This window comes from Mycobacterium sp. 2YAF39, from assembly GCF_052114565.1.
Lineage (GTDB): Bacteria > Actinomycetota > Actinomycetes > Mycobacteriales > Mycobacteriaceae > Mycobacterium.
Genome location: NZ_JBFREZ010000003.1, coordinates 1 through 458,853 on the forward strand (window position 1 = coordinate 1; position 458,853 = coordinate 458,853).

The following is a 458,853-nucleotide window of genomic DNA, read 5'->3' on the forward strand; positions in this document are numbered from 1 at the left end:
TCGTTGACGCGGGCTTGGCCGGTGTCGAGGTGCTTCGGTGGTAGCCATTCGACGTCGTTGTGGGCGTTGATGCGGGTGGTCCAGCCGTCTTTGTCGACGAGGCGGTTGTCGGGACCGCAGGCCAGACCGAGGTCGTCGATGTTGGTTTGGCCGTCCTCGGCCCAATCCTTGGCGGCGTGATGGACCTGACTGCCGTACGCCGGGACGGTGCACCCCGGTTTCGTGCAGCCCCCATCGCGGGCGATCAGCATGATCCGCTGCGCGGGTGAGGCGACCCGGCGGGCGCGGAACAGATCCAGCGCCGACCCGGTCGCCCGGTCGAACACCGCCAGGTACTGGTTGGCGTGCGCGGCCATGCGGATCACATCGCGGATCGGCACCACGGTGCCACCACCGGTGACACCGACCCCGGCGCGGCTCTCCAAGTCCTGCAGGGTGGTGCGGATGATGACCGAGGTCGGTAATCCGTTGTGCCGGCCGAGTTCACCGCTTTCCAAGACACTGCGCCCGACGGCGACCATCGCGTCGTGCTGGCGCTGGGTCAGACTGCGCTGGTCGCCGTCGATTTGGGCCTGTGACGGCGTGCCTGAGATGCAGGGGTTTTCGTCGGCGGGGTTGCACATGCCTGGGGCGGCCAATTTGGCGAAGATCGCCTCGWAGATCGCCGCGGCCTCCGGAGTGAGATCTCCTTTGATCGGCGTCATTTTGTCCGGGCCTTGCGGTCCTTTCGAGACGCCGCGGCGGCGTGCGCGTTCGATGTCATCGGGTTCAGGGCCGTCCTGGTCGAGCAGGAAGATGGCGCGATCKGCATGGTCTTTGAGTTCTTTGGGCCCGACGCCGGCGGCGACGTGCACCCAGTCCGCCTCGATCGCCCCACGCGTCGCGATATCGACAAATCCCGGGATCCGGTCCATCGCCTCGCGAATCTTGTCCACATGCTCACCGTTGATCAGCCCGCGCGCTTGAGCAGAAGCGGTGCAYGGCAACACCGGGTCCAGCGGTTCTCCGGTCAGGGTGCGCCGCGGCCCCAACAGCGCCGCCTCATCCAGGCGGCGACCGGCCTCACTGGTGGAGATGCGCCACCGGATCGCCAACACCTGCCGCCACGACTTCGCGCCCATCTCCTTAGCGGTGGTCTCGGTCTGCAGCCGCGCCAGCATCCGGTGACTCTGGGTCGGCAGCTGACACGACAACGTCTCCATCTCATCGAGCGCACCTAGCAACTCGCGTGTGGTGAGTGCCTCGATCGGCAGGGCGGCCAACTGGTCATGCGCGGCGCGCATGGCTGCAATCGCTGCCTGCACCGCCTCTGCACTCATGACTCGAACATATGTTCGATCTCTAAGAACTTGGCGACGTATTTCCGAAAGATTCCATGAGAGTCCTCGCTCTTCGTATAACACCCAAAACCGTTGCCTCGCTGGGCTAGTGCCTCCTCCAGCCAACGGTTACACAGAATTACCGAGCGAAGGTGTCCCCGCGTATGGCCACCGCCAAGCTCTACTTCAGGTCCGAGACCGCAAACGCTGAAGCGAGTACCCCGGCGTTCCTCATCAGCCTGCCGGCGCGACGGCCCGGCGAAACGCCGTATCTGATCGCCGACAACTTCGCCCTGCACCAACGCCGCGAGGTCCGCGACCGGTGCGCGGACAGCTGGCGTTGCTGCCCACCTACCCGTCCTGGCTGAGGGCCGGGGCCTCGAGCCAGTCGGCGACCACGGCGAGATCCGCTTCGGTCAATCCCGACCTCGGATCGACACGATGGAGCAGGGCCGACCCTGCGTGATGTGCGCCCACCCATGCACGATCGATGTCGGAGATTTCGTCGTCGACCCAGACGAAACGACGCCCAGCGGCAGCCGCGACCAGCAATGCCGTCTTCCAGTGCAGGGTGCCGATTGGATCCTCCAGCGGCGCTTCGGGCAGAGCAGCCACCGGCAACGGTGGGAGCCCGAGCAGCGGGGCGATCACCTCGTTGGCTTCGTGCATCCAAGCCGTGGCCCAGACCAGATCGCAGGCAAGGGCCAGCAGACGACGACCGTGCGTGCGATCCATCCGCGCCAGCCGCGGGTTGCGGCGACTCTGCCATTCCCGCCAATCGACAAGCGCCACATCGAGCTTCGCGCCATCGCTGGGCAGCAGGGTGCCATCCACGTCCAGGAACAACAGCGCACGATCGACCACCACGGCAACATATCAAGCCCTGCCGGCACACCTCGCCGCGATTACCGAGCGGACCTTGTCGCGCTGAACTACCCGCCGGCCAGTTCGGACAGCACGTCGGCGTTATCCATCCCGGCGACCTCGAGGTACACCTCGGCCACCATCATGAGCCGATCCGCGTCGGGTTCGCGATCCAGGAGCCGATCGGCCAGCGCGGCCACGCACCGCGCCGCGAACATGTCGGCGACCAACACGGTGGGTGTATCGAGCCAGTCCCGAAGCCGGGCGACCACCTGGGTCGCGAGCACGGAATCGCCGCCGAGGGAGAAGAAGTCGTCGTCGATGCCGATCTTGTCTCGGGCGACGTCGAGCACCTCGGCGACGATCGCCACCAACGCCGATTCCAGTGGCGTGGACGGCGCCCGGTACTCGTGTGCGGCGGGGACGTCGGCGTCGGCCAGTTGACGCGCCGCGGCCTTCCTGTCGATCTTGCCGCCGATGGTGAACGGAATCCGGTCGGTGACGACGATGATCTTCGGAATCATGTGCGCTGGAACGAGTTCGCTCATCGCGGCAGCGATGGTCTGCGCGTCGACGTCATCGTCGTCGGTGGACACCAATGCCGCAAGCACATCCCGCTCCCCCGCGACGACGGCGGCGACCGCCGCATCGACGTGCGGCACCCGGGTGAGCGCCGCCTCGACGTCGCCCAGCTCGATCCGGTATCCGCCGATCTTGATGCGGTGATCGGCGCGGCCGACGAACTCGAGTGAACCCTCAGGCAGATAGCGGAGGAGATCTCCTGTGCGATACCAGGTTCGGCCGGCATGCTCGACGAACTTGGCGGCGGTCAGGTCAGGCCGGCCACGGTAGCCGCGCGCGACACCCCGTCCGGAGACCCACAGTTCGCCCGGCACCCAGTCCGGGCAGTCGGAACCGTCGGCGGCGACCACCCGGCAGATGTTGTTCGTCAGTGGCGTCCCGTACGGCACCGCAGTCCAGGTCGGCTCCGGTTCATCGACATCGCAGACGGCCGCATGGATCGCGAGTTCTGTTGCGCCACCGAGGCCGTGCGCACGCACCCCCGGTGCATGCTTGCGCAGCCCGCGGATGAGATCGGGGCGCACCCAATCGCCGCCGAGCAGCGCCACGCGCAGCCCCGAAAGGCGGGAACCGCCAACGGGTAGCAGCATCTCCATCCAGCCGGGCATGAAGTTGAGCATCGTGACGGAATGGCGGTCGATGAGTTCGGCCCAGGTGTCGGGATCACGCCGGTACTGTTCATCCACCACGACGACCGCCCCGCCGGCGCGCAAGATCGCGAAGATGTCGACCACCGAGTGGTCACATTCCAAGGTGGACAACGCGAGAGTCCGGTCCGTCGGAACGAGACCGTAGTGGCGCTCGACGAACTCGACGGTGTTCATCACCGCGTCGTGCGTCAACTCGACACCCTTGGGTTCCCCGGTCGAGCCCGATGTGAACAACACGTAGGCCAGGTCGTGCGGGCCCACGGGCGTCGGTTCGCCGAAGGTGTCCCGTCGCATCGCGTCAGCGACGCGGATGACCGGCACCGCCGGATCGACCTGGCGGCCCTCGCCGCAGAGCAGAACCGCCGATACCGCGCTGACCGCCAGGATGCGGCTCGCTCTCTCGTCCGGGTGATCGGCACCGATCGGCAGGTATGCCGCGCCCGCAGCCAGAATGCCGAGCACGGCTGGGATCTGCTCGGCGCACTTGCGCCCGATCAGCGCGACGGCGTCGCCGGGCCGGACGCCGTTGTCGCGCAGCGTTTCTGCGATGGCGAGCGCACGGCTGCGCAATTGACCGTAGGTCAGGTCGCCGTCGTTGCTGAAGACCGCGGGCGCGTCGGGGGTGGCAAGCGCATTGCGGAAGAACCCGTCGTGGAGCGCGTCACCGCTCGGAGTTGCGGTGGTGTTGTTGACGGTTTCGCGCACGGCGCGTTGAGCTTCGGGCACCGCCGAAGGGTCGGGAACGTCCCACGCCGCGTCGTCAGTGGCGAGCCGGGTCAATTCCGCGAGATGGTAGGCGAACATCGCATCGGCGACTCCTGGCCGGAACGCATCGGCGCGGACGTCCCAGTTGATCATCAGGCCCGTCGCCAACGGCGTCGCCTGCGCATCGATGAGCACCTGCGGACCCTGCGAAATGGTCCACACCGGCGCACCGAACTGGTCGGTGACCTCCCCCGCGAACAGATCGCCGAGCCCGAGCGCGCTGGTGTAGACGATCGGGGCGAGCGGCTGGTTGCCGCGGTGGCGGCCCAGGTCGCGCAGTACCGACAGGCCGGAGTAGGTCGAGTGACGAGCGGCGTCGTGCAGCGCCTCCTGCACGCGGCGTGTCCGCTGCGCGGGTGTGGTGGTCTGCCCGAAGTCGATATCGAGCATCAGTGACGACGTGAAGCAGCCGACCAGTTTCTCGACATCGGGATGGAACTGTTCGCGGCCGAACATCGGCAGGTTGAGCAGGAATCGCGAGCCGCTCGACCACCGCGCCAGCGCATTCGAATACGACGCTGCGACGGCCATTGCCGGCGTGAGCCCACGGCGGTGCGCCGCAGCGAAAAGCGCGTCCCGCGTCTCGACGTCGAAGACGTGCCAGAGTCGGACGCTGCGGCGGGGGTCGGCCTGTTCTGGCAGTGGAACCAACGGCAGCGCAGGCGATTCGGGGAGGTCGGGAATCCGCTCGGCCCACCACTGCCGGTCCTCATCGGAGGGTCCCGGATCGGCGGCCGTCAGCGCGGCCCGGTACTGACGGTAGGTGTAGCGCAGCTCGGGGAGCTCACCGCCGCGGTAGAACACCGCGAGGTCGGCCATGAAGTTGCGGTAGCTCAACGCGTCCGCGGCGTCCATGTCCATATCGACGTGCAACCGCGTACGCCCGTCCGGGCGCAGCGACAGGCTCAGCTCGAGCACATCGCCGTCGAGCATTTGATGCGACTTCTGCTGACGAATCTCTTCCAACCGCTGCTCTGCTGCTTGCTCGTCCAGCTCGCGCAGGTCGTAGACCGCGACCGGAAGGCCCCGGTCACCGATCCGCTGGGTACCGTCGGGCAGGATCTCCACACGCAACATCGGATGGCGTGCAACGAGTTTCGCCGCCGCGTCGCGCAGTCGGGTTGGATCCACTCCTGCGCCGTCGAACTCCACGTAGAGGTGGGCGGCTACACCGCCGAGTTGCTGATCGTCGTTGCGGCCCAGCCACATTGCGTGCTGCATAGGCGTCAGCGGGAAGGGCTCGCCTGCGTCCGCGCCGTCATCGGACGAGTCGCCGCTGTCCGGTGATCCGTTGTCGACGGAATGCCCCGCCACCAACGCCGACCACGCCGCCACCGTCGGGTTCTCTGCCAGTGCGGCGAAGTTGACGTCGATTCCCTGCTTACGCCACCGTCCGGACAGCGACATCATCCGGATCGAATCGAGACCGGAGGCGATCAGATCGGCATCGGGGTCGACGGCGTCGGGACTCACGCCGAGGAGTTCGGCGACCTCCTCGCGGACTGTGCGGCCGACACCCACGCTTCCTCCAAATTAGTACAGGCTGCCCTAACTAACTCGGCGAGGCTACCTTATATTCGAGGCACCGAACACACCTACCCGGAGGGGTCACACCCACTCATGAGCACTGGTTTAGACCCTCGGCAGAGCGACCTCACCACGGGTTTTGTGCCGTTCCCCGCCGAGAGGGCCGACGCGTACCGTCGCGCCGGCTACTGGAGCGGCCGCGGCCTGGATTCCGTCCTCGGCGATGCGGCGGCAAGGTGGCCCGACCGCCCCGCGGTCATCGACGGGGATGTCACTTTCACCTTCGCCGAATTGGATGCGCGCGCCAACCGGATCGCCGCCGCACTCGCCAACCGCGGTATCGCCGCAGGCGATCGGGTGCTCCTGCAGCTGCCGAATACGTCCCAATTCGCCGTCGCGCTGTTCGGCCTGTTGCGCGCGGGCGTTGTTCCGGTGATGTGTCTGCCCGGTCACCGCTACGCGGAACTCAGCCATTTTGCCGAGGTCAGCGGCGCGGTCGGGCTGGTCATTGCCGACCGTGTCGCGGGATTCGACTACCGCGAGCTGGCCCGGGCCCTGGTGAACGACAATCCGGGGCTGCGACATATTTTCGTCGACGGTGAACCCGGCCCCTTCGAATCCTGGTCGGAGCTGGCTGATTTCGACGGTCCGATGGGTGACCAAGCTCCGGTCGACCCGAATACGCCCGCCCTGCTGCTGGTGTCCGGTGGCACGACCGGACTGCCGAAGCTGATCGCCCGCACTCACAACGACTACCTCTACAACGCGACCGCGTGCGCCGAGGCGTACGGCGTCAACGGCGACGACGTCTATCTGGTCGCGCTGCCCGCCGGACACAATTTCCCGCTCGCGTGTCCGGGGATTCTCGGCTCCATGACCGTCGGCGCACCGTCGGTGTTCACGACCGACCCCAGCCCCGAGTCGGCATTCGCTCTGATCGACCGGCACAAGGTCACGGTGACCGGGCTCGTCAACGCACTGGCCAAGGTGTGGACCCAGGCATGTGACTGGGAGCCGGTGCTGCCGACATCGCTGCGGCTCGTTCAGGTCGGCGGCTCGCGGATGACCCCCGATGAGGCCAGGTACATCCTCGACGGGCTCACTCCCGGACTGTCGCAGATCTTCGGGATGGCCGAGGGCATGCTCAACTTCACCCGCCTCGGGGACCCGTTCGACGTCGTGGTCAACACGCAGGGCCGCCCGATGTCGCCGCACGATGAGATGCGCGTGGTCGACGAGTCGGGCGCGGAGGTGGCGCCCGGCGAAGAAGGTGAGCTGCTGGTGCGCGGGCCCTACACGCTCAATGGTTACTACCGTGCCGACGAGGCGAATGCGCGGTCGTTCAGCCCCGACGGCTTCTACCGGTCCGGTGATCGCGTACGCATATTCGCCGACGGGCCGCGCGCCGGCTACGTCGAAGTCACCGGCCGCATCAAGGACGTCATCCACCGCGGCGGGGAAACCGTATCGGCGTCCGACCTGGAGGAGCATCTGTTCGCGCATCCGTCGATCTACGCGGCGGCGGCGGTGGCGCTGCCCGATGAGTACCTGGGCGAAAAGATCTGTGCCGCAATCGTCTTCAGCGGGGCTGCGATCACGCTCGCGGAACTGAATCAATTCCTCGACGAGCGAGGAGTATCGGCGCACTCACGGCCCGACGTGCTCGCGCCGTTGCCGACGCTGCCCAAGACCGCGGTCGGCAAGGTGGACAAGAAGAAGGTCGTGGCGCAACTCGCGTCGAGCTGACGCGAGTCAGGACACCTGAACTTCGCGGGGCTCCTCCGAGACATCCGGCGAGATAAGCAGTTCGGCGACGCGCTCCGAAACAGCCGCCGCGGTCGGGTACTCCCACAGCAGGGTCGGGGGCAACGACAGACCCGTCTGCTTCTCCAGCGCGCGCAGCAGGCCGACGGTCATGATCGAGTCCACCCCGATCTCGACCAGCGGCAGACCCGTGGCGACGTCGTCCTCCGACAGCCCCAGCTGCGCCGCGACCGCAGCCACCACACGTTCGGCCACCTTGTCCGGATCGACCTCGCCGTCATCGCCGACGAACATCCCCGCCGAGGATTCCGCCGGCTCCGACTCATCGGATTCCGCAGGCGCCACGTCGGACAGCATCGGCACGGCAACCGCCTCCGGAAGCACCGGCAGGACAACCACATTCGACTGCCCATCGCACATGGCCAGGTCGAGTGCGCGCATCGCCTCGTCGGCACCGATGGTGCCCATACCCAACGCGTCCAGCTGCGCGGCGACGAAACGCGACGCCGACCCCATGCCCAGACCTCGCCACGCGGTCCACGCAACGCTCACGGTGCGGTCACCGAGACCACGGCGATGACGGGCCATGACGTCGAGGAACGAGTTCGCGCACGCGTACGCACCCTGTCCCGGGAAGCCCGCAAGGTAGCCGCACGACGAGAACAGCACCATCCAGTCCAACTGTTCCGGAGGGAAGACCTCGTGCAGTGTCAGTGTGCCGTCCACCTTGGGCCGCATTGCGGCCTCGATGTCGTCGGCCGTCGTATTGACCAGAAGCGCACCGGCTTCCACACCGGCCGCGTGGATGACGCCACGCACCGGCGGCAGGTAGCGAAGGGCGGCTCGTAGCGCATCCGCGGCGTCGGGAGCGCCGATGTCGAGCGGAATGATGTGCACCGAGACGCCCCGCTCCTCGAGCGCAGCCACGGTGCGGATCAACTCGGAGTCGCCGGCATCGCGCCACTCGGCGCGGTCGACCATGCCTGTGCGCGACAGCAGCACCAGGCGCCGCGCGCCGATGTCGGCGAGTCGTTGCGCCATCCGCAGACCGAGAACGCCGGTGCCGCCGGTGATCAGATAGGTGCCACCCGCCGAGCACTGCATCGGTGCGCCCGTGCCGCGGCCCGCGCGGCTCAAACGGCCGACCCGGGCGGCACCGTCGCGCATGACGACGACCGAATGGCCTTGCAGCGCCGCGATTGCGCCGACCGGCAGGCTCGCGTCGGCGATGTCGAGGACACCTCCGAAGACCTTGGGATGCTCGGCGGCGGCCACTCTGGCCAGACCCCACAACGGCGCGTGCACCACGTTGGCGCCTTCGTGGACCCGTTCGGTCAACACCCACAACCGGGCCCCGGCGCCTCGGTCGAGCAGATGCCGCAGTGTGCGCATCACGAGATCGACCGACTCCACGGGCGAGTCGCGCCTGCGGGGCAGCACCAAAACCACCGCATCGCGCCCGAGTTCCTCGTCGGTCGCCACGATCTGATCGGGGTCGGTACAGACCGCGTTGGGCACATCGGCGCCTGCCAGGTCGCGAGTCACGAATTCGCGCGTCTCGGTGTCCCCGCCGACCACGATCACCGCACTCGGCCGGTCGGTGTCACGCCACGCAACCTCGTGCCACTCCACATGGTGCAACACTCTCGAAACATCGCTGCCAGCAGGGTTGTCAAGCTCCTCGAACGACATACCGGTGAGTGACGCGCGCACCGCGCCCGACTCCTCGGCGATCAGCACGTCGGTGGTGGTGGTCCCGGGTCGACGGAGCACGTGCAGGACGGCCGCCGCGGGCGGGCGGCCGTACACCTGCACCCGTTCGATCCGCGCGGGCATCCGCAGGCGCGGCGGACCGTCGAAGATCGTGGAGGCCGCCGACGTCGCGGCGTCGAGCAGCGGTGCCCACGTTCCCGGTTCCGACCGGTCGCCGTTCGCGGCCACCCGGGCGATCAGTTCGCCTTCACCCGCCTGCATTTCGGTGATCTCCCAATCGAATCCCATCGCGGCCACACCGAGCGTCGCCAGGGTGTCGATGACGTGATTGGACGGCAGCGGTTCAACGCAGCGGTCCCGGGCGGCGGACTCGTCGAGCACCTGGGGAAGCAGATCCTCGATATCGTCGTCGGCGGCGGCGACCGCACTGCTGTGGGTGAGCCAGCCGCCGTCCTCGTCGGGATCGTCGTCGTCGACCAGACGTGTCGACAGTGTCAACCCGCGATCCTGCAGCACCACCTGGATATCACGGGCCCGGCTCGGTGCCACCGGGGTGCGCAGCCGGACATCGACAAGGTCGGTGCCGGTACGCGCCGAACGCGTGTCCAGATCGGCGGCCGCCGTCAGGAAGGTGTTGAGAATGACCGCAGCGGGCACGATTTCGGTGTTCTGCACCGGATGGTCGCCCGGGTACGGCCGGTTGTCGATGCCGAGCCGGCTCTGCCACATCGTGGACGCGACCGCTCCGGTGACATCCATCCGGCCGCCGAGCAGCGTGTGGCTGTCGACGTCGTGGATGCCGCGCCCACCCGGCGGCGGCGTCGGCGTGCGCCAGAAGTGGCGGTGCTGCCACTGCGTCACCGGCAACTCAACCCACGGGGAGTCCGTGCCGACCCCATGGTCGACCGGGACCCCGTGACAGTGCAGGTTGGCGATCGCCACGGCGACCGACTGCAGTTCCGAACGCTCCCTGCGCAATACGGGGACGACGGCATGCTCGCGGACGCCCCAGTGCGTCATCGCCTCGACAATCGAGTGCGAGACCACGGGATGCGCCGACACCTCCAGGAACACCCGATGGCCGTCCTCGGTGGCCGCGCCAACTGCCTCGGCGAATCGGACCCTGTCCCGCAGGTTGGCCATCCAGTAGCGGTGATCCCGCGGTGCCGTCGACCGCGGATCCGCCAATGCGGTTGTGTACAAGGGAGTCTCAGCGGGACGAGTCGGTGGAAGCTGCGCGGTCAGGCGGCCGAGTTCACCGGTGAGCGCGTCCATCGCCGGACTGTGGAATGCCACGTCGGTATTGACCCGGCGCACCATCACGCCTTCGTCCGTCCAGATTTTCGAGATCTCCTCGACGGCGTCCACGCTGCCGGACACCACCGTCGACTCCGGGGACGCGCTGATCGCCGCGACGACGTCGGTGCGGCCGTGCAGTCTCTGGTCGGCAAGGGTGAACGGCAGCCGCACCAGAGCCATCGCGCCCTGGCCCATCACGGACCGGAATCCGCGGGCCCGGTAGCACGCCACCGCCGCGCCCACGGTCAGGTCGAACACACCCGCCGTCACACAGGCGGCGACCTCGCCCACCGAGTGCCCGATCACCGCTGCGGGCGTCACGCCCCGCTCGCGCAGCACCGCGGCGAGGCCCACCTGCATCGCAAACGTCAAGGCCTGCACGCGATCTGTGCCGCCCAGCGCGCCCGCGTGCAGCGCCTCGCGGGCGCTGAAGCCCAGCTCCCGGCTGAACACCGGATCGATCGCGTCGATGACAGATGCGAACGCGGGCTCACGTTCGAGCAACTGCTGCCCCATACCCGCCCAATGCGATCCGTGTCCGGAGAAGACCCAGACCGCGCCTTGTGCGCCCGCGGCGAGCGCGCTGCCGGTCGCGACGGCCGGATCGGCCGAATCGTTGGCGAGCGCGTCCAGCCCGGCCACGGCACCGTGGATGTCCTCGGCCACCACGGCGGCCCGCACCGATTCGTGGGTCCGGCGCGTCCACGCCGCGGCCACCACGCGATCGAGTTCGTGATCGCCGACGCGCAGGTGGTCGGCCAGCGCCCGGGCCTGGCTGCGCAGCCGGGCGGAGGACCGTGCCGATATCGGCACCACCGTCGGCGTTTCCGACACGCGGCCGGAGGGTGGTGTCGACGCCGCAGGCGCCTCCTCGAGCAGGATGTGGGCGATCGTGCCGCCGTAGCCGTAGCTGCACACCGCGGCGCGCCGCGGCCTTCCGTCGGCGCGCTCCCACGGCTCGACGGACGTCGGAACCCGCAATCCGCTGTTCACCCAATCAACCTCAGGTGTAAGTGTTTTCAGTCCGGCCGTCGGCGGAATCACCTCATGGTGCAATGCCAGTGCCGCCTTGACGAGCCCGACCACGCCCGCGCCGCCCTCGAGATGGCCGACATTCGGCTTCACCGACCCGATCCGGCACGGTGCATCCGCGGGGCGATCGGCCCCGTAGACGGAGGCCAGTGCACGCACCTCGGTGGGGTCGCCGGTCGGTGTGCCGGTTCCGTGCGCCTCTACGAAGTCCACGCTCGCGGGTTCGACTCCTGCCGATTCGCATGCGCGCGCGAACATGTCGGCCTGGGCGTCGCCGTTGGGCGACATGATGCCGACCGTGCGGCCGTCCTGCGCGACCGCGCCCCCGCGCACGAGGGCGATCACCCGGTCACCGTCGCGAACGGCGTCGGTAAGGCGTTTGAGCACGACCACGGCCGCACCCTCACCGCGCCCGTAGCCGTCGGCGTCCGCGTCGAATGTCTTGCACCGGCCATCCGGTGCGGTGGCCCCGGCCTCGTCGAGCACCCGGGTCAAACCCGGCCCGATCAGCGCGCTGACACCGCCGGCCAGGGCAAGCGATGTCTCACCGGCCCGCAACATCTGGCACGCCTGGTGCACCGCCACCAGCGATGCGGCACATGCGGCGTCCAGCGCAACGCTAGGACCACGAAGATCAAGGAGGTGCGATACCCGGTTGGCGATCCCGCAGAGCGACGTGCCGATCCCGGTCCAGGCCTCGATGCCGGGCAGATCTTCCATGATCAGCTTGCCGTAATCGTCGGAGTTGACGCCCATGAGGACGGCGGTGTCGGTGCCTGCCAGCGTCCGCGGCGGCACCCCGGCGTGTTCGAGAGCTTCCCAGCTCACTTCCAGGGCCAGCCGTTGCTGCGGATCCATCAGTTCCGCTTCGCGCGGGGATACGCCGAAGAATTCGGCGTCGAAGCCGGCGAGGTCGTCGAGGAAGGTGCCCCAGCGTGTGGTCTGCTTCAGCACCGCAGCGTTGCGCGGATCCCGGCGCAGATACGGTTCCCAGCGCTCGTCCGGCACTTCGCGCACGTCGCTGCGGCCTTCGGTCAGGAACGTCCAGAACTGCGCGGGATCGTTGATGCTGCCCGCCAGTCGGCAGCCGATGCCGACAATCGCGATGGGCTCAGGAGTGGCGACCATCAACGAGGCCTCGGGCCTCGCGAAGTCTGGCTAGCCTTGCCTAACAAACCCCATATCATGATCGCCATCCTGGCACACGCGCCCCAGTTTTTGGGGCCTACGCTGGGGCGACGCGGGAGTTCCGTGGGTGGCGCCGATCACGTCTGGAAGCGGTTGCGCCGTGGTGAAATTCGTGAGAAGCGGCTCACAACGTGGTGACCGCGAGGGGCTGATCGGTGCCGGATACCCGAATGTCGACGGTGCGGATTTCCGACGTCGGGATGCTCGTCGCCGCCGACAGCCCGGTCGCCTCATCCCCCGCCGGTCGCCACGAGCCGACGGTCGTCTGCCCGCCGCTCTTCGTCGTCACCACGATGTCGTAGCTGGCGACGTCGCGCGACCAGTCCTTGGTGTATTCGCAGGCCCAATTCAGCTCGGTGCCCCACTTTTTCTCGGTGACCGCGAGCTGCGCGGTCAGGCCGGGCCGCGATCCGGGCTCCATCGGCGCCATCGCCACGGCCTGCACCGACCCCGTCGTGCGGGGGAAGACCGTCGCCCCCACAACACCACCGACGATCGCCAGCGCCGCTGCGGTCGCGACCACCACCGCGATCCCGGTGCGTCGCGATCGCCGCTGCCGGTCGGCCGCCGCGCGGGCAAGCGACGCGACGTTGCCGGCGGGCGCCTCGATCGGCGAACCGCCCCCGAGGTCGGTCAGCGCAAGAGCCTCGTCGCGGCTGAGCACGCTGAGAATGTCCGGCATCCCGGCGACCTCGTCGAACTCGGTGCCTCGTTCGGGATTCGTGGCCAGATAGTCCTCATAGGCGCGTCGATCCTCGAGATTCAGCGCGCCGAGCACATAGGCCGCATCCCATTCGGCCAGGTCGTCGTCGTCAGGTCTGCTGTCAGTCACGGCCAACCCCCCTTTCCTGCAACGCAATTCGCAGCGCGCGCAGCGCATAGTGAAGTCTGGATTTGACCGTGCCCTCGGGAACCTGTTCCTGCCGGGCGATATCGGCCACGGTCTGGCCGAGGTAGTACGCGCGCACGATGGCGTTGCGGTGGTCGGCGGACAGCGACTTCAGCGCGTCGGCCAGCACCCACTTGTCGACCGCGGGCCCGATCGCGTCGAGCGAGGGCCGCTCGGGAAGGTTGTCGCTCTGCAGTTCCCTGGTGAATCGCGCGCTGCGCCGGTCGTCGATCACGAGATTGCGGGCGACGGTGAACAGCCACGCACGCGCCGATTCGCTCGGCTGCTCGAGAATGTCGGGTTTTCGCCAGAGCCGCAGCAGCGACTCCTGCACCACGTCTTCTGCGAACGGCATGTCACCCCTCGTCAAGCGCAGTACATAGCGCAGCAGGTCCCGGCTATGGGCGTCGTGGATCGCTCGCAGGAGCGCGGCTTGATCAGGATCAGTCATATCCGATGCACCCGCGTATCCCTCGCTTTCCGTCGTCGTCGCATAACACAACGGATCACCACCGCAGAATCGTTCAATCGGGCTCTGATTGTCAGTCAAGCAGAGTGCGGACCACCGCGTCGGCCAACAGCCGACCCGGGTCCGTGAGGATCAAATGGTCGCCGGAACGGATGAGAAGGCCGTCCTCGATCGCGGTTTGGGCCCGACGTCGTTCGGCCTCGTTCAGGGTCGACACCGGCAACCCGTCGCGCAGTCGCACCCGCAGCATCACGTCCTCGGTGTGCTGGGCGCGGGCGTCGAGCCGCTCGAAATCGGCCACCGGCAGCACGCCGTCTGCGAGCGCCTGCGCATAGGCGTTGGGGTGCTTCACATTCCACCACCGGGTCGCGCCGACGTAGCCGTGCGCGCCGGGCCCCGCGCCCCACCATTCCCCGCCGTTCCAGTAGCCGACGTTATGCCGGCACTCACCGCCGGGCAGGCACCAGTTGGAGACCTCGTACCAGCTCAGACCGGCCGCGGAGAGCCGTGCGTCGATCAATTCGTAGCGATGCGCAAGCTCGTCGTTGTCGGGTGCGCTGACCTCACCGCGCCGAACCCGGCGGGCCAACGCCGTGCCGTCCTCGACGACCAGTGCGTACGCGGACACGTGATCGACCTGCGCCTCGACTGCGGCGTCCACCGAACGCAGCAGATCCTCGTCGGTCTCCCCCGGCGTGCCGTAGATGAGGTCGAGGTTCACGTGCGCGAAGCCCGCCGCTCGGGCGTCGCGCGCCGCTTCGAGCGCCCTGCCCGGCGAGTGCACCCGGTCCAGCACCGCCAGGACGTGCGGCGCCACCGACTGCATACCGAGAGAAACCCTGGTGAATCCGGCCGCCCGCAGCTGCTCGAACAGCCGCGGTGAGGTGGACTCTGGGTTCGCCTCCGTCGTGACCTCCGCATCGGCGGCCAGGGTGAAGTGGCTGCGCACCGCGTCGAGCACCGCGGCCAGGCCGGTCCCACCCAGCAGCGATGGGGTGCCGCCGCCGACGAACACGGTGTCGACGGTCGGAGCCGGTCCACCCGCGACATTGGAGTCAGGCGGTGTCCCGAGGCGCTCGGCGGCCAGCGCCAGCTCGATACGCACCGCCGCCAGCCAGGCGTCGGGGTTCGCGCCGCCCAGCTCGGCGGGCGTATAGGTGTTGAAGTCGCAGTAGCCGCAGCGGGCCGCGCAGAACGGTACGTGGATATAGATGCCGAACGGCCGGCCCGGCGTGGGCGCCAGGTCGCCGAGCGCAGCGGGCGCCGTCCGAACGGTCATGCACCCAGTCTCCCAGAGCGGACTTTCGCTCACTGTGAGCGCAAATCTCGCCCGGTTATGGCTGTAAGGGGTCGCCGTGGCACAATTGGCTGCGTGACTGCCGCCCGCATCCATACCCACCGCGTATCGCTGGTGGTGCGTCGGCACGTCGACTTCAAGCGCGTTTGTACCTGTTGTTGTCTGCCTTGACGCGCCTGATCTAAGGACCCAGCCCACCCCGAACTTTCAGCTGGCCGCCGGATCTGCGCCGCCGGCCAGCTCACCGGTGAGATGCGCGATCCGGCTCCATGAAGGAGCCCCCCAACCAATGACCACCGCAAAGCCCGTCAAGCGTCCACGCGGCGAGGGCCAGTGGGCGCTCGGCTATCGCGAGCCGCTCAACCCCAACGAACAGTCCAAGAAGGACGACAACCCGCTCAACGTGCGGGCACGCATCGAGGACATCTACGCCAAGAATGGCTTCGAGAGCATCGACAAGGGTGACCTTCGCGGCCGTTTCCGCTGGTGGGGGCTGTACACCCAGCGCAAGCCCGGGTATGACGGCACCTGGACCGGTGATGAGAACACCGACATGCTCGAAGACTCCTACTTCATGCTGCGGGTCCGCTGCGACGGCGGTGCGCTCACGGCGAACTCCCTGCGCACGCTCGGCGGCATTTCCACCGAGTTCGCCCGCGATACGGCCGACATCTCCGACCGGCAGAACATCCAGTACCACTGGGTCGAGGTCGAGAACATGCCGGAGATCTGGCGCCGCCTCGACGAGGTCGGTTTGCAGACCACCGAGGCGTGCGGCGACTGCCCTCGTGTAGTCCTCGGCTCACCCCTTGCCGGCGAGTCGCTCGACGAAGTGATCGACGGAACCCCGGCGATCGATGAAATCGTCAAGCGCTACATCAACAAGCCGGAGTACTCGAACCTGCCGCGAAAGTTCAAGACCGCGATCTCGGGCCTGCAGGACGTGGTGCACGAGGTCAACGACGTGGCGTTCATCGGTGTCGAGCACCCCGAACACGGTCCGGGATTCGACCTGTGGGTCGGTGGCGGCCTGTCCACCAACCCGATGCTGGGCCAACGGGTCGGTGCGTGGGTGCCGCTCGAGGAGGTTCCCGATGTCTGGGAGGGCGTGGTCAGCGTGTTCCGCGACTACGGCTACCGCAGGCTGCGGGCCAAGGCGCGGCTGAAGTTCCTGATCAAGGACTGGGGCGTCGAGAAATTCAGGGAAGTTCTCGAGACCGAATATCTGAAGCGGCCTCTGATCGACGGCCCCGCTCCGGATCCCTTGACACGGCCCATGGACCACGTGGGCGTCCAGAAGCTGAAGAACGGGCTGAACGCGGTAGGGGTCGCCCCGATCGCGGGCCGGGTGTCCGGCACCATCCTGTCCCAGGTCGCCGATCTGGCGGAGGCCGCCGGCTCGGATCGCATCAGGTTCACGCCCTATCAGAAGCTGGTCATCCTGGACGTGGCCGACGACAAGCTCGACGCTCTGCGCGACGGGCTGGACGCGCTCGGCCTGCCGTCGACCCCCTCGCATTGGCGCCGCAACCTGATGGCCTGCACGGGCATCGAGTTCTGCAAGCTGTCCTTCGCCGAGACGCGTAAGCGCAGCCAGACGCTGGTCCCGGAACTCGAAAAGCGGCTCGAGGACATCAATGCGCTACTCGATGTGCCCATCACGGTGAACATCAACGGCTGCCCCAACTCGTGCGCGCGGATTCAGGTGGCCGACATCGGGTTCAAGGGTCAGATGGTCGACGACGGCGATGGACCGATCGAGGGTTTCCAGGTGCACCTTGGCGGCAGCCTGGGCCTGGACAGCGGATTCGGCCGCAAGTTGCGCCAGCACAAGGTGCTGTCGAGCGAGCTGGGCGACTACATCGACAGGATTGTTCGCAATTTCGTGAAACAACGCGAGCAGGGTGAGCGTTTCGCTACCTGGGCAGTACGAGCGGACGAGGCGGATTTGCGATGACAGACCTTGCTAATGAGACAGACCTGATCGCGTTGGCAGAGCGTGGCGCGGCCGAGCTGGACGGCGCCAGTGCCGATGACCTGCTGCGCTGGACCGACGCGAATTTCGGCGGTAATTACGTTGTCGCGTCGAATATGCAGGACGCCGTGCTGGTCGATCTGGCAGCGAAGGTACGTCCTGGTGTCGACGTGTTGTTCCTCGACACCGGCTATCACTTCGTCGAGACCATCGGTACGCGCGACGCCGTCGAGGCGGTCTACGACATCAACGTGGTCAACGTCACCGCAGAGAACAGCGTCGCCAAGCAGGACGAGTTGTACGGCAAGGATCTGTTCGCCCGCGAAGCCAGCGAATGCTGCCGGATGCGCAAGGTCGAACCGCTCGGCAAGGCGTTGCGCGGATATACCGCCTGGGTCACCGGCATCCGCCGCGTGGAGGCCCCTACGCGGGCCAACGCACCGCTGATCAGCTGGGACAAGGCGTTCGGTCTGGTGAAGATCAACCCGATCGCGGCATGGTCGGACGAGGACATGCAGAACTACATCGACGCCAACGATGTACTCGTCAATCCCCTTGTCTTCGAGGGTTATCCGTCGATCGGCTGCGCGCCGTGCACGGCCAAACCTGTCGAGGGCGCCGATCCGCGCAGCGGTCGTTGGGCGGGCCAGAACAAGACGGAATGCGGGCTGCACGCGTCGTGACTCTTGTGTTGGCGGCCCACGGCAGCGTGGACCCGCGGTCGGCGGCGGTGACCCAGGCGGTGGCGGGCCGCATCCGGCGGCTGCGGCCCTGGCTCGACGTCCGCGCCGCCTTTCTCGAGAAGACCGGCCCGAATCTGCGCGACGTGCTGGCAGATCGTCCCGCCGGGGTCGTGGTGCCGTTCCTGTTGGCCGACGCCTATCACGCACGAGTCGACATCCCCGAGATGATCGATGAGTCGGGCGCCCGAGTCGAACAGGCCGAGGTGCTGGGGGAAGATCCCGCCCTGCTGTCGGTGCTGCGGCTGCGGTTGTCCGAGATCGGGGTGTCCCCCGAAACCGGCGGCCTCGGTGTGCTCGTCGTCGCGGTCGGCTCGTCGAACGAGGCCGCCAACGCGCGGACATCGAGCGTGGCGCACACGCTGAGTGCGGGAACCCGGTGGACGGGCGCCGAGGTCGCGTTCGCGACGGGGCCGCAGCCTGCCGTCGCCGACGCCGCGGATCGCCTGCGGGCACGAGGTGCCAGGCGTCTGGTGATCGCTCCATGGTTCCTGGCACACGGCATCATCACCGACCGGGTCGCGGCCTACGCTGCGGCACACGGCATTCCGATGGCAGAGCCGCTGGGCTCACACAATCTGGTCGCCGCGACCGTCCTGGATCGCTACGACTCGATTGCCGCCGCCTCCATCGCCGCCTGATCTATTTGTGCGCGGCCGGGCCCGCGCTCGATCAGCGGTTCCGCAGCGCAAACTCTCGTCAGACTCGCGAATCTTGACCCCCGCATCGCCATCGTGCTAAGCAGGTGCTCAGCACGATGGGCGAAACGCGCCTCACGGGCGAGGAAGGTCGACGATGACGACACTGCAGACGGTTGTAGACGAGCTCCGCGAACGCCCAGGAACGGGTGAGAAGATCGCGGTGATCAATCCGGTGACCGAGGAGCAGATCGCCGAGTTCACCGACTGCGGCGCAGAGGCCGTCAACGAGGCCGTCGCCCGTGCGAAGGCGACATTCGAGTCGGGCGTGTGGTCCGAGCTACCCGGACGCGACCGGGCCAAGGTGATGTGGAAGCTCGCCGACCTCATCGACGAACACGCCGACGAAATCGCCTCGCTCGACTCGCTGAACACTGGCATGCCGTTGTTGCATGCCCGCCTGGGGTTACCCAACTGCGCGGAGTTCTTCCGCTACTACGCCGGCTGGTGCTCCAAGATCACCGGCACCGCTTTCGACGTGAAGACCGCGGGCATCGCCTCCGACAACTGGGTCGAGATGCACACGTACACGCTCAAGGAGCCCTACAGCGTCGTCGGCCTGATCTTCCCGTGGAACGGGCCGATCTTCAACGCCTGCGCCAAGCTCGCACCCGCGCTCGCAGCAGGCTGCAGCATGGTCGTGAAACCCGCTGAGGAGACACCGCTTTCAGCGGTTCTGCTCACCCGTCTCATCGCCGAGGCCGGTGTCCCCGACGGCGTCGTCAACCTACTGACCGGCTACGGGCACACCGCGGGTGCGGCGATCACCGCGCACCCGGATGTCGAAAAGGTCGCTTTCACCGGGTCGACCGAGATCGGCAAGGAGATCGTGAAGGCCTCGGCCGGCAATCTGAAGAAGGTGATGCTCGAACTCGGCGGCAAGTCGCCGGTGCTCATCTTCGACGACGCCGATGTGGACAACGCGATCTTCCGCGCCGCGATGGGCATCTTCGTGCACTCCGGACAGGGCTGTGTGTGCGGCTCGAGAATCTTCGTCCAACGCGGGGTGTACGACCAGGTCGTCGACGGGCTGGCCAACCTCGCGAACAATCTGCCCTACGGCGGGCCCGAAGACGAGGGCAGCTTCAGCGGACCGCTGATCAGCGCCAAGCAGCTCAAGCGGGTGTTGGGCTACCTCGACGAAGGCAAGAAGGATGGCGTCGACGTGGTCGCAGGCGGACACCGACTGGACCGTAAGGGCTACTTCGTCCACCCCACCGTGCTGACCAACGTCGACCCCGCAACCAGCCGGCTGTACAAGGAAGAGATCTTCGGCCCGGTCGTGACGGTGCTGCCGTTCGATGACGACGACGAGGCCGTCGCGCTCGCCAATGACACGACCTACGGGTTGGCGGCCGCCGCCTACACCAACAACCTCGCCCGCGCGCACCGGATGGGTAAGCGGCTGCAGGCAGGCACCGTAACGATCAACTGCCAGTTGGTGTTCGACCACGCGGTGCCGTTCGGCGGCTACAAGCAGTCCGGCTGGGGTCATGAGTTCGGCCAGGAAGGCCTCGACGCGTACCTGAAGACGAAGTCGGTCTGGGCCCAGCTCTAGAGTTCCCGCACTTACGGGTGTAGTTCATCCGGAAGGACGCTTTCACGGCTCTTTGGCAGCCTCTCCGCCGCTGATGCGGATAGCATGCTGTCGTGCCGTTGATCCGGGTTCGTGATGCCGCCGACCTGCTGGGCGTAAGCGACGACACCGTACGGCGGTGGATCGACGATGGCTCGCTCTCTGCCGTGTATGACGAGTCGGGCCGTAAAGCGATCCCCGGCGCGGCGCTCGCGAAGTTCGCCGTCGAGCACTCAGCCGCTGCGCCCAAAGACCGGTTGAGCGTCGCCAGTTCGGCACGCAACCGCTTCACGGGTCTCGTCACCAAGGTCGTCGCAGACGGTGTGATGGCTCAGGTCGAGATGAAGTGCGGGCCGTTCACCGTCGTGTCCCTGATGAGCTCCGACGCGGCACGCGAGCTCAACCTGGAGCCCGGCAGTGTCGCCGTGGCCGTCGTGAAAGCCACCACCGTGATTGTCGAGACCTCAGGGGAGCCTTCGTGACACTGCGGCGTCAGATCGCCACGGCCACTGCGGCATTGCTCCTCACGATCACCGGGTGCGCGACGTCCGACGACACCTCGTCATCGTCGTCGACGACCAGCGCCGGGAGTCAAAAACTGATCGTCTTCGCCGCGGCGTCGCTCAAGAAGTCGTTCACCGAAATCGGCGAGCAGTTCAAGACTGACAACCCCGGCGCAGACATCGAATTCTCCTTCGCCGGCTCTTCAGATCTCGTCACTCAACTGACGCAGGGCGCACCCGCAGACGTCTTCGCCTCTGCCGACACCAAGAACATGGACAAGGCTGCTGCGGCCGACCTGCTGGCCGGCGATCCCGTGAATTTCGCCTCCAACACCCTCACCATCGTGACGGCTCCTGGCAACCCCAGGAAGATCGCCTCGTTTCGCGATCTGAATCAATTGGAACTGTCGGTCGTAGTCTGCGCCCCGCAGGTGCCATGTGGATCGGCCACTGAAAAGGTCGAGCAGTCCACCGGCGTACAGCTCAATCCGGTGAGCGAGGAGTCCCAGGTGACCGACGTGCTCGGCAAGGTGACGAGTGGCCAGGCAGACGCCGGACTGGTCTACGTCACCGATGCTCAAGGAGCCGGCGACAAGGTCACCGCGGTGGCGTTTCCCGAGTCCGCCGATGCCGTCAACATCTACCCGATCGGCGTTCTCGAGCAGTCCAAGAATCAAGACCTCGCAAGCAAATTCGTCGAGGCCGTCACCGGCGAAGAGGGCCAGAAGATCCTGGCCGCTGCGGGGTTCGCGAAGCCCTGATCGCCGGGGTGAGTGCAGAACATGCCACGATGTGGCATGACCAGTGCCCGGCCCACCACTGCCGATGTGGCGCGGCTGGCGAACGTCTCGACGGCCACTGTCAGCTACGTCTTGAACGACGTCGAGGGTCACCGGATCTCTGCGCGGACCCGCGACGCCGTCTACCGCGCGGCCCAGCAGTTGGGATACCGGCCCAACCTTGCGGCGCGCAATCTGGCACGGGGCAAAAGTGGTGCGGTGCTCTACGTGGTTCCGCGAGTCGCCGTCGGAGACATGCCATTACAGGCAGGCAGCCGGATGACGACCGAACTGACACGGGCAGGGCTGCTACAGGTCCAGATCTTCGAGACCGAAGACGACCGCCACATCGTCGATGCGATCGAGAACATCGATCCCGTGGCCGTCACGAGCCTGTTCCCGTTGCCCGAACGAGTCGTGGACGCCATGAGGACAGCGGGAATTCCACATATCGAAATCGGACAACTCCCCGCGCTCGGAAATCCACCAGAGTCGGTCGGGCAGATGCGAATCGACCATCTCGTCTCGCGCGGCCACCGCGAGATCGCCTTTGCCTGTGCCGGTGTGAAGCGGTGGCGCGCCCTGGGCGACTACTGGCTCGGCGGCGTCGTAGCAGCGGCCCAAGCCAAACAGCTACCGCCCATCCGCGTCGGCGACATCACCCAAGAGAACGTCGTGGAGGTCGTAACCTCCTGGGTGCGTGAGGGTGTCACCGCGGTGTGCGCGCAGAGCGACGAGGTGGCGTGCCTGGTTCTCTACGGGATCAGGGAGGCCGGACTGACGTGTCCGGACGATCTGGCCGTGATCGGCGTGGACGCCGCGCCCATCGGCGCGCTGAGCTCGCCGCCCTTGACGACCGTCGAGTTCAACCCGACCGCAGTCGCCGACGTCGCGGTCGCCGCGTTGCTCACCGAACTGAAATATCCGTCGCCCCCACCACCGCAACCGGCGGAGATCACTCGCCTGATCGTGCGGGCATCGACCTGATCAGAGGCTGATGTAGACGGCCTTGGTGTTGAAGTACTCCTCAATGCCCTTGCGCCCCCGCTCGCCGCCCCAGCCCGACTGCTTGTGCCCGCAGATCGGCATCGACGGATCCGCCCCCAGCGCGCAGTTGACCCAGACCTGCCCTGCGTGAAGCTCGTTCGCGACGCGGTGGGCACGCCCCAGGTTTTCCGTCCAGATGGCGCCGGCCAACCCGTACTCCGTGTCGTTGGCGGCGGCCAGAACCTCCTCCTCCTCGTCGAAGGGGATGACGCAGCCCACGGGCCCGAAGATCTCCTCGCAGATGAGTCGCATATCGGGTGTGGTGTTGGTGACTACCGTCGCCTCGTAGAAGTAACCCTTACGGTCCATGTACTTACCGCCGGTGATGATCTCGGCGCCCTTCGAAACACCCTCCTGCACAATGCCTTCGACACGTTTACGCTGTTTGTCACTGATCAGCGGCCCGAGCACCGAATCGGGATCCTCGCTGCCTCCCATCGGCAACATCTTGGCGAACCCGGCGATTCCCTCGACCACCTGGTCGTAGATGCCACGCTGGACGTAGATGCGCGATGTGCACGAGCAGTTCTGACCCGAACCCGCGAGCAGACCCAAGCTCGCGTTCATGATGCCCTTCTCGAGATTGGCGTCGTCGAACATGATCAGCGGCGACTTTCCGCCCAGCTCGAGCGTCAGGCGCTTGAGGTTGCCCGCCGCCGCCTTGACGATCAGCCTGCCGACCTCCGTCGACCCGGTGAACGAGATCTTGTCGACGTCCGGATGCGCGGTGAGCGCCGCACCCGTGGTCTCGCCGTAACCGGTGATGACATTGAGGACACCGTCGGGCAGGCCCGCCTCGCGGAAGATCTCCTCGAGCTTGAGCGCGGTGAGCGGCGTCTCCTCAGCGGGTTTGAGCACGCACGAGCAGCCGGCGGCGAGCGCAGGCGCGACCTTGAGCATCGCCACGAAGAACGGTCCGTTCCAAGGAATGATGAGGCCGCACACCCCGACCGGTTCGAGCTGCGTGAAATTGTGAAAGCTCTCGTAGTGACCGAGCAGGCCGTCGGAGACGACGTTGCTCGACTCCCCGTGGATCTTGCCGACCCAGCCCGCGTAGTACAGCAGCATCTCCATCGACACCTTGATGATCTGCTCGCCCGCCACCTTGTTCATGCCGTTGTCACGGCCCTCGAGCATGGCGAGCTCGTCGGTGCGTTGCCTGATGATCTCCGCTGCCCGGAACAGGACCTCCGCGCGATGCGCGGCGGGCTGCTTGCGCCACACCCCGGATTCGAAGGTCTCGCGGGCCCGGGCCACCGCCGCGTCGACGATCGCCTGGTCGGAATCGACGACCTCCGCGATCTGCTCCTCGGTGGACGGGTTGAAGACGGGGATGGTGATAGTCAAGGTCGTTCATCCTTTCGCCGAGCAAGAAAAACCCAGCTCACGCGTGAGATTAAGCGCATAACCAAATTAGATTAAGCGCTCATGCGAGCCGATGTCCAGCACGGTCCCCTCTTAGCGCGGGTCCTTCTCGCCGGCCTCGACGCGAACCGGCAGCCTGTTTTCTGCAGGCGCTACTGGGCACGTCGCGTAGTCGGTGAATGCGCACGGCAAGTTGGATGCGCGGTTGAAATCGAGCGTCACCGCCCCGTCCGCCGCCGGCTCGGCGATCGAGAGTGACCGGCATGCGGGATAGGTCGTGTCACCGCTGGTCGAATCGGTGAACAGGATGTGCAGTCCACCATCACGGCCGCTGAAGGCCAGCAGCTGCAGAGCGACGCCGGCGAGCACGAAGTCGATGACCCCGACCGCCCGGTGGTGGTGCTCGAGCCCCTGCACCACGGCGCCGGTCGTCACTGCCCGGGGCTGGTCGTAGGGCGAGAACCGGCCCGGCACGACCCAGCTCTCGCTGGGTGGGTAGGTGGGAATTCCGCGATACGACTGCAGATGCGGTGACCGCGGGTCGTGGACGCGCAGGGCCACCGAGCCGGTGCGGCGGATCACTTCGATGCGACGATCGCCGTCTGCGATGAGCAACCCGGGTGCCCCCTCGACGGGTTCGAGCCGCTCGGATCCGTCGATGCCCTCGACATACACCGCATCGTCGTCCGCGCGCCATCTGCCCGGCAGGTCGGCAACGGTGTCGAAATCGTCTGCGAGCCAGTACAAACCGGTCAGGCTGACCCAGCCCAGCGGGTCGCCGTAGTATTTCTCCCGCTCGGTGTGCCAGTCATTCCATGACACCTCGAACGTGGACTCTGTGGCGTGGTCGGTGGCCGTCATATCGCATGTGTCCTTCCTTGTGCCACAACCTCTTTCCAATCAGCTTGCGCCGACAGCGGCCTGCTCGGCAAGTGCTTCCTAAGCACGACAGCGACCTCGGCCTGAAACAGCTCGAGGCTGCGAAGCTTCTGCGCTTTGGTGACTCCGTCGGCGTCGGCGCTGAGGTGGATCACCTCGTGGCCGAGCTGCTCGTGGTAGCGGCTCACCTTGTCGATCACCTGCTGCGGACTGCCTATCAGGGCTGAGCTGCGGTCGACGAAATCCTCGATCGATTCGAATACCACCGGCAGACCGGCGCTGCGCGCGAAGGCCAGCCGCGCCTGGAAAGTGGGCCGGTGTGCGTGCCGCAATATTGCTCAACACCACCGGTGGCGAGGACGAGATGAACGGATCCTCGTGACGCTCGCCGACCGCGAAGCCGTCGAAGCCGAGATCTTCGGCCAGCACGGCAGTGTCGATGACCTCCTGCAGCCGTTCGGCAGGGCTCTTCGTCACATCCGACACCGGGTCGCGGTGATGTGCAATCAGCGTGAGCAACAGAAACTTCATCACAGATCTCTCGGGCAACTCTTGATGGCTGTCTCGTCGTAGCGAACCACGCTGGGCGTCATTTGATTCCCCGCGTCCTGTGCGCCGACTTCGGTTCAGCACGAGTTAAACTCGCTGCCACGCCGGTTCGTTGGGTAGCCGAGAATCATGACTTCAGCGCGCACCAGCACTGTCAGCTCGACCGCCCTGCGCGAACTTCTCGACTCCGCCAAGCCCGCACGGGTGGTCGACGTGCGGACTCCCGCGGAATTCGAATCGGCGCACATACCCGGTTCGTTCAATCTTCCGCTCGACATCCTTCGCTCCCACAAGGCCGACGTGGTCGACAGCCTCGACGGTGATGTCGTCCTGGTGTGTCGGTCGGGTCAACGGTCCACCCAGGCCCAACAGATCCTGACCTCGGCGGGCACCGCGGCGCGCGTACTACAGGACGGAATTCTGGACTGGGAGGAACGCGGATATGACGTCGACCGCGGCGAGCAACGCTGGGACCTGGAACGCCAGGTTCGGCTGGTAGCTGGGTCGATCGTGCTCACCTCTGTTGTCGGCAGCGTCGTCGTGCCGAAGGCCAAATGGATTGCCGCTGCGATCGGCGGGGGCTTGACCTATGCCGCGGTGAGCAATACCTGCGCGATGGCAACGGTCCTGTCGAAGCTCCCGTACAACCGGGGCGCTCAGGCAGACGCCGTGACGCTGGTGTCCGATCTGAAAGCGGCGACCCCAGGACAATAAACTCTCGCTGAGCACAGATATCCCTCGGCGCAGGGTGAGCCGGTACTAATAGTCGAATGGCCGCGCCGCTGTCTGATGACTTCTGCTGTCGCTGATCCATTTTCGTTTCGTCTCGGCAACAGAAGGTCCTCACAGTGTCGGTGTTCGTAGATATCGCTCCCGGCGAGCCGCAGGTCGGTTCGCCGGCTTCTCCTGCGCCTGCGGGCAAGTGGCGCGGAAGGCTCACGCGCGCCGCACTTCCCCTGCTGTCGTTGGTCGTCTTCTTCATCGCGTGGCAGCTGGTGGCGGTCAGCGGCATCTGGAACCAGACGTTCGTGCCTTACCCCAGCACGGTCTGGCGCGCCTTCATCGACGTGTCCACCACCCATGACGGAACGCGCGGATATGCGGGGTACCTGCTGTGGGAGCACCTGTACATGACCCTGCGCCGGGTGCTCGCCGGTGTCGTGATCGGCGTGACGCTGGGGGTGGTGCTCGGCCTGATCATGGGTTCGGTCAGCTGGGTGCGCAGCGTGCTCGAACCCTGGCTGACGTTCCTTCGGGCGCTTCCACCGCTGGCCTACTTCTTCCTCCTGGTCATCTGGCTCGGCATCGACGAAGCGCCGAAGATCACGCTGCTGGCCCTGGCCGCGCTTCCGCCCGCCGCCGTCGCGACCACCGCGGCCGTCGTCGCAGCGCCGGTCGGTCTGCAGGAGGCCGCCCGCGCGCTGGGCGCGTCGCGCACCGAGGTCATCCGTGACGTCGTGGTCCCCTCGGCACTGCCGGAGACATTCACCGGCATCCGTCTCGCGGTCGGCATGGCGTACTCGTCTGTGGTGGCAGCCGAACTGTTCAACGGCATCCCCGGTATTGGCGGATTGGTAAAGGACGCAAGCAATTACAACAACACCCCGGTTGTGCTCGTCGGCATCTTCGCCATCGGCATCTCCGGACTTGTCATCGACGGTCTGCTTCGTGCCATCGAACGGCGCGCCGTCCCTTGGAGAGGAAAAGTATGAGATTCAAAGCTGCGTTCGCCGCGCTGGCCGTCGCCACCATGGCGCTTGCCGGCTGCTCGGTCGATCAACCGGGACAGGAGGCGGGCAAGCCGACCATCCGGATCGGTTACCAGACCTTCCCCAGCGGCGACCTCGTCGTCAAGAACAGCCGATGGCTCGAAGAAGCGCTGCCGGACTACAACATCAAGTGGATCAAGTTCGACTCCGGCGCCGACGTGAACACCGCGTTCATCGCCAAGGAACTCGACTTCGGTGCGCTGGGCTCAAGCCCGGTGGCCCGCGGATTATCCGCCCCGCTGAACATTCCGTACAAGGTCGCGTTCGTCCTCGACGTGGCAGGTGACAACGAAGCGCTGGTGGCACGCGACGGCGCAGGCATCGACACCATCGCGCAGCTCAGGGGCAAGCGCATCGCCACGCCGTTCGCCTCAACCGCGCACTACAGCCTGCTGGCCGCATTGGCGCAGAATGGCCTGTCCCCCAGCGATGTTCGATTGGTCGATCTGCAGCCGCAGGCAATCCTGGCGGCATGGGATCGCGGCGACATCGATGCCGCCTACACGTGGTTGCCTACACTGGACGACCTTCGCAAGACCGGCAAGGATCTCATCACCAGTCGCCAACTCGCCAAGGACGGCAAGCCGACGCTGGACCTGGGTGCGGTGTCCGACGAGTTCGCAGCGGCGCATCCCGACGTCGTCGACATCTGGCGTCAGCAGGAAGCCCGCGCCTTGACGTTGATCCACGACGACCCCGCTGCGGCCGCGAAGGCCGTCGCCGCCGAGATCGGCTTGTCGCCCGAGGCGACCGAGGGTCAGATCAAGCAGGGGGTCTTCCTGACTCCGGAGCAGGTCGCGTCGCCGGAATGGCTTGGCTCCGAGGGGAAGCCCGGAAACATCGCGGTCAATCTGCAGAGTGCGTCGCAATTCCTGGCCGATCAGAAGCAGATTCCGTCGGCCGCCCCGCTGGAGACGTTCCAGGACGCGATCTACACCAAGGGCCTTCCCGGTGTCCTCAGTCAGTGATCTGAAAGACACTGCCAAGCAGGGCAACAACGCGGCGATCCGGATAGCCGGGGTGTCCCACCGTTACGGCAGAGGGAGCAACGAGGTCACCGCGGTGGGTCCCGTCGACCTGACGATCGACCCCGGATCGTTCCTGGTCCTGGTCGGCGCGTCAGGCTGCGGGAAGAGCACGCTGTTGCGTTTGCTCGCCGGCTTCGAATCCCCGAGCGAGGGTCAGGTTCAGGTGTCGGGCACGCCGCCGACGCCCGGGGTGACGGCAGGTGTGGTGTTTCAGCAACCGCGGCTGTTTCCCTGGCGCACCGTCGGCGGAAACGTCGATCTGGCACTGAAGTACGCGAAGGTGCCACGTGAGCGCCGAGGCGACCGCCGCGATCAGCTGCTGTCGCGGGTGGGCCTCGAAGGCACCGCTGACCGCAAGATCTGGGAGATCAGCGGCGGTCAGCAACAGCGCGTCGCGATCGCACGCGCACTGGCCGCCGAGACACCGCTGTTCCTTCTCGACGAGCCGTTCGCCGCGCTCGATGCGTTGACCCGCGAACGGTTGCAGGAGGACGTCCGACAGGTCAGCGCGGAGTCCGGTCGCACCACGGTCTTCGTCACCCACAGTGCCGATGAGGCCGCCTTCCTCGGGTCGCGGATCGTGGTGCTCACCCGGCGCCCTGGCCAAGTGGCACTGGACCTTCCGGTCGAACTTCCGCGCACCGGCGTCGACGCCGACGAACTTCGCCGATCACCCGAATACACGGCGATACGCACCGAGGTCGGCCGCGCCGTCAAGGCCGCAGCGGCGTAATAAGACTCACGCTGACTCCAGATGTGGTAACACCTCCCACCGGGTTCTAGCGTCCAACCAAACCTATCGACTTCTTCCATCGAAGGATGGCCGCCTCATGTCCGAAATAACCGCCGCACCAGATTCTTTGAGGGATGAACCCGCTCCGCCGGCACGCAAGCTGCGCGGCAATCTCGGGGTGGCGTCCATCGTCTTCCTGGTGGTGGCCGCGGCAGCGCCGCTCGGTGTGATCGGCGGCGTCGTCCCGCTGGGTCTCGCCGCAGGCAACGGCGCCGGCTTCCCGGCGACGTTCATCATCTCGACGGTGATCCTGCTGCTCTTCGCCGTCGGCTTCACGGCGATGACACCGTACGTCGATGAGGCAGGCGCCTTCTTCTCCTATGTCCGTAAGTCGTTGGGGCTCCCGGCAGGCATCGGCATCGCCTTCGTCGCGATCGTCAGCTACGTGGCGCTGGAAGCAGGCGTCTACGGCCTTCTCGGACCCGCGGGCGGCGCCGTGGTCGAACTGTTCGGCGGACCGGCTCTTCCGTGGTGGCTGTTCGCGGCGGTCGCCTTCGCTGTCGTGACCTTCGTCGGGTACCGCAACATCGAACTGTCGAGCAAGGTGCTCGGGGTGCTCTTGAGCGCCGAGATCGCGATCGTCGTCGTCCTCGATCTCGTCATCGTCGCCCGTGGCGGTGACCACGGGTTGTCGACCGGGATCGTCAACCCCAACGCGATCGTGTCCGGATCACTGGGCATCGGACTGCTTTTCGCGATCATCAGCTACGTCGGATTCGAGGCGACCGCCATCTTCCGCGACGAAGCCCGTACACCCGAGCGCACCATCCCCCGCGCCACCTACGTCGCGCTGATCCTGATCGGCGTGTTCTATGCGGTCACCAGCTGGGCGCTGATCTCCGCATGGGGTGACGATGCCGCCGTGGCGCGCGCCACCGAATCGGGCGCGACGTTCCTCGGGGACACCGCGGCGCGCTACATCAGCGTCGTGGGCGCCGACATCATCACCGTCCTGTACTTCACCAGCCTGTTCGCCTGCATCCTGGCGTTCCACACCGTGGCGTCGCGCTACATCTTCGCGCTATCGCAGCGCGACGTCCTGCCGGAATCGTTGAGCCGTCCGCACATCAAGCACGGCTCTCCGCACCGCGCGTCGCTGTGGATCTCCGGTGTCGTCGCGATCAGCGTCGCCCTCGCCGCGGTGTTCAAGCTCGACCCGGCCGCGCAGTTCTACACCTGGTTCGCGGGCGCCACCACTGTCGGCGTGATCGTTCTGCTCATCGCGACCAGCGTGGCGGTGCTCGTCTTCTTCGCCAAGGACCGACATGGCCTTTCGCAGTGGCGGGTCCGCATCGCGCCCGCGCTCGGGCTGGTCGGGCTTCTCGGATCGCTGGTGCTGATCCTCGCCAATCTCGACACCCTCGTCGGCGGCTCCAGCATCCTGGCCTGGGTCATCGTCGGACTGCTCGTCGCGGCCTTCGTGGTCGGCGCCGTCGTCGGGACACGGGTGCGGGACAACACCGTCGCGCTGTCATGACGAACACCATGGACGCGCCGACGTTCCAGTCCACCACGTCGGCGGGGGAACGGGAGTTGCGCCATGCGATCGGCGACGGCTCACTCACCGAAGTCGAGGTGGCCTGGAGTGACGCGTTCGGCCACGCGCAGGGCAAACGGATCCCCGCGTCACAGTTCCTGAACCGGGCGCTCGGCAGCGGATTCGCCTTCTGCGAAGCGTCTTTGGGGTGGAACACCGACGGCACGGTCGTCGAATCGCTCGATCTGACGAACTGGACCGGCGGCTACCCCGACGTGTTCGCGGTGCCCGATCTCGCGACATACCGGCCGCTGCCGTGGCGGCCGCGGGTGGGCCACGTGATCTCCGACATCGTCGCCCACGACCGCAGCCCGTCGCTGCTCGACCCCCGTGCGGTACTCCGGAAGGTACTGTCGCGCCTCGCCTCGCTCGGTTACACCGCGAAGATCGGGGTGGAGTTCGAGCTGTATCTGCTCAACCCCGACGGGTCGCCGTTCCAGGACGACATCCACGCGTACTCGCTGGAGAACGCCAACGCACTCGACCCGCTGCTCACCGATCTCTACGAAACGCTGAGCGCCTTCACGCGGCTGGAGGGCATCCAAACCGAGTACGGCCCGGGCCAGATCGAGACCAACCTGGTCTACACCGACGCACTGGATGCCGCCGACGATGCGGTCCGACTCAAGTACGCCACCAAGGAGGTGGCCCGAAAGCACGGCAAGATCGCCAGTTTCATGCCGAAACCGTTCACCGAACACTCCGGCAGCAGCCAGCACCTGCATATCTCACTCTGGCGCGGCAACGAGCCGGCGTTCGCCCCGGACGACGGCGCCGAGAACGAGCTCGCCCTCCATGCGATCGCGGGCCTGCTCGAGCATCTGCCGTCGATCACGTTGTTCGGCGCGCACTCGGTCAACGCCTACCGCCGCTTCGTCCCCGACTCTTTCGCACCGGCGACCGTGACGTGGAGCCGGGACAACCGGAGTGCCGCGGTGCGCTCACTTGTGGAGGCCGACCCGTCGGCGACGCGGATCGAGCTGCGCAGCGGTGCGTCGGACGCCAACCCGTACTGGTTGATCGCCTCGGCGCTCGCGGCGGTGATCGCGGGTATCGAAGGCAAGGCCACTCCCCCGCCTGCGCAGGGCGGCAATCTATACGTGAAGGGTGATCCGCTGCCCGAATCACTTGGTGTGGCACTGGAATTGGCCACCCGCGACGACACCATCGCCGACATCCTCGGTGCCCATTCGCTGCGGGACTTCGCCGCGCTGGCCCGCAGTGAATGGGTGGAGTACTCGAACGAGGTCAGCGACTGGGAACGCAGGCGCTACCTGGCGCGCTCGTGACCGCGGCACGCTTTGGAGTGTGGGCGCCCGTCTACGGCAACCACGGCGCGCGTCTGCATCCGCACGACGCGCCCGACGCGAGTTACCGTCGCACCCGGGATCTGCTGCTGCGTGCCGAATCGGCGGGATTCGACTCCACCCTGCTGGCCCAGCACGTGATCCACCCCAGCGATACCGAAGACGACGTGCTCGAGACGTGGTCGACGATCGCGGCGCTCGCCGAGGCCACATCGCGCATCGAGTTGATCGGCGCGGTGAAACCACTGTTGTTCAACCCTTTGGTGTTCGCGAAGATCTCCGCCAACATCGCCGACATCGCGGCCGGCCGGCTGTCCGTCAACCTCGTCACCGGGTGGTTCCTGCCCGAATTGGAAGGTCTGGGTCTGGACCCTCTCGATCACGACGACAGGTATGCGTATTCGCGCGAGTGGCTGGCGGCCGTCACCGAACTGTGGGCGGGCAAGCACGTGGCAATAGGCGATCATGGCGGCCACCCCGCCCTGATCCGTCCGGTGCCTGCCGATCCGCCGCCGCTGTACGTCGGCGGTGAATCCGAACCCGGCAGGGCGCTCGCCGCCGAGTATGCGGACGTCTTCTTCATCAACGGCCGGCCGCTGGACGAGACCGTCGATGTCATCGAGGATCTGCGGACCCGGCCGCGAGACGGCGCACCACTGCGATTTGGCCTGTCCGCCTTCGTGATCGCGCGTGAAACCGAGGCGGAAGCGCTTGCGGAACTGGACTATCTGCATTCCCTCGACGACGCGGAGAGCCGACCCGAGATCGCCGGCGGCACTGACCCGAAGACCCAGATGTACAAGGTGCTCTCCGGCACCAAGCGCATCGGCTCCAACGGAGGCACACTGGCCGGTCTGGTCGGCAGCTACGACCAGGTCGTCGAGCGCATCCACGCGTTCCGTGAAGCCGGTGTCGAACTGTTCATGCTCCAGTTCCAGCCCATCGAGTCCGAATTGGACAGGTTCGCGGACAAGATCATTCCCCACTTCCGATAACCAGGGAGCCGCTATGACCGTCACACACGAAGCCGTCGCGCCGCGCGTACCGTTCGACGCCGAGCCACTCGGCGGATCGGCGGAGGAGCGGTTGGCCCGGCTCTCCGACGTCGTGGATTCCCTGAGGCGCGAGGATGCGGCCGCCGAACGTGAGCGGGTGCTGCAATACGGCGCCGTCGACGCGATCCGGCGGACGGGCGTGCTCGCGCTGCGGGTACCGACCGAGTTCGGCGGCCCCGGCGGCTCGGTGCGCGACGTTCTGACCGCCGTGATTCAGATCGGCCGCGGCAGTTCGAACGTCGCGCAGGCTCTTCGCGCGCACTTCGGGTTCTCCGAGCGTCTGCTGAGCAACCGTGCGATTCCCGGTGAGCGTGCGGAATGGCTTCCGCGCGTGAACGCGGGGGTCGTCGTCGGCAACGCGATCACGGATGCTGCGGGCAGGGCGCCGTCGAGTGCCGATACCAAGGTGCTGCCCGATACCGCGGGCGTGTTGCGGCTCAACGGTTACAAGTTCTATTCCACCGGCACGCTGTTCGCCGATGTCATCGCGGTATCGGCGTTGGACGCCGAGGGACGAGATGTGCAGGCGATCATCCCGGCGGATCGCACCGGTGTCGAATTGTTCGACGACTGGGACGGATTCGGCCAGCGCACGACGGCCAGCGGCGGAACACGGTTCACCGACGTCGAGGTCCGCGCCGAAGAGGTCGTCACCGTATCGGAGGGCAATACGCTCGGGCACGCGACCGCGTTCCTGCAGCTGTATCTGGCGTCGGTGGCGGTCGGTATCGCCTACGCCGTGTTCGACGACGCGGTCACCTACGTTCGCACCAAGGCACGTCCGGCCGCCCATTCGCTGGCCGACAGCGCGGCAACGGACCCCTTTGTGCTGCAGGCCGTCGGAGACATCTCGGCGACCGCGTCGTCGGCCGAAGCCATCGTCTTGGCGGCCGCTGATGCGATCGACCGTCTCGTCGACCGGGGCCTGCAGCACGACCAGGACGCCGTCGCAGACGTCGCCGTCACGGTCGCCAAGGCTCAACTGGTGGCCGAACGGCTGACCATCTCGGCTGCGGAGCGACTGTTCGACACCGGAGGCGCGTCGGCCACCGCCCGCGCGCTGAACCTCGACCGGCACTGGCGCAACGCCCGGACCGTCGCGACCCATAGTCCGTTGGCGTACAAGGCATATGCCGCGGGCAATTACGCCGTCAACGGAGTGTGGCCGCCGGCGAACGGCTATTTCTGACTCCCGCCACAGGCGCGAGTGTGCGGATAGCTACCCGAAAGCGACGTGTCTGGTACGAAACCGCACACTCAGGCGTTGGTCAGCGACTCGTCCTCGTCGACCACGGGAATCTCGGTGCCGCCGGGCAGCGCGGGCACCCGCGTCGCACGCACGTACACGGTGTCACCCTCCTTGAGGCCGAGCGCCTCGGCGTCGCCGCGGGTGATCTGCGCGGTGAACGGGGTCTTGTCCGCTGCGCTCGTGAGTTCGACACGCACTTCGAAGCCCAGCATCACGATCCGGTCGATGGTGGCCCGCAGCACGCCGGTGGCCTGGATGTTGTCGTCGCTCGTGGCGATCGCCATATCGGGGTTACGGCCGACGCGGATGTCGTGTGGCCTCACCAACGTTCCGTTCAGCGACGACACCGCGCCGAGGAACGACATCACGAACGCATTGGCCGGCCTGTCGTAGACATCGGTCGGTGAACCCACCTGCTCGATACGGCCCTTGTTGAGGACCGCGATCCTGTCGGCGACGTCGAGCGCCTCGGCCTGGTCGTGTGTCACCAGCACAGTGGTGACGTGCACTTCGTCGTGCAGGCGGCGAAGCCAGGCACGCAGATCTTCGCGGACCTTGGCATCAAGGGCGCCGAAGGGCTCGTCGAGCAACAACACCTGGGGGTCGACGGCAAGTGCCCGGGCGAGGGCCATACGCTGCCGCTGTCCGCCCGAGAGTTGGTTCGGGTAGCGACCCTGAAATCCTGCGAGCCCAACAACTTCGAGAAGGTTGTCGACCTTCTCTTTGACTTCGGCCTTCGGCTTCTTGCGGATCTTGAGCCCGAACGCCACGTTGTCGCGGACAGTGAGATGTTTAAAGGCCGCGTAGTGCTGGAAGACGAACCCGATGCCGCGTCGCTGCGGGGGCACGCCGGTCACGTCTTCCCCGTTGATGGTGATCGTGCCGGTGTCGGGCTGATCCAGGCCGGCGATCGCGCGCAGCAGCGTCGATTTGCCCGAGCCGCTGGGGCCGAGCAGCGCGGTCAGCGACCCTGAGGGCACGTCGAAGTCGACATTGTCGAGAGCTGCGAAGTCGCCATAGTGTTTGTTCGCGCCCCGCACGGTGATCGCTGTGCTCATGTCGTTTCTCCTTAAGCCTTGGCGGCGCGTGCTCGTCGGGCGTCGAGGACCACCTGGGCGATGAGGACGACCACGGCCACCGACATCAACAGCGTGGCAACGGCGTACGCGCCGTACTCGGCGCCCCGGTTGTATCTGTCCGCCACCAACAGTGTGAGGGTTTGTGATGTTCCCGGCAGGTTGGACGACACCATGATGACCGCGCCGAACTCACCGAGGGTGCGCGCGATGGTGAGCACGACTCCGTAGGTCAGACCCCACCTGATCGATGGCAGGGTGATCCGCCAGAACGTCTGCCACCACTTCGATCCCAGCGTCGAGGCGGCTTCCTCCTGGTCGGTGCCGATCTCGTGCAGCACCGGTTCCACCTCGCGAATCACGAAGGGCACGGTGACGAAGATGCTGGCGAGCACGATGCCGGGTAAGCCGAAGATGATCTTGAGCCCGAGGTTGTTCTCGACGAAGCCGAACAGGCCGGCCGAACCCCAGAGCAGGATCAGTGCGACGCCGACGACTATCGGCGACACCGCAAAGGGTAGATCGATGACTGCCTGCAAGGCGTTCTTGCCGCGGAACTTGTTGCGTGCCAGCACCAGAGCGGTCGGCACGCCGAACACCACATTGAGCGGCACGACGATGGCCACGACCAGCAGCGACAGCTGCAGCGCCGACAGCGCCGCCGGGGTGGTGATGGACTCGAAGAACGCCCCCACCCCAGGGGCGAATGTCCGCCAGAGGATCAGCCCCACCGGCACGATCACCAGAATGGTGATGTAGGCCAACGCGAGAAAGCGGGCCAGATACTTGACGGCCGGAGACAGGGTCACTGCGCCAGCTCCTGCCGCTTGGCGGCCCGCGATCCAACGGCCCGCAGAATGAACAGCACGATAAACGAGATGACCAGCAGCACAATCGAAATAGCCGCCGCACCGGTTCTGTCATCGTTCTCGATGAGTGTCCGGATCCACTGCGAGGACACCTCGGTCTCGCCGGGCACCGCGCCACCGATCAGCACTACCGAGCCGAACTCGCCGATGGCCCGCGAGAATGCCAGTCCTGCACCGGAAAGCAGCGACGGCAGCAGCGCCGGGAGGATCACCTTGGTGAAGATCGTCCAGTTGTTGGCGCCGAGGGAGGCTGCGGCCTCCTCGGTTTCGCGATCCAGCTCCAGCAGCACCGGCTGCACGGACCGCACGACGAACGGCAGCGTGACGAACAGCAGCGCGATACCGATGCCCCACTTGGTGTGCTGCAGGTGCAGATCCACCGGACTGGCCGGACCGTACAGGGCCAGCATCACCAGGCTGGCCACGATCGTCGGCAGCGCGAACGGCAGATCGATGACCGAGTCGACGAGCCGCTTGCCTGGGAAGTCGTCACGCGTCAGCACCCAGGCGACGAGCAGTCCGAAGATCAGGTTGATGACCGTCACCCCGATCGAGACGGTCAGCGTGACCCGGAACGACTGCAGGGCCGCGTTGGACGTGATCGCCTGCCAGAACGCCTGCCAACCGCCACCGGCGGACTGCCACACGATCGCGGCAAGTGGCAAGAGCACGATGACGCTCAGCCAGATCGATGCTGCGCCGACACGCAGCGATGTCGTGCCGTGGCTCCGCCGCAAGCGCCCGGGCGCCCGGCCGTCTCGCCCGCCGTTGCCGTCGGTTGGTTCGGGCCGGGCTCCAGGAATCTGGACGCCAGCTGTCATCCAGTCGCCTGCTTGTAGATCTTGGTGATGGAGCCGTTGTCCTTATCGAAGAGTGACGGGTCGACCTCGCTCCAGCCGCCGAGATCAGCGATCGTCCACAGTTTCGTAGGAACCGGGAAGTCGGTCGAGAAGTCCTCGGCCACCGAGGGATCCACCGGTCGGAAACCCGCCTGCGCCCAGATCTTCTGCCCCTCCGGGGTGTAGAGGAAGTTCTTCAGCGCGTTGGCCTGGTCCAGATGGGCGCTCGAGGTGACGACCGCGACGGGGTTCTCGATCTTGAACGTCTGCGGCGGGTTGATGTGCTCGACGGGCTTGCCCTGCCGCTCGATGTTGATCGCCTCGTTCTCGTAGCTCAGCAGCACATCGCCGGTGCCCTGCAAGAACACGTCGGTGGCTTCCCTGCCGGAGCCGGGACGGGTCTTGATGTGCTCGCTCACAAGCTTGTTGACGAAGTCCAGACCCGCTTGCGAATCCTGACCACCGTTGCTCTTCGCGGCGTAGGGCGCCAACAGGTTCCACTTGGCCGAACCCGAGCTCAGCGGGCTCGGGCTGACGACCTCGAGTCCGGGCTGCAACAGGTCATCCCAATCCTTGATGTTCTTGGGGTTTCCCTCGCGCACGACCAGCGTGACCACCGAACCGAACGGGACTCCCTGGGTGGCGTCGGTGTTCCAGTCCTTGGCCACCTTGTCGGCCTTGACCAGGCGGGTGATGTCGGGCTCGACGGAGAAGTTGACGATGTCGGCTGGTTTGCCGTCGACCACGGCGCGTGACTGATCACCCGATGCCCCGTAAGACGTCGTGACAGCCACCCCCTTGCCCTCGTCGGTGGCTGCGAACGCCGGGATGATCTTGCTCCAGCCCGGCTCGGGCACGGCATACGCGACAAGCGTGAGCGTGGTGTCCGCCGCCGGCTGGTCGCCTCCACCTGCGACGTCGCTGGATCCTCCACCGCAGGCGGCAAGCAATGTCGCGGATGCCGCGAGTGCGGCGGCGATGCGCCACGACTTCTGGATGTTGAGCATGGTGACCTTTCGTTGCGGGAACTACGGGGCGGATCCCACCGCGACGGCAAGGAGATTGATCAGTATTCCGGCATTGATTCAGCCGCTACCGACACCAGACCGCGGGCGGGTGTGGGTCAGCGACAACAACAGACATCAGCGACGGCAGTGAAACCCACGGCAATGAGCGCCAGGATGTGGCCACTCTTGTTGCCGGACGCCGAACGCATGGCGCGAAGAATAACAGAGTATTCCCAGGTGCTCCGCTCGGGCGTGGCCCCGCTAGCGGGTCAGCCACCACATGACGAGCACCAGCACCACGAGGATGACCAGCACCAACGTCACCCTCGAGCGCGGCATCCCGCCACTCACCGCGGGTCCACCTCTTCGTCGGCGTGCCGAACCCGCCGCAAGACCCGTATCCCGTTTCCCAGCGCACCGTCGAGCACCACGGCGACCCCGTACGCCAGGGCCAGCACGACGGGCATCACCACCGCGGTCTGGGCGACGAACGGCAGGCCCGAGAGCCACAGCTCGACGCCGTCCCACCAACTGAGGAAGCCGCCCACCCGGCCAGACTATTCGATGCGAAAATGTCTCCGTGCCGTCCGACGAGAAGAATGCCACCTGCATCGTCGCCGGCGGCGGTCCTGCGGGGATCATGCTCGGACTGCTGCTGGCCCGCGCAGGCGTGGACGTCACGGTTATGGAGAAGCACGCGGACTTCCTGCGCGATTTCCGCGGCGACACCGTGCACGCCAGCACCCTGCGCCTGCTCGACGAGCTGGGGCTGGCAGCCGAATTCGCGCGCATGCCCCACCGCGAGATCGACACCCTGACGATGAGCATCCAGGGCACCGATGTCAGCATCGATCTGGGCCGAATCCCCGGCCCGCACAAGCACATTGCACTCGTGCCACAGTGGGATTTCCTTGAGCTGCTGGCCGCGGCCGCTGAGAAGGAGCCGACGTTCCGGCTGCTGCGCAGCACCGAGGTGCTTGGACCGATAGTGCAGGCTGAGAAGGTGGTCGGAGTCCGTTATCGCGGCGCCGACGGCGAGATACGCGAGATGCGCGCGGCGCTGACCGTCGCGTGCGACGGCCGCTCGTCGACGCTGCGCCGTGAGATGGGTATGCAACCCAGAAGCTTCGGAGCGCCGATGGATGTCTGGTGGTTCCGGCTCCCCCGCGAGGCCGACGATCCGCACGGCTTGGCCGGTGTTCTGGGCGCGGGGGCGGCAGAGATCGTCATCGACCGCGGCGACTATTACCAGTGCGCGTACGTGATCCCCAAGGGCCGCGACGCGCAGTTGCGCGCGCAGGGAATCGAGGCCCTGCATCGTGGCGTGGTGGCCCTGGCGCCATGGCTGGCCGACCACATCACAGCGCTGACCTCATTCGACGACGTCAAGCTGCTCGACGTGCAGCTCAACCGCCTGCGGCGGTGGTACACGGACGGTCTGCTGCTGATCGGCGATGCCGCGCATGCGATGTCGCCCGTTGGCGGAGTCGGGATCAATCTGGCGGTCGCCGATGCCGTCGCGGCGGCCCGGGTGCTGGCCGGCCCACTTCGCGACGGCACCGTATCTACCAGGCAGTTAACCCGCATCCAGGCCAGACGCTGGCTGCCCGCCGTGCTGATCCAGGCCGTTCAGCGCGTGGTGCACAGCAGGGTGATCGCGGTGGCGGTGACCTCGACGGACCAGATGAAACCGCCATTACTGGTCCGCATCGCGGCGCGGGTTCGGCCGCTGCGCACCGCGATCGGGTACGGGATCGCGATCGGCCCGCTGCCCGAACACGTGCCGGAGTTTGCCCGGCGCTGATCGCCCGGCGGCGAGACACGTGCGCGATAAGTAGACGCCAGGCGCGTCGGCGGTCGATGATGTGCGGATGGTTCTGCAAGAAAACGAGGCCTCCCGCGGGCCATCCAAAATCGATTACGACGCACCGTTGTCGGCGACAGCCCCGGTGCCCTACACCTCCGGCGGGTCGCTGCGGAACCCGTTCCCGCCGATCGCCGACTACGCCTTCCTGTCGGACTGCGAAACCACCTGCCTGATCTCATCGGCCGGTTCGGTCGAGTGGATGTGCATCCCGCGCCCCGACTCCCCCAGCGTGTTCGGTGCGATCCTGGACCGTCGCGCGGGTCATTTCCGCCTCGCGCCGTACGGCGTGACGGTGCCTGCCGCGCGTCGCTATCTGCCGGGCAGCCTGATCCTCGAGACCACCTGGCAGACCCCCACCGGCTGGATGATCGTGCGCGACGCGCTCGTCATGGGCCCCTGGCATGACCTCGAGACGCGGTCGCGCACCCACCGTCGTACCCCGATGGACTGGGACGCCGAGCACATCCTCCTGCGCACCGTCCGATGTGTGAGCGGCACTGTCGAGTTGGTGATGAACTGCGAGCCGGCGTTCGACTACCACCGCACCCAGGCGACGTGGGAGTACTCCGCGCAGGCATACGGCGAGGCGATCGCGCGGGCCAGTCGCGATCCCGACGCGCATCCCACGGTGCGTGTGACCTCCAACCTGCGACTGGGACTGGAAGGCCATGAGGCCCGCGCCCGCACCCGGATGAAGGAGGGCGACAACGCCTTCGTCGCGCTGTCGTGGTCCAAGCACCCCGCCCCGCAGACCTACGAGGAAGCCGCCGACAAGATGTGGGCCACCAGTGAATGCTGGCGGCAGTGGATCAACATCGGCGAATTCCCCGATCACCCCTGGCGGGCCTATCTGCAGCGCAGCGCGTTGACGCTCAAGGGCCTGACGTATTCGCCCACGGGCGCCCTGCTCGCCGCGCCGACCACGTCGTTGCCCGAAACCCCTCAGGGCGAACGCAACTGGGACTACCGCTACGCGTGGGTTCGCGACTCGACGTTCGCGTTGTGGGGCCTCTACACACTGGGCCTGGACCGGGAGGCCGACGACTTCTTCGCGTTCATCGCCGACGTCTCCGGCGCCAACAACGGTGAGCGCCACCCACTTCAGGTGATGTACGCGGTCGGCGGCGAACGCAGCCTCGTCGAAGAGGAACTGCACCACCTGTCCGGCTACGACAACGCCCGCCCCGTGCGGATCGGCAACGGCGCCTACAACCAGATGCAGCACGACATCTGGGGCACCATGCTGGATTCGGTGTATCTGCACGCCAAGTCGCGGGAACAGATCTCCGACACCCTGTGGCCGGTGCTCAAGCAGCAGGTCGAGGAAGCGGTCAAACACTGGAAGGAACCCGACCGCGGCATCTGGGAGGTGCGCGGCGAACCGCAGCACTTCACCTCCAGCAAGATCATGTGCTGGGTCGCGCTTGATCGCGGCTCCAAACTCGCCGAACTGCAGGGCGAGAAGTCCTATGCGCAGCAGTGGCGCGCCATCGCCGAGGAGATCAAGGCCGACATCCTCAGCAAGGGTGTCGATTCCCGGGGCGTGCTCACCCAGCGCTACGGCGACGATGCCCTCGACGCCTCGCTGTTGCTGGCCGTGTTGACGCGGTTCCTGCCCGCCGACGATCCACGCGTGCGCGCGACCGTGCTGGCGATCGCCGACGAACTGACCGAGGACGGCTTGGTGCTGCGGTACCGCGTCGAGGAGACCGACGACGGACTGTCCGGTGAAGAAGGCACCTTCACGATCTGCTCGTTCTGGCTCGTGTCGGCGCTGGTCGAGATCGGCGAGATCCATCGGGCCAAGCACCTGTGCGAACGGTTGCTGTCGTTCGCGAGCCCGCTACATCTCTATGCGGAGGAGATCGAGCCAAGGACCGGAAGGCATCTGGGCAACTTCCCACAGGCGTTCACCCATCTGGCGTTGATCAATGCCGTCGTGCACGTGATCCGCGCCGAGGAGGAAGCCGACAGCTCCGGGGTGTTCGTTCCCGCCAACGCGCCGTCGTAGTCAGCCGTCGAATCAGGGTGCGCCGAACTGGTGCAGGTGACGCGTCAAACAGGCCTCGGTATCGGCAGCATCGCACGCGGTCTGGTGGCGAGCGGGACCTCGTCGGCCGACAACGTCGACGCGTTCAATGTCTGGGGCGAGTTGATCAGACGCGAACGCGGCATATCGCTGGCCGCCACTCCCTGACGCACGTCGCGCCGGCAGACATCACGGCACTGCCTGTTGCGTCACCGACGGCTGTGTCGTCCCGCTGCGATCGGTGGTCGCGTCATGGGTCAACAGAATCCCGCCGAGAGCGATGATCGCCACCCCGAGCAGCAGCATCACCCACGGCCATCGGCCGACCGGCTGCAAGCCAGGGACAGCCCCTCCTTCAGGGGCGGTCAATTCCGCGTATTCGCCCACATGTGCAGGTTAAGCGCGCACGGGCACCACAGAATTCGCCACGACGCCGCGCGGGGGCCCGAGCTGCGCGGGACATTTTAACCGTCCAGATCGAAATGGGTCGTGCGGCAAGCACCCGATCGTGAGAGCACCATCCGCCCTCGGCAGCAGCGCCTTTCAGGATGTCGAAGCGGCGGCCGGCCGGATCGACATCGGAATAACCCGCTGCTGCGTTGACCAATACATGGATACTGACTCTGACTCTGACGCTGGTTGAGGCCGCAGGCTGATGAAACGTCCAGCAGAACCGCCCATCACCCGAAGCCGATATTGGGGCCATGTGAATCGATCGTCGGACCAACCGCCACCGCCTCGCCGCATCGTTGTCATCGGCGGCGGATTCAGCGGTGCCATGAGCGCGGTGAATCTCGCACGGCTGAGCGAAGAACCGTTGCACATCACCGTCATCAACGACGAGCCGTCCATCGGGCGGGGCGTCGCGTACCGGTTGCGGCGACCGGAGTACCTGCTCAACGTTGCGGCGCGGAACATGTCCGCGTTCCCCCAGGAGCCCGATCATTTCCTGCAGTGGCTGCGGACGCGCTCGGAATTCGAATCGGCTACCGAGGTCGAATTGCGCGAGCGGTTCGCACCGCGGCAGATCTACGGCGACTACCTGCGCTCGATCGTCCAGCATCATCTGCAGAGCCCGAGTGAGATCACGCCGGTGTCCTCGGAGTTCGTCATCGGCAAGGCCGTCGACGTGGAACCGCGGGGAGCCGGTTGCGTCGTGCATCTGGCGGACGGATCCACGGTGAATGCCGACCGCGTTGTGCTGGCCACCGGCAATGAGCCCCCCGCGCCGCTGCCCGGCGCCGAAGACCTCGTCGACCATCCCGCCTGGGTCGGCAATCCATGGCAGAAATGGGAGCAGCGCCTACCGCACTACGACAAGAGCGTCGTCATCCTCGGGACGGGGCTCACGGCGGTCGATGCCATCCTCACCATGCGCGCCAAGGGATGGCTCGGCAGCATCCACGCGGTGTCGCGCCACGGCTGGTTTCCGCACTCGCATTTCCGCGGCATCAGGTATCCGGATTTCCCGCCGCCAGGGGTCGACGTCGCGGCGCTTGGTCTTGATGAGCTCCTGCTGCTCATCGAGGAGCACTGTGCAATCCTGCACGAGCGCAACGCGAATCCCGCGATCATCGTCGACAAGCTGCGTTCTGACACCCAGCGCATCTGGAGCGGATTCAGCTCGGAGGAACGTCTGAGGTTCGCGAAGAAGCACGCCGCACGGTGGAATGTGTTCCGCCATCGAATCGCACCGGACATTTTCTCGCAGATCACCAGCGCGCAGCTGACCGGTCAATTGCGCGTTCACGCCGACTCCATCCAGAAGTTGAGGGCATCGGGCGACCAGATCGTCGTCGACCTCGCCGACGGTGCGTCATTAGAGGGTGACCTCGTGCTCAATGCCACCGGCCCGTCGACGAAATTCACTGCCACACAATCGGTATTGCTGCAGAATCTGCTCCGTCGAGGCGAGATCGCCCCCGACGACACCGATATGGGAATCCATGTGGATTTCGATCACACCGTGTTGACCGGCACCGGCGACCGATCGCCGTGGCTGCTCGCACTGGGCCCGATGCTGCGCGGGACCTACTGGGAGACGATCGCCGTGCCGGAGTTGCGGGTGCAGGCACGGCATGTCGCCGAGACGTTGCTCGGCAGTACGCACACCGAAGAACAGGAAGGCCAGCTTCACCTGGAATACATGATCTGACAGATCATGTCGACTCGGTGAGCCCCAGCTCCTCGGCTGTCGTGTACGCGTCGTCGATCAGGACGACCTCGCATCCGTACCGATCCAGGATCGACGCGGCGACCGACGCGCGGTACCCGCTCGCGCAGTGCACCCAGATCTCTTCCGCGGGAAGCTCATTCAGATGTTCGGCGAGTTCGTGCACCACGATGTTGACGGCGTTCGACACGTGACCCTCGTCGAACTCGTCGGCTCGGCGCACATCCAGCACAGTGAGCCCGTCACGCGTGATTTCGTCCGCCAGCGCGGCGAAGTCCGCCACCCGGTAGGAACGCAGCGGTGTCTCTCCCGCGAGGTTCGTGATCTCACCGGTCGCGCCACCCCGCACGTCGTCGATGCCGATGCGGACGAGTTCCCTTCTGGCGGTAGCGATCTGTTCGGCATCGTCACCGATGAGGGTCAACGGCGCACCCCACGCGTACAGCCAGCCGAGATAGGTGACAAAGGAATCCGACAACTCGAATCCGTACGAACCGCCGAGGTGACCCGCGGCGAAGGCGGTGCGCTTGCGCAGATCGACGACCCACTCCCCTGCCTCGATACGACGTCGAAGGTCCTCAGGGTCGACGGGAGCCGGCGCCGAAAGGTCAACCGCAGCAGGGCCGTCGCGGTTGATCACCCCCATGTGTTCGTAGTAGGCGGGGTACGCGGACAGGGTGGCAAGCAGCTCGTCGACGAATCTCTTCTCATCCTGGGTGAGCGCCGGATTGGTCTCACGTTGCTCGCCGACGGTCGATGAATCACGGCCCGTCGCCGAGGCTGCGCAGAAACTGCCGAAGCCGTGGGTCGGGTACACCTCGGCATCGGCGGGCAGGTCGGCCGCGAGCCGCCGGACCGAGTGGTACTGCGCGGTGGTGAGTTCCCGGGTGCTCTCGTCGCCGAGAAGGTCTGTGCGCCCGGTACTGTCGTAGAGCATCGAGCCGCCGGTGAACACGCCGACCGACGTGCCCGATGAGTCTTCGAGCGCATAGCTGACGTGTTCGCGGGTGTGTCCGGGCGTGTGGATGGCGCGCAGTGCGAAGGTGCCGCCGTCGATGACCTCGCCGTCGGCAATGCGGCGGGCCGGGTAACCGACGTCGTCACCGGCCGGGACGACGTACTCCGCCCCGGTGGCGCGGGACAGCTCGAGCCCGCCGGTCACGTAGTCGTTGTGCAGATGGGTTTCGAGTACGTGGGTGATACGGGCTCCGAGTTCGCCCGTGCGTGCGGTCACCCGATCGATATCGCGCTGCGGGTCGATGACGACCGCCGTTTCGCCGTCGACCACCACGTAGCTGCGGTCTCCCAGACTCGAGGTCTCGATGATCTCTACCCGCATACGGCACGTATACCCCGGGCGATGCGACGCACCGAGATTGAACTCAGGGCGAGCATTACTTGGCGGCGTTGGCCACCATGTCGCTCACGATGGTCGCGGCTTCGTCACCCGGGGAGTAGCTGCACGCCCACACCTCGACGGTGATGTTCGAGACCGGTGACAGCGCATGCTGACATGCCCACCCTGCAGCCTCCTGCTGCGTCGTGACCTGGGTGATCAGCGTGTCTTGCGCGGTCGTCTCCCCGAGTTCCCAGTCGTATGTTGAGCCGCCGTCGCCCACCGAAACGGTGTAGTTGGAGCACTCCTCCCACATGTCCTTGGACTTGTCGAAGAACGCCTTCGCCTTATCCGCTGACGGATACAGCACAACGGTCTGCTCGACCCAGTGCTCGTTGTCGTCGCCTTCCTCGCGCGAGATCTGGTCCAGCACGGAGGTATAGCCGCTGCCCGCATACACGGGCTTCTCGGCTCCGTAGATCGCGCCGAGGCATCCCACGTCCGAAACATCCGCGGAATGGTCGGTCATCTTGTCCAGCTCGCTGGTGACTTCCATCGTCGACGAACCCATGATCGCGTTGATCTCACCGATCGAGAGCACCACGTCGTCGAGCCTCGACTCGTCGAGCGGCGGCACGTCGGTGGGTCCCGCGTTCTGCGCACGCGTCGCGGTGCCCGAAACAGTGCTCACGCACCCGGTGAGCAGGACGGATGCTGCGATCACGGCTGACAGGGCGCATACCCGGGCGGCCGTACCGATATAGGTCACCGCGCTATTGTGACCGACTCTCGGCAGATACGTACACCACCCGCGAATTCCGGGGCGCCGACGCGCTACGAGGCGACGATCTTCTCCAGCATCAGGCCGGCGACGTCCGTGGCCCCGCGCGGGCCGCCCAGCGCGTTGGCGTCGGTAACCTCCACGTCCACAACACAATCCGACGCCACCCCGAGCGCACGTTGGGTCATCGAACCGGAGTCGTGCATCACCATTGCCGAAACGGTGTGTCCGTCGACCGTGACGTCGGTGATCCTGCTCGTCCCCTGCGCACCGTGCTCGGGTTGGTTCAGGACCAGCGTCTGCCCGTTGCAGCGATGCCATTTGTCGGCCGACGCGGCGAAGAACGCCTGCGCGTCAGCGGCGGAGGCGAATTGCACCACGCCGAAGTACCCCGACACCGGTGGCCCGTCGAACGATCCGCCCGCCCACGACTGACTCGCCACAGATTGCACCGGGCCCGCCTCGTAGACGACCCTCTGCAACCGGTACGTCGGGCTGACGCAGTCCGCGGGCGTCGCATCCGTTTTGCCGACACTGGCCAGCAGCATGTCGGGGCCGCCCTGGACCAATTGACCCATCAAGCCGGCCGAGCCAAGGACGCCCGCCAACTCGTCCTGGGTGGGCAGAACCCGGTTCAGCGCCCTCGCCGGAGACGGTTGGACGGCTTCGGCGATGCGAACCGTGGGCCGCGCGTCCTGGACCGGCGCACCGCACGCCGCAAGAACGACACACGCGCTCAACGCACCCACTGTGCGAGCCGTTGAGCGCATCATCTCCGGGAGGACCTACTTCTTCTTGTCTGCCGGGGTATCGGTGGACAGCGCCGCGACGAATGCCTCCTGCGGCACCTCGACCCGACCTATGGTCTTCATTCGCTTCTTGCCCTCTTTTTGTTTCTCGAGCAGCTTGCGCTTCCGTGTTATGTCACCGCCGTAACACTTCGATAGCACGTCTTTGCGGATCGCGCGGATGTTTTCGCGAGCAATGATTTTCGAACCGATCGCCGCCTGCACCGGAACTTCGAACTGCTGACGGGGAATCAGCTCCCTGAGTTTGGTCGTCATTTTGTTGCCGTAGGCGAACGCGGAATCCTTGTGCACGATCGCGCTGAAGGCGTCAACGGCCTCGCCCTGCAACAGAATGTCGACCTTGACGAGATCCGCTTCCTGCTCGCCGGCCTCTTCGTAATCGAGGCTGGCGTAGCCGCGGGTGCGTGACTTCAGCATGTCGAAGAAGTCAAAGATGATCTCCCCCAACGGCATTGTGTAGCGCAGCTCAACCCGCTCCGGCGAGAGATAATCCATGCCACCGAGTTCGCCGCGGCGCGACTGGCACAGCTCCATGATCGTTCCGATGAATTCGCTCGGCGCGATGATCGTCGTTTTCACGACGGGTTCATACACCGTGCGCACTTTGCCTTCAGGCCAGTCCGACGGGTTGGTGACGACGATCTCCGACCCATCGTCCTGCACAACGCGATACACGACGTTGGGAGACGTTGATATCAAATCGAGATCGAACTCGCGCTCGAGGCGCTCCCGGGTGATCTCCATGTGCAGCAGCCCGAGAAAGCCGCAGCGGAACCCGAATCCGAGCGCAACGGAGGTCTCCGGCTCCCACGACAGCGCGGCGTCGTTGAGCTGCAGCCGCTCCAGCGCGTCGCGCAGATCCGGATAGTCCGATCCGTCCACCGGATAGAGCCCGGAGTAGACCATCGGCCGCGGTTCGCGGTACCCGGTCAGCGGATCGGTCGCGCCGTGCCGCGCGCTCGTGACGGTGTCGCCGACCTTGGACTGGCGCACATCCTTCACGCCGGTGATCAGGTAGCCGACCTCCCCAACGCCGAGTCCGTCGGACGGCTTGGGTTCCGGTGAGACGATGCCCACTTCGAGCAGCTCGTGGGTGGTTCCGGTGGACATCATCTTGATGCGTTCACGCGGCACGATCCTGCCGTCGACCACGCGCACATACGTCACCACACCGCGATAGGTGTCGTACACCGAGTCGAAGATCATCGCGCGGGCCGGGGCGTCGGCGTCACCCTTCGGCGATGGCACCTCGCGCACGACATGGTCGAGCAGATCGGTGACGCCGTCACCCGTCTTCCCCGACACCCGCAGCACATCGGAGGGCTCACAACCGATGATGTGGGCGATCTCGGCGGCGTAGCGGTCCGGGTCTGCGGCGGGCAGGTCGATCTTGTTGAGCACCGGGATGATGTGCAGATCGCGGTCCAGCGCCAGATAGAGGTTGGCCAGCGTCTGCGCCTCGATGCCCTGAGCGGCGTCCACCAGCAGCACCGCGCCCTCGCACGCCTCCAGCGCTCGCGACACCTCGTAGGTGAAGTCGACGTGGCCGGGGGTGTCGATCAGGTGCAACACGTAGTCCGTGCCGTCGACCTGCCACGGGAGCCGGACGTTCTGCGCCTTGATGGTGATGCCGCGCTCACGCTCGATGTCCATCCGGTCCAGGTACTGGGCACGCATGTCACGGTCGGCGACCACACCGGTGAGTTGCAGCATCCGGTCGGCCAGCGTCGACTTGCCGTGATCGATATGGGCGATGATGCAGAAGTTCCGAATCTGCGCCGGCGCCGTGAAGGTCTTGTCGGCGAAACTGCTGATGGGAATCTCCTGGTGAGCTACGTGGGGTGCGCCACCAGGGTATCGAGGTAGGCCCCCGGCGACACAATCGTGGGAGCGGGGCTTCGCTTAAGCTCGTCGATATGGCTCCGCCGTGGAAGACGTTTCAGCGCTTCGCGGAGAACCTCGTTTTCAACGAAGCGCCGAAGTTCATCCGCCAGCAGCTGCAATCCGACACCGTCACCCGCAGCCTGCAATACGGCATCAAACTCGGCATCGACGCCATCGTGGGCGCACCTGCCGAGGAAACTCGCGAGATCACGGCAGGCCGTCCGGTGAGCCAGAACTTCGTGCCGACCGCGCATCGGGCCCGCAAGGTGGCCTACGCGCCCGATCTGGATGGTCGCGCCGACCCTGGCGAGATCGTGTGGACCTGGGTCGTCTACGAAGACGATCCGTCGAAGGGTAAGGACCGGCCCGTGCTGGTCGTGGGTCGCGACCAGGCCGTACTGCTCGGCCTGATGCTGTCCAGCCAGGACCATCACCGCGAGGACCCCAACTGGGTGGGCATCGGCAGCGGCAGCTGGGACTACGAGAGCAGGGCCAGCTGGGTGCGGCTGGACCGGGTGCTCGACGTGCCTGAAGAGGGCATTCGCCGCGAGGGCGCGATTCTCGAACGCGAGACGTTCGAAGTGGTCGCTACACGATTGCGCGCCGAATACTCCTGGAGCTAGTGCGGCTCCCGCCACATCGGCCACAACGACGGCCCGTCGTCGGGCAGCGTGATCTCTCCTATCACCTCGAAGCCGAAGCGCAGGTAATACGCCTCGTTCTTCGGGTTGCTGTTCTCCAGGTAGGCAGGCACCCGCTCGGCGTCGCAGCGGTCCAGGCGTGAACGCATCAGCGCCTGGCCGAAACCCGCACCCCGCACGGAGGGGTCGCTGCCGATGAGCATCAGGTACCAGTGCGGCTCTTCGGGATGGTGCTTCTCCATGAGTTCCTGCAACTGGACGCTGGCGGCGACGCGGGACCGCAGCGACCACAGCATCATGGGCGCCATCCGGAGCTCCTCGAGCCGTGAGGACTTGCGCTGACCCGGCGGGTCCCACAGCGTCGCCGCACCGACGTCATCGTCGCGCCTGCCCACCTCCGATCCGCCGCGCGGCAGGAAGTGATGGCGTGCCAGCCCGGCGAACGCCCGGGTCAGCGAGATGAGCCGGGTCCGGGGGTCGGGAAGCATCCACGATGTCACCGGATCGTCGTAGAACGCGCGCGCGAGCACGGTGCCGATCTGACGCGCATCGCGCCGCTGTGCGGCCTCGACCCGAATATCAGCCACGGGTGATGTAGGCCTGCAATTGCTCGTGTTGGGTTTCGAGCTCTTCCATCCGCGTCTTGACGACGTCGCCGATGCTCACGATTCCGGTGAGCCGGCCGTCTTCCATCACGGGGATGTGCCGCACCCGCTTCGTGGTCATCAGCACGCTGAGACTGTCGACGGTGTCGGTCGGGGTGCACGTCGCGACGAACGACGTCATGATCTCCGAAACCGGCAGCCGCAGCAGGTCGGCGCCGCGCTGCTGAAGGGCACGGACGACGTCGCGCTCGGAGACGATGCCGATCACCCCGTCAGCCGAGACCACCACCATGGCACCGATGTTGTGTACCGAAAGCTCGGTGAGCAGCCCGGATACCGAGGTTTCCGGGGTGATGGTGGCCACCGACGCACCTTTGTTCCGCAATACGTCCGCGATCCGCATCGTTTCCTCCGCTCGTGATCTGCCTCACACCAGGCTAGGTCCGAGTCGCGCCGCGCGAAAGGTTTTGCCACCGCTGTCCCAAAAGGTGTCCAAACCGAGTTCAGAGGAATAGAAACGTAGTAGAAGCCGCTGGACCTTCAAGTCTTTCGACCCTCGATGCGAAAGGAAGGCAGATGGCAGCACCGAACTCCGTGTCCACCGTCAAGCTGGGCGATGAACTAGAGGTCAGCGCAATCGGTTTCGGCGCGATGGCGCTCACTCCGGTGTACGGCGCGGTGGACGATGCGGAATCGCTGGCCACGCTGCACCGCTGTCTGGACCTCGGTGTCACCTTCATCGACACCGCCAACGTGTACGGGAACGGCGACAACGAGCGGCTGATCGCCGGACTTCTGGCCGATCGCCGCGATGAGGTCACCCTGGCGACGAAATTCGGCATCACGGGCAACCCGGCCAACCGCGCGGCGGGGGAACTCGTCGCCCGCGGTGACGCCGCCTACGTCCGCGAATGCATCGACGAGAGTCTGCAGCGGCTGCAGACGGACGTCGTCGACCTGTATTACATGCACCGTCGCGACACCAATGTGCCGATCGAGGAAACCGTGGGCGCCATGGCCGAACTGGTGGTCGCGGGCAAAGTCCGCCACCTCGGGCTATCGGAAGTGACTGCCGACGAGCTGCGCGCCGCCGTCGCGGTGCATCCGATCGCTGCGGTGCAGAGCGAGTGGTCGATCTGGAGCCGTGACGTCGAGGCCAACGTCGTGCCGACCGCCGTCGAGCTCGGGGTCGGATTCGTCCCCTACTCGCCACTGGGACGCGGCTTTCTCACCGGAACGATCAGCTCCACCGACGACCTGCCGTCGACGGATTTCCGTCGCACGATGCCGCGGTTCCGCGAGGGTGCACTCGACGCCAATCAGGCCGTCGTCGAACTCGTGAAATCGGTGGCCGCTCAACAGGACGCGACGCCGGCGCAAGTCGCACTGGCCTGGCTGCGGCACCGCGCCGCGTCGCTTGGCGTAGCGGCCGTACCGATTCCCGGCACCCGGCGGGCGGCTCGCGTCGAGGAGAACCTCGGCTCGCTGTCGGTGACCCTGACACCCGAACAACTCGACTCGTTGGACGCCGCGGCAGGGGCGGTCACGGGCCACCGCTTCGGAAATCTCGGCTGGGTGTCCGCAGGCCGCGAATAGCGCACATCGAACCGGCCCGGCAGGTATACCTAGCCGCATGATCGAGGTCACGCTGCTCGGCACCGGAAGCCCCATCGTCGACCCCAACCGGGCGGGTCCGTCAACACTGGTGCGGGCGGGCGATTCGACATTCCTGGTCGACTGCGGACGCGGGGCACTCATGCGGGCCGGTGCCGTGGGCGTCGGCGCGGCCAACATCACCGCATTGCTGCTGACGCACCTGCACAGCGACCACATCACCGATCTGTCCGATGTGATCACCACGCGGTGGGTCACCACGTTCACCCGCACTCCCCTTCCGGTCATCGGTCCGCCGGGGACCGCTGCGGTGGTCGAGGCGACGCTGGCCGCGCTGGCCCCCGACATCAGTTATCGGATCGCCCATCACGCCGACATCACCGAACCTCCCGTCGTCGAGGTACACGAGTACACCGACGGCCCCGTGTGGGACGACGCGGGCGTCGCGATCCGCGTCGCGCCGACGTGCCACCGGCCCGTGGAGCCCACGATCGGCTTCCGCATCGAATTCGGCGGTGCCTCAGTGGTATTGGCAGGAGATTCGGTGCCATGCGAAGGTCTCGACGGGTTGTCTGCCGGAGCGGGGGCCCTGGTGCACACGGTGATCCGCAAGGACATCGTCGAGCAGTTGCCCCAACAGCGGATCAGGGACATCCTCGACTACCACTCGTCGGTGCAGGAGGCGGCGTCCACCGCGGCACGCGCCGGCGTCGGAATCCTCGTCCTGACGCACTACGTGCCGCCGCTGGTACCTGGACAGGAAGACCAGTGGCGTGCGCTAGCGGCTTCCGAGTTCGACCGGCAGATCGAGTTGGGTGACGACCTGCACCGCGTCGAGGTCCATCCTGGCGTCTGCACCAAGTCCTGACGATCGGTCGATCTCGGCCTCCGGGGATATCGGATCGGTTACGACACTCGCGATACGGGAGTGACGCAAGTGATAATTGGGTAGACCCCGCCAGACCTGATCATCCCTCGAGCTAGAGGAGCGGTACCGCGATGCGCCCCGGTCGTGCCCTTCGTGCCGGACTGCTGACAGTCGCCGTCCTAGGTGGCTCGGTGAGCGTCGCGCAGCCGGTCGCGGCCGCCCCCGCGTGCCCCGACGTCGAGGTCGTCTTCGCCCGCGGCACCGACGAACCCGCGGGTATCGGGCAGGTCGGCCAGGCACTGGTCGACACACTGAAGCCGATGCTGAAGGGCCTCTCGATCGGCACGTACGCGGTCGAATATCCGGCGTCGTTCGACTTCCTCGAGGCGGCGGCGGGCGCCAACGACATGAGCCGGCGGGTAGTGAGCACAGTCGCCGACTGCCCGGACACCAAGCTGGTCCTGGGCGGCTATTCGCAGGGCGCGGCCGTGGTGGACATCGTGGCCACGTCACCGATGGCGGGCCTGGGCTACACCGAGCCGCTTCCCCGCGCGATTGTGCCGCACGTTGCCGCCGTGGTGGTGTTCGGCAATCCTTCGGCGCGCCTCGGCCAGCCCCTCACCCGGATGAGCCCCGACTTCGGCGCCAAGACCGCCGACTTGTGCAATAAGGCCGACCCCATCTGCTCGCTCGGACGAGATTGGAACTCGCACATCACCTACCAGAAGTCGGGTCTGGTGAAGACCGCCGCGGAGTGGGTAGCCAAGCTCGTGCACATGACAGGTTCGGACAGCGCGAAGGTGACCCGCGGGTAGCGTCGACGAAATTGTGTGTACGCACCGCAGTTCGTGACCGAAGAATGACGATCACGGCGCGGCGGCTTCCTCAGTCGTAACGTGGAATTGGCGCTCGCCGACATATCCATTGGCAGCCGCCGCGCAATGCGGCAATGCTCGCCACTCCGGCAGGTGTGAAGCAGCAGCACCTGTGCCGGCAGCGTCGGGAGCGCGGGTCCGTAGACCTGATCGAGGCCGCAGTTGATGCGGCCCGTAGTTGAAAGATGTGCAAAGCCAATGATATTAGTGAGCAAATTCGCGCGCAGACTCGTCGCCGGCGCCCTGACCGCCCTTGTGATTTCGGGCCTGATCGCTGTCGCGGGTGGTTCGGGGTCGGCCGCCGCATACTCCCGACCCGGTCTTCCCGTCGAGACGCTGATGGTGCCGTCGGCGGCGATGGGCCGCGACATCCCCGTGAGATTCCAGGGCGGCGGGTCGCATGCCGTCTACCTCCTCGACGGGCTTCGCGCGCGGGACGACAACAGTGGCTGGGACATCGAGACCGCAGCGTTCGAGAACTACTACCAGTCCGGCCTGTCCGTCGTCATGCCCGTCGGCGGGATGTCGAGCTTCTACACCAACTGGCAGGGCCCGGCTGTCGGCAACGGCACGACGTACAACTACCAGTGGGAGACGTTCCTGACCTCGGAACTGCCCGCGTATCTGGCGGCGAACAAGGGTATCTCGCAGAGCGGCAACGCGGTGGTGGGCCTCTCGATGTCAGGCAGCTCCGCGTTGATCCTGGCCGCCTACCATCCGGGCCAGTTCATCTATGCCGGATCGCTTTCGGGCTTCCTGAACCTGTCCGAGGGCATCTGGCCGACGTTGGTCGGCGTCTCCATGCGCGACGCGGGTGGATTCGACGCCACCGCGATGTGGGGACCCGGCGGCGGGCCTGCCTGGCAGCGCAACGACCCCACTGTGAACGTCGGCAAGCTGGTGAGCAACGGCACCCGCATCTGGGTGTACTGCGGCAACGGCCGCCCCGGCGAATTGGGTGACACCGGCCTGCCCGGCCAGGTCCTCGAGAGCATCACGCTGGACAGCAACAAGAACTTCCAGCGGCTGTACGTGGCCGACGGCGGCAATAACGGCACGTTCAACTTCCCGCCGAACGGTATTCACGACTGGGCGTACTGGGGTGCGCAGCTGAACGCCATGAGGGGCGACATCCAGCGCACACTCGGGGCGTAGGCCTGAAGCTGCGCGCTAGGCGAGCCGGGTGATCTCCACGACGACGTCGAGGTCGGTCGAGCCTTCCCCGGAGTAGATGCCCTTGAGCGGGCTGACATCCGAATAGTCTCGACCGACACCCACGCTGATGTACTGCTCGTTGATGTCGGCGTCGTTGGTGGGGTCGTAATTCCACCAGCCGCCCGTCCACGCCTGCACCCACGCATGACTCTGGCCGTCGATGGTGTCGTCGACTTTGGCCTTTTTGTTCGGATGCAGATATCCCGACACATAGCGACTCGGAATTCCCATGCTGCGCAACAGGATCAGTGTCAGGTGAGCGAAGTCCTGGCAGACGCCCTTACCCTCTCGGTGTGCGTCCAGCCCCGACGAGTGCACGCCGGTGGTCCCTGGAACGTACTCGAGTTCGCTGTGCACCCAGTTCGCGGCGGCGGTGACCGCCTCACGAGGATTGTGGTACTTGGCGATGCGTTGTCCCACCCGCGCGATCCGCTTGCTGTCCGGCGTGTACTTCGTCGCAGCGAGCACCTCGTCGAACCGGTCGATCACCCCCGCTGAGCGGAGGTCCTCCCAGCTGACATCGTCCTCGGGCATATCGCCGCGGTCGGTCTCCACGACCGACGACGACGTGACCTCCAACTCGGTGTGCGGGGCGTGCAGGTCGAACGCCGTCACCGCGGTGCCCCAGTAGTCCACGTAGCGGTACGACCTTGTCGCGGGGACGGTTTCGACGCGGTTGAGAATGACGTTCTGCCGGGAGTCCGAACGTGGCGTCAGCCTGGCCTCGTTGAAGGATGCCGTCACCGGCGACTTGTACGCATAGCCGGTGGAATGCACCACCCTGAGCCGCCACATCAGATTTCGCCTTCCTCGATGACCAGGGCGGCGTGGCCCGCATCCGTCCATGCGACCCACGGCGCGGAGTGAAAGTACTCCAGCGCCAATGCTTCTCCAACGTCAGCGCAGGTCGCCTGCAGACCGGCGAGGCGTTCCTCGAGCGATTCGAGCAGCACACCTGGGCGCACGAACTCCAGCTCGCTGCGCGCACGTCCCAACAGTCGCTGTGTCTCTGCGGTCGCGCCGACACGATTGAGTGCCCGGCGCCGCAGTTCGTCGAGGCTGTGCTCGGCGAGTCGCAGCGAGTACATGACAGACCGCGGGAAAAGCCGGTCCAGCAACATGAATTCGACCACCCGGGCCGCATCGAGCACACCCCGGTAGGTACGTAGATAGGTGTCGTGCGCACCCGCCGAACGCAACACCGTCACCCAGGCAGGCGACGAGGCGCTGTCGCCGACGCGGGCCAGAAGCAGCCGCACTGTCATGTCGACCCGTTCGATCGCGCGGCCCAGCACCATGAACCGGTAGCCGTCGTCACGGCTCAGCGTCGAGTCCGCCAGGCCGGCGAACATCGCCGCGCGGCCCTCGACGAACGACAGAAACTCGTGCGGCCCAAGACGTTTGGCTGCACGCTCACGTTCGGCGAGGGCGTTGTAGGTGGTATTGAGGCACTCCCAGATCTCGGTCGAGGTGACTTCTCGGGCACCGCGGGCATTCTCACGAGCTGCCGAGATGGCCTCGACGATCGAACACGCCCCCTGGGTGTCCCGACTGAAGGCGACGATGTCGGTCAGCGACCACACATCCAACGACTTATCGGGTGGTTCGATGCCGAGCACGCGCAGCAGGGTCCGCGAGGTCTGGTCGGGGTCGACGCTGGAATCCTCCAGCAGCTGGTGGACTGTCACGTCGAGGATGCGGGCGGTATCGTCGGCGCGCTCCACATAGCGGCCGATCCAGTACAGCGATTCTGCGTTGCGGGCCAACATTATTGGCTCCTGTCCAGCGCCTGCTGCTGCTGTTGCTGCTGTTGTTGTGGCCCGTTCGACGCGCTGGGCGCCTGCGACTGTTGCTGTTGCTGCTGCTGTGAGCTTTCGGATCCGTCGCCGTTCTTCGCAGCCTTGGGCGCCTTGGGCAGTGACCGCACCACTTCGGCAGCGGCGAGTTCGCGGTCGGCCCCCGACGTGCGCGAGGCCAGCACCCAGGTGTCCTTGGATCCGCCGCCCTGGCTGGAGTTGACCACCAGCGACCCTTCCGGCAGCGCTACTCGGGTGAGGCCGCCCGGCAGCACCCAGACGTCGTCGCCGTCGTTGACGGCGAACGGGCGCAGGTCGACATGGCGGGGCGCGAGATTGTCGTCGATCTGCGTGGGGACGGTCGACAGCTGCACCACCGGCTGAGCGATCCAGCCGCGCGGATCACTGCGGACCTTCTTGCTGATCGCAGCGAGTTCCTTCTCCGAGGCGTCGGGGCCGAACACGATGCCGTAGCCGCCGGAGCCTTCCACCGGTTTGATGACGAGTTCGTCCACCCGATCGAGGACTTCCTCGCGTTCCTCGTCGAGCCAGCACCGGTAGGTGTCGACGTTGGCCAGCAGCGGCTTCTCACCCAGGTAGTACTCGATGATCGTCGGCACGTATGTGTAGACCAGCTTGTCGTCGCCGACACCGTTGCCGACGGCACTGGAGATCACGACGTTGCCCGCCCGTGCGGCGTTGAGCAGGCCGGCGACACCCAGCACCGAGTTGGGATTGAACTGCATCGGGTCGAGGAAGTCGTCATCGATGCGCCGGTAGATGACATCGACCTGGCGCTCGCCTTCGGTCGTGCGCATGTACACGGTGTTGTCGCGGCAGAACAGGTCGCGACCCTCGACGAGTTCGACACCCATCTGACGGGCGAGCAACGAATGTTCGAAGTAAGCCGAGTTGTAGACACCGGGCGTCAGCACGACGACGGTCGGGTCGGCCTCGTTGGAGGCGGCGGCGTTGCGCAGCGCCCGCAGGAGATGCGACGAGTAGTCGCCGACTGCCCGCACCCGGTGGGTTGCGAACAGATTGGGGAAGACCCGCGCCATCGTGCGCCGGTTCTCCATCACGTACGAGACACCCGACGGGGACCGCAGGTTGTCCTCCAGCACGCGGAAGGATCCCTGCGCGTCACGGACCAGATCGATGCCCGCGACGTGAATGCGTACACCGTTGGGCGGGGATATGCCCACCGCCTCGCGGTGGAAGTGCTCACACGAGGTGACCAGCCGACGCGGGATGACCCCGTCGCGCAGGATCTCCTGTTCGCCGTAGATGTCGTCGAGGTAGGCCTCCAGCGCCTTGACTCGCTGCGTGATCCCCTTCTCGAGCCTGGTCCACTCCGCTGCGGAGATCACCCGCGGGACGAGATCGAGCGGGAACGGCCGTTCCTGGCCGGACAGGGAGAAGGTGATGCCCTGGTCGATGAACGCGCGCCCCAGCGCCTCGGCCCGGGCCGCCAACTCGGACGCGTCCGACGGTGACAGCTCGGCGAATATGCCTTTGTACGGACCGCGGACGTTGCCCTGCGCGTCGAACATCTCGTCGAAGGCTTTCGAATAGCTGCCCAGGCTGTTGTAGCCACCGAAAACCCCGTCATGGTGTGCGGACTTCGGGGAGCGGGCGCGCGACGACCGAGTGTTGTCAGCGGGAAGGGTTCGAAGGCTCACCATGGACATGGTGCACCAATTGCTCCGTTTCGGCAGGCCAGCACGGTCACTTTGGGCAATTACCCATTGCGCTGGTAATCTGAACCCTCGCTGCCCGCAGGGTCAGGGGGCGCATGAAGTCCCAAAAAACTTTGCAACCAAGCCAACCTGGATTTACGAAGGAAAACACGCGTGGCCAACATCAAGTCGCAGGAAAAGCGCATCAAGACCAACGAGCGCCGCAGACTGCGCAACAAGTCGGTGAAGTCGTCGCTTCACACGGCGGTCCGCGGATTCCGGGCGGCCGTTGAGTCCGGCGACAAGGACAGGGCCGGCGCGTTGCTGCAGACGACCAGCCGTCAGCTCGACAAGGCCGCCAGCAAAGGCGTGATCCACAAGAACCAGGCCGCCAACCGCAAGTCGGCGCTGTCCCGGGCTTTCAACAAGATCTGATCGGTCAGTCCGCTTCAGTCAGCCGCCAGTTCGGCGACCTTCCGCACCGCTGACTCCAACGCATAGTCGGCGTCCGCTGCGGCTCCCTTGACGTCCGCGTTCAGCGCCGCGACCAATCGCATCGCCTCCGCAACCGACGCGCGCGACCATCGTCTGGCCTGCTTCTGCGCCTTCTGCACCCGCCACGGCGGCATCCCCAGCTCCGACGCAAGCCGGTAGGGATCCCCGGATAGCGGCGCCACCCGGGCGATCGTGTGCACCGCCTCGGCCAGTGCGTCGGCCAACACGACCTGAGGCTCACCACTCAACATCGCCCAGCGCAGCGCCTCGGCGGCGCCCGCGACATCGCCGACGACCGCCTTATCGGCGATGTCGAACCCCTTCACCTCGGCCTTGCCGGAGTGGTAGCGACGCACGGCTGCGGCGTCGACGTCGCCGTCGGTGTCGGCCACCAACTGCGAGCACACCGAGGCCAGATCGCGGATGTCGGAGCCGACGGCGTCGAGAAGCGCAGTCACCGTGTCGTCGCTGACCTTGACCTTCAGCGCGCGAAACTCGCGTCGCACGAAATCGGCGCGGTCGGCGAACTTCGTGATCTTGGCGCATGGGTGTACCTGTGCACCAAGGTTTTTCAGCTTGTCGGCCAGCGCTTTGGCGCGACCACCTCCTGAATGCACGACGATCAGCGTGGTGCCCTGCGGCAGATCGGCGGCCACATCGGAGATGAGCGCGACCGCGTCCTTGCCCGCCTCGGCGGCGGACTCCAGCACGACCACACGTTCGTCGGCGAACAGCGACGGGCTGAGCAGTTCGGCGAGCTCGCTGGTGCTGACCTCGCCGGCACGCAGCCTGTCCACTGGGACGTCATCGGTCCCCGCCTGTTTCCGGACGCCTCGGAGCACGTCCGACACCGCCCGCTCGACCAGCAGTTCCTCGTCGCCGAGCGCCAGGTGCAGGCGTGACGCGTCCTCACTCACCCCACGATCGTGTCATGGCCACCCGACAGACCCGACACCGTCCACGCCAGCGCGACCACGATCGCCACGCATACGCCGATCCGTGTCCACCGCCATCGCCACGCCACGACCGCGGCGACTCCCACTGTCGCGACCGTGACCACGCCAAGCAGTCCGGATGGCACGGAAACCGACGCGCCAGGGACGTTCGCCGCCCAGTGCGCAACGTTCGACAACCACCACAATTCGGGGCCGGTGAACCGGATGAGCAGATCCGCACCGGCGGGCCAGAACGGGCTCAGCGCCGCGGCGCCGGTCCCGACCACAGTGATCGGCGGTATAACCGCGGCCACCGCGAGGTTGGCGGCGACCGACACGACGCTGAATGTGCCCGACACCCCGGCGATCAACGGAGCGGTGACCAGTTGCGCGGCCACGGCGATGCACACTCCGTCGGCGAGCGGTTTGGGCCAGCCGCGGCCGACCAGCCGCCGCGACCACACGGGCGCGATCACCACCAACGCCGCAGTCGCCGACACCGACAGCGCGAAACCCACGTCGACGGCCAGTTCCGGTGACGCGATCATCAACACCAGTACCGTCGCCGACAGCGCCGGGATCGCCTGGCGGCGGCGGTGAGACAGCACCGCCAACAAGGTGATTGAGCCCATGACCGCGGCGCGGAGCACACTCGCCGACGGCTGGACGACGATCACGAACACAAGCAGCGCGAATCCTGCGAGCACCACCGATACCCGCGGACCGACCAGGCCTGCGCTCAAGAGCACTGCGCCGCAGACGATCGTCACGTTGGCGCCGGACACCGCGGTCAGGTGAGTCAGCCCCGACGCGCGAAACTCCGCAGTCATCTCCTGCGACAGCGCCGATGTGTCACCGAGCACCAGCGCCGGTAGCATCGCCGCCTGGTCAGCCGGCAATGCACTACGCGCCGCATCGGCGAATCCTGCCCGGATGTCGTGCGCGGTCCGGTAGACCGTGGCCGCTTCACCCATCGAGGGCGCACCTGTCGCCGACAGCACCGCAACCGTGAGATCCTGCCGCATCGGCCGGCCGATTCGGGCACGAAAGCCGACGGGACGGCCTGCAGACAGCTCGGAAAACGCGGTGGCCGAGGCGAAAACGACGACCCTTGCGTTCGTCTCGTATCCGTCGAGAACCGTCAGCGATGCGCGGAACATCATCCGGTCACCACCCAGCCTGCGTGGGCTTTCCACCGGTGTGACGACGACGGCGGCGATCGCGCCGAAGCGCTGGCCGATCGGATGCTGTCGCACCGCGTCGACACGCAGACCCACCGAGATCGCGAACGCCAGGCCGACCACCGCGACCGCGAGCACGCCCGCGCCGATGGCACGACCATCCACCCCCTCATCACGGCGTCGGGACCACCATCCCGCCGCAGCCGTGAGCACGATGGAGACGACGAGTGCGGCGACCAAACCCGTTACCTGCCAGAGGATTCCGGCTGCGGTAACGATCCATCCCGTAGCCGCCGCCGGCACCAGACGCAGGTCGAGTCGAGCGGTCCCGGTGTCCACCGACGTCACACATGGACGCGGTCGCGAAGCTTCTCCAGCCGCGCCGGCCCGATGCCGTCGACGTCACCGAGTTGCTCTACGCTGCTGAATCGCCCGTTGGCGTCACGCCACGCAACGATCGCGGCCGCGGTCACCGGACCGATTCCAGGCAGGGTGTCCAGCTGTTCAACGGTTGCGCTGTTCAGGTCGACCGATTCGCCCGACGCTGAGGCGTCGCCGGGAATCACCGGCGTCTCCGAAGATGCGGCCGGGGCCGGGCCGGGGCTGACCGAACTGCCCATCACCGGCGGCTCACCCGGTGCAGGCGCGATACCCACCACAATCTGTTCACCATCGGCGAGGCGTCTGGCCATATTCAGCTCCAGCAGATCTGCGCCGCCGAGCGGGCCGCCCGCGGCGGTGAGAGCATCGGCGATCCGAGCACCCGGATCCAGCGTCACCAGACCCGGCTTGCCGACGAGGCCGACCACGCTGACCACGACGGGTTCATCAGGTGACGGCGAGGGTGCCGGACTCGCCGACGAAACCATCTGAACCGGTGGCAATTTGGCCGAGGCCACCGGCGGGGAGTCGTCACGCGCCAGCGTGAACAGCGTGACAAGCACCGCGACCGCTCCCACGGCACCGAGCGCGATCACCCCTGCACGCCCGGGATCGGCTCGCACGGCCGCGATCCAGCTCGATGCGCCGCCCGACTTGGCGTCGGGCAACCACCGGGACAACGACGTGTCGGATTCGGGGTCACCTTCGGTGTCCGTATCGGGTTCGGCCTCTGCGCCGAGACGGCGGTGGAGACGCTCGGCGGGCAATTCCGTTCGCATGAGGCGAAGGTAGGCCGGGATTCCGACCGCGCCCGCCGAGGCCGGGGACACGCAGGGCGCGCTGGGGATCAAATGTCGGTTGTGGATAACCACGTTGTCTACGATGGAATTCCGGCGTGCGCGTCTAATTGTCGGCACACAGGGGGTGCATCATGGAGCGTCGTACCCCGATGATGGCCGGGGTCGCGTTCGCAGTGATGTACGCCGTTGCCCTGCTGATGATTCCGAAACTGCCGGGTATCGACAGGCCGGGAGCCGACATCGTCGCATACGTCAACGAGCACGCCGGCGCGATACGCGCGCAGGCGCTGCTCCTGGCCTTCGGATCCCTCGCGCTGGTGGTGCTTCTCGGCTGCGCCCGGGAACGGTTGACAGGGCCCGCCAGTTACGTGTTCACCATCGGTGCCGCGGCGCTGCTGGTGCAGGTGTTCATCGCGATATGGATCACCGCCGGCTTGGCGCTGCACCCCGACCAACTCGGCTCGGCGACCGCGCGGACGATCGCCGATGTCGTGACCATGTGGGGACCGATACGGACAATCGCCAACATCATGGTCGCCGTGCCGATTCTGATGGCGGCCAACGCCGGCCGGTTCCCCCGATGGCTCGGAATCACCGCTGCGGTCTTCACCGTCGAGCAACTGATCGAGACGATCACGATCATCGGCCCCCCAGGAAGCTTCATCTCACCGGGCGGTCCGATGAACTTCTATCTGGGCGGACCGTTGTTCATCCTGTTCTTCCTGGCGCTCGGCGTCGCGTTGTCGTCGGTGCAACAACCCGCGCAACCGCCCGCCACCTTCGATATCGACGAGCCGGACCCGGTGGACGAGCCCGACGCGGTCGACGAGCCGGACCTGGTCGACGAATCCGGCGCCACGCGCTAACCGCCGTGGGCCGCCAGCATCGTGATCCGCGGCCCGTCGTCTCCGTCGGTCACGACGTACGTGATTGTCGGACAGTCGATTTCGTCGCCCTTGTCGTCATAGCGGGCCAGGCTTGCGCGATACAGAGCTGAAACCGCATTGAGGTCGACGACTTCGGACTGAAGGACCTGGGTGCGGCGATACCGAAGTGCGCGCAGCCCGTCGACCTGACCCTGTATGACGGCTGCCACATCGCTCTCGGCCGTGAGCGCGATGACGCCGTCGTCGCTGGTGATGATCAGCGGCACCCCGTAGAAGGTCAGCAGCGCCGCGATCTCCCGTTCGCCGCGCACGCACGCCGCGAAGCCGTCCAGGTACTCGTCGACAAAGCGGCTGACCGCTTTCGCGTCCATCGATCATCCATCCTCTCGGGACCAGCCGGCGCTGCGCCAGCACACCCAATCGATCTCGACGCGGGCGCCGACTGCCAGGCCGGTCACGCCGACGCAGGTGCGCGACGGCAGTCGATCCGGGAACCAGGGGGCGTATGCCGCATTGAAGGCGTCGTAGTCGTTCCAGTCGATGAGGTAGGCGCGCACCGCCACCACGTCGCTCAAGGTGCCACCGCAGAGCTCGGTGACGCGGATCAGATTGCGAAGCACCTGATCGGTCTGCGTGGCGACGTCCTGCCCCACCAGTGATCCAGTGCGGTCGGTGGGCATCTGGCCCGTCACGTACAACGTCGGCCCGGCCGCGGTGGCATGGGCGAACGGCGCCACGGCAGGCGGCACGCCGTCGTCGCGGCTGAACGTGAACGAGTGAATCCCGTTGTCGCTCATGGCCCGCTCATCGGGAGCGTGGCCACCCCGCCGTATGTCACGATGCCAGTATGGGATATGGCCCATTTGTCGGCGACGGGATCGGTGATGACAGCAGAGTTGACCTACGACGGCACGCTTCGCGAGATACCTACTGAGGCGGGCGTTCTTCGCTATCACGAAGCGGGTGCGGGCACTCCCCTGCTGCTCCTGCACGGCTCCGGTCCGGGTGTGACAGGCTGGCGAAACTTCCGCGGCATTCTCGGCACCTTCGCCGAGCACTTCCGTTGCCTGGTCCTCGAGTTTCCCGGCTTCGGGGTGAGCGACGACTTCGGTGGCCACCCGATGATCACCGCATTCGGCGCCGTTGGGACCTTCGTCGACGCGCTGGGCCTGGACTCCGTTGACATCATCGGCAATTCGATGGGTGGCGCTGTCGGCATCAACTACGCGATCCATCGGCCGGCCAAGGTGCGGCGTCTTGTCACGATCGGCGGGATCGGCACGAACATCTTCTCGCCGGGGCCGAGTGAAGGCATCAGGCTCTTGCAGGAGTTCACCGAGGACCCGACTCGGCAGCGACTGGTCGACTGGCTGAACTCGATGGTGTACGACCCCGCGTTGGTGACCGAGGAGCTGATCGAGGAGCGGTGGGCACTGGCGACTGATCCACCGACGCTGGAGAGCGCCCGTCGCATGTACGGGAAGGCGGCGTTCGCGCAGATGATGGCGGGGATGCGGGCGAGCGATGCCCCCATGCCGTGGGCGACGATGCACAAGCTCAAGGCACCTGCCCTGTTGACGTGGGGCCGCGACGACCGGGTGAGCCCGTTGGACATGGCACTCATCCCGATGCGCACCATTCCCAACGCCGAACTGCACGTGTTCCCGAACTGCGGACATTGGGCGATGATCGAGGCGAAGGCTGCGTTCGAGAGCACGGTGCTCGGGTTCTTGACCCGCTGAGCGTTCAGCGCTGCGTGCTCCCGGCGTCGACAGGCAGTGTGACCGCCGTGATGTAGCGGGCCTCATCGGAGGCGAGGAAGAGACACGCGTTGGCGACGTCGACGGGTTCGATCCAGGGAATGTCGAGCATGTTCATGCTCTTTGCGGCTTCGGCGAACTCGTCGCGGTTGGGTGGCCGGTCCAGGTCCGGCCGAAAGGCGGATGCGACCGCAGCATTCTGGATCATGGGCGTGTCGACGTTGGTGGGATGAACGGAGTTGACCCGGACACCGTGCGGGGCCAGCTCATTGGCGAGGCTGCGCATCAACCCGACGACGCCGTGTTTGGCCGCGGTGTAGTGCGCCACGCCGAGTAGACCACGCAGGCCGGCGATCGAGCTCACCAGGATCACGGACCCCGATCCACGCGCAATGAGGTGCGGCGCGCCGACCTTGCAGGTGTGCCAGACACCGGTCAGGTTGATGTCGAGCATCGTCTGCCATGTCGGCTCGGGCATATCTGTTGCGAACCCACGCGATGTGATACCCGCTGTGGCACAGACGATGTCGAGCCCACCGAACTCGGCGACACCCCGTTCTGTGGCCTCGGCTAGCGCTTCTATTTCACGAACGTCACCGACGCCGGTGACGATCCGTCCGCCCGCGTCACGAACAAGCCTCGCGGTCTCGTTCAGATCTTCCTCAGTCGCAGGCGGAATCACGACGGTGTCCACCGGCCCGCAGATATCCACCGCGATGATGTCGGCGCCCTCTTCTGCGAAGCGCACCGCCTGCGCCCGGCCGATTCCGCGCGCTGCGCCGGTGATGAGAGCGACCTTGCCGCCAAGCCGTCCGGTCATGTCGTCTTCTGCGTCAGGCCGGCATCGACGACGAGCTGGGTGCCGGTGATGTAGCGGGCCTCGTCGGAGGCGAGGAAGACCACCGCGTTGGCGATGTCGACTGGTTCCACCCAGCCGATCGGTAACAGGTTGCGCGCCTTGAGCACTTCTGCGGCGTCGGCCGCCGTCGGGCTCGGAAGGTCAGGACAAAGACGCCGAAATGTCGCCTCGTTGAGCACCATCGCGGTGCCGACCGCCCCCGGATGAACGGTGTTGACCCGAATTCGCTGCGGGCCCAGTTCGTTGGCCAGTGTGCGGGCAAGGCCGACCAGCGCATGCTTGCTCGCGGTGTAGTGCGCGGTGTTGGCGGTACCGCGTAGCCCGTTCGTCGAGCTGATGATCGCCACCGATCCCCCGGCCGCACCGATATGCGGTACCGCCGCCTTCACCGTGTGCCATACCCCTGTCAGATTTATGTCGAGCGTGTTCTGCCAGGTTTCCTCGCTGAGCTCCCATGCCGGCGCCCCTGCGGTGTGCACGCCCGCATTCGCGATGACGACATCGAGCCGGCCCAGTTCGCCGACCGCGGCGTCGATCGCGGCGGACATTGCCTCGGCGTCGCGCACATCGGCGGTCGCCGCCACGCATCGCCGGCCGCGATCACGTACCTGCCCTGCGGTGCCCTCGAGTTCCTCGCCGAAATCGGCCGCGTCGAGTGCAATCACATCCGCACCTTCGTCGGCGAATCGTTGACAATGGACGCGCCCGGTCCCCTTGGCGGCGCCGGTCACGACGACCACCTTGTCGTCAAGTCCCGACATCACGGCGCTTTCAGAAGGGTGAACCCCTTGTAGCCCGCGTTGGCGACCTCGTTACAGATGTCGAGGTAGACAGCGAACCCACCGATGAAGAGCATGAAAACCCGTGGCTTACCAGGCACATTCGCCCCCAGATACCAGGAGTTAGCCCTTGTGAACAGGGACGCGTCCGCGCGACGGTTCAATTCAGCGTTCCAGTCCTCGACGGCGTCGGAGGACGCCTCGATGGCGGTGTGACCGTGGTCGTCGAGATAGGTGATGACATCGGCAATCCAGTTCACATGGGCTTCTGCGTGCAGCACCATGTTGGCCAGCACCGCGGGGGCACCGGGCCCCGAAACGAGGAAGAGGTTCGGGAAACCGTCGACACACAACCCGAGATAGGTGCGCGGGCCGCCGGCCCAGTCGTCGCGCAACGTGTGCCCTTCCCGCCCGACGATGTCGATCTTGGCCAAGGCGCCCGTCATCGCGTCGAAACCGGTGGCAAGCACAATCGCATCGAGGTCGTAGTGCGCGTCGGTTGTGCTGATTCCACTGGCGTCGATGGACTCGATGGGCGTCCTGCGCACGCTCACGAGTTCCACGTTCGGCTGGTTGAAGGTCTGAAAGTAGTTGGTGTCGGTGCAGATTCGTTTCGTCCCGATCGGATGGTCGTTCGGGATCAGCAGATCCGCGACGGCGGGATCGTCGATGACGGCGCGGACCTTCTCTTCGTAGAACCAACGGGCCTGATCGTTGGCGTCGATGTCGGTCATCTGGTCGCTGAAGGTCTTGGAGAACAGCACGCCGCCGAGTTCCCAGCGCTCTTCGAAAGCGGCCCTGCGCTCCTGCGCGGTGGCCTCCATGGTCAGCTTGGGATGTGCGATGTGCGGTGAGCCGCCGCCGCTGCGCCACGACAATCGCCTGCGCTCGTCATACCCAGCCTTGTAGTCGGCGACGTCCTCGTCGGTGAGCGGGCGATTACCTGCAGGCACACTGTAATTAGGGGTGCGCTGGAACACGACGAGAGAGTCGGCCGCCTCGGCGATCAGTGGTATCGACTGGATACCCGACGATCCGGTGCCGATCACCGCGACGCGCTTGCCGGTGAAGTCGACGGGCTCTATCGGCCAGTGCGCGGTGTGGTACACCTCGCCTGCGAACGTGGACAGACCCGGGAAGTCCGGCGTCAACGCCGCCGACAACGGTCCCGTCGCCATCACGCAGAACCGCGCGCTGACCGACTCGCCGGTGTCGGTGCTGACCGTCCAGCGCATAGCGGTGTCGTCGAACACCGCCGACGCGACGCGGGTGTTGAATGTGATTCCGTCGCGCAGGTCGAGTGTGTCGACGACCCAGTTCAGGTACCGCAGGATCTCGGCCTGTGTCGCGTACTTCTCACTCCACGACCACTGCTGTTGCAGCTCGTCGGAGAACGAATAGCAATAGTCGACGCTCTCGACATCGCAGCGCGCTCCGGGATACCGGTTGAAGTACCAGGTGCCGCCGACCTCCGGCGCAGCCTCGAATACCCGCGTTGTCAATCCCAGAGACCGGAATTTGTGCAAGGCATAGATTCCGGCGAACCCTGCGCCCACGACGACGACGTCTACGTCTGCCTGGTTGCTCACGACCACACGGTAGGTCGTCGCGCGCGTCGACCCGGGTCGTTTCCCGGTGACCGGACGCTCGACGTCGCCTTTCACGGATGCCGGGCCAGGCGTGACTGATCCTGGCGTGTCAGTCACGACCAGCGTCCGACACGGTGTGCATTGAGTTCTGAGAGTTTCTGAAACCGACATATTCCGCTGATCGGGATTGGCTGCGCAGCCATGTCGAACTGAGGTAGACCATGAATCAAGCCCACATAGTAAGGACGACACCATGACCGAGCGGGTAATCGACCGAGTGATGGAGATGGCCGGCCAACTGCGCGAGCAGGGCGCCGAGGCCGAGAAGATCGGTCAGCTCACCGACCAGACGACCAAGTCCATGAAGGCGGCGGGCAACATCCGGCTGCTCCAGCCGGCCAAGTACAACGGCTACGAGGTCCACCCGCGCGAATTCGCCGAGACCGTGATGGCGACGGCGTCGCTGGATCCCGCCGCGGGGTGGGTCAACGGCGTCGTCGGCGTTCACCCCTACCAGTTGACCTACGCCGACCCCCGGGTCGCCGAGGAGATCTGGGGCTCCGACGTCGACACCTGGGTCGCGTCCCCCTACGCACCGCAGGGGGTGGCCAAGCCGGTCGACGGCGGCTACATCTTCAATGGGCGCTGGCAGTTCAGCTCCGGCACCGACCAGTGCGAGTGGATCATCCTCGGCGCGATGCTGGGCGACGCCGACGGAAAACCCCTGATGCCGCCGCAGATGCTGCACATGATCCTGCCCCGCAAGGACTACGAGATCGTCGAGGACTCGTGGAACGTGGTCGGTCTGCGCGGCACCGGGTCGAAGGACGTCATCGTCAAAGACGCGTTCATCCCCGACTACCGGACGATGGACGCCACCGAGGTGATGGACGGCACGGCCCAGCGCAAGGCGGGTATGACGTCGACGCTGTATCTGATGCCGTGGTCGACGATGTTCCCGCTGGGTATCACGTCCGCGGTGATCGGCATCGCCGAAGGTGCCCTCGCCGCCCACCTGGACTATCAGCGTGACCGAGTCGGCGCGTACGGCGCGGTCAAGGACGACCCGTACGTCATGTACGCGATCGGTGAGGCCGCCGCAGACATCAACGCCGCCCGGCAGGAACTGCTGGCCAATGCCGACCGCATCTACGACATCGTCGACTCCGGCAAGGAAGTGTCCTTCGAGGACCGCGCCGCGGGTCGCCGCACACAGGTGCGCGCGGCATGGCGCGCGGTCGCCGCGGTCGACCAGATCTTCGCCCGCTCGGGAGGTAATGCGTTGCGAATGGACAAACCGCTGCAACGCTTCTGGCGCGACGCGCACGCAGGCCTGGCCCACGCGATCCACATTCCCGGCACCCCCTATCACGCGTCCGCACTGAGCTCGTTCGGTGTCGACCCCCAGGGTCCGCTGCGGGCGCTGATCTGAGCGATGAGCATCCTCAAGAGCCTCGGCTACATCACCGTTGCGACCAGCGATATCGATCGGTGGCGCCAGTTCGCCTTCGGCGTACTGGGATTCGCCGAGGGTAAGGGTCCGGACCCCTCGGCGCTGTACCTGCGGATGGATGAACGCGCGGCGCGCATCATCGTCGTCCCTGGCGAGATCGACCAGGTGCTCACCGTCGGCTGGGAGGTGCGCGACCACGCCGCGCTGGTGGAGCTCAAAGCCACATTGGACGCCGCCGGTGTCGCGCTCAAGGAGCTGTCCTCCGCCGAGGCCGACGAGCGCCGGGTCGAGGAAGTCATCACGTTCGACGACCCGGCCGGCAGGACGATCGAGGTCTTCCACGGTGCGGTGCTCGACCACAGCCCGGTTGTCACGCCGTTCGGGGCCCGGTTCGTCACCGGTGCTCAGGGTCTCGGCCATGTGGTCATGCCTGCGCACGATGCGAGCGGGCTGTTCGACTTCTACACCGGCGTCCTGGGTTTCCGCTCGCGTGGCGCCTTCCGGGTGCCCGCCCCACCGGAGTTCGGCCCCATACGCGTGCGGTTCCTCGGCATCAACGAGCGGCATCACAGCCTCGCGATCTGCCCGGCGATGAATCAGGACAAGCCCGGCGTCGTCCACGTCATGGTCGAGGTCGACAGCCTCGACGCCGTCGGGCAGGCGCTCGACAGGGTCAACGCGGAAGGCTTCCAGGTGTCCTCGACGCTGGGCAGGCACACCAACGACAAGATGGTGTCGTTCTACGTTCGCGCACCCGGGGACTGGGACATCGAGTTCGGCACTGAGGGTATGCGCGTCGACGAAAGGTATTACACCGCAGAGGAAATCACCGCCGACAGCTACTGGGGCCACCAGTGGCTCGGCGAACCGCCCGCTGCGATGCGGATGTAGCCGATGGATACCGACGTCTACCCCAGGGCACTTGACCAGATCGAGAGTTGGGATTTCGAAGCCGATGTCGTGATCGCGGGCTACGGCATCGCCGGCGCGGCCGCGGCGGTCGAGGCCGCCTCGATGGGCGCCGACGTGCTCGTCCTCGAGCGCACCGGCGGGTGGGGCGGGGCGGCCGCCATGGCAGGCGGGTTCATCTACCTCGGCGGGGGCACTGCCCTGCAAAAAGCGTGCGGCTTCGACGATTCCGTCGACAACATGGCCGCATTCCTCAACGTGGCGATGGGTCCGGGCGCCGACGCGAACCGAGTGGGTGACTACTGTGCCGGGAGCGTCGACCACTTCGAATGGCTGGTGCGTTGCGGCGTGCCGTTCAAGCCGGTGTTCTGGGGCGAGCCCGGCTGGGAGCCACCCGGGGACGAAGGACTCATGTTCACCGGCGGCGAGAACGCCTATCCGTTCAACACGATCGCCAAACCCGCTCCCCGCGGCCATATTCCGCAGATGGCCAACAAGAAGGCCGGCGAGGCGAGTGCCGGCTACATGCTCATGAAGCCGCTCGTGGAAACTGCCGCCGCCACCGGCGTGCGCGCGGTGTACGACGTGCATGCATCGGCGTTGATCGTGGCGTCCGACGGTCGCGTCGCAGGGGTGGTCGCCCGCCAGTACGGAAAGTCCGTTGCGATCCGTGCGCGCCGAGGCGTTGTCCTGGCCGCGGGCAGCTTCGCCTACAACGACGCGATGCTCGCGCAGTACGCGCCACGGCTCGTCGGGCGTCCGGCCGCGTCCATCGAACAGCATGACGGGCAGGCGATCCGGATGGCCCAGGCGCTCGGCGCAGATCTGGCCCATATGGACGCCACCGAGGTGGCGTTCCTGGTCGACCCGCAGCAGACGGTTCGCGGCATCCTCGTCAACGGGCGCGGACAACGCTATGTGCCCGAGGACATGTACTCCGGACGAATAGGGCAGCTCACGCTGTACCACCAAGACGACACCGCCTACCTGATCATCGACGGTGACGCACAGGAGGACGCGATGGCCGCGACATCGCCGACGCCGTTCCTGAAACGTCCGGCGACATGGGTCTGCGAATCGGTCGCGGAACTCGAATCCGAGATCGGCCTCCCCACGGGGACATTGCAATCAACCGTCAGTGTTTACAACGACAACGCTGCGCGCGGCGAGGATCCGTTACTGCACAAGAAGCCTGAATGGCTCAAGCCCATCGGCACGCCCGTCGGCGCCGTCGACCTTCGGGCAAGTTGCGCAGGCTTCACGCTGGGCGGCCTGAAGACCACGCTGGACTCCGAGGTGCTGCACGTCAGCGGCGCGCCGATCCCCGGCCTGTACGCCGCGGGCCGCTGCACCGCGGGTGTCGCGGCGTGGGGCTATGCCAGCGGCATCTCGCTGGGCGACGGCAGCTTCTACGGCCGTCGCGCCGGGCGCGCCGCCGCCAAGGGCTGACACTCCTCTTCGTTCGCTTCGCCGATCCTGCACCAGGGCTGTCGCCCCGGCGATCTGGCGACCCTCACGCAGAAATCGCGACGCGTCGCGCACATATCGCGATACATAGTGACAGCCGCCACACCACTATGGTACAACTAGGCATATTCCTATTAGTCATATAGACGCAAGGAGGCGTTATGACCACCGCCGTTGAAACCCCGAGTGCCGTCATCGATCGGGTGTCGCTGGTGTTGGACGCTTTCGACGGGCCGGGACGCCTGAATCTGGCCCAGATCGTGAGGCGCACGGGCCTACCCCGGTCATCGGCGCACCGCATGCTCGAGCGGTTGGTTGCGCTGCGCTGGCTGCGGCGCAGCGGACGCGACTACGAGCTGGGGATGCGGCTCGTCGAACTCGGTTCGCTCGCCGTGCACCAGGACCGGCTGCACCGGGCGGCGATCCCCTTGCTCCACGATCTGCACCGCGCGACGGGGCTCGTGGTACACCTCGCAATCCTCGACGGCTCAGACGTGGTCTACCTGGAGAAGATCGGTGACCGAATGATGGCGGCGATACCCACCCGGGTGGGCGGTCGCCAGCCTGCGCACTGCGCAGCGGTGGGCAAGGCGATGCTCGCGTACAACAATGAGACCGACATCGTCGATCTGGGCACGCGCAAGACCAGATACTCGATCAGCACACCGGCGCAGATGCGCGCCGAACTGGACAGTGTCCGGGGCCGCGGCGTCGCGTTCGACCGCGAGGAGTCGGTGCCCGGATTCGGTTGTGTCGCAGCACCCATCGGCGCTCCGGGGGAAGCTGTCGCAGCGGTGTCGGTCTGTGGGCCCGTCGGCCGGATGATGTTCGACCAGCGTCTCGCCGCGCCTGTGCGCATGACCGCGATGGGCATCTGGCGCGACGTCGAGGACGGACCTCAGCGGGTGGCGCCGACCCTGCAGCACGCGCGACCCTTGCGGAGCGCGGTGCCGCCCGTCCGGGAGTTGCAGTACGCATGACGCTGGATCCGCAGATCGCCGAGATCATCGCGGCGCTCGACACCGGATTCCCACCCGTGCACAGCATGACCGGTGCGGAGGCGCGCGCGACGATCCGATCCCGCTTCGTCGCCGCGCCGGCACCCGAAGAAGTCGGCGAGGTCCGCGACGCGTCTGTGCGCGGGCCCGAGGGCGACATCGCGGTGCGCATCTATCGCCCCGCAACAGCATCAGGGCCGGTGCCCACCGTGGTCTACGCCCACGGCGGCGGGTTTGTGTTCTGTGATCTGGACAGCCACGACGGGCTGTGCCGCAGCTTGACGAATCTGATTCCCGCCGTGGTGGTTTCCGTTGCCTATCGGCTCGCACCTGAGCACCCGTGGCCGGCCGCGGCGGAAGACGTTTTCGCGGTTACGCATTGGGCGGCCCGCAACGCCGATGCGCTCGGCGGCGATCCCGGCAGCATCGTGGTCGGCGGCGACAGTGCGGGTGGCCACATCGCGGCGACGGTCGCACTGATGGCGCGCGATCGCGGAGCACCTGCGCTGGCGGCCCAGCTGCTGCTCTATCCGATGATCTCCCCCGCTTTCGACAACGAGTCGTACCGCTTGTTCGGCGAGGGCTTCTACAATCCCCGTAGTGCCTTGCAGTGGTACTGGGATCAGTACGTGCCCTCACCCGCCGACCGCGAACATCCTTACGCCGCACCGCTGAACGCGGACCTGCGGCGGCTTCCGCCGGCCGTCGTCGTCACCGCCGGCCACGATCCTTTGCGCGACGAGGGACGCGCTTACGGTGATGCGCTGGAGGATTCAGGTGTGGCGGTGACGCGTCTCAATTACCACGGCGGCATCCACGGGTTCATGACCATGCCGATGCTGGACCTGGCTCAGCAGGCGCGCAAGGAAGTGTGCGGACACGTGGCCTCGCTCTTCGTCGGCGCTCATGGCTGACGTTTACGTGGTCGACCAGGTCGTGACGCGACCGGGCTGCGCCAAGGACTTCATCGACTGCTACCTCGCCGAGTACGTCCCCGGCGCCCGCGAACGGGGAATGTCGTTGCGGAACATACTTGTCAGTCCCCCGATCTGGTTTGCCGACCAGAGCAACACCGTCACGATCACCTGGTCGCTTCCCGGCGCGAAGGCCTGGTGGGAGATGACGTGGAAGGGTCGCCCCGACGCCAGCGTCGGGCAATGGTGGGACGGCGTCGCCGCGCTCGTGTCCGAGCGTTCCCGCAGCGTCGCGGCAGCGCCGGACGATATCGACGGGCTCTGCGATGTTTAGCGTCACGCGGTTGATTCATCTGGCGCAGAACACCGATGCGGATGCTCTCGTGACGAAGCTGCGCACCACCGCTGATGCGTCCGGGGCCGAACGTGTTGTCATCGGAAAGACGCTGCCCGGCGTCCGCAACGGTGGCGACATCCTGATGAATGTGCGCTTCGGAAGTTCCGACCAGTGGGCGACGGTCGCTCCGCAATTCGCCTCGGCGCTCACGACCCGGGCGATCACCCGCGTCGACGGCGCCGAATATCGGGGCGTCACCCGCGAAACAGGTACAGGAAAGCGGGCCACCGTCTTTCGCTCGCTGCTCCTGAGGGTGGCCCCCGGTACGGATGACAACACGGTCGAGCGGTTCGAAGCCGACCTGCGCCTGCTGACACGCCACGTCCGCACCATCACCTCGTGGCAGCTCAGCCGTGTCGAGAGGGCGATCGGCGCATCACCGTGGACCCATGTCTTCGAACAGGAATTCACTGATGTCGACGGCCTCATGGGACCGTATCTGATGCACCCGATCCACTGGGCCTACGTCGATCGGTGGTTCGACCCAGAATGCCCGGAGGTCATCGTCCGCGATCGCGTCTGTCACAGCTTCTGCCATGTGGACGCGTCAGTGCCGGCCTAGATACCGGCGGGCTCGATATTCGGATTGGCCGTTGCCGGTGGTTCCAGCGGAGGCAGCACCGTGGCACCGTCGAGGCTGCGCACGGGTAGTTGCACGGTCCACGGGTAGTGCAGGCTGAACGCGACCAGTCCGGTGCGCTCGGCCGCGGGCCGGTGACACATCGCCAACACGGTCTCAGCGAGATATTCGACCGGTTCCGTCGGAAACGTGTCCGGGATCAGCTGTGCGGCACCGGGTGTGCGCACCGCAGTGGACGGACCCACGCAATTGACCGCGATGTTCGCGTCGAGCACCTCGGCGGCAACCCCTTGGGTGAACCGGTGCAGCGCGGCCTTCAGCGACGCATAGATCACGTCGCCCGACGTCTTGTTGTACTCGCGGTAGGGCCGGACCGGCGCGAGTCCGGTGACTGAACCGATGTTGACGATCCAGCCCGCGCCCTGTTTTCGCATATGCGGAATCGCAGCCTTGGCGAGGACGAACGGTGTGCGCAGATAGTGCTCCACCGTGCGGTCGAACGTGTCCAGGCACATGTCGTCGACCATTGCATAGTCGGCGAATCCCGCGTTGTTGACCAGGATGTCGATGCTGCCGGTGCGTTCGAGCACGTCGTCGACCAGGCGGTCGCGCTGCAGACCATCCTCAAGATCGGCGGCGAAACCGAGTGCGGTCCCGCCCGATCGTTCGATCAGCTCGATGGTCTCGCCGATCGTCCCCGGCAATGCCGATGCTTTGCCTGCCCGCACCGAAGGTGAGGGTTCGTATGATCGCGCCGTCACCGCGACGGTCGCTCCCTCGGCGGCCAGGCGCTGTGCGATCGCCCTTCCGATCCCCCGGCTGCTGCCGGTCACCAGCGCGGTTTTACCGCTGAGCAATTGAGTCATCGCAGTGCGAAATGCTCTTCGATCGGCGCCCGATGTTGCTGCCACAGATCGACCAAACGATACGGAGTGGCCACCACCACGCGGCCGGAGCCGGACCGGTAATAGGTGTGTGCGTTCGGCGTGTGGCACCACACGGTGCCCGCCATCGTCTCGTCGATCGCAGCGACGTAGTCGTCGTACGCCTGCCGCGTCACCTCCATCGTCTTCGCGTCACGCAGCGCCATGAGTTGCAGGCACTCGATGATGTAGTGCGCCATCACCTCCATCGAGAAGTTGGCGCCCGCGCCGTGGCCGGGGCTGTAGTTCGGCGCCGAGTTGATGAACAGGTTCGGGAAGCCGGGCACCGTGCCACCGCGGTACGCGCTTGGGCTGTCGCCCCATTCGTCGGCGAGCCTGCGCCCACCGCGACCAACGATGTTGATCGTGGACAGGAAGTCCAGGTGGTAGCCGGTGGCATAGACGATGACATCGAGCTCGATGTGGCGCCCGTCGGCCGTGAAGATCCCCGTCTGGTTGACCTCGGCCGGTTCGGCGGCCTCCACGTCAACGTGGCTGCGAGCCAGCGCCGCGTAGTACCCGCCGGGATCGCGAATGATGCGCTTGCCATACGGCGCGAAGTCAGGAGTCACCTTCTTCGCCAATTCGCTTTCGGCTCCGAACGTTCGGTCGATGTACTCCTGACACAGCCGCAGCAGTACGTCGTTGGCCTGCGAGATCGACAGGTGATCCTTGGCCCATTCCGGATCCCGCAGGATGACCGGATAGTTGTTGTCCGATGTGGCCCAGTACGACTTGAGCCGGTGCCAGTTCGCGAAGTACGGAACGTGGCGGCCGAGGTAACGGCGAAATTCGGGCACGTCGTCGGTGGGTCTCCTTCGAGGCGCGACCCAGTGCGGCTGGCGTTGGAAAACGGTCAGGTGCTCGACCTCGTCGACACAGGCGTCGACGATCTGCACCGCCGTACACCCGGCGCCGATGATCGCCACCCGTTTGCCGGTCAGGTCCAGCGATGTGTCCCATTGAGCTGAATGAATACTGGTGCCCGCGAACGTCTCCCGGCCGCTCACCTCCGGCCAGCGTGGGCGGTTGAGATAACCCGCCGCGGTGATCACGACGCGGGCATGGCTGACCACGTGATTGCCGTCGCGGTCCACGGCCTCGATCCGCCACTGCTTGCGCTCGTCGTCCCACGCCAACGCCTCGACCTCGGTCCCGAACCGGATGTGGTCGCGCAGCCCGTACTTGTCGGCCAACGCCACCAGGTAGGCCTGGTACTCCGCGCCCTGCGGGTAGTAACTCGTCCAGTCGGGATTCACCTCGCGTGACAGCGAGTAGTACGCAGACGGCGTATCAACGCCGATCCCCGGATAGGTCGTGGTCAGCCACGTACCGCCGACTTCGTCGTTGCGATCGAAGATCTCATAGGCGACCCCCGCATCCGCGGAAGCGAGCGCGGCGACGATGCCGGCCAGACCCGCACCGATGATCGCGACGGTCGTCGTCGCCGGAATCGGCACTGTGCGAGGCAATGTCGGTTGCGACAGCTGAAAGCCACCCTGTTCGAGCAACAGCGGAACGAACTCATCATCGACATCGGAACCTAGTGCCACCGGCAGCAACCGCACGAACAGGTCAGCATCATGGGCGACACCGGGTTCGAGGGCGGCCAGCGCATCGATGACGGCCGACACCAACGCCTCCGCAGTCTCAGGGTCGGTGACACCCGCGCGCTCCGGCGGGTCGGGCACGTATGAAATCGCCGGCCCGAACGTGTCGATCACCGACGCGTCACCGGTGAGTTGAGCAAGGACCGCGACCAACACACCGGGATCGGCCTGACGCAGGTTCGCACGCAGTTCGACGGGATCGATCCGCGCACCGGCGGTCGCAGGAGCGGCTTCGGCATCAGTGGTCACGACAACGGAGTATCGGCGTCCCGATGACCCAGAAGCGCGGTCATGTCTACTGAGCGGGACACTCATCCGATCCCGTCGGTGGATCTGCCTACGCTGCGGCGATGCAGCGCATGCATTACGAACCCGACCATCGCGCGTTCGGAGAACTGGTTGGTGGCTTCGCGCGCAAGGAGGTCGCCCCGTACATCGCCGACTGGGAGGCCGACGGCATCGTCCCCCGCGAGGTGTTCGCCAAAGCCGGAGCGGTCGGGCTGCTCGGCTTTGACGCCGACGAACATTTCGGTGGCGTCGGGGCACGGGATTTCCGCTACAACCAGATCCTGATCGAATCGTTCATGGACGCGGACTGCGGCGCCGTCGGCTTGAGTTTCGCGGTCCACAACGACATCTGCCTGCCCTATCTGGCCGACCTGGGCACCACCGAACAACGCGCGCGATGGCTGCCGGGTTTCGTCTCCGGAGACCTCATCGCAGCCATCGGGATGACCGAACCCGGCGCGGGCTCCGACGTGGCCGGCATCCGCACCTCGGCCCTCGATGCCGGTGATCACTTCTGTGTCAACGGCGCGAAGACGTTCATCACCAACGGACAGAACGCCGATCTGGTGATCACCTGCGTGCGCACCTCGCCCGACCGGCACCGTGGTCTCACACTGCTCGTGCTCGAGCGCGACATGCCCGGCTTCGAGCGCGGCCGCAACCTCGACAAGCTCGGACTGCACTGTCAAGACACGTCGGAGCTGATCCTCACTGACGTCAAGGTGCCGAAAGACAACGTGTTGGGCGAGGTGGGGCGGGGATTCGAGTACCTGATGAGCAATCTGCCGCAGGAGCGGATGCAGATCGCGGTCGGCAGCCTCGGCCGCGCCCGTACGGCGCTGGCATGGACAATCGACCATGTGCGCGACCGCAGCGCATTCGGTAAACCCATCGGGGCACTGCAGAACACCCGATTCGTCCTCGCCGACGTCGCCACCGAGGTGTCGGTCGCCGAGGCGTTCATCGACCGGTGCGTGATCGAACTCAATGCGGGCCGGCTGTCGCCCGCCGATGCCGCCAAGGCCAAACTGTGGGCGACGGAGATGGAGTTCCGCTGCCTTGACTCTTGCCAACAACTGTTCGGCGGCTACGGCTACATGCGCGAGTATCCGATCGCACGCTCTGCGATCGACGCCAGGGTCACGCGTGTGTATGGCGGCACCTCGGAGATCATGCGCGAAATCATCGGCCGCGAACTGAACCTCGCGCAGTAAGGACACACATATGCAGGCGCGCAGCCACACACTGGGCGACATCCCCCGCCGGAGCGCCCGCAGGCACCCCGACAAGGTCGCACTCATCGACGGGGAGGTCACCTTGACCTTCGCCGAATTCGACGCCCTGGTGGATCGTGCGGCCGCGGCTCTGCGGGACAACGGTTTTGAAGCAGGAGATCGCATCGCACTGTTGGCGCACAACTGCTGGCAGTACGCCGTCCTCGCATTCGCCACCGCCAGGGCGGCCGTCGTACTGGTGCCGATCAACTTCATGCTCACCGCCGACGAGATCGCCTTCATCCTCGGCCACAGCGGTGTAAGGGGATTCATCGTCGAACGCGACCTGATCTCCACGGCAGAGGTGGCCATGGCCCGCGCCGAGTCGGTGATCATCAAGGTGGCCCTGACCGCCGACGAGCGACGCGCGCCGTACGGCTGGCATGATTTCGCGCATTGGCTCACCACCACAACCCCAGTGCCGACCGTCGAGGTGAGCGACGATCAACTGCTGCGCCTGATGTACACCAGCGGCACCGAATCGCGCCCGAAGGCGGTGATGCACTCCAGCCGCAGCCTCGTGTCCAACTACGTCAGCACCATCGTCGCCGGGTCGATGTCGGAGGACGATATCGAGATTCACTCGATGCCGCTGTATCACTGCGCGCAACTCGACAACTTTCTCGCCACCGACATCTATTTGGGCGCGACGAGCATCATTCTTCCGCGTCCCGAGCCCGAGCCGATTCTTCGCGGCATCGCAGAACACGGGGTCACCAACTTCTTTGCCCCACCGACGATCTGGATCGGCCTGCTGCGCTCGCCGTTGCTCGAGGAGGTGGACCTGAGCAGCCTACGCAAGGGCTATTACGGTGCGTCAGCGATGCCGACGGAGATCCTCTTCGAGCTCCGCGATCGGCTACCCGACCTGCAGCTGTGGAACTTCTACGGACAAACCGAGATGGCTCCCCTGGCAAGCGCACTGGGTCCCGCCGAACAGGCGGATCACGCCGGCGCAGCGGGTCGGCCCGCCCTCAACGTCGAGACGACGATCCTCGACGACACCGATAGTCCCGTTTCGGCCGGAACGATCGGGGAGATCGCCCACCGCGGACCACACCTCATGCTGGGATACCTCGACGACCCCGTGCGTACCGCAGAAGCGTTCCGCGGCGGCTGGTTCCATTCCGGAGACCTCGGCTACTACGACGAGCACGGGCTCCTGCACGTCGTCGACCGCAAGAAGGACATGATCAAGACCGGCGGAGAGAACGTGGCAAGCCGAGAGGTCGAAGAGGTGCTCTACCGGCATCCCGGTGTCCAGGAGGTCGCGGTGTTCGGCCTTGAGCATCCGGTCTGGGTGGAGGCCGTCGTCGCAGCGGTCGTCGCACGCGACGGCAGGAGCCCCGGCGAGGAGGAGCTGCTCACCCACTGTCGCAGCCACCTGGCCGGCTACAAGACGCCCAAACGGGTCTTCTTCGTCGACACATTGCCCAAGAACCCGAGCGGAAAGCTGCTCAAACGAGAGTTGCGCACACGTTTCGGCGAGCAACACGTGTTCCACTGACCGGGCAACACCGATCTGCGAACCAGATTCGGAGTGTTCACTCGCTCACATGAGCGACGAAATCACGCTGTCCGAGATCCAGGAGTTCATCGCCGGATTCTGGTACCACTACGACCAAGGCCACTTCGACGAACTCGCCATCCGGATCGGCGACGACATGGAGTACCTGAGCCGCTCCGAGTCCGGCAAGTGTCCGTTCGAGGATCTGCTGGCCGCCGAACTACATGGTGGCGCCGAGACACTGGCATGGCTGACCCAGCACCGCGACGAGAACCCTTACCCGCTGCGTCACCACGCGACGAATATCTTCCGCACGGGCAGCGACGGAGCGGTCACGAACGTGCGCTTTTATCTGTACGTCAACCAGATCACCAACAACGTCCCGTTCGACGTGTCCAGCGGTGTGGTCGACGTCGGCATCCGCCGTGGTGATCACGGGCTGGTGTTCGCATCCATGAGCGTGGTGCTCGACGCCGAGGATTCGATTCCGTTCGCCGAATACCACGCCAACAACCCGGCCGTCGCAGGCGCGTGAGCACACCATTCGATGGCGGCGTCGCCGTCATCAGCGGCGCCGGCGCCGGCATCGGCGCCGGACTGGCCCGCCATGCCAGCGCACTCGGCATGACGGTCGTACTCGCCGATATCGACGGCGCCGCGGTCGCCAAGCTCCGTGACGAGTTGACCGCCGCAGGTGGCGCGGCGGTAGACGTCGTGTGCGACGTGCGCGACCCCGCCGCCGTCGAGCAACTGGCCGAGCGTACGTACCGCGATATCGGACCAGTGCGGCTGTTGGTCAACAACGCAGGCGTGGAGCAATTCGGGTATCTCTGGGACACCCCGGTCGAGAACTGGAATCGACTGGTGGATATCAACATCAGCGGGGTCTTCTACGGGGTGCGCGCCTTCCTGCCGCCGATGATCGCGGCCGGCGAACCGGCGTGGGTGTGGAACCTCTCGTCGATCGGCGGCGTGGCCGCTGTGCCCTTGCAAGCGCCATACATCATGAGCAAGCACGCGGTGCTTGCGCTCACCGAGTGCCTGCGCCTCGAGGTCGAACTGGCCGGCCACAGTCACATTCACGTCCAGGCGGTCCTGCCGGGAGCCGTGGTTTCCAACATCTTCGAGTCCGCCGGTGGTGTCGACACCGGCGATGTCGCGGCCGCAGAGTCACAGCGCGGCGCCATGCTCGACATCAAGGCCGACGCGATGGATCCGCTCGCGGCCGCCGATGCGGTGTTCGAACAAGCCGCCCAAGGGCGGTTCTACCTGCTCACCCAACCTGACTACGTTGGCTCGGCGATGGCCGAACGCGCAGAAGTCCTTGTCTCCCAACAGCCGCCGGCGTTGCGATCGGGCCGTCGTTTCGACCCGGAGCACCAGTGAGCCTCGACCCTGACGCCGCCGCCCGAGTCGCCTCGTTCGGTGCGATGTCACCGATGCGAGTGCGTGGCCTGGCGGCCGTGCGCCACGCGATCGAGTCCGCACCGCATCCCGACGACATGCCGTCCATGGCGAATATCGAGGACTGCACAATCCCCGGAACCGCCGGCCAGATTCCCGTCCGGATCTACCGCCCCTCAACCGCGTCGGCGGCGCCCGCGCTGGTCTACTTCCACGGCGGCGGCATGGTCATGGGGTCAATCCATTCGTTCGAGCCGCTGGCGAGAACGCTTGCCGCCCAGTCGAACGCCACGGTGATGTCCGTGGACTACCGGCTCGCTCCAGAGTTCCCCGCACCCGCCCAGTTCGACGACGCATACGCGGCCACTGAATGGGTTGCGGGGCACGCAGAGCAGATGGGTGTTGATGTCACACGGATGGCGGTCGTGGGCGACAGCGCGGGCGGCTCGCTGGCTGCGGCGGTGGCTCTGGCGGCCCGCGATCGCGGTGGCCCCACGATCGTGTGCCAGGTCTTGCTCTACCCGGGCCTCGACCGCGACATGACGGCGGAGTCGATGGTCGCACTTGGTGATGCTCCGATGCTCAGTCACGACGACATCGTCTACATGCACGAGCTCGCCGACGCCGGCAGCGGTGCGCCGCACGACCAGTACCGGGTGCCGGCCCATGCGGCGGACTTGAGCGCACTGCCGCCCGCCATCGTGGTGACCGCGCAATGTGACCCGATTCGCGACTGGGGTGAGCGCTACGCGTCGCGGCTACGAGACGCGGGGGTACAAACCACCGTTACGCGCTACCCCGGCGCCTATCACGGATTTCTGATGCGATCCGACGCCACCGCCCGCGGAAGGCTGGCGATCGCTGAGGTGTGTGCCGTGCTGCGGGCGAAGTTCGACAACCCAATGGACTTCTAATTCCCGATCACCGGACACCTTGGCCCACCCGCAGACCGGTGCGGCCAACAATCGAGCCAACGAAGTCAGTAAGGAGACGATGACATGCTCACGGACGAGAGGCGAATGGAGCTTTCCGATGTGCTGCGGCCCGCCGCGCCGCCACGGGAGATCGACAATGTGTACACGGCCGACCAGAAGGAGCGGTTGCTCGACGTCGTCCGCACCGAGGGGCCGTGGAAACTGATCATCGCCCAGCACTTCGCGTCGGCCGATGAACTGATGGCAACGATGAGCGGCATGTTTCCCGAGGGCTTCGAGCCGTCGCTTGACCTGTTCCTTACCCCCACTTTCCGCGGGTACCTGGCCAACTACGGTGCGGTGCTCTATCCCGAGTTGCACGACTGCTTCTACAACGAGCGGTTCCTGAACATGGCGAAGGGCTACTGGGGCGCCCAATACGCGAAGCCGGAGTTGATGCTGTTCAACATCAACGGTCCGTGCGCGAACCGCGACCCCGGACACCTCGACTCCCCCAGCTTTCGCGGTGTCCGCCACGAGAATGCGCCGACGTGGCTGTGCAGCGTGATGGGCAAATCCGGATTGTTCACCGACTATCTGATCAAGATGGCTCAAGTGATCACGTGGTTCTCGCTGGACACGGGAAGTGGCTTCACCTACTGGCCCGAAGGTCCGCTGAAGGCGCCGCAGCGGGTGCTACCGCCGATCAACAACCGCGGCGTGGTGGTGCAGAACGAGATGATGGTGCACCGTGGGGAAGCAAACGGTCCACTCGAACAACAGATTCCGGCCGGTCTGGGCTTTGACACGGTTTTCACCGGCGACGGTGCCGATCGTGATCACTGGCTGCTCACGAACGGTGACGATGTGATCGCCCGCCACCACACCGACGAGTTACGGTTCCTGGTGCACTGGTCAGCCGAAGTGTTCTCCGACTTCGACGAACTGAAGAAGAACATGGACGGCTCCGACGACCTCACCGCCGAGAAGGCCATCGACATGATGGTCGACGACCTGAGCCGCAAAGGCGTCAAACTCGATGTTCCCAGCGAGCCGATGCACGATCCGGCCTTCATCGGCGCGCTCAACGCGGCCTACGATCTCGGAGGCCCGGCGACTTATCCCGACGAAGCGCCGATCAGCGCGTTCCAGCTGGCCTGAAAGCAAGAGCTGATGACCTGCGAATGCAGTGAGCGCCAAGCGATCGTCGATGTGCTCAACGCGTATGCGACCTGTCTCGACGCCCGAGACTGGTCGGGCCTGACCGACGTATTTCATCCGGACGCCGTAGGCATCTACGCCGCCACGCTCACCGGTCGGGCAGCGGTCATTGAATCCATCCGTAGCTTTCTGGACGGGTGCGGGCCGTCGCAACACCTTCTCGGCAACTACCAGATATCGATCAATGGCGATACGGCCGAGTCGTCGACCAAAGCCCGCGTTTTGCACGTCGGGGCAGGCGAGCGGGCTGACCTGACCCCGTACGAAGCAATCGGCACATACCACGACCGACACCTCCGAACAGCCGATGGCTGGCGAATCATCCACCGCCACTTCGATGTCCAGATCTCAGTTGGCGATATCAACGTACTTCACCCTGCCTGAAGGGAACGAAAGCAATGCAGAGGTTCGACGACCGCCGAATCATCATTACCGGTGCCGGCTCGGGAATCGGGCAGGCCACCGTCGCTCGTCTGCTCGAGGAGGGCGGCACCGTCGTCGCCTTCGACGTGTCGGAAAGTGGGTTGGCGGCAACGGCAGCCGCAGCGGAGGACGCGGGTACAGGCAAGCGGTTGACGACGACCGTGCTGGATATTTCCGATGAAGTCGCCGTCGGCAATGAGGTCGCGACCGCAATCAACACTCTCGACGGCCTCGACGTGCTCGTCAACGTCGCCGCCATCCAGCTCTGTGCCCATACTCACGAACACACGCTCCACGATTGGAACACCACCCTGGCGATCAACCTGACGGGCACGTTCCTGATGACGCGGGCAGCGCTCCCGGCGCTCATCGACTCCGGACGTGGCGTAGTGGTCAACTTCACCTCCACCGCAGCGACTTTCGCGCATCCATACATGGCGGCGTACGCCGCGAGCAAAGGTGGCATCATGGCGTTCACCCACTCGCTGGCGCTGGAGTACTCGAAACAGGGGCTTCGGGCAGTCAACATCCAGCCCGGCGGGGTGTCGACAGCGTTGGCCAACAGCACCCTCGACAAGATGCCCGAGGGTTACGACCTCGGCCTCTGGACCAAGCAGACTCCGATGCTGCATGGCAGAGAGAGCGAGATCCTCGGCGACCCCAGCGCTGTCGCGGCCGTGGTAGCAATGGTCGCCTCCGACGACGGAGCGTTCATCACCGGCACCGAGATCCGCGTCGACGGCGGTGCGCACGCCTGACCCCCGACACGGGCGACGGGGCTGCGCGCACGATTACGTTGTCACTCGCACCGTTTCGTCGACAACCGGCAGATCACCGCGACGCACTGCATCGACAATCGAGTCAGTCAGTGCCGAACAGGCCAGGAACAGCCCGCGCTCCGCATGCTCAGCAAGGTTCTGCGCGTCGCGGCGCTCGAGACAACGGGCGGATGCCTCGGCACTCCACTGCACGCTGGTCTGGTTCCAGGTGCTTTTTCGCGCCGACACAGAGGCACCGCAACGGCTGCAGGTCACCGGCACCATCGGCGAGTCGGCGAGTCGGTTGTCGGACCGAACGGCCATCAGGACGTTCCGGAGCTCGCGGCTTTGGCCTCGATGTTGGCCTCGACGACCTTCATCCACTCCTCGTGCGGGCTCGTGGTGTCGAGTTCGTATTCAAAACGGTCGACCATATCCGGCTCGATTTCAGCGGCATCGACGTAGAACTGCTCGTACCACCGGCGCAGCTGGTAGACGGGCCCGTCTTCCTCGCACAGCAGCGGATTATCGATGCGCGCCTTGTTCTTCCAGATCTCGACGTCCTGTTCGAAGCCCACCTTGACCCAATCGCCGAGCGCGATCGCCGCTTGCAGCGCCGCATCACCGGGCAGCGCCTCCGACTTCTTGACGATGATGCCGTACTGGAGCACAAACGAATTCGCATCGATCGGATAATGGCAGTTGATCAGGATGGTCTTCTGATCGTCGTTCTCGAAGTGGTAGGTCAGGTCGTCGATCATGAACGACGGGCCGAAGTACGACGCAACCGAGGTTGTACCGAGCAGCCGGGGCTGTCCCTCGGGATTCGGGATGTCGCCGCGCGAGCCACCGTTCATGTACTGCGTGGCGACATGGCCCTCGAAGATGTTCTTGAAATGCGTCGGCAGCGATCCGTGGATGTAGAAGAAGTGCGCCATGTCGACGACGTTGTCGATGATCTCGCGGCAGTTGGTGTTGACGACGGTGGTGTACCAATGCCAGTCGGTCCACTCGTCGCTGGTCGCTCCCTCGATCCGAGGGATGGCGACCTCGGCGGGCGGCGCCGTGCGCTCGGGGTCGTTCCACACGAACAGCATCCCGTCCTGTTCGAGGGTGGTCCACGTCGCGGTGCGGGCCAGCCGAGGTGTCCGCTTGCTGTAGGGCACCTTCTTGCATCGGCCGTCGCCGCCCCACCGCCAGTCGTGGAACGGGCACGCGATCTCGTCGCCCTTGACCTGCCCCTTGCTGAGGTCACCGCCCATGTGGCGGCAGTAGCCGTCGAGCACGCTGATCTTGCCGTCGCCGCTGCGGAACACCACCAGCTTCTCGCCGAACGCGTGCACCGCGTGCGGTTCACCGTCGCCGAAGTCCCTGGTCAGCCCGAGGCAGTGCCAGCCGCGGGCGAATCTGGTCGGGGCTGCTGCGGCCTCGATCTGCCGGATCTCGTCGGTATCTGACTGCAACGTCATGACCTCGTTCTACTCGGGCTGCACGGCTTGCGGAGCCGATCGTCCCGCTGGGAGGGAAACCTCGCACAATCGCGATTTCTCCGCCTTACTGTCAAAGCCGTGACGACCGCTCAACAGGCCACCATCCCCGCCGGCTCGCCGCTGGCCGACACCACCGTCGACCTGCTCGTCGTGGGGTCGGGCACGGGTATGGCCGCCGCACTGGCGGCCGCCGAGCGCGGGCTGAAAGTGCTGATCGTCGAGAAATCGCGATACGTCGGCGGTTCGACCGCGCGGTCCGGCGGAGCCCTGTGGATTCCCGCGAGCCCGGTGCTGGAGGAGAACGGAGCCGGCGATACCGCGCAGAAGGCGCGCACCTACCTGGATTCAGTCGTCGCCGGTACTGCTCCGCCGCAACGGTCGGCGGAGTTCGTCACCCAGCTTGCGGCAACGGTCCAGATGCTGCGACGCACCACGCCCATGCGGTTTTCGTGGGCGCGCCACTACTCCGACTACCACCCCGAGCAACCCGGCGGAAGCGCCGACGGGCGGACGTGTGAGTGCAAGCCGTTCAATACGTCGGTACTCGGCCAGTACCGGTCGCTTCTGCGCCCGGGATTGATGGAGCCGACGATCCCGATGCCGACGACAAGTGCGGACTATCGCTGGATGAACCTGATGGCGCGCGTACCCCGAAAAGGCCTGCCGCTCATCGTCAAGCGACTGGCGCAGGGTGTGGGCGGACTGATGCTCGGACGGCGCTATACCGCGGGTGGGCAGGCGTTGGCCGCCGGATTGTTCGCCGGCGTCCTGCGTGCAGGCATCGGCGTGTGGACGCGGACCTCGCTGGTGCGGCTGATCACCGACGGTGACAGGGTCACCGGCGCCGTCGTCGCCCATGACGGACGCGAGGTCACGGTCAGCGCACGACGTGGAATTGTCTTGTCCGCAGGCGGCTTCGACCACAACATGGACATGCGGTGGAAGTTTCAGTCTGAATCACTCGCCGAACACGCCAGCCTCGGCGCCGAGTCCAACACCGGCGACGCGATCCGGATCGCTCAAGATGTCGGTGCCGGAATCGATCTCATGGATCAGGCGTGGTGGTTCCCCGCCGTCGCGCCGCTGCCGGGCGCCGATCCGCTGGTCATGCTCGCCGAGCGATCGCTGCCGGGGTCGCTGATCGTTGACCAGACGGGTCAGCGATTCATCAATGAGGCCAGCGATTACATGTCGTTTGGCCAGTGTGTGCTCGCGCGGGAGCGCACCGGCAACCCCGTCGAGTCCATGTGGATCGTTTTCGATCAGCAGTACCGCAACAGTTACGTCTTTGCCGCGGATCGCTTCCCACGAATGAGCCTGCCCCAGTCGTGGTATGACGCAGGCGTCGCGCACCGCACCGACGACCTCGCTGAGCTCGCGCGAATGATGAATGTGCCCGAGGCGCAGTTTGGCGCCACGGTTTCTCGATTCAACGAGATGGCCCGCGCCGGCGACGATTCCGACTTCGGTCGTGGCCGCAGCGCGTACGACCGTTACTACGGCGATCCCACCATCACACCCAACCCGAATCTGCGACCGCTCGACAAGGGTCCGTTCTACGCGGTCAAGATGACGCTCAGCGATCTAGGCACCTGCGGCGGTCTGCGTGCCGACGAGCGCGCCCGGGTGTTACGCGAAGACGGCACCGCCATCGCGGGTCTGTATGCGATCGGCAACACAGCTGCGAACGCCTTCGGAGCCACCTATCCCGGTGCGGGAGCGACGATCGCGCAGGGCCTCGTCTACGGCTATATCGCGGCGCGTGACGCTGCGTCGTAGTCACGCGTCGTCGGCGTCGGCCTTCTTCTCGATCTCGTACCAGTATTCCGGTGCCGGCCAAGGAACTTTCGTCCGCTCGCCGTCGCCGGCCCGCGGGAACTCGGCTTCTGCCTCGTCGAGCTCCTTGATCATTTTCAAAGTCAGTTCGCGCTCGTTGGCGTAATACCGCTCGGCCCAGTTCAGCGCGACGCGCGCATAGGCCCATGACGCGTCGGCCTTGGCCCACTTCGCGTCTTTGGCCGCGCTGCGGTGCATTTCGTCGGCATAGGCGAGGTGCTCTTGCAGGATCTCCCTCAGCCTGACGGGGTTCGTGAGGTGCCCGAAGGTCACCCGTAGCAGTGGACTGTGCTTGAGGACAGGTGGATCGAGCGGAGCGTCGTTCGCCCACCGCGTGACCGCGTCCATGCCCTCTTCGGTGATCTTGTACAACCTGCGATTGCGCGTGCCACTGCCGTTCTCGACGCGCGACGTCACAAAACCGAGTTGCTCGAGCTTCTTGAGTTCGGAATAGATCTGGCTGTAAGCCGGGCTTCCGTAGAAGAAGCGCATACTCCAGTCGATCCACTTGCGGATGTCATAGCCGGAAAGCTCATATTCGTAGGAAAGCATGCCCAGGAGCGCCCAGCTGGTCGCCGCGAGATTCGGCTTACCCTCCTGATCGCTGCCTTTCACTATTTCAGACTAACAACACAGGTCACAGCGGTGAACAAGTTCACCGCTGAGCGGGAGACCGTGTTGCTGGCACCGCTGGCGGCGGGGAAGGTGACGCGATGACCAGCGCTCACGAATTGCTGACCCGTTCCGTGCGCCGTCTGATCGAGGCCACCATCCGGACCGATGTGAATATGGCGGCTGTCGCCGCGGCGACAGAAAAGATCGATTCGGCGACAGCGCAATTGAGCGATTCGCTGTTGCCGGGATCATTTGGCGTGCAGACGGGACCGGACGGTCAATCGATCGCGTGGGGCAACGTCGTCATCGGACTTCGCAATCCCGTCGCTCCTCCCCTGGCCATCCACCACACTGCGGACGGCGCGGTGCATTCAGATTTCCTTCTGGGCGCCGCCTACGAGGGACCGCCGGGCCACGTCCACGGCGGGGTATGCGCGATGATCCTCGACCACGTCCTCGGCGCCACCGCGCACCAGCCAGGCAAGCCTGCCGTTACCGGCACTCTGACACTGCGCTACCTCCGCGGCACACCCCTGGGACAGCCGCTGCGTGCGTTGGCCCACGTCGAGCGGATCGAAGGCGCCAAGACATTCGCCGTCGGCCATATCGCCGGTACCGAGGGGGTCACCGTCGAGGCGCAGGGCGTCTTCATTCATCCGAAGGGAGGTCAGTCAGATGGCTGACAATTCTGGTCCGACCCAGCAGTATCTGCCTATGGCATCTCTCGAGCGATACGCCGACCGTCGCGTCCTGATCACCGGCGGCGGCTCCGGCATCGGGCAGGCAACCGTCCTGCGGATCCTGGACGAAGGCGGCCGGGTGGCCGCAGCGGACATCAGCGAGTCCGGATTGAAGGACACCATCGCCAGAGCCGAGCCCAACCGCGACCGGCTGACGACGGTTGTCCTCGACGTCGCCAGCGAGGAGTCCGTCAAGCAGGGCGTGGCACAGGCCGTCGAGGCCCTTGGCGGTCTCGACGCCCTTGTCAACGCCGCGGGGATATTGCGGTCGGTGCATTTTCTCGAGACCACCCTCGCCGACTTCGAACAGGTGCTACGGATCAACCTGATCGGCACCTTCCTGATGACGCGGGAGGTCATTCCGGCGTTGCGCAACGGCACCGACCCCGCCGTGGTGAATTTCAGCTCCACGTCCGCGGCGTTCGCTCATCCCTACATGTCCGCCTATGCGGCTTCCAAGGGCGGCATCCAGGCGATGACCCACACCCTCGCACTGGAGTTCGCCAAGGAGAAGATCCGGTTCAATTCGGTGCAGCCCGGCTCCATATCCTCCGGAATGACCGACGGCATCGGCGAATCCAAACAGAGCATCGGTCCGGGGCTGCCCGCCGACGCCGACTTCTCGCTGTTCGGCAAGATCATGCCGACCCTGCCTGTCGACGGCGGCGGGATGTTCGCCAAGCCGGACGCCGTCGCCGCCGTGGTGGCGATGCTCGCCTCCTCCGATGCCTATTTCGTCACCGGCACCGAGGTGCGTGTCGACGGCGGAACCCACATGTAACGTGCTTCGCATGACGACCCTCGAGCGGCCCCTTCGCGTCATCCAATGGACCACCGGCAACATCGGCACACGGTCATTGCACGCGATCATCGGCCGCGACGACATGGAACTCGTCGGCGTGTACGCCCACGGTGCGGACAAGGTCGGCATCGACGCCGCGGAGCTCGCCGGCTGGCCCGAACCGACCGGTGTGAAAGCCACCAGTGACATCGACGCGCTCATCGCGCTGAAGCCCGACGCCTGCTGCTACAACCCGTTGTGGCCCAGCATCGATGAACTGGTCCGGCTGCTCGAAGCCGGTGTGAACGTGTGCTCGAGCGCCGCGTGGATCACCGGCGGCAAGCAGTCGCCCGAGGACCTGGATCGCATCCGGAAGGCTTGCGAGAAGGGCAAATCCACCATTTTCGGCAACGGGGCACATCCCGGGATGACCAACATGGTGGGCATGGTGCTGTCCGGCTCCTGCGAGCGGGTCGACGAGATCCGCATCACCGAGTCGGTGGACTGCTCGACCTACGAATCGGCGGGAACGCAGGCGGCGATGGGTTTCTCGCAGGATCCCGACACCCCCGGTCTGGCCGAGAGCGTGCGCCGTGAGAGCGAGGTGTTCGCCGAATCCGCCGCGATGATGGCCGACGCCATCGGCGCCAAGCTCGACAAGTTGACGTTCGACGTGACGTTCACGGCCGCCACCGGCGACAGCGACCTGGGCTTCATGCAGATCCCCGCGGGCACCGTCGGTGGTGTGATGGGCTATCACCGCGGATGGGTAGGTGAGAAGAACGTCGTCAGCGTGGGATTCAACTGGATCATGGGCAGCCACGTCACCCCGCCCAAGCCGCTCGAACACGGTCACGTCATCCAGGTGTTCGGCCTGCCCAACATGCGCACGGTGCTGCACTGCCTGCCGCCCAAGGACTGGACCGAACCCGGCTTCATGGGCCTCGGCATGATCTACACCGCAATGCCGGTGACCAACGCCGTGCCCGCCGTCGTCGCGGCCGAACCGGGCATCGTCACGCTGGCCGACCTGCCGCCGGTCACCGGGCGGGTGGCAAGGGCCTAGCTCTCGGTATCGGAAGTGTCCGAAGCGGTCTGAACGACCACGCCGATAGCGCCGGCACCCAGATGGATCGACAGCACCGGTCCCATATCGGCCACGGTGAGCGATTCGATCTGCGGCAAGCGGGTCGTCAGGGCGGCGCCCATTTCGTCGGCGCCGTCGTGGTTGTCGACGTGGTGGATCGCGATGCTCGCGCTACGCCCACCGACAACCTCTGCGACCCGGTCGACCAATGCCGCGTGCGCCTTGGTGATCGTGCGGATCCGCTGATCCAGCACCAGTCGGCCGTCCACGTCCAGACACAGCAACGGCTTCAGTGACAGCGCCGTGCCCAGCCACGATGCGGCCGTGCCGATTCGACCGCTTCGCCGCAGATTGTCCAGGCGGTGGACGACGATGAACGCGTGGGTGCGCGGCACCGCCGAACGTGCCGCGGCCTCAACGGTATCGAGATCCGCGCCCGTCGACGCAGCCTCTGCGGCGGCGCGTGCGACGAACCCGACACCCATTGCCGCTGAACGCGAATTGACGACACGAACCGAAGAACCGAACTCGCGCGCGGCCTGCACCGCCGTGCTGAACGTGCTCGACAACGCCGCCGAGATGTGAACCGCGACGACGCCGTCGCCCTCGCTGTCCGCCAGCGCCTGCTGATAGATCTCGATCAGCGCGCCCGGCGCAGCGCCTGACGTCGTCACGCGCGGCCGATCGTGCACGTCGTAGGGCACCTCGTCGACCCCGTCACGCAGATCATCGCCGTCGACGAGGACGTGCAGCGGTACCTCGCGAATGTTCCACTGCTTCAACTCATCCGTCTGTAGCCGGGCCGACGAGTCCGTCACGACGATCACCGACATGGCACGCCTGCCTCGGCGAGCGCCTTGAGCATCAGGTCGGCTACAGCCTGGTGGGCTTCGAAATTCCAGTGGATACCGTCGGGATTGCCCCGCCCGCTCATGACCTCTTCACCGACGGCGGCCTTCAGGTCGACCAGTGGGATGCCCTGTTCGGCCGCCCACGCAGTGATCGCTTTCACCGTGCCCTCGCGACCGCGGTGCGCCTTTCCGTAGGTCTGCGCAATGTGCACCGACGGCAACGACGCCACGACGGGTATGCCTGGACGGTTGAAATCGATGGCGCCACGGGTCATCTCGAGGTATTCCACCGACACATGCGGTGGCAGCGCCGCACGGGACACCGGCGACAGTCGAGGCTGCAGCCAGCCGTACCCGTCGCGCGCCCAACGTCGAAGCCACGCCGGACGGACATATCGGATCAACTCCCGAAGCGCGGTCGGCAGCGGCGACGGCAGCGAATCCATCCCGCCGGTCGCGAACACCACCGCACCGGCCCGCGGCAGCGCCGCCCACGCCCGCGGGTCCTGGGTCGCGGCCCACCAGACGTCGCGGCATGTCCAGCCGATCCGCCCGATGATCTCGACATCCCAGCCCAGTTGCGCGGCAACGATATTGGGCCATATCCGCGGATCGTCGGACGGCAGCCCGCCGGTCGGGCCGTAGTAGGACAGCGAATCACAGAACAGCAGCAATGTGGGTCTGGGATCAGAGGACATCGTTGGCAACCTGGGCCGAGGCGTTCCAGACGTCGAGCCGCCAACGGATGTCCGCATGTGCGGCGTCGACCTCACTGTGCGCGGACAACTGCACCCAGCTGCAGTTACCCATTCCGCCGAGTATCGGCCAGTTCTCCACGGGAAGGCCGAGCAGCGCTGCGGTCAACGCAGCGATCAGACCGCCGTGCGTGACGAGCACAACGGGGCGATCCGGTTCATCGACGCCCCAATCCGCCTGTTCGGCGAGAAGTTCTTGCACCAGCGGCATGCTGCGCGCGGCGACGTCCACCCGGCTCTCTCCCCCGTGTGGCGCCCATCGGGCGTTCTCGCGCCACGCGAGACGGGCGCCGGGTGCCGCGGCGTCGACCTCGAGATGCGTCATCCCCTGCCAGTCACCGAGGTGCGTCTCCCGCAGTCGGACGTCCACCCCCACCGGCATTCCGGCGCGCTCCCCAAGACTGACCGCGGTGTCCAGCGCCCGCCGGAGGTCCGAGGACACGATGCGCAGCGGCTGGCGCTTGGCCAGCACCTCGGCCGCGGCGACGGCCTGATCCCGGCCGAGGTCGGACAGGTCGGTGTCCAGCTGGCCCTGCATGCGGCTGCCTGCGTTGTACTCGGTCTGCCCGTGACGCAGCATGACCAGGTGCCGGACCCTCACGACTCGGAATCCTCCGCTCCTCGCGCAAGCGGCTCATCGCCATCCAGCTCCACCGCGACGACGGGGCAGTCACGCCACAGCCGGTCCAGCGCATAGAAGTTGCGCTCGTCCTGATGCTGAATGTGCACGACGATGTCGACGTAGTCGAGCAGCGTCCATCGCCCCTCGCGGCCGCCTTCCCGCCGCGCCGGCTTGTGCCCCTCGAGCCGCATCTTCTCCTCGACCTCGTCGACGATCGCATTGACCTGCCGCTCGTTGGACGCGGATGCGATGACGAAGCAGTCGGTGATGACCAGCTGTCCGGAAACGTCGATCACGACGACGTCGGTGGCCAGCTTCTCGGCCGCTGCCCGCGCCGCGATCGTGGCCATGCCGATCGCCTCCTCGGATGCGCTCATCGCGTGCGCTCCTTTTGTGAGATCGAATTGTCTTCGTAGAGCTTGCGTTTGGTCACGTACTGAACGACACCGTCGGGTACGAGATACCAGATGGGCCTGTTCTTCCCGGCGCGCTTGCGGCAGTCGGTCGACGAGATCGCCAGTGCGGGCACTTCCACGAGGCTGAGCGCCTCGGGGGGCAGCTCGGCCATGGCGGCCTTGATGTGCTGGCCATCGAGCTCGTAGCCCGGCCTGCTGACGCCGACGAATTTGGCGATGGAGAACATGTCCTCCCAGTTCTGCCACGACAGAATCGACGCCAGCGCGTCGGCTCCGGTGATGAAGTACAGGTCGGCGTCGGGGTTGAGCGCACGCAGGTCTCGCAACGTGTCCTTGGTGTAGGTCGGGCCACCTCGATCAATATCCAATCGACTCACACTGAACCGTGGATTGGAGGCGGTGGCGATCACGGTCATCAGATAGCGGTCCTCGGCGGCGGTCACGTGGCGATGGTGCTTCTGCCAGGGCTGGCCGGTGGGAACGAAAACCACCTCGTCGAGTTCGAATAGGTCGGCAACCTCGCTGGCCGCGACCAGGTGGCCGTTGTGGACGGGATCGAATGTCCCGCCCATCACGCCCACCCTGCGTCGAGAAGCCACGATCAGCCAGCTTACGGGAGCGTTATCGCACCTAGACGGCCGAGAGCCGGTGCGCTCCGAGCATTTCGGAAACCTCGAAGGAAGCTCGGTCGGCGCGGTAGACGTCGCGGGCGTACTCCACACAGCGACCCACGCTGTCCTCGGTCCGGCGGGTGAGCAGGGTGCCTGCCGATCCGGCGCGTACACCCAGCTGTTTGCCGGACGCGTCGTCGAGCACGATCGATTCCAGCACCGCCGTCGACTTGGCCAGGTCGATGCCGTACCGGTCCCGCAGCACGGCCCACAGCGAACCGTCGTCGGAGTGGTCGAGAATCCCAGGGGTCAGGTCAGCGGGCAGAAACGTCGTCTCCAGCGCGAACGGGACGTCATCGACCGTTCGAAGCCGGTGAAAGACGTTGACCATCGCCTGGTCGTCGAGTCCGAGCGCAAAACGCACCGCGGGCGTCGGGTGCTGGTGTTCGGCCCACAGCAGGCGTGCGGCCGGCCGACGGCCCAGCCGGGACACCTCCTCGGAGAAGCTGCCGATGTGAAACCGCACGCGGGGTTCCGCGACGAACGTCCCGCGTGGCGGCTTGCGGTAGACCACGCCTTCGCTCTCGAGCAATGAGAGTGCCTGGCGCGCGGTCATCCGGCTGACGCCGTGCTGTTCGGCCAGTTCCCGCTCCGAGGGCAGCAGTGCATGAGGTCCTAGCTGCTCAGTGGAGATGTGGTCGCGCATGAGCGCCGCGATCGCCAAGTATCTCGGGGTGGCAGGCGGGCCGTTCCGAGCCGCGGGAGACATGGCTGCAGAGTAGCCGTCCGAGTGAACCAGGTGGTCTATGCCATCGGTTTGTAAACACTTCGTGATCGGGGTTGACGATGACCCACCTCACACCCATACTCGGTTCAACCACATGGTCTATACCACTGGAGGAATGATGACGAGTCCGCACCTTCCGTCCGGTAGCGACGCCGCTGACCTGGAGAAATTCGGGTACAAGCAGGCGCTGGAGCGGCGCACCGGCAAGTTCGCGTCGTTCGCCGTGGCGTTCGCGTTCGTGTCGATCGCCACCGGCATCTTCACCACCTATGGGGCGGTGCTGAACTCGTCGGGTCCGGTCGGCATCTGGACCTGGCCGATCGCCGTTGTCGGACAGCTCGCGGTGGCGTTTGTGCTCGGCGCGCTGGCCGCCCGCATCCCGGTGACCGGATACCACTACCAATGGATGTCGCGGCTGGCCAACCCGATCCTCGGCTGGATCCTGGGCTGGATCTCGTTCACGTTCCTGGCCATCGTCGTCGTCGCGGTGGACTACACGATCGCGTCGACGATCTTCCCGGTGCTGCTCAATTACGAGGGCACGGCGACAATCGCATGGATAGTCACCGGTCTGGTGCTGTTGCTCCAGGCTCTGCTGGTCGGGATGTCGACGCCGTGGGCGGAGCGGGTGAACAACACCTTCGTCTCCCTGGAACTGATCGGCATGGTCACGTTGACCGTGCTGCTGCTGATCGTGGCCGCGGTGCGCGGCGACATGGACTTCTCGAACTTGTGGAGCAAGGGCGCCGTCCCGACCGAGGGGTACTGGAGTTTCGGCGATCTGACGTCGGCCGGTCCCTGGATGCTCGGCTTCCTGCTCGGCGCCTTCACCATCGTCGGTTTCGAGTCGGCGGCCAACCTGGCCGAGGAAACCAACGACCCCGAACGTGTTGTGCCGCGCGCGATGTGGCAGGCCGTGCTGGCGTCGGGTGTGCTCGGATTCATCTTCATCGTCGCGGTGACGCTGGCCGCGGGCGACCCGGTGGCGCTGGCCGAATCGGGCACGCCGATCGCCGACGTCATCGACAAGACACTCGGGTCGGCGGTCGCGACGCTTCTCCTGCTGATGGTGGTATTGGCGATCTTCGCCTGCGGGCTGGTCATCATGATGACCGGTGTGCGGCTGACCTGGGCGATGTCGCGCGACGAGCGCTTCCCGGGTTGGCAGCAGTGGAGCCAGATCTCGCCGAAGTTCCACACACCGCTGAAGGCGACGATCGTGTACGTCGTTCTCGCCGAACTCATTCTGGCGATCTTCTCGCATTCGGAGACCGCATTGTTCACACTGTTCGGTGCCGCCACGCTGCTGCCCGCGGTGATGTACGCGTCGACGGTGGTGCTGTATTTGATCAAGCGCAAGTCGCTTCCGGTGAGCGACAAGTTCAACCTCGGCGCCTGGGAGATCCCGATCCTGGTGGTCGCGGTGGTGTGGCTGGTATTCGAGCTCGCGCTGTTCCGGGACTCGAGTTTCAAGGAAGCTTGGGCGTACGTCATTGTCATGGTCATCGTCGGTGCGTGCTACCTCGGATACCTGCTCGCCACCCGCGGCAAGGGCGGGTTGACGATGCCAGGAATGCAGTCCATCGATGCCGAGATTGGGGCGGAAGCGACCAGAGATTGACGGGGGATCGACTGATGCAGCACTTTCTGGCGATCGACCAGGGCACGTCGGGCACGAAGGCCATCGTGGCCGACGAGGCCGGGCGGGTGGTGTCGATCGCCGAGGTGGCGGTGCGGCCCGAATACCTCCCGGACGGCGGCGTCGAACAGGACCCCGAGGCGTTGTTCGACTCCGTCGTGTCCGCCGGACGACAAGCCTTGGCGGAGGCGGGCGTCGGCGTGTCCGCGGTGGCGCTGGCCAACCAGGGTGAGACGGTGCTCGCGTGGGACCGCGGTACCGGTCGCCCGTTGACGCCCGCCGTCGTCTGGCAGGACCGGCGGGCCGAGACGATCTGTGCCGGGCTGTCGGCGTCCGCGGATTCTGTCGCGCAACGCACCGGCCTGGTGCTCGATCCCTATTTCTCCGCGCCGAAGATGGCATGGATCCGCGCGAACCTGACCACCGCGGGTGTGGTCACCACCACTGACACCTGGCTCGTGCACCGGCTGTGCGGTGCATTCGTCACCGACACGTCGACCGCCAGTCGTTCACTATTGCTCGACCTCGACTCCGCCACATGGGACACCGAACTGCTCGGGCTCTTCGGCCTCGCCGACGAACAGCTGCCCGAGATCGTCGGCAGCGACGAGATCGTCGGCGACACCGACGCATTCGGGCCGACGATTCCGGTCGCCGGCCTCATCGTCGACCAGCAGGCCGCACTGCTCGCCGAGAGTTGCCTGACCCCCGGCGACGCCAAGTGCACGTTCGGCACGGGCGCCTTCCTGCTGGCCCAACTCGGTGGCAACCCGGCGCGATCGACCTCCGGCTTGACCACCTCCGTGGCGTGGCAGCTGCGCGAGCGCACGTCGTACTGCGTCGACGGACAGGTCTACACGGCGGCGTCGGCGGTGCGATGGGCGGTGGATCTCGGGCTCATCCCCGCGGCCGATCAGATCGACACGGTGGCAACCGGTTCCAGCGACGGTGTGCTGTGCGTGCCGGCTCTGGCCGGGCTGGCCGCGCCGTGGTGGAACTCCGCCGCGACGGCGTCGTTCAGCGGGATGACGTTGTCGAGCGGTCGCGGGCATTTGGTCCGCGCACTATTGGAGGGCATCGCCGCGCAGGTCGCCGCGCTGGCCGATCTCGTCGCGACAGATCTGGGGCAGCGGCTGACCCGGCTGCGGGTTGACGGCGGTCTCACGCAGTCGGCGGTGCTGATGCAAGCGCAGGCAGATCTGGCCCGCATCCCGGTCGACGTCTACCCGTCGCTGCACGCCACCGCACTGGGCGCCGCTGCATGCGCGCGGCTGGCGCTCAACCCGACCACCGACGTCACGGCGGCGATAGGCGACTGGACACCGAAGCACACCTACGAACCGGTGTGGTCCGACGAACGCGCAGCCGAATTCCTCTCGCGATGGAAGCGAGCGGCAGAATCCGTTCTGGCACAGAGGGAGACGACGTCCAGATGAGTGCTGTTCCCGACGTGGCCGACGTGATCGTCGTCGGCGGCGGAATCGTGGGCTGCGCCATCGCGCGGGCACTGGCGGGCACCAGCCTTTCGGTGACGCTCGTCGACGCCCGCGAGGACATCGGCGACGGCACCAGCAAGGCCAACACCGCACTGCTGCACACCGGCTTCGACGCGACGCCCGAAACACTCGAGTCGCGGCTCGTGGCACGCGGCTACGAGATGCTCGGCGAGTACGCCGACCAGACCGGGATACCCGTCGAGCGCACGGGGGCCCTCCTGGTGGCATGGACGGACGAAGAGGTGGACGCCCTTCCCGGACTGAAGGAAAAAGCCGAGCGAAACTTCTACCACCACTGCGAGATCGTCTCCGCCGATGAGGTGTATCGCCGGGTTCCCGATCTCGGCCCCGGCGTGCTGGCCGGGCTGACCGTGCCGGACGAGTCGATCATCTGCACCTGGACGACGAACCTGGCGCTGGCCACCGATGCCGTGGCACGCGGCACGCGTCTGCTGTGCGGCGCCCGCGTCACCGGAGTCGTGGTCGGCGAGGAGCGCACCACGTTGCACACCACCCGGGGTGACGTCCACGGACACTGGGTCGTCAACGCGGCGGGGCTCGGCTCGGACTATCTGGATGCCGAATTCGGCCACCACCGCTTCACCGTCACACCGCGGCGTGGTGAGCTCCTGGTGTTCGACAAGCTGACCAGGCCGAAGGTTCCTGTCATCGTGTTGGCGGTGCCGTCGTCGCGGGGCAAGGGCGTCTTGGTCAGCCCGACGATCTACGGCAATGTGATGGTCGGGCCGACGTCGGAGAACCTCGAAGACCGCACCGCCACAGGCACTTCGGAAGATGGCTTCGAGTTCCTGGTGTCCAAGGGCCGCGCGCTGATGCCGTCGCTGTTCGACGAGGAGGTCACCGCCACCTACGCCGGCCTGCGCGCGGCGACCGAGCACAGCGACTACCTGATCGATATCGACGCGGCGTCTCGCTATGTACTGGTCGGCAGTATTCGCTCCACCGGGTTGACCTCAGGGATGGCCATTGGCGAATACGTGAGCGAACTTCTCGGGAGCGCAGGCGTCGACGTGACTCCGCGTGCGAATCTGCCTGCGCCGCCGAGAATGCCGAATCTCGGGGAGCACGTCGGCATCCGGCCGTACGAGGATCCGGAACGTATCGCCGCCGACGCCGAGTACGGCCGCATCGTCTGCTTCTGCGAACGGGTGACCGCAGGCGAGATCCGCGACGCGTTCGCCTCCCCCGTGCCGCCGGTCGACCTCGACGGGCTGCGCAGGCGCACCCGGGTGATGAACGGCCGTTGTCAGGGGTTCTACTGCGGAGCGCACACCCGCGCACTCCTCGACGCGCGGGGCGGTCCGCAGTGACCGAACAGCATGTCGCCGTGGCGATCGTCGGGGGCGGACCGTCGGGTCTGACGGCGGCCGCCGCCGCGGCGGGACGGATCGACGGCGAAGTCCTGGTCATCGAGCGCGAAGCCGAAACCGGTGGAATCCCGCGCCACAGCGACCATCTCGGCTACGGCATCCGAGATCTCAAACGGTTCATCTCCGGCCCCGCGTACGCCAGGCGGCTGACTGTCACGGCGCAGGAGGCGGGCGTGACGCTGGAGACCGAGGCGATGGTCACCGGCTGGGCCGGTGAAAGGGCGCTGCTGATCACCTCGCCGCGCGGCGTCCGCACCGTGACCGCCGAAGCGATCGTATTGGCGACCGGGGCGCGGGAGAGGCCGAGGCCCGCACGTCTGGTACCCGGTGACCGGCCCGACGGCGTGTACACCACCGGGCAGCTGCAGAACCTCGTGCACCTGCATCACGCAAAGGTCGGCAGCCGGGCTGTGATCGTCGGCGCCGAACTGGTCAGCTGGTCGGCGGTGTTGACCCTGCGTGAATCCGGCTGCGCCACAGTCGCAATGGTCAGCGCTTATCCTCGCGCAGAAGCGTATGCGGCCTTCCGGCTACCCGGCCGGTTGCTGATGGATGGCCCGGTGCTCACCCGAAGCCGGGTCGTCGACATCCGGGGCAAGGATCGGGTGCGTGCCGCGGTGGTGGAGAACATCGACACCGGCGCCCGACAGACCATCGACTGCGACACCGTCGTGTTCACCGGCGACTGGATTCCAGACCACGAACTGGCACGCACCGGCGGCCTCGACATGGACGCCGGGACCCGCGGTCCGCTCGTCGACGCATCGCTGCGCACCAGCCGTGCAGGCGTGTTCGCGGTCGGCAATCTGCTGCATCCCGTCGATACGGCCGATGGCGCGGCGCTCGACGGTCGCCACGTGGCAGGCGCGGTGAGCACGTGGCTGCGGCAGCGGGAGGAGCCCGCCAAATCCGTCCGAATCCACCCCGCAGAACCCCTCAGATGGGTTGCCCCGCAGCTCATCTCTCCCGGAGCAGGCGCGGCACCGCGTGGCGACATGTTGTTCTGGGTCGACGAGTACCGGCGAGTCCCGAGGCTGCGTGCGGTACAGGACGGAAGGACACTGGCGACCAAACGCACGCCGTGGCCCGCCGCGCCGGGCAGGGTCTACCGCGCACCGTGGTCGCTGGTGGATAACGCCGATCCGAACGGCGGCGAGGTCACCGTCTCGCTGCTCTGACGAAACTCAGACCGGCAGCAGCGCATCGATGACCGACGCGAGCTGCTTGGCGGACCGGCATTCGTGCATGGTGATGACGTCTTCGTAGCGCGGCACCGCCGAATCACCACTGCCCCACAGGTGCCTGGGCTCGGGATTGAGCCAGTGCGCGTGCCTGCTGGAGTTGACCATGTGGGCCAGCAGCTCAGCTTCGGGATTGCGGTAGTTGTTGCGCCCGTCGCCGAGCACCAACAGCGAGCTGCGCGGCGACAGGACATTGGGCCAGGTGTTCATGAACGACACGAACGCGTGCCCGTAGTCGGAGTGGCCGTCGCGGGTATACACCCCGGCCTCGCGGGTGATGCGCTGCACGGCGACGGCGAGATCGGCGTCGGGCCCGAACAATTCGGTCACCTCATCGGTGGTGTCTATGAATGCGAACACCCGCACCCGACTGAACTGCTGGCGTAGCGCGTGCACGAGCATCAGCGTGAAGTGGCTGAACCCGGCCACCGAGCCGGACACGTCGCACAGCACCACCAGTTCGGGCCGGGCCGGATGCGGCTTCTTGAGTACCACGTCGATCGGCACGCCACCGGTCGACATCGACTTGCGCAGCGTCTTGCGCAGGTCGATCTCGCCACGCCGCGACCGACGCCTGCGCGCGGCCAACCGCGTCGCCAGCATGCGCGCCAGCGGCTTCACCACGCGTTGCATCTGGCGCAGTTGGTCACCTGAGGCGCGCAGGAACTCGACGTTCTCGGCGAGCTGCGGCACGCCGTACATCTGCACATGGTCGCGGCCCAGCTGTTCGGCGGTGCGACGCTTCGTCTCCGCCTCGACCATGCGGCGCAACTGGTTGATGCGTTGCGCCGCCATCGCTTTCGCGATCTGTTCCTGTGTCGGCGTCGGCTCGTCTCCGTACGGGGCGAGCAGGCCCGCCAGCAGCCGGCCCTCGAGGTCGTCGAGGTTCATCGCCTTGAGTGCCTGGTACGACGAATACGACGGGCCGCGGCTGGAGTTGTATCGCCCGTGGGCCTCGACGATCTGGGCGATCATCCGCTGCAGTCGCTCGTCCAGGTTGGCCAGTTCTTCGTTGTTCTCCAACAGTTCCAGCAGCGCCTGACGCATGGCGTCGACGTCTTCGGGCGGCAAACCTTCGGGTTCGTCGGCATTCTCATCGTCGTCGAGAATGACGGTCCTGGCGCCCAGCGCCGCGGGGAACCAGAGGTCGAACATCGCGTCGAAGGTCTCACGATGGTCGGGTCGGCGCAGCACGGCGCAGGCGATGCCCTCCCGCAGTTGCTCACGGTTCGCGAGGCCGAGCACCGACATCACCCGTCCGGCATCGACGGTCTCCGACGGCCCCACCGAAATCCCCCGGCCGCGAAGCGCTTCGACGAACTCGACCAGGTGGCCGGGAATTCCGTGCGGCGCCAGCGGTTGCGGCGGGCGGGTTCGGCGGACGGCCATCAGTTCAGCCTTAACTCTCCGGAGGCCTTGATCTGATCGGACTGGTGTTTGAGCACCACACCGAGCGTCGCCGCGATCGTCGCATCGGTGATGGTGTCCAGCCCCAGCGCCAGCAGCGTGCGCGCCCAGTCGATGGTCTCTGCCACCGAGGGCAGCTTCTTGAGCTGCATGGCACGCAGCACACCGATGATGCGAACGAGTTCCTCGGCAAGGTGTTCGGGCAACTCCGGCACACGGGACAACAGGATGCGCCGCTCCAGCTCAGCATCGGGAAAGTCGATGTGCAGGAACAGACACCGGCGCTTGAGCGCCTCCGACAACTCACGCGTCGCATTCGAGGTCAACACGACGAACGGCTTGCGCTCGGCGGTGATGGTGCCCAATTCCGGCACGGTGACCGCGAAGTCGCTGAGCACCTCGAGCAGCAGACCCTCGATTTCGATGTCGGCCTTGTCGGTCTCGTCGATCAGCAGGACCGTCGGCTCGGTGCGCCGAATCGCGGTGAGCAGCGGGCGCGTCAACAGGAACTCTTCGCTGAACACGTCGGTTTTGGTCTGGTCCCAGTCGCCGGCGCCGGCCTGGATACGCAGGATCTGCTTGGCGTGGTTCCACTCGTAGAGGGCCCGGGCCTCGTCGACGCCCTCGTAACACTGCAGGCGCACCAGACCCGAACCCGACGCCTGCGCGACCGCACGCGCCAGTTCGGTCTTGCCGACACCTGCGGGGCCCTCGACGAGCAACGGCTTGCCCAGGCGATCGGCGAGGAACACCGCTGTGGCGGTTGCGGTGTCGGGAAGGTAGCCGGTCTCCGACAGCCGTCGGCCGACATCGTCGATGTCGGCGAACAGCGGCACGCTGCGTGCGGGGACGCTCACTGGGTTCTCCTAATTCTGCCTGTGTCAGGCCGGGCGGGTGTGGCCGTCGCCCCACACAATCCACTTGGTCGATGTCAGTTCGGGCAGGCCCATCGGACCCCTGGCGTGCAGCTTCTGCGTCGAGATGCCGATTTCGGCCCCAAACCCGAACTGCTCGCCGTCGGTGAACGCGGTCGATGCGTTCACCATCACCGCCGCGGCGTCCACCCGTTCGGTGAACCGCTGTGCAGCAGCAAGATTCGTCGTCACGATGGCTTCGGTGTGTCCGGTGCCGTATTCGTTGATGTGGTCGATCGCGGCGTCGAGATCGTCGACCACCGCAATGGCGATGTCCATCGACAGGAACTCCTCGCGCAGTTCCTCCTCGGACGGGTTCTCGTGCAGCGTCACGCCTGCTTTCTGCAGCGCCTTCGTCAGTCGGGGCAGGGCGCGGTCGGCGATCGCGGCATCGATCAACAGCGACTCGGCGGCGTTGCAGACACTGGGCCGACGCGTCTTGGCGTTGAGCAGAATGCGTTCGGCGACATCGAGATCGGCCGCTTCATGAACGTAGACATGACAATTGCCGACACCGGTCTCGATGGTCGGCACCATCGCGTCACGGACCACCGCGTCGATGAGGCCCGCTCCCCCGCGTGGGATCACGACGTCGACGAGGCCGCGGGCCTGGATCAGATGTGTCACGCTGGCGCGGTCGGCGCTCGGAAGCAACTGCACGACGTCGGGCTCGAGTCCCTCGGCGGCCATCGCCGCTCGCAGCGCGGTGACGAGCGCATCGTTTGACTGTGCCGCCGAGCTGCTTCCGCGCAGCAGCACCGCATTGCCGGACTTCAGCGTCAGGCCGAATGCGTCGACCGTGACGTTCGGCCGTCCTTCGTAGACGATGCCGACGACGCCGAGCGGAACGCGCTGCTGACGCAGTCGCAGGCCGTTGGGCAGCGTGCGTCCGCGCAGCACCTCGCCGATCGGGTCGGGCAGGCCGGCCACCTGACGCAGTCCGGCGGCGATGCCGTCGACGCGTTGGGGATTCAGTGCCAGCCTGTCGAGCATGGCGTCAGGCGTGCCCGAAGCCCGAGCCGCGTCGAGATCGCGCTCGTTGGCAGCAAGGATTTGGTGCACCTGCGCAAGCACGGCGTCGGCGGCGGCATGCAGCGCGCGGTTCTTGGTTTCGGTGGGCAGCGTGGCCAGTGTGCGCGCCGCGGTGCGGGCCCGCCGGGCGGCGTCGTGCACCTGCGCGCGCAGGTCAGGGAGCGTCGGAGTCTGCACACTCATTAACGCAGCGTATCGGACCTGTCTGCGGCGTTCGACACGTGTCAGGTAGGAGGGCTGGGCTAGCTTGGCAGTTATGACCGCGCGGGTCTGCGTAGTGGGCAGTGTCAACGCCGATCTCACGTTCACCGTGGACGCGCTGCCGCGACCCGGCCAAACCGTGCTGGCGTCCGCGCTCTCGTCGTCGCCCGGCGGGAAGGGCGGCAATCAGGCGGTGGCCGCCGCGCGCGCCGGGGCGTCGGTACAGCTGGTCGCGGCGCTGGGCAGCGACTCCGCCGCCGAGCAGCTGCGGGCCCACCTGAGCGCCAACAACGTCGGACTCGCCGGCGTGGTGACCTTGTCCGGCCCCAGCGGCACGGCGGTCATCGTGGTGGACGCCGCGGCCGAGAACAACATCGTCGTCGCGCCGGGCGCCAACGCGCAGTTGAACGTCGGGTCCGCCGATATCCGTGCCGTCATCGCCGACAGCGACGTCGTGCTGCTGCAACTGGAGATCCCCATCGCCACCGCGATCGCCGCCGCGCGTGTGGCACGGGCGGCAGACACGACCGTCATCGTCAACGCCTCCCCTGCAGGCGCACGTCCGCATGACCTCCTCGCACTGTCGGAGCTGGCCGATGTCGTCCTGGTCAACGAAGCCGAGGCGCGTGAATGGCACTGGCCGGTACCGCATCTGGTGATCACACGAGGCAGGCGCGGGGCCAGCTATCTCGGCGAGGACGAGCGGTTCGACGTGCCGTCACCGCGGGTCACACCGGTCGACACCACGGGCGCCGGCGATGTCTTCGCGGGTGTGCTGGCCGCCGGGTGGCGGGACGGCCATGAAGTCGCGCTGCGGCGGGCGTGCGCGGCCGGCGCGTTGGCGACGCTGGTGCCCGGGGCAGGCGACTGCGCACCGTATGCCGAGGCCATCGACGATGCAGTGTCCAACCGGAAGGCAAGCGAGGGGCATCTATGACAAGTACGGAGCCGAGTACGGAGAACACACCGCGACCACCCCAGGGCGACTGGCTCGGCACCCCGTACCTGCGGTTCACCCGGGAAGGCGCGTTCGGCGTCTGCACGCTGGACAGGCCGCAGGCACGCAACGCGATGACCCCCGCGATGTACTTCGGGATCCGGTACGCGGTCCGGCACGTCGATGCCGACCCCGATCTGGCGGGTCTGCTGATCACCGGCACGGGTGACGTCTTCGCGCCCGGCGGCGACATGGGCGGAGGCGACGGCAGCGACAACTGGCTGACGTTCGGTTCGGCGCTGGGAATGGACGTGACGCCGTTCGAGACGCTGCGCCAGTCCGTGAAGCCGGTGGTGTCGGCGGTCAACGGGCTGTGCCAGGGCGGCGGATTGCAGATCGCGCTGTGCAGCGACATGACGGTGGTCAGTGATCGGGCGACGTTCCGGGTACCCGAGCTGCTGCGCGGTATCGCCGACACGTACTACAGCCAGATGTTGGCGCGCCTGATCGGCCCGGTCCGCACGCGCGACCTTATGTTCACAGGTCGGACGCTGTCGGCGCAGGAGGCCCATGAATGGGGCATGGTCGCGCGGGTCGTCCCGCATGACGAGTTACTCGACGCGGCGCGCGAGGTGCTGGGTCAGTGCTGCCGGTCGGCGCCGGCGGCGAGAAGCCTCGTGAAGTCCAGCCTCGATAACTACCTGGGCCTGTTCGACCGAATCGGGATGCAGGCCAGCTACTCCTCACCCGAGGCGCTGGAGGGCTTCCTCTCGTTCAAGGAGCGGCGCTCCCCCGAGTGGGTGCACCCGGACCTGCGGATCGACGGCCGCCTGTAGGCCGTCCCAATAGTTCAGCATTAGCTGAATACAGAAATTGATGTACTGTCGGCGCATGCAGACGGTCACCCACAGCGATGCGCTGTCCCGGTTCGGATGCGCACTGTCCGACCCCACCCGTGCCGAAATCCTGCTGATGCTGCGCGACGGCCCCGGCTATCCGTCCGACCTGGCCGCCAAGATCGGGGTGTCGCGCCAGATCCTGTCCAACCACCTCGCTTGCCTCCGTGGCTGCGGATTGGTGGTCGCCGAACCCGAGGGCCGCCGCAGCCGGTACGAGCTGGCCGACGGGCGGATCGCCCACGCCCTCGACGACCTGATCGGCCTGGTGCTCGAGGTTGATCCGGCGTGCTGCCCCGCCGCCGAAACCGACGACTGCTGCTGATGTCCGCGGTGACCGAGGCTCGGCGAGCGATCCTCAACCGCCGCGTCCGCCTGCTCGTGGCGGCCACCATCACCTACAACGTCGTCGAGGCGGTCATCGCCCTGACCGAAGGCACCAGGGTGTCGTCGACGGCGCTGATCGGCTTCGGCCTCGATTCCGTCGTCGAGATCTCGTCGGCGGCCGCAGTCGCGTGGCAGTTCTCGGCCGACGACCCAGAGAGCCGGGAGAAGACGGCGCTTCGCTTCATCGCGTTCTCGTTCTTCGCGCTGGCCGCCTATGTCACCGTCGACGCGGTGCGCACGTTGGCCGGCGTCGGCGAGGCACGCCCGTCGACCGTCGGCATCGTGCTAGCCGCGCTCAGCCTTGCCATCATGCCCGTGCTGTCATTGGCCCAACGCCGTGCCGGCCGAGAACTCGGATCGCTATCGGCCGTCGCCGATTCGAAGCAGACGCTGCTGTGCACATACCTGTCCGCGATCCTGCTCGTCGGCCTGGCGCTCAACAGCGTGCTCGGCTGGTCGTGGGCTGATCCCGTCGCGGCGCTCGGCATCGCCGCGATCGCGGTTCGTGAAGGCATCAACGCGTGGCGCGGAGATCCGTGCTGCTCGTGAACACCCGGGAAGGAATCACCATGCCGATCGTCGCGATCGCGCTCTTCGCGGTGTTCGCCGCACTCGGATTCGGTTGGCGCAGCTGGGTACAACGGCGTCGCACCGGGTCCACCGGGTTCCACGGCATAAGCGGTCGCCCGGGTTCGATCGAATGGTCAGCGGGAGTGGGATTCATCGTCTCGATGGCTGTGGCGATCTTCGCGCCGATCCTGCAGATGCTCGGCATGGTGTCGCCGGTGAGTTTTCTGCACGCACCCTGGATCCAGAGCACCGGCACGGTCATCGCAGTGCTCGGTATCGCCGGCACCGTCTACGCGCAACTCGACATGGGTGACTCGTGGCGGATCGGCGTCGACCGGAATGAGACGACCACGTTGATGCGCACCGGCGTCTTCGGATGGGTACGCAACCCGATCTTCACCGCCATGGTGGTGTTCGGCCTCGGATTCGCCCTGATCACACCGAATCTGGTGGCCCTGGTCGGTTTCGTGCTCCTCGTCGCTACGATCGAGGCTCAGGTCCGCGCCGTCGAGGAGCCCTACCTGCTGGCCACACACGGCGACGCCTATCGCGACTACTGCGCAAGTGTCGGCCGCTTCGCCCCCGGAGTGGGACGCGGTTAGTCTTCGGGGATCTCGCGTTCGATCTCGTCCAGCCAGATTCGCGCCGACATGTCCGACGGCGCCCGCCAGTCACCGCGAGGCGACAACGATCCACCGTGCGACACCTTCGGCCCGTTGGGCATCGCCGACCGCTTGAACTGGGCGAACGAGTAGTACCTTTGCGCGAACACCTGCAACCACTGGCGAATCTCCTTGAGCGAGTACGCCGGCCGCTTGTTCTCCGGGAAGCCTGCCGGCCAGTCGCCGCGCTCGGGGTCGCTCCAGGCATGCCAGGCCAGAAATGCGATCTTTGATGGTCTGAACCCGTACCGCAACACGCTGAACAGCGAGAAGTCCTGCAGCACATACGGCCCGACCTTCGCCTCGCTGCTCTGGATCTCCTCGTCCTCGCCGGTCGGGACGAGTTCGGGCGTGATTTCGGTGTCGAGCACGGACTGCAGCACCTCGTTGACGGTGTCATCGAACTCGTGCGACGAGATGACCCAGCGGATCAGATGCTGGATCAACGTCTTGGGCACGCCACCGTTGACGTTGTAGTGGGACATCTGGTCGCCGACACCGTATGTGGACCAGCCGAGCGCCAGCTCAGACAGATCGCCCGTGCCGAGCACGATTCCGCCGCGCTGGTTGGCGAGACGGAACAGGTAGTCGGTGCGAAGGCCCGCCTGGACGTTCTCGAACGTGACGTCATAGATCTTCTCGCCGCGCGCGAATGGGTGCTCCATCTCCTTGAGCATCAGCTCCGCAGTCGACCTGATGTCGATCTCGGAGAACGTGACTCCGAGGGCGTTCGCCAGCCGGGTGGCGTTCGCCTTGGTTCGTTCGCCGGTGGCGAAGCCAGGCAGTGTGAACGCGAGAATGTCGCTGCGCGGGCGGCCTTCTCGGTCCATTGCGCGGGCGGCGACGATCAGCGCGTGAGTCGAGTCCAGTCCACCCGACAGACCGAGCACCACCTTCGGGTAGTCCAGCGCGCGCAGGCGTTGCTCCAGCCCGGCGACCTGAATGTTGTACGCCTCGTAGCAATCCTGTTGCAGCTGTGAGGGATCTGCGGGCACGAACGGAAACCGCTCCACCTCACGAAGCAGCCCGATGTCACCGGCAGGCGGATCGAGCGCGAACTCCACCCGACGGAACGATTCATGTGTGATGCCGTGATGGATGCGGTTGTCGTCGAAGGTGCCCATCCGCAGCCGCTCGGAACGCAGCAGTTCGAGGTCGACGTCGGCTATAGAGCGTCGTTCTCCCTTGGGGAACCGCTCCGACTGCGCGAGGCATACGCCGTTCTCCCACACCATGGTCTGGCCGTCCCAGGCCAGGTCCGTGGTGGATTCACCTTCGCCGGCTGCGGCGTACACATATGCGGCCAGGCAGCGCGACGACGCGGAGCGGGCCAGCAGGCAGCGGTCGTCGGCTCGGCCGATCGTGATGGGGCTACCGGACAGGTTGGCCAGCACCGTCGCACCCGCAAGCGCGGCCTCCGCGCTCGGTGGCACGGGCACGAACATGTCCTCGCAGATCTCGACGTGCAGCACGAATCCGGGCACATCGATTGCGGTGAACAACAGATCCGGGCCGAACGGCACGTCCGATTCGCCGATCCGGATCGCGCCGCGCACCAGATCGCCCGCCGCCATCTGGCGTCGCTCATAGAACTCGCGGTACGTCGGCAGGTACGACTTGGGCACGACGCCGAGCACGCGGCCGCGGTGGATGACGACGGCCGTGTTGTAGATCCGATGGGCGTACCGCAATGGTGCACCGATGACGAGGACGGGCATCAGCTCGGCCGAGGCGGCAACGACGTCCAGGAGCGCATGCTCGACGGCGTCGAGCAGAGTGTCCTGCAGCAGGATGTCTTCGATCGAATAGCCCGACAGCGTGAGCTCGGGGAACACGGCCAACGCGACGCTGTCGTCGTGGCACGCCCGCGCGATGCGCAGCACCGACTCCGCGTTCGCCGCGGGGTCGGCGAGGGTCGTGTGATGCGTACAGGCGGCGACGCGGGCGAAGCCCTGCCCGTACGCCGAGTAGAAGTCCATGACTCATTGTTGCCCGAAATCAGATCGGGGTATGCAACTACCCATGACTGAGGTCGCGGTGCTGGTCATCGACATGCTGAACACTTATCGACATGAGGACGCCGAGTTGCTGGTGCCCAACGTCGAGAACATCGTCGACCCGCTGGCCGACCTCATATCGCGGGCGCGCGACCGCGAGGACGTCGACGTGATCTACGTCAACGACAACTATGGCGACTTCACCGCGGACTTCGATGGAATCCTCAAGGCGGCGCTGGACGGTGAGCGGCCGGACCTGGTATCTCCGATCGCACCCGAAGAGGGCTGCCAGCGGGTGCTCAAGGTGCGTCACAGCGCGTTCTACGCCAGCTCGCTCGCATACCTGCTCCGGCGGCTGGAGACCCAACGACTGATCATCACCGGCCAGGTCACCGAGCAATGCATCCTCTACAGCGCGCTCGACGCCTACGTGCGGCACTTCTCGTTCGTCGTCCCGCCGGACTGCGTGGCGTGCATCGATCGCGAGCTCGGAGATGCCGCGCTGACCATGATGGACAAGAACATGCACGCCGAACTCGTCCCCGCGGAGAAGTGCCTGCGCTGACACCGTCGCTGACCTTGTGTTGGCCTGCAGTTCGCCCATACGCACCACAGCGGATTCGGCGATTTTCCCTGCGTCACGCATCGTGAGTCGCCTGTAACCATCACCGCGCATAACCCTGGAGGAACCGTGAATAAGCTTGCCGTGCAACGTCAGTCGCGCCCCTTGCTCCCCGAACTGTCCGAGCTTTTCAAGCCTTTTCCTGCCTTTGCGACATTCGCCAGCCTGCCGTCGATCGCCGGCCTGCGTCCGTTCTTCGACAACAATCTGTTGCGCCTGGAGGACGAGAGCCGCGAAGGCCTCTACCTGGTCCGCGCCGAACTTCCCGGAGTCGACCCGGTCGAAGACATCGAGGTCACCGTCCGCGACGGACAGCTGACGATCAAGGCCGAGCGGATCCAGACCGACGAAACGAACGGCCGCTCGGAATTCTCGTACGGGTCGTTCGCGCGCACGATCGAACTGCCCGTCGGAGCCGACCAAGACGACATCAACGCCACCTACGACCGCGGCATCCTCACCGTTTCGGTGCCCGTGTCGGAGGACGAGTCCGAGGAGAGGCACGTCGAGGTCATCGAAACGATCCTCGTCGACGAGGACGAGGACGAAGACGAAGACGACGATGACGACGACGACGACGAGGCCTCGCAGGCCGAGCTGACGGAGGGCCACGAGCAGGATCGATCAGACGACTGATCTGGTCGCTACCCTCGAAGGGGTGGACGCACCCGAGCTCGTGGCCCTGCTGAGCGGTCGTCGGGTCGCGGTGCTGACGGGCGCGGGGATGTCCACGGATTCGGGCATCCCCGATTACCGCGGACCCGACTCGCCGCCGAGCAATCCGATGACCATCCGGCAGTTCACCTCGGACCGGGAGTTTCGGCAGCGGTACTGGGCGCGCAATCACGTGGGCTGGCGGCACATGCACGCCACGCTGCCCAACGCCGGGCATCGCGCGTTGGCGGCGCTGGAACACGCAGGCGTGGTAACCGGGCTGATCACCCAGAATGTCGACCTCCTGCACACCAAGGCGGGCAGCACCAACGTGGTCAACCTGCACGGGACATACGCCGAAGTGATCTGTTTGGACTGCGGGTTCACCATGTCGCGCGCGGAGCTCGGCGACCTCCTGGAGGCCGCCAACCCGGGTTTCCTCGAGCGCACAGGGGCGGTCGGCGGCATCGCGGTGGCCCCGGATGCCGACGCGGTCGTCGACGACACGACGACGTTCACGATCGTGGACTGTCCGCGCTGCGGCGGCATGCTGAAGCCCGATATTGTCTATTTCGGCGAGAACGTGCCCAAAGAACGTGTCCAACAAGCGTATTCACTCGTCGACGATGCCGACGCGCTGCTTGTGGCCGGTTCGTCGCTGACGGTCTATTCGGGATTCCGATTCGTGCGGCACGCGGCCGCGCAGGGTATCCCGGTCGCAATCATCAACCGCGGACGCACCCGCGGCGACGACTACGCGGCGGTCAAAATCGACACCGGATGCTCAGAGATGCTCGCGCTGCTGGCCGATGAACTGCCCGCAGTCGCGACTTCGGCTTAGATGAATCGGTGTCCACAGACACCGACGACTCTGACGACGCCTCATGGCTGCGCTCCCTCCTGGAAAGCCGCAGGCCCGATCCCGGACCCGTCACGGGCCGGTGGGCTCTGGGCATCGGCGACATGGTCGCGGACCTCTCGGTCACGCCCGGCAAGCTGCGCGGACTGGTCCGCAAACTCAACTATTTCGGCGGCGTCGCCATCGGCGAGGATGCCGTCGAATTCGATGGCGACAAAGTCGAGTGGGCGGATGTCGAGGAGATTCGCACGCGCAGCCTGATCGAGTACATGTTCACCGGCGGCATGGACACTCAGATCGACAAGTTGCCCCTTCCGTGGTTCCCGTTCCGCAGAAAGGTGGTGGGAGTCATCTCGCGTGCCGCGCTGACGCTCCTGCTTGCGGCGGCGAAGCAGCAGCTAGAAGGCGGCGCCATGGATATCCGAATCCCTGCTGAGGTGCGCTATCGCGGTCTGTTGCGATCCCGTGAGCTCACGCCGGGCATGCTCGCCGCGGTGATACTGGCCGATCCCGCCGTACGCGAGTGCTTCGAGGCGACCGCGCAGGCGCACGGCGTCACGCTCTGCCCCGCCGACGACGACGTCATGGAGGACGCCGACGAGCGCGCCGAACAGATCAGGTCGATGCTGGCCAAGCTCCAAGACCGCTTGCGCTCGTGATTTCGGCGTGCGCGGTCACGCTCAGCGTGACCCAGCACGCCGAAATCGCAACTTAGACGGCGACCAGGTCGTCGGCGTGGACCGCGGGTCGACGCATCTCGGCGGGCAGGTCCGACGTCGACCGGCCCAACATGGTCGCCAGTTCGGTGTGGTCGTAGGCCACCACGCCGCGCGCCACCATCGCCGCGTCATGCGAGCGCAACTCGACGACGTCGCCACCGAAGAACCGGCCCGACAGCGCGGTGATGCCTGCGGGCAGCAGCGACCGGCGCTGGTGGACGACGGCCCGCACCGCACCGTCGTCGAGCGTGAGCGCCCCCGACGCTTCGGCCGCGTAGCGGACCCAGAACCTGCGCGCCGACATGCGTTCGGGCCGCGGGGCGAACACCGTGCCGACCGACGCGTCCGCCAGGGCGGTCGCGGCGTCACTTGCCGCGGCCAACAGCACAGGAACGCCGGCGTCGGCCGCCAACAGCGCCGACGACAGCTTCGACGCCATCCCGCCGGTACCCAGGTGGCTGCTCCGCCCGGCCACCACGCCGTCGAGGTCGGAGGGCCCGGCCACCTCGGAGATGAAGCGCGCGTTGCTGTTTTCTTTTCGGCGCGGATCTCCGTCGTAAAGGCCGTCGATGTCCGACAGCAACACCAGCGCGTCGGCCCCGACGAGATGGGCCACCAGGGCGGAGAGCCGGTCGTTGTCGCCGAACCGGATCTCGTTGGTGGCGACGGTGTCGTTCTCGTTGACGATCGCGACCGCGTGCAGCACGCGAAGGCGGTCCAGCGTGCGCTGAGCGTTGGTGTGCTGCACTCGCATCGAGATGTCGTGTGCGGTCAGCAGCACCTGACCGACGGTGCGTTCGTAGCGGGCGAAGGCCGTGTTCCATGCGTTGACCAGTGCGACCTGTCCGACGCTGGCCGCAGCCTGCTTGGTGGCCAGGTCAGCGGGCCGCTTGGACAGCCGCAGCGGTTCGATGCCTGCGGCGATCGCGCCCGATGACACGATCACCACGTCCGAACCCGCCTTCATGCGGGCCTCGATCGCATCGGCCAGCGTCGCCAGCCTGCCGACGTCGAACACACCGGTAGGTGTGGTCAACGCGGTTGTGCCCACCTTGACGACGACGCTTCGCGCGGTCCGGATCGCCTCGCGATGCTGGCTCATTCCTTGCGCTCTCGACGTTCGCGTCTGGCGGCTTTCCGCTCGTCGGCGCCCACCCGGTCGTTGCGCTCCAACCGCGCGTCGGTGCCACGGCCGGTCGGTGTCACATCCACGCCCGCCGGGGTCTGCGGCTCCCAGTCGAACGTCATGTCGCCGATCGTGACCGCGCAGCCGGGCTTCGCGCCGAGCTTCAGCAACTCGTCCTCGACCCCGAGCCGTGCCAACCGGTCGCCGAGGTAGCCCACGGCTTCGTCGTTGGTGAAATCCGTTTGAGCGATCCAGCGTTCGGGTCGCGCACCGCGCACGACGAAGCCACCCTGGCCGTCGGACTCGACGGTGAATCCGGTCTCGTTCACCGGGATGGGCCGGATCACCGGTCTGCGGGGCACGACCTCCGGTTGCGCCTCGCGATACGCGGACACCATGTCCCACAGCGCAAACGTCAACGGCCGCAGACCTTCTCGCGACACCGTCGACACCTCGAACACGGGCCAGCCGAATCGGCGGGTGACCTCTTCGCGGACGAAGTCGGCAAGCTCGCGGGCTTCCGGCACGTCGATCTTGTTGAGGACCACCGCGCGTGGCCGCGATGCCAGGTCGCCCAGCGTCGTATCGCCTTGCAGCGTCGGTGTGTATGCGGCCAGCTCCGTCTCGAGCGCTTCGATGTCGGAGACCGGATCGCGGCCCGGTTCCAGCGTCGCGCAGTCGACGACGTGCACCAGCACCGCGCACCGTTCGATGTGCCTCAGGAATTCCAGCCCCAGGCCACGCCCTTCGGACGCCCCCGGAATCAGACCGGGGACGTCGGCGACGGTAAATGTGTTCTCCCCCGCCGAGACGACGCCCAGGTTGGGCGTCAACGTGGTGAACGGATAGTCGGCGATCTTGGGCTTCGCCGCCGAAATGGCCGAAACCAGCGAGGACTTGCCGGCCGATGGGAACCCGACCAGGCCGATGTCGGCGACGGTCTTCAGCTCCAGCGTGAGGTCGCGGACCTGCCCGTTCTCGCCGAGCAGTGCGAACCCGGGGGCCTTGCGTGCCCGCGACGCGAGCGCCGCGTTGCCGAGCCCACCGCGGCCGCCCGCTGCGGCGTCGAATCGGGTACCGGCGCCGACGAGGTCGGCGAGCAGCTTGCCGCGCTCGTCGAGGACGACGGTGCCGTCGGGGACCTTGACCTCGAGGTCGGCGCCGGCCGCCCCGTCGCGGTTGCCGCCCATGCCCTGCTTGCCAGACGGCGCGTCGACATGGGGATGGAAGTGGAAGTCGAGAAGGGTGTGCACCTGCGGGTCGACGACCAGCACGACACTTCCGCCACGGCCGCCGTTGCCGCCGTCTGGTCCCCCGAGCGGTTTGAACTTCTCGCGATGGACCGAGGCGCAGCCGTTACCGCCGTTGCCCGCCTTCGCGTGGATCACGACGCGGTCGACGAACCGGGGCATGAGGGCTACTCCGTCCTTTGTCCATGTCGAAATCTACGTTTTGCAGAGAACGTGCGAGAGCCAAGCTGCAATACGTCGATTTCGACGCGGAACTAGGCCTCCGAAGAGACGGACGGTCGCACGACGCTGATGATCTTGCGACCGCGCTTGGTGCCGAACGTCACGGCGCCGGGCGCAGTGGCGAACAGCGTGTCATCGCCGCCTCGGCCGACGTTGACTCCGGGGTGGAAGTGGGTTCCGCGCTGGCGGACGATGATCTCGCCGGCCTTGACGACCTGGCCGCCGAAACGCTTGACGCCGAGCCGCTGAGAGTTCGAATCCCGACCGTTACGTGAGCTGGAAGCGCCCTTTTTGTGTGCCATCTGTCGCCTCCTACTACTTGATTCCGGTGACCTTGAGGACCGTCAGCTGCTGACGGTGACCCTGCCGCTTGTGGTAGCCGGTCTTGTTCTTGAACTTGTGGATGCGGATCTTGGGGCCCTTGGTGTGCTCGAGCACCTCACCGGTGACCGCGACCTTCTCCAGGTCCTTGGCGGCGCTGGTGACGTTCGCGCCGTCGACCACCAAGGCGACGGGCAGCGACACCTTCGCGCCGGCCTCGACCTCGAGCTTCTCGACCTTGACCACGTCGCCGACCGCGACCTTGTACTGCTTGCCGCCGGTCTTGACGATCGCGTACGTGGCTTTCTCGGCTGCCATCGGGTCCTTCTTCTTCTCGTCTCTGGGCGCGCGCTAAGGGAAGCTGCGCATGTCTGGGTTTCCGGGTCTTTCATGGTCGCCGGCCGCAGCCTGGCGACAACTGCTCAAGATTACTTGAGTCCCGCGGCGAGGGTCAAATCACCGCAGGTCACGCCTCATCGTCCTCGTTGATCGGCGGTCCTGCAGGCCTGGCGGCGGCACGACGCCGATGCCGACCGGCCGCAGCGACTGCCCGAGCAGGTTCGTCCTCCTCGTAGTCGTCCTCATCGGAGTCCTCCTCATCGGAGTCCTCGTCATCATCATCGTCGTCCGAATCCTCGTCGTCCTCGTCCTCGTCCTCGTCGTCGTCGTCGTCCTCGTCCTCGTCCTCGTCGTCCTCGTCGTCCGAGTCGTCGTCGGAGCCGATGACCTCGATATCGTCATCGTCTTCTTCGTCTTCGTCTTCGTCATCGTCGTCGAGGTCGATGTCGTCCACGTCCGAGTCCTCATCGGCCGAGTCGTCGTCAGACTCGAAGTCCTCCTCGGCCATCTCGGCGACGGCTTCGCGAATGGTCTCCGAGTCGACTTCGGCGACTCCCTCGGCGGGCGACTCGGCCACGTCCTCGTCATCGTCCTCATGCCGGCCGTTGGCAGCGGCCATCGCCTTGAACATCGGATGCTCGCCGGCGGGATGCGACGGCACCTTGGCGACGGCGACGTCTTCTGCTTCTGTTTTTCCGCCGCGTTTGCCGCGCTTGCCGCGCCGCCCGCCCTGCTCTGCCTTGCGTCCACCGCCGGTGGCCGCGGAATCGACGGGATCACCGTGCAGCAGGATTCCCCTGCCACCGCAATCCGGGCAGGTCGTCGAGAAGGCCTCGATCAGCCCTGTGCCCAATTTCTTTCGTGTCAGCTGGACCAGTCCAAGCGATGTCACCTCGGAGACCTGATGGCGTGTGCGGTCCCGCGCCAACGCTTCGGTCAGTCGACGCAGCACCAGATCTCGGTTGGACTCCAGGACCATGTCGATGAAGTCGATGACGACGATGCCGCCAATATCGCGCAGCCTCAGCTGGCGCACGATCTCCTCGGCGGCTTCGAGGTTGTTGCGGGTGACGGTCTGTTCCAGGTTTCCACCCGAACCGGTGAACTTGCCGGTGTTCACGTCGACGACAGTCATCGCCTCGGTGCGATCGATGACCAACGTTCCACCCGACGGCAACCACACCTTGCGGTCCAGCGCCTTCGTCAGCTGCTCGTCGATGCGGTGCACGGCGAAGACGTCAGGTCCGTCCGAAGCGGCGGGCTCGTACTTGGTCATGCGCGGAACAAGCTCAGGTGCAACCGAATTCACATACTCGTCGATGGTGTTCCAGGCATCGTCCCCGGACACGATGAGACCGGTGAAGTCCTCGTTGAACAGGTCACGGATGACCTTCACCAGTACATCGGGCTCTTCGTAGAGCGCGATGGCGGCGCCTGCCGCCTTCTTCTTGGTCTCTGCGGCGCGCTCGTCGATCTGCTTCCAGCGTTCCTGCAAGCGGTTGACGTCGGTGCGGATGTCTTCTTCCTTCACGCCCTCCGACGCAGTGCGGATGATCACGCCCGCCTCCGGCGGCACGACCTCGCGAAGGATGTCCTTGAGCCGCTGCCGTTCGGTGTCGGGCAGCTTGCGGCTGATCCCCGTCGATGACGCGCCGGGCACGTAAACGAGATACCGGCCGGCCAGCGAGACCTGGGTCGTCAGCCGAGCACCCTTGTGCCCAACCGGATCCTTGCTGACCTGCACGACGACATAGTCGCCGGGCTTGAGGGCCTGTTCGATCTTGCGGGCCGCCCCGCCGAGACCGGCTGCCTCCCAGTTCACTTCGCCCGCGTAGAGCACGCCGTTGCGGCCGCGGCCGATGTCGACGAAGGCAGCCTCCATCGACGGCAGCACGTTCTGCACGATTCCCAGATAGATGTTGCCGACCAGCGACGTCTGTGCGGCCGACGTCACGAAATGCTCCACGACGACGCCGTCTTCGAGCACAGCGATCTGTGTGTAGCGCGCGCCCTCATGCGGCGGTTCGATGCGGACTTTGTCGCGCACCACCATCATCCGCTCGACGGCCTCGCGCCGGGCGAGGAACTCGGCCTCACTCAGGATCGGCGGACGGCGACGGCCGGCGTCACGGCCGTCACGACGGCGCTGCCGTTTGGCCTCCAACCGGGTCGATCCGTTGATGCCCTGAATTTCGCCGTCACCGGACTTGGAAGATTTGTCACCCCGACCGGACTTACGCGGCTCGCGCTCGTGGACGACGGTGTTCGGCGGATCATCCGGGGATTCGCTCTCGCCGGCGTCGCCTGAGCCCGACTTGCGGCGTCGCCGGCGCCGGCGGCGACGCGTTTGGCCGTCACCGCCCGCACCGTCGTCGTCACCGTTGTCGTCTTCGGAGTCATCGGAATCGTCGGAGTCGTCCGAATCGTCACCGGAGTCGCTGTCGTCGGAGTCGTCGCCGTTCTGCTCGCCGCGACCGCGCCCACGTCCACGGCGTCCACGACGCCGACGTCGGGCGGACGGCTTGTCGGGTTGCTCGTCATCGGAATCCGACCCGGTGTCATCGCTGTCGTCGTCGTCGTCGTCATCGTCGTCATCGTCCGCGTGATAGGCGACCCGAATCGGTTGAGGTGCCATGAACAGCGGCTGGTAGTCGGCACGCGGAGGGCCGTCCTGGGGGCCTGTCTCGAGCATCAGACGGGACTCGGGCTCTTCCACCTCGGGCCCGGCCGACGCGGCCTGGTCCTCGGCCTCGGCCGCCGGAGTCGCTACCTCGACTTCGGCCGACGCAGCTGCCGCACCGGGGCCGGCTTCGGGCTCACCGGACGGCTCGGCCGGCGACGGGACGTTCAGCGTCTCGGGCTGAGCGTCCTCCGCTGACTGTGTCTCTTCTGATAGGGCTTCGGTAGGGGCATCGTCGGCCACGTAGTCTCCTTTAGCCCCCGGGCGCGTCCTGTTTGACGCGGCCACGCGAGGGCTTCCGCTATTGACTCGGGCCAACTACGCCCGAGCTTGTTATGGTCTCGCACCGAGCAAACCCCTGGTTGGGGCTACCCGGCGCCGGTCTGAATGATGGCTGGACGGTCGGCGCCGCACCGCGCGTGGCGATGGTCGCGCACGTCTAAGTCTTCATTCGGGTATCCGACCCCCCTGGTTAAGGGGCCGGTTACCCGTCCCCAGTATCCCACATCACGCCGCCGCGCCTGACAAGCCGGACAAGCTGGCCATTTGCGCTTTCTACGCGCCGGGGAACCAGAGCTCGATCTCGCGGGCTGCGGACTCGGGCGAATCCGAGCCGTGCACGAGGTTGTCCTGGGTAATCAGCGCGAAATCACCGCGGATCGTGCCGGGCACCGCCTTCTCGACAGGGTCGGTTCCGCCGGCGATCTGGCGGAACGCGGCGATGGCCCGCGGACCTTCCACGATGGCCGCGACGACGCGCCCGGAAGTGATGAACTCCAGCAGCGACGGGAAAAAGGGTTTGCCGTCGTGTTCTGCGTAATGCTTGCGGGCCAGCTCGTCGCTGACGTCCTGCAGTTGCAGGGCCGCGACGGTCAGGCCCTTCCGTTCGATTCGGCCGAGAATCTCGCCGATAAGACGCCGCTTGACGCCGTCGGGCTTGATCAACACGAGGGTCCGCTCAGTCACGGCGCACAGCCTAGTCCGGCGGCGGCTGCTGGCCGGGCAGGAGTCCGCGCTTCTGCCGGCGCAGCACCTCGAACCGCAGGTAGGCGATCGTCAACCAGACACCGAGGAAAATGAGACCGATGAAACCGATCGCGCCGTGGACGAAGACACCGGCGATCACCACCACCTGCAGCGCCAGGTTGGCCCAGATCGCCCACGACCGGCCTTGGATCCCGGCGAACAGGACCAGCACCACGGCGAGTCCGATCACATACCCGCCGCTGGCCGCCGTCAGCCCGCCGCCGGTGCGCGCCACCACCGGCAGCGCGAGCAGTACGACGATCGCCTCGAGAATCAGCGTGCCGGCCATCACGCCGCGAAAGCTCTTCCACGGGTCGGGCGGGGCCTGAGGTTGTTCGGTCATTCGGGTTCCCTGCCGAAGAGCGTGCGCGCCGCGCCGGCTGTGTAGACCGAACCGGTGATCACCATGCCGACCCCGCCGAAGCCCCCGGAGTCCTCGCCTCCGGCCTCCTCGACGAGTGCGGTGGCGGTCTCGATCGCGTCGGGCAGCGTCGCGGCGGTGATCACCCGTTCCGGGCCGAATCGCTCCTCGGCCCGGATGGCCAGCGCCTCCGGCTCCAACGCTCGCGGTGAACCGTTGTGGGTGACGACGATCTGATCCAGCGCCGGTTCCAGCGCGGCGAGGATCCCATCGACGTCCTTGTCGGCCATCACCGAGACGACGCCGACCAGGAACCGGAAGTCGAACTCCTCCTGCAGCGCATGGGCAAGTGCGGCGGCGCCTGCCGGATTGTGGGCGGCATCGATGAAAACGGTTGGCGCACTGCGCAACCGCTCGAGCCGGCCTGGGCTGGAGACCGACGCGAAGCCCGCGCGTACCGTGTCGATGTCCAGCTGTCGCTGCGCCCCGGCACCGAAGAACGCCTCGACAGCGGCCAGCGCGACGACTGCGTTGTGCGCCTGATGTTCACCGTGCAGCGGTAGGAAGATTTCGGGGTACGTCCCGCCAAGCCCCTGCAGTTCCAACAGCTGACCGCCGACGGCGATCTGCCTGCCGAGCACCGCGAATTCCGAATCCTCGCGGGCCACCGCGGCATCGGCGCGTACCGCCTGCGCCAGAAGCACTTCCATCGCTTCGGGCACCTGCCGGGCGATCACCGCGACAGTGTCGACAGGCACCAGGGCGTCGTCCTGCTTCTTGATGACCCCGGCCTTCTCCCCGGCGATTTCGGCGATGGTGTCGCCGAGATAGTCGGCGTGGTCCACCCCGATCGGCGTGATGACCGCGACGGGCGCATCCACGATATTGGTGGCGTCCCACCGTCCGCCGAGACCGACCTCGACGACGGCGACGTCGACCGGTGCATCGGCGAACGCGGCGAACGCCATGCCGGTGACCACCTCGAACTTGCTCATCAGAGGACCACCCGCCGCTTCGGACTGCTGGTCGACGAGATGCACGAACGGTTCGATCTCGCGGTAGGTCTCCACGTATTTCGCCGGGCTGAGCGGCCGCCCGTCGATCGAGATGCGCTCGACCGCCGACTGCAGGTGTGGGCTGGTGGTGCGGCCGGTGCGACGGCTGAACGCCGTCAGCAATGCATCGACCATGCGCGCCACCGACGTCTTGCCGTTCGTGCCTGCGATGTGGATCGACGGGTAGCCGCGTTGCGGTGACCCGAGCAGTTCCATCAGCGCGGCGATGCGCGTGGTGCTGGGTTCCAGCTTCGTCTCCGGCCACCGCTGATCGAGCAGATGCTCGACCTGCAGCAGCGACGCGATCTCGTCCGGGGTGGGATCTGTCATTTCAAGCCGGCTAGGCGAGCCGTGATCCGGTCCACTTCCTCGCGGGCCACCTGCTGGCGCTGGCGGATCTTGTCGACCACGTCGGCCGGGGCTTTGGCGAGGAACGCATCGTTGCCGAGCTTGCCCTCGGTTCCTGCGAGCTCCTTCTGCGCGGCCGCCAGATCCTTCTCGAGTCTGCGCCGTTCGGCGGCGACGTCGACGGTGGACGACGTATCGAGTTCGACCACGATCGTGGCCTGCGAAAGCCGCACCTCGACCGCCGCCGACGGATTGAAGTCCTCTTCGGCCGCGGTCAGCCAGGCCAGCGCGGCCACGGCGGGAAGCTGGGCCTCGAGATCCGCCTTCGCGACGTCGGACAGCCGCGCGGGCACGCGCTGCCGATCGTTGAGCCCCTGGTCGCTGCGGAACCGCCGCACCTCGGTGATCAGCTTCTGCATGTCGGTGATCCGCTGCGTCGCAACCTGATCCACCGCGAAGCCCGACGGCTGCGGCCAGTCGGCGATGACCACCGACTCACCGCCGGTCAGTGTCTTCCACAACACCTCGGTGACGAAGGGCATGACCGGGTGGAGAAGTTTGAGAAGGGAGTCGAGAACCAGCGCCAGGACGGCGGTGGTGTGCTGGACTGCTTGACTTTCCTGGCTGGCAAGCTGCACTTTGGCCAGCTCGACATACCAGTCGCAGAATTCGTCCCATGCGAAGTGGTACAGGGACTCGCACGCCCGACTGAACTCATAGCTGTCGAAGGCCGAATCCACCTCGGCGCGAACCTCTTCCAACCGTCCGAGAATCCACCGGTCGGCGTCGGTCAGCTCGCCGCTCTCAGGCAACGGTGCGGGCGCCGCGCCGTTCATCAGCGCGAAGCGTGTCGCGTTGAACAGCTTGGTGGCGAAGTTGCGCGAGGCTCTGGCGTGGTCCTCACCGATGGAAAGGTCGCCGCCGGGGCTCGCACCGCGGGCCAGGGTGAATCGCAGCGCGTCGGCGCCGAACTTCTCGACCCAGTCCAGCGGGTCGATGCCGTTGCCGCGCGACTTGCTCATCTTGCGGCCGAACTCGTCGCGGATCAGCCCGTGCAGGAAGACGTTTTCGAACGGCACCTGCGGCCCGCGCTCACCGCCGACGGTGATCGCCGGATCGTCGGCGACGAACGTGCCGAACATCATCATCCGCGCCACCCAGAAGAACAGGATGTCGTAGCCGGTGACCAGAACAGAAGTGGGATAGAACTTCTCGAGCTCCAGCGTGTGATCTGGCCAGCCCATGGTCGAGAACGGCCACAGCGCCGACGAGAACCACGTGTCCAGCACATCGGGGTCCTGCTCCCAGCCCTCCGGCGGGGTCTCGTCGGGACCGACGCACACCATGTCTCCATCGGGACCGTGCCATATCGGGATGCGGTGCCCCCACCACAGCTGCCGTGAGATGCACCAGTCGTGCATGTTGTCGACCCAGGCGAACCAGCGCGGCTCCAGGCTCGGCGGATGAATCGCGGTGCGATGCTCGCGCACTGCGTCGCCCGCCGCCTTCGCCAGCGACTCGACCTTGACCCACCACTGCAGCGATAGCCTCGGTTCGATCGGTTCCCCGCTGCGCTCGCTGTGCCCGACGCTGTGCAGGTACGGCCGCTTCTCCGCGACGATCCGGCCCTGGGCGGCCAGCGCCTCACGCACCTTGACTCGCGCTTCGAAACGGTCCAGACCGTCGAATTCGGTTCCGGTGTCGGCGATCCGGCCCTTGGTGTCCAGCATCGTCGGCATCGGGAGTTGATGACGCATACCGATCTCGAAGTCATTGGGGTCGTGGGCGGGAGTGACTTTCACTGCCCCGGTTCCGAATTCGGGGTCGACGTGCGTGTCGGCGACGATGACCATTTCGCGGTCGACGAACGGGTGCGGAAGGGTCTTGCCGACCATGTCGCGATAGCGCTCGTCGTCGGGATGCACCGCGATGGCCGTGTCGCCAAGCATGGTCTCGACCCGGGTGGTGGCCACCACGATGTGCGGTTCGTCGTCGCGCAGCGATCCGTACCGCAACGACACCAGTTCACCTTCGACGTCTTCGTACTTGACCTCGAGATCGGAGACCGCGGTCTCCAGCACGGGCGACCAGTTCACCAGCCGCTCGGCGCGGTAGATCAGTCCGGCGTCGAACAGCCGCTTGAAGATGGTGCGAACGGCGCGGGACAGGCCGTCGTCCATGGTGAAACGATCGCGGCTCCAGTCGACGCCGTCGCCGATCGCCCGCATCTGCCAGCCGATGGTGCCACCGGACTCGCGTTTCCAGTCCCACACCTTGTCGATGAACAGCTCGCGACCGAAGTCCTCTTTGGTCTTGCCGTCCACGGCGAGCTGCTTCTCGACGACGCTCTGGGTGGCGATGCCCGCATGGTCCATGCCGGGCAGCCACAACACCTCGAAACCCTGCATGCGCTTGCGCCGCGTCAGCGCATCCATCAGCGTGTGGTCGAGCGCGTGGCCCATGTGCAGGCTGCCGGTCACGTTGGGTGGCGGCAGAACGATCGAATACGGGGGCTTCTCGCTCGCGGCGTCGGCCTTGAAATAGCCGGCATCGACCCAGCCCTGATAGAGGTCGCTCTCGACCGTGCCGGGATCCCAGGATTTGGGCAGGGCATCGAGGCCGGGGCGGGAGCTGTCGGTCACCGCGCCATTCTATGAAGTCCGGCGTGACCGCCGGTCACGCGGATTGCCCGCTGACGCGGCGGCGGCCGGAGCGCCGGTTACTTCTTGCCGCCGAGCAGGCCGCCGAGAATCTCGCCGATCGGGTTGTTCTGACCGCTGCCGCCCCCGCCAAGCACGCTGCCCAGGATGCTGCCGAGCGGGTTGTCGCCACCGCCGCCACCACCGGCGCCGCCGAGAATGCTGCCGAGAATGTCACCGAGCCCGCCGCCGCCGGGTGCCTGCTGCGGCCCGGCGGGCGCGGAGCCCTTGGACAGTTGCTTGCCGATGTAGGCGAGCACGATCGGCGCCAGGATCGGCAGCAGCTGCTTGATCAGGTCGCCCCCGCCTGCGCCTTTGCCTGCCAGCGCCGAGGCCACCGCGCCGCTGTCGTTGCCGCCGAAGATTTTCGCGACGAACTGATCGCCCTGCCTCGCATCGACCTGGTCGACGGTGACACCGCCGTCGAGCAGACCGCTCGCGCCTTGTTCGGCGACGGCGGATTCGAGGTCGCTCGAATCGATCTGATCGGCCTGGACGTTCTCGGCCAGTCCGCCGACCAGCGCGGGCACCAGGGTCCGAATCGCGTTGTTGACTTCGCCCTCGTCGGCGCCGAGCTTGTTCGCAATGTCCTGTACCGGGATTTGTGCGTAGAGATCATCGAGACCAGCCATTATCCGGCCACCTTCATCGCTGGGATATTCGAATAACGCTAGTCCAAATCATGTTGGAGCACAGGCGTTCTGCTCCGTGTCAATCAATTCAGTCGCGTGGTCTCCAGCGACACTTCGGCCGCAGGGAATCGGGCCAGCAAGGCATCCCCCATCGCCGCCGCGGGCGTCAGGACACCGCGGAGATCCGCGAGCCGATCACGGTCGAGTGCCAGCGCCAGCGCGCACTCGCCCAGCAGGACCGACGTCGCCTTGTACCCGTAGTCGCCACGCTGCGACAGCCGTGCGCGGTAGCGGGCGCCCGTCGTGGTCGTAGTGAACGTCTCGACGGTGTAGTGCCCGTTCTCACGTGCTTGCTCGCTTGGACCTGTGCCGGGCTTCGGCGCGATGCGGTCGACGAGGCCGCGGGGCACGCGGTTGAAGAAGCGACTGCCCAACGCGGTGGCCGCGGCATTCCCACCGGTCGCCAGTGCCGCGACGACCGGTGCCACGACGGAGCGCCCCATACTCATCAGCTCGCCGTATTCGAGCCGCCTGCCATACGCGTAATCGAGCAAGGCATTGCTGCGCCGCACAATTCGTGAATTCACCCCCGCCATGACGAACGGCGCCAGCCAATATCCGTCGAGCGCGTCGGCGATGGTGCGGCCGCGGCCCCACCGGATATCGGGCTGCCTGCCGAGCTCGGGCTCGGCTGTGCGGTCGGGCGTCAGTGTGTAGGGGTCGTTCATCACGCGCCTGGCCTCTGGGTCCGATGACACCGCGCTGAAGGCCTCGATCCCCGACGCGACAGTGCCTCCCGACAAGCCACCGGACATGACCCGCACAACTAGGTTGGTGTCGGTCAGTTCGCCCGCCCGGTCTTCCTGGGCACGGCGATAAAGGGCGAACACGGTGAGATCCGAAGGGATCGAATCGAATCCGCACGAGTGCACGATGCGCGCACCGGTGTCCACGGCCTGCTTGTGGTACAGGTCGATGCTTTCGCGGATGAACAGCGTCTCACCCGTCAGATCGGCGTAGTCCGTGCCTGCGGCCGCACACGCCGCCACCAGGGGCAGACCGTATCGGGCGTACGGCCCGACAGTGGTCACCACCACCTGCGTTCGGGCGGCCATCGCATCCAATGTCGACGGCTGCGACGCGTCCGCGGTGATGATCGGCCAGGCCTGCGCCGTGTCCCCCAGCGTCTCCCGCACCGCAAGCAGCTTCTCCTGTGACCGGCCCGCCAACGCGATGCGGGCATCACCCCCGGCCTTGGCAAGGTATTCGGCGGTCAGCTTCCCGACGAAACCGGTTGCCCCGTACAGGACGATGTCGAACTCGCGTTGCGTGGTCACGGCCGCGACGCTACCCGAGCGTGTCCGGCAGCTCGATGTCCTCACCGAGCACGTGACGGCTCAGGAACGCGGTGACCACCTGATACCAGAGAATGGCGTGCTGCGGGCTGAGCACCCAATGGTTCTCCGACGGGAAGTACAGGAACTGGTGCGGACTGGTGCCGTCCTGCGCAGCGGGCAGACGCGATTCGGTCAGCAGGGCGAACCACAGGCGCAGCGCCTCTCCGATCGGTACGCGATAGTCCTTGTCGCCGTGGATGACCAGCATCGGGGTGGATATCTGTGCGACGTGGTGGTGTGGTGAATTCGCTGCGGCCATCTCCGGCGTCATCTCCCGCATCCAGTAGTACGACGCATCGGTGGTGGCGCCGAACTGCTCGAGCGCCCAGAGGCTCGCGTGGGTCACTATGGCGTCGAACCGATCGGTGTGTCCGGCAACCCAGTTGGCCATGTAGCCGCCGAACGATCCGCCCATCGCCGCGGTCCGGTTGGCGTCGACGCGGGGGTGTGCGCAGGCAGCGTCCGTGGCCACCATCAGGTCGCCGTACGGTGCGCTGCCCCACGCCCCCCAACCCCGCTGGATGAAGTCCTGTCCGTACCCGGTGGACAACCCGGGATCGGGGAGCAACACCGCGTAGCCCCGCACGGCAAGCAACCACGGATTCCATCGCCATGACCACACGTTCCAGCTGCCGAGCGGCCCGCCGTGGATCCACAGCAGCAGCGGTGCGGGCGCATCGCCGTCGGGCAACACCAGCCATGAGCGCACCCGTGCGCCGTCGGTGGCCGTCGCCTGGACCTCGGTCAGCGTGCCGGGCAGGCGAGGCAACTCGACGCACGGCAACTCGACGACCGCACCGTCGGGATCGATGCGCACCGGATGCGGCGGCGCAGCATAGGAACTGCGCAGCGCGTACAGCACGCCGCCGGGCGCTGCGGTGACGTCGCTGTAGGCGTAATCGTCAAACGTCAGCTGCGTGACAGTCCCGGCGCCCGGTTCGATTCGGAAGACGGGCGCTCGGCCGTCCTGATCGGCGGTCACGATCAATGCCGAACCGTCGTCGGACCAGGTCACCGAGGTCGGCCAGCGGTCCCACTCCGACGCCACGTCGACCGGGTGATGACCGAAGCGCAAGCAGTGCAGCGTGATTCGTGGTGCCCTATGGGGCGTCGAATAGGACTCGCGCGCGTATGCGACCGCCGACCCGTCCGGTGTGATCGCCGGGCTCCACAGGTCGCCGTCGGGATCGTCGGCGATCACGCTCCGCTCGCCACTCTCGGTGTCGATACGCATCAACACGGCGTGCTGCGACGCGCCCGCGGCCGGCTGCTGCCAGCTGGTGACGATGAACCCTCCGTCGGGGCTGACGTCGAAGTCGGAGTCCCACAACGCACTTCCCGGCGACGCGGTCAGGTCCTTGGGTGCGCCGCCGTCGGGATCGGTGCCGAACAGATGGGGTTCGCCGGGCCCGAGATCCTTGTCCCAGTGGCGGATCGGATAACCGGTGTGCAGGATGGCGGTGATCTTCTTGTCCTTGCGCAGATCCCACACGCGGCGATCGTCGTCGACGCTGCGAGCCGACGGCATCATCGGCCCTCTCACCACCGCGAGGTCGGCGTCGCTCGCAGTGCGTACCGCCTCGACCCCGCCGGGCAACGCCAGCGCCTCGAACGCCTCGCCGCCGGCGGCGGGCAAGCGCCACAGCGCCGCGGGCGTTTTGACACCGGTCTCGCTCGGCCGGCTCGCGACGAACAGCACGTCACCGCCAGCGGTGAACACCGGCGACGACTCGCCCTTGGCTCCACGGGTCAACCGCCGCGCCGGCAGCACCCCGGCGGGGTCGAGTTCCCACACGGCGCTGACGTATTCGGTGCGCTTGTCGTTGAGTTCCGCGATCGTCGTCACCACGCGTGTGCCGTCCACCGACACCGCCAGCCCCGAAACACGCGGAAGCGCGACGTAGGCGTCGAGGTCGTCGAAAGGGGTCGGCTCGCTCATGCGTCGTTCGTAGCACAGGCCGTTGCCACTACATGGTTTGATTTTCAAACTTACTCATGGGAAGGTGTCTGTGTGACCTCAGCGCCTGCACCGCCACTTGCCGAACTCCCTGGCAGACCGTGCCCGATCGCGGCGGCGCTCGAACTCGTCGGAGAGCGCTGGGCACTGCTCGTCGTGCGGGAGATCGCATTGGGAGCCACCCACTTCACCGACATCGTGCGGGGTACCGGTGCACCGCGCGACCGCATCGCGGCCCGGTTGAAGGCCCTGGAGAACGCCGGGGTCGTCGCCCGGTCGCCCTACCAGAGCGGTCCGACTCGCTACGAGTACCGGCTCACCGAATCCGGCGAGGCACTCATTCCTGTCCTGGACGCACTCCTGGACTGGGGCAAGGTGCACGCCGTCGCCCTCGACGATGCCGATCGCCAACGCCACTACCCGTCGATGACCAAGCTGAAGGACAAGCGATGACCGCAGAACTGACCGATACCGACTGGGGGCCGCAGCGCTCGAAGACCATCACGTGGCATGAGCCGGGGCCGAGCACCGCCAAGGGTCTTGCGATGGCGGGCCTCGATTATCTGCAGGCCATGGCAGACGGTCGTCTCCCCCAGCCGCCGATCGGCGGGCTGCTCGAGTTCGCGATCGTCGAGGCCGAAGCGGGCCGCGTCGTATTCACCTGCCGGCCAGACGAATCCGCCTACAACCCGATCGGTGCGATTCACGGGGGGCTGGTCTGCACCCTGCTGGACTCGGTGACTGGCTGTGCGGTTCACAGCACCTTGCCCGCGGGCAAGGGCTACACCACGATCGAGATCAAGGTGAACTACCTCAAGGCGGTCCGCCTCGCCAGCGGCGTCCTCACCGCCACCGGCAGGATCGTGAAGTCCGGTTCTCGCGTCAGCTTCTCCGAGGGCGTGGTGACCGACGCGTCCGGTGCCATCGTCGCCACGGCCACCAGCACACTTCTCGTCTTCGATCTGTAGAGGCCGCACGCTACGTTCGACGGATGGCGAAGCGGATCCTGGTGATCGGAGCGGGCATCGCCGGACTGGCGACCGCCAACGCGCTACAACAGCGCGGGCACGACGTCACGGTCATCGAGGAACGCACCGACACCTCGTCCGGCGCGGGCATCAGCATCTGGCCAAATGCACTGGCCGCGCTCGACGAAATCGGTCTTGGCGATGCGGTTCGCGCCGCGGGCGGCCGGATCACCGCGGGGGCACTGCGCTGGCGCGACGGCACCTGGCTTCGTCACCCGTCGCCGCAGCGACTGGTCAAGGCGTTGGGGGAACCGCTGGTGGTGATCCACCGCAACATCCTCACGTCGGTGCTCGCCGGTGCGCTCGCCGAGGGAACACTGCGATACGGGGTCTCGGCGCGCACGCTGGTGGCCACCGCAAACGGTGTGCAGGTAGGGGTTTCGGACTCCGATGCCGGCTCGACGGCGATCGAGGTTGATGCGGTCGTCGGCGCAGACGGCACTCATTCGGTGGTGGCCCGTCACCTCAACGGCCCGCTCGGCAACCGCTACGTCGGCTACACCGCGTGGCGCGGCGTGGCCGACTGCAGCATCGACCCTGACTTCGCAGGCGAGGTCCTCGGGCCGGCCATCGAATTCGGCCACGTGCCGTTGGGAGAGGACAACACTTATTGGTTCGCCACCGAACGCGCCCCTGAGGGACGCACCGCGCCGCAGGGCGAGCTGGACTATCTCAAGGAGAGGTTCGGCACCTGGGCCCAGCCCATCCCCACGGTTCTGGCCGCGACCGACCCGGGACGTGTGCTGCGCAACGACCTGTACGACCGCGACCCGGCCCGGCAATGGTCCCGGGGGCGAGTGGTCGCCGTGGGCGACGCGGCGCATCCGATGCGGCCGCATCTTGGCCAGGGCGGCTGCCAAGGACTCGAGGACGCGGCGATCCTGGCGGACTACGTCGGCAGGATGGACGATCTGGCCGTCGCGTTCGGACGTTTCGCGGCGTTCCGCCGCCCGCGGGTGCGCTCGCTGGTGCGCGAGTCGAAGATGATCGGCCAGATCGTGAACCTGCCGCCGCTACTCAGCGCCGCGGCGAGCCGCGCGACCGTCCTGGGACCCGAAGCGCTGGTAACGAAGCACCTGGCTGCGGTGGCGGCAAGGTCGGCGTTCGCACTCCCCACCGACCGCGACATCCACCCAACGTGAGTATCGCTCTCGGGCCGCTGCTCGCCGAGGCCGCCGACCCGGCTGCGGCGGAGTCGTTCTGGACCGGCGCCCTCGGTTCACCCGCGCGGCGGGCTCTGGTGCAATTCCGGCCGGAGCGACGACGAAAGACCGTGAAGAACCGGGTCCACGTCGATGTCTACGTCCGCGACATAGCTCCGTTGGTGGCTCTGGGCGCCAGAGTTCTCGGCGAATATCCGGATTGGGTCACGCTCGCCGACGTCGACGGCAACGAGTTCTGCGCGTTCCACGACGCTGACTTTGACGATGGGCCGCCGGCGCGGGCCTTCGCGGTCTGTACCGACAGTGACGAACCGGAGCATCTCGCTGCGTGGTGGGCCGACGTGGTCGGTGCCGAGGTACGCGGCGGGCCCGACGGCACGCCCCGCTGGCTGTACGGCGCGTCCGGCTGGGAGCACCTGATCTGGAAATTCGTCCGTAACCAGGACGACCGTGTGGTGCCCAACCGCTGGCAGTGGACGCTGCAGGGCGATCCCGGTCTGCGGGTCGACCCGCAGGGCAACGAATTCAGCGTGTCGCCGACGCTGCGCCCAGCGGGTTGAGCAGCGCGGAGCACATCTGGCGGGGGTTGATGAAGCCGAACAATCCGGTGGAGGGCATCGATGCGCAGCCGGTGGCGGTGGCAGCAGGCGCGGACGGCATGGTCGGCATCGACGTAGACGGGTTGCTCCAGACGGCGGGCGATGCGCCGCGGGGGCCGCACTTCGGCCAAGCCTTGATGCCCTGGGTGCGCAGCACGTTCTCGGCGACGCGGATCTGCTCGGCCCGCGAGGCGGTGGCGGGGTTGCCCACGCCGCCGTTGGAGCTCCACGTCGCCTGCTTGAACTGCAGCCCGCCGTAATGGCCGTTACCGCTGTTGATGCCCCAGTTGCCACCGGATTCGCACTGGGCGATGGCGTCCCAGTTGACCGAATCCGCGTTCGCAGTGGCGGTGGACATGAGCATCGGAACGATCGCGAGCGCCACGAACGTGGCGGCGGCCAACAGGCCCTTGGTAACAACCTTACGAATATTCATCACTGCGGTCCTTCCCCGACCGTTTGAACTCAAGGCCCGCGTGAAGCGCTGTGCTTGCTTCGATGCGGTCACTCGGTAGTTCGCGTGATGAACGTCACCTGTTACGGGAGCGTCAAAAGTTTTATTCGTTACTTAACTGGCGTAAGAGGCCTATGAGAAAGTAGAGGCGGTGCCCGGGCATATCGCCCGAACACCGCCTCAAAGAAGATCTACGTGTTATTAGCCGCGCTGGCCGCAAACGGGCCAGGCGCCAATGCCCTGGCTGTTCAGAACGTTCTCCGCGACACGGATCTGCTCCTCACGGCTGGCGTTGTGGGGCGAACCGCTGCCACCGTTGGCGCTCCAGGTGCCCATGGTGAACTGCAGACCACCGTAGTAGCCGTTACCGGTCGCGGTTCCCCAGTTGCCGCCGGACTCGCATGCCGCGACGGCATCCCAGTCGACGCTGTCCGCATTGGCGGAGCCCGCCATCGCCAGAGGTGCCACGGCGAGCGCGCCGGCGAAGGTCGCCAGACCAATCGTCTTGCGGATGTTCTTCAACTTCGATCCTTTCGACAAGCGCGCGCCAACCAGCCCCATGCGCGGACGCACGGACAGATGCCTTCACAGGCCGGGGTTATGGGCCGCACCATCTCGGTCAGGTACGGCAGCGGGAGGCAAGCAGCGCCTCGCCGGGCGATCAGGCCCGGTGGCCGTCGGCGGCGTCGTCACCGCCCCGGCCCCACTCACACGCAGGTTCGTGGTTTTTGAATTATTTGCTCCGTTAGAAGCTGTTAGGACCGTACAAACCCGTTTGGTCAAAGTCATTTCGGTGAAGAACGTGTCGCGCTCAGATCACGGACCGATAACGGCGGACGAGCACCAGCGTCCACGCAGGTCATCTGCGCGTTTGACGCGCGTGTGGATTTTGCGGCGCCGGGGGGTCACCGTGAGCCATCTCACTAGCATTTTGTGACCTGGCGCACCACAGCTGCATGGGCCATCGGGGCGAGTATGTCGCGAAACATTCAGTGCAAGCGGCGAAGTCACTGGTAGGCGCTGAGTTGCCGATCCGTTCGCTGGCGGTAGCCGCGTTTGTTGGGATAGGAGTGAGTATTCAATATTTCTGTCGCACTTGCTATTTCAGCAATGCGCCACCCGATGAATATCCATGAGCACTCGCCTACGTATCGAGGTTCAGTAGCCTTAATATGCTGTGCCAGAACTATTTTCGATGCTCCCCACGAACCGGCAGAGCCCATCCAGACCCCTTGGTCCACCGCAGCGGTCGTATCGGCCGTAACGACGGGCAATCCGGGCCGCATTCCCACCATCCAACCGCTGCCACAGAACGCAATTCGTGCCCACCAGTGCCGAAATTAACGTCAAATGTCGGCTGAGACACGCGAAACATGCTGTCATACAGTGCTATTCACTACCATCATGAACATGGCCGGACGATAGCTCGAAGGCACAGCTCCGCCGTGCAGTGAGATAATCATCGCGAAATACCGGCGCAATTCCGTGCACCGAATTGCGAAATAAGCCACCCGATTAAGGGCAATTAAAAGAATCGCATTTGCTAAGCGATGCGCCGCGACGCCGCGTCCCTCAGCTCCTCGAGGGTGTTGACGTTGGTCAGCGATGCCTGCTCGGGCATGACGACCCGCTGTGTGTCGACGGTCTCGACCAGTGACCGCATGCTGCGCTCCCCCGCCTCGACCAGCTTGGATACGCGTTCGTGCAGGTCAGTCCGGTAAATCCCGGCCAGGTAATGGGAACGGCCGTCCCAGGGCAGCACCACGTCGGCCCCGAGACGGACGGCGGGGCCGACGAGTTCGTCGGCCAGGTCGGCGGACAGCAGGGGCATGTCGACGGCGCATACGAAGGCGAGCTCCAGACCGGCCTCCGCGGCCGCACGCAGCCCGCGGCCCGCCGCCAGCAGAGGGCCGACGCCGCGGACGTCGTCGCGCAGTATCTCGGCTTCAACGCTCGGCAGGGCCTGACCCGGCGCTGCGACGACGAAGACGGGTGCACACCGAGGGCTGACGGCCGACACCGTCCTCTCGATGAGGGTCTTGCCGTCGAAGACGGCGGTGGCCTTGTCTCGGCCCATGCGGCGGGATGCCCCGCCGGCAAGGATGACCGCAGCAAGCGGCACGGGGGACGTCACCTCAGTGAGGTTAGTCGACGGTCCAGGTGTCTTTGCCGCGGAGCAGCGACTGCAACGCCGCCGTGTCGTGCGGCTTGGCGTCCCGCGCCGCTGCGACCTGCTGACGGGCGGCGTCGTCGTATGTCGGCTTGCTGACCTGCCGGAAGATGCCCATCACCATGTGATCGAGGTTCTGCTCGGACAGCCGCGAAAGTGCGAACGCGTACGCCGGATCCTGGAGCTGCGCGTCGTGGACGACGATCTCGGCGGCGGACACATCGGCGGTCTTGGCGACCTCGAGGCCGTATCCCGACTTCACCACGCAGTATTCGCCGTCGGCGCCGAACGTGATCGGTTCCCCGTGGGTCAGGTTGATCAGTCGTTCCTCGGCGCCTTCCTTGCGCAGCGCGTCGAACGAACCGTCGTTGAAGATCGGGCAGTCCTGCATGATCTCGACGAGTGCGGCGCCGCGGTGCGCGGCTGCGCCACGAAGCACTTCACTCAAACCCTTGCGGTCGGAGTCCAGTGCGCGGCCGACGAACGTGGCCTCCGCACCGAGAGCCAACGACACCGGGTTGAACGGGTAGTCCAGCGAGCCCATCGGGGTGGACTTGGTGACCTTGCCCGTCTCCGAGGTCGGCGAGTACTGCCCCTTGGTGAGGCCGTAGATCCGGTTGTTGAACAACAGGATCGTCAGGTTGACGTTGCGTCGCAGCGCATGGATCAGGTGGTTGCCGCCGATCGACAGCGCATCGCCGTCACCGGTGACGACCCACACCGACAGGTCTTCGCGGGCAAGTGCCAGCCCGGTCGCGATCGTCGGCGCCCTGCCGTGGATGGAGTGGAAACCGTACGTCTGCAGGTAGTACGGGAAGCGACTCGAGCAGCCGATGCCGCTGACGAACGCGATGTTCTCGCGACGCAGCCCGAGCTCGGGCAGGAAGTTGCGGATGGTGTTGAGGATGACGTAGTCGCCGCAACCCGGGCACCAGCGGACTTCCTGGTCGCTGGTGAAGTCCTTACCCTTCTGCGGTTCCTCGGCGCGCGGCACTCCGCTGATCCCAGAGGTCAGTCCGAGGTCGGCACCAATCAGGTCAGTCATGCGTTCACTCCCACGCCAGTCGCATCGGTATCTATGGTGGCCGCGGCCAACCGTGCGAACTTGGCCTTGTCAATTTCCTTGTCGCTCAACGTTCCGTCGAGCGCAGCGTCGATGATTCCTTCGACCTCGTCGGCCAGAAATGCCATGCCTTCCACCTTGGTCACGGACTGAACGTCGACCAGGTACTTGCCGCGAAGCAGCAGCGCCAGCTGGCCGAGGTTCATCTCCGGCAGCACCACGTTGGGGTAGCGCCGCAGCACGTCGGCGAGGTTGGCGGGGAAGGGGTTGAGGTTGCGCAGGTGCGCCTGGGCCACCTTGATGCCCTTACGCCGAGCGCGGCGGCACGCCTCGCCGATGGGGCCGTAGCTGCTGCCCCAGCCGAGCATCAGCAGCTCCGCGTCGCCGGTCGGGTCGTCGACCTCGAGGTCCGGCACCGCGATGCCGTCGATCTTGGCCTGCCGCAGCCGCACCATCAGGTCGTGGTTCTTCGGCTCGTAGGAGATGTTGCCCGAACCGTTGGCCGCCTCGAGGCCACCGATGCGGTGCTCGAGGCCGGGGGTGCCCGGGACCGCGAACTGGCGGGCCAGAGTCTCGGGGTCACGGGCGTACGGCTGGAACGGCTCGCCTGACTTCGCGAAGGTGTGCTCGATCTTCTCGTACGTGCTGACATCCGGAATCCGCCATGGCTCAGAGCCGTTCGCGATTGCGCCGTCGGACAGGATGATCACGGGAGTGTGGTAGTTGATGGCCATACGCGCAGCCTCGACGGCCGCGTCAAAGCAGTCCGACGGTGTACTGGGCGCGATCACCGCGACCGGCGACTCGCCGTTGCGTCCGTACAGCACCTGCAGCAGGTCGGCCTGCTCGGTCTTGGTCGGCAGGCCGGTCGACGGGCCACCTCGCTGCACATCGATGACGATCAGCGGCAACTCGGTCATCACGGCCAGGCCGATAGCCTCGGATTTCAGCGAGATACCGGGGCCCGAAGTGCTGGTGATGCCCAGCGCACCGCCGTACGACGCGCCGATCGCAGCGCCGATGCCGGCGATCTCGTCCTCGGCCTGGAAGGTCAGGATGTTGAAGTTCTTGTGCTTGGACAGCTCATGGAGAATGTCCGACGCCGGGGTGATCGGGTAGGTACCGAGCACGATCTGCAGGTCGCCGAGCTGACCGGCAGTCACCAATCCGTATGCCAGCGCCGTGTTACCCGAAATCTGGCGGTACTCGCCGTCCTTCAGCTTGGCCGGCGCGATCTCGTATGTGCTGGCGAACGCCTCGGTTGTTTCGCCGTAGTTCCAGCCGGCCTTGAGCGCCAGCACGTTCGCGTCCGCGACATCGGGTTTGCGGGCGAACTTCTCGCGGATGAACGCCTCGCTGTGCTCGAGCTCGCGGCCGTACATCCACGACAGCAGGCCGAGGGCGAACATGTTCTTGGCGCGCTGACCGTCCTTCTTCGTCGCGCCGACCTCCTCGACCGCGCCGAGGGTGAGCGTGGTCATCGGAACGGCCTGCACGACGTAGTCGGACAGGTCGTCGTTCTCCAGCGGGTTGGCTTCGTAGCCGACCTTCGCCAGGTTCCGCTTGGTGAACTCGTCGGAGTTGGCGATGATCAGGCCGCCGCGAGGCAGGTCGGACACGTTGGCCATCAGCGCAGCGGGGTTCATCGCGACCAGGACGTCGGGGCGGTCACCCGCGGTCAGGATGTCGTAGTCGGCGATCTGAATCTGGAACGACGACACGCCGGGCAGCGTGCCCTGTGGCGCACGGATCTCGGCGGGGTAATTCGGTTGCGTCGCAAGGTCATTGCCGAACAGAGCGGCCTCGGTGGTGAAGCGGTCACCAGTGAGCTGCATACCGTCGCCGGAGTCGCCCGCGAAGCGGATGACGACCTTTTCGAGCTTCTGCCTGGTGCCCGGGCTGGCCCCGTTGCCGTTGGCCACCACTACCGCCGCCTTCCGTCCAAATTCAAACTATCCCGGCGAACGTGTTCCCAGTCGCAGTCGAAGCGACGCGCCATGGGCTGGACGTCCACAGAAATTTGATGTCACTGGCAGTACCGATTATTGCACTTCTCTTAGGCAGCCCTTCACGCGACTCGCGGGGTACGTACAGGTGACCACTTGTCGAACCCGCTGGTCAAGACACATACCGATGGTAGCTGTAAGACAAAAATGTGTTTTGCGTCACGTGGCACTCAGTGTCATTAATAAGGAAATTGCTACCGATCAGTAGCTCGGTGCTAGCACTCGTCAGGCGGCTACGGCGGCAGGTTGTACGGAGTGATGACCTGGATGGGCACTGGGCGCACCGGCTCGTCCGGCAACGCACCCTGCTGCTGAAGAATCAGTCGCATCGCCAGGCGGGCGTCGGCGCGCAGATCGTTGTGCAGGACCACCGATATCCGGCCCTCGTGCAGCAGCTTTCTGTTGTCGACGTCCAGATCGTGGGCGATGAAAACCTTGCAGGGCCGCCCGAGCCTCTCGAATGCCGCGATCGTGGCGGTGTTGCCGCCGCCCACCGAATACACGGCTCCGACCTGCGGATGTCGCTCGAGCGCTTCGAGAACCAACCGCTCGTTGGTCGCGTCGATACCGTCGCTGTCGCTGACTTCCACGATCATCCGGCCGCTGCCGCGCATCGCCGCGCGGAATCCAACCTCGCGTTCACCCTCCCCGCGGAAGACAGCGCGGCTCAGCGTGATGAGGACGTCCGACGGCGCCGACCCCAGCCACTCGCGCATCAGATATGCAGCGGTCACCCCTGCTCCATGGTTGTCGATACCGACATATGCGCACCGCGCGCTCGCGGGAATGTCGGTCGCATAGGTCACCACGGGCACACCGCTTTCGACCAGACGATCGACGGCCTCGGCCACCGCGGGTTCGTCCTGCGCCTTGAGCACGACACCGTGACTGCCGCGAATGCGGCTCAGCGCCTCGACCATCTGCTCGGTCGACCCTGACTCCCACAGGTGGAACCTGGCGCGCAACATGGCCGGTGCGAAAGCGGGCAATTCAGCCTCGATCGCCGCCCGGAACGCATCGGAGAACCGTTGCGGTGTCTGCATCACGACGTCGACGAGGTAACGCCTGCCATTCAGACGCAGCTGCGCGCGCTGTTTGTCGAGGTCCGCGATGGCCTGCTCGACCTCGGCCCTGGTGTTCGCGCGTACGCCAGGACGTTCGTTCAGCACGCGGTCGACCGTGGCCTCGCTCAGCCCGGACTGCTGCGCGATTTCGCGGACCTTATAGCGGTGCGGCATCGGATTCCTGAGGTGTTTTTGATGGATTAATGGCGTTGATTGCGGTGACGATCACAGCAAGACTAGCTCCCATGGCCGCACCAGTGAGGACGACATCCACGCCGTGGATCGACGAGTCGCAATGCCGACTCGACGACTTCCGCGCGCAGGTGCTTCGCGAGACCGATCGTGCCGACTATCCGAACGCCAGCGATGTGCGGAGCAACGTGTTGGTGTATTCGGCGGCCGCGGTCGCCGACGCGGACCGACGGGACTTGCAGTCCGAGTTGATTCGGGCGCTCGCCGACGGCCCCGGCGTGGTGGTGTTCAACGACGCCTTCGCCCCTGCCATCGTCGACCGCGCCAGCGACGGCTTCTTCTCGATCATCGACGCACAGCGGGAGGCGGGCACCGCGGCCGGCGATCACTTCGGCAAGCCCGGCGCCAATGACCGGATCTGGAACGCCGCGCAGAAGCTCGCGCTGCACGCACCAGACGTCTTCGCGGAGTACTACGCCAACGACACCCTCGCCATCGTCTGTCAGGCCTGGCTGGGTCCGCGCTACCAGGTCACCTCACAGGTCAACGTCGTGAACCCCGGTGGCACGCAGCAGGTTCCGCACCGCGACTATCACCTCGGTTTCGTCCCCGACGAGCACCTCGCGCAGTATCCGGCACATGTGCACCGGACATCACCGGTCCTCACACTGCAGGGCGCCGTCGCCCACTGCGATATGCCGGTGGCGAGCGGTCCCACGATGTTGCTGCCCGGATCGCAGCGGTTCGCAGCCGGGTACATCGCCTTCAACCAGCCCGAGTTCGTGGACTTCTTCGCCGAACACCACGTGCAGCTTCCCCTGAATAAGGGCGATGCGGTGTTCTTCAACCCAGCGCTGTATCACGGTGCGGGGTCCAACATTTCAGATGACACCCGCCGGATCGCCAACCTGTTGCAGATCTCCTCCCCGTTCGGCCGGGCGATGGAGGCCCTGGATCGCACGGCGATGGTCCGCGCGATCTATCCCTCCCTCCTCGCGATGAAAGCGCAAGGGCGCCCGCACCGCGACCTGTACAACGCGGTGGTCGCCACCGCGGAGGGCTACGCCTTCCCCACCAACCTCGACAGCGATCAACCCATCGGCAGCCTCGCCCCACCCAGTCAGGTCGACGCGGTGCTGGCGGCGCTCGCCGACGGCCTCAGTGTCGACGAACTGGACGACGTATTGCACGCACAAGAAGAACGGAGAATGCCATGACCACTCTCGGCGTAATCGGATTGGGCCGGATCGGCGCCTTCCACGTCGACACCCTTTCGGGGCTGGACAGCATCGACGGGCTGGTGGTCACCGACGAGCGGCCCGAGGTTGTCGCCGCCGTCGCATCCAAACACGGTGCAAAGCCGGTTGATTCGGTCGAGGAACTGTTGGCTTCGGGTGTGGACGGGGTCGTCGTCTCGGCCGCGACACCTGCGCATGCCGAGCTGACGCTGGCCTCAGTCGCGCGGGGTCTGCCCACGTTTTGCGAGAAGCCGATCGCCTCGACGGCCGCGGAGAGCGCACAGGTGGCCGAGGCTATCGCGCGCTCGGGAGTGCCGGTTCAGGTCGGCTACCAGCGGCGGTTCGACGCCGCCTTCGCCGCCGCCAAGCGCGCGGTCGAGGATGGCTCGCTGGGCGCGCTGCACACCGTGCGCAGCACGACGATGGACCCGGCTCCCCCGCCGATGGAATACATCGCGGGTTCCGGCGGGATCTTCCGTGACTGTGCGGTCCACGATTTCGATGTGATCCGCTGGATCACCGGGCAACAGGCCGTCGAGGTGTACGCGACGGGCAGCGTTCAGGGCGACCCGAAGTTCGCCGAGTTCGGCGACGTCGACACGGCCGCCGTCGTGGTCACCTTCGAGGGCGGCACACTCGGTGTGGTGTCGGTGGCACGGTACAACGCACACGGGTACGACTGCCGCCTCGAGGTGCACGGATTCAACGACACGGTGGTCGCCGGCTGGGATCAGGGTGTACCCGTGCGGAATGTGGACCCCGGCAACACCTTTCCGCAGGGACCGGCACACCACTTTTTCATGGACCGGTTCACCGATGCGTTTCGCGCGGAGCTCGGCGCGTTCGTCGAGGTGGTCAAGGGAAACGCCACCCCGGCGTGCACGGTCGCCGACGCGGTCGAGGTCGCATGGTTGGCCGAAGCGGCGACCGAGTCGTTGCAGCGCCGTATTCCCGTGAGCATCAAGGAAGTGAGGTCGCGATGAGAATCGCGGGTGCACCGATCTCGTGGGGAGTCTGCGAGGTACCCGGCTGGGGTCATCAACTCAGCGCCGATCGCGTGCTGGCCGAGATGCGGGAAGTCGGTTTGTCGGCCACCGAACTGGGCCCCGAGGGCTTCCTGCCATCCGACCCCGAAGAGCTGACCGCGCTGCTCGGATCGAACGGCCTGAGCTGCGTCGGCATCTTCGTGCCCGTGCTGCTCCACGATGCCGACCATGACGCCATGGCCGATATCGCGGCTCCACTCGACGCGCTGATCGCGTGTGACGCGGACGTGCTCGTGCTGGCCGCCGCGACGGGCGCCGACGGCTACGACTCGCGCCCCACGCTCAATGACAGCCAATGGGCCACGCTGCTGGCCAACCTCGACCGGCTCGCCGATGCGGCCGCCGAGCGCGGTGTGCTGGCCGTGCTGCATCCGCACGTCGGGACGATGGCCGAGACCCGCAGCGATGTGGACCGGGTACTGCGCGGCTCCAACATCAAGCTGTGCCTGGACACCGGTCACCTGCTGATCGGCGGGACGGATCCTCTTGCGCTGGCGCGTGAGGTGCCGGGCCGAATCGCCCATGCACACCTCAAGGATGTCGACGCGGCGCTTGCCGCGCGCGTGCAGGCCGGAGAACTCACGTACACCGAGGCAGTGCGAGACGGCATGTACACGCCGCTCGGCGAGGGCGACGTCGACATCGCGGGGATCGTGTCTGCACTGCGCGCCAACGGATTCGACGGCTGGTTCGTCATGGAGCAGGACACCATCCTCGACGGCGAGCCAGTAGACGAGGGCCCGGTGCGCGACGTACGGACCAGCGTCGCGTACATGCATGACGTGTGCGGTCGCGTGTCGGCGTGACACTGCGCATTGGCGTGCTCGGAGCGTCGCGCATCGCCGAGTCGGCGATCGTCGCGCCCGCGCACGAGCTGGGCCACCGGCTGGTGGCCGTGGCCGCACGCGATCCGCAGCGCGCCCGCGCGTTCGCCGAGAAGTACGGCGTCGAACGCGTGGTGGCCTCGTACCACGACGTGATCAACGACCCCGAGGTCGACGTCGTCTACAACCCGCTGGCGAACTCACTGCACGCACCGTGGAACCTCGCGGCGGTGGCGGCGGGCAAGCCGGTGCTCACCGAAAAGCCGTTCGCGCGCAACCGAACTGAGGCGCTTCGCGTCGCGCAGGCGGCCGACGAAGCCGGAGTCCCTGTGATGGAGGGCTTTCACTACCTGTTCCATCCGGTGACACGCCGGGCCCTGGAACTGGCCGGCGACGGCACGGTGGGTGACCTCACCCACGTCGAGGTGCGCATGGCCATGCCCCAACCGGAGGACAGCGATCCGCGCTGGTCGCTGGAGCTGGCCGGCGGAGCGCTGATGGACCTCGGCTGCTACGGATTACACGTCATGCGGCAGATGGGTCACCCGTCGATCGTGCGCGCTCACGCCAAGGAGCACAGCCCGGGAATCGATGCGTGGTGCGATGTCGAGCTCGGTTTCCCAAGCGGCGCAACGGGCTTGAGCACCCACTCGATGGTCGCCGACGACTACTCGTTCACGATCCAGATTGTCGGCACTAAGGGAGATGTGCTGGTGCACAACTTCATCAAGCCTCATGAAGACGACCGACTCACCATCCGCACACCGGCGGGCAACACCGTCGAGCATCTGGGCACGCGGCCCTCGTACACCTACCAGCTCGAGTCTTTCGCCGACCACGTCCTGCACGGTGCTCCATTGCCGCTGAACAACTCGGATGCGGTGGAGAACATGGCCTACGTCGACGCCGCGTACCGGGCGGCCGGGATGGATCCCCGCTAGCCGGCGGGAACACTGGCAAGGCGCACGTACGCCGAGGCCGCCTCGGCGCGGTTCGTGGCGTGGAGTTTCCGCAACACGCGCTTGACGTGGGACTTCACCGTGCCCGCCGAGATCACCAGTTCGTCGGCGATCTGCTGATTGGTGCGGCCTGCAGCCATCAGGCGAAGAACCTCGATCTCGCGGCGGGTCAAAATCGCCATCACACGCGTCTGCACTTCGGCCAGCGACTGTGCGGCCGGGCTGCGTTCGACCGGCTCGATCTTCGCAAGGTCCAGATCGGCGTCCTGAAGCGCACGCGCCGCCTCGTCCGCGGAGGCCAACGCGCGACGGACCTCGGCACGCTGGCGGCGCATGCGCTCGAGCAGAACGGTGCGTTCGTAGGCGTAGCCGAAGCCTTCCGCGAACGCCCAGACGGTGTCGCGGTCGATCTCGTCGACGAGGCGGCCCGAGTACAGCCGGTCGGCGTGCAGAAATCCGATCACCTTGCCGGTCGGCATCACGGGTGCGGCCACGTACGAATGCGTGAGAGAGAAGTCGACGATCGGCCGGTTGACGCGCGGGTCGTTGCGCGCATCGCGCACGATCGCGGGTGCGCGGCGGCGGATCATCTGCGTCTCGAGCAGCATGTGGTTCAGCGGCGGTGCCACCGATTGTGCGAAGGCGACCATCTTCTCCGCGCCGTCGGTGTCCTGGCCGAAATATGCTGCCTCCATGACCATCCGGCCTTCGTGAACGCGGAAGAGCACGGCCCGGTCGAAGCCGCACGATTCGACGAGTTCGCGCGGCGCACGGTCGACGATCGTCGCGACATCGTCGACGACGCGTAGCTTGCTCAAGGCCTCCTGCACGGCCAAGAGCGCGAAGGTGCGGCGCCTGGCACCGTCCTCGATCAGTTCGCGCTCCAGCGAAGCGAGGTCGAGCACCGCATCGAGTGCGTTGAGCGCGTTCTCGTCGCCGAGCCCTTCCAGTGCGTTGCGGACCACCGTCGCCCAGGCGTCGACAGCCTCGGCCACCACCGCCATCGGGTCCTCGGCCCGGTCTATCTCGCAGCCATGAAATGCCTCCCGGTAGCGGCGCGCCGCTTCGGTGTCCTTGGCCGGGCGCGATGCCCAGCCCGGGTGGTCACCTTCGGTCAGAGCGTCGACCGCGGGCGTTTCGGACTCTTCGCTCACAACACTCACGCCCCAGACTGTCCTCCGATCGCCGCGCAGAAGCGGCGAGAACCGACAATTCACCTCGTAAGGGAGTACGAGTCCTCCCCAACGGGGGATCGATTTGCGCAGGGGGCTGGCACAGGCTGATTGCCATGTCATCCACGACCGTTTCGGCCCTCGATCTGCTCACCACCCCCCAGGGCATCGCCAATCCCTACCCGCTGTACGAGCAGCTCCGGGGACTCTCACCCGTCGCCGGCTACCGCGACTGGCCGCCGGGAACGATTCCCGGCGCGGATGAACCCGTCACTGCGTGGGCGCTGTTCCGCTACGACCAGATCTTCGAGGCGGCACGCGACAGCGCGACGTTCTCGTCGCGAGATCCGCTGCAGGAGGCGTCGTCGGCGCCGAGCCTCATGCTGGTCAACACCGACCCGCCCAAACACGAGGTCGAACGTAAACTGGTCAGCCAGGCATTCTCCCCGCGCCGGGTCAAACGTCTCGAAGGCTGGCTGAGCGAACTGGTGCCACGACTCCTCGATGAGCTCGGCGTCGGCGAGGTCGAGGTGATGGAATTCGCCGCCGAGATTCCGACCAGGGCCATGGTGCGGCTGCTGGGCCTGCCCGACGGCGATCACGTCCGATTCAAGAAGTGGGCCAACGCGTTCATGCTTTCGTCGTCGCTCACGCCCGAGGAGCGCATCGCGAGCAATGAGGAGATGGTGATGGCATTCGCCACCCGGCTCGCGGAGCACACGGCCCGGCTGGCAGAGCGCACACCCACCGACGACGTCGAGGACGCTGAGGACCTCATCTCGGCGCTGCTGCGCGCCGCGGTCGACGGCCAACGGCTCACCCCGGAGGAGATCGTCCGATTCTGTGTGACGCTGGTGGTGGCGGGTAGCGAGACCACTACCTTCCTGATCGGCAATCTGATGCACGCGATGGCGCGCGAACCGCAGATCACCGCGCGGATGCGCGACGATCGCACACTGGTGAACGTGTTCGTCGAGGAAGCGATGCGGATCGACGGTCCGCCGCAGCGGCTGTTCCGCATCGCCACCCGCGATGTCGAGGTCGGCGGCAAGTTGATCCGCAAAGGCGATTGGGTGGCACTGTTTTTCGGTTCGGCCAACCGTGATCCTGACGTGTTCGCCAAGCCCGACAGGTTCGACATCGACCGGCGCAACATCCGCCAGCAGCTGTCGATGGGACACGGCCTGCACTTCTGCCTCGGCGCATCGTTGGCACGCCTGGAAGTCGTGGCCGTGGTCAACGCGGTGCTCGACCGGTATCAAACGATCGCACTCACGGACGACCCGGGCACCAAGCAGACCGCCAGCCTGTTGACCCACGCCTTTGTCCGTCTCCCCCTTCACCTGTCATGACCCCCGACGAGGAAACGAACATCGCGACGACGAAGGCGATCTACGCCGCCGTCCCTGCGGGCGATCTCCAAACCGCCCTTGAGCTATTGGACCCCGATGTGCGGATCACCTATTACGGGACCGATGGGATTCCCTATGCGGGCGACTACCGAGGCTTCGACGAGGCAGTGACGTTCTTCACCAAAGTGGGAACGACGATCGCCATCACCGAAATGGAAGCGTGGCAGTTCATCGCTCAAGGCGACGAGCTGGCCGCGTGGGGCCACCAACGATTCCGTCGCCTCGACACGGGCTACGAATGGGAATCGGAGTTCGCGCACATCATCACACTGCGGAACGGCCGCTGGCTCTACTTCCGCGACTTCATGAATTCGGCGCTGACGCTGCAGGCGTTCACCCGGTGATAATCGTCGGCGACCGTGAAATCTGTATGGGCGCAGGGGTATGCGTGGTGACCGCGGACAAGACGTTCGAGCAGGATGACGACGGCATCGTGCTGCTCACTTCCGATCACGTGTCCGCCCGCGAGGAGAAGGTCGTGCGCAACGCGGTCCGGATGTGCCCGTCGGGTGCGCTCCGCATCGTGGCCGACTGATCAATTCCCCTGCGGTGGAAGCAGCATCGTCTGCCACGTCTTGTCGTTCGGCGCACCCGCGGCGAGATCCGACTGTGTGTACTGGCGGCCGTCGGGCCCGATGTAGCTGCCCGTCGCCGGATCGTATTCGGCCGCGGCTATCGGCGGCGCCACAGCGGGCGGTGCCGGCGCGGGCGGCAGCTGCGGGATGGGTTGACCCGACAGCGTGGCATTCGGATCGCCCTTCCAATTGAATCCGTCGTTGAGCGGGACATAGCCTTCGTCGCTTTCGCACAACTTGACCGTGGGCGCGCGTTTCCCCGGCACGGTTTCGCACGGGATGTTCCGGGCGCCACGCACATTGAACTGTGAATCCTGTGGGACCCGGCAATACAGGTCACCGGGCGGCCGCTGTGGGTAGTCCTCGAGCGCGGCGACGCGCTGTTGCTGGGCGGGCAGAAACCCTGTGGTGCATGGCGGCGGCAGGTTGAGGTTCAGGTTGAAGCTCAGGTACTGGCCCTTGTAGTCCTGTTTGGTGTTGAGGTTGGCGAGGATGCCTGCCTGCCCGGCGGCGATGGCTTGGGGAAACACCACGAGCAGCTGTTCGATGTCGTTCCGGTAGGTGAGCGCGACTTGTCCGACACTGACGAGGTTGGACATCAGGATCGGCAGGGTGGGCTGCAGCCGCTCGACCAGTTCGCGCGCCCGCGCGGCCGCGGGACCGCCTTTGTCGATGACACCGGCGACGGCGTCGTCGTGGTTCTTCAATTCGGCGGTCACCGTGGCCACATGCGATGCCCACGCCTGAATCGCATCCGAGGTGTTCGTCTGCGAATTCAGTACCGGCTGCACCTGATCGACCAACGTGGTCAGCGGGTCGAGATTTTTGCGAGCGTCGATAGCCAGGGTGGAAGCACCCTGGATCACGCGTGAAAGTTCTGGACCGAGCCCTCCAACAGCTGTATAGGCCTCGTCGATGACGGTCTTGAGATTGTCGCGGGGTATGGCCTGCAGACCGGTGTTCGCAGCGCTGAGCAGAGCGTTGACGTCCGGCGGCACCGAGGTATCCGCCAGTGCGATCACGTCACCGTTCTTCAGCGGCGCCGAGGTGCCGTTACGAGGAAGCAGCAAGACGTAGGATTCGCCGACCGCGGATTGGCTGTGCACCTCGGCCTCGAGGTCTGAGGGGATGTCGATGCCGGACTGCAGCGACAGCACAGCCTCGACGCCGGTGTCGGTCAGGCGCACCGATTCCACCCGGCCGACCTTGGTACCGCGATAGGTGACATTGCCCGATTCATAGAGTCCACCGGATTTCGGCAGTTCCATCGTCACCGTGTACCGACCTACCCCGAACATGGCGGGCAGGTTGATGAAGTGCAGCACCATCACCGCAACCGTGGCAAGCGCAACGACCGTGAAGATGACGAGCTGGACTCTTATCCGTCGGCTCAAATGCACGCTAGGGCCCCTGATCCCAGTGGTAGGGCGCGGTCAGCGGATTTCCGGGGCCGTTCGGGCCGCCAGACATGCAGGGGCTTGGGAACTGGCCGATCGTTCGGCCCCACTGCAGCTCGAGCCACGTCAGATCGCACTCCCATCGAGTACCAGTGAAGATCCCCTGGTCGATACGGCTGAGCGTGAGGTCGACGATGGCGGTCAAATTCGCGTAGTCACCACGTTGGAAATTTTCGAAGGTCTCGTTCGGAAACGGGAACGTCGCAAGCAAACTCAGGGATCGCGTCAGGCTGGGACCGGCGTTGGCCAACGACTCCAGCACCGGACCGACCTGCCGCAACTCCTTCACCAGGTTTTCCTTCGTCTGATTAACCGTGTCCACGGTCAATGCGCTGAACTTGCCGAGCTGATCTGCGGCCTGCACCAGGTTGTCTCGTTCGGAGTTGAGCACTGCCAACGCGTCGGGGACGGTGGCCAGCGCCCGGTCCAGGACGGGCTGCTGTGCGCTGAATTTCCCGATCAGGCGGTTGAGACTCTCAGTGGCCGCGATGATGTCGTCGGTCTGGTCGTTGAGGTGGGTGGTGAATTCGCTCAGCTGTGTGACGAGGCTGCGCACGTCTTGCTCGCGCCCCCGAAACGCGGTGGAAAACGCCTCGGTGATGTCCTGTACCTGGCCCAGCCCGCCGCCGTTGAGCAACATCGACAGCGCCGCCAGCGTCTGCTCGGTGCTCGGGTAGGCACCGCCGTCCATCAGCCGGATGAGCGATCCGCTGTGCAGCTTCCCTTCTGGCCGTTCGTTAGTCGGCGGCGCAAGCTCGATGTGCAAGGAACCCAGCAGGCTGGTTGTGCCGACCTTGGCAGTCGCGTTGGCGGGCAGGTCGACGTCGCCGTTGAGGCGCATGGTCAGCAGCGCGTGCCAGCCCTGGCGCTCGATTTTGGTGACATGGCCGACGGTGACGTCTGCGACACGCACGCGTGAGTTCGGCTCAATGTTGTTGACGTCAGGCATTTGTGCCTGGATCACGAAAGAGCCGGCGCCGGTGCCCTGCGTGCCGGGCAAGGACAGTGAGTTCAGCCCGCGCCAACCGCAACCGGGTATCACGGTCACGATGAGGACCAACGCGACGTTGGCCGCAACGTGTTGCCAGCGTCGCCGTGTCACGGGCCACCTCCGGGAGGCACCATCATGCCCCGCAGTCCGTCGGCGGGATCCGTGGCCGGCGGCGGGATGGATGCGGGGTCGAGTGCAGACGCTTCGGCGGCCAAGGGGACGTCCGGCGGCGGATCGGCGGCCGGCGGTACGAAGTCGGGCCGCATCCACGGCTCGCTGTAGGTGACTTCGTTGGGCCGGGTCTGCGCGCCGACGAAGAGGTTCTCTCCCAACGGCGGGAAGTTGAATTGGCGGTTTTTCACTATGGGCGCCAAGTACTGCGCGCACAGTTTCGCCGATTGCTCACGACCCAAGCGGGATGCGGACTGAATTGCACCGCACAGGAAGGAGATTGGGTTTGCAAAGTTGTTGATGGCAAGCGCGCCGGTCAATGAACCGTTAGCGGGCTCGTAGATGTTGTTGTAGTTCTGCAACACCGTCGGGGCGATGTGCAGCGTTTGTTTGATGTCGTCGAGGCTTTCCACCAGCACGCGGGTTATCGAGGCCATCTTGTCTGATGCCGTGCCGATCGCGTCTGTGTTGTCGGCGGCGAAGTCTTGCACGTCGGCCACGACCGCGTTGAGGTCCTCGACCGCCTGACCGACTTTGTCCGGGTCCTCGGCCAGCAGCGACGTCACCTCGGCGAGGTTGTGGTTGAGCGATTCGAGCAGGTCGGCGCTGTCGCTCAGCGCAGACACCAGCGTCGAGAGATTCTTGAACGTAGTGAAAATGTCGTTGCTGTGGTCACCGAGGATCGAAATCGCCTGTGACAGTTTGACGATGGTGTCGCGGATCGTGGGGCCTTGGCCGCGCAGGTTGTCCGCGGTGGTGTTGATGAGCGCACCCAGCGTGCTCACACCGCCGGGCCCGGTGGGCTTCAGCAGGTCGGTCAGCCGTTCGAGTTGAGCGCGTAGGTCGTCCCACTCGACGGGCACCGCAGTGCGGTCCTCCGGGATCGCCGCGCCGTCGGCCATCGTCGGTCCACCGGTGTAGGGCGGTGTGAGCTGGATCGTGCGGCCGGTGACCAGCTGCGGTGCCAGGATTACGGCCTTGGCATCGGCAGGGATCTTGTACCTGCTGTCGAACCAGAACGTGATCTTGGCCCGCTCGGGCTGCGGTTCGATCGATTCGATCTTGCCGACCGGCACGCCTCGAACGAGGACGTGGTCGCCGGCGAATACGCCGGTGCTGTTCTCGAAGTAGGCGACCACCGTCGTGCGGGCAATCTGCGCAGGCATGCGTGTCACGACGATCAGACCCGCACCCAACACCAGCACAAGCACCACCGCCAAGGCGACCCTGGCGGTCCGCGGTGACCTCATCGTGGACGGAATCATGGCCGGGCTCCCGATTGCTGGACGGGCGGCGCCTCGCCCGGTGCCGGCACGTACACCGACGACGGAGTCGGCTCGGGTATGGAGGCCATACCTGGCGGCGGCAGGGCGGGCGGCCCCGGCGGCGGGCCGCCAGGCGGTGGCGCTGCGGGCGGTTCGCGGTAGGGGTAGCGCGGATCCCCGGGCTTGCCGGTGATCGCGTCGGGCAGATGCAACTGCGGTTGCCCACCCTGACCGGTCCGCGGGAATGGCACCGGAAGCGCCGGGGTCCCCGGTTGGCCGGTCTGCGGGTCGGTCAGCTGTGAGGGCAACAAAGTCGCCGGATCCAACCCCAGATCCGAAAACGCCGCGTCGACGAACGGTTGCACGAACTGACCCGGAAAGAGGTTGACTACATAGGCTTTGAAGAACGGACCGGAGGAAAGCGATTCACCGAGCGACATGACGTAGGTGTTGACCATTTTGATGGACTGCTGCACACGCTCCTTGCGGTCATCGACGATCGCCAACACCCCGTTCAGCTTGTCCAGCGCCGGCCGCAGCTGTTGACGGTTCTCGGCGATGAACTCGTGCAGCTGCCGCGACACCGCCGAGACGTTCCCCCAGATCTGGTCCAGTGCAGCGCTTTGCGTCCGCAGCGACGCCAGCAGCGCATTGGTGTCTTTCACCAGGCTCACGATGTGGTCGGTGCGTTTGGCAAGCACCCCCGTCGCTTGGGCCGCGTTGTCCAGCAGCCTGCGCAATTGTGCATCGCGAGTGTCGAGTGTCTGCGCGAATCGCGCCACGCCCGCGACCGCATCCTTCAGATCCGCAGGCGTGCCCGAAAAGGTCTGGGCCATGGTGGCCAGCGACTTCGAGAGCTGGTCGGTGTTCAGCCCGCTGATCGTGGTGGCCAAGTCACCGAGGGCATCGGGCAGCTGGTAAGGCGAAACCGTGCGGTCGAGCGGAATGGTGCCGTCGAGTTGCCCGCTCCCGCGCGGTGTCACGTCGACGATCTTGGCGCCCAACAGACTCTTGGTCTTGATCGCGGCCTCGGTGCGGTCCCCCAGACGCACATCGCTGTCGATCTTGAACGTGACCAGCACACCCGTCTCGTCGAGTTCAACGGCTGATACGTTGCCAACGACAAAGCCGGAAACTTCCACGCCCGCACCGCTGTTCAGCCCGCCGGCGTCCGCGAAGTACGCCGAATACTCCCTGCCCGAGTTGAGGAAGGGCAGGTTCTGGTACTGCAAGGCGCCCACCACCATCGCAGTGACTGTCACGACGCCGACGGTGCCGATGGCCAAGGGGCTGCGTTCGGAGAATGACTTCACTTCGGCGCGCACCGCCCCGTGCTCTGACCGGCCACCTTGACGTACACCGGCTGACCCCCCTTCCCGTTGAGCTTGAGCACGACATCGCACAGGTAGAAGCTGAAGTAGTCGCCGTATATCCCCTGTCGCACGAGGGCCTGGTATCTGTCGGGCAGCGTGTTGAGCAGATTGTCGAGATATTCGTGGTCGGCCACCGCGATCCCCGCCACCCGGTCGGTCTGCGCGACCGCCTCGCGGAACGGCTCCCGAGCCTGGGCCAACAGGTCGGCGAGCGAACCGGTGGCGGCGTCTGTATACGCCACCGCGTTGGAGATGTCCGTCCTGCGTGCGGCCAGCCCTCCGATCAGCTCCGACAGCGATGTCGCGGCCTTGTCCAACCGGTCGCTCTGCCCGCCAAGCGATCCCAGCACCACGTTGAGGTTGTCGATGACCTGCCCGATAAGCAGATCGTGGTCAGCCAACGTGTTCGTGACCACCGCCGCCTGCTGCAGGAAAGACCCAATCGCGGGGCCCTGACCCTCGAACGCCTCGATCAGCTGCCGAGTCAGGTCGTTGACCTGTTGCGGGTCCAGCGCGCGAAAGAGAGGCTTGAAGCCACCGATCACCGAATCCAGATCCAGCGCCGGTTGAGTCTGGGTCAGTGGGATGGTCTGCCCGGGACTCAGCGTCTTGAGTCCGCCGGCACCTTCCTCGAGGGCCAGGTACCGGTCGCCGAACAGGTTGTCGTACCGGATCACCGCCTTGCTGCCCTGCGTGAGCACGACCGACTTGTCGGTGAAGAACTGCACGCGCACAGTCGCATCGGGGTTGATGGAGATGTTTTCCACCTTGCCGACCTCGACACCGGCGATCCGCACTATCGTGCCGTTCCTCAAGTTGGACACGTTGCTGAACTCGGCGTAGTAGCTGTTGCCCGAACCGAAGCGAAACTGTCCGAAGATCGTCAGCGTCAGGAATGCGACGAACATGCACACGGCAAGGAAGACGCCAAGGCGCCAGACGGTTCCCCTGAAGTCAGCCACGTAGGCTCTCCTCCTTTTGCGGATCGTCAACAACGACAACGACGATGGCGATCACGGTGGGCCAAGTCCGTTGTGGTCGAGCTGTGCCGGGCTCGGTCCCGGGGGCGCCGGAGCCACCCCCGGCCATAGCGGCACCCCGCCCGGCCCATAGAGCGGCGCGCCATACGGCGGCGCCCCGGGGTACGGAATCGGCCCGATCGCCGGACCCGGAAGGCACTGCCGAATGCTGGGCGGCTCCGGCACGGCGCGCGTCGCCGGGAAGTAGTCCGCCCAACACGGATGCCCGAGACCGGGATTGGGCCGAATGTCCAGGCCGGTCCCCCAGCCGGTATTGGTGATCAGCTGGCGCACCGGGAAGTTCTTGGTCGCGTCCGGCAGCGAGCCGCACCCAGGCGCACCACCGGGTCCGCCCTTGGCGGCCACTATCGGCAGATTGTTCGGGTAGCCGTAGGGATCGTTTCCCAGCAGCAAGGCGACGTCGAGCTGGAGAGTGCGGCCATCGCCGCCCCACGCCGCATAGCCGCCGTTGTCGAGATACCACGTGGTGCCCTTCAGAAAGCACTCGTACACGGGGCTGTGCTGCAGCAGCAGATTCGTCGTCGGCTCGAGGGTGTTGACTGCCTCGACGAGATCATCCTTGCTCGTGGCAAGGAGGTTAGTGCCGGCCGTCGACACGCCGATGACGTTCAACAAGAGCCCATCTAGTGCGCTCGCATGGTCGGTGATGGTCGTGCTGGTGGTACTGACGGCATCCAGGATGGACACGATGTCGTCGGCGGCGGCGTCATAGGTGTCGGCGAAGTTCTTGAGCGAGCGCCAGTTCCCTGTAATGGTTTCGGCGCGCGCATTCAGCGCCAGCAAGACCTCATTGAGGTCTGTGGTGGCTTGGCCCATCCGCTCGCCCTGTCCGCGCACGCCGTCGGCGACCGCGGTCAGCACCGCGTTCAGCTTCAGCGGATCAATCATCTTGAGCAGCTCGACGACGTTCTCGAACACCGTGTTGATCTCTGTGCTGACATTTTTCGAATGCAGCACGGCGCCCGCAGCCAGCCGCTTGGGACTCGGATTCGGCGGATTCACCAGCTCGACGAACTTCGTGCCGAACGCGGTGGTAGCACTGATTTGAGCTTCCACGTTGGCCGGGATGTAGCGGATCTGGTCGGGGTCGATCTCCAGCTTCAGGCTGGCTCGATCGCCTCCGCCGATCTGGCTGACCCGGCCGACCTGGACACCACGCATCATGACGTCGGCGTTGGTCTCCATCACCAAACCTGCTCGATCCGATGAAAGCGTCACGGGCACATACGATCTGAACGACTCACCGAACGATGCGGCAGTCACGGACAGGAACAGGACGATTGCCGTCAACAAGATCAGCGTCCACCACCCCGTGGCGATGCGGTATGTCCCTGCCCTGCGCTTCATGCCACTAGCCAGCCAGGTGGAAATCGCCGGACTGGCCGTAGATGGCCAGCGTCATGATCACGATCAGGACCGACGCGATGACCATCGAGGCACGCACGGCCCGGCCCACAGCCTCACCTACACCTGCCGGCCCACCGCGCGCGGTGTAGCCGTAGTAGGTACACAGCAGCATGATCATCAATGCGACCGCGGCCACCTCGGCCACCGACCACAAGACGTCGGATGGACTCAAATAGGTATAGAAGTAGTGGTCGTAGACACCTGATCCCTGGCCGTAAACGGCGGTCGTGCCGATACGAGCGGCCCAGTATGCCGTCATCAGCCCGATGCAGAACAACGGGATCGCCACAATCACCCCGGCCACCACGCGGGTGGACGCCAAGTAGCTCACACTGCGAATACCGATGGCTTCCAGCGCATCGATCTCTTCATTGATCCGCATCGCGCCCACCTGGGCCGTACTTCCGGCGCCGACAGTGGCCGCCAGCGCCACCATGACCGTTCCCGGCTGGATCTCACGGGTATTGAAGAACGCCGACGCGAAGCCCGTCAGTGCTTCCACACCCACCGACGCCAACTGGTTGTAACCCTGCACCGCCACGATGGCGCCGGTCGTCATCGTCAGGAACGCCACGATGACGACCGTTCCGCCGATCACCGCAAGAGCCCCGCTGCCCAACCCCATCTGCGCGATCACCCGCAACAACTCGCTGCGATAGTTGACGACGGCATCAGGAATCCCCGCCAGCGTCGTGGCGTAAAACCTTGTCTGCGAACCAATCTGGTCCCACCCGGCCACGAGGGCATTTCTTATCCGCTGCATGCGCGGACGATGGGCGCTCGGAACACTCAACGTCATGACTTCACCTCAAGACACCATGAAGGGGACGCCGACGGCGGTGACGATGATGTTGATCAAGAACAACACGAGGAACGCGAACACGACGGTTTCGTTCACCGCCCTGCCCACACCTGCGGAACCGCCACCCACCGAAATGCCTTGGTAGCAGGCGATAAGTCCCGCCATCAACCCGAACAGGGTTGCCTTGATCATCGAGACGATCACGTCGGTCATGTGGGTCAGCGTGGTCAACCCCGCCACCCACGCGCCCGCCGAAACGTCCATGAGAAACACCGAGCAGACGAACGCGCCGACCAGGCCCGTCATGATCACCACCGAACTCAGCGCCAGCGACACCGTGGTTGCCGCGAGCACGCGCGGAACCACGAGCGCCTGAATCGGGTTGATACCCATCACCCGCAGCGCATCGAGTTCCTCACGAATCGTTCGCGCACCCAGATCGGCACACATCGCCGTGGCGCCCGCACCCGCCACCACCAACACCGTCACTATCGGACCGCTCTGGGACACCGTGAAGATCGCAGCACCAGTCCCGGAAAAGTCCGCGGCACCGATATCGGCCAGCAAGACGTTGAAAAGAAACCCCGAAATCACGGCCCACGGGATCGTCATCAATACCGCGGGCAGCGTCGAAACTCGCGCCACGAACCAGCACTGGGCCAAATACTCACGCCACGCGAACGGCGCCCTGAACATCAACACGAGGGTGTCCAGCGACATGGCGACGAACCCACCGACCGCCCGAACGGGCTTGGTCGCCGTTTGCGGGAAGGTCACCATATCGGCGCCAACCGCATTTGCGGTAAGTCGTCATCGCCGGAGGGCATAGGCGGAACGCTAGCGATCTCTGTGGCTCGGTTGCTGCTTCCAGAAAGAGGTAAAGGTCTCCCCCGTACGAGGCATAGGCCGCTGCGGATGAGCCTCTCTGCGGTTTGCTGCGGACCTCCCGAGCACGCTGCGGAAACGGGTGGCAGAACATGCGTAAACCACACGGGTTCGAGGCCGCGGCGACGAGTGAAGCAGCTCATGTTGACCATCCGGACAGGTCGAAGTGGGTCGGTGACAACCGAGAGGGTACGCGGCCGTAGCTGCTTATGTCCATAGTTGATACGCCCACTGATGGTTTACGATGCCGACAAAATACGATGCCAACCGGCGCTTGTGCTTGATGATGTATCTTGATAGTACTGTTATCTACGTCATAGTCCGGGTGGCGAGCGCTTCGCCACCTCGAGCATTGATACCGAGGAGGCATCCGCATGACCGCCACCAAGCAGGCCAGCGAGAAGCTCGTCCGCGACTTCCTGGGTTCATGGGAGGACCGCGATCTCGACACCATTTGCGGCGTCTTCGCCGCCGACGCCGTCTACCACAACGTGCCGGTCAAGCCGATCGAGGGAATCGCCGGTATCCGCGCGATCTTCAAGGCATTCCTCGACGCGTTCTCCGAAGCCAAGCTCGATATCGTCACGCTGGCGGCCGAACCGGGCCTGGTGCTCGCCGAGCGGGTGGACTACTTCACCATGAACGACGGCACCAGCGTCGTCTTACCCGTGACGGGGGTGTTCGTTGTCGAGGACGGCGAAATCACGCGCTTCACCGACTATTTCGATCTCGCGGACTTCGAACGCCAAAGCGGATTCAAGCTTTAGGACACTCGAGCTCACCCCGGCGACGCCATGACCCGCGACTCGTCCGCTGTACCGCCGCAGGTCGCGCCCGCCGAGAAGCGGAGGCGTCTGGCAGGATTTGGTGGTTCAAGCAAGGGAGAAGGGGGGCGACGCGCGGTGGAGCCCGCGGTCTCAACCGTCAAGCGCAGGCCGAAGGACCGGAAGCAGCAGATCCTCGAGCAGGCCGTCCGGCTGTTCATCGATCGTGGCTTCCACTCGGTAAAGCTGGAAGACATCGCCGAGGCGGCCGGCGTCACCGCGCGCGCGTTGTATCGCCACTACGACAACAAGCAGGCCTTGCTCGCCGCGTCCATCCGGATGGGCCAGGAGCAGTACCAGCGCGCCCGACTGGTTTCGCAGGGCGACACAGCGTCGACAACCCGGCCGCTGAGCATCGAGTTACCCGACCTGATCGCCGCGGCCGTCGCGTCCAGATCGCTGTCGGTGCTGTGGCAGCGCGAGGCCCGCTACCTCGACGAGGTCGAGAGGGCCGAGGTGCGCCAGCGCATCAATGCGATCGTCGCTGGGATGCACGAAGGTGTCCGACTGGAGACCGGTGATCTGAGCCCTGCCCACACGGAGCTTCGCGCGTGGGCGGTGGCCAGCACACTGACCAGCCTGGGCCGGCACAACCTGACCCTGCCGGGCGACGAGCTGAAAGAGCTCCTGTCGCGGGCGTGCATGGCGGCGGCACTGACCCCTCCAGTGCGTGACTTGAAGCCGCTCGACGCGACGAGACACAAAGAAGCAGCGCTGTTCTCGCGTCACGAGACCCTGCTGGCCACCGGCGCGCGTCTGTTCCGCGCGCAGGGCTACCCGGCCGTCAGCACGGCCGAGATCGCAAAGGGAGCGGGGATCGCGGGTCCCGGTCTGTACCGCACGTTCTCGTCCAAACAGGCGATCCTCGACGCGCTCATCCGACGTCTCGATGAGTGGTGGAACCTCGAGAGCATTCGCGCATTGCGCGATGACCACGAGGCGGCTGAATGCCTGCGCACCCTCGTCGAAGGCCGTGTCCGCATCAGCCTGGACGATCCCGATCTCGTTTCCGTGTCGATCACCGAGCTCTCGCACGCATCCACTGAGGTCAACGAGGGCTACACGCGGAACCAGGCCGACCGCGACGGGGTGTGGATCGACTTCATCCGCAAGCAGGTGCCCGAGACCACGGTCCCCCAGGCACGGCTGCTCGTCGCTGCAGCGATCAGCTTCATCGACGACGCCGTCAGGACGTGGCACCTCAGGCGTTACGCGGGTATCGAGGAGGAGATCACCGCCCTCGCCCTGTCAATCATGACCAGCCGGAGTCACCAAAGCGCGCAAACGGTTCCGCCATCGGCGAGCTGAGCCGTCCCGTTCACCATCGCCGCATCGTCCGACAGTAGGAACGCCACCACGCCTGCGATCTCCTCGGGTCCTGCCATTCGGCCCTGCAGGCGATCGATCATCGTGGTCGCTCCCCCGACGCCCAGCGCCTCGTCGAACATCGTCATCGCGGTCTGTTGCATCGGGGTGTCGACGAATGCAGGCAGCACCGCGTTGGAACGCACATTGCCCGACCGCAATTCGGCCGCGGTGACACGGCTGAGATGGATGATCCCCGCCTTGGACATGCCGTAGGCGGCGGACCCTGCGGCAGCGATCTGACCCGCCAGCGATGACATGTTGACGATGGCGCCGCCGCCACGGGCGACCATCGCAGGTGCGGCGTGCTTGGTGCACAGCCATGCGCCGCGCAGGTTGACACGGATGACGCGATCGAAGTCGTCGACGGTCGTCTCGGTCACGGGGGCGAAATGAACGATGCCTGCGTTGGCGACAAGCTTGTCGACGCCACCGAATTCGGCGCCACAGGCCTCGACCATGCCGATCACCTGTTGTTCGTCTGCGACATCGACCCGGTGGCCGATCGCTCCCCGGCCGACCTTCTGTGCGGCGGCGTCGGCGGCATCACCGTCGATGTCCGCGCACAATACGCGGCAGCCCTCGTCTGCGAGTCGCACCGCGATCGCCAGGCCGATGCCTGCGCCGGCTCCCGTCACAATTGCGGCCTTGCCGGCCAGGTCTGAATACGTCATGAGCCCTCTCGCCAATATGTGTGCGCCATAACTGTTCTCATCCTGCTACCGCAAGTGCCGAGACTCCTGTCGCGGTGTGCAGACCGCGTTCGCGAATCGCCCCGAACATGACAAGGCCGAACCCCGGCGCGTCGTCGGCAAGCCTGACCGAGTGCACGCCGAGATCACGCAATATCCATGCGACGGTTTGCGATACGGGCTGCGCGGCCGGAATGTCGTGGTCGGACAGGCCGCACGCGCCCACCGGACCGGAGGGCCGCAGGTAGACGATCATGCCGCTACCCCGCGCCCTCATCGTCGTCAGCGCGCGGTTAAGTTCACCGCCGCACCGGCACGCCGTCGAGCCGAAGACGTCCCCGGTGACGCACTCGTTGTGGACGTGCAGGAGCATCGGCACGTCGGCACCGGCCGTACCGATGATCATGACCAGATGCTCGCCGCCGTCATGCACATCGCGGAAACCGATGACGCGTGAGGCGCCCATCGTCGTTGGGATCATCGTCTCGGCCGAGCGGACAGCCTGTGGCTCGGTCCGCCGTCGATACGCCACCAGGTCGTCGATCGAGACCAGGCTCAGACGGTGTTCCTTTGCGAATTCGACCAATTCGGCGCCGCGGGCCATCGCGTCGGGGCAGTCGCGGGAGACAATCTCGCACAAGGTCGCTGCGGGTCGCCTGCCAGCGAGACGGGCAAGATCCACCGCCGCCTCAGCCGGTCCCGGATGTCCAAGCACTCCGTCGTCGCCAGCCAGCACCGGGACGACGTGACCGGGACGCCGGAAGTCGGATGCGTCGGACGCCGCCGCCGCGAGCGCCGCGATAGTCCTGGCGCGGTCAGTCGCCGAGATACCGGTGCCGTTGCCGCACCAGTCCACCGCCACCCGGTCACCAACTGCCAGACCATCGCCCGCGCGGTGACACATCGGCGGCAGATTCAGCCGGTCGCACTCTGCGCCCGGCAGAGCGACGCGAACGTACCCGGAGGTATGCCGAACCATGAAGGCGAGCAGCTCGGGGGTCGCCGCCTCGGCCGCGAGCATCACATACCCTTGTTCGCCCCGCGTCGTGTCATCGGTGACGACGATCGGGCGGCCCCCCGCGATCGCGGTGATCGCGCGCCGCACGCGCACATCCGTGGTTCTCATCTCGGCGCCATCACTCTCGCGTTAACGAAGCCCGTGCAGGAAATCGAGCAGCAGCCGGTTGATCTCCTTCGGCTCTTCCTGCTGGATCCAGTGCCCGACGTCGTCGATCATGTGCGTGCCGGTGTAGTTCGGCATCACCTCGCCGGCGCGTTCGACGGCTTCCAGGCCCCACGTGGTGCCGACGTCGTACTGTCCGCCGATGAACACCGCTGGTGGGGTCAGCGGCGCGCCTGCCTGGCCGGCAAGGTCGTGCCAGTCGTTGTCCAGGTTGTGATAGAAGCTCAGAGGCCCACCGAAGCCGGACCGCTCGAATTCGCCGGTGTAGAAATCGACATCCTCTTCGGTGAACCAGTCCGGCAACTTCTCCGGGTAGGCGAAGGCGTCCTTGAGCCGCGCCCCTTCGTCCATGCACAACGGGCCCGCGCGGATCACGTCGAGTGGATCCATGGCCGCCAGGTCGACCCCCGCCGCCTCGGCGGCGCGAGTGGCGGCGATCATGCCGTCACCGGACACCGTGTAGGTGAGCCCAACCAGCCAGCCACGCAGATCCTCTTCGATCTCGGCGATGATGCCGTCCTGTGCCGAGAAGTAATCCTGGTACCAGACCTTGCCCGGCCCGGCGATCTCGACGTGATAGTCGTTGGGACGCCGCTCCCCGAAAGGGCTGCCGGGCAACGCGATCACACCCTGCCCGGCGAAGGGGCAGCTGAGTCCGGCCACGCCGGCGCATCGATCGGGGTGCAGCCAAGCGAAGGTCCAGGCGACCGGTGCGCCCCAGTCGTGCCCGACCACGATCGCCTGCTTCTCTCCATAGGCGTCGATGACACCGAGAACGTCGCCCACCAGTTCCTTGATGCGGTAGGCCGATTGCACGCGATATTTCGACGAGCTCCCGTAACCCCGCTGGTCGATGGCGACCGCCCGATAACCTGCCTCGGCGAGCGCGGGAAGCTGGTGCCGCCAGGAGTACCACGACTCGGGGAACCCGTGTATCAACACCACGAGCGGCCCTTCGCCCTCTTCCACGGCGTGAATCCGGGTGCCCCGGCAGTCGAGCATCCGATGAATCTGGCCCATCTTGGTCGCCTCTCTGCTTGCTGTTCAGTGTGTGGGAGTGCCCGCCAAACCGACTGCCATTTCGTCGGTTCGGATCAGGTGGTCGGCAGCGGGGACGGTCCGGTCCTGGTAGTTGCGTTCGATCAGTGTCTTCTGCCCCGACAATCTCGTGCGCGCCCACTTGCCGAGCACCTTGCCCGCGACCTTCGGCATCATCAGGGCCGCAGGCGGCTTGACCAGATGAACGACCGCGAGAAATTCGCGGTAGGTGTCGATGTCGTCGTGGACGAGCTCGAGGACCCGGTCCATGTACCAGGTGAGCGCACCGAAGTAGAACGGGCGCTTGTCGGCCACTCCCTTGATCCAGTCGAAGCGCAGGTTCTGTTCGCGGATCACGAACCAGGCCGTATCGGCCATCCGGCTGATCTTGCGGTAGTACCGCCGCGGCAGCTCTTGATGTCCCGCACCGTATTTGGCCAGGAGCAGCTGCATCTCACGTACTTCCTTGAGCGCCAGACTCATTCCAAGCCCGGATACGGGGTCGGCGCTGGTGTAGGCGTCGCCCACCACCAGAAGTGCGCGCGGAAGGTTGCGCTTCTTCTCGTAGCGGAGCCGAAGCATGTTGGGATAGCGGAAGTTGTAGATCGGTGACGCCGGCTCCAGTCCATCGATGTTCTCTCCCACGACCGGCGACGGCATGAGGTCGGCGAACTGACGGAACTCCTGTGCGGTGCGCGGGGGTGAGTAACAGTTGTAGGCGACAAGCGATGTGGACAGGATGGTGCGCGAGCTGTCCGTGTAGTACTGCGCGGCGTAGGTGTCCTCATAGGGTCTGTACGCGTAGCAGATCACCATCACCTTGTCGTGCCACTGCCGCTCCGGTGGCACATGATGCTGCATGGTGGAGTAGAAGCAGTTGATGATGTCCTGCTCCACTTCGGGGGCGCCGATCCCGATACGTTCCAGGAACTCCGGGATGCGGGTGTTCTTGCCTGAGGCGTCCACCACGAACTCGGCGGGCACCACGTCCAATTCGCCGTCGTGGTCCACCGCGACACCTATGACGGTGTTGCTGTTGCGGTCGTAGACGATGTCGCCCACCTCGGACTCGTAGTGGAACTCGATGCGTGGTTCGCCGTCCAACCGGCGCCGCACGCACCATTCGAGCAGCGGACGTCCGGCACAGACGATTTGAATATCGCTTGTGCCGGGCTTCTTCCAGGTGCCGCCCAATCGAATGCGGTACTGGTCGGCCATGTCGACCTTGAATGCGCCTTCGCGCACCATGTCGTCGACGATGCCGGGGAAGATGCGTTCGAGCTCGATCTGTCCGGCGGTGAGCAGGTGGTGCAGATGCCAGCCCTGTGCCGCGCCCGGCCTGCCCTCCCTTCGAGAGTGGCGGCCGTCCTTCTCGAGGACGATCACCTTTTCGAACGATTCGGTCAGTACCTTGGCCGCGGCGATCCCCGCGATGCTGCCGCCGATGACGACGGCGGTACCGCGGCCACGTCGCCGCACATCCGGCAGATCGAGGTGGGTGTAGTCCAAGTGCGGCGGGGTCCTGCGGCGCGCCGAACCGCTGGGCACGAACTTCTCGTAGTACAGGCCGATGCGGTGGATACCGTTGTTGTCCAGCCAGTTTCGAGTCGCTTCGACCATTGCCGCCGGGCCGCAGAGGTAGACGTCGGCGTCGCCGCCGTCCAGCATTCGCGCATCCAGCAGGTCGGTGACGAGCCCGACCGGGCCATCCCAGTCAGCTCCCGGCTGGGACACGATGATCTGCGACGTCAGGCCGGGGATGCGTTGTGTGAGCGCGTCGAGTTCGGCGAGCTTGCACAGGTCGTCGGAGGAGGTCACCCCGTACAGCAGGTGGACGGGGTGCGCGATGTCGACATCGAGGCTCTGAGCCATCGCCAGGATCGCCGACAGTCCGGTACCGCCGGCAACCAGGATCACGGGTCGCACCACGGGCCTCAGGTAGAAACCACCCTTGCTGCAGCGCAACGCGATACGGTCACCCGGTTGCGCTCGGTCGCGAAGATAGTTCGACATCACACCGTCGGGCAGCAGCCGGATGATGAACTCCAGTTCGTCGCGGCCGTCGGAGGGATGCGCGTAGGAGTAGTTTCGCCATGCGCCGGCGCCGGGGACCTGTAGCTGTGCGAACTGGCCGGCCTTGTACACGATCGAGTCGGCCATGCCCGAGACATCCAGGCGCAGAATCGCGGTCGTATCCGATAGCTGAGTCACGGTGGTCACCACGCCGTGTCCGGTGACCAGCCGTGCCGCGTTGTCGTCGACCGGGTACTGCAGGTCGATTTCGCAATCCGTCTCGGCGTAGGTCTGGCACGTCAAAATCTTTCGCGCCGCGCGTTCCACGTCGGAAAGGCCTTCGGTACGCCCCATCTCGTAGTCGCCGGAGACACAGGTCGCCACGCAGGTGCCGCAGATCCCGCTTTGACATTCGTTGACGATGGCGACGCCGTGCTCCTCCGCCGCATCCAGGATCGACTGATCCCGCTGCACCGGCATGTCCTTCTGGGTGCCATCCGAATAACGGACGGTGATCTGACAAGCCTCCACGCCAACTGCCCCTTCCTGATCTCAGACGATCGCGTTTGCCGGCTTTTTCGCGATCCGCGCGTTGAGCCTGGGCATGACCTCCTCGGCCAGCAGCCGCATCGATTCCTTCCATGGACCGGGGTCTTCGCTGTAGTCGAATCCCAGCACCAACAGATGGCCGAATCCGCCGACCTGGTCGTAGGTGGCCTCGAGCTTGTCCACCACCGTGGCGACCGACCCGACCACGAACGTGTTCTCCGCGAGGTATTCCGGAGTGACATCGGAATCGAGCACCGATGCGTCGTGCTTGTAAAACTTCGTCATGCCCATGGTCTTGAAGGTCGGCAGCACATACTCGCGCATGTTTCGCCCGAGCATGCCGTCGACGGCATAGCGGAACGCCTTTTCGTCCGTTTCCGCCACCACAACTTCGCGCACGAGTCGCCACTCACGGCGATCGGGTGTGCGACCGCTGCGTTCGGCGCCTTCGAGGACCGCGTCCCAGTGCGTGGCGACGTAGTCGGTATTGAGGTCGAGGCTCATCGGTATGTAGCCGCGTTCGCCCGCGAGTTTGAGCGTTTCGGATCCCGCGCTGAAGCCGGTTACGCCGATGGGTGGGTGCGGCGATTGAAAGGGCTTTATGTGACGGCGCATCAGGCCGTCGTACATCGGTGCAATCCCGTTGGCGTTCCAGTACTTTCCGCGGTGCTCCCACGGCCCGTCGTCGGTCCAGACGCGCAACATGATCTCGAGTGCCTCGCGGAACATCTCGCGGTGTTCACCGTTGTGGCCGTCCACATCGAACAGCGCCCAGTCACCGGGGATGCCACTGGCACCGACGCCGAGCATGAATCGGCCTTGGGCGAGGTGGTCGAAATACGCGACACGGTGGGCCAACTCGACCGGGTGGTGGTAGGGCAACAAGTGCGCGCCGGGTGCGAGCCTGATCGACTTCGTGCGAAGTAGCGCCTGGGCCAACAAGAGGTCGGGGGCGCAGATCGGCTCCCACGGCACAGTGAAGTGCTCGCCCACCCACGCTTCGACGTAGCCCAGTTGGTCGGCGAGCTCGATGATGTCGAGGTCCCACTGGGTGCCGTCGTACAAGCTCCGCTCCGGCGGGTGCGCCGGCATGAGGAAAATTCCGATCTCCATCTCAACCCTTCTGAAGTCGTGGCCGCGCTTGATCACATCCGAGGGAACGAGCCCGCCCCGGGCACTCCGTGATATCACCGACTGCGATGTACAACACAGTACTAGCAAGATACATCATTGAGCGCAAGATGCAGTTTTCTACGTTATTTGCCTGATCAGAGTTTCCTATTTCGCGTATTGCTTATGGACATAGTGGTCACATTCCGCGTAATCTCGCGGAGATCGTCCACTGGCGATCAAGCGCCGTGCGGCCTAGTTCACTCCTGGAAGGGAGCCATCCGTGCCGGATTTCGACTACATCGGCTACGAGGTCATCGACGAGGGCCGGATTGCCGTCATCACGCTCGATCGCCCAAAGCAGCGAAACGCGCAGAACCGCGGGATGCTCGTCGAGCTGGGCTCGGCCTTCGAAGTCGCCGAGGCGGACGACCGGGTTCGGGTGGTGCTGTTACGCGCCGCGGGACCGTCGTTCTCCGCGGGGCACGACCTCGGCTCCCCCACCGACGTCCTCGAACGATCGCCCGGACCCGACCAGCACCCCACCTATCAATGCAACGGCGGGTCGTACGGCGGAGTCGAGTCACGCAACCGGCAGGAGTGGCACTACTTCTTCGAGAACACGAAGCGATGGCGCAATCTCCGTAAGATCACCGTCGCCGAGGTGCACGGAATGGTGCTTTCCGCCGGGCTGATGTTGGCATGGTGTTGCGATCTCATCGTCGCGGGCGAGGACACCGTTTTCGCCGATGTCGTCGGAACCAGGCTCGGCATGTGCGGTGTGGAGTACTTCGGCCATCCATGGGAGTTCGGACCGCGTAAGGCGAAGGAACTTCTGCTCACCGGCGACTCGATCGGCGCCGACGAAGCCCACGCCATCGGGATGGTGAGCAAGGTCTTCCCCAACGATGAACTGGCGGATCACACCGTCGAGTTCGCGCGCCGCATCGCCAAGTTGCCGACGGTGGCAGCGCTACTCATCAAGGAATCGGTCAATCAGACCGTCGATTCGATGGGCTTCTCGACGGCGTTGGACGCCTGTTTCAAAATCCACCAGCTCAATCACGCACACTGGGGCGAGGTGACGGGCGGAGCACTTTCGTACGGGACCGTTGACTTCGGCCTCGACGACTGGCGCATCGCCCCTGAAATCCTGCCCGCGTCAAAACAGCGGCCGTAGCGGCGATGGACGTCGAGTACCCACCCGAAGCGGAAACGTTCCGGAGCCGCATCCGCGCGTTTATGGCTGAACACCTCCCGGCGGGCTGGTCCGGCGGCGGGGCGCTTCCGCCCGACGAACGTCATGCGTTCGCGCACGAGTGGCGCCGCACCCTCGCGGCCCACGGACTGATCGCGGTGTCCTGGCCCGAGGAGTACGGCGGGGCCGGCCTTTCGGTCATCGAGCAGGTCGTGCTCGCTGAGGAGTTCGCCCGCGCACGTGCGCCCGAGCCGCCGGAGAACGACCGGTTCGGCATCGAACTGCTGGGCAACACGCTGATCGCGCTCGGGTCCGAGGGGCAGAAGAAGCATTACCTCCCGCGCATCCTGTCCGGCGAGGATCGCTGGTGTCAGGGCTTCTCCGAACCCGAGGCGGGCTCCGACTTGGCTTCGGTGAGGACAAGGGCGGTGCTGGACACCGACGAGTGGGTGGTAAACGGGCAGAAGATCTGGACGTCCGCAGGTCCGACCGCGAACTGGATATTCGTCCTTGCCAGGACGGACCCGGACGCCCCCAAGCACAAGGGCCTTTCGCTGCTCCTCGTGTCGATGGACCAACCGGGCGTCGAGGTTCGCCCGATCGTCAACGCGGCGGGGCACGCCTCATTCAGCGAGGTCTTCCTGACCGATGCGCGTACGCCTGCCGACAACATCGTCGGCGGTCTCGGCGCGGGGTGGCCGACCGCGATGACCCTGCTCGGCTTCGAGCGCGGAGCACAGGTGACCACGGCGGCCATCGACTTCGGCAGGGATCTGGCTCGGCTTCACGAACTCGCCGCCGACCGGGGACTGCACACCGTGCCGCAGATCCGCGATGAGTTGGCATGGTGCTATTCGCGGGTTCAAATCATGCGGTACCAGGGCTACCGCGGTTTGACGTTGCTGCTCGGCGGGGGCAGGCCCGGCCCGGAAGCAGCGCTCAGCAAGGTGATCTGGAGCGAGTACTTCAGGCGGCACACCGAACTCGCCGTCCAGATCCTCGGGCTCGAAACGCTCGGCCCCGAGGGCCCGGGAAACGGCGCCGCGCTGATAGTCCCCGAGGCCGGTACGCCGAACTCCGCCGCGTCCTGGATGGACGAGCTGCTCTACGCGCGCGCCGCGACGATCTACGCGGGCAGTTCGCAAATCCAGCGCAATGTCATCGGAGAGCGGCTGTTGGGACTGCCCAAAGAGCCGACCGAAGTGAGGCCTCACTGACATGGATTTCCGTTACAGCACAGAACAAGACGCCTTTCGCTCCTCGCTCAGCGGCTTTCTCTCCGATGCCGCCCCGCTCGCCCAGGTACGCAAAGCCGATGGTTACGACCCCGCGTTGTGGCAGCGCCTGTGCAACGAGCTGGAGCTGCCGGGCCTGCACGTCCCGCCCGAGTACGGCGGAGCGGGCGCCACATTGGTAGAGACCGCCATCGTGTTCTCCGAACTGGGCCGGGCGCTGACGCCGGTTCCGTTGGCGGCCACGACATTCGCGATCGAGGCGGTAGTTCGCGCCGGTGACGAAGACCAGCGATCGAGACTGCTCAAGGGGTTGCTGAGCGGAGAACAGGTCGGTGCGTTGGCGGTGGCCGGCCCTCACGACTGCGATCCGAACGCGGCGCAGGTGCGGGCACACCGCGACGGCGACGGCACGGTCCTCACCGGCGTATGCACCCCCGTTCTGCACGGCGCGTTCGCCGACCTGTTCATCGTGCCTGCGGTGGCCGATGGTGCAGTGACCCTTCACGTTGTCGAGGCCAACGATCCCGGGGTCAACGTCGTGAGCCTGCCGTCGTTCGACATCACGCGGCCCGTCGCGAGATTGGAGCTGGCGCAGGCGTCCGCCGAAGAACTGACCGCGGGTTCGGCGGACGAGATCGAACGTGTGCTGGACGTCGCGCGGATGCTGCTGGCCGCAGAGATGCTCGGTGGCTCCGAGCAGTGTCTCACCATGGCCGTGGAATACGCCTGCACCCGAAAGCAATTCGGGAGAGCCATCGGCTCGTTTCAGGCGGTCAAGCACGCCTGCGCCGAGATGATGATCGAGATCGACGCGACCCGCGCGGCGGTGATGTACGCCGCGATGAGCGCCGCGGACGACCAGGAACTACAGATCACCGCTCCGCTGGCGAAGGCGCAGGCCGCTGACACCTTCGTCCTGTGCGCCGGCTCCGCCATCCAGGTGCACGGCGGCATCGCGTTCACATGGGAGCACGACCTGCACCTGTACTTCCGGCGAGCCACCACAACGCAGACGCTCTTCGGTTCAAGCACACACCACCGCGAACTGCTCGCCGATCGTGCGGGCCTTTGAACCGAAACTCGTAAAAGGAGCCAACGATGACCACACCGACCGTGTCCGTTACCGCCTCCACGGGCATCACGCTCAGCGACGTCCTCGATCGGCACGCCAGAGTCCGGCCCGACAAGATCGCATTCGTCGATCCGCAACGACGGTGCACCTTTTCGGAGATGGACCAACGGGTGACCCGGCTGGCGAACGCGTTGTCCGCCCGAGGGGTGGACCGAGGCGATCGAGTGGCCGTCCTCGGGTGCAACAGCGTCGAGCTCGTCGAATCCTGGCTAGCTGCCTTGCGTCTCGGCGCCATCGCGGTCCCGATCAACTTCAGGTTGGTCGCCGACGAGATCGCGTATGTGCTCGCGGACTGCGCTGCGGTGACGGTGGTGGTCGACCTCGCGCTCGTACCGGCAGTGGAACAGGCGCTTGCCAAGGCGCCGTCGGTGGACAGCATCATCACGATCGGTGGTGACCTCGATGACATCATCGCTGCCGCGGACAATGTCGCCGTCGATGTCGAGGTCGCGGATGAGGCGCCCGCGTTCATCATGTACACGTCGGGGACCACGGGCTTCCCGAAGGGCGCGGTGCTGACCCACCGCAACCTGTACCTGCACGCCTTCAGCTCGATTGCCACCCTCGGATACGACGCTGCCGACAACTGCTGGATGGCGGTGGCGCCGCTGTTCCACACCGCGGGTGTATCAGGGATGCTGCCGATGTTCCTCAACGGCGGCACCGCAGTGATTCCCCCGTCCGGTGGGTTCGACCCCGCCGCGATTCTCGACACCATCGTCGACGAGCAGGTCACCTCGTGCTGGATGACGCCGGCCCAGTGGCAGGTTGTATGCGCGATGCACGACCTCGGCCGCCGTGATCTGTCCCGGTTGCGGCGCGTCTGGTGGGGCGCCGCTCCCGCATCAACAACGCTGTTGCACAGAATGATCGAAACATTCCCGCACGCCGAGATCATCGCCGCGTTCGGACAGACCGAATGCAGCCCCATCACCTGTCTCCTCCGCGGCGACGACTCGATCCGCAAGATCGGCTCGGTGGGTACGCCGATGCTCAACGTCGAGACCCGAATCGTGGACGACCAGATGAACGACGTCCCCCAGGGTGAGGTCGGCGAGATCGTGTACCAGGGCCCACTGGTGATGAGGGAGTACTGGAACTCCGAAGCCGCTACGGCGGAAGCCTTCCGCGGCGGGTGGTTTCATTCCGGCGACCTCGTTCGCCAGGACGAGGACGGCTACATCTATGTGGTCGACCGCAAGAAGGACATGATCATCTCCGGCGGGGAGAACATCTACTGCGCCGAGGTGGAGAACGTTCTCGCCGCCTCGGCCAAAGTCGCCGAGGTCGCGGTCATCGGTGTGCCCGACCCGAAATGGGGCGAGACCCCGATGGCGGTGATCGTCCCGCGCGACCCGGCACATCCCCCCACCGATGACGAGATCGCAGCGCACTGCGGCGTGCACCTCGCCCGGTACAAGCATCCGCGCCGTGTCCTGATCGTCGATGCGTTGCCACGCAACGCCGCCGGGAAGGTGCTCAAGACGCGCCTGCGCCAGGACCACGGCGTACCCGAGTCGTACGCGTCAGGCCCCACTGACTCTCCCCTTCTGGACGAAACCATCGGGGCGAACTTCGAGCGCACCGCAGAGGCGCACCCCGATACGGAAGCGCTTGTCGATGTCTCCGGCGGCCGACGCTGGACCTACGCCGAGCTGAACTACGAGATCGACTGCGTGGCACGTGGTTTGATGGCAAGCGATATCCAGCGCGGGGATCGAGTCGGCATCTGGGCGCCAAATTGCCCGGAATGGACGATTCTCCAGTACGCGACCGCCAAGATCGGCGCGATCCTCGTGGCGATCAATCCCGCCTACCGCACCCACGAGTTGGCCTATGTGCTGCGTCAGTCGGGCACGCGGCTTTTGGTGTCGGCGACGTCCTTCAAGACCTCCGACTACCGCGGCATGGTCGGCGAGGTACGTCCCGAGACACCCGATGTCACCGAGGTCGTCTTCCTCGGGACCGCGGATTGGGAACGCTTACGGCGTCGCGGCGGCGAGGTGTCGGCGGCCGCCTTGCGCTGCCGGATGAACAGCCTGGCGCCCGCCGATCCGATCAACATCCAATACACCTCGGGCACAACGGGCTCCCCCAAGGGCGCCACCCTGTCTCACCGCAATATCCTCAACAACGGTTTCTTCGTCACCGAGCTCATCAAGCTCGGTCCCGGGGATCGACTGTGTATACCGGTGCCGTTCTACCACTGCTTCGGCATGGTGATGGGCAACCTGGGCTGCACCACCCATGGCGCCACGATGGTGATTCCAGCGGCGGGCTTCGACCCCCAAGCGACGCTGCAGGCGATCGAAAAGGAACGTTGCACAGCCCTTTACGGGGTGCCGACGATGTTCATCGCGATGCTTGGGCAGCCTGACCTCGGCGATCGCGATCTGTCCTCGCTGCGAACCGGGATCATGGCGGGAGCCACCTGCCCCATGGAGCTCATGAAGCGTTGCGTCGACGAGCTGAACATGTCCGAGCTGGCGATCGCCTACGGGATGACCGAAACCTCGCCGGTATCCTGCCAAACGCTCATCGACGACGACCTTGACCGCCGAACCGCCACAGTGGGGCGGGCGCATCCGCACGTGGAGATCCGAATCGTCGACCCTGACACTGGCAGGATCGTGAAACGCGGTCAGCCGGGCGAGTTCTGCACACGGGGTTACTCGGTGATGCTGGGCTACTGGAATGACGACTGCCGCACACACGAGGCCATCGACGAGGACGGCTGGATGCACACCGGCGATCTGGCGGTGATGCGGGACGACGGGTATTGCATGGTCATCGGCCGCATCAAGGACATGGTGATCCGCGGCGGTGAGAACGTGTATCCGCGCGAGGTCGAGGAGTTCCTGCACACCCACCCCGACATCGACGACGCACAGGTGATCGGCGTTCCCGACGAGAAGTACGGCGAGGAGATCTGCGCGTGGATCAGAATGCGGGCGGGCAGAGCACCCCTGGATGCCGACGCCCTGCGGGCGTTCGCATCAGGAAAGCTCGCGCACTACAAGATTCCCCGTTATGTACGCGTCGTCGACGAGTTCCCGATGACGGTGACCGGGAAAGTGCGCAAGGTCGATATGCGATCCGAGACGGTGCGACTATTGGGGTTGTGAACGCCCCCTAGGCGTGTTCGTCGCTCGCGGGCTCGGTGCGCCGCTCGTGCCACCGAAACCGCAGCATCAGCAGGCCTCGGTGCGCGCGCCACCCCGCTGACAGCGGGTCACGCCAGACGGGCGCGTGGCGGTTCGGTTCGGGCTCGGTATGCACGATTCCATTGTGCCGCTTCTGCGCAATGACGGCTTCCTGGCACACTGCAGCCGAGGTGAACGGCTGTAGAACGTTAGTTGCCCGGAATCTGCCCGTTATGAGCTAGGTGCCCTTACCGCGCAATTCGTGCGAAAGCGCCTCGAGCTCGTCGCCACCTGCCATCTCCTGGGTCAGGTGCTCCAACGTGATGTCGTCATACGTGCAGTCCAGCTTCTGTCTACCGCGGTTCAGCAGCACGAAATGATCGCCGACCATGTGCGCATGGTGCGGATTATGCGTGATGAACACCACACCGAAACCGGCCTCTTTCGCGGCGGTGATGTACTTCAACACCACACCTGACTGTTTGACGCCCAATGCGGCCGTCGGCTCGTCGAGGATCAGCACCCGGGCACCGAAGAACACCGCCCGCGCGATCGCCACACACTGGCGCTGTCCGCCCGACAGCGAACCGATCGCCACGTCGACGTCGGGCAGTTCGATACCCATTTTCGCCAGTTCGGACAATGTCGTGGCCCGCATCGCGTTGGAGTCCAACGAGAACGGAAAGGACTTCTTCCTGATCTCCTGGCCGAGGAAGAAGTTGCGCCACACCGGCATCAGCGGGACGACGGCCAGATTCTGATAGACCGTCGCGATGCCCTTGGACAGTGCATCTTTGGGCGAGGCGAGCCGGGCCGGGGCACCATCGACGAGTAGTTCGCCCTCGCTGGGCGGGTGATAGCCGGCGATGATCTTGATCAGCGTCGACTTACCCGCGCCGTTGTCACCGAGAATGCCCGTGACCTCACCGGCGTGGACACGCAGCGAGATGTCCTTCAGCGCAGTGATGTTGCCGTACATCTTGCCGATGCTCTTCAGCTCGACCAGCGGCACCTTGCCTCCGGACGGGGCCTCTTCGACGGGTTGATCAACAGTTGCGGTCATGGGTCACCTCTTCGCGGCGTAGTTGCGGAATGCGTTATTGGCGATGACCGCGAACAGCAGCATCACGCCCATGAAGAACTTGAACCAGTCCGGCTCCCAGCCCGCATAGACGATGCCCTGCTGCACCATGCCGAAGATGAACGCGCCGATTGCGGCCCCGATTGCTGTGCCGTATCCGCCTGTGAGCAGGCACCCGCCGATGACGGCGGCGATGATGTAGATGAACTCCTGGCCCACACCCTGACCGGACTGAACGGTGTTATACGAGAACAGAAGATGCATGCCGGAGAACCACGCGGCGAATCCGACGAACATGAAGAGCCCGATCTTCACCGCGGTGACGGGCACACCGACCGCGCGCGCACTTTCCGCGTCTCCGCCGACGGCGAAGATCCAGTTGCCGATCCTGGTCTTGAACAACACATAGGTCGCGATCACGGTGAAGAGCAGCCACCACAGCACAGTGACGCGCACCCCGACACCGAAGATGGTTATCGTCGAGGCGAATACGGCACGGGCCGAATCCCAACCCTGCATATCGTTCACGCTGGGCGTGGCGACAGCCCCCGACACCCATTTGGTCACCGCGATGTTCGCCCCGGTCAACATCAGCAGCGTTCCGAGCGTGATCAGGAAGCTCGGGATCTTCGTCCTCATCACCATGTAGCCGTTGAAGAATCCGACGGCCAGCGACAGGATGAGCGCCAATCCCGCACCGGCCCATAGATTCAGATGAAAATTCCAGGCCAGCATGGACGCGGCGAGTGACCCTGTGGTGACCGCGACACCCGCCGACAGGTCGAATTCACCACCGATCATCAGCAGGGCGACCGCGCAGGCCATGATTCCGATGGTCGAGCTGCCGTACAGCACGGTGGCCAACGATTCGGCCGACCGGAACGGCGGTGCCATCACGAAGAAGAAGATGAAGATCACGACGGCACCGATCAGGGCGCCCATCTCAGGACGAATCAGCATCCGCTGTATGCGGTTTCGCTCCTTGACGCGTTCGTCGTGGACAACTTTGCGTTCGGCGAGGTTGACCTCGGTGCTGGTACTCATCAGCGGGTTCCACCCTTCGCATACTCGGCCACGGCGTCGACGTTCGACTTGTCGATGAACGCGGGGCCGGTCAACGTCTCCTTGCCGCCGCCGATCACGTTGCCGTTGTTCAGGTACAGCCACAACGAGTCGATCGACAAGTAACCCTGCAGGAACGGTTGCTGGTCGACGGCCCATTGCACGCTGCCGTCCTGGATCGCGCCGACGAGCGCGGCGTTGGTGTCGAAGGTGCCGATCTTGGCTTCGCTGCCCGCGTTCTTCGCCGATTGCACAGCGGTCAACGCGAACGGTGCGCCCAGCGTCACCACATAGTCGATGCTCGGGTCTTGCTGCAGCTTCGCGGTGATCGTCGATTCGACCGACGGCATGTCCTTGCCGTTGACGTTGAGGTTCTCGGTCGCGGGGAAGTTGCTCTTCACTCCGGCGCAGCGGGATTCGAGTCCTACGTGCCCCTGTTCCTGGATGACACACAGCGCCTTCTTCGCGCCGTCCTGCTTGAGCCGGTCCCCTGCGGCCTGGCCGGCGATGAACTCGTCCTGGCCGAAGAATTCCTTGACGCCCATCTCCTTCCAGGCGTCCCCCCCGGCGTTGAAAGCCACGACCGGAATTCCCTTGGCCTCAGCGGCCGCAACGGCCGCGCGCATGGCGTCGGGCTTGGCAAGTGTGAGCGCAATGCCGTCCACACCGCTGTCGATCGCGGTCTGCACGAGGTTGGCCTGGTTCGGCGCCTCAGGATCGTTCGAATATCGCAGCTCGATGTTGTCCTTCTGCGCCGCGGTCTCTGCCCCCTTGCGGATCAGGTCCCAGAATGAGTCACCCGGCACTTCGTGGGTGATCATCGCGATCGTCGCGCGCGGCGTGTCGACGGTGCCGCCGCCCATTCCGCCGCCGCTCTCCCGCGGCTTTCCGCCGGTCGACGAACAGGACGCGACTCCCAAGACGAGCACCGTCGCCCCGGTGACCGCCGCGATCCGACTGAACCTCATTGCATCTCCTTGCCGTCGAGTGCGACGCAGCACTCCTCCTGATCGATGTAATACGGCTCACAGCAGAAAGTCAATAGTTTGTCCTGACATTAGGACTGCAGGTCATACATTAGGCCTATTCGGTCGAGGTCAGGCCGGTGATGCGGTCGATCCGCGAATCACCAGCGTCGGCTCACAGGTGATGTCGACTGGCCCCCCGGCCACGGTTCCCTGGTTGGCATCGTCAAGCCTCGCCACCAACCGCCGCACCGCCCGATGCGCCAGGCCCGCGGAATCCTGGCGAATTGTCGTGAGGTCGATATGCGCCAGCCCGGCGAGTGGGCTGTCGTCGAAGCCGACGACTGAAACCTGCTGCGGGACAGCTACTCCCGATCTGATCAGCGTATCGATGAAGCCGACCGCACAGCGGTCGTTAAACGCAAAGACTGCGGTCGGCAAAGGTTTCGACTGGAGCATGGCGACCGCGGCCGCCGCACCCTCTCGCTCCGTCAGGCCGCCCTTGAGCGTCATCTCCGACAAACCGCTCGCGTGAAGGGTTTGGCGGTGACCGCGTCGCCGCTCTGCCGCGCCCGGCGCCCGGCCGCCGTCGAGGAACAGAATGCGCTGATGGCCAAGTCCGATGAGGTGTTCCATGCCCATAACCGCACCTGCGGCGTCGTCGCTGCGTACCGCATCCACTCCGCGCACTCGCCGGGCCACCACGACCAGCGGGGCCTTGACGGCCACCTCCGCCAGGTCGCCGGCAGGTAGATCGGACCCGATCATCACCAGACCTTCGCAGCGATCGTCGACCAGGGTCCGCAGCGCGCGTGCCTCGTCACGGTGCGGAGTCACCGCACTGAGGACGACGTCGTAGCCCAGTTCGTCCGCCGCGACATACACGCCGTCGACGAGTTCGGCGTGGAACTCAGCGCCCGCGGTGAACGTCACGCCGAGAAGCTTCGATCGGTGCTGGCGCAGTCTGCGTGCGTGCGGGTCGGGCCGATAGCCGATCTCGTCGGCCGCACGGCGCACTCGCTCTCGGGTCTGCTCGCTGGCACCGGGCGCGTCCCGCATGACGATGGACACCAGCGCGCGCGAGACACCGGCGCGTTCGGCCACATCGGCGAGCGTCGGTCGGGGCTGCACGGGATGAACTTTAGATCGTTCTAGTGAATTCGTTGACGAGAATCAGCCAAATCGCTACCGTCTACTAGAACGTTCTAGTCACGATCGGAGTCACCATGTCCTATCCCCTGTCCTTCGGGCTCATCGGCGCAGGCTGGATCGGCAGGTATCACGCCGAGACCCTGGCCAGCCGGTTGCCGAATGCCCGGCTCGTCGCGGTCGCCGACCCGGTTCCCGGTGCGGCTGAGCGCTTTTCAGGGGTGCGGCCGTACCTCGATCCGCTGGAGCTAATCGCCGATCCGGCTGTCGAAGCAGTCGCGATCTGCTCGCCGGCCGCTTCTCACACCGATCTCGTCGTCGCCGCGGCCCACGCAGGCAAACACGTGTTCTGCGAGAAGCCGATGGCCCTCACACTCGACGATGCTGACCGCGCCATAAACGCGGCCCGGTCCACCGGCGTCGCGCTGCAGGTCGGGTTCAACCGGCGATTCGCCGCCGAGTTCGCCGACATGCACGCCCGAATCGTCGACGGTGCGATCGGCAGGCCACAGGTGTTGCGGTCGCTGACCCGCGACCCCGGTATCGCGGCCGACGTCGCGGCGCGCGTGAAACCGTGGACGATCTTCAACGAGACGCTGATTCACGATTTCGACACGTTGTGCTGGCTCAATCCGGGCGCGCGCGTCACTCAGGTCTTCGCTCAGGCCGACGCTCTGGTGCACCCACAATTTGCGGACAACGGCTTCCTGGACACATCGGTCGTCCAGATCAGGTTCGACAACGGTGCTTTCGCCGTCGCGGAGGCGAGCTTCCAGGCGGTCTACGGCTACGACATCCGCGGCGAGGTCTTCGGATCCGATGGGGTGCTGCTGGCAGGCAATTCGCCCGAGGATGCCGGCCGAGTGAACACCGAATTGTTCGCCGACGCCTACGTCGCACAGTTCGCCCATTTCGTCGACTGCGTAGCGACAGGCAGCGAACCTTCGGTGAGCGGTGCGGACGCACGCGTGGCGCTCGAGGTCGCGCTGGCGGCACGTGAATCCGTGGAGACGGGACAACCGGTCGTCCTCAACTCGGTGATGTCATGAGCACCTTCGAACTGGCCGTGTCCTCGGAGATGGTCTTCACCGAGCTGCCGATCATCGAGCGGGTGCGCCGCATCCACGACATGGGCTTCGCCGTCGAGATCTGGAGCTGGCACGACAAGGATCTGGCCGCGCTCGCGGCCACCGGTGCGACGTTCACGTCGATGACGGGGTACTTGCACGGCGACTTGGTCGACCCGGCTACCTGCGACGAGGTGGTCCGCACCGCGGAGCTGTCCATCAAAGCCGCTGAGATACTGGGGGTTTCGCGACTCAATCTGCATACCGCCGAGCTCGTCGACGGCAATGCCGCACGGCCGCGGCAACGGGCGACGGGACAGATGTGGCTGACCGCACTGCGCACCCTGGAGCGCATCGGCGACCTCGGCGCCGATGCCGGGGTGCAGTTCTGCGTCGAGAATCTCAACACGATCGTCGACCATCCCGGTGTCCCGCTGGCGCGTGCGAAAGACACGCTGGCGCTCGTCGAGGGTGTGGCTCATCCCAACGTGAAGATGATGCTCGACCTGTATCACGCTCAGATCGGCGAGGGGAATCTGATCGAACTGGTCCGTCGCTGCGGCGAGGCGATCGGCGAAATCCAGGTCGCGGACGTACCCGGACGATGTGAGCCAGGGACCGGCGAGATCAACTATTCCGCCGTCGCAACGGCGCTGCGCGACATTGGCTTCACCGGCACGGTCGGCTTGGAGGGTTGGGCGTCCGGAGACAGTGAAGCCGCCCTCGAAGCCTTCCGGGCGGCGTTCAGTTGATCCGAGCTGGAGACTAGCGGTCCACCAGGGTGGTGTCGAAGTAGTAGCGCGATGCGCGGTAGCAGTGGGTGCCGAACTCGACCGCACTTCCCGAATCGTCGAAGGCAGTGCGGGTCATGGTCAGCAGCGGCGCGCCCGCCTTTTCATCGAGCAGCCGGGCTTCCTGCCGCGTTGCCCCTCGCGCGCCGATTCGCTGGCGCGCCAGTCGGATGTGCACGCCGCGCGCCCGCAGCGACTGATACAGGCCGACCGACTCGAGCTCCCCGGCGTCCGGAGCGATCTCCACGGGCAGATGGTTGATCATCACCGCGAGCGGTTCGCCGTTGGCGCAGCGCAACCGCTGGATGGAGACCACGTCGCGATCCTCGGCGATGCTGAGTTCGCGGGCCACCTCCTCGTCGGGTCGACCGACGCGGTAATCGAGCAGCTGGGTGGTGGGCTCCTGGCCGGCGCGGGCGAGATCGTCGAAAAGGCTTGTCAGCTCGACGCGCCGGTGCACCGGATGCTGCACGACCTGCGTGCCGACGCCCCGCTTGCGAACCAGCATTCCCTTGTCGACAAGCTCCTGTATCGCACGTCTCGTCGTCGGCCGCGAAAGAGTCAACCGCTTTGCCAAAGCCAGCTCGTTCTCAAAGCGATCTCCCGGCGCGAGTTCGCCATTGCGAATCGCGGCCTCGATCGCCTGGGCGAGCTGATAGTAGAGAGGAACAGGGCTTGACCTGTCGAGCTCCACCGTCATGGGCACGTCGTCTCCGATCTCCTCATGGACCAGACAAAGAGTAGCTGAATCCTAACACCCTATGATCGAAAGATAGAATGTCAGGACAAACTATTGACATGGTCGAGTGGCGCGAGGCACAGTCTTAGTCAGCCGTCCCCTACTCGCGGAGAGCCGACTCTTGACGACCAAACAGCCACATGACGTACTCGCCATCGGGCGCTGCGGCGTCGACGTGTACCCCCTGCAGGTCGGGGTCGGACTCGAGGATGTCGAGACGTTCGGCAAGTTCCTCGGCGGCAGCGCCGCCAACGTCGCGGTCGCCGCAGCGCGGCTGGGCAACAGCTCCGCCCTCATTTCCGGTGTGGGCGCCGACCCGTTCGGGCGCTACGTCCGCGCCGAACTCGCGCGGCTGGGTGTGGACAACGGCTACGTCGTGATCAACGACGAGTACCCGACTCCCGTCACCTTCTGCGAGATCTTTCCGCCCGACGACTTTCCGCTGTACTTCTACCGTCGACCCCACGCACCCGACCTACAGATCACCGCGGATGATATCGACGCCGACGCCGTGCGTTCGGCGAGACTGTACTGGTCCACCGTCACCGGCCTATCCGAAGAGCCAAGCCGCAGCGCACATTTCGCCGCATGGGAAGCACGGAGCAGGGCACCGCTGACCGTCCTCGACCTCGACTACCGTCCGATGTTCTGGGACTCCCCCGCCGCAGCCACCGAACAGGTACAACGCGCGCTTGCGCACGTCACCGTCGCGGTGGGCAACCGCGAGGAGTGTGAGATCGCCGTCGGAGAGTCCAACCCGCGCAAGGCAGCCGAGGCGCTGTTGGACCTCGGGGTCGAGCTGGCGATCGTGAAGCAGGGACCGCGCGGTGTCCTCGGCAAGACCAAGCACAGCTCCGTGACCGTTTCTCCCAATGAGGTCGACGTTGTGAACGGACTCGGCGCCGGAGATGCGTTCGGCGGCAGCCTGTGCCACGGCCTTCTCCATGGCTGGTCGCTGGAGAAGACGCTGCGTTACGCCAACGCCGCAGGCGCCATCGTCGCGTCCCGGCTTGAATGCTCGACCGCGATGCCGACCGCCGCAGAGGTGGCCGAGCTCGCCGAACGGACCGCTGTGGAGGCCGTCAATGTCTGAGGCACTCTGCACCGACTACGCGGCCGTCACCGAGCTGCGCGCCAACGATCCCGGTGCCATCACCCGCGCCTGGCAGGACCGCGTGACGCGGCCGACCATCCGGGGCAACGGCCGACTGATGGTCGTCGCCGCCGACCATCCGGCACGAGGCGCCCTCGCAGTCGGGTCGCGTCCGACCGCGATGAACAGCCGGACCGACCTGCTCGACCGGTTGCGTGCTGCCCTCGCCGATCCGGGCGTCGACGGCGTGCTGGCCACCTCGGATATTCTCGACGACCTGGTGGTGCTCGGCGCACTCGAAGACAAGGTCGTGTTCTCGTCGTTCAACCGCGGCGGGCTGGCGGGCGCTTCGTTCGAACTCGACGACCGGATGACGGCTGCTACGGCGGCGTCCACGGCCGCGGCGAGGATGAACGGCGGAAAGATGTTGTGCCGCATCGACCTCGGCGACGACGGAACAGTCGCGACCATGGCGGCATGCGCGCAGGCGGTGGACGAACTGGCCGCCTACGGTCTCATCGCGATGCTCGAACCGTTCATGTCCAGCCGCGTCGACGGCAAGGTCCGCAACGACTTGTCTCCCGATGCGGTCATCAAGTCGATTCACATCGCCCAGGGCATCGGCTCGACTTCGGCGTACACGTGGATGAAGCTGCCGGTGGTCCCCGAAATGGACCGCGTGATGGACTCCACCACGTTGCCAACGCTTCTCTTGGGCGGCGACCCGACGGATCCCGACGAGGCGTTCGCGAGTTGGGAGAAGGCGCTCGGGCTGCCGTCGGTGCGTGGGCTCATCGTCGGGCGCACGCTTCTCTATCCCCCGGATGACGACGTGGCCGCCGCCGTCGCCACCGCCGTATCGATGGTGAGGTGACGATGCACAGCAAGCTCTACATTCCCGCCCGCAGCGCCACGCTGCCGTACACCGTCGACATCACTCCGGAATCCGCCGGATGGACCGAATCCTCGCTGCAGGTAATCGAACTCGACAACAGTGGGCGAGTCGAACTCACCACGGCGGCCACCGAGGTGATGATTCTGCCGCTGGCAGGCGGCGGGACCGTCGAATGCGATGGTGTGACGTTCGAACTCGGGCCGCGGGCTTCGGTGTTCGACGGGCCGTCCGACATGGTCTACATCGGAATCGACCAGACGTACGTCCTCGCGGGCCAAGGCCGGTTTGCGATCTGCGGAGCGCGTGCGACGAACGCGTTTCCGAACCGCCGGGTCGCCGCCGCCGACGTCGCCGTCGAACTGCGCGGCACGGGCAACTGCAGCCGCCAGGTGCACAACTTCGGCACCGCAGGGGTTTTCGAGGCTGACTCACTGATCGCCTGCGAGGTCATCACCCCCGGTGGCAACTGGTCGAGCTATCCAGCGCACAAACACGACGAGACCACCCCGACCGAGACGGAGCTCGAAGAGATCTACTACTTCGAGATCAAGGGCGGCCCCGACGGCTCCCGCGGATTCGGATACCACCGGGTGTACGGAACGCCGGACCGACCGATCGAGGTGCTCGAGGAGGTGCGCACCGGCGACGTAGTGCTGGTGCCGCACGGGTATCACGGGCCGTCCGTCGCGGCACCGGGCTATCACATGTATTACCTCAACGTCATGGCCGGACCGGGCGCCGAGCGCGCATGGAAGATCGTCGACGACCCCGAGCACGCCTGGCTGCGCGGCACCTGGGACGACCAGGCCGTCGATCCCCGACTCCCCCTTCACAAGACAGGAGCCTGACCGTGGTTTCCACCGCACCGAAGCGGGCCGAGAAGACGCCCGACTCCGAGGGCACCGTCCGACTGACCGTGGCGCAGGCGACGATTCGCTTTCTGTCGAAGCAGTACGTCGAACGCGACGGCGAGCGCGCCAAGTTCTTCGCGGGCGCCTTCGGCATCTTCGGGCACGGCAACGTGGCCGGGCTCGGCCAGGCCCTCCTCCAGGACGAGGTCGAAGCGGCCGACGCAGGCACAGAGCCCGGACTCAAGTACGTCCTCGGCCGCAATGAGCAAGCCATGGTGCACAGCGCCGTTGCCTACGCACGGCAGAAGGATCGGCTGCAGACCTGGGCTGTCACCGCCAGTGTCGGGCCCGGCTCTACGAACATGCTCACCGGCGCGGCGCTCGCGACGATAAACCGGTTGCCCGTGCTGCTGCTTCCCGCCGATACCTTCGCCACCCGCGCGAGCTCTCCGGTGCTGCAGGAACTCGAGTTGCCGTCGTCGGGCGATGTGACGGTCAACGACGCGTTCAAACCGCTGTCGCGTTACTTCGATCGCGTGTGGCGGCCCGAACAGTTGCCCGCCGCACTGCTCGGTGCCATGCGGGTGCTGACCGATCCCGTCGAGACCGGCGCGGCGACGGTATCCATTCCGCAGGACGTGCAGGCCGAAGCGCACGACTGGCCGGAATCGCTTTTCGCAGAACGCACATGGCACATCGCGCGGCCGCTACCGGAGAAATCGGTCATCGCGCGGGCGGCCGAGGCCATCAGGTCGGCGCGCCAGCCCCTGATCGTCGCGGGCGGCGGTGTCGTCTACTCCGGCGCGACCGAGGCGCTGGCCGCATTCTGCGAGAAGACCGGCATCCCCGTCGGAATGAGTCAGGCCGGCAAGGGCGCCCTGTCATACGACCATCCGCAGTGCGTCGGCGCCATCGGATCGACCGGCACGACCGCCGCCAACGCGCTCGCTACCGAGGCGGACGTGGTGATCGGAATCGGCACGCGGTACAGCGATTTCACCTCAGCGTCGCGCACCGCGTTCAACAACCCGGACGTCAGGTTCGTCAACGTCAATGTGGCGTCGCTGGACTCGGTGAAGCAGGGCGGCATCAGCGTCGTCGCCGACGCCCGCGAGGCCGTCGAGGCACTGGACGCGGCGCTCGGCGACTATCGGGTTTCCGACGACTACCGCGCCCGCACCACGGCGCTCGCCACGGAGTGGGACGACACCGTCTCGGCCGCATACTCGGTCGAGGACGGAGCGGCGCTCAACCAGAACCAGGTCATCGGCCTGGCGAACACGCTGAGTGATCCCCGCGACGTCGTCGTCTGTGCCGCCGGCTCGATGCCCGGTGACCTGCACAAGCTCTGGCGGACAAGGGATCCCAAGGGCTATCACGTCGAGTACGGCTACTCCTGCATGGGCTATGAGGTCGCGGGTGGTCTCGGCGTCAGGATGGCTGATGAGAGCCGTGACGTGTTCGTCATGGTCGGTGATGGCTCCTACCTGATGATGGCCACCGAACTGGTCACCGCCGTGCAGGAGGGCATCAAGGTCATCGTCGTGCTCGTGCAGAACCACGGCTTCGCGTCCATCGGTTCACTGTCGGAGGCGCTGGGATCCCAACGGTTCGGCACGTCCTACCGGTACCGCAGCGATGACGGCCGTCTCGACGGCGCCAAGTTGCCGGTCGACCTCGCGGCCAACGCGGCAAGTCTGGGGGCCGACGTCGTCAAGGCCGCCACTTCGGCGGAGTTTGCCGACGCGGTGAAGGTCGCCAAGGCCAGCGACCGCACCACGGTGATCCACGTCGAGACTGATCCGCTGATCGGCGCCCCGGACAGCGAGTCCTGGTGGGACGTGCCGGTATCCGAGGTATCCGCGCTGGAATCCACCCAGTCCGCGTACCAGACCTACGCGGACTGGAAGAAGATCCAGCGTCCCCTCATTCGGCCCTCCGATTCCTGAAAGACGAACCTTCTATGAGCACCATTCTTGTCGGATCTGCCCCGGACTCCTGGGGAGTCTGGTTCCCCGATGATCCCGGTCAGACTCCCTACGCCCGCTTCCTCGACGAGGTCGCGGCGTCGGGCTACGAGTGGATCGAGCTCGGACCGTTCGGCTATCTGCCGACGGATCCGCAGAAGCTGTCCGACGAACTGGCCGCACGCAACCTCAAACTGTCGGCGGGCACGGTCTTCGAGCACCTGCACCAGGACGACTCCTGGGATGCCGTGTGGCAGCAGATCGAAGACGTCGCCAAGCTGACGGCAGCGGTAGGCGGCAAGCACGTCGTCGTCATTCCCGAGATGTGGCGCGATCCGTCGACCGGAGCAGTGCTCGAGGATCGCAACCTGACGAGCGCGCAATGGCGTGAGAAGACCGAGGGCATGAACGAGCTCGGCAAAGCGATGTTCGAGAAGTACGGCGTCCGTGCGCAATACCACCCGCACGCCGACAGCCATGTCGACACCGAGGAGAACGTCTACCGGTTCCTCGACGGCACCGACAGCGAGTTCGTCAACCTGTGCCTGGACACCGGCCACATCAGTTACTGCGGCGGCGACAACATCGCGATCATTCGACGCGCGCCGGAGCGGATCGGGTACCTGCACCTCAAGCAGGTCGATCCCGAGGTCCGCGCGAAGGTGGAGGCCGAGGATCTACCGTTCGGCGAGGCCGTCAAGCTCGGCGCGATGATCGAACCGCCGCTTGGCATTCCGGAGATGCCGCCGCTGTTGGCCGAGATCGAGCGTCTCGGCATCGATGTGTTCGCGATCGTCGAGCAGGACATGTATCCCTGCGAGGTCGACGCACCCCTGCCCATCGCTCAGCGCACGCGGTCCTATCTGGGCTCGTGCGGCGTCCCGTCCGTTCGATTCAGCTAGGAGAAAGTTACATGTCCGATTTGCGTGTGGCCGTTCTCGGCGTCGGTGTGATGGGCGCCGATCACGTTGCCCGCCTGAGCACCAGGATCTCGGGGGCCCGCGTCTCGATCGTCAACGACTACGTCACGGAGAAAGCCGAACAGATCGCGGCGGCCATTCCGGGCTGTCGCGCCATCGTCGACCCGCTCGACGCGATCGCTGACCCAGACGTCGATGCGGTCGTGCTCGCCACCCCGGGCCCGACGCACGAGAAGCAATTGCTGGCCTGCCTCGAGCACGGCAAGCCCGTGTTGTGCGAGAAGCCACTGACCACCGACGTCGCCACGTCGCTGGAGGTCGTCAAGCGCGAAGCCGAACTCGGCAAGCGGTTGATCCAGGTCGGCTTCATGCGCCGGTTCGACCACGAATACGCCCGGCTGAAGGCGCTTCTCGACGGGGGCGAACTGGGACGTCCCCTCGTGCTGCACTGCGCGCACCGTAATCCCGCTGTGCCGCCGACGTTCGACAGCGCCATGGTGGTTCGTGACTCGCTCGTGCACGAGGTCGACGTCACGCGCTTCCTGTTCGACGAGGAGATCACGTCGATCCAGATCGTCAAGCCCACGGCCAACCCAGGGGCGCCCGAAGGACTTTCCGATCCCCAGATCGCGATCATGCGCACGGCGTCGGGTAAGCACGTCGACGTCGAACTGTTCGTCACGACCGGGGTCGCCTACGAGGTGCGCACCGAAGTCGTCGCCGAAAAGGGCAGCGCCATGATCGGACTCGACGTCGGACTGGTGAGCAAGACCGCACCGGGCCAGTGGGGCGGCCAGATCACCCCCGGGTTCCGGGAACGCTTCGGGCAGGCCTACGACACCGAGTTCCAGCGGTGGGTGGACGCGGTGCGATTCGGGGGTACTACCGGGAATTACATAGACGGCCCTGGTGCCTGGGACGGTTATGCCGCCGCCGCGGTGTGCGAAGCCGGCGTCGTATCGCTCAACAGCGGTCTGCCCGTTGAGGTCCAGATTGTCGACCGCGCCTCGATCGACGGAGCCTGAGATGAAGATCGCCCTCGACCCGACACCGTTTCACCATGACTATGAGCTGCTCGAATTTCCCGCTCAGGTAGCCGAACTCGGCTACGAACATCTGCAGCTGACCCCGCACCGCGACTTCATCCCGTTCTTCAACCACCCACGGGCCGACGACGACCTCGTCGCGAAGTTCCGCAAGGCGTGCGCGGACGCGGGCGTCGGCATCGCTTCGGTGCTGCCGGTGCTGCGGTGGTCCGGGCCCGACGAGGATTCCCGTGAAGCCGCGGTACGCAACTGGAAGCGGGTCGTCCAGATCACCGTCGACCTCGGGGTCAACGTCATCAACACCGAGTTCTCCGGCCGTCCCGAACGTGCCGAGGAATCTGAGCGGGCGTTCTTCCGGTCGATGGAAGAACTCGTCCCGATCTTCGAACGCGAAGGTATCGACGTCCGAATCGACCCGCACCCGGACGATTTCGTCGAAGACGGCATGGAAGCGGTCCGGATCATCCGCGGTGTGAACTCCTCGAACATCGGCATGGTCTACGTCGCGTGCCACTCTTTCCACATGGGCGCGAACATGACCGAGATCATGCGCGCCGCCGGTGACCGCCTGCGGCTCGTCCACGTCGCCGACACCATGGACCATCACCGCAGTCACGGGCTGCGCTACATCACCAACCCGCCGGGCAACCCTGTCCGGGTGCACCAGCATCTGAAGATCGGCGACGGCGACATCGACTGGGACGAGTTCTTCGGCGGCCTGGCCGAAATCGGCTTCTACGACCGGCCCGACACCGTGATGGTGTCGTCGGTGTTCGCCGAAGACGAGACCGCACAAGAGGTCTCGCGTTACCAACTGAAGACCATGACCGAATACGTCGCGAAGTACGGGAAGTAGAGATATGAGCAAGACAATCAGCCACTGGATCAACAACGGGGCCTTCGCGGGCGCCAGCACCGCCACCGCCCACGTCACCAACCCCGCCACCGGCGCCGTCACCGGCGAGGTCACACTCGCCACCGTCGAGGACGCCCGCACGGTCATCGACGCCGCTGCCGCCGCGTTTCCCGCCTGGCGGGACACGTCGCTGGCCAAGCGCACACAGATCCTGTTCAACTTCCGCGAGCTGCTGAATGCGCGCAAGGGCGAGTTGGCCGAGATCATCACCAGCGAACACGGCAAGGTGGTTTCGGATGCGCTCGGCGAGGTGAGCCGCGGCCAGGAGGTCGTCGAGTTCGCCTGCGGCATTCCGCATCTGCTCAAGGGCGGCTTCACCGAGAATGCCTCGACAAAGGTCGACGTCTACTCGATCCGCCAGCCCCTGGGCGTGGTTGGCGTGATCAGCCCGTTCAACTTCCCCGCGATGGTGCCGATGTGGTTCTTCCCCATCGCGATCGCGACCGGCAACACCGTCGTCCTCAAGCCGTCAGAGAAGGATCCGACTGCATCACTGTGGATCGCCGAACTGTGGAAGGAAGCCGGCCTGCCGCCGGGTGTGTTCAATGTGTTGCAGGGCGATAAGACCGCGGTCGACGAGCTGCTGACCAACCCCAAGGTCAAGTCGGTGTCCTTCGTCGGTTCCACGCCGATCGCGCAGTACGTCTACGCAACTGGCACGGCGCACGATAAACGCGTCCAGGCTCTCGGCGGCGCGAAGAACCACGCCGTGGTCCTTCCGGACGCCGACCTGGACCTCGCCGCCGATGCGATGGTCAACGCCGGCTTCGGTTCCGCGGGCGAGCGCTGCATGGCGATCTCCGCATGTGTGGCCGTCGGCCCGATCGCCGACGACCTGGTCGCCAAGATCGCCGAGCGGACAACGCCGTTGAAGATCGGTGACGGCACGAAGGATTCCGACATGGGACCGCTGGTGACGAAGGCACACCGCGACAAGGTCGCGTCCTATATCGACGCGGGTGAGGCCGACGGCGCAAAGGTCGTCGTGGATGGGCGCAACGTGAAGGCCGACGGCGGGCAGGACGGCTTCTGGCTGGGCCCCACACTGCTTGACAACGTCACGCCAGAGATGAGCGTCTACACCGACGAGATCTTCGGCCCGGTGCTGTCGGTCATCCGCGTCGAAAGCTACGACGACGCAATGGACTTGGTGAATTCCAATCCGTACGGCAACGGGACGGCGATCTTCACCAACGACGGCGGCGCCGCGCGGCGGTTCCAGAACGAAGTGCAGGTCGGGATGGTGGGCATCAACGTGCCCATCCCGGTGCCGATGGCCTACTACAGCTTCGGCGGATGGAAGGCGTCGCTGTTCGGCGACAGCCACGCACACGGCATGGACGGTGTGCAGTTCTTCACCCGGCAGAAGGCCATCACCAGCCGCTGGCTCGACCCGAGCCACGGCGGTATCGAACTGGGCTTCCCGCAGAACCAGTAGGGCTCTGGACCCTTCCCTCGAGTAGCTCCGCGTTCTGATGATGGTTGTCGATCAGGACGACTGTGCTCCTGGTGTTCTTATTGGAAGAAGATGGTGTCGACGAGCACGTAGGCCGCCACTGCGAAGACCAGGTAAGCGAACCAGTGCTGCAGTCGCCGGGTGTCGAGTTTCGTGCCGTAGTGGCCGGCGATCAGTGAACCAAGGACGGCGGTGCCGACGAACGCGCCAGCGATCGACCAGTCGATGCCGACCTGGCTGACGTGCGAGACGACGCCCGCCGCCGAGTTGGTGACGATGATGAGAAGCGATGTGCCGACGGCAATCGACATCTCCACCCCGAGCATCAGCACAAGGGCCGGAATGATCAGGAAACCACCTCCGACCCCGAAGAGACCGGTAAGCAGACCGACGAATATCCCTGCGGGAATAGATCTCGGGGCACAGCGGCGCCAGTTGATGCCGGAGTCGCCGACTTTGCATGCGGTGCCGGTGTCACCGTTGTCCTGCAACATCCGTATGCCCGCCACCACCATCACGACGGCGAAGCCGACCAACAGCGCCGTTTGGGGCAGGTGTCTGCCGATGGCAGCGCCGAGGAAGGTGGCCGGAATGCCGGCCACCGCGAAGATCGCGGCCAGTCGCCATTGCACCTGCCCGACACGGATCTTGGGTATGGCGCCCACTGCCGAGGCAATGCCCACCACGATCAACGACATCGGAATGGCCTCTTCGATGCCAAGTCCCAGCACGTAGACCAGCGCCGGAACCGCAAGGATGGATCCGCCACCGCCCAGCAGGCCGAGCAGGACGCCGATTACGGCGCCGAGCGCAAGGGCGAGGCCGATGTTCATCTCGTCGGTGCGGAAAGTGCGTCGATCGCTGCGTGCAGCTTGACGGCGGCGTCGTCAGCGACCTCGCGTAGACCCGGTTGGTCGGCCATCTGAACCATGACCTGGGGGTCCATCGCGTCGACGATCACCGCGCCGTCCTCGTCCGGCGCCGATCGCACTACCACGTTGCACGGCAACAACAATCCGATCAGTCTGTCCACATTGATCGCACGGTGGGCAAGCGCCGGGTTGCACGCGCCGAGGATCACGTAGTTCTCGATGTCCTCATCGAGTTTCGCCTTCAGAGTGCCCTTGACATCGATCTCCGTCAGCACTCCAAAACCTTGCTCAGCCAGCGCCTTTCGGGTCAGTGTCACGGCATTTTCAAATGATGTGTGCAGAGTGGTCGAGATGGCCAGCGTCATGGTCGTTATCCTTCCTCGAGCTTGGTAAGAGAATCAGTGACCGCGAAGACGCGGAGTTGTCTTCACGCGCGGATCTCGATCGTTGGCACTTCGCCCGCAGGTGCACTGCTCGGCCGGAGGTACCGAGCGCATGACGTCATCGACATGTTCTCCACAGCCGGCCCAGCCGGTCTTCCCGCATCGGGGGCATTTCTCGGGGTAACACATTGGTTCATTCCTTCTTCTGAGTGCGATCAGGACGTCGCCGCAGCGATCTTTGCGTGGACCGCGGCCATGTCCAGGTCCTTGATCCGGGTGATCAGATCCTCGAGCGCCGCCGCCGGCAGCGCGCCGGGCTGGCGGTAGACGAGCACGCCGTCACGGAAGGCCATGACCGTCGGGATCGACTGGATCTCGAGCGCTGCGGCCAATTGCGGCTCCGCTTCGGTGTTGACCTTGGCGTGTACAACGTCGGGATGTGATTGCGCCGAGCGATCGAAGACCGGGGCGAAGGATCGGCACGGTCCGCACCAGGAGGCCCAGAAGTCGATCAACACGATGGGGTTGTCGACGATCGTGGGCTCGAAGTTGTCGGCGGAAAGGTTCTTGATGGTCATTGCGATGCCCTTTCGTTGTGTCGAAATCGAATTGCTAGGCGAGTCCTTTGAGCATGAGGTTCCAGTACATGAACGGGAGTCCGTACTTCTTCAGGTACCAGTACGCCCGGTGCGGCTTCGTCGGGTCGAGCAGTGGGAACGAGGGTTCCAAGTTCAGGTCGTAGTCGAACTCGGCGAGCAACATCGCGTGCGAAGACGTGACGATCGGGCACGACGAGTAGCCGTCGTAAGACGCCCGCAGCGGTTTGTCGTGCAGGACCGAGTCGATGTTGTCGACGACGACCGGGGCCTGCTTGCGGATTGCAGCGCCGGTTTTCGAGTTCGGCGACGAACCGGCGTCACCGAGGCTGAACACATTCGGATAGCGCACGTGCTGCATGGTGTGCTTGTCGATGTCGACGTATCCCGCCGCATCGCCGGTGGACAGCGGGCTCGACTTGATCCAGTCCGGAGCCGATTGCTGCGGCACAGCGTGCAGCACGTCATACGGCAGCATGATGTCAATCGCATCTGCGTCGACACCGGTGATCCCGACCTTGTGCGACGCCGCGTCGACGGAGGTCAATTCGGCGTTGGTGTGCAACGTAATTCCGTAGTCGGCGATGACCGCATCGAGGCTGTCAGCGATCGCGGGAATGCCGAACGGCCGCGTTCCCGGCATAACGAGGTGCACGTCGATGTCCTTGAGCACGCCCTGCTTTCGCCAGTAGTCGGCCGCCAGGTAGGCGATCTTCTGCGGGGCTCCTGCGCACTTGATGGCGCCGGAGGGAACCGTGAACACCGCACTGCCCGATCGCAGGTTGCGGATGAAGTCCCAGGTGCGCGGCGCGAGGTCGAACCGGTAGTTCGACGACACGCCGTCGCTACCCAGAGCAGCCTCCAGACCCTCGGTGCGGTTCCAGTCGAGCTGGATGCCCGGACATACCACGAGCACGTCGTATGCGTAGGCTGCCCCGTCGGCGCAGGTCACCGTGTTGCCGTCGGGGTCAAAGGCGCTGGCGGACTTCTTGATCCAGGTCGCACCCTTCGGCATGACAGAGGACTCGGCACGTTCGGTCGTCGAAGCCTTCGCCTGTCCACCGCCGACCAACGTCCACAGCGGCTGGTAGTAGTGCGTGCTCGACGGCTCGATGACCGCGACGTCGGTAAAACCCTTCCGAATCATTCGGGCGGCGACCGTGATGCCGGCCGTTCCGCCGCCGACGATCAGGATCTGGTGCTTGGCTGTGATGGTCATGGCGTTCGTCTCCTCGGATTGCTCAGGCGTTCTGGTGGGATTCGTCCCAGGCGCCGAAGCCACCCAGGATGTCGCTCACGTCGGCGAAACCGCGCTGCCGCAACAGGCTTGCCGCCACCGAGGACCGGTAGCCGCCTGCGCAGTAGACGACGGTCGGCTTGGTGGCGTCGAGCTCCCCCAGTCGTGTTGGCAACTGGCCCACCGGAATCGGGATCGCGTTCGGGATTGTCCCGGCCTCGACCTCGCCCGGGTTGCGGACATCGACGATCTGCAGGTTGGTGAGCTCAGACGCCCTTTCATCGAATGCTTTGGCCGTCAACCGCGAGGCGACCCGGACGTCGTCCTGATGGGCGAGCATCGCCTGGTAGGGCTCGGCCAGGTAACCGATAACCCGGTCGAAACCGATACGGGCGAGTCGGTTCTTGCCCTCGAGTTCCTGGCCGGGTTCGGTGAACAGCACGACATCGACGTCGGTCGGCAGCACCGAGCCTGCGAATTCGGCGTAACGGCCTTCGAGCCCGATGTTGATCGCGTCGCGCAGGTGGCCTTGGGCGAACTCTTCTGGAGTGCGTCCGTCGACCAGGACGGCGCCGCCGTCGATCGCCTTGCGGACCTGTTGGTAGGTCATCGCCGTCGGCATCTTGGTCTCGTCGAGCAATTCGCGGTCCTTGCGGTTGAGGATCGCGTCGTAGACGAAGTAGCCGGGCGCAGGCGGTTGCCCTTCGGTGACGAGGTCCATGAACGTCGCCTTGTCGGGCGCCCGCAACGCGTAGTTGGTGGCCTTCTGGTCACCGATCGTTGACCACAGGTCGGTCGACAGGTTCTTTCCGCATGCCGAACCGGCGCCGTGTGCCGGGTACACGCGAGTCGCGTCGGGCAGCGTCATCAGCTTGTCGTGCAGCGAGTCGTACAGCTTGTCGGCCAGTTCCTCGCGGGTGAAGCCGATCGACGCCAGCAGGTCGGGGCGGCCCACGTCGCCGATGAACAGCGCGTCACCGGTCAGGACGCCGTAGGGGACCTTGTCGCCGGAATGCTCGTAGACAACGACACTCAGTGACTCCGGCGTGTGCCCGGGGGTATGGCGGAACTCCAGCGTGACGTCTCCGAGCGAATACCGTTCGCCGTCGGCGACCCCCATCGACTCGAACTCGGTCTCGGCGACGGACGAGTAGACGATCTTGGCGCCAGTGGCCTTCGCCAGTTCGAGGTGGCCGGAGAGGAAGTCGGCGTGGAAGTGGGTTTCGATGACCAGCTCGATGGTCATGCCGTGCTCCTTGGCGTCGGCCAGGTACTCGGCCACGTCGCGTTGTGGGTCGACAACGACTGCGCGGCCGGTGGTTTCGTCACCGATCAGATACGAAGCGTGGGAGAGGCAGTCCAAGTAGTACTGGTGAAGCATCATCGCTCTCTTCTTTCTCTAGATGCCTAGGTCATGCCATCCTGGCATATACCCCCACGGGTATGTCAAGTACCCTAGGGGGTATGATATTTCTTACTTGACAATACCCATAGGGGTATATCTAGTCTGTCAGTAGGAACATACCCCCGGCGGTATCAAGGCCCCAGAGGCTTTCGTCACCGTCGGCTCGCTGAAAGGACCTTGATCGCCATGACTTCTGCCACCACCATCGATTCGCAGGATCTCAGCGACCGCCTGGGCGCGCCGGTCCCGCCGCGTGTTCTCGATGTCCGCACTCCTGGCGAATTCGAGACCGCCCACATCGCCGGTGCTTACAACGTCCCGCTGGACCTGCTGCGCGAACACCGCGACGAGATCATCAAACACCTGGACGACGAGGTCGTGCTGGTGTGTCGGTCCGGGCAGCGCGCCGCGCAGGCCGATGAGGCACTTCGCGCAGCCGGCCTCGGCAACGTGCACATCCTCGAAGGTGGGATCGCCGCTTGGGAGGCGAAGGGATTCGCCGTCAAACGCGGCGCCCAGCGCTGGGACCTTGAGCGTCAAGTGCGCTTGATTGCCGGCTCGCTCGTGCTGACGAGCATTGTGGGCAGCGCCGCAGCGCCAAATCTCAAATGGCTCGCCGCCGGAGTCGGCGGCGGGCTCACCTTCGCGGCCCTCTCCAACACCTGCGCCATGGGCATGCTGTTGTCGAAGCTGCCCTACAACCGCGGCGCCAACTGCGACGCCCAGTCGGTCGTGGCGCAACTCGTCAGGTGACCCGGCACCCGCGGCGATGTACCTCGTGCGCAATCGAACTGGGTTCTCCCCACTGCGTCGACTCGCTGGCTCCCACAGGATGTCCGCGGCGACCGGCTGACGGACCGGCCCACGGCCGGATACCCCGGAGGGTACTATGGCGGACAACCGATTCGGACGGAAGAAGGGCAGTTCAATGGTTGGTGACCAGGACAGCGTCGCCGCGGTGCTCAACCGGTTGCGGCGTGCTCAAGGGCAACTGGCCGGGGTTATCTCGATGATCGAGCAGGGGCGGGACTGCAAAGACGTCGTCACCCAGCTTGCCGCGGTGTCCCGTGCCCTGGACCGAGCCGGATTCAAGATCGTGGCCACCGGTCTTCGCGAATGCATAACCGGACAGGGCAACGAGGGCGCGAGGCCGATGACCGAGGCCGAACTCGAGAAGCTGTTCCTCGCGCTGGCCTGACTGACACCGTCAGGCGACCCAACTCCCCCGTGACCGCGCGCGTCTACGCACGTCACGCCGCTTCAGATCAGCAGTTCGGGCACAGTCGCGGGACCACTAGGCCTCGCGACGGCAGTGGCGGCGGACCGGCGTCACCAGCGGGGTGCGATAGATAGTCGACCCTCGAAAGGTCCGCCGAGTGTGGACTGCGGCCAGAGGTCATCTGCCACGACCCGCGTACGCTTCCCGCATCATCGGCATGCACAGATAGGCGCAGCAATGGGCTCCACCGCTCCGGAACAATTACCCAACGGGCAGGACCTCGCGGAGGCGATTGCCGAGGGCGTGCGGGCGCACGAACTCGACCGCGCCCACGTCTTCCACTCGTGGTCGGCGCAGGCATCGCTGAAACCGATGACCGTGCTCGCCGCCGAGGGCTCCTATGTCTGGGACGGTGACGGCAACAAGCTGCTGGACTTCTCATCGCAGATGGTCAACACAAACATCGGCCATCAGCACCCGAAAGTCGTTGCGGCCATTGCCGAACAAGCCGCCAAGCTGTGCACCGTCGCGCCCGCACACGTCAACTCGGCCCGCTCGGAGGCCGCACGGCTGGTAGCCGAGCGGACGCCGGGTGACCTCAACCGGGTGTTCTTCACCAACGGCGGCGCCGACGCCGTCGAACACGCCGTCCGGATGGCCCGGTTGCACACGGGCCGATACAAGGTGCTGGCGCGCTACCGCTCCTACCACGGCGGCACCGATACCGCGGTGAACTTGACGGGCGACCCACGCCGCTGGCCCAACGACTACGGCACCAGCGGCGTCGTGCACTTCAACGGCCCCTTCCTGTACCGATCCTCGTTCCATGCGGAGAACGAGGAGCAGGAGACACAGCGTGCCCTCGAACACCTCGAGCGGCTGATCCAGATGGAGAACCCGCTGTCGTTCGCGGCGCTGATCCTCGAGTCGGTGCCGGGCACCGCGGGCATCATGGTGCCGCCGCCCGGCTACATGAAGGGCGTCCGCGAGATCTGCGACCGCTACGGCATCGTCTTCATCGCGGACGAGGTGATGGCGGGCTTCGGACGTACCGGAAAGTGGTTCGCCATCCAGCATTTCGACGTCGTGCCAGATCTGATCACGTTCGCCAAGGGAGTCACCTCGGGCTACGTGCCGCTGGGCGGGGTCGCGATCAACGAGTCCATCGCCAAGACATTCGCCGACCGGCCATACCCGGGCGGGCTGACGTACTCGGGCCATCCGCTGGCGACGGGCTGCGCGGTCGCCACCATCAACGCCATGGAGGACGAGGGCATGGTCGGCAATGCCGCACGCATCGGCAGCGACGTACTGGGTCCCGGCCTGCGCGAACTGGCGGCTAAGCATCCGTCGGTCGGCGAAGTGCGCGGCCTCGGTGTGTTCTGGGCGGTCGAGCTGGTCACCAACCAGCAGACCCGCGAACCATTGGCGCCGTACGGTGGGTCCAGCCCCGCGATGGCAGAAACGCTTGCGGCGTGCAAGGCCAATGGCCTGCTCCCCTTCGCGAACTTCAACCGCATCCACGCTGTGCCGCCGTGCAACGTCAGCGACTCCGAGGTGACCGACGGGCTGCGCATGCTCGACGCGGCACTGACCGTCGCCGACGGCTACACCACCTGACGGAATCGCCGAGTGTGGGGGCTGCGGTTACCAGTGCCCGAGCGGCTCGGACAGGCCCCCACACTCGGCGAAGCATCACAGGATGTAGAGCATCTCCTGATAGGTCGGCAGCGGCCAGAGGTCATCGGCGACAACGCCTTCCAGCGTGTCAGCGGCGGCACGAACCGCGTCCATCTTCGGTAACAGGCTCTGCGCGTGAGCGGCTTCCTCGGCGGCTGAGTCTCCGCCGTGTTCGGCCAGTCCCGACTTCAACGCTGCCAGTGCCGCCGTCAGCTCCGAGATCGGCGTGCTCACGGTTTCCAGCAGGGTCATGTCCGGTTCCATACCCGCCGTCTTGAGCGCAGCGACGTTCTGCGCCAGCTCGGTCTGGTAACGCACGGCCGCAGGCAGGATCACCGTCGACCCGAGTTCCAGCGCGAGCTTCGCCTCCACCCCGATGGTCAGCGCGTACATCTCGAGGCGCACTTCGTAACGGCTGTGCAGTTCTCGCTCGCTGAACACGGAGTACTTCTCGAACAGCTCGATTGATTCGGGTTTGATCAGTTCCGGCAGCGCGTCCAGCGTCGTCTTCAGGTTCGGCAGACCCCGTTCCGCGGCCTCGATCTGCCAGTTCTCCGAATATCCGTCACCGTTGAACACCACCGCGCCATGCTCGGTGATGATGTCGGTCAGCAGTGTCTGAACAGCTTCGTCGAAGTCCTCACCGTCCTCGACGGCCTTCTCCAAAACGGTCGCCATGTAGTCGAGCGAATCGGCCATGATCGTGTTCAGCATCATCATCGGCACCGCCACCGTCTGACCCGAACCGGGGGCGCGGAACTCGAACCGGTTTCCGGTGAAGGCGAACGGGCTGGTGCGGTTGCGGTCACCCGGGTCGGTCGGCAGTACCGGCAGGGTGTCGCAGCCGATGATCATGGTGCCCTTGCCCTTTGACGACGTCGCCGCCCCCTTGGCGATCTGTTCGAACACATCGGCCAGCTGATCACCGAGGAAGATCGAGATGATCGCGGGCGGTGCCTCATTGGCACCGAGGCGGTGATCGTTGGTGGCCGACGCCACCGAAACCCGGAGCAGGCCAGCGTATTTGTGGACCGCACGGATCACCGCGGCGCAGAACACCAGGAACTGCGCGTTCTCGTGCGGAGTGTCACCGGGCACCAGAAGCGAGCCGAGGTCACTGTTGCCCAGCGAGAAGTTGACGTGTTTACCCGACCCGTTGACGCCGGCGAACGGCTTCTCGTGGAACAGGCACTCCATGCCGTGCTTCTTGGCGATCGTCTTGAAGACGGTCATCAGCAGCTGCTGATGGTCGGAGGCGATGTTCCCGCGCTCGAACATCGGCGCGATCTCGAACTGCCCCGGTGCGACCTCGTTGTGGCGCGTCTTGGCGGGGATGCCGAGCTTGAACAGCTCGCGCTCGGTGTCCATCATGAAGCCCAGCACCCGCTCGGGCACCGCTCCGAAGTAGTGGTCGTCGAACTCCTGGCCCTTCGGCGGCTTCGCGCCGAACAGAGTCCGACCCGCGTTCACCAGGTCGGGGCGCGCCAAGAAGAAGTGACGGTCGACCAGGAAGTACTCCTGCTCGGGACCACAGAACGCGACGATCTTCGCGATGTTGTCGTGGCCAAACAGCTTCAGGATCCGCTCGGCATGAGTACCCATCGCCTGCTGGCTGCGCAGCAGCGGAGTCTTGTAGTCCAGCGCCTCACCCGTCATCGACACGAACACCGTGGGGATACACAAGGTGTTGCCGTTCGGGTTCTCGAGGATGTAGGCCGGGCTCGTGACGTCCCAACCCGTGTAACCCCGGGCTTCGAAGGTGCTGCGCAGGCCGCCCGACGGGAAGCTGGATGCATCCGGCTCGCCCTGGATCAGCGTCTTGCCCGCGAACTCGGCGAGCGTCTGGCCGTCGCCGACCGGCTCGAGGAAGCTGTCGTGCTTCTCCGCAGTCAGACCCGTCATCGGGTAGAAGACGTGCGCGTAGTGGGTCGCGCCCTTCGACAGCGCCCAATCCTTCATCGCCGAAGCCACCGAGTCGGCAACCGCCGGATCCAGCTTGGCGCCCTTCTCAATGGTCGCGACGACGGATTTGAACACCGCTTTGGGCAACCGCAGCTGCATCTCGGCCCTCGTGAAGACGTTCGCGCCGAAGACTTCGCCCGGCGCTTCGGTGGGGTCGAAGCTGATGGCTGGAGGCACGTACGCCTCGACGTTGTTGATCGCCTGCAGGCGTACCGCATTTCCGCTCAAGACTTTTCCTATCGCTGAGATCGCCCGCACTCTTTGCGGACGATGACCGGCCAACACTAGGAAGTTCGCGTTCCGGCATTGTTACGCCGCCGTCAACGACAGAATTTGTTTGCTAACGGCCGTGATCGAGGACCGCCCGCTCGAATTCACTCAAATCCGTTGTGTCACTGTAGTTTCAGCTGTCACAATCCCGGCCGGGGTTGTCGGTGGTCGAATGTATGTTCGAATCATGTTGGCGGCTCCGGTGCAGGTGGCGATGGCCGCACTACGCACCGCCCACGAGTCGCTGGCCGCCTGCGAACTCGACATGCTCACCCACCGCGAACTGCTCACCATGCTCGACGACCTCGAGACCCTGATCTGTCAGCTGCCCACCCAATGGCACCGCGCCCTGGCCCGCCTGCAAGCCGAAACCACACCTAAAGAACTCGGCGCCAAATCCTGGAAAGACGTCCTACGCATCCGCTGGCGCATCAGCGCCACCGACGCCGGGAAACGACTCGCTCTGGCCGAACTCCTCGGACCGCGGCGCGCGTTGACCGGCCAACCCCTGGCACCGGTACTGGCCGCCACCGCCGCCGCAGCAGCCGCCGCAGCGATCAACGCCGAACACGTCGACAAAATCCGCGACACCATGGACCGCCTGCCCGGTTTCGTCGACACCCCCACCCGCGAGCAGATCGAAACCGACCTCGTGCGCCTCGCTGCCGGCGTCGGCCCCACCGAGCTGAAGAAAGCCGCCGACAAAGTGCTGTTCCTGCTCGACCAGGACGGCCCCGAACCTGACGACACCGAACACGCCCGCAACAGGAGTTTGCATTTTGGCCCGCAGGGCCGCGACGGCATGGTGCCGGTCAAGGGTCACCTCACGCCCGAAGCGTGGGCGATCTATGAAGCCATCTTCGCCAAATGGGCCGCCCCCGGCATGTGCAACCCCGACGACGAGAACCCCTGCGTCTCGGGGACTCCGTCGCAGGCCCAGATCGACGGCGACCAGCGCAGTCTCGCGCAGCGCCAGCACGACGCACTGATCGCCCTCGGCCGCAACGCCCTGCAATCTGGCGAACTGGGCCAGCACAACGGGTTACCGACGTCGGTCATCATCCGCACCACCCTGCAAGACCTCCAATCACGCGCCGGGGTCGGCACGACCGGCGGCGGCAGCCTCATGCCCATCAAAGACGTCATCCGGATGGCCGGGCATGCCAACCACTGGCTCGCGGTGTTCGACAAATCCACCGGACAAGCCCTGGACCTGTTCCGCGCCAAACGGGTCGCCACCCCGGCCCAGCGGATCATGCTCATTGCCCGCGACGGCGGCTGCACGAAACCCGGCTGCACCGTCCCGGCCTACGGCAGCCAGGTCCATCACGCCGCCAAAGACTGGGCCGACGACGGACAAACCAACGTCGACGAACTGGGGCTGGCGTGCGGTCCGGACAACCGCATGGTCGGACCGGGAGGCTGGACCACCGCCATCAACGCCGACAACGACGTCGAATGGATCCCCCCACCCGACCTCGACTGGGGGCACCTCCCGCTTGCGGGGGACGGCCAAACCCGCATCAACTACTACCACCGCCCCGAACTCCTCCTCCGCCCACCAGACGACGATGCCAACAGCGAACGCGGACCATAGAGAACCTGCATAGCGCCTAGGTTTCCCGGGTAGCCGGTGCTGAGGAAACCACGAACTAGGCTGGGTATATGCGGCTAGGCAGACGACGCGACGTCACCCGCGACTTCGACGCGCACTACGACGAGCACGCGGTCGTCACCACCGGACAGGAGCACGAGGCGGCCGGGGTCAAGGCAGTGATGGTGTCGCTGCAACGCGGGCTGAAATCCATGGGAGCGTGGCGGACCGGTGCATCGCTGGTACGGCTCAATCAGCGTCACGGATTCGACTGCCCCGGCTGCGCGTGGCCCGAGGAACACGGTGGCCGCAAGTTCGCCGAGTTCTGCGAGAACGGCGCGAAAGCTGTCGCCGAAGAGGCGACCAAACGCGTCGTCACGCCCGACTTCTTCGCCAGGCACTCGATCGCCGACCTCGACGGCCGACCCGAGTACTGGCTCTCTCAGCAGGGCCGGCTCACCCACCCGATGGTGCTGCGCCCCGGCGACGACCACTACCGTGCGATCGACTGGGCCGACGCCTATCGCCTCATCGCCGACGAGCTGCGCGCCCTCGACAGACCTGACGAGGCCGTCTTCTACACCTCCGGACGCACCAGCAACGAGGCCGCGTTCCTCTACCAGCTGATGGTGCGCAGCTTCGGCACCAACAACCTTCCCGACTGCAGCAACATGTGTCATGAATCGTCGGGCGCAGCGCTGGTCGAGGCCATCGGGATCGGCAAGGGATCGGTCACCGTCGAGGACGTCGCCAATGCCGACCTGATCGTGATCGCCGGCCAGAATCCGGGCACCAACCATCCCCGCATGCTCTCGGTGCTGGAGAAGGCCAAGGAGAATGGCGCCAAGATCATCGCGGTGAACCCGCTGCCCGAAGCGGGACTGATCAGATTCAAGGATCCGCAGAAGGTGCACGGTGTGGTCGGGCACGGCGTCCCGATCGCCGACGAGTTCGTCCAGATCCGCCTCGGCGGCGACATGGCGCTCTTCGCCGGGCTCGCGCGTCTGCTGTTGGAGGCTGACGATCGCGCACCGGGTTCGGTTGTCGATCGCGACTTCATCGAGAGGTATTGCGCGAACTTCGCCGAATACGAAGCTCAGGCGCGCGCCGTCGACCTCGACGTCGTGCTGGAAGCGACGGGGATCGGGCGCGAGCAGCTCGAGCGGGTCGCGCAGATGCTCATCGACTCCGAGCGCACGATCGCGTGCTGGGCCATGGGATTGACTCAGCACAAGCACGCCGTGCCGATGATCTCCGAGATCGCCAACGTCCTGCTCATGCGCGGCATGATCGGCAAGCCGGGCGCCGGATTGTGCCCTGTGCGCGGACATTCCAACGTCCAGGGCGACCGCACCATGGGCATCTGGGAGAAGATGCCCGAGACGTTCCTCGCCGCCCTCGACGATCGCTTCGGCATCACCAGCCCCCGCAAGCACGGCGTCGACACGGTCGACGCGATCCGCGCGATGCGCGACGGAAAAGCCAAGACGTTCATCGGCATGGGCGGCAACTTCGCGACCGCGACACCGGACACCGCGGTGACCGAAGCAGCGCTGCGCAACTGTTCGCTCACGGTGCAGGTCTCGACCAAACTGAACCGCAGCCACATTGTGCACGGGCGCACCGCGCTCATTCTGCCGTCGCTCGGCCGCACCGACCGCGATATCCAGAACGGCGTCAAACAGCAGGTATCCGTTGAGGATTCGATGTCGATGGTGCACCTGTCACGGGGCAGCCTGCATCCACCGAGCGATGAGGTGCGCAGCGAGGTCGCGATCGTCAGTCAACTCGCGCGCGAACTGCTCGGACCAACACACCCGGTTCCGTGGGAAACGTTCATCAAGGACTACGACGAAATTCGCGACGCGATCGCGGCGGTGGTGCCGGGCTGCGACGACTACAACGCCAAGGTGCGTGCACCTGACGGCTTCCAGTTGCCGCACGGCCCACGGGATTCGCGCATATTCCCCACCAGCACGGGTAAAGCCAACTTCGCCGTGAATCCGCTGCAGTGGGTGCCCATCCCCGAAGGCAGGCTGATCCTTCAGACGCTGCGTAGTCACGACCAGTACAACACCACCATCTACGGCCTCGACGACCGCTACCGCGGCGTGAAGGGCGGGCGCCGAGTCGTGTTCGTGAACAAGGCGGACATCGAGAAGTTCGGATTGCAGGAGGGCGACCGCGTCGACCTCGTATCGGAATTCCCCGGCGGTGACGGCGAACTGCAGGAGCGGCGTGCCAAGGACTTCAAGGTGGTGGCCTACGAGACGCCCGTCGGCAACGCCGCGGCCTACTACCCGGAGACCAATCCGCTGGTTCCGCTGGATCATGTTGCCGACAAGTCGAATACCCCGGTATCGAAGGCCGTGGTGATCCGGTTGGAGCGCTCCGCGGGTGTGCAGGCCGAAGATCGCGTGGTCACCTGATGGGGCGGGTAACCGCGAGGCGCCGAGTACAACACGTCACCGCCGACGATGCCGTTGCGCGACCGGAAACGCTGGTGGTCGAGGAACCGCTGGAGATCCGCGTCGACGGGAAACCGCTGACGGTCACCATGCGCACGCCGGGGTCGGATGTCGAACTCGCACAGGGCTTCCTGCTCACCGAGGGGATCATCGCCAACCGCGACGATGTGCTCACCGTGCGTTACTGCAAGGGCGCGGGACCCGATCAAGTCAACACGTACAACGTCCTCGACGTCACCCTCGCTCAAGGTGTCCCGCCGCCTGGTGTTGATGTCACGCGCAACTTCTACATGACGTCGTCGTGCGGGGTGTGCGGTAAAGCCTCCCTGGAAGCGGTGCGGACGATCAGCAAGCACTGCCCCGGCGACGACCCCTCGACGGTCGCCGCCGAAACGCTGTCGGCACTGCCGGACCGGCTGCGCGCCGAGCAGAAGGTATTCGCCAGTACCGGAGGGCTTCACGGCGCCGCGCTTTTCGACGCCGACGGCACCACGCTGGTCGTGCGCGAGGACATCGGCCGCCACAACGCGGTTGACAAGGTCATCGGCTGGGCCCTGGAGCACGACCGGATACCCCTGACCGCCACGGTGCTCCTGGTCAGCGGGCGCGCGTCGTTCGAGCTCACGCAGAAGGCCGTGATGGCAGGCATCCCGGTGCTCGCCGCGGTGTCCGCGCCGTCGTCGCTGGCCGTCGACCTCGCCAGCCAATCCGGGCTCACCCTCGTGGCGTTCCTACGCGGCGAGTCGATGAACATCTACACCAGACCCGACCGCGTGACGCACTAAGAGCCGTCACGAGGCTTTTCGCGAGCTGCGAAAGGCGTTGCCCGAAAGGACAACCAGCGACGGCGGATAGTGACACTGAACTTGACAGTTACTGTCATCTTCTTGAAGACTGTTACTCCCGGGCGTGAAGCTCGACAACTATGTAGGTGAACATGCCCACCACGCCGCAGCAGCCCGACCAGCCCGACGACAGCGCATCAATTCCGCTGCGTGAACGGCAACGCAATGCGCTACGCGCCGACATTCAGCACGCCGCGCTGCGACTCTTCGCCGCAAACGGTTTCGACAACGTCAACACGGAAGCGATCGCAGAAGAGGTAGGCATTTCACCGAGCACCTTCTTTCGGCACGTGCCGAGCAAGGAATACCTCTTGCTCGGAGCGACCCAGCGCGGACGTGCACAGATCGTCGCAAACTTCCGCGCCCGCCCCGCGGACGAGGATGTCGCGGACTCCATCGCGGCGGCCATCCTCGCTCGCACCTCACAGTTCTTGAACGACGACGAGACACTCGAACTGTGGCGTCGGGCGATGGCGTCGGCGCCGGCGGAGTTGCGGCGAGCCTCCCTGCTGAGTCGCGAGGATTGCGACGAGCTCATCGATGCAGTTGCATCGCGCCTCAACGACACCGGTGCCGCGTCCGACATACGCGCCGGTGTATTGGTGCGGGCTACCGTCGCTGCGGTCGAGTACGCCTATGAATGGTGGCTCACCTATGACCAGAGCGAGTCACTGCACGCGCTCACCGAGCGCGCGCTCCAGCTGGTGACCCGCGGACTAGATACTCCGGTGCGGCCTGCCCGGCGTCGGCGATAGGTCCACTCGCGCGCAGCGGCGGCACTGGTACGTCGATGGCCGGCCGTTCGCAACCGCCGTCGACGTGAAGCAACTTGCCGGTCACCCATGCCGAGGCCGGTGAGGCCAGATAGAGTGCGGCGCAAGCGATGTCCTTCGGGGTGCCGGGCCGACCCATCGGGGTGTTGGCCTCGAATTGCGCCCGAAGATCGTCGTTGGTGAGCACGACGTCGAGACCCTTGGTAGCAATGCCGCCGACGATGATCCCGTTCACGCGCACCACCGGTGCGAGCTCAGCGGCAAGGTTGCGTGTCATCTGGTTGAGCGCGGCCTTCCCGGCCCCATACGCCACAAACGAGCTCATCACCATGTCGGAGCATCGCGAAGAGATGTTGACGATCGATCCACCGCCCGCGGTGTCCACCATGGCCTGCGCGGCAAGCTGACTCATCAAGAACGGCGCGGTGACGTTGAACTTCATCGCCATGTCGAAGTACTGCTCCGACGTCGTCATCGCCGACCTTGGACCTGTCCCGCCGGCATTGTTTACGAGCACGTCCAACCGGCCATAGCGCTCGATCGCGGAATCGATCAGCCTGTGACGGTCATCGTCGACGAGCACGTCAGTGACGACGGCGAGCGCATTGCCTCCTGCTTCCTCGATGCGGACGACGACCTCATCGAGATCGGCCTCGGTGCGCGCGCCCACCACGACGGTGGCTCCGGCCTCCGCAAGGCCCATGGCGATCCCGCGGCCGATCCCCTGGCCGGCCCCGGTGACAACTGCGACGCGCCCCTCGAGCCGGAACTCGTCGAGGATCACCGGTTGCGGCCCAGCCCGAACTGGGGTGCCGCGCGGCCGGCCAACAAAGGCAGGTCGAGATAGGTTTTGATACCGGGTCCGGCGTCGACGACGTACGGGATGGCACTGACACAGTGGTTGGCGGTGACCACGATGCCGGGGTTGCGCACCAGCCCCTCCTCGATGGTGTCGGGCTGCAGGCCCTTGAACGTGAGCAAGACGTCAGGGTCGCCGGTGATCTCGACCTCGAACCGTTCCCCCTGAGGTCCGAAACTCCACGCGGGGTCGAAATGCTCTTCTCCCATGAACCAGTTGACTGTTGCTGTGACGACCGGTGTCCCGTCCACGACGGCGCGCCAGTGGAACTTGCGGGCGGCGACCTGACCCGGCTCGATGACGCCGACCGGAGTATCGATCGGCGCGGTCGCCACGGCAACCTCCTGCACCGTGTCGAATTCAGGATCGACGTCGAAACCCATCTCCGCCACGATCATTCGTACCGATGCTTTGAATCCCGCGCCCAGTAGGTCGACGATCGGACCTGCCATGGCTTCTTCGGGCGATACCCCGAATCCCATGATGTAGCGCACCACGTCGGGAGCGTTGTAGGTGCGGATGTCACTGAACTCCTCCGACCGCACGTGCGTCACGCCCGCACTCAGTGCCGAGACCATCAGCGGGAACCGCTCGGTGATGCCGCCGGGGTGAATACCGGTGCCGTGCAGCGTGCTTCCGCCTTCGGCGCACGCATCGAGGATGGCCTTGCAGTTATCGAGCTCGGGGTAGACCCATCCGACGGGAGTGACAACGTTTTTGCCAGAGCTAAGCAGGGCGACGACCTCGTCCTCATTCGGCAGGAGAGGACTGTAGACGACGCAGTCGGCGTCGAGAGCGAGGATATCCTCCATACTGGTCGTCGCCTTGACACCGATCGGGTCACGACCGATGAGCTCGCCGACATCCTTCCCATGCTTGCTCTCCGAGTGCACCCAAGCGCCGGCCAACTCGAGATCGGGGTGCGCTAGCACCCCCTCGATCGCCGCTCGCCCCACGCCGCCGGTCGCCCACTGCACCACTCGAATCGCCATGAGCCCCATTCAAGCCGCGAGTGAGAGTCACTGTCAAGATAGAAGTAGCTATCATCCAAACTGGTCACGGTGAGTCGAGACGCGGCGGGGTGATGTTTCGGTCGGGGCGTGGTTCGGGGACGGCCATGCCGGCACTTGGCACCCAGCCGGACTCGACCAGCAGCTCGCCCACTTCAGCGATGTTCATCAGATCGAGTTCGTAATCGAACAACCCGTCGCCGACATAGTGCAGCACCGAGAACGCCGGCGCCTGATACGGCGTACCGTCTGCGCGCTCGTCGGCCAAGCGATTCCACCAGAACGTGACGAGGCGGTCGCCGTCGACGATGGTCCATTCCTCTGGGAAACTCCATCCCTCGAAGCCGACCATCGACCGGTCCAAGAACGCGGTGATCTCGTCACGACCCTGCACCCGGCCAAAGGCCGGGTCGATGAAAACGGCATCCTCGGTGAACCATTCGCCGATGGTGGACCAAGGCGCCTCGCCCGCGACACACAGCTCACGCTGTGCGACATAACGCCGGTATGACTCCAGCGCCTCGCGCTCGCGCTCGTTCAGCTCTGCCATCGTTTCCCCTAACTTTGCCGTCGCCCGACCGTACCGCGCACTACACCGCATCTACCTGCGATCTCCACCGGATCTCCACGTAACCTCCAAGCTTGCGATCGACCGTTCGCAGAGCATCGATGCATGCCAGAAATTCTCATCGCCTCAATGTCCCCCGCCGGCCACATCGGTCCATTGCTCAATGTCGCGCAGGGTCTCGTCGACCGCGGAGACCGCGTCACCGTCCTGACCTCCGCCGCACATGGCGGCAAGATCCGCGCGATCGGCGCCATCCCCGCCGCAGTACCCGCCGAGGCCGACTTCGATATGACCCGCCTCGACATCGACCTGCCCGGCCGGGCCGAGACGTCGGGCATCAAGAGAGTCAACTTCGACATCACGCGAATCTTCGTCGGCCCGATGCCGCTGCAGACTCGTGCGCTCTCGGAGTTGATGGCGCAGACGCGGTTCGACGCGATCCTCATCGACGCCGCCTTTTTCGGCATCCTGCCGTTCCTGCTCGGCGATCCCGCGGCCCGCCCGCCGGTGCTGACCTACACCACGACGCCGCTGATGATCAGCAGTCGCGACACCGCCCCCTTCGGCCTGGGCATGGCCCCGTCGTCGACCATGCTGGGGCGGCTGCGCAATAAGGCTTTGACGCTGCTGTCGCACAAGGTGTTGTTACGGGATTCGCACAACGCGGCCAATCTCCTGCTCGATCGACTGAACAGTCGTGAGCTGCCCACGTTCATCCTCGACTCCAGCGTGCTGGCGGACCGCTTCATCGCCCCGACGGTGCCTGAATTCGACTACCCCCGAAGTGATCTGCCGTCGAATGTCCGCTTCGTCGGCGCCGTGCACCCAAGTCCATCGCGCGGATTCCGTCGTCCACCGTGGTGGTCGGAACTCGACGGCGACCGCCCGGTCGTTCATGTCACGCAGGGCACCATCGACAACGCCGACCTCGGCCGGCTGCTCGAACCCACCATCGACGCGCTCGGCGGTGAGAACGTCATCGTCGTCGCCACCACCGGCGGTCGGCCCGTATCCCAGCTGAAGACTCCGCTGCCGATGAATGCCTATGTCGCCGAACACATCCCGCATGACATCCTGCTACCCAAGGTCGATGTCATGGTCACCAACGGTGGGTTCGGCGCGGTGCAGCGGGCTTTGTCAATGGGTGTTCCGCTGGTGGTGGCGGGCAACACCGAGGACAAGCCCGAAGTCGCCGCCCGCGTGGCGTGGGCCGGTGCGGGCGTAAACCTCAAAACCGGTACGCCGAGTGCGGGTGCCGTCCGCGCCGCGGTGCGCAAGGTGCTCAGCGACGGACGTTATCTGCGCTCCGCACGCGAACTCGAGGTGGCCTTCGCCCGGCGCAACGGTGTGGCCGAGATCGCCGCCCTCGTCGACGAGGTCATCGCCGAACGCCAGACGGTGAACCGATGAGCTCGTGTGCCGACCCGTTCGGCCGACCGCCGATGCCCGCACCACAGGTCGAACGCATCGGATGGCGTAGTCGGCTACGCGTGCCCCTGTCTAACATCCGGACCACGGTGGAGCCATGGTTGAACAGCTGCAGTACGTCGCGATAGTCGGCTATCTGGCGTGGTGCTTGATCAGGTCGCTATCAGCACGCGCCCGGGAAAAGAACTAGGCGCTCTTTTCCCGACGCTCATTGCGCGGGGGCTTGCGCGGAACGATCGTCGGAAGCACGTTGTCTTCGACGGTCTCCCTGGTGACGACCACCTTGGCGACGTCGTCGCGGCTGGGGATGTCGTACATCACCGGCAGCAGGACCTCTTCCATGATGGCGCGCAGCCCGCGGGCGCCGGTGCCACGGTGGATCGCCTGATCAGCGATCGCCTCCAGCGCGGCTTCCTCGAACTCGAGCTCGACGCCGTCCATCTCGAACAGCCGCATGTACTGCTTGACCAAAGCGTTCTTCGGCTCGGACAGGATGGTGACGAGCGATTCCTTGTCGAGGTTCGTCACCGAGGCGACTACGGGCAACCGGCCGATGAACTCCGGGATCAACCCGAACTTGATCAGGTCCTCCGGCATGACCTCGGCGAAGTGGTCCTGGGTGTCGATCTCGGCCTTCGAGTGCACCTCGGCGCCGAAGCCCAGGCCGCGCTTGCCGACGCGGTCCGAGACGATCTTCTCCAGCCCAGCAAACGCACCGGCCACGATGAACAAGACGTTGGTGGTGTCGATCTGGATGAACTCCTGATGCGGATGCTTGCGGCCGCCCTGCGGGGGCACCGACGCCTGCGTGCCCTCCAGGATCTTCAGCAGCGCCTGCTGCACACCCTCACCGGAGACGTCGCGAGTGATCGACGGGTTCTCGCTCTTACGGGCGATCTTGTCGACCTCGTCGATGTAGATGATGCCGGTCTCGGCGCGCTTGACGTCATAGTCGGCGGCCTGGATCAGCTTGAGCAAAATGTTCTCGACGTCCTCGCCGACGTAGCCTGCCTCTGTCAGCGCGGTGGCATCGGCGATTGCGAACGGGACGTTCAGCATCTTCGCCAGCGTCTGCGCGAGGTAGGTCTTACCGCAGCCGGTGGGACCCAGCATCAGGATGTTGGACTTGGACAACTCGACCGGCTCGGCGCGCGAATCGCGCATCTTCTCGCCGGCCTGGATGCGCTTGTAATGGTTGTAGACGGCCACGGCCAGCGTGCGCTTGGCGGTGTCCTGGCCGATGACGTATCCCTCAAGAAACTCGCGGATCTCAGCCGGCTTTGGCAGCTCGTCGAGTTTTACGTCGTCGGCATCGGCGAGTTCCTCTTCGATGATCTCGTTGCACAGGTCGATGCATTCATCGCAGATATATACGCCCGGGCCCGCGATGAGCTTTTTGACCTGCTTTTGACTCTTTCCGCAGAATGAGCACTTCAGCAGGTCACCACCATCTCCAATGCGCGCCATATGGTGAGGTCCTACTTTCCTGTTCGCAAAAAGTTTTGGTCGGTTCGCTCGAGATCCCACTGGGTGTTGAACCCGACGCTACCCGCTTGTTCCTGCGTGAGGCGACCGATAAAGCCGAATCGCGTAGTTGGTATTCGTTTGTGTGCGCAGAACATATCGCCTTACAACCCCCATAGCCCCCCGGAACGCGCTGCCGCGTCCTGGCGTGTCGCCCCCGTTACCGCTTCGGGAGCCACCCGCAACCAAAGTACCCGCCGTTGGGCAAACACACGTAACCGAACGTTCGCACTGCGGCGGCCGGACGGTGCTATCGACGACCCGGTCCGACCGGCCCCGGGCCCACAGGACCCGGACCCACGGGGCCTGGCCCGACGGGACCCACCCCCACCGGACCGACGACTCCGCCGACGCCGACAGGGCCAACGGGTCCGACCACCGGGTTCGGGGGGTTCACATAGACCGTCGCGTCGACCGGCACGCACACGAGCGTGTAGACGTCCCAGTACATCCCGTAGGGGCACGGTGGCGGCGGAGGCGGTGGTGGTTGGGCACTGCCGACAGCGGACGTTCCGAGCTGCGCCAACACCCCGGAACCAGCCAACGCCAGCGCCGCCGCGCCCATCCGTATGCCGAGCCGTATACCTCTCATGATGGCCGCCCTCTTCTATTGCCGTGCCCGTCAATGTCGACAGCTTGCCACGCACAACGGGCCTGTTGACACCGTTCGGCGGATTGCCGGACCCGGGGGACGGCGGCAACGGGTGAGGTCAGGCGGTCTGAGCGGACAGCTTGCGGTACTCAAGGACCGTGTCGATCACGCCGTATTCCTTGGCCTCCTCGGCCGTCAGGATCTTGTCGCGGTCGGTGTCCTTGCGGATCTGCGCGGCGTCCTTGCCGGTGTGATGGGCCAGCGTGGTCTCCATCAGCGTGCGCATCCGCTCGATCTCCTTGGCCTGGATCTCCAGGTCGGAGAATTGGCCCTGGATGACGCCGGACAGCGCGGGCTGGTGGATCAGGATCCGGGCGTTGGGCAGCGCGAGCCGCTTACCGGGGCTTCCCGCGGCAAGCAGCACCGCGGCGGCCGACGCAGCCTGGCCGAGGCAGACGGTCTGGATGTCGGCCCGCACGTACTGCATGGTGTCGTAGATCGCCATCAGCGAGGTGAACGAGCCACCCGGCGAGTTGATGTACATGGTGATGTCGCGGTCGGGATCGAGCGACTCGAGCACCAGAAGCTGGGCCATGATGTCGTTCGCCGACGCGTCGTCGACCTGCACGCCGAGGAAGATGATGCGCTCCTCGAAGAGCTTGTTGTACGGGTTGGATTCCTTGACGCCGAAGCTCGAATGCTCGATGAACGACGGCAGGATGTAACGAGCCTGCGGCTGGAGACGGGGGTCAGCCTGAGGATGCAAGTGGTTCGTCATTTGTCTAGTCCTGCGCTCGGGCCAGAGCCATTGAGATTGGCACTGGTGATGATGTGGTCGACGAAGCCGTATTCGAGGGCCTCCGGCGCGGTGAACCAGCGATCGCGGTCGGAGTCGGCCTCGATGCGCTCGAGGGTCTGCCCGGTGAACTCGGCGTTCAACCGGAACATCTCCTTCTTGATGACCGCAAACTGCTCGGCCTGGATCGCGATGTCCGCGGCGCCACCGGTGATACCGCCAAGCGGCTGGTGCATCAGGATCCGGGCGTGCGGAAGCGCGTAGCGCTTGCCCTTGGTGCCTGCGGCGAGCAGGAACTCACCCATCGATGCCGCCATACCCATCGCGTAGGTGGCGACGTCGCACGGTGCGAGCACCATGGTGTCGTAGATCGCCATGCCTGCGCTGATCGATCCGCCCGGCGAGTTGATGTAGAGATGAATGTCCTTGGTGGGGTCCTCGGCGGACAGCAGCAGAATCTGCGCGCACAGCCTGTTGGCGATGTCGTCGTCCACCTGTGATCCCAGGAAGATGATGCGCTCGGAGAGCAACCGCTCATAGACAGAGTCGACGAGGTTGAGTCCGGGCGATCCACCACGCATGTCAGTCACGACTGGATACCTGCTTTCTTTCATGTCCTAACACTCACCGACACTAACCAACCTGCGCCAGCGCGCACTCCCGGGACGGGCCGCGTTCGCTCACAGCGTCACTTGGTGTCGGCGGTTTCCTCATCTTCGGAGGCATCTTCTGAGGCTTCATCCGCTTGGGCGGAGGCTTCCTCCGCTTCGGGTGTCGCGGCCTCTGCGCCCTCCCGTGCGAAGAACTCCGAGGTGTTCACCACCTCGCCCTTCGAGTCGGTGACGGTCGCATCCTCCACGACCTGTGCCACGGCCAGGCCGCGGCGTACGTCGGCGAACAGCGCAGCCAGCTGGTTGTTCTCCTGCAATGCGGCCAGCAGCTGCTGCGGCTCCATGCCGTACTGCTGCGACATCATGATCAGGCGCTGGGTGATGTCGTTCTGACCGACCTGGATGTCGAGCTTGTCGGCGATCGCGTCCACCAGCAGCTGGGTCCTGACTCCCTTTTCCGCGTTGGCGCGGTTGTCGGTGTCGAACTCCTCGCGACTGCTGCCTTGAGCTGCCAGCGCCTCGGCGAACCGCTCCTCGTCGTGGTCCAGGCCGTGGATCGCGTTGTGCAGCGCCTCGTCCACCTGACCCTGCACGATGTTCTCCGGCAGCGGCACGTCGACCTGCTCGAGCAGCGTCTCGAGCACCTTGTCGCGGATCAGCTCGGCCTGCTGGATGCGTTTGGTCTGGCTCACCTGCTCAGTGAGGCTGTTCTTGAGCTCGTCGATTGTGTCGAATTCGCTTGCCAGTTGCGCGAATTCGTCATCCGCCTCGGGCAGCTCGCGCTCTTTCACCGATTGCACGGTGACGGTGACCTGAGCGTCCTCGTCGGCGTGCTCGCCCGCGACCAGCTTGGTGGTGAAGACGCGGGTCTCCCCCTCCTTAAGGCCGATGATCGCCTCGTCGAGGCCCTCGATCAGCTGTCCGGAGCCGACCTCATGCGACAGCCCCTGGGTCGCGGCCTCGGGCAGATCCTCACCGTTGACGGTGGCGGACAGATCGATCGAGACGAAGTCGCCATCCTGGGCGGCGCGGTCGACACCGGTCAGCGTGCCGAAGCGCGCGCGCAGGTTCTGCAGCTCGGTGTCCACCTCGTCGTCGTCCACCTCGATGGCGTCGACGGTCACCTTCAGCGCGTTCAGGTCCGGAAGCTCGATCTCGGGGCGGATGTCGACCTCGGCGGTGAACTCGAGGTCCTCGCCGTACTCCTTCTTGGTGACCTCGATCTCGGGCTGCCCGATCGGACGCAGGTCCGAGGTCGTGACCGCCTCGCTGTAGCGGCCGGGCACGGCGTCGCTGACGACCTGATCCATCATGGCCTCGCGGCCGAAGCGGGCCTCCAGCAGCTTGCGCGGCGCCTTGCCGGGACGGAAGCCGGGCAGCCGTACCTGGCCGGCCAACGCTTTGAAGGCCTTGTCGAACTCGGGCTCGAGCTCGGTGAAGGGCACCTCCACGTTGATGCGAACCCTGGTCGGGCTCAACTTCTCGACGGTGCTCTTCACGCTCGTGCTCCTCATAGCTCTTCGGTGGTTCTGGGTCTTGGGTGGTTCTGGTCTCGGTGCGGGTGCAGTCGGGGTGACAGGATTTGAACCTGCGGCCTTCCGCTCCCAAAGCGGATGCGCTACCAAGCTGCGCTACACCCCGCGCCGTTGTGGCCGTCTCAAAAACGCAGAACGACCACGCGAGATACTACGGCCTGGACGCGCGCTGCCTTTAATTGGATGATTCCGTGGGCGCCGGTACAGTCTGCTGGTGCAACACACGCGGGCGTAGCTCAATGGTAGAGCCCTAGTCTTCCAAACTAGCTACGCGGGTTCGATTCCCGTCGCCCGCTCCACGGCTGGTCGCGGCCCGTACGGTCCCGTATCGGAACGCGAGCACGTTCTCGGACGAACGCGTCGATACCGGTCATCGCGGCTGGAGGCCTCCGCTTGGACGTCGCCAACCTGAAGACCCGCAAGTTCTGCGCGCGGACCCCGACCACGCGGTGAGGTGGACCATGACCGACTCACTGCCGTCCGGCGTCGCCGCGTGCAAGCCTCACCGCTGGCTCTTCGACGTCACACGTTCAATCGATCGTCGCCGCGGCAACCTTTAGCGGCGGTGTGGCCCGCTACCCGCTTGGGGCCTCCGCTGGACAGTCTCCGCAGGCCTTGCGGTCGCACAGTCTGCATAGTCGCCGGATCGCGTCGACGTCGGTCACGATTGAGCCCAGGGCAGGGTCTATGAGCCCAGCGACGGTATGCACATCCTCCTCCGCCATGGGCACCAGTAGAGCGGCTACCGCTTCGTCGCGCGCCGCAGCCAGGAGGCGTTCGGCTGCCTTGCCCGATGGTGTCGGGACTAGACGCACTGTGCGCCCAATTCCGGGCTGGCGCTTAATCCAGCCCCGTTCGACGAGGCGATCGACCAATCGGACCGCACCGGGATGGGTGAGGTCCAGCACGCGACGCAGTTCGTCGATGCTCAGCCCTGGTTCGGCAACGACGGCAACCAGACCCGCGGGACCGTTACCGGTCATCTCGGTGGACTTCTCAACCGCGGCGCGCACCCCGTCGGAAACCGCGATCGCCCACGCTGCGAGCACATTGCGATCCCGTCTATGCTCCTCGATATGCATGACTCATATTGCCTTTCGGGGCCGTACTGGACGGGGATGATCGGTTCGCCTTCTAGAGCTAGCATCGAGCTTAGAGAGCTGATCATCGCGTTCGAGTCTTGCGCGTCCGAAGGCCCTGAGCCGTGACTATCCTGCTCGCGTTGGGCTCGTCACTGCTGTGGGGCGTGGCCGACTTCTTCGGCGGTAAGACCTCACGCAACCGGCTGACAGTGGCAGTGGTCCTGATCGCGCAGCTTGCAGGCCTGCTGGTAGCTCTCATCGTCGCCGTCGCGTCAGGATCATTGGCCGCATCCACCGGTTACGTGCCGTGGGCCATCGGTGCGGGGATGGCCGGTGCTGTCGCAGTCGTTCTCTTCTACCAGGCGTTGGCTATCGGAACGATGGGCGTGGTGGCTCCGATCGCTGCACTCGGCGTGATCATCCCCGTCATCATCGGAATGTTCAGTGGCGTCAGGCCTTCAGCGCTGTGTATCGCCGGCATCGTGATCGCGATCGGTGGGGTGGTCACCACAGCGCGACCCGCTGATTCCTCGACTCGATCCGAGCGACGCACACAGTCGATCTTGTTGGCGGTGGGCGCAGCCGTGGGATTCGGGCTACTGCAGTTCGCGATCTCAGGCGGAGCCCTGTACTCGACGATAATGACGATGGTCGTCATGCGGTGTACATCTATACCGGTTCTCGCGTTCGTGACCCTGCTCGTCCTTCTCAGCCGACGAGAAAGCGACGAGTCGCCAACGCGATTCCCGAAGCGCGTGGTCGGACTGATCATCATCGTCGGAGTCTTCGACGTCAGTGCCAACCTTTTGTTCGCCGAGGCGAGCGTTTCCGGCGCCCTAGCCGTGGTCGCCGTCTTAGGGTCGCTGTATCCGGCGGCAACCGTGCTGCTCGCGCGGATCATCGACCACGAAAGAATGTCCACGCTTCAAAACCTCGGTGTCGCAGCGGCCGTCACCGGCGTCGCCATGATCGCCGCCGGGTTCTGAACATGTAACGCGTGGCAACTCGCCTACGACTTCTCGGGTCGCATCATGGCCGAGAACTGTCGCTCCTCGCGCGACCCAGCCGAGGTAACCGAGGTGAAGATGGCGGGCGATTTCGAGGCCGTGCTCACCTGGGTGGTCGGACTGCGGGCCAAAGTTCCCTTCCGTGACACGGGAAGACTCGACGCTCGGCTCATAGTTACATCCATTTTTCACAGCCGGCCGTGATGGCCGTTCACGTCAAGGTTCCGCCAGATGCCTTCGCGGATTCTTCATGCCGAGGCGAAGACAGGTAGACGACCGCTATAGGCGCTGGTTAAGGTGCGGCGGTGTTGGTGTGGATCGCGCCGCTCATCGTTGTGGCGGTCGTCGTCGTCGCTGTCGCGGTCCGCCTGCTCATCCGGCGCCGAATGCCCGAAAAGGGCTGGTTCGTCGATTCGTCGCGGTCGGACACCTATATGGCCGTGCTCGGCACGATGTTCGCGGTGATGCTTGCCTTCGTGATCCTTTTCTCGCTGCAGAGCTACCAAACTGCACGCGAGGGTGCGAGCCGCGAGGCCGTCGCCGTCGCCGAACTCCACGTCATCGCGGATGTGCTGGGCGGCAGATCAGGCGAGAGCCTGCACTCACAGCTGAACTGTTATGCGCGATCGGTGATCTCGGACGAGTGGCCCACGATGCGTGCAGGCGGACCGTCGGAGGTGACACAGTCCTGGGTCGACTCCATGGCTGACGACTTCGCAGCCGCGAATCCCGTTGGCGCCAAACAGGAGGTGGCCTACGCGCAGTGGTTCGACGAGCAGGCGCAGCGTCGCGAAGGTCGCCGCGCGCGCCTCGCGGAGGCCGCCCCGTCGGTGCCCCTGCCCCTGTGGATCGTGTTGGGCATAGGTGCGACCGCACTCCTCGCCTACATGTGCGCCCAGGCCGATCGGCGCGAGCCGGTCCTGATCCAGGCGACACCGATCGGGATGGTCGCGGCACTCGTCGCGGCGGGCCTGGTGGTCGTCTTCTTCCTCGACCATCCCTATGCGGGGTGGAGCGGCAGCATCGAACCGACCGAGATGCAGCGCTCACTCGCGACCATCGAGGAGGGCCACCCCCTGCCGTGCGACGCGCAGGGCAACCGCAAAACCTGACTACGAAGGTTCGCTGGACGTCTTCCGGATCGCGACCACGGTGATGTCGTCGAGCGCGGCACCCGCCTCGGCGAGGGCACGCGCTTCGTGGCACAGTTCGGCGGGGTCGGTGTGTTCGGCGACGAACTTCAGCGCGGGGCGGACATCGGTGCCGTCACCGAAGAGATCCAGCACACCGTCGGACGCGATGACGAGAGTTTCTCCGTCCTCGAGCGTCACGTCCTGCGACACCCACTTCTCGTCGGGCATCACGCCGAGCGGCAGACAATCGCTCGACAACGGTTCCACGACACCGGTTTTGCGTACGATCACGGCGATGCCGTGGCCGGCGTCGACGTAGCGCACCGATCCCGTGGCGGTATCCAGTCGCGCATGAAACAGCGTGACGAAGGTTTCGGTGCTGGCCAGATCCTCGGTCAGTTGCGCCGACACGGAGTTGACCGCATCAGCGAGGTCGGCACCGCCACCTAATTCGTCGACCGCGCGTGACGCCGCGCGAAGGGCCGATCGCACGCTGGCGGTGATGATCGCGGCGCCGAGGCCCTTTCCCATCACATCGGCGACGGTGAAGATCAGGCCGCGCTGCGAGCTGTAGTGGTCGTAGAAGTCGCCGCCAACTGCGAAGGCGGGTATGCACAACGCGCACACCGTGTATCCCGGCAGATCACCGAGAGGTCGTGGCAGGAGATGGTTTTGCACCTCCGCCGCTCGGTCCATCTCGTCGAACCGCTCCAGTTCCCGCTGGACCCAGCCGGCCAATTCGCGGAAAGTCTCGAGCTGTTGGCCGTCGAGCGCGCGCGGTTTTGTGTCGTAGATACAAAAGGTGCCGACAGCGTGACCGCCGGGGCCGAACAGTGGGTAGCCCGCGTAGAAGCGGACGCCGCCTTGCGCCTTGATCGCCGGCAGTTCGCAGAAATCCGGCTCCTGGCGCGCATCCTCGATAACCAATGCCAGCTCGTCGACGTCCATGTACGTCCGCGCGATGGTCGCCCGGCAGATGGTCTGCTCCCGGGGGACCGTGCCAGCCAGGTCAAGACCATCGTTCTGTTTGAACCACTGGCAATCGCGATCGACCAGCGACACCGCGGCCATCGGCACACCGAACACCTGCCGCGCCATCCGGGTGATGCGGGCGAAACGCTCCTCGGGCTCCGAACCCAGCATGTGCAGCTGATGTACCGACTGCATACGGGCGTCTTCGACCTCGGGAGCGAGCACGAAGCCTTCGCCCACGACTCCCTCTGTCATGTTGCGCATCACCCACCCCCGTTCGTCGGTCGACGCCGCGCTGTGCGGAAAACGATATTTGGCAAACACGGGCGAAGGTACGCAATTACACAAATGCCACTACCCGCGGCCGGTCGCCGGCCGTGCCGACCCGCCCGGTCTGCCAAGATCCGAGGCGCGCGCACGCGATGTGGTTGAGAATTCAGCGGGATTGTCTACTGTCCCCGCTACGCAACAGCCCGGAAGGTGACATGGCAGCCGAGGAAGATGTCCGCACAGCGGTCGTGGTCGTGCACGGGATGGGCGAGAAACGTCCGATGGAGACGTTCGACGATTTCGTCAGGACGGCGCTGCCGCCCCACGACGGGCAATGGCACCACCAGCCGCGGCCGGCCCTGATCACCGACACCTACGAGGCGCGCCGCTACGTCGCCCCTGGCCAGGCCGAATTCTTCGAATACCACTGGCCTTTCCTGATGACCGCAGGCAAGTACGCAGGCGTCGCGCCGTCGGCGCTGCGGCTGTTCCTCCGTCGGCCCGGCAACGTGCCCGATGCCCTCCTCGGGGTGTGGCGCCTGGTGTGGACCGTGATTGCGGCGGCGCTGCTGGTGATCCCCGTGCTGTTCATCTCCGGATACGCGCTCAACTCCGATGTTCCGGCGTGGATCATCGGGCTGACCATCAGTGCGGTCGTGTTGATCTTCTGGTTCGGCCTCTACCGCATGATGGCGCGGGCGCTGGTGAACAAGAAGACCGCCCCGCTCGTCGACTCCGCCCGCTATCTCGACCCGTCGCCATACTCATATGCGGCGCGACGGGCTGTCCGTGGCGGCCTGGTCGACCTTCTCCGCGACCTGCACGAGGACGGGTACGCGCGAATTGTCTTGGTAGGCCACGGCGTCGGCGCGTACATCGCCTACGACGCGCTGACCGTGTTCTGGGCGCAAAGTCACTGCAGGCAGGGAAAGCCTTGGCGCGTAACCGATTTCGTCACCGTCGGAGCACCGTTGACTCTCGCCGATTTCTTGTTGACGCGACCTGCGTTGCTCAGCGGGACGAAAACGTCGGACGGCGCACTACGGCGCGAGCTCTTTGAGGGACTGCTGCGGCGAGGCGTTCTCGTCGGATGCACCGAGAGCGACGGCCCCTTCACCGCCACGCGGTGGACGAATCTGTGGTTTCCGGTGACTCGGGGAAGCCGGGACGGCGACTGGTTCGGCGGCGAGTTGGATTCGCTGTTCGGTCCCGGCGTCAACGACATCGCGGTGAGCGGAAACGAGCCCGAACGGTTCGAGCGCGGATCGGCGCACACCGAGTACTTCAGCCATCCCGACAAGGGCGACGAAGGCGACGTCGCCTGGCACCTCCGCAAGACTCTCGCACTGTAAATCTCCGCTCTGGGCGTAACTCCCGACGTCTTTGCGCCCCGATCTTGACCGTTTCCTGTCGGTACGCTGGACGCCATGAACGGCGTGCTGCTCGTCCTCGTTGTCCTGGTCGTCGTGGTTCTCGGCGTCGTCGTGTACGGGGCGATGAAGGCCGCCGACCGCCGCAACACCGCCTCGCTGGACGATGCGAAGGCCGATGCGCGTCGCGTGATCGAACGTCTCGGCGGCCAGGTGATCAACCTGACCGGCACCGACGACGCATCCAAGCAGGCCCTTGCCGACGCATCCGAGCGCTACACGGCCGCGGGTTCGCAGATCGACCAGGCCACCACCGCCAAGCAGGCACTGCTCGCCAAGGAGAGTGCGCTCGAAGGCCTGTACTACGTGCGCGCCGCCCGCACCGCGATGGGCATCGACCCGGGACCGGAACTGGAGACGCTTTCCGGTCAGCGCTCGGCGGGCACCGTCACCGAGGACCGGCGGGTCAACTTCGAGGGCCGCGAGATCGAAGCGTCGCCCGCCCCGTCCGAGCGCACCCCGAACTACTACCCCGGCGGCCGAGTCGCCGGCCGCCCCGTGCCCGCAGGCTGGTATTCGGAACCGTGGTGGAAACCGGCGCTGGTCGCAGGCGCATGGGGGCTGGGGTCGGTGCTCCTGTTCGACGCCCTGTTCTCGGGCATGAGCGGCAGCGGATATGACCAGGGCTTCGCACAGGGCTATGACCAAGGGTTCGACCAGGGCCAAGATGGCGGCGGCGACTACGGAGGCGATGGCGGCGGCGGCGGCGACTGGGGCGGCGGTGGCGGCGACTGGGGCGGTGGCGACTGGGGTGGCGGCGGCGATTTCGGCGGCGACTTCGGGGGTTTCTGAGCTTCCCGTCCTTCGGGACTCACGTCTGGCAGGTCGGACACCAGAACAGGTTGCGGCCCTCGAGCACTGCCGTGCGGACCTCCGTGCCACACACCCGGCACGGCTCCCCCGCCCGCCGGTATACGTAGGTGCGCGGGCGGCCGGGTCCATACGACGGCAGTCCGTGGTCGTCCTCCGGCCGGATCACGATGATCTTGCCGCGACGGAAACCGACCTTCATCAGCTCGACCAGATCGGTCCACATCGCATCGAATTCACCCTCGTCGATGTGGATGCCCGGCCGGTACGGGTCGATGCGGTGCCGGTAGAGAAGCTCGTTGCGGTACACGTTGCCCACCCCCGCGATGACCGACTGGTCCATCAATAGCGCACCGATGGTCCTGCGCGACTTATGGATTCGTGCCCACGCCAGCGTGGCGTCGGCGTCGCGGCGCAACGGATCGGGGCCGAGACGCGCCACGATATCGGCGATCTCGGGCTCTTCGATCACCTCACACACCGTCGGCCCGCGCAGGTCGGTGCCGAATTCGGCGCCGATCATCCGCATGCGTACCTGACCGACGGCCAGGGGCATGGGAACCGGTACTTCGGTGAATGTGCCGTACAACCCGAGATGGACGTGCACCACGCGGCCACTGTCGTAGTGGTGGAACAGATGCTTACCCCACGCACTGGCCTTCTTGAGAACGCGGCCGTTGACCGCAGCGGCCCCGTCGGCGAATCGGCCCTGGGGGCTGGACACCATCACCGGCGCACGACCGAAGCGGCGTTGATGCAGCCGGGCCAGCCGGTGCAGTGTGTGCCCTTCGGGCATACCTAGCGCGGGGCGCCGGGCACGGGTGGCGCGACGTGCGTGCGCTCGTACTCGGACAGGATGTCGATACGTCGTTGATGGCGTTCGGCTTTCGACCATTCGGCGGTCAGGAAGGCATCGACGATGGCGAGCATCTCCTCTTCGGTGTGCATGCGCCCACCGATGCCGATCACCTGTGCGTTGTTGTGCTCGCGCGCGAGTTGCGCCGTCTCGACACTCCACCCCAGCGCACACCGCACACCGGGGACCTTGTTGGCTGCGATCTGCTCACCGTTGCCCGATCCGCCGAGCACGATGCCGAGGCTGCCGGGATCGGCGACAGTCCTCTCCGCGGCCGCGATGCAGAACGCCGGATAGTCGTCGTCGGCGTCGTAGATATACGCCCCGCAGTCGACGGCCTCGTGCCCTTTCGACAGCAGGTGCTCGATGATCCGCTGCTTGAACTCGAAGCCCGCATGGTCGGCTCCCAGGTACACACGCATGGCGGTCATTGTGGCAGAGCATGATGGCCGGTCGGTGCACGGTCGACCAATTCGGTCAAAGGCGACCGAGACCGTTCAGTCGAACGTCGGGGGCTCCGTGCGGCTGCGCTTCAGCTCCCAGAAGTGGGGGTACGACGCGAACGTCACCGAGGCGTCCCACAGCTTGCCTGCCTCTTCCCCGCGCGGAATCTTCGAAAGCACCGGGCCGAAGAAGGCGACACCGTTGACATGGATCGTCGGGGTGCCGACGTCGTCGCCGACGGCATCCATCCCGGCGTGGTGGCTCTTGCGCAGCGCCTCGTCGTACTTGTCGGTGTTGGCCGCCTCGGCCAGCTCGGCAGGCAACCCGACCTCCTCGAGCGACTCCTTGATGACAACATCGAAGTCTTTGTTGTCCTGGTTGTGGATGCGCGTACCCATCGCGGTGTACAGCGGCGCAAGGACCTCGCCGCCCTTCGCCTGCTCGGCGGCAATCGCGACGCGAACCGGCTTCCACGCCTGCTTGAGGCCCTCGCGGTACTGCTCGGGAAGGTCCTCTTTGTTCTCGTTCAACACGGCAAGGCTCATCACGTGCCACTGCACCTCGATGTCGCGCACCTTCTCAACCTCGAGGATCCAGCGCGACGTGATCCAGCACCACGGGCACAGCGGGTCGAACCAGAAACCGGCGACAGACTTCTCGGGCATGGGATCCTCTCGGGGGCGGTGCGGTCAAAGGTCCTTCCACACAACCTTGTACCCCGCGAGGGTGTTCCCGTTGCCACGGAGTTCGAGGTTCGGGCCCACAGGACACGCATAGTGTGCAAACGGTTATATAACCGTGTTGTCGATGTGACTGTTGTCATTCAGTGTTGCACCTGTGATTAAAGCGAAACGCACGATCGCCATGACTGTGGTCGGCGTCGCGACGGCCTTCGGCCTTGCGGCACCGGCATCCGCCGACCCCATCGACACCAACTTCCTCGACGCGTTGAACACCGCAGGCATTGGCTACGGCGATGCGGCGAGCACGGAAAAGCTCGGTCAGTCGATCTGCCCGATGCTCGTCGAACCGGGCAAGAACCTGGCGAGCATCTACTCGCAGGTCTCCAACAACGGCATCAGCCCCGATATGGCCTCGTTCTTCACGGGGATCGCCATATCGATGTACTGCCCGCAGGCGATGACGTCGATCGGCAACGGCACGATCCTCGACAGCTTGGGCGGGCTCAACGGCCTCAACGGACTCAATGGACTGGGCGGCCTGAGCGGACTGGGGATTCCTGGGCTGTAGGGGGCGCACCTACCGGCGGCCGGGCCACTAAGTTGGACGCGTGGCCCTTCCCAATCTGAACCGTGACCAAGCCGTCGAACGCGCCGCGCTGGTCACCGTCGGCAACTACCGCATCGAACTCGATCTGACCGACGGCGACGGCAAGCCCGGCGAACGCACGTTCCGATCGATGACGACCGTCGAGTTCGAGGCACTGGCCGGTGCCGACACTTATATCGACATCGCCGCCGACAGTATCCGCAGCGCCGTCCTCAACGGCAAAGACATCGACGTGTCGGGGTACGACGAATCCACCGGCATTGCGCTGACGGGCCTTGCCGAACGGAACGTCCTCGTCGTCGACGCCGACTGCCTGTACTCCAACACCGGGGAGGGTCTGCACCGGTTCGTCGACCCGGTCGACGACGAGGTCTACCTGTACTCGCAGTTCGAAACCGCTGACGCCAAGCGGATGTTCGCATGCTTCGACCAGCCCGACCTCAAGGCGACCTTCGAGGTGACCGTCACGGCGCCGCCGCATTGGGAGGTCATCTCCAACGGCGCTACCGCAGGAGTCGAGGACGCGGACGCAGCCAAGCGGCACACCTACGTCGTCACGCCGAAGATGAGCACCTACCTGGTGGCGTTGATCGCGGGACCGTACGCCCGCTGGGACGACGCGTACAGCGACGAGCACGGCGACATTCCGCTCGGCCTGTTCTGCCGCAAATCGCTGGCCGAGTTCATGGACGCCGAGCGGCTGTTCACCGAGACGAAGCAGGGATTCGGCTTCTACCACAAGAACTTCGGCGTGCCGTATGCGTTCGGCAAGTACGACCAACTGTTCGTCCCCGAGTTCAATGCGGGCGCGATGGAGAACGCCGGCGCCGTGACGTTCCTGGAGGACTACGTCTTTCGCAGCAAGGTGACGAGGGCGTCATACGAGCGGCGCGCGGAGACTGTGCTTCACGAGATGGCCCACATGTGGTTCGGCGACCTCGTCACCATGGCGTGGTGGGACGACCTGTGGCTCAACGAGTCGTTCGCGACGTTCGCATCCGTGCTGTGCCAGGCCGAGGCGACCGAATACAAGGCGGCGTGGACGACGTTCGCCAATGTCGAGAAGTCGTGGGCCTACCGACAGGATCAGCTGCCGTCGACGCATCCGGTGGCCGCCGACATACCGGATCTGCACGCCGTCGAGGTGAACTTCGACGGCATCACATACGCCAAGGGCGCCAGTGTGCTCAAACAGCTCGTCGCCTACGTCGGGCTCGAGGAATTCCTGTCCGGGTTGCGGGATTACTTCCGCGACCACGCTTTCGGCAACGCGACGTTCGGCGATCTGCTCGGCGCGTTGGAGAAGGCCTCCGGACGCGACCTGTCGGGGTGGGGAAGGCAGTGGCTCAAGACCACCGGGCTCAACACGCTGCGCCCCGAATTCGACCTCGACGCCGACGGCAACTTCACCCGCTTCGCGATCGCCCAGAGTGGGGCGCAGCCGGGCGCCGGTGAGACGCGGGTGCACCGGCTGGCGATCGGGATCTACGACGACGACGGCAGCGGCAAGCTGGTGCGGACCCACCGCGAAGAACTCGACATCGACGGCGAATCCACTGAAGTGCCTGCACTGCAAGGTGTTTCGCGCGGCAAGTTCATCCTCGTCAACGACGACGACCTGACGTATTGCTCGCTGCGCCTCGACCCCGACTCGTTGCAGACCGCGCTCACCCGGATCGCCGATATCGCCGATCCGCTCCCCCGCACACTGGCGTGGTCGGCGGCGTGGGAGATGACCCGCGACGCCGAACTCAAGGCCCGCGACTTCGTCGCGTTGGTCATCAGCGGTGTGCATGCCGAATCCGAAGTGGGTGTGGCGCAACGCCTGCTGTTGCAGGCGCAGACCGCACTGAGCTCCTACGCCGACCCCGTCTGGGCCGCCGAGAACGGCTGGCCGGCGTTCGGGGATGCACTGCTGGACCTGGCGCGCGAGGCGGCGCCGGGCTCGGATCATCAACTGGCGTTCGTCAACGCGCTGTGCGCATCGGTTCTGTCGCCCAACCACATCGCGGTGCTGTCAACCCTTCTGGACAACGAACCCGCAGCGGTGAACATGCAAGGTCTGGTGATCGACATGGACCTGCGGTGGCGTGTCGTCACCGCACTGGCCGCCGCCGGGGTCATCGACGCCGACGGGCCCGAGACGCCGTTCATCGACTCCGAGGCTGAAAGCGATCCGACGGCAGCGGGTGGGCGGCACGCCGCACAGGCCGCTGCGGCGCGTCCCCAGATCGCCGTCAAGGAGGCCGACTGGCAGGAGGTCATCGAGGACGACACGCTGGCCAACGTCACCGCACGGTCGATCATCGTCGGATTCGTCCGTCCCGGCCAGGCCGACCTGCTGAAGCCGTTCCGCGACAAGTACTTCGGCGCCATTTCCGGTGTGTGGCAGCGACGGTCCAGCGAGGTCGCACAGACCGTCGTCGTCGGGCTCTATCCGTCGTGGGACATCAGCCAGGCCGGCCTGGACGCCGCCGACGAGTTCTTGTCGGACGCGGATGTTCCGCCATCGCTGCGTCGGCTGGTGCTCGAAGGACGCGCGGGCGTGGAGCGCTCCCTTCGCGCAAGGGAATTCGACGCCGGCTGACGACACGCCGTAGTCCTGCGGGCGTTTGGGCGCGGTCGCACTGCATGCTTTTCACGTGGCGGTCAGTCGAACAAGACGAGCACGGGCGGCTCGCAAGCGGAAACGGCGGATGGACGCCGTCGACCACGACCTGACCGCCGAACAGTGGGCGTCGCTCAAGGACGCCTGGAACGGATGCGCCTACTGCGGCGCGACCGACGGTGCGCTGCAACGCGACTGTGTGATGGCGATTTCGCGCGGCGGGCGGTACACAATCGAGAACGTCGTGCCCGCGTGCGCGAAGTGCAACACCAGCAAGTGCAATGACGAGGTCACCGGCTGGATGCGGCGTAAACGCCTCGACGAGCGCAGATTCCTCGAGCGCTACATCGAGATCCGCGGTGCGCTGACGGCCGACGCGGCTAGTGGGACGCCGGCGTAACGCCGGCGCTCATCACCTCGACGGCCTTGATCAGACCGGCGATCAGCTTGCCGTCCTTCAACAGCTCGGCGGCAGCGGCCACACCCTTGGGTGCGGACTCCTCGATGCCACGGCCACTCACCTCGCTGCCGTAGACCACCTCGATCGCGCGCTGGTCCGGCGAGACCGCCAGCAGCACCGCGTTGTCCGGCGTGGGCACCTTGGCCAGGATCTGGCGGGCGGTCGCTGCGGTGTCGGCACCGAGGTCGCCGATGAACACCGCGAAGCGTGCCTTGGCTGCGCGCGAGCCGTACGTCAGCGCGTCGTCGAGGAAGACCAGATCGTTCACCGGGAACGGGTAGTGCACCGACAGTTCGCCGGGCTCGGTGACCCCGGAGATCCGGCCGCTGTTCGTGACGACGGAGCCGCGCGGGAGTTCGGCCAGTTCCGTGGACGACCTCGTCGCTACTTCACCACTTGCCACTTGCGCCGCCTCCTACCGTGACGGGATGCGAGCCATGGCCGCCATGACCGTGATCGGCGGGTTCATCGGCCGCCCACAGGATCGGATCATGCGTCCACTTATCGGACATCTTGTACGTCGCTGGATGCGGGTTCTTGCGCTTGGGGCCGACGACGTAGATCAACGTCATCAACACCAGCAGCACCGCCAGCGGAACCCCGCCGAGGAGGGAATGAGTAAGTGCTGTGCTCACGCGCAAACCGTATCAGCCACGCGTCAGGCCGCACCCTCACCCAGATATCTGACCCACGCCGGGTCGAGTTCCTTCACGCTCGACAGCAGTCGCCAGTGCTGACCCTTCGGCGGGACCGGCACGGAGCGCAGCGCCCAGCCCAGTTCCGCGAGCAACCGGTCGGCCTTGCGGTGATTGCACGTCGAGCAGGCGGCCACACAGTTCTCCCACGAGTGGTCGCCGCCGCGGCTGCGCGGCACCACGTGGTCGACGGTGTCGGCCTTACCTCCGCAGTAAGCGCACCGAAACCGGTCGCGGTGCATCAGCGCGGCCCTGGTCATCGGGATGCGCGCGCGGTAGGGCACCCGCACGAAGGACCGCAGCCGGATCACCGACGGCACCACGATCGAACGGGTGGCGGAGTGGATGACGGGACCACCGGGGTCGTCGTGGACCACGTCGGCTTTTCCGCACATCAGCATGATGACCGCTCGCCGCATGGGCAGAGCGGTCAACGGTTCGTACGTGGAGTTCAGCAGGAGGACCCGCCGCCGGCCCCAGATCGAGCCTTCCCCCGTACTTGGCGGGTGGGTTTCGACGCTGTGCAGGACGCGCGACTGTGCGTGCGGTACCGCGGGCCCGGATAATCCCGCCGCGGCGTCTTGAAGCCGCTGGCCAGCCCTTCTGGACGGGCCTTTCTTGCGATGCGCCATACGTCCTCCGTCGGACAGTCCACCACGGATTCCTGTCAAACGCACGACAATTCTCACCGTGTTCGCTGGTCAGTCCCGTGAACATCGGGTGACACGACCGGCTGGGCGGCCCACTGCGGCGACAAGACACAATGGTGGAGTGACACAGCCGCAGCGGTCGTTCTACGACGAAGTCGGTGGCCATGAGACGTTCCGTGCCATCGTGTCGCGCTTCTACCAGTTGGTGCGCGAGGACGAGATCCTGCTTCCGCTGTACCCCGAGGAGGATCTCGACGGCGCCGAGGTGCGGCTGCGGATGTTCCTCGAGCAGTACTGGGGCGGGCCGCGGACCTACTCCGATCAGCGTGGCCATCCGCGGTTGCGCATGCGGCACGCCCCGTTTGTGATCGGTTACATCGAGCGCGACGCGTGGCTGCGCTGTATGCACACCGCCGTCGCGGAGATCGACTCACAGACCCTCGACGACGACCACCGTGCCGAACTGCTGGCCTACCTCGAGATGGCTGCGCACTCGATGGTGAACTCGCCCTTCTGACGCGCGGGCCACGCCACGGTGAACGCGCCGTTTCCCGGCTGTGGCACGGGGCCGCTGACAGTACATTGGCGGCGATGAGTGAAAACACGCCCCTGAGCCGCTTCGGCGGCGACATCGGACTCTGGTGGTCGCGGGCGCTCTTCTATCAGGTCTATCCACGATCGTTTTTCGACAGCAATGGCGACGGTCTCGGTGACCTCGACGGTGTGACCGCCAAGATGGACTACCTCAAGGCACTGGGCGTCGACGCGATCTGGCTCAACCCCGTCATGGTGTCGCCGATGGCCGACAACGGCTACGACGTGGCTGACCCTCGCGACGTCGACCCGCTGTTCGGCGGCATCGATGCGCTGGACCGGCTGACGGACGCCGCCCACGACGCAGGCATCAAGCTGACGATGGACCTGGTGCCCAACCACACCAGTTCGGCGCATCCCTGGTTTCAGGCTGCGTTGGCCGCCGGCCCCGGTAGCGATCAGCGTGAGCGCTACATCTTCCGTGACGGCACCGGCCCCGCCGGTGTGCATCCGCCGAACAACTGGGTGTCGATCTTCGGAGGGCCCGCGTGGACGCGCGTCGTCGAACCAGACGGCAATCCCGGGCAGTGGTATCTGCACATCTTCGATGCCGAACAGCCGGACCTGAACTGGGACAACCCCGAGGTCTTCGAGGATCTCGAGAAGACGCTGCGGTTCTGGCTGGAACGTGGCATCGACGGGTTCCGCATCGACGTCGCACACGGCATGGCGAAGCCGCCGGGGCTGCCCGACATGAAGACCATCGAGGCCGAGGTGCTTCTGGCGGACATGGACGACGACCCGCGCTTCAACAACGACGGCGTGCACGACATCCATCGTCAGATTCGCACCGTGTTCAACGACTACGCCCACGCCGTCGCGATCGGTGAGGTGTGGGTGTACGACAACGAGCAGTTCGCCCAGTACGTGCGGCCCGACGAATTGCATCTCGCCTTCAACTTCCGGCTGCTGCGTGCCGATTTCGATGCCGCCGACATCCGCGGTGCCATCGAGAACTCCATGGCCGCAGCGGTACTCGCGGATGCCACGCCGTCATGGACGCTGGCCAACCACGATGTCGACCGCGAGCCGACCCGCTACGGCGGCGGGGCCGCCGGACTGGCCCGTGCACGGGCGATGACACTGGCGATGCTTGCGCTTCCCGGTGCTGTATTCATCTACAACGGTGAAGAACTCGGCCTTCCGAACGTCGACCTGCCCGACGAAGCGCTGCGCGACCCGGTGTGGGAGCGCTCGGGCCACACCCGCCGCGGTCGCGACGCGAGCCGGGTGCCCGTCCCGTGGGAGGGCGATAAGCCGCCGTTCGGGTTCTCGGACAATTCCGACACCTGGTTGCCGTTACCGGCGGACTGGGCCGAGTTGACCGTCGAGAAGCAGCTCGACGATCCGGCATCCACCCTCGAGTTCTATCGGCAAGCGATCGAATTGCGGCACGACCGAGCGGAATTCGACGGCACGGCCATCGAGTGGCTCGACTCCCCTGCCGACTCGCTCGCGTTCCGCCGCAGCGGAGGGCTGATCTGCGTGCTCAATGCCGGCACTCGGCCGATAGCGCTGCCCGACGGCGAGGTACTGCTGGCGAGCGCGGAGCTCATCGACGGCAAGCTGGCGCCCGACGCCGCCGCCTGGCTTGTGTAGTTCTCTGGCGAGTGTGCGTGTTCCCCTCGCAAGCGGTGGGCCCAGCGGACGACACGCCGGGTGATCAGCGGAGTTCGCGCGCGGTCGCGATGGACTTTCGAGCCACCTCGGAGGTCAATTGCGACGTTGTGGCTGGAGCCCAATCTGCTTCAGCGTGTTCGCAATGAAAGTGCCCTTCGCCGCGGTGTAAGCCTCTCGGTCATCGCGAAACGCCTGGGCCAGATGAGCTTTCAATGATTGGTATTCGTTTCGCAGTTGTTCATTGGTTCGCAGCACGTCGCGGAAAGCTCGCAGTTCGCACGCGTGAGGGTCGTCGTGCTGGACGAGGTACAGGTGATGTGTCCGAGCCTCCGGACGTGGCCGCAGAAACCACATGCGCCACGACTCATTCGGATCAGTGGGCCAGTGAAGCCATCCGTTTTCGTCCAGAATCGGTATCGCCTCTTGAGCTTCGATCAATGAGGTGACCGAGGCAAGGACGTCGACAATGGGTTTGGACGACAGACCCGGCACCGCCGTTGAGCCCACATGCTCGACCGGCTTGGCGAGCCAAGGGCCCAATACGACCGCCAACCTATCCCTCTGCTCGGCGAACAGTCGCCGCCATTCCGGGTTGTATTCGACCAAGTTGACTGGCATGTCAGTCACCGCTTCAGCATATGACTGAGCCCACCGACAGTGAACGAATGTCGGGCTCACGGGTGAAGGGGGCTACCGCAGGACCAGGGCCGGGTCGCCGCGCCGCCGGTAAACCGAACCGAACCGCGCGTCGATCCGTAGCCACGCGGGAAGCGCACGCACCCGGACGATCTCGTCGGCGGCGACCGCCTCAATCGACTGCGGCAGGAAACCCATTGCGGTCAAGGCGAACACACAGCGCATTGGTATCCCGACGCTGGCGTCACCCGCACTGATCGCCACCACCTCCTGGTCCAACAGCGACGCGGGCGGACCATGTGAGCTGGAATGCTCCTTGGCGAGTGCGACACCGCGCTGCGCCAGATCCAGCATGACGCCTGCGGGCACATCGTCGAGGTGTTCGAATCCCGAATCGGGCGGCAGCGCGCCGCGCCACGCCGAGTCCATGCCGAAGCCGGTGTCGACATACCCGCTGGGGTCCATCGCGGTCAGCCCTGCGGCGAGAGCATCCGCACCCGCCGACAGGTCAGCGGGCTTGACCCGCCCGCCCACGACACGGCTGGCCAACACGTCGAAACCCGTGGACACCCAGGCCACGACCAGTCCGCCCGCGCGCTCGCGTAAGCGGATCACCGCCGCATCGTCCAGCCGCAACGCCCGCTCCACGAACGTCGCGAGATCTTCGCGATTGGCGGAGTCTTTCAGCCAGATACCGCGCTCGGGTTCGGTCATCGCATCCACTGCTGCAGGTAAGCGCGTTGGCCTTCCGAAAGCCGGTGCAGCCGTTGCTCCTTGATGTGCACGGCGGCCAGTTGCGTGTCAGCGATCACCGCCGGTTTCGAATCAGGCGGTGCCCCGATCGACCGTACCTCGTATCCGACGGTGAAATCGACGGATCGCACGCGCTTGGACCACATCGTCACCTGCAACGGCGAATCGATCAGCCGTAACTGCGCCTTATAGGTGATGTGCACGTCCGCGATGAGCAGACCGATGGTCTCGATCTCTGGGCCGAACGGTTCACGCAGGAAAGGGATCCGGGCTTCTTCGAGGAGCGTGACCATAGTGGCGTGGTTGATGTGCTGGTACATGTCGATGTCGGACCAGCGGACGTGCACCGGCGCCACAAAACCATTACTCACCCAGAGGTCCCCGTTCCGCTCGTTCGCGTCATGCTGCGGATCTGGCGTGCGGCCACCGACAGCGTGGCAAGGTCCAGATCTCCGCCCTCGTAGATCTCGGCGAGAGTCCGTCGCGCACGGGTGACCCGGGAGCTGTTCGTCAACTCCCATTCGGCGATCTTCTCCTCGCCGCTCTCGTCGGGCTCGCCCACGGCAAGGACGTCGAAGCACAGCGCACGCAGCGATCCGTAGATGTCGTCGCGAATCGCCAAGCGCGCCAACGAATGCCAGCGGTCGTCGCGTTCGAGTCGCGACACCGCGGTCAGCAGTCCGTCGGTGTTGAAGTGATCCATCAACGCGAAATAGGTGTCGGCGACCTCAGCAGGCTCGCGGTCGACGATGTCGGCGATGTCGATGACGTCGAGCAGGCTGTACTGGTACAGCCCGGTAGCGACCATGTATGCCAGGTCTTGCGACGCGCCGTGGGAACTGAACTCGCCGGCCTCCTTGGCGACGATCGCCTTGTCGTCACCGCGCAGCCATTCCGACATGCGGGGCGTCAGGGCGGCGACTTTGGCTGCGAAACGGTTGATTTCGGCGCCGACCGCGAGAGGTTGTGGCCGGTAGTTGAGCAGCCAGCGCCCGGCGCGGTCGATGAGTCGGCGCAGATCCAGTGTCATTCGATCGGACGAGGCGACCGATACGTCAGCGGCGCGGATCTGGGCAAGTATCTCTCCGATCCGGAAGATCGCGTCGGTCGCCGCATAGCTGCGTACTGCGTCCACCGGTCCGACGCCGACGTCCTCGGCAACCCGATAGGCGTAGGAGATGCCGCTGGTGTCGACGAGGTCGTTGACCAGCATCGTGGTCACGATCTCCCGGCGCAGTTGGTGGGACCGGATATCGGTACCGAACCCGTCACGAAGCTGCGCCGGGAAGTACCGCGGCAGCCGCGACGCGAAGACCTCCTGGTCGGGCAGGTCGGTGGCGAGCAGATCATCCTTGAGGGCCAGCTTGACGTGAGCCATCAACGTCGCGAGTTCCGGTGAGGTCAAACCGATTCCGGCCTCGCCGCGCCGTGCGATCTCCTTCTCGGACGGCAGCGCCTCGAGTTCACGGTTCAGGCCGCGGTCATGCACGAAATCCTTGATCATGCGCGCGTGGACGGACAGCAGACTGGCTGCGTTCGCGCGACTGGTGCCCATCAGGTTGTTCTGGTCCTTGTTGTCCTCGAGCACCAGGTCACCGACCTCGTCAGTCATCGACAACAACAGTTGGGTGCGGTCCTCGGGCCGGACCTTGCCCGCGGTGACGAGCGAATCGATCAGGATCTTGATGTTGACCTCGTGGTCGGAGCAGTCGACGCCCGCCGAGTTGTCCAAGGCGTCGGTGTTGATCCTGCCACCGGCCAGATCGAATTCCACGCGCCCCAGCGGCGTCACGCCGAGGTTGCCGCCTTCGCCGATCACCCTGGCACGCACCTGATTACCGTTGACACGCACCGGATCGTTGGCGCGATCACCGACGTCGGCGTCGGACTCGTTCTCGGCCTTGATGTAGGTGCCGATGCCGCCGTTGAACAGCAGATCCGCGGGGGCCTTCAGGATCGCCTTCATCAGGGCAGGGGGCGTGAGTTCCTCGACGCCGTCCTCGATGCCGAGCGCGGCGCGGGCCTGCGGGCTGATCGGGATGGCCTTCTGCTGTCGGCTGTAGACGCCGCCGCCCTCGCTGATCAGGGAGGTGTCGTAGTCCTCCCAGCTCGACCTGGGCAGGTCGAACATCCGCTTGCGCTCGTCCCACGACCTCGCCGTGTCGGGATCGGGGTCGATGAAGATGTGTCGATGGTCGAACGCGGCGAGCAGACGGATGTGCTTGGACAGCAGCATTCCGTTGCCGAACACGTCGCCACTCATGTCGCCGACGCCGACGACCGTGAAGTCCTCGGTCTGGGTGTCGACGCCCATCTCCTTGAAGTGCCGTTTCACGGATTCCCATGCGCCCTTGGCGGTGATGCCCATCGCCTTGTGGTCGTAGCCCACCGAACCACCCGATGCGAAGGCGTCACCGAGCCAGAAGCCGTAGGACAGGGCCACCTCGTTCGCGATATCGGAGAACGTCGCCGTCCCCTTGTCCGCGGCGACCACCAGATAGGCGTCGTCGCCGTCGCGGCGGACCACGTCGGGCGGTGTGACGACGGCGCCGGTGACCTTGTCGACGTTGTCGGTGACGTCGAGCAGACCCGAGATGAAAAGCCGGTAGCAGGCCACGCCCTCGTTACGCTGCGCGTCGCGGTCGACGGCGGCATCGCCGGTCGGCAATGGCGGGTTCTTCACCACGAAGCCACCCTTCGCCCCGACCGGCACGATGACCGCGTTCTTCACCGCCTGCGCCTTGACGAGGCCCAGCACCTCGGTGCGGAAGTCCTCCTTGCGGTCCGACCAGCGCAGGCCGCCGCGGGCGACATGCCCGAACCGCAGGTGCACACCCTCAACGCGCGGTGAGTAGACGAAGATCTCGAATCTGGGTCGGGGAAGCGGAAGTTCGTCGATCAGTCCGGGATTCAGCTTGTAGGACAGGACGTTCTGCGCGCGAGCGGAGTCCTGCGCGACGATGAAATAGTTGGTGCGAAGGGTGGCCTGGATCATCGAGGCGAATGCGCGCAGGACGCGGTCGGTGTCCAGGCTGACCAGAGCGTCGATGTCGGCGGCCACGGCCGCGGCGGCGGCCTGAGCGTCGCGTCGGCGCGGTTCGTCATCCGTCGGTGGGGTCGGACAGAACAGTGCCTCGAAGAGCTCGACCAGTGACCTTGCCGTGGCGGCGTTTTCGTTGATCACGGTCTCGATATGCGACTGGCTGTACGGGAAACCCGCCTGCCTCAGATACTTCGCGTAGCTGCGTACAACAGCCACCTGCTGCCAGGTGAGGCCGGCGCGCAGGACGAGTTCGTTGAACCTGTCGACCTCGGCGCGCTGGTTCCAGATCGCGGTCAACGCGTCGGCGAAGCGCGCCTCGGTGGCCTCGCGTTCCGGACCGGGCGCCACCTCGGGGATGGACTTGTGCGGCGAGATCTTGAATTGATAGATCCAGACCGGCAGCCCGTCGGGCCGGGTGACGGTGAACGGCCGCTCCTCGAGCACCACGACGCCCATCGACTGCAACATGGGTAGCAGGTCACTCAGCGACGCGGAGTGACCACCCAGATAGAGGGTGAGCTGGGCGATGCCCTCCTCGTCGGTGTTGATGAGTACCGGCTGGACCGAATCATCCTGCAGCTCTTCGATGATGGCGATGTCATCGATGGCGTCGAGCGGTTCGATGGCCTGCTTGTAGACCTCGGGGAACGCGGTCGCGTAGTGCTCGGCCTTGGTCTGGTCGATGGAACCGGTCTTGACGGCGCCGATCAGCCGGTCCCCCCACGTCCTCGCCGCCTCGGTCAGCAGGTTCTGGATACGGTTCTCGTTCTCGATCGACGTGTCGATGCCCGCCCGGTGCGAGGTATCTGGCATGCGCACCGTGAAATGCACTACTGCCCAGGGTGACTCACTGACCCGTGCGGTGTACTCGATGCTGACCCCGCCGAGTTCCCGGACCAGGATGTCCTGCATCTCGAGCCGGACCGCGGTCGTGTAGCGGTCGCGCGGAAGATAGACGAGACAGGAGACGAAGTGGGCGAGTGAATCGGCCCGCATGAACAGCAACGTGCGTCGCCGCGACCCAAGATCGACGACGGCCTTGACCATGTCGAGCAATTCCTGCGCGGACAGCGCGAACAGTTCCGAACGGGGAATGGTCTGGATGATGTCGAGCAGCAACTGGCCGGGGTGGCTGGGGTCGCGCTGTGATAGCGCCAGAGCGTCGCGCACCCGGCGTGAAATCAGCGGTATTTCAAGCACATTGGCATTGGTGGCCGCGACGGTGAACAGGCCGACGAACCGATGCTCGATGGCAGAGGCGCCCGCATTCTCGCGGACCACGACGATGTAGGGGTATGCGCCGTAGCGAAGGTAACTGGGGATGGTGGCCTGGGCCAGGACCAACAGCTCGTTGCTGTGGGTGAGCTGCGGCAGCACGTCCTGTCGGAGGCGCAGCACGCCAAGCCGACTCGACATGTCGACAGACGAGCGTCCGTCGCTGACAGGGCAGCGCTGATATCCGAGCAGCACGAAATGCCCGTCGGCGAGCCAACGCAGAAGAGCCGCAACGTCTTTGTGGTCATGTCCGGGGAATCGGCCTTCGGGGCCGGTGTCGAGTTCATGCGCAAGACCGCGCATCGCCGCCACCATCGCGCCGGAGTCCAACGCCACCTGTCGCGCGTCGGACAGGACACCGGGCAGATCCTGTGAAACCTTGTCGAGCGCCCTGCTGTCGGCCGACTGTCCGAGCTGGACGTGGATCCACGACTCGTCGACGCCTTCTCGGGACGAGCCGACGTCTTCGCGCGGTCGCACATCCAGCAGTTCACCGGCCGGGCTGCGGCGCGCCCGGAAGATCGGGTTCATGATCGCGGTATAGGAAACGCCGAATCGGTGAAGCAGCACCGTCACCGAGTCCATCACCATCGGGGTGAAGTCGGTGACGATCTGCATTGCCGGGCCGAACCCCGCCGGATCGTCGCTGCCGTACACCGCAACCCGAGTCTCGCCGACGGGCCGGTGCCTGCCCAGCCGGTGATGCGAGGTCACCAGGGCCGGACCGATCATCTGGCGCGACGACATGTCGATGGGCAGCGTCACCGACGAGTCGGCGGCGGGTGCGTCGTGCGGACCCCGGTATGTCGCGAGATAGGCGTGGGCGAGCCGTCCGATATCTTCGGGCCTCAGCGCGTGCGGTGCCGATGGTCCCGCGCCACCGGAACCAGGGTCAGCTGGTCTCCCAACGGCTCCCGGATTCACCGACATGCCACGCTCCTCGCCTGTACCCGCGGACCATCCGTCGTTGGCTGTGGCCGCCGGCCCGAGGAGGGCGGTGGCACCGTGGTCCGCTGATCGACACTAGTCGCGCGTCAGCCGGCGGTGGGTAACCCTGTGCGGACGTGCAGCATCGATACCAATCCGTTCCACTTTGTTTTCCTCGTAGCCCGCGAAGTTGCCCTCGAACCAGAACCACTTGGCCTCGTTGTCGTCGTCGCCCTCCCACGCCAGGATGTGCGTGCATGTGCGGTCGAGGAACCACCGGTCGTGCGAAATCACCACGGCGCAGCCGGGGAAATTCTCCAGCGCGTTCTCCAGGGATGACAGCGTTTCCACGTCCAGGTCGTTGGTCGGCTCGTCGAGCAGGATGAGGTTGCCGCCCTCCTTGAGGGTGAGCGCCAGATTGAGCCGGTTGCGTTCACCGCCGGATAGCACACCGGCCGGTTTCTGCTGGTCGGGACCCTTGAAGCCGAACGCCGAGACATATGCCCTCGATGGGATCTCGTTCTGCCCGACCTCGATGTAGTCGAGCTTGTCCGAGACCACTTCCCACACCGTCTTCTTGGGGTCGATACCCGCGCGGCTCTGGTCGACGTAGCTCAGCTTGACTGTCTCGCCGACCTTCACGGTGCCGCTGTCGGGCTGCTCGAGGCCCACGATGGTCTTGAACAGCGTGGTCTTGCCGACGCCGTTGGGACCGATGACTCCGACGATCCCATTGCGAGGCAGTGTGAACGACAGGTCCTTGATGAGGGTGCGGCCCTCGAACCCCTTGTCGAGATGCTCGACCTCGACGACCACGCTGCCCAGCCGCGGCCCGGTCGGGATCTGGATCTCCTCGAAATCGAGCTTGCGCGTCTTCTCCGCTTCGGCTGCCATCTCCTCGTAGCGCCCCAGCCGGGCCTTGCTCTTGGCCTGACGCGCCTTGGCGCCCGATCGGACCCAGGCGAGTTCCTCCTGCAGCCGTTTCTGCAGCTTGGCGTCCTTGCGGCCCTGCACGCCGACGCGCTCGGCCTTCTTCTCCAGATAGGTGGAGTAGTTGCCCTCGTACGGGTAGGCGCGCCCGCGGTCCAGCTCGAGAATCCACTCCGCCACGTTGTCCAGGAAGTAGCGGTCGTGCGTGACGGCCAGGATGGCGCCCTTGTAGTCGGCGAGGTGCTGTTCGAGCCACAGCACGCTCTCGGCGTCGAGGTGGTTGGTCGGCTCGTCGAGCAGCAGCAGGTCGGGCTTGGACAGCAACAGCTTGCACAAGGCCACGCGTCGTTTCTCACCGCCCGACAGGTGGGTCACCGGCTCGTCGGGCGGCGGGCAGCGCAACGCGTCCATCGCCTGTTCGAGCTGGGAGTCGATATCCCACGCGTCGGCGGCGTCCAGCTCCTCCTGGAGCTTGCCCATCTCCTCCATCAGCTCGTCGCTGTAGTCGGTGGCCATCAGCTCGGCGACGTCGTTGTAGCGGTTGAGCTTCGCCTTGATCGCCACGCCGTCCTCGACGTTCTCGCGAACCGTCTTGGTCTCGTCGAGCTGCGGCTCCTGCTGCAGGATGCCGACTGTCGCACCTGGCTGCAGCAGCGCGTCGCCGTTGTTGGCGGTGTCGAGGCCGGCCATGATCCGCAAGACGCTCGACTTGCCTGCCCCGTTCGGACCGACGACGCCGATCTTCGCGCCTGGAAGGAAGTTCAGACTGACGTCGTCAAGGATGACCTTGTCGCCGTGCGCCTTGCGGACCTTCCGCATCGAATAGATGAATTCGGCCATGCCGTGGTGTTGCCTTTCAGAGATGGTCTGAGTCGTTGATCGCCGCCGACCATCCTAGGCGTGGCCACGTCGGGGTAGCCGACCGTGTGCCTGTGCCTACGCCGTCAGCGGCAGCGCCTCGTCGGACTGGTCCGCTTCGGCGTCATCGTTGGCGGCAGCGGAGTCGTCGCCGAGGGTGGCGACCTGCTCGTCGGCCGGTTGTCTGACCCGGTCGATGCGCGCCTTGCAGCGTGCCAGGTCAGGACCGACGGATGTCGCCCGGACCTCGACCGATGTGCGGCGGTTGCCGTCGCGGTCGTCGTACTCGCTGGTGTGGATATGGCCCACCACGATCACGGGATCGCCCTTCACCAGGGCGGCGCTGGCACCGGATACCACCCGGCCCCAGCAGGTCACCGTGACGAACAACGAGTTACCGGGCTCCCATGTTCCTTCGGCGGTGCGGCGGCGTGAATTGCTGGCGACGCGGAACCTGACCATCTCCTGTTCGCCGACCTGGCGATGGATCGGATCGGTGACGATGTTGCCGACGATGGTAAACGGGGTCTCGAACATGATGCTTCCTTCCATTCCCTTGCTGCGACGTCCGGCATTCCGGCGCGTCGGTGACCCCGCCATTGACCGTCGGGGCGCCGACACCGGAGCCGCGGAATGCCGGCCGTCGTCACGGCGGCTGTGGATGAATCCACCGTTGTGGATAGCGCAGATCAGCCGCGGATGAAGCCCTTGTTGCACATCAGGAAGTCGGCGAGAAAGCCGTCGTGCGGAATGTGTGGCGCGCTGTGCCAGGTGGGGTGAGGGCCGCTGTACACGTTGGGGATGGTCGGATCGTCGACAAGCTCGTCGATCAGCTGCTCGTCGTCGGTGATGGCGTTGATCACGAGGGATCGGCGTAGCGGTTCGAGGCCGTCCTCGCGCGACCACGGTGACACCCAGACGCACGGAAATGCGAGTTCGGTGTTCAACCTGACGGGGTCCGGAGCGGCGAGCAGGTGTACCGCCGGTCGCAGCGCGGCGGTGCCGTCACCGAAGTCGGCGACCACGCGATCGGCGCCGAGCAACGGCGTTGTCCCTATGGCCCTGTCGCCGAGGAACTGCGCGACCGTGTGGGCGGCGGCGGTGGACATGACGGGCAGTTGCGCACGGTCGTCGGTGATCGGCAGCGCAACGAGCGACGAGAGCCGTTCGGCGATCGCCTCCGCCAGCGGAGCCGCATCGCCCTCGTACAACACCGCGGTCGTGTTGACGCAGGCCGTCCCGCCGAATGTGCAGATCGACTCGACGATGAGATCGAGATGGTCGCGCCAGTCCTGTTCGGCGGTGATCAGAATCTTGGCGCGCCCTGGACCGTTGACCCAGACCGCCGGGTTGTTGGCGTACTTGTCGACGACGTCCTGGCCACCGTAGACCATCGCGAGGTCGGCAGCGCGGATGATCTCGTCGGCACCGGCGTAGTCGGTCGGCAGATAGGACACGTCGGCGGTACGAAATCCGCTCTCGCGCAATGCCGCAATCAATCGCTGCCCGGTGAACGGTTCGCGTCGCGACGGGCGTACGGCCACCCGGTAGCCCAGCATCAGCGCCTGCGGCCAGAGACCGTGAACCCCCGGTGCGTTTCCCGACGCGTGCACGGCGAACACCGCGCCGCGGCGCGCCCACACCGCGCCTCCGCCGCGGACGTCACGCCAATCACGTTCTGCGCCAGCCGGTTGGGCCGGCCGCAACGATTCGCCGACTGCCGCCACCTGTTCTGCCACGCTGTGCGCGCCCGCCAGCGTCACCGAGATCGGCAGACCCGATACCCGACTGGTGATGCCGGCGTAGCCGGCGAAGTCGAGGCCGGCGATCTCCTTGGTCAGGAACATGTCCACGGCTCGCGCCAGTGCGGACTCGCGCTCTTCGGCAGGTAGCGGCCGCGTCTTGCGTTGGGTGTTGAGGGTGCGGGCCACATAGAGCGGAGGCACGACGGTCATCTCCGCAACCCCGGCGCCGGAGACATCGGTGATCAATTCGCGCTTGCGAGTTCGGTATTCGCCGCCCGGGCCCAGCGCATCGAGGACGGTCACGGTCAGTACACGCCCTCGATGACGGCCTCGCCCTCGAAGGTGGCCACGGGCGCGATCTCACTCACCGAATCCCCGATCTGGCCGGGCAGTCCGCGCATCCGAATCGCGCTGTCGCGTTCGAGATTGTTCGGGATGAACATGCCCTTGCTGATGTGGTTCATCACCACCTGACCGCGCCTGCCGTGCTCGACCTGCTCTCCGGTCTCGGGATCGACCACCCAGAAGACGACGTACGGGCTGCGGGGGTGAAACACGAACTCGCCCTCCGGCGTCGTGCGGGTCATCGCCTGCGACAGGATCATCGTGCTGCCGAACGCCATCGTGATCGTGGTCTGCGGGAAGATCTCTCGCAGCAATTCCAGCGTGTCGATGTCGACATGCGCCCCGCTGAGCAGCAGGTAGCGGATGTTCTCGTTGACCAGATCCACCAGCCGGTCGTCGCGGGCGATGGCATCGAACAGTGGCGGCGAAGTGTGCATATTGGCCACGCGCTGGGTCTGCAGGATGAACTTCGCCTGTTCGAGAATGTGGTCGACGTACATCGACACCTCGGTGGCGACCCCGCGCGCGGTGAGCTTCTTCACCCAGCGCGGGTCCAGGTCGACGCCGTGAAAGGCCGACCCCAACCGCCGCGAAACCTCGCGGGAGAAATAGCCGACCCCATGGGGACCACTCGGCATGACGCACACGAGTCCGCCGCCGCGCACGAAGCCGCCCGTCGCGAAATCGTCTACCTGCCAACGGGTCACCTGCTCGACCCAGTCGGGCAGCTGGGCGGTTCGCTTCGGCGCTCCCGTGGTTCCGCCCGATTCGAAGATCAGCGGGATCGGCGCGGGGCTTCCATAGCCCTGTGGGATCAGGTCCTCGACCGGGGCGTCGCGAAGCTCGCTGAGCAGGTTCGGAAACTTGCGGAGGTCGTCGAACGTCTCGATGTCGGTCAGCGGATCGAAGTCAAGGTTCTGCGCCGCGCGCAACCAGAACGCGCATCCGGTGTCCTCGCCGAAGTGCCACGCGATCGCAGAGCGAAGGAACGCACCCGGATCGTCGACCGGTAGTTCGCGCGGGACATCCAACAACGAGAAGTCGACACCAGCCACGACGCCAATCCTGTCACCGTCGAGTGGCTAGTTATGGCACGCATCTCGCGAAAATCGGTGCGTTAACTTCCCATTCGGCGAGCGTTCATCGCTCTCCGCGGCGCGCGAGTTCGGCAAGCATGGCGTTGTACGCGGCGAGGTCGGCATCCTCGTCGCGGTCAGCGGCCCGGTCCAGCCGTACGGCGGTGCGCTCGTCGCTACGGCGCCACTGGATCAGCAGCGCGATCATCACGATGACCAGCGGTATCTCCCCTGCCGCCCAGGCGATTCCACCGCCCAGCCGTTGATCGCCGAGCAGGTCGGTGTGCCAGTACAGCTGCAGCGACTTGTAGAACGCCTCTCCCAGCACGGTGTTGGTGCTCATCAACACGACACCGAAGAACGCGTGGAACGGCAGTGATGCGAACACCATTGCGACCTTGCCCAGCGGTGGGATCGGACGCGGTGTCGGGTCCACACCGATGACGACCCAGTAGAACAGATAGCCGGTCAGCAGGAAATGCAGATTCATCGCGAGGTGGGCGGGATGGCTGTCCACCGCCGCATCGAAGATCCCGCCGAAGTACAGCCCGTAGAACCCGGCGACGAACAGGATGGTCGCCACGAACGGATTGGTGAGCACACGCGACACCCGGGAGTGCAGGGCGGCGAGCAGCCACTCCCTCGGGCCGGGTGCATCGCCGCGACCGGCGGCGGGCAACGCCCTCAGCGCGAGCGTGACCGGAGCGCCGAGCACGAGCAGGATCGGGGTGAGCATCGACAGCAGCATGTGGGCGGCCATGTGCATGCTGAACATGGCAGGCATGTACCGGCCGACACCCGACGACGTGGCGAAGAGCAACACCAGGCATCCCAGCAGCCACGCCGCGGTCCGGCCGACGGGCCATGCGTCGCCGCGGCGCCGCAGCTTGACCACGGCGGCGAGGTACACGAGTGCGAACACGATCGCGGCCGTGCCGAAAACCAGGTCGAAGCGCCAGTCGAACAGGATCCGCGCCACGGTGAGGGGCCCGGCGAGGTCGTAGCCGATCTCGATCGCCGGGATCGACGGATTGAAGACCGGCGGCGGGGGTGGCGGAGTCCGGCCCAGCGCGACGGCGATGCCGAACGTCAGGCCGAACACCACGGCTTCGACGAGCGCCAGCCTGATCAACGGTCCCCGGGCGCCCGGATCCGACTGCAGCGCGGCGATACCGCGACGGCGCTGCAGCCACCCGAACGCACCGAGTACGCACAACGCCGTGGCTTTCGCGAGGATGAGCCAGCCGTACGTGGTGTCGAACAAATCTGCCGGCTGAACTCGGACCAGGGCGTTGACGACGCCACTGAGCGCCATGGCCACGAAACACCACAGGGCGACCGCCGAGAACCGCCGCGCAGCCAGGTACGAATGCTCGCCGCCGCGTAGAGCGTGCACCAGCAGCGCCAGCAAGCCGCCTGCCCACAATGCGCCGGCCACCAAGTGGATGAGCAGACTGTTGGTGGCCAGATCATGCGAACCGCCCGACGACGAATGACCGGTCAGTGCGAGCGGCAGCAGGGTGGCCAGGGATCCGGCGAACAGCAGCGGCGTTGGCGACCAGCGCAGCACCGGGATGCTGGCGATGGTCACGGCGGCGGCGATGAACGCCGTCCACCGCCATGCGCCAGCGATTTCGACCAGGCTCGCCACCGACCAGATCGCCGACGGATCGAGACGCGACGCCAGCGGCTGGCCGGTCACATCGGAGACGGTCAGCGGCACCAACAGCGCCGCGCAGACGGTCCACACTGCGGACGCGACGGTGCCGAGCCGAAGCGCGCGGTAGCCGCTCGCGTCGAGCACCCCGTTGGCTTGCGGCGGCACCAGGAACGCGGCCAGCAGAAACGATCCGACGGCGACCACCGCGGCGATCTCGCCCGCCGCCCGGACAAACGGCAGGCCATAGGTGGTCACCGGGCCGGGATCGGGCAGTCCCGTCGCCGTCAACGCGTCCGCGAGCGACAACGCGGCGAGCCCCGCGGCGACCGCACCGGCCAGCACCGCGACTCCCACCAGCACGGGCCACACTGCGCTGCTGCGCACGCTGGAAGCGACCGTGGTCATCTGTTCAGCGTATGGCGTGACGGTGCACCGGCCCGCGGGGCCGGTTCTACACCGATTCGCTGCGCAGGCTGCGCCGCTCGACCTCGCGCGCGGAGAACTGCTCGAGCGCGATCTGCTCGACCTTTTCCATATCGCGCAGAATGCCGTGAAGCTCGTCGCGGAACGCTGTACGCCGATCTTCGAGATCGGCGGCGGGCGTCAACAGATTCTGGTCGGCGACCACCTGGCGCGCCGTCGTGAACAACAGGGCCGACACCGACTCATTGCTGCTCACGCGGTGCTGCGCGATGAACTGATTGCCGAGGCCCAACGCCCTCTTGGTCAGCTCTTTCTCGTCGATGTCGGCGGGTGAGTCGCGCAACACGTCCGCCACGATCTCGTAGGCCTCGAAGAATGGCCGCAGCATCGCACCGGCGATCAGCGGTCGTTTGACGCGCAGCAGGTTGTCGGCATCGCCCGACGATACGTGCGATTCCCAGTCCTGGTGCCACGACAACTCCTCGGCCACATGCTCGCGGAACGCAGCGGAGTCGGCGAAGTAGAAGTCGAACTTCAGCAGAGCCCGCAGCCGCATCGCCTGGCTCCAGAACGCTTCCAGCCGATCTCCTTCGGCGCGCGCTGAGTACGCGAGAGCCAGGTCGACGATTGACGTCTCGAGAAACGCGTCGATCAGCGTGTTCCGGTAGAAGGCCGCCTGATGTTCGTCCTCCGGTGCGATGAGCCAGACCGGTTCCCTGCCACCCTCGACACACGTGACCGGATGGCGGTTGGAAAGAGCGTCGAGCGCGGCACGAACTCCGTCGGGTGTCCTCAGCCGCAACGCGCTGTTCGTCATCGGGGTCTGCTTGCGCTCCAGATAATCCAGCGAGTCCTGCAGAGTGTGGTGCAGCTGGTCGAGGGTGAGGGCAACCCCACGGGTGGTCAGTAGCAGCGCCGAGACCAGAGCGGTCGCGTTGACCGGCGTCGCCCGCAGGATCCGCCACGCCACCTCGAAGGCCATCTTCTGCATGGCAAGGCGTTTCGCGGCATCGTCGGTGGACATCGGACCGTGTGGCGCACCAAGGTATTCGCGCATCGACACCGCTTCGGGGAAGCGGACGTAGATCTTGCCGTAATTGCGCTCGCCCTGGGCCTTGATGAAGTTGTACAACCACGACAAACCCTCGGGTGTCTTCTCGCCGCCCTGCGCGTACGCCGCATACTCCGCGGTTTCATGCAACTGATCGAAGCTGATCGACACGGGCTGCAGCAGAATGTCGTCGCTGCGACCGTCGAGATAGGCGTCGGCGACGTACGCGAGCAGACCCAGCTTGGGCGGCAACATCTTTCCGGTACGTGAGCGTGTGCCCTCGATCGACCAGCTGAGGTTGAACCGCTTCTCGACGATGTAGCCGACGAACTGCCGCAGCACGTATTTGTACAGCGGGTCGTCGAGCTTGCGGCGCAGGAAGATCACGCCGGAGTGGCGCATCAGCGGCCCCATGAGACCGAACGACAGGTTGATGCCCGCGAACGTATGCACCGGGGGTAACCGGTTCTCCTGCATCGCCACCGGCACGATCACGCCGTCGAGATACGACCTGTGCGAGAACAGCAACACCGCCGGATGGTTCTCCAGGCTGCCGCGCATCGCCTCGACCTGGGCGCGGTCGTAGTCGACGTTGGGATCGAATCCGCGGCTGAATATCGCGCGGCCCAGCGACGGGATCAGATCGACCGAGAACCGGCTCCATCCGGTGGAGAGTTCGTCGAGCATCTCCCCCGCTTTCTCGACGTCCGCACCCGGAATCTGTTCCAAGCCTTCACGGAACCGCGTCGAGGCAAGGATCTCCGGCTTCATCAGCCGCGGGGACTTGTACTCCGGTCCGAGCAGGCTCAGCTCGACCCGTTCGATCGCCAGGATGGCGCGGCGGATGACGAAGCGTGCGAACTCCCGTGCGTTCTCGGCAACCGTCGTATCGGCCCACTGCTGCCGTAGCTCGGATACTTTCGCGGGTTCACCGGCGACCACCCGCGCGCGAGATGGATCCTTGCGCAGGATGCGGCGCTGCAGAAGCTCCGGTGGCCGGTAGGTGTCGCGACCCGACAGCAGCGACACCACCTTCGAGCGTGTCGGCAGTCCGCCGGGCACCCAGAACACCCGCACCGGTACGACGGAGCGATCCTCGTCGGCTTCCAGCTCGGCGACGAGCTGGGCGAGCACGCTTGGCGGTGGATCGTCGGCGGGCAGCCGCAACACGTCGAGCTTGGAGTCGGGATGCTCGCGGCGCTGTTGCTCCAGCCAGTCGTTGAGCAGCTCGACTTCAGCGGGCGACCCCACCGACGCCAGCACGAGTGCATCGTCGGTCGGGGTGAACTGCGCGAATCGGTCGGATGGAACGTTCACGGCCGGCCTTTCGGCGCAGCCCTTTTCGCCGCCGTCTTCTTGGCTGGCGCCTTCTTGCCCGTCGCTGTGCTGGCGGTGGTCTTCTTCGCCGTGGTCTTCTTGGCCGTGGTCTTCTTGGCCGCGGTCTTCTCGGCCGTGGTCTTCTTCGCCGCGGTCTTCTTGGCCGTGGTCTTCTTCGCCGGCGTCTTCCTGGCCGTCTTGCGCTTGTACAACTCCGGAGTGGTCAGCTCGCCCTGCGGCCAGTCCTTCAGCGTGTCGAGGTAGAGACCGCGTACCTCGGCGATGCGATCGGTCAGGTTGTCGTGCGTCCAATCATCAACGGGGATGGGCGGATACACGATGACGTCGACGGTTCCGGGATTGAACGTGCTCGAGTCGCGCGCAGCGATGACCTCGGCGTTGCGGATCACTATGGGCACGATCGGGATTCCCGCCGACATCGCGATCCGGAAGGGACCCTTCTTGAACGGACCGACCTCGGTGGTGTCCAGGCGCGTGCCTTCGGGCGCGATCAGGATCGACAGACCCTTGCGGGCCAGCTCCTCGACCTTCTTGAGTCCCTCGACGGCCTTCTTGGGATCGTCACGGTCGATGAACGCCGCATCCATGATCTTGCCCATGGTGCCGACGATCGGGTCGTTCTCCAGTTCCTTCTTGCCGACCGATGTGAAATTCGATTCGACCAGTCGTCCCGCAATGAGCGGGTCCGCCTGGTTTCGGTGGTTGAAGATGAACACCGCAGGCCGCTCGGCCGTCAGGTTCTCCTTGCCCTGCACGTTCAGCTCGACCCCGATGGTCGTCAGAAGTGTCCGGCCGAACGTCGACGTGAAGAAGTTGACGCCGGTGCGCCTGTTACGGGTCAGCAGGCCGAGGCCGATCGCCGCCCCGGCGATCGGCATCATCGACGCGATACCGGCGGCCGTGCGCAGCTGTGACACCGGGCTGCTTCCGCTGCGGCTGCTGAATCTCAGTACGGGCCAACCCCGTTTGGCTGCGACCGCGGCGAGCTTGCCCGCCGGATTGGTGGGCCGCGGATTGCCGACCAGATACATCAACGCGACGTCTTCGTCACCGTCGGCGTAAAAGTAACTCTTCGAGAGGTCGACACCGTTCTTGCCTGCGAACGCCTGCACCGCCCTGGCCTTGCCCGGTCCCCAGATGATCGGGGTGAGAACCTCACCCGTCAGCAGTCCGTGCTCATCGGTCTCGAACTTGTTGCTCAGCACGTTCTCGATGCCGAGGAACCGTGCGACCGGCTCGACCTGCACCGTCAACGCAGACGAGCTGAGCACGACGGTGTGGCCGCGGGCCATGTGAGCGCGGACGAGCTCACGCATCTCGGGATAGATGCGCCCCACGATCTTCTGCACGAAGAGACGCTCGGCCAGTTCGTCGATGTCGGCGAGCGAGTTGCCCCGCAGCATGCGGGCGCCCTTGCCGATGAGGTCCTCGAATTCAGAGCGGCCGAGTTGATGGTTGAGCCCGGCCTGCACCATGCCGATGAACTCCCCGACCGACATCTGGCGGCGGCGTAATCGATCCTGCGTCATGATCACACCGGTGAACCCGGCGACCAGCGTGCCATCGAGATCGAAGAACGCGCCGACCTCGGGCCCGGCCGGGCTTGCCTGTATCTCGGCGACGGATCCCGGCAGCCGCATGGTCTTGCGCGTGGGTTGCGAAGCTTGGCCGTTTCCCGAAGTCATTGCAGCGCACTTCCGTTCGGTGAGATGTGGACGGGTTCGGACGGGTCAATCGAGAACGACGCCGGTTCCGCGCGACCTTCGCCGCCCAGAGCCAGGACTTCGTCGAATCCCGAAAGCAGGCAGCGTGCCCACAGGTCGGGGTCATCGATCGCGGCCCGGTCGTAACGCGTAGTGATGGTGCAATATCCCGCTCGGGAGATCAGTACCACCATCATGGCCACGCCCGGCAGCGGGCCAATTCCGTACTGCCGCAGAATCTTCGCGCCTGCGATGAACGTATCGCCCGCATAAACGGGCACATTGCTGGCCTGCACATCGGAGTTGACGATCGATCCGGCCATCGACTCGAGCACCGAGTCGGGCAGCAGGCTGACCACCGGCGCGATGGCGCCGACCATGTCGATCGCGCGCTCTTCGCGCTTGCTCGTCATCTGTGAGCGGATGTTCTTGATCCGCACCTCGGGGTCCTGCAGCCCGATCGGCGCGGCGAGATTGACACCGGCGAAGCGGTTTCCACCCGCGGGATCGGCTTCGGATCGCAGGTTGACCGGGACCGCCATCGGCAACGCGTCGATCGGAACGCCCTTGGCGTCGTGGTAGAGCCGCAGCGCACCACACAGCCCGGCCAGGTACGCATCGTTGATCGAGCCGCCCGCGGCCTTCGACGCGCGGTGCAGGTCACCGAACTTGATGTCGATGGCCTCGCTGCGCGACGAGAGGCTGCGCCGGCGCAGCACCGGTGACGGTTCTGCGACCGGTCCCATCACCCGCGCACCGGACATCGCGTAATCGATGACGCTGCCCATGCGCGAGATCGGGTCACGGATCGCTTCGCCCACCACGTGGGCGGCGCCCGACACCACACCAGCCATTCGGCCCACGATCGTGCCTGGGAGGCGCCTGAACCCTTGGCGCATAAGGTCGTTGGGCGAGAGGTCCTGCGGGATCGGCAACGGCGGAATCGCCTGCGGCGCAGGATCGCGTTCCAGGTCGTAGATGTGGGCGAACATCTCGACGGCGCCGACACCGTCGGTCACGGCGTGGCTCAGATGCATCATGATCGCCGCGCCGCCACCCTCGAGCCCCTCGATGAGCGTGGCGGTCCACAACGGTCGGGAGATGTCGAGCGGTGACTGCGCCGCGACGTCGGCGAGGTCCATCACCTGTCGCAGGGTCCCCGGTTGGGAAATCCGGATCCGGCGCAGGTGGAAGTCGAGGTTGAAATCGGGATCGACCACCCAACGCGGCGCCACCGTCGGCAGCGTGGGCGTGACGACCTTCTGCCGGAGCCGCAGCACCTTGCGCGAGGCGTTGTCGAACCTGCGGCGGAACTGCTCCCAGTCCGGGTCGGAGTCCAAGATCTCCAGGGTCATGATCCCCGAGCGGGTGCGCGGGTTGGCCTCACCGCGATGCAGGATCTGGTCGAACGCGCTGAGTTCCTCTGGAAGTCCGTCCGCGTCGAGGTCCGGCACGTCGCTCATGACTCGTTGATCTCCTCCCGCTCCCCGCCGATCGATGGTCACCACGCTAGTCCGCTGCGCGGAAGCGCGAAGCGCCTTTAGTGGCTGTCGCGGAGCCTGGAGGCGCTGGACAGCTCGCGGAAGGCTGTCGCATCCATAACACCCGCCTGCTGACCATTCCTGCTGGGTGATACGCGGAGCGTGACCGACGTTCCGTATGCGTCGGGCCGCACGTAGTAGCACTCGTCAGTCTCCGGGCAGTAGATGCACACGATGTCGATTGCGCCCTTGTCCATCGGAGTCGTATGCGTTCCGTTTCGATCCACCCACATAGACCGGAACTGAACTTTCACGGCACCTGCACGCGCCGACCGGTATTTCACTTGAAGTCGGTGAAACTCTCCGGCGGCATATGCGACAAGATCGAAGGGTGCGTGCTCCGTCGCCGGAAACAGCACCGTGAAGCCTTGGCTCACCAAGTCGGCGTGGACTTTGGCGATGCCCAGGTCGCCCTTGTCCCTCGTGTGGTGCGTCGCCATCGATTCAAGAGTAGGGGATGACCCATCCATCGGTTTGTGGGATTTCGATAAGGTGTGTGCGCTGGCCCCCGTAGCTCAGCGGATAGAGCAGCCGCCTTCTAAGCGGTTGGCCGCAGGTTCGAGTCCTGCCGGGGGCGCTTACTTCCTCCCGCGATCTCGCGTACCATGCCCGTGAACGATAGGGTTTGCTAGAAATCCTTCGGGAGGGGCGAACGAATGGCCAGGGCTGGCAGAAAAGACGCGGTCAAGGTCGCGATCAGCGCTGCCGCGATCGGGGTTGCAGCAAGTGTCACAGCCGTTGCAGTCACCCAGCCCAATTCCGTCTCCTCGTCCCTCGTCGATCTGGCCGCCCTCATCGTCGTCGGCAGCTCGACAAATCCCAGCGGAGCTGGTGTCGCTGACTTCTTCGGCGGCAAGTTCCGCGACCCGATCTACACCGGCCCCAACGGCGACGACATCGTCACAGTGAACTTCTACGACGGCACGGCCGGCATCCAGGCGGCGCTGGACGCAAACCCCGGCGAGCGCAACGCCGTCGTGGCGTCAGGCTGGGGTGCGGCGAACGCAAGTTTGCTGCTGTTGCGAGACAACCCCGCGTACAGCAACACCACGTTCATTCTCGACAACGACGTCGCCCGGCCCGACGGTGGCTTCGGCACCCGGTATCCCTTGTTCGCGCTCATCGGGGTGAATCCGTATCCCACGCCGAGTCAGACGTCCGCCTCGTGGGTCGTCAACACCGGCTACGAGTACGACTACAACTCGAACGCGCCTGCGTACGCGTTGAACCCGTTCTCCGCCGTCAACGCACTCGCGGCATACCTGACCACACGCCTGAACCAGGCCGAGGTCGACCTGCCCGTCGACGCCGAGGGACGACCAATCGCCCCTGACGGCACTCCGCTCACCTGCGATGGTGCCAACACGTGCGCGATCACCGAGAGCCACAACGTCCTCGCCTGCCCGGATGCCCGGTGCAGCTCACCAAGCGACAGGATCACTGCGTACGTCACGACGCGGAACAACACCACCTACGTCACGTACACGACCAGGGAGCTGCCGCTCACCACACTGATTCGCGGCATCTTCGGCGACTACATCGCCAACGTGTCGGCGCCGCTGCTGAAATGGGCGGTCGACTTCGGCTATTACGGCGGCAACCCGATCCCCTCGGATCCGAGTGCCTACCGTCCCGGCCGAATTTTCCCGTCGATCGGCGACATCTTCACGGCGTTGATCAAGCTTCCCGGCGCAATTCTGGAGACCCTGGCCGCGATCGTCGCGCCGTTCTTTCCAAGTCCGCCAGCGGTCACCAACACTCAGATGCTGAGGACCGGAACGCCGTCGACGCCGGAAGAGTCCACGACCGAAACGGGCGAAGAACTCAACGCCGAATCAAACGAAGATCAGAACGAAGTCAAGTCCCAGACGAACGAACAGCTCGGTGCCGATACGAACGGCGAACTCACCGAAACGCCCCAGGAGCTCACGACCGAGACCACCGAGGAGCCCACGGTTCCCGGCAATATCGTCGACGAGAACACCAAGCCGTTGATGAACATTCTGCGGAACAGCCTCACGGCGCTGCCCGGAGGATTCTCCGTCGACCCCGGCAATGGCAGCACCACCACCCCGACACCTGGTCCGGAGTCGGTTGAACCGGAGCAGAACTCGCAGCTCGGAGCTGGCACCGATCCGACCGTCACGGATCCGACGACTATCAATACCGGTGTCGACGGCGGCGCCACAGACACGAAGCCCGGCGGCAAGGACGACGACAATTCGTCCGACGGCGGACAGGCCGCGGCCGCATAACGAGCGCTTTACCGCTCATATCCGCTTCTCCGAGGCGCACTGCTCGATACACTCCCGTGGTGAGATCCAAGGTCGCGGCGACAGCGGCCGCCGCAGTTCTGACGGTTGCGCTGGCTGCCCCGGCGTATGCCGCTCCACCGAGCTACGGCAGCAACGGCGTCTTCAACGTCGCCACCAACCCACGTGACGGGTGGTCCACTGCGTTCATCCAGCCGGGTCACTACCGGGTCGATCAGGCACCGAGCATGTACCCGTATCAAAGCGCACAAGGCTTCTGGTTCCGGTGCAACAACTTCCCATGCGGGCCTGGTTTTCCCCGCAACGTGATCGCGTCCGGACCCGCGGTGCGCGACGCCCCCACCTTCGTCGACATCCTGCCCAGCGATGTCGCGGTCTCGCTGAACAACGTCACGTTGACGATCGCCTGACCCACGCGGTCACTAGGCTGATCCGCGTGTCTGATCCCGTACTGGTCCACATCGATCACAACGTCGCCGTCATCACCATCAACGACCCCGACCGCCGAAATGCGGTCACGGCCGAGATCTCGGCGGCATTGCGATCGGCGGTGGACGCCGCCGAGGCCAACCAGGACGTGCACGCGCTGATCGTCACCGGAGCGGGTAAGGCGTTCTGCGCCGGCGCGAACCTGACCGCGTTGGGTGAGGCCACCGAAGACGGCCTGCGCGTCATCTACGACGGGTTCCTCGCCGTCGCCAACTGCGCGCTGCCGACGATCGCTGCGGTCAACGGCGCGGCCGTCGGCGCCGGGCTGAACCTCGCGCTGGCCGCCGACGTGCGCATCGCCGGCCCGGCGGCGCTCTTCGATCCGCGCTTCCAGAAGCTCGGCATCCATCCCGGCGGCGGCGCCACGTGGATGCTGCAACGTGCCGTCGGTCCACAGGTGGCCCGCGCGTCGCTTCTCTTCGGCATGAGTTTCGACGCCGAGGAGGCGGTGCGTCACGGGCTGGCGCTGCGGGTCGCCGAGGATCCCGTCGCCGCCGCTCGTGAACTCGCCGCAGGGCCTGCGCGTGCACCGCGCGAGGTGGTCATCGCGACGAAGGCTTCGATGCGGGCGACCGCCAATCCCGGCTTCATCGACAGCGATCAGCACGGCATCGCGGTCGACACGGAGCTCGGCCCGCAGGCACGCTCGATCGAGTCGCCGGAATTCGCACGCCGGCTCGAAGCCGCCAAGCGCAGGTGACCTAGAGGTCGAGGAGCGCCAGTTCCGGCGCCTCGATGAGGGCACGAAGTTCGGTCAAGAATCCAGCGGCCTGCGCGCCGTCGACGATGCGATGGTCGAACGCGCACGTGAGCGTCATCGTCGGCCGCGCCACCACTTCTCCGGCGACGACGACGGGACGCGGCTTCAGCGAGCCCATTCCGAGGATCGCCGCTTCCGGGTAGTTGATCACCGGTACGCCGTCGTCCAGCCCCAGCGCGCCGAAGTTGGACACCGTGAAGGTGGAGCCCTGCAACTCGTTCGGCATCAGCGTGCCGGCGCGAGCCTCCCCGATCAGGCGAGCAACGACGTCGGCGAGCTCGCGTGTCGTCTTGTCCTGTGCGTCCTTGACGACCGGCACCAGAAGGCCCCGCGGGGCAGCCACACCGAATCCCAGATGCACCGCGGAGTGCAGGTGGATCTGCGGACCGGCGGTGGTGTCGACCCACGTCGAATTCAGGTTCTGGTGGTGTATGAGCGCAATCGTCAACAGCCGCAACGTGAGAACGAACGGCGTGAGCGGTGCGTCATCGCCCGCCTGGTCGCGGATCCGGTCACGCAGCCCCAACAAATTGGTTCCGTCCACCTGCACACTCGCATGAGCATCAGGTATCTCACTGCGCGACAGCGACATTCGACGCGCCATTTCCGCCCGCACACCGCGCACGGCCACCATGTCGGGTCCCGGCGTTGACCGGCCCGCCGAGGACAGCACGTCCTCACGCGTGATCACACCGTCGGCGCCCGAGCCCGCGAGCTCGTCCAGCTCCACGTTGAGCTCCGCCGCAAGCTTCCGTACCGACGGTTTCGCGCGAGGCCGTGCCGACGCCGGCCGCACGGTGCGTCTGCTGTCGTCCATCTCGTCGTCAGCGCCGTATCCGACCAGTACCGGCCTCCGCTTCACACCCGTGAAGACGGTCGGCTCCGCTTCGGTCCCCACCGCATCCGTCTCGATACGAACCAGCACCGCACCGACATTCAGCGTCTCACCCTCGCCGCCGCCCAGCTCGGTGATCCGCCCGGCGTACGGACTCGGGATCTCGACCTCGGCCTTGTTCGTCTCGACCGTGCACAGCGTCTCGTTCAGGTCGACGATGTCGCCGACCGCGACGCTCCAGCTTGTGATCGTCGCGTCCTCGAGTCCCTCGCCGAGATCGGGAACGAGGAAGTCCTTCACCTCACCGCTCATGGCTGTTCCAACGTCCGCTCGACGCAATCGAGGAGCCGGTCGACTCCCGGTAACCACAGTTTTTCCAGCCGCGCCGGCGGGAACGGTGTGTCGAATCCCGTCGCGCGCAAGACCGGCGCCTCGAGGTCGTAGAACAGTTCCTCTTGGATGCGTGCGGCCAGTTCCGCGCCGAAGCCCAATGTCCGCGGACCCTCGTGCATGACCACCACACGACCCGTCTTGCGCACAGATTCGGCGATGGCGTCGAAGTCCAGTGGATTCAGCGATCGCAGGTCGAGCACCTCGATGCTCCATCCGTAATGCTGCGCTGCGAGTTCGGCCGCGCTGACCGCTGTCGCGACCAGTGGGCCATAGGTCACCACCGTGACGTCGTCGCCGCTGCGCCGGATGGCTGCCCGTCCGATCGGCAGACCCGGTGTGTTCGTGTCGACGGGTTCACGGGACCAGTACCGTCGTTTCGGCTCGAGGTAGACGATCGGATCCCGGCAGGTGATCGAGTGCCGCAGAAGCCAATACGCATCTGTCGGAGTCGATGGCGCCACCACCTTGAGACCGGCGGTGTGCAGCCAGTAGCTCTCCGTGGACTCCGAATGATGTTCGACGGCGCCGATTCCGCCGAACGACGGAATCCTGATGGTCACCGGCATGTCGATGTCACCGCGGGTCCGCATCCGGTACTTCGCCAGATGACTGACGATCTGGTCGAACGCCGGCGCGGAGAACCCGTCGAACTGGATCTCCGGAACGGGGACGAAGCCGCGGATCGCCATCCCGATGGCGATGCCGATGATCGCCGACTCGGCAAGAGGTGTGTCGAAGCACCTGTGCTCGCCGAAGGTTTCGGAAAGGCCCTCGGTGACACGGAAGACGCCGCCGAGCTTCGCGACGTCCTCACCGAAGACGAGCACACGGTCGTCGGCCGCCATCGCGTCGTGCAGTGCCCTGTTGATTGCCTGTGCCATCGTCAGAGTCGGAGCCACCGGGACGGTGGTCAGTAGCGGACTTTTGCTATTTCCCGGGTCACTTCGTTCCTGCCCTCTGCCCGGTTCGTCGTCGCCGTGAAACGTTGGCCGCTCGATGATCTGAGTCACGTCACACCTCCTTCGCGATCTCCGCCAGCATCTGCTCGCGCTGTGCCGACAGATCCGGGGTGATGTCGTGGTAGACGGTGTCGAACACGTCGGTGATGTCGAAGTCGTCGGCGTCGACAACCGCCTCCCGGAGTTCGGTGCGTAATCGCTTCGACTTGGCGGCAACCCGTTCCTCGAGCCGCTCGCTCCATACGCCTTCTGCTTGCAGGTAGGTGCGGTAGCGCTGAATCGGATCGCGTGCCGCCCAGTGTTCGACTTCCTCGTCGGATCGATACCGGGTCGGGTCGTCGGACGTGGTGTGTGGCCCCATCCGGAAGGTGACCGCCTCGATGAGGGTCGGTCCGCCGCCGGCCCTGGCGCGCTTGGCGGCCTCGGCCGTCACCGCATAGCAGGCCAGCACGTCGTTGCCGTCCACCCGGATGCCGGGCATGCCGTAGCCGATGGCGCGGTGCGCGATCGACGGCCCGGCAAGCTGCCTGCTCACGGGAACCGATATCGCCCACTGGTTGTTCTGCACGACGAATACGCACGGCGCCTTGAACACCGACGCGAAGTTCAGCGCCTCGTGAGCATCGCCTTCACTGGTGGCGCCGTCGCCGAGAAAGGCCACCGTCACCGAGTTCTCGCCCAGCCGCTGCGCCGCCATCGCCGCGCCGACCGCGTGCAGGCCTTGCGTGCCGATCTGGATCGAGATCGGCGCGACACACTTCTCGGTGAACCCCAGCCCCCCGTGCCACTTGCCCCGCCAGACCGCGCCGATCTGTGCCGGCGTGAGTCCGCGCAACAGGAACGCGCCGATCTCGCGGTACTGCGGGAAGAGCCAGTCGGTTTTGTGCAGGCACGCCGTCGTTCCGATCTGCGCGGCCTCCTGACCACGGCACGACGCGAACAGCGCCAGCTGACCCTGGCGTTGCAGATTGACGAACTCGGTGTCCAGTTCCCGGGTCACGACCATCGACTCGTAGAGCCAGGCCAGGGTCTCGGGTGGGAGGTCTCGTCGGTACCGGGATTCGGTGGTCGGCGTCCCGTCGGGGGCCACCAGCTGTATCGGCTCCAAATCGACGCCTGGCTGTGTCCCAGACGTCAGGATGCTCGCATCGATCCCCGCCATACCGCCTCCTAGGGTCACTGGCGGCGGATCGCGCCGTCAGGCGACTGAGGTGCTCAGTACCGAGGCGATCAGAGCAAAACCCCTGGTTGGGGGCTCGTCCGCTAGCTGCCGGGGTGTGGCGCTAACGCGACGATGCGCTCAGCTCGCCGCAATACTGGGGCATCCACCATTATGCCTTCGCCGCGGACGAGAAGCCTGTCGTCGCGAACCGACGTGCGGACGTGTCGCCGCTCTCAGGCGGGATTCTCCGGGGTGAGAGCGATGATGCGCTCGGCCCGCCGCAGCACCGGCATGTCGACCATCTGCCCGTCGAACTGGAAGACTCCGCGCTGCGATCGTGCCGCCTCGAGCACCCGGCGCGCCCAATCGACCTGTTCGTCGGTTGGCGCGTAGGCGGACCGGATGACCGCGACCTGTGTCGGGTGGATGGCGACCTTGGCGTCGAACCCGACTGCGACGGCATCGTCGCTCTCGGCCCGCAACCCATCGAGATCTTTGATGTCGAGATACACCGAGTCCAACGCCAGCTTCCCGAACGCTTTGGCGGCCAACAGGCTCTGCGACCGCACAAGCTTCGCCACATCGCGATAGCTACCGTCTGGCCAGCGGTTTGCGGTACCGCCGGTGGCGGCGAAGAGATCCTCGGCACCCCACATCACGGCAAACGCATTCTCCATGCGCGCCAATTCGTTGACTTCGATTGCCCCCAACGGTGTCTCGATGAGCACAACCACTTCGCGCGGGGCGAGATCGCGTACCTGCCTGGGCGATTCGGTCTTGGCCAGCATCACGACCGTGTATTCGGTGCGCGACAGCGCGTCCAGATCCAACTGATGGTCGGCCGTAGCGCTCGGGTTGATGCGGATGACGGTGCGAGCAGGATCCAGAGGTGTGTCGATCAGCGCCTGACGCGCCATCTCCCTGTCCTTGGCGGCCACCCCATCCTCGAGGTCGAGGATGACGACATCGGCCGCGGCCGCCGCCTTCTGGAATCGCTCCGGCCGATCCGCGGGACAGAACAGCCAACCAGGACCGTTGTTCCCCAATGACATCAGGCCGTCCCCTCGGGCCGCTTGCGAACCATGGTCTTGCGGGATGCGGTCGCGACGACGTCACCGTGCTGATTGCGCCCGACGTGCGAGAAGGTGACGATGCCCTCCCCCGGCCTGCTCTTCGATTCCCGCTTCTCGGTGATCTCGGTCTCGGCATAGAGCGTGTCACCGTGAAAAAGCGGCTTCGGGAAAGCGACCTCGCCGAAACCGAGGTTTCCGACGATCGTGCCCTGGGTCAGCTGTGCCACCGACAGACCGACCAAAGTCGACAACGTGAACATCGAATTCACCAGCCGCTGGTTGAACGGAGGCAACGCATCGGAGAATGCGGCATCGAGGTGCAGGGCCTGGGTGTTCATGGTCAGGGTGGTGAACAGGACGTTGTCCGCCTCGGTGATCGTGCGTCCCGGCCTGTGCTGATAAAGCACACCGGTCTCGAACTCCTCGAACCACAGGCCACGCTGGACTATGACTTTTTTGTCTGTCATACGCCAGTCTCCCGCGCGATCAGCATCAGCTGCACTTCCGTTGTCCCCTCGCCGATCTCGAGAATCTTGCTGTCGCGGTAGTGACGCGCCACCGGATACTCGTTCATGAAGCCGTAGCCGCCGAAGACCTGTGTTGCATCGCGTGAGTTGTCCATGGCGGCCTCGCTGGCCACCAGTTTGGCGATGGCCGCGGCCTTCTTGAACGGCTTGCCCGCCAACATGAGTGCGGCCGCGTCGTAATACGCGGTGCGCGCGGCGTGTGCGCGTGCCTCCATACGTGCGATCTTGAACGCGATCGCCTGGTAGGCGCCGATCTTCTGACCGAACGCCTCCCGCTCCTTCGCGTATTTCACACATTCGTCGACACATCCCTGCGCGGCGCCGACGGACAGGGCGGCGATGGCGATCCGGCCCTCGTCGAGGATGCGCAGGAAGTTGGCGTAGCCGCGACCTTGTTCACCCAGCAGGTTCTCCTGCGGCACCCGGACGTCGTCGAAGCTCAAGGGGTGGGTGTCCGACGCGTTCCATCCGACCTTGTTGTAGGCCGGCTCGGCGGTGAATCCCGGTGTGGGCACAGGCACCAGAATCGACGAGATCTCCTTCTTGCCGTCGGTCTCACCCGTGACAGCGGTGACGGTGACCAGCTTGGTGATGTCGGTGCCCGAGTTGGTGATGAACTGCTTGGAGCCGTTGATGATCCAATGGCCGTCGTCAAGCTTGGCCGTGGTCTTGGTCGCGCCCGCGTCGGTGCCGCCACCCGCCTCGGTAAGACCGAACGCGCCGAGCGCCTTTCCGCTCGCGAGCAGCGGCAGCCATTCCTGCTTCTGTTCGTCGTTGCCGAAGCGGTACACGGGCATGGCTCCCAGCGACACCCCGGCCTCCAGAGTGATCGCCACACTCTGATCGACCTTGCCGAGTTCCTCGAGCGCCAGGCACAGCGCGAAATAGTCGCCGCCCATACCGCCGTATTCCTCGGGGAACGGCAGACCGAACAGCCCCATGTCCGCCATTCCCGAGACGACTTCGTACGGGAACGAATGTTCCTCGTCGTGTTTGGCGGCCACGGGTGCCACCACACTCTGCGCGAAGTCGCGGACCGTCTTGGCAAGCTGCTCATAGTGATCGGGCAACATGCCCGTCGCGAGACTGTTGCTCATGCGCGATCCGCCTCCGCTACTCGCTTGATGCTCATGACTCTTCCTTCTGCGTTGGGGTGGCCTCCACGGTGACTTTCGCCAATGGTTGGCCCACCTTGACCTGGTCGCCCACGGCGACGAGCAGCTCGACAACGCCCTCGACCGGCGCGGTCAGGGCATGTTCCATCTTCATGGCCTCGACGGTCACCACGACGGTTCCCGCTTCGACGTGTTGTCCGTCGGAGACACCAACCGCGACAACCGAACCGGGCATGGGGCTGGTCAGTTCGGCGTCGCCGCTGAGTTCGTCGTCGGGTCTCACAGGCGCTTCGCGGACCTCGTCGATCACGGCGGTGAGCCCGGCGCCGGACAACCAGATCTGTCCGTCGGTGGCCGCAACCATGTACTCGGTTCGCAGCTGATCAACAGTGACCGTGAGCAGGTCCCCGGCGAGAGTCGCTGACAGCGAATGGCTTTCGCCGTCTTCGATGACCGCCGTCGCGGCGTCCGGTGTTCCGGTGAGGTAGACATGGTCGGTGCGGTCGCCGGAATGCAGCCGAAGCGTGGTCGGCGCCGGTGTTCCGACCCGCCAGCCCGACGGCACCGCCCACAGATCGGCGACGGGGTCGGGCCAGTTGCGCAGCCACTTGTACGCCGCGGCGGCGATCAGCTCGCGGTCACCGGGCTCCGCAGGCTTGAAGTCGGGCATGCGACGGTCCAGGAGTCCGGTGTCCAGATCTCCGGCGACGACGTCGGAATCGGCAAGCAGAAATCGAAGGAACTCGATGTTCGTGGTCACCCCGAGTACGGCGGTGTGCGCCAAGGCCGTATCGAGCGAACGAATGGCGCCGCCCCTGTCGTCGGAGTATGCGATGACCTTCGACAGCATCGGGTCGTAGTCACTGCCGACCACCGTGCCGCGGGCCAGTCCGGAGTCCACGCGAACCCCATGGCCGCACGGTTCGGCGAGGCCGAGAACGGTGCCGCCGGTGGGCAGGAAGCCGCGACCCGGGTCCTCTGCGTAGACCCGCGCTTCGATGGCGTGCCCGGTCAAGGTCACGTCATCCTGAGCGATTGGCAGCTTGTGGCCGGCAGCGATGAGCACCTGCTGCTCGACGAGGTCGATGCCGGTCACCATCTCGGTCACCGGATGCTCCACCTGCAGACGGGTGTTCATCTCCATGAAGAAGAACTCGTCGGGCCGGTCAGCGGACACGATGAACTCGACTGTGCCTGCACCCGTGTACTCCACACTGCGTGCCGTATCGCAGGCCGCGGCACCGATACGGGCCCGCGTCGCGGGGTCCAACAGCGGCGAGGGCGACTCTTCGATCACCTTCTGATGCCGGCGCTGCAGGCTGCATTCCCGCTCGCCGAGGTGCACCACGTTGCCGTGACCATCGGCGAGCACCTGAACCTCGATGTGGCGCGGGTTCAGCACGAACCGCTCGAGGAACAACGTGTCGTCACCGAACGCCGCGCCGGCCTCCCGGCGCGCGCTGGTCAGTGCGGGCGCCAACTCCGAGGGTTCGTGCACGACACGCATGCCCTTGCCGCCGCCGCCCGCAGACGGCTTCACCAGGACCGGGTACCCGACCTCTTCGGCGCCTGCGATCAGATCGGCATCGGTGAGACCTGGACGCGAGACCCCCGGAACGACGGGTACCCCGAATGCCGCCACCGCGGCCTTCGCGGCGATCTTGTCGCCCATGGTCTGAATGGCGCCGACGGGCGGGCCGATGAAGATGATGCCTGCCGCCTTCAATGCGGCGGCGAACTGCGCGTTCTCCGAGAGGAACCCGTAGCCGGGATGAACCGCCTGCGCGCCGGTGCGCTGCGCCGCCGCGACCACGGCGTCGATGTTGAGATAGCTCTCCCGGGCGGCTGCAGGGCCGATGTTGACGGCCACATCGGCCTCGGACACGTGGCGGGCTCCTGCGTCGGCATCGCTGAACACCGCAACGGAACGAATACCCATCGCACGCAACGTGCGGATGACGCGCACCGCGATCTCGCCGCGGTTGGCGATGAGGACTGTCTGGATTTCGATCATGTCATCACATCCGGAAGACGCCGTAGGAGACCGGATCGAGCGGAGCCTGGCCGACCACTGAAAGTGCCAGGCCCAGAACAGTTCTGGTGTCCGCTGGATCGATGACGCCGTCATCCCACAGCCGCGCCGTCGAGTAGTACGGATTGCCCTGGTCCTCGTACTGCTGGCGGATGGGCGCCTTGAAATTCTCCTCGTCCTCCGGACTCATCTCTCCGCGTACCGTCGCGAGTACCGACGCGGCCTGTTCGCCACCCATCACCGAGATCCTGGCATTCGGCCACATCCACAGAAAGCGTGGCGAGTACGCCCGACCACACATCGAGTAGTTGCCCGCGCCGTAAGAGCCACCGATCACCACGGTCAACTTCGGCACCCTCGCGCAGGCGACCGCGGTGACCATTTTCGCGCCGTGCTTGGCGATGCCCCCGGCCTCGTAGTCGCGGCCCACCATGAAGCCGGAGATGTTCTGCAGGAACAGCAATGGCGTACTGCGCTTGTCGCAGAGTTCGATGAAATGTGCGCCCTTCAGCGCGGACTCACTGAACAGCACGCCGTTGTTGGCGATGATACCGACGGGATGACCGTGGATGCGCGCGAACCCGGTCACCAGCGTGTTGCCGTACTCGGCCTTGAACTCCGCGAATTCGCCACCGTCCACGATGCGGGTGATCACTTCGTGGACGTCGTAAGGAACGCGCGAGTCGACCGGGACCACGTCGTACAGCTCGGCCTGGTCGGCAACCGCGTCGACTGTCGGCCTGACGTCCCACGGCAGCTTTTCACGCGGGCCGAGCGTGGACACGATGCGCCGGACGATGCGCAAAGCGTCCCGGTCGTCGTGCGCCAAATGGTCTGTGACGCCGGAGGTTCTGGAGTGCAGATCGCCGCCGCCCAGGTCTTCGGCGGTGACGATCTCGCCGGTCGCGGCCTTCACCAGTGGCGGCCCACCGAGGAAGATCGTGCCCTGGTTGCGGACGATCACCGCCTCGTCGCTCATGGCGGGCACATACGCGCCGCCTGCGGTGCACGAGCCCAGCACCGCTGCGATCTGAGGAATGCCCTCGGCGGACAGGTTGGCCTGGTTGTAGAAGATGCGCCCGAAGTGCTCGCGGTCGGGGAACACCTCGTCCTGACGCGGCAGGAACGCCCCGCCGGAGTCGACCAGGTAGATGCAGGGCAGCCGGTTCTGCCCTGCGACCTCCTGCGCACGTAGATGCTTCTTGACGGTGATCGGGTAGTACGTGCCGCCCTTGACGGTCGCATCGTTGGCGACGATCACACACTCGCGTCCTGAGACGCGGCCGATGCCTGAGATCATGCCCGCGCCGGGACATTCGTCGTCGTACATGCCGTCGGCGGCAAGCGGTGTCAGTTCGAGAAACGGGCCGCCAGGGTCGAGAAGGCCGTCGACGCGGTCGCGTGGAAGCAGCTTGCCCCGGCTGACATGCCGTTCGCGGGCGCGCTCCGAGCCACCGAGCGCGGCGGCGGCAAGCTTGGCGCGCAACTGCGCCACCAATTCGAGGTGGTCGTCGCGATACGAAGTCCGCGGTGTCATCGCAGAAAACCCGTTCGGTTGAGTTAATGATGACTAACTCATGGTATGTTAGTCACGATTAACCGAAATGTCCACCAGCCCGTTTGGAGGGTGCCCATGGCCCCCACTTCGGAGCCTGTCATCACCCCGACGCGCCGCAGCAAGGCCAAATCGGACCGCCGAACGCAACTTATCGCCGCAGCCGAACGCCTGGTCGCCGAACGGGGCTATCTCGCGGTCCGGCTCGAGGACATCGGGGCCGCCGCCGGCGTCAGCGGGCCTGCGATCTACCGGCACTTCCCCAACAAGGAGGCGCTGCTCGTCGAGTTGCTGGTGGGAATCAGCACTCGACTCCTTGCCGGCGCATCCGACGTCGTCACCCGCGCCGCCGATCCCGAATCCGCATTGGACGGGCTGGTCGACTTTCATCTGGACTTCGCGCTCGGCGAGTCGGATCTGATCCGCATCCAGGACCGTGACCTTCCCAACCTGCCCCCGGCCGCCAAACGTCAGGTTCGTAGGGCTCAACGACAGTACGTCGAGATGTGGGTGGATGTGTTGCGGCAGTTGAACTCGTCGCTGGGCGAGGACGATGCCCGCCTCATGGCGCATGCGACGTTCGGATTGCTCAATTCGACACCACATTCGGTGAAACCCAGTGCCACCAAAAAGGCCGAGGCCAACGAGCGTGCCGTCCTACGAGCGATGACGGTTGCCGCGCTGACCTCGGCCGCTGGGACCGTGCGTGATTAGTACCAGGCTCGACGGCCACCGACGGGGCGTCCGACGGACCCGAGGATCCAGAAGACTGCACCGATGACCACCAGGACGACACCGATCGTCGTCAAGACGCTGATGCCGAGGATGTACCCGAGTACGGCCAGGATGATTCCCAAGACAATCATCGTTAATCCCTTTCTCTTGAACTAGCAACTGCCAGTGGACTATTGACTGGGTTGTGGGATGTTGCAGTCCGTCACCTTGGGGTTGACACCCGCGTAGTTCAGCGGGCCGACGACGACGGTGAGAGCGATGCTCCCCGTGGTCGCACAATTGGTAGCGCCAGTTTCAAAGTAACCGCGCTGATAGGCCGCAAAAGCTCCGATCAGCAACCAGATGAGCACTAGTACTCCGAGTAGCCCACCGCCTCGCATGCTGCGCCTCCATCTCTAATCGCGCCCCAAATCGGCGCGCACGCAGCGTGTTTACCCTGCAGATAATTTCCCCAAACCTGCAGAAGGCAACGATTGGGCTACGGCGTCTGACGTGGCCCGAAGGCAGTCAGAAGCCATTCGCGCATCGCCTTGACCAGTACAGCTCGGTTTTCCCGCTTGTCGATTTCGTGACCGTCGTCGTCGAAAACCAGGTGATCGACGGTGCGCCCGAGAGCCTTTAGCGCGACACACATCTGCATCGACTCTTCCGGGGGGACATTGGTGTCGTTCGCACCGTGTACGAGCAACAGTGGTGCGGTCAACTCCTCCACCCGTTGCAACGGGGACAACCTCTCGAGCAGGTCGCGGTCACTGACAGGATGGCCGTACTTCGGATACGCGGCCGCGGCGATCCACGGTTCGGTGTTGCGGTACCACGTGTTCAGATCGCTCATGCCGCAGATGCTGATGCCGGCGGCAAACAGTTGGGGATGAAAGGTGAGCGCCGCCTGGGTCAGGTAGCCGCCGTAGGACCAACCACAACACGCGATGCGATCGCGCTCCGCATGGCCGTTCTCGGCGAGGAAGTTCACGGCGTCCGCGACGTCGTCGATGGCAGCGAAGCGCCCCTCCTTGTCGTCGGCATGCATGAACGAGCGGCCGAATCCGCCAGAGCCGCGCACGTTGGGGAGAAACACCGAAATGCCCGCCTCGAGCAGGGGCGGGAAGAACTCGTTGTAGCCCGGTCTGCCCTGGCCTTCGGGTCCGCCGTGCAGGAAGAGCATCGCGCCGATCTGCTCGATTCCCTCAGGTGGCCGGAAGAGCCACCCGGTGAATGTCAGGCCGTCACGCGCGGTGATCGTCTCCAACGTCGGATCGGCCGACACCGGACCGAGGCTCGGCTCACGATCGACGGGCTCCCATTCGCGCGAACGGGGATCGACCAGTTCGACCGTCGCGGGCATCGATGGGCTTTCGACCGTCATCGCCAGCATCGACCCACCTGCGCTGATGCTGAGCTCGCTGGCCACCATCCCGGGCAGCGGGATCGGCGGGTAGGCCGTGTAGTCGGCGAGCTCGAGGATCTGTAATTCGCTGGCGCCGTTGAGGTTCCACAGTATCGCTACGGTCGAGAGGTCGTCGCTGACGGTGAATTCGTCGAGTTCGTAACCCGGCCGTTCGGCGATCACCTGGTAGGACACGCCGTCGGACGTGGTGGTGACCTCGAGCAGCCGGGCGTGTTCGGCACCGTTCTCGCTGCGGATCAACGCGCGCACGTACCCCTCGGTGCTGTTGACGCCGTACGAGCCGGCGGGCTGATACAGCTCGTAGGATTCACCCTCCAGGCCGGAACGAAGACGGCGGGGACCGTGGTCGTCGAGGATGATCCCGCTGTCGGTTGTTGACCCGGGATCGTAAGGCAGCAAGGCGATTTCGGTCAGGCCGCGCAACATGATGAGATCGCGGTAGCCGCGGGGCCCCACCCGCACGAGCGATGCTCCCGCCCACGCATCGACCAGCCTGCCGCCCGAACGCCGGTCGAGCACCACCGTTGTCCCGTCGGCAGGATCGATCAGGCATGAGCTGCCGATGCCGTCGTCGCCGGTCAGGATCGCCGCGACCCGGGTGCCGTCCCAACCGATCAGTTCCGCGGTGCCATCGGGCGCTCCCAGGGGCCAGTTGTCGATACGGCGGGCGTCACGGTCGTCGGGATCGGTTGTCACCACCCAGATCTGGCTTCTGGACCCGCCTTCGGGAGCGACCTCACATGCGAGCCAGTGCCCATCGGCGGAGTGCATGACCCGGGTCACGGGCCCCTCGACGGGCAGTTCGACGTCGCGGGAGGAACTCGCCCGCCAACCGCGCAGGAATCGCTGCACCGCGCGCGGATATCCTCCGTCGTCGACGAGGTGCGCGAACGCGGTGGCGTCCGGGGACATCGATGCGCCATAGACGCGCCGAACCTGCTGTGCCATCGGGACCAAGAGTAAACCGAGGTCGTGGGCGGTAAACGTGGTGCTGGTGACAGCGCGGTCGACTGATCCGCCGGTCTGAGCGTCTGCACAGGTACCCTCGCAGCCATGAGGCGGGTATGACCGATCCACCACACCGCGGAGGTGAGGGGCAGCCAGGCTTCCGCGAGGGGCCTGCCCCCACGCAACCCCTGGGCAATACCTACCCGGGGTACACCGATCCGGCGTATGCGAGCCAGGCCCCATACGGACCCGCCTATCAGGCGCCCGCCCCGACCCCGACCGAGCACCTGCCCGCGTACTCGCCGTATGGCTACGATCCCTACGCGACCGGGGAGTACGGCCAATACGGCGGGCAGTATCCGCCGGGAGACTCCGGGGAACCGCCGCCGGAGGAACCGAAGTCGCCCCGCTGGCTGTGGGTGCTGGCCACGACCGCGGTGCTGGCGGTCATCGGCCTGGTGATCGCACTGGTCATCGTCTACGACAGCAGTTCGCGTCAGGAGACGGTCGTCGCCCCGCCGCCGTCGCTGCCCGAGCCCAGCTCTACACGAGCTCCGACCACGACGTCGCGCACCCCCAGCGTTCCCGTGCTCCCCCTTCCGACCCAGCCGTCGGTGCCGCCGACCACCGGTTCCACCGCACCCGGCCCGACGGAGTCCGTCGTCTACGACGTCAGCGGGCAGGGCCGGGCCATCAACATCACCTATGTCGATAACGGCGGGCTGCTCCAGACGGAGTTCAACGTCCTGCTGCCGTGGAGCAAAGAAGTCCAATTGCCGGAGCCTGCAAACGCTTCCGCGAGCATCAGCATCATCAACGTCGGCCGCGAACTGAACTGCTCGATCTCCATCAACGGCGCCACGGTCGAGCAGCGAACAGGTTCAGGCCTGACGATCTGCACGGCGATGCGCTAGGCCGCGGCGACCCGGCCTGGCGTCTTCACCGCCAGCATGCCCAGCAGCCCTGCTGTCAGCACGACGATGAGCCCACCCATCCCGGCGCGGTCGGTGCCGAATACGGCGATGAACGTCGAGAACATGACGGGCGCCAGGAACGACACCGCGCGCCCTGTGGTGGTGTAGAGGCCGAACGCGATGCCCTCCTTGCCGTCCGCCGACATACGCAGCATCAGCGTCCGTGCGGCGGACAGCGTCGGCCCGAGGAACAGGCACAGCAGCAGCCCGCAGACCCAGAACGCCAGTACGCCAGAGAGAGTCATGAGGACCAGGGCGACAATGATCATCGCCGTCAGCGCGGCGACGATGACCGGCTTGGCGCCGAACCGGTCGTCGAGCCAACCGCCGATGATCGCCCCGATGGCGGCGATGACACTGGCGCTCACCCCGAACAGCAGTACGTCGGCAGGCGAGACGCCGTAGACCTTGACTCCCAGCACCGCGCCGAAGGCGAAGACTCCTGTGAGTCCGTCGCGGAACACCGCGCTGGCCATCAGGTAGTAGACGACGTTGTGGTCGCGGCGCCATTCGCTGCGGATCTCGTCCCACAGCTTGCGATACCCGCGGAAGAACCCGACGGGCTCGGTGGGCCGCACGGAGCCCGGCTTCGGACTGGCCGCGGAAACGATCAGCGGCCACGCGAACAGCGCGAACCAGATGGCACTGAAGACCATCGCAGTGCGGACGTTTTGCCCGTCGGCAGCAGGAAGATTCAGCAGACCGGTGTGGTCGCCATCGCCGGAGACGAACCCGAAGTACACCACCAACAGCAATACAACGCTGCCGAAATACCCTAAGCCCATGCCGAATCCGGAGATCTGGCCTGACGTCTGAGGGGTGGAGAGCTGGCGCAGCATCGCGTTGTACGGGACGGTGGCCACGTCGTTGCACGCCGAGACAGCGGCCACCAACACGAGGCCGAGCGCCAGATAGTGGTAGTCCTCGCGGACCACGCTCATCGCCAGCGTGAACGCGATCGACAGCGCGCTGAGAACGGCAAGCGTGTTCCGCCGCCGCCACGGCGCGTCGACCCACACCCCCGTGACCGGGGCCAGCACGGCGACCATCAGGCCGGCGGCGCCCAATGCCCATCCAAGCCAGCTTGTCGGGCTGATACCACCGGGCAGACCGTCGCCGACGGCGTTGGTGAGATAGATCGTGAACACGAAGGTCACGACGACGGCGTTCAAACCCGTCGAGCCGAAATCCCACAGTGCCCACCACAGGATCTGCGATCGTCGCGCGGCAGGCGCCGACGACCGCGGTTGGCTCATGCTGGCCCACGATATAGTGCCGCGCATGCCAGTCCCCGCTCCCAGCGCGGATGCCCGTGCTGTCGTCACCGGCGCATCGCAGAACATCGGCGAAGCGCTGGCGATCGAGCTCGCGTCCCGCGGGCACCATCTGATCATCACCGCTCGGCGCGAAGAGGTGTTGCGGGCACTCGCGGACCGCATCACCGGGCAGTACGGCGTGACTGTCGAGGTACGTCCGGTCGACCTCGCCGATCCGGCTGACCGCGGCAAGTTCTGCGACGAACTGGCCGCCCGCAACATCTCGATCCTCTGCGCCAATGCGGGCACCGGAACGTTCGGACCCATCGCGGCACTCGATCCGGACGGCGAGAAGGCACAGGTTCAGCTGAATGTCCTTGGCGTGCACGACCTTGTGCTCGCGGTGGTACCGGGGATGGTGGAACGCAAGGCAGGCGGGATCCTGATTTCCGGTTCCGTGGCGGGTAATTCGCCGATTCCGAACAACGCCACCTATGCGGCGAGCAAGGCGTTCGTCAACACGTTCAGCGAGTCGCTGCGCGGTGAGCTCAAGCGCGCCGGTGTGCACGTCACGGTGCTCGCGCCGGGACCGGTGCGCGAGACGCTGCCCGATGCGCACGAACAATCGCTGGTGGAGAAGCTGATTCCCGACTTCCTCTGGATCTCGACGGAGTACACGGCCAAGATTTCGCTGGATGGCCTGGAGCGCAACAAGATGCGGATCATTCCCGGCGCCACCAGCAAGGCGATGTCGGTGGCCACCGGTTACAGCCCGCGCGCGATCGTGACGCCGATCGTCGGCGCCGTGTACAAGCGACTCGGCGGCGGTTAACGCCTGCGACGTCGGCCGGTGCCGAAGATGCTGCGGGTTATCTCGCGGCCGATCACCGTGCCCGCCGATCGCAGCATGCTCTTGAACGCCGGGCTGTCCATGGCCTTGTCCAACATTCCGGGCTCGGCGGTTCCGCGGCTCTTCACCTCGCCCGAGGCGGTCGCGCCCCCGACGTCGACCGGCAGGGGTGGAGGCAGCCGCGGGTCGGCGGCCGGCGGTGGCGCGGCAGGCGGCGGCGCCAATTTGGCGGTCAACCGCTCGTAGGCGGAATCGCGATCCACCGTCTGGCCGTACTCGGCCTGCAGGGGGCTGGCCTTCGCCGCCGCCGCGATCGCCTCGGGCCCGATGGTGTCCATCAGCGATCGCGGTGCCCGCATCCTGGTCCACGCCACGGGTGTCGGCGCGCCCTTCTCCGACAGCACCGTGACGATCGCCTCGCCGATACCCAGCGAGGTCAACGCGCTCTCCAGGTCGTAGGCATCGGTTTTCGGATAGGTGCGTACGGTCTTGGCGAGCGCCTTCTGGTCATCGGGGGTGAACGCGCGCAACGCATGCTGAATTCGCGCACCCAGCTGTGAGAGCACCGCGTTGGGCACGTCCGTGGGCAACTGGGTGCAGAAGAACACGCCGACGCCCTTGGACCGGATCAACTTCACGGTCTGCTCGACCTGCTCGAGGAAGGCCTTGGACGCATCGGTGAAGAGCAGGTGCGCCTCGTCGAAGAAGAAGACGAGCTTCGGTTTGTCGACGTCGCCCACCTCGGGCAGCGTTGTGAACAGGTCCGCGAGCACCCACATCAGGAACGTCGAGAACATCACCGGCCGCGCGGCCTGCTCCCCGACCTCGAGCAGCGTGATGATGCCGCGGCCCTGGGCGTCGACGCGCATCAGGTCCTTGGGCTCCAACTCGGGCTCGCCGAAGAATGTGTCGCCACCGTCGGCCTCGAGGTTGACCAGGGCCCGCAGGATGACGCCTGCGGTGGTCTTGGATACCGCGCCGAGCGCCTTGAGCTCCGGCTTGCCCTCGTCGCCGGTGAGGTACTGGATGACCGCGCGCAGATCTTTCAGGTCCAGCAGCGGCAGGGCCTTCTGGTCGGCCCAATGGAAAATCAGGCCGAGTGTCGACTCCTGAGTTTGGTTGAGCCCCAGCACTTTTGACAGCAGAATCGGTCCGAAGCTGGAGATGGTCGCGCGCACCGGCACGCCGATACCGTTGGTGCCCAGCGACAGGAACTCGACCGGATACGCCGTCGGCGTCCAATCGTCACCGGTGTCGGTGGCGCGCTGCGCGGTCTTCTCGCCTGGTTCGCCGGGCCGCGACAGCCCCGACAGATCGCCCTTGACGTCGGCCATCAGGCACGGCACCCCGGCTGCGGACAGCTGCTCGGCGATCACCTGCAGCGACTTCGTCTTACCGGTACCCGTGGCGCCCGCGATCAGGCCGTGCCGATTGACCGTGGCCAGCGGGATGCGGACCTGCGCGGTCGGGTCGCAGACGCCATCGACGACGACGGATCCAAGGTCCAGGGCCTGGCCCTCGATGGCGTATCCGGCGGCGATCACCTGTGCGGGGGTGGCGCTCGACTCAGTCGTCATGCTCGAAAACAGTACTGTGATCATCTGGGCGGGCAATGGGCCCACGCCCGAAGTGCAGGGGAGGACGGGAAGGACCAGCGTGCGTGACGAACTCGTGTGGATCGACTGTGAGATGACCGGGCTGGACCTGTCGACGGACAAGCTCATCGAGATCGCGGTGCTCGTCACCGACGCCGACCTCAACATTCTCGGCGACGGCATCGACGTGGTGATCCACGCCGACGACGAGGCGCTGTCGTCGATGGTCGACGTGGTCAAGGACATGCACGCCCGCTCGGGCCTCACCGAGGAGGTGCGGGCGGCGACGGTCGACTTGGCAGAGGCCGAGGGCCTGGTGCTCGACTACATCCGCACACACGTCAAGCAGGCCAAGACCGCTCCCCTCGCCGGCAATTCGATCGCCACCGATCGCGGCTTCATCGCGCGGGACATGACCAAGCTCGACGACTTCCTGCACTACCGCATGATCGACGTCAGCTCCATCAAAGAGCTGTGCCGGCGCTGGTATCCGCGTATCTACTTCGGCCAACCCGAGAAGGGGCTGGCCCACCGTGCGCTCGCCGACATCCACGAGTCGATCCGCGAGCTCAAGTACTACCGTCAGACCGCCTTCGTCGCGCCGCCCGGGCCGTCGACCAGTGAGATCGCCGTGGTCGCCGAGCAACTGGGGCCGCCGGCGGGCGACTCTTCGGATATCGATTCGGCTGCCGAGCGCCCTAGCGGTTAGGATCGACGACGCCGCAGATGCTGCGGCGATGGTGGCTGTAGTTCAGCTGGTAGAGCACCAGGTTGTGATCCTGGAAGTCGCGGGTTCGAGCCCCGTCAGCCACCCCGATGAAAACATCGCCCCACCGACAGTCGGTTGGGGCGATGTTTGTCTCGGGGCTCAGATCGCCTCGAGCTTCGCCACCTGCGCGGTGTACAGCTTCGCCAGCGCGTCCACATCGTCGGACGAGAGGTCGCCGCCTGGCTTCTGCGTGAAGGCCACGGAGACATACAGGCCACGGCACAGTCCGATGATGCTGGCGCCGTCGGCTCCCTCGGTGGCGATCCGGGTCGGCAGGGAGCCACTGGGCAGCCCAGGCACATTCAGCGGCTCGACCGTCGTCACGATTTCTTCAAACTCAACCGATGCGCACGGGCCGACCAGGCTCTCCAAATCCGGCCGTTCAGTGGGCACGGTGAGAAACAGGTTGAAGACTCTGAGTTCCTCGACCGCCGAGGTGTCGCTGGTCGTCGACGTCGTCCAAGTCGCGGATCCTGCTTGAGTGGCCTGGGGCCCCCAAAAGAGCGGCCCGCACTCAGGCGGATCGACCGGCTCGTTCGGCTCCGGCGAAACGCTCTCGACGCTTGGCGGCGTGAATTCCGTTGCGGGACTGTTCGGTACAGCGGACCGATCCACGAACATCGATGCGGTCACGGCGGTGAATTCCAATTTCTGCGGCGCTTCGCCGCTGACGGACTGCGGCGAACCGCTGATAACCGACGTGCAAGCCACCGTCAGGGCCGCGACACACACCGCTGCGGGCATCGCGGCCAATCGGAACATGTCAGAGGTTCGCGTTGCCCGTCTTCCACTGCGGCCACGGGATGTTCCAGTCGCCCAGCCCCTCGGTGCCCGGCAGGATCGAGCCGACGGTGTTCGTGATTTCGACGATGTCACCCCGCTTGGAGTTGTCGTAGAACCACTCGCCGTTGCTGGAGCTCACGTTGACGCATCCGTGGCTGACGTTGCTGTAACCCTGGCTACCCACTGACCAGGGTGCGGCGTGCACGTAGATCCCGCTGTAGGAGATCTGCGTGGCCCAGTCCACCTCGGTGCGGTAGCCGTTGGGTGAGTTCGACGGCACGCCGTAGGTGGACGAATCCATCACCATGTGCGACCGGCGGTCGCCGACGACGTAGGTGCCGTTGTTGGTCGGCGTGCTGTCCTTGCCCATAGAAACGGGCATCGTCTTGATCACTTCGCCGTTGCGCGTCACCGTCATGGTCTTGGTGTTGTCGTCGATGCGGGTGATCATCGCGTCGCCGATGCTGAAGTGCGTGGTGATGTTCTCCTGGCCGAACAATCCGTCACCCAGGTCGACGCCGTAGGTGTTGACCGCCACATCGACCGTCGTACCCGGCTTCCAGTAACTGGCTGGGCGCCAACGCACTTCGCGGTTGTTCAGCCAGTAGAAGGCACCCTCGACGGGCGGATTGGTCTTGATCTTGATGGCCTGCTGGGCGGCCAACCGGTTCGGAATGTTCTCGTCGAACTGCACGGCCACCGGCTGGCCGATACCCACGACCTCGCCCTCGCTGGGCACCACGTACGCCATCGTGAGGTTCTCCGGCGAGTGCGTTTCGAAGGTCATCTCCCTCGACGTGGCACCGCCGAGTCCGAGTGCTTCCGCGGTCAGCGTGTAGCGCTTGTTGTAGCCGAGCGGCTCGGCGGTGGCCCACTGCAGACCGTCCTTGCTGAGCTTGCCTTCGACGGGGCTGCCGTCTTCGTTGACCATGGAGACAGCGCCGAGCACGCCGTCCTCAGCGCTGACGGTCACAGGTGCGTCGACGCTGACGCCGACGTCCCCGTCCTTCACCGACGCCGCCAGCTTGGGGACCAGCAGGTCGCCGAAAGGGGTGCCCTTATCGGTGATGACCTGGGGCGCCGGCGGCGCGGACTTGGTGCTGCACGCCGACATCCCCAGCACGACTGCGGGAATGAGTGCGATAGCAATCAACCATCGACGATTGCGACGCGGACCGGCCACGGACCTGACCTGCCACATTGTTTGCTCCACCTCACGAAGGGACGACTCTTGGCAATATTCTAGGGGCAACCCCCGACTGGGGGCATCAGGACGAGATGGCCCTCCAGCGGTGACGAGTGGGATTTCACCCTGTGCCGCGGGGCCTGTTATTGTCGCACACGCAGCGCCGTTAGCTCAGTTGGTAGAGCAGCTGACTCTTAATCAGCGGGTCCGGGGTTCGAAACCCTGACGGCGCACAACACAGGCCTCGCCAATTCGTCGGGCTCCGATGCTCCAAGATGCTTAGGGTAGCCTAACCTCGGTGAGCTTCACCTCGGGTTTCGTCACCGAAGTGGTTTCGTTGACCCCTCGGCTGCAGCGAATCGTTCTGCAGGTCGACGATCCCGCAACCCTCGACGTGAAGCCGGCCGCCGATTCCGCTGTGGGCGTGTACTTTCCCGTCACCGCAGCCGACGGCACGACCCACATCGACCCGAATTCCGAGGGGCGCAACTACTCGGTACGCCACCACGCGACCGACCTCATCACGCTCGATGTTTTCCTGCACGCGCGCGGCCTCGGCACATCCTGGGCCGCAGGCGCCCGTCCCGGCGACCGGGTCGGTCTCGACCACGCCCGGTCGTGGTACCGGCCGCCGGCGACCAGCGATTGGCAGCTGCTGGCCGCGGATCTGTCGGGCCTGCCCGCCGTCGCCCGCATCATCGAGGAGCTGCCCGCAGATTCGGCGGTGACGGCGATCGTCGAGGTCGCCGATCGTGACGACCTGGAGTACCTGCCCGGGCATCCGCAGGTGCGTGTCGTCCCCAGCATCGGCACCGGAAACGGCCGCGCTCCGAGCCGCCTCGCCGAGATGGTCCGCGACTATCAGCTGCCCGATGGGCGCGGCTACTGCTGGTTCGCGGGTGAGGCCGCCGAATCGCGTGCGGTGCGCAAGCACTTCCGTGGCTTCGGCTGGACCATCGACCAACTCGACATCGTCGGCTACTGGCGGTTCGACTCCGAGACATGGGACGCGAAGTTCGCCGAAATCGAAGACGAGGTCGTCGCCGTCTACGTGCGGGCCTTGGCGGACGGTAAAGGCGCCAAAGTCGCCTCCGAGGAGTTCGACGAAGCTCTGGAACGGGTCGGCCTCTAGGCACCGTGACCGTTCAATCACGTACCCAGTCAGCGGTGGGCAGAGCGCGCCCCCGAGCAGCGCTCATTTTCTTTGCGGTCAGCAGGGATCGCAGCCCCTTTGACACCCCTGGCCCAACGAACCCTAGGATGGTTGCGGCTTACGCCTGCGTAAATACGTTAGGCAGGCTCCGCATTTGCCCAAATCGATGTGTGCTGGAACTTACATAAGTCTGGTTATCGTACGGATTACGCAGGGAAGATGGTCGTTGCGGACGCAAAGCTATCCACAGATTGTCCGGTTTCGAGCTGCCAGAAGTGGCCCATTGGTGCTAGAGTCCGCGTTAGCTGACCGTATGTGCTTCGGTACGATGGGGGCGGTCGGTACTACGAGACGAGGACTTAGCTGATGTCGCAGATTGGCGCATCGTTCGGATCTGGCGCGGCAGGCGCCCAGGCCGACGATGAGGTAACTGCACAGGGTCCTATCGCGGTGCACAATTGCAGCCGCATCGGCCGTGTGGCCAATCCGCCTACCCCTTGGTTCGCCGACCTGTTCCGCTTCGGCCGCCGTCGCTGACCGACCGCCTCAGCGCTGCCTGATCCGGCGGACCACAATCACGACCGCCACAGCACCGACGCCCGCCAGCGAGATGGCGACGACCGGTTGTTTGACGAACCTCAACAGCCCGGACTTCACATCGTCGGCGATCCGGCGCGGGTTCGCGCGCTCAGCCAAGGAGTCCACCGTCAACGCCAGCTTGTCGCGGGCCTCGTCGATCTCCTGCTTGATCGTGTCGGGGTCGCGGTCCGCCACTTCCAACCTCCATACGCTCCAAGCCCAGCGCCAAGTCTGGTGCCTTGCGCAACTACCCTAGATCAGCTCGCACTAATCGAAGTGCACAGGTCCATGAGAGGGGATCCGTACGCGTGCCACAGACTCCGCGACTCGAGGTGGGCGACAAAGCCCCCGGGTTCAGCCTGCCCGACGCCGACGGTAAGACCGTCAAGCTCTCCGACTACAAGGGCCGCAAGGTCATCGTGTACTTCTACCCCGCCGCATCGACGCCGGGCTGCACCAAACAGGCATGCGATTTTCGCGACAGCCTCGGCGAGCTGAACGGAGCCGGGCTGGACGTCATCGGTATCTCGCCCGACAAGCCCGAGAAGCTCGCCAAGTTTCGCGACAAAGAGAAGTTGGCCTTCCCGCTGCTCTCAGACCCCGACCGCGAAGTCCTGACGGCGTGGGGCGCCTTCGGCGAGAAGATGATGTACGGAAAGACCGTTCAGGGTGTGATCCGCTCGACGTTCGTGGTCGATGAGAAGGGCAAGATCGCCGAGGCGCAGTACAACGTCCGCGCCACCGGCCACGTGGCCAAGCTGCGACGCGATCTGTCCGTCTGACTAGCTAGCCAAAAAGCGAAGCGGTAGGCCATAATCGGCTGCGACGTGAGACAACGTTGTCTCGGGCGCAGGAGAAGACATGGGTGTGGTTGCCTTCCACAGACTGCTGGCGGCGACTGCAGCGGCACTCCTGGCAGTTCTGTCGGTCGCCTGCTCTTCGCCCACCAATCAATCTGCTCAACCGGCGGCGCAGGGCAGCGAAAGCCCGCCACAGCGACCGGATTTCACACAGGTGACGGAGTCGATGTTCGTCGACGCGTCGGCGATCCCGGATGCTTCCGCATGGGATTTCACAGGAGCGGTCCTGAACTCCGACGGTAACTACCCGAATGACGACCAAATCGATCCGCCGAAGTGCGCGCCGCTATTCTCGGGGCTGCCCCACGGCCAAAAGGGGGCCGCTGGCTGGTCGATGTGGCCGACCGACGGCTCGGATGCGGATATGCCGGAGCAGAATTTCACGGTGCTCCTTGCGGTACCGACAGGACAGCCAGACCTTCAAGGTCTGCGCGACTTGCTCGGTAAATGCGGAACCTTCCACGCCGGTGAACTCACGTCGACCGTGTCGCCGCCCCTGCAACACCCGGGGTTGCCCGATTCGGCCGTCGCTTGGCGTCAGAATTCAAAGGGTCCCTACGGCAGTAAAGGCGCCGAAATCGTCGGTCTCAGCCGGGGCCTCTACGTCGAGGTATACACCTGGCGCACGGATGGCGACGAGGCCTCTCCGGCTGACATAGACATTTTGGTGAACCTCTTCAACGAGCAGGTGACGAAGTTACAGGCGGCCTGAAACCAGGTTCGCCAGCAGTAACGCCTCGGCGGTCGCGGCGCGTTCCAGTACCCCCAGGTGCAGGCTCTCGTTGACGCTGTGCGCCTGCGTCGCAGGGTCTTCCACGCCGGTCACCAGAATCTTGGCCGACGGGAACGCGTCGGCGAACTCGGCGATGAACGGGATCGAGCCACCGACTCCGGTGTCGACGGGCTCGGCGCCCCACGCGTGCCGGAACGCCGAGCGCGCGGCGTCGTAGACCGCTCCGCTGGCGTCGATGGCGTACGGCTGGCCGACATCGCCGGGTGTGACGGTCACCTGCGCACCCCACGGCGCGTTCCGCTCGAGATGACGCGTCAGGGCATGCAGGTGTTCACCCGCGTCGCCGCCCGGGGCGACGCGCATGCTGACCTTCGCCCGCGCCCGTGGGATCAACGTGTTCGACGCCTTGTCGATCGGCGTCGTGTCGATGCCGATCACCGTGATCGCCGGTTTGGCCCACAGTCGCTGAGGTACCGAACCGGAGCCGATCTCGCGGACGCCCTCCAAGAGCCCGGCCTCTTCGCGGACCCGTGCCGATGGGTAGTCGACATCCGAAGCGGAACCCTCGTGCAATCCCTCGACGGCCACGTTGCCGTCATCGTCGTGCAGGCTGGACAACAGTCGCACCAACACGGTCAACGCATCCGGCACGACTCCGCCCCATAGTCCGGAGTGCAGGCCGTGATCCAATGTCGCCACCTCGACGACGCAGTCGGCGAGTCCGCGCAGCGACACCGTCAACGACGGCACATCGGTGCTCCAATTGTCGGAGTCGGCGATCACGATCACGTCGGACGCCACTGTGTCGCGGTGCGCCGCCAGCAGTCGCGACAACGACGGCGATCCCGACTCCTCCTCCCCCTCGACGAACACCGTCACGCCGACCGGTGGGTTGCCGTCATGGGCGCGGAAGGCCGCCAAATGCGTTGCGATGCCTGCCTTGTCATCGGCGGTGCCACGCCCGTACAGGCGGCCGTCGCGCTCGGTGGGTGTGAACGGCGGCGAGTTCCACTGCCCGTGGTCACCCTCCGGCTGCACGTCGTGATGGGCGTAGAGCAACACGGTGGGCGCTCCCGGTGGCGCCGGGTGGCGCGCGATGACAGCAGGAGCACCGCCCTCGCTGACGATCTGCACATCGGCAAAACCCGCGTCCGACAACAGTTTCCCAACCGCGTCTGCGCTGCGCTGCACTTCACCGCGGCGTGCCGGATCGGCCCACACCGATTCGATGCGTACCAGATCCTCGAGGTCCCGCCGCACCGCGGGCAACACGTCACGCACCCGCTGCACCAAATCGGTCATAGCGCTCTAGCCCTGGGACTCCAGCACCACGACGGCGGCCGCAGTGTCCGCCTCGTGGGTCATGGACAGGTGAATCGTCACATCCTTCAGGTGCTCGCCGATGGCGCCGGTGAGGCGCACCTTCGGCCGGCCCCACATGTCGGTGACCACCTCGATGTCGCGGTGGATGCCCTCAGGCAGCATCGGCCGTTTGGCGAACCGCGAACCCGACCACGCCTTGATGACGGCCTCCTTGGCCGCCCAGCGCGCCGCGAGATGCCGCGCCGCCGACGAACTCTTGTCGGCGGCGTCCCGGCGCTCCCCGGGCGTGAACGTCTCGGCGAACACCGTTCCCGGCTGGTCGACCTGTGCCGCGAAGTCGGGTATGGAAACCAGATCGATCCCCACACCGACTACCGCCATGGGCAAGACGCTATATCACTGCCCCGAAGGCAGGTACACATCGTCGTCGCCGAGCCGTGCCCCCTGGTCGAGGAGCATTGCGGCCTCCTGCAGCTTCTCAGGACTGTCCCCGCCGAACCTGCGGTCACCCGGCTTCTCGTAGAGGGGCCGCCCGCCCGCTATCGCCGAGGCCAGGCGCAGCTGACCCGCGAGCACACGAGCATCGGCCCTTGCCTTGTAGTCCGCCCGCTGATCGGGGCTCAACGCCGCCATGAAGGCCTGCGGGTGCACCAGTGCCACGAGGCCGGACACGTGCCCGAACCCGAGGCTGGTGACCAGGCCCGCCTTCAGCGGGAACTTGTCCCCCAGCTTCAGGCTGTCGCGCAGCCAGACCAGGTGGCCGGCGCCGGCGAGTTCTTCGTCGACGCAGTCCAGGCTGCGGTTGGGCGGGATGACGCCGTCGCGCAGGATCTGGCACAGCCCCATCATCTGGAAGGCCGCCGCACCACCCTTCGAGTGACCGGTCAGGCTCTTCTGCGACACGACGAACAGCGGCGCACCGGCGGAGCGGCCCAACGAGTCCGCGAGCCGTTCGTGCAGCTCGGTCTCGTTCGGGTCGTTGGCCAGCGTGGAGGTGTCGTGCTTGGACACCACCGCGATGTCGTCGGCGCCGACGCCGAGCTTGGCGAGCGAACGCGCCAGCTGCGACTCCTTGCCTCCGCGTCCGGCGGCCAGCGCACCGAGCCCAGGAGCGGGGATCGACGTGTGGACACCGTCACCGAAGGACGACACGTAGGCGACGACCGACAGCACCGGTAGGCCCATCTTGAGCGCGAGATCGCCGCGCGCAAGGAGGATGGTTCCACCGCCCTGTCCCTCGACGAACCCGAGCCGACGACGGTCGTTGGCACGGGAGAACTTCGAGTCGCTGATGCCCTTGGCCCGCATCGTCTCGGTGTCGGCGGTGGCCGCCATGTCACCGAATCCGATGATGGCCTCGAGCGTCAGGTCGTCGTAGCCGCCCGCGACCACGAACTCGGCCTTGCCGAGGCGGATCTTGTCCACACCCTCCTCGACCGAGATCGCCGCGGTGGCGCATGCACCAACCGGGTGGATCATCGAGCCATAGCTGCCGATATAGGACTGAACCACGTGTCCGGCAATGACATTCGGCAGGACCTCCTGCAGGATGTCGTTCGGCTTGTTCCGGCCGAGCAGGTTGCCGTGGTACATCGTCTGCATCGACGTCATACCGCCCATGCCGGTGCCCTGCGTGCTGGCCACCAGGCTCGGGTGCACCCAGCGCATCAGCTCGGTCGGCGTGAAGCCTGCGGACAGGAACGCGTCGACGGTGGTGACGAGGTTCCACAGCGCCAACCGGTCGATCGTCGACACCATGTCCGCCGGGACGCCGTACACCATCGGGTCGAAGCCCGTCGGAATCTGCGCGCCGACCGTACGAGACAGCTTCGTCTTGCGCGGCACCCGAATCTCGGTGCCCGCCTTGCGTGTGACCTGCCAGTCGTTGCTGTCGGGCACCGGCGCGATGACCGTGTGCTCCGGATCGAAGTCCACGAACGGCCGGGCCTCGGCCTCCGACGACACGACGAACGTGAAGTCCTTGTCGAGGAACACCGAAACCATGATGGGTGACGCGTGATCCGGATCGATCGCACCGTCGTCGACGAACTCGCGGATGCCGACACGCTCGATGACCGCGTCGTGGTAGCGCTCCACCAGCTCGCCCTCGTCGACCAGCTCGCCGGTGTCCGTGTCGTACCAGCCCGGGGTGGGATCGTCTTCCCACTTAACCAGGCCGGTGGTCCACGCGAGCTCCAGCACGCCTGCCGCCGACAGCTCGTCGTCCACCTCCATCTCGAGGCGGGTGCGTGACGAGCCGTACGGCCCGAGCTCGGCGCCGCCGACGATCACCACCAGGTCGGCGGGGTCGACGTCGAGGTCGTCCCATGCGGGCGGCGGCGCGGACCGGTAACCGCGCGGCGGGGAGGGCAGCGCGCGGATCGTGCCGTGCTCGTCCTCCTCCTCGTCCACGCTCTCGGCGCCTCTACCCGCCTGATCTTCACGGGCATTGGCGGCCAGCTCGGCCAAGTCAAGCTCGACGTCGGCCAGGCCACCGGTCAGGTCGGCCTGCAACGGCTCGCGCGCAGCAGCCACCTTGGACTCGATGTCGCAGAGGCCGAGCAGCATGCTCGCCATCTCATCGGTCGTGTAGGTGACCACGCCGGCTTCCTCGACGGCGCCGACGATGGCGTCGTTGTGACCCATGAGGCCCGTTCCCTTGGTCCAGCCGATCAGCGCATGCGCCAGCGAAACCCGCTGCGCCCATGACGTTTCGGCCTTCCACCGGGTGACCAGCGCGTCGAGTGCGGACTTGGACTCACCGTAGGCGCCGTCACCGCCGAACATGCCGCGGTTCGGCGAACCCGGCAGCACGACGTGCAACCGCGCGGCGATATCGCGTTCCGCGCCGACGTGTGACAGCCCGCCGATCAGCCGCTGCACAGCCCACAGCAGAACCTTCATCTCCATCTCGGCGCGCGATCCCGCATCGGAGAGGTCGCCGGCAACACGCGGCGCCGCGAACGGGAACAGCAGAGTGGGCGTGAGCGCATCCTTGAGGTGAATGGACTGCGGCCCAAGGCTTTCGCTCTGTTCGGTACCCACCCACGACACGAGCGCGTCGATATCGCTGTAGGACGCCATGTTCGCGGGAACCACCCACAGCTTGGCGTCGAACCGGGCGTTGTTCCGGTAGAGCGTGCGGTAGAAGCCGAGGCGATCGTCGTCGAGTTTGGACGTGGTCGCGATGACCGTCGCCCCACCGTCGAGGAGTTGCGCCACCACCGATGCGGCGATGGACCCCTTCGACGCACCGGTCACCACCGCGACCTCGTCGGTGTAGCGGCCCTTGCCCGGGTTCTCGGCACCGGCCGCCGCTCGACCGTACAGGGAGGCGTGGATATTGCGGCCCGACGCAAGCGCCTTGCCCTGCCACCAGGTGGCCTGAGTACCGACGATGTGCCCCGCACCTTCGTACCGCTCGGAGAGGCGCTGCCAGTCACGGTCGATCTCACCGTCGTCGAGCAGCCACAGCCTGGCCAGATCCTCACGTGCACTGGCCCAGCGGTCGTCGAACAGCACCGCCTTGCGACCGTCGAACGTCGGCGCCACCAAACGCGGCCAGTCCGAACCCAATTCGGTCGTGACCAGTTCGATGAGCTCCGCGTCCGTCGCTTCGGGTGCACTGACCGGAGCGTCCAGGCCCAGCTGGCCCAGGATCAGGCGCGCCGCCGATGCGAGCACACCGTTGGGGCCGGTCACCTGTTCGGCGAACTCGCCGAGCGCTGCGGAATCCACCACGCCACCACCACCGCCTGCGGCTGCGGGCAGTGTGACCGCGACACCCTTGCGGCCGCCGACCGCCGACACTGCGGCGTCGATGACCTTGTCCAGGCTCGCCGCGTCCGCGACGGCACCGGCGTGCAGGCCACCGAGGTCGCCCCCGCGCACGCTGGACCCCTCGCGGGTGCCCAGCGCCACCTCGACGGTGACATGCTTGACCCAGCCGTCCCCGAGCTCCCAAGTCTTCTTGACCCGTTCGGCGATGTAGGCGGGCCGCTTGCCGGACGGTCCGAGAACCGTGCGGAGCTGGTCGTTGATCGCGTCGGAAAGTACTGGACCCCAGGGCTTGTAGGTTCGGGCCAGCTTGGTGACCTGACCCTTCAATCCGGCCAGATCAGCCTCCGCGGCACCGTCGATGGCGCCGAGATTCAGCTCGGACCCGAGATCCACCAGCAGCTGGTTGCGTCGCGAGGACGCTCCGTCGGTGATCGACTCGATGGAGTCCAGCGATTCGATCTGATCCATGCGCATCTTCGCCGACAGCGCGATCAACGCCGTTGTGGCGTCGGCAGCATCGTAGGTGAGGTCGTCCGGTCGTGGACCACCCGACGGCGCCGCGGGTGCGGCCGGGCCGGCGGGTGCGGCTTCGGCAGACGCCGCCGCCTCCACCGGTGCCGGGGCCGCGTCGGCTCCGGGATCGTCGTCGAATTCGGGCTCAGGGTCGGTGTCCGTGGCGAACAGCACCGCGGCGTCGCGCTCCGAGTTCAGCACTTCGGTTGTGCTGTGCGAATACTCGGGCAGCTTGAGCGTGTTGGTCGCAAGGCCCGCGACGGTCGGCGCGGACTTCACGCCGATCTCGACGAACCGCTCGATGCCGAGACCACCGGCGGCCTCCTCGATGAAGAGCAGATCCTGGGTCTCGATCCAGCGCACCGGGCTGGCGAACTGCCACGCGAGCAGTTCGATGACGACCTTGCGGCACAGCTCCGTCGGCTTCTCGTTCCGCCAGGTGTCGTAGTCGGCGAGGATCTCGTCGAGCGGCTCGGCGGGCACCAGATCGCGGATCTCCTGAATGAAGTCGCGGTCCAACGTGAACGGGCGTGGCACCAGGTTCGGAATGTACTTGCCGACAAGGAGGTCGGGATCGGCGTCGCGCGGCATGACCCGCTCCAGGGAGCGGCGGAAGTCGGCGACGCCGACCCGAAGCACCGAGGAGTGGAACGGCACGTCGATGCCGGGCACCAGGATGAACGAGCGCTTGCCGCCGGAGATCTCGCGGCGCTTCTCGACTTCCTCCTCCAGCGCTTCAAGGCCGCGGACGGTGCCCGCGATGGCGTACTGCGAGCCACGCAGGTTGAAGTTCACGATCTGCAGGAATTCACCTGTGCGTTCGGCGATCTCGTCGATGAATCCCGGGACGTCGTCGTCGTCGAGATCGATCTGCGAGGGCCGGATCGCGGCCAGTCGATAGTTGGACCGGCCGAGGTGGTCGCGCGGAACGATGTCGTGCATCTTGCTGCCGCGGTGGAACACCACCTCCAGCAGTGCCTCCAACTCGTAGACGCCACTGACGCAGGCCAGAGCGGTGTACTCGCCGACGGAGTGCCCGCATGCCAGCGCACCCTCGACGAACGCACCCTGTTCACGCATCTCGGCGACCTGGGCCGCCGCCACCGTGGCCATCGCGACCTGGGTGAACTGCGTCAGGAACAGCACACCGTCGGGGTGGTGATAGTGCACACCGCTGGCGATCAGGGTGGTCGGGTTGTCCCGCACCACGTGCAGCACCGAGAAGCCCAACGTGTCGCGGGTGAACTTGTCGGCGGTGTCCCACACCTTGCGCGCGGCCTTGGACCTCGCGCGGACCTCCATGCCCATGCCCTTGTGCTGGATGCCCTGGCCGGGGAAGGCGTAGACGGTCTTCGGGGCCTCCAATTGCGCCGTCGCCGACATCACGAGTTCGTTGTTGACGCGGGCGGCGACCTCGACGATCTCTGCGCCGCGGTCGATTCCGACTCGGTCGACCCGGAAGTCGATGTCATCGCCGGGCAGGACCATGCCGAGGAATCGCGATGTCCAGCCGACGACCCGGGCCGGCGGGGCGGCCTTGCCGTCGGTTGCGGCGACGACGTGCTGCGCGGCCGCCGAGAGCCACATGCCGTGCACGATGGGCGATTTGAGCCCGGCCAGCAGCGCGGCGGACCGGTCGGTGTGGATCGGGTTGTGATCCCCGGAGACCACCGCGAAGGCGCGCATGTCGGTCGGCGCCGCGACGGTGACGTCGCGACGGCGACGACGCGGCGTCTCGGTCGCGTTGTCGGTGATCGCGCCACCGGCACGCGGCGGATCGTCGAGTTCGGCCGCACCTGTGCGACCCCGGATGGCGAACCGCTCCTCGAGCTTCGCCAGCACGGTGCCCTTGGGATCGGCGACCTCGACGGTGACGGGCACGACGCGTCCGTACTCGGTGTCGAAGGCCGCTGAACTCGTTGCGGTGACCGTCAATTGGGTGGTCTTCGTCGGCATCGGCGTGAGCAGGTGCGCGGCGTGGTCCAGGTGGACCAGGCTCAGCAGGCCCTCGATCACGGGGATCCCGTCGTCGGTGACGGCCGCACCGATGGCCGCGAACACCGCAGGCCAGCAATGGCCGACGATCGCGTCGGGCACGAGAGTCAGCCCCGGCGCAAGGGGTGCACCGAACGTCGCGGTGACGCCGGTGTGGTCGGCGACCTCCTCGGGATCCCACTTGACGTTGATCGTCGACGCGTTGTTACGCACCGGCGGCAGTGCATCGGGACCGTCGACACCTGCTGCGATCGCGAGGACAGAGCGCATCGCCCGCGACGCGTCGTCGACGGTCACGACCGGCATACCGCCGTTGACCGTGCAGGCCGGCAAGGTGAAGCGGATGTCGATCCAGACTTCACTCAGCGGCACACTCAGGGTGACCACGCCGTCGGCATTCAGCTCGAGCCGTGCGCCGGTGGACGGGTGTGTGGCCTGGGTATAACCCCGGGTCGTCCCCTGCCCTGCGGGCGTGGGCCCATCGATCCTGCCCGCCGAACGGCTTTCATTGACCTGCCATTCGTGCGGCGCACCGATGCGGTGCACGGGGTTGATGGCGGTCCGGCCCGCCCACAGCACATCGGGCGAATCGAGCACGACCGCAAGCGCACCGGTGACGTCGTTGCGGGCCTGGCGGCGGGACACCACCGGCACCGGCTCGGCGCCTGCCGCGAGCAGCTGGTCGATCGACGCCTGTTCGAAGCGGTCCAGCAGCTCGCCGACCGGTTCGTCGACCCGTGTGATGCCGGCGACCGACTGCGTGCCCGGAATGATGCACACCTGGTCGGCGGTGTAGCGCGCATCGTGGGCCTGCCACAGCGAGTCGCTGCGCCACCAGCGCCGCACGTCCTTGTCGATGACGGGCACGAAGTTGACCGGCTTGCCCATCGTCTTGCACAACGTGATGAAGAACGGCACATCGGCGGGGTGCAGCTTGAGCGTCTCGGCATCCGGGTAGCGCTCCAGCAGTAACGCAACCGCGGCCTGCGGGTTGTCCAGCAGCGCTTGGCCTTCGGGGCTGTCCGCGAAGAGGGTGTCGATCGGGCCCGAGTCCTGCGGATGCAGTCGCGCCTCGGCGCGCTTGAGCATCTCGGCGAACCGCTCCCGCCAGGTGTCGGCGATCCACGGGCTGTCCGGCGATGCGGTGTCGGCGGTGCTGTCGCCGTCACCGACCGTCAGCTCGACGTACCGATTCAGCCACTGCTGGTAGGTCATTGCGCCGATATCGCCGAAGTACGGCTTGGCCGTGTCGGCCATCGCGGCGATCAGCTCGTCGCGGCGCGCCGCGACGGCGTCGGCGTCACCGGCGACCTCGTCGAGCAGCCGGCCGCACCGGGATGCCGTGTTGTCGATTTCGTGAATGTCCGCGCCCAGCTGACTGCGGCTGGAAGCCATGCCGCCGTTGGCTTTCCCGGCGCTGATCCAGTGATCGGTGCCGCCGGTCTCGACCAGCATCTGCTTGACCGCCGGCGACGTGGTCGCCTCGAGGGTCGCCATCGCCGCGGTGCCGACGAGAATGCCGTCGACCGGCATTTCCGGGAATCCGTAAGCGGTGGCCCATGCGCCCGACAGGTACTCGGCCGCACGCTCTGGTGTGCCAACGCCGCCGCCGACGCAGATCGTGAGGTTGGGCAGCTTCCGCAGGTCGGCGTACGTGGCCAGCAGCAGGTCGTCGAGGTCCTCCCACGAGTGATGACCGCCCGCGCGCCCACCCTCGATGTGCGCGATGACGTCCTTGCCCGGCACCTCCGCCGCGATGTTGATGACCGACTTGATCTGGTCGACGGTGCCCGGCTTGAACACCACGTGACTGATTCCGACGCTGTTGAGTTCCTCGATCACCTCGACGGCGTCCTCGAGATCCGGAATTCCTGCGCTGACGACCACACCGTCGATGGGGGCTCCGGACTGACGGGCCTTCTGCACCAACCGCTTTCCGCCGACCTGCAGCTTCCACAGGTACGGGTCGAGGAACAACGTGTTGAACTGGATGGCGCGCCCCGGCTCGAGCAGCGTGGTGAGCTCGGCGATGCGGTCGGAGAAGATCTCCTCGGTGACCTGGCCGCCGCCGGCCAGCTCGGCCCAGTGGCCCGCGTTGGCCGCCGCGGCGACGATCTTGGCGTCGACGGTCGTCGGGGTCATACCGGCGAGCAGCATCGGCGAACGCCCGGTCAGCCGGGTGAACTTGGTGGACAGCTTCACCGAACCGTCGGGCAGCTTCACGGTCGTCGGCGCATAGCTCGACCACGGGGGCAGCACCTCGGGTGCGGCACCGACGGTGAACAGGTTGCGCTGTCCTGCGCGGGTGGCCGCGGGAACGATTCCGACGCCGAGACCCCGGATCACCGGAGCGGTCAGGCGCGTGACCGTATCGCTGGGCCCCAGGTCGATGATCCACTTGGCACCGGAGTCATGCAGCCGCTCGATCTCGGCCACCCAGTCGATGGGGCGAACGAAGATCGCCTCGGTCATCTCGTGCGCCATCGCGGCGTCGATGCCACACTTCTCGGCCCAGCCCTCGACGACCTCGACCCCGTCCGCCAGCCGCGGAGTGTGGAAGCCGACCTCGACCTGCACCCCGTGGAATTCGGGACGGAACACCGCGCCGCCACGGAGCTTGTTCTTGCGCTCGGCTTCTTCGCGTTCGGTGATCTTGCTGCAGTAGAGCTCGAATCGCCCGAGTTGCTCCGGCGTCCCGGTAATGACGACAGAGCGCCTGCCGTTGCGGATCGACAGCACGGGCGGCAGCACCGTGCGGACATCGGTGCTGAACTCCTCGAGCAGTTCGCGCATGCGTTCCGGGTCGACGTTGGTCACCGACACCATCGGCGTCTTGTTGCCGCGGCCCACCATGCCCCGGCGCCGGGACATCAACGAGCCGGCAGCGCCGATCAGTTGCAGCAGCGCCAGGAGCTCGGCGTCCTTGGCGCCCTTCGCCCGCAGCGATTCGCAGGCCATGATGCCCTGCGAGTGGCCCGCCATCGCGACCGGCGGCGTGTTGTACAGATCCAGGCCCTGCCTGGTGAGTGCGCGGATGGCGGCCATCTGGGCGAGCAGGATGCCCGGGCCCGAGATCGCGGCGGTGACGAGTTGCTTGGTGGCGGGCAACGGCTCCTCGGCGGCGAGCGCCCGGACCCACTGCATCGGCTCGAACCCGATGGGCCGCACGACGACCAGCTCGCGGGCCACGGGCTGCAGCAGCAGCTCGGCCTCGCCGACCACTTCACTGAGTTCGGACTCGATACCGGCCGAGCTGACCAGCTCTTCCAGGTTCTCCAGCCATGCGGCGCCCTGGCCGCCGAAGGCGACCGCGTACGGTTCACCGGCGTTCAGCCGATCGACGAGCGCATGTGCGGCGGGGCGGGCTCCGGAGCGGTCGGTGGTTGATTCGGTGGACACCCGGCGCTGCTCGTTGATCGTCACGTGTTGTTATCTCCCTCGGTACTGTCTGCGCTATCGCTCGTGGTCTGTGGTGGCTTGTGTCGGCTCTACGTCGTCTCTAGAAGCTGACTGGCCCGCGCTCCCCTGCGGAGGCCATGCGATTCAGCGTCGAATCCCGACTCGTTCATCCGTTCCAGCGGACATTCCAGCCGTACTAAGAGTGTCATAAGAGATGCCACCATTTTCGCGTCCGAAATGGTTACTAGCGAGTTCTACGCACGGGTAACCGGTTCTTGGATAACGCGCACCTCCGAACGGGCCGAAGCCATCCGGGACAAACGTCCTGCATGCGGGTGGTTACGGTCGAGTAGGGGCAACTGCGCAGATCAAGGCAGTATTGTTATCTAATCGTTATGTAAAAATTTTGGCGCTTTTGAACTGCGGCACCACGGCTGCTCGACGCGACAACGTGACCAGATTTGTCTAGTCTGAGGCGCCGGCCACCAAAAAAAGTTTGCTAGACGTACTTACTCGTCGGTAATATTTTTAGTCCCATTGGCCGAACCGAGGCTGCAGGATGTTATTGATGTCCACCCCGATGCCTCCGACGGACCGCTTGTCGATCTCCACCTGATGCAGATGGGCGGCCGGGTGGGCGATCCTGCCCGGCGATCCCCAGTTGTGCTGCCAGTAGTAGGCGCCCAGCCCGTCCTGCGAGGCCCACTCGATGGTTTTGGAGTTGGCGTAAACGCCGGTGCGCTGGTGACCCAGCACCGCCTCCCAGCCGCGTAGGTATGGCGCGACCTGCTGCTTGTACTGCTCGTATGACGGATCGTCGTCGATCGACGTGTAGATCGGCGCCCCATAGGAACCACCCGCGGCCACGTGCAGCTGCCAGCCCCGCTTGGCGTGCGCCACACCGGCGTTCTGGCCACCGAGCCAGTCGGCGGTGTCCTGCTTGCCGTACTGATAACAGGACACGATCTTGAGTCCGTTTTGATAGAGGTCACGCGCTTCGGGCAGCTGGATCGGCTTTCCCAGCATCCAGTCGCCGCCAGGTCTGCGGTCGGAAACGTACCGAATGGCGCCAAGGGCGCCCGAGGAGCGGATGTCGCTGGCACTGATGACTCCGGCGGCGTAATCGAGCAGAACACCCAGCGGCGCAGCCGAGGCAGTGGCCGGGACCGTCAGCGCCTGCAGACCCGCGCCGACCGCCAATGCGGCGGGTAGCACGGCGGCACCTTTCAGCACGTCGCGGCGCGAAATTGACACGTGCCACAGAGTACGACAGCTGCATCACATTTCACCCCAGCGCCACTGGTCACAGCTGCATCAAGATTTGTCGGAAGTAGCCGAGCGAACACGACCGGCGTGAAATCAGCGATGAACTGCGGTCCGGCCGATCCAATCCATACGATTAGCCATGCCTTCGGACACGATCGGCGTGCAATCCGCTGTGGATGTGCCCGGTGACGTACGGAATCCGCAGGTCGAGTTGATCAATGTCCGCAAGGAGTTCGGGCACGGAATCGTGGCCGTCGAGGGTGCCGACCTCACCGTCGGCGACGGCGAACTGTTCGCGATGCTCGGCCCGTCGGGTTCCGGAAAGACCACGGTGCTCCGCATGATCGCGGGGTTCGAGCAGCCGACCGCAGGGACGATCAGGCTCGGCGGCGTCGACGTCACGGGTCTGCCCGCGCAACGCCGCGACGTCAACACCGTGTTCCAGGAATACGCGCTGTTCCCGCACATGACCGTCGCCCAGAACGTCGAATACGGGCTGAAGGTGCGCGGCGTGCCCAAGGCCGAACGCAGGCGCCGGACCGCCGACGCGCTCGACATGGTGCGGCTGACCGAACACGGGCCACGGCGCCCGGAGCAGCTGTCGGGTGGTCAGCGCCAACGCGTCGCCCTCGCGCGTGCATTGGTCGGGCGGCCACGAGTGTTGCTGCTCGACGAGCCGCTCGCCGCAATGGACCTCAAGCTCCGCGAACAGATGCAGATCGAGCTCAAAGCAATCCAGCGTGAAGTCGGCATCACCTTCGTCATCGTCACCCACGACCAGAACGAGGCGCTGAGCGTGTGTGACCGGCTGGCGGTTTTCAACCACGGACGCATCGAGCAGGTCGGTGCGGCCCGCGAGGTCTACGAAAATCCGGTCAACAGATTCGTCGCGGACTTCGTCGGAACCTCGAATGTGCTCGACGGCGCCGCCGCCGAGGCGCTCATCGGACGCGCGGGAATGTTCGTGGTCCGGCCCGAGCGCATGGGCGTCTTCGCGGCAGGCACCGACTCGGTCCCCGGTGTGCGGACGGTCGCGGCGACGGTGTCCGAACTCATTTACGCCGGACCCACCACCCAGATCACCGCACACACCCATGTCGGCGTCACGTTGACCGCCACCGTTCTCACCGCAAGCACGTGGCTGCCCCCAGATATGCACCACGGCAGTCCGATCACGTTGGCATGGCCGGAGAAAGCCGTCCATGCCTTGACGACCGAAGCCCCGACAACCGATGCCGCGACAACCGATGCCCCGACCAACGAGGAGTAGAGAAATGCCGTCAAAGACACGGGCCGGACTTGTGCTCGCCACGTGCGCCGCACTCGTCATGGCCTGCACCACGGCCTGTGGTTCCGAACAGTCCGGCGGGACCGGCGAGGCTCCGCCGAAGATGGAGCCGCGCAGCGAGATTGGTGACGGCGAAGGCCAACTGAACCTGATCGCGTGGGCGGGCTACGCCGAGGATGGCTCCAACGGCGACGCCGACTGGGTGACCCCCTTCGAGAAGAAAACCGGCTGTCAGGTCAACGTCAAGATCGGCAACACCTCCGACGAGATGGTGCAACTGATGCGCACCGGTCAGTACGACGGCGTGTCGGCCTCCGGCGACGCAACGCTTCGGTTGATTTACGCCGGCGATGTCGCACCGGTCAACACCGATCTCGTCCCGAACTACGCCTCGATATCGTCCTTCCTCAAGGACAAGAAGTGGAATTCGGTGGACGGGCAGATGTACGGGATCCCGCACGGCTGGGGAGCCAATCTTCTGATGTACAACATCGACGCGGTTCGCGACGCACCCGACTCGTGGTCGGCGGTGTTCGACGAGGCCGGCAAGTACAAGGGCAAGGTCACCGCCTACGACAATCCCATCTACATCGCCGACGCGGCGTTGTACCTGTCCAAGACGAAGCCGGAACTCGGTATCAAGGATCCGTATTCGCTCACGACCGAACAGCTCGACGCGGCAGCCGAATTGCTCAGGAAGCAGCGCGAGAATGTCGGCGAGTATTGGGCGGACTACATCAAAGAGGTGCAGGCGTTCGAATCCGGCACCTCGGTCATCGGGACGACATGGCAGGTCATCGCGAACACGATCGGTGCGGAGAACCGCGTGCAGGTCAACACGGTCGTGCCCAAGGAGGGCTCCACGGGATGGTCGGACACCTGGATGATCTCCTCGAAGGCGGCCCATCCCAACTGCATGTACAAGTGGATGGATTGGATCACCTCACCCGAGGTCAATGCTCAGGTCGCCGAATTCTTCGGTGAGGCACCGGCGAACGCCAAGGCGTGCGATCACACCGTCGAAAAGGACTTCTGCGACCTCTACCATGCCACCGACGAGGATTTCGCCTCCAAGATCCATTACTGGACAACCCCCCAGAAGAACTGCGTCGACGGCAGCGGTGACACCTGCACGGACTACACCGAGTGGGTCGACAAGTGGCAGCAGATCAGGGGGTGACGTTGCGCGGGGCCGCACCGTCGGTGTCATTGCGACGGCGCATCAGTCTCGCGCTCCTGCTCGCGCCGCCGTTGACCTGGCTGGTGGTGGCATATCTCGGATCCCTTACGGTGCTTCTGGTTTCGGCCTTCTGGAGCACCAACTCCTTCACCGGCGCGGTGGTGCGCACGTTCACCTTCGACAACATCGCGCGAGTACTGACCGACGAGGTCTTCCGGGCGGCGGCGCTGCGCACCATCCTTGTGGCGCTGGCCGTCACCGTCATCTGCGCGGTGCTCGCCGTGCCTCTGGCGTTCTACATGGCCAAGATCGCCTCACCGCGCGTGCGATTGGCCCTCGTGGTGGCGGTGACGACCCCCCTGTGGGCCAGCTATCTGGTCAAGGCCTACGCCTGGCGCATGCTGCTGTCCCCCGAGGGTCCGATGTCCTGGGTGACGGGCTACACGCCCGGCTACGGACTGACCGCGACCATCATCACCTTGACGTACCTGTGGCTGCCGTACATGGTGCTCCCGGTGTTCGCGGCCTTCTCGCGCGTACCGGACTCGCTGATCGACGCGAGTTCGGACCTCGGCGCCTCCGACTCGTCCACACTGCGAATGGTGGTGGCACCGTTGATCTTCCCCGGTATCGCCGCAGGCTCGATCTTCACCTTCTCGCTCTCGCTCGGTGATTACATCGCCGTGACGATCGTCGGGGGCAAGACTCAACTGCTCGGCAACATCATCTACGGACAGCTCGTCACCGCCAACAATCAGCCGCTGGCTGCGGCGCTGTCGATCATCCCGCTGGCCGCGATCGTGGCCTACCTGCTCGCGATGCGGCGCACCGGTGCGCTGGACAACCTCTGATGCTGTCGAATGGCGCCCGGCGCCTGATACGCGGATGGGCGGTGCTCGTACTGCTTTTTCTGTACGCACCACTGGCCCTCGTGGTGGTCAACGCGTTCAACAGCTCCCGCACCTTCGCCTTCCCGCCCACCGGTTTGACCCTGCACTGGTGGTCGGACGCCTGGAACAGCGAGGGCATGTGGCAGTCGCTGGCGAACTCGGCAGTGGTCGGACTCGGCGCGACGGCTGTCGCGCTGGTGCTGGGCACGATGGCCGCACTCGCCGTGCAGCGTTACGACTTCTTCGGCAAGAACGTGGTGAGTTTTCTTGTGGTACTGCCGATTACGCTGCCCGGCATCGTCACCGGCATTGCCCTGAACGCGACGTTCACATCGGCGTTGGGCGTGTCGCTGGGCATGGCCACCGTCATCGTCGGGCACGCCACCTTCTGTATCGTGATCGTCTTCAACAACACCCAGGCGCGACTGCGTCGAATGGAAGGCAACCTCGACGACGCCTCGGCCGACCTCGGGGCCTCACCCTGGCAGACGTTTCGCTACGTCACATTCCCGATGATGCGGGGTTCCGTGGTTGCCGGCGCGGTGCTGGCGTTCGCGTTGTCCTTCGACGAGATCGTGGTCACCACCTTCACCGCAGGCCCCACGGTGCAGACACTGCCGATCTGGATCTTCGGAAACCTGTTCCGCCCCAACCAGGCCCCCGTGATCAACGTGGTCGCCGCGGCGCTGACCATCGTCGCGATCATTCCGGTGTGGCTGGCCCAACGCTTCGGCGGTGACCCGGCGACCACCAGGGTCTAGCCGCGACTACTGATGCCGGAGTTCGCTCAGCGGGATCCGAGAGGTGTAGCCGGACACCGCAGTCGACATCTGCCGCTGCAACGACGCGTCCAGGCGATCTGACACGACGCGGCCCCACATATCGAGATAGTCCTTGGTGATCTGACCCAGTTCGTCGATCTCGCCGGGACCGGGCGCATGGTCCTTGCCGAACCTGGCCTCGACCGACTCCTCGAGTGCCCGGACGAAACCGTCCGCCAGGCCGTCGACGGCGTCTCGCGTCGAGTCATAGATGCGAATCAGTGCGCGGACGTATAGCAGCTGATTCGTGGTTCGTCCCAGAATCTCAGCGATCGCCGCATCGAGAATGACAACGCGGCCCGCACGAATCTCGGCCAGGCCGTAGGCGTTCAGCCTGTCCGCCTCACGGGTGTCCGGGCCGATTTCGATGGCGTGCAGGCCAGTCGTCGCCAATTGACCGTCCGGCGAAATCCCCTCGCCCATCCGGGATTTATGGTCGTCGGCGTCGTCATCCCCACGCGGCCCAAGGAGGGCGCGCTGGATGCCCAGGATGTCGGCCAGATCCACCCCCTGGCGCATACTCGCGAAGAATTCGGCGATGTGGGCCGAGTTGAACCCCCGGCGAAGCAACTGATTGATCGTGCGTAGCTGCGACAAGTGGTAGTCGTCGTAGAACGCCGACCGCCCGACCCGCCGCGGCGGGTCCAACAGCCCACGTTCGCGATAGGCGCGGATATTGCGCGCACTAACGCCTGAAATCCCTGCGAGCTCGTCAAGGCGGTACTCAGTCAATCGAGCGCCCCCCGATCGAGGTCAGGGCGCGCTGTGCAGCGCGACACTTCATGCGACCACTGTAGCGTGAGTGGTAGCAGTCGAGCGAAGTCATCTCGACCGCAAATTTATTGCATTAGCTAATCAACCCATGCGTCACTATCTGCGTATTTGACGCCTGGGTAATCTTTTACGCAACAGGTCTGTGCAGTTTCAGCCAACTATTTCGCCACTCAACGCTTACACCGGGTGAGTGACCTCACCGCCTCGCGATTGGCATCGGAGACCGTCGTTGCGGGAGGATGAATATCGCAGACATTAAGACAAATCGGCAGTTAGAGGTTCGGCGTGCGTCCCTGGATCGTGTGGACCGCCGGACTCTTCGCCTACATAGTCGCCGTCCTCGACCGCACCACGCTGGGAGTTTCTGGCCTAGACGCGGCCGATCGCTTCAGCGCCGGCCCCACCGTGTTGTCGGCGTTCGTGGTGCTCCAGGTCATCGTTTACGCGGGCGCGCAGGTCCCGGCGGGCCTGCTGCTCGACCGGTTCGGCTCCAAGAAGCTGATCCTGGCGGGCGCTGCGCTGATGGCATCCGGGCAACTTGTGCTGGCGTTCACCGAATCTCTGCCTGCGGCCATCGGCGCGCGGGCGGTTGTCGGCCTCGGCGATGCTTTCACCTTCATTTCCGTGCTCCGCCTCGTTCCGCAGTGGTTCACACCTCGCCAGGTTCCGCTGGTCACGCAGCTGACCGGGATCTGCGGCCAACTCGGCCAGGTGCTGTCGGCCATCCCCTTCTTCGCCCTGCTCGCCGGATCGGGCTGGACCACGGCATACGTCTCGGTGGCCGCGCTGGGGGTGCTGTCCATCGTCCTCACGCTGGTGCTGGTCCACGACTCCCCCGAGGGCCACGTCATCGAGCACGAGGCAATGTCGATCCGGGAAATCATGACCAGCGTCAAGACGGTGTGGTTGCGGCCAGGCACACGCCTTGGCTTCTTCACACACATGGGCACTCAGTTCTCGGTGACGGTGTTCGCGCTCATGTGGGGTGTTCCCTATCTGACGGTGGCCCAGGGTCTTTCGGCGACCGTCGCAGGATCGCTGCTCACCCTCTCGGTCGTCGCTGCCATCTCAGCCGGCGTCCTGATCGGCATCTTCACCGGTCGCCTTCCACATCGCAGGTCGCGGCTAGTGCTCTGCATCATCGCCAGCAACGCCGTCATATGGTCCGTGGTGCTCGCCCTCCCCGGCCGCGCGCCGCTGTGGCTGCTGGTGATCCTGGTCGTCGTCATCTCGGTCGGCGGTCCCGGATCGATGGTCGGGTTCGATTTCGCCCGCACCTTCAACCCACAGGCCACGCTGGGCACCGCGTCGGGCATGGTCAACATGGGCGGCTTCATCGCATCGCTGCTCGTCATGCAGTGCATGGGCGTCATCCTCGACGCGGTGGGCGACATCTCGTTCGAGGGGTTCCGGCTGGCGTGGACCGTTCAATACGCCATCTGGGCGCTCGCCGTGATCGGCATTCTCATCACCCGCCGCAAGACGCGCGCCGTGATGAAGGAAGAACGCCTACTGATGGAGGGTTTCGACCCCAGCCCGGCGCGGCCCCGCTAGCGACCGCCCTCCAGCGCGTGGCGGATGTCCGCGGCGGCGTGCCGATGGCCCGCGAGTTCGTAGCCGACCACGGTCACCATGGGTGCCAGCGTGACGACGAGCAGGCAGTTCGCCATCGAGAAGCCCGCCTCGGCGAGCCACACCGCAACGGCCAGCACCACCCCGGTGAGCACCAGTAGCACGACGTGGAACAGCGCAATCCTGCGCACGATCACGCTGTACAGCGTGTAGATCGACAGGATGTACAAACCCACCGGCAGAGCGACGGCCAAGACGGTCTCCAGGGAGCTCAGCTTCGAGTGATGCTCGATGTAGAAGGCGGCGACATGCAGACCGGCGCCCGTCGCCACGATCGCGCCGTACATCACGATCGGCAGGTAGCCGAACCAGAACGACCGCTCACGATGGGCGTGCAACAACCCCGCCTGAGGCATCACGAAATACGACCACCACATTCCGAACGTCAGCCCGACGCCGGCCACCACGACGAATACGGCGTCGAACGACCAGCCTTGGGCACTGACCACCGCCGACAGCGACGCCACCGTCCCGACCACACCCTCGCCGAGCGCGATGATCGCCAGCAGGCCATAGCGTTCGGCGATGTGGTGCGCGTGCCAGGGCGTACCCCCGGCGCGGACCTCGGCGATGACCGGGCCCAACGTCTCCACCCCGATCAGCACCGCGACCATCGCGAAGGTCACCGGGATCGAGGTGTGCGCGAAGGTGCCCGCAATCCAGCCGACCTGGGCGACAGAGACCCATAGCGCATAGGTCAGGCAGGCCGAACGCCGCGAAGGGTCCTGTTTGGCCGCGCGTAACCACTGACCCACCAACGCAATTCGCATGATGACGTAGCCGGCCACCAAGACCCTGGTGTCGACGTGCTCGCCATGCTCGATCGATGCGAACATCGGCGGAAAGCCGAGCGCCATGATGATGACGCCGACCATCTGCAGCATCGTCATCAGCCGATAGATCCAGTCATCGGTGTCATAGGCCGAGGCGAACCAGCTGAAGTTGATCCACGCCCAGCACACCGCGAACGTGGCGAGCGAGAAGCCGAGCAGACCGGCGCCGACGTGGTTCTCTGCCAGCATGTGGGCGAACTCGTTGGCGGCAATGCCGAAAGCGATCACGAAGGTCAGGTCGAAGAGAAGCTCGAGCGGCGTGGCGACCCGGTTCAGTTCGTCGGGGTCACGACCCGACATCCGGCGAACCCGGTGCTGGATCGTGATCGATGGCTCCTGCGCGTCGGTCATGTGTCCGTCCTTTCCCCTACATTCCACCCCATCCGCTCGAATGGAGTAGTGCACTACGCAGGTGTTCGCCGCCGCCGCGATTCACGATCGAAGCGTGGATCGCACAGAACCGGGCACAACATGAACGCGTTGTTGGTCCTCTGCATGTCGGCCAGCGCCCCCCTGGCCGCGATGGGCCTGTACAACCTCCAGGCGCACCTGGAGCGGTGGGACCACGACCGCCATGCCGAGGACTGACGGTCGACGGCGGCGTGCACGCGCCCTACCGTGGAGCCGTGGACCGACTTTCCGATGACGTGATCGCTTTTCTGTCCGAAGGGACCCGCACCGGGATGCTGGGTTACCTCGCATCTGACGGCCGCCCCTTGGTGGCGCCGGTCTGGTTCGTCGTGGACAACGGCGCGCTGGCGTTCAACACCGGTAAGGACACCGCCAAAGGCCGCGCACTCATTCGCGATCCACGCGTGGTGATGTGTGTCGACGATCCGCATCCGCCCTACTCCTTCGTCCAGATCCAGGGCGTCGCCACGATCAGCGAAGATCCCCAGGATCTGCTCGACATCGCCACCCGCACCGGCGGCCGGTACATGGGCGCGGACCGCGCCGAGGAATTCGGCGGGCGCAACGGGGTGCCGGGCGAACTGGTCGTGCGTATCACGCCGACCAGAGTGCTCAGTGCCTTCAAGCTGGCGAACTGACGCAGCGAAGGAGAACGCACCCACGGGACGTGGGCCGCGCAGTGACAAGATGTGGTGATGAGCGCGACTCCGGCATCCAGTGCCGTGGCCGTCGTGCTCGCCGCCGGTCTGGGAACCCGGGTCGGCGCCGACGGCAACAAGGCCTATCTGCGGGTCGCAGGCCGGTCCATGGTGGCCTGGTCGATCGCCACGCTGACACAGATGCCTGAGATCGATCGCACCGTGCTGGTGTTCCGCCGCGGCGAGCGCGAACTCGCGCAGGACACGATTCGGCGGGAACTCCCCACGGCGACAGTGGAGTTCGTGGAGGGCGGCGACAGCCGGCATGCGTCGGAGTTCAACGTGTTGCAGCATCTGGCCACCGACATCGAGTCCGGGTTTGTCGACGTCGTCGTCATCCACGACGCCGCCCGGCCCATTGCCGGTCACAACATGTTCGTCACCGCACTGTCGGTCGCCCGCGAGTTCGGCGGCGCGATCCCCGCCTTACCCGTCGCCGACGTGGTCCGCGCGGGAGATGGTGACGGCCTGGAATCGCTGACCGACCCCGGCACGCTCGTCCGCGTCCAGACACCGCAGGCATTTCGCGCGCCTGCACTGCTCGAGGCGTATCGCGCCGCGGCGCGCGACGGATTCGAGGGCACCGACACGTCGTCATGCGTCGAGGCGTTCACCGACGTGGAGGTGCGCACATTCCGCGGCGAACAGCGCAACCTCAAGGTGACCTACACACACGACATCGCCGTCGCCGAACGCCTTCTCACGCGTCGTGAGGGTCCGGCCGCCTGCTCGCAATGATCGCCTCGATGAACTCGGCGTCTCGGGGCAGATCTGCTCGAAATGCATCGGGGTCGCCGTCGACGTACGCGATGGGACCACCGGCACCGAGGGCCATCGCCATCTCGTCGAAATCGGCGGCGGCGTCCTGTGCGAGCAAGCCGTTCAGCGCGCCGATGGCGAAGCCGCGAGGGTATTGAACCGTACGCAACACCGACCGGTCGACCGTCGCGGTGATCGAACCGTGCACATCGACGGCCTTGACGCTGTCGGTCACCGCGAGTACCGGCATCACCACGGCGTCACCGCTACCCATGGCGGCGACCACACGCCTCACCAGATCCGGCGATGCCAAGGGTCGCGAGATGTCGTGGACGAGGACGTGGCTCGTCGAAAACGAGGCTCGGCCAAGGTATTCGACGGCCGCGCGCAGGCAGTCCGCCCTGCCGGCCCGGCCGCTGACTGCCACAACATTCACGGACGCCAGATCGAGGGACGCCAAGGCGGCGTGGACATCTCCGATAAGGGGTTCGGCCGCGGCGACGACAACGCGGCCCGGGCCTGCAAGTACATCGAGCATCACTGCCACAATGCGCGCCAACGGCGGCGCAGCGGCCAGCGGGAGAAACGCTGCCGCCCGGTCATCCGCGACCGAAATCGGTAGCGGCACAACACCCGAAAGCTCCACTGCCCGACGCGTTCCTATACGGGATCGAATGCGGAGATCAGCCAGCGACCGTCGATCTTTTTCATGCTGACCTTGACGCTGCTCGCCGCGAACGCACCGTCCGGGTTCTCCTTGCTCGTCGTGACCTGGTTGATGAACAGCAGGACGACGGCGGAGTCGGGATGGATTTCGGTGACAGCGGCCCGCACCACCGACGCGGCCGTCTTGACCTGCTTCTCCTTGGCCGCGGGAGTGACGATCTGCTCGGTGAATTGTGTGTAGTACGACAGGAAGTCACCGGTCAGATTCGACTTCGCGTTCGCAAAATCCTTGTCCAGGCTGTCGGGTGAATACGACAGCAGGGCCACCGTGCCGTTCTTGGCGGAGTCCAGGACGACGTTGGCTGCCGCCGCATTGGTCTCCCGGTCTTGCCGGTACTGCGTGAAGTACAGCCCAGCCGCAACGCCTGCCGAGGCGATCAACGCCACCACGATCACGATCGCGACGAAGTTGCGACGCGCACCACGCAGCACGCGCTTGTGGAAGCGGTTGTCGGAAGGCACATCTGCCGTCGTTGCATCGTCCTTGTCATCGGCAGGCGCGTCTGAGTCAGACTGCTCGTCGATGTCGAGGACGTCACTGGTGCCGTCGTCGGTCACGTTCTCGGTCTCGCTGGGGGTCACGGTACGAACTCGACTTTCGCCATCTTGATCTGTCCGCCGTCTCTTTGCAGATCGACCGACAACCGCCACGCGCGCGGCTCTTGTTTGGCGCCTGCGGAGTTGGTCACCCGGGACGTCGCCGCCACCAGGACGGTTGCCGTATCTGCTGTCATCTTATCGACGGCCGCCGCGGTGACGGTGACGTCGGTGATCACTTTGGAGCTCTGTGCGACCTTCACGAAATCTTCGGCCTGGTCCTCGAAGTCCTTCTTGAACGTACCGGTGGAGTTCTCGATGATCCGCTTGACGTCGTCTTGGGCGTTGTTGAAATCAAGCGACATCAGCGTCACGACACTCTGCCGGCCCGCCGCGAGGTACTCGGAGTTCAGATTCCGGTTGTTTGTCGCCGCGCGATGCTCCCGCACCATGATGACGCTCGCGGCGATCAGCGCCGACGTGGCCAGGACGGCAAGCGTCATCGCGACGATCTTGACAACGAGGCCCCACCGGCGACCCTTGCGTGCGGGCTCGTCTTCCGCATCCTCCGCCAGTTCGTCGGCGGGCTCAGCATCGGTCGCATCGGAGGTCTCGGCGATCGCGACCTCGTCGTCTTCCACGGCGGGCGCGGTCTCGTCCGCTGCCGCGACCTCGACCTCGGGCTCGGGCTTGCTCTCGGCGGCTTGCGCCTCCCGGCGCAACCGGATCGCGCGGGCCCTGGCGCGTGCGGCAGCGGCCATCGCCTCCGCCTCGGCGGCCTCGGCATCTGCTTCGTCCGCCAGCGTCAGCGTGTCGTCCGCAGCGCTGTCCGGCTTCTTCGGCGGTTCCTCGACGTGCTCAGTGTCGGTCGCCGACGCACGGCGCCTGAATGACGGCACGGCGACCTCCTTGTCCCTGGTGCCCACTAATCATGAGAATGCCATTATCCTTTTTTGCGTATCGCCGCGACGATACCTTCTCTCCGCAACCCCCGACAAAGCGCACTTTCCTGCGGAAATGCTATTTACGCGCTGTGCGCGCGCTTAGCCCTGTCGTTACCGCAAGTCGGCCTTCATGACCTTGCCGGTGGCGTTCAGCGGCAGCTTGTCGAGGAACTCTACATACCGGGGAACCTTGAAACCCGCCATTCGCGCGCGGCTCCAGTCGATGAGGTCGTCGCCGCTGATGGCAGGTCCGCCGTCCTTGGCCACGATGAACGCCTTGCCCACCTGACCCATTCGCTCATCCGGGACGCCGATCACGGCAGCCTGCGCGACGGAAGGATGCTCCAGGAGGAAACCCTCGATCTCGGCGGGATAGGCGTTGAAGCCGCCGACGATGAACATGTCCTTCTTGCGGCCGACGATCCGCAGCCGTCCCGCGGCATCGAGCGTGCCGAGGTCCCCGGTGTGCAGCCACCCGTCGGCATCGATCGCCTCGGCCGTGGCGACGGGATCGTCGAGGTAGCCCTGCATGACGTTGTAGCCACGCACCAGCACCTCGCCGTCGTCGGCGATGCGGACCTCGACGTCCTCGCACGGCAAGCCCGCAGTGGACGCGATGTCTTCGGCCGAGTCGCCCGGCCTGGACAGCGTGACGTTTCCTGCCTCGGTGAGGCCGTAGCCGGTCATCAGCGACTGGAAGGGCAGCTCGTCGCGAATCCGCCGAATCAGTTCGACGGGGATGTCCGCCGCACCGGTCACCGCGGCCCGCAGAGTGGCCAGCTTGGCCTTGTCGGCGATGGTGAGCAGCGAGTGGTACAGCGTCGGCGGGCCTGGCAGCATCGTGATGCGTTCGGCCTCAACGATTTCCACCACCTTGTCGACGTCAAACACCGCCAGTGGCACCATCGTCGCCCCTCGCAGGAAAGACGAGACGAGGCCGGCCTTCAACCCGAAGGTGTGGAAGTACGGGTTGATCATCAGATAGCGGTCACCTTCGCGCAGATCCGCGAGAGTGGCCCATTCCTCGTAGGCCCGCAGTGTCTGCAGGTGATTCATCCTGGCGCCCTTGGGTCTACCCGTCGTACCCGAGGTGAAGATGATGTCGGAGATGTCGGATCCGCTGACCTCGCGGTGCAGAGGTGCACCGGAGGACAGGAAGTCGGACTTCAGATCGATGAAGGGCACGCCGGCGGGCGCCTCGTAGTCCTGGCCGAGGAAGCCCTGCTGGATCATGACCGCCTTGGCCCCGCTGCGCGCGACGATGTCGCCTGCCTCGTCGGCCTTGAATCGCGTGTTCACCGGGACCAGCACTGCGCCCGCGGTCATGATCCCGAATGCCGCGATCATCCAGTCCGCGGAGTTGGGCGCCCAGATCGCCACCCGATCGCCCTTGTCGATACCGAAGTCCGCGAAGGCGCCTGCCGCGCAACGAATCCGATCGACGACCTCGGTGAAGGTGAGGCGCAACGAACCGTCGACAACTGCTTCCGCATCGCCGAAGCGGTCCGCTGCGCTCAGGACCATCTCGGGGATGGTCTGCCAGGGCGGCTTCGTCACGTCGTGACGAGACGCCCCAGGTTGCCGCCCATGATCTTCGCCTGGTCCTCCATAGAGAGGTGCTCGAGCGCGGTCACGTAGTGAGTCGGCTCTGCCAACCCTTCTGGGTGCGGCCAGTCGGAGCCGTAGAGCACCTGGTCCACGCCGATCAGGTTGATCAGATCGTCGATGCCCTCCTCGTAGAACGGGCTGACGAAGATGCGGTTCTTGATCTCCTCCATCGGGTTACCCGGGAACGCCTCGGGCGCCTTCTTGAAGACCTCGGCCATCGAGTCCAGAAGCGGGAACATCCACTTCGACCCGGCCTCGACGATGCCCACCTTCAACTTCGGGAAGCGGAACAGCGCGCCGTGAATCACCCAGGAGGCCACCGCATCCTGGATCGGGCGCCACTCGTTGAGGATCGACATCGCGTTGGTCTGGAACGGCAGCATCTCCTGCGCGGCGCCGTCCCACTCCGACGTGTAGCGGGAGTAACCGCTGTCGCTGGAGTGCATGCCGACGAAGATGTCGTATTCGACGCACTTCTGCCAGAACGGGTCGAACTCGGGCAGTGCGAACGAGCGCGGGCCGCGGAAACCGGGCACCGGCGCCGGGCGGATCAGGATGGCACGGGCGCCGCGCTTGACCGCCCAGTCCAGCTCCTCGATCGCCTTCTCGACGATGGGCAGGGTGATCACCGGGGTGGTGAAGATGCGGTTTTGGTAGTTGAAACCCCACACCTCGTGGAGCCATTCGTTCAGCGCGTGGATGATGACATGGATGGCGAGCGGGTCATCGCTGAGGCGCTCCTCGATGAGGCTGGCGAGCGTCGGGAACATGAGCGTGCGGTCCAGGCCCAGCTCGTTCATCTTCTCCAGCCGAGGCCCGGGCTCGAAGAACGCCGGAATGGCCCGCATCGGCTCGCCGAACAGTTCGCGCTTGGTCTTGCCGTCCGGGTTGCCGAACTTGAAGTACTCCTCCCAGGCGCCCGGCTGGGCGACGACCGAGAAGGTCGGATTCGGGATGTAGTTGCTGATCTGGCCCTTCAGGGCGATCTTGGTACGGCCGTTGATCTCGACGTACTGGACGACGTCCTTGTACTCCTTGGGGAGGTACTTGGTCATCGCCTCTGGCGGCTCGTACAAGTGGTTGTCCGCATCGAACAGCGGAAACGGGATATCGACGCGGTGGGACAGTTGACCCATGAAACACTCCTTATCCTCTTGCGAGAATCCTATTCTCCTAGTGCCACGGTAACAAGGTTTTACGCCGCAGTGGTAATGACGTTCTCACACGCCTGCGCGGCGCTCACGCCTGCAGGTCTTGGCGGACGCGAAATTTTTGCACCTTGCCGCTCGCAGTCCGGGGAAAGTCCTGACCCGCAGGCACCTCGTGCAGCTCCTCGGGCCACTTCTGGATCGCGACGCCCTCGGCCTTGAAGTGCTCGCGCACCTCGTCGAGCGTGGGCATTTTCTGCCCGTCGCGCACCCGCAGCACCGCCGCCGCACGCTCGCCGAGACGGTTGTCGGGCACCGCCACCACCACGGCCTCGGCGACGGCGGGCATGCCCAGCAGAACCTCCTCGACCTCCAGGGCACTGATGTTCTCGCCACCGCGGATGATCACGTCGGCCTTGCGGTCGGTGATGGTGAGATAGCCGTCGTCATCGAGCACACCGACATCGCCGGTGCGGTACCAGCCGTCCACGTCGAAAGCGCTCTCGGTCATCGACTCGTCGGTGTAGCCGAGGCACAGATCGGGGCCGCGGCTGAATATCTCACCGTCGGGCCCCAGCCGGATCTCGACTCCGGGGCGGACGTCGCCGTCGGTGTAGAGGCGCTTGTCCTCCGGCGCACTGCGGCGCGATCCGGTGATCGACGGATGCTCGGTGCTGCCGTAGGAGCGGAACACGAACATGCCGAGATCGGCGAGCCTGCGCGTGACCGCGGCCGGCACCGTCGACCCACCGAGGCCGACCGTGGTGAAGTGGCGAATGTGATCGGGCGTGCAGTCCGGATGGTCGAGCACACTGGTGACGAAATACGGTGGGCCGCCGCCGATCGACAATCCGTCGCGTTCGATCAGCTCGAGCACCCGGCCCGGATCCCACACGTCGCACAGGTCGATGGGGGCACCCTCGAGGACCGGGATGAGGAAGGCTCCGAGCATCCCGATGAAGTGCCCCACCGGTGTGGCGGTCAGCTGTCTGCCGCGATCGGGTGGGTAGTTCTCGAGGAGCTGGCGCGTCTCGAAGCCCAGGGTCTGATGGCTGTGTACGACGCCCTTGGGCCTGCTCGTGGTGCCCGAGGTGAAGGCGATCAGCGCGGGGTTTGCGGGGTCCGCGGCGACGGTGCCCGGCATCGGTTCGTCGGCCAGGAGGTCGTCGAACGTGCTGCCCACCAGGCCGACGATCGGCACGTCCGCGCAGAGATCGGGCTGAAAGGTCATCCGGCCGAATTCGGCCGTGGTGAGGAAGACCTTCGGCCGGGCCGTCGACATGATGTGGCCCAGTTCCTTGCGCCCGTAGAAGTGCACAATCGGCACGACCACCGCGCCAAGGAACGTCGAGGCCCAGAAGGACGCGGCGGCCTCCATCCAGTTGGGTAGCTGGATGGCGACGACGTCCCCCGCACCGACGCCGCGTGAGCGCAGCCCTTCGGCCAGCCTGCGGGCCAGGAGCTCGACCTCACCGAACGTGCCGGAGTAGGGCCGCACCGCGGAGTGCACATGGAAGGCCGTCGCCGGGTTGGCGGCCAGCCCGCCTGCCACCAGATCCCCGAGGGTCTCCTGCGTCCACCACCCTTCGGCGACATAGCGTTTTGTCAGGTCCTCAGGGATGTTTCGCATGTTCCTGGCCGCTCCTCCGCGCTGATTCTGCTCTTCGCGCAAGCGGCTCATCGCCGCGCCACGATGCTATTCTCCGCTGAAGAGAATGCCAATACCGCAGACGGAGAACGCTTCATGGTCGACCTCGAGGTGGACGACGGGCTGGCGATCATCACCATCGACCGGCCGCATGCGCGCAATGCGATCTCCCTGGAGACGATGGACCAGCTGGAGAAGGCGCTCGACGGGGCCGACGGCGCGCGAGCGCTCGTCATCACGGGTGCGGGTGACCGCGCTTTCGTCTCCGGCGGCGACCTCAAGGAACTCAGCGCATTGCGCACCGAACTCGACGCGTCGGTGATGGCGTTCCGGATGCGCACCATCTGCGATCGGATCGCGGGCTTCGGCGGGCCGACGATCGCCGCGCTCAACGGGCACGCTCTCGGCGGGGGCGCCGAGTTCGCAGTCTCGTCCGACATCAGGGTGGCCGCCGACGACATCAAGATCGGCTTCAATCAGGTGGCCCTCGAGATCATGCCGGCCTGGGGCGGAGCCGAAAGGTTGGTTGCCCTGGTCGGCTACAGCAAGGCCCTGCTTTTGGCGGGCTCCGGGTCCATCATCGCCGCCGCGGAGGCCGAACGGATCGGACTCGTGGACCGCGTCATCCCGAGGGCTTCGTTCGACAGTGGCTGGCGCGATCTCGCCCGCGCACTGGCCAGCCGTCCGGCTGGCGAGATCAAGCGCGTCATGAAGGGTGCGACGACCACCGAAGCGGTCGCCGCGTTTGCCCGCCTCTGGGTTTCGGACGAACACTGGGCTGCCGCCGAGAAGGTCATGAAGCGCGGCAAGTAGCTCGCTTACCCGCCGAGAACGCGGATCGGGTCTTCGCCGTCCCAGTCGACAGCCGCGTCGCGGATGAATTTCCCCATCCCGGAGGTGATTTCGTTGTCTTCCATGATCTCGATGACCGTAGAGATGCGAGCTGGACTGTCGGGCTGCTCGACGTAAGCGAACCGCGTTCCGACATCCTCGTCGCCGAGCCACACGATCTCCCAGCCGGCATCCCGTACCGACGCCATGGTGGCATCGAAATCGTCGGTCCAATAAGCCAGTTGGTGATATCCGGGACCGTCGGCCTGCAGGAACTCGGTGTAGATGCTCGGGGTGTCGCCCTCCTGCTGGATCAGCTCGAGCTGCATCTCCCCGCTGTTGGCCAACGCCATCGAGATCGTCACCTCACATCGCTGGCCGCGGTAGGACGCGCGGATCGGAATCCCGCGCATCACGAACCATGGGCCGACGCCAAGTTCGAGCCAGGGAGCCAGCGCGGCATCGAGATCGGTGACGATGTAGCCGATCTGGCGGATCGGTCCGGGCAGAATCGTCATGAGGCGCTCGGGTGCACGACGACGCGCGGCGGCCCCTGGCCCTTGCGCACCTGGTCGATTGCGTCGGGTACCGCGTCGAGGCCGATCGTCGCGCCGATGGCGGGCGTCGGGTCCAGTCGGCCGTCGGCCACGGCGTCGAGTGTGCCGTACCAGTCCTGCGGATGCGGGCCGCCGCCGAACTGGATGGTCATCCCCTTGTGCGTGGCGTCCGTGCAGTCGATCGGCCCTGCGTCGTACCAACCGCCGGCGAAGTACACGCGCGCCATGAACTCGCACGAGTCGACGACGGTCTGCAACAGACCGTTTTTCCCCACGCATTCGAAGATCACCTGCGGCGTCTGAATCCCGTTGTGCCGGAACGTCTCCCGCCAGACATCGTAGGGATCGCGGTTGGCGGGATTGACCAGGACGTCGGCGCCGAACTTCTTGGCGTATGCCAGCCGGTCGTCGCTGTAGTCGGATACGACGATCGGACCGACACCGCGTGCGGCCAGCGCGGCGACGGTCGAGAGGCCAATCGCACCCGCGCCGATGACCAGCGGCAGCTCACCGGGCCCGATGCCCGAACAGCGAACGTAGAACTCCCCCACCGCGAATGCGTCGACGACCGCGACCGCGTCGTTGGGGACACCGTCGGGCACCTTGCGCGACATCACCTCCGAGACGACCATCAGCTCCCCGAACGCTCCGGGGGCATCGGGGTCGTGCCCGATCACGCGCGGCTCCTCGCCGGCACGGATCAGAATGGGCATGCTGGTGACGCGCGACCCCAGCGGGAAGTCACCCGAGCAGTCGGGGCCGTGGCCGACCACCTCACCGATGAACTCGTGGCCCATGATGGTGTCGCGACCGGAATCCCACGCGAACCGCGGCGCGGAGTTCGGGTGGTCCATGTAGTGCACATCCGACGCGCAGATCGCCGCGGAGAGCGGCTTGATGAGAAGCTCGCCCGGGCCGGGTTCCGGTTCGGCCGTTTCCCGAACGTCCAGCTTCCCGTCGCGCAATACGACCGCCCGCATCTCAGGCCTCCCGCTTGTTCGCGAAATCAGTTGTGGCCGCGCTCATCATCTCGACCAGTGCCCGCCGGTCGACGGTCCATACGTGCGCCGCCACCGCCCTGTTGTTCTCGCCGACAACGTGCACCGGGCCGTTGCCGATGTTCTCCGTGATCTCACGAGCGACATCCTCGGACAGCATCACGGACGAAGGATCGTAGGTGACACCCATCCGCTCCAGCGCGGGTGTGAACGTCGCACCCAGGGGCGTACAACACACGTCGACACCGTGTTCACGAAGTTCGGCCCACAGCCCTTCGGCGAAGTTGTGCTGGAACGCCTTGACCGCCGAGTACACCGCAAGTGTCGCCGAACCTGCCACGCATGCCAGCGATGCGACGAGCACGATGCCGCCGCGTCCGCGGTCGCGCATCGCCGGCGCGAACAGGTCCACCAGAGCGACCGGACCGATGCAGTCCAGCTTGATCTGCTTGAGCGCGTAGTCATAACCGGATTCCAGGAAGGTGGTCGTCCGATCGGAGGCGCCCGCGTTGTAGATGACGAGTCCCACCTCGAGCCCCTCGGTGGCCGTGGCCAGCTTGGCGGCGACGTCGGCGTCGGTGAGGTCCTGCACGAGCGGACGCACCCCGACCCCGTGCCGTGCTCGCACGTCCTCGGCCACCTCGTTCAGCAACGCCTGGTTGCGTGCGACGAGAACGAGATTGAGTCCACGTTCGGCCAATTCGTGGGCGAGGCACGCACCGATGCCCTCCGACGCGCCGGCGATGAGCGCCCACGGCCCGTACTTGCGCGCGAAGTCCTCCGTCATGACTGCGGGGGCGGCGTCACACCGGACTGCACCCGGGCGATCTGGGTGGTGCGCTTGGCGATGCGCCACCCGTCAGGCGTGCGGACGAGTTCGTCGTCGTAATGACCAAGCGCCTCAACCCACGTGGCCGGATTGTCGGGAACCGCCTGCAGATGGGCGAAGACGTACGACCTGGCCGTGGCGCGATCGCCATCGACCGTGATCGTGAAGTTGGAGAGCCGGTGATAGGTCGGACCCATCGAGTCGTGCAGTTGCTCCATCAGCCCGCTGATCGCATCGACGCCGGAGTACCGGCCGACTTCGCCGTAGTCGCAGTCCACATCGTCGGTCCAGCAGGTGCGCAGGAGCGCCCAGTCCTTGAAGTCGATTCCGGTGGCGTAGCGGATCAGAACGTCTGCGATCTGCGCTTTGTCGGCATCCACACCGGCAGGCTAACCATAAGTTAGACTCCGGTCAACTATGAAATCAGCGGGAAACCCTTGCCAATGACGGAGATAGCGCGGCGCCCAGTTGCTGACCAGGGTCAGCGCCGAGCCTCTTTTCAGCAGGCGCGTTCGCACGCAACCAAGCAAGCCCTTGTGCAATCCGCGATGGCGTTGTGGCGCACCAACGGGTACACGAAGACGACGGTGGCCGACATCTGCCGCGCCGCGGGCGTCTCGAAGGCGTTGTTCTACTTCTATTTCCCGCGCAAAGAGGACGTGCTGTTCGAAATCGGCATGCTGTCGACCGATGCCGCCCACGAGACGGCGCGCGAGATCATGCGCAAGCCGTATGTGGTGTCGTCGGTCATCACCGCGGTTCTCGGCAGCCTCGAAGCGACGATGCGCAACAGCACGCCCGAACTTCTTCTCGAGGCGATCCTGGAGGGATACCGGCAGGCGGCCGCGGGCCACGATCACCTGGAGCGCACGTCGGTGATCTTCGTCGAGGTATTCGCCAAGGCTCGCGAGGACGGCAAGCTGGCCGCCGATTTCGATATCGCGCACGTCGCGCACGTCGCACAGTCGATGGTCAGTGAGGGCGCTCGGCACTGGGCCATGGGCACGTACGGCGATCGGTCCTACGCCGAGGTCGTCGGCCGCGACATCACCGCACTCCTGGACGGCTACAACCGGTAGGCGAATCAGCCTCCGCCGCAACCGCCTCCGCAGCCTCCCCCACCACCGCAGCCTGCGCCACAACCGGCACCGCACCCGCTGCCGATGTCGGTCGACGACGTTCCCACGGCGCCGGCAGTTCCCGCGGCCCAGATTCTGCGGCGCTTGCCTTTGCGTGCCGACTTGCGCTCCGAATACGCCTGCCAGTGAGGGTCGTCGGAGGGATCGTGCACGGCGAACGTCTGGCCGGTCGAACTGCCTCTGCGGCGCTGCGATCGGTGGCGTCGCGGACTATGCAAAAACGCGGTCGCGGCGAGCCCCACGAACGCGACGAGAACGCCGAGTGCGATGTATCCCCCCAGACCCATGATCGGATATTACGCCGACTCAGCGGGACGCATAGGGTGATGACGTGCGGCGTTGGCGCGGTGACCCGGTCGATCGCGTGCTGGACGCAGCGTCGGAACTCGAGCTTCCGCCCGCTGTATTCAAGACGTGTCCGTGGCAGCCGCGCGAACTCATCGACACCGGGTTGCGACAGTGGCTGCGGTGTTGTGCGGCGGCACTGCGCGACAACCAGATGATCGGCATGCCGTCACACGCGGTGGACGAGGCGTGGCACGGCCTGATCCTTTGCACCGCCCGCTATGCCGCGTTCTGCGACAAGGCGTACGGCCGGTTCCTGCATCACCATCCCGAGGGCGGTGCCCCCGTCGGAGTGGTCACGGATTCATCCCATGAACAACTGCGCAGGACGGTGATCGCGTGGTCGGTGGTGGCGCAACCGGGTGAGCAGTGCGTTCTGTGGGACCTCGATCGCCGCGTCGGCGTGGACGAGCCGTGGGGAATCGATCGCGCACGCGTCGAGGAGATCGAGGCCGACGTCGCGAGGCTCGCGAGTGGCCGCGATCGATGATGTCGGCGATCGATTCTCTCTAGACGAGAACGTCATTTCCGATTATGGTCAACCCGTGTCCACACAGATAGCGCTCGCACCCGAGATCTCCACGTGGCCCGACGAGAACCCGCAGCTGATCGGCAGCCGCTGCGGCGCATGCGGCGCGACGGCATTTCCCGTCCAGCAGCGCTGCCCGCGGTGCAGCAGCGGCGAGACGTCGGATGTGCGACTCCCCCGCCGCGGCACCCTGGTGGCCTGGACGACTCAGGGGTTCCCACCCGGTGCGCCCTACAAGGGCCCCACCGGCAAGGACTTCGTGCCGTTCGGCGTCGGCCTGGTGCAACTCGACGACGTCATCCGCGTCGAGGGCCGCCTCACCGAGAACGATCCGCAGAAGCTGGAATTCGGCATGGAGGTCGAGCTGACCATGGTGCCGTTCACCACCGACGACGAGGGCAACGAGATCGTCACGTTCGCCTTCCAACCGGTCTAGAGAGGACGCAAAGCACCATGACGACCAAAGCCGACACAGTCGCGATCATCGGGGTGGGACTGCACCCGTTCGGCCGGTTCGACAAGACCGCGATGGAGATGGGCGCAGAAGCGATCCAGCTGGCCCTGACCGACGCGGGCGTCGAGTGGAAGGACATTCAGTTCGGCTTCGGCGGCAGCTACGAGGTGTCCAATCCCGACGCGGTGACCCGACTGGTGGGACTGACCGGCATCACCTTCACGAATGTGTTCAACGCCTGCGCCACCGCGGCATCGGCCATTCAGCAGACAGCGGACACCATCCGCCTCGGTAAGTACGACATCGGGATCGCCATCGGCCTGGACAAGCATCCACGCGGAGCGTTCACCGACGATCCCGCCAAGCTCGCACTGCCCCAGTGGTACGCCGAGAACGGTCAGTTCGTGACGACCAAGTTCTTCGGCATCAAGGCCAACCACTACCTCCACAAGCACGGCATCTCGCAGGAGACGCTGGCGCGGGTGGCCAACAAGAACTTCCGCAACGGTGCGATGAACCCGAACGCGTTCCGCCGCAAGGAGATCTCGGTCGACGAGATCCTCAACTCGACGGTGCTCAACTACCCGCTGACGCAGTACATGTTCTGCGCGCCCGACGAGGGGGCGGCCGCGGTGATCATGTGCCGCGGCGACATCGCACACAAGTTCACCGACAAGCCGGTGTTCGTGCGCGCCAGCGAGATTCGTACGCGTACCTACGGGGCCTACGAGGTGCATGCCACCTCCGCGCCGCTCGACGAGGACCCCTCGCCGACGGTCTATGCCGCCAAGGCCGCGTATGAAGCTGCGGGCATCGGTCCCGACGACGTCGACATCGCCCAGCTGCAGGACACCGACGCGGGCGCAGAGGTCATCCACATGGCCGAGACGGGTCTGTGTGCCGACGGTGAGCAGGAGAAGCTGCTGGCCGACGGGGCGACCGAAATCCACGGCACCATTCCGGTCAACACCGACGGCGGGCTGATCGCCAATGGCGAGCCGATCGGTGCGTCCGGCCTGCGTCAGGTCCACGAGTTGGTGCGCCAGCTTCGTGGCGAGGCGGGCGAGCGCCAGGTACCCGGGGAGCCCAAGGTCGGGTTGGCACAGGTGTACGGCGCGCCCGGCACCGCCTCAGCGACCATCCTTTCGGTCTGAGCAAGATCGGGTATTCGGCCCACAGTGCGGAAACATGGTTCTAAAATCTCGGCAATGAAGTTTCCGGCGGCAACCCGTGTTTCGAGCGCCAGAGCATTGCTCCGGCTCCTCTCGGTGACCGTCATGACCCTTTCGGGTGTGGCCGCCGCGAGCGTGCCCGCGATCGCGCAGGGCCCGCCGCCCGCCCCTATGCACAACGTCAAATACACCGTGTTCACCGAGGGGCCTGCCTACCTCGATATCTACTACCGCGACATCGACCCGCCGAACTGGGCCGATTACAGCCACAACCCGTACGTCTACACGCCCAAGGTGAACGCCGACGTCGGACCGGATCAACAGTGGAACCTCGACGTCCAGCTCGCCAACCCCAACGACTGGGCGATGGTCGTGGCGAGGGGCGAAACAGGCTTATCCCCCAACGTCCATTGCATCCTCGCGGTGGACGGGGTGGTGGTCGCCACCCATCAAGGGCCCAAGGGCGCGCTCTGCTCGATTCGCAATTGGTAGCAGCGGTCTCACTTTTCGCCGTCGACCGGAAGCGGCTCGCCCTCGAGCCGGCGAATCCATTGCTCGCAATATGCGAACGTCTCGGCGTGGCCGGTGGTCATGCCGAGTGCCCGTTCCATCACCAGGCCCTGCGACACGCTGGTTGCGAACACCGTCCACACCACAGGCGGAATGTCACTGGACGCGACGCCGTAGCGGGCGAGCGCCGCGGCGATCGCCGCGTTCTGCTCTTCCCGGAATCGTTCGGCGTAGTAGACGATCTCCGCGCGCAGCGCCTTGCGGTGATTGGCCAGCCCCATGAACTCCATCGTCAGCCGGGTGGCCTCGGGCTGCGTGCTGAACCTCCACAGCGACCACAGCGGCTGCGGCGACGCCAGCGCCGTCGAGAGAACGCTCAGCCCGGCTTCGGCCATGCGGCGGAACACCGCAAGGAAGAGATCCTCCATGGTGCGGAAGTAATAGTGGACCAGTTGCGGCTTGAGGCCCGCCTTCTCCGCGACCCGGCGCGAGGTGACCGCTGCGTAGCCCTCCTCGAGAAGCAGCTTCTCGGCGGCGTCGAGCAGCACGCCGCGATTCTTCGCCTCCGGCGCCCCGATCCTTCGCAGCCCCCCAGGAACCTCGGCCATGCCATCAATCCTCTTTCCCGACGTCAGCCGTTGCGACACGCCGATCGTAGTGGTGATGCGTTCTTGACCTCGACCTTAACCCCATGCTAAGCAGGTGCTCAGCATATTCGGCCAACCGGATCCACTGGACGGCCATCTCATTGACAGCCACGACGCGGGCAAGCGCCGACTCTGGAGGACTCGAAAGCCGATGACCACTGACTTCGACTCAATCGACTACTTCACCGACCCGTCGTTGGTGCCCGACCCGCACCCGTACTACGACCACGTGCGCACGAAGGATCCGGTGTGTTGCCCGATCACCAACAACGTGCTGGCGGTGACCGGCTGGGAAGCCGCCAACTCGGTCTATAAGGACACCGAGAACTACTCCTCCTGCGTGGCTGTGATGGGCCCGTTCACACCGCTGCCGTTCACACCCGAGGGTGACGACATCTGCGCGCAGCTCGAGGAGCACCGCACCGAGATCATCATGCACGAGCACATGGTCACGATGGACCCGCCGCATCACACGGACGCCCGCTCGGTCCTCTCACGGCTGCTGACCCCCAAGCGGCTCAAGGAGAACGAGGACTTCATGTGGCGGCTGGCCGATCGCCACATCGACGAATTCATCGCTGCGGGCCACTGCGAGTTCCTCAATGCGTACGCCAAGCCGTTCTCGCTGTTGGTCGTGGCCGACCTACTCGGTGTGCCTGAGGAAGACCACGAGGACTTCCGCCAGGCATTCGGCGCCCTAGGCGAGGGAACCAACATCGGCAGCCTCGACCACGAGGTGATCGCCGTGAATCCGCTGGCGTGGGCCGACGAGAAGTTCTCCCGCTATATCGAGGAACGCCGCGCATCGCCCCGTGACGATGTGCTGACCTCGATCGCGACCGCGAAGTACCCGGACGGCTCGACCCCTGAGGTGGTCGACGTCGTGCGGACGGCGACGTTCTTGTTCGCCGCGGGTCAGGAGACGACGGCCAAGCTGCTCGGCGCCGCCATGCGCGTCCTGAGCGATCGGCCCGACATCCAGCAGCAGTTGCGCGACGACCGCACGCTCATCCCGGTCTTCATCGAAGAATGCCTGCGCATGGACAGCCCCGTGAAGAGCGTGTTCCGGATGGCCCGCAAGACAACGACACTCGGCGACACCCCGGTTCCCGCGGGGACCACCGTGATGGTCAGCCCCGGCGCCGCCAACCGCGATCCCGAGCGCTTCGAAAACCCGCACGAGTTCTCACTCGACCGCAAGAACGTCCGCGAGCACATCGCGTTCAGCCGCGGCATCCACTCGTGCCCTGGCGCCCCACTGGCGCGCGTGGAAGGGCGGGTCTCGATCGAGCGCATCCTTGACCGGATGGCAGACATCACGGTCAGCGAGGAGAAGCACGGGCCCATCGATGCGCGTGAATACGTCTACGAGCCGACGTTCATCCTGCGTGGGCTCACCGAGATCAACATCGAGTTCAAGCCCGTCGGATAGGGGTCAGGGAGCGGGCCGAAGCTGCTCTCCGCTTTCCCATCTCGGGAATCCGTCCTCCCGAGTCACGCACGTCAGGAACATCCCGTCGGGCGCCTGGGCGACCTCACCGTCGTAGCCGGCGCAATCACTCATGTAGTCCTTGATTCCGCGCAATTCCGGCGACCGGAACCAGCGCGGTTCGTAGCGCCTCGCCGTTCCGCAGAAGACCACCCGTCCCCACGACGTCACGCCGAACGCGTAGTACTTGGTGTTGTTGCAGTACGAGCCCAGCACGACACCAGGCTGGATGCCCGGTACGCAGTTGGGCTCGTTGCACAGCACCGGGCCGGCTGAGGCCGCAGGCGATGCGATGATCGAACCTGCGGTCAGGGCTGCAGCAAGCACTGCGACAGTGGATCGCACCGAATCATTCTCACATGCGAGGGAATCAAATTCTCGCTTTCGAAGAGGATCGCTACCGGCCAAGATAGGCTTTCGAGCTATGCGTGGATTTACGATCGCCGCCGGTGCGGTAGCGGCCATGACCGTCGCAGCGGGTCTCAGCGCAACCCCCGCGGCGCAGGCAACGGATTACGGCATCGCACTCAACGGCACCTACCACTTCTACGCGAATGGCAATTTCGCCCAAGTCAACGATGTGCGCAAGGACATGCCGACCATCGACGAGACATGGACACTCTCCTCGGACTGTGTCAGCCCGATCCAATGCGAGGGCACGGCAGTGAGTTCGGCGGGTTGGACCGCGCGGTTGTGGTACGGGTACCCGAACGGCTACTGGGTCGTCGATCGCACCATCGCCGATTGGCAGTTCTGCCCCGGCGGGGGCGTCGCGCCCGGCGAGCAGCGGTTCCAGTTCTGGGGATTCGATCCGGTCTCCACCGAACGGGATATGAAGATCGTCAATTTCTTGGTCGGCCGTCAGCGGACGGTCAGCCCGAGCGGCTCATGCGGCAGCAACAAGCCCCTCGTCATTGAGACACCGATGAAGCTGGAGCAGTTGTCCTAACGCTGCTCCAGTCACATCGGCATCAAGTCCTTCCACGTCTTCGGTGCATGTCCGGCAGCCACGTTGGTCAGCGTCTGCACCTGACCGTCGGGTGTCACGAACTGCCCGGTGTTCGGGTCATACGGGACCGCGGCGACAGACGGTCCGTCGGACTCGTTGCCGTTGAACGCACTTGGCGCTGCAGGCACGCCACCGCCATGTGGCACTTCAGCGGGAGGAGCCATCCCGGGCGCCGGTGGCGGAGCCATCGCAGGCGCCGGTGGCGCGGGCGCGATGGGCACACCGTTCAGCGAGTTCCCCGCGGGAGGCGGCGGTAGCGGCAGAGGTGCCGCAGGAGGCGGCGGCAGTGGCGCCGCCCCCGGGGCGGGCCCGATGGGGGCGTACAGCGGATTGGGTATGCCGGGAGGTGTCCCCGACGGCACGGCGCCCGGCGGCAGAGGCGTGCCCTGTAGCTGCGCGAAGATCCGCTCTCGGAAGTCGACGCGGTCATCGACGTCGAATCCCTGCGAGACGACGTTCGGGTCGAACGGCGCCGGCCCAAAGGTGTGCTCTTTCAGTGCCGTTGGCTTGAAGCCCTTGGGGTCGTCGCAAAGCTCCACGGTCGGCGCGCGTTTGCCCGGGTGTCCCATGCACGGATAGTTACGGGCGCCGCGCACCCCGATCGGGGAGTCCTGTGGCAGCTTGCAGTACAGGTCGTCCGGCGTGTCGATCACGGTGGTGTCGGCGGGTGAGCGCCACTGCGACGGCGGCAGGAAGCCCACCGTGCACGGGATCGGATCAGAGATGGTCAGCGCGAAATCGCTGATCGCCAAGCCCGTCGGGTTGTTCTTGCCAAGTCCGAAAGCCTGCTGGGCAGAAAGTGTGTTGGGGAACGTCACCAGGAGCTGTTCGAGCGACGGGTTGTAGGTGACCAGAATCTGACCGATGGTGGTGAGGTTCGCCAGCAACACCGGCAGTGTCGGCTTGATCTGGTTGAGCAGCCCCGAAACTTCTTGCGCGAAGCCCGGCCCCCGTTCCAACAGTGTGCGTATCTGGGGGTCGTTCTGAACGAGCTGACCGCTGATCCCCTCGAGGCTGCGCGCCCAGGTACGGATCGCGTCGGCCGTCTCGGCCTGCGAATCCAGCAGCGGGCCACTGTCATTGATCAAGCCGAGCGACTCGTCGGAGACACTGTTGAGTTGCTCAGACAACTTGTTGCCCGAGTCGATCAGCGAGCCGAAGTCGGGCCCCGCGCCGTTGAACGCCTTGAACGTCTCGTCGAGGAGATCGGAGATCCGGTCGCCGGGGATGCTCTTCACCAATGAGCTGACCTGGTCCAGCATCGGGCCGACCTGCTGCGGGATCGTGGTGTTGGACACCGAAATTCGCGAACCATCCTCTAGGTATGGTCCGGAGTCGGTGCGCGGTCGCAGATCGACGTACTGCTCGCCGATCGCTGACACGCTGAGCACGTTGGCTTCGAGATCGGCGGGGATCTTGGGCGACGTGTCGAGCGACATCACCGCCTCGGCGCCATTCTCGGTGAGTGATACCGACTTCACCTTGCCGATCTGCACACCGCGGTAGGTCACGTTGGAGAAGCGATATAGACCACCTGCGGCGGGCAACTCCAGCGTGACGGTGAGGCGGCCGATGTTGAGCATCGTGGGCACCTGCATGTAGGCGAACAGCATCACCGCCACACCGATGATCGAGGCGACGGTGAAGATGATCAGCTGGTTGCGGACGAAGCGGGTCAGCATCAGCCACCACCTCCCGCCGGCGGTGCCGGCAATTCAGCAGGGGCCGGCGGTGCCGGGGGCGGGGGTGGCGCCTCGGCGCCGTAGGGACCGGCGAAGATCTGCGATTCCTGTAGCACCGGCGCTGGACCGAACTGCGGTCTAGCGGGCGGCGGCGGAAGCATCGGCAACACCGGCCCGAACAACGGCTGCGGTGCGCCCGGCGAGGACGGTGTGATCACGGCAGTCTCAGTCGGCGGCGGCGCAACGCCGACCATGATCGGGTCGTATGCGTAGTTCATGAAGTAGGGATCGCCCGGCGCCGGAATGAGCTTGGCATCCTCGTCGCCCCAACGGGTTCCGAGAAGCATGGTGCGCTTCAACCGCGGATAGCTCAGGTCGAAGGTGGCGAGCAGGTTGATGTAATCACCCTTGGCGATCTTGTCGGCGAAGGCCGGACCATAGGGGAACGCCGTCGCGAAGACCAGCGCCTGGCCGAGCTGTGGTCCGATATTGGCCAGCGCGTTGAGCGCAGGCAGCAATCCCTTCAAGTTCTTCACCAGATCGTCCCCGCTGTCGTTGACCAGCTGGCTGGTGGTGTCGCTGAAGGTACCGAGCTTCTCCAACGCTGTCGTGAGGTTGGGCCGCTCTTTGATGAGTACGTCGATCGCCGGTGGGATCTCCTTGAGAGCCCGCTCGATCACGTCACGCTGGTTCGCGAAGGTGCCTGCGACCCGGTTCAGTTCCTTCATGGACTCAACGATGTCGTCGCGCTGTGCATCCAGCGTTCCGACGAATTCGTCTAGCCGCGTGAGGAGCTCACGAATCTGGGGCTCGCGTCCTGAAATCGCGGCGCTGAAGTTGTGGATGACATCGCCGATCTGTCCCAGACCGCCCGCGTTGACGACCGTCGACAGCGAGGACAGCGTCTGCTCGGTGGTGGGATAGGTCGACGACCGATTCAGCGGAAGCGTGGTGCCGGGTTGCAGGCGACCGCTCGGCTGTTCACCCAACGGCGGGTTCAGCGCCAGATGCATCGATCCCAGCAGGCTGGTCTGCTCCACGGACGCAATGGCGTTCGCCGGCACGACGACATCGGGCTTGACCGAAATCTCGACGTTCGCGTGCCAGGCGTCGACGGTCATCTTGCCGACGCTGCCGACGATGACGTCGTTGATCATGACCGGCGAATTCGACTCCAGCGTGGCGACGTTCGGGACCTGGACGGTGTACCTCAGCGCGTCGGATCCGCGACCGACCGCACCGGGCAGCGGCAACGAGTTCACTCCCTGGTAGGCGCAGCCCGTCATCGTCATTGCCAGGCAGCATCCCGAGACGACCAATGTCTTCAGTGGATTCCGGCGGATCATGATGGCGGCATCCCTTCCGCGGGCAGCAGCGGTCCTGGCGGCGGCGCGGCGGGCGCGGGGGCCGACGGAAGCAACATGTCCTGAACGGACGGCGCCGGAGGCGGTTTGATGTTCGGTGGTCCCGGGATCGGCGCGCCCGGGAACAGCGCAGGCGACGGCGTGACGGCCGCTTCGTTTGCGTTGTTTCCGTAGATACCCGGCGGCATGGCGGGCAGTCCAGCTCCCCCATAGCCAGGCGGCGGCGCAATATCGCCCGTACCGACATACGCCGAGACCGCAGGCGGCGGTTCGGGGGCATCTCCCGGCCCCGCGCCTCCGGGTGCGAGCTTCGGGTCGGTGTAGATGAGGTCTTGTGGCCTCGGCGTAGGCCGCAGATACGGATTGATCGGCAGCGGCAGGTTGTTGAGACTGAGCAGTTTCAGCGCGGGCCCGAGGTACTGCTCGCACAGTTTCGCCGTCTCGGGCGCGGTGGTGTTGGCGACGCCGCCGATCATGCCGCAGACGAACCACACCGGGTTGGCGAGGTTGGCAACCGAGAACGCTCCGGTCACGCCGCCGGACGGCGGGTAGTAGATGTTCTGGTAGTTGGCGATCGCGTTCGGTGCGACGTGGAGGACGTTCTCCAGCGGCATCTTGTTGTCCACCAGGTTCTGCGTGACGGCCGCAAGGCTTCTGATCTGCTCAGAGACCTGGTCACGGCTGCCTGCGACGAAGCGTTGCACCTCGCCGATCGTCGTCGACAGATCCGAAAGCGCCGCGTCCAGATCCGACCTGCTGCTGTTGACCACGCTGGTCAGGCTGGCGAATCGGTTCTGGAAAATGACGATCTGCTCTTTGCTGTCGCGCAGTGCGCTGACGAAGATCTGGAGGTTCTTGATGATGTCGACGATGTTGCCGCTGCCCTCGGCGAAGACCCTTGCGACACCGGATAACTCGGCCAGCGTCGAGCGCAGCTTTTCGCCGTTGCCGTCCATCGCGTTGGCCGCGCTGTTGATGAACCTGCCAACCGCGGTATCCGTGACCGCGCCCTGCGAGCCGGGCTTGGGTCCCAATTCGGTTGCCAGGCGCATCAATTGGGTCTTGACCTCATCCCACTCCACTGGGACAGCGGTTCGGTCGCTGGGAATCGACGCACCGTCGGCCATCGTCGGCCCGTCGCCCTGCCGGTATGCCGGTGTGAGCTGCACATAGCGCGCCGAGATCAGGTTCTGCGCGACGATCACGGCCTTGGCGTCGGCAGGTACCGGAACGTCGCGATCGACCTTGAGGACCAGTTTTGTCTGCGTGCCCTCTGGTTCGATGCTGTCGATGGTGCCGACCCCGACGCCGGACACCCGCACCTCGTCGCCTGGGTAGATGGCCGTCGCCGTCGGGAAATAGGCGGTGATCGTCTTTGGGCCGAAGAACATCTGACGCACCAGGAACACCGCCCCTGCCACCAGCACGACGGCCAGCAGCACCGCGACCCACGTCGCGAACCGCTTACGGGTTGCCATCATCGGGAAGATCTCCTGGTTGTGGAATCCCGTTGACGGGGAAGGGAAGTTGGGCACGCGGTCCCGCTGTGTCCGGCGGCTGGCCGATGTTGGTGCCGTTCCTGAAGCCGAATGCGTAGTCGAAGAACGGCTGCAACAGCTGCGCCGGCTGGATGTTGGGCACAAGCGCGTTGTAATACGCACCGTTGGCGACGATCTCACCCTGTGTCAGCTCGTATTTGCGCAGGCCGACCAACGCCTTGCCGATGTTGTCGCGGTTCTTTTCCAGCATCTGGTTGACGGCGTTCAACTTCTCCAGTGCCGGGGCGAGTTCCTTTTCGTTCTCGGCGACGAGTCCCGTCAGATTCCTCGACAGAGCCGACGTGTTGGCCAGCAGGCCGACGATCGCGAGGCGCCGATCGTCGAGCACGCTGATCAGGTCGTTCGCGTTCAGAATCAACCCGTTAACCTGCTGGCTGCGTTCGGACAGTATCCCGGTCACATCGCCCGCCGCCTTCAGCAACTCGGCAAGGCTTTCGTTGCGGCCGTTGAGTGCCTTCGACACCCGCGAAAGGCCATCGAACGTCGGCCCCAGCTGCGGGGCGACCTGGTCAAGTGTCTGGGCCAACGTATCCAACGACTGGCTGAGAGTGTCGGTTTCGGTGCCGGCCGAGTTGGCGGTCAGATCACTTACCGCCTCGGTCAGCGAGTACGGCGAGGACGTCCGAGACGTCGGGATGACCTGGTTCGGTGACAACGTGCCGCTGCCTTCGGACTCCAGTGCCAGCACACGCTCACCGAGCAGCGTGCCGGTGCGGATGTGGGCGGACGTGTCCGAGCCCAACGCGTACTTGCCGTTGATGGTGAAACCGATTAGCGCATCGCCGTTTTCGAGTGCGACCGACGACACAGCCCCAACCTTGATTCCGGAGACGGTCACGTCGTTGCCTACGGTGAGGCCGCCGGCCTCGGCGAATAGTGCTTGGTAGCGCAAGGAGGTGGCCCAGGACATCAGGCGCTCGGGCTGCAGCCCGACTGCGATGACGAGGATGATCAGCACCACGCCGATGAAGCCGGCGCGGACGAGGGCGGATCCGCGGTACTTGTTCATTCGTCCCGGCACCTCCCCGTCTCTTGTCTGATCCACGGGAATTGGACGGTGCGACCCTCGAGATCGCTGGCGCGGAAAGCAATTCCGCAGATGTAGTAGGGGAAGAACGCACCGTAGGATCCCACGCGCGCCAGCTTGCGGTAGATGTCGGGCAGGCGCTGGAGCGTGGCGTCGAACGTGTCCTTGTCGTTGTACAGGATGTCCGCGAGCCGATTGACCTGATCGATCGTGCCGTCCAGCGGTGGCCGCGCCCTACCGAGTAGGTCGGAAATCGAAGCGGTGCCGTTGTCGAGCGCCGTGATGGCCTCTCCGATGGGATCGCGGTCCTCCGAAAGGCCGCGCACCAGTTCCTCGAACTTGTCGATCGACTCGGTGAACTGATCGCCGTCCTCGGACAACGTCTTCAACGTCGTCCTGAGGTCGTCGATGAGTTGCTCGATCACCTGGTTGTTGTCCGCCAAGGAATTCGAGAACGACGAGGTCCTGGAGAAGAGCGATTCGATGGTGCCGCCCTGACCCTGCAGAATCTGCAACAGCGATGCCGACAGCGCGTTGACGTCCTGGGGGTTGAGCCCGCGGATGACGGGCTTCAGGCCGCCGAGCAACAGGTCGAGGTCCATGGCCGACGCCGTGCGGTCGATGGGAATCTGACCGCCTACGGGAAGAATCTTCGTCGATCCTGGTGCGTCGACGAGCTCGAGGTAACGATCGCCCACCAGGTTCAGGTATTTGATCTGAGCCTTGGTGCCGTCGGTCAGCTTGATGTCTTTCCCGGCGTCGAACTTCACCAGCACGTTGCGATCCGCATCCAAGGTGACGTCCTGCACGGTGCCCACCCGGATGCCGGCGACGCGTACCGTGTCGCCCGTTTTCAGCCGCGAGGCATCCTTGAAGAGCGCGGAGTAATCGTTGACCGACCCCGTCCTGACTTGGGCGAACGTCGCGAACAGGAAAGCCGTCAAGACCACCATGACGACGGCGAAGATGCCGAACTTGATGAATGTTCCTCGCATCCGCGTCACCCCGGCATTCCGGTCATCGCGCTGTTGCGCGGAGGTCCCCCGATGGGCCCGAACAGCCATTGCTTGAGCCCGTCGGAGTTGAGCAGCAGACCTTGATTGCCGTACTTGAACGGGTTGGAACCGGTGTCGGACACGATGAACGGTGGCCGGAACTCCGGGGGCACATCGGGTAGGCCCAACTCAGAACAGAAGGACCGGCCCCCGGTGGTGGCAGCGACCTTGGGCAGATCCTCGGGCCACCGGTAGCGCTCGACGCCGAGCGTGATGCTCGCGTTGAACAGGATGTGCGAGTACTGATTTATGCCCTTCGTGAACGGGACGAGGCCGCCGATGGAGCAGCCCAGCATCTCGTGGTACAGCCCGAGCAGGCTCGTCGTCGGCACAAGCACACCCAGAGTGTTGGTCAGCGCCTGGCGGTTGCCCCCGATTACGTCGTTGCCGATGTCGGCCAAACCGATTGAACTGATCAGGAATTCGTCGAGATGCTGTTGTTCATCGACGATCGAGTGGCTGAGCTTGATGGAATTGTCGAGGGTGGAGATGAGGTCGGGCGAGGCGTCGGCGTATGCGGAGAACGTGCCGACGGACGCGTCGATGTCGTGAGACAGGTTCGGCAGGGCGGGGTTGATCTTGGCCAGGAACGCGTTGAAATCCTCGAGCGAACGGCCGATCTTCTCGCCGCGGCCGTTGAAGGCCGTGGCCACCGCGCCCAGGGTCTCGGCGAGCTTCGCCGGGTCGATCTTGTTCAACACGGTGACGAGCCGTTGGAACACGGTGTTGACCTCGGTGGTGACGTGTTCACCCTCGATCACCTGTCCCTCGCGCAGTTTCTGCGAAGAGGGATCTGCCGGCGGGATGAGCTCGACGTACTTGGCGCCGAACACCGTCGATGACGTGATGTTCACTCCGACATTGCTGGGAATCAGGTTCAGCTCACTGGGGGTCATGTCCAGCTTCAGCACGGCGCCGCCGTCGGGTTTCGTCGCGATCGAGGCGACCCTGCCGACTTCGACTCCACGCATCTTCACCTTGGCGTCGGGATTCATCACCAGGCCGGCCCGATCCGAGATCACGGTCACAGGAACGGTTTTCGTGAAGTCGCCGCGGAAGAGTGCAATGGCAAGCGCGATGACAGCAACAATCGCGACAACGCTGGTCAAGCCGGCCAGTGCGCGCGTGGTGTTTGAGTTCATGGCTGTCGGTCGCTTATCCGGAGAGGTTGAAGTTGCCGTTGGAGCCGTAAACGGCCAGGGAGACCAGCAGCGTGACCGAGACGACGACGATGAGACTGGTGCGCACCGCGTTGCCCACCGCGACGCCGACGCCCGATGGCCCGCCGCTCGCGAAGTATCCGAAGTAGGTGTGGATCAACAGGATCGTGATCGCCATCAACACCGCTTGCAGGAACGACCACAACAAGTCGATCGGGTTGAGGAACGTGTCGAAGTAGTGGTCGTACAGGCCGCCGGACTGACCGAACAACACGACCGTCGTGAACTGGCTGGCAACGAAACTCAAGATGACCGCGATCGAGTACAGCGGAGTGATCGCGATCATTCCCGCAATGATGCGCGTACTCACCAGGTACTCCACCGGACGGATCGCCATCGACTCCAGCGCGTCGATCTCCTCGTTGATGCGCATCGCGCCCAACTGAGCGGTCACGCCTGCACCGAAGGTGGCCGCCAGCCCGATACCTGCCACCACCGGTGCGGCGATACGCACGTTGATGAACGCCGCCAAGAATCCGGTCAGCGCTTCGATGCCGATGTTGCCCAGTGACGAATACCCCTGCACGGCCAGCGTTCCGCCGGCGGCCAGCGTCAAGAATCCGACGATCGCGACGGTGCCGCCGATCATCGCCAACGTCCCCGCGCCCATGGAGATCTCGGCGACCAGCCGGATCACTTCCTTGCGGAAGTGGATGAACGCGTGCGGTATCCCGCCCAGCGCGCGCAAGTAGAAGATCATGTGGTCGCCGATACCGCTGAGCCACGCCACTGGGCGCCGCACCCCGGCCGTGAACCGCGGATAGTTTGACTTCAAGATCGTCGCTGTTCCCATAGAAGACTCCGCGTTATCCCGTCGTCATCCGGATACCGATGGCCGTCACGACCACGTTGATCACGAACAACGCCATGAACGCATAGACCACGGTCTCGTTGACCGCGTTGCCGACTGCCTTGGCGCCGCCGCCGGTGATGGACAAGCCGCGGTAGCAGGCGACGAGGCCGGCGATCAGACCGAACAGGGCGGCCTTCACGCACGAGATGACGACCTCGGGCACCCCGGTCAACAGCGTGATACCGGCGGCGAACGCGCCCGGGTTCACATCCTGAATGAACACCGAGAAGAAGTAGCCCCCCAAAATCCCGATGACCACCACAAAACTGTTGAGCAACAACGCGACCAGCCCTGAGGCCAACATCCGCGGAGTCACCAACCGCTGCACCGGGTTGATGCCCAGCACCTCCATCGCGTCGATCTCCTCGCGGATGGTCCGCGACCCCAGATCGGCACAGATCGCCGTCGAACCCGCACCCGCGACGATCAACACCGTCACGATCGGGCCGATCTGCGTCACCGCACCGAACGCCGCACCCGCACCGGAAAGGTCGGCCGCACCCAACTCGCGAAGAAGAATGTTCAGCGTGAAGCTGACCAGCACCGTGAACGGAATCGCCACCAGCAACGTCGGCGCCAACGCGACACGAGCGATGAACCAGCATTGCTCCAAGAACTCTCGCCACTGAAACGGCCGACGGAATATGAACCGAACCGCATCGGCCGACATCGAAAAGAGCCCGCCGACGGCCTGCATCGGACCCGCGAAGCTGCTCAACTGCGGCAACCCCGGCGACCACCGCTCCGCCCCGCTACCCCGCGCCATTGGCAGTTCCTTCCAGGATGGTCACAGCCGATACCGCCGTAGACCGAAAGCTATTGTGCACCAAGCTGATCTGTGCGCAGTATGGATCCCCCTGCCGATAGTCCTGACCTCCGCTTCGACGGGTATGCAGCCCCCCGGCCCCATCGGCGAATACGTCACCTTCATAGCCGATCACGCCGATGCCCGCGCAGGAACCGCGAATCTCGGAGGATAACCCCCAGCTGCGCGACAACTGGGTGCCGATCGAAGTGACGTAGGGCATTTGGGCTGTGTCCCTGGCCTCTCTCGTTGTTAGGTGACGGCGCCGGCCGTCTTCAGCTCGATGATTCGGTCCCAATCCAATCCAAGTTCCAGCAAGATTTCGTCAGTTTGCTCCGCAAAGCCCGGCGCGGGGCCGGTTTCGGGCGGACTGACATCGAACTGCACCGGGTTCGCGACCAGTTCGAGCTCGCCTGTGGACACCAGATAGTCGTTGGCGCGGACCTGCGCGTCCTCGGCGGCTTGCAGGGTGTCTTGCACCGGCGCCCATGGACCGAGCAGCGTCGCGAACCGTTCGCTCCACTCCGCGATCGGACGCTTGCTCATCGCTTCCTTGAGGATCTCCGCCGCGGCCGCCGTGTTCTCGGCGATCGACTCGACGGTGGCGAATCGCGGATCGTCGGCCAGTTCGTCGAGGTCCATGTGTTTGCAGACATCCGCCCAGAACTTGGTGGGCTGCATCATCACAAAGGAGATGTAGCGATCGTCGGCCGTCGCGTACAGGCCGACGAGCGGATTGATCGGCGATCCGTGCACGCCGGGCGGGAAGGCCTCCATCCGCTGACCGAGGTGCTTGGTCAACGCCACCGTGTGGCCGAGCGACCAAAGCCCACTACCCAGCAGCGAGACGTCCACCACCGACGGCTCGCCGGTGCGCTCCCGCTTCAAAAGTGCGGCGGCGATCCCGCCCGCGAGGTTGGTGCCGGAGATGGTGTCGCCGTAGGCCGGTCCGGGCGGGCCGACCATGCCCGGTGTGCCCGGCGGAGTGATCGTCGCCGCGGTGCCCGCGCGGCACCAGAACGCGGTCATGTCGTAGCCGCCCTTGACCGACTCTTCGCCGCGTGGCCCCAGCGCACTGCCCCTGGCGTAGATGATCTTCGGGTTGACGGCGCGGATGTCGTCGACGTCGATGCCGAACTTCTGCCGATGCCCCGGCAGGAAGCTGGTGAGGAAGACGTCGGCGCGCTTGGCCAGTTCCAGCAGGACCTCTTTGCCCTCCGGCACGGACATGTCGAGCCCGAGGCTGCGCTTGCCCCGGTTGGCGTGCTCGATGTTGGGGTTCGGGTCACCCTCGACCCGCAGCAGCCCGGTCTGGCGTAGTCCCCGCTGCGGATCGCCCGTCACGGCGTGCTCGACCTTGATGACGTCGGAGCCCCACTCGCGCAGCACGGCCCCCGCCGAGGGCACGAAGCCGTACATCGCGACCTCGAGGACGCGGATTCCGTCAAGTGGCCCGCTCATGCGACCACCGTCGCAAACGTCTTGGACTCCAGGAACTCTTCGAGTCCGGCGATGCCCATCTCGCGTCCGATGCCGGACTGCTTGTAGCCGCCGAATGGGCTGTCGGGACTGAAGTAGTTGCCCCCGTTGATGGAGAAGGTGCCCGTCCGGATGCGACGTGCCAATGCGAGCGCGCGGTCCTGACTGCCGAACACGGCACCGGAGAGTCCGTAGATGGAGTTGTTGGCGATCCGCACTGCGTCGTCGTCGTCCTCGTAGGTGATGACGACGAGGACCGGACCGAAGACCTCTTCCTGAGCGATCTCGCTGTCGGGCGAAACGTTGGTCAGCAGGGTCGGGGTATAGAAGTAGCCGGGATCGACCTTCTCGCCTCCGGTGACCAGCGTGGCCCCCGCCTCGACGGCGCGTTTGACCATGCCGTCGACCTTGTCGCGTTGCTTCGCACTGATCAGGGGACCCATGTAGGTGCCGGCGTCGGCCGGATTGCCGTAACGCACCAGGCCGAAGTTGTTCTTGATCAACTCGACGATCTCGTCGTGATTCTTCTTGTTCACCAACAGCCGCGACGTCAGCGCACAACCCTGTCCGGCGTGCGTGACCATGCTGAAGGCGGAAAACAGTGCCGCGGTGTTGAAGTCGGCGTCGTCCAGCACGATCGCGGCCGACTTACCGCCGAGTTCCAGGAACACCTTCTTGAGGGTGTCGCTGGCGGCCGACATGATCCGGCGTCCGGTTGGCGTGGACCCGGTGAAGGTCACCATGTCGACGTCGGGGCTCGTTGTCAGTGCGGCACCGACCTCGGGATCGGCGCCACTGAGCACATTCACGACACCGGCGGGGATGTCGGTGTGGTTGGCGATCAGCTCGCCGAGCGCCAGTGTGATCAGCGGGGTGTCGGGCGCAGACTTCAGAACCACCGTGCAGCCGGCGGCGAGTGCGGGCGCCAGCTTGGCCAGCGCCAGCTGGTTGGGATAGTTGTAGGCGATGATCGCGGCGACGACGCCGCCCGCCTCCTTCTCCACCCATCGGTGGTGCTGCATACCGCGGTTCTCGATGTTGCCGAGGTCTTCGGTCATCGGATAGGTCTTCAGAAGATCGGCGTAGTAGCGGACGATCGCGATCGGCTGGTCCAACTGGGCGCCCTGGCACAGCGTCTCGGTGGCGCCGACCTCGGCGATGGTGAGCGCGGCGAGCTCGTCACGGTGGTCGATCAGCGCCTGGTGGAACTGTTCGAGGCAACGGACGCGCAACTCGATGTTCGTCGACCAGTCGGTCTCATCGAAGGCGCGCCGTGCCGCAGCGACGGCCGATTCGGCGTGGGCCACGGTGGCATCCGGCGCGTGGCCGAGCACCTCCCCGGTGGCGGGATTGAGCGTGGGAAACGTCCGCGATGTCTCGAGTAGCTTGCCGTCGATCAGCAGTCGCCGGTCGACACCGAACGTGGCGGTCTCGACGGCTGGTTGATCACCCGAAATCGTTGTCGCTTCCTGCATCGTCCTCCTCGGTTCGTGCGCTATTTGACACAATGTGATGGAAACTTCATTCTCATCACCGGCGAATCATACATTCGTGACAAGAGAACTCAAGGAAATGAACGGAACTGCCGTTGCCTGCAATTACCGGTGCGACAATCGGTAACGAAACGTCTCACCAGTGGGAATCCCTCCTCCATCTTGTCTTGCGGGATTGCAGCACACGAGAGTACGGTTCTCATAATCGGAAGGACGATTCTTGATGCATGACCGGCAGGTGTGGGGTTGAAGAACGCTGTCGTGACCGGAGGTGGCTCCGGCATCGGGCAGGCGGTCGCGCACCGCTTGCGTGCCGACGGCATGACTGTCGCGATTCTGGACCTCAATCCCTCCGATGCTGAGCACTCCTATGTCGCCGACGTCACCGACAGAGCCCAAGTCGACGCCGCGCTGAACGCGATACGCGCCAAGCTCGGTCCGGTGACGGTTCTGGTGAACGCCGCGGGGCTGGAGAAGTTCAAGCGGTTCCTCGATGTCTCCTTCGAGGACTGGCAGCGGGTGGTCGATGTCAATCTCAACGGCGTCTTCCACTGCGTCCAAGCGATCCTTCCCGACATGATCGAGGCCGGCTGGGGACGCATCGTCAACATCTCGTCATCGAGCACGCATTCGGGCCAGCCATACATGTCCCCGTACGTGGCGGCGAAGTCGGCGGTCAACGGACTGACGAAATCGCTCGCCCTCGAGTACGGCCCGGCAGGCATCACCGTGAACGCGGTGCCGCCCGGCTTCATCGACACCCCGATGTTGCGCAAGTCCGAAGAACGCGGCTACCTCGCGGTACAGCAGAGCATCGACAACACACCGGTGCGCCGCATCGGCAGACCCGAAGACATCGCGGCCGCCTGCGCATTCCTGGCCTCCGAGGAGGCCGGCTACATCACCGGACAGATCTTGGGCGTCAACGGCGGCCGGAACACGTAAACAACCAGCAGAAGCGAAAGGACACGTCAGTGGGACGAGTACAGGGAAAGGTCGCATTCGTCACCGGCGCAGCGCGCGGGCAGGGCCGGAGTCACGCGGTCCGGCTGGCCGAGGAAGGCGCCGACATCATCGCCGTCGATCTCTGCCAGGACATCGCGACGATCGGTTACCCGATGGCGACACCCGAGGACCTCGAGGAGACCGCCACTCTCGTCGAGAAGACCGGCCGCAGCATCTTCACCGCGCAGGCCGATGTGCGCGAGGCCTCGCAACTGCGCGCCGCACTCGAGGAGGGCCTCTCGCAGTTCGGCCATCTCGACATCGTCGTGGCGCAAGCAGGCATCGCCGGTATGAAAGGCGAACCGCCGCTGCAGGCCTGGGTCGACGTCATCAACACCAACCTCGTCGGCACGCTCAACGCGATCAACGTCGCGCTTCCGCACCTGACGGAGGGCGGGGCGATCGTGGCAACGGGTTCTACCGCCGCGCTGATGGACACGCATAACAAGCCCAATCCCGGCGGGGACCCCGGCGGTATGGCCTACGTACACAGCAAGCGGGCGTTGTCGGCCTATGTCCACGACCTCGCCACCGAGCTGGCGCCGCGGGGAATCCGCGCGAACGTGGTCCACCCGACCAACTGCAACACCGACATGCTGCAGAGCGAGCCGATGTTCAAATCGTTCCGGCCCGACCTCGAGAAGCCGACACTGGCGGACGCCGAACCCGTCTTCTATGTCCAGCAGGCCATGAAGGTGCCGTGGATCGAACCGATCGACATCAGCAACGCGGTGCTGTGGCTGGCGTCTGACGAGGCGCGCTACGTCACCGGAATGCAGGTTCGGGTCGACGCAGGCGGCTACCTCAAGTGGTACGACTACCACAACTGACCCGGAAGGCAGGAGGACACCGTGAAGGTTTTCGTTGACTCGGAACGCTGCCAGGGCCACACGCTGTGCTCGATGATCGCGCCGGATTCCTTTGAGCTCAGCGATATCGACGGCACCGCTTCGCCGGTGAACGAAGTGGTGCCGGCCGATCAGGAGGACGCGGTGCGCGAGGCAGTGCAGTCGTGCCCGGAGCAGGCCATCTCGATCGAAGAGTAAGCCCACCCGCCGGCCGTGCCGGCGTCACAACCGAAAGTGCAGGGAGACAGGCCTTGAGTGTCGACGACATAAGCGCCGCCGACAACGAGCGGAAGAAAAATCGGTACCACTTCGATCGGCACACCCCGGAGTATCGGGTGCAGTTCGAGAAGATCACCGAGGAGATGCAGTCCAAGTGCCCGATGGCGTGGACCGATGTCTACAACGGCCATTGGGTCGCCGCCGACAGTAAGCACGTGTTCGAGTTGGCGCGCTGTCCAGTGGTTTCCAACGATCACGACATCAACGGGGAGCGCAGCGGCTACCAGGGGATCACGATCCCGAAGGCGCAGCGGGCCACGGTCGTGCGTGGCGGCATCCTCGAGATGGACGAACCCGAGCACAGCACGTACCGCGGCGCGCTGAACCCCTACCTCTCCCCCGCTGCGATCCGGCGCTGGCAGCCCTTCGTCGACGAGATCACCCGGGCGGCGCTCGACGAGAAGATCGAGTCGGGCCGAATCGATTTCGTCGACGACCTCGCCAACATCGTGCCAGCGGTGCTCACCCTGGCGATGATGGGCATTCCGCTCGCCAAATGGCCGGTCTACAGCGAGCCCGCGCACCTGTCGGTGTCCACTCCCGAACACTCGCCCGACGCCGCGCGCGTCGCCGAGATGAACAGGCAGATGGGCATCGACATGATCACGACGATGATGGAAGTTCGGGAGAATCCGCGGCCCGGCCTGATCAACGCGCTGCTGCAGCTGCGCATCGACGGTGAGCCCGCCCCTGATATGGAGATCCTCGGCAATCTCGGGTTGATCATCGGCGGCGGCTTCGACACCACGACCGCACTCACCGCGCACGCACTGGAGTGGCTGTCCGAGAATCCCGACCAGCGTGAGCTTCTCAGCCGTGAACGCGACACCCTGCTGAACCCGGCCACCGAGGAGTTCCTGCGCTTCTATACCCCTGCACCGGGGGACGGCCGCACCTTCTCCGACAATGTCGAGATCGAGGGCACGAAATTCAAAGAGGGCGAACGCCTCTGGATCTCGTGGGCGATGGCCAACCGCGACCCGTCGGTCTTCGAAAAGCCCAACGAGCTGATCATGGACCGGAAGGGTAACCGGCACTTCAGCTTCGGCATCGGTGTACACCGGTGTGTGGGTTCCAATGTCGCCAGGACGGTATTCAAGTCGATGTTGACCGCGGTGCTCGACCGGATGCCCGACTACGTCTGCGACCCCGAGGGCACCGAACACTACGAGACCATCGGCGTCATCCAGGGCATGAAACATCTGCCCGCGACATTCACGCCGAGCAAGCCACTGGGCCCCGGTCTGGACAAGACGTTGGAGAAACTCCAGCGGATCTGCGACGAACAGCAGCCGGCCAGACCCATCACCGAACACAAGGACGCAGTCGTCATCGACTGATCTCCGACCAAGACCTTCAGCGAGGTGGTTTGATGAGCACCGGCAAACGAATCGGGAGGACACGATGAAGCCCATCAAGGTCCTGGCTGCCTTCGCGGCCGCCCTGATGGCGGTCGCGACGCTGGTCGCGCCCCCCGCTCAGGCCTTCTGGCAGCTCGGCAATTACGACCTCCTGACCAACAGGTACGACCGGGCATCGTGGTACTGGTTCGTCGCCAGGTGCAACCCCGTACCCGCAACGGACTGCAGGTACATCAGCGCCGTACCTCGATTGAAGTTCTACGCCTACTACACGGGAAATGCGTATCTGGTCAACGGCCAGTGGACCCTGAAGACCGAAGTACCCGACGGTCTGCGCTGCCCCGGGTACAACCTTCCGACGCATGAGACCTACGTGTGGGACGACAACACCCTCGTGGGAACCATCGACTCGGCCTATGACGTCGGCTGTTTCAACGGCCCACCCGGAAAGCAGTTCTGGACGTTCAAACTGCAGCGGCTCTGACGGGCCGGTGAAAAGCCCGCTCGGCGAACGATTCTGGCTTGGCGAATCAACCCGCCGGCGGCAAAGGTGCGCCCGGCGCCCCTGGCGGGGGTGGCAGGAACTGAACTAGGCCCGGCGGAATGTTCGTGCCCGGTGGAGGGGCGGTACCAGGCATCGGCTGACCGAGTTGTTCCTGCGGCGCCTGCCCGAGCATTCCGCCCTTGAGCATCCCCGCCCGGTACATGTCGATGTACCGGCCGAGCCACTCCCGCCGGCTGACATTTGCGTTCTCCTGGCCGGGAGCAACATCGAACTGTTGGCCCTGACCCGGAGCCGCGGGCTCGATGTTCTGCTGAATCCCGTACCCGTTGTTGAACAAATCGAGATTCGGCGGAGCGCCGGGACCGGCGCCGGGAGCCGCCGGAGCGGCGCTCTGGCCCAGCAAGGTCGACACATCGAGTCCGGGGACCTGAGGGGCGCCGAGGTGTCCGGGCTGCGTCGCAGCGCCGGTCTGCCCCAGGACCGAAAGGCCGTTGGGGCCCAACGGGGCACCGACCATAGGCACCGCCGGCCCCGGCGGCGGTGGCGGGAGCCCGGGTGGAAGCGGGGCGGGTACGGGCGGGGGTGGATCCGCAGCAGCGGTCGGTGTCGACGCGACCGCTGCTGCGATGGTGATCAATCCCGCCGACACCAACATCGCAAGCGCGATGGTCTGGCGGGCTGGGGGCACGAAGGACATCAAACCGACTTGGTCACGCCGTAATACGCGACGATGTCGTCGGTGTCGTTCGTCGCGCTTGTCAGCGTCGCGTACGACCGCAGGAACGACTGGCCGACGCAACCGTCAACCTTGACGTGGATGTCCTTGAGAGTGACGCGCACCGGTGCGACCTTGTATTCCTTCTTGTCGACGGTGACGGTGGCGACCGTACCCGGCTTGGGGTGAATTTCGATCTTGCCCGACACCGGGAAGGTGACGCCGGTCGGGATGACGTTGGTCAGCGAGGAACCGGAAGTGCCGATACCCGCCTGGCCGATGAGCCTGACCTGGTTGAGTTCGATGCCGCAACCGATCTGGTATCCGACTTCCAGTATGCCGCCGGACAAGCTGGTGGAGCCGTCACCCGTGACCGTGCCACCGAAGGTGCCGCCGACGAGGTACTCGCGTGATGACGTCGCGGTGGTCAGCGGTGCCACCGGCAGCTGAGACTCGTTCCCGCCCTGCACCGTAAGCACCCAGCCGTCCGGAGTTGTGACTATCCCCGGTGGCGACGAGGCGACCACTCCGGTGTCCGGCGGCGGGCCTGCGGGGGGTGCGCCGGGAACTCCGGGGGGTGGCGGTGGGCCGGGGACTGCGGGCGGTTGAGCGGACGCGAACGGCGATAGTGCGAACGGGATCACCAGGCTGGCTGCCAGGACGGCGACGCGAGTCAGCATTTCTGTCTTTCTCTTGGATTCGATTGGCATTAGACGGCTTTGGTCACACCGAGGTAGCTGATCACGTCGTCGGTGTTGTCGGTCGAACTCGTCAGCGTCGCGTACGAGCGGATGAACGACTGCCCAGCGCATTGGTCGGTCTTGATGCGGACGCCGGTGATGGTGATGCGCGTCTCGGTGCCCTTGAACTTCTTCTTGTCAATCGCGACGGTGGTCACCGTGCCGGGCTTCAGGTACACCTTGCCCTCGAGAGCCACGCCGAACGCGCCCGTGGCATTGTTGTTGAACGGGATGGTGATGCCCGGCGTGAAGCTGGCAATGGGGTTGATTTCGACTTCGTCGGAGATGATTCCGCAGCCGATCTGCTCGCCGGCCTCCAGGCTGCCACCCGACAGCTTTGTGGACCCACCGCCGGTGATCTTGCCGGTGAACGTGCCGGCAATCAGGTATTCGCGCGAGGAGATCGCCGTGGTCAGCGGTGCCACGGGGAGTTGCGTCTCATTGCTACCGACGACCTCGAGGTGCCAACCGTCCGGGGTGTCGAGAGTTCCTGGAGGACCCGACGGAACCATTCCTCCCGGCGGCAAGGGATTGGTGGCATTCACCGGCGCGGCGGGGTCCGGCGGCGGGGGCGGATCAGCCAGTGCGAGAGGCGCGATCGCCAAGGGGCTGACGATGCACACGGCTGCAAGCATGGCAAAACGGTTCAACATGGTTGGGTTGACGCCTCTCAGCTCGGAACCGCACGGCTCCAACGGATCTGTCGCGGGGAGCCTCTAATGGTCATGTAGCCAAACGGTGAACGACGAGGAAACGGTCCCCGCCGCTTAGGCATCCAGTTGCCGTTGGCCGCAAACACCTAGGCATTCAGCTGAAACACATTCAATCGCAAGCTTTTTCGCAGTTTCAAGACATGCAATGGGTGTCCATTGGACGGCAACCGTTGCGGCCAGGTTCCCCTTTCGGACATGCGGACCGTCGACCGTAGTCCCGACCATCAACCCAGGGGGCAATGCCGCTCGCTGGACACCGCACGATGCTGTGCGCGACCAAGCGGATCAGCTGATGTCGTTCCCTCAGCAACCAGCACGAACCGACAACCCGGTGAGGAAAATGAAGACATCCCAGCATTGCAAGCGAGCGTTGGCGGCCGCGTTGATCGCGATGGGTGCCGGTATGGGCTTCGTCCCAGCGGCGTCCGCTGACGATTCTGCCGTCGACCCCCAATTGCCGGGTCCCGTGCAGGTCGCACCTGCACCGACGTCTGACAACGCCGACCCCGCGGCGGTCGCGGCATGTTCGCAGTTCGCCAAGGTACTCGAGGGCAGCTCCTCGTACTACGGAGACTTCCAGGACTCGTTCGAAGGGACGAACTACGCCGACCCCGCCGTGTCGAGCAGCAACGAGCTCGGTCGTACCGCCTTGAGGGAATCAGCCGCTCTTGCAATGAATGCCGCAACTACTCCTGGCCTTGGGCCCGACATCAGCCAGCCCATGCGCGTCTGGTCCCTCGGTGCGACCAAGCTTCTCGTCAGGATGGGACTGCACATGTCCGCCGATAGCATGAACAGTACCGTCACCGAGATGAACAACCAAGCCACCAGGGCGCAGGAAGCCTGCGCGTCTGCCGGCACCCACGCCTGACGTGAACCGGCATGTAATAGCTTGGACTGTCGCGACTCTCGCACTCACCGCCGGGTTGACCAGCTGCGCCGAAACGCCCAATGCGTCGCCACCGCGAATGGTCTCCGACAATGAGCTCGGTGGCTTACTGCTCGATGTCGCCGACATCGACGCAATCATGGGAACCAGCACCATGCGAACACATCCGCCAGTCACGCAGATGGGTGATCACCGTAACCTGTTGCCCAACTTGAACTGCCTGGGTGTCTGGCAAGTCGACGAAGCTCCGATCTACGACCCCAGCCACTGGAAGTCGGTCCGCCAGCAGATGCTTCGTACACCCGACACCGACCCATGGAACAGCCTCGTCGTGCAGTCCGTGGTCTCCTACCGCATTACCGACGGACCGCGCCTGTTCCTCGACGATTCGGCGGACCGCTGGGCCCAGTGCACCAACCACAATGTCAACATCCAGCTGAACAATCAGCGGTTGCCCGCATGGAAGAGCGGCAATCTCACCAGAACAGAGGACCGACTCGCCATGCCCTACTCCCGCGGCAGCGGCGCCGACACCCGGTCCTGTCAGCATGTCCTCCAGGCCGCTGCGAACGTGATCATCGATGTGGTCGCGTGCGGGCCGCAGGCCCAGTCGTTCACGAGGGCTGCCGACGTCGCCACCGCAATCGAAGCCAAGATGCCCAGATGACGCCGGCACTCCTCACACGTCGTAGCGCAGCCGAATTCCGTTGAAGCGGGCCCACATCTGCGCGATACGCTCCGCCTCGGTGACGGTTGCCGTGTCGGCCGGCAGCGCCTCGGCCAGATCGGCGCGCTTGACCACACGGGTGTGCAGCTCGGCAGGCTCGCCCTCGATCATGTGCCGATAAGTGAGGTTGCCCCGTTCGAAGCCCTGGGTGTCGATCCAGTTGTGATATCCCGGATCGTCGTGGGCCAGGACCAGTCGCACCTTGCCGTCGCCGTCCACCGCGGTGCGGCTCGGCGTGTAGCTCACCGGGCGGTAGAGGAAGTCCATGCTGTTGAAGAACACACCCATGTTCGTGAACATCCATAGGCCGTCGTGCGCATCGAACTCGACGATGAGTGCCTCGTCAGCAGGCAGCGCCCAGTGCATGTTCGTCGCGGCACGGCCGCGTTTCGCATCGGAGTCGGTTGCCGGCGCCGCTGGAAAGCAGTTGGGGTTGTCCGCATCCACTCCGCCATAGCGAAACGGGAACTCCGGCCAGTCGTCCATCAGGCCGGTGACGAATCCGCCGGCCCAATCCATCGCGGCGATCATCGACGACGGGGTGGGTAACGGTTTGGGGGCGTCCATGTCGACGCGCTCGATCCGCATTCGCGCCGGCCGCTCGTCCCAGGTGTCGAAGCCCTGGCGGATGAACAGCTTTCGCGAGCCCGCCGTCGTGGGTAGCCAATTCGCGTCCCGCCGATCCCCGCCGACGTAGATCTCGAAGGCGCCATCGGCCGCGGTGACGAGCTGCCCGCCGAACAGATTCGCCTCGGGCACATCTCCGAACGGTTCGTGGAGAACACCGGGGCCGTCGGATCGCGGTCCTTGCACGGTGATGTTGAAGAACCGCGCAGTCCCCCGCTCGCCGACGATGCGGTACGTCGATCCGCCGTCGATCCACGCCTGCTGATACAGGAAGTCGGCGCAGTCGCCGCCGAGCTTGCGCGTCGGATTGCAGAAGGTGTGGATCGCCGGGTAGCGGGTGTCCTTGGTTTCCAACGCCAGATCGAACGCCTGGCCGAGGTTCTGGGTGAGGAACCGGAAGCCGTCGGCGCGCTGCAGACCCGACGCGGCGTTGTGATCTTTGAACACTCGTTCGCCCGCCGCCTTGAGGCGGTCGCAGAACTGCGCCCAGGCAGCATTCAGTGCGGCATCATCCGTGCCGTCTCCAAGTCCCATCGGTTATCCCCTATGCGCCCAATCTGTTCAGCATCGCCGATACCGTTTCACAACCGCGGCGCGCGGCCTCGAATCGGCCTTCGGCATCGATGCGCGGGCCGAGCAGTTCCAGGTCGAAACCGTGGGTGTAGCCGCCTGCGAGCGCGTGCCGGACGAACGGCTCGATCGGGATCGCCCCGTCTCCGGGGACGGCGCGGGCGGGCAGTGCCCGGTCGCCGAGCGCGTAGTCGCTCAGCTGGATCTGGACGGTCCGCGGCAACGCGCGTTCGACGAGGCCGGCGAGATCGGCCTCGGCCCAGCAGTGGAACAGGTCGATACACACACCGACACCCGCCATCTCGGCGAGTGTGATTGCGTCGCGCAGTGTGTGGGCGAAATGGATGTCGGCGTACAGGGCGGAGGCGTTCTCGATCGCCAACGACACACCGGCATGCTGCGCGTCGCGCAGGCACGGGGCGATCTCCGCGCAGAAGCGTTCGGCGGCCTGTTCCCAGCTCAGTTCACCGCGGCCCCCGGTCAGCATGTAGACGACGCGGGCGCCGACCGCTGCGGCGTTCTCGATGACGTCGGACAGGCGATCGCCGGACTCGAACAGGTGGTAGACGGTGTCGACCGAATAGCCCTCTCCCTCAATGAGTTGCGCCAATCCGGGCTCGGCGAGTTGGGAATCGATCAGGCTGAGCCTCGTCAGTCCGAGCTCGCTCCATACGGACTGTTGCTCGGCGAGGGGCATGCCGAGGAAGGTCACGCTGTGGACCGAGACCCGGTCGTGCACGATGTCAGTTCCTTTTCTCGACCGCGACGCCGAATCTCTCACGGAACGGCTGGAATTCCTCGTGTAGTGCGTCGAGATCCTCGCCGATGTCGGTGAGAAGTGCTGTCGAATAGCGGAACTTGCCGTGGCGGTCACCGGCATTGTTCTTCAGGTACGCACGCATTGCCGTCTCGGCCTCTGGGCTCAACGTGCGCCCGCGAAAGTCGTAGTAGCGGCGAACAGTGCCCACCTGATCGGCGATGAAGTCGGTGTAGCGGACGTGCAGGATCCGTGGATCGTCGACCAACGGATTGGTCATCGTGTTGGCGACGCCCTGGCGGGTCAATTCCAGATGCATCTTCGCCGCGGCCTGCAGGTCGATGGGGCCCACGATGCCCTCGAGGATGTCGGCCATCATCATCGTGCGCGACGCGGCGACCTGTACCGGATCGCGGTGCAGCCAAATCAGGGTTGCATCGGGATACGCCTCGAAGAACTCCCGCAGGCGAAAGCCATGGAACCCCTTGAGTACCCACTGCTTTCGCGGCCGCCCGTACTGGAACTGCTGGAGCATCGCCTTGTGGATGCGGTACTGCGCGGCGCCGTCGGTCGGCAGACCCCCGACCACCGTCTGCATGGGAACCCGCCACCACGCGGTCGGCGTCATCACGCGGAAGTCGAAGGCCCAGGTGCGCTCGTCCTCGGGCAGTCCGTCGCCCAGCATGTCGTTGTAGGGGTGACTGTGCAGCCACTTCGGCATCTTGGCGTTGATCTCGCGCCAGTCGGCATCGGCGCGGACCCGGCGGGGGTCGTCGTCACTGGACGGGGCGGCGCCGGGAGGCGGGGAGGGATACATCACCTCCCAGAATCGAAGTGCCCGCGCATCAGGATCCACCGACATGAGGGCGTGCATCAGCGTGGTTCCCGAGCGCGGTTCACCGGTGACGAACATGGGTCGGTCGATCACTTCGTCGGCGATCGGGTATCGATTGCGGTCAGCGAAGAATTCCAGCCGCGAGGTGAGCAGCCAGTGACATACGCCCTCGGCCTCGCGTCTGCCGCTGGCGTCCATGCCGATGCCGTTGAGAAGGTCGACGGCCGTGGCGAATCGCTCGGGCAATGTGGTGTCGCCGTAGTCCGCCAAGCCGGTGTCGGCCTGCGCCCGGCCGAGCATGTCCGCCGCGTTCAGCGCGCTGCTCACCGTACGTCCCCACATAGGAGCATCAGCTCGTCCTCCACTTCCCTGACGTTGTCGGCCGACGCGGCGGAGTACGAAAGACCTGCCATACCGCCGTAATCCAGGATCTTGGGCACCCGCAGCCCGGCGTCCACATAGTTCTTGATGACGTGCGCGACCTGTTTGGGCGTGCCGTGCGGGACGACGGCGAGGATCGATTCGGGGTCCACGCGGTCGAGGAACTCGACGATGCGCTCGCGGGTCAGCGTCGCTGGGTCGATGTCCTGGTAGCCACGCCAGTTCTCCCCCATCGGGTGGTCGTAACCAAGGCCCGCAAGCAATTCGGCAGACACCTGCAGGAGGAACGCTTTGACCAGCGGCGCCTCCAGGATGTCGGCGAGTGACGCATCATCGCGGCCGATCAGGCACACCTGGATGTAGCAGGGCGTGATGGCCATGGGATCGCGCCCGGCCCGCTCCGCCGACGCTCGCACGGTGGCGAGTTTCTGAGCGTAGTCGTCGGGGTTCCACGCGCCGGTAGGCCACCATCCGTCGGCGTAGCGCCCGACGATCTCGAGCGTGCGCGGCCCGCTCGCTCCTATCCAGATCCGGGGAGTCACACCCTGATATGGCTCGGTGTCGAGTCGGGCGTGGTGCAGGTGGTAAAACTGCCCGTCGAAATCGACAGGGCCGTCGCTGTCCCAGAGCAGCCGGATGACAGCCAGCGCCTCCTCGAACCGGCTCACCGGTCTTGTGAAGTCGAACCCGTAGGGCACGGTGTTCTCGGTCTCCCCGCTGCCTAGGCCGAGAACGAAGCGGCCCTTGGCGAGATGGTCGATGGTCAGCGCGCTCTGCGCAAGCAACGCCGGATGCCGTCGTACCGTGTCGATCACACTGGTCACCAGCGGTACGTTCTCGGTCAGCACGGCCGCCGCGGCGGCGACCGCCATGGCGTCCAGATGGCGGTGTGGAGACGCCGAAACTGTAGCCAGATCGGTGAATTCAGGGCTCCAGATGGAGTCGGGCCAGAAGCTGACCATGTGGTCGGGCAGCCAGATCGAGTGGTAGCGCCCGCTGTCCAGTACATCCAGCTGGGACAGGTCCAGCGGAAGCGTGGTCCGCAGATATGCAGCAGGCTGAACCTTCACAGCCAGCCGATCTCACGGAGGAACGGCTGTGTATGCGCGATGCGGCCGGTCAACGTCTTGGGGTCCCCCGTACACAGTGCGAAGGCGGTCTGGGTGATCAGCGCGATGTCCTCGGTGTCGGTCTTGGCCAGGTCGAGTGCGCCCGCGCCCTCAGTGGCGACGGGGTTGGACGGCGCCGCGGCGTTGACCGCGATTCCGTCGTCGTAGAGCTCGGCCGCAAGGCTTTTCGTCAGCCGATTCAGTGCGGCTTTCGCCGTTCCGTAGATGCCGAAGCCTGCTTCACGGTCGAATTCGGAGAAGGGCGGCCCGTCGGGCAGATCGCCGCCGACCGATGTCACGTTCAGCACCCATCCGCGCCGGCGCTCGCGCATGGCGGGGATGGCCAGTTGGGTGAGGTGCAACGGCGCCATCACGTGCATTTCCATCATCAGGCGCACGCGACGGTCGGGGAATTCGTCGAGCGGACGGAGGAACGTGACGGCCGCATTGTTGACGAGAATGTCGGGGGCACCGATCTTCTCGACCACCTCGGCAAAGAGGCGGTCACGGTCTTCGGCTTTGGAGAGGTCGGCCGGTACGGCGATCGCCGACCCACCCGCTTGCTCGATCTCCGCGAGGGTCTCATGAAGCGAGCCTTGATATTTTGGATCGGGTTCGGCGGTTCGCGCCGTCAGGGCGACCGTTGCCCCCTCCGCGGCAAGGCGCAGCGCAATGGCCTTGCCCAATCCGCGACTGGTACCCGTCACCAGGGCGACCTTGCCGTCACACGTCATGTGGACCTCCTAGCTGCGAGGAATGCCTGCGAGTTTGTCGGCGAACTTGGCCTCGGCGGCGTCCCGCAGCCGCAGCAGATGTTCGGAGGGGAACGCGTCCGGCGCGGGCTTGACGTCCTTCAGCAGCAGGCGCGCCAACGTCACCTTGTGCACCTCGGTCGGCCCGTCAGCGAGCCCGAGCACAAACGACTCCGTCATGTACTGCACGAACGGCATCTCGTGCGAGGTCCCCAGCGATCCGTGCAATTGCAGGGCACGCGCGGAGACGTCGTGCAGCACTTTCTGCATCATCGCCTTCACCGCCGAGATGTCGCCACGAACCGCCTTGTAGTCGTTGTACTTGTCGATCTTCCAAGCGGTTTGGAGGGTCAGCAGCCGATAGGCTTCGATCTCCATCCAGGAGTCGGCGATCATCTCCTGCACCATCTGCTTGTTGGCCAGCAGCTCCCCCTGCGTGTACCGCGAGACGGCCCGCTCGGTCAGCATGTCGTAGATGCGGCGCACCAGACCCACCGTGCGCATGGCGTGGTGGATGCGACCTCCGCCCAGGCGGGTCTGCGCCACCACGAACGCGCCGCCGCGCGGACCGAGCATGTGATCGGCGGGCACCCGGACGTTTTCGTACCGCACGTAGCCTTCACGTCCCCCGCCGCCGAGCGGTTGGTAACCGAGTCCGACGTCACGCAGGACGTTGATGCCAGGCGTGTCGCCGGGCACGACGAACATCGAATAGCGCTGGTAGGGAGGTGCATCGGGATCGGTCATCGCCATCACGATGATGAATGACGCCATCGACGCGAAGGAGGAGTACCACTTCTCGCCGTTGATGACCCAATGATCGCCGTCCTGGATCGCTGCGGTGGTGAAGACCTTCGGATCCGCGCCACCCTGGGGCTCGGTCATCGAGAAGCATGACACGATCCGGTTGTCCAGCAACGGTTCCAGGTAGCGTTCCTTGAGTTCTGGCGTGCCGTAGTGGGCGAGAATCTCACTGTTGCCGGAGTCCGGCGCCTGAGATCCGAAGACTATGGGCGCACATTCCGAACGGCCGAGGATCTCGTTGAGCAGAGCGAGCTTCACCTGTCCGAAACCGGGCCCGCCGAGATGGGGGCCGAGGTGGGTCGCCCACAGCCCCCGCTCCTTGACGATCTCCTGAAGCGGTGGGATCAGTGCCTGGCGTACGGGGTCGTTGAGGTCGTGCGACTCCTTGACGATGTAGTCGACGGGTTCGCATTCGTCGCGCACGAACTGTTCGACCCATGCCAATTGCTCCGCCCATTCGGGATCGGCCGAGAAGTCCCACGCCACTATCGATTACCGTCCTTTGGTTTGGTGATCACTTCGGCCGCCGCCGCGCCTCCGCCTCGTCGGTCGCGTGGCTCAGCACCTGGTTCCGGTTCTCCAGCTCCAGCGCGGCGCCGAGCCCCGTCGCGTCGGTGTTCACCTGCAGCGCACGTTTGGTCAACTGCGTGCCGAACGGCGGTAGCTCGGCGATGGAACCGGCGAGTTCGAGAGCGCTGCGCATCAACTGTTCCGGCTCGACCAGTTGACTGACGAGGCCGCGGCGATCGGCCTCGGACGCAGGCACCGTCCGACCGGTCATCATCCAGTCGGCGGCCACACTCGTTCCCACGATACGGGGCAGGTGGTAACTCATGCCCATCTCGGCTCCGGAAAGCCCCAAGAGAATCGCGCCGTTGCCGAATGTAGCGGACGTCGAACAGATTCGGATATCGGAAGCCAGGCACAACGCGAATCCCGCCCCAACACAGGGGCCGTTCACCGCGGCCACAACGGGCTGCGGCAGGTTCCGGATCGCCTGCGGCAGTGCGGCCATCGCCTCCTGGAATCGCAACCGGTCGATCGCGGGATCGGACGCCTCGAGTGTGCGCGACGAGAAGTTGCGCACGTCGATACCGGAGCAGAACCCGCGGCCCGTTCCGGTGATCACGACGGCATTGACCGACGTGTCCGCACCGAGGGCGGCGAGTGTCTCGATCAGCTCGTCGCGCATCGCCTCATTGATCGCGTTGAGCTGCTTGGGCCGGTTCAGTTGCAGTACAACGACACCGGCGTGCGGCCGGTCGACGATCAGCGTCTCGGTCAACGTCTCAGCGCCGCGGCAGACCGAGCACCTGCTGCGCGATGATATTGCGCTGGATCTCCGAGGTGCCGCCCGCGATGGTGCCGCCGAAGCTGCGCGCGTACCGCTCGAACCAACTGACGAAGTAGTGGTCGAGGTTCATGTGCTCGTAGGGGCCCGTCGTCGACGGGTGGGTAAGCCCGTCCGCGCCCGCCGAGGTCAACGCGTTTTCGAACGCCTGCCGTTCGGCCTCGGAGCCGAACAGCTTCAGCACCGACACCGACGCGGTGTCAGCCTCGCCGCGCGAGGCGCGGGCCAGCGCCGCCGACCCCATCGCCCGCAGCGCCTGGTAGTCCATGATCGTCGTCGCGTACTGATCGCGCTCCAACTCTGTGCGCGGCTGGAAGTCGGCGATCATGTTGTCGATGCGGTCGGCGAAGCCGAGCCACATCATGGTTCGCTCGTGACCGAGGGAGCCGTTGGCCACGCCCCAGCCCCCGTTCAGCGGTCCGACGAGGTTCTCGGCGGGCACCTTGGCGTCCGTGAAGAACACCTCGTTGAAGTCCTTGTTCTCCTCGCCGCACATATCGGCGAAGGGCCGGCACACCACACCGGGCGTGTCGGTGGGGATGATCAGCACGCTGATGCCCTTGTGTTTGGGCGCATCGGGATCCGTGCGGACGAACGTCAGCAGGAAGTCGGCGTCGTGCGCGCCCGACGTCCACACCTTCTGACCGTTGACCACGAAGTAGGGCTCGTCTTCGTCAGAAAAAAACTCAGCGCGGGTGCGCAGCGACGCCAGGTCGGATCCCGCGCTCGGCTCGCTCATCCCGAGTGAGGCGGTCTTCTCGCCTCGCAGCACCGGCACGGCCCACCGATGCTTCTGCTCGTCCGAACCGAACGAAATCAGCGACGCCGCAATGATGTTGACGCCTTGCGGGTTGAAACTGTGGTAGATCCGTCGCCGGCACAACTCGTCAAGGTGCACGAACGATTGCAGGACAGTGGCATTGCGGCCACCGAACTCCGGTGGCTGTGCCGGCAGCAGCCAGCCGTTGTCGAAAAGCAGTCGCTGCCAATCGCGCGCCCACTGCGGCATGTGCGATACCGAACGCGGCCGCTCTTGGGTGACCGTGTCCGACGGCAGATGCTCGTCGAGGAACGCGGCGAACTCGGCGCGGAATTCCTCGACGTCGGAGTCGAAAGTGAGTTGCATATCTACGAGCTCCTGTATTCCGCGGCGATCACCGCGCGATGTTCAGCCGCACCGCCCAGCAGCAGTTCGCCCGCCTTCGCGCGCTTCAGCGCGAACTGCAGGTCGTTTTCCCACGTGAATCCCATGGCGCCGAACAGCTGCAGACCGTGCCGGAAGACCACCGCCTGCGCCTCCCCTGCCGACGCCTTGGCCATCGCCGCCGCGAGCCGCCTGCGCGGATCGTCGGCCGCGATCGTCAGCGCGGCGAAGTAGGACAGCGCACGCGCGCGCTCGGTCGCGACGTGCATGTCGACGGCCTTGTGCTGGACGGCCTGGAACGTTCCGATCGCCACCCCGAACTGCTGGCGCTGCTTGACGTGCTCGAGGACCAGATCGAGGATGCGCTGGCACGCGCCGACCGTGCTGACCGCCATACCGGTGAGCGCCACGTGCCGGGCCCGTTCGGTGTCGACATGGACGCGATCGGTATCGGGGACGTGCGTCCCGGCGAAGGTGACCTCCGCAATGTGCAGCACCGGATCGAAGACGTTGCTTCGCCGGGCGACGGCCGCATCGGCATCGACGACGAAGACACCCGCCTCGGTGACGACGGCGAGCTTCTCGGCGCGATCGCCGTCGAGGACGTGATGCGCCGTTCCGTTGAGCACCCAGCCGTCGGCGTCGCGGTGAGCGGTGACCCCGCTGTAGACGGCCGTGCCGGAAACCTGCGGGTCGAACCGGTCGCCGGCCAGGGGGGCGAACTGGGTCAGTGTCGCCAGGAACGGGGTCGGGTCGGTGGCGCGGCCCAGCTCTTCGGCCACGATGGCCAATTCGACGGCGTTCTCCGGATCGACAAGCTCCGTCCAGCCCGCGTCGACGTAGGTCTTCCACAGCGGCGCCGGGTCGACGCCGTTCTCGGCCACGCCGCGCACCAGCGATGCCGGACAGGCCTTGGTCACCGCGTCACGCACGGTCTCCTGCCACAGCCGCTGATCGGCGTCGAACTCCAGTAACACGGGGCCTCCCGGGAAGGTCTTTGATTGGCACGAGAATAACATTCTCCTTAGATGCTGTAACCGTTCTCTGGATCCGACTACCTCGTTTCGCCGTCAGAGCGCCAAGCGACTGACCAGCCCACACCCTGACCTGCGAAGAAGTAAGCGTTCCGCTGGAGAACACAATTCTTGCCTTTGAAGAACAAGGCTTTACTATGGCTGTATGTCCGGTGCCGGCGCATGCTTCAGCCCTTCGCGCATTGCGGCCGTCCGGACGGACTTCGGAGGCTTTGCGTGATCACGAACCCTGACGGGACCCAGTCCGGTGGCAAGACCCCGGTCATCGACGCCAGCGTGCACATCTTCAGTAAATCGAACAAGGATCTGCGCAGCTTCATGCGCGAGCCGTTCAAGAGCCGCGGTTTCCCCGACTACGAGATGGACTGGTACGGCGCACCCGGTGGTGAATACCTGCCGAAGGCAGAGGGGCCGGACCGGCGGTACCCGGGGTCGGACCCCGAGATCGTCGGCAAGCACGTGTTCGACGAGGGCGTCGCTGACGTTGCGATCCTGCACCCGATGACCCGCGGCACCATGCCCGACCGCCATCTCGGCACGGCGATCGCGGCCGCCCACAACGAGCTCATGGTCACTCGCTGGCTCGAGGACAACCCGTACGCCGAGCGGTTCCGCGGCACGATCCGGGTCAATCCCGACGACATCACGGGTGCCCTGCGCGAGATCGCGAAGTACAAAGACCACCCGCGCGTGGTGCAGATCGGGATCCCGCTGCAGTCGCGAGAGCTGTACGGCAAGCCCCAGTTCTGGCCCCTGTGGGAAGCCGCGGTAGAGGCCAATCTGCCGGTCGCGGTGCATATCGAGGTCGGTGCGGGTATCTCATTCGCGCCGACGCCCAACGGGGTCACGCGGACCTACGAGCACTACGTCAGCTTCATGGCGCTCAATTTCCTCTACCACCTGATGAACCTCATCGTCGAAGGCGTATTCGAGAAGATGCCGACGCTGAAGTTCGTGTGGGCGGACGGCGCCGGTGACATGCTGACGCCGTTCATGTGGCGGATGGACTGCTTCGGCCGTCCCCACCTGGAGCAGACGCCGTGGGCGCCCAAGATGCCCAGTGACTACCTGCCCGGCCACACCTATTTCATCCAGGGCGCCATGGACGGGCCCGGCGACGTCGAATTCGCAGGCGAATGGCTCGACTTCACCGGCAAGAACGACATGGTGATGTACGGGTCCAGCTATCCGCACTGGCAGCACAACGAACTTTCGCTGCCCGCCGCATATTCGGCAGAACAGCGCGACAAGCTCTGCTGGCAAAACGCGGCCGAGCTGTACGGCATAGACGTCGGGGCCGGCGTCAGCGCACAGTAAGAGATGACTTCGTAACCGGTTACGAGCAAGGGAGCCACCATGACGGTCACAGTGACAGAGCGGAAGCCCGCGGCTGAGCGGGTCGCCGTCCGCTGCGTCGACTCCGACGTGCATCCCACGCCGAAGGCAGGCGAGCTGACGCAATACATCCCCGAGCCGTGGCGCAGCAAGTACTTCCTGACGCGCCGGATCGGTGACCAGATCTACTACGACGCGCCGGACTACGCCCACGCCTACGCGATGCGGCTGGACACCTTCCCCTCCGACGGCAACTTCGCGGGCAGTGACCCCGACCTGGCCTTCAAGCAGCTGATCATGGAGGCCGGTGCCGACATCGCCATCCTCGAGCCCGCGGCCTACCCGGCGCGCTTCCCCGAGGTGAACCACGCGATGAGCTGCGCGCTGAACGACTGGCAGGCCAACCACTGGCTCGACAGCCACAACAACTGGCATGAGCGCTGGAGGGGTTCGATCTGCGCGGCGATCGAAACCCCCGAGGACTCCGCTCGCGAGATCGACAAATGGGCCGGACATCCCTACATGGGACAGATCCTGATCAAGGCCGAGCCTCGCCCGCCGTGGGGTGATCCGAAGTACAACCCGATCTGGGAAGCCGCCACCCGCAACGACATCACCGTGAGTTGCCACCTGTCGCGCAGCCATCACGAGGAACTGCCGATCCCGCCGGTCGGGTTCCCCAGCTACAACCACGATTTCATGGTCACGTACTCGCTGCTGGCGGCGAATCAGGTCATGAGCATGATCTTCGACGGTCTCTTCGACCGCTTCCCGACGCTGCGAATCGTGTTGGTGGAGCACGCATTCACGTGGATCCTGCCGCTGATGTGGCGCATGGACGCCATCTACGAGGCTCGCAAGTCATGGCTCGACATCAAGCGCAAGCCCTCGGAATACGTCAAGGACCACATCAAGTTCACCACTCAACCGCTTGACTACCCCGAGGACAAGACGGAGTTGAGCCGTGCTTTCGAGTGGATGGAATGCGAGAAGATCCTGCTGTTCAGCAGCGACTACCCGCACTGGACGTTCGACGACCCCCGCTGGCTGGTCAAGCATCTGCCCGAACACGCCCGCGAAGCGGTGATGTTCAAGAACGGCATCGCGACGTATCACCTGCCAGAGACTGTTCCGGCCCTCGAGGGCCAGGTGCGGGTGTTCTGAATTGAGCACGGAGAGCACGAGCGGTGGGCCCACGCCCGCAGGGCAGGCGACGAGCAGAGAAATAACCCCAGAGACCAAACCGCCCCGGCTAGCCCAGGGGCGTGAGCACATCGTCGCTACGGTCGACGAGATCCCACCGGGCACACACAAGCTCGTACCCATCGGACGTCACGGCGTCGGCGTCTACAACGTGAACGGTACGTTCTACGCCATTGCGAACTACTGCCCGCACGAGGGTGGTCCGCTGTGTTCGGGCCGCCCGCGTGGCCGCACGATCGTCGACGACGACGTGCCGGGTGACGCGGTGATGGTGCGCGACCTCGAATACATCTACTGCCCTTGGCACCAATGGGGTTTCGAACTGGCCACAGGGACCACCGCGGTCAAACCCGAGTGGAGCATCCGCACCTACCCGGTGCGGGTCGTCGGCAACGATGTGATGGTGCAGGCATGACGTCAACAGATTCCTCCGGCCTCGAGCTCAAACAGGGCGAGAAGGCCTTCGAGTACAAAGGTGGCCGCGTCGTCTACGAAATCCTCGGCGAAGAGGGCGAATTCATCGCACTGACGCCGGGTGGCCGATTCAGCAAGGACATCCCGGGGCTGCGGCCGCTGGCGCAGGCGTTGGCTGACGGCGGCTACCGCGTGCTGCTGTGGGACCGGCCGAACTGCGGCAAGTCGGATGTGCAGTTCTACGGCAAGAGCGAATCCCATATGCGCGCCGAGACTCTGCACGCGCTGATCACCGGACTCGACATCGGGCCGTGCGTCATCGCAGGCGGCTCCGGCGGGGCGCGCGACTCCATGCTGACCACGATGCTCTACCCGGAAATCGTGCGAAAGCTGGTGGTGTGGAACATCGTCGGCGGGGTCTACGGCTCATTCGTGCTCGGCGGGCACTACGTGGTGCCGAGCATCCTGGCGGCCAAAGGCATGGGTGTCGCTGGCCTGCTGCACGTCCCCGAGTGGAAAGAGCGCGTCGCCGAGAATCCCGACAACGAGGCACGGTTCCGTGCGCTGGACGTCGACGAGTTCCTGAAGCTGATGCGACGTTGGCTCAATGCGTTTGTGCCCAAACCGGGCCAGACCATCCCCGGTGTCGAGGACGAGATGTTCGACAACATCACCGTTCCGACGTTGATCATCAGGGGCGGCGAGAACGACTGGGACCACCCCAAGCGCACGTCACTGGAAGTGAGCTGTCTCATCAAGGGCTCCAAGCTGATCGACCCGCCGTGGCCGGAGGACGCCTGGGAGCGTGCGGGTGAGAAATTCGCCGCCAGCGGCGGAAAGACGTTCTGCTTGTTCGATACGTGGGTGCAGGCGGCGCCGGCGATCCTGGACTTCCTGGATAACTGATGAGCGCTTGCGCGAAGAAGAGATGGCACTGATGAGCTACACGGTGCGGATGTGCACTTCGCAGTTGAGTGACGCCTCGAGCGCGGTGTGGACACGGCTCTCGGGAACGCGCTCGAGATCGGACTTGCGCAGCGTCACGTGCACCACATCCCAGCCGTCGTCACCGGGGACACGTTCGATATCGCCGGACAGCCCCAAACCCGCCAGAACGCCGTGCGCGTCGTCGTCGGTTCCGCGGCTTATGAAAGTCAGCACACCGGGCACCGGCGTGGTGCCGAACGCGTTGGCGCACAGGCCGACCGCGAGCCGCTCGAGTTCAGCGGTATCGTCCCCCGCGATCAGCAACTCCACCTCGCGCCGCTGCGGCGGGAGGGCAGCGAGGTTGTTCTCGACGACCTCGACACCCGAGGCACCGGCCGACTCGCGCAGGCGCGCCATGCCGTCGGTCAACTGCGCGGGCGCGAGCTCGCCGGCGGTATCGACGGCAACGCGCACCACTGCAGTCCTCATGCCCGTCAGCCTATCCAGAGCCACACACGAGGTGGAGGCCCCATGACCACCACCGCAACCGATCTCACCGTGGCCGCATGGCCCGACTGCGCACCGCGACTGCTGCGCCCCGGGCACACGGGATCCGAGGAGATGGCCGACTATGTGCAGGGCGGCGGCTACCGCCCACTGGGCGATCCCGACGCGCTGCTCGAACAGGTCGACCTTTCGGGGCTTCTCGGACGGGGTGGCGCGGCCTTCCCGCTGGGGACCAAGCTGCGTACCGTGCGCGACGCCGGACGCCGCGGCGTGCAGACGGTCATCGTCGCGAACGGCGAGGAGGGCGAACCCGCTTCGGTCAAGGACCGCTGGCTGCTGCGTAACAGGCCGCACCTGGTGCTGGATGGTCTGCGCCTTGCGGCCGCGATCGTCAACGCGAGCCGAGCGTATGTGTACGTCTCCGACGAGCAGTCGGCCGTTGCGGTCAACACCGCGCTGTCCCAACTGGATTCGCAGGCGTTCGGTGCGACGGACGTCGTCGTGCTGGCCGTCGAACCTACTTACGTGGCGGGTGAGGAAACCGCGGCCGTGCGACGCATCAACGGCGGACCCGCGAAGCCGACGGACAAACCGCCCCGGCCGTTCGAGGAAGGCGTTTCGGGTCTGCCGACGACGGTCAGCAACGTCGAGACGCTGGCCAATCTGCCCTACATCCACCAGCACGGCTCGCAGAGTTTCCGCGCGGTCGGCACACCGATGTCGCCGGGAACATTCCTGGCGACCATCACCGGCGCGGGCAGGCCCGCAGCGCTCTACGAGATTCCCCACGGCGCTGCATTTTCCGATCTGCTGACCGTGCACGGGGTCGCGGCCGACTCGGTACGGGGCGTTTTGATGGGCGGCTACTTCGCCGGCCTCGTCAACACCGACATCCTCGACGCGACGCTGGACCATGAGACGATCCGTCGACTCGGCAGCGGACTCGGGTGCGGTGCGATCTCGATCCTCACCGACGACTGCCCGGTCGCCGTCGCGGCGGCCGTGATGTCCTACTTCGACCGCGAGAACGCCGGCCAGTGCGGTTCGTGTTTCAACGGCACGGCGGCCATGGCCGCCGTTACCTCCGCGCTGCGCGACGGGGCGGCGACCCAGGAGGATGTCACGCGTCTGGAACGCTGGTCGGTGGTGTTGCGCGGCCGCGGCGCGTGCGGCACCCTCGACGGCGCCACGAACGTCGCCGCGAGCCTGCTGCGGCAGTACCCCCAGTTGATCACCAGCCACCTCGCCAACGATTGCCCGTCCTGCCGAGCCGGCGCATACAACGCGGTGCGGCCCTACGAAGTGGAGGCGGTAAGCCGAAAATGAGTGATGGCTTGAGGATTCGTCTCGATCGGACTCTCTGCGACGGCTTCGGCATCTGCGCCAAGCACGCACCGGAGTACTTCTCGCTCGACGACTGGGGTTATGCGTCGCTGATCGGAGACGGAACCGTACCGGAGAAGGACCGCGACGCGGTGATGCGGGCGCTGTTCGACTGCCCCGTGCACGCCATCATCTATATGGGCGATCACCGGCCGTCCAATGACGGGGCTGCGCGCCAGGACGCGAATGAGGCGCCTGAACCTCAACCGAAAACCGATGACAACGAAGCGATCTCGGAATTCGTCCGGTGACGAGACCGCTTCCCGAACTCAGCGCTCAGAACGAGTTCTTCTGGACCGCGGGGGGCGACGGTGTCCTGCGCATCCAGGAATGCCGCAACTGTGAGGCGCTGATCCACCCACCGCAGCCGGTGTGCAGGTACTGCCGCAGCCGCGACATGGGTGTGCGTGACGTCTCCGGCAAGGCAACGCTGTCGGCGTTCACCGTCAACCATCGGTTCGGCTTCCCCGACCTTCCGCCGCCGTACGTGGTGGCACAGGTCGCGGTCGTCGAGGACGTGCGGGTTCGCCTGACCACCAACATCGTCGAGTGTGAGCCCGACGAGCTGGAGCTGGGACAGACGGTCGAGGTCACCTTCCAGAAGATCGAGGATGTCTGGTTGCCGGTGTTCCGCCCGACACCGGACAAGGAGAAGGGTCCTCTTCCCGCCGACGAGATCGCGCCCACCGACTTCGGCCGCTTCGTCAGTGCACCGCTGACCACCGCGAAGTTCGAGGAACACTCCGCGATCACCGGCATCGGCGCATCGCGCCTGGGCCGCCGCCTGATGGTGCCGCCGCTGTCGCTCACCATCGATGCGTGTGAAGCCGCGATCGCCGACGCCGGTTTGACTTTGGACGATATCGACGGGCTGTCGACCTACCCGGGGCTCGACATCGCCGGCATGGGTGAAGGCGGCGTCACCGCACTCGAGGGGGCCCTCGGCATACGCCCGACATGGATCAACGGCGGTATGGACACCTTCGGTCCCGGCGGATCCGTCATCGCCGCGATGATGGCCATCGCCACCGGCATGGCCCGTCACGTGCTGTGCTTCCGCACCTTGTGGGAGGCGACGTTCCAGCAGCTGATGAAGGAGGGCAAGGCCAGCCCACCCGGCGGAGCGCGCACCTCCAGCTGGCAGATGCCGTTCGGCGCCACCTCGGCGGCCCACGTGCTGGCGCTCAACGCGCAGAGGCACTTTCAGCGCTACGGAACCACACGGGAGACGCTCGGCTGGATCGCGTTGAACCAGCGCGCCAACGCTGCACTGAATCCGACCGCGATCTACCGCGATCCGATGACCATGGACGACTATCTGAACGCACGGCCGATCACGACGCCGTTCGGCCTCTACGACTGTGACGTCCCGTGTGACGGCGCCGTCGCGGTGATCGTGTCGGCGGTCGACGCCGCCAAGGACATGCCGCGCAAGCCGGTGCTATTCGAGGCCGTCGGCACCCAGATCGTCGAACGCACCGACTGGGACCAGACCACGATGACCCACGAACCACAGGTGCTTGGCCAGGCCGCGCACCTGTGGACGCGAACATCGCTGCGGCCCAAGGATGTCGACGTCGCCGAGCTCTACGACGGTTTTTCGTTCAACTGCCTGTCGTGGCTGGAGGCGCTCGGGTTCTGCGGCATCGGCGAGTCGAAGGACTTCCTGGACGGCGGAAAGGCGATCGCGCGCGACGGCGTGATCCCGCTGAACACCCACGGCGGCCAGCTCTCCCACGGCCGCACCCACGGTATGGGGCTGATCCACGAAGCGGTCACCCAGTTGCGCGGCGACGCAGGCGAACGCCAGGTCACCGATGCGCGCGTCGCGGTGGTCAGCAGCGGCGGCCTCACCCCGAGCGGTGCGATCCTGATGCGGACCGACGGGTGAGCGAACCGCAGCCCGATGTCGCCGCCGGGGCGGCTCCGCAGCCCAATGTCGCCGCCGGGGCGGCTCCGAGAGCACGCGTCGTCTTCGTCGACGGCGTGCCGATGTCAGGCCTCATCGCATCGGTCGCGGAACCGAAGGCCGTCGTCGTCGCATTCCACGGAGGATCAAGTACCGCAGCGTATTTCGATTGTCCCGGCCATCCATCGCTTTCGTTGCTGCGGCTGGGGGCTGACAACGGCTACACGATGGTGGCGCTGGATCGACCCGGGTACGGGAGTTCTGCGCCCTATCCGGACGCCATGGAGCGCCCGGAACAGCGAATCGCGCTGGCCTACGGTGCGATCGATAAAATCCTCGGGGTGAACCCGCGCGGCGCCGGCCTGTTCCTGGTCGGCCATTCGGCCGGCTGCGAGCTCGTGGTGCGAATGGCCACCGACGATCGAGCTGAGCGCACGAACGTCATCGGACTCGAGTTGGCGGGCACCGGCATCCAGTACGACGCCGCGATGGCGGAGATCATGAAGTCGGCGTCGGCGACGAATCGTCCCACCGGGCTGCGCGAAGTGCTCTGGCAGCCGGCGGAGCTGTATCCGCCCGACGTCTTGTCCGGCATGACCAACTCATCGACCGGCGCCCAGTACGAGGTCGGCATGACGAGGAGCTGGCCGCGGCAGGATTTCCCCGCGCTTGCACCGAATGTGCGGGTGCCGGTGCAGTTCAGCGTCGCCGAACACGAACGGGTGTGGCGATCCGATGCGGACGTCATGGCGCAGATCGCTGCGATGTTCACTTCGTCGCCGCGATTCGTGACCAATGACCAGCCGGGTACCGGACACAATATGTCCCTTTCGCTGTCCGCCGCGGCGTACCACGGCGCGGTGTTGTCGTTCGTCGGGGAATGCGTTGCCGCGAAGAGGAATACATCGGAAGCAAAGGAGGCGGGTTGATGCGCGTCGGATTCATCGGGTTGGGCAGTCAGGGTGGACCCATGGCACGCCGGATCGCCGAAGGCGGATTCGAGACGACGCTGTGGGCGCGCAGGGCGGCCAGCCTCGAACCGTATGCCGACACCGCGGTGAAGTCTGCGGGTTCGCCCGCCGAATTGGCCGCCGCCAGCGATCTGGTCTGCCTGTGCGTGGTCGGCGACGACGACGTGCGCGAGGTGCTCTACGGCGAGACGGGCGTGCTGGCCGGTCTGGCTTCTGGCGGCGTCGTCGCCATTCACAGCACCGTGCATCCCGACACTTGCAGGGAGATCGCCGACAAGGCTGCTGCGCAGGGCGTTTCGGTGATCGACGCTCCGGTCAGCGGTGGAGCGCCCGCCGTCGAGGAAGGCAAGCTGCTGGTCATGGTCGGCGGCGATGAGGACGTCGCCGAGAGGTGCCGCCCGGTGTTCGCGACGTATGCCGACCCGATCGTTCATCTCGGTCCGCTCGGCAGCGGACAGGTCACCAAGATCCTGAACAATCTGCTCTTCACTGCCAATCTCGGCAGCGCCCTGAGCACCCTCGATTTGGGTGAGTCCCTTGGCATCCCCAGGGTGCGTCTTGCCGAGGTGCTCAACGGCGGGTCGGCCACCAGCAAGGCGCTCAGCAGCATCGCCCTGTTCGGCGGCACCGTCGAGGCGCTCGCGCCGATCGCGGGTGCGCTGCTGCAGAAAGATGTTCGGCATGCCGCGACCATCGCCGCCAGCGCGTCGGCGCCGGAGGGCTCCGTGTTCACCGCGGCGGACTCGGCGTTGGAGTCGATGGAACACCCACGGTGACACGCGTCGGATTCGTCGGGGCGGGCCGCATGGGCGGCCCGATGATCCTGCGGCTCGTCGGATCCGGCCACGAGGTCCGCGCGCTGGGCCGGACGGAGGAGAAACGCCGAGCCGTAACCGCGCTCGGCGCACAGGCGGTCGCCGGACTTCACGACCTCGCCAGGGAAGCCGACGTCCTCATCGTGTGCGTGTTCACCGACGAACAGGTGGCGCAGGTGTGCTCCCCCGGTGTGCTTTCCGCGATGTCCCCCGGTTGCGCGGTCGTCATCCACACGACAGGAAGCCCGCTCACCGCGCAGGCGATCGCCACCCATTCTCCGAGCATCGACATCCTCGACGCACCGGTCAGCGGCGGTCCGCACAACATTGCCGCAGGTGCGCTCACATTGTTCGTCGGCGGCCCCGATGACGCGGTCGCACGTGTCCGGCCGGTGCTCGCCTCCTACGGCGACCCGATCCTGCATGTCGGACCTCTCGGGTCCGGCCAGGCCGTGAAGCTGACCAACAACGCGCTTTTCGCCGCCCAGATCGGACTTCTTCGGGAAGCCGTCGCGCTGGGCGGCCGCCTCGGCGTGGCTGAGGCGCAGTTGCTGGATGCGATCACGCACGGCAGCGGGGCGAGCACGGTTGCGGGCTTTGTCGCAGCCGGCGGCTCGGTGGACACGTTCGTCGACCGGACCCGTGAATTCATCGGCAAGGACGTCGAAGCCGTGCGCAAGATTGCTGCTGAGCTGGGCGACACCCTCGGGATTCTCGACGACGTGATCAATGCCGGAATTCAGCCATGAAACAGATGCGATTCCACTGTCTCAGGAGCGCCCCGTGAGGCATACTATACGTTACACAAACGCAGCCTCGCGTAACGGAAGCGGTCGCTAGCCCCGCCGCGAAAGAGGAGACAATGACCAAGCCCAAACTGGTGTTCAACCCGGTAGCGCAGGAGTACTTCGACAATCCGTACGAGATCTACAAGCGGATGCGCGACGAAGCACCGATCTACTACGACGAGCGAGAGGACTTCTACGCGCTCACCCGGCACGCCGACGTTGCCGCAGCGTTCAAGGACCACGACGCGTTCTCGTCAGCCCGCGGCTGCGATCTGGGCATGGTGCGCTCCGGCGAAGTCCCCCAGAAATCGATCATCTTCATGGATCCGCCCGACCACCGTCACATGCGCAGCCTGCTCAACAAGGCGTTCACGCCTCGTGCAATCCAGTCGCAGCGCGAAACCGTGGAAGAACTCATCGACCACTATCTCGACAAAGCCGATCCCGACAATTTCGACGTCGTCCAGGATTTCTCCGGGCCCTTCCCCGTCGAGGTCATCACTCGGATGGCGGGAGTGCCCGAGGAGTTCCGCCAGCAGGTCCGGCACTGGATCGACAAAGGCCTGCACCGCAAGCCGGGGCAGATCGATCTCGACGACGACAACATGCAGGCCAACATCGACTCCGGCATCTACTACTACGGCCTGGTTCAGGAGCGTCGCGAGAACCCGCAGGACGACATGATCAGCCGGTTGATCGCCGCGGAGATCCCCGACGACGAAGGGAACCTGCGCCAGCTGGATGACATCGAGATCACCGGATTCACGACACTCCTCGGCGGCGCGGGCGCGGAGACCGTCACCAAGCTCGTGGGCAGCGCGGTCGTCGAGTTCGCCCGGCACCCCGACCAGTGGCAGCTGCTGCTCGAGGACCGCAGCAGGATTCCCGCCGCGGTCGAGGAGTTGCTGCGGTACGTGGGCCCGGTTCAGTACAACGTCCGCTACAGCGTCAAGGACGTCGAAGTGCCCAGCGGCATGGTGCCGGCCAACAAGCCGGTCTTCCTGATGGGCGCATCGGCCAACCGCGATCCGCGAGCGTTCGACAACGGCGAGACGTTCGACATCACGCGCGATCGCACGCAGGCGCAGAATCTCGGCCTCGGCTACGGCATCCACAGCTGTCTCGGCGCCGCGCTGGCGCGCATGGAGAGTGCAGTCGCACTGGATCGCCTGCTCGATTTCATGCCGCGCTACGAGGTCGACTTCGACCGCCTGGAGCGCGTCAACATGCAGAACGTCGCCGGCTACCACCACGTGCCTGTGAAGGTGTTGAGGTGACCCAAAAGATCGAGGTCGACTTCGGCCTCTGTGAGAGCAACGGGGTGTGCATGGGCATCATCCCCGAGGTGTTCGACCTGGATGACGAGGACTATCTGCATGTTCTGCAGGACGAAGTGACGCCCGAGAACGAGCAGCAGGTCAAGGAATCGGTGCGTCAGTGCCCGCGACAAGCGATCTTCATCAAAGACGAATGACCACATCTGAAGTCGTGTTCGACCCGTTCTCTGAAGAGTTCTTCAACGGCCCGTGGGACATCTACCGGCGCCTGCGCGAGGAAGCGCCGGTCTACTACAACGCCGAGCACGACTTCTACGCGCTGTCCCGGCATGAGGACGTATCCGCGGCCTACAAGGATTTCGAATCCTATTCGTCGGCATACGGTCTCGACCTGGCGACGGTGCGGTCCGATGAACCGATGATGGCGAAGATGATCATCATCATGGATCCGCCTGAACACCGGCAGATGCGCAGCCTGGTCAACAAGGTGTTCACCCCGCGGGCGATCGAAGCGTTGCGGCCGATGGTGACCGACACCATCGACCGCTATCTGTCAGGGAACCAAACCGATCGCTTCGATGTCGTACAGGACTTCTCCGCGCTGTTCCCGGTGCAAGTCATCACCACGATGCTCGGTGTGCCAGAGGAGTACCGGCAACAGGTCGGCGAGTGGGTGGACACCTCGCTGCGTCGTGAGCCGGGCCAGATCGACATGTCCGAGGAGGGCTTGCAAGCCGTCGCGGAATCAATGGGCCTCTACTACAACATCATTCAGCAGCGTAGAGCCGAGCCGCGTGAGGACATGTTCAGCAGACTGATCGCCGCCGAGATCCAGCGAGAAGACGGTGAGAAACAGTCTCTCGACGATTTCGAGATCGCCGGTTTCGCGACTCTGTTGGGTGGTGCGGGCGCAGAAACCGTCACCAAGCTGGTCGGCAACGCCGCTGTGACCTTCGCTCGCTTTCCCGAACAGTGGCAGAAGTTGCTCGACGACCGCAGCAAGATTCCGGCCGCTGTCGAGGAGCTGCTGCGTTACGAGGCGCCGAATCAGTACAACGTGCGCCGCTCGATGAAGGAGATCGAGTTGCACGGCGTGACCATCCCCGTGGGTAAACCCGTGTTCCTGCTTGCCGGTTCGGCGAACCGCGATCCCGAAGCGTTCACCGACGCCGACACCTTCGACATCGACCGCGATCGCGCGCAGGCGCAGAACCTCGGTTTCGGGTACGGGGTGCACAGCTGCCTGGGCGCTGCCCTGGCCCGTATGGAGAGCGCCATCGCGCTCGAGCGCTTGCTCGATCACATGCCGCGCTACGAGGTGCTCTTCGACGAGTGCAAGCGAGTGGCGGCACAGAACGTCGCCGGCTGGTCTTCGGTTCCGGTCCGGGTGCTGGACTAGCATTTATGCGATTCGTCCTCGTGCACGGCGGATTTCACGCCGCATGGTGTTGGGAACGGACCATCGCAGAGCTGGACAAGCTCGGACACATCGGCGTCGCCGTCGACCTGCCCGGGCACGGTGCCCGCGTGGATGAGGAATCGACGCTGGCCAACCGTCGCGACGCGATCGTCTCGGAACTGACCTCGGGCGACGTGCTCGTCGGGCACTCAGGCGGCGGATTCGACGCCACCCTTGCCGCCGACGCCGCGCCGGAACGGGTCAGCCACATCATCTACCTGGCCGCGGCGTTGCCACGCGAGGGCCGTACCTATCCCGAGGCGATGGCGATGCGCGACGGAGGCGACGAGCTGTCCGATGACTTCGAGGCCGACGTCGGAGAGATGTTGGGCTACTTGAAGTTCGACGACGACGGCGCAATGTGGTTCGCCGACTTCGACGGCGCGTGGAAATACTTCTACCACGACTGCGACGAAGCCACCGCCCGCTGGGCGTTCGAGCGCCTCGGCCCCGAACGCTTCGGCGACACCACCGTGACACCGGTATCGGTGCCGCAATTCTGGGCGGCCGGACTCCCCCGCAGCTTCATCCGCTGCCTGCAGGATCAGTCGATGCCACAGTGGCTGGCAGACACCGTCACACGCCGACTCGGAGTGCAACAGTTGACCATCGACGCGTCGCACTCGCCGTTCCTGAGCAGGCCGAAAGAGTTGGCGGAGTTACTCGTTCACGCCACCACGACGACGCCGACGGGCCCACTCGTCCCCCACTAGCCCTCGATCGCCAGAGCCTAGCCGAGGCCGTGCAGGATGACGCCGTTGCAGTCGGCGGAGGCCTGACGCAGCTTGAGGGCCTCCTGGTAGGCGTCGGAGTAGTACCACTCCTTGGCCGCCTCTTCGGAGTCGAACTCCATGAGCACGGTCTGGGTGCCATGCCAGGAGCCCTCGATCACCTCGGCCTTGGTGTCGAACGACAGCAGCGTCACGCCCCCCATCGTCTGGCTGGCCAGTTTCGCGTACTCCCCCATTCCCGCCGGATCTTTGATGTCTTCGGTGATGAGGATGTAGGCCTTGGGCATTCGTTCTCCTTGGTTAACCGTCGATTTCGAGGATGGCTTGTTCCGGACAGTTGGCTATGGCGTCCTTGGCCGCGCTTTCGAGGTCCGCGGGCACCTCGGATGGGTCCGCGACAGCCCAGCCGTCGTCAGTCATCTCGAAGACCTCGGGGCACAGCGTCAGGCACATGCCGTGGCCGGCGCAGCGGTCCTCGTCGACGGTGACCCTCATGGTTTGTCCTCGGCTGTCCGTCCCCCAGCCCTTCGGGCGGGTGGGCCCCCCGCTTGCGTGGGGAGTGCCCCCACTTCGCGCAAGCGCTCATCGCCGACGAGATCGAATTCCAGGTGTAGCTGTGTCAGCCCCCGCAGGATGTACGTCGGAATGTACTGGTAATTGCGGTTGCCCGCCGGACCGTGATGCGCCTCGCTGATGCGGATGTCGGTGGTTCGGTCGAGCAGCCGCTCCAGTCCGACCCTGGTCTCCGCGCGAGCCAACGGAGCGCCGGGGCAGCTGTGGATGCCGCGGCCGAAGGCCAAGTGCTGACGGGCGTTCTTGCGGTCGGGATCGAACGTGTCCGGATCCTCGAAGCGGCGCGGGTCGCGGTTGGCGGCACCGTTGATCACCATCAGCGTGCAGCCGGCCCCGACCGGCTGCTCGCCGACGGTCGTCGGCACCCGCGAGAGCCGGAAATCGCCCTTGACGGGACTCTCTATGCGCAGGCACTCCTCGATGAAATTCCCGAGGAGACTGCGATCTTCGCGCAGCCTGCGCTGAATGTCGGGCTGGTCCCCGATCACCTTCAACGCGGTACTGAGCAGCCGCACCGTCGTTTCCTGCCCGGCAGAGAAGACGTTGGTGGCGACGCGCACGACGTCGCCGACCTCCGGCATCGTCCCGTCCGGGAACTCCGCTGTCGCCAGACCGGTCAACACGTCATCGCGTGGCTGCGCCCGCCGGTCCTCGACATAGGTCGCGAAGACCTCGTAGAGGTGTTCCAGCGGGGTCTTGTTCATCGTCTTGTCGGCATGGCCCACCGAGCTGCCGTGGGTGCCGCGCGCGAGGCGCTCCAGGAGATCCGCGCGATCCTCTTCGGGTACGCCCAGCAGGTCGGCGATGACGCGCAGCGTGAACGGGCCCGCGAAGCCCGTGATGAACTCGCCCTCACCCGGTGCCAGGAAATCGTCGAGGATATCGTCGGCGAGCGCCCACATCGCGTCCTCGTTTTCCTTGAGGCGCTTGGGTGTGATCAGGCTCATCAAAAGGGCGCGGTGATTCGTGTGCGTGGGCGGGTCGAGCGTCGGCAGCTGGTCACTGAACGGAATCTCGTCGCGGTGCTTCACGATGAGGTCGGTGACGTCGTCCCCCTCGAGCGGAACTGGGAATCCCGGGAACGGCCCCGTCACCGAGATGCACGACGAGAAGGTCTCGGCGTCGTTGTAGACGTCGACTGCTTCCTGCCAGCCGGTCACCATCGTGACGCCGTAGTGGTCCTCACGGCTGACCGGGCACTTATTGCGGAGTGCCTCGTAGAACGGGAACGGGTCATCCGTCAGACGACGATCCCGGAAAAAGTCGACCGAGGTCAGGTCCTCCGCCATGCGTTACTCCGTTTCGCTGATCCTTGGGCACGAGAACGTGATTCTCATATGTGGCTATTACATTTCCATAGTGCTCGGTCGGCGTCAACGAGGACGCTGTGCACCCGCACAGCGTTTTAGCACGATTACTGGATCGGCTCGTCGCCCAGCACAGTCGTTCGCAGCATTTCCCGAGGTGAATCGGGGTCATACGGCGCGGCCCGGTGCAACACCCCGTTGTTGTCCCATATGACGGTGTCGCCGACGGACCAGCGATGGCTGTAGACCAGGCGGGGCGCGGTCGCCCGGTCGAGCAGGTCGGTCAGCAGCGCGCGTCCCTCGTCGAGCTCCATTCCCACGACGTAGTCAGCCGATGCGCCGAGCACCAGGGATTTGCGCCCACTGCGATGCGTCCACACCAACGGGTGTTCATGGGTCGGGCGGGTTCGCCATCGCGCCACCAGTTCCGGCGAGGGGTCGGGGTTGACCCGCCGCTGAGACGCCTCGAGCGAGTGGACGACCCGCAGCGACTCGAGGCGTGTCTTCTCCTCGTCGCGGAACGCCTCGTAGGCGGCGTAGGAGTTCGCGAACTCGGTCTCCCCGCCTTGTTCGGCGACCTGCTTGGCCGACAGGACCGTCGCCTTCTGCGGGCACTCGTCGTTGGTCGGCGTGCAGCCGTCGATGTGCCAGTCGAAGGTGGCCCGCAGGTAGCCCGCCGACGCATTCTTCGACTTGTCCAGCGTCACCGGGTAGATCCCCGCGACCGGATGGTGGCCGTCCGATGAGTGGTCGATATCGCCGAGTCGCCTGCAGAACGCCACCTGCGCTTCGGGTGTCAAGCCCAGACCGGGGAACACCAGGACTCCGTTGTCCTCGAGCGCGTCCAGCACCGCCTGCCCCAGCAGGTCGTCGCTCGCCAACCGGTCGGAGTCGACGCCGGTGACCTCGGCGCCCACTGACGCGGTCAGCTTGTTGATGGTCAGCACACTCATAACTGTCGTCCTGTCGTCACGGCACCGGCGCGCTGACGCGGTGCATGACCGCGTCGGCGGAGTCGGCGGGTTTCTGGGTGCCGAAGACCTCCACGGCCATCGACACCATGATCATCGAATAAACGAGGTGAAGCAGGTTCAGCGCATCGTCGGGGACATCGTCGAGCGGGAACTTGTCGCAGTAGTCGATCGCCTCTTCGAAGCGGGGGGTGAATGCGTCATAGAACTCGCGGATCTGCGACATGGGCGTGCTCAACCGGGTGGCCCACCGCTCGGGTTCGGTTGCCAGGCACCATTTTTCGGCGTACGGCTCGAACTCGGCGAAGGCGACCGGCAGTCGAATATCAGACATCGTCACACCCCCACCGGACTGCGCTCGGTCTTGTACTCCTCGACCCAGTCGACGGCCACCTTGTGCAGGTGCCGGACGAGGATCTCCTGATCGGACAGCGGGTAGTCGTCGATGACGTCGTATTCCAGCGCGGCCTGGGTGCCGCCGAGCATGCCGGCATCTTGTAAGGCGAACTCCTTGAGCACCACGGAGGCAACTTCGTGCTCGATGCGTTCGCGGACGGTGCTCGCGGGGTGAAACGCGTTGTAGGCCTCGAACTTATGGGTGTTGTGCGACGTCGGCCAGTACCGGTACAGCAGATACCAGCCGTGATAGATGAGGATCTCCAAGTTCGGAAAGATCTGGAAGTTCGTGATGCCCCACGGTTCGATGCCGCCCGGATTCAGGCCTGCCGACTGATGTGTCTCTGGCGTTCGCCACGGACCGACAAGTCCACTGCGCGTGACCCTTTCGACCGGATACATGAACTCCGGCGCAAGCAGCCAGCGTCGGGTGCCCGCCGTGGACACCAGGCGATGCGGTCCGTCGATCTGGAAGTGCCCGCATTCGAATGTCGCGTTCGGCTGACGCACCTCCGACGGCACCTGCTGGCTGTGCAGCGACGGCACGTGGTAGTACTCCTGGAACGCGTCGGCGAAAATCTTCCAGTTGCTGTTGTTCCGCGCGGCGAAGTCATACCGCTCGGTCATCAGGTGAAACGGATAGTCGTCGAGCGCGGTGATCATGGGCCCGAGGAATTCCCGCAGGCTCCACCGTGGTTCGGGGTCGAAATTGATGAAGATGAAACCGTTCCAGATGTCGCACTGCACCGGCTTCAACCCGTACTGCGTGCTGTCGAGCCCGAAGAACTCGCCCTCCTGCTGCACGAACGTCAGATCACCCTTGAGGTCATAACGCCATCCGTGGTACTTGCAGGTGAACTGGCGGCAGGCGCCCTTGACCTCCTCGTTGGGAAAGTCGTTCCACACCAGCTTGTTTCCGCGGTGACGGCAGATGTTGTAGAAGGCACGGATCTGTTGATCCTTACCTTTGACGACGATGACCGACGTCTTGGCGGCGTCGATCTCCTTGGTCAGATAACTGCCGACTCGTGGCAATTCCTCGACGCGGGCGACGTTGAGCCACGCACGTTTGAAGACCGCCTCGCGTTCGAGTTCGTAGAATTCCGGTGAGATCGAGTCGCGGAACGACACCGGCCCGGTACCGAGGTCCGGGTAGTGCTCCGTCCAGGTGCCCTCTGCCGGTTTGGGCCACTTAGTCATGCGAAACCCCCTGTCGCGGTTCAACCCTCGTACGCGTGCGCGTCACCGTCACATCACCGACCCACCGTTGACACCGAGCGTCTGGCCGGTGATGAACCCGGCCTCCTCGGAGCACAGGAAGCCGACCGCCGCGGCGATGTCGTCACCGGTGCCCAGATGTCCGACCGGGACGCTCGCGGACATCTGCTCATTCGAAGGCAGGTGTCCGGCCGCCTGTCCGGCGTGCTGCATCGGCGTCTCGATGGCGGACGGCGGGATGTTGTTCACCGTGATCCCGGACAGGCCGTACTCCCGCGCAAGCGATCGCGTCAGGGACAGCAGGGCGCCCTTCGACGAGGCGTAGTGCGCCATCCCCGGCGATCCGCGCTGAGCGCTGGAAGACGAGATCATCACGATGCGGCCCCAGCCGGCCTCCAGCATGTCCGGCACCGCGACCTGACAGCAGTGGAAGGTGCCGGTGAGATTCACGTCGATCAGTCGCTGCCAGGACGCCACGCTGATGTCGGTGAACGGCGAGAAGTCGACTGCGCCCGCGCTGGTGACCAGGATGTGCACCGGTCCCAACTCGGTCCGTACCTTCGCGAAAGCCTCTTCGACGGCAGAACGATCGCTGACGTCGGCGGCCGCCGCGAACGCCGTCACCCCCAGCGCCCGTAACTCCTCGGCGACCCGTTGCGCCGCTTCGCCGTTCAGGTCGAGAACTGCCACTTTGTGGCCCCGCCTGCCGAGCTCGTGACACGTTGCTTCGCCCATACCGGAGGCGCCGCCGGTCACCACCGCCACCCGCGTCATCCGATGCCACCCATCACAGACCTTCTTCCGCTACTCGTAGACCACGTGGACCGTTTGGCTGGTGGGTAGAGACTGACACGTCAGCACCCACCCTTCGGCCACTTCGTCGTCATCGAGGGCATCGTTGTTGAGCATTCGGGCACTGCCCGTGACGATGCGCGCCATACACGTTCCGCAGGAACCGGTCTCGCAGGATGCCGGCGCACTCAGGCCTGCCATGCGCGCGGTCTGCAGCAGGGTGTTACCGGACCGATAGCCGGTGGTCGTCTTCTTGCCGTACAGGTCGATGACGACCTCTTCGGTGCGCTCGGTGTCCACGATGGTCGCGTTCGCCTCGGTGTCCTCGCTCATCGACAGCAACATTATCAAGTACTTGTCATTAATATCAAGTACCCTGCTCACGCTGCACGTAACGAGCGCAGCGTTCGTCTTTCGGCGCTACGATTCAGCGTTACCGATCGGGTATGCCGAGGCCGGGGGACGTCATGACGGACTTCACCGTGATTGCGACATGAGCGAACAATCCGACGACCCGCCGACACCACCGGACCCTCCAGAGCAGGCAGCAGGCCGGGTCAGCCGACGGCACGTGCTCGGCGGCGCCGGACTACTGGGGCTCGGTGCGGCCGCCGGCGCCGTCGCGGCCACCGTCATGGGAACCAAGGGCCCCGATGCCGCCCAGCAGCAACAGCAGTCCACCGGTCCGGGCCCGCGCAACCGCACCGTGCCCCAGGCACCCGGCACGCCCCGGAATCCGAACCAGCCGCTGAACATCATCTTGGTCATCCGCGACCAGACGCGGTTCGAGTTGCCGGCCGCCGCGGGTTACAGCACGCCGGCACTGGATCGCCTGGCCCAGCAAGGGATCAGCTTCCGCAACCACTACATCGCCTCGGCCATGTGCACGCCATCGCGTGCGGCGTTCTTCAGCGGGCATCCACCCCAGGTCAACGGGGTGTTCGACCAGATGGAGACCGGCTGGGTGCCGAACCTGCGCCAAGACCAGCCGAACATGGGCTCGATGATGAAGAAGCTCGGCTACCAAACCGCATTCTTCGGCAAGTGGGAAATGGAAGCCGATCTCATCCCGCCCAAGCCGACGGTCAACTACAGCGAGGCGCTTCAGCCGTATGGATTCGACATCTACCAACCGGACGGCGACAAACCCGGCGCTCCCAATCAGGGCTACGACACCGATGTCTACACGGCGAGCGAAGGCGTCCGCTGGCTGCGCGGCCACGTCCCGAAGCTGCGCGAGTCCGGGACCCCGTTCTTCATGATCATGAGTTACCTGAACCCGCACGACATCATGTACGCCGACGCCAACGTCCAAGGGACGCCGCAAGTACAGAAGGCAGTCTCGAGCGGAGCGATCGTCACACCGCCCGACAACTCGTTGTACAGCCAGCGCTGGAACACCGATCCCTCGCCGACACTGCAGGAATCGCTATCGGCCCCGGGAATGCCTGCGGCGCTTGCGGAGTACCGCACCGGATGGGACGGAGTCCTCGGCACCATCCCCACAGACCGCCCTGACATGTGGGAAGTCTTCAACGACTACTACCTCAACATGATTCGCGATACGGATCTCAGCCTGCAGCAACTCGAGGACGGCCTCGACGAGCTCGGACTCTGGGACGACACGGTCGTGATCTTCACCGCGGATCACGGCGAGATGGCGGGCGACCACGGCGGTATCCGGGGCAAGGGTCCGATGGCCTATGAGGGCAACTCCCATGTGCCGCTGATCGTCGTACACCCCGACTACGGCAGGGGCCAACAAACGGAAGTCGTCACCAGCCACCTGGACCTGATGCCATCGCTGCCCGGGATTGCGGGGCTGCCGGAGGACCAGCGGCGAGAGGCCGTGAAAGGTCTGCCAGGTCACGACTTTTCCGGGGTGCTGGCGACGGCAGAGACGGCGGAACCGCACGCGGTGCGCCCCGGCGCCCTGTTCAACTACGTCGGCCCGCTCACCATCGCTGCGGACTATTGCGTGGCGGGGATGAAGGAACTGCTCCAGAACAAACCCGCGCCGCCGCTGACCGAGCTCCAATCGAAGCTCGGCAACCGCGGATTCATGAGTTTTGCGTTCGACGGTCAGTACAAGTTCGCGCGTTACTACGCCCCGGACAACTTCAATACGCCGGAAACGCTCGAACAGATTCTGCGCGACAACGACATCCAACTCTTCGACCTGAAGACCGACCCTCTGGAGTCGGCCAATCTGGCCCTGGAACCCGACAAGAACAAAGCCCTGATACTGCGCATGAACACCTTGCTGAACGAACTCATGGTCAACGAGGTCGGCCGCAACGACGGCAGCTTTCTCCCGAAGGAGATTCGACCCAAGCCCAGGTGATGGTGGCTTGCTACTCGGGGCCGATGTGGTCGGTGTACAGCGCGTGGCCCGTGCCTTTTTCGATCACGCGGCCCAACAGGTCACGCAGCGTGTCCTGCTCGGCGGCACTGAGGACGCCAAAGACCTTGTTGTGCGCGGCAATCGCATCGCTGACAACGGCTTCGGCAACTTTGCGGCCCTGGTCGGTCAGGAACGCCTGCAGAATCCGGCCGTGCTGTGGATCCTGTTTCCGCTCCACCAGTCCGCGCCGCTCGAGTTCCTTGAGCGCCAGTTGCACGCCCTGCGGGCTGATCAGCAGGCGTCGCGCCAAGTCGGCGCCGGACAGACCGGGCTCGGTGGCAAGTTGGCGGAGCATGCCGATCTGGGCGGTGCTGACGCCGTGATCGCTCACTTCATCGTTGACCGTCGTCAGCGCGAAATACCACGCCTGCTTGAGCAGCCAGAGAATGTTGTCGGTTTGTTCCACGCTCGCCTCCATCGCCGCTAGCGCTTGTAGACCGTGCCGTTTTTCATCACGAACCCCACGTCGAGTGTGGCGGCGATGTCGCGTGACGGGTCACCCGGCACCGCGACGATGTCGGCAAGGTAGCCCGGTGCCAGACGGCCCAATTCATTATCGGCGTCGATCAGCTCGGCACTGGTGACCGTCGCGGCGCGGATCGCCTGCATCGGCGTCATGCCACGGTCGACGAGCGCGCACAATTCCTTGGCGTTCTGGCCGTGCGGGATCGCCGGAGCGTCGGTCCCGCAGGCGATGCGCACACCGGCCGCAATCGCCTTGGGCAACATGGCTTGTGCCTGCGGGAAGACGACTTCGGCCTTCTTGCGAAGCTCCGGAGCGATACGGTCCACCGCCATCGCCTCGGTGAGATAGGTGGTTGACACGAGGAACGTGCCGGTATCGGCCATCAACTTGATCGTGTCGTCCGTGGCAAGGAAGCCGTGCTCGATGCAGTCGATACCCGCGCGGATGCAGGCGCGGATGGCGCTGTCCCCCACCGCATGTGCGGCCACCCGCACGCCGGCCCGGTGCGCTTCGTCGGCGATCGCGGCGAACTCCTCGTCGGAGTACTGCTGGGCACCGGGCGCGGTGCTGTGCGACATCACCCCGCCCGAGGCCGACACCTTGATCAGCTTGGCTCCGTGGCGGACCTGGTAGCGCACACACGCCCGCACCTCGTCGACGCCGTTGGCGATGCCCTCGGCGACCGACAGCGGCATGATGCCCGGGGCCAGTCGCTGGAACACCGTCGGGTCGAGGTGCCCGCCGTACGGCGTCACGGCATGCCCTGCCGGATAGACGCGCGGGCCGACGTGCCAACCCTGTTCGATCGCGCGTTGCAAAGCGACGTCGAGCAGATAGCCACCGGTCTTCACCATGAGACCGAGATTTCGGACGGTCGTGAAGCCGGCCTCCAGCGTGGTGCGCGCATTCACGGCACCACGCAACGTGCGGTAGGCGGGATCGTCCTGCACGCCGTGCATCGGGCTCGGCAACCCTTCGGGGCCACCGGGACCGCCGATCAGCAGGTTGAGCTCCATATCCATCAGGCCGGGCAGCAGGGTGACGTCGCCCAGATCGATGTCGTCGGCCGGATTCTGCGGCACCTCAACAGGATTGACCGCCGAGATCCGGTCGCCGTCCACGACTATCACGGCCGGTGAGCGCACCTCGCCGGACTCGACGTCAGCCCAGCGCGCAGCGCGCAGGACGACGGTCACGGGACGGGTTCTGACACGCAGTCAAGCGTCGTCGCGCCCGAGTCGGGCACCTTGGGTTGCTTCCAGCACTCGACCGGGAACGACGCCTGGATCATCGAATAGAGGAGATGCATCAGGTTGAGTACGTCCTCGGGCAGATCGTCGATTGCGAACTTGTCGCAGTAGGCGATGGCCTCTTCCGCACGCGCGGTGATCGCATCGTAGAAGGCCTGGATCTCCTGCATCGGGGTGTCCAGCCTCTTGGCATACCGTTCGGCCTCCGTACCCAGACACCAGTCGGAGTACTGCTCGAGCTCGGCGAATTCCGTTGGCAGTTTGGGTAACTCAGCGGTTGTCACGTCACACCACCGCATTCTTGCTTCGGTATTCCGCCACCCACGCCGCGGTCTCGGTGTGGAGATGTCGGATGAGCACTTCCTGGTCACAGAGCAGGAAGTTGTCGAGAACGCGCGATTCGACCATCGTCTGTGTGGCTTCCAGCGTGTTGGCGTCCTGCAACCCGTACTCCTTGAAGGACACCGCGGCCAGCTCCTGCGCGATGCGCTCACGCGGCGTTCTGGGTTGCGGGAAGTACACCGTGCCCTCGAAGAGGTGCGTGTTGTGCGACGTCGGCCAGTAGTGATAGGTCAGGTACCAACCCTGTCCCCAGAACAGGATCACGAAGTTCGGGAACAACTGGAACGAATCCAGCCCCCACGGATCGCATTTCGCGGGGTTCAGACCCGCAGGCATCTCGCCGAGATCCGGCTGGTCCCAAGGCCCGAACAGTCCGCTCTGACAGATGTCCTCGATCGGCTTGCGCATCTCGTCGGCCATCTCCCAGGCCCGGATGCCGGAGGTGCTGACCAACCGATGCGGGCCCTCGATGCGGTAGTGCGGCGCCTCGAAGCCGGCTTCCGCTGCCGCCTTGGAATACGCGGTCGGCGACTGGTTCGCATGGAGGACGGGTGCGTGATAGAACTCCTGGAACGCGTCCATGTAGAGCTTCCAGTTGGCCTTGACCTCGGAACGGTAATGGAACCGCGACGTCATCCGGTCGAACGGATAGCCCTCGAGATTCGTGATCATCGGCCCGAGGAAGTCACGGAGCGACTGCTCGGGTTCGGGCGCGAAGTTGACGAAGATGAAGCCCTCCCACACCTCGCAGTGCACGCCGACCAGACCGTAGCGACTCTTGTCGAGGTCGAAAAACTCCCCCTCCTGTTGCACGAACGTGAGGTTGCCGTCCAGGTCGTAGCGCCACGCGTGGTACTTGCAGGTGAACTGGCGGCACACCCCGCTCGTCTCTTCGAGCGGCATGTCGTTCCACACCAGTTTGTTGCCGCGGTGGCGGCAGATGTTGTGGTACGCCTTGACCTCTCCGTTGGTGGTGCGCACCACGATGATCGAGGTGTTGACGACCTTGAGTTCCTTCGTGAAGTAGCTGCCCTTGCGCGGAATCTGTTCGACACGAGCGACGTTCAGCCATGCGCGACGGAAGACCGCCTTGCGCTCGACTTCGTAGAACTCGGGGTCCACCGAGTCCTCGTAGGACACCGGACCGGTGCCCAACTGCGGATAGTGCTCGGTCCAACTGCCTTCGGGTGGTTTCGGGAAACGCGCCATCGCCCCTGTTCCTGTCGCTTGGCATCGCGGTGCGCCACGCACGCGCGGAGCGCAAAAATGCCGCGCACGCGACGAGCAATTCTTATGTGCCCTGCAGCGCTGACGGTATATGCTCGCTCCTGCAATCGCAAGTAGTTGATATAGAGACGGCAGGGGCACGTAATGGCGACAAGGACCTCTGAACGCGAGCCCAACCTGGCCCAGCCGTGGGCGCCGCACCGAGCGCGGATCTATCTCGCGGTCGCGATCTTCACCACCGTTGTCTTCGTTGCGATGACGGTCGGCGTCGGCGTCGGACTGATCGAGCCGACGTTCACCTCGGACGTGATCGCCAACCTGCTCTTCGGCGTACCGGTGATCCTGCTTCCACTTGTCATACTCTGGGACGCCCCCGGCGAGAACCGGACTCGGTTGGACAAAGCCGCCGAACTGACCCTCTTCTATCTGCCCTACACGGCATTCAGCCAAATCGGTTACGAGCTGATGTTCCTGATCGGCCACCCGCTCGGGTGGTGGACCCCGACGTCGGATCCTGGCTTCAAATGGCTGTGGTGGCAGTACGGACTGGCCGATACCCGTTACGCCAGCGGAAATCCGTGGACATTCGGCCTCGAGGTCGTCGGCGTCGCCACCGGAACCATGGTCATCATCGTGTGGACCCGCCTCATCAGGCCGGATCTCCCGACGGAGTCGCGAATCAAATGTCTGTGGCTCGCGTTCGCCGGTATCGCCGTTTTGATGAGCAGCACCGCCGTCTATTTCCTCTCCGAGGTGGGCGCAGGCTTCAACGACATCGGGCAGGGCGCGTTCGGACTGGGGTTCAAGTTCTTCGGCGAGAACATTCCGTTCATCGTCCTGCCGCCGCTCGTCCTGTACTCGATCCACCTACAGATCGACTATCTGACCCGGAAGGCGGGTGCACAGGCGACGGCCGGACCGGCCGCGCGTTAGGGCAGCTTGATCGCCGAGGTGTACATCTCGATGACCGGCCGATAGAGGTCGACGTCGTCGAGTTCACTGCCGAGCACGACGGCGTCGCTGGTGGCGACGAGCACCTGAGCGAATGTCAACGGCGGAATCAGCAGGGTGCCGCCCAGCCGGTCCATTCCGTCGACGATGAACTTCGCCAGCGCCTCGACGACCTCGGATCTCTTGGCCGCCACCCGTTCCCGCGCTTCGGGATTGCGTAGCAGGTAGAGCGTGAACTCGTGGCCGAGGGCGGCGTGTTCGGCGCCGCGGTCGCGGCTGAGTTTGCGCCACCGCTTGGCGATCTCGTCGAATTCGCGCGTCCCGATCTGCTTGGCCGAAGCCATCACCTCGGCGAAATTCTCGAAGTAGCGACGCCAGTACCGGTCACTCACGGCCAGGAAGAGGTCCTCCTTGGTCGAGAAGTGTTTGTAGATGGCGCCCTTTGTGTAGCCCGCCATACGTGCGATGTCATCGAGACTTGCTGGGGTGAAGCCCTTTTCGGCGAACACTTCCTCGGCGGCGTCCAGGAGGAGCGAACGGGTGCGCTCGAGGCGTCGCTCCCGAGTCCATTCCTCCACCATGGCCAGATTGTGCCACAGAATCTAAGATCCCCATTGGATGCTGAGATACTCGGTGGTATCTTGACCGACGACGAGAGGGGCTGATCGTGAGCGATCTGTCGAACAGGAAATCCGCCGCCGTCGAGTCGCTCGGCGGCTCAGCGGCTCTCGGCGCAGAGGTCGCCCCGGCATCGAACCGGGTCAAGATCTGGGCTGTCGCGGGCGCCGCGATCCTGGCGCTGCAGCTGTACGTATGGATCCGATGGATCACCGGGCCGTACTTCGAGCGGGTGCCGGGCGGACCGACGGACCCACCGACGTACATGAAGGCATTCCTCACGTTCAACGCCATCCTCATGTGGGTCCTGTTGCCGGTGGCGATCTGGTGGTTCATCGTGCGGCCCTGGCGCCGGGAGCGGCGAATCACGCTTGACGGCATGCTGATGGTGTCGATGGGCCTGATGTTCTTCCAGGACCCGCTGCTGAACTACTTCAACACCTGGTGCACCTACAACACGTGGCTGTGGAACCGTGGCTCGTGGTCCTCGGACATTCCGGGGTGGGTCTCCCCCGAGGAACCGGGCCGCCAAGTCGCAGAGCCACTCCTGATCAATGCGCCGGGCTACACCGCAGGCGTACTGGTCATCACGATCTTCGGATGTTGGGTCATGCGAAAGATCAAGGCGCGCTGGCCCGACATCAGCAACCTTCGGCTGATCCTGGCCACCTACGCGTTCGCGTTCGTTCTCGACTTCGTCATGGAAGCCGGCTTCATGCTGCCGTTCGGGCTCTACACATATCCCGGGGCAATTCAGTCCGTGACGGTGTTCGCAGGCACGTATCACCAATGGCCGATCTACGAAGGCCTGATGTGGGGAGGCGTGCAAGCCGCTCTGTGCTCTTTGCGCTACTTCACCGACGATCGCGGCCGCACCGTCGTCGAGCGCGGATTGGACAACGTCCGAGGCGGGATGGTCCGGCAGCAGTTCACCCGCTTCCTGGCCATCTTCGCCGCGGTCAGCGCCTGCTTCTTTTTCTTCTACAACGTTCCCGCGCAATGGATCGCCATGCACTCCGACCCGTGGCCCGAGGATCACATGAATCGCTCGTACTTCACCGGAGGCATCTGCGGTGATGGCACCGAGGTACCTTGCCCCGACCCGGCTCTGCCGATACCGACCAAACGATCCGGCTTCATCAATACCGATGGTCAGCTTGTTCTTCCTGAGGGCGTAGAACTGCCGAAAGTTGTTCCCTTCCAACCGGGGAACTGAGGTGCCGACAAGTCCGAAGACACAGTTTTACCGGCCTGTCGGCGATGAGACGGAGGTCTTCCGGGCAGCGGCCCGCCGCGGACTGCCGGTGTTGTTGAAGGGTCCCACCGGCTGCGGCAAGACGCGTTTCGTGCAGGCGATGGCCGAGGAACTGGGCCGCGATCTGATCACTGTTGCGGGCCACGAGGACATGACGTCGGCCGATCTCGTCGGGCGGTTTCTGCTGAAGGGCGGTGAAACGCTCTGGGTGGACGGACCGCTGACCCGGGCGGTACGAGAGGGCGCCATCTTCTATCTGGACGAGATCGTCGAGACCCGCCAGGACACGATCGTGGTGATCCATCCGCTCACCGATCATCGTCGCGAACTTCCGATAGATCGGCTCGGCACGACGTTGCCTGCGGCGCAAGGGTTTCAGCTGGTGATTTCCTATAACCCCGGATATCAGAGCGTCCTCAAGAATCTCAAGGAGTCGACGCGTCAGCGATTCATCGCGATCGAGCTGGACTTTCCGCCGGCGGTCATCGAGACCGAAGTCGTCGCCCACGAAGCCGGAGTCGACGTCGAGACCGCGCGGGCGCTGGTGACGCTCGCCCGCGCGATCCGGAACTTGGACGGCTCACCACTGCGCGAAGTCGCATCCACCCGGATGCTGATCTTGGCTGCCGGCCTCGTCGCCGAGGGGCTCAGCCTGCGCAGTGCCGTCCAATCGGCCGTCGTCCAAGTCCTGTCCGATGATCCGGATGTCTTACGCGCGCTCGGAGAGCTCGTCGACGGCCTCCTGCCGCGAACGTGAACGCGCCTGTTCCGTTGGATCCCGGCCGGTTTCGACTCCTGGCCACCGCCATCGCAGGCAGGGCGGTCGACGTCGCGGAAGCGGCGAGTGGAGCGCCTGCGCACACGAACGGATCGGTCGTCTTCGTCTCCGCAGGTGCGTCCCTCTCAGAGCAGCGCCGCGAGCTGCTGGTCCAGTGCGCTCTGCTGGGCGCGGGAAGCCTCGACCCGCGATTCGTGAGGCCGCTGCGCGGCCGCCCGTCGTTGGCGCGCCGCTATCTGGCGCTCGAAGGCCGCCGCGTGGTCGCCGATCTCGCCGAACGTATTCCGCTCGCCGGCGAGCTCAAACTCCTGCTCCAGGAACAGCCCACCACCACGACGGCCGCCGAGTCGCTCGAAACAGCGAGGCGCCGGACGAAAGCTGCCGATGCACCGACGTGGTTCGGCGTCATCAAACCCTCCCGTCTGTTGGCATCTCCCGAAGGGCCGAGCGCGCGGGCTGGAGACGGAGAACTCCTTCTGACGTTCGATCCGGCCGCGGCTGCCGACGACGACGACGACCGCGAAGTATCGCGGCAAAGCAAGATCCTCAAGCTGTTCGAGACCCCGCTGTTCACCTCTGCGGCTCTCGCGGGCTTTCTCCGCGATCTCTTCGGCAACTCACGGTCCTCCGGCGACGACGCTCCAGGCGGGGAGTTGCAGGTAGGGGCGGTACGGCGGACCCGCGAGGCCGGGCCCCATGCCCGGCCACGTCTCACGCCGATCCGCTTCACCGACGGCGTGCACCCGGGGGCCGCCGTTGGCATCGGGGGTGCCTGCCATCCGGAGTGGGACGTCCACAACAACCGGTATCGCCCCGACTGGTGCCGGGTCATCGATTTCCCGCTCACCGTGTCGGCTGACATGTCCGCCGCTGCGGTGACACCTGACGAGGTGCTGCGCCGTCGCCTGTCTCGCGTCGGTCTGGGCCCCAAGGTCATGCGCGCCCGCAGCGACGGGGACGAGCTCGACATCGAGGCGCTCATCGGGTTGTACGTCGACCTACGATCCGGCTTCTCCCCTTCCGAGCACGTATATCTGGAGCGGCGCAAGCTCGCTCGCGACCTCGGGGTCCTGATCCTGCTGGATGCGTCCGGATCCGCGACCGATACCGATCGGGACGGCCTGGCCGTCCACGACCACCAACGCCGAGCGGCGGCGACGCTTGCGGCCACCCTCGAAGAACTCGGCGACCGCGTCGCTGTGTACGCCTTCCGGTCGCACGGCCGGAATGCTGTTCACCTTCCTGCGATCAAGACGTTCGGACAACGTCTCGGCGCCGGCGGACGAGCCCGGCTCAATCAACTCCGGCCGTCGGGCTATACCCGCCTCGGCGCAGGCATCCGCGGCGCGGGAGAGATCCTGAAGAACGAGGCAGGCACGCCGAACCGGCTGCTGGTCGTGCTTTCGGACGGTTTTCCCTATGACGACGGCTACGAAGGGCGCTATGCGGAGGCCGACGCCTACCGGGCGCTTGAAGAACTCCGCGCGGACGGCGTTGCCTGCCTTTGCCTTTCCGTCGGCTCCGACACCGCCGCCGATGGGCTCGAACGCGTCTTCGGTTCGGCCGGTCACGCCAGCGCCGCGACACTGGCCGAACTGAGCCCGCAGATGGATCAGTTGTTCTTGTCCGCGCTCGCCGAACTCGCCGTGCCCAGCACGCTCAGCGCGCGGGTAGACCCAGCACGCGCTGGGCGATGATGTTGCGCTGGATCTCGGAGGTGCCACCGGAGATGGTGCCGGCATAGCTGCTGATGTAGCGGGTGAACCAGCTTCCAGTGAAAAGGTCTGGGCTGTAAGGGTTGTAGGGACCGGTCAACGACGGACTGAGCAGACCGTCGACACCCGCGCCGTCCAGCGCGTGTCGCAGCGCGCTCTGCTCGGCCTCCGATCCGAACAGTTTCAGCACCGACACACCAGGGATGTCGCGCTCGCCGCGCGCCGCCTGCCCCAGAGCCACCGAACCCAAAAGGCGCAACGCTTGATAGTCCATCGCCATGGTGGCGTACCGGTCCCGGTTCACCTCGCCGACGGGGCGGTAATCCTGCAGCAGTTGTTCGAGCCGGTTGGCGAAAGCCATCCACATCATGGTCCGCTCATGGCCCAGCGACCCGTTGGCGACCTTCCATCCGCCGCCCAGCGGCCCGACGAGATTCTCCACCGGTACGCGGACGTCGGTGAAGAACACCTCGTTGAAGTCGACATTGTCGCGCTCGTACACCGAGGCGAACGGTCGGCGCTCGAGCCCCGGCGAGTCGGTCGGAATGATGAGCGCGCTGATGCCTTTGTGCTTCGGCGCATCGGGATCGGTGCGCACGAACGTGAGGATGACGTCCGCGTCGTGGGCGCCGGAGGTCCACACCTTCTGTCCATTGACCACGAAGTGGCCGTCCACCAGATCGGCCCGGGTGCGCAACCCCGCGAGATCGGAACCCGCGCCGGGTTCGCTCATCCCGAGCGACGCCGTCATCTCCGCGCGCAGGATGGGCACTGCCCACCGTCGCTTCTGATCCTCGGTGCCGAAGGACAACAGTGATGCGGCGATGATGCCGACGCCCTGGGGGTTGAAGGCGTGATAGATGCGTCGCCGCGAAAGCTCCTCGCGATGGACGAACTGCTCGAGGATGCCTGCGTTGCGGCCGCCGAACTCGGGCGGATTGCCCGGCAGCAACCATCCGTGGTCGAACTGCACCCGCTGCCAACGTCGCGACCATTCCGGCACATGCGACGTCGACCGCGACGGTTCGGCCGCATCGGCCTCGCTGGGTAGGTGTTCGTCGAGAAACTTCACGAACTCCGCGCGAAATGCCTCGACCTCGGCGTCGAAGGTGAGCTGCACGGACCAACAGTATCAAGTACTTAACATTTAGGTCGCGGTGCGCTAAGACTGAAGGGATGCTCAATTCCGAGAAGATCCTGATCACCGGCGCGACAGGCAAGATCGCGTTCCCGATCGCGCGGGCGTTGGCGCAGCGCAACGAGGTGTGGGGCGCGGCCCGACTGAGGAACCCGGCCGATCGCGACAAGCTCACGGCTGCGGGCATCACACCGGTCGCGCTCGACATGAGCGTCGGGGATTTCACGAACGTCCCTGACGATTTCACCTATGTGTTCCATGCCGCCGTCGACGTCGGCTCCGGCGAGTGGGAACAGTGCGTCGACACCAACGCGCAGAAATCCGGCGATCTGCTGTACCACTGCCGGTCCGCCAAGGGTTTCGTCTTCTGCTCCACGGGTTCGGTGTACGGGTATCAAGGGCAACGGCCGCTGCGGGAGTCCGATCCGCCGGGAGTTCCACTTCGCGCGAACTACAGCTTCTCCAAGATCGCCGCCGAGGCCGTCTGCTCATGGGTCGCGAAGCAGTACGGCATCCCGCTCACGATCATCCGCATCTGCTCGACCTATGGGCCCGAGGGCGGGGCACCCGCCGACCGGCTCGACATGATGCTGGCGCACAAGCCCATTCGGCTCCACCCCGACAAACCCAACAACTACAACCCGATCTACGAGGACGACTACGTCGAACTCGGCATCCGCGCGATGGAGGTCGCCGCGACACCGCCGATCGTGGTGAACTGGGCCGGCAGCGAGACGGTCAGCGTCGAGGACTACTGCGCGTACATGGGTGAGCTCGTCGGCGTCGAACCGGTTTTCACCTATGCCGCGGACGCACATACCCCGTTGTGGCCCGATGTGACGTACATGCACGAGGTTCTCGGCCGGACCAAGGTGGAATGGCGCGACGGCCTCCGACGCATGATCGCCTCGCGGTACCCCGAAATCGCTCTGCCCGAAGACACGACGCCCTAAGGACATTGATGCAGCTGCCCGGCACACCCTCAGACGAGATCGACGACGTCCTCGCTACCGGCGACGGAGATATCAGCACTCTGTTCGTCTCGATGGCCACCCGGCATCCGGACGGATCAGACGCCGAATATCTGCGTTGGCACACCCTTGACCACCGCATGGAGCAGCACCGGCTGTCGGCCGTACGCGCGTCACTGCGGTTGGTGTCCACACCGGCGTGCCGCGCCGCCCGCGCGGTAGACCACGAGCCCCAGGACGCCATCGACCATGTGATGACGTACTTCTTCACCGATCCCGGTGGGATGGACGGCTTTCTCGCGCTGGCGAAAGCGCTCATCGGAGGCAAGCGCAAACTTCCGCTGCTGCCACCCGTCGAGCGCGGTGTCTACGAGGTGCAACGCAAGTCCGCGGCACCGCGGGTCAAGGTCGGCGCCGACGTGCTGCCGTGGTGGCCGGTGAAAGGTGTCTACCTGCTGCTCGAACGCGGCGAAGCCGCCGCGGCCGACGCGCTACTCGATGTCGACGGAGTGGTAGGCGTCTGGTCGGCAGCGACGCTGGACGTCGATGCGAAACTGGCCAGCGCGAAGGCCGGCCAATCCATCACGTACTGCTTCCTCGACGACGACCCGGTCGCGACGGCGGAGCGACTGAGGCCTGCGCTGACCGCACGTTGGGAGCAGGGCGGTACCGAGCCGCTGCTGGCCGCGCCCTTCTACCCCGTCGTACCGCATGAGTGGGATCGCTATGTGCCATAGGAGGATTTGATGCGGATCGGCTTGATGATCGGCTCCGACAAGGAGCGCTCGCGTGCCGACCGGCTGACCGGTCTTCTCAATGACGGCAAGGCCGCTGAGACCGACGGTTTCGCCTCATTCTGGATTCCCCAGGTACCCGGCTACCTCGATGCGATGACGGCCGCCGCACTTCTCGGCCATGTCACCGACCGCATCGAGATCGGAACGGCGGTGGTGCCCATTCAGACCCGCCACCCGCTCATCATGGCGCAACAGGCGCTGACGACGGCGGTCGCCAGTGCCGGCCGATTCACCCTCGGCATCGGCCCCTCGCACCACTGGATCATCGCCGACCAACTCGGACTTCCCTACGACAAACCGGCCCTGCTGGTCCGCGACTACATCGACGTGCTGGACGCGGCCTTCGCCGGCCCCGGCGCGATCGCGGTGGATAACAACAGCTTCCGAGTGCACAGCCCGGTCGATGTCACAGACGGCTTCGGCACGCAAGTGCTGGTGGCTGCGCTCGGACCCGCGATGTTGCGCCTCGCAGGCGAACGCACCGCCGGAACAATCCTCTGGATGGCCGACGAACGCGCGATCGGCGACTACGTGGTCCCGCGCATCACCGAGGCGGCGACCGCGGCCGGACGCAACGGAATTCGTGTCGTGGCGGGTGTGCCGGTGGCCCTGTGTTCGAGCAGCGAGACCGACGATGCCCGCGCGTACGCGAGCGAGGTGCTCGGCCACGCCGACTTCTCCCCGAACTACGTGCGGCTGCTCGAGCACGGGGACGCCGAAGATGTCGGCGACACCATGGCGACGGGCGACGAGTCAACAGTCCGCGGCCGACTGCAGAGTTACCGCGACGCGGGTGTCACCGATCTCGCCGTTCGAGTGGTCCCGCTGGGCGGCGATGCGCGTCAGCGCAGCGAGTCGCGCCGCCGCACTCAGGAATTCGTCGCGTCGCTGGTGTCCGAATTCGCCAGCTAGCTTCTAAGCGCCGAGCATCACGAGGCCGCCGTCGACGGCCACGAGTTGTCCGGTCATGAAATGTGACGCCTCACTGCAGAAGAAGACGAGCGCAGGCCCCAGGTCCTCGACGGGATCGCCCAGCGCACCACCGAGCGGGACGGTCTTCTTGATCTCCGCATCGATGAACTCCGCGGCCGCGGGGCCCAGGAATTCACGCAACCGGTCGGCTCCCGGCGTCTGTACCGCGGGGGCGAGGGCGATCGCCGACACCTTCTCGGCGGCCCACGCCTTGGCGATCGACCGGGTCCACGCCGACACCGCCCCCTTGGTCGCGGCATAGACCGCCGAGATCGGGCTCCCCATCACCGCCTCGCCCGACCCGAAGTTGATGATCCGGCCGCCGCCGCTCTTGCGCATCACCGCATAGGCCGCCTGATTGGTGAAGATGGTGGCCTTGATGTTGGTGGCCATCAGGAAGTCGATGTCATCGCCGGTGATCTGTCCGGGGATGCCGGGCTGCCACATGCCTGCGGCGTGCAGCAGTACATCGAGGCCGCCGAGCTGTTGGGCCGCCGCGGCGACCATCTCGTCGACTGCGGTGGCGTCACGCACATCGCACTGCAGCCACGACACCCCGTCGACGTCGGGTGGGGGCGCGGTGTGGAACGTGGCCACCACCTGCGCACCCGCGCCGCTGAGGACGTGGACGGCCGCTGCGCCGATACCCGTCGCGCCGCCGGTCACCAGTATTCGTCTGCCTTCGAGGGAACCCGTCACTCTTAGATAGTTAGACAAACGTCAACTATATGCAAGCCCCAATATAGCTGTTACAGTGCCGCTGTGCCCAAGTCCGCGGTCGCTCGTGGTGCTGACAGTGGTCAACGTCGAGCCTCGTTCCAGCGTGCGCGATCGCACGAGACCAAGCGCGGCCTGGTGCAGGCGGCGATGGCACTGTGGCGCACCAACGGCTACGCCCAGACCACTGTCGCCGACATCTGCCGGGCCGCGGGCGTCTCCCGTGCACTGTTCTACTTCTATTTCCCCGCCAAAGAGGATGTGTTGTTCGAAGTCGGCCTGTTGTCGACGCGGGCGGCGCAGAAGACGGTCCGCGCGATGCTCGACACCGACTACGACGTCGACAACGTGGTTTCCGAGGCGCTGCGCAGCCTCGAGCGGTCGATGGCCCGCAATCCGCGCGACCTGATCGTCGAGACGATCCTGGAGGGGTACCGGCACGAGCACCGGATACTGTCCGGCGCCGAGCGAAGCGACATCGACGCCGACATGTTCGGCGACCTGTTCACAAAGGCTCAAGCCGATGGCAAGCTGGCGGCTCACGTCGACGTGAAACACCTGTCACACCTCGCCGGGATGCACGTCAGTGAGGGCGTGCGGCATTGGGCGTCAGGCAGTTTCGGCGACCGGAAATTCTCCGAGGTGGTCGCCGGCGACATCGCCGCCCTGATCGCCGGATACAACCTGAAGGGCTCGCGATGAAGGCAACGATGATCACCGGGCCGGGTGAAACCGGGGTGGTGGACGTACCGAATCCGACGGTCGGACCGCGCGATGCGCTGGTCCGGATTCGGGCGTGCGGAATATGCGGATCCGACGCGCTGTACATCTCGATGGGCGGTTTCGGCAAGGGGCACATGCCACTCGGTCACGAACCGGCAGGTGAGATCGTCGAGATGGGAAGTGCGGTGCAAGGTTTCGCGGTCGGCGATCACGTCGTCGTCAACCCCATGGTCGCGCCGAGCGGAATCATCGGCAACGGCGGCGCGACCGGCGCGCTGGCCGAGTACCTGCTGATCGAGGACGCCGTCCGCGGCAAGAGCATGGAGGTCGTCCCCGCACACATCCCGTTCGAGGTGGCCGCACTCAACGAACCGATGGCCGTGGCCCGCCACGGTGTCAACCGGTCAGAGCCGAAATCGACGGACAAGGTCGTGATCTTCGGCGCAGGCCCGATCGGGCTGGGCGCCACCATCGGATTCAAGTCCGCAGGCGTCGCCCATGTGGTGGTCGTCGACCTCATTCCTGCGCGACTCGAGAAGGCCATCGCCGTCGGCGCCGACGCCGTGATCAACTCCGCCGAGGATGACGTCGCGGCGCGCCTCGCCGAACTGCACGGGCAGGGCGAGTCGATGTTTCCCGGCAAGGCCGGTACAGATATCTACTTCGACGCCGCAGGCGCTCCCGCGGTGATCACCGCGGCGCTGGGCGCGGCCAAGGCGGGCGCTCGACTCTGCGTCGTCGCGGTGCACAAACAACCCGTGCCCGTCGACTTCCTCAACGTGATGACCAACGAGATCACCATCGTCGGATCGATCGGCTACCCCGACGAGATCTTCGAAGTCACCGAAGACCTCGTGGCGAACTGGGAGCGGTACGCCGTCATCGTCAGCCACACGATTCCGTTCGCCGAGGTCGACGAGGCACTACGCATCGCTTCCACCCCCGGAGCCGCCGACAAGGTGGTCGTCGTATTCAAATGACTGTTGTTTTCAACTGACCTCCAACTGAGAGGAGCGCCGATATGGCATGGGATTTCGAGACCGACCCCGAATACCAGAAGGTGCTGGACTGGGCCGACGAGTTCGTCCGCGAGGAGGTCGAGCCACTGGACCTGGCGTTTCCGCACCTGCAGTTCACTCCACTGGAAGGCAAACGTCGTGATGCGATCGACCCTCTGAAGGAGGAGGTCCGTCGGCGCGGACTGTGGGCCACCCACCTCGGACCCGAGCTCGGCGGACAGGGTTACGGACAACTGAAACTCGCACTGCTCAACGAGATCCTGGGCCGCTCGCAGTGGGCGCCGATCGTGTTCGGCTGCCAAGCTCCCGACACCGGTAACGCCGAGATCATCGCCCACTACGGCACCGAGGAACAGAAGAAGAAGTACCTGCTGCCGCTACTGAGCGGTGAGCTCTTCTCGTGCTATTCGATGACGGAGCCACACGCAGGCGCAGACCCCACCCTGTTCACGACATCGGCGGTGCGCGACGGTGACGACTGGGTGATCAACGGTCAGAAGTTCTTCTCCTCCAACGCCAGCACCGCGTCATTCCTGATCGTGATGGTGGTGACGAACCCCGACGTCAGTGCCTACCAAGGCATGTCGATGTTCTTGGTCCCCACCGACACTCCTGGTGTCAACATCGTCCGCAATCTCGGCCTGTACGGGGAGCCCGAGGGCCAGGGCTCACACGCGCTGATCCATTACGACAACGTCCGGGTGCCCGCCGAGGCGCTGCTGGGCGGCGAGGGGCAGGCGTTCGTCATCGCCCAGACCCGCCTCGGCGGCGGACGCATCCACCATGCGATGCGGACCATCGGCATGTCGCAGCGGGCGCTTGACATGATGTGCGAACGCGCATTGAGTCGCGAGACGCAGGGCAGCCGTCTGTCCGACAAGCAGTTCGTACAGGGCTACATCGCGGACTCGTATGCGCAGTTACTGCAGTTCCGGTTGATGGTGCTCTACACCGCCTGGGAGATCGACAAGTACAACGACTACAAGAAGGTCCGCAAGGACATCGCCGCGGTGAAGGTGGCCATGCCGACGGTGTTGCACGATATCGCTTGGCGGGCAATGCAAGTACACGGTGCGCTCGGTGTCACCAACGAGATGCCGTTCCTGGCGATGGTCACCGGCGCCGCCGTTATGGGACTTGCCGACGGGCCCACCGAGGTGCACAAGACGACGGTGGCCAAGCAGGTACTTCGGGACTACAAGCCCACCGACGACACGTGGCCCACCGAATGGGAACCGCGCAAACGCGAAGCCGCACGGACGAAGTACGCCCAATACCTCGAGAATGAGGTGGGCAACCTGTGACCGAGGAAGAGATCGACACCGCGCGGCTCGCCGACTGGATGGACGGCGCGGGGCTGCCTGGTAAGGGTGAACCGCTGGAGGCGAGTTTCCTGTCCGGCGGCACGCAGAACGTCATCTACAAGATCCGCCGCGGCGAGAACGTGTGCGTCCTTCGCATGCCGCCTACCGGAGCCCCACCCGACCGGGACAAGGGCATCCTGCGGGAGTGGCGGATCATCGAGGCGCTCGACGGCACCGACGTGCCGCACACCGCGGCGGTCGGAGTCTGTTCGGACGCAACCGTTCTCGGCCGGCCGTTCTATCTGATGGGGTTCGTCGACGGTTGGTCGCCGATGGACCAGCACGGCATGTGGCCCGAGCCGTTCGACGGCGACATGGCGGCACGTGCCGGGCTGTCATACCAACTAGCAGAGGGCATCGCGCTGTTGTCCAAGGTCGACTGGAAGGCCAAGGGGCTGCAGGATCTCGGCCGTCCGGACGGATTCCACGAACGTCAGGTCGACCGGTGGACCGGCTTCTTCGAACGGATCAAGGGTCGCGAGATCGACGGCCTCGATGCCGCAACGCAATGGCTGCGCACGCACCGTCCGCTTGACTTCGTCCCCGGCCTGATGCACGGCGACTACCAGTTCGCCAACGTGATGTATCGCCATGGCGCTCCAGCGCAAATGGCCGCCATCGTCGACTGGGAGATGGGCACCGTCGGCGATCCGAAACTGGATCTGGGCTGGATGGTGCAGAGTTGGCCGGAGGACACCGACGCCCCGGGCACGTCGGAGATGAGCTACGTCGACATGCGAGGGATGCCTTCCCGTGAAGACGTCGTCGACCACTATGCGAAAGTTTCCGGACGGCAGGTCGATGACCTCGACTACTACCTCGTGCTGGCGAAGTGGAAGCTCGCGATCGTGCTGGAGCAGGGGTTCCAGCGCGCAGGCGACAACGAGAAGTTGTTGGCGTACGGGCCCGTGATCACGTCACTGATGCAGTCGGCAGCCGAACTCGCAGAGAGCAGCGACTACCGGTGAGGGCAGCGGTCTGCCCGGCGTACGGACCGCCGGACGTGGTCCGCATCGAAGAACTGCAGTCTCCGGCGCTCGAAGCAGGGCAGGTTCGCGTGCGCGTCGCCGCCGCCGCGGTGAACTTCCCCGACGTGCTTCTGATCGCCGGCCAATACCAGATCAAGGTTCCTCCCCCGTTCATCCCCGGCAGCGAGTTCGCCGGCACCATCGTCGAAACCGGTTCGCAAACAGACGATTTCGTGGCCGGGGATCGGGTCACCGGCACCGGCATGTACGGGGCGTTCGCCGAGGAGGTCGGCGTCGGGACGGCCGGTCTCGCCCGGATACCCGATGGCGTCGACGACTGCACCGCCGCCGCGTTCGGCGTCGCCTACCGCACCGCGTACCACACACTGCGATCTGTGGCGCGCGTGCGATCGGGCGACGAGGTGATCGTGCTCGGTGCGGGCGGCGGCGTCGGATTGGCGGCGGTTCAGCTCGCGGTGCAACTCGGCGCGTCGGTCACCGCGGTTGCGTCGTCGGACGAAAAGCTCGACGTGGCATCGTCATACGGTGCACGACGACTGGTCAACCACCGGTCGAAGCCGTTGCGCGATGCATTGCGCGAGGCCTCACCCGATGGTGCCGACGCGGTCGTCGATCCGGTGGGCGGCCAGTTGGCCGAACCCGCACTGCGCGCGCTGCGACGGGGCGGACGGTTCGTCACCGTCGGATTCGCGTCGGGCGACATCCCCCGCATCCCGCTGAACTTGGTGCTGGTGAAGGGAATCGCGGTGCTGGGTTTCCAGTTCCAGGATGTTCCGCCGGATGAATTCTCCCGTAACGAGGACGAGTTGCGCGACCATCTGGTCAGCGGCCGGGTGCGACCGCACGTGGGGGCGGTCTATCCGCTCGCCCAGACCGTTGAGGCGCTCGAGCACGTCGCCGACGGGCGCGCCATCGGCAAGATCCTGATCGACCTTACGTCCGACTAGCTCGCGGGAACCAGGTCTGCGGCGACCGACGCCATCATCCCGCAGCGGAACGTCTCGCTCTCGGCGACGGCGTCGGCTCCCGGATCGTTGGCCGCCGCCAGCGCACGGGCCTTGAAAGCCCTTGCCGCTGCACTCAAGTGGTGTGCAGCGGAGTCGACGCTGCCGTCCAGTTCGGCGGGCACGCGCTCGCCCCACAACGTCACCTCGGTGGCACCCTGCTCGAGCGCGTTGCGCACGTGCGCGAGTACTCGCGGATCGCGATCGAAGAGATCGGCCGCCACGGCGACGGTCTGCGGGTGCGGGCGGTCCTCCCACTCCTCCAACACCGACCCGAGGTCGAGGGTCTGCGCGCCGAGGATCTGCAGCGGCCGCAGGTCGTCGTCGCTGCCGATGAGAACGGTGACATCCCAGCCGGCAGTCACCCGGTCGTAGATCCAGCCGCCCGCGCAGCGCACCGCATCGAGGACGGTCGGGGCGACGACGTCGAGCCGGTACCTCACGTCGAGCTCCGTGGCGACCAGTCCCGGCCCAGCGACTCCGCGTACTGCTTGAATATTTCGGCCAGCGGGATTGAGGGATCGAGTAGCCATAGGGTCTCCATTCCGTTGATAAAGGCGAGTATCTCCACGGCTTTGCCTGCCGCATCGAAATCCGCACGGTAGTGGCCGGCACGCTGGCCTCGTTTGATGAGCTCGATGATGATGTCGACGGCATCGCGGTAGCGCTTGTGCAGCCGGTCGTGCAGAGGCGCGTCGGGTGCGATGTTCTCGACCAGCAGCACCGTGAAGGTGCCGACCAGTTCAGGGGCGCGATCGAACCGCTCGGGCACGCGGCCGAGTTCGGTGACGAGGTCACCGGAGCGATAGTCCGCGTGGAGCTCGTCGTCGTCGTCACGCGCGTCGAGTACGGCGTTGAGCAGCTGTTCCTTGGATTCGAAGTGGTGCAGCAGTCCGGCGGGCGTCACTCCGGCTTCCTTGGCGATCTGTGCCAGCGAGGTGTTGCGCCAGCCGTTGCGGGCCAGCAGCCGCTCGGCGACAGCGAGTATCCGCTGCCTGCGGTCCTCGCCTTTGGCGAGCAGGGTGTCATACGGCCTGCGGTGTGGGCCCCCGCCCGAAGGGCCGGGGATGCTCGCGCGAAGATCCGACGACTCGGGGGCTGACACGGGGCTCCTTCGTTGAACCAACCTAGTGAACACACAGTAGGTAGGTTTGGCCGCAGTGACAAGGTTTTCTGCGATTTCGGCGTGACTGGTCTCGCTACGCGAGACTCAGCACGCCGAAATCGCCAGGTCAGAGGCCGAGCGACTTGGCGATCATCACCTTCATGACCTCGCTGGTCCCGGCGTAGATCCGGGCCACGCGCGCATCCGTGTACAGCCGGGCGATCGGATACTCCATCATGTAGCCGTATCCGCCGAACAGCTGCAAGCACCGGTCGATCACCCGCTGCTGCATCTCGGTGCAGAACAGCTTCACCCGCGCCGCGTCGGCGGGCAGCAGTTCGCCCTCAACGTGCAGCATGATCGCGCGGTCGAGCATGGCCTGCGCCGCCTCGACCTCCGTCGAGCACGCCGCCAGCTCGAACTTGGTGTTCTGGAACGACGCGACCGGGGTGCCGAACGCCTTGCGGTTCTTGGTGTAGTCGATCGCCGCCGCGATCGCCGACCGCGCCTGCGACACCGACCCGACGGCGACGGTGAGCCGCTCCTGAGGCAAGTTGTGGCCGAGATAGCCGAAGGCCTCCCCCTCGTCGCCGAGCATGTTCGCCGCCGGCACACGCACGTCGACAAAGGACAGCTCGGCGGTGTCCTGCACCTTGCAGCCCATTTTCTCGAGCTCACGGCCGCGAGTGAAGCCGGGCATGCCGTCCTCGACCACGAACAGGGTCAGCCCCTTGCGCCGGTTGTCCGGATCGGTCGCGGTGCGCGCCACCACGATAACCAGGTCGGCCTGCATCCCTCCGGTGATGAATGTCTTGGCGCCGTTGATGATCCAGTCGTCACCGTCGCGCACCGCGGACGTACGCATCCCCGCCAAGTCCGATCCCGTGCCCGGTTCGGTCATCGCGACCGCGGTCAGCAATTCACCCGCCGCCAAGCCTGGGAACCACCTCTTACGCTGCTCGTCGTTCGCGTAATGCAGGAAGTACGGCAGGATCACCTCGAGCTGCGTGCGCACCGTCGACAGGGTGACCAGGGCGCGGGCCGCCTCCTCCTGCATGACGACGAAATAGCGGTAGTCCGGCTCACCACCGCCGCCGTACTCCTCGGGGATGGCCGTCCCCAGCAGGCCCAGCGATCCCATCTGTTTGAACACGTCGCGGGGCATGCGTCCGCCCTTCTCCCACTCGGGATAGTGCGGAACCACCTCCTTGTCGACGAAATCGCGGGCGAGCTCGCGGAAAGCTTCGTGGTCTTCGGTGAACAGATCTCTGCGCACGTGGCGTCCCTCCTATGCGATGAGCTCTACGAGGGTGGCGTTGGCTGTACCGCCGCCCTCACACATCGTCTGTAGCCCGAAACGAATTCCGTTGTCGCGCATGTGATTGATCATTCGAGTCATCAGCACGGCCCCCGAGGCGCCGAGCGGATGCCCGAGCGCGATGGCGCCGCCGAGCGGGTTGAGCTTCGCCTCGTCGGCGCCCGTTTCGGCCTGCCACGCCAACGGCACCGGTGCGAACGCCTCGTTGACCTCGAAGACGCCCACCTCGTCGAGGGCGACGCCCGCCTTGTGCAGCACCTTCTCGGTGGCCGGGATGGGGCCGGTCAGCATCAGCACCGGGTCGGCGCCGGTGACCGCACCGGCCCGGTAGCTGACGATCGGCCGAAGTCCCATCGCCACGGCGTTCTCGGCAGTCATCACCAACAGCGCGGCGGCGCCATCGGAGATCTGCGACGAGTTGCCGGCGTGGATGACACCGTCCTCCTTGAACGCCGGCTTGAGCCCGGCCAGCTTCTCGACCGTGCTCCCCCGCCGAATCCCCTCGTCGGCAACGACGGGCTCGCCGTCGGTGAACACCGGCATGATCTGAGTTTCGAACGCGTCGTTGTCCTGAGCGGCGGCCGCCAGTTCGTGTGAGCGCGCGGAGTACTCGTCGAGCCGGGTCCGCGAGAAGCCCCACTTCTGGGCGATCATCTCGGCGGAGATGCCCTGGTTGAAAGAGAAATCGGCATACCGCTCGAGAACTTTCGGGCCGTAAGGCGTGCCGCTTGCGCGCGCCGACCCCAGCGGCACCCGACTCATCACCTCGACACCGCCCGCGACGACGACGTCCTGCTGACCCGACATCACCGCCTGCACCGCGAAGTCGAGCGCCTGCTGGCTGGAGCCGCACGCACGGTTGACCGTGGTGCCGGGGATGTGCTCGGGCCAGCCCGCGGCGAGCACCGAGTAGCGGCCGATATTGCTGGACTGGTCACCCACCTGGGAGACGCAGCCCCACACCACGTCGTCAACGATCTCGGGGTCGACCCCCGCGCGCTCCACCAGCGCATTGAGGACGATCGCCGACAGGTCGGCCGCGTGCATCTCCGACAGGCCGCCGTTGCGCTTCCCGACAGGGGTGCGCACCGCCTCGACTATTACCGTCTCGCGCATCTTCACTTCTCCGATCTGGGAACTGCCCATCTTCCGGTGAACGCCGCGTCGCGCTTCTGCGCGAATGCGGCGTACGCCTCCGTCGAGTCTGCTGTGGCGAAGTTGCCCGGCTGCGCCCGGGCCTCGTTGGCCAGCGCTTCGCGCAATGTCGCGGTCGCGCCGTCGTTGAGCAGGGCCTTGCTCTGCGCCAACGCGACGGGCGGTCCCGCGGCGAGGCGACCCGCCAGTTCGTCGACGAACGCGTCGATCTCGCCGGCCGCCTTGATCCAGGTGACCAACCCGAGCGACCGCGCCTCTTCGGCATCGATCATGTCGGCAAGCAGCACCAATCGCTTGGCCTGTTGCAGACCCACGAGCTTGGGTAGCAGCCACGATCCGCCGAGATCGACCGAGAGGCCGCGCTTGGAGAAGATCTGGCAGAACCGGGATTCGGGTGTCGCGACGACGAAGTCGCAACCCAGCGCCAGATTCCAGCCCGCGCCCACCGCCACCCCGTTGACCTTCGCGACGGTCGGAACCGTCAGCTCATGCAGTGCGAGCGCGACTTCGGTGAGCCGGCGCAGTTTGTGCCGCGGGTGGATGTCCTCCGGGGTGCCGATGTCCGCACCGGAGCAGAACGCGCCGCCGGCACCCGTGATCACCAGTGCCCGCAACTCGGTGTCGCGCGCGGCGTGGCGCAGGGCGTCGGCCAACTCCTCCCACAACCGGGGGTTGAGCGCGTTCTTGCGGTCGGGCCGGTTCAGTGTGAGTGTGCGAACGCCCTCGTCGTTCGTGATGAGCAGCACGTGTTCGGAACTCACGAATACGCCTGCCCGATCACCCCGTCGGCCCGAAGCCGGCTGAGTTCGTCTGCGGTAAGGCCCAATTCGGTGAGGACGGCGTCCGTGTGCTCACCGAGCCCGGGTACGGCACCCATCGGCTGTTCGAATCCACCGATCACCGGCGGCGGCCGCAGCGCCTGAATGTCACCCGCAGGAGTGCCCACCGTGCGCCAACGATCGCGCGCGGTCAACTGCGGATGCACGACCACCTCGCTGGGCAGGTTGTAGCGCGAGTTTCCGATGCCGGCCGCATCGGCCGTCTTCTGGATGTCGACGAGATCATGCTGAGCGCACCAGGATCCGATGGCCTGGTCCAGGATGTCCCTGTGCTCGCAGCGGCCGGGATTGGTCGCGAACCGCGGGTCGTCGGCGAGGTCGGGCCGGTCGATGATCTCCCGCGCGACCCGCTGCCACTCGCGGTCATTCGTCGTCCCGAGCACCACCGTCTGACCGTCGCGGGTCGGAAACGCGCCGTAGGGCGCTACCGCGGGAGATCCCACGCCGAGGGGTTGCTGGTCGATACCCGAATGCTGGGTATAGGTGAGCGCGTATCCCATGACGTCAGTCATCACGTCGAACAGGCTGAGCTCCACCGAGGGGGCCGCGGCACCATCCGGGCGTCCGCCCCGCGCGAACAACAGCGCCAGAATCGAGATCGCGGCGTACAGGCCCGTCGTGAAGTCGGCCATCGCGGGGCCGGGTTTGGCGGGCATACCGGGATAGCCGGTGATGGCGCACGAACCCGATTCCGCCTGCACCAGAAGGTCGTACGCGCGCTTGTGCGAGATGGGTCCGCCCGGCCCGTAACCGTCGATCTCGACGGGAATGACGTTGGGGTGGCGCTGCGCCAAGTCGGCCGGGGCGATACCCATCCGGGCCGTGGATCCCGGTGCGAGGTTGGAGACGAAGGCATCGGCGCGGTCGAGAAGCCGGTGCAGCAGGTCCATTCCCTGCGGCGATTTCGTGTTGAGAGTGACCGACTCCTTGCCGCGGTTGCACCACACGAAGTGGGCGGCAAGGCCGCCCGGGCCGTTGACCACATCGTCGTAGGCGCGGGCGAAATCGCCGCCGTTCGGATTCTCCACCTTGATCACCCGCGCACCGAAGTCCGCGAGCACACGGGTACACATCGGGGCGGCGACCGCCTGTTCCATCGCAACGACCGTGACACCGGCGAGAGGTGCCGCAGGCGCCATCACATCACCATGCCGCCGTCGACCGGCAGCACCTGCCCCGTGATGTAGGACGCCGCGTCCGAGGCCATGAACACGAACGCGCCGGCCACCTCCTCCGGACCTGCCCAGCGTTTCAACGGAATACGGTTCATCATGTTCGCCGCGAACTTCTCGTTGGTGCGAATGGTCTCTGTCATCGGCGTAGCGGCAAGCGGCGCAAGGGCATTCACCATGATGTTCTTCGTGGCCAGCTCGCGCGCCAGCGACTTCGTGAAGCCGATGAGTCCTGCCTTGGCGGCGGAGTAGTTGACCTGCCCAAGCGTTCCGGTCAGCCCGGCCGCCGATGTCACGTTGATGATGCGGCCCGTACCGTCGGTCGGGATGTGCGGCAGCGCCGCCTGAGTGCAGTGAAACGTGCCCATCACATGCACATCGAACGTCAGCCGGAATGTCTCGTCCGTCAGCTTTGCGAACATCGCAGGGGCCGTGACACCCGCGTTGTTGACCAGGATGTTCAGCGCTCCCCCGCCGAGTCCTGCGGCCTGTTCTGCCGCGGCGTCGGCGGCGTCGCGGTCGCCGACGTCGAGTGCACACGAGTCGGCCTTTCCGCCGTTGGCCCGAATCCGTTCTGCCACTGCTGCGGCCGCCTCCGCGTTGATATCGGTGACCAGCACCGCCGCGCCTGCGTCGGCCAGCGCCGCCGCGACCGCCGCGCCGATTCCGCCGCCCGCACCCGCACCGGTGACCAAGGCGGTGCGTCCGGTCAGGTCGAAATATCCGCCCATCAGTAGCTCCTGGGCATTCCGAGGACGTGCTCGCCGAGGAAGTTCAGGATCATCTCCTGACTGACCGGTGCGATCTTCATCAGGCGCGACTCACGGAAGTAGCGCGACACGTGATACTCCTCGGAGTAGCCCATGCCGCCGTGCAATTGAAGTGCCCGGTCTGCGGCATCGAATCCCGCATCCGCACAGAGGTATTTCGCCGTATTCGCCTCACGCCCACATGGCTTGCCGTTGTCGTAGAGCCACGTCGCCTTGCGAAGCACCAATTCGGCGGCATCCAGTCGGGCCAGCGAGTCCGCCAGCGGGAACTGCAGACCCTGGTTCATGCCGATCGGCCGGTTGAAGACCACACGCTCATTGCCGTACTTGACGGCCTTCTCCAACGCCACGCGACCGATGCCCAGAGCCTCGGCGGCGATCAGCATCCGCTCGGGGTTCAGTCCGTCGAGGATGTACTTGAACCCCTTGCCCTCCTCGCCAACCCGGTCCTCGGCACCCACGATCAGATCGTCGATGAACAGTTCGTTGGAGCTCACCGCATTCCGGCCCATCTTGTTGATCGGCCGGATGTCTACGTGATCGCGGTTGAGATCGGTGAGGAACAGCGTCATACCGTCGGTCTTCTTGGTGACCTCGTCATACGGCGTGGTGCGGGTCAGCAGCAGGATCTTTTCCGACTCCAGCGCCTTGGAGATCCACACCTTGCGGCCATTGATGCGGTATTTGTCACCTTCACGCTTGGCGAAGGTCGTGATGCGTGAGGTGTCAAGTCCCGCACCGGGTTCGGTCACGCCGAAGCACACGTGAAGATCGCCGTTGACGACCCGGGGCAGCGTTGCGGCCTTCATCTCCTCGGAGCCGTGTTTGACGACCGGCTGCATTCCGAAGATCGTGAGGTGAATAGCGCTGGCGCCGTTCATCGCCGCACCCGATCTTGCGACCTCCTCCAGAAGCAGCGTGGCTTCGGTGATGCCCAGACCGTGGCCGCCGTATTCCTCCGGGATCGTCATACCCAGCCAGCCGCCCTTGGCGATGGCGTCGTAGAACTCCTGGGGGAATTCGTGCGCCTGGTCCTTCTGCATCCAGTAGTGGTCGTCGAACTTGCCCGCCAACTCGGCGACGGACTTGCGGATCAGTGCCTGATCCTCGGAAAGCTCGAAACTCATGCCGCTGTTCATTCCCGGGTCGCTCCGCTCTCCCCTGCCCTACGGGCGTGGGCCCAACCTCCGGTGGCCACGTGTGCTCCTTTTGCATGGCGATTTCGGCGTGCTCGGCCGGAGCCGCCTGGCGGCGACATCAGGACACGCGCTGAGCGTTACCTGGCACGCCGAAATCGCTGTGTGACTCAGTCTTTGTTGCCGGTCAGTTCCTTGGCATTGGCGGCGAAGTCCTGGAAGTTGGCGCCGCCGTGCTCGTGCTTGCTCAGCGCCTGGATGGACACGTCGTGGCCTTCGGCGGCCTTACGCAGTGCACCGATCGTGGCCTGCTCCTTGGAGATGTGGGTGAACGGATCGAAGTGGTACCACTTCATGGCGTTCTCGTAGGTCATCTTGTTGATCTCGTCGTCAGGCACGTCGTTCGCCTTGAGCACCTCGTCGAGCTGCTCGGGGGCACTCGGCCACATCGAGTCGCTGTGCGGGTAGTCGGCCTCCCAGCAGATGTTGTCGATGCCGATCTGGTTGCGAAGTTCGACGCCCACGGGGTCCGAGATGAAGCAGGTCAGGAAGTGGTCGCGGAATACCTCGCTGGGCTTCTGCTTGCCGAAGTCCTGACCGGTCCACGTGGAGTGCATCTCATAAGTGCGGTCCGCGCGATCGAGGAAGTACGGAATCCAGCCGGTGCCGCCCTCGGACAGCGCGATCTTGAGGTCCTTGTACTTCTTGATCGGCTTGGACCACAACAGATCCGCCGCGGCCTGCACGATGTTCATCGGCTGCAGCGTGATCATCACGTCCATCGGGGCGTCCGGCGCGGTGATGGCCAGCCGGCCCGAGGACCCGATGTGGACGTTGAGCACGGTGTCGGTGTCGACCAGCGCTTCCCACAACGGGGTCCAGTAATCGTCGTGGAAGGACGGATAGCCCATCGCCGCCGGGTTCTCACTGAACGTCAGCGAGTGCACGCCGCGCTTGGCATTGCGCCGGACCTCCTTGGCGCAAGCCTCGGCGTCCCAGATCACCGGCAAGGTCATCGGGATGAACCGCGCCGGGTACGCCCCGCACCACTCTTCGACGTGCCAGTCGTTGTAGGCCTGCACCAGCGCAAGCGAAAACTCCTGGTCCTCGGTGGCGAAAAGTCGTCCGGCGAATCCGGGGAAGGACGGAAAGCACATCGACCCGAGAATGCCGCCTGCGTTCATGTCCTTGACGCGCTCGTCGACGTCGAAACAGCCCTTGCGGATCTCGTCGAGACCCTGGGGCTCCAGGCCGTACTCCTCCTTGGGCCGCCCAGCCACCGCATTGAGCGCCACATTGGGGATCACGATGTCGCGGAACTGCCAGGTGTCACTGCCGTCGGGATTGTGCACCAGCCGCGGCGCCTCATCCAGGTACTTCTTCTGCAGATGATTCTTGAACATGTCCGGCGGTTCGACGATGTGATCATCAACGCTGATCAGGATCATGTCTTCTTTGTTCACGCCTGTTCCCTCCGTCGAAATCCGTGGTTCTACCCACACTAGTTACCCAGTGGTGTTCTCTAACCAAGAAAACTATCTTCTCTCCCGGCGAGAATCAATGTCCGAAAGCGCTCGCATGGCCGTCTTGCAGCACCGTTGGGTCCTAAGTGACAGGCCGATGACCCGCACATCTGGTGACCGGGATTGACCATCAGCAAGAAAGGTGGAAATCTGTTGACCAAATATGAGAATCTGATTCTCGTGAACGAGAGGAAGCACCCGGTGCGTGTGCCCCCGCTACCCGCGGACCAGTGGGATGAGGCTGTCGACAACGCGCTGTCGGGCATGCTGCCCCCTGAGCGCCGCAACCCGGAGGCCGCGGGCAATCTGCTGGCGACACTCGTCCGCCATCCGAAGCTGACCAAATCCTTCCTGCGCTTCAACAACCACCTCATGTTCAGTTCGCCGCTGCCGGACCGGCTGCGCGAACTCGCGGTGCTGCGAGTCGCCCATCGGCGCAATTGCGAGTACGAATGGCGCCACCACGTGCGCATGGGCGGTGAGGCGGGACTCAGCGACGAGGTCATCGAGGGCCTGCAGCGCGGCGAGGCCACCGACGAACTCGACCGTGCCGTGATCGCGGCCGTCGACGAACTGGAGGACAACTCACAGGTCTCCGATGCGACGTGGGCGACCCTGGCTCAGCACCTCGACGAGCGCCAACGCATGGACCTCGTCTTCACGATCGGCTGCTATGGCGCACTCGCCATGGCCATCAACACGTTTGGCGTCGAACCCGACCAGGAGAGGTAGAACACCGTGGCATTTTTCCCTAAGCCGGCGGCAGGTAGCTGGACAGAGAACTGGCCTGAGCTCGGCACCGCGCCGGTCAACTATGAGGACTCGATCGACCCGGAGCATTACAAGCTCGAACAGCAGGCGATCTTCCGGAAGACCTGGCTCAAGGTCGGCCGCGTGGAACAGCTGAAGAAGAAGGGCAGCTACTTCACCCGCGAGATGCCGTCCGCGGGCGCAGGCACCTCGGTGATCATCGTCAAGGACACCGACAACGAAGTCCGGGCCTTCTACAACCTGTGCCGCCACCGCGGTAACAAGCTCGTATGGAATGACTACCCCGGCGAGGAGGTGTCGGGCAGCTGCAGGCAGTTCGTCTGCAAGTACCACGCCTGGCGATACAGCCTCAAGGGCGACCTGACCTTCATCCAACAGGAGGGCGAGTTCTTCGACGTCGACAAGAGCGACTACGGCTTGGTGTCCGTGCGCTGCGAGGTCTGGGAAGGCTTCATCTTCATCAACTTCGACAACGACGCCGCGCCGCTGCGCGAGTACCTCGGCGACTTCGCCAAAGGCCTCGAGGGCTACCCGTTCCACGAGATGACCGAGCACTACAGCTACCGCTCGGAGGTCAACGCGAACTGGAAGCTGTTCATCGACGCGTTCACCGAGTTCTACCACGCGCCGATCCTGCACATGAAGCAGGCGGAAAAGGAGGAGGCCGAGAAGCTGGCCAAGTTCGGTTTCGAGGCGCTCGCGTACGACATCAAGGGTGATCACTCGATGGTGTCGTCGTGGGGCGGGATGTCTCCGCCCAAGGACCTGAGCATGGTCAAGCCCATCGAGCAGATCCTGCACAGCGGTCTGTTCGGACCGTGGGACCGCCCGGACATCAAGGGCATCCTGCCCGACGAGTTGCCGCCGGCCATCAACCCTGGCCGTCACAAGACCTGGGGCACCGACTCTTTCGAGTTCTTCCCGAACTTCACGCTGCTGTTCTGGGCGCCTGGCTGGTACCTCACCTACAACTACTGGCCGACCGCGGTGGACAAGCACATCTTCGAGGCGGACCTCTACTTCGTGCCGCCGAAGAACCTGCGCGAGCGGCTTTCTCAGGAACTCGCGGCGGTGACGTTCAAGGAGTACGCATTCCAGGACGCCAACACGCTGGAGGCCACGCAGACGCAGATCGGCACCCGGGTCGTCACCGAATTCCCGCTGTGCGATCAGGAAATCCTGCTGCGCCACCTGCACATGACCGCGCACCAGTACGTTGACAGGTACAAGGAAGCCAAGGCAAACGGAAACGGCTCGGCCAACGGCAAATCCGTGTCCAGTGACGAAAAGTCCGCCGAAAAGGAGGGGGCAAATGTCTAAGCTGCCGGAGGAATTCGCCGATCTCGAGCGGTTCAGCGACTGGTGCCTGCCCACCGAGGAAGAGCGCTACCAGAAGCGGCTGAACTCCACGATGGACGAGATGCAGGAGCTGTATGACGCGGGCATGGCGCGCCTAGAGGAGATCATGGTCTACGTCGATGCCCGCTTCCCGCTCGCCGGAATGCCTGACGACGCCAAAGCCCTTGTGCACCTGGGCCAGTCGATCGTCATGGTGAGTTTCCCGATCGAGGTGTGGAAGCAACCACGCGTGCTCGACAGCGGCGCCTCGTATATCCAGCTGATCAAGGAGCCGGTGGTCTAGCGGTGGGTCTGACCCTGAAAGCCGCTGGTCTACTCGACGTCGACGCCGGCGAGATCGTCCGACCTGGCATCGTCCGGATCGACGAGGATCGCATTGTCGGCATCGGCAAGGGACAGGAACGCCCAGACGATCAGGTCATCGATCTCGGTGACGCGATCCTGCTGCCCGGCCTGATGGACATGGAGGTCAACCTGCTGATGGGTGGGCGTGGTGAGAATCCCGGCCTTTCCCAGGTGCAGGATGACCCCGCGACCCGGGTGCTGCGCGCGGTCGGCAATTCACGGCGCACGCTGAGGGCCGGCTTCACAACGGTGCGCAACCTCGGGCTGTTCGTCAAGACCGGCGGATATCTGCTCGACGTGGCGCTCGGCAAGGCCATCGACGCGGGATGGATCGACGGACCGCGCATCATCCCTGCCGGGCATGCCATCACGCCGACAGGCGGTCACCTCGACCCCACGATGTTCGCCGCGTTCATGCCCGGTGCGCTCGAGCTCACCGTCGAAGAGGGCATCGCCAACGGCGTCGACGAGATCCGCAAGGCGGTGCGCTATCAGATCAAGCACGGCGCCCAGCTGATCAAGGTATGCGTTTCCGGCGGAGTGATGTCGATGACCGGCGAGGCTGGTGCGCAACACTATTCGGACGAGGAACTGCTGGCCATCGTCGACGAGGCCCACCGTCGCGGATTGCGCGTGGCCGCACACACTCACGGCGCCGAAGCGGTCAAGCACGCCGTGGCATGCGGAATCGACTGCATCGAACACGGGTTCCTGATGGACGACGAGGCCATTCAGATGCTCGTGGACAACGATCGGTGGCTGGTGACCACCCGCAGACTGGCCGAGGCGATGGACGTGTCGAGGGCGCCGAAGGAGTTGCAGGACAAGGCCGCCGAGATGTTCCCCAAGGCGCGCACGTCGATCAAGGCGGCTTACGAAGCGGGGGTGAAAATCGCCGTCGGCTCGGACGCCCCTGCGATCCCGCACGGTCGCAACGCCGACGAACTCGTCACGCTCGTCGATTGGGGCATGTCCCCGGCCGCCGTGCTGCGCGCGGCCACCGTCGTCGCCGCCGATCTGATCGACAAACCGGACCTCGGCCGCATCGCCGAGGGGTACCTCGCGGACATCATCGCCGTGCCAGGAGATCCGCTCGCCGATATCACCGTTACACGAGACGTCAGCTTTGTAATGAAGGGCGGTAAGGTCTACCGACATGAGCAATCGAACTGAGGATCTGGTCGAGATCCAGCAGACGCTCGCGAAATACGCGGTCACGATCACGCAGGGCGATATCGACGGTCTGATCTCGGTGTTCACCCCGGACGGCACGTACAGCGCGTTCGGCTCCACCTACACGCTCGCCCGGTTTCCCGAACTCGTCGACGCCGCGCCCAAGGGTCTGTTCATGACGGGCACCGCACTGATCGACCTCGACCCCGACAACCCGGACGCCGCCACCGGGACACAGCCGCTGTGCTTCATCGAGCACTCCAAACACGACATGCGCATCGGCTACTACAAGGACACGTACGTGCGCACCGATGACGGGTGGCGGCTGAAGACCCGCGCGATGACATTCATCCGGCGCAGCGGAGAACACGACTCCGGCCGCCCGCACGCGATCGGCAGGCCGGAGGCCGATGTCGCCGCCGGGGCGGCTCCGGAGGCGGGATGACCACCGACCTGACGGCCGGCACCGAATTCCAAACCGTCGCCGAGTTCCGGTCAAAGTTGGTCTCCTGGCTGGAAAGCCATGACCTGACCCCGCCGCCCGGCGACCACTCGCTCGACGCGCAGCACGCGCAGCACGCCAGGGTGTTGAAGGAGCTCTACGACGCGGGCTGGATGCGCTGGGGCTGGCCCGAATCCGCTGGCGGGCTCGGCGGGCCGATGATCCTGCGCGCGATCGTCGGCGAGGAGGTCGTCGGTCGCCGTCTGGACGACCCCGGCCCGTACTCGATGCTCGAGGTGCTGACCCCGACGATGATCGACTACGCGCGGCCCGAACTCGCCGCCGAGATGGTGCCACGCCTGTTGTCGGGCCAGGAGACGTGGTGCCAGGGCTTCTCCGAGCCGGGCTCGGGCAGCGACCTCGCATCGCTGACCACGCGGGCCGAACAGCGTGGCTCGAATACCGGGGCATGGGTGATCAACGGCCAGAAGGTGTGGACCAGCTTCGCGCAGTACGCCAAACGTTGCGTCCTGCTCACCCGGACAGGGCCGGGGCATGCGGGTATCACCGCCTTCTTCGTCGACATGGACAGTCCGGGCGTCGACGTGCGCCCGCTGCGCACGATGCACGGCGTCGACGAGTTCTGCGAGGTCTACTTCGACGACGTCGAGGTCCCGGCCGACCGTATGCTCGGAAACCCCGGCGACGGTTGGCAACTGGCGATGGACCTGCTCCCTTACGAGCGCTCGACGTGCTTCTGGCAACGCATCGCCTATCTGTATTCACGGTTCGACTCACTCATCGGCGAAGTGAAGAACCTTGGCCAGGCGGCGGATTCCGAACTCGGCGACACGTATCTGGCACTGCACACGTTGCGCTGCCGGTCTCGGGCCACCCAGCTTCGGTTGGCCGACGGCAACAAACTGGGCGCGGACACGTCGATCGACAAGGTGCTGTTGGCAGGCGCCGAACAGCAACTCTACGACACCGCGCGCGAGCTGCTGCCCAGTGTCATCGAGCTCGACGACACCGAATGGCGCACTGAATACCTGTATTCGCGGGCGGCCACCATCTACGGAGGCACCGCCGAGGTGCAGCGAAATATCATCGCCCGCCGGCTCCTCGACCTCGGGAAGGAGTGATCATGGCTGGTCCGGAATGGGACGCCGAATCCCTCGAATTGCTCGAGGACGGCCTGCGCAAGACGATGCTGTCGACCTCGGGTGCCGAACTGGACGCGGCACTTGCCGACCTGGGCTGGGCCGAGATGCTGTCCGACATGTCCGAGGTGGCGATACCGTTGGTGTTCCGGCTGCTGGGTGAAACGGGTTCGCACGCTTCGGTTCTCAACGACGTGGTGCTGTTGGCCTCCAGCCCGGCCGAAGGTGCGACGCCTGCACTGCCCTACGCAGGCGGCGGCTGGGTGGTCTGGGACTACACCGCGGCAGACGAGAGCACGGCTCTGGGCGGACTGCCACTGCGCCGGGTTGAAGAGGGCGGCCATCCACGGTTGCCCGACGCCCGTCGCGCGATCGCCTGGTGGCTCGTCGGTTCGGCACGGGCGATGCTCGCGCTGGCCCGCCAGCACGCGCTGGACCGGGTTCAGTTCGGCCGGCCGATCGCGTCCTTCCAAGCGATCCGACACCGGCTGGCGGAAACGCTGGTGGCGATCGAGGGGGCAGAGGCAACGTTGAGCCTGCCTGGCGACGACAACCCCGACCTGACCGCACTGCTGGCGAAGGCAGCCGCGGGCAAAGCCGCACTGACCGCTGCCAGGCACTGCCAGCAGGTGCTGGCCGGCATCGGCTTCACTGCCGAGCACGAACTGCACCACCATATCGAGCGCGCGATGGTCCTCGACGGGTTGCTCGGCAGCTCAAAGGAACTCACGCGCAGGGCCGGAGCGGGGCTGCGGGCCCGCGGCTCAGTCCCCCGCCTCGCCCACCTCTGACCCGTCTCGCCGGGCCTGCTCTACTTGATGTTGGCCTTCATCTCGTCCAGATTCACCAGCACCGGCCAGCCGCTCACGCTCAGCGCGTTCCCGTGGCCGGTCTGGTGAATGTCGAACACCGATTGGATGGCGGCGTAGAAGCCCTGGACGTCCAGCGTCTGGTTGACGGCACGTTTGGCCTGGCGCAGAGCGAAACTCGGCATCTTGGCGATTTGCTCGGCCAGAGCCCTGGTCTCGGTGTCGAGATCGTCGCGCGGGACGACCCGGTTGACCATTCCGGTGCTTGCCACCTCGTCGGCCGTCATCGCGCGACCGGTGAAGAGGATCTCCTTGGCCTTGCGCGGCCCCAATTCCCATGTGTGGCCGTGGTATTCGACGCCACCGATTCCCATCAGCACCACCGGATCGGAGAACAGCGCATCGTCGGCGGCCACGATGAGGTCACACGGCCAGCACAGCAGCAGACCGCCTGAGATGCAGCGCCCCTGCACCGCGGCGATCGACGGCTTGGGCACGTTGCGCCACTTCAGCGTGTACTCGAGATAACGGCGGTGTTCGTGGGCAATGATGAACTCGAGCGTGATCTTGTCGGGGACGGGTCCGCCGCCGCGCAGGTCGTGGCCGGCCGAGAAGTGTTTTCCGTTGGCGCGCAGGATGATCACCGCGACGTCGGTGTCCTCGGCGGCGCGGGTCCACGCGGCGTCCAACTCGTCGAGGAACTCGATGTTCTGCGCGTTGGCAGCCTCGGGCCGGTTCAGCGTGATGGTGGCGATCTTGTCGGCGACTTCGTATTCGATGTACACGTCAGTTCCTAATTGCGGGGTAGGCCCAGCAGGCGCTGGGCGATGATGTTGCGTTGAATCTCGGATGTGCCGCCTGCGATGGTGCCGCCGAACGTCCGCACGTAGCGCTCGAACCAGGCGCTCCGGTAGAGGTCCAGGTGGTGTGCGCTGTACGGACCTGAGAAGCCCGGCGAGGCGAAGGCGTCGACGCCCGCCGCGGCCAGCGCGTGTTCGGATGCCGCCTGCGAAGCTTCGGAGCCGAAGAGCTTGAGGACGGACAGCGCCGCCACGTCCTCGTCGCCACGCTCGGCACGCGCCAGCGCCACCGAGCCGAGTAGGCGAAGCGCCTGGTTGTCCATGACCAGGGTGGCGTACCGATCCCGCTCCAGCGCACCGGAGGGACGAAGGTCCTCGACGAGTTCCTCCAACCGGTCGGCGTAGCTGAGCCACAACATGTTCCGCTCGTGGCCCAGTGATCCGCTGGCGACCTGCCACCCTCCGTTCAGCGGGCCGACGAGGTTCTCGGCGGGCACCCGGACGTCGTTGAAGAAGACCTCGTTGAAGTCCACATCGTCCTGATCGCACACCGAGGCGAACGGCCGCCGCACCACGCCGGGCAGGTCGGTCGGGATCATCAACACGCTGATGCCCTTGTGCTTGGCGGCATTGGGATCAGTGCGAACAAATGTCAGGAGCACGTCGGCGTCGTGGGCACCCGAGGTCCACACCTTCTGCCCGTTGACGACGAACTCGTCGCCGTCGACGTCGGCACGGGTGCGCAGTGAGGCGAGGTCTGACCCGGCGCCCGGTTCACTCATTCCCAGGGACGCGGTCATTTCGGCGCGCAGGATCGGGACAGCCCAACGCCGCTGCTGCCCGGGTGTGCCGAACGAGATCAGCGACGCGGAGATGATGCCGACGCCCTGCGGGTTGAAGGTGAGATAAGACCGGCGGCGCGCCAGTTCCTCCTGGTGGACGTACTGCTGGAGGATCGTGGCGTTGCGGCCCCCGAACTCCGGCGGATAGCCCGGCAGCAGCCAGCCGTTGTCGAACATGAGCCGCTGCCAGCGCCGGGCCCAGTCCGGCACGTGGCTGCTGGATCGCGAGCGTTCCAGCGCCTCGGCATCCTCGGGCAGATGCTCATCGAGGAACGCGACGAACTCCGAACGGAACGCCTCGACGTCAGCGTCGAAGGTCAGCTGCACGTCGCTCCCGGCGGATCAGATTTTTGGTAAGACTTCTGTTACCAGTAAAAGGAGAATACTATTCTCCAAGTGAGAAAGTTACAATCTCTGACACGTTGGCCGCGAGGGGGTCGAGGACCGCAATGGCAAGGCGTTCTCCGGTACAGTCAGTCCATGTTCTTCCTACTCGGGCAGCATCCGAGCCGCCGGTGACAATTCCCAGCGAAGAACCTGCCTGGAAGCAACGCGCGGTCGAGCGATCGATCAAGACCGCGAAGCTCCGGGCAGCCCAACGCGTTCAGCGATTCCTCGATGCCGCCCAGGCGATCATCATCGAAAAGGGCAGCACCGACTTCACCGTGCAAGAGGTCGTCGACCGGTCACGTCAGTCGCTGCGAAGCTTCTACCTGCAGTTCGACGGTAAACACGAATTGCTGCTGGCGTTGTTCGAAGACGCCCTGTCACGGTCCGCGGACCAGATACGCGCGGCCACCGCCGGCCCGGACGAACCGATCGAGCGGCTGAGGGTCGCGATCCAGCTGCTGTTCGAGTCGTCACGTCCGGACCCCACGGCGCAACGGCCGTTGTTCACCGACTTCGCTCCGCGTCTTCTGGTCTCGCATCCATCAGAGGTCAAGATCGCCCATGCACCGCTGCTCGCGCTGCTGACCGAACTGATGGAAGCGGCGAGCGCCGCAGGTCAGCTGCGTGCCGGTATCAATCCGAAGCGAATGGCGGCCATGACGATGCAGACCGTCATGTTCAACGCCGCGCAATCCGCCGGTGAGTTGGACGAAGACGGGCCACACCCCATCACCGCAGACGAACTGTGGGACTTCTGTGCCCACGGATTGGCCGCCAGCTAGCTCCGAGAATTACGTTCTCGGCGCCGAGAATCTGACTTACACTGGGCGAGTGCCCGATCTCTGGACCGATCTGCTCGGATGCCTGGACATCGTCGCGTCGTCGGCAGACGACGGTGGGACGACCGAATTCGAGGGCCGGAACCAGCAGTTGGAATACCACCGGGTCTTCGGTGGTCAGCTGCTCGGCCAGTTCCTGCGCATCGCGTCGCTGATCTGCCCGGACAAGGTGGTGAAATCCCAGCACGCGGTGTTCACCCGGGAGGGACAAGCCGACGAACCCGTGCGCTACCAGGCGATTCGTGCCCATGAGGGACGGTCGTTCGCCGCGGTCACCATCGCCGCCACGCAGAGTCGCGGCGTCATCGCCACCGCGTCGATCAGCATGCACGCCGTCGAGGACGGCCCCCAGCACCAGCAGATCGAGGCCGTCGGGGCGGTGCTCGGTCCGGAACACGAAATCCCGCTCGACCTGATCCCGTGGCAGACGCGAGCAGCGGTCGACCTCAATGCAACCACCACCGGTCCCCCGCAGTTCGAATTCTGGATGCGCACCCCCGCGGTGGACCCCGCACTGGCGCAAGCGCTGGCCGCCTACGCCACGGACCTCACGCTGATCGGTACGGCGCTGCGCCCGATCGACGGCGCAGGTCAGCGCGGCAACGGCACGACCTTCACCTCCGCGGTCACCTCGCATACGGTGTGGTTTCACCGACCCTTTCGGACCGACGAATGGTTGCTGTTGCGCCAGCACAGCCCGGTTCTGGCACACGGGAGGTGTTTCGGTCGCGGCGACGTGCTCACCGAGGACGGCGCCCTGGTCGCGTCCTACGGGCAGGAGTCGCTTCTCCGCTTCGCGGAACAGAAGTGAGAAGCCAATTCTTTTAAGCAGAGAGTATAAATTGCCCGAAACGAGTCTCTTGTTGACACCATTGTGGCGCCGATGCCAGAGTTGTGAGACAAATTGCAGCCATTTGTCTTACATTCCTGGTCCAGCGAGAGGCGACACGTGACGATCAGTGCTGAAAACTCCGACGTGCAGGATGCCGCGGCAGCGGACGAGTTGTACTACGACCCGTACAGCGTCGAACTCAACATGGACCCGTATTCGGTGTTCGCACGCCTACGCGAGGAAGCGCCCCTGTACTACAACGCCAAGCACGACTTCTATGCGTTGAGCCGGTTCGACGATGTCAACAAGGCGGTCGTCGATCACGAAACCTTCATCTCCGGGCGCGGAGCACTGCTCGAGATCATCAAGTCCGGCATGGAGATCCCGCCCGGCACACTGATCTTCGAGGATCCACCGATCCACAACATCCATCGCAATCTGCTGTCGCGGATGTTCACCCCCCGCAAGGTCCTGGGACTGGAGCCGCAGATCCGCGAGTTCACCGCCCGCTGCCTGGATCCGCTGGTCGGAACGGGCAAGTTCGATTTCGTCAACGACCTCGGCGAGCAGATGCCCATGCGGGTGATCGGCATGCTGCTGGGCATTCCGGAGGAACATCAGCGCCGGGTGGCCGATCACGGAGAAGCGACCCTGCAGAGCAAGGAAGTCGACCTGATGGCTACCGGCGAGGTGTTCGCCGAATTCATCGACTATCGCACCGAGCATCCGTCCGACGACATCATGACCGATCTGCTCAACGTCGAATTCACCGACGAGACGGGGACCGTGCGGCGGCTGCGCCGGGAAGAACTGCTCATGTATCTGACCGTTGTCGCGACCGCGGGCGCAGAGACCACGACGCGTCTGATCGGCTGGGCAGGAAAGACATTGGCCGAGAACCCCGATCAGCGTCGCGAACTGGCCGAGAACCCGGCACTCATTCCACAGGCGATCGAAGAGATCCTGCGATGGGAACCGCCCGCACTGCAGATCGCCCGGTACGTCAGCCGGGATGTCGAGTGCTACGGCCACACGGTGCCCGCAGGCTCCGCAATGCTCATGCTCGTCGGCTCCGCCAACCGTGACCACCGCCGCTTCCCGCCGAACGGCGATGTCTTCGATATCCACCGAGAGCAGCACTCGCACATGACATTCGGTGCGGGCACGCACTTCTGCATGGGCAACGCGCTTGCGCGTCTTGAGGGCCGTGTCGCGCTCGAGGAAATCCTCAAGAGGTTCCCGACGTGGGAGGTCGACTGGCCGAACGCGCATCCGTCTCAGACCACGGCGGTTCGCGGCTGGGAATCCATGCCCACCTTCGTTTCCTGAATACCGATAAACCCAACCACCACCGAAGGACGATAAACACATGGCAGGACGTGTAGAAGGCAAGGTCGCGTTCATCACCGGCGCAGCGCGCGGACAGGGCCGCGCGCATGCGGTGCGATTGGCGTCCGAGGGCGCCGACATCATCGCCGTCGACATCTGTAAGAAGATCGACACGGTCGACCTGATCGCCGCATCGACACCCGAGGATCTGGCGGAGACCGCGGATCTGGTGAAGGGACACAACCGCCGTATCTTCACCGCAGAGGTGGACGTCCGCGATTACGACGCGCTGAAGGCGGCGGTCGACGCGGGCGTCGAGCAGATGGGCCAGCTGGACATCATCGTCGCCAACGCGGGCATCGGCAACGGTGGCCAGACGCTGGACAAGACCAGCGAGACCGACTGGACCGCGATGATCGACATCAACCTCGGTGGCGTGTGGAAGACCGTGAAAGCCGGTGTGCCGCATATCCTTGCGGGCGGCCGCGGCGGTTCGATCATTCTGACGAGCTCGGTCGGCGGATTGAAGGCCTACCCGCACACCGGTCACTACGTTGCCGCCAAGCACGGTGTGGTCGGCCTGATGCGGACCTTCGCCGTCGAGCTCGGCGCACAGAACATCCGGGTGAACTCGGTGCATCCGACGAACGTGAACACGCCACTGTTCATGAACGACGGCACGATGAGGCTCTTCCGTCCCGACCTGGAGAACCCGGGCCCCGACGATATGAAGGTCGTCGGCCAGTTGATGCACACACTGCCGATCGGGTGGGTCGAACCCGAGGACGTCGCCAACGCCGTGCTGTTCCTCGCGTCGGACGAAGCGCGGTACGTCACGGGCGTGACCCTTCCGGTCGACGGCGGCAGCTGCCTGAAGTGACGGTCGCGGAACTGTCGCTACCGCGTGGATGGGATGACATCACCCCGCACTGGATGACGGCGGCGCTCGCGCGTCACCATCCCGGTGCGGTGGTCGACGAGGTGGCGGTCGTGCTCCGCGACGATGGCACCAACAAGCGCGCGCGGTTGGCGCTGACGTATTCGGCGGGTTCGGGGCCGGCGACCGTGTTCGCCAAGGCAGTCGACCCCGACCACGCCGAACTCGTCGCGCTCACCAGCGGCCTGTACCACGAACCGCGACTGTTCAACTCCGACGTCGAACTCGGCCTCGACCATCCGACCGTCTACACCGCGCTCATCGACGAGGACCGCTCGGACTTCCTGATGATCATGGAGGACGTCGTCGCACGCGGCGCCGACCCGCGCGACTCCACCCGGCCGATGACCATCGAGCAGGCGGCCAGTGGCGCGCGCGGGCTGGCGCGGATGCACAGCCGGTTCTGGGGTCAGCGTGTCACCGCGCACCCGAGACTCGGATGGCTCGAGCCGTTCGTCGCATTCAATGGACTCGAGTACGCCCCACTGCACATCGCCCACGAACGGTTGGGCGACACCGTGCCCGCCGAGATTCCGGCGCTCAGTGGCACCGAACTGTTCGTCGACATCTGGGCCCGCTACATCGGCACGCTGACGAGCTCGGACCAGACCTTGCTGCACGGCGATCCGCACATCGGCAACACCTATGTGCTGCCCGATGACGAGGTCGGCTTCCTCGACTGGCAGATGGCCCGCCGCGGCAATTGGTCGCTGGATCTCGGCTACTTCCTGCAGGGCGCGCTGACGATCGAGGACCGACGCAGCGGCGAGCGAGCGCTGCTCGACGAGTACCGCGGCGCCCTCGAGCTGCCTACCGATGAACTGCCCGGCGCCGACGAGATCTGGTTGCGCTACCGCGCATCGGTGGCACACGGTCTGGCGATCTGGATGGCGACGCTGTCGGGAGGGGACGCGTGGCAGGGCGCCGAGATATGTCTGGCCCTGGCGCAGCGCTACTCCGCGGCTTTCGTAGATCTGCAGACGCGCGCGGCGCTGGAGGCCATCGGCGCTTAGGCCATTTGCGGGAAGGCCGTTTGCGGGAAGGTCATTTGCGGGAAACCCACCACTCGCGGGTATCCGGGTGCTTGCATAGAACCCGGCCACAGGGGGTGGGATACGAAGCGACTCAATGGCATGGACGCGATGCTGCTGTACAGCGAGACGCCGAATCTGCACACCCACACGTTGAAGGTGGCGATCGTCCATGCCGCCGACTACGACGGCGAGTTCACCTTCGAGGTGTTCCGAAGGACCGTCGCGCGCCGCCTGCACCTGCTCGATCCGTTGCGGTACCGCCTCGTCGACATCCCGTGGAACCTGCACCACCCGATGTGGATGGAAGACTGCCCCGTTGACCTCGACTATCACCTGCGCCGCGTTCAGGTGCCCGCTCCCGGCGGCCGTCGCGAACTCGACGAGGTGATCGGCCTGATCGCGAGCACACCGCTGGACCGCAGCCACCCGATGTGGGAGTTCCATTTCGCCGAGGGCATGGCCGACGACCGCTTCGCACTGATCGGCAAGGTGCACCACACCTTGGCCGACGGGGTGGCCTCGGCCAATCTGCTCGCCCGTTTGATGGACCTGTCCGGCTCGGCCGCCGAGGAAACCGACGAGTACCTCGTATGTGAAAGTCCGTCGACATCCGAACTGCTGGCGGCCGCGGGTCGCGACCACGTCGCGCGCATCGCTGCGCTTCCCCGGCTGGCACGCGATGCCGCCCGGGGAATCTCGAGGCTGCGGCGGCACACCAAGGATCGCAGCGACCATCCCGACCTGGCGAAGATGTTCCAGACCCCACCGACTTTCCTCAACCACGTGATCTCTCCCGTGCGGACGTTCGGCACCGCGTCGTTGTCGTTGGCCGACGTGAAGGAGACCTCCAAAGCGCTTGGTGTGACGTTCAACGACATCGTGCTGGCCACCGCTGCGGGCGGCCTGCGAGAACTGCTCCTGCGGTACGACGGTCGAGCGGACCAACCGCTCATGGCCTCGGTGCCCGTGAGTACGGACCTGTCACCGGACCGCGTGACGGGCAACGAGATCGGCGGTTTGATGGTTTCGCTGCCCATCCACGTCGACGACCCGCTCGAGCGGGTGCGCCTGACGTCGTTGTCGACGGCCCGTGCGAAGAAGGACAACGACCTCCTCGGCCCGAAACTGCAGGGTCAGATGATGGAGTATCTGCCTCCTCAGCTGGCACCGGCGCTGTTCCGGTGGCAATCCAAGCGCGCCGCGCACAACAGGCTGATGAACGTCGCCGTGTCGAGCGTTCCCGGGCCGCGCGAACACGGCCACATCGGCGGCGCGACAGTCAGTGAGATCTATTCGATAGGGGTGCTGTCGCCGGGCAGCGCCTTCAACATGACGGTGTGGAGTTACGTCGACCAGGTGGACATCTCGATACTGTCCGACGACCAGACCTTCAACGACATCCACGAGGCGACCGATGCGATGATCCACGGTTTCGCCGAGATCCGTTCGGCCGCCGGGCTGCCGCCACTGACCACCGTCGACACGGCGATGGCGCCCGCGCCGGCTGCCGGCTAGGTCAGCTGCTGCGCAGTTCGTTGCGCAGGATCTTGCCGGTGCTTCCGCGCGGCAACTCGTCGAGGACCGTGATATCGCGCGGCACTTTGTAATTCGCGAGATTGTCGCGCACGTGTTGTTTGAGCGCATCCGCTGACGTCGAGGCGCCGGCCTCGAGAACCACGAACGCGACGAGCCGTTGTCCGTACTGCTCGTCGTCGACGCCGAGGACCGCGGCCTCGGCCACCTCCTGGTGCGCGGCCAACGCCTTCTCGACCTCGATCGGGTAGACGTTCTCGCCGCCGGAGACGATCATCTCGTCGTCGCGGCCGACCACGAACAGCCGGCCCTCTGCGTCGAGGTATCCCACGTCCCCCGACGACATGAAACCCTCGTGAAAATCCTTGGTCGTGCCCGAGGTGTACCCGTCGAAGAGCGTGCCGCTGCGGACGAAGATCCGGCCGGTCTCACCGGTCGGCACCTCGTTGAAGTCTTCGTCGACGATCCGGATCTCGGTGCCGTCAGCGGGTTTTCCCGCAGTGTCGGGTGCGGCGCGCAGATCCGCCGGTGTCGCGGTCGCGATCATCCCCGCCTCGGTGGCGTTGTAGTTGTTGTAGATCACGTCGCCGAACTGGTCCATGAACTTGATCACCACATCGGATCGCATGCGCGACCCCGAGGCGGTGGCGAAACGCAGCGATCGTGCGGTGTAGCGGTTGCGCACGTCGTCGGGCAGCTCCATGATGCGGTCGAACATCACCGGAACGACGGCCAGGCCGGTCGCGTGGTAGCGATCGATCAACTCCAGCGTGGCTTCCGGGTCGAACTTGCGCCGTGTGACGATCGGGCACGCCAGCAGCGCCGCGAACAACAACTGCGAGAAACCCCACGCGTGGAACATCGGCGCGACGATCACGATGGGCTCCTCGGCACGCCACGGCGTGCGGTCGAGCACCGCCTTCAGGTCACCCGCACCACCGCTGCCAGCAGAACGCTTGGCGCCCTTGGGCGTTCCCGTTGTCCCTGAGGTGAGCAGAATGATGTCGCTCTTGCGCCCGCTGGGCTCGGGCCGCTGACCGGCGTGACGCTCGATCAGGTTGTCCACCGTGAGGTCGACATCCGCGCGGTCGGTCCAGGCCAGGATGCGCGTGGTGTCGGGCCTGCCTTCGAGCGCCCTGTCGACGATCGCCGTGAACTCGTCGTCGTAGATCACGGTGTCGGCGCCCTCGCGCTCGACGACCTCGGCCAGTGCAGGGCCGGCGAACGACGTGTTGAGCAGCAGCACGTCGGAGCCGATCCGGTTGGACCCCACCAGCGCCTCGATGAATCCGCGGTGGTTACGGCACATCACGGCAATGGTTTTCGGAGCCGCTCCGGCGGCGACATCAGAGCCGGGCTGGCCTGAGGCCTGGGCCTGTAACGCTGCCGCCAGAGCGTCACTACGATCGTCGATCTGCCTCCAGGTCAGGGTGCCGCGCTCGTCGATCAGCCCGGGGCTGTCGGGACAGCGCTGCGCAGCCGTCGCGAAACCCGAGGTGGCGGTCATCCCGACCCTGCGCACCGCTGCGCCCATTCGGATGTACCGGTCCGGGCGCATCGGTGCTATCAGCCGTGCGCGCCAGAGCGTTTGAAGAAGTCCCAGAGTGTCCGCCACGATCCGTTAGCCAAGCACAGGAAAGCGGCGTTCGCGGGCGAGTTCGTCGAGTGCCTTCTGCATCACAGCGCGAACGTGGAGATCGACCGCCTCGATGTCGGGCTCCTCACCGAACTCGGCCACCACGTCGATGGGCTCGAGGACCCGCGTGACGATCTTCGACGGCAGTGGAACGTTCGGCGGGAAGAACACGGATACACCGAACGGGAAGCCGACACTGATCGGCAGAATCTCGGCCCTCAGCTTGGTGAGACCCAACCTGCGCGCGATCGAGTCACCGCGGGCGAGGAACAGTTGGGTCTCCTGCGCACCGATCGAGACCATCGGCACGATCGGCACCCCGGTCTGGATCGCCGTCCTGACGTACCCGGTACGGCCGCTGAAGTCGATGACGTTCTCCGTGAACGTCGGACGGTACGAGTCGTAGTCGCCGCCGGGGAACACCAGCACGAGCGCACCGTCGCGCAGCGCTTGGGCCGCGTTCTCACGGTTGGCTTCGATGACGCCCGCACGACGCAGGAGGTCCCCGACGGGGCCGACGAAGATCATGTCGTGGCCGAGCGTGTAGACCGGCCGGTCGAAGCCGAACTTCTTGTAGAACTCCGGCGCGAACACCAGCACGTCGGGTGTGAACATGCCGCCGGAGTGGTTGGACACCACCAGCGCGCCACCTGCCGCCGGAATCTGGTCGAGGTCACGCACCTCCGCGCGGAAGTAGCGCTTGATGAGTGGGCCGACCCGGTTCACGATCCCCCGCGTGAACCCTGGATCCCACTTGGCGACCTGTTTGTCCGCCCCGTCGCTCATGATCTGTATGTTCCCAACTTTGCGCCCCGCTACCCGACTCGATGCGAGTAGTAGTACTCTCCGAAAAAGAGAATACCATATCCGCAGGTAGGAGACATATGTCTGACACCGTGCTCGTCACCGGTGGCTTTGGCCTGGTGGGATCGAAAACCGTGCGGCGATTGGCGGCGGACGGGCGCCGGGTGGTTGCCGCCGACCTCGATACTCCCGTCAATGCCAAGGCCGCGACGAAGCTGCCCGATGGCATCGAGTTCCGGTGGACCGACCTCACCGATGCCGATGCGGTCGAGCGACTGGTGTCAGAAACCGCCCCGTCCGCGATCATCCACCTGGCCGCCATCATCGCCCCGGCGATCTATCGCATCCCCAAGGTGGCGCGCCGGGTCAACGTCGACGCAACGGCGACGCTTGTCCGCGTCGCCGAGGCGCAACCGAATCCACCGCGGTTCGTCCACGCGTCCAGCAATGCCGTGTTCGGCGCCCGCAATCCGCATCGCACGCCCTCCCCTCTGACGGCGGAGGACCCGATGCGGCCCTGCGATGTCTACAGCGGGCAGAAGTCCGAGGCGGAGCAGATCGTGCGATCGTCCACACTCGAATGGGTGGTGCTGCGCTTCGGCGGCGTGCTCAGCACCGACCTGTCGGACCTGCCGCTCGGGATGGACTCCATGGTCTTCGAGAGCGCGCTGCCGAGCGACAACAGGGTGCAGACCGTAGACGTCCGCGACGTCGCACGCGCGTGCGCGGCGGCGACCACGGCCGATGTCGCGCGCGAGATCCTGCTGATCGCCGGCGACGAATCGCACCGGACGTGCTACGGCGACCTCACGCTGGCGCTCATGTCCGCTATGGGTATGCCGGGTGCGGCGGTACCCGGCAGACCCGGAAACCCCGACAGCGACGACGACTGGTTCGTCACCGACTGGATGGACACCACGCGCGCGCAGGAAGCCCTGAAGTTCCAGCACTTTTCATGGCCGGACATGGTGGCCGAACTGCGCGCGAACTTCGGCTGGAAGCGCTACCCGGCCCGGTTGATCGCGCCGGTTGCCCGTGCGGTCTTGAAGCGCCGCGGCGTGTACTACAAGGCTCCGGGCACCTATGCCGATCCGTGGGGCGCGATCAGCGCCAAATTGGGCGATCCATCCTGGGATCTGCCGAGCGAAGCGCGCTGACCGCATAGTGTTCGCCACGTGGACAGTTATCAAGGGCGCACCGCAGTCATCACCGGAGGGGCAAGCGGAATCGGGTTCGCCACCGCACAGGAATTTGCGCGCCGCGGCGCGCGCCTCATGCTGGCCGACATCGACGAGGCAGCCCTGAACGAGGCGGTTTCGACGCTGCGCAACGACGGGGTCGACGCCCACGGGGTGGTTTGTGACACCCGCAAGCTCGACGACGTCGAGGCGTTGGCCGACGAGGCGTTCCGGGTGTTCGACGCAGTGCACGTGGTGTTCAACAACGCCGGCATCGCCTACGCGGGGCCGATCGCCGAGACCAGCCATGACGACTGGCGCTTCGTGATCGACGTCGATCTGTGGGGCCCTATTCACGGGGTCGAGGCGTTCCTGCCGCGATTGATCGCGCAGGCCGACGACAGCCACATCGTGTTCACGTCGTCGTTCGCTGGCCTCATCCCCAACGTGGGACTCGGACCGTACTGCGTCGCGAAGTACGGCGTCGTCGCGCTCGCCGAGACGCTGTCGCGCGAGGTACGAGCGAACGGGATCGGGGTTTCGGTGCTCTGCCCGATGATCGTGGACACCGGCCTGATGGCCAACAGCGAGCGGGTGAGGAGCAAGGACTACGGTCCCGCGTCGTCGGACCAACCCCCCCAGGAACTGCCGTCCGCGGCGACCGACCCGGAGGTGCGGGCGGACGACGTCGCGCGTCTGACGGCCGACGCGATTCTGGCCAACCGTCTCTACATCGTTCCGCACCAGGCGGCGCGGCCCTCGATACAGCGCAGGTTCGAGCGCATCGACCGCGCCTTCGACGATCAGATCGCCGAAGGCTGGACTCACTGAATAGCGGTGACTAGCCGGGTCCGAGCTGATAGTCGCCCGTCTGCGGATGGTGATACCAACCGCTTGCGGCCTGCGTTCCGCCGTCGACATGGATCGTCTGCCCCGTGATGTAACTCGACATCTCGGATGCGAGAAAGACTGCGGCACCCGCCATCTCATCGACATGTCCGGGCCGGTTCATCGGAATCCCGGGAGCGTCATCGTCCTGCATACTGCCGCCGGACAGCGCGATCAGGCCTTCGGTCAGGGTCAGATCCGGGGCCAGGGCGTTGACGCGGATGCGATGTGGCGCCAACTCGAGCGCGGCGGTCTTGGTGTAGTTGATGACACCCGCCTTCGCCGCGGCGTACGCCGCGTAACCTGGCGCAGCGCGGGCACCCTCGATCGACGTCACGTTGATCACGCTGCCGGGCAGGCCCGCTGTAACCAGTCGTCGCGTCACCCGTTGCGTACACAGAAACACATGACGAAGGTTGCTCTTGTACAGCGCATCCCAGCCGTTCTCGGTCGTCTCGAGCAGCGGCGATTTGAACACGCCACCCGCGTTGTTCACCAGAATCGACACCTCACCGAGTTCGTCGACGGTGCGCGCGAGTGCCGTATCGACCTGCGCACTGTCCCGCACATCGACCACGAGGCCCAGTGCACCAGTACTTTCCGCAGCGGATGCGCAGCTGTCCGCATCGCGCTCCCAGAGCGCAACCGAGGCCCCGAATGCCGCCATTCCCGCCGCGATGCCCCGCCCGATCCCCGCTCCCCCGCCGGTCACCACCGCAACGCGGCCGGTGAGCAGGATGTTCGACGGATCGATGGCCACCGGTTGAGGCTAGCCCGTCTTGGCCTTGCTTGGCCCCATCGCGGGAGCATCACCGATCACGCCCTGAGTCGCCAGGTCGGCGATCTCGTCATCCGTGAGTCCGAGCTCGGCAAGCAATTCGTGGTTGTGCTGACCGAGCAGCGGCGCGGGCGCGGTGTGTACGCGTTCGGGGCCGCGCGAGAACGTGAACGGCAGAGTGCTGTGCGGCGTGCGGGCGTTGACCGGATGTCCGACATCCTCGAAGAACCCCCGCGCAGCCAGCTGCGGGATCTCGGTCTGACGATGCGGTTGCATGACCTTGGCCACCGGAACCTCGTGTTCCCAGAGAGTGTCGACGATGTCGTCACCCCTACGGCCCTGACACCAGGCGGCGATGTGCTCGTCGATGTCGTCGTGACGGGCCCGCCGGCCTGCGGCTGAGCTCAGCTCGGGGTCCGTCGCCCACTCGGCACGCTCGACGGCTTCGCAGAGGCCCGCCCACTGCTCGTCTGTCGCGACCGCCACCGCGACCCAGCAGTCGGCCCGCCCGAACTCGTCGGTCTCGTTGGTGCGGTACAGGTTCTGCGGCGCCGCGGTCGGTCCGCGGTTGCCGTCTCGTTCCAGTAGCGAGCCATAGGCGGAGTACTCGATGACCTGTTCGGCCGCGACGTTGATCGCCGCGTCGACCATCGCCGCCTCGACGAGCACTCCCTGTCCGGTGCGGCGCCGATGTTCCAGGGCCACCAACAGGGCGTTGAGCGCGTGGATGCCCGCGTTGGGATCGCCGACCGAATACGGCTCGTACGGGTTGCGGTCCGGATAGCCGGTGAGCCAACTGATCCCGGATGCCGCCTCGATCACGTAGGCGAATGCCGGGTTGTCGCGCCACGGACCGTCCAGACCGAAACCGGGCATCCGCAGCATCACGATGTCGGGCCGAATGGCCTGCACGGCAGCGAAATCGAGGCCCATCTGGTCCACCACGCGGGGGGTGAAGTTCTCAACGAGCACATCGCAGGTGCCGATGAGGCGGTTGAGCAGATCGCGACCGGCGGCGCTTTGCAGATCGAGCGTCAAACCTTTCTTGTTCGTATTGAGCCCGGAGAAGATCGGCGACTTCTCCCACCACTGTTCCTCGCTGATCGGTATGCCCGCGATGAGCCTGGTGCCGTCCGGCCGCCGCGTCGACTCGATGTGGATGACCTCGGCACCCAACATCGCGAGAATGTGGGTACACGACGGTCCCGCCCAGAAGGTCGTCATGTCCAGGACGCGTAAACCCTGGAACGGCAGACCCCCCGACGGGTCCTCTTTCCGGCCCCGAACATTCGTTCGCGAACGATAGTGATCGGTGTGCTCGCCAAGTCGCGGCGCCGGCTCCGGCGCGCGAAGCACTGCGGGAGTTGTCCGATAGGGATGGCCCGGCTGATCGAATCCGTCCCGAGGGTTGGCCGTGAAGGACCCCCGCTCCTCGAACTGGTCCAGGCCGACGATATTGGCGCCGTTGGCAACCGGGGCGTTCGGGATTCGGAATGCCGTCGCCAGATCCCTGATCTCGTCGACGGTCTGGCTCTCCACCCACCCGTAGAGCTCGTCGGCCTTCTCGTTCGCCTGCTGTGTGATCGACAGCGGCGACTCCTCGTCGATCCAGTCCTGGTGGCCGGTCATCGCGCACAGATCGAACCACTGCTGGGCGGTGCCGCATCCGATGTCGATCAGGCCGTCCTTCGCGCGGGCGATCCCCGGTACCGTCAATCGTCTGGCGTCGCGCCACGGCCTGCCCAACATCTCGTAATAGGCCACCGGATAGTAGGTGAGTCCGAGGATCTGGGTCTCGAGCATCGATACGTCGACAAGCTCGGCACCACCACGCAACCTCGAGGCCAGCGTCGCAGCGCTGGCATACGCGCCGGCCAGGTACTCGCCGACCTGTCCCCCGACGTACACCGGTGCGCGATCGGCCGAACCACGGCCGAGGCCGACGATGCCCCCGGACCATGCCTGCAGCGTGAATTCCGTTGCAGGGCGGTCACTCCACGGGCCGTCAAGCCCGAATGGCGTGATGGAGGTGACGGTCAGGTGCGGATGCGCGGACAGGATCGCTGCGGGTGTGAGCACCGCATGTTCGGCGACGGTCGACCCGCGCGACCATACGACGGCGTCGGCGCCGTCGAGCAGCGCGTTGACGTAGTCGATGTCAGCGTCGGGATCCACCACCACGCTGTGCTTCGAGCAGGCCAGAAAGTTGAACAACGCACCGTCGTCACCCGCTTTGATCTCGGCGCCCGAGGCCGACCATCGGCGCAGCGGGTCACCTTCGGGCGGCTCGACTTTGATGACAGTGGCACCGCCATCGGCGAGCAACTTGGTGCAATACGCGCCCGCGATACCGACAGAGAAATCGACGACCGTATAGCCGTTCAGCGGCCCAGTCGATTGCGTCACCTCTAGTCTTTCTTCTTGCGGTTCTTCTTGCTCAGCCTGAACTCCGGCGGGAACTTGCTGTCGTTGTCATTGACCGCGGCCGACAGACCTGAATCGATTGATTCGAACATGTCCAGATCTTCTTCGCTGTCGTTGGCCACGCCATTGCCCATGGACTCGAAGAACGCGGACAGCAGGCTCCCCATGTACTCACCCTGGTGCTGTTTGAACACCTCGAAGAACAGCTTCTGCTGGAACACGGTGTCCACCGGCCGATTACGTGAACACGCGAGCGCATACTTCGCTGTCTCGGCCTCGAGTTCATCGCGTGCGACGACCTTGTTGAGGAAGTTGCAGTCGTACATCTCGGCGGCGGTGAACGGGCGTCCGGTGAACACCATCTCCTGGAATTTGCGCAGCCCCATCATCTGCACCCAGGTCCACATCCGCGGACCCCAGCCGTGATAGCGGAACGACGGGTGCCCGAACAGGGCGTCATCACTGGAGATCACCAGATCCGCATCAGCGCACTGGTAGAAGTGCCAGCCGTAACAATAGCCCTTGGCTTCGACGATGCTGATCTTCTTGAAATCCTGAAGCGCACGGTTACCGGCCTGCGAATTCGCGTACCACGCGCTGACGGTGGCGCCGTTGCGGAACGTGCCCTTGGGCGGGTACGTGACCTCCCCGACGCCCTCATCCTCGAGCCGCAGTTCGGCCAGGCGTAGCGCCGGATTATCGTTGCCCTCCATGAACTCCGGCAGGTCGGCTCCACTTCCGAGGTTATCCCCGACCCCCCGGATGATGACGACCTTGACGTCGTTGTCCGCGTTGGCGGCACGCAGGATGTCGGCGTAGCGCAGCCGTGCCATCGACGTTGGTGCGTTGAGAAACTCCGGTCGGTCGAACGTGATGGTGGCGATCTTTGTCTTGACGTCTTTTTCGTAGAGGATGATCTCCTCCGGCGCGGGTCGCTTCTTAGACATTGGCCGCTCCAATCTTGGAGCCCGGGTAGGACGGACTCGCGGTAAGCACTTCCGGTCCGTCATCATTGATCAGCACCGCATCGCGGCGGAACACCGCGCCGACGCCTGCTTCCCAAACGTAGGCCGTCACGGCCAGGACCACACCTGGGTCCAGGCGTTCGGCAGCAGAGGACTGCGGCAGGTCGGGCGAGATCACCGGCGGATCGAAGCCCAGCCCGAGACCGTGTGCCACGGGGATCGGCGGCAGCGCCTCACCCGCGGCGTCGTAGGCCGCGAGCAGATCGCCGGCCGAAGCACCGGGTCGGCATGCGTCGATCAGCCTCTCCCACAGATCATTCGACCGACCGAAGAGTGCATCCGCGCCGGTAACGTCACCAACCGGCCACGTCCTGCCGACCTCACCGACGTAACCGTCGGCGAGGGCACCGGCGGCGAAGGCCACCAGGTCGCCCTCGGCGATCCTGCGGTCGCGCCGACCGACGCGCCACGAGTCATCGGGCGACGTGATCCACGCGCCGTCCTGGGTCGCCGAGGTGCTGTATCCGCCAGCAGTCATCGCTTCCATGAGGACGCCGTTCAGTGCCTGTTCGGTGGTGCCCACCGCGAGCTCCGACACCGCTGCGGCCAGTCCGCGCTCGGCAACGCCGAGTGCGCCTCGTAGAACCCGGATCTCGTCGGGCGTCTTGGTCCGCCGGGCGGCCTTCATCGCCACCTCGGCATCGACGAATTCAGCGTGGGGGAACGCGATCGGCAACAGCTGCGCGAACGACGGTGACATGGCGTCGGTTCCGACGCGACGCGCCGTCGCCGCCCCCTCGATGCCCTTGAGCACCTCGATGATGGTCATGGGGTTCCAGGCCAGTCCATAGAGATGGTCGTGGCCGATCTCCTCAGGGATGCCCTCATCCCACGTGCTGTTGAGATGGATCTCACCGGTGGCGCGCACCATGACGCAGATCGGCGCGAAAGGACGGGTGCCCGCGACCCAGAGTTGCGGCGCCCCGGTCAAATACCGCACGTTGGCCTGGCGCCCCAGCACCAGGACGTCGAGATCGTGGGCGTCCATCTGAGCGGTGGCGCGCTCACGCCGCCCGGTGCGCAGGGACAGGTCGTCGGGGATGATTTCAACTGCCATTTCAAGCCTCAGCTCAACTCAGTCCGTAGGGCGCGTAGGGGTAGTCGGTGATCGACTGGTAACCGTCCTCGGTGATGATCACAATCTCCTCGGCTCGGTAGCCGCCGGTACCGTCCTCCCATACGACGGGTTCGAGCACGAGCAGCATGCCCGGCGGGAACACGAAGTTGTCGTCGAACTGCTCGCCGAGATCCGTTCCGATCATCGGCATTTCGGCGGCATTGGTGCCGATGCCGTGGCCGAGGTAGAAGTGCGGCAACCACGGCTTGGTGCCACCGTTGGCCGCAATGGCCGCGCGTGCCAGATCGCCGGCGGTGGCGCCGGCCTTCGTCACGGCCAGCACGGCGTCGAGAATCGACCGCCACTTGGCGAAGTTCGCATTCTGTTCGGGAGTGGGGTTCTCCCCCACCACCCACGTACGCCCCCAATCGGAGCAGTATCCCTCGAAGGTGATACTGATATCGGTCCACAGGACGTCGCCCTTGGCCAACGGCTTCTCTGTCGGCAACAACGGCAGCGCCAGGTCACCGGTGGTGGTCCAGACCGCGCCGCTATTGCGGGTTGTCGGCATCACCTGCCAGATGGCCTCGATCATGTTCGTCGTCGCGCCGAGCTCAAAGGCCCGCCGGACGAATCGCGCCGAGAGGTCCATCTGGCTCACGCCCGGGGCGACCGACGGCTGAACGTCGACGAGGGCCTGCTCGGTGATGCGGCAAGCACTTCGGACAGCGGCGATCTGGTCCACGGTCTTGACCAGCTTGGCCGGACCCACGACTAGTGCGGCATCCGTCGGCGGCCCCGCGGGGAACAGCCGTCCGGCGGCTCGGCGCATCGCCCCAGTGAGCTCGTCGACTGCGATGGAGGCACCCGGCGGGACCAGGCCCGCGAGCACCTTCGCGAAATAGTCGACACCCTCATCGAATTCGAGATACAGCGGACCGTGGACATGGTCCGCGGGAACCTCCGTGTCGAATGCGCTGCCCTCGCGGAACGGCATGTACAGGTGGGGATGCTCGTCGTCGGCGAGGACGACCGCAACCGGCCGCTCGACATGCGACAAGCCGGCGTCCAGCAGGGGCCAACTCGCGCCGGTGGCGTACACGACGTTCCCGTTGCCGAGCAGCACGAGCGCGTCGACGCCCTTCTCCTTCATGGAATCCCTGAGCCGGGCGCCGCATTCGCGGTACATCCTGGCGCGGTCGGGCAGGTCGGGGATGTCGAGAAGCGACGACCCCGCAGCGAAGGTCGTCACGAGATACCCAGGAAGTTCTTGATGTTGGTGCTGACGATCTTCACCGCGTCCTCGGAGCCCACCGCCTCGACGACCGAGGCCAGCGACTTCTCGGAATAGCCGAAGGTGCTCTCGTTGTGCGGGTAGTCCGACGACCACATGACGTTGTCCACGCCGATCTGGTCGATGAGCCGCAGGCCGAGCGGATCGACCATGAACGAGGCGGACATGTGTTGACCCCAGTAGTAGCGCACGTCGTGTTCCAGTTGGTGATTGAACATGTGCCGGTAGGAGGCCAGCATGTGCTCGGCATCCTGGAGAGCGGTTGGCACCCAGGCTATCCCGCCCTCGAACCAGCCGATCTTCAGCGACGGATGCCGGTCGAGGATTCCGGAGAACACGTACTTGGCGAACTGCTCGCGGAAGGAGTCGACGTTGACCATCATGCCGACCACGACGCTGTTGTTCTGGCATGGCGTCTTGGGTGGCGTCTCGCCGATATGGTGGCTGACGGGCAGGCCGGCCGCCTCGATCTCGTCCCAGACCGCATCCAGGTCGGTGCTGCCGTAGTCGTAGATATTGCCGTCGTCGTCCTTGCCGGGGTTCAGCGGCAGCAGGAACGTCTTGAGTCCCAACGCCTTCAGTTCCTCCAGCGTGCTGCGGGTGCCCTTGGGATCCCACCAGTTGATCAGCCCGACACCGTAGAAGTGTCCGTTGGAGCGCTCCTGTAGGTCGGCGATGTGTTCGTTGTAGATCCGGAACACGCGCTCGCGCAGCGACTTGTCCGGATAGTGAAACAGCGCCAGTACCGCGTTCGGGAAGGCCAGCTCCTTGTCGATGCCGTCCTCTTTGAGCTCACGGATACGCGCCTCGATGTTGTTGGAGGCGGCGCCGGCGAGGTCGTCGTACTGCATGAGCACACGGCCGAAGTCGCCACCGGTCCAGGCCTTGCCCTTCATGCCGACCATGTACGCGCCGTCCTCGTACCAGATGCGCGGCGCCGCGCCCTTGAGTTCCTCGGGGAAGCGTTCGTAGAAGATGTCGTCGGCGACCGAGATGTGGTTGTCCGCGGAGAAGATCTCGAGATCGGCGGGAAGGCCGACGACGCCGCCGGTCGAGTGCCCCTGGCGGTTCTTGGGCGCGCCGAATCCCTCGGGCGGATACAGTGACGGCAGTGTTGGTGTAGACATCGTCGGTACTCCAATCAGGCTGTGGACCAGTGCTTTTCGGTGGCTAGAAGGTCACCGGAAGTTCGTAGACGCCGTATGCGAGGCGATCGTGCTTGAAAGGCACCTCGTCGAATGGGATCGCCAGCTTCAGCGTCGGGATGCGGCGCAGCAGCGTGTGAAACACGATCTGCAGTTCGGCGCGCGCCAGCTGCTGCCCGACGCATTGGTGCCGCCCGTAGCCGAATCCGAGCTGCTGGCCCGCGTCCCGGGTGAAGTCGAGCCGGTCGGGCTCGGGGTAGGCGGCGCCATCCCAGTTCGCGGGGGCCAGATCGATGATGATGCCCTCGCCCGCGCGAATGGTCTCTCCGCCGATCTCGATGTCCTCGATGGCCACCCGGCGCTGGCCGTTCTGGATGATGGACAGATAGCGCATCAACTCTTCTGCGGCGTTGGCGATGAACTTCGGATCATCGGAATCGCGAAGGAGCGCAGCCTGTTCGGGGTTCTCCAGCAGCGCGAGGACACCGATACCGATCATGTTCGCGGTGGTCTCGTGGCCTGCAATCAACAGGCCGGTGCCCAACTGAGCGGCCTCCTTCACGCTGATCTCGCCTGCGGTCACCCGCTCGGCCAGGTCGGAGACGGCATCCTCGGACGGATTCTCCATCTTCTTCTCGACCAGGTTGATCAGGTACTTATGGAGGCTCATCGCCCCCTTCTGGCCCTCTTCCGCGGACGCGTAGCGGGCCAATCCGACGTTGGCATGGTGCTGGAAGAACTCATGGTCCTCGTAAGGGACGCCGAGCATCTCGCTGATCACCTTGGTGGGTACCGGCAGCGCGAGCTTGGCGACGATGTCGGCCGGTTGCGGGCCCGCCAGGATCTCGTCGATGCACTGATCGGTGACTTCCTGGATCGCGGTGCGCAGGGCTTCGACCCGCTTGAACGTGAAGGGCTTGGACAACATGCGGCGGAACCGGGTGTGCTCCTCGGCGTCCGAGGTGAAGACGGACCGGGGCCGCTTGTTCACCGTCGACAGCATGTGTTCGTTCCAGTGCGGGAAGCCGTCTCGCCGGTCGTCGACGCTGACTCGCGAGTCTGAGAAAAGTGTCCGCGCCACTTCGTGCCCGGTGATGAGCCACGGTGTGGTGCCATTCCAGATCCGCACGCGCGACAGCGGCTTGGCCTCCCCCATCTCGAGCATCGGCAGCGGTGGCGCGAACGGACAACGAGCGGCCCGTTCCATCGGGTACTCCGGGATCTCTGCTGAAACATGTTCTGCGGCAAGGGTGTCTGACATGAATCCTCCGTCATTCCTCGATGTGAATGGCCAGGGCTGGGCACGCCGCGGCGGCCTTGCGGGTTTCTTCGGCTTGGTCTGGACCGGGTTCGTCGACCAGCACCTCCACGACGCCGTCGTCGTCGCGCTGGTCGAACACGTCGGCTGCGTTCATCACGCACATCCCGGAGGACACGCACTTGTCCTGATCGACGGTGACCTTCACGGTCGCTCCGTGACAGGCGCCTGCCACAGCCCGACGATCGCGTCGATGAGGCCGGATGCGACCGAACTCCAGGTGGTTCGCGGCATCGACGAATTGTGGGCGCCTTCGGCGAACGCGCGCTCGAAGTCGGCGCAGGTGTGCATCATCAGGTTTCGCACCATGATGTTGCGCTCGGTGACGACAGTCATCGGCAGGTCGGGCAGACAGCTGGTGATACCCCGCACCACCAACAGCAGCGACGGCGAAGCGAGCGCGTCCTTCACCACGATCTTCTGATACGCGGGGTCGGCGAGCGCCTGGGCGGCGAAGCGCGCGTACCACGTCGGGTTACCGAGCTGGTCGAGGTGCTCGGTCAGCGAGCAGACCATGCATGCGATCCAGTCGCGCAACTCGGTCGAGTCGGCGGCGTCGGCCACCATTCGCGCGAGCAGCCGCTCGATGGGTACGCGGTGCTTCTGCTCGATCGCGCGGACGAGGTCGGCCTTCGTGCCGAAGTGATAGCCGACCGCGGCGTTGTTTCCCTGCCCCGCCGCCTCGCTCACCTGTCTGTTCGAAACGGCGTACACACCGTGTTCGGCGAACAATCGCTCGGCTGCAGCCAGGATCGCTTCTCGGGTGATGCTGGCCCGCTCGGTGCGAACGGTCCTGCTGGCTGTGGTCACCACACCAGTGAACCCCGTCACAGCCTTTAAGTCAAGCGACTGATTTAAAGAACTCGGCCCCGCTTGGACGCCCTCTGCGGCGCCGCCTCCAACGGGCGCATAGAGTGCCGCTGAGCATGGCCAATTCGCAGTTCACGGACAACGGCGACGCACGCATCCACTACCTCGATTCCGGCGGTGACGATCGCGGCGCGCCCGTCGTCTTCGTGCCCGGCATGACCTGCATCGCCGAGGACTACAGCGAGATCCTGCCGCTCTTCGGCCGCAGGACGGTCGTCGTCGACCTCAGGGGGCATGGGCGAAGCAGCGCCCCTGCTGCCGGGTATGACGCGACGACGTTGAGCACCGACGTCGGCGCGGCGGTGGACGCGGTCACCGACGGGCCGGTGCACGTGGTGACGTTCTCCCGGGGCACGACTTATGCGCTCACGTGGGCGATCTCGAACTTCGAGCGCGTCCGGTCGGTCGCCATCGGCGACTACGTGCCCGAGGAGAAGGTTCTGACTCCCGAGATGTCGCGCCGCCTGCTCGACGGCCGCTGGCGTGGAACACCGGTGAGCGAGCGGCTCGACGAGGACGCCGCCAACAAGACGTTTCGCGCCGCAGAGGAGCGATCGCTATGGGAACCTCTTGCGCGACAGGGACTTCCGCTGCTCGCCGTGCGCAGCCGCGAACGCCTCCTCGTCGGGGATACGCCGTGGTCGCGCTACCGGACGCTGTTCCCGCACGCACGCCTGGTTGAGTTTCCCGACTCGCCCCACGACATCTTCCGCCCCGACCGTGGCCGATACCCTCGACTGGTCTGCGACCATGTCGACCGCGCGGACGAACGCCGCTAGTCGGCCTTGGGCTTACGCGCGATCACCTTGCCCGCACTTGTTCCACCGTCGATGGGTAGCACGGTGCCGGTGACGTAGCGCGAGCGATCGGTGGCGAAGTACAGCGCAGCTTCGGCGACGTCCTCCATGGTGCCTTCGCGCTTCAGCGGGCGGTCGTTGCGCATCTGCTCACGGATCTTGGCTTCGAACTGCTCGAGTTTCTCGAGGTCCTCCCCCGCCGCCGACTTGCGGACGATCGCTGTGCGGATGTTGCCTGGTGCGATCGCGTTCACCCGAATCTCGTAGTGCGCCAGCTCGATCGCCGCGGACTTGGTGAACTGGATGACGGCGGCCTTCGACGCCCGGTACGTCATCACCCCGCCACCGGCCTGAATACCGCCGATGGACGTCAGGTTGATGATCGAACCGCCGCCGTGTTCGGACATGTGCCGGGCGGCGTCCCGTGTCCCCGCCATCACCGCAAGGACGTTGACCGCCATCACCTTGTGGAAGTCCGCGAGGTCGTCGTCGAGGAAGCGACGGTGCATCGTGCCCGAAACTCCGGCGTTGTTGACCATGACATTCAGGCCGCCGAAGCGATCGACGGCCGTCGACACGAGTCCGCTCACCTGCTCGACATCGGACACATCGGCTTCGACGAACAGCGCGTTGCCGCCGATCTCCGTCGCGAGCGCGGTACCGCTGTCACCATCGACGTCGGCGATCAGCACGTTGGCACCCTCGGCGGCGAATCTGCGTGCCAGACCTTCCCCGAGGCCCGACGCTCCGCCGGTGACGATCGCGACCTTGCCCGCCAGTTCGTCCGTCATGTCGCTGCTCCTTCACGCTGCTCGGCCAGGAAAGCAAGAAGCAGGTCGTTGACCGCCGCCGGCTGTTCGATCTGTGGGCAGTGACCCGCATCGGGAATAACCGCCGAACGGGCGGCCGCGATCTGCGCGGCGATCTCGGCGGCCCAGCCCCTCGGAAGCAGTTTGTCGCCGCCGCCCTCGACCAACAGCGTCGGCACCGTGATGCGGTCGTAGGCCCGCGCGCTCGACGGGAGGGCCGGGGGTTCCAGGCCGGGCCGCCGAAACCTCGCTCCAGCCAGCGCTTCCCATGCACCGGGCGCGATGCTCGACTGGTATCGCCTCTGCACATAGGCCTCGTCGGCCACATATGCCGGGTCGTAGAAGAGCGCCGCGACGATCCGGCGCATGGCGTCGATCGTGGCGTCGTAGTCGTAGAGTGCGGCCGAATGCTCGTTCCGCTGGATCTCGCCTCCGCCGCATATCATCGCCATGCTGCGCACGGGCAGCACCGGTGATTCCGATGTGGCGTCGACGAACAGGTTGACCGCGCCCATCGAGTTCCCGACGAAATGCGCGGACTCGACACCGAGCGTCTCGCAGAACCGCGCGATATGGCGTATCCGCATGCCACGGCCGTCGTTGAAATCGATGACCTTCGCGGATTCGCCGAAGCCCAGCATCTCCACAGCCAAAACACGATGGCGCTGCGCGAGCGCGGCGATGTTGTTCTCCCAGGCGATCTCGGCGTTGACGCCGAACTCACCGCCGTGCAACAGAATGACCGGATCGCCCTGTCCCGCCTCGAGATAGCCGGTGATCAGGCCGTCGACCAGGACGGTTCTCCGCACTGCGTTCACGTGGTTTCCCACGCGGCCCGCGCGAAGGTGAGCAACTGCGTGGCCAGCATGTCGAGCTGGTCGCGCACCGCGGTGTCGGTCAATTCGCCTGCGGTGCCCCAGATCTTGTCGGCGGAGTTGATGGCCACACCGAGCGGCGTCGGCCACGCCCGCAACGCGTGCCCGATGGAGCGCAGCTGACCGAGCGTACCTACCGCCGCCTGCCAGCCGTACGCGCAACTGATGCACCCCCACGGCGTGTTGTCGAGGTAGACGCGCGGATCCTCGCGCAGATCCTCGATGTAATCGAGCGCGTTCTTGACCAGGCCGGATATCGCACCGTGGTAGCCCGGCGATCCGACGACGACGGCGTCGGCGTCGCGGAGCGCCTTCACGAGCTCCAGCGCATTGGGGGTGCGCTCGAGCTCATGGGGCGCATACATCGGCAGATCGAGGTCCGGTCCACTGAAGAACCGGGTACGGCCGCCCTGACGTTCGACGGATTCCAGGCAGTAGCGAAGTGCACGCTCGGTCGAAGAATTGGCGCGCAACGTTCCGCCGAGTCCGACGACAAACGGAGCGCCGCCGGTGGTTGTGCTTGCGGTCATGGGTCTACCTACTTGATGGCAATCGGATTGATCGGTGAGCCGACGGCGCCGGTCACCCGCAATGGTGGTGCGATGAGCTGGAATTCGTACACCCCGTCGGCCGCGCAGTCGGCGGCTAGTGCAGTCAGATCCCAGTACTCGCCGAGCATCAATCCCATATCGCGCAGACACAGCATGTGCATCGGCAGGAAGACGCCGTCGACGCCGGGGATCGGGTTCTCCACCATCAGGTTGTCGGCCGCGACAGCGGCGACCTCGTGGTCGTGTAGCCATGACGCGCAGGTCCAGTCCAGACCTGCGCCGGGTTCGCTGCCGTCGCCGGTCTGCAGAAACCTTGCCCACCAACCGGTTCGGACCAGGACGATATCGCCACGCTCCACGCTGACACCCTGGCGGCGGGCCGCTTCGTCGAGTTCCGCAGGGGTGATGGGATCACCGATCTCGCAGTACGTCTCCACACCGCGCAGGCGGACGATGTCCAGCAACACACCGCGTGACGTGATGCCCTTGCTGTCGACCTTGTCGATACCGCAGTGGAAGGCGCCGAGGCTGGTCACCGAACTCGCCGGAAACCCGTTGTACAGCTTGTCCTCGTAGTACACGTGCGATAAGGCATCCCACTGCGTCGCGGCCTGCAGCGGCATGATGATCACATCGTCGTTGAATCGCATCGGGCCGCTGGTCCAGTATTCGCTGAGCTGGGTCGCCGCCGGATTCTTAAGCCACGACGGACCGTACTCGGCCAGAGTGCTCGCATCGCCGCCGTCGATCGTCATCACATGCAGTGGGTTCTGCCTGAAGTGGAACGCGCCCTGGGGTCCGGACGACCCGAAATCCACGCCGAGCGGAAACACCTTGCCGTGCTTGACAAGACCAGCCGCCTGCTGAACTTTCTCGCTGGTGATGAGGTTGAGGGTGCCCAGCTCATCGGCGTCACCCCAGCGCCCCCAATTGCGGACATCGTCGGCGACCCGGCGGAAGTCGGTCATGTCAGCCATAGCTTGCCTCTCATCGTCGCGGCACCGATCCGGCGAGGTCAGTCTCGCCGATCGTCCCGCCGTCCACCCAGATCACCTGTCCGGTGATGTAGCTGGCTGCCCTGCTGTTCAGGAACACAAGAACGCTAGCCTGCTCGTCGGGCGTGGCGGCGCGGCCCAGCGGTGTGCGGAACGAATCCAGGAACTCCTGGCCGTATGCCGACCGCAACTGGTCGAGAATCGGTGTGTCCGTCACACCGGGCGCTGTGCAGTTGATGCGGATTCCCTTGGCTCCCAGTGCCGCGACGTTGGCAAGCCCGTAGAGAATGATCGCCTCTTTGGAGAGTCGATAGCCTGCCCCGTCGGCGACGGGCTCGGGATTCCGCTCACACCATTGGATTCCCTCGGCCATCGTCTCGGTGTTCACCAGGCCCACGGTCACCGCGGCGTTCTCCCGATAGGCCGATGCCGCCAGCGACGAGACGCTGGCGATGGCCGACCCGGGCGGCATCGCAGGCACCAGTGCCTCGGTGAACCGCCGAGTTCCGAGGAAGTTGACGGTGACCACACGGAGCGGGTCGCCGATGCCCGACGACACCCCGGCAATGTTGAACAGGGCATCGACGCGACCACCGATCGACGCGACCGCTGCGTCGATCGATTCCGGATCGTGAAGATCCAGGGGGATGAACTCGGCGATGTCGAAGTCCGGCGCGCGGATGTCGAGGCCGACCACCTCGGCGCGGAGATCGGCGAGCTGCCGCGCCACGTCGGCGCCGATGCCCGAAGCACATCCGGTGACGACGACCCGACGGCCGTCGTAACGCCACAGCTCGTCAATCTTGCCCATCGATCAGCCCCTGTCGGCCCTGATCATTCGCTCCCCACGTCCGCCCCGGTCATTCGCTCCTCACGTCCGCAGAAGCATTTCTGCTCGTCCAGCCTTCGCCCGACTTGAGCTTCGCCGCCGCCGCCTCGATGCCGGCGTTCATCTCATCCATCGCCAACGACACCTCGTTGGCGGTGTAGTTCTCCCTGCCGGTGGGCAGGCCGCCGAACGCGTAGTTCTCGTCGAACAGTGGCGCCTTCGACTTGGGCCGACGCGCTTCGGCCTTCTCGATGACGGGCTCGAGCCGCTTCGCCTTCTCGGCCCTCGCCTTCTCGTCGCGCTCGATGAACTCGGGCAGAACCTCCTTGCCCATCAGCTCGATGGACTCCATCGTCTCCTCGTGACGGCGCGGCGTGAGGAGCAGGATCAGTTCGTCGACACCGCTTTCCTCGTAACCGCGCAGGAACTCGCGCACCGTGGCGGGGCTGCCGATCGGCCCGCGGTCCGGCCCGTACACGACGCTCGGATCCTTCTCGATCTCTTCGAGGTGCCGCTCCCACACCCCGGTGCGGCCCGGCGTGTGCATACCGGTCATGTAGTAATGCATGATCCCGAACGCGAAGAACCCGCCGCCCTTGCCGAGTCGCTCGATGGCCTGCTCATCGGTCTTGGCCACCATCATGGACAGGTCGCCGCCGATGGCGAGGATGTTGGGGTTCATCAGAGGTGTGACCGGCACGGCGGTCTCTTCGAACTCCTTGTAATAGCCGTTGACTCGCTCGGTCAGCGGTCCCGGTCCGGTGTAGGCGAAGCTCAGGGCGCCAAGGCCTTTCTGTGCTGCCATCGACACCGAGGCGGGCCGTGTGCACGCGACCCACACCGGCGGGTGCGGCTTCTGCAAAGGCTTGGGAACGACGTTGCGCGGAGGCATGTCGATGTGCTGGCCGTTGAAGCCGGTGAACGGCTCCTCGGTCATACAGCGGATCGACACCTCCAGCGCCTCTTCCCACATCGTGCGCTTGTCGGCCGGGTCGATGCCGAACCCGCCGAGCTCACCCACCGAAGACGACTCACCGGTGCCGAACTCCACGCGGCCGTTGGACAGCAGGTCGAGCGTCGAGACCCGCTCGGCCACGCGCGCAGGGTGATTGACCGCAGGCGGCAGGTGCATGATGCCGAAACCGAGCCGAATGTCCTTGGTGCGCTGACTCGCCGCCGACAGGAAGATCTCGGGAGCGGTGGAGTGGCAGTACTCCTCCAGGAAGTGGTGCTCGGTCAGCCACACCGTGGAGAAGCCGGCCTTGTCGGCTGCCTCCACCTCGTCGAGGCCGTCCTGGAAGAGCTTGTGCTCGTCGTCGTCACTCCATGGCCGCGGCAGCGGGAACTCATAGAACAGCGAGATCTTCATTTCGTTACCTTTCGATCTGAATCGACTGTCGAATCGGTTTGAGGGCTGGACTGAACACCTTTGTCGGGCAACTGGTCTGCGATGTGCTTGGCCGCCACGTAGCCGAAGGCCATGGCCGGGCCGATGGTGGCGCCCGCCCCCGCGTAGCTGCGCCCCATGACCGCGGCCGAGGTGTTGCCGACCGCGTACAGCCCCGTCACGGGGCTCTCATCGGATCGGAGCACGCGCGCGTGTTCGTCCGTGCGCAGGCCGCCCGAGGTGCCGAGGTCACCGAGGATGATCTGGAACGCGTAGTACGGCGGCTTCTGCAGGGGATACAGGTTGGGATTGCGCAACGTCGGGTCGCCGTAGTAGTTGTCGTAGGCGGAATCGCCGCGGTTGAAGTCGTCGTCGTGACCCTTGCGCGCCAATTCGTTGAAGCGGTCGGCGGTTGCACGAAGCTGCGCCGGCGGTGCGCCGATCTTCGTGGCCAACTCCTCGAAGCTGTTCGCCTCCAGCACGACTCCGGATTCCAGCCACGCCTTGGGCACCTTCCGGCCGGTCGGCACCGGTGCGAACGGCACCTTGGGAATGGGTAGGTGTCCGCCGACGACATAGCGGTGGAACGACCGGATGTCGGTGACGAGCCAGCACGGGATGTGAGCCACGCCGGTGTTCTGGCCTTCGATCATCGCGTGCGCGAAGTCCATGTAGGGCGCCGCCTCGTTGATGAACCGCTTGCCCTCGCCGTTGACGACGAACTGCGACGGCATCATCCGCTCGTTCAGCATGAACTGCAGCCTGCCGTCGGGCCAGCACATGGCGGGGAACCACCACGCCTCGTCGAGCAGATCGGTCGAACCGCCGACCTTCTCACCCGCCCTGATGCCGTCACCCATCGATGCGGGATTGCCGAAGCTCCAGTCCTTCTCGAGTACGGGAAGGTGCTGTCTGCGCCGCTCCATATCGTGGTCGAAGCCACCGGCGGCAAGAATGACACCATGCCGCGCGCCGATACGCTGCTGACGCCCGTCGCGCTCGATCACGGCGCCGGTCACCGCGCCATCGACATCGGTGATCAATTCGGTCATCGGTGCACTCAGCCACAGCGGGATGTTCTGCTCTTTGAGCGCCAGCCGCATCCTGGCCGCCAGCGATTGGCCGATCGCGGCCATCCGGTCGCCGAAGACGCGCGCCCGGAACATGCGCCAGATCAGTTTCACCAGGACGGCCTTGCCGCGCCAGTTCTGGCGCACCTGGTAGAACAGCCGAAGATCCTTGGGGGCAAACCAGATTCCATCGGGCGCCAACGCCAGCGGCCGCAGCAGGTTCTGCTCCTCATCACCGAGCTTGCGCAGGTCGATGGCGGGTACGTTGATCGTGCTTCCCAGTTCAGAGCCGCCGGGCAGCTCCGGGTAGTAGTCGGCATAGCCGGGCTTCCACACGAATTCGAACCACTTGCTGCGCTTTTCGAGGAACTCCATCATCTCCGGAGCACTCTCGATGTACCGGCGAAGCCGTGCGTCGCTCACCAGCCCGCCGGTGATCCGCTGCAGATACTCGAACACCCCGTCGGGGTCGGGAACGTAGCCGGCTTCGCGCTGAGACGGCGCTCCGGGCACCCAGATACCGCCGCCCGAAAGTGCGGTGGAGCCGCCGAACTGCGGTGACTTCTCGACGACGAGCGTGTCGAGCCCGAACGCATCGGCCGCCAGTGCCGCCGTCATCCCCCCGCCGCCTGAGCCTATGACGAGCACATCGACGGTGAGGTCGAACGGTTCGCTGGTCACGGGTTGCACACCGCCGTCCTGACGGCGAAGCCGGCGATCAATTCGGGCGCGGCGCGGTAGAACCGGTGCGTCGTCTCATATCGACCGTGCGCCGCCAGAGCTGCGAACGCCGCTACCCAGGTGCGGATTTCGTGGGCGGAGTGACCGGCCTGCTGCTCTATCCAGCTATTCGACCAGCCATCCACATCGCCGAGGCGATTGGAGTCGACCAGGTCGAGGAACGCCTGATCCCACTCGGGGTTCAGCGCCTGTAAAGGGCTGTCACCGTGCGCAAACGCCTGTGCTGCGTCCATCACCGCCACCTGTCTTGCCTGCCGTTGTTCCGGTGACATCGGCTCCCCGTGCACGATCCGCGCCAATGCGGCGGGCGGTGCGGAAGCCAGCGTGGGCACGGGTGGATCATGCGACAGGCCACCTGATCCCACGATCAGGACGCGCTTGCCCAGTGTGGCCAGGTGGGTTCCGACGGCCGCACCGAGTGCGCGGACTCGCCGAAGCGGGCCGAGCGGGGTGGCGACCGAGTTGATGAAGACCGGGATCACAGGCCGAGACGTCGCGTCGCCGAAGAGCTTCTCCAAGGGTTGGACGGTGCCGTGGTCGACGTCCATACTGGCCGAAAGCGCCACGTCCACACCTGATTCGAGAACTGCCCGCGCGCAGTCGGTGGCGATGTTCGCGGGCACGTCCAGAGGGCCTGCGTACGTGCCGTAATCGCCGACACCCTGGGCGCCGGTGCCGATGCAGAACGGCGGCATCGTCCGATAGAAGAACCCGTTGTAGTGGTCGGGCGAGAAGATGACGACCAGTTCGGGGTCGAAGTCAGCGACGAAACCGCGTGCAGCTGCGAGCGCCGACTCGACGTCGTCAAGGAGTTCCTGCGACGGTCCCGGAAGGTTCAGTAGCGGGCTGTGCGACATGCAGCACAGGGCCAGTGTCGCCATGTGAACTCGAGCCTCCTCCCTGGGTCAGACACAAGACATCGAAAAGTGATTCGCTCATCTCGGGGGCGCGCTGCGCGATGCACGCGCCTGCGATGCAGCGGTCGGGCCGCACGAACAGCACCGAGTCGGTATAGACGTCGAACCAGGACTTCAGCGCACCCGTTCGGTCGCCGACGACGACCACGTCGGTGTCGTCGTGCCCGGTCCAATTCAGCTGCGTCATCGGACGCACTTCGACGAAGTTGGCCCCCAACGCTTTCCAGCGGCTGAACGCCTGATCGCCGAGGACAGCGCGTAGGTTGTTGCTCCAGCACAGCACCGCGAAGCCGGTGCCGAGCACTTCGTCGAGAAGGACATTATGCTCCGCCCGGGTATCAACCCGCGGCTGGATGAACAGTGTGCCGGTCGGTGAGATGCCGCCAGAGGCGCCGCCACTGCTCTCAGCGTGGAAGACCGCGCCCTGCTGATAGCGCGGCATCGGCTTGAAGCGCATCTCCAATATGTAGCGCTTCAACGTGGGCACGAGCGACGCGCCATGGATCACGCGGTCACGCAACGCCGCCACCCGCCGATTCGTCGGCGAGATGACCCGCCCGACCATGGTGGACAGGTCGATCATCGCCCGCGCATGTTTGCGCCGTTCGGTGTCGTAGGTGTCCAGCAGCGCGTCACCTGCCTGACCGTTGACCACAGCCGCGAGCTTCCACCCCAGGTTGGCGGAGTCCCGGATACCGCTGTTGTAGCCCTGGCCCTGCCATACCGGCATCAGGTGCGCGGCGTCGCCCGCCAGCATCAGACGTCCCGTACGGAAGGAGCCGGCGATGCGTGAGTGATGGGTGTACACCCGATGGCGGATCATGTCGACCCGATCGGGATGCGGAACCCGCTGCGCAAGCATGCGTCTCACGAACGCCGGATCGTCGGCGAGCTCATCGGACTCGTCGTCGTGAATCAGGAATTCGAAGCGGCGGATCCCGTGGGCGATGGCGATCGACACGTAGGGCCGCTTGGGGTCGGCGCCCACTTCGCTGTTCGGGTGACCGAGGGGATCATTGGCGACGTCGACCACCAGCCAGCGGGTCGACGATGTCGTCCCGTCGAACGACACACCCATCAATCGGCGGGTTGCGCTGCGCCCGCCGTCGCAGCCGACGACGTAGCGAGCATGGACAGGTTCTTTGCCGTTGGCGAACTCGAGAGTGACGCCGTCGCTGGCTTCGACGCAGTTCTCCATCCGGTGTCCCCACCGGATTTCCACGTGTCGGAAGCGGTCCAGTCCGCCGCACAGTTCGGCGTCGACCATCGGCTGGACGAACCCGTTGCGCTTGGGCCAGCCGAACCGTGCGTCGGGCGGCGCCATTTCGGCGAGCAGGCGTCGCTTGCCGTCGAAGAAGCGCAGGATCTGGTTCGGCACGGTGTGTGGCAGGACACGGTCGACCAACCCGATGGACTGGAAGGTACGCAGCGCCTCGTCGTCGAGTCCGACTCCGCGGGGGTAATCGATGAGGGTGTCGCGCTCCTCGACGATGACCGTCCGGACTCCCTGCAGCCCAAGGATGTTCGCCAGCGTCAGCCCGGAAGGGCCGGCCCCGACGATGACGACGTCCACCTGATGGGTCATGTGACTAACGTCCCAGCAGGAAGTCGAGGTGGAGGCGATTGAAGGTCTTGGGGTCCTCGTACTGCGGCCAGTGCCCACAGCCGGGCATCACCTCGAACCGGGCGCCGGGGATCATCGAGGCCATCCGGCGACCCTCTGCGACATCGGCGGTCGGGTCATCGCTCGTCCATACGACCATGGTCGGCGCGGTGATCGATCCGTATTCCTTCGGGCCGAGCAGGTTTCGTGCGCGGATATCGGGATCCTGCAGAGCCATGATGTCCTTCATCGCGGCGGCGAATCCGGGTTGGCGGTAGACCCGCTGGCGGCTCGCGACGATGTCGTCGTAGTCCTTGGACTTGTCGGCCATCAACCACTTGATGCGCGCCTGGACCGTTTCCCAAGTCGGGTTCTCGGCCGCGGCCATCGACAACGTGATGATGCGCTTCATCACCTCGGGGTCGGCCTGAGATCCGCCCGCGGTGTTGAGCACCAGTCGGTCGATCCGGTTCGGCTCGTCGGCGGCGGCGCGCGCGGCCACCCAGCCGCCCAGCGATTCACCGCTGATGTGGGCGCGCTGCACACCGATCGTGTCGAGGAACGACATCAGATGGGATACGTAGTGGTCCACCTCGAGCGGGTGCCCGGGCTTGTCCGTGTAGCCGTGGCCGAGCATGTCGATCGACCACGTCGAGAAGTGCTCGGCATGCGATTCCAGATTCCGGACGTATGCCTCGGCGTGCCCTCCCGAACCGTGCAGGAAGACCAGGGTCGGCTTGTCCCGGTCACCGGCATGCAGATAGCGGGTGCGCACTCCACCCGCGTCGATATATCCCTGCGAGAACGTGACGCCCTGAAGGTCACTCCAGACGCTCTCGAAGTCGAGCAGCGGAGACGATTCCGGCACTCGTCACCTCTCTTGACGGGGAGAATCAAATTCTCGTATTTTGTAAGCACTGTGCTCATTTATCGCACGTCCATGTGCACTATAGTTAGAGCATCACTCTCCTGAGTGGTGGATGTCAAGGAAGGTCAGGAAGTCGGATGTCTGGTTCGGTCGGGTCTGAATCGGTCGGCGGGGCCAGCCCCAACGCCGCGCCGACCGGCGCGCCCGGTTCGCAGACGTTGGCTCGGGGTTTAGCCGCACTGCAGTTGGTCGCGACGTCCCGTTCGGGCCTGACCGCCCAGCAGGTCGCCGATGAGATCGGCGTGCACCGGACCATCGCCTACCGCCTGCTGTCCACGCTCTCGTCGTTCCGGTTTGTGGCCAAGGGCGAGGACGGCCGCTACCGGGCGGCCGCCGCGCTCGCAGTGCTCGGCGCATCGTTCGACAACCATGTACGCCAGCTGAGCCTGCCCACCCTGCGCACGCTGGCGGACGAACTCGGCAGCACGGTGTCGCTGCTCGTCGCCGAGGGCGATCAGCAGGTCGCCATCGCGGTGATCGTGCCGACCAACGTGTACTACCAGCTCGCTTTTCACGAAGGAAGCCGTTACCCGCTCGATCGGGGTGCCGCCGGCCTCGCGCTGCTCGCGAGCATGCCGCCGCGGCCCGGCGAACGCGATCTGATCCCCCAGACCCGCCAACAGGGTTGGGTCACGACGCACGGCGAAGTCGAGCCGAACACCTTCGGTCTCGCAGTGCCCGTACACAGGCAGCCACCGTCACCGCCGACGTGCATCAACCTAATCTCGCATCGTGAAGACGTGGTGATGCATGGCAAGGACGCGGTGATCAAGGCGGCCAACGAATTGTCCGCGATCCTGTCCTGAGGATCGCCTGCGCCGAAAGGATTGAGCACGTGACCAATTGGGATCACGAGGTCGACGTGGTCGTGCTTGGCAGCGGCGGCGCCGGCCTGACCTCGGCACTGACGGCCGCCGTCAACGGAGCCTCGGTCGAGGTATACGAGAAGGCCGCGACCGTCGGCGGCACGACGGCGGTTTCCGGCGGCATCATCTGGATTCCTGCGCACAATCGAGCCTCCGAGGGCGAGCTGACGATCGAGGACGCCATGAGTTACCTGCGGGCACAGTCTCACGGGTTCATGGACGACGACCTGGTCGACACCTTCGTTCGCACCGGTCCGGAGATGCTCGACTTCATCGAGGCCCACAGCGAATTGGAATTCGAAGTCGCCGAAGGATTCCCGGACTATAAGCCCGAACTTCCCGGCGGACGCCCGGCAGGCGGACGGTCGCTGAACGCCAGACCGTTCGATCGGGCCCGCCTCGGCGAGTGGAGCGATCACGTCACGTCATTCCCCGCCGATTTCAGCAACGTCGGTATCGACGCCGAGACACGCGCGCGCATCCACGCCTCGGTCGACGAGGAGACGGGCGACTACTGCGTGGCGGGCACCGCGTTGATCTCCGGACTGCTGAAGGGGCTCCTCGATCTCGGGATCGCGCCGCATACGAACGCGCGCGCCGTCGAGCTCTTCGCCGACGCCCTGGGGATCACCGGTGTCCGAATTACACAGGGCGACAGAGAGTTCAACGTTCGGGCCCGTCGCGGTGTAGTGCTGGGAACCGGTGGGTTCGAATGGGATCCCAAGCTGGTCGAGGCCTATCTACGTGGACCGATGCGCGGCGCGGTCTCACCGCCCAACAACACCGGCGACGGCCTGCGCATGGCGATGGCACACGGCGCCGATCTGGCCAACATGGGCGAGGCGTGGTGGGTGCCGATCGTCCAGCTGCCCGGCGACACCTTCGAGGGTCATCCGCGCAGTCGCAGCGTACGGCTGGAACGCACCCGCCCCAGAAGCATCATCGTCAACCGCGCGGGCAGGCGATTCCTCAACGAGGCGGGCGAATACAACTCCATGGCGGGTCCGTTCCATTTCCTGGACCCCAAGCACGGCTACGCGAACGATCCGGCGTGGATCGTCTTCGACGCACAGCATTTCAAGCGGTACGGGTTCCTCGGGGTGCTCCCCGAAGAAGAGGCGCCGGACTGGTTTGCGCCGTCGGCCGACTTGGCGGAACTCGGCGAGAAGACAGGTATCGACGCGGACGGCCTGGCAGCGACGCTCGCGGCGTGGAATGACAACGTCGCGAACGCGCAGGACCCCGACTTCGACCGTGGTGCAAGCGCTTACGACGGATACTGGGGCGACGACACAGCGACCACCTCTGCGGGCAAGACCCTCGGTCCGATCGACACCCCGCCGTACTACGCCGTCCCCGTGTCGATCGGCGCGATGGGCACCAAGGGCGGCCCGCGCACTGACAGCGACGGCCGGGTGCTGCACGTCAACGGCGCGGCGATTCCGGGATTGTTCGCCGTGGGCAATGCGATGGCGGGCGCGACGGGTAAGGCCTACGGCGGTGCCGGCGGGACACTCGGTCCGGCGATGGTGTTCGGGTATCGCGCGGGGTTGGCGGTCTCGGCGCGCACGTGACAGGGTTCAGAGTGCCGGTGACCACCCGAACCCCGACTTCGACCGTGGCGCAAGCGCTTACGACAAATATTGGGGCACCGGGACAGCCGCCACCCCGACCCGCGATTCGACCCCAACCGTCGGTTGCCGATCGGCAACTCATAAAGTAGCCGATCGGCAACCAAACGGTCAAATTTTGGGCTACCCTCGTCCTGCGAGCGCGCTAGATTCGCCGAACGGGATGGTCGATCAGTCGCTCGCCTGCCGACGAGCCAGGAGGACATCCACCGATGACCGAACTCACGAACGACGGCGGCGAACTCCCCGCGGCCGGGGGCACGGCAGCGACAGCGACCCGCGATAGAGACCCCGGGCCCGTGTCGATGACGACCCGGGGTCAACGCATCATGCTGTGGACGGCACCGCCGGCAGGCGTGTTGTTCGTCATCGGCTATTTGTTGTTCCCGCTGTTCTCTCCGCCACTGTCGCCGACCTTGAGCCCCGAACAGGTCGCGGCGATCTTCAGCGAGAACGTCACGGGAATCCTGGGAGTCGTGATCCTGTGCAACCTGATCGCCGGTTCGCTGGTGCCGATGTTCGCGGTCATCGCCGTACAGATATCGCGCACCGCCACGTCGAGCAGCGTCTTCACCTATGCGTACATCATCTGCGTCGGCGTCGGTACTACGGCGTTCATTCTCGCCGACTACTGCTGGGGCGTCGCCGCATTCCGGCCTGACCGCGACCCGCAGCTGATCAGCCTGCTGAACGATATGGCGTGGTTCTTCTTCATCGCGCCAGTCGGCACCATCGTCGTACAGAATCTCTGCCTTGCGGTGAGCATCTACCTCGATGAACGGCCGGATCCGGTATTTCCGCGCTGGGTGGCGCATTTCAACGTGGCAGCCGCGCTGCTGCTGATCCCGAGCGCGTTCTCGATCCTGTTCAAGACCGGGCCGCTGGCGTGGGATGGCGCCGTGTCATTCACCCTGCGCAACGCTGTGCTCGTGATCTGGGCCGTCGTGATGTTCTTCGTCCTTCTGGGTGTGGTGAATCGTCAGGGTGACGAGCGGGAGAGTCTCGCATGAGCGACACCGTCGTCACGGCACCCGAATCCCCGGCTGAATCCGCACCACCACGTCCGCGGAATCGCAAGAGGGACCAATGGATTGCGTTCTGGCTGGTTCCGATCTTCTTCAACATCTTCGGCATCGTGTTCGTGCCGCTGAGTTGGATGATGCCGCCCCGACCGCCGAACAGCCCCGCACCCGCGATGGTCGATTTCATGCAGTCCCACAACCTGCTCATCGCGTGCGCGATTCTGACGTTGTGCTTCGGCCTCGCACCGGTGGGCAACGCCGTCTATCTCATACAGATCAAGCGGATGTCAGTCAGCCCGGTGTTTCGCTACGCGGTCATGATCGGTGCCACGACGGGAGCGATCGTCGGCATGCTCTTCCCGATGTTCTGTTTCGGACTCGGCGCGTTTCGCTCCGGCTATGATCCATCGGTACTGGCGATGCTCTACGACTTCGGCTACCTGGCCTACATCGGCTCGCTCGGGTGCTTCTGTGTCATGTGGATGGCCTTCGGCCTTGCGATCATTCTCGACAAGAACAACGTCCTACCGAAATGGCTCGGCTACTACACCGTTTGGCAGTACGTGACCGAACTGATGGCTGCGCCGGTGTGGATCTCGAAGTCTGGTCCGTTCGCGTGGAACGGCTTGATGACCTTCTGGTTCGCCATGGTGCTGTACGTCTCTTGGCAGTTCATCGTCTACATCTGCATCTACCGGGCGATCAAGAACCAGCCGGACGACACGCTCGAGACCGCCTGGCTGCATGGCGAACCGGTGTCGCATGATCCGCGACCCAAGGCGAACGCATGACCAACGTCGCCCAGGAATCTGCCCCCGACGTCAGTAAGACCGGACCAATCACCAACGTGCGCAACCACGTTCCCGGCGAACTGAGCATGTGGTTCTTCGTGATCGGCGACCTCCTCATCTTCGGCGTCTACTTCATCAGCTACATCTACTATCGCGGGCAGGACGCCGACCTGTTTCTGCAGAGCCAAGCGCGGCTGAATCTGGACATCGGCGCCATCAATACGGTCATCCTGCTGACGAGTTCTCTCTTCGTCGCGCTGGGCACCTCGGCGGCGCGCAACGGCAAAGTGCCGGATGCTATTCGCCTGTTCGGCATCGCGTTCGCTTTCGGCGTGGCCTTCCCGGTCATGAAGGCGTTCGAGTACATCCCCGAATTGACTGCCGGGTTGACGCCGGGAAGCAACCTCTTCTTCATGTACTACTACGTCATGACGGGGTTGCACTTGTGCCACGTCACGCTCGGACTGGTAATCCTCGGCTTCGTCATTCGCAGTCTGCGGATCTCGGCGAAACCGAAGATGTCGTTCGTGGAAACCGCGGCGACCTACTGGCACATGGTCGATCTGCTGTGGATCCTTCTGTTTGCGCTGCTTTACCTGATGAGGTGATCGATGACGTCCTACATCCGCAACCCACTGACATTCGTCTGGGCGTTGCTCAGCATCGTCACCGTCGTGTCGTGGCTGACCGCTCGTGGCGGCGGCTCAGCCCACGTCGTCAATGTGACCGTCACGCTCGTCGTGCTACTCATCGCCGCCGTGAAGACGCATTTGGTGATCTGGCACTTCATGGAGGTCCGATATGCGCCAAGGTGGTTGAAAGCGACGACCAGTGGATGGCTCATCGGTCTCGTCGCACTACTTTTGGGCTTTTACTTGGCCGGCATGTGAAGCCTGGTGCCACGGCGCTACGTTTTCGTCTCGCCAGAGTCGACTTCAAACCGGTCACGGAAGTAGCCGGTCGGCTACCCTCGTCGCTGTGACGTCCACGCAGGATGGCCTGAAGTTCAGCGAGATCACCCGCACCGCCGCGCAGACCCGAGTGCTGGATGCCGCGTTGAAACTGATCGCCGAGCACGGCGTCAGCGGAACGTCGTTGCAGATGATCGCCGACGAGATGGGTGTGACGAAGGCGGCCGTGTACCGCCAGTTCAAGACGAAGGAAGAGATCGTCATCGCCATCACGGAGCGAGAGATGAGCAAGCTCGAGGATGTGCTCGAGGCCGCCGAGGCCGAGGGGCATCCCCTACGGGCGCGTGCCGTACTTCTCGACCGCATGGTCGAGCAGGCCATTGACCGCCGCGACGCCTTCCGCGTGCCGATGTTCGATCCCATCATCATCAGACTGCAGGCTGAATACGAACCGTTCCAGCGGTTCATCGAGCGGTTGTATGCGGCGCTGCTCGGTACGGAAGCAGGGGTCGAGGCGCGTCTGCACGCGGCGATGCTGTCGAGTGCGATCAGCGTGGCGGTCATGCACCCACTGCTCGCCGACGTCGACGGTGAGACGCTGCGCGAACAGTTGAAGCAGATGACCAGACGCATGCTCGGTATCCCCGAATGACGTTGCCTCGCATGATCGATGAGCAGGAGATCCGCAGCCTCGTCAACAGGTATGCCGATGCCGCCTCGCGCCGCGACCCGTCCGGAATCGCTGGCACATTCGCGACCAACGGCACGTGGCAGGCACCGGAGCTCGGCTGTTTCGAGGGGCACGATGCGATGTCGGCGTTCTTCACCGCGATGCTCGACGGCTGGAATGTCTTCCTGCAGGCGCTGATGTCCGGAGTGGTCGTCGTCGATGTATCGAATCCTGATCGCGCCCTTGGCCGTTGGTTCGTCCAGGAAACCGGCCAGCGCGCCGAGGGCACCAACTTGATCATCTCGGGCGTCTACCACGACGAGTACATCCGCGATGAGGGTGCGTGGCTGATCCTTCACCGCCGCTACGATGCGCTGCTGAGAAATACCGACGGCCAGGTGGCCACGCTGCCGTTCCCGTCGGATGTACCAGCGATCGGTTAAGGCTCGACAGGGACGGCGAACAGCTGCTCGGTAGCGGTGTATGGATCCGACCCGCCCTCGGCGACCAGCCCCGCGAGGCGATCCAGCTCGGGATGACTCCGCAGTCGCGTCTGCGCCAGTGACAAGATCTGCGCACGCGCACGCGCCATGCGCCGTTCCGGGCTGTCGGTGCGGTGGTGAACCTCGATGACATCGACCAACTCGGGGATGCCTTGTCCTTCTGCGGCAACGAGCTTCAGGATCGGGGCCTTGGTCTCGGCCTTCAGGTCCCGCACCGTCTGATCCGCGCCGTCGCGGTCCGCCTTGTTGACGACGACGATGTCGGCGACTTCGAGCAGGCCTGCCTTGGCCGCTTGGACCGCATCGCCCGCACCGGGATTGAGGATCACGATCGTCGGATCGGCGATGGCGGCGATCTCGATCTCGGATTGGCCCACACCCACCGTCTCCAACACGACGAGGTCGTAGGACAACGCGGTGAGCAGCCTGATGGCGGCCGGAACCGCGGCAGCAAGTCCCCCGAGGTGACCGCGCGTCGCCACCGACCGAATGAGGACGTCGGTGTCGTTGATATGGGCGGCCATTCGGATCCGGTCCCCCAGCAGCGCTCCGCCGCTGTACGGCGAGGACGGATCGACCGCCAGCACCGCCACCCGCATGTCGCGTTCGCGGTACGCACTGACCAGAGCGCCGACCGTCGTCGACTTGCCCGCGCCCGGTGGGCCTGTCACACCGACGACCCGCGGAGCGGGTATCTCGCCGAGCGACGCGAGCACCTCGCCGCGCCGCGAACTTTCGACCAGGCTCAGCAGCCGGCCGGCCGCCCGGGTGGACCCGTTGCGCGCCGCTTCGATGAGCTCGTCAATGGTCATCGCGTCCAGCCTATCGCGGTCGCCACCGATATGAGAATGCTATTCTCTCTGTCCGAGAGTGTCAGTTGCAAGAAGGGTCACCATATGCAACTCACCGGCAAGGTCGCCTTCGTCGCCGGGGCCAGCCGCGGCATCGGTGCGACGATCGCTGCGGCGCTCGCCCGAGAAGGTGCCGCGGTCGTGGTCGCGGCGCGCTCCGAACAACGGGGCAAGCTGCCGGGGACCATTCATTCGGTCGCCGAAGGTATCTCGTCGGTCGGCGGCCGGGCGTTGGCGGTGTCATGCGATGTCACCAGCGAGGAGTCGGTTGAGAATGCGGTCGCCGCAACGGTTTCGGAGTTCGGCGGCATCGACATCCTGGTCGCCAACGCCGGTGTGTTGTGGCTCGGCCCCATCGAATCGACGCCGCTGAAGCGCTGGCAGCTGTGCCTCAACGTCAACCTCACCGGCGTGTTCCTGGTGACGAAGGCGGTCATCCCGCACGTGAAGGCGCGCGGCGGCGGCTCACTGGTGGCCATCACCACGACCGGCGTCGGGATGATCGAGCACGGGTCCAACGCCTACTGGGTGTCCAAGGCCGCGGTCGAGCGGTTGTACGTGGGTCTGGCCGCCGACCTCAAGCCTGACAACATCGCCGTGAACTGCCTGAGCCCGTCGCGGGTTGTCCTCACCGAGGGATGGCAGGCCGGTGGCGGCGGGTTGGAGATCCCGCCGGAGATGGTCGAACCACCCGAGGCGATGGCCGACGCAGCCGTGTTCCTGGCTCAGCAGAATGCCGGCGGCATCACCGGCACAATCCAGCGCTCCGAAGAACTTCCCACCTGACGCGTTACTTGCCCTTCGCGATCAGCCCGTCGACGATCTTGTTGAAGTCGGGGGTCCCGAACGAGACGTACTCGGACAGGTTCGCGTAGTCCAACGACGCCATCACGGACTTCTCCAGCTGAATGTTCATCAGCCGCTTGGTGCTCTCGAGCGCCTGTTGCGGCAACTCCATGATCTTGTTCGCGCATGCAATCGCGTCGGCCAGCGGGTCGGCGACGACATGGTTGGCCATTCCCAACTCGAGCGCTCGCGGGGCCTTGATCCGTATTCCGGTGAACGCAAACTCCTTGGCCTGCAAAAGGCTTATCTGCGACGGCCATACCAACGGCCCGCCGTCCGCAGCCACCAGACCGATCGACACATGTGGATCGGCGAAGAACGCGGTCTCGGCCATGTAGACGATGTCCGAAAGCGCCGCCAGGCTGCAGCCCAGTCCGACGGCGGGACCGTTGACTGCGGCGATCACCGGGATGCGGCAACGCACCATTCCGATGACGAGGTCGCGGCCGTGCTTGATCGTCTTCTGGCGCAAGGCCTCGTCGTTGCGCAGTTCGTCCAGGTAGTTGAAGTCACCCCCGGCCGAAAAGGCCCGGCCTGCACCGGTGATGACCGCGGCACGCGCGCCGGCATCCTCGTTGAGCGCCTCCCAGATCTTGGCAAGGCCGACGTGCAGCGGATCGTTGACCGCATTGAGTTCATCGGGACGGTTGAGCGTGATGATGCGAAGTGCACCATCGGCGGTGACGTCGATTTCGTCTGGCATGTCGTACATTTCAGACCCCTAACCCGAGAATTCGTGACGCGATGATGTTCTTCTGAATCTGTGACGTGCCGCCCATCACGCTCTGCGCGCGGCTGTACATGTACGCGCCGAACAGTTCGGGATCACCCGTGCCGACGGTGGCCAGCGCCGCATGGCCGACAGACTGCTCGACCCAGGTCATCAGCAGCTTGTCGAGTGAGCCCTGCGGCCCGTGAGTGATGCCGTCGAGTTGTTCGGAAAGCCGTCGGCGCACATGCAGCCTCAGCATTTCGGTCTGAACCCACGCCCATGACAGCTCTTCTGTGGTCGCGCCGTCCACTCGGGATGCCAACTGGCGCACCAGCTTCCCGTATCGCGCGGAGAAGCCGAGCGTCGATGGTTCGCGTTCATGGCTGACGACCGTCATCGCGAGCTTCCAGCCCTCGCCGAGATTGCCGACGAGGTTTTCGGCAGGCACTCGGGCCCCGTCGAACGACACCTGGCCGAATTCCTTCGTGACGCCGCTGATCATCTTCAGTGGCCGTTGCTCCACACCGGGTTGATGCATCGAGACGACAAAAGCGGAGATGCCGCGATGCTTGGGCACATCCTTGTCCGTCCTGGCCAGTAGCAGACACCAGTCGGCGACGTCGGAGTAGCTCGTCCAGATCTTGTGGCCGTGGATCACGTACTCGTCACCGTCACGGGTGGCAGTCGTGGTGAGCGATGCGAGGTCCGAACCCGCGCCGGGCTCCGAGAAACCCTGGCACCAGCGCTCACTGCCGTTGATCATGCCGGGCAGGAATCGCTGCTGCAGTTCCTTGCTGCCGTGATGACCAAACGCGACCACCAGGTACCCGAGGCTCGGGCGCGCAGGGGCGCCTGCCTTTGCGATCTCCTCGTCGACGATGACGTCGTACACCGGAGGCAGGTCCTGGCCCCCGTACTCCTTCGGCCACGATGTGCCGAAGAAGCCTTCCTCGTAGAGGGCTTGGTGCCAGGCGCCTTGAGCGGCCCAGTACTCGTCGCCCGACGTCGGGAACTTGCCCTTCTGTTCGGTCAGCCAGCCGCGCAACCGATCCCGGAATGTGGCTTCCTCCGGTGAATCACGAAAATCCAATGGTCAGCTCCTCCAGCTTCACGGGCCACGTTTCGGTGGTTGCCAGCACTCGCCGCAGATAGATGTGGGCAAGGCATTCCCAGGTGTTTCCGATACCGCCGTGCACCTGGACCGAGGTCTCGCAGACGGTCAGTGCGGCACGCGCACAGTAGATCTTGGCCACCCGCGCGGCTTCGATAGCCTCCGTGGGCGGCAGTTCGTCGACCGCCCACGCGGCGTGGCGAAGCACGCTGACCGACCCCTCGATCAGGGCCAGGCTTTCGGCAAGGAGATGTCCGACTGCCTGATAGGAACCGATGGTCGCACCGTACTGCTCGCGAACCTTGGCGTACTCGCAGGCCAGAGCATGCGCGCCGCGCGCAGCGCCGACGAGGTCGGCACAGGTGACGGTGAGTGCGAGTGCGCGCCAGCGGACGGCGTCGTCCTCGGAGAGCTCCCCAAGTCCAGAAGGCGATTCGACCACGCCGGCAAGGCTTCTCGTCAGATCAACGGACTCGGGCTCGTCGGCCCCCGCTTGCACCTGTACACCGCGATGACGCAGATCGTCGGCCAGCACCGGTCCGATGAAGGGCACGTCGACCAGCCCTCGCGCAAACTCCTCGGCGACGAGCGCGACCTCGACACCGGACGCGCCGTCGGAGCGCAGGGTGCGAAACCCCGTGGCGTCGACGGCCTTCTCCAGCCGGGCACCGCGCTTCTCGTCGTCGAGATCCGCGACCGAACCCGGCCCGAGATCGTCGGCGAGCTTGGCCGCAGCATCCCGCAACTGTTGCTGCTCACTCGTCAGACGGACGTCCACAGCCGCTCCTTCAACACTCGACGCAACACCTTTCCTGATGGCAGACGCGGTATCTCGTCCACGAACATGATCTGGCTGGGCCGCTTGTACGATGCGAGCCGGTCACCGATCAGCGCGACGAGTTCGTCGGCCTCCACGGAGCCAATGGCCTTGACCGCAACCACGATCGCCTCCCCGCTGTTCGCGTCCGGCACCCCGAACACCGCACAATCCTCGACGGCCGGATGGCCGTGTAACACGGCTTCGATCTCGGCGGGGGCAACCTGAAAGCCGCGCACCTTGATCATTTCCTTCAAGCGGTCGGTGATTCGCAGCCAGCCCTCGGCATCGATGTGCCCGACATCGCCCGTCCGGTACCAGCCGCCCGAGAAGGCTTCGGGGGTAGCCGAATCCGGCAGGTAGCCCGCCATCACGGAGTCCGAGCGCACCTGGATCTCGCCGAGTTCACCCGCCGCCACCGATTGGCCGGTATCCAGTGACACCACTCGCAGATCTACGCCCGGTACCCCACGACCGACCGTGTCCAGCTGAGCGCCGGCGATCTCGTTGCACGCGATCACGGGCAATTCGCTGGCACCGTACGCCGTCACCCAGTTCACCCCCGCCCTGCGGGTCACGACCTCGGCGACGCTCTCGGTCACGGGCGTCGCACACCACATCACGTACCGCAGTGACGACAGGTCGTACTTCTCCAGGTCGGGGTGTGCTGCGAGCGCCAACGCGATTGGGGCCACGGCCATTTCGATGGTGATCCGGTCTGACTCGATGTGCCGAAGCATCTGGTCGATATCGAACCGCCGGTGCAACCGGATCCAGGTGCCCGTGTCGAGCGCCATCGCAATGTTAAGTAGCCCGAGGATGTGCGAGGGCGGCGTCATGATCTGCATGCGGTCCGTCGATGAGAGGTTCAACGCGTCGCGCCAATGCCGCACCGCCACCGCGAACGAGGCATGTGTATGCCGCACGGCCTTCGGCATTCCGGTAGTGCCCGAGCTGAAGACGAACAACGCGTCGGACTGCGGCGACGGCGCTTCGAAAGATCCGTACCCGGGCGCTATCGGCTCGTCCAACGACAGCATCGGCATCGACTCGGCCAGAGCCGGATGGTCCCCCACCGCGTCCGCAGGCGTTGTCAGCGCGAGCGCATGGTCGACCTCGGTGCGCTTCCACGCCGGGCTGAGCAGCACGGCCGACGCGCCCAGCAGCCAGATGGCCCGCAGCGCGACGACGAACTCCGGCCGATTCGATGACATGAGTGCGACCCGGTCGCCACGGCGTACGCCGCGGTGCTCGAGGGTGGCCGCCATGCCGCCGGCCAGGGCGTCGAGTTCGGACAGCGTGTACTCACGCTCCTCGAAAGCGAGCGCGATCGCCTCACTCACAGCCTGTCCTCACTCGCCGCTGCCGCCGGTCACCATGCGAATTTGAGAATAGCGTATCATTTAAAGAGAATGGTATTCTCTAAATCTTAGAACCAATGTGCCAGGAGAGGCTCGATGACGGCGGAACCGGCCGACGACGGACAAGTGACGATCGTTCTCGATCGAAAATCGGTGTCGGTGCGGCGGGTGGCCAACGAGACGCTTCTCGAGAGCGCGCGGCGCGCCGGCCTCTCTCCGCCGTTCTCGTGTGAAGCCGGCAACTGCGGCACCTGCATGGGCAAAGTCGTCGAGGGCAACGCCACAATGCGGGTCAACGACGCGCTCGAAGAGGACGAAGTCGAGGACGGATACATCCTGACCTGCCAAGCGGTTCCGGACACTGATTCGATCAGCTTCACCTACGACGACTGAGCCGACGGGGTCTCGGCGTGTTCGTCGAGGCGCGGAGGCGGTCGGTATTCGGGCTCGTATCCGTCGACATGGATCGGGCTGCCCACCAACCGGAAATCCCCTGCGGTGACAACGACTTCGGGCGTCGCCTTCAACGCCTCGGGCAGCGTGCGCACCGCGGCGGCCGGGATGCCCAGCGGGCGCAGCCTGTCCTCCCAGCCTTTTGCGCTGTCGGTGGCGAGCCGGGCCGCGACGACGGCAAGCACCTCGTCGCGATGCGCCGCTCGCTCGGCCATCGTCGTGAAGCCCTCGATTCCGGCCTCCGCGGCGAACGACTTCCAGAATGCGTCGTGCGTGATGAACAGCGCGAGATACCCGTCGGCAGTCGAGAACAGCTGCGCCGGAACGTAGTACGAGTGTGCTCCATACGGGTAGCGCTGCGGCTCTGCGCCGTCGTTCAGGTACGCCGACGCGCGGTAGTTCAATTGGGACAACATCACATCGCGCAGCGAGACGTCGACCTGTCCACCGCGCCCCGAGACGATCTGCGCCAGCAGACCGAGCGCGGCGGTGAGCCCCGTGGAGTTGTCGGCCGACGAATAGCCCGGCAGCGTCGGCGGATCGTCGGGATGGCCGGTCATCGCGGCCACCCCCGTCGCCGCCTGGATGACGTAGTCGAATGCTGGATCGTCGCCGCCGTTCAATCCGAACCCCGTCAGCGCGACGCAGACGATGCGGTCGTTGAACTCCCGCAGTGCCTCATAGGTGAGGCCCAGCCGCTTGATCGCCGACGGCTTCATATTGACCAGCAGCGCATGCGAATTGGCGACGAGCTCACCGAGTCGCCGACGGCCGTCCTCCGAGCGCAAATCCAGCACGACGCTCTGCTTGTTGCGGTTGAGGCTCGCGAAGTAACTGTCACTGACCTGCCGCGAGATCTCGCCGCCCGGCGGCTCGATCTTGATCACCTCGGCACCGAGATCGGCCAGCAGCATGGTCGCGTACGGACCGGCCAGCATGACGCCGACCTCGAGAATCCGGATGCCTGCCAACGGCCCGGCTTGTGTCATCGCACAGCCTTGGCGAGTTCGGCAATCACCTCGCGCGTCCGGTATTTCGATGCGATCAGCTCGTCGCGGTTGTCCCCGATCGGCAGCAGGCGAACCGACAGATCGGTCACCCCGGCGTCGGCGAACTGGCGGAATCGCGCGAGAATCGCCTCCTCGTCGCCGGCCGCCGTCAGATCGCCCACGTCACGCGCGTCGCCGCGATCCAGTAACCGCTGATAGTTCGGCGACGTCTCCGCCTCGGCAAGGATCCGGTTTGCGCGATCCTTGGCGGCGTCGATCTCGGAGTTGGCGCACAGGCACACCGGGATGCCCGCGACGATCCGAGGCGCCGGGCGTCCGGCATTGTCCGCGGCTTTGTTGATGCGCGGTGCGATGTGCTCACCGATCGCGCGCTCATCGGCCATCCACAGCACCGTGCCATCGGCGAGTTCGCCTGCGATCTGCAGCATTACCGGTCCGAGAGCGGATACCAGCACCGGCATCGGCGGTTCGGCGCCGAGCACAGTCGGGTTGTGCACGGTGAAGGTGTCGTTTTCCACATCGACGTCACCGGGGCCTGCGATCGCGGTGTTGAGGACGTCGAGATAGTCCCTGGTGTAGGCGGCCGGCTTCTCGTAGGGGATTCCGAGCATGTCGCGCACGATCCAGTGGTGCGACGGCCCGACGCCGAGCGCCAGCCGTCCGCCTATGCCCGCATGTATCGAGAGCGCCTGGCGCGCCAACGCGATCGGATGCTGCGCCTGCAGCGGTACGACTGCGGTGCCGAGTTCGATTCGCGTCGTGCGTGCGCCCATCAAGGCGACCATGGTCAGGCAGTCGAAGTCGTTGGGCACCTGCGGCATCCACGCGGTGTCCATGCCCGCGGCCTCTGCCCACTCGATGTCGTCGATCAGCTTCTTGACCTTGCGAGCCATATTCCCGCGCTCGGCGCCGATCATCACGCCCAATCTCATCTGCCCACCCCGCTTCGCCCGCCCAATCTCATGACTGCCCCGCCTTCTCGGTCAGTGCCCGCACGTCGCGCACCAAGGTTTCCAGCGATGTGCCGGTGGGGAACACCGCGGCGGCGCCGGCGTCGAGCAGCTTCTGCACGTCGGATTCCGGGATCGTGCCACCCACCACGACGGCGATGTCCCCGGCATCGGCGGCGCGCAGTGCGTCGACGGTGCGCGTGGTCAATGCGATATGAGCTCCGGAGAGGATCGAAAGACCCACCAGGGCAACGTCTTCCTGAAGGGCAATGGACACGATGTCCTCGATGCGCTGACGGATGCCGGTGTAGATGACCTCGAAACCGGCGTCGCGCAGCGTACGTGCCACGATCTTGGCCCCGCGATCGTGGCCGTCCAGACCCGGTTTGGCGACGAGCACCCGTGCCGGCTGCGAGGCGGTCGATTCGGCCACTAGAACACCACCGGCTGCTGGAATTCGCCCCACACCGACTTGAGCGTGGACACCATCTCGCCCACCGTGCAGTAGGCGTTGGCGCAGTCGATCAGCTTGTGCATGAGGTTGTCGTCCCCCTCGGCGGCCCGCGACAGTGCCGCCAGCGATTCCTTCACCGCGACGCCGTCCCGCTCGGCCTTGACCTTGGCCAGCCGCTTCAGTTGGAGGTCGCGCCCTTCGGCGTCGAGTTCGTAGGTGGCGATCTCTGGCGGTGGTTCGTCGACGACGAACTTGTTGACTCCGACCACCGGCCGCTCACCGGATTCCACCTCTTGGTGAATCTTGTAGGCCTCGTCGGCGATCAGGCCCTGCAGATAGCCGTCCTCGATGGCGCGCACCATGCCGCCGTGGTTTTCGAGGTCGTGCATGATCTCGATGATCTTCTCTTCGGTGGCATCGGTGAGGGCCTCCACGAAGTACGACCCGCCAAGGGGGTCGGCCACCTTCGCGACGCCGGTCTCGTACGCCAGGATCTGCTGGGTGCGAAGTGCCAGCGTCGCCGACTCCTCGCTGGGCAGCGCGAACGGCTCGTCCCACGCGGCGGTGAACATCGACTGCACGCCGCCGAGCACCGCGGCCAACGCCTCATACGCCACGCGGACGAGATTGTTCTGCGCCTGCGGCGCGTACAGCGAGGCCCCGCCCGCGACGCAGCCGAATCGGAACATCGACGCCTTGTCGCTGCTGGCGCCGTAGCGCTCCCGCACGATCGTGGCCCAGCGGCGCCGTCCGGCCCGGTACTTGGCGATCTCCTCGAAGAAGTCGCCGTGGGTATAGAAGAAGAAGGAGATCTGCGGGGCGAATTTGTCGATGGTCATCCGGCCGCGCTCGACGACGGTGTCGCAGTAGGTGACGCCGTCGGCGAGGGTGAACGCCATCTCCTGTACCGCGTTGGCGCCGGCGTCGCGGAAGTGTGCCCCGGCGACCGAGATCGCGTTGAACCGCGGTACCTCGGCAGCGCAGAACTCGATGGTGTCGGCGATCAGCCGCAGCGACGGCTCCGGAGGCCAGATCCAGGTGCCGCGGGACGCGTACTCCTTGAGGATGTCGTTCTGGATGGTGCCGGTGAGCTTCTCGCGCGGCACCCCCTTCTTCTCTGCGGCCGCGACGTAGAAGGCCAGCAGGATCGCGGCGGTGCCGTTGATCGTGAAGCTGGTGCTGATCTTGTCCAGCGGAATGCCGTCGAAAAGGATCTCGGCGTCGGCGAGTGTGTCGACGGCGACGCCGACCCGGCCGACCTCCTCGCCGTACTCGGCATCGTCGGAGTCATAGCCGCACTGCGTGGGCAGGTCGAGTGCCACCGACAACCCGGTGCCGCCCTGATCCAGCAGGTAGCGGTAGCGACGGTTGGATTCCTCGGCGGTGCCGAAGCCCGAATACTGCCGGAACGTCCACAGCTTGCCGCGGTACCCGCTCGCGAAGTTGCCGCGGGTGAACGGATACGTACCAGGTGCCGGCTGCTCACCGCTTCTGTCGGCCGGTCCGTAAATGGGCTCGAGCGGGATGCCGGAGGGGGTCTCTACAGGCTCGGTCATCACTCGATAACGTACTTGCAAAAAATGAGAATGCCAATACCGCACACTGGAAACGTGCAGTGAGCGGGACCCGCGGCAGCACCCTGAACGCCACTGAAGGCCCAGTAAACAGCGATTATGGCACTTGCCTAGAATGAGAACGTCACTACCAGTCCTGTAGAATCCAGGGACTGCGCATCCCGAGGAGGCTCCTTGTCCACCTTCACCGACCGCACGCTTGTGGTGTCAGGCGGTTCCCGCGGCATCGGGTTGGCGATCGCGCTGGGTGCAGCGAAGCAGGGCGCAAACGTCGTTCTTCTCGCCAAAACGTCCGAACCCCACCCCAAGCTGCCGGGCACCGTGCACACCGCCGTGGCCGATGTGGAGGCCGCGGGCGGTCAGGGTGTCGCCGTCGTCGGAGACGTGCGTAAAGAAGAGGACGTGCAGCGCGCCGTCGATGCGGCCGTCGAACACTTCGGTGGCGTCGACATCGTCATCAACAACGCCAGCGCCATCGCGACCGACGCGACCGAGGACCTGACTGCCAAGAAGTTCGACCTGATGATGGACATCAACGTCCGGGGCACGTTCCTACTCACCAAGGCAGCCCTGCCCCACCTGCGCAAGTCACCGAACGCGCACGTGATCACGTTGGCACCGCCACTGAACATGAACCCGCACTGGCTCGGCGCGCATCCGACCTACACATTGTCGAAGTACGGGATGACGCTGTTGTCCCTGGGCTGGGCGGCGGAGTACGCCGATGCGGGCATCGGCTTCAGCTGCCTGTGGCCGGAGACGTACATCGCGACAGCCGCAGTCGCCAACGCGCCGGGCTTCCAGGACCAGCTGGCCAGGTCGCGGGATCCGGAGATCATGGCCGACGCGGCGGTGGCGATCCTGTCGCGCCCGGCCGCCGACGTGAACGGGCAGTGCTTCATCGATGTCGACGCGCTGGCATCGGCCGGCGTCACCGACTTGTCGCGCTACGGCGGTGGAGACGACCCCATCCTTGATATCTTCGTCGACAAACCATGAGCATCTCGTTGCTGCTGGAGATGGCAGCCTCCACTAACCCGGACCGCACCGCGCTGGTGTCGGGTGAGATGCGGCTTACGACAGCTGAACTGAGTGGGCTGGCGGACGGCGGCGCGGGTGTCATCACGGCGGCAGGCACCTCGCACGTTGCCTACGTCGGCCTCGGCGGCGCGATGCTTCCCCTGTTGCTGTTCTCCTCAGCGCGCGCCGGTGCGGCCTTCACGCCCCTGAACTATCGACTGAGTGCCGACGGTCTACGCGAGTTGATCGACCGGCTGCCGCAGCCGCTCGTCGTGGCCGATGCGGAATACCTCGACGTCGTCGCGGGCGCGGGTAAGCAGGTCATCGGGTCCGAGGAGTTCATCGCGGCCGCGCGAACGGCCGAACCCGCCGCGGAGTTTCCCGACCCGGAAGACGTCGGCGTTGTGCTGTTCACGTCGGGCACGACGTCGCGGCCCAAAGCCGTTGAGCTGACGCACAACAACCTCGCGAGCTACATCTACGGGACTGTCGAATTCGATTCGGCCGATCCCGGCGACGCCGCGCTGATCTGCGTGCCGCCGTACCACATCGCGGGAGTCTCGGCGGCGTTGTCGAACCTGTACGCGGGCCGAAAGATGGTGTATCTGCCCCAGTTCGACGCGGCCGAATGGGTACGCCTGGTGCGCGACGAGGGAGTCACGTCGGCGACCGTGGTGCCGACGATGCTCGACCGCATCGTGTCGGCCATCGAGTCCGCCCCCGTTGCACTGCCCACACTGCGCAACCTGGCGTACGGCGGATCCAAGGTCGCGCTTCCGTTGGTGCGCAAGGCACTCGGACTGCTGCCCGACGTCGGTTTCGTCAATGCCTACGGCCTTACCGAAACGAGCTCCACGATCGCGGTGCTCGGGCCGGACGATCACCGCACCGCGCTCGCCGGCTCGGACGAGTCGGTCATTCGCAGGCTCGGTTCGGTCGGTCAGCCGGTGCCCGGCATCGAAGTCCAGATCCGCGCGGACGACGGCACGGTCCTCGAAGCCGGCGAGACCGGCGAACTGTACGTCCGCGGCGAGCAGGTGTCCGGCCGTTATGCCGAGATCGGGTCGGTGCTCGACGCCGAGGGCTGGTTCCCCACCAAGGACGTCGCCATGCTCGACGCGGACGGGTATCTGTTCATCGGCGGCCGCTCCGACGACACGATCATCCGCGGCGGGGAGAACATCGCGCCCGCCGAGATCGAAGACGTGCTCGTGGAACATCCGCTGGTGCGTGATTGCGTGGTCGTGGGGCCGGAGGACCCGCAGTGGGGTCAGATCATCGTCGCCGTCGTGGTGCCCGCCGACGGAACCGAGCCCGACCCGGACGAACTGCGCGAGCACGTGCGCGCACACCTGCGTGGATCGCGCACACCGGATCGCGTGGTGTTCCGGGACGAACTGCCGACCAACGCGACCGGCAAGGTGCTTCGCCGCGAACTGATCCAAGAATTCACAGCCTCGAATTAGCAAGGAGCCGAACATGATCAAGAACGGCACGCGTCTGCAGAGCCAGGTCTGCGACACCCAGGTGATCGTCGTGCGCAGCGCCGACAGCCTCGACGACCTACGCGCGGGTGGAGTCGCCATGGTGCCCCTCGACGCCGAGAAGTCCGCAGACGCCACCCTCGATCCGGCGTTCTCCGAAGGCAACGCGATGGGGAAGCGCTACGTCGACGAGACGGGGGCAGAGGTGCTCGTCACCAAGGCCGGCGCGGGCACACTGTCCGTCGGCACGACCGCACTGTCCCTAAAGGAAGCCAAGCCACTGCCTGCGAGCGACTGATACGTTCGGCCATGTGAAGCCCCGCAGGCTGCTGATTCGGTATGCCGCTGGGCTCACGTTCGCGTATCTGCTGACGACGGCCGAAGTCACCGCGCTCGTCATCTCGCTCACCGGACGCGGCAGAGCAACACCGGCGATAGTGGTCGGCTCCGCAGCGGTGATCATCATCGGGACGCTGATCGTCGCGGTCGGCGCCGTCCGCATCGTCGCTCCGGCAATGCGCTGGCTTGGCGTGCGGGATCCGACCGACGACGAACGCCGGACCGCATTGAAGACCCTTCGCAGGCAGTCGGCGATCACCGCGGCGCCGTGGATCGTCGGAGCCGCCATCATGATTCCGTTGAACCTCGGTGCGCCTGCCGAGCTGCAGGTAGTCGTCGCCTCGGCCATCCTGTTCGGTGCCATCGCCACGATATGCACCGGATTCCTATTCACGCTGCGTACCCTGCGTCCGCTACTGGCAGGTGTGACAAGGGATTTCAGCGAGATCACGCCGAGCACCGCGCCGGGTGTGCGGGCCAGGCTGCTCATCATGTGGGCCGTGTGTACCGCACTGCCCGGCATCGCAATCGCCTGCCTGCTCGTGTTGCGCGCCAACGGATGGATCATCTCGAGGGACACCCCGGTCGAATTGGCCCTGCTGGTGCTCGCACTCGTCGCTGTGGTGCTCGGACTTCGGGCGATGATCCTGGTGTCCATCTCGATATCGGATCCGCTGCGCGAAGTCGTCGACGCGATGGCCGAGGTCGAGCGGGGCATGATCGACAAATCACTGGACGTTTACGAGTGGTCTGAAATCGGGCGGCTGCAAAGTGGATTCAACCGGATGGTCGCCGGACTGCGAGAACGCGAACAGCTGCGCGATCTGTTCGGCCGTCACGTCGGTGAGGAGGTGGTGCGCCGTGCGATCGACGAGAACGAATCACTATCGGGTGACGAACGCAACGTCGCGATCCTGTTCATCGATCTCGTCGGCTCGACGCAACTCGCCGCCACTCACGAGCCCCACGAGGTCGCGGCCGTGCTCAACGAGTTCTTCCGGATGGTCGTCGCCCATGTCGACGAGCACAACGGCCTTGTCAACAAGTTCCAGGGTGACGCGGTGCTCGCCGTCTTCGGCGCACCGCTACGCACCGCAGATCCCGCGTCGGCAGCGCTCGCGACGGCTCGCGCACTCGGCGCCGAACTGAGCAGCCTCCCTGTCGACTTCGGTATCGGCGTCTCAGCCGGCCCGGTCTTCGCAGGCAACATCGGGGCCGAGAACCGCTACGAATACACCGTCGTCGGTGACGCGGTCAACGAAGCTGCCCGACTTGCCGACCTGGCCAAGGACTTCGACGGGCGAGTGCTGTGTTCCGGCGCCGCGTGTGATCAGGCGGCCGAAGCCGAACGCGGACACTGGACCGCGCACGGTTCGGAGGTACTACGCGGCCGGTCGACCGCGACCGCCATCTCCGCACCCACGTCGAAGCCCGCAGGTTAGGCCGACCCCTCAACGGGGAATGCAGACGCATGGCTTCGCTGGCCGCGGAGACGGCGGTTTCTGCCCGGGCACGCATCCGAGCCGGCGAACACACCGGCCCGACGAGTGGCCTCGCGCCCGGGTTCGCGCAGGCCAACCTGGTGATCCTGCCCGCCGGCGAGGCGCTCGACTTCCTGCGATTCTGCGTGCGCAACCCGAAACCGTGCCCGCTGCTCGAGGTGACCGACACCGGGTCACCGCACCCGGCAGGTCTGGCCGCCGACGCCGATCTGCGCACCGACCTGCCCCGCTACCGGGTGTTCCGCGACGGTCAGCTCGTCGACGAACCGACTGATATCGCCGATGTTTGGCGCACCGACCTGGTGTCCTTCCTGTTGGGATGCTCGTTCACGTTCGAATGGGCGTTGGCCGCCGCGGGCGTACCGGTTGCGCACCAGGTGCAGAGCGTCAACGTCCCGATGTACGTCACCAATCAACGCTGTGCCGTGGCAGGTCGGTTCGACGGGCCGTTGGTGGTGTCGATGCGGCCGTTCGCTGCAGCCGATATCCCCCGCGTCGTCGACATCTCGACTCGCTTTCCGGCCATGCACGGCGCACCGGTGCACATCGGCGACCCGACCGAGATCGGGATCGGCGACCTCGCGATACCGGACTTCGGCGATGCGGTCCAGGTGGGTGGCGATGAGGTACCCGTCTTCTGGGCATGCGGCGTGACGCCGCAGGCCGTCGCCATCGAGGCGCGTCCCTCGCTCGCGATTTTCCACGCGCCGGGCCACATGTTCGTCACCGATCGACGCCACAGCGACTTCGACACCCAGGAGGACGGACCATGACCATCCATGAGGCGCCCAACCGGCGACCCGACGCCGACCCGGCTGCGGTCCGGAAAGCGGTGCGCGGCGCGGCAATCGGGAACACCGTCGAGTGGTACGACTTCGCGATCTACAGCACCTTGGCGACATACATCGCCGACCAGTTCTTCCCCTCCGGCGACGAGACAGCCGCGCTGCTCAGCACCTTCGCCGTCTTCGCCGCCGCGTTCTTCATGCGACCGCTCGGTGGGTTCTTCTTCGGGCCGCTTGGTGACCGGATCGGCCGGCAACGAGTGCTCGCCCTGGTCATCATCTTGATGTCGGGATCGACGTTCCTCATCGGCCTGGTGCCGAGCTACGACTCGATCGGCGTGGCCGCACCGCTGCTGCTTTTGCTTCTACGCTGCGTGCAGGGATTCTCGGCCGGCGGTGAATACGGCAGCGGCGCATGCTACTTGGCTGAATTCGCGCCGGACAAGCACCGCGGGTTCGTGGTGTCCTTCCTGGTGTGGTCGGTCGTCGTCGGCTTCCTGCTGGGCTCGCTGACGGTCACCGGACTGGAAACGCTGCTCTCGGAGAGCGCGATGAGCTCCTACGGTTGGCGCATCCCCTTCCTCATCGCGGGCGTGTTGGGAGTGGTCGGCCTCTACATCCGACTGAAGCTCGGGGACACCCCGGAATTCGAGACTCTGCGCGACGAGGGTGAAGTCTCATCCTCGCCGCTGAAGGAGGCGCTGACGACATCGTGGCGGCCGATCCTGCAGATCGCCGGCCTGGTGGTGATCCACAATGTCGGGTTCTATGTCGTCTTCACCTACCTGCCAACGTATTTCACCAAGACACTCGAATTCACCAAGACCAACGCTTTCGTCTCCATCACCATCGCGAGCATCGTCGCGATGATTCTCATCCCGCCACTGGGCGCGCTGTCGGACCGGATCGGTCGAAAACCCTTGCTGATCGCGGGTGCGGTCGGCTTCGTGATTTTCGCCTATCCGTTGTTCATGCTGCTCAACGCCGGATCGCTGGCCGCGGCCATCGCCGCGCACGCGGGCCTGGCTGCGATTGAATCGGTGTTCGTGTCGGCATCACTTGCGGCCGGTGCGGAATTGTTCGCCACGCGGGTGCGCTCCAGCGGCTACTCCATCGGATACAACGTGTCCGTCGCCATCTTCGGCGGCACAGCGCCGTACGTCGCGACCTGGTTGGTGGCTCAGACAGGCAATGAGCTCGCACCCGCCTACTACGTCATCGCCGCAGCGATCATCAGCCTCGCCACCGTGATGACCATGCGGGAGACCGCGGCTCAGCCGTTGCGGCAGAAGGTCCGTGCATAGCTCGCATAACGCGGGCCGGCCGCCTAGGCCTTGGCGAGTTGCTTTTCGGCGTAGATCCGCGCCCATTCCTTGCGCGGCCGGATCGACACGTCGACGTCGGTTGCCTTGGCGCGCAACGCCCCAACGCTGGCCTGCTCCTTCGGGGTACGGGCGAACGGATCCCAGCTGAAGAAGTTGCAGGCGTTCTGCCACGTGATCTTGTTGATGTCGGTGTCATCGGCGCCGGCGCCGTTCAGCTCGGCGAGCACCTGCTCGGGTGCATCAGGCCAGAAGCAGTCCGAGTGCGGGTAGTCGCACTCCCACGCGATGTTGTCGATGCCGATCTCGTGGCGCAGCCTCAGCGACGTCTTGTCGGTGACGTAGCAGGCCAGCGAGTGCTCCCGGAACACGTCACTGGGCAGCTTGTCGCCGAAGTCGCGCCGCAGCCACTTCTGGTTGGTGTAGTGCCGGTCGCTGCGGTCGAGATAGAAGGGGATCCAGCCGATCCCGCCTTCGGAGAAGGCGAACTTGAGGTCCGGATAGTTGCGCATCGCGGGCCCCCACAACAGATCCTGCGCGCACATCGCCGACACCTGGGTGGCCAGAATGATGAGGTTGTCGATCGGCGCATTCGGCGCCATGCTGATCGCCCCGAAGCCGGTACCGATGTGCAGGCACATCACCACGTTCTCTTCCGACAGGGTGGTGAACACCGGACCCCAGTACTCACCGTCGTGGTAGCTCGGAAGACCTTCCAGGTGTGGCAGTTCCGGCATGGTGACCGCGCGGCAGCCCTTCGCGGCCACACGGCGGATCTCGGCGCACATGGCCTCCGGATTCCATGTCGGCAGCACGGCGATCGGGATGAAGCGGTCTGGATAGCTCCCGGCCCACTCGTCGATGTGCCAGTCGTTGTAGGCCGACACCATCACCAGGGTCACGTCTTCGCGGTGCATGTTGAGGTGCCGCGCGGAAAAACCGGTGAAGGTCGGGAAGTTCATCGACGCCAGGATGCCGTTCCGGTTCATGTCCCGGACGCGCTCATGGACGTCGTACACGCCGGGCCGCATCTCGGCGAAACCGGCCGGGTCGCGTCCCCACTCCTCCGCCGGCCAGGACACCACGGCGTTGAGTCCGCTGACGCCCTGCGGCCTGCCCTGGTACATCCACTGGTCAACGCCCTTTTCGTCGGTGACGACGACGGGTGCCTCGGCCTTGTACTTGGCCGGGACGTGGTTGAGGAACATGTCGGGCGGTTCCACGACGTGGTCGTCGATGCTCACCAGGATCAGGTCGTCGGTCTGCATATCCAAGTAGTACCGTCTAGGTTCATGACCGTCTCTGCGCTATCGGACAGAGATTTAGCCCTAACGGCCAACAACCTCCGCCGGGTCATCGAGCTGCGCCGCGGCGGCAGGGCGCTCGGCGGGAGCTATCTGTACGAGGGCGACGGCCTGATCACCGGTTGGCATTCCCACGAGGTGCACCAGATCGAATACGCCTTGCACGGCGTGGTCGAGGTCGAGACCGATTCGGCGCATTACCTGCTGCCGCCTCAACAGGCGGCGTGGATCCCCGCCGGGCTGGAACACCAGGCGGTGATGAACCCGGACGTCAAGACCGTGGCGGTGATGTTCGATCCCGCGCTCGTTGCCGCGCCGGGCGATCGCGCGCGCATCCTCGCGGTGTCCCCGCTGATCCGGGAAATGATGATCTACGCACTGCGGTGGCAGATCGACCGTGCGGACGGTGATGACGAGTCGGACAGCTTCTTTCATACGTTGGCCAACCTGGTGGCCGAGGCACTGGACCATGAAGCGCCGCTGAGCCTGCCGACGTGTGATCATCCGATCGTCGCGGCCGCGATGGCGTTCACCAAGGAACATCTGGACTCGGTGAGCGCCGACGATGTCTCACGGGCGGTATCGGTTTCCGAGCGAACGCTGCGACGCCTGTTCCAGGACACGCTCGGGATGTCTTGGCGGACTTATCTATTACACGCACGAATGCTTCGCGCGATGGCACTGCTGGCCGGTCCGGACCAGTCGGTACAGGACACGGCGTCGGCGGTCGGCTTCGACAGCCTCAGCTCGTTCACACGCGCCTTCAGCCAGTTCTGCGGCGAGACACCCAGTGCCTATCGCAAAAGAGTTGGTGGCGAGCAGGTCTGAGCGGGCCTACGCCTCTTCGTTGCGCGGATGCGGGAAGAGCCCCTCGCGCAGCAGTGTGTTGACGGAGTTCTGCCACCTGTCGAGCTGCTCGGGCGAACTGAACGCGCCTGGGATCTGCCGTTCGACGTGGCCGCGCACGATGAGGGTGCCGACCGCGAGGACGAGCGAATTCAGCGACGCCCAGGTGACGTCGATGTCATCGCGCGCTTCGCCGCTTTCTTTTCGCGCGGTCCACCGCGCCGTGCCGAATGCGGAGAGCGTGTCCCAGATCGTGTTCCCCAACTGGCTGCCGTCGATGAGCGCGCGACCGAAGTAATCCACGACATCGGGATGCTCGAGGAGCAGTGTGGTGACCCTGCTACCCATGTCGGCGATCGAGTCTTTCGCATGCGGCACCGAGACAGGCTGGGCGACCACGGCGATCACCACGCCCATCACGTAGTCGTCGACGGCCTTGATGAGACCGGACTTCGTTTCGAAGTGGTGCTGCACCAAGCCGAGCGAAACGCCGGCGTCGGCTGCTACCGAACGGAGCGAGGTCCCCGCGGCACCCTTCGTCGCGAAGCTCTTCAACGCCGCGTGGCGGATCCGTTCGAGTTTCCTGAGTTCATCGCCACCAAGCCGGTCACGTTCCGTCAGCGCCGTCATCGAGCGGTTAATCCCGTGATCACGACCCCCAGAGTAGACAATACGGATGTATCGTGTCTACCATACAAATGTATTGTTGAGTTAACTGACGAAGGGGTAAACGATTCCCGTGCGCGAGCACCACAGGCAACCAATCGCAGTTACGCAGCTGCGCGGGGTGAATGTGTACGTGAACCCGCCCGTGGTCGGCGAGTCATCGCAGACCCCGTGCAGTCGAGACCCCGATCGATGGACCACCACGGCCGACGAAGGCGCCAAGGCGCTGTGTCGCGCATGCAGTCTTCGGTGGCAGTGCGCCCAGGAAGCCTGTGTGACGCCGGGCGCCGAAGGCGTGTGGGCCGGCATCCTGATCCCCGAGGCGGGGCGCGCACGCCGGTTCGCACTCAAGCAGCTCCGGTCCCTGGCGGAGCAGAACGGATACCCGGTACGAAAGACGGGGTAGCGCGCCGAGTGCAAGGATGATCAGCCATGGCCCGCATGCACGCGCTCGAAACCGCCGACGCCGATTTCCTGGCCTCGGCACCGCACGTCTTCCGCTATCAGAAGCGGTTCGCCGCATCACCTCAAAAGGTCTGGGAGTCGCTCGTTTCCGATGCATCGCTGGCTGCATGGGGCCCGATGATCACCGACGTCACGTGGACAACGCCCCGGCCGTTCGGGGTGGGCACCACGCGGGACGTCACGGCCCCCGGGGGGTCGGTGATGCGGGAGCGCTTCTTCCAATGGGAGGAGGGCCACAGCAAGTCGTTCTACGTCTACGAGTCCGCGCTGCCGCTGTTCAAGCGCTTCGCCGAGCACTACCTCGTTGAGCCCGCGGGAAGCGAGACGCTGTTCACCTGGACGCTCGCGATCGAACCGAAGTCCGCGTTCGCATTGCCGGTCAAGCTGCTCGCACCGGTTCTCAAGGCCGGCTTCGGGCGGATCCCTGCGGGCGGCCAGAAGTACTTCGCATCACGCGGCTGAGGCGTCATTCCAGCGCTCGGCGGCGCTACGATACGGGAACTATCACCTATCGGAGGTCGAACGTTGTGACCTACGCCGGACAGCTCAACCCGTCCCAACAGCGAGCCTGGCTGAGCTACATGCAGGTCTATCACCGGCTGGAATACGAGATGAATCGCCACTTGCAAGCCGAGTGCGGGATGTCGCTCGGCGACTACACGGTGATGAATGCCCTGACAAACGCACCGCGGCGTCGCGCGCAGCTCACCAGCCTGGCGAACACCATCGGCTGGGAACGCAGCAGACTCTCGCACTTCCTGCAGCGGATGAGTAGGCGCGGTTACCTCGAGCGCGTTCCCTCAGAGACCGACGGCCGGGCCACCGACGTAGTACTCACCGACGCGGGCTGGCGCGCCTTTCGCGCTGCGGCACCCAAGCACGCTGCGTGGGTCAAGCAGTTGTTCTTCACCGACCTCAATCGCGGCCAGGAGAAGTCACTGGCCGACATCCTGGCCGCGGTCTACGAATCGATGCTGCGCGGTGGAACGTTGCCGCGACCCGACATCGACGTCCTTGCCCGGCACTCTGCAACTCAGCGCTAGATCTGCCGTTCACCGCCATCGACGAACATCTCGGTTCCGGTCATGAAGCTGCTCTCGTCGGAGGCGAGGAACACCACCGCGGCAGCGATCTCCTCGGGCCGGCCCACTCGGCGCATGGGCACTCGCGACGCCTCCGCGTCCAGCAGCGCCTGCTCCTGGCCACTCGGAGCAAGGCCTTTCAGTCCCGGCGTCTCCACTGGACCCGGCACAATCGTGTTCACCCTGATGCCCTTGTCGGCAAGCTCCGCCGCCCAGGTACGTCCAAGAGATCGGATGGCCGCCTTGGACGCGGCATAGACAGTCATACCGGGATTGCCCCCGTATGCAGCGGTCGATCCGGTCAATACGATCGAGGCCCCGGAGTTGAGCAGGGGCAACACTTTCTGCACGGTGAAGACGATCCCGCCGACGTTGATGTTGAACGTGTTGGTGAACTGTTCGACGGTCACGTCGGGTAGTGCTGCCAGCTCGCCGCCGCCGGCGTTGGCGAATACCACATCCAGACCGCGCCCGTGGGCAGCGATCGCATCGACGACCTTGGCCAGGTCCTCGAGATTCGACACGTCGCTGCGGATTCCGGTTGCTTGCGCACCGATGGTCGCTACCGCGTCATCGAGCGAGCTCTGATTTCGGCCGGTGATGAAGACGTATGCGCCTTCAGCGGCAAACCGCTGCGCTGCGGCAAGGCCGATGCCTGAGCTTCCGCCCGTGACGAGAGCAGTCTTGCCTGTGAGCTGACCCATCGTGTTCTCCCTAGTCTCAAGGTGGACGAATTGCCTTCGCCTCTCAGGTCAAACCAACACGTGACATGTCACGTTATTCCGCAGAGAAATCTCTCCGTCGATCACGGGCGCATCCAATCCTGACGCGTAGCTCTCCTTGACGACTTCGAGGTGCGCCCAGCTCTCGATCGCGTTGACGCCAGGCATCGCACGGACGACGTCCAGCAGTTCGACGAGTTGTGCGGCCGAAAAGGCTCGCACGGTGACGAGCACGTCGAATCGCCCGAGCGTGCGCGCAACGAAGATCACCGACGGCATGGCCACCAGCTGTTCGACGACATCCCGGTGGTCACCTGCCAGGCGTACCCCAAAGCCCATTGCGCTCTGTCGATCCCGCCCAGAATGACGGACGACCGCACCGATCCGGACCACCTGCGATTCGACGAGGCGTACGA

Annotated in this window: 434 protein-coding genes, 5 tRNA genes and 7 pseudogenes (1 of these 446 only partly in view); 205 read left to right on the plus strand and 241 right to left on the minus strand. The window is 65.5% G+C overall.

What is annotated here, in order from left to right:
• A partial coding sequence (locus AB4Z42_RS09395; RefSeq protein WP_442008903.1) for an HNH endonuclease signature motif containing protein occupies positions 1–1,319 on the minus strand: 1,319 nt, incomplete at its 3' end.
• A gap of 164 nt (positions 1,320–1,483) precedes the next feature.
• On the opposite strand from AB4Z42_RS09395, the gene AB4Z42_RS09400 reads away from it, so the two are divergent.
• On the plus strand, positions 1,484–1,687 hold the full coding sequence (locus AB4Z42_RS09400; RefSeq protein ID WP_442008904.1) for a hypothetical protein: 204 nt from the start codon (positions 1,484–1,486) through the stop codon (positions 1,685–1,687).
• Here AB4Z42_RS09400 and AB4Z42_RS09405 read toward each other — a convergent pair.
• Both AB4Z42_RS09405 and AB4Z42_RS09410 read right to left on the minus strand, forming a co-directional pair.
• Positions 1,671–2,183: an HAD domain-containing protein gene (locus AB4Z42_RS09405; protein ID WP_442008905.1), complete on the minus strand. Its 513-nt coding sequence runs from the start codon at positions 2,181–2,183 to the stop codon at positions 1,671–1,673. The genes AB4Z42_RS09400 and AB4Z42_RS09405 overlap by 17 nt on opposite strands.
• 68 nt (positions 2,184–2,251) lie before the next feature.
• Positions 2,252–5,701 carry a non-ribosomal peptide synthetase gene (locus AB4Z42_RS09410; RefSeq protein WP_442008906.1) on the minus strand — a complete coding sequence of 1,150 codons (3,450 nt, stop codon included), beginning with the start codon at positions 5,699–5,701 and terminating at the stop codon, positions 2,252–2,254.
• Positions 5,702–5,800: 99 nt separating this feature from the next.
• On the opposite strand from AB4Z42_RS09410, the gene AB4Z42_RS09415 reads away from it, so the two are divergent.
• Entirely contained in the window at positions 5,801–7,453 is a 1,653-nt protein-coding gene (locus AB4Z42_RS09415; protein ID WP_442008907.1) for a (2,3-dihydroxybenzoyl)adenylate synthase, read from the plus strand.
• Positions 7,454–7,459: 6 nt separating this feature from the next.
• On the opposite strand, the gene AB4Z42_RS09420 is transcribed toward AB4Z42_RS09415, so the two are convergent.
• The 4 genes from AB4Z42_RS09420 to hemW form a co-directional block, all read right to left on the minus strand.
• Positions 7,460–12,643, minus strand: a complete 5,184-nt coding sequence (locus tag AB4Z42_RS09420) for a type I polyketide synthase (RefSeq protein WP_442008908.1) — start codon at positions 12,641–12,643, stop codon at positions 7,460–7,462.
• 184 nt (positions 12,644–12,827) lie between these two features.
• Positions 12,828–13,535, minus strand: coding sequence for a hypothetical protein (locus tag AB4Z42_RS09425; RefSeq protein ID WP_442008909.1), 708 nt, complete (start codon positions 13,533–13,535; stop codon positions 12,828–12,830).
• The gene (locus tag AB4Z42_RS09430) at positions 13,528–14,043 is read right to left on the minus strand and encodes a sigma-70 family RNA polymerase sigma factor (RefSeq protein WP_442008910.1); all 516 of its coding nucleotides are present in this window, start codon (positions 14,041–14,043) and stop codon (positions 13,528–13,530) included. The genes AB4Z42_RS09425 and AB4Z42_RS09430 overlap by 8 nt, the downstream gene beginning before the upstream one ends.
• Positions 14,044–14,134: 91 nt before the next feature.
• On the minus strand, positions 14,135–15,340 hold the full coding sequence (gene hemW, locus AB4Z42_RS09435; RefSeq protein ID WP_442008911.1) for a radical SAM family heme chaperone HemW: 1,206 nt from the start codon (positions 15,338–15,340) through the stop codon (positions 14,135–14,137).
• 307 nt (positions 15,341–15,647) lie between these two features.
• On the opposite strand from hemW, the gene AB4Z42_RS09440 reads away from it, so the two are divergent.
• The 7 genes from AB4Z42_RS09440 (at position 15,648) to AB4Z42_RS09470 (ending at position 22,616) form a co-directional block, all read left to right on the plus strand.
• Positions 15,648–17,315, plus strand: a complete 1,668-nt coding sequence (locus tag AB4Z42_RS09440; RefSeq protein ID WP_442008912.1) for a nitrite/sulfite reductase — start codon at positions 15,648–15,650, stop codon at positions 17,313–17,315.
• A complete protein-coding gene (locus AB4Z42_RS09445; protein WP_442008913.1) occupies positions 17,312–18,016 on the plus strand; it encodes a phosphoadenylyl-sulfate reductase in 705 nt (234 codons plus the stop codon). The genes AB4Z42_RS09440 and AB4Z42_RS09445 overlap by 4 nt, the downstream gene beginning before the upstream one ends.
• The gene (locus AB4Z42_RS09450; RefSeq protein WP_442008914.1) at positions 17,995–18,714 is read left to right on the plus strand and encodes a sirohydrochlorin chelatase; all 720 of its coding nucleotides are present in this window, start codon (positions 17,995–17,997) and stop codon (positions 18,712–18,714) included. Before AB4Z42_RS09445 ends, AB4Z42_RS09450 begins: the two co-directional genes overlap by 22 nt.
• Before the next feature lie 154 nt (positions 18,715–18,868).
• Positions 18,869–20,329, plus strand: a complete 1,461-nt coding sequence (locus AB4Z42_RS09455; RefSeq protein WP_442008915.1) for an aldehyde dehydrogenase family protein — start codon at positions 18,869–18,871, stop codon at positions 20,327–20,329.
• Positions 20,330–20,421: 92 nt separating this feature from the next.
• A complete protein-coding gene (locus AB4Z42_RS09460) occupies positions 20,422–20,829 on the plus strand; it encodes a TOBE domain-containing protein (protein WP_442008916.1) in 408 nt (135 codons plus the stop codon).
• The gene (gene modA / locus AB4Z42_RS09465; protein ID WP_442008917.1) at positions 20,826–21,611 is read left to right on the plus strand and encodes a molybdate ABC transporter substrate-binding protein; all 786 of its coding nucleotides are present in this window, start codon (positions 20,826–20,828) and stop codon (positions 21,609–21,611) included. The genes AB4Z42_RS09460 and modA overlap by 4 nt, the downstream gene beginning before the upstream one ends.
• Positions 21,612–21,647: 36 nt before the next feature.
• A complete protein-coding gene (locus tag AB4Z42_RS09470; RefSeq protein WP_442008918.1) occupies positions 21,648–22,616 on the plus strand; it encodes a LacI family DNA-binding transcriptional regulator in 969 nt (322 codons plus the stop codon).
• Here the strand turns inward: AB4Z42_RS09470 and AB4Z42_RS09475 are convergent, their stop codons facing one another.
• The 3 genes and pseudogenes from AB4Z42_RS09475 to AB4Z42_RS09485 all read right to left on the minus strand — a co-directional run bounded on the left by AB4Z42_RS09475 (position 22,617) and on the right by AB4Z42_RS09485 (position 25,451).
• Positions 22,617–24,023 (minus strand): aldehyde dehydrogenase family protein, encoded by a 1,407-nt coding sequence (locus AB4Z42_RS09475; protein ID WP_442008919.1) that lies wholly within the window; start codon positions 24,021–24,023, stop codon positions 22,617–22,619.
• Positions 24,024–24,134: 111 nt separating this feature from the next.
• Entirely contained in the window at positions 24,135–24,902 is a 768-nt protein-coding gene (locus tag AB4Z42_RS09480; protein ID WP_442008920.1) for a DUF1684 domain-containing protein, read from the minus strand.
• A pseudogene (locus AB4Z42_RS09485) lies at positions 24,899–25,451 on the minus strand (LLM class flavin-dependent oxidoreductase). Before AB4Z42_RS09485 ends, AB4Z42_RS09480 begins: the two are co-directional and overlap by 4 nt.
• A 147-nt stretch (positions 25,452–25,598) precedes the next feature.
• Between AB4Z42_RS09485 and AB4Z42_RS09490 the strand changes: the two are divergent.
• The 8 genes from AB4Z42_RS09490 (at position 25,599) to AB4Z42_RS09525 (ending at position 34,147) form a co-directional block, all read left to right on the plus strand.
• Complete coding sequence (locus tag AB4Z42_RS09490) at positions 25,599–26,183, plus strand: rhodanese-like domain-containing protein (RefSeq protein ID WP_442008921.1); 585 nt, start codon at positions 25,599–25,601, stop codon at positions 26,181–26,183.
• Between the two features lie 134 nt (positions 26,184–26,317).
• Complete coding sequence (locus AB4Z42_RS09495; protein WP_442008922.1) at positions 26,318–27,181, plus strand: ABC transporter permease; 864 nt, start codon at positions 26,318–26,320, stop codon at positions 27,179–27,181.
• A complete protein-coding gene (locus AB4Z42_RS09500) occupies positions 27,178–28,206 on the plus strand; it encodes a taurine ABC transporter substrate-binding protein (protein ID WP_442008923.1) in 1,029 nt (342 codons plus the stop codon). The genes AB4Z42_RS09495 and AB4Z42_RS09500 overlap by 4 nt, the downstream gene beginning before the upstream one ends.
• Positions 28,190–28,999: an ABC transporter ATP-binding protein gene (locus tag AB4Z42_RS09505; RefSeq protein WP_442008924.1), complete on the plus strand. Its 810-nt coding sequence runs from the start codon at positions 28,190–28,192 to the stop codon at positions 28,997–28,999. Before AB4Z42_RS09500 ends, AB4Z42_RS09505 begins: the two co-directional genes overlap by 17 nt.
• Positions 29,000–29,096: 97 nt before the next feature.
• On the plus strand, positions 29,097–30,536 hold the full coding sequence (locus AB4Z42_RS09510) for an APC family permease (protein ID WP_442008925.1): 1,440 nt from the start codon (positions 29,097–29,099) through the stop codon (positions 30,534–30,536).
• Positions 30,533–31,885 carry a glutamine synthetase family protein gene (locus AB4Z42_RS09515; RefSeq protein WP_442008926.1) on the plus strand — a complete coding sequence of 451 codons (1,353 nt, stop codon included), beginning with the start codon at positions 30,533–30,535 and terminating at the stop codon, positions 31,883–31,885. Before AB4Z42_RS09510 ends, AB4Z42_RS09515 begins: the two co-directional genes overlap by 4 nt.
• Entirely contained in the window at positions 31,882–32,898 is a 1,017-nt protein-coding gene (locus tag AB4Z42_RS09520; protein ID WP_442008927.1) for an LLM class flavin-dependent oxidoreductase, read from the plus strand. The genes AB4Z42_RS09515 and AB4Z42_RS09520 overlap by 4 nt, the downstream gene beginning before the upstream one ends.
• A gap of 13 nt (positions 32,899–32,911) precedes the next feature.
• A complete protein-coding gene (locus AB4Z42_RS09525) occupies positions 32,912–34,147 on the plus strand; it encodes an acyl-CoA dehydrogenase family protein (protein WP_442008928.1) in 1,236 nt (411 codons plus the stop codon).
• A 68-nt stretch (positions 34,148–34,215) separates the two neighbouring features.
• Here AB4Z42_RS09525 and AB4Z42_RS09530 read toward each other — a convergent pair whose 3' ends face one another.
• The 6 genes from AB4Z42_RS09530 to AB4Z42_RS09555 form a co-directional block, all read right to left on the minus strand.
• Positions 34,216–35,265, minus strand: coding sequence for a sulfate/molybdate ABC transporter ATP-binding protein (locus AB4Z42_RS09530; protein ID WP_442008929.1), 1,050 nt, complete (start codon positions 35,263–35,265; stop codon positions 34,216–34,218).
• Between the two features lie 11 nt (positions 35,266–35,276).
• Positions 35,277–36,092, minus strand: a complete 816-nt coding sequence (cysW, locus tag AB4Z42_RS09535) for a sulfate ABC transporter permease subunit CysW (RefSeq protein WP_442008930.1) — start codon at positions 36,090–36,092, stop codon at positions 35,277–35,279.
• Entirely contained in the window at positions 36,089–36,973 is an 885-nt protein-coding gene (cysT, locus tag AB4Z42_RS09540) for a sulfate ABC transporter permease subunit CysT (protein ID WP_442008931.1), read from the minus strand. Before cysT ends, cysW begins: the two co-directional genes overlap by 4 nt.
• Complete coding sequence (locus AB4Z42_RS09545; RefSeq protein WP_442008932.1) at positions 36,970–37,998, minus strand: sulfate ABC transporter substrate-binding protein; 1,029 nt, start codon at positions 37,996–37,998, stop codon at positions 36,970–36,972. The genes cysT and AB4Z42_RS09545 overlap by 4 nt, the downstream gene beginning before the upstream one ends.
• A gap of 116 nt (positions 37,999–38,114) precedes the next feature.
• Positions 38,115–38,207, minus strand: a complete 93-nt coding sequence (locus tag AB4Z42_RS09550; protein ID WP_425437859.1) for an Ms4533A family Cys-rich leader peptide — start codon at positions 38,205–38,207, stop codon at positions 38,115–38,117.
• A 138-nt stretch (positions 38,208–38,345) separates the two neighbouring features.
• Positions 38,346–38,546 (minus strand): hypothetical protein, encoded by a 201-nt coding sequence (locus AB4Z42_RS09555; RefSeq protein ID WP_442008933.1) that lies wholly within the window; start codon positions 38,544–38,546, stop codon positions 38,346–38,348.
• 32 nt (positions 38,547–38,578) lie between these two features.
• On the opposite strand from AB4Z42_RS09555, the gene AB4Z42_RS09560 reads away from it, so the two are divergent.
• From AB4Z42_RS09560 to AB4Z42_RS09570, 3 genes are all read left to right on the plus strand, one after another.
• Positions 38,579–39,802 carry an FAD-dependent oxidoreductase gene (locus tag AB4Z42_RS09560; RefSeq protein ID WP_442008934.1) on the plus strand — a complete coding sequence of 408 codons (1,224 nt, stop codon included), beginning with the start codon at positions 38,579–38,581 and terminating at the stop codon, positions 39,800–39,802.
• A gap of 67 nt (positions 39,803–39,869) precedes the next feature.
• The gene (locus AB4Z42_RS09565) at positions 39,870–41,876 is read left to right on the plus strand and encodes a glycoside hydrolase family 15 protein (protein ID WP_442008935.1); all 2,007 of its coding nucleotides are present in this window, start codon (positions 39,870–39,872) and stop codon (positions 41,874–41,876) included.
• Positions 41,877–41,912: 36 nt separating this feature from the next.
• Positions 41,913–42,062 (plus strand): hypothetical protein, encoded by a 150-nt coding sequence (locus AB4Z42_RS09570; protein WP_442008936.1) that lies wholly within the window; start codon positions 41,913–41,915, stop codon positions 42,060–42,062.
• 21 nt (positions 42,063–42,083) lie between these two features.
• On the opposite strand, the gene AB4Z42_RS09575 is transcribed toward AB4Z42_RS09570, so the two are convergent.
• Positions 42,084–42,281: a hypothetical protein gene (locus tag AB4Z42_RS09575; RefSeq protein ID WP_442008937.1), complete on the minus strand. Its 198-nt coding sequence runs from the start codon at positions 42,279–42,281 to the stop codon at positions 42,084–42,086.
• Between the two features lie 319 nt (positions 42,282–42,600).
• On the opposite strand from AB4Z42_RS09575, the gene AB4Z42_RS09580 reads away from it, so the two are divergent.
• Entirely contained in the window at positions 42,601–44,049 is a 1,449-nt protein-coding gene (locus AB4Z42_RS09580) for an FAD/NAD(P)-binding protein (protein WP_442008938.1), read from the plus strand.
• Between the two features lie 4 nt (positions 44,050–44,053).
• Here AB4Z42_RS09580 and AB4Z42_RS09585 read toward each other — a convergent pair whose 3' ends face one another.
• The 4 genes from AB4Z42_RS09585 to lepA all read right to left on the minus strand — a co-directional run bounded on the left by AB4Z42_RS09585 (position 44,054) and on the right by lepA (position 48,814).
• Entirely contained in the window at positions 44,054–45,406 is a 1,353-nt protein-coding gene (locus AB4Z42_RS09585) for a rhodanese-like domain-containing protein (protein ID WP_442008939.1), read from the minus strand.
• Positions 45,407–45,461: 55 nt separating this feature from the next.
• Positions 45,462–46,172, minus strand: coding sequence for a sensor domain-containing protein (locus AB4Z42_RS09590; RefSeq protein ID WP_442008940.1), 711 nt, complete (start codon positions 46,170–46,172; stop codon positions 45,462–45,464).
• Between the two features lie 65 nt (positions 46,173–46,237).
• Positions 46,238–46,954 carry a sensor domain-containing protein gene (locus AB4Z42_RS09595; protein WP_442008941.1) on the minus strand — a complete coding sequence of 239 codons (717 nt, stop codon included), beginning with the start codon at positions 46,952–46,954 and terminating at the stop codon, positions 46,238–46,240.
• Between the two features lie 15 nt (positions 46,955–46,969).
• Positions 46,970–48,814, minus strand: a complete 1,845-nt coding sequence (gene lepA / locus AB4Z42_RS09600) for a translation elongation factor 4 (RefSeq protein WP_442009544.1) — start codon at positions 48,812–48,814, stop codon at positions 46,970–46,972.
• 95 nt (positions 48,815–48,909) lie between these two features.
• Between lepA and AB4Z42_RS09605 the strand changes: the two genes are divergently transcribed.
• Positions 48,910–49,500 carry a type II toxin-antitoxin system PemK/MazF family toxin gene (locus AB4Z42_RS09605; RefSeq protein WP_442008942.1) on the plus strand — a complete coding sequence of 197 codons (591 nt, stop codon included), beginning with the start codon at positions 48,910–48,912 and terminating at the stop codon, positions 49,498–49,500.
• On the opposite strand, the gene AB4Z42_RS09610 is transcribed toward AB4Z42_RS09605, so the two are convergent.
• Both AB4Z42_RS09610 and AB4Z42_RS09615 read right to left on the minus strand, forming a co-directional pair.
• The gene (locus AB4Z42_RS09610; protein WP_442008943.1) at positions 49,497–50,105 is read right to left on the minus strand and encodes a GNAT family N-acetyltransferase; all 609 of its coding nucleotides are present in this window, start codon (positions 50,103–50,105) and stop codon (positions 49,497–49,499) included. The two genes, AB4Z42_RS09605 and AB4Z42_RS09610, sit on opposite strands and share 4 nt — an antisense overlap.
• Positions 50,098–50,526 carry a CBS domain-containing protein gene (locus tag AB4Z42_RS09615; RefSeq protein ID WP_442008944.1) on the minus strand — a complete coding sequence of 143 codons (429 nt, stop codon included), beginning with the start codon at positions 50,524–50,526 and terminating at the stop codon, positions 50,098–50,100. The genes AB4Z42_RS09610 and AB4Z42_RS09615 overlap by 8 nt, the downstream gene beginning before the upstream one ends.
• Positions 50,527–50,699: 173 nt before the next feature.
• Between AB4Z42_RS09615 and AB4Z42_RS09620 the strand changes: the two genes are divergently transcribed.
• From AB4Z42_RS09620 to AB4Z42_RS09635, 4 genes are all read left to right on the plus strand, one after another.
• A complete protein-coding gene (locus AB4Z42_RS09620; protein WP_442008945.1) occupies positions 50,700–51,719 on the plus strand; it encodes an aldo/keto reductase in 1,020 nt (339 codons plus the stop codon).
• Positions 51,720–51,756: 37 nt separating this feature from the next.
• Positions 51,757–52,605, plus strand: a complete 849-nt coding sequence (locus AB4Z42_RS09625; RefSeq protein ID WP_442008946.1) for a ribonuclease Z — start codon at positions 51,757–51,759, stop codon at positions 52,603–52,605.
• Positions 52,606–52,736: 131 nt separating this feature from the next.
• On the plus strand, positions 52,737–53,420 hold the full coding sequence (locus AB4Z42_RS09630; protein WP_442008947.1) for a cutinase family protein: 684 nt from the start codon (positions 52,737–52,739) through the stop codon (positions 53,418–53,420).
• A gap of 258 nt (positions 53,421–53,678) precedes the next feature.
• Entirely contained in the window at positions 53,679–54,635 is a 957-nt protein-coding gene (locus tag AB4Z42_RS09635; RefSeq protein WP_442008948.1) for an esterase family protein, read from the plus strand.
• Positions 54,636–54,650: 15 nt separating this feature from the next.
• Here AB4Z42_RS09635 and AB4Z42_RS09640 read toward each other — a convergent pair whose 3' ends face one another.
• Genes AB4Z42_RS09640 through AB4Z42_RS09650 form a run of 3 tightly spaced genes read right to left on the minus strand, consistent with a single transcriptional unit; the run spans position 54,651 to position 58,176 of the window.
• Complete coding sequence (locus AB4Z42_RS09640; protein ID WP_442008949.1) at positions 54,651–55,490, minus strand: transglutaminase family protein; 840 nt, start codon at positions 55,488–55,490, stop codon at positions 54,651–54,653.
• Entirely contained in the window at positions 55,490–56,464 is a 975-nt protein-coding gene (locus AB4Z42_RS09645; protein ID WP_442008950.1) for an alpha-E domain-containing protein, read from the minus strand. Before AB4Z42_RS09645 ends, AB4Z42_RS09640 begins: the two co-directional genes overlap by 1 nt.
• Positions 56,464–58,176 (minus strand): circularly permuted type 2 ATP-grasp protein, encoded by a 1,713-nt coding sequence (locus tag AB4Z42_RS09650; protein WP_442009545.1) that lies wholly within the window; start codon positions 58,174–58,176, stop codon positions 56,464–56,466. The genes AB4Z42_RS09645 and AB4Z42_RS09650 overlap by 1 nt, the downstream gene beginning before the upstream one ends.
• A 168-nt stretch (positions 58,177–58,344) precedes the next feature.
• Between AB4Z42_RS09650 and rpsT the strand changes: the two genes are divergently transcribed.
• Positions 58,345–58,605, plus strand: a complete 261-nt coding sequence (rpsT, locus tag AB4Z42_RS09655) for a 30S ribosomal protein S20 (RefSeq protein WP_442008951.1) — start codon at positions 58,345–58,347, stop codon at positions 58,603–58,605.
• A gap of 14 nt (positions 58,606–58,619) precedes the next feature.
• Here the strand turns inward: rpsT and holA are convergent, their stop codons facing one another.
• Genes holA through AB4Z42_RS09670 form a run of 3 tightly spaced genes read right to left on the minus strand, consistent with a single transcriptional unit; the run spans position 58,620 to position 61,941 of the window.
• Positions 58,620–59,582, minus strand: a complete 963-nt coding sequence (gene holA / locus AB4Z42_RS09660; RefSeq protein ID WP_442008952.1) for a DNA polymerase III subunit delta — start codon at positions 59,580–59,582, stop codon at positions 58,620–58,622.
• Entirely contained in the window at positions 59,579–61,120 is a 1,542-nt protein-coding gene (locus tag AB4Z42_RS09665) for a ComEC/Rec2 family competence protein (protein ID WP_442008953.1), read from the minus strand. The genes holA and AB4Z42_RS09665 overlap by 4 nt, the downstream gene beginning before the upstream one ends.
• A gap of 5 nt (positions 61,121–61,125) precedes the next feature.
• Entirely contained in the window at positions 61,126–61,941 is an 816-nt protein-coding gene (locus tag AB4Z42_RS09670) for a ComEA family DNA-binding protein (RefSeq protein WP_442008954.1), read from the minus strand.
• A gap of 152 nt (positions 61,942–62,093) precedes the next feature.
• Between AB4Z42_RS09670 and AB4Z42_RS09675 the strand changes: the two genes are divergently transcribed.
• Positions 62,094–62,828 (plus strand): hypothetical protein, encoded by a 735-nt coding sequence (locus AB4Z42_RS09675; protein ID WP_442008955.1) that lies wholly within the window; start codon positions 62,094–62,096, stop codon positions 62,826–62,828.
• Here the strand turns inward: AB4Z42_RS09675 and AB4Z42_RS09680 are convergent.
• Together AB4Z42_RS09680 and AB4Z42_RS09685 are read right to left on the minus strand one after the other, a co-directional pair.
• Positions 62,825–63,220 (minus strand): DUF6841 family protein, encoded by a 396-nt coding sequence (locus tag AB4Z42_RS09680; protein WP_442008956.1) that lies wholly within the window; start codon positions 63,218–63,220, stop codon positions 62,825–62,827. The genes AB4Z42_RS09675 and AB4Z42_RS09680 overlap by 4 nt on opposite strands.
• A gap of 3 nt (positions 63,221–63,223) precedes the next feature.
• Complete coding sequence (locus tag AB4Z42_RS09685) at positions 63,224–63,646, minus strand: RidA family protein (RefSeq protein ID WP_442008957.1); 423 nt, start codon at positions 63,644–63,646, stop codon at positions 63,224–63,226.
• 87 nt (positions 63,647–63,733) lie between these two features.
• Between AB4Z42_RS09685 and AB4Z42_RS09690 the strand changes: the two genes are divergently transcribed.
• Positions 63,734–64,591 (plus strand): alpha/beta fold hydrolase, encoded by an 858-nt coding sequence (locus tag AB4Z42_RS09690; RefSeq protein ID WP_442009546.1) that lies wholly within the window; start codon positions 63,734–63,736, stop codon positions 64,589–64,591.
• Positions 64,592–64,595: 4 nt separating this feature from the next.
• On the opposite strand, the gene AB4Z42_RS09695 is transcribed toward AB4Z42_RS09690, so the two are convergent.
• Genes AB4Z42_RS09695 through AB4Z42_RS09705 form a run of 3 tightly spaced genes read right to left on the minus strand, consistent with a single transcriptional unit; the run spans position 64,596 to position 67,836 of the window.
• Positions 64,596–65,429 carry a mycofactocin-coupled SDR family oxidoreductase gene (locus AB4Z42_RS09695; protein WP_442008958.1) on the minus strand — a complete coding sequence of 278 codons (834 nt, stop codon included), beginning with the start codon at positions 65,427–65,429 and terminating at the stop codon, positions 64,596–64,598.
• Entirely contained in the window at positions 65,426–66,229 is an 804-nt protein-coding gene (locus AB4Z42_RS09700; RefSeq protein ID WP_442008959.1) for a mycofactocin-coupled SDR family oxidoreductase, read from the minus strand. The genes AB4Z42_RS09695 and AB4Z42_RS09700 overlap by 4 nt, the downstream gene beginning before the upstream one ends.
• Complete coding sequence (locus tag AB4Z42_RS09705) at positions 66,229–67,836, minus strand: flavin-containing monooxygenase (protein ID WP_442008960.1); 1,608 nt, start codon at positions 67,834–67,836, stop codon at positions 66,229–66,231. The genes AB4Z42_RS09700 and AB4Z42_RS09705 overlap by 1 nt, the downstream gene beginning before the upstream one ends.
• Positions 67,837–68,089: 253 nt before the next feature.
• Here AB4Z42_RS09705 and AB4Z42_RS09710 point away from each other — a divergent pair, with 253 nt between their 5' ends.
• The 7 genes from AB4Z42_RS09710 to AB4Z42_RS09740 all read left to right on the plus strand — a co-directional run bounded on the left by AB4Z42_RS09710 (position 68,090) and on the right by AB4Z42_RS09740 (position 74,536).
• Positions 68,090–69,268 carry an acyl-CoA dehydrogenase family protein gene (locus AB4Z42_RS09710; RefSeq protein ID WP_442008961.1) on the plus strand — a complete coding sequence of 393 codons (1,179 nt, stop codon included), beginning with the start codon at positions 68,090–68,092 and terminating at the stop codon, positions 69,266–69,268.
• Between the two features lie 3 nt (positions 69,269–69,271).
• Entirely contained in the window at positions 69,272–70,180 is a 909-nt protein-coding gene (gene bphC / locus AB4Z42_RS09715) for a biphenyl-2,3-diol 1,2-dioxygenase (RefSeq protein WP_442008962.1), read from the plus strand.
• A 3-nt stretch (positions 70,181–70,183) separates the two neighbouring features.
• Positions 70,184–71,647, plus strand: coding sequence for an FAD-dependent oxidoreductase (locus AB4Z42_RS09720; protein ID WP_442008963.1), 1,464 nt, complete (start codon positions 70,184–70,186; stop codon positions 71,645–71,647).
• 179 nt (positions 71,648–71,826) lie between these two features.
• Positions 71,827–72,645 (plus strand): IclR family transcriptional regulator, encoded by an 819-nt coding sequence (locus AB4Z42_RS09725; protein WP_442008964.1) that lies wholly within the window; start codon positions 71,827–71,829, stop codon positions 72,643–72,645.
• Positions 72,642–73,577 carry an alpha/beta hydrolase gene (locus tag AB4Z42_RS09730; protein ID WP_442008965.1) on the plus strand — a complete coding sequence of 312 codons (936 nt, stop codon included), beginning with the start codon at positions 72,642–72,644 and terminating at the stop codon, positions 73,575–73,577. The genes AB4Z42_RS09725 and AB4Z42_RS09730 overlap by 4 nt, the downstream gene beginning before the upstream one ends.
• Positions 73,570–73,911: a hypothetical protein gene (locus tag AB4Z42_RS09735; protein ID WP_442008966.1), complete on the plus strand. Its 342-nt coding sequence runs from the start codon at positions 73,570–73,572 to the stop codon at positions 73,909–73,911. Before AB4Z42_RS09730 ends, AB4Z42_RS09735 begins: the two co-directional genes overlap by 8 nt.
• Positions 73,904–74,536 (plus strand): Dabb family protein, encoded by a 633-nt coding sequence (locus AB4Z42_RS09740; RefSeq protein WP_442008967.1) that lies wholly within the window; start codon positions 73,904–73,906, stop codon positions 74,534–74,536. The genes AB4Z42_RS09735 and AB4Z42_RS09740 overlap by 8 nt, the downstream gene beginning before the upstream one ends.
• Here AB4Z42_RS09740 and AB4Z42_RS09745 read toward each other — a convergent pair.
• Entirely contained in the window at positions 74,533–75,420 is an 888-nt protein-coding gene (locus AB4Z42_RS09745) for an SDR family NAD(P)-dependent oxidoreductase (RefSeq protein ID WP_442008968.1), read from the minus strand. The two genes, AB4Z42_RS09740 and AB4Z42_RS09745, sit on opposite strands and share 4 nt — an antisense overlap.
• Entirely contained in the window at positions 75,417–77,402 is a 1,986-nt protein-coding gene (locus tag AB4Z42_RS09750; RefSeq protein WP_442008969.1) for a flavin-containing monooxygenase, read from the minus strand. The genes AB4Z42_RS09745 and AB4Z42_RS09750 overlap by 4 nt, the downstream gene beginning before the upstream one ends.
• A gap of 35 nt (positions 77,403–77,437) precedes the next feature.
• Between AB4Z42_RS09750 and AB4Z42_RS09755 the strand changes: the two genes are divergently transcribed.
• The 8 genes from AB4Z42_RS09755 to AB4Z42_RS09790 all read left to right on the plus strand — a co-directional run bounded on the left by AB4Z42_RS09755 (position 77,438) and on the right by AB4Z42_RS09790 (position 84,876).
• Positions 77,438–78,589 carry an acyl-CoA dehydrogenase family protein gene (locus AB4Z42_RS09755; protein ID WP_442008970.1) on the plus strand — a complete coding sequence of 384 codons (1,152 nt, stop codon included), beginning with the start codon at positions 77,438–77,440 and terminating at the stop codon, positions 78,587–78,589.
• 10 nt (positions 78,590–78,599) lie between these two features.
• On the plus strand, positions 78,600–80,156 hold the full coding sequence (locus tag AB4Z42_RS09760) for a fatty acyl-CoA synthetase (RefSeq protein ID WP_442008971.1): 1,557 nt from the start codon (positions 78,600–78,602) through the stop codon (positions 80,154–80,156).
• A gap of 49 nt (positions 80,157–80,205) precedes the next feature.
• Positions 80,206–80,691, plus strand: coding sequence for a polyketide cyclase (locus tag AB4Z42_RS09765; RefSeq protein WP_442008972.1), 486 nt, complete (start codon positions 80,206–80,208; stop codon positions 80,689–80,691).
• Positions 80,688–81,542: an SDR family NAD(P)-dependent oxidoreductase gene (locus AB4Z42_RS09770; RefSeq protein ID WP_442008973.1), complete on the plus strand. Its 855-nt coding sequence runs from the start codon at positions 80,688–80,690 to the stop codon at positions 81,540–81,542. Before AB4Z42_RS09765 ends, AB4Z42_RS09770 begins: the two co-directional genes overlap by 4 nt.
• A gap of 44 nt (positions 81,543–81,586) precedes the next feature.
• A complete protein-coding gene (locus AB4Z42_RS09775) occupies positions 81,587–82,474 on the plus strand; it encodes an alpha/beta hydrolase (RefSeq protein ID WP_442009547.1) in 888 nt (295 codons plus the stop codon).
• Positions 82,475–82,558: 84 nt separating this feature from the next.
• The gene (locus tag AB4Z42_RS09780; protein WP_442008974.1) at positions 82,559–83,635 is read left to right on the plus strand and encodes a hypothetical protein; all 1,077 of its coding nucleotides are present in this window, start codon (positions 82,559–82,561) and stop codon (positions 83,633–83,635) included.
• Positions 83,636–83,647: 12 nt separating this feature from the next.
• Positions 83,648–84,079 (plus strand): nuclear transport factor 2 family protein, encoded by a 432-nt coding sequence (locus AB4Z42_RS09785; protein ID WP_442008975.1) that lies wholly within the window; start codon positions 83,648–83,650, stop codon positions 84,077–84,079.
• 14 nt (positions 84,080–84,093) lie between these two features.
• Positions 84,094–84,876: an SDR family NAD(P)-dependent oxidoreductase gene (locus tag AB4Z42_RS09790; RefSeq protein WP_442008976.1), complete on the plus strand. Its 783-nt coding sequence runs from the start codon at positions 84,094–84,096 to the stop codon at positions 84,874–84,876.
• A 33-nt stretch (positions 84,877–84,909) separates the two neighbouring features.
• On the opposite strand, the gene AB4Z42_RS09795 is transcribed toward AB4Z42_RS09790, so the two are convergent.
• The gene (locus AB4Z42_RS09795) at positions 84,910–85,200 is read right to left on the minus strand and encodes a ferredoxin (RefSeq protein WP_442008977.1); all 291 of its coding nucleotides are present in this window, start codon (positions 85,198–85,200) and stop codon (positions 84,910–84,912) included.
• Positions 85,200–86,345, minus strand: a complete 1,146-nt coding sequence (locus AB4Z42_RS09800; protein WP_442008978.1) for a Rieske 2Fe-2S domain-containing protein — start codon at positions 86,343–86,345, stop codon at positions 85,200–85,202. Before AB4Z42_RS09800 ends, AB4Z42_RS09795 begins: the two co-directional genes overlap by 1 nt.
• 99 nt (positions 86,346–86,444) lie before the next feature.
• On the opposite strand from AB4Z42_RS09800, the gene AB4Z42_RS09805 reads away from it, so the two are divergent.
• Complete coding sequence (locus AB4Z42_RS09805; protein ID WP_442008979.1) at positions 86,445–88,145, plus strand: 3-ketosteroid-delta-1-dehydrogenase; 1,701 nt, start codon at positions 86,445–86,447, stop codon at positions 88,143–88,145.
• Here the strand turns inward: AB4Z42_RS09805 and AB4Z42_RS09810 are convergent, their stop codons facing one another.
• Entirely contained in the window at positions 88,146–88,817 is a 672-nt protein-coding gene (locus AB4Z42_RS09810) for a PadR family transcriptional regulator (RefSeq protein ID WP_442008980.1), read from the minus strand. It abuts the gene before it with no gap.
• Between the two features lie 98 nt (positions 88,818–88,915).
• Between AB4Z42_RS09810 and AB4Z42_RS09815 the strand changes: the two genes are divergently transcribed.
• Genes AB4Z42_RS09815 through AB4Z42_RS09825 form a run of 3 tightly spaced genes read left to right on the plus strand, consistent with a single transcriptional unit; the run spans position 88,916 to position 91,404 of the window.
• Entirely contained in the window at positions 88,916–89,500 is a 585-nt protein-coding gene (locus AB4Z42_RS09815) for a PaaI family thioesterase (protein ID WP_442008981.1), read from the plus strand.
• 31 nt (positions 89,501–89,531) lie between these two features.
• Complete coding sequence (locus AB4Z42_RS09820) at positions 89,532–90,338, plus strand: SDR family NAD(P)-dependent oxidoreductase (protein WP_442009548.1); 807 nt, start codon at positions 89,532–89,534, stop codon at positions 90,336–90,338.
• A 10-nt stretch (positions 90,339–90,348) separates the two neighbouring features.
• On the plus strand, positions 90,349–91,404 hold the full coding sequence (locus AB4Z42_RS09825) for an NAD(P)H-dependent amine dehydrogenase family protein (RefSeq protein WP_442008982.1): 1,056 nt from the start codon (positions 90,349–90,351) through the stop codon (positions 91,402–91,404).
• Here AB4Z42_RS09825 and AB4Z42_RS09830 read toward each other — a convergent pair.
• From AB4Z42_RS09830 to AB4Z42_RS09855, 6 genes are read right to left on the minus strand one after another with little or no spacing between them, the layout of a single operon-like run.
• Positions 91,401–92,258, minus strand: coding sequence for a DegV family protein (locus AB4Z42_RS09830; protein ID WP_442008983.1), 858 nt, complete (start codon positions 92,256–92,258; stop codon positions 91,401–91,403). The genes AB4Z42_RS09825 and AB4Z42_RS09830 overlap by 4 nt on opposite strands.
• Positions 92,249–92,974: a diglucosylglycerate octanoyltransferase gene (gene octT, locus AB4Z42_RS09835; protein WP_442008984.1), complete on the minus strand. Its 726-nt coding sequence runs from the start codon at positions 92,972–92,974 to the stop codon at positions 92,249–92,251. Before octT ends, AB4Z42_RS09830 begins: the two co-directional genes overlap by 10 nt.
• A complete protein-coding gene (gpgP, locus tag AB4Z42_RS09840; protein WP_442008985.1) occupies positions 92,964–93,632 on the minus strand; it encodes a glucosyl-3-phosphoglycerate phosphatase in 669 nt (222 codons plus the stop codon). Before gpgP ends, octT begins: the two co-directional genes overlap by 11 nt.
• The gene (gene rsfS / locus AB4Z42_RS09845) at positions 93,629–94,030 is read right to left on the minus strand and encodes a ribosome silencing factor (protein ID WP_442008986.1); all 402 of its coding nucleotides are present in this window, start codon (positions 94,028–94,030) and stop codon (positions 93,629–93,631) included. The genes gpgP and rsfS overlap by 4 nt, the downstream gene beginning before the upstream one ends.
• A complete protein-coding gene (gene nadD / locus AB4Z42_RS09850) occupies positions 94,027–94,650 on the minus strand; it encodes a nicotinate-nucleotide adenylyltransferase (RefSeq protein ID WP_442009549.1) in 624 nt (207 codons plus the stop codon). The genes rsfS and nadD overlap by 4 nt, the downstream gene beginning before the upstream one ends.
• A gap of 49 nt (positions 94,651–94,699) precedes the next feature.
• On the minus strand, positions 94,700–95,449 hold the full coding sequence (locus AB4Z42_RS09855) for a GntR family transcriptional regulator (RefSeq protein ID WP_442008987.1): 750 nt from the start codon (positions 95,447–95,449) through the stop codon (positions 94,700–94,702).
• Positions 95,450–95,585: 136 nt separating this feature from the next.
• Here AB4Z42_RS09855 and AB4Z42_RS09860 point away from each other — a divergent pair, with 136 nt between their 5' ends.
• Genes AB4Z42_RS09860 through AB4Z42_RS09875 form a run of 4 tightly spaced genes read left to right on the plus strand, consistent with a single transcriptional unit; the run spans position 95,586 to position 101,171 of the window.
• Positions 95,586–97,088, plus strand: a complete 1,503-nt coding sequence (locus AB4Z42_RS09860; protein ID WP_442008988.1) for an amino acid permease — start codon at positions 95,586–95,588, stop codon at positions 97,086–97,088.
• A gap of 14 nt (positions 97,089–97,102) precedes the next feature.
• The gene (locus AB4Z42_RS09865; protein WP_442008989.1) at positions 97,103–98,542 is read left to right on the plus strand and encodes an FGGY family carbohydrate kinase; all 1,440 of its coding nucleotides are present in this window, start codon (positions 97,103–97,105) and stop codon (positions 98,540–98,542) included.
• The gene (locus AB4Z42_RS09870) at positions 98,539–99,933 is read left to right on the plus strand and encodes an NAD(P)/FAD-dependent oxidoreductase (RefSeq protein WP_442008990.1); all 1,395 of its coding nucleotides are present in this window, start codon (positions 98,539–98,541) and stop codon (positions 99,931–99,933) included. The genes AB4Z42_RS09865 and AB4Z42_RS09870 overlap by 4 nt, the downstream gene beginning before the upstream one ends.
• Positions 99,930–101,171: an NAD(P)/FAD-dependent oxidoreductase gene (locus AB4Z42_RS09875; RefSeq protein ID WP_442008991.1), complete on the plus strand. Its 1,242-nt coding sequence runs from the start codon at positions 99,930–99,932 to the stop codon at positions 101,169–101,171. Before AB4Z42_RS09870 ends, AB4Z42_RS09875 begins: the two co-directional genes overlap by 4 nt.
• 6 nt (positions 101,172–101,177) lie before the next feature.
• On the opposite strand, the gene AB4Z42_RS09880 is transcribed toward AB4Z42_RS09875, so the two are convergent.
• The 3 genes from AB4Z42_RS09880 to AB4Z42_RS09890 are packed head-to-tail and all read right to left on the minus strand — an operon-like array spanning position 101,178 to position 104,770.
• Positions 101,178–102,623 carry a vWA domain-containing protein gene (locus tag AB4Z42_RS09880; RefSeq protein WP_442008992.1) on the minus strand — a complete coding sequence of 482 codons (1,446 nt, stop codon included), beginning with the start codon at positions 102,621–102,623 and terminating at the stop codon, positions 101,178–101,180.
• Entirely contained in the window at positions 102,623–103,498 is an 876-nt protein-coding gene (locus AB4Z42_RS09885) for an AAA family ATPase (protein WP_442008993.1), read from the minus strand. Before AB4Z42_RS09885 ends, AB4Z42_RS09880 begins: the two co-directional genes overlap by 1 nt.
• A 24-nt stretch (positions 103,499–103,522) precedes the next feature.
• Positions 103,523–104,770: a glutamate-5-semialdehyde dehydrogenase gene (locus AB4Z42_RS09890; protein WP_442008994.1), complete on the minus strand. Its 1,248-nt coding sequence runs from the start codon at positions 104,768–104,770 to the stop codon at positions 103,523–103,525.
• Positions 104,771–104,843: 73 nt separating this feature from the next.
• Here AB4Z42_RS09890 and AB4Z42_RS09895 point away from each other — a divergent pair, with 73 nt between their 5' ends.
• The 5 genes from AB4Z42_RS09895 to AB4Z42_RS09915 are packed head-to-tail and all read left to right on the plus strand — an operon-like array spanning position 104,844 to position 108,180.
• Positions 104,844–105,725 carry a ribokinase gene (locus tag AB4Z42_RS09895; protein ID WP_442008995.1) on the plus strand — a complete coding sequence of 294 codons (882 nt, stop codon included), beginning with the start codon at positions 104,844–104,846 and terminating at the stop codon, positions 105,723–105,725.
• On the plus strand, positions 105,722–106,561 hold the full coding sequence (locus AB4Z42_RS09900) for an enoyl-CoA hydratase/isomerase family protein (protein ID WP_442008996.1): 840 nt from the start codon (positions 105,722–105,724) through the stop codon (positions 106,559–106,561). Before AB4Z42_RS09895 ends, AB4Z42_RS09900 begins: the two co-directional genes overlap by 4 nt.
• A gap of 55 nt (positions 106,562–106,616) precedes the next feature.
• Entirely contained in the window at positions 106,617–106,946 is a 330-nt protein-coding gene (locus AB4Z42_RS09905; RefSeq protein ID WP_442008997.1) for an ArsR/SmtB family transcription factor, read from the plus strand.
• Positions 106,946–107,557, plus strand: a complete 612-nt coding sequence (locus AB4Z42_RS09910; protein WP_442008998.1) for a cation transporter — start codon at positions 106,946–106,948, stop codon at positions 107,555–107,557. The genes AB4Z42_RS09905 and AB4Z42_RS09910 overlap by 1 nt, the downstream gene beginning before the upstream one ends.
• A gap of 20 nt (positions 107,558–107,577) precedes the next feature.
• Positions 107,578–108,180, plus strand: coding sequence for a methyltransferase family protein (locus AB4Z42_RS09915; protein ID WP_442009550.1), 603 nt, complete (start codon positions 107,578–107,580; stop codon positions 108,178–108,180).
• On the opposite strand, the gene AB4Z42_RS09920 is transcribed toward AB4Z42_RS09915, so the two are convergent.
• Positions 108,177–110,219 (minus strand): NAD(+) synthase, encoded by a 2,043-nt coding sequence (locus AB4Z42_RS09920; protein ID WP_442008999.1) that lies wholly within the window; start codon positions 110,217–110,219, stop codon positions 108,177–108,179. The two genes, AB4Z42_RS09915 and AB4Z42_RS09920, sit on opposite strands and share 4 nt — an antisense overlap.
• A 43-nt stretch (positions 110,220–110,262) precedes the next feature.
• Between AB4Z42_RS09920 and AB4Z42_RS09925 the strand changes: the two genes are divergently transcribed.
• From AB4Z42_RS09925 to AB4Z42_RS09940, 4 genes and pseudogenes are all read left to right on the plus strand, one after another.
• A complete protein-coding gene (locus tag AB4Z42_RS09925) occupies positions 110,263–110,802 on the plus strand; it encodes a cysteine hydrolase family protein (RefSeq protein WP_442009000.1) in 540 nt (179 codons plus the stop codon).
• Between the two features lie 126 nt (positions 110,803–110,928).
• Positions 110,929–111,381: pseudogene (locus AB4Z42_RS09930) on the plus strand (Hsp20/alpha crystallin family protein); the annotation flags it as partial.
• A gap of 136 nt (positions 111,382–111,517) precedes the next feature.
• Positions 111,518–112,354, plus strand: a complete 837-nt coding sequence (locus AB4Z42_RS09935; protein WP_442009001.1) for an NAD-dependent protein deacetylase — start codon at positions 111,518–111,520, stop codon at positions 112,352–112,354.
• 8 nt (positions 112,355–112,362) lie between these two features.
• Positions 112,363–113,031, plus strand: a complete 669-nt coding sequence (locus tag AB4Z42_RS09940; RefSeq protein ID WP_442009002.1) for a hypothetical protein — start codon at positions 112,363–112,365, stop codon at positions 113,029–113,031.
• A 52-nt stretch (positions 113,032–113,083) separates the two neighbouring features.
• Here the strand turns inward: AB4Z42_RS09940 and proB are convergent, their stop codons facing one another.
• The 12 genes from proB to AB4Z42_RS10000 form a co-directional block, all read right to left on the minus strand.
• Positions 113,084–114,193, minus strand: coding sequence for a glutamate 5-kinase (gene proB / locus AB4Z42_RS09945; protein WP_442009003.1), 1,110 nt, complete (start codon positions 114,191–114,193; stop codon positions 113,084–113,086).
• Positions 114,190–115,629 (minus strand): GTPase ObgE, encoded by a 1,440-nt coding sequence (gene obgE / locus AB4Z42_RS09950; protein WP_442009004.1) that lies wholly within the window; start codon positions 115,627–115,629, stop codon positions 114,190–114,192. The genes proB and obgE overlap by 4 nt, the downstream gene beginning before the upstream one ends.
• Positions 115,630–115,721: 92 nt before the next feature.
• The gene (gene rpmA / locus AB4Z42_RS09955; protein WP_442009005.1) at positions 115,722–115,991 is read right to left on the minus strand and encodes a 50S ribosomal protein L27; all 270 of its coding nucleotides are present in this window, start codon (positions 115,989–115,991) and stop codon (positions 115,722–115,724) included.
• A 13-nt stretch (positions 115,992–116,004) separates the two neighbouring features.
• Positions 116,005–116,328 (minus strand): 50S ribosomal protein L21, encoded by a 324-nt coding sequence (rplU, locus tag AB4Z42_RS09960; protein WP_006241184.1) that lies wholly within the window; start codon positions 116,326–116,328, stop codon positions 116,005–116,007.
• Positions 116,329–116,476: 148 nt separating this feature from the next.
• On the minus strand, positions 116,477–119,272 hold the full coding sequence (locus AB4Z42_RS09965; RefSeq protein ID WP_442009006.1) for an Rne/Rng family ribonuclease: 2,796 nt from the start codon (positions 119,270–119,272) through the stop codon (positions 116,477–116,479).
• 312 nt (positions 119,273–119,584) lie between these two features.
• Entirely contained in the window at positions 119,585–119,995 is a 411-nt protein-coding gene (gene ndk, locus AB4Z42_RS09970) for a nucleoside-diphosphate kinase (protein WP_442009007.1), read from the minus strand.
• 10 nt (positions 119,996–120,005) lie between these two features.
• Positions 120,006–120,398 (minus strand): DUF4233 domain-containing protein, encoded by a 393-nt coding sequence (locus AB4Z42_RS09975; RefSeq protein WP_442009008.1) that lies wholly within the window; start codon positions 120,396–120,398, stop codon positions 120,006–120,008.
• A complete protein-coding gene (gene folC / locus AB4Z42_RS09980; RefSeq protein ID WP_442009009.1) occupies positions 120,395–121,801 on the minus strand; it encodes a bifunctional tetrahydrofolate synthase/dihydrofolate synthase in 1,407 nt (468 codons plus the stop codon). Before folC ends, AB4Z42_RS09975 begins: the two co-directional genes overlap by 4 nt.
• On the minus strand, positions 121,798–124,461 hold the full coding sequence (locus tag AB4Z42_RS09985) for a valine--tRNA ligase (RefSeq protein ID WP_442009010.1): 2,664 nt from the start codon (positions 124,459–124,461) through the stop codon (positions 121,798–121,800). The genes folC and AB4Z42_RS09985 overlap by 4 nt, the downstream gene beginning before the upstream one ends.
• A gap of 77 nt (positions 124,462–124,538) precedes the next feature.
• Positions 124,539–125,150 (minus strand): DUF937 domain-containing protein, encoded by a 612-nt coding sequence (locus tag AB4Z42_RS09990; protein ID WP_442009011.1) that lies wholly within the window; start codon positions 125,148–125,150, stop codon positions 124,539–124,541.
• 83 nt (positions 125,151–125,233) lie between these two features.
• The gene (locus AB4Z42_RS09995; protein ID WP_442009012.1) at positions 125,234–126,487 is read right to left on the minus strand and encodes a saccharopine dehydrogenase family protein; all 1,254 of its coding nucleotides are present in this window, start codon (positions 126,485–126,487) and stop codon (positions 125,234–125,236) included.
• A gap of 10 nt (positions 126,488–126,497) precedes the next feature.
• On the minus strand, positions 126,498–128,486 hold the full coding sequence (locus AB4Z42_RS10000) for an alpha/beta fold hydrolase (RefSeq protein WP_442009013.1): 1,989 nt from the start codon (positions 128,484–128,486) through the stop codon (positions 126,498–126,500).
• A gap of 72 nt (positions 128,487–128,558) precedes the next feature.
• On the opposite strand from AB4Z42_RS10000, the gene AB4Z42_RS10005 reads away from it, so the two are divergent.
• Genes AB4Z42_RS10005 through AB4Z42_RS10020 form a run of 4 tightly spaced genes read left to right on the plus strand, consistent with a single transcriptional unit; the run spans position 128,559 to position 131,255 of the window.
• Complete coding sequence (locus tag AB4Z42_RS10005) at positions 128,559–128,957, plus strand: winged helix-turn-helix transcriptional regulator (protein ID WP_442009014.1); 399 nt, start codon at positions 128,559–128,561, stop codon at positions 128,955–128,957.
• Positions 128,954–129,472, plus strand: coding sequence for a PaaI family thioesterase (locus tag AB4Z42_RS10010; RefSeq protein ID WP_442009015.1), 519 nt, complete (start codon positions 128,954–128,956; stop codon positions 129,470–129,472). Before AB4Z42_RS10005 ends, AB4Z42_RS10010 begins: the two co-directional genes overlap by 4 nt.
• Positions 129,473–129,495: 23 nt before the next feature.
• Entirely contained in the window at positions 129,496–130,674 is a 1,179-nt protein-coding gene (locus AB4Z42_RS10015; protein ID WP_442009016.1) for an FAD-dependent oxidoreductase, read from the plus strand.
• The gene (locus tag AB4Z42_RS10020; RefSeq protein WP_442009017.1) at positions 130,671–131,255 is read left to right on the plus strand and encodes a VOC family protein; all 585 of its coding nucleotides are present in this window, start codon (positions 130,671–130,673) and stop codon (positions 131,253–131,255) included. Before AB4Z42_RS10015 ends, AB4Z42_RS10020 begins: the two co-directional genes overlap by 4 nt.
• A gap of 145 nt (positions 131,256–131,400) precedes the next feature.
• On the opposite strand, the pseudogene AB4Z42_RS10025 reads toward AB4Z42_RS10020, so the two are convergent.
• The 6 genes and pseudogenes from AB4Z42_RS10025 to AB4Z42_RS10050 all read right to left on the minus strand — a co-directional run.
• A pseudogene (locus tag AB4Z42_RS10025) lies at positions 131,401–131,631 on the minus strand (transglycosylase family protein); the annotation flags it as partial.
• A 318-nt stretch (positions 131,632–131,949) separates the two neighbouring features.
• Positions 131,950–132,183: pseudogene (locus AB4Z42_RS10030) on the minus strand (transglycosylase family protein); the annotation flags it as partial.
• A 1,108-nt stretch (positions 132,184–133,291) separates the two neighbouring features.
• Positions 133,292–133,882, minus strand: coding sequence for a molybdenum cofactor guanylyltransferase (gene mobA, locus AB4Z42_RS10035; protein WP_442009018.1), 591 nt, complete (start codon positions 133,880–133,882; stop codon positions 133,292–133,294).
• A gap of 10 nt (positions 133,883–133,892) precedes the next feature.
• Positions 133,893–134,963: a 2-oxoacid:ferredoxin oxidoreductase subunit beta gene (locus AB4Z42_RS10040; RefSeq protein WP_442009019.1), complete on the minus strand. Its 1,071-nt coding sequence runs from the start codon at positions 134,961–134,963 to the stop codon at positions 133,893–133,895.
• Entirely contained in the window at positions 134,960–136,906 is a 1,947-nt protein-coding gene (locus AB4Z42_RS10045) for a 2-oxoacid:acceptor oxidoreductase subunit alpha (RefSeq protein WP_442009020.1), read from the minus strand. Before AB4Z42_RS10045 ends, AB4Z42_RS10040 begins: the two co-directional genes overlap by 4 nt.
• A gap of 314 nt (positions 136,907–137,220) precedes the next feature.
• Positions 137,221–138,225 (minus strand): LacI family DNA-binding transcriptional regulator, encoded by a 1,005-nt coding sequence (locus AB4Z42_RS10050; protein WP_442009021.1) that lies wholly within the window; start codon positions 138,223–138,225, stop codon positions 137,221–137,223.
• A 71-nt stretch (positions 138,226–138,296) separates the two neighbouring features.
• Here AB4Z42_RS10050 and AB4Z42_RS10055 point away from each other — a divergent pair, with 71 nt between their 5' ends.
• The 4 genes from AB4Z42_RS10055 to AB4Z42_RS10070 are packed head-to-tail and all read left to right on the plus strand — an operon-like array spanning position 138,297 to position 142,292.
• The gene (locus tag AB4Z42_RS10055; RefSeq protein WP_442009022.1) at positions 138,297–139,460 is read left to right on the plus strand and encodes a phytanoyl-CoA dioxygenase family protein; all 1,164 of its coding nucleotides are present in this window, start codon (positions 138,297–138,299) and stop codon (positions 139,458–139,460) included.
• Positions 139,457–140,464, plus strand: a complete 1,008-nt coding sequence (locus AB4Z42_RS10060) for a Gfo/Idh/MocA family protein (RefSeq protein ID WP_442009023.1) — start codon at positions 139,457–139,459, stop codon at positions 140,462–140,464. Before AB4Z42_RS10055 ends, AB4Z42_RS10060 begins: the two co-directional genes overlap by 4 nt.
• Positions 140,461–141,333, plus strand: a complete 873-nt coding sequence (locus AB4Z42_RS10065) for a sugar phosphate isomerase/epimerase family protein (RefSeq protein WP_442009024.1) — start codon at positions 140,461–140,463, stop codon at positions 141,331–141,333. Before AB4Z42_RS10060 ends, AB4Z42_RS10065 begins: the two co-directional genes overlap by 4 nt.
• Positions 141,330–142,292: a Gfo/Idh/MocA family protein gene (locus AB4Z42_RS10070; RefSeq protein WP_442009025.1), complete on the plus strand. Its 963-nt coding sequence runs from the start codon at positions 141,330–141,332 to the stop codon at positions 142,290–142,292. The genes AB4Z42_RS10065 and AB4Z42_RS10070 overlap by 4 nt, the downstream gene beginning before the upstream one ends.
• On the opposite strand, the gene AB4Z42_RS10075 is transcribed toward AB4Z42_RS10070, so the two are convergent.
• Positions 142,289–143,473: a LuxR C-terminal-related transcriptional regulator gene (locus AB4Z42_RS10075; RefSeq protein ID WP_442009026.1), complete on the minus strand. Its 1,185-nt coding sequence runs from the start codon at positions 143,471–143,473 to the stop codon at positions 142,289–142,291. The genes AB4Z42_RS10070 and AB4Z42_RS10075 overlap by 4 nt on opposite strands.
• Positions 143,474–143,598: 125 nt before the next feature.
• Between AB4Z42_RS10075 and AB4Z42_RS10080 the strand changes: the two genes are divergently transcribed.
• Genes AB4Z42_RS10080 through AB4Z42_RS10090 form a run of 3 tightly spaced genes read left to right on the plus strand, consistent with a single transcriptional unit; the run spans position 143,599 to position 145,429 of the window.
• Positions 143,599–144,834, plus strand: coding sequence for a cytochrome P450 (locus tag AB4Z42_RS10080; protein ID WP_442009027.1), 1,236 nt, complete (start codon positions 143,599–143,601; stop codon positions 144,832–144,834).
• Complete coding sequence (locus AB4Z42_RS10085; protein ID WP_442009028.1) at positions 144,831–145,238, plus strand: nuclear transport factor 2 family protein; 408 nt, start codon at positions 144,831–144,833, stop codon at positions 145,236–145,238. Before AB4Z42_RS10080 ends, AB4Z42_RS10085 begins: the two co-directional genes overlap by 4 nt.
• Positions 145,235–145,429: a ferredoxin gene (locus AB4Z42_RS10090; protein WP_442009029.1), complete on the plus strand. Its 195-nt coding sequence runs from the start codon at positions 145,235–145,237 to the stop codon at positions 145,427–145,429. Before AB4Z42_RS10085 ends, AB4Z42_RS10090 begins: the two co-directional genes overlap by 4 nt.
• Here AB4Z42_RS10090 and AB4Z42_RS10095 read toward each other — a convergent pair whose 3' ends face one another.
• Genes AB4Z42_RS10095 through AB4Z42_RS10130 form a run of 8 tightly spaced genes read right to left on the minus strand, consistent with a single transcriptional unit; the run spans position 145,430 to position 154,755 of the window.
• Positions 145,430–146,884 (minus strand): MCE family protein, encoded by a 1,455-nt coding sequence (locus AB4Z42_RS10095; RefSeq protein ID WP_442009551.1) that lies wholly within the window; start codon positions 146,882–146,884, stop codon positions 145,430–145,432. It lies immediately after the preceding gene.
• Positions 146,871–148,028: a virulence factor Mce family protein gene (locus AB4Z42_RS10100; protein WP_442009030.1), complete on the minus strand. Its 1,158-nt coding sequence runs from the start codon at positions 148,026–148,028 to the stop codon at positions 146,871–146,873. The genes AB4Z42_RS10095 and AB4Z42_RS10100 overlap by 14 nt, the downstream gene beginning before the upstream one ends.
• A complete protein-coding gene (locus tag AB4Z42_RS10105) occupies positions 148,025–149,338 on the minus strand; it encodes a virulence factor Mce family protein (protein ID WP_442009031.1) in 1,314 nt (437 codons plus the stop codon). The genes AB4Z42_RS10100 and AB4Z42_RS10105 overlap by 4 nt, the downstream gene beginning before the upstream one ends.
• Before the next feature lie 11 nt (positions 149,339–149,349).
• Complete coding sequence (locus AB4Z42_RS10110) at positions 149,350–150,666, minus strand: MCE family protein (protein WP_442009552.1); 1,317 nt, start codon at positions 150,664–150,666, stop codon at positions 149,350–149,352.
• Positions 150,663–151,688, minus strand: a complete 1,026-nt coding sequence (locus tag AB4Z42_RS10115; RefSeq protein WP_442009032.1) for a virulence factor Mce family protein — start codon at positions 151,686–151,688, stop codon at positions 150,663–150,665. Before AB4Z42_RS10115 ends, AB4Z42_RS10110 begins: the two co-directional genes overlap by 4 nt.
• Before the next feature lie 51 nt (positions 151,689–151,739).
• Positions 151,740–153,113, minus strand: coding sequence for an MCE family protein (locus tag AB4Z42_RS10120; protein WP_442009033.1), 1,374 nt, complete (start codon positions 153,111–153,113; stop codon positions 151,740–151,742).
• 4 nt (positions 153,114–153,117) lie between these two features.
• Positions 153,118–153,936 carry an ABC transporter permease gene (locus AB4Z42_RS10125; protein WP_442009553.1) on the minus strand — a complete coding sequence of 273 codons (819 nt, stop codon included), beginning with the start codon at positions 153,934–153,936 and terminating at the stop codon, positions 153,118–153,120.
• Between the two features lie 45 nt (positions 153,937–153,981).
• A complete protein-coding gene (locus AB4Z42_RS10130; RefSeq protein ID WP_442009034.1) occupies positions 153,982–154,755 on the minus strand; it encodes an MlaE family ABC transporter permease in 774 nt (257 codons plus the stop codon).
• A 479-nt stretch (positions 154,756–155,234) separates the two neighbouring features.
• On the opposite strand from AB4Z42_RS10130, the gene AB4Z42_RS10135 reads away from it, so the two are divergent.
• Together AB4Z42_RS10135 and AB4Z42_RS10140 are read left to right on the plus strand one after the other, a co-directional pair.
• Positions 155,235–155,627, plus strand: a complete 393-nt coding sequence (locus AB4Z42_RS10135) for a limonene-1,2-epoxide hydrolase family protein (protein ID WP_442009035.1) — start codon at positions 155,235–155,237, stop codon at positions 155,625–155,627.
• Between the two features lie 135 nt (positions 155,628–155,762).
• Positions 155,763–156,992: a TetR/AcrR family transcriptional regulator gene (locus AB4Z42_RS10140; protein WP_442009036.1), complete on the plus strand. Its 1,230-nt coding sequence runs from the start codon at positions 155,763–155,765 to the stop codon at positions 156,990–156,992.
• Here the strand turns inward: AB4Z42_RS10140 and AB4Z42_RS10145 are convergent.
• The 5 genes from AB4Z42_RS10145 to AB4Z42_RS10165 are packed head-to-tail and all read right to left on the minus strand — an operon-like array spanning position 156,953 to position 163,637.
• Positions 156,953–157,723: an SDR family oxidoreductase gene (locus AB4Z42_RS10145; protein WP_442009037.1), complete on the minus strand. Its 771-nt coding sequence runs from the start codon at positions 157,721–157,723 to the stop codon at positions 156,953–156,955. The two genes, AB4Z42_RS10140 and AB4Z42_RS10145, sit on opposite strands and share 40 nt — an antisense overlap.
• Positions 157,724–157,760: 37 nt before the next feature.
• Positions 157,761–158,867: a 3,4-dihydroxy-2-butanone-4-phosphate synthase gene (locus tag AB4Z42_RS10150; RefSeq protein ID WP_442009038.1), complete on the minus strand. Its 1,107-nt coding sequence runs from the start codon at positions 158,865–158,867 to the stop codon at positions 157,761–157,763.
• A 21-nt stretch (positions 158,868–158,888) separates the two neighbouring features.
• On the minus strand, positions 158,889–159,944 hold the full coding sequence (locus tag AB4Z42_RS10155; RefSeq protein ID WP_442009039.1) for an alpha/beta fold hydrolase: 1,056 nt from the start codon (positions 159,942–159,944) through the stop codon (positions 158,889–158,891).
• Positions 159,945–159,968: 24 nt separating this feature from the next.
• Positions 159,969–162,506, minus strand: coding sequence for an FAD-binding oxidoreductase (locus AB4Z42_RS10160; RefSeq protein WP_442009040.1), 2,538 nt, complete (start codon positions 162,504–162,506; stop codon positions 159,969–159,971).
• Between the two features lie 21 nt (positions 162,507–162,527).
• On the minus strand, positions 162,528–163,637 hold the full coding sequence (locus AB4Z42_RS10165) for an LLM class flavin-dependent oxidoreductase (RefSeq protein ID WP_442009041.1): 1,110 nt from the start codon (positions 163,635–163,637) through the stop codon (positions 162,528–162,530).
• Between the two features lie 280 nt (positions 163,638–163,917).
• Here AB4Z42_RS10165 and AB4Z42_RS10170 point away from each other — a divergent pair, with 280 nt between their 5' ends.
• From AB4Z42_RS10170 to AB4Z42_RS10190, 5 genes and pseudogenes are all read left to right on the plus strand, one after another.
• Positions 163,918–164,814 (plus strand): enoyl-CoA hydratase, encoded by an 897-nt coding sequence (locus AB4Z42_RS10170; RefSeq protein WP_442009042.1) that lies wholly within the window; start codon positions 163,918–163,920, stop codon positions 164,812–164,814.
• Between the two features lie 5 nt (positions 164,815–164,819).
• Positions 164,820–166,049, plus strand: coding sequence for an acyl-CoA dehydrogenase family protein (locus tag AB4Z42_RS10175; protein ID WP_442009043.1), 1,230 nt, complete (start codon positions 164,820–164,822; stop codon positions 166,047–166,049).
• 1 nt (position 166,050) lies between these two features.
• Positions 166,051–167,139: an acyl-CoA dehydrogenase family protein gene (locus tag AB4Z42_RS10180; RefSeq protein ID WP_442009044.1), complete on the plus strand. Its 1,089-nt coding sequence runs from the start codon at positions 166,051–166,053 to the stop codon at positions 167,137–167,139.
• Between the two features lie 26 nt (positions 167,140–167,165).
• Positions 167,166–168,692 (plus strand): annotated as a pseudogene (locus AB4Z42_RS10185) (long-chain-fatty-acid--CoA ligase); the annotation flags it as partial.
• A complete protein-coding gene (locus AB4Z42_RS10190; RefSeq protein ID WP_442009554.1) occupies positions 168,690–170,324 on the plus strand; it encodes an AMP-binding protein in 1,635 nt (544 codons plus the stop codon). The pseudogene AB4Z42_RS10185 and the gene AB4Z42_RS10190, both read left to right, overlap by 3 nt.
• A gap of 7 nt (positions 170,325–170,331) precedes the next feature.
• Here the strand turns inward: AB4Z42_RS10190 and AB4Z42_RS10195 are convergent, their stop codons facing one another.
• From AB4Z42_RS10195 to AB4Z42_RS10215, 5 genes are all read right to left on the minus strand, one after another.
• Positions 170,332–170,478 (minus strand): hypothetical protein, encoded by a 147-nt coding sequence (locus AB4Z42_RS10195; RefSeq protein ID WP_442009045.1) that lies wholly within the window; start codon positions 170,476–170,478, stop codon positions 170,332–170,334.
• 102 nt (positions 170,479–170,580) lie between these two features.
• On the minus strand, positions 170,581–171,405 hold the full coding sequence (locus tag AB4Z42_RS10200) for an ATP-binding cassette domain-containing protein (RefSeq protein ID WP_442009046.1): 825 nt from the start codon (positions 171,403–171,405) through the stop codon (positions 170,581–170,583).
• A 3-nt stretch (positions 171,406–171,408) separates the two neighbouring features.
• Positions 171,409–172,467 carry an ABC transporter permease gene (locus AB4Z42_RS10205; RefSeq protein WP_442009047.1) on the minus strand — a complete coding sequence of 353 codons (1,059 nt, stop codon included), beginning with the start codon at positions 172,465–172,467 and terminating at the stop codon, positions 171,409–171,411.
• The gene (locus AB4Z42_RS10210) at positions 172,467–173,453 is read right to left on the minus strand and encodes a substrate-binding domain-containing protein (protein WP_442009048.1); all 987 of its coding nucleotides are present in this window, start codon (positions 173,451–173,453) and stop codon (positions 172,467–172,469) included. Before AB4Z42_RS10210 ends, AB4Z42_RS10205 begins: the two co-directional genes overlap by 1 nt.
• A gap of 129 nt (positions 173,454–173,582) precedes the next feature.
• A complete protein-coding gene (locus tag AB4Z42_RS10215; protein WP_442009049.1) occupies positions 173,583–174,581 on the minus strand; it encodes a LacI family DNA-binding transcriptional regulator in 999 nt (332 codons plus the stop codon).
• Between the two features lie 95 nt (positions 174,582–174,676).
• Here AB4Z42_RS10215 and AB4Z42_RS10220 point away from each other — a divergent pair, with 95 nt between their 5' ends.
• Both AB4Z42_RS10220 and AB4Z42_RS10225 read left to right on the plus strand, forming a co-directional pair.
• Positions 174,677–175,648, plus strand: a complete 972-nt coding sequence (locus AB4Z42_RS10220; protein WP_442009050.1) for a Gfo/Idh/MocA family oxidoreductase — start codon at positions 174,677–174,679, stop codon at positions 175,646–175,648.
• Complete coding sequence (locus AB4Z42_RS10225; protein ID WP_442009051.1) at positions 175,645–176,418, plus strand: TIM barrel protein; 774 nt, start codon at positions 175,645–175,647, stop codon at positions 176,416–176,418. The genes AB4Z42_RS10220 and AB4Z42_RS10225 overlap by 4 nt, the downstream gene beginning before the upstream one ends.
• Before the next feature lie 13 nt (positions 176,419–176,431).
• Here AB4Z42_RS10225 and AB4Z42_RS10230 read toward each other — a convergent pair whose 3' ends face one another.
• Positions 176,432–177,157 carry a GntR family transcriptional regulator gene (locus AB4Z42_RS10230; protein ID WP_442009052.1) on the minus strand — a complete coding sequence of 242 codons (726 nt, stop codon included), beginning with the start codon at positions 177,155–177,157 and terminating at the stop codon, positions 176,432–176,434.
• 160 nt (positions 177,158–177,317) lie between these two features.
• Here AB4Z42_RS10230 and iolC point away from each other — a divergent pair, with 160 nt between their 5' ends.
• The 8 genes from iolC to AB4Z42_RS10270 are packed head-to-tail and all read left to right on the plus strand — an operon-like array spanning position 177,318 to position 186,322.
• On the plus strand, positions 177,318–178,289 hold the full coding sequence (iolC, locus tag AB4Z42_RS10235; protein WP_442009053.1) for a 5-dehydro-2-deoxygluconokinase: 972 nt from the start codon (positions 177,318–177,320) through the stop codon (positions 178,287–178,289).
• The gene (locus tag AB4Z42_RS10240; protein WP_442009054.1) at positions 178,282–179,163 is read left to right on the plus strand and encodes a Cgl0159 family (beta/alpha)8-fold protein; all 882 of its coding nucleotides are present in this window, start codon (positions 178,282–178,284) and stop codon (positions 179,161–179,163) included. Before iolC ends, AB4Z42_RS10240 begins: the two co-directional genes overlap by 8 nt.
• A 2-nt stretch (positions 179,164–179,165) precedes the next feature.
• A complete protein-coding gene (gene iolB, locus AB4Z42_RS10245) occupies positions 179,166–180,032 on the plus strand; it encodes a 5-deoxy-glucuronate isomerase (RefSeq protein ID WP_442009555.1) in 867 nt (288 codons plus the stop codon).
• A 2-nt stretch (positions 180,033–180,034) separates the two neighbouring features.
• Complete coding sequence (gene iolD / locus AB4Z42_RS10250; protein ID WP_442009055.1) at positions 180,035–181,984, plus strand: 3D-(3,5/4)-trihydroxycyclohexane-1,2-dione acylhydrolase (decyclizing); 1,950 nt, start codon at positions 180,035–180,037, stop codon at positions 181,982–181,984.
• Positions 181,985–181,998: 14 nt separating this feature from the next.
• Positions 181,999–182,904, plus strand: coding sequence for a sugar phosphate isomerase/epimerase family protein (locus AB4Z42_RS10255; protein WP_442009056.1), 906 nt, complete (start codon positions 181,999–182,001; stop codon positions 182,902–182,904).
• Positions 182,905–182,915: 11 nt separating this feature from the next.
• Positions 182,916–183,947 carry a Gfo/Idh/MocA family protein gene (locus tag AB4Z42_RS10260; RefSeq protein ID WP_442009057.1) on the plus strand — a complete coding sequence of 344 codons (1,032 nt, stop codon included), beginning with the start codon at positions 182,916–182,918 and terminating at the stop codon, positions 183,945–183,947.
• 1 nt (position 183,948) lies between these two features.
• Positions 183,949–184,824 carry a sugar phosphate isomerase/epimerase family protein gene (locus AB4Z42_RS10265; protein ID WP_442009058.1) on the plus strand — a complete coding sequence of 292 codons (876 nt, stop codon included), beginning with the start codon at positions 183,949–183,951 and terminating at the stop codon, positions 184,822–184,824.
• A gap of 4 nt (positions 184,825–184,828) precedes the next feature.
• Positions 184,829–186,322 (plus strand): CoA-acylating methylmalonate-semialdehyde dehydrogenase, encoded by a 1,494-nt coding sequence (locus AB4Z42_RS10270; protein WP_442009059.1) that lies wholly within the window; start codon positions 184,829–184,831, stop codon positions 186,320–186,322.
• A gap of 77 nt (positions 186,323–186,399) precedes the next feature.
• Here AB4Z42_RS10270 and AB4Z42_RS10275 read toward each other — a convergent pair whose 3' ends face one another.
• The 5 genes from AB4Z42_RS10275 to AB4Z42_RS10295 all read right to left on the minus strand — a co-directional run bounded on the left by AB4Z42_RS10275 (position 186,400) and on the right by AB4Z42_RS10295 (position 190,812).
• On the minus strand, positions 186,400–187,173 hold the full coding sequence (locus AB4Z42_RS10275; RefSeq protein WP_442009060.1) for a sulfite exporter TauE/SafE family protein: 774 nt from the start codon (positions 187,171–187,173) through the stop codon (positions 186,400–186,402).
• Positions 187,170–187,577, minus strand: a complete 408-nt coding sequence (locus AB4Z42_RS10280) for a DUF302 domain-containing protein (RefSeq protein ID WP_442009061.1) — start codon at positions 187,575–187,577, stop codon at positions 187,170–187,172. Before AB4Z42_RS10280 ends, AB4Z42_RS10275 begins: the two co-directional genes overlap by 4 nt.
• Positions 187,578–187,810: 233 nt before the next feature.
• Positions 187,811–188,173 (minus strand): thioredoxin, encoded by a 363-nt coding sequence (gene trxA / locus AB4Z42_RS10285; protein WP_442009062.1) that lies wholly within the window; start codon positions 188,171–188,173, stop codon positions 187,811–187,813.
• Between the two features lie 34 nt (positions 188,174–188,207).
• Complete coding sequence (locus AB4Z42_RS10290) at positions 188,208–189,410, minus strand: FAD-dependent oxidoreductase (RefSeq protein WP_442009063.1); 1,203 nt, start codon at positions 189,408–189,410, stop codon at positions 188,208–188,210.
• A gap of 22 nt (positions 189,411–189,432) precedes the next feature.
• Entirely contained in the window at positions 189,433–190,812 is a 1,380-nt protein-coding gene (locus tag AB4Z42_RS10295; protein WP_442009064.1) for an MBL fold metallo-hydrolase, read from the minus strand.
• Between the two features lie 207 nt (positions 190,813–191,019).
• Between AB4Z42_RS10295 and AB4Z42_RS10300 the strand changes: the two genes are divergently transcribed.
• From AB4Z42_RS10300 to AB4Z42_RS10310, 3 genes are all read left to right on the plus strand, one after another.
• Positions 191,020–191,586 carry a rhodanese-like domain-containing protein gene (locus tag AB4Z42_RS10300; RefSeq protein ID WP_442009065.1) on the plus strand — a complete coding sequence of 189 codons (567 nt, stop codon included), beginning with the start codon at positions 191,020–191,022 and terminating at the stop codon, positions 191,584–191,586.
• Between the two features lie 175 nt (positions 191,587–191,761).
• A complete protein-coding gene (locus AB4Z42_RS10305; protein WP_442009066.1) occupies positions 191,762–192,031 on the plus strand; it encodes a metal-sensitive transcriptional regulator in 270 nt (89 codons plus the stop codon).
• A 258-nt stretch (positions 192,032–192,289) separates the two neighbouring features.
• Positions 192,290–193,672, plus strand: a complete 1,383-nt coding sequence (locus AB4Z42_RS10310; protein ID WP_442009067.1) for an aspartate aminotransferase family protein — start codon at positions 192,290–192,292, stop codon at positions 193,670–193,672.
• Between the two features lie 75 nt (positions 193,673–193,747).
• On the opposite strand, the gene AB4Z42_RS10315 is transcribed toward AB4Z42_RS10310, so the two are convergent.
• Positions 193,748–195,922, minus strand: a complete 2,175-nt coding sequence (locus AB4Z42_RS10315) for a glutamine synthetase III family protein (protein WP_442009068.1) — start codon at positions 195,920–195,922, stop codon at positions 193,748–193,750.
• Positions 195,923–196,136: 214 nt separating this feature from the next.
• Between AB4Z42_RS10315 and AB4Z42_RS10320 the strand changes: the two genes are divergently transcribed.
• The 4 genes from AB4Z42_RS10320 (at position 196,137) to AB4Z42_RS10335 (ending at position 201,626) form a co-directional block, all read left to right on the plus strand.
• Positions 196,137–197,561: an HNH endonuclease signature motif containing protein gene (locus AB4Z42_RS10320; protein ID WP_442009069.1), complete on the plus strand. Its 1,425-nt coding sequence runs from the start codon at positions 196,137–196,139 to the stop codon at positions 197,559–197,561.
• Positions 197,562–197,629: 68 nt separating this feature from the next.
• The gene (locus AB4Z42_RS10325; RefSeq protein ID WP_442009070.1) at positions 197,630–199,987 is read left to right on the plus strand and encodes an FdhF/YdeP family oxidoreductase; all 2,358 of its coding nucleotides are present in this window, start codon (positions 197,630–197,632) and stop codon (positions 199,985–199,987) included.
• Positions 199,987–200,811 carry a formate dehydrogenase accessory sulfurtransferase FdhD gene (gene fdhD, locus AB4Z42_RS10330; RefSeq protein ID WP_442009071.1) on the plus strand — a complete coding sequence of 275 codons (825 nt, stop codon included), beginning with the start codon at positions 199,987–199,989 and terminating at the stop codon, positions 200,809–200,811. Before AB4Z42_RS10325 ends, fdhD begins: the two co-directional genes overlap by 1 nt.
• Before the next feature lie 152 nt (positions 200,812–200,963).
• Positions 200,964–201,626 (plus strand): TetR family transcriptional regulator, encoded by a 663-nt coding sequence (locus tag AB4Z42_RS10335; protein ID WP_442009072.1) that lies wholly within the window; start codon positions 200,964–200,966, stop codon positions 201,624–201,626.
• Here the strand turns inward: AB4Z42_RS10335 and AB4Z42_RS10340 are convergent.
• The 3 genes from AB4Z42_RS10340 to AB4Z42_RS10350 form a co-directional block, all read right to left on the minus strand.
• On the minus strand, positions 201,553–202,428 hold the full coding sequence (locus tag AB4Z42_RS10340) for a glucose 1-dehydrogenase (protein ID WP_442009073.1): 876 nt from the start codon (positions 202,426–202,428) through the stop codon (positions 201,553–201,555). The genes AB4Z42_RS10335 and AB4Z42_RS10340 overlap by 74 nt on opposite strands.
• Positions 202,425–203,495, minus strand: a complete 1,071-nt coding sequence (locus tag AB4Z42_RS10345) for an NAD(P)H-dependent amine dehydrogenase family protein (protein ID WP_442009074.1) — start codon at positions 203,493–203,495, stop codon at positions 202,425–202,427. The genes AB4Z42_RS10340 and AB4Z42_RS10345 overlap by 4 nt, the downstream gene beginning before the upstream one ends.
• Positions 203,496–203,559: 64 nt before the next feature.
• Entirely contained in the window at positions 203,560–204,063 is a 504-nt protein-coding gene (locus AB4Z42_RS10350) for a nuclear transport factor 2 family protein (RefSeq protein ID WP_442009075.1), read from the minus strand.
• 123 nt (positions 204,064–204,186) lie between these two features.
• Here AB4Z42_RS10350 and AB4Z42_RS10355 point away from each other — a divergent pair, with 123 nt between their 5' ends.
• Positions 204,187–205,491 carry a nucleotide disphospho-sugar-binding domain-containing protein gene (locus AB4Z42_RS10355; RefSeq protein ID WP_442009076.1) on the plus strand — a complete coding sequence of 435 codons (1,305 nt, stop codon included), beginning with the start codon at positions 204,187–204,189 and terminating at the stop codon, positions 205,489–205,491.
• Between the two features lie 204 nt (positions 205,492–205,695).
• Here AB4Z42_RS10355 and clpX read toward each other — a convergent pair whose 3' ends face one another.
• From clpX to AB4Z42_RS10385, 6 genes are all read right to left on the minus strand, one after another.
• The gene (gene clpX / locus AB4Z42_RS10360; protein ID WP_442009077.1) at positions 205,696–206,976 is read right to left on the minus strand and encodes an ATP-dependent Clp protease ATP-binding subunit ClpX; all 1,281 of its coding nucleotides are present in this window, start codon (positions 206,974–206,976) and stop codon (positions 205,696–205,698) included.
• Between the two features lie 307 nt (positions 206,977–207,283).
• Positions 207,284–207,625, minus strand: a complete 342-nt coding sequence (locus AB4Z42_RS10365; protein WP_442009078.1) for a hypothetical protein — start codon at positions 207,623–207,625, stop codon at positions 207,284–207,286.
• A 118-nt stretch (positions 207,626–207,743) separates the two neighbouring features.
• Positions 207,744–208,403 carry an ATP-dependent Clp protease proteolytic subunit gene (locus tag AB4Z42_RS10370; RefSeq protein ID WP_442009079.1) on the minus strand — a complete coding sequence of 220 codons (660 nt, stop codon included), beginning with the start codon at positions 208,401–208,403 and terminating at the stop codon, positions 207,744–207,746.
• Positions 208,400–209,002, minus strand: coding sequence for an ATP-dependent Clp protease proteolytic subunit (locus AB4Z42_RS10375; RefSeq protein ID WP_442009556.1), 603 nt, complete (start codon positions 209,000–209,002; stop codon positions 208,400–208,402). The genes AB4Z42_RS10370 and AB4Z42_RS10375 overlap by 4 nt, the downstream gene beginning before the upstream one ends.
• A gap of 107 nt (positions 209,003–209,109) precedes the next feature.
• On the minus strand, positions 209,110–210,531 hold the full coding sequence (tig, locus tag AB4Z42_RS10380) for a trigger factor (RefSeq protein ID WP_442009080.1): 1,422 nt from the start codon (positions 210,529–210,531) through the stop codon (positions 209,110–209,112).
• A gap of 68 nt (positions 210,532–210,599) precedes the next feature.
• Positions 210,600–210,673 (minus strand) — tRNA-Pro (locus AB4Z42_RS10385).
• Between the two features lie 119 nt (positions 210,674–210,792).
• Here AB4Z42_RS10385 and AB4Z42_RS10390 point away from each other — a divergent pair.
• Positions 210,793–210,866: transfer RNA gene (locus AB4Z42_RS10390), tRNA-Gly, on the plus strand.
• A 276-nt stretch (positions 210,867–211,142) separates the two neighbouring features.
• On the opposite strand, the gene AB4Z42_RS10395 is transcribed toward AB4Z42_RS10390, so the two are convergent.
• The gene (locus tag AB4Z42_RS10395; RefSeq protein ID WP_442009081.1) at positions 211,143–211,649 is read right to left on the minus strand and encodes a MarR family winged helix-turn-helix transcriptional regulator; all 507 of its coding nucleotides are present in this window, start codon (positions 211,647–211,649) and stop codon (positions 211,143–211,145) included.
• A 122-nt stretch (positions 211,650–211,771) separates the two neighbouring features.
• Here AB4Z42_RS10395 and AB4Z42_RS10400 point away from each other — a divergent pair, with 122 nt between their 5' ends.
• Positions 211,772–212,635: an EamA family transporter gene (locus AB4Z42_RS10400; RefSeq protein WP_442009082.1), complete on the plus strand. Its 864-nt coding sequence runs from the start codon at positions 211,772–211,774 to the stop codon at positions 212,633–212,635.
• Between the two features lie 326 nt (positions 212,636–212,961).
• Positions 212,962–213,768 carry a bestrophin-like domain gene (locus tag AB4Z42_RS10405; RefSeq protein WP_442009083.1) on the plus strand — a complete coding sequence of 269 codons (807 nt, stop codon included), beginning with the start codon at positions 212,962–212,964 and terminating at the stop codon, positions 213,766–213,768.
• On the opposite strand, the gene AB4Z42_RS10410 is transcribed toward AB4Z42_RS10405, so the two are convergent.
• Positions 213,769–215,016 (minus strand): GAF domain-containing SpoIIE family protein phosphatase, encoded by a 1,248-nt coding sequence (locus AB4Z42_RS10410; RefSeq protein ID WP_442009084.1) that lies wholly within the window; start codon positions 215,014–215,016, stop codon positions 213,769–213,771.
• A gap of 230 nt (positions 215,017–215,246) precedes the next feature.
• On the opposite strand from AB4Z42_RS10410, the gene AB4Z42_RS10415 reads away from it, so the two are divergent.
• Positions 215,247–216,383 carry a hypothetical protein gene (locus tag AB4Z42_RS10415; RefSeq protein ID WP_442009085.1) on the plus strand — a complete coding sequence of 379 codons (1,137 nt, stop codon included), beginning with the start codon at positions 215,247–215,249 and terminating at the stop codon, positions 216,381–216,383.
• A 75-nt stretch (positions 216,384–216,458) separates the two neighbouring features.
• Positions 216,459–217,253, plus strand: coding sequence for a DUF1542 domain-containing protein (locus tag AB4Z42_RS10420; protein ID WP_442009086.1), 795 nt, complete (start codon positions 216,459–216,461; stop codon positions 217,251–217,253).
• 19 nt (positions 217,254–217,272) lie between these two features.
• Here AB4Z42_RS10420 and AB4Z42_RS10425 read toward each other — a convergent pair whose 3' ends face one another.
• The 3 genes from AB4Z42_RS10425 to AB4Z42_RS10435 form a co-directional block, all read right to left on the minus strand.
• Positions 217,273–218,067: an Fpg/Nei family DNA glycosylase gene (locus AB4Z42_RS10425; RefSeq protein ID WP_442009087.1), complete on the minus strand. Its 795-nt coding sequence runs from the start codon at positions 218,065–218,067 to the stop codon at positions 217,273–217,275.
• 2 nt (positions 218,068–218,069) lie between these two features.
• On the minus strand, positions 218,070–218,549 hold the full coding sequence (locus AB4Z42_RS10430) for a ribose-5-phosphate isomerase (protein WP_442009088.1): 480 nt from the start codon (positions 218,547–218,549) through the stop codon (positions 218,070–218,072).
• A 75-nt stretch (positions 218,550–218,624) separates the two neighbouring features.
• Complete coding sequence (locus AB4Z42_RS10435) at positions 218,625–219,236, minus strand: mycothiol-dependent nitroreductase Rv2466c family protein (RefSeq protein ID WP_442009089.1); 612 nt, start codon at positions 219,234–219,236, stop codon at positions 218,625–218,627.
• Positions 219,237–219,408: 172 nt separating this feature from the next.
• On the opposite strand from AB4Z42_RS10435, the gene AB4Z42_RS10440 reads away from it, so the two are divergent.
• The 3 genes from AB4Z42_RS10440 to AB4Z42_RS10450 are packed head-to-tail and all read left to right on the plus strand — an operon-like array spanning position 219,409 to position 222,869.
• Positions 219,409–219,822, plus strand: a complete 414-nt coding sequence (locus AB4Z42_RS10440) for a DUF732 domain-containing protein (RefSeq protein ID WP_442009090.1) — start codon at positions 219,409–219,411, stop codon at positions 219,820–219,822.
• A 40-nt stretch (positions 219,823–219,862) separates the two neighbouring features.
• Positions 219,863–222,448: an aminopeptidase N gene (gene pepN, locus AB4Z42_RS10445; RefSeq protein ID WP_442009091.1), complete on the plus strand. Its 2,586-nt coding sequence runs from the start codon at positions 219,863–219,865 to the stop codon at positions 222,446–222,448.
• A gap of 55 nt (positions 222,449–222,503) precedes the next feature.
• Positions 222,504–222,869, plus strand: coding sequence for an HNH endonuclease (locus AB4Z42_RS10450; protein WP_442009092.1), 366 nt, complete (start codon positions 222,504–222,506; stop codon positions 222,867–222,869).
• Here the strand turns inward: AB4Z42_RS10450 and AB4Z42_RS10455 are convergent.
• Genes AB4Z42_RS10455 through AB4Z42_RS10465 form a run of 3 tightly spaced genes read right to left on the minus strand, consistent with a single transcriptional unit; the run spans position 222,850 to position 224,256 of the window.
• Positions 222,850–223,332: a DUF5130 domain-containing protein gene (locus tag AB4Z42_RS10455; RefSeq protein ID WP_442009093.1), complete on the minus strand. Its 483-nt coding sequence runs from the start codon at positions 223,330–223,332 to the stop codon at positions 222,850–222,852. The two genes, AB4Z42_RS10450 and AB4Z42_RS10455, sit on opposite strands and share 20 nt — an antisense overlap.
• Complete coding sequence (gene ctaJ / locus AB4Z42_RS10460; RefSeq protein WP_442009094.1) at positions 223,319–223,564, minus strand: aa3-type cytochrome oxidase subunit CtaJ; 246 nt, start codon at positions 223,562–223,564, stop codon at positions 223,319–223,321. Before ctaJ ends, AB4Z42_RS10455 begins: the two co-directional genes overlap by 14 nt.
• 23 nt (positions 223,565–223,587) lie before the next feature.
• Positions 223,588–224,256 (minus strand): HNH endonuclease, encoded by a 669-nt coding sequence (locus AB4Z42_RS10465; RefSeq protein ID WP_442009095.1) that lies wholly within the window; start codon positions 224,254–224,256, stop codon positions 223,588–223,590.
• Between the two features lie 139 nt (positions 224,257–224,395).
• Between AB4Z42_RS10465 and AB4Z42_RS10470 the strand changes: the two genes are divergently transcribed.
• Positions 224,396–224,791: a globin gene (locus AB4Z42_RS10470; protein WP_442009096.1), complete on the plus strand. Its 396-nt coding sequence runs from the start codon at positions 224,396–224,398 to the stop codon at positions 224,789–224,791.
• Positions 224,792–224,865: 74 nt separating this feature from the next.
• Positions 224,866–226,467, plus strand: coding sequence for a glycoside hydrolase family 13 protein (locus AB4Z42_RS10475; protein WP_442009097.1), 1,602 nt, complete (start codon positions 224,866–224,868; stop codon positions 226,465–226,467).
• 114 nt (positions 226,468–226,581) lie between these two features.
• Here the strand turns inward: AB4Z42_RS10475 and AB4Z42_RS10480 are convergent, their stop codons facing one another.
• The 13 genes from AB4Z42_RS10480 to AB4Z42_RS10540 form a co-directional block, all read right to left on the minus strand.
• Entirely contained in the window at positions 226,582–227,106 is a 525-nt protein-coding gene (locus AB4Z42_RS10480; protein ID WP_442009557.1) for a GrpB family protein, read from the minus strand.
• A gap of 72 nt (positions 227,107–227,178) precedes the next feature.
• Positions 227,179–227,838: a hypothetical protein gene (locus AB4Z42_RS10485; protein WP_442009098.1), complete on the minus strand. Its 660-nt coding sequence runs from the start codon at positions 227,836–227,838 to the stop codon at positions 227,179–227,181.
• Complete coding sequence (locus AB4Z42_RS10490) at positions 227,835–228,248, minus strand: acyl-CoA thioesterase (protein WP_442009099.1); 414 nt, start codon at positions 228,246–228,248, stop codon at positions 227,835–227,837. The genes AB4Z42_RS10485 and AB4Z42_RS10490 overlap by 4 nt, the downstream gene beginning before the upstream one ends.
• Positions 228,245–233,125 carry an NAD-glutamate dehydrogenase gene (locus tag AB4Z42_RS10495; protein WP_442009100.1) on the minus strand — a complete coding sequence of 1,627 codons (4,881 nt, stop codon included), beginning with the start codon at positions 233,123–233,125 and terminating at the stop codon, positions 228,245–228,247. The genes AB4Z42_RS10490 and AB4Z42_RS10495 overlap by 4 nt, the downstream gene beginning before the upstream one ends.
• A gap of 93 nt (positions 233,126–233,218) precedes the next feature.
• Positions 233,219–234,892 carry an energy-dependent translational throttle protein EttA gene (ettA, locus tag AB4Z42_RS10500; RefSeq protein WP_442009101.1) on the minus strand — a complete coding sequence of 558 codons (1,674 nt, stop codon included), beginning with the start codon at positions 234,890–234,892 and terminating at the stop codon, positions 233,219–233,221.
• A gap of 96 nt (positions 234,893–234,988) precedes the next feature.
• Positions 234,989–235,447 carry a single-stranded DNA-binding protein gene (gene ssb / locus AB4Z42_RS10505; protein ID WP_442009102.1) on the minus strand — a complete coding sequence of 153 codons (459 nt, stop codon included), beginning with the start codon at positions 235,445–235,447 and terminating at the stop codon, positions 234,989–234,991.
• 152 nt (positions 235,448–235,599) lie between these two features.
• The gene (locus AB4Z42_RS10510) at positions 235,600–236,958 is read right to left on the minus strand and encodes an aldehyde dehydrogenase family protein (RefSeq protein WP_442009103.1); all 1,359 of its coding nucleotides are present in this window, start codon (positions 236,956–236,958) and stop codon (positions 235,600–235,602) included.
• Positions 236,959–236,960: 2 nt separating this feature from the next.
• On the minus strand, positions 236,961–238,055 hold the full coding sequence (locus AB4Z42_RS10515; protein ID WP_442009104.1) for a phenazine antibiotic biosynthesis protein: 1,095 nt from the start codon (positions 238,053–238,055) through the stop codon (positions 236,961–236,963).
• Between the two features lie 85 nt (positions 238,056–238,140).
• The gene (locus tag AB4Z42_RS10520) at positions 238,141–240,141 is read right to left on the minus strand and encodes a cytochrome c oxidase assembly protein (RefSeq protein WP_442009105.1); all 2,001 of its coding nucleotides are present in this window, start codon (positions 240,139–240,141) and stop codon (positions 238,141–238,143) included.
• Positions 240,142–240,187: 46 nt separating this feature from the next.
• Positions 240,188–242,527 (minus strand): glycerol-3-phosphate 1-O-acyltransferase, encoded by a 2,340-nt coding sequence (locus tag AB4Z42_RS10525; RefSeq protein WP_442009106.1) that lies wholly within the window; start codon positions 242,525–242,527, stop codon positions 240,188–240,190.
• Positions 242,524–244,233 carry an HAD-IB family hydrolase/lysophospholipid acyltransferase family protein gene (locus tag AB4Z42_RS10530; RefSeq protein WP_442009107.1) on the minus strand — a complete coding sequence of 570 codons (1,710 nt, stop codon included), beginning with the start codon at positions 244,231–244,233 and terminating at the stop codon, positions 242,524–242,526. Before AB4Z42_RS10530 ends, AB4Z42_RS10525 begins: the two co-directional genes overlap by 4 nt.
• On the minus strand, positions 244,230–245,714 hold the full coding sequence (locus tag AB4Z42_RS10535) for a wax ester/triacylglycerol synthase family O-acyltransferase (protein ID WP_442009108.1): 1,485 nt from the start codon (positions 245,712–245,714) through the stop codon (positions 244,230–244,232). The genes AB4Z42_RS10530 and AB4Z42_RS10535 overlap by 4 nt, the downstream gene beginning before the upstream one ends.
• A gap of 77 nt (positions 245,715–245,791) precedes the next feature.
• On the minus strand, positions 245,792–246,232 hold the full coding sequence (locus AB4Z42_RS10540) for a group I intron-associated PD-(D/E)XK endonuclease (protein WP_442009109.1): 441 nt from the start codon (positions 246,230–246,232) through the stop codon (positions 245,792–245,794).
• A gap of 64 nt (positions 246,233–246,296) precedes the next feature.
• Between AB4Z42_RS10540 and AB4Z42_RS10545 the strand changes: the two genes are divergently transcribed.
• The 4 genes from AB4Z42_RS10545 (at position 246,297) to AB4Z42_RS10560 (ending at position 249,254) form a co-directional block, all read left to right on the plus strand.
• Positions 246,297–246,369 (plus strand) — tRNA-Arg (locus tag AB4Z42_RS10545).
• A 79-nt stretch (positions 246,370–246,448) separates the two neighbouring features.
• On the plus strand, positions 246,449–248,047 hold the full coding sequence (locus AB4Z42_RS10550; protein WP_442009110.1) for a PE-PPE domain-containing protein: 1,599 nt from the start codon (positions 246,449–246,451) through the stop codon (positions 248,045–248,047).
• 59 nt (positions 248,048–248,106) lie between these two features.
• Positions 248,107–248,475: a hypothetical protein gene (locus AB4Z42_RS10555; RefSeq protein WP_442009111.1), complete on the plus strand. Its 369-nt coding sequence runs from the start codon at positions 248,107–248,109 to the stop codon at positions 248,473–248,475.
• Positions 248,476–248,501: 26 nt separating this feature from the next.
• A complete protein-coding gene (locus tag AB4Z42_RS10560) occupies positions 248,502–249,254 on the plus strand; it encodes an enoyl-CoA hydratase (protein WP_442009112.1) in 753 nt (250 codons plus the stop codon).
• A gap of 1 nt (position 249,255) precedes the next feature.
• Here AB4Z42_RS10560 and AB4Z42_RS10565 read toward each other — a convergent pair whose 3' ends face one another.
• The 8 genes and pseudogenes from AB4Z42_RS10565 to AB4Z42_RS10600 form a co-directional block, all read right to left on the minus strand.
• Positions 249,256–250,461, minus strand: coding sequence for a dihydrolipoamide acetyltransferase family protein (locus AB4Z42_RS10565; RefSeq protein WP_442009113.1), 1,206 nt, complete (start codon positions 250,459–250,461; stop codon positions 249,256–249,258).
• Positions 250,458–251,423, minus strand: a complete 966-nt coding sequence (locus AB4Z42_RS10570; protein WP_442009558.1) for an alpha-ketoacid dehydrogenase subunit beta — start codon at positions 251,421–251,423, stop codon at positions 250,458–250,460. Before AB4Z42_RS10570 ends, AB4Z42_RS10565 begins: the two co-directional genes overlap by 4 nt.
• A gap of 130 nt (positions 251,424–251,553) precedes the next feature.
• Entirely contained in the window at positions 251,554–252,663 is a 1,110-nt protein-coding gene (gene pdhA, locus AB4Z42_RS10575) for a pyruvate dehydrogenase (acetyl-transferring) E1 component subunit alpha (RefSeq protein ID WP_442009114.1), read from the minus strand.
• Between the two features lie 233 nt (positions 252,664–252,896).
• A complete protein-coding gene (locus AB4Z42_RS10580; RefSeq protein ID WP_442009115.1) occupies positions 252,897–253,715 on the minus strand; it encodes an HpcH/HpaI aldolase/citrate lyase family protein in 819 nt (272 codons plus the stop codon).
• A complete protein-coding gene (locus AB4Z42_RS10585; RefSeq protein ID WP_442009116.1) occupies positions 253,715–254,203 on the minus strand; it encodes a MaoC family dehydratase in 489 nt (162 codons plus the stop codon). The genes AB4Z42_RS10580 and AB4Z42_RS10585 overlap by 1 nt, the downstream gene beginning before the upstream one ends.
• Positions 254,200–255,360: an acyl-CoA dehydrogenase family protein gene (locus tag AB4Z42_RS10590; RefSeq protein ID WP_442009117.1), complete on the minus strand. Its 1,161-nt coding sequence runs from the start codon at positions 255,358–255,360 to the stop codon at positions 254,200–254,202. Before AB4Z42_RS10590 ends, AB4Z42_RS10585 begins: the two co-directional genes overlap by 4 nt.
• An 85-nt stretch (positions 255,361–255,445) precedes the next feature.
• Positions 255,446–257,506, minus strand: a pseudogene (locus tag AB4Z42_RS10595) (ATP-binding protein); the annotation flags it as partial.
• Complete coding sequence (locus tag AB4Z42_RS10600; protein WP_442009118.1) at positions 257,397–258,947, minus strand: carboxyl transferase domain-containing protein; 1,551 nt, start codon at positions 258,945–258,947, stop codon at positions 257,397–257,399. The pseudogene AB4Z42_RS10595 and the gene AB4Z42_RS10600, both read right to left, overlap by 110 nt.
• Before the next feature lie 96 nt (positions 258,948–259,043).
• Between AB4Z42_RS10600 and AB4Z42_RS10605 the strand changes: the two genes are divergently transcribed.
• Positions 259,044–259,679 carry an SACE_7040 family transcriptional regulator gene (locus AB4Z42_RS10605; protein ID WP_442009119.1) on the plus strand — a complete coding sequence of 212 codons (636 nt, stop codon included), beginning with the start codon at positions 259,044–259,046 and terminating at the stop codon, positions 259,677–259,679.
• On the opposite strand, the gene AB4Z42_RS10610 is transcribed toward AB4Z42_RS10605, so the two are convergent.
• The 3 genes from AB4Z42_RS10610 to AB4Z42_RS10620 all read right to left on the minus strand — a co-directional run bounded on the left by AB4Z42_RS10610 (position 259,676) and on the right by AB4Z42_RS10620 (position 262,056).
• Positions 259,676–259,831, minus strand: a complete 156-nt coding sequence (locus tag AB4Z42_RS10610) for a DUF6131 family protein (protein WP_442009120.1) — start codon at positions 259,829–259,831, stop codon at positions 259,676–259,678. The two genes, AB4Z42_RS10605 and AB4Z42_RS10610, sit on opposite strands and share 4 nt — an antisense overlap.
• A gap of 39 nt (positions 259,832–259,870) precedes the next feature.
• Positions 259,871–260,080: a hypothetical protein gene (locus tag AB4Z42_RS10615; RefSeq protein ID WP_083153336.1), complete on the minus strand. Its 210-nt coding sequence runs from the start codon at positions 260,078–260,080 to the stop codon at positions 259,871–259,873.
• 98 nt (positions 260,081–260,178) lie between these two features.
• Positions 260,179–262,056, minus strand: a complete 1,878-nt coding sequence (locus AB4Z42_RS10620) for an alpha/beta fold hydrolase (RefSeq protein WP_442009121.1) — start codon at positions 262,054–262,056, stop codon at positions 260,179–260,181.
• A 116-nt stretch (positions 262,057–262,172) separates the two neighbouring features.
• Between AB4Z42_RS10620 and AB4Z42_RS10625 the strand changes: the two genes are divergently transcribed.
• Complete coding sequence (locus AB4Z42_RS10625; RefSeq protein WP_442009122.1) at positions 262,173–262,970, plus strand: MmpS family transport accessory protein; 798 nt, start codon at positions 262,173–262,175, stop codon at positions 262,968–262,970.
• Here AB4Z42_RS10625 and AB4Z42_RS10630 read toward each other — a convergent pair.
• Entirely contained in the window at positions 262,967–264,286 is a 1,320-nt protein-coding gene (locus tag AB4Z42_RS10630; protein WP_442009123.1) for an MFS transporter, read from the minus strand. The two genes, AB4Z42_RS10625 and AB4Z42_RS10630, sit on opposite strands and share 4 nt — an antisense overlap.
• 25 nt (positions 264,287–264,311) lie before the next feature.
• Between AB4Z42_RS10630 and cmrA the strand changes: the two genes are divergently transcribed.
• Entirely contained in the window at positions 264,312–265,118 is an 807-nt protein-coding gene (cmrA, locus tag AB4Z42_RS10635; protein WP_442009124.1) for a mycolate reductase, read from the plus strand.
• On the opposite strand, the gene AB4Z42_RS10640 is transcribed toward cmrA, so the two are convergent.
• Positions 265,115–266,713 (minus strand): helicase HerA-like domain-containing protein, encoded by a 1,599-nt coding sequence (locus AB4Z42_RS10640; RefSeq protein ID WP_442009125.1) that lies wholly within the window; start codon positions 266,711–266,713, stop codon positions 265,115–265,117. The two genes, cmrA and AB4Z42_RS10640, sit on opposite strands and share 4 nt — an antisense overlap.
• A 79-nt stretch (positions 266,714–266,792) precedes the next feature.
• Here AB4Z42_RS10640 and orn point away from each other — a divergent pair, with 79 nt between their 5' ends.
• Positions 266,793–267,440, plus strand: coding sequence for an oligoribonuclease (gene orn / locus AB4Z42_RS10645; protein WP_442009126.1), 648 nt, complete (start codon positions 266,793–266,795; stop codon positions 267,438–267,440).
• A gap of 31 nt (positions 267,441–267,471) precedes the next feature.
• Positions 267,472–267,544: transfer RNA gene (locus AB4Z42_RS10650), tRNA-His, on the plus strand.
• A gap of 55 nt (positions 267,545–267,599) precedes the next feature.
• On the opposite strand, the gene AB4Z42_RS10655 is transcribed toward AB4Z42_RS10650, so the two are convergent.
• Both AB4Z42_RS10655 and AB4Z42_RS10660 read right to left on the minus strand, forming a co-directional pair.
• Positions 267,600–268,244 carry a hypothetical protein gene (locus AB4Z42_RS10655; RefSeq protein ID WP_442009127.1) on the minus strand — a complete coding sequence of 215 codons (645 nt, stop codon included), beginning with the start codon at positions 268,242–268,244 and terminating at the stop codon, positions 267,600–267,602.
• A 19-nt stretch (positions 268,245–268,263) separates the two neighbouring features.
• The gene (locus AB4Z42_RS10660; protein ID WP_442009128.1) at positions 268,264–269,484 is read right to left on the minus strand and encodes a L,D-transpeptidase; all 1,221 of its coding nucleotides are present in this window, start codon (positions 269,482–269,484) and stop codon (positions 268,264–268,266) included.
• Between the two features lie 145 nt (positions 269,485–269,629).
• On the opposite strand from AB4Z42_RS10660, the gene AB4Z42_RS10665 reads away from it, so the two are divergent.
• Positions 269,630–269,702 (plus strand) — tRNA-Lys (locus AB4Z42_RS10665).
• A gap of 65 nt (positions 269,703–269,767) precedes the next feature.
• The gene (locus AB4Z42_RS10670) at positions 269,768–270,601 is read left to right on the plus strand and encodes a siderophore-interacting protein (RefSeq protein WP_442009129.1); all 834 of its coding nucleotides are present in this window, start codon (positions 269,768–269,770) and stop codon (positions 270,599–270,601) included.
• A 567-nt stretch (positions 270,602–271,168) separates the two neighbouring features.
• Here AB4Z42_RS10670 and AB4Z42_RS10675 read toward each other — a convergent pair.
• Positions 271,169–271,396 carry a DUF3618 domain-containing protein gene (locus tag AB4Z42_RS10675; protein WP_442009130.1) on the minus strand — a complete coding sequence of 76 codons (228 nt, stop codon included), beginning with the start codon at positions 271,394–271,396 and terminating at the stop codon, positions 271,169–271,171.
• Positions 271,397–271,509: 113 nt separating this feature from the next.
• Between AB4Z42_RS10675 and bcp the strand changes: the two genes are divergently transcribed.
• Positions 271,510–271,983, plus strand: coding sequence for a thioredoxin-dependent thiol peroxidase (gene bcp / locus AB4Z42_RS10680; protein ID WP_442009131.1), 474 nt, complete (start codon positions 271,510–271,512; stop codon positions 271,981–271,983).
• Positions 271,984–272,062: 79 nt separating this feature from the next.
• Positions 272,063–272,773 (plus strand): hypothetical protein, encoded by a 711-nt coding sequence (locus tag AB4Z42_RS10685; RefSeq protein WP_442009132.1) that lies wholly within the window; start codon positions 272,063–272,065, stop codon positions 272,771–272,773.
• On the opposite strand, the gene AB4Z42_RS10690 is transcribed toward AB4Z42_RS10685, so the two are convergent.
• From AB4Z42_RS10690 to AB4Z42_RS10705, 4 genes are all read right to left on the minus strand, one after another.
• Complete coding sequence (locus AB4Z42_RS10690) at positions 272,759–274,096, minus strand: dipeptidase (protein WP_442009133.1); 1,338 nt, start codon at positions 274,094–274,096, stop codon at positions 272,759–272,761. The two genes, AB4Z42_RS10685 and AB4Z42_RS10690, sit on opposite strands and share 15 nt — an antisense overlap.
• 6 nt (positions 274,097–274,102) lie before the next feature.
• On the minus strand, positions 274,103–274,498 hold the full coding sequence (gene acpS, locus AB4Z42_RS10695) for a holo-ACP synthase AcpS (protein ID WP_442009134.1): 396 nt from the start codon (positions 274,496–274,498) through the stop codon (positions 274,103–274,105).
• 15 nt (positions 274,499–274,513) lie between these two features.
• The gene (locus AB4Z42_RS10700) at positions 274,514–283,828 is read right to left on the minus strand and encodes a fatty acid synthase subunit beta domain-containing protein (protein WP_442009135.1); all 9,315 of its coding nucleotides are present in this window, start codon (positions 283,826–283,828) and stop codon (positions 274,514–274,516) included.
• A gap of 504 nt (positions 283,829–284,332) precedes the next feature.
• On the minus strand, positions 284,333–285,058 hold the full coding sequence (locus AB4Z42_RS10705) for a DUF1906 domain-containing protein (protein WP_442009136.1): 726 nt from the start codon (positions 285,056–285,058) through the stop codon (positions 284,333–284,335).
• A 151-nt stretch (positions 285,059–285,209) separates the two neighbouring features.
• On the opposite strand from AB4Z42_RS10705, the gene AB4Z42_RS10710 reads away from it, so the two are divergent.
• Genes AB4Z42_RS10710 through AB4Z42_RS10725 form a run of 4 tightly spaced genes read left to right on the plus strand, consistent with a single transcriptional unit; the run spans position 285,210 to position 289,189 of the window.
• On the plus strand, positions 285,210–286,340 hold the full coding sequence (locus tag AB4Z42_RS10710; RefSeq protein ID WP_442009137.1) for an ABC transporter ATP-binding protein: 1,131 nt from the start codon (positions 285,210–285,212) through the stop codon (positions 286,338–286,340).
• 4 nt (positions 286,341–286,344) lie between these two features.
• The gene (locus AB4Z42_RS10715) at positions 286,345–287,538 is read left to right on the plus strand and encodes an ABC transporter substrate-binding protein (RefSeq protein WP_442009138.1); all 1,194 of its coding nucleotides are present in this window, start codon (positions 286,345–286,347) and stop codon (positions 287,536–287,538) included.
• The gene (locus tag AB4Z42_RS10720; RefSeq protein WP_442009139.1) at positions 287,517–288,389 is read left to right on the plus strand and encodes an ABC transporter permease; all 873 of its coding nucleotides are present in this window, start codon (positions 287,517–287,519) and stop codon (positions 288,387–288,389) included. Before AB4Z42_RS10715 ends, AB4Z42_RS10720 begins: the two co-directional genes overlap by 22 nt.
• Positions 288,389–289,189, plus strand: coding sequence for an ABC transporter permease (locus tag AB4Z42_RS10725; RefSeq protein ID WP_442009140.1), 801 nt, complete (start codon positions 288,389–288,391; stop codon positions 289,187–289,189). Before AB4Z42_RS10720 ends, AB4Z42_RS10725 begins: the two co-directional genes overlap by 1 nt.
• 6 nt (positions 289,190–289,195) lie before the next feature.
• On the opposite strand, the gene AB4Z42_RS10730 is transcribed toward AB4Z42_RS10725, so the two are convergent.
• Entirely contained in the window at positions 289,196–289,981 is a 786-nt protein-coding gene (locus tag AB4Z42_RS10730; protein WP_442009141.1) for a MerR family transcriptional regulator, read from the minus strand.
• A 327-nt stretch (positions 289,982–290,308) separates the two neighbouring features.
• Here AB4Z42_RS10730 and AB4Z42_RS10735 point away from each other — a divergent pair, with 327 nt between their 5' ends.
• On the plus strand, positions 290,309–291,577 hold the full coding sequence (locus AB4Z42_RS10735; RefSeq protein ID WP_442009142.1) for an MFS transporter: 1,269 nt from the start codon (positions 290,309–290,311) through the stop codon (positions 291,575–291,577).
• On the opposite strand, the gene AB4Z42_RS10740 is transcribed toward AB4Z42_RS10735, so the two are convergent.
• The gene (locus AB4Z42_RS10740) at positions 291,574–292,839 is read right to left on the minus strand and encodes a low temperature requirement protein A (RefSeq protein ID WP_442009143.1); all 1,266 of its coding nucleotides are present in this window, start codon (positions 292,837–292,839) and stop codon (positions 291,574–291,576) included. The two genes, AB4Z42_RS10735 and AB4Z42_RS10740, sit on opposite strands and share 4 nt — an antisense overlap.
• 275 nt (positions 292,840–293,114) lie before the next feature.
• Between AB4Z42_RS10740 and AB4Z42_RS10745 the strand changes: the two genes are divergently transcribed.
• Positions 293,115–293,537: a PPOX class F420-dependent oxidoreductase gene (locus tag AB4Z42_RS10745; protein WP_442009144.1), complete on the plus strand. Its 423-nt coding sequence runs from the start codon at positions 293,115–293,117 to the stop codon at positions 293,535–293,537.
• A gap of 57 nt (positions 293,538–293,594) precedes the next feature.
• Positions 293,595–294,335, plus strand: a complete 741-nt coding sequence (locus AB4Z42_RS10750; RefSeq protein WP_442009145.1) for an IspD/TarI family cytidylyltransferase — start codon at positions 293,595–293,597, stop codon at positions 294,333–294,335.
• On the opposite strand, the gene AB4Z42_RS10755 is transcribed toward AB4Z42_RS10750, so the two are convergent.
• From AB4Z42_RS10755 to AB4Z42_RS10780, 6 genes are all read right to left on the minus strand, one after another.
• Complete coding sequence (locus AB4Z42_RS10755; protein WP_442009146.1) at positions 294,298–295,002, minus strand: IspD/TarI family cytidylyltransferase; 705 nt, start codon at positions 295,000–295,002, stop codon at positions 294,298–294,300. The genes AB4Z42_RS10750 and AB4Z42_RS10755 overlap by 38 nt on opposite strands.
• 14 nt (positions 295,003–295,016) lie before the next feature.
• Positions 295,017–295,664, minus strand: coding sequence for a hypothetical protein (locus AB4Z42_RS10760; RefSeq protein ID WP_442009147.1), 648 nt, complete (start codon positions 295,662–295,664; stop codon positions 295,017–295,019).
• Positions 295,661–296,518 (minus strand): hypothetical protein, encoded by an 858-nt coding sequence (locus AB4Z42_RS10765; protein ID WP_442009148.1) that lies wholly within the window; start codon positions 296,516–296,518, stop codon positions 295,661–295,663. The genes AB4Z42_RS10760 and AB4Z42_RS10765 overlap by 4 nt, the downstream gene beginning before the upstream one ends.
• A gap of 156 nt (positions 296,519–296,674) precedes the next feature.
• Entirely contained in the window at positions 296,675–298,120 is a 1,446-nt protein-coding gene (locus AB4Z42_RS10770; RefSeq protein WP_442009149.1) for a FadD3 family acyl-CoA ligase, read from the minus strand.
• Entirely contained in the window at positions 298,117–299,307 is a 1,191-nt protein-coding gene (locus tag AB4Z42_RS10775) for an amidohydrolase family protein (protein ID WP_442009150.1), read from the minus strand. Before AB4Z42_RS10775 ends, AB4Z42_RS10770 begins: the two co-directional genes overlap by 4 nt.
• 103 nt (positions 299,308–299,410) lie before the next feature.
• Entirely contained in the window at positions 299,411–300,949 is a 1,539-nt protein-coding gene (locus AB4Z42_RS10780) for an AMP-binding protein (protein ID WP_442009559.1), read from the minus strand.
• A 114-nt stretch (positions 300,950–301,063) separates the two neighbouring features.
• Here AB4Z42_RS10780 and AB4Z42_RS10785 point away from each other — a divergent pair, with 114 nt between their 5' ends.
• Complete coding sequence (locus AB4Z42_RS10785; protein ID WP_442009151.1) at positions 301,064–301,780, plus strand: enoyl-CoA hydratase/isomerase family protein; 717 nt, start codon at positions 301,064–301,066, stop codon at positions 301,778–301,780.
• A 5-nt stretch (positions 301,781–301,785) separates the two neighbouring features.
• Here the strand turns inward: AB4Z42_RS10785 and AB4Z42_RS10790 are convergent, their stop codons facing one another.
• The 4 genes from AB4Z42_RS10790 to AB4Z42_RS10805 are packed head-to-tail and all read right to left on the minus strand — an operon-like array spanning position 301,786 to position 304,562.
• On the minus strand, positions 301,786–302,316 hold the full coding sequence (locus AB4Z42_RS10790) for a VOC family protein (RefSeq protein ID WP_442009152.1): 531 nt from the start codon (positions 302,314–302,316) through the stop codon (positions 301,786–301,788).
• Positions 302,313–303,335, minus strand: a complete 1,023-nt coding sequence (locus AB4Z42_RS10795) for a zinc-binding dehydrogenase (RefSeq protein WP_442009153.1) — start codon at positions 303,333–303,335, stop codon at positions 302,313–302,315. Before AB4Z42_RS10795 ends, AB4Z42_RS10790 begins: the two co-directional genes overlap by 4 nt.
• Before the next feature lies 1 nt (position 303,336).
• Positions 303,337–304,140 (minus strand): SDR family NAD(P)-dependent oxidoreductase, encoded by an 804-nt coding sequence (locus AB4Z42_RS10800; protein ID WP_442009154.1) that lies wholly within the window; start codon positions 304,138–304,140, stop codon positions 303,337–303,339.
• On the minus strand, positions 304,137–304,562 hold the full coding sequence (locus AB4Z42_RS10805; RefSeq protein WP_442009155.1) for a nuclear transport factor 2 family protein: 426 nt from the start codon (positions 304,560–304,562) through the stop codon (positions 304,137–304,139). The genes AB4Z42_RS10800 and AB4Z42_RS10805 overlap by 4 nt, the downstream gene beginning before the upstream one ends.
• A 63-nt stretch (positions 304,563–304,625) precedes the next feature.
• On the opposite strand from AB4Z42_RS10805, the gene AB4Z42_RS10810 reads away from it, so the two are divergent.
• On the plus strand, positions 304,626–305,261 hold the full coding sequence (locus tag AB4Z42_RS10810) for a TetR/AcrR family transcriptional regulator (RefSeq protein WP_442009156.1): 636 nt from the start codon (positions 304,626–304,628) through the stop codon (positions 305,259–305,261).
• A 5-nt stretch (positions 305,262–305,266) separates the two neighbouring features.
• Here the strand turns inward: AB4Z42_RS10810 and AB4Z42_RS10815 are convergent, their stop codons facing one another.
• Positions 305,267–305,608, minus strand: coding sequence for a hypothetical protein (locus tag AB4Z42_RS10815; protein WP_442009157.1), 342 nt, complete (start codon positions 305,606–305,608; stop codon positions 305,267–305,269).
• A gap of 44 nt (positions 305,609–305,652) precedes the next feature.
• Here AB4Z42_RS10815 and AB4Z42_RS10820 point away from each other — a divergent pair, with 44 nt between their 5' ends.
• From AB4Z42_RS10820 to AB4Z42_RS10835, 4 genes are read left to right on the plus strand one after another with little or no spacing between them, the layout of a single operon-like run.
• Positions 305,653–306,156, plus strand: coding sequence for a hypothetical protein (locus AB4Z42_RS10820; protein WP_442009158.1), 504 nt, complete (start codon positions 305,653–305,655; stop codon positions 306,154–306,156).
• Positions 306,157–306,211: 55 nt separating this feature from the next.
• Entirely contained in the window at positions 306,212–306,631 is a 420-nt protein-coding gene (locus tag AB4Z42_RS10825) for a Zn-ribbon domain-containing OB-fold protein (RefSeq protein WP_442009159.1), read from the plus strand.
• A 17-nt stretch (positions 306,632–306,648) separates the two neighbouring features.
• On the plus strand, positions 306,649–307,803 hold the full coding sequence (locus AB4Z42_RS10830; protein ID WP_442009160.1) for a thiolase family protein: 1,155 nt from the start codon (positions 306,649–306,651) through the stop codon (positions 307,801–307,803).
• A 54-nt stretch (positions 307,804–307,857) separates the two neighbouring features.
• Positions 307,858–308,313 carry a hypothetical protein gene (locus AB4Z42_RS10835; RefSeq protein WP_442009161.1) on the plus strand — a complete coding sequence of 152 codons (456 nt, stop codon included), beginning with the start codon at positions 307,858–307,860 and terminating at the stop codon, positions 308,311–308,313.
• A gap of 8 nt (positions 308,314–308,321) precedes the next feature.
• Here the strand turns inward: AB4Z42_RS10835 and AB4Z42_RS10840 are convergent, their stop codons facing one another.
• Positions 308,322–308,939: a TetR/AcrR family transcriptional regulator gene (locus AB4Z42_RS10840; protein WP_442009162.1), complete on the minus strand. Its 618-nt coding sequence runs from the start codon at positions 308,937–308,939 to the stop codon at positions 308,322–308,324.
• Positions 308,940–309,129: 190 nt separating this feature from the next.
• Here AB4Z42_RS10840 and AB4Z42_RS10845 point away from each other — a divergent pair, with 190 nt between their 5' ends.
• Positions 309,130–310,410: a cytochrome P450 gene (locus AB4Z42_RS10845; protein ID WP_442009163.1), complete on the plus strand. Its 1,281-nt coding sequence runs from the start codon at positions 309,130–309,132 to the stop codon at positions 310,408–310,410.
• Positions 310,411–310,413: 3 nt separating this feature from the next.
• Here the strand turns inward: AB4Z42_RS10845 and AB4Z42_RS10850 are convergent, their stop codons facing one another.
• Positions 310,414–310,812: a hypothetical protein gene (locus AB4Z42_RS10850; RefSeq protein WP_442009164.1), complete on the minus strand. Its 399-nt coding sequence runs from the start codon at positions 310,810–310,812 to the stop codon at positions 310,414–310,416.
• 79 nt (positions 310,813–310,891) lie between these two features.
• Between AB4Z42_RS10850 and AB4Z42_RS10855 the strand changes: the two genes are divergently transcribed.
• Positions 310,892–311,416, plus strand: coding sequence for a hypothetical protein (locus AB4Z42_RS10855; RefSeq protein ID WP_442009165.1), 525 nt, complete (start codon positions 310,892–310,894; stop codon positions 311,414–311,416).
• Positions 311,417–311,427: 11 nt separating this feature from the next.
• Here AB4Z42_RS10855 and AB4Z42_RS10860 read toward each other — a convergent pair whose 3' ends face one another.
• The 10 genes from AB4Z42_RS10860 to AB4Z42_RS10905 form a co-directional block, all read right to left on the minus strand.
• Positions 311,428–313,158 carry an MCE family protein gene (locus tag AB4Z42_RS10860; protein WP_442009166.1) on the minus strand — a complete coding sequence of 577 codons (1,731 nt, stop codon included), beginning with the start codon at positions 313,156–313,158 and terminating at the stop codon, positions 311,428–311,430.
• Positions 313,158–314,504 carry an MCE family protein gene (locus tag AB4Z42_RS10865; protein ID WP_442009167.1) on the minus strand — a complete coding sequence of 449 codons (1,347 nt, stop codon included), beginning with the start codon at positions 314,502–314,504 and terminating at the stop codon, positions 313,158–313,160. The genes AB4Z42_RS10860 and AB4Z42_RS10865 overlap by 1 nt, the downstream gene beginning before the upstream one ends.
• On the minus strand, positions 314,501–316,003 hold the full coding sequence (locus AB4Z42_RS10870; protein ID WP_442009560.1) for an MCE family protein: 1,503 nt from the start codon (positions 316,001–316,003) through the stop codon (positions 314,501–314,503). The genes AB4Z42_RS10865 and AB4Z42_RS10870 overlap by 4 nt, the downstream gene beginning before the upstream one ends.
• Positions 315,987–317,090, minus strand: coding sequence for an MCE family protein (locus AB4Z42_RS10875; RefSeq protein ID WP_442009561.1), 1,104 nt, complete (start codon positions 317,088–317,090; stop codon positions 315,987–315,989). Before AB4Z42_RS10875 ends, AB4Z42_RS10870 begins: the two co-directional genes overlap by 17 nt.
• Positions 317,087–318,112, minus strand: a complete 1,026-nt coding sequence (locus AB4Z42_RS10880; RefSeq protein ID WP_442009168.1) for an MCE family protein — start codon at positions 318,110–318,112, stop codon at positions 317,087–317,089. The genes AB4Z42_RS10875 and AB4Z42_RS10880 overlap by 4 nt, the downstream gene beginning before the upstream one ends.
• Complete coding sequence (locus AB4Z42_RS10885) at positions 318,109–319,305, minus strand: MCE family protein (protein ID WP_442009169.1); 1,197 nt, start codon at positions 319,303–319,305, stop codon at positions 318,109–318,111. The genes AB4Z42_RS10880 and AB4Z42_RS10885 overlap by 4 nt, the downstream gene beginning before the upstream one ends.
• 13 nt (positions 319,306–319,318) lie before the next feature.
• The gene (locus AB4Z42_RS10890) at positions 319,319–320,176 is read right to left on the minus strand and encodes an MlaE family ABC transporter permease (RefSeq protein WP_442009170.1); all 858 of its coding nucleotides are present in this window, start codon (positions 320,174–320,176) and stop codon (positions 319,319–319,321) included.
• A 13-nt stretch (positions 320,177–320,189) separates the two neighbouring features.
• Positions 320,190–321,002: an MlaE family ABC transporter permease gene (locus tag AB4Z42_RS10895; protein WP_442009171.1), complete on the minus strand. Its 813-nt coding sequence runs from the start codon at positions 321,000–321,002 to the stop codon at positions 320,190–320,192.
• Positions 321,003–321,293: 291 nt separating this feature from the next.
• Positions 321,294–322,502, minus strand: coding sequence for a CaiB/BaiF CoA transferase family protein (locus AB4Z42_RS10900; protein WP_442009172.1), 1,209 nt, complete (start codon positions 322,500–322,502; stop codon positions 321,294–321,296).
• Positions 322,499–323,995: an aldehyde dehydrogenase family protein gene (locus AB4Z42_RS10905; RefSeq protein WP_442009173.1), complete on the minus strand. Its 1,497-nt coding sequence runs from the start codon at positions 323,993–323,995 to the stop codon at positions 322,499–322,501. The genes AB4Z42_RS10900 and AB4Z42_RS10905 overlap by 4 nt, the downstream gene beginning before the upstream one ends.
• Positions 323,996–324,259: 264 nt before the next feature.
• Between AB4Z42_RS10905 and AB4Z42_RS10910 the strand changes: the two genes are divergently transcribed.
• The 5 genes from AB4Z42_RS10910 (at position 324,260) to AB4Z42_RS10930 (ending at position 327,990) form a co-directional block, all read left to right on the plus strand.
• Positions 324,260–324,958, plus strand: coding sequence for an SDR family NAD(P)-dependent oxidoreductase (locus AB4Z42_RS10910; RefSeq protein ID WP_442009174.1), 699 nt, complete (start codon positions 324,260–324,262; stop codon positions 324,956–324,958).
• Between the two features lie 29 nt (positions 324,959–324,987).
• Positions 324,988–325,848 (plus strand): mycofactocin-coupled SDR family oxidoreductase, encoded by an 861-nt coding sequence (locus AB4Z42_RS10915; protein WP_442009175.1) that lies wholly within the window; start codon positions 324,988–324,990, stop codon positions 325,846–325,848.
• A gap of 21 nt (positions 325,849–325,869) precedes the next feature.
• A complete protein-coding gene (locus tag AB4Z42_RS10920) occupies positions 325,870–326,064 on the plus strand; it encodes a ferredoxin (protein WP_442009176.1) in 195 nt (64 codons plus the stop codon).
• Between the two features lie 53 nt (positions 326,065–326,117).
• Positions 326,118–327,485, plus strand: a complete 1,368-nt coding sequence (locus tag AB4Z42_RS10925) for a cytochrome P450 (RefSeq protein ID WP_442009177.1) — start codon at positions 326,118–326,120, stop codon at positions 327,483–327,485.
• Positions 327,486–327,549: 64 nt separating this feature from the next.
• Positions 327,550–327,990 (plus strand): hypothetical protein, encoded by a 441-nt coding sequence (locus AB4Z42_RS10930; RefSeq protein ID WP_442009178.1) that lies wholly within the window; start codon positions 327,550–327,552, stop codon positions 327,988–327,990.
• Between the two features lie 46 nt (positions 327,991–328,036).
• On the opposite strand, the gene AB4Z42_RS10935 is transcribed toward AB4Z42_RS10930, so the two are convergent.
• From AB4Z42_RS10935 to AB4Z42_RS10945, 3 genes are read right to left on the minus strand one after another with little or no spacing between them, the layout of a single operon-like run.
• Positions 328,037–328,708, minus strand: a complete 672-nt coding sequence (locus tag AB4Z42_RS10935; RefSeq protein WP_442009179.1) for a hypothetical protein — start codon at positions 328,706–328,708, stop codon at positions 328,037–328,039.
• A complete protein-coding gene (locus AB4Z42_RS10940) occupies positions 328,708–329,406 on the minus strand; it encodes an MspA family porin (RefSeq protein ID WP_442009180.1) in 699 nt (232 codons plus the stop codon). Before AB4Z42_RS10940 ends, AB4Z42_RS10935 begins: the two co-directional genes overlap by 1 nt.
• A 29-nt stretch (positions 329,407–329,435) precedes the next feature.
• Positions 329,436–330,119, minus strand: a complete 684-nt coding sequence (locus AB4Z42_RS10945; RefSeq protein WP_442009181.1) for an MspA family porin — start codon at positions 330,117–330,119, stop codon at positions 329,436–329,438.
• A gap of 400 nt (positions 330,120–330,519) precedes the next feature.
• On the opposite strand from AB4Z42_RS10945, the gene AB4Z42_RS10950 reads away from it, so the two are divergent.
• On the plus strand, positions 330,520–331,050 hold the full coding sequence (locus AB4Z42_RS10950; RefSeq protein ID WP_442009182.1) for a hypothetical protein: 531 nt from the start codon (positions 330,520–330,522) through the stop codon (positions 331,048–331,050).
• Between the two features lie 97 nt (positions 331,051–331,147).
• The gene (locus tag AB4Z42_RS10955) at positions 331,148–331,735 is read left to right on the plus strand and encodes a sensor domain-containing protein (protein ID WP_442009183.1); all 588 of its coding nucleotides are present in this window, start codon (positions 331,148–331,150) and stop codon (positions 331,733–331,735) included.
• 12 nt (positions 331,736–331,747) lie between these two features.
• Here the strand turns inward: AB4Z42_RS10955 and AB4Z42_RS10960 are convergent, their stop codons facing one another.
• Genes AB4Z42_RS10960 through AB4Z42_RS11000 form a run of 9 tightly spaced genes read right to left on the minus strand, consistent with a single transcriptional unit; the run spans position 331,748 to position 341,102 of the window.
• Positions 331,748–332,956 (minus strand): DUF1214 domain-containing protein, encoded by a 1,209-nt coding sequence (locus AB4Z42_RS10960; RefSeq protein WP_442009184.1) that lies wholly within the window; start codon positions 332,954–332,956, stop codon positions 331,748–331,750.
• 10 nt (positions 332,957–332,966) lie between these two features.
• A complete protein-coding gene (locus AB4Z42_RS10965; RefSeq protein WP_442009185.1) occupies positions 332,967–333,731 on the minus strand; it encodes a sugar phosphate isomerase/epimerase family protein in 765 nt (254 codons plus the stop codon).
• Positions 333,732–333,735: 4 nt separating this feature from the next.
• Positions 333,736–334,884 (minus strand): sulfotransferase family protein, encoded by a 1,149-nt coding sequence (locus AB4Z42_RS10970; RefSeq protein WP_442009562.1) that lies wholly within the window; start codon positions 334,882–334,884, stop codon positions 333,736–333,738.
• A 23-nt stretch (positions 334,885–334,907) separates the two neighbouring features.
• Positions 334,908–336,035, minus strand: coding sequence for an LLM class flavin-dependent oxidoreductase (locus AB4Z42_RS10975; RefSeq protein ID WP_442009186.1), 1,128 nt, complete (start codon positions 336,033–336,035; stop codon positions 334,908–334,910).
• Entirely contained in the window at positions 336,032–336,808 is a 777-nt protein-coding gene (locus tag AB4Z42_RS10980) for an SDR family NAD(P)-dependent oxidoreductase (RefSeq protein WP_442009187.1), read from the minus strand. Before AB4Z42_RS10980 ends, AB4Z42_RS10975 begins: the two co-directional genes overlap by 4 nt.
• 9 nt (positions 336,809–336,817) lie before the next feature.
• Positions 336,818–338,116: an acyl-CoA dehydrogenase family protein gene (locus tag AB4Z42_RS10985; RefSeq protein ID WP_442009188.1), complete on the minus strand. Its 1,299-nt coding sequence runs from the start codon at positions 338,114–338,116 to the stop codon at positions 336,818–336,820.
• A gap of 28 nt (positions 338,117–338,144) precedes the next feature.
• On the minus strand, positions 338,145–338,915 hold the full coding sequence (locus AB4Z42_RS10990; protein WP_442009189.1) for an enoyl-CoA hydratase/isomerase family protein: 771 nt from the start codon (positions 338,913–338,915) through the stop codon (positions 338,145–338,147).
• Positions 338,916–338,919: 4 nt separating this feature from the next.
• Positions 338,920–340,107: an acyl-CoA dehydrogenase family protein gene (locus AB4Z42_RS10995; RefSeq protein ID WP_442009190.1), complete on the minus strand. Its 1,188-nt coding sequence runs from the start codon at positions 340,105–340,107 to the stop codon at positions 338,920–338,922.
• Between the two features lie 2 nt (positions 340,108–340,109).
• The gene (locus AB4Z42_RS11000; RefSeq protein ID WP_442009191.1) at positions 340,110–341,102 is read right to left on the minus strand and encodes an acyl-CoA dehydrogenase family protein; all 993 of its coding nucleotides are present in this window, start codon (positions 341,100–341,102) and stop codon (positions 340,110–340,112) included.
• 276 nt (positions 341,103–341,378) lie between these two features.
• Here AB4Z42_RS11000 and AB4Z42_RS11005 point away from each other — a divergent pair, with 276 nt between their 5' ends.
• The 4 genes from AB4Z42_RS11005 (at position 341,379) to AB4Z42_RS11020 (ending at position 345,017) form a co-directional block, all read left to right on the plus strand.
• The gene (locus AB4Z42_RS11005; protein WP_442009563.1) at positions 341,379–342,476 is read left to right on the plus strand and encodes an amidohydrolase family protein; all 1,098 of its coding nucleotides are present in this window, start codon (positions 341,379–341,381) and stop codon (positions 342,474–342,476) included.
• A 39-nt stretch (positions 342,477–342,515) separates the two neighbouring features.
• Positions 342,516–343,658 carry an amidohydrolase family protein gene (locus AB4Z42_RS11010; protein ID WP_442009192.1) on the plus strand — a complete coding sequence of 381 codons (1,143 nt, stop codon included), beginning with the start codon at positions 342,516–342,518 and terminating at the stop codon, positions 343,656–343,658.
• A 61-nt stretch (positions 343,659–343,719) separates the two neighbouring features.
• Positions 343,720–344,112 (plus strand): Rieske (2Fe-2S) protein, encoded by a 393-nt coding sequence (locus AB4Z42_RS11015; RefSeq protein ID WP_442009564.1) that lies wholly within the window; start codon positions 343,720–343,722, stop codon positions 344,110–344,112.
• A complete protein-coding gene (locus AB4Z42_RS11020) occupies positions 344,109–345,017 on the plus strand; it encodes an alpha/beta fold hydrolase (RefSeq protein ID WP_442009193.1) in 909 nt (302 codons plus the stop codon). The genes AB4Z42_RS11015 and AB4Z42_RS11020 overlap by 4 nt, the downstream gene beginning before the upstream one ends.
• A gap of 36 nt (positions 345,018–345,053) precedes the next feature.
• On the opposite strand, the gene AB4Z42_RS11025 is transcribed toward AB4Z42_RS11020, so the two are convergent.
• Positions 345,054–345,527 (minus strand): hypothetical protein, encoded by a 474-nt coding sequence (locus tag AB4Z42_RS11025; protein ID WP_442009194.1) that lies wholly within the window; start codon positions 345,525–345,527, stop codon positions 345,054–345,056.
• Positions 345,528–345,569: 42 nt separating this feature from the next.
• On the opposite strand from AB4Z42_RS11025, the gene AB4Z42_RS11030 reads away from it, so the two are divergent.
• The 10 genes from AB4Z42_RS11030 to AB4Z42_RS11075 all read left to right on the plus strand — a co-directional run bounded on the left by AB4Z42_RS11030 (position 345,570) and on the right by AB4Z42_RS11075 (position 354,860).
• Positions 345,570–346,871: an NADH-ubiquinone oxidoreductase-F iron-sulfur binding region domain-containing protein gene (locus AB4Z42_RS11030; RefSeq protein WP_442009195.1), complete on the plus strand. Its 1,302-nt coding sequence runs from the start codon at positions 345,570–345,572 to the stop codon at positions 346,869–346,871.
• Positions 346,868–347,179 carry a ferredoxin gene (locus tag AB4Z42_RS11035; RefSeq protein ID WP_442009196.1) on the plus strand — a complete coding sequence of 104 codons (312 nt, stop codon included), beginning with the start codon at positions 346,868–346,870 and terminating at the stop codon, positions 347,177–347,179. The genes AB4Z42_RS11030 and AB4Z42_RS11035 overlap by 4 nt, the downstream gene beginning before the upstream one ends.
• A complete protein-coding gene (locus AB4Z42_RS11040) occupies positions 347,176–348,819 on the plus strand; it encodes a thiolase C-terminal domain-containing protein (protein ID WP_442009197.1) in 1,644 nt (547 codons plus the stop codon). Before AB4Z42_RS11035 ends, AB4Z42_RS11040 begins: the two co-directional genes overlap by 4 nt.
• Positions 348,820–348,920: 101 nt before the next feature.
• Positions 348,921–349,766 (plus strand): alpha/beta hydrolase, encoded by an 846-nt coding sequence (locus AB4Z42_RS11045; protein WP_442009565.1) that lies wholly within the window; start codon positions 348,921–348,923, stop codon positions 349,764–349,766.
• Positions 349,766–350,584, plus strand: a complete 819-nt coding sequence (locus tag AB4Z42_RS11050) for an NAD(P)-dependent oxidoreductase (protein WP_442009198.1) — start codon at positions 349,766–349,768, stop codon at positions 350,582–350,584. The genes AB4Z42_RS11045 and AB4Z42_RS11050 overlap by 1 nt, the downstream gene beginning before the upstream one ends.
• A complete protein-coding gene (locus tag AB4Z42_RS11055) occupies positions 350,581–351,372 on the plus strand; it encodes an NAD(P)-dependent oxidoreductase (protein WP_442009199.1) in 792 nt (263 codons plus the stop codon). Before AB4Z42_RS11050 ends, AB4Z42_RS11055 begins: the two co-directional genes overlap by 4 nt.
• 113 nt (positions 351,373–351,485) lie before the next feature.
• A complete protein-coding gene (locus tag AB4Z42_RS11060) occupies positions 351,486–352,688 on the plus strand; it encodes a cytochrome P450 (RefSeq protein ID WP_442009200.1) in 1,203 nt (400 codons plus the stop codon).
• On the plus strand, positions 352,685–352,885 hold the full coding sequence (locus tag AB4Z42_RS11065) for a ferredoxin (protein ID WP_442009201.1): 201 nt from the start codon (positions 352,685–352,687) through the stop codon (positions 352,883–352,885). The genes AB4Z42_RS11060 and AB4Z42_RS11065 overlap by 4 nt, the downstream gene beginning before the upstream one ends.
• Positions 352,882–354,087: a cytochrome P450 gene (locus AB4Z42_RS11070; protein WP_442009202.1), complete on the plus strand. Its 1,206-nt coding sequence runs from the start codon at positions 352,882–352,884 to the stop codon at positions 354,085–354,087. The genes AB4Z42_RS11065 and AB4Z42_RS11070 overlap by 4 nt, the downstream gene beginning before the upstream one ends.
• A gap of 5 nt (positions 354,088–354,092) precedes the next feature.
• Entirely contained in the window at positions 354,093–354,860 is a 768-nt protein-coding gene (locus tag AB4Z42_RS11075; protein WP_442009203.1) for an alpha/beta fold hydrolase, read from the plus strand.
• A gap of 17 nt (positions 354,861–354,877) precedes the next feature.
• Here AB4Z42_RS11075 and AB4Z42_RS11080 read toward each other — a convergent pair whose 3' ends face one another.
• From AB4Z42_RS11080 to AB4Z42_RS11115, 8 genes and pseudogenes are all read right to left on the minus strand, one after another.
• Positions 354,878–355,165: a DUF1330 domain-containing protein gene (locus AB4Z42_RS11080; RefSeq protein WP_442009204.1), complete on the minus strand. Its 288-nt coding sequence runs from the start codon at positions 355,163–355,165 to the stop codon at positions 354,878–354,880.
• A gap of 13 nt (positions 355,166–355,178) precedes the next feature.
• On the minus strand, positions 355,179–355,373 hold the full coding sequence (locus AB4Z42_RS11085; protein ID WP_442009205.1) for a ferredoxin: 195 nt from the start codon (positions 355,371–355,373) through the stop codon (positions 355,179–355,181).
• Positions 355,370–356,740: a cytochrome P450 gene (locus tag AB4Z42_RS11090; protein ID WP_442009206.1), complete on the minus strand. Its 1,371-nt coding sequence runs from the start codon at positions 356,738–356,740 to the stop codon at positions 355,370–355,372. Before AB4Z42_RS11090 ends, AB4Z42_RS11085 begins: the two co-directional genes overlap by 4 nt.
• Before the next feature lie 125 nt (positions 356,741–356,865).
• Positions 356,866–357,711: a TauD/TfdA dioxygenase family protein gene (locus AB4Z42_RS11095; RefSeq protein WP_442009207.1), complete on the minus strand. Its 846-nt coding sequence runs from the start codon at positions 357,709–357,711 to the stop codon at positions 356,866–356,868.
• Between the two features lie 16 nt (positions 357,712–357,727).
• Positions 357,728–358,063, minus strand: a complete 336-nt coding sequence (locus AB4Z42_RS11100; protein WP_442009208.1) for a hypothetical protein — start codon at positions 358,061–358,063, stop codon at positions 357,728–357,730.
• A 2-nt stretch (positions 358,064–358,065) separates the two neighbouring features.
• Positions 358,066–359,325, minus strand: a complete 1,260-nt coding sequence (locus AB4Z42_RS11105) for an aromatic ring-hydroxylating oxygenase subunit alpha (RefSeq protein WP_442009209.1) — start codon at positions 359,323–359,325, stop codon at positions 358,066–358,068.
• 48 nt (positions 359,326–359,373) lie between these two features.
• Positions 359,374–360,117 (minus strand): SDR family NAD(P)-dependent oxidoreductase, encoded by a 744-nt coding sequence (locus AB4Z42_RS11110; RefSeq protein ID WP_442009210.1) that lies wholly within the window; start codon positions 360,115–360,117, stop codon positions 359,374–359,376.
• A gap of 30 nt (positions 360,118–360,147) precedes the next feature.
• Positions 360,148–360,423 (minus strand): annotated as a pseudogene (locus AB4Z42_RS11115) (2Fe-2S iron-sulfur cluster-binding protein); the annotation flags it as partial.
• 205 nt (positions 360,424–360,628) lie between these two features.
• Between AB4Z42_RS11115 and AB4Z42_RS11120 the strand changes: the two are divergent.
• Positions 360,629–362,479, plus strand: coding sequence for a sulfatase-like hydrolase/transferase (locus AB4Z42_RS11120; protein WP_442009211.1), 1,851 nt, complete (start codon positions 360,629–360,631; stop codon positions 362,477–362,479).
• A gap of 10 nt (positions 362,480–362,489) precedes the next feature.
• Here the strand turns inward: AB4Z42_RS11120 and AB4Z42_RS11125 are convergent, their stop codons facing one another.
• The 4 genes from AB4Z42_RS11125 to AB4Z42_RS11140 are packed head-to-tail and all read right to left on the minus strand — an operon-like array spanning position 362,490 to position 365,806.
• Complete coding sequence (locus AB4Z42_RS11125) at positions 362,490–362,945, minus strand: MarR family winged helix-turn-helix transcriptional regulator (RefSeq protein ID WP_442009212.1); 456 nt, start codon at positions 362,943–362,945, stop codon at positions 362,490–362,492.
• A 17-nt stretch (positions 362,946–362,962) separates the two neighbouring features.
• Positions 362,963–364,201 carry an amidohydrolase family protein gene (locus AB4Z42_RS11130; RefSeq protein WP_442009213.1) on the minus strand — a complete coding sequence of 413 codons (1,239 nt, stop codon included), beginning with the start codon at positions 364,199–364,201 and terminating at the stop codon, positions 362,963–362,965.
• On the minus strand, positions 364,198–364,539 hold the full coding sequence (locus tag AB4Z42_RS11135; protein WP_442009214.1) for a hypothetical protein: 342 nt from the start codon (positions 364,537–364,539) through the stop codon (positions 364,198–364,200). The genes AB4Z42_RS11130 and AB4Z42_RS11135 overlap by 4 nt, the downstream gene beginning before the upstream one ends.
• Before the next feature lies 1 nt (position 364,540).
• Complete coding sequence (locus AB4Z42_RS11140; RefSeq protein ID WP_442009215.1) at positions 364,541–365,806, minus strand: aromatic ring-hydroxylating oxygenase subunit alpha; 1,266 nt, start codon at positions 365,804–365,806, stop codon at positions 364,541–364,543.
• A 162-nt stretch (positions 365,807–365,968) separates the two neighbouring features.
• Between AB4Z42_RS11140 and AB4Z42_RS11145 the strand changes: the two genes are divergently transcribed.
• A complete protein-coding gene (locus AB4Z42_RS11145; protein WP_442009216.1) occupies positions 365,969–366,757 on the plus strand; it encodes an emopamil-binding protein in 789 nt (262 codons plus the stop codon).
• On the opposite strand, the gene AB4Z42_RS11150 is transcribed toward AB4Z42_RS11145, so the two are convergent.
• Positions 366,754–367,356, minus strand: a complete 603-nt coding sequence (locus AB4Z42_RS11150) for a TetR/AcrR family transcriptional regulator (RefSeq protein WP_442009217.1) — start codon at positions 367,354–367,356, stop codon at positions 366,754–366,756. The two genes, AB4Z42_RS11145 and AB4Z42_RS11150, sit on opposite strands and share 4 nt — an antisense overlap.
• Before the next feature lie 86 nt (positions 367,357–367,442).
• Between AB4Z42_RS11150 and AB4Z42_RS11155 the strand changes: the two genes are divergently transcribed.
• Genes AB4Z42_RS11155 through AB4Z42_RS11165 form a run of 3 tightly spaced genes read left to right on the plus strand, consistent with a single transcriptional unit; the run spans position 367,443 to position 371,123 of the window.
• The gene (locus tag AB4Z42_RS11155; protein ID WP_442009218.1) at positions 367,443–368,609 is read left to right on the plus strand and encodes a spirocyclase AveC family protein; all 1,167 of its coding nucleotides are present in this window, start codon (positions 367,443–367,445) and stop codon (positions 368,607–368,609) included.
• 1 nt (position 368,610) lies between these two features.
• A complete protein-coding gene (locus AB4Z42_RS11160) occupies positions 368,611–369,405 on the plus strand; it encodes a CbbQ/NirQ/NorQ/GpvN family protein (RefSeq protein ID WP_442009219.1) in 795 nt (264 codons plus the stop codon).
• Entirely contained in the window at positions 369,402–371,123 is a 1,722-nt protein-coding gene (locus AB4Z42_RS11165; RefSeq protein WP_442009220.1) for a nitric oxide reductase activation protein NorD, read from the plus strand. The genes AB4Z42_RS11160 and AB4Z42_RS11165 overlap by 4 nt, the downstream gene beginning before the upstream one ends.
• Here the strand turns inward: AB4Z42_RS11165 and AB4Z42_RS11170 are convergent.
• A complete protein-coding gene (locus tag AB4Z42_RS11170; RefSeq protein WP_442009221.1) occupies positions 371,086–372,261 on the minus strand; it encodes an acyl-CoA dehydrogenase family protein in 1,176 nt (391 codons plus the stop codon). The two genes, AB4Z42_RS11165 and AB4Z42_RS11170, sit on opposite strands and share 38 nt — an antisense overlap.
• A gap of 56 nt (positions 372,262–372,317) precedes the next feature.
• On the opposite strand from AB4Z42_RS11170, the gene AB4Z42_RS11175 reads away from it, so the two are divergent.
• The 3 genes from AB4Z42_RS11175 to AB4Z42_RS11185 are packed head-to-tail and all read left to right on the plus strand — an operon-like array spanning position 372,318 to position 374,959.
• On the plus strand, positions 372,318–373,232 hold the full coding sequence (locus AB4Z42_RS11175; protein WP_442009222.1) for an NAD-dependent epimerase/dehydratase family protein: 915 nt from the start codon (positions 372,318–372,320) through the stop codon (positions 373,230–373,232).
• A gap of 8 nt (positions 373,233–373,240) precedes the next feature.
• Positions 373,241–373,987: a hypothetical protein gene (locus tag AB4Z42_RS11180; protein ID WP_442009223.1), complete on the plus strand. Its 747-nt coding sequence runs from the start codon at positions 373,241–373,243 to the stop codon at positions 373,985–373,987.
• Positions 373,988–373,996: 9 nt separating this feature from the next.
• Positions 373,997–374,959: a TIGR03564 family F420-dependent LLM class oxidoreductase gene (locus tag AB4Z42_RS11185; RefSeq protein WP_442009224.1), complete on the plus strand. Its 963-nt coding sequence runs from the start codon at positions 373,997–373,999 to the stop codon at positions 374,957–374,959.
• Positions 374,960–374,962: 3 nt separating this feature from the next.
• Here the strand turns inward: AB4Z42_RS11185 and AB4Z42_RS11190 are convergent, their stop codons facing one another.
• Positions 374,963–375,718: an SDR family NAD(P)-dependent oxidoreductase gene (locus AB4Z42_RS11190; protein ID WP_442009225.1), complete on the minus strand. Its 756-nt coding sequence runs from the start codon at positions 375,716–375,718 to the stop codon at positions 374,963–374,965.
• A gap of 63 nt (positions 375,719–375,781) precedes the next feature.
• On the opposite strand from AB4Z42_RS11190, the gene AB4Z42_RS11195 reads away from it, so the two are divergent.
• The 5 genes from AB4Z42_RS11195 to AB4Z42_RS11215 are packed head-to-tail and all read left to right on the plus strand — an operon-like array spanning position 375,782 to position 380,778.
• On the plus strand, positions 375,782–376,438 hold the full coding sequence (locus AB4Z42_RS11195) for a TetR/AcrR family transcriptional regulator (RefSeq protein WP_442009226.1): 657 nt from the start codon (positions 375,782–375,784) through the stop codon (positions 376,436–376,438).
• Positions 376,435–377,439: a zinc-dependent alcohol dehydrogenase gene (locus AB4Z42_RS11200; protein WP_442009227.1), complete on the plus strand. Its 1,005-nt coding sequence runs from the start codon at positions 376,435–376,437 to the stop codon at positions 377,437–377,439. Before AB4Z42_RS11195 ends, AB4Z42_RS11200 begins: the two co-directional genes overlap by 4 nt.
• Before the next feature lie 41 nt (positions 377,440–377,480).
• Positions 377,481–378,782, plus strand: a complete 1,302-nt coding sequence (locus AB4Z42_RS11205; RefSeq protein WP_442009228.1) for an acyl-CoA dehydrogenase family protein — start codon at positions 377,481–377,483, stop codon at positions 378,780–378,782.
• Between the two features lie 38 nt (positions 378,783–378,820).
• Complete coding sequence (locus AB4Z42_RS11210) at positions 378,821–379,810, plus strand: phosphotransferase family protein (RefSeq protein ID WP_442009566.1); 990 nt, start codon at positions 378,821–378,823, stop codon at positions 379,808–379,810.
• Complete coding sequence (locus tag AB4Z42_RS11215; protein WP_442009229.1) at positions 379,807–380,778, plus strand: NADPH:quinone oxidoreductase family protein; 972 nt, start codon at positions 379,807–379,809, stop codon at positions 380,776–380,778. Before AB4Z42_RS11210 ends, AB4Z42_RS11215 begins: the two co-directional genes overlap by 4 nt.
• On the opposite strand, the gene AB4Z42_RS11220 is transcribed toward AB4Z42_RS11215, so the two are convergent.
• The 9 genes from AB4Z42_RS11220 to AB4Z42_RS11260 form a co-directional block, all read right to left on the minus strand.
• A complete protein-coding gene (locus tag AB4Z42_RS11220) occupies positions 380,775–381,278 on the minus strand; it encodes a hypothetical protein (protein ID WP_442009230.1) in 504 nt (167 codons plus the stop codon). The genes AB4Z42_RS11215 and AB4Z42_RS11220 overlap by 4 nt on opposite strands.
• The gene (locus AB4Z42_RS11225) at positions 381,275–381,940 is read right to left on the minus strand and encodes a TetR/AcrR family transcriptional regulator (RefSeq protein WP_442009231.1); all 666 of its coding nucleotides are present in this window, start codon (positions 381,938–381,940) and stop codon (positions 381,275–381,277) included. Before AB4Z42_RS11225 ends, AB4Z42_RS11220 begins: the two co-directional genes overlap by 4 nt.
• Before the next feature lie 127 nt (positions 381,941–382,067).
• Positions 382,068–383,216 carry an acyl-CoA dehydrogenase family protein gene (locus AB4Z42_RS11230; protein WP_442009232.1) on the minus strand — a complete coding sequence of 383 codons (1,149 nt, stop codon included), beginning with the start codon at positions 383,214–383,216 and terminating at the stop codon, positions 382,068–382,070.
• 12 nt (positions 383,217–383,228) lie between these two features.
• Entirely contained in the window at positions 383,229–384,374 is a 1,146-nt protein-coding gene (locus AB4Z42_RS11235) for a thiolase family protein (RefSeq protein WP_442009233.1), read from the minus strand.
• Positions 384,375–384,376: 2 nt separating this feature from the next.
• Positions 384,377–385,174, minus strand: coding sequence for an enoyl-CoA hydratase/isomerase family protein (locus tag AB4Z42_RS11240; protein WP_442009234.1), 798 nt, complete (start codon positions 385,172–385,174; stop codon positions 384,377–384,379).
• Complete coding sequence (locus AB4Z42_RS11245) at positions 385,171–386,391, minus strand: CaiB/BaiF CoA transferase family protein (RefSeq protein WP_442009235.1); 1,221 nt, start codon at positions 386,389–386,391, stop codon at positions 385,171–385,173. The genes AB4Z42_RS11240 and AB4Z42_RS11245 overlap by 4 nt, the downstream gene beginning before the upstream one ends.
• Complete coding sequence (locus AB4Z42_RS11250) at positions 386,391–387,155, minus strand: SDR family NAD(P)-dependent oxidoreductase (protein WP_442009236.1); 765 nt, start codon at positions 387,153–387,155, stop codon at positions 386,391–386,393. Before AB4Z42_RS11250 ends, AB4Z42_RS11245 begins: the two co-directional genes overlap by 1 nt.
• Positions 387,155–388,321: an acyl-CoA dehydrogenase family protein gene (locus tag AB4Z42_RS11255; protein WP_442009237.1), complete on the minus strand. Its 1,167-nt coding sequence runs from the start codon at positions 388,319–388,321 to the stop codon at positions 387,155–387,157. Before AB4Z42_RS11255 ends, AB4Z42_RS11250 begins: the two co-directional genes overlap by 1 nt.
• A 179-nt stretch (positions 388,322–388,500) precedes the next feature.
• Positions 388,501–389,793, minus strand: a complete 1,293-nt coding sequence (locus AB4Z42_RS11260) for an amidohydrolase family protein (protein ID WP_442009238.1) — start codon at positions 389,791–389,793, stop codon at positions 388,501–388,503.
• A 261-nt stretch (positions 389,794–390,054) separates the two neighbouring features.
• Here AB4Z42_RS11260 and AB4Z42_RS11265 point away from each other — a divergent pair, with 261 nt between their 5' ends.
• The 7 genes from AB4Z42_RS11265 to AB4Z42_RS11295 are packed head-to-tail and all read left to right on the plus strand — an operon-like array spanning position 390,055 to position 395,894.
• A complete protein-coding gene (locus tag AB4Z42_RS11265) occupies positions 390,055–390,585 on the plus strand; it encodes a carboxymuconolactone decarboxylase family protein (protein WP_442009567.1) in 531 nt (176 codons plus the stop codon).
• A gap of 6 nt (positions 390,586–390,591) precedes the next feature.
• Complete coding sequence (locus tag AB4Z42_RS11270) at positions 390,592–391,944, plus strand: aromatic ring-hydroxylating oxygenase subunit alpha (RefSeq protein WP_442009239.1); 1,353 nt, start codon at positions 390,592–390,594, stop codon at positions 391,942–391,944.
• The gene (locus tag AB4Z42_RS11275) at positions 391,937–392,266 is read left to right on the plus strand and encodes a hypothetical protein (RefSeq protein ID WP_442009240.1); all 330 of its coding nucleotides are present in this window, start codon (positions 391,937–391,939) and stop codon (positions 392,264–392,266) included. The genes AB4Z42_RS11270 and AB4Z42_RS11275 overlap by 8 nt, the downstream gene beginning before the upstream one ends.
• Before the next feature lie 2 nt (positions 392,267–392,268).
• On the plus strand, positions 392,269–393,501 hold the full coding sequence (locus AB4Z42_RS11280) for an amidohydrolase family protein (RefSeq protein ID WP_442009241.1): 1,233 nt from the start codon (positions 392,269–392,271) through the stop codon (positions 393,499–393,501).
• On the plus strand, positions 393,485–393,946 hold the full coding sequence (locus AB4Z42_RS11285) for a nuclear transport factor 2 family protein (protein WP_442009242.1): 462 nt from the start codon (positions 393,485–393,487) through the stop codon (positions 393,944–393,946). The genes AB4Z42_RS11280 and AB4Z42_RS11285 overlap by 17 nt, the downstream gene beginning before the upstream one ends.
• Positions 393,943–395,085, plus strand: coding sequence for an acyl-CoA dehydrogenase family protein (locus AB4Z42_RS11290; RefSeq protein WP_442009243.1), 1,143 nt, complete (start codon positions 393,943–393,945; stop codon positions 395,083–395,085). Before AB4Z42_RS11285 ends, AB4Z42_RS11290 begins: the two co-directional genes overlap by 4 nt.
• 2 nt (positions 395,086–395,087) lie before the next feature.
• On the plus strand, positions 395,088–395,894 hold the full coding sequence (locus AB4Z42_RS11295; protein ID WP_442009244.1) for an acyl-CoA dehydrogenase family protein: 807 nt from the start codon (positions 395,088–395,090) through the stop codon (positions 395,892–395,894).
• Between the two features lie 20 nt (positions 395,895–395,914).
• Here AB4Z42_RS11295 and AB4Z42_RS11300 read toward each other — a convergent pair whose 3' ends face one another.
• Together AB4Z42_RS11300 and AB4Z42_RS11305 are read right to left on the minus strand one after the other, a co-directional pair.
• Positions 395,915–396,697, minus strand: coding sequence for an enoyl-CoA hydratase (locus AB4Z42_RS11300; protein ID WP_442009245.1), 783 nt, complete (start codon positions 396,695–396,697; stop codon positions 395,915–395,917).
• An 8-nt stretch (positions 396,698–396,705) separates the two neighbouring features.
• Complete coding sequence (locus AB4Z42_RS11305) at positions 396,706–397,881, minus strand: acyl-CoA dehydrogenase family protein (RefSeq protein ID WP_442009246.1); 1,176 nt, start codon at positions 397,879–397,881, stop codon at positions 396,706–396,708.
• A gap of 122 nt (positions 397,882–398,003) precedes the next feature.
• Here AB4Z42_RS11305 and AB4Z42_RS11310 point away from each other — a divergent pair, with 122 nt between their 5' ends.
• The 6 genes from AB4Z42_RS11310 (at position 398,004) to AB4Z42_RS11335 (ending at position 404,430) form a co-directional block, all read left to right on the plus strand.
• Positions 398,004–398,726 (plus strand): TetR/AcrR family transcriptional regulator, encoded by a 723-nt coding sequence (locus tag AB4Z42_RS11310; protein ID WP_442009247.1) that lies wholly within the window; start codon positions 398,004–398,006, stop codon positions 398,724–398,726.
• Between the two features lie 49 nt (positions 398,727–398,775).
• Positions 398,776–399,594: an acyl-CoA thioesterase gene (locus AB4Z42_RS11315; protein WP_442009248.1), complete on the plus strand. Its 819-nt coding sequence runs from the start codon at positions 398,776–398,778 to the stop codon at positions 399,592–399,594.
• Between the two features lie 138 nt (positions 399,595–399,732).
• A complete protein-coding gene (locus AB4Z42_RS11320; RefSeq protein ID WP_442009249.1) occupies positions 399,733–400,944 on the plus strand; it encodes a cytochrome P450 in 1,212 nt (403 codons plus the stop codon).
• A 40-nt stretch (positions 400,945–400,984) separates the two neighbouring features.
• On the plus strand, positions 400,985–401,824 hold the full coding sequence (locus AB4Z42_RS11325; RefSeq protein ID WP_442009250.1) for a mycofactocin-coupled SDR family oxidoreductase: 840 nt from the start codon (positions 400,985–400,987) through the stop codon (positions 401,822–401,824).
• Positions 401,821–402,894 carry a phosphotransferase gene (locus AB4Z42_RS11330; protein WP_442009251.1) on the plus strand — a complete coding sequence of 358 codons (1,074 nt, stop codon included), beginning with the start codon at positions 401,821–401,823 and terminating at the stop codon, positions 402,892–402,894. The genes AB4Z42_RS11325 and AB4Z42_RS11330 overlap by 4 nt, the downstream gene beginning before the upstream one ends.
• 120 nt (positions 402,895–403,014) lie before the next feature.
• Positions 403,015–404,430: a WS/DGAT/MGAT family O-acyltransferase gene (locus AB4Z42_RS11335; RefSeq protein ID WP_442009252.1), complete on the plus strand. Its 1,416-nt coding sequence runs from the start codon at positions 403,015–403,017 to the stop codon at positions 404,428–404,430.
• A 1-nt stretch (position 404,431) separates the two neighbouring features.
• Here AB4Z42_RS11335 and fadD12 read toward each other — a convergent pair whose 3' ends face one another.
• Together fadD12 and AB4Z42_RS11345 are read right to left on the minus strand one after the other, a co-directional pair.
• Positions 404,432–406,006, minus strand: a complete 1,575-nt coding sequence (gene fadD12, locus AB4Z42_RS11340; RefSeq protein WP_442009568.1) for an acyl-CoA ligase FadD12 — start codon at positions 406,004–406,006, stop codon at positions 404,432–404,434.
• 63 nt (positions 406,007–406,069) lie between these two features.
• Complete coding sequence (locus AB4Z42_RS11345; RefSeq protein WP_442009253.1) at positions 406,070–406,870, minus strand: lysophospholipid acyltransferase family protein; 801 nt, start codon at positions 406,868–406,870, stop codon at positions 406,070–406,072.
• A 98-nt stretch (positions 406,871–406,968) separates the two neighbouring features.
• Between AB4Z42_RS11345 and AB4Z42_RS11350 the strand changes: the two genes are divergently transcribed.
• Positions 406,969–408,045 (plus strand): NAD-dependent epimerase/dehydratase family protein, encoded by a 1,077-nt coding sequence (locus AB4Z42_RS11350; RefSeq protein ID WP_442009254.1) that lies wholly within the window; start codon positions 406,969–406,971, stop codon positions 408,043–408,045.
• Between the two features lie 18 nt (positions 408,046–408,063).
• Positions 408,064–408,897 (plus strand): SDR family NAD(P)-dependent oxidoreductase, encoded by an 834-nt coding sequence (locus AB4Z42_RS11355; protein WP_442009255.1) that lies wholly within the window; start codon positions 408,064–408,066, stop codon positions 408,895–408,897.
• A 10-nt stretch (positions 408,898–408,907) separates the two neighbouring features.
• Here AB4Z42_RS11355 and AB4Z42_RS11360 read toward each other — a convergent pair whose 3' ends face one another.
• The 9 genes from AB4Z42_RS11360 to AB4Z42_RS11400 are packed head-to-tail and all read right to left on the minus strand — an operon-like array spanning position 408,908 to position 418,826.
• Positions 408,908–409,714, minus strand: a complete 807-nt coding sequence (locus AB4Z42_RS11360) for an SDR family NAD(P)-dependent oxidoreductase (protein ID WP_442009256.1) — start codon at positions 409,712–409,714, stop codon at positions 408,908–408,910.
• 9 nt (positions 409,715–409,723) lie between these two features.
• A complete protein-coding gene (locus AB4Z42_RS11365; RefSeq protein WP_442009257.1) occupies positions 409,724–412,138 on the minus strand; it encodes a CoA transferase in 2,415 nt (804 codons plus the stop codon).
• Between the two features lie 2 nt (positions 412,139–412,140).
• Complete coding sequence (locus tag AB4Z42_RS11370; RefSeq protein WP_442009258.1) at positions 412,141–413,103, minus strand: enoyl-CoA hydratase/isomerase family protein; 963 nt, start codon at positions 413,101–413,103, stop codon at positions 412,141–412,143.
• Positions 413,096–414,238, minus strand: coding sequence for a M24 family metallopeptidase (locus AB4Z42_RS11375; protein ID WP_442009259.1), 1,143 nt, complete (start codon positions 414,236–414,238; stop codon positions 413,096–413,098). The genes AB4Z42_RS11370 and AB4Z42_RS11375 overlap by 8 nt, the downstream gene beginning before the upstream one ends.
• Before the next feature lie 13 nt (positions 414,239–414,251).
• Positions 414,252–415,427: a M24 family metallopeptidase gene (locus AB4Z42_RS11380; RefSeq protein ID WP_442009569.1), complete on the minus strand. Its 1,176-nt coding sequence runs from the start codon at positions 415,425–415,427 to the stop codon at positions 414,252–414,254.
• Between the two features lie 59 nt (positions 415,428–415,486).
• A complete protein-coding gene (locus tag AB4Z42_RS11385; protein ID WP_442009260.1) occupies positions 415,487–416,659 on the minus strand; it encodes an amidohydrolase family protein in 1,173 nt (390 codons plus the stop codon).
• 43 nt (positions 416,660–416,702) lie between these two features.
• A complete protein-coding gene (locus AB4Z42_RS11390; RefSeq protein ID WP_442009261.1) occupies positions 416,703–417,938 on the minus strand; it encodes a cytochrome P450 in 1,236 nt (411 codons plus the stop codon).
• 10 nt (positions 417,939–417,948) lie between these two features.
• Complete coding sequence (locus AB4Z42_RS11395; RefSeq protein WP_442009262.1) at positions 417,949–418,143, minus strand: ferredoxin; 195 nt, start codon at positions 418,141–418,143, stop codon at positions 417,949–417,951.
• The gene (locus AB4Z42_RS11400; protein WP_442009263.1) at positions 418,140–418,826 is read right to left on the minus strand and encodes a TetR/AcrR family transcriptional regulator; all 687 of its coding nucleotides are present in this window, start codon (positions 418,824–418,826) and stop codon (positions 418,140–418,142) included. Before AB4Z42_RS11400 ends, AB4Z42_RS11395 begins: the two co-directional genes overlap by 4 nt.
• A 95-nt stretch (positions 418,827–418,921) precedes the next feature.
• On the opposite strand from AB4Z42_RS11400, the gene AB4Z42_RS11405 reads away from it, so the two are divergent.
• A complete protein-coding gene (locus AB4Z42_RS11405) occupies positions 418,922–419,644 on the plus strand; it encodes an alpha/beta fold hydrolase (RefSeq protein ID WP_442009264.1) in 723 nt (240 codons plus the stop codon).
• Here AB4Z42_RS11405 and AB4Z42_RS11410 read toward each other — a convergent pair.
• Genes AB4Z42_RS11410 through AB4Z42_RS11455 form a run of 10 tightly spaced genes read right to left on the minus strand, consistent with a single transcriptional unit; the run spans position 419,641 to position 430,289 of the window.
• A complete protein-coding gene (locus tag AB4Z42_RS11410) occupies positions 419,641–420,453 on the minus strand; it encodes an SDR family NAD(P)-dependent oxidoreductase (RefSeq protein WP_442009265.1) in 813 nt (270 codons plus the stop codon). The two genes, AB4Z42_RS11405 and AB4Z42_RS11410, sit on opposite strands and share 4 nt — an antisense overlap.
• Complete coding sequence (locus AB4Z42_RS11415; RefSeq protein ID WP_442009266.1) at positions 420,450–421,289, minus strand: alpha/beta fold hydrolase; 840 nt, start codon at positions 421,287–421,289, stop codon at positions 420,450–420,452. Before AB4Z42_RS11415 ends, AB4Z42_RS11410 begins: the two co-directional genes overlap by 4 nt.
• Positions 421,286–421,876, minus strand: a complete 591-nt coding sequence (locus tag AB4Z42_RS11420) for an NADPH-dependent FMN reductase (protein WP_442009267.1) — start codon at positions 421,874–421,876, stop codon at positions 421,286–421,288. The genes AB4Z42_RS11415 and AB4Z42_RS11420 overlap by 4 nt, the downstream gene beginning before the upstream one ends.
• A gap of 8 nt (positions 421,877–421,884) precedes the next feature.
• Complete coding sequence (locus tag AB4Z42_RS11425; RefSeq protein ID WP_442009268.1) at positions 421,885–422,874, minus strand: cyclase family protein; 990 nt, start codon at positions 422,872–422,874, stop codon at positions 421,885–421,887.
• A gap of 10 nt (positions 422,875–422,884) precedes the next feature.
• Complete coding sequence (locus tag AB4Z42_RS11430; protein ID WP_442009269.1) at positions 422,885–423,703, minus strand: coniferyl-alcohol dehydrogenase; 819 nt, start codon at positions 423,701–423,703, stop codon at positions 422,885–422,887.
• A gap of 49 nt (positions 423,704–423,752) precedes the next feature.
• Positions 423,753–425,090, minus strand: coding sequence for an LLM class flavin-dependent oxidoreductase (locus tag AB4Z42_RS11435; RefSeq protein ID WP_442009270.1), 1,338 nt, complete (start codon positions 425,088–425,090; stop codon positions 423,753–423,755).
• Entirely contained in the window at positions 425,087–426,868 is a 1,782-nt protein-coding gene (locus AB4Z42_RS11440; protein WP_442009271.1) for an FAD-binding protein, read from the minus strand. The genes AB4Z42_RS11435 and AB4Z42_RS11440 overlap by 4 nt, the downstream gene beginning before the upstream one ends.
• Positions 426,856–427,776 carry a 3-carboxyethylcatechol 2,3-dioxygenase gene (locus AB4Z42_RS11445; RefSeq protein ID WP_442009570.1) on the minus strand — a complete coding sequence of 307 codons (921 nt, stop codon included), beginning with the start codon at positions 427,774–427,776 and terminating at the stop codon, positions 426,856–426,858. The genes AB4Z42_RS11440 and AB4Z42_RS11445 overlap by 13 nt, the downstream gene beginning before the upstream one ends.
• A complete protein-coding gene (locus tag AB4Z42_RS11450) occupies positions 427,724–429,421 on the minus strand; it encodes a bifunctional 3-(3-hydroxy-phenyl)propionate/3-hydroxycinnamic acid hydroxylase (RefSeq protein ID WP_442009272.1) in 1,698 nt (565 codons plus the stop codon). Before AB4Z42_RS11450 ends, AB4Z42_RS11445 begins: the two co-directional genes overlap by 53 nt.
• A 4-nt stretch (positions 429,422–429,425) precedes the next feature.
• Positions 429,426–430,289 (minus strand): alpha/beta fold hydrolase, encoded by an 864-nt coding sequence (locus tag AB4Z42_RS11455; RefSeq protein ID WP_442009571.1) that lies wholly within the window; start codon positions 430,287–430,289, stop codon positions 429,426–429,428.
• Positions 430,290–430,444: 155 nt separating this feature from the next.
• Here AB4Z42_RS11455 and AB4Z42_RS11460 point away from each other — a divergent pair, with 155 nt between their 5' ends.
• From AB4Z42_RS11460 to AB4Z42_RS11495, 8 genes are all read left to right on the plus strand, one after another.
• On the plus strand, positions 430,445–431,173 hold the full coding sequence (locus AB4Z42_RS11460; protein ID WP_442009273.1) for an IclR family transcriptional regulator: 729 nt from the start codon (positions 430,445–430,447) through the stop codon (positions 431,171–431,173).
• 29 nt (positions 431,174–431,202) lie between these two features.
• Positions 431,203–432,807 carry an FAD-dependent oxidoreductase gene (locus AB4Z42_RS11465; protein ID WP_442009274.1) on the plus strand — a complete coding sequence of 535 codons (1,605 nt, stop codon included), beginning with the start codon at positions 431,203–431,205 and terminating at the stop codon, positions 432,805–432,807.
• A gap of 362 nt (positions 432,808–433,169) precedes the next feature.
• A complete protein-coding gene (locus tag AB4Z42_RS11470; protein ID WP_442009572.1) occupies positions 433,170–433,874 on the plus strand; it encodes a hypothetical protein in 705 nt (234 codons plus the stop codon).
• Positions 433,871–434,677: a hypothetical protein gene (locus AB4Z42_RS11475; RefSeq protein WP_442009275.1), complete on the plus strand. Its 807-nt coding sequence runs from the start codon at positions 433,871–433,873 to the stop codon at positions 434,675–434,677. The genes AB4Z42_RS11470 and AB4Z42_RS11475 overlap by 4 nt, the downstream gene beginning before the upstream one ends.
• Positions 434,674–435,285 (plus strand): cytochrome c oxidase subunit 3, encoded by a 612-nt coding sequence (locus AB4Z42_RS11480; RefSeq protein WP_442009276.1) that lies wholly within the window; start codon positions 434,674–434,676, stop codon positions 435,283–435,285. The genes AB4Z42_RS11475 and AB4Z42_RS11480 overlap by 4 nt, the downstream gene beginning before the upstream one ends.
• 3 nt (positions 435,286–435,288) lie before the next feature.
• A complete protein-coding gene (locus AB4Z42_RS11485; protein ID WP_442009277.1) occupies positions 435,289–435,567 on the plus strand; it encodes a cytochrome C oxidase subunit IV family protein in 279 nt (92 codons plus the stop codon).
• 88 nt (positions 435,568–435,655) lie between these two features.
• Positions 435,656–436,240: a TetR/AcrR family transcriptional regulator gene (locus AB4Z42_RS11490; protein ID WP_442009278.1), complete on the plus strand. Its 585-nt coding sequence runs from the start codon at positions 435,656–435,658 to the stop codon at positions 436,238–436,240.
• An 11-nt stretch (positions 436,241–436,251) separates the two neighbouring features.
• On the plus strand, positions 436,252–436,701 hold the full coding sequence (locus AB4Z42_RS11495) for a nuclear transport factor 2 family protein (protein WP_442009279.1): 450 nt from the start codon (positions 436,252–436,254) through the stop codon (positions 436,699–436,701).
• Here the strand turns inward: AB4Z42_RS11495 and AB4Z42_RS11500 are convergent.
• Positions 436,698–437,573, minus strand: a complete 876-nt coding sequence (locus AB4Z42_RS11500) for an ArgK/MeaB family GTPase (protein WP_442009280.1) — start codon at positions 437,571–437,573, stop codon at positions 436,698–436,700. The genes AB4Z42_RS11495 and AB4Z42_RS11500 overlap by 4 nt on opposite strands.
• An 84-nt stretch (positions 437,574–437,657) precedes the next feature.
• Between AB4Z42_RS11500 and AB4Z42_RS11505 the strand changes: the two genes are divergently transcribed.
• On the plus strand, positions 437,658–438,398 hold the full coding sequence (locus AB4Z42_RS11505; protein ID WP_442009281.1) for an SDR family NAD(P)-dependent oxidoreductase: 741 nt from the start codon (positions 437,658–437,660) through the stop codon (positions 438,396–438,398).
• Between the two features lie 4 nt (positions 438,399–438,402).
• Here AB4Z42_RS11505 and AB4Z42_RS11510 read toward each other — a convergent pair whose 3' ends face one another.
• From AB4Z42_RS11510 to AB4Z42_RS11525, 4 genes are read right to left on the minus strand one after another with little or no spacing between them, the layout of a single operon-like run.
• The gene (locus AB4Z42_RS11510; protein ID WP_442009282.1) at positions 438,403–439,170 is read right to left on the minus strand and encodes an enoyl-CoA hydratase/isomerase family protein; all 768 of its coding nucleotides are present in this window, start codon (positions 439,168–439,170) and stop codon (positions 438,403–438,405) included.
• A 1-nt stretch (position 439,171) separates the two neighbouring features.
• Positions 439,172–440,260: an acyl-CoA dehydrogenase family protein gene (locus tag AB4Z42_RS11515; protein ID WP_442009283.1), complete on the minus strand. Its 1,089-nt coding sequence runs from the start codon at positions 440,258–440,260 to the stop codon at positions 439,172–439,174.
• Positions 440,247–441,059, minus strand: a complete 813-nt coding sequence (locus tag AB4Z42_RS11520; RefSeq protein WP_442009284.1) for an acyl-CoA dehydrogenase family protein — start codon at positions 441,057–441,059, stop codon at positions 440,247–440,249. Before AB4Z42_RS11520 ends, AB4Z42_RS11515 begins: the two co-directional genes overlap by 14 nt.
• A complete protein-coding gene (locus tag AB4Z42_RS11525; RefSeq protein WP_442009285.1) occupies positions 441,044–442,441 on the minus strand; it encodes a class I adenylate-forming enzyme family protein in 1,398 nt (465 codons plus the stop codon). Before AB4Z42_RS11525 ends, AB4Z42_RS11520 begins: the two co-directional genes overlap by 16 nt.
• A gap of 114 nt (positions 442,442–442,555) precedes the next feature.
• Between AB4Z42_RS11525 and AB4Z42_RS11530 the strand changes: the two genes are divergently transcribed.
• Complete coding sequence (locus AB4Z42_RS11530) at positions 442,556–442,852, plus strand: 2Fe-2S iron-sulfur cluster-binding protein (protein WP_442009286.1); 297 nt, start codon at positions 442,556–442,558, stop codon at positions 442,850–442,852.
• Here the strand turns inward: AB4Z42_RS11530 and AB4Z42_RS11535 are convergent.
• From AB4Z42_RS11535 to AB4Z42_RS11550, 4 genes are read right to left on the minus strand one after another with little or no spacing between them, the layout of a single operon-like run.
• Complete coding sequence (locus AB4Z42_RS11535) at positions 442,840–443,901, minus strand: CaiB/BaiF CoA transferase family protein (RefSeq protein WP_442009287.1); 1,062 nt, start codon at positions 443,899–443,901, stop codon at positions 442,840–442,842. The two genes, AB4Z42_RS11530 and AB4Z42_RS11535, sit on opposite strands and share 13 nt — an antisense overlap.
• Positions 443,898–444,854: an LLM class F420-dependent oxidoreductase gene (locus AB4Z42_RS11540; RefSeq protein ID WP_442009288.1), complete on the minus strand. Its 957-nt coding sequence runs from the start codon at positions 444,852–444,854 to the stop codon at positions 443,898–443,900. Before AB4Z42_RS11540 ends, AB4Z42_RS11535 begins: the two co-directional genes overlap by 4 nt.
• A gap of 28 nt (positions 444,855–444,882) precedes the next feature.
• The gene (locus AB4Z42_RS11545; protein WP_442009289.1) at positions 444,883–445,305 is read right to left on the minus strand and encodes a cobalamin B12-binding domain-containing protein; all 423 of its coding nucleotides are present in this window, start codon (positions 445,303–445,305) and stop codon (positions 444,883–444,885) included.
• The gene (locus tag AB4Z42_RS11550) at positions 445,305–446,882 is read right to left on the minus strand and encodes a methylmalonyl-CoA mutase family protein (RefSeq protein WP_442009290.1); all 1,578 of its coding nucleotides are present in this window, start codon (positions 446,880–446,882) and stop codon (positions 445,305–445,307) included. Before AB4Z42_RS11550 ends, AB4Z42_RS11545 begins: the two co-directional genes overlap by 1 nt.
• Before the next feature lie 192 nt (positions 446,883–447,074).
• Between AB4Z42_RS11550 and AB4Z42_RS11555 the strand changes: the two genes are divergently transcribed.
• The 6 genes from AB4Z42_RS11555 to AB4Z42_RS11580 are packed head-to-tail and all read left to right on the plus strand — an operon-like array spanning position 447,075 to position 453,334.
• Positions 447,075–447,899 (plus strand): SDR family oxidoreductase, encoded by an 825-nt coding sequence (locus AB4Z42_RS11555; RefSeq protein ID WP_442009291.1) that lies wholly within the window; start codon positions 447,075–447,077, stop codon positions 447,897–447,899.
• Positions 447,896–449,386 carry a class I adenylate-forming enzyme family protein gene (locus AB4Z42_RS11560; RefSeq protein ID WP_442009292.1) on the plus strand — a complete coding sequence of 497 codons (1,491 nt, stop codon included), beginning with the start codon at positions 447,896–447,898 and terminating at the stop codon, positions 449,384–449,386. The genes AB4Z42_RS11555 and AB4Z42_RS11560 overlap by 4 nt, the downstream gene beginning before the upstream one ends.
• Before the next feature lie 13 nt (positions 449,387–449,399).
• Positions 449,400–449,702 carry a hypothetical protein gene (locus AB4Z42_RS11565; protein ID WP_442009293.1) on the plus strand — a complete coding sequence of 101 codons (303 nt, stop codon included), beginning with the start codon at positions 449,400–449,402 and terminating at the stop codon, positions 449,700–449,702.
• 13 nt (positions 449,703–449,715) lie between these two features.
• Complete coding sequence (locus AB4Z42_RS11570) at positions 449,716–451,185, plus strand: adenylate/guanylate cyclase domain-containing protein (protein WP_442009294.1); 1,470 nt, start codon at positions 449,716–449,718, stop codon at positions 451,183–451,185.
• 29 nt (positions 451,186–451,214) lie between these two features.
• Complete coding sequence (locus tag AB4Z42_RS11575; RefSeq protein ID WP_442009295.1) at positions 451,215–452,018, plus strand: putative hydro-lyase; 804 nt, start codon at positions 451,215–451,217, stop codon at positions 452,016–452,018.
• Positions 452,015–453,334 carry an MFS transporter gene (locus AB4Z42_RS11580; RefSeq protein ID WP_442009296.1) on the plus strand — a complete coding sequence of 440 codons (1,320 nt, stop codon included), beginning with the start codon at positions 452,015–452,017 and terminating at the stop codon, positions 453,332–453,334. The genes AB4Z42_RS11575 and AB4Z42_RS11580 overlap by 4 nt, the downstream gene beginning before the upstream one ends.
• Before the next feature lie 23 nt (positions 453,335–453,357).
• On the opposite strand, the gene AB4Z42_RS11585 is transcribed toward AB4Z42_RS11580, so the two are convergent.
• A complete protein-coding gene (locus tag AB4Z42_RS11585) occupies positions 453,358–454,620 on the minus strand; it encodes an amidohydrolase family protein (RefSeq protein WP_442009297.1) in 1,263 nt (420 codons plus the stop codon).
• Between the two features lie 24 nt (positions 454,621–454,644).
• Between AB4Z42_RS11585 and AB4Z42_RS11590 the strand changes: the two genes are divergently transcribed.
• Positions 454,645–455,484 (plus strand): AraC family transcriptional regulator, encoded by an 840-nt coding sequence (locus AB4Z42_RS11590; RefSeq protein ID WP_442009298.1) that lies wholly within the window; start codon positions 454,645–454,647, stop codon positions 455,482–455,484.
• A 6-nt stretch (positions 455,485–455,490) separates the two neighbouring features.
• On the opposite strand, the gene AB4Z42_RS11595 is transcribed toward AB4Z42_RS11590, so the two are convergent.
• Entirely contained in the window at positions 455,491–456,132 is a 642-nt protein-coding gene (locus AB4Z42_RS11595) for a TetR/AcrR family transcriptional regulator (protein WP_442009299.1), read from the minus strand.
• Between the two features lie 169 nt (positions 456,133–456,301).
• Between AB4Z42_RS11595 and AB4Z42_RS11600 the strand changes: the two genes are divergently transcribed.
• From AB4Z42_RS11600 to AB4Z42_RS11610, 3 genes are all read left to right on the plus strand, one after another.
• The gene (locus tag AB4Z42_RS11600) at positions 456,302–456,574 is read left to right on the plus strand and encodes a WhiB family transcriptional regulator (RefSeq protein ID WP_442009300.1); all 273 of its coding nucleotides are present in this window, start codon (positions 456,302–456,304) and stop codon (positions 456,572–456,574) included.
• Positions 456,575–456,600: 26 nt separating this feature from the next.
• Positions 456,601–457,095, plus strand: a complete 495-nt coding sequence (locus AB4Z42_RS11605; RefSeq protein WP_442009301.1) for an SRPBCC family protein — start codon at positions 456,601–456,603, stop codon at positions 457,093–457,095.
• 65 nt (positions 457,096–457,160) lie between these two features.
• The gene (locus AB4Z42_RS11610; protein ID WP_442009302.1) at positions 457,161–457,676 is read left to right on the plus strand and encodes a MarR family winged helix-turn-helix transcriptional regulator; all 516 of its coding nucleotides are present in this window, start codon (positions 457,161–457,163) and stop codon (positions 457,674–457,676) included.
• On the opposite strand, the gene AB4Z42_RS11615 is transcribed toward AB4Z42_RS11610, so the two are convergent.
• On the minus strand, positions 457,673–458,419 hold the full coding sequence (locus AB4Z42_RS11615) for an SDR family oxidoreductase (RefSeq protein ID WP_442009303.1): 747 nt from the start codon (positions 458,417–458,419) through the stop codon (positions 457,673–457,675). The genes AB4Z42_RS11610 and AB4Z42_RS11615 overlap by 4 nt on opposite strands.
• A gap of 48 nt (positions 458,420–458,467) precedes the next feature.
• Positions 458,468–458,853, minus strand: the 3' portion of a protein-coding gene (locus tag AB4Z42_RS11620) for an Lrp/AsnC family transcriptional regulator (RefSeq protein ID WP_442009304.1). 559 nt of this gene lie beyond the right edge of the window; only the last 386 of its 945 coding nucleotides appear in the window; its start codon lies beyond the right edge, outside the window; it ends in the stop codon at positions 458,468–458,470.

Excerpts from the sequence above, each read along its gene's own strand:
- AB4Z42_RS10240 (WP_442009054.1), top strand. The coding sequence starts at position 178,282 with ATGTCTGAGGCACTCTGCACCGACTACGCGGCCGTCACCGAGCTGCGC.
- AB4Z42_RS10050 (WP_442009021.1), bottom strand. The coding sequence starts at position 138,225 with ATGCCGCACCGCTATAAGGTCCGCGAAATCGCGCAGCAGTCCGGGCTG.
- AB4Z42_RS11090 (WP_442009206.1), bottom strand. The coding sequence starts at position 356,740 with ATGGCGGAGGACCTGACCTCGGTCGACTTTTTCCGGGATCGTCGTCTG.
- AB4Z42_RS10940 (WP_442009180.1), bottom strand. The coding sequence starts at position 329,406 with ATGCTGACTCGCGTCGCCGTCCTGGCAGCCAGCCTGGTGATCCCGTTC.
- AB4Z42_RS09735 (WP_442008966.1), top strand. The coding sequence starts at position 73,570 with ATGGCTGACGTTTACGTGGTCGACCAGGTCGTGACGCGACCGGGCTGC.
- AB4Z42_RS09730 (WP_442008965.1), top strand. The coding sequence starts at position 72,642 with ATGACGCTGGATCCGCAGATCGCCGAGATCATCGCGGCGCTCGACACC.
- AB4Z42_RS11150 (WP_442009217.1), bottom strand. The coding sequence starts at position 367,356 with ATGGTGGAGGAATGGACTCGGGAGCGACGCCTCGAGCGCACCCGTTCG.
- AB4Z42_RS11380 (WP_442009569.1), bottom strand. The coding sequence starts at position 415,427 with ATGTACCGCGAATGCGGCGCCCGGCTCAGGGATTCCATGAAGGAGAAG.
- AB4Z42_RS11100 (WP_442009208.1), bottom strand. The coding sequence starts at position 358,063 with ATGTCTGATATTCGACTGCCGGTCGCCTTCGCCGAGTTCGAGCCGTAC.
- AB4Z42_RS10420 (WP_442009086.1), top strand. The coding sequence starts at position 216,459 with ATGAACGGCGTGCTGCTCGTCCTCGTTGTCCTGGTCGTCGTGGTTCTC.
- AB4Z42_RS10550 (WP_442009110.1), top strand. The coding sequence starts at position 246,449 with ATGGCCAGGGCTGGCAGAAAAGACGCGGTCAAGGTCGCGATCAGCGCT.
- AB4Z42_RS10885 (WP_442009169.1), bottom strand. The coding sequence starts at position 319,305 with ATGAACTCAAACACCACGCGCGCACTGGCCGGCTTGACCAGCGTTGTC.
- AB4Z42_RS09635 (WP_442008948.1), top strand. The coding sequence starts at position 53,679 with ATGATATTAGTGAGCAAATTCGCGCGCAGACTCGTCGCCGGCGCCCTG.
- AB4Z42_RS11475 (WP_442009275.1), top strand. The coding sequence starts at position 433,871 with ATGAGCGACACCGTCGTCACGGCACCCGAATCCCCGGCTGAATCCGCA.
- fdhD (WP_442009071.1), top strand. The coding sequence starts at position 199,987 with ATGGGGCGGGTAACCGCGAGGCGCCGAGTACAACACGTCACCGCCGAC.
- AB4Z42_RS11590 (WP_442009298.1), top strand. The coding sequence starts at position 454,645 with ATGACCGTCTCTGCGCTATCGGACAGAGATTTAGCCCTAACGGCCAAC.
- AB4Z42_RS10395 (WP_442009081.1), bottom strand. The coding sequence starts at position 211,649 with ATGCATATCGAGGAGCATAGACGGGATCGCAATGTGCTCGCAGCGTGG.
- ettA (WP_442009101.1), bottom strand. The coding sequence starts at position 234,892 with ATGGCCGAATTCATCTATTCGATGCGGAAGGTCCGCAAGGCGCACGGC.
- AB4Z42_RS11550 (WP_442009290.1), bottom strand. The coding sequence starts at position 446,882 with ATGACCGAGCCTGTAGAGACCCCCTCCGGCATCCCGCTCGAGCCCATT.
- AB4Z42_RS09620 (WP_442008945.1), top strand. The coding sequence starts at position 50,700 with ATGGCAGCACCGAACTCCGTGTCCACCGTCAAGCTGGGCGATGAACTA.
- AB4Z42_RS11050 (WP_442009198.1), top strand. The coding sequence starts at position 349,766 with ATGCGCGTCGGATTCATCGGGTTGGGCAGTCAGGGTGGACCCATGGCA.
- AB4Z42_RS09720 (WP_442008963.1), top strand. The coding sequence starts at position 70,184 with ATGGATACCGACGTCTACCCCAGGGCACTTGACCAGATCGAGAGTTGG.
- AB4Z42_RS11500 (WP_442009280.1), bottom strand. The coding sequence starts at position 437,573 with ATGACCATTGACGAGCTCATCGAAGCGGCGCGCAACGGGTCCACCCGG.
- AB4Z42_RS11205 (WP_442009228.1), top strand. The coding sequence starts at position 377,481 with ATGGCATGGGATTTCGAGACCGACCCCGAATACCAGAAGGTGCTGGAC.
- AB4Z42_RS10350 (WP_442009075.1), bottom strand. The coding sequence starts at position 204,063 with ATGGCAGAGCTGAACGAGCGCGAGCGCGAGGCGCTGGAGTCATACCGG.
- AB4Z42_RS10210 (WP_442009048.1), bottom strand. The coding sequence starts at position 173,453 with ATGAGGTTCAGTCGGATCGCGGCGGTCACCGGGGCGACGGTGCTCGTC.
- AB4Z42_RS11020 (WP_442009193.1), top strand. The coding sequence starts at position 344,109 with ATGACGTCAACAGATTCCTCCGGCCTCGAGCTCAAACAGGGCGAGAAG.
- AB4Z42_RS10415 (WP_442009085.1), top strand. The coding sequence starts at position 215,247 with ATGGCAGCCGAGGAAGATGTCCGCACAGCGGTCGTGGTCGTGCACGGG.
- AB4Z42_RS11290 (WP_442009243.1), top strand. The coding sequence starts at position 393,943 with ATGACCACCGACCTGACGGCCGGCACCGAATTCCAAACCGTCGCCGAG.
- AB4Z42_RS10275 (WP_442009060.1), bottom strand. The coding sequence starts at position 187,173 with ATGAACATCGGCCTCGCCCTTGCGCTCGGCGCCGTAATCGGCGTCCTG.
- AB4Z42_RS11235 (WP_442009233.1), bottom strand. The coding sequence starts at position 384,374 with ATGCGCGAGACGGTAATAGTCGAGGCGGTGCGCACCCCTGTCGGGAAG.
- AB4Z42_RS10870 (WP_442009560.1), bottom strand. The coding sequence starts at position 316,003 with ATGATGGCAACCCGTAAGCGGTTCGCGACGTGGGTCGCGGTGCTGCTG.
- AB4Z42_RS11335 (WP_442009252.1), top strand. The coding sequence starts at position 403,015 with ATGGACGCGATGCTGCTGTACAGCGAGACGCCGAATCTGCACACCCAC.
- AB4Z42_RS10220 (WP_442009050.1), top strand. The coding sequence starts at position 174,677 with ATGTCCTATCCCCTGTCCTTCGGGCTCATCGGCGCAGGCTGGATCGGC.
- AB4Z42_RS11565 (WP_442009293.1), top strand. The coding sequence starts at position 449,400 with ATGATCAAGAACGGCACGCGTCTGCAGAGCCAGGTCTGCGACACCCAG.
- AB4Z42_RS09760 (WP_442008971.1), top strand. The coding sequence starts at position 78,600 with ATGCAGGCGCGCAGCCACACACTGGGCGACATCCCCCGCCGGAGCGCC.
- AB4Z42_RS10610 (WP_442009120.1), bottom strand. The coding sequence starts at position 259,831 with ATGATTGTCTTGGGAATCATCCTGGCCGTACTCGGGTACATCCTCGGC.
- AB4Z42_RS10175 (WP_442009043.1), top strand. The coding sequence starts at position 164,820 with ATGGACGTCGAGTACCCACCCGAAGCGGAAACGTTCCGGAGCCGCATC.
- AB4Z42_RS09725 (WP_442008964.1), top strand. The coding sequence starts at position 71,827 with ATGACCACCGCCGTTGAAACCCCGAGTGCCGTCATCGATCGGGTGTCG.
- AB4Z42_RS11185 (WP_442009224.1), top strand. The coding sequence starts at position 373,997 with ATGCGGATCGGCTTGATGATCGGCTCCGACAAGGAGCGCTCGCGTGCC.
- rplU (WP_006241184.1), bottom strand. The coding sequence starts at position 116,328 with ATGGCAGCCGAGAAAGCCACGTACGCGATCGTCAAGACCGGCGGCAAG.
- AB4Z42_RS10270 (WP_442009059.1), top strand. The coding sequence starts at position 184,829 with ATGAGCAAGACAATCAGCCACTGGATCAACAACGGGGCCTTCGCGGGC.
- AB4Z42_RS11245 (WP_442009235.1), bottom strand. The coding sequence starts at position 386,391 with ATGGCGCCTGCGGCACCTCTCGCCGGTGTCACGGTCGTTGCGATGGAA.
- AB4Z42_RS09545 (WP_442008932.1), bottom strand. The coding sequence starts at position 37,998 with ATGCTCAACATCCAGAAGTCGTGGCGCATCGCCGCCGCACTCGCGGCA.
- AB4Z42_RS11175 (WP_442009222.1), top strand. The coding sequence starts at position 372,318 with ATGCTCAATTCCGAGAAGATCCTGATCACCGGCGCGACAGGCAAGATC.
- AB4Z42_RS09605 (WP_442008942.1), top strand. The coding sequence starts at position 48,910 with ATGGCTCCGCCGTGGAAGACGTTTCAGCGCTTCGCGGAGAACCTCGTT.
- AB4Z42_RS11595 (WP_442009299.1), bottom strand. The coding sequence starts at position 456,132 with ATGACGGCGCTGACGGAACGTGACCGGCTTGGTGGCGATGAACTCAGG.
- AB4Z42_RS09415 (WP_442008907.1), top strand. The coding sequence starts at position 5,801 with ATGAGCACTGGTTTAGACCCTCGGCAGAGCGACCTCACCACGGGTTTT.
- AB4Z42_RS10845 (WP_442009163.1), top strand. The coding sequence starts at position 309,130 with ATGACCACTGACTTCGACTCAATCGACTACTTCACCGACCCGTCGTTG.
- AB4Z42_RS09550 (WP_425437859.1), bottom strand. The coding sequence starts at position 38,207 with ATGCGTTCGGCGTCCGGCAACAAGAGTGGCCACATCCTGGCGCTCATT.
- AB4Z42_RS10495 (WP_442009100.1), bottom strand. The coding sequence starts at position 233,125 with ATGTCGGTGAATCCGGGAGCCGTTGGGAGACCAGCTGACCCTGGTTCC.
- AB4Z42_RS09880 (WP_442008992.1), bottom strand. The coding sequence starts at position 102,623 with ATGGCCGTCCGCCGAACCCGCCCGCCGCAACCGCTGGCGCCGCACGGA.
- trxA (WP_442009062.1), bottom strand. The coding sequence starts at position 188,173 with ATGACCATCAAGAACCTTTCCGCCGACAACTTCGAGCCCACGATCGTC.
- iolB (WP_442009555.1), top strand. The coding sequence starts at position 179,166 with ATGCACAGCAAGCTCTACATTCCCGCCCGCAGCGCCACGCTGCCGTAC.
- AB4Z42_RS10995 (WP_442009190.1), bottom strand. The coding sequence starts at position 340,107 with ATGCAACTCACTTTCGACTCCGACGTCGAGGAATTCCGCGCCGAGTTC.
- AB4Z42_RS10320 (WP_442009069.1), top strand. The coding sequence starts at position 196,137 with ATGTATGTTCGAATCATGTTGGCGGCTCCGGTGCAGGTGGCGATGGCC.
- AB4Z42_RS10835 (WP_442009161.1), top strand. The coding sequence starts at position 307,858 with ATGAAGTTTCCGGCGGCAACCCGTGTTTCGAGCGCCAGAGCATTGCTC.
- AB4Z42_RS09695 (WP_442008958.1), bottom strand. The coding sequence starts at position 65,429 with ATGACCGGACGGCTTGGCGGCAAGGTCGCTCTCATCACCGGCGCAGCG.
- AB4Z42_RS10955 (WP_442009183.1), top strand. The coding sequence starts at position 331,148 with ATGGTCTCCGACAATGAGCTCGGTGGCTTACTGCTCGATGTCGCCGAC.
- AB4Z42_RS11105 (WP_442009209.1), bottom strand. The coding sequence starts at position 359,325 with ATGACTAAGTGGCCCAAACCGGCAGAGGGCACCTGGACGGAGCACTAC.
- octT (WP_442008984.1), bottom strand. The coding sequence starts at position 92,974 with ATGTCCTCTGATCCCAGACCCACATTGCTGCTGTTCTGTGATTCGCTG.
- AB4Z42_RS09625 (WP_442008946.1), top strand. The coding sequence starts at position 51,757 with ATGATCGAGGTCACGCTGCTCGGCACCGGAAGCCCCATCGTCGACCCC.
- AB4Z42_RS10200 (WP_442009046.1), bottom strand. The coding sequence starts at position 171,405 with ATGACCGCAACTGTTGATCAACCCGTCGAAGAGGCCCCGTCCGGAGGC.
- AB4Z42_RS10780 (WP_442009559.1), bottom strand. The coding sequence starts at position 300,949 with ATGCGAAACATCCCTGAGGACCTGACAAAACGCTATGTCGCCGAAGGG.
- AB4Z42_RS09815 (WP_442008981.1), top strand. The coding sequence starts at position 88,916 with ATGACCAGCGCTCACGAATTGCTGACCCGTTCCGTGCGCCGTCTGATC.
- AB4Z42_RS09615 (WP_442008944.1), bottom strand. The coding sequence starts at position 50,526 with ATGCGGATCGCGGACGTATTGCGGAACAAAGGTGCGTCGGTGGCCACC.
- AB4Z42_RS10615 (WP_083153336.1), bottom strand. The coding sequence starts at position 260,080 with ATGCGAGGCGGTGGGCTACTCGGAGTACTAGTGCTCATCTGGTTGCTG.
- AB4Z42_RS11605 (WP_442009301.1), top strand. The coding sequence starts at position 456,601 with ATGGCCCGCATGCACGCGCTCGAAACCGCCGACGCCGATTTCCTGGCC.
- AB4Z42_RS10120 (WP_442009033.1), bottom strand. The coding sequence starts at position 153,113 with ATGAAGCGCAGGGCAGGGACATACCGCATCGCCACGGGGTGGTGGACG.
- AB4Z42_RS11615 (WP_442009303.1), bottom strand. The coding sequence starts at position 458,419 with ATGGGTCAGCTCACAGGCAAGACTGCTCTCGTCACGGGCGGAAGCTCA.
- AB4Z42_RS11370 (WP_442009258.1), bottom strand. The coding sequence starts at position 413,103 with ATGTCTAAGAAGCGACCCGCGCCGGAGGAGATCATCCTCTACGAAAAA.
- AB4Z42_RS09870 (WP_442008990.1), top strand. The coding sequence starts at position 98,539 with ATGAGTGCTGTTCCCGACGTGGCCGACGTGATCGTCGTCGGCGGCGGA.
- proB (WP_442009003.1), bottom strand. The coding sequence starts at position 114,193 with ATGAGCCAGCATCGCGAGGCGATCCGGACCGCGCGAAGCGTCGTCGTC.
- AB4Z42_RS10465 (WP_442009095.1), bottom strand. The coding sequence starts at position 224,256 with ATGGCGCATCGCAAGAAAGGCCCGTCCAGAAGGGCTGGCCAGCGGCTT.
- AB4Z42_RS10290 (WP_442009063.1), bottom strand. The coding sequence starts at position 189,410 with ATGACCATCACAGCCAAGCACCAGATCCTGATCGTCGGCGGCGGAACG.
- AB4Z42_RS11295 (WP_442009244.1), top strand. The coding sequence starts at position 395,088 with ATGGCTGGTCCGGAATGGGACGCCGAATCCCTCGAATTGCTCGAGGAC.
- AB4Z42_RS11080 (WP_442009204.1), bottom strand. The coding sequence starts at position 355,165 with ATGCCCAAGGCCTACATCCTCATCACCGAAGACATCAAAGATCCGGCG.
- AB4Z42_RS11470 (WP_442009572.1), top strand. The coding sequence starts at position 433,170 with ATGACGACCCGGGGTCAACGCATCATGCTGTGGACGGCACCGCCGGCA.
- AB4Z42_RS11445 (WP_442009570.1), bottom strand. The coding sequence starts at position 427,776 with ATGTCGCACAGCCCGCTACTGAACCTTCCGGGACCGTCGCAGGAACTC.
- AB4Z42_RS11495 (WP_442009279.1), top strand. The coding sequence starts at position 436,252 with ATGATCGATGAGCAGGAGATCCGCAGCCTCGTCAACAGGTATGCCGAT.
- AB4Z42_RS10950 (WP_442009182.1), top strand. The coding sequence starts at position 330,520 with ATGAAGACATCCCAGCATTGCAAGCGAGCGTTGGCGGCCGCGTTGATC.
- AB4Z42_RS11075 (WP_442009203.1), top strand. The coding sequence starts at position 354,093 with ATGCGATTCGTCCTCGTGCACGGCGGATTTCACGCCGCATGGTGTTGG.
- AB4Z42_RS09530 (WP_442008929.1), bottom strand. The coding sequence starts at position 35,265 with ATGAGCACAGCGATCACCGTGCGGGGCGCGAACAAACACTATGGCGAC.
- AB4Z42_RS10620 (WP_442009121.1), bottom strand. The coding sequence starts at position 262,056 with ATGGCACAGCAGGTTCGGCGCGTCTATGGCGCATCGATGTCCCCGGAC.
- AB4Z42_RS11420 (WP_442009267.1), bottom strand. The coding sequence starts at position 421,876 with ATGACCGCAAGCACAACCACCGGCGGCGCTCCGTTTGTCGTCGGACTC.
- AB4Z42_RS10930 (WP_442009178.1), top strand. The coding sequence starts at position 327,550 with ATGAAGCCCATCAAGGTCCTGGCTGCCTTCGCGGCCGCCCTGATGGCG.
- AB4Z42_RS09585 (WP_442008939.1), bottom strand. The coding sequence starts at position 45,406 with ATGCGGGTAGAGATCATCGAGACCTCGAGTCTGGGAGACCGCAGCTAC.
- AB4Z42_RS09925 (WP_442009000.1), top strand. The coding sequence starts at position 110,263 with ATGACTGAGGTCGCGGTGCTGGTCATCGACATGCTGAACACTTATCGA.
- AB4Z42_RS11095 (WP_442009207.1), bottom strand. The coding sequence starts at position 357,711 with ATGAGTGTGCTGACCATCAACAAGCTGACCGCGTCAGTGGGCGCCGAG.
- AB4Z42_RS10785 (WP_442009151.1), top strand. The coding sequence starts at position 301,064 with ATGGTCGACCTCGAGGTGGACGACGGGCTGGCGATCATCACCATCGAC.
- AB4Z42_RS10305 (WP_442009066.1), top strand. The coding sequence starts at position 191,762 with ATGGTTGGTGACCAGGACAGCGTCGCCGCGGTGCTCAACCGGTTGCGG.
- AB4Z42_RS10000 (WP_442009013.1), bottom strand. The coding sequence starts at position 128,486 with ATGAGCGAGCCGACCCCTTTCGACGACCTCGACGCCTACGTCGCGCTT.
- AB4Z42_RS10715 (WP_442009138.1), top strand. The coding sequence starts at position 286,345 with ATGCCGTCAAAGACACGGGCCGGACTTGTGCTCGCCACGTGCGCCGCA.
- AB4Z42_RS09775 (WP_442009547.1), top strand. The coding sequence starts at position 81,587 with ATGTCACCGATGCGAGTGCGTGGCCTGGCGGCCGTGCGCCACGCGATC.
- AB4Z42_RS09890 (WP_442008994.1), bottom strand. The coding sequence starts at position 104,770 with ATGAGTGTGCAGACTCCGACGCTCCCTGACCTGCGCGCGCAGGTGCAC.
- AB4Z42_RS10335 (WP_442009072.1), top strand. The coding sequence starts at position 200,964 with ATGCCCACCACGCCGCAGCAGCCCGACCAGCCCGACGACAGCGCATCA.
- AB4Z42_RS10590 (WP_442009117.1), bottom strand. The coding sequence starts at position 255,360 with ATGAGCAACAGTCTCGCGACGGGCATGTTGCCCGATCACTATGAGCAG.
- AB4Z42_RS09745 (WP_442008968.1), bottom strand. The coding sequence starts at position 75,420 with ATGACTCAATTGCTCAGCGGTAAAACCGCGCTGGTGACCGGCAGCAGC.
- AB4Z42_RS10475 (WP_442009097.1), top strand. The coding sequence starts at position 224,866 with ATGAGTGAAAACACGCCCCTGAGCCGCTTCGGCGGCGACATCGGACTC.
- AB4Z42_RS10060 (WP_442009023.1), top strand. The coding sequence starts at position 139,457 with ATGACCACTCTCGGCGTAATCGGATTGGGCCGGATCGGCGCCTTCCAC.
- AB4Z42_RS10370 (WP_442009079.1), bottom strand. The coding sequence starts at position 208,403 with ATGACGAACCACTTGCATCCTCAGGCTGACCCCCGTCTCCAGCCGCAG.
- AB4Z42_RS10690 (WP_442009133.1), bottom strand. The coding sequence starts at position 274,096 with ATGACCGATTTGGTGCAGCGGGTGCGTGACGTGTTGCCCGCGGTGCGG.
- AB4Z42_RS09455 (WP_442008915.1), top strand. The coding sequence starts at position 18,869 with ATGACGACACTGCAGACGGTTGTAGACGAGCTCCGCGAACGCCCAGGA.
- AB4Z42_RS10410 (WP_442009084.1), bottom strand. The coding sequence starts at position 215,016 with ATGACAGAGGGAGTCGTGGGCGAAGGCTTCGTGCTCGCTCCCGAGGTC.
- folC (WP_442009009.1), bottom strand. The coding sequence starts at position 121,801 with ATGACAGATCCCACCCCGGACGAGATCGCGTCGCTGCTGCAGGTCGAG.
- AB4Z42_RS10565 (WP_442009113.1), bottom strand. The coding sequence starts at position 250,461 with ATGAGCGGTGAGGTGAAGGACTTCCTCGTTCCCGATCTCGGCGAGGGA.
- AB4Z42_RS09800 (WP_442008978.1), bottom strand. The coding sequence starts at position 86,345 with ATGACGTTGCAGTCAGATACCGACGAGATCCGGCAGATCGAGGCCGCA.
- AB4Z42_RS09515 (WP_442008926.1), top strand. The coding sequence starts at position 30,533 with ATGACGAACACCATGGACGCGCCGACGTTCCAGTCCACCACGTCGGCG.
- AB4Z42_RS10280 (WP_442009061.1), bottom strand. The coding sequence starts at position 187,577 with ATGACGCTGGCCATCTCGACCACTCTGCACACATCATTTGAAAATGCC.
- AB4Z42_RS09445 (WP_442008913.1), top strand. The coding sequence starts at position 17,312 with ATGACAGACCTTGCTAATGAGACAGACCTGATCGCGTTGGCAGAGCGT.
- AB4Z42_RS11145 (WP_442009216.1), top strand. The coding sequence starts at position 365,969 with ATGGCGACAAGGACCTCTGAACGCGAGCCCAACCTGGCCCAGCCGTGG.
- AB4Z42_RS09920 (WP_442008999.1), bottom strand. The coding sequence starts at position 110,219 with ATGGACTTCTACTCGGCGTACGGGCAGGGCTTCGCCCGCGTCGCCGCC.
- AB4Z42_RS11180 (WP_442009223.1), top strand. The coding sequence starts at position 373,241 with ATGCAGCTGCCCGGCACACCCTCAGACGAGATCGACGACGTCCTCGCT.
- AB4Z42_RS09430 (WP_442008910.1), bottom strand. The coding sequence starts at position 14,043 with ATGACTGATCCTGATCAAGCCGCGCTCCTGCGAGCGATCCACGACGCC.
- AB4Z42_RS09790 (WP_442008976.1), top strand. The coding sequence starts at position 84,094 with ATGCAGAGGTTCGACGACCGCCGAATCATCATTACCGGTGCCGGCTCG.
- AB4Z42_RS09855 (WP_442008987.1), bottom strand. The coding sequence starts at position 95,449 with ATGTCTCCCGCGGCTCGGAACGGCCCGCCTGCCACCCCGAGATACTTG.
- AB4Z42_RS11530 (WP_442009286.1), top strand. The coding sequence starts at position 442,556 with ATGACGGCGGAACCGGCCGACGACGGACAAGTGACGATCGTTCTCGAT.
- AB4Z42_RS10425 (WP_442009087.1), bottom strand. The coding sequence starts at position 218,067 with ATGCCCGAAGGGCACACACTGCACCGGCTGGCCCGGCTGCATCAACGC.
- obgE (WP_442009004.1), bottom strand. The coding sequence starts at position 115,629 with ATGCCCCGGTTCGTCGACCGCGTCGTGATCCACGCGAAGGCGGGCAAC.
- AB4Z42_RS09525 (WP_442008928.1), top strand. The coding sequence starts at position 32,912 with ATGACCGTCACACACGAAGCCGTCGCGCCGCGCGTACCGTTCGACGCC.
- AB4Z42_RS10660 (WP_442009128.1), bottom strand. The coding sequence starts at position 269,484 with ATGTGGCAGGTCAGGTCCGTGGCCGGTCCGCGTCGCAATCGTCGATGG.
- AB4Z42_RS09490 (WP_442008921.1), top strand. The coding sequence starts at position 25,599 with ATGACTTCAGCGCGCACCAGCACTGTCAGCTCGACCGCCCTGCGCGAA.
- AB4Z42_RS11425 (WP_442009268.1), bottom strand. The coding sequence starts at position 422,874 with ATGGCTGACATGACCGACTTCCGCCGGGTCGCCGACGATGTCCGCAAT.
- AB4Z42_RS09470 (WP_442008918.1), top strand. The coding sequence starts at position 21,648 with ATGACCAGTGCCCGGCCCACCACTGCCGATGTGGCGCGGCTGGCGAAC.
- AB4Z42_RS09895 (WP_442008995.1), top strand. The coding sequence starts at position 104,844 with ATGACCGCGCGGGTCTGCGTAGTGGGCAGTGTCAACGCCGATCTCACG.
- AB4Z42_RS09905 (WP_442008997.1), top strand. The coding sequence starts at position 106,617 with ATGCAGACGGTCACCCACAGCGATGCGCTGTCCCGGTTCGGATGCGCA.
- AB4Z42_RS10135 (WP_442009035.1), top strand. The coding sequence starts at position 155,235 with ATGACCGCCACCAAGCAGGCCAGCGAGAAGCTCGTCCGCGACTTCCTG.
- AB4Z42_RS10345 (WP_442009074.1), bottom strand. The coding sequence starts at position 203,495 with ATGGCGATTCGAGTGGTGCAGTGGGCGACCGGCGGCGTGGGGCGAGCG.
- cmrA (WP_442009124.1), top strand. The coding sequence starts at position 264,312 with ATGCCAGTCCCCGCTCCCAGCGCGGATGCCCGTGCTGTCGTCACCGGC.
- AB4Z42_RS09750 (WP_442008969.1), bottom strand. The coding sequence starts at position 77,402 with ATGAGTGTCCCGCTCAGTAGACATGACCGCGCTTCTGGGTCATCGGGA.
- AB4Z42_RS10840 (WP_442009162.1), bottom strand. The coding sequence starts at position 308,939 with ATGGCCGAGGTTCCTGGGGGGCTGCGAAGGATCGGGGCGCCGGAGGCG.
- AB4Z42_RS11510 (WP_442009282.1), bottom strand. The coding sequence starts at position 439,170 with ATGTACGACATGCCAGACGAAATCGACGTCACCGCCGATGGTGCACTT.
- AB4Z42_RS10310 (WP_442009067.1), top strand. The coding sequence starts at position 192,290 with ATGGGCTCCACCGCTCCGGAACAATTACCCAACGGGCAGGACCTCGCG.
- AB4Z42_RS09865 (WP_442008989.1), top strand. The coding sequence starts at position 97,103 with ATGCAGCACTTTCTGGCGATCGACCAGGGCACGTCGGGCACGAAGGCC.
- AB4Z42_RS11430 (WP_442009269.1), bottom strand. The coding sequence starts at position 423,703 with ATGGGCAAGATTGACGAGCTGTGGCGTTACGACGGCCGTCGGGTCGTC.
- AB4Z42_RS10150 (WP_442009038.1), bottom strand. The coding sequence starts at position 158,867 with ATGAGAACCACGGATGTGCGCGTGCGGCGCGCGATCACCGCGATCGCG.
- AB4Z42_RS10015 (WP_442009016.1), top strand. The coding sequence starts at position 129,496 with ATGGCGAAGCGGATCCTGGTGATCGGAGCGGGCATCGCCGGACTGGCG.
- AB4Z42_RS10860 (WP_442009166.1), bottom strand. The coding sequence starts at position 313,158 with ATGCTGACCCGCTTCGTCCGCAACCAGCTGATCATCTTCACCGTCGCC.
- AB4Z42_RS11585 (WP_442009297.1), bottom strand. The coding sequence starts at position 454,620 with ATGCAGACCGACGACCTGATCCTGGTGAGCATCGACGACCACGTCGTG.
- AB4Z42_RS10155 (WP_442009039.1), bottom strand. The coding sequence starts at position 159,944 with ATGGGCCAGATTCATCGGATGCTCGACTGCCGGGGCACCCGGATTCAC.
- AB4Z42_RS11435 (WP_442009270.1), bottom strand. The coding sequence starts at position 425,090 with ATGAAGATCTCGCTGTTCTATGAGTTCCCGCTGCCGCGGCCATGGAGT.
- AB4Z42_RS10225 (WP_442009051.1), top strand. The coding sequence starts at position 175,645 with ATGAGCACCTTCGAACTGGCCGTGTCCTCGGAGATGGTCTTCACCGAG.
- AB4Z42_RS10435 (WP_442009089.1), bottom strand. The coding sequence starts at position 219,236 with ATGCCCGAGAAGTCTGTCGCCGGTTTCTGGTTCGACCCGCTGTGCCCG.
- AB4Z42_RS10355 (WP_442009076.1), top strand. The coding sequence starts at position 204,187 with ATGCCAGAAATTCTCATCGCCTCAATGTCCCCCGCCGGCCACATCGGT.
- AB4Z42_RS09700 (WP_442008959.1), bottom strand. The coding sequence starts at position 66,229 with ATGTCGGGACTTGACGACAAGGTGGTCGTCGTGACCGGCGCCGCCAAG.
- AB4Z42_RS09710 (WP_442008961.1), top strand. The coding sequence starts at position 68,090 with ATGACCGAGCGGGTAATCGACCGAGTGATGGAGATGGCCGGCCAACTG.
- AB4Z42_RS11010 (WP_442009192.1), top strand. The coding sequence starts at position 342,516 with ATGACGGTCACAGTGACAGAGCGGAAGCCCGCGGCTGAGCGGGTCGCC.
- AB4Z42_RS11345 (WP_442009253.1), bottom strand. The coding sequence starts at position 406,870 with ATGAGCGACGGGGCGGACAAACAGGTCGCCAAGTGGGATCCAGGGTTC.
- AB4Z42_RS10255 (WP_442009056.1), top strand. The coding sequence starts at position 181,999 with ATGAGCACCATTCTTGTCGGATCTGCCCCGGACTCCTGGGGAGTCTGG.
- AB4Z42_RS11045 (WP_442009565.1), top strand. The coding sequence starts at position 348,921 with ATGTCAGGCCTCATCGCATCGGTCGCGGAACCGAAGGCCGTCGTCGTC.
- AB4Z42_RS09675 (WP_442008955.1), top strand. The coding sequence starts at position 62,094 with ATGGAGCGTCGTACCCCGATGATGGCCGGGGTCGCGTTCGCAGTGATG.
- AB4Z42_RS11070 (WP_442009202.1), top strand. The coding sequence starts at position 352,882 with ATGACCACATCTGAAGTCGTGTTCGACCCGTTCTCTGAAGAGTTCTTC.
- AB4Z42_RS10750 (WP_442009145.1), top strand. The coding sequence starts at position 293,595 with ATGAGCGCGACTCCGGCATCCAGTGCCGTGGCCGTCGTGCTCGCCGCC.
- AB4Z42_RS09900 (WP_442008996.1), top strand. The coding sequence starts at position 105,722 with ATGACAAGTACGGAGCCGAGTACGGAGAACACACCGCGACCACCCCAG.
- AB4Z42_RS10875 (WP_442009561.1), bottom strand. The coding sequence starts at position 317,090 with ATGAACAAGTACCGCGGATCCGCCCTCGTCCGCGCCGGCTTCATCGGC.
- AB4Z42_RS10775 (WP_442009150.1), bottom strand. The coding sequence starts at position 299,307 with ATGGGTCAACTGTCCCACCGCGTCGATATCCCGTTTCCGCTGTTCGAT.
- AB4Z42_RS10365 (WP_442009078.1), bottom strand. The coding sequence starts at position 207,625 with ATGAGAGGTATACGGCTCGGCATACGGATGGGCGCGGCGGCGCTGGCG.
- AB4Z42_RS11060 (WP_442009200.1), top strand. The coding sequence starts at position 351,486 with ATGACCAAGCCCAAACTGGTGTTCAACCCGGTAGCGCAGGAGTACTTC.
- AB4Z42_RS10260 (WP_442009057.1), top strand. The coding sequence starts at position 182,916 with ATGTCCGATTTGCGTGTGGCCGTTCTCGGCGTCGGTGTGATGGGCGCC.
- AB4Z42_RS10085 (WP_442009028.1), top strand. The coding sequence starts at position 144,831 with ATGACCCCCGACGAGGAAACGAACATCGCGACGACGAAGGCGATCTAC.
- AB4Z42_RS09650 (WP_442009545.1), bottom strand. The coding sequence starts at position 58,176 with ATGGTGAGCCTTCGAACCCTTCCCGCTGACAACACTCGGTCGTCGCGC.
- AB4Z42_RS10485 (WP_442009098.1), bottom strand. The coding sequence starts at position 227,838 with ATGACCGAACCCGAGCGCGGTATCTGGCTGAAAGACTCCGCCAATCGC.
- AB4Z42_RS10960 (WP_442009184.1), bottom strand. The coding sequence starts at position 332,956 with ATGGGACTTGGAGACGGCACGGATGATGCCGCACTGAATGCTGCCTGG.
- AB4Z42_RS11085 (WP_442009205.1), bottom strand. The coding sequence starts at position 355,373 with ATGAGGGTCACCGTCGACGAGGACCGCTGCGCCGGCCACGGCATGTGC.
- AB4Z42_RS10890 (WP_442009170.1), bottom strand. The coding sequence starts at position 320,176 with ATGGGAACAGCGACGATCTTGAAGTCAAACTATCCGCGGTTCACGGCC.
- cysT (WP_442008931.1), bottom strand. The coding sequence starts at position 36,973 with ATGACAGCTGGCGTCCAGATTCCTGGAGCCCGGCCCGAACCAACCGAC.
- ssb (WP_442009102.1), bottom strand. The coding sequence starts at position 235,447 with ATGTTCGAGACCCCGTTTACCATCGTCGGCAACATCGTCACCGATCCG.
- AB4Z42_RS10945 (WP_442009181.1), bottom strand. The coding sequence starts at position 330,119 with ATGTTGAACCGTTTTGCCATGCTTGCAGCCGTGTGCATCGTCAGCCCC.
- AB4Z42_RS10630 (WP_442009123.1), bottom strand. The coding sequence starts at position 264,286 with ATGAGCCAACCGCGGTCGTCGGCGCCTGCCGCGCGACGATCGCAGATC.
- AB4Z42_RS10815 (WP_442009157.1), bottom strand. The coding sequence starts at position 305,608 with ATGGGTCTGGGGGGATACATCGCACTCGGCGTTCTCGTCGCGTTCGTG.
- AB4Z42_RS10625 (WP_442009122.1), top strand. The coding sequence starts at position 262,173 with ATGACCGATCCACCACACCGCGGAGGTGAGGGGCAGCCAGGCTTCCGC.
- AB4Z42_RS11025 (WP_442009194.1), bottom strand. The coding sequence starts at position 345,527 with ATGAGGACTGCAGTGGTGCGCGTTGCCGTCGATACCGCCGGCGAGCTC.
- AB4Z42_RS10165 (WP_442009041.1), bottom strand. The coding sequence starts at position 163,637 with ATGGAGATCGGAATTTTCCTCATGCCGGCGCACCCGCCGGAGCGGAGC.
- AB4Z42_RS10430 (WP_442009088.1), bottom strand. The coding sequence starts at position 218,549 with ATGCGTGTGTACCTGGGAGCCGACCATGCGGGCTTCGAGTTCAAGCAG.
- AB4Z42_RS10145 (WP_442009037.1), bottom strand. The coding sequence starts at position 157,723 with ATGACGTATTCAGACCTGGCCGGCAAGGCCGCAATTGTGACGGGAGCC.
- AB4Z42_RS10230 (WP_442009052.1), bottom strand. The coding sequence starts at position 177,157 with ATGACGGTGGAGCTCGACAGGTCAAGCCCTGTTCCTCTCTACTATCAG.
- AB4Z42_RS11210 (WP_442009566.1), top strand. The coding sequence starts at position 378,821 with ATGGACGGCGCGGGGCTGCCTGGTAAGGGTGAACCGCTGGAGGCGAGT.
- AB4Z42_RS11560 (WP_442009292.1), top strand. The coding sequence starts at position 447,896 with ATGAGCATCTCGTTGCTGCTGGAGATGGCAGCCTCCACTAACCCGGAC.
- AB4Z42_RS10125 (WP_442009553.1), bottom strand. The coding sequence starts at position 153,936 with ATGCAGCGGATAAGAAATGCCCTCGTGGCCGGGTGGGACCAGATTGGT.
- AB4Z42_RS10055 (WP_442009022.1), top strand. The coding sequence starts at position 138,297 with ATGGCCGCACCAGTGAGGACGACATCCACGCCGTGGATCGACGAGTCG.
- AB4Z42_RS10300 (WP_442009065.1), top strand. The coding sequence starts at position 191,020 with ATGACTTCTGCCACCACCATCGATTCGCAGGATCTCAGCGACCGCCTG.
- AB4Z42_RS09820 (WP_442009548.1), top strand. The coding sequence starts at position 89,532 with ATGGCATCTCTCGAGCGATACGCCGACCGTCGCGTCCTGATCACCGGC.
- AB4Z42_RS11035 (WP_442009196.1), top strand. The coding sequence starts at position 346,868 with ATGAGTGATGGCTTGAGGATTCGTCTCGATCGGACTCTCTGCGACGGC.
- AB4Z42_RS10865 (WP_442009167.1), bottom strand. The coding sequence starts at position 314,504 with ATGATCCGCCGGAATCCACTGAAGACATTGGTCGTCTCGGGATGCTGC.
- AB4Z42_RS11485 (WP_442009277.1), top strand. The coding sequence starts at position 435,289 with ATGACGTCCTACATCCGCAACCCACTGACATTCGTCTGGGCGTTGCTC.
- AB4Z42_RS10065 (WP_442009024.1), top strand. The coding sequence starts at position 140,461 with ATGAGAATCGCGGGTGCACCGATCTCGTGGGGAGTCTGCGAGGTACCC.
- AB4Z42_RS10375 (WP_442009556.1), bottom strand. The coding sequence starts at position 209,002 with ATGCGTGGTGGATCGCCCGGACTCAACCTCGTCGACTCTGTCTATGAG.
- AB4Z42_RS09685 (WP_442008957.1), bottom strand. The coding sequence starts at position 63,646 with ATGAGCGACAACGGGATTCACTCGTTCACGTTCAGCCGCGACGACGGC.
- AB4Z42_RS11460 (WP_442009273.1), top strand. The coding sequence starts at position 430,445 with ATGTCTGGTTCGGTCGGGTCTGAATCGGTCGGCGGGGCCAGCCCCAAC.
- AB4Z42_RS11275 (WP_442009240.1), top strand. The coding sequence starts at position 391,937 with ATGTCTAAGCTGCCGGAGGAATTCGCCGATCTCGAGCGGTTCAGCGAC.
- AB4Z42_RS11325 (WP_442009250.1), top strand. The coding sequence starts at position 400,985 with ATGGCAGGACGTGTAGAAGGCAAGGTCGCGTTCATCACCGGCGCAGCG.
- AB4Z42_RS10325 (WP_442009070.1), top strand. The coding sequence starts at position 197,630 with ATGCGGCTAGGCAGACGACGCGACGTCACCCGCGACTTCGACGCGCAC.
- AB4Z42_RS11410 (WP_442009265.1), bottom strand. The coding sequence starts at position 420,453 with ATGACGGACGAACTGGCGGGCAAGGTCGCGATCGTCACCGGCGGAGCG.
- AB4Z42_RS10600 (WP_442009118.1), bottom strand. The coding sequence starts at position 258,947 with ATGACACCGCGGACTTCGTATCGCGACGACCACCTCGAATTGGTGGCG.
- AB4Z42_RS09990 (WP_442009011.1), bottom strand. The coding sequence starts at position 125,150 with ATGGCTGGTCTCGATGATCTCTACGCACAAATCCCGGTACAGGACATT.
- AB4Z42_RS09785 (WP_442008975.1), top strand. The coding sequence starts at position 83,648 with ATGACCTGCGAATGCAGTGAGCGCCAAGCGATCGTCGATGTGCTCAAC.
- AB4Z42_RS09595 (WP_442008941.1), bottom strand. The coding sequence starts at position 46,954 with ATGCGCTCAACGGCTCGCACAGTGGGTGCGTTGAGCGCGTGTGTCGTT.
- AB4Z42_RS09680 (WP_442008956.1), bottom strand. The coding sequence starts at position 63,220 with ATGGACGCGAAAGCGGTCAGCCGCTTTGTCGACGAGTACCTGGACGGC.
- bphC (WP_442008962.1), top strand. The coding sequence starts at position 69,272 with ATGAGCATCCTCAAGAGCCTCGGCTACATCACCGTTGCGACCAGCGAT.
- AB4Z42_RS10800 (WP_442009154.1), bottom strand. The coding sequence starts at position 304,140 with ATGACGGAGGACTTCGCGCGCAAGTACGGGCCGTGGGCGCTCATCGCC.
- AB4Z42_RS09645 (WP_442008950.1), bottom strand. The coding sequence starts at position 56,464 with ATGTTGGCCCGCAACGCAGAATCGCTGTACTGGATCGGCCGCTATGTG.
- AB4Z42_RS10640 (WP_442009125.1), bottom strand. The coding sequence starts at position 266,713 with ATGACGACTGAGTCGAGCGCCACCCCCGCACAGGTGATCGCCGCCGGA.
- AB4Z42_RS09630 (WP_442008947.1), top strand. The coding sequence starts at position 52,737 with ATGCGCCCCGGTCGTGCCCTTCGTGCCGGACTGCTGACAGTCGCCGTC.
- AB4Z42_RS09440 (WP_442008912.1), top strand. The coding sequence starts at position 15,648 with ATGACCACCGCAAAGCCCGTCAAGCGTCCACGCGGCGAGGGCCAGTGG.
- AB4Z42_RS10580 (WP_442009115.1), bottom strand. The coding sequence starts at position 253,715 with ATGTCATTGGGGAACAACGGTCCTGGTTGGCTGTTCTGTCCCGCGGAT.
- AB4Z42_RS10130 (WP_442009034.1), bottom strand. The coding sequence starts at position 154,755 with ATGGTGACCTTCCCGCAAACGGCGACCAAGCCCGTTCGGGCGGTCGGT.
- AB4Z42_RS11385 (WP_442009260.1), bottom strand. The coding sequence starts at position 416,659 with ATGTCTACACCAACACTGCCGTCACTGTATCCGCCCGAGGGATTCGGC.
- AB4Z42_RS10790 (WP_442009152.1), bottom strand. The coding sequence starts at position 302,316 with ATGACGATTCTGCCCGGACCGATCCGCCAGATCGGCTACATCGTCACC.
- AB4Z42_RS10810 (WP_442009156.1), top strand. The coding sequence starts at position 304,626 with ATGACGGAGATAGCGCGGCGCCCAGTTGCTGACCAGGGTCAGCGCCGA.
- AB4Z42_RS10980 (WP_442009187.1), bottom strand. The coding sequence starts at position 336,808 with ATGACGTGTGACGGCAAGGTCGCCCTGGTGACGGGTACCAGTCGCGGA.
- AB4Z42_RS10105 (WP_442009031.1), bottom strand. The coding sequence starts at position 149,338 with ATGAGGTCACCGCGGACCGCCAGGGTCGCCTTGGCGGTGGTGCTTGTG.
- AB4Z42_RS10605 (WP_442009119.1), top strand. The coding sequence starts at position 259,044 with ATGGCCCCCACTTCGGAGCCTGTCATCACCCCGACGCGCCGCAGCAAG.
- AB4Z42_RS10080 (WP_442009027.1), top strand. The coding sequence starts at position 143,599 with ATGTCATCCACGACCGTTTCGGCCCTCGATCTGCTCACCACCCCCCAG.
- AB4Z42_RS10655 (WP_442009127.1), bottom strand. The coding sequence starts at position 268,244 with ATGCCCGCAGCGGTGTGTGTCGCGGCCCTGACGGTGGCTTGCACGTCG.
- AB4Z42_RS11255 (WP_442009237.1), bottom strand. The coding sequence starts at position 388,321 with ATGAGTTTCGAGCTTTCCGAGGATCAGGCACTGATCCGCAAGTCCGTC.
- AB4Z42_RS09670 (WP_442008954.1), bottom strand. The coding sequence starts at position 61,941 with ATGCGAACGGAATTGCCCGCCGAGCGTCTCCACCGCCGTCTCGGCGCA.
- AB4Z42_RS11350 (WP_442009254.1), top strand. The coding sequence starts at position 406,969 with ATGTCTGACACCGTGCTCGTCACCGGTGGCTTTGGCCTGGTGGGATCG.
- AB4Z42_RS10480 (WP_442009557.1), bottom strand. The coding sequence starts at position 227,106 with ATGCCAGTCAACTTGGTCGAATACAACCCGGAATGGCGGCGACTGTTC.
- AB4Z42_RS10685 (WP_442009132.1), top strand. The coding sequence starts at position 272,063 with ATGGGTGTGGTTGCCTTCCACAGACTGCTGGCGGCGACTGCAGCGGCA.
- AB4Z42_RS11390 (WP_442009261.1), bottom strand. The coding sequence starts at position 417,938 with ATGTCAGACACCCTTGCCGCAGAACATGTTTCAGCAGAGATCCCGGAG.
- clpX (WP_442009077.1), bottom strand. The coding sequence starts at position 206,976 with ATGGCGCGCATTGGAGATGGTGGTGACCTGCTGAAGTGCTCATTCTGC.
- AB4Z42_RS11200 (WP_442009227.1), top strand. The coding sequence starts at position 376,435 with ATGAAGGCAACGATGATCACCGGGCCGGGTGAAACCGGGGTGGTGGAC.
- acpS (WP_442009134.1), bottom strand. The coding sequence starts at position 274,498 with ATGGCGGTAGTCGGTGTGGGGATCGATCTGGTTTCCATACCCGACTTC.
- AB4Z42_RS09825 (WP_442008982.1), top strand. The coding sequence starts at position 90,349 with ATGACGACCCTCGAGCGGCCCCTTCGCGTCATCCAATGGACCACCGGC.
- AB4Z42_RS11250 (WP_442009236.1), bottom strand. The coding sequence starts at position 387,155 with ATGGGCGGATATTTCGACCTGACCGGACGCACCGCCTTGGTCACCGGT.
- AB4Z42_RS10520 (WP_442009105.1), bottom strand. The coding sequence starts at position 240,141 with ATGACCACGGTCGCTTCCAGCGTGCGCAGCAGCGCAGTGTGGCCCGTG.
- pdhA (WP_442009114.1), bottom strand. The coding sequence starts at position 252,663 with ATGGCGGGGATCGATGCGAGCATCCTGACGTCTGGGACACAGCCAGGC.
- AB4Z42_RS10725 (WP_442009140.1), top strand. The coding sequence starts at position 288,389 with ATGCTGTCGAATGGCGCCCGGCGCCTGATACGCGGATGGGCGGTGCTC.
- AB4Z42_RS09915 (WP_442009550.1), top strand. The coding sequence starts at position 107,578 with ATGCCGATCGTCGCGATCGCGCTCTTCGCGGTGTTCGCCGCACTCGGA.
- AB4Z42_RS10530 (WP_442009107.1), bottom strand. The coding sequence starts at position 244,233 with ATGACTTCGGGAAACGGCCAAGCTTCGCAACCCACGCGCAAGACCATG.
- AB4Z42_RS10180 (WP_442009044.1), top strand. The coding sequence starts at position 166,051 with ATGGATTTCCGTTACAGCACAGAACAAGACGCCTTTCGCTCCTCGCTC.
- AB4Z42_RS09910 (WP_442008998.1), top strand. The coding sequence starts at position 106,946 with ATGTCCGCGGTGACCGAGGCTCGGCGAGCGATCCTCAACCGCCGCGTC.
- AB4Z42_RS11375 (WP_442009259.1), bottom strand. The coding sequence starts at position 414,238 with ATGGCAGTTGAAATCATCCCCGACGACCTGTCCCTGCGCACCGGGCGG.
- AB4Z42_RS09765 (WP_442008972.1), top strand. The coding sequence starts at position 80,206 with ATGAGCGACGAAATCACGCTGTCCGAGATCCAGGAGTTCATCGCCGGA.
- AB4Z42_RS11110 (WP_442009210.1), bottom strand. The coding sequence starts at position 360,117 with ATGACGCGGGTGGCGGTGGTGACCGGCGGCGCCTCCGGTATGGGCGAA.
- AB4Z42_RS10855 (WP_442009165.1), top strand. The coding sequence starts at position 310,892 with ATGCGTGGATTTACGATCGCCGCCGGTGCGGTAGCGGCCATGACCGTC.
- AB4Z42_RS09480 (WP_442008920.1), bottom strand. The coding sequence starts at position 24,902 with ATGACGGCCACCGACCACGCCACAGAGTCCACGTTCGAGGTGTCATGG.
- AB4Z42_RS09400 (WP_442008904.1), top strand. The coding sequence starts at position 1,484 with ATGGCCACCGCCAAGCTCTACTTCAGGTCCGAGACCGCAAACGCTGAA.
- AB4Z42_RS09740 (WP_442008967.1), top strand. The coding sequence starts at position 73,904 with ATGTTTAGCGTCACGCGGTTGATTCATCTGGCGCAGAACACCGATGCG.
- rpmA (WP_442009005.1), bottom strand. The coding sequence starts at position 115,991 with ATGGCACACAAAAAGGGCGCTTCCAGCTCACGTAACGGTCGGGATTCG.
- AB4Z42_RS09565 (WP_442008935.1), top strand. The coding sequence starts at position 39,870 with ATGGTTCTGCAAGAAAACGAGGCCTCCCGCGGGCCATCCAAAATCGAT.
- AB4Z42_RS10010 (WP_442009015.1), top strand. The coding sequence starts at position 128,954 with ATGACCGCAGAACTGACCGATACCGACTGGGGGCCGCAGCGCTCGAAG.
- AB4Z42_RS10295 (WP_442009064.1), bottom strand. The coding sequence starts at position 190,812 with ATGATGCTTCACCAGTACTACTTGGACTGCCTCTCCCACGCTTCGTAT.
- AB4Z42_RS10740 (WP_442009143.1), bottom strand. The coding sequence starts at position 292,839 with ATGACCGACGCGCAGGAGCCATCGATCACGATCCAGCACCGGGTTCGC.
- AB4Z42_RS09860 (WP_442008988.1), top strand. The coding sequence starts at position 95,586 with ATGACGAGTCCGCACCTTCCGTCCGGTAGCGACGCCGCTGACCTGGAG.
- AB4Z42_RS10265 (WP_442009058.1), top strand. The coding sequence starts at position 183,949 with ATGAAGATCGCCCTCGACCCGACACCGTTTCACCATGACTATGAGCTG.
- AB4Z42_RS09500 (WP_442008923.1), top strand. The coding sequence starts at position 27,178 with ATGAGATTCAAAGCTGCGTTCGCCGCGCTGGCCGTCGCCACCATGGCG.
- AB4Z42_RS11580 (WP_442009296.1), top strand. The coding sequence starts at position 452,015 with ATGACCATCCATGAGGCGCCCAACCGGCGACCCGACGCCGACCCGGCT.
- AB4Z42_RS10540 (WP_442009109.1), bottom strand. The coding sequence starts at position 246,232 with ATGGCGACGCACCACACGAGGGACAAGGGCGACCTGGGCATCGCCAAA.
- AB4Z42_RS11405 (WP_442009264.1), top strand. The coding sequence starts at position 418,922 with ATGGCCAATTCGCAGTTCACGGACAACGGCGACGCACGCATCCACTAC.
- AB4Z42_RS09755 (WP_442008970.1), top strand. The coding sequence starts at position 77,438 with ATGCAGCGCATGCATTACGAACCCGACCATCGCGCGTTCGGAGAACTG.
- AB4Z42_RS09830 (WP_442008983.1), bottom strand. The coding sequence starts at position 92,258 with ATGTCGGTGATCGTCGTGACGGACTCGTCGGCCCGGCTACAGACGGAT.
- AB4Z42_RS10535 (WP_442009108.1), bottom strand. The coding sequence starts at position 245,714 with ATGAGCGACGTGCCGGACCTCGACGCGGACGGACTTCCAGAGGAACTC.
- fadD12 (WP_442009568.1), bottom strand. The coding sequence starts at position 406,006 with ATGCGCCCGGACCGGTACATCCGAATGGGCGCAGCGGTGCGCAGGGTC.
- AB4Z42_RS10795 (WP_442009153.1), bottom strand. The coding sequence starts at position 303,335 with ATGCGGGCGGTCGTATTGCGCGACGGGAAGCTGGACGTTCGGGAAACG.
- AB4Z42_RS09690 (WP_442009546.1), top strand. The coding sequence starts at position 63,734 with ATGACAGCAGAGTTGACCTACGACGGCACGCTTCGCGAGATACCTACT.
- AB4Z42_RS10900 (WP_442009172.1), bottom strand. The coding sequence starts at position 322,502 with ATGAGCGGGCCACTTGACGGAATCCGCGTCCTCGAGGTCGCGATGTAC.
- AB4Z42_RS11310 (WP_442009247.1), top strand. The coding sequence starts at position 398,004 with ATGGCAAGGCGTTCTCCGGTACAGTCAGTCCATGTTCTTCCTACTCGG.
- AB4Z42_RS09640 (WP_442008949.1), bottom strand. The coding sequence starts at position 55,490 with ATGTGGCGGCTCAGGGTGGTGCATTCCACCGGCTATGCGTACAAGTCG.
- AB4Z42_RS09510 (WP_442008925.1), top strand. The coding sequence starts at position 29,097 with ATGTCCGAAATAACCGCCGCACCAGATTCTTTGAGGGATGAACCCGCT.
- AB4Z42_RS11285 (WP_442009242.1), top strand. The coding sequence starts at position 393,485 with ATGAGCAATCGAACTGAGGATCTGGTCGAGATCCAGCAGACGCTCGCG.
- AB4Z42_RS10895 (WP_442009171.1), bottom strand. The coding sequence starts at position 321,002 with ATGGCGCGGGGTAGCGGGGCGGAGCGGTGGTCGCCGGGGTTGCCGCAG.
- AB4Z42_RS10585 (WP_442009116.1), bottom strand. The coding sequence starts at position 254,203 with ATGACAGACAAAAAAGTCATAGTCCAGCGTGGCCTGTGGTTCGAGGAG.
- AB4Z42_RS10905 (WP_442009173.1), bottom strand. The coding sequence starts at position 323,995 with ATGCAGGAAGCGACAACGATTTCGGGTGATCAACCAGCCGTCGAGACC.
- hemW (WP_442008911.1), bottom strand. The coding sequence starts at position 15,340 with ATGACCGTTCGGACGGCGCCCGCTGCGCTCGGCGACCTGGCGCCCACG.
- AB4Z42_RS11030 (WP_442009195.1), top strand. The coding sequence starts at position 345,570 with ATGACCACCACCGCAACCGATCTCACCGTGGCCGCATGGCCCGACTGC.
- AB4Z42_RS11450 (WP_442009272.1), bottom strand. The coding sequence starts at position 429,421 with ATGACCCATCAGGTGGACGTCGTCATCGTCGGGGCCGGCCCTTCCGGG.
- AB4Z42_RS10570 (WP_442009558.1), bottom strand. The coding sequence starts at position 251,423 with ATGGCACAGGCAATCAACAGGGCACTGCACGACGCGATGGCGGCCGAC.
- AB4Z42_RS09780 (WP_442008974.1), top strand. The coding sequence starts at position 82,559 with ATGCTCACGGACGAGAGGCGAATGGAGCTTTCCGATGTGCTGCGGCCC.
- AB4Z42_RS10040 (WP_442009019.1), bottom strand. The coding sequence starts at position 134,963 with ATGACTGACCTGATTGGTGCCGACCTCGGACTGACCTCTGGGATCAGC.
- AB4Z42_RS10830 (WP_442009160.1), top strand. The coding sequence starts at position 306,649 with ATGACGACCAAAGCCGACACAGTCGCGATCATCGGGGTGGGACTGCAC.
- AB4Z42_RS11120 (WP_442009211.1), top strand. The coding sequence starts at position 360,629 with ATGAGCGAACAATCCGACGACCCGCCGACACCACCGGACCCTCCAGAG.
- AB4Z42_RS11505 (WP_442009281.1), top strand. The coding sequence starts at position 437,658 with ATGCAACTCACCGGCAAGGTCGCCTTCGTCGCCGGGGCCAGCCGCGGC.
- AB4Z42_RS10970 (WP_442009562.1), bottom strand. The coding sequence starts at position 334,884 with ATGCTCGGCCGGGCGCAGGCCGACACCGGCTTGGCGGACTACGGCGAC.
- AB4Z42_RS11140 (WP_442009215.1), bottom strand. The coding sequence starts at position 365,806 with ATGGCGCGTTTCCCGAAACCACCCGAAGGCAGTTGGACCGAGCACTAT.
- AB4Z42_RS09975 (WP_442009008.1), bottom strand. The coding sequence starts at position 120,398 with ATGACCGAACAACCTCAGGCCCCGCCCGACCCGTGGAAGAGCTTTCGC.
- AB4Z42_RS09420 (WP_442008908.1), bottom strand. The coding sequence starts at position 12,643 with ATGGTCGCCACTCCTGAGCCCATCGCGATTGTCGGCATCGGCTGCCGA.
- AB4Z42_RS11540 (WP_442009288.1), bottom strand. The coding sequence starts at position 444,854 with ATGAGATTGGGCGTGATGATCGGCGCCGAGCGCGGGAATATGGCTCGC.
- AB4Z42_RS09450 (WP_442008914.1), top strand. The coding sequence starts at position 17,995 with ATGCGGGCTGCACGCGTCGTGACTCTTGTGTTGGCGGCCCACGGCAGC.
- AB4Z42_RS11575 (WP_442009295.1), top strand. The coding sequence starts at position 451,215 with ATGGCTTCGCTGGCCGCGGAGACGGCGGTTTCTGCCCGGGCACGCATC.
- rsfS (WP_442008986.1), bottom strand. The coding sequence starts at position 94,030 with ATGAGCGCATCCGAGGAGGCGATCGGCATGGCCACGATCGCGGCGCGG.
- AB4Z42_RS10710 (WP_442009137.1), top strand. The coding sequence starts at position 285,210 with ATGCCTTCGGACACGATCGGCGTGCAATCCGCTGTGGATGTGCCCGGT.
- AB4Z42_RS11535 (WP_442009287.1), bottom strand. The coding sequence starts at position 443,901 with ATGACACAAGCCGGGCCGTTGGCAGGCATCCGGATTCTCGAGGTCGGC.
- AB4Z42_RS11480 (WP_442009276.1), top strand. The coding sequence starts at position 434,674 with ATGACCAACGTCGCCCAGGAATCTGCCCCCGACGTCAGTAAGACCGGA.
- AB4Z42_RS09795 (WP_442008977.1), bottom strand. The coding sequence starts at position 85,200 with ATGGCCGTTCGGTCCGACAACCGACTCGCCGACTCGCCGATGGTGCCG.
- AB4Z42_RS10935 (WP_442009179.1), bottom strand. The coding sequence starts at position 328,708 with ATGTCCTTCGTGCCCCCAGCCCGCCAGACCATCGCGCTTGCGATGTTG.
- AB4Z42_RS10205 (WP_442009047.1), bottom strand. The coding sequence starts at position 172,467 with ATGAGTACCAGCACCGAGGTCAACCTCGCCGAACGCAAAGTTGTCCAC.